This is a genomic window from Acinetobacter sp. FDAARGOS_558 (assembly GCF_003937785.1).
Classification (GTDB): Bacteria; Pseudomonadota; Gammaproteobacteria; order Pseudomonadales; family Moraxellaceae; genus Acinetobacter; species Acinetobacter baumannii.
Genome location: NZ_RKJH01000001.1, coordinates 403,701 through 865,073, shown reverse-complemented (window position 1 = coordinate 865,073; position 461,373 = coordinate 403,701). Strand labels below are relative to the sequence as shown.

463 protein-coding genes, 2 other RNA genes, 7 pseudogenes and 1 riboswitch (2 of these 473 running past the window's edge) are annotated in these 461,373 nt (G+C 38.1%); of the genes and pseudogenes, 280 read left to right on the top strand and 192 right to left on the bottom strand.

What is annotated here, in order from left to right; translation table 11 throughout:
* The 8 genes from EGT34_RS04220 to EGT34_RS04185 form a co-directional block, all read left to right on the top strand.
* A protein-coding gene (locus EGT34_RS04220; protein WP_000739365.1) for an ABC1 kinase family protein crosses the window boundary here: on the top strand, positions 1 to 1,111 show its 3' portion. 188 nt of this gene lie to the left of the window's left edge; only the last 1,111 of its 1,299 coding nucleotides appear in the window; the start codon falls outside the window, past its left edge; it ends in the stop codon at positions 1,109 to 1,111.
* Positions 1,112 to 1,126: 15 nt separating this feature from the next.
* Complete coding sequence (gene folB, locus EGT34_RS04215) at positions 1,127 to 1,507, top strand: dihydroneopterin aldolase (RefSeq protein ID WP_000338779.1); 381 nt, start codon at positions 1,127 to 1,129, stop codon at positions 1,505 to 1,507.
* Entirely contained in the window at positions 1,464 to 1,901 is a 438-nt protein-coding gene (locus tag EGT34_RS04210; RefSeq protein WP_000993409.1) for a 2-amino-4-hydroxy-6-hydroxymethyldihydropteridine diphosphokinase, read from the top strand. Before folB ends, EGT34_RS04210 begins: the two co-directional genes overlap by 44 nt.
* A gap of 261 nt (positions 1,902 to 2,162) precedes the next feature.
* Positions 2,163 to 3,872, top strand: a complete 1,710-nt coding sequence (gene kdpA / locus EGT34_RS04205) for a potassium-transporting ATPase subunit KdpA (protein ID WP_000891213.1) — start codon at positions 2,163 to 2,165, stop codon at positions 3,870 to 3,872.
* Positions 3,873 to 3,880: 8 nt separating this feature from the next.
* Entirely contained in the window at positions 3,881 to 5,920 is a 2,040-nt protein-coding gene (kdpB, locus tag EGT34_RS04200) for a potassium-transporting ATPase subunit KdpB (protein WP_086242012.1), read from the top strand.
* Positions 5,921 to 5,933: 13 nt separating this feature from the next.
* Complete coding sequence (gene kdpC / locus EGT34_RS04195) at positions 5,934 to 6,539, top strand: potassium-transporting ATPase subunit KdpC (RefSeq protein WP_000861117.1); 606 nt, start codon at positions 5,934 to 5,936, stop codon at positions 6,537 to 6,539.
* 38 nt (positions 6,540 to 6,577) lie between these two features.
* The gene (locus tag EGT34_RS04190) at positions 6,578 to 9,232 is read left to right on the top strand and encodes a sensor histidine kinase (protein ID WP_001191606.1); all 2,655 of its coding nucleotides are present in this window, start codon (positions 6,578 to 6,580) and stop codon (positions 9,230 to 9,232) included.
* A gap of 11 nt (positions 9,233 to 9,243) precedes the next feature.
* Positions 9,244 to 9,960: a response regulator gene (locus EGT34_RS04185; protein ID WP_024437205.1), complete on the top strand. Its 717-nt coding sequence runs from the start codon at positions 9,244 to 9,246 to the stop codon at positions 9,958 to 9,960.
* Between the two features lie 77 nt (positions 9,961 to 10,037).
* Here the strand turns inward: EGT34_RS04185 and EGT34_RS04180 are convergent, their stop codons facing one another.
* A complete protein-coding gene (locus EGT34_RS04180; protein ID WP_000105619.1) occupies positions 10,038 to 11,459 on the bottom strand; it encodes a glutamine synthetase family protein in 1,422 nt (473 codons plus the stop codon).
* Positions 11,460 to 11,867: 408 nt separating this feature from the next.
* Between EGT34_RS04180 and EGT34_RS04175 the strand changes: the two genes are divergently transcribed.
* The gene (locus EGT34_RS04175; protein ID WP_000789251.1) at positions 11,868 to 12,416 is read left to right on the top strand and encodes a DUF2799 domain-containing protein; all 549 of its coding nucleotides are present in this window, start codon (positions 11,868 to 11,870) and stop codon (positions 12,414 to 12,416) included.
* Positions 12,417 to 12,462: 46 nt separating this feature from the next.
* Here the strand turns inward: EGT34_RS04175 and coq7 are convergent, their stop codons facing one another.
* Together coq7 and EGT34_RS04165 are read right to left on the bottom strand one after the other, a co-directional pair.
* Positions 12,463 to 13,098, bottom strand: a complete 636-nt coding sequence (gene coq7 / locus EGT34_RS04170; RefSeq protein WP_001216787.1) for a 2-polyprenyl-3-methyl-6-methoxy-1,4-benzoquinone monooxygenase — start codon at positions 13,096 to 13,098, stop codon at positions 12,463 to 12,465.
* Between the two features lie 3 nt (positions 13,099 to 13,101).
* Positions 13,102 to 14,424 carry an MFS transporter gene (locus EGT34_RS04165; protein WP_000977590.1) on the bottom strand — a complete coding sequence of 441 codons (1,323 nt, stop codon included), beginning with the start codon at positions 14,422 to 14,424 and terminating at the stop codon, positions 13,102 to 13,104.
* A 387-nt stretch (positions 14,425 to 14,811) separates the two neighbouring features.
* On the opposite strand from EGT34_RS04165, the pseudogene EGT34_RS04160 reads away from it, so the two are divergent.
* The 3 genes and pseudogenes from EGT34_RS04160 to EGT34_RS04150 form a co-directional block, all read left to right on the top strand.
* Positions 14,812 to 17,310 (top strand): annotated as a pseudogene (locus EGT34_RS04160) (autotransporter assembly complex protein TamA); the annotation flags it as partial.
* A 26-nt stretch (positions 17,311 to 17,336) separates the two neighbouring features.
* Positions 17,337 to 21,842, top strand: coding sequence for a translocation/assembly module TamB domain-containing protein (locus tag EGT34_RS04155; protein ID WP_000852521.1), 4,506 nt, complete (start codon positions 17,337 to 17,339; stop codon positions 21,840 to 21,842).
* A gap of 152 nt (positions 21,843 to 21,994) precedes the next feature.
* A complete protein-coding gene (locus EGT34_RS04150) occupies positions 21,995 to 23,203 on the top strand; it encodes a tyrosine-type recombinase/integrase (protein ID WP_000773636.1) in 1,209 nt (402 codons plus the stop codon).
* Here the strand turns inward: EGT34_RS04150 and EGT34_RS04145 are convergent.
* From EGT34_RS04145 to EGT34_RS04085, 13 genes are all read right to left on the bottom strand, one after another.
* The gene (locus tag EGT34_RS04145; RefSeq protein WP_000039877.1) at positions 23,200 to 23,469 is read right to left on the bottom strand and encodes a helix-turn-helix domain-containing protein; all 270 of its coding nucleotides are present in this window, start codon (positions 23,467 to 23,469) and stop codon (positions 23,200 to 23,202) included. The two genes, EGT34_RS04150 and EGT34_RS04145, sit on opposite strands and share 4 nt — an antisense overlap.
* 1 nt (position 23,470) lies before the next feature.
* Entirely contained in the window at positions 23,471 to 23,806 is a 336-nt protein-coding gene (locus EGT34_RS04140; protein ID WP_000877059.1) for a hypothetical protein, read from the bottom strand.
* Positions 23,803 to 24,204: a hypothetical protein gene (locus EGT34_RS04135; protein ID WP_000130794.1), complete on the bottom strand. Its 402-nt coding sequence runs from the start codon at positions 24,202 to 24,204 to the stop codon at positions 23,803 to 23,805. The genes EGT34_RS04140 and EGT34_RS04135 overlap by 4 nt, the downstream gene beginning before the upstream one ends.
* Positions 24,201 to 24,494 carry a hypothetical protein gene (locus tag EGT34_RS04130; RefSeq protein ID WP_000986117.1) on the bottom strand — a complete coding sequence of 98 codons (294 nt, stop codon included), beginning with the start codon at positions 24,492 to 24,494 and terminating at the stop codon, positions 24,201 to 24,203. The genes EGT34_RS04135 and EGT34_RS04130 overlap by 4 nt, the downstream gene beginning before the upstream one ends.
* 137 nt (positions 24,495 to 24,631) lie before the next feature.
* Positions 24,632 to 25,660 carry an ead/Ea22-like family protein gene (locus tag EGT34_RS04125; RefSeq protein ID WP_000805212.1) on the bottom strand — a complete coding sequence of 343 codons (1,029 nt, stop codon included), beginning with the start codon at positions 25,658 to 25,660 and terminating at the stop codon, positions 24,632 to 24,634.
* Between the two features lie 12 nt (positions 25,661 to 25,672).
* On the bottom strand, positions 25,673 to 26,353 hold the full coding sequence (locus EGT34_RS04120) for a PolC-type DNA polymerase III (protein ID WP_000644001.1): 681 nt from the start codon (positions 26,351 to 26,353) through the stop codon (positions 25,673 to 25,675).
* A 170-nt stretch (positions 26,354 to 26,523) separates the two neighbouring features.
* On the bottom strand, positions 26,524 to 26,895 hold the full coding sequence (locus EGT34_RS04115) for a hypothetical protein (RefSeq protein WP_001260062.1): 372 nt from the start codon (positions 26,893 to 26,895) through the stop codon (positions 26,524 to 26,526).
* Positions 26,892 to 27,221, bottom strand: a complete 330-nt coding sequence (locus EGT34_RS04110) for a hypothetical protein (RefSeq protein WP_001072362.1) — start codon at positions 27,219 to 27,221, stop codon at positions 26,892 to 26,894. The genes EGT34_RS04115 and EGT34_RS04110 overlap by 4 nt, the downstream gene beginning before the upstream one ends.
* 58 nt (positions 27,222 to 27,279) lie before the next feature.
* Positions 27,280 to 27,540 carry a hypothetical protein gene (locus EGT34_RS04105; RefSeq protein WP_000350172.1) on the bottom strand — a complete coding sequence of 87 codons (261 nt, stop codon included), beginning with the start codon at positions 27,538 to 27,540 and terminating at the stop codon, positions 27,280 to 27,282.
* An 85-nt stretch (positions 27,541 to 27,625) separates the two neighbouring features.
* Positions 27,626 to 28,429, bottom strand: coding sequence for a DUF2303 family protein (locus EGT34_RS04100; RefSeq protein ID WP_001290755.1), 804 nt, complete (start codon positions 28,427 to 28,429; stop codon positions 27,626 to 27,628).
* A gap of 40 nt (positions 28,430 to 28,469) precedes the next feature.
* Complete coding sequence (locus EGT34_RS04095; protein WP_000105905.1) at positions 28,470 to 28,802, bottom strand: hypothetical protein; 333 nt, start codon at positions 28,800 to 28,802, stop codon at positions 28,470 to 28,472.
* A 215-nt stretch (positions 28,803 to 29,017) separates the two neighbouring features.
* On the bottom strand, positions 29,018 to 29,293 hold the full coding sequence (locus EGT34_RS04090) for a hypothetical protein (protein ID WP_000922095.1): 276 nt from the start codon (positions 29,291 to 29,293) through the stop codon (positions 29,018 to 29,020).
* 11 nt (positions 29,294 to 29,304) lie between these two features.
* Positions 29,305 to 29,994 carry a S24 family peptidase gene (locus EGT34_RS04085; protein ID WP_000550612.1) on the bottom strand — a complete coding sequence of 230 codons (690 nt, stop codon included), beginning with the start codon at positions 29,992 to 29,994 and terminating at the stop codon, positions 29,305 to 29,307.
* A 126-nt stretch (positions 29,995 to 30,120) separates the two neighbouring features.
* On the opposite strand from EGT34_RS04085, the gene EGT34_RS04080 reads away from it, so the two are divergent.
* The 51 genes from EGT34_RS04080 to EGT34_RS03830 all read left to right on the top strand — a co-directional run bounded on the left by EGT34_RS04080 (position 30,121) and on the right by EGT34_RS03830 (position 69,461).
* Positions 30,121 to 30,354, top strand: coding sequence for a helix-turn-helix domain-containing protein (locus tag EGT34_RS04080; RefSeq protein ID WP_000335919.1), 234 nt, complete (start codon positions 30,121 to 30,123; stop codon positions 30,352 to 30,354).
* A gap of 32 nt (positions 30,355 to 30,386) precedes the next feature.
* Positions 30,387 to 30,761, top strand: a complete 375-nt coding sequence (locus EGT34_RS04075) for a hypothetical protein (protein ID WP_000818521.1) — start codon at positions 30,387 to 30,389, stop codon at positions 30,759 to 30,761.
* 33 nt (positions 30,762 to 30,794) lie between these two features.
* A complete protein-coding gene (locus EGT34_RS04070; RefSeq protein ID WP_000290737.1) occupies positions 30,795 to 30,995 on the top strand; it encodes a hypothetical protein in 201 nt (66 codons plus the stop codon).
* Positions 30,992 to 31,177, top strand: coding sequence for a hypothetical protein (locus EGT34_RS04065; protein WP_000200037.1), 186 nt, complete (start codon positions 30,992 to 30,994; stop codon positions 31,175 to 31,177). The genes EGT34_RS04070 and EGT34_RS04065 overlap by 4 nt, the downstream gene beginning before the upstream one ends.
* Entirely contained in the window at positions 31,174 to 31,629 is a 456-nt protein-coding gene (locus EGT34_RS04060; RefSeq protein WP_000575719.1) for a hypothetical protein, read from the top strand. The genes EGT34_RS04065 and EGT34_RS04060 overlap by 4 nt, the downstream gene beginning before the upstream one ends.
* Positions 31,626 to 32,243, top strand: coding sequence for a hypothetical protein (locus tag EGT34_RS04055; protein ID WP_000218435.1), 618 nt, complete (start codon positions 31,626 to 31,628; stop codon positions 32,241 to 32,243). Before EGT34_RS04060 ends, EGT34_RS04055 begins: the two co-directional genes overlap by 4 nt.
* Positions 32,240 to 32,779 (top strand): HNH endonuclease, encoded by a 540-nt coding sequence (locus EGT34_RS04050; RefSeq protein ID WP_000817335.1) that lies wholly within the window; start codon positions 32,240 to 32,242, stop codon positions 32,777 to 32,779. Before EGT34_RS04055 ends, EGT34_RS04050 begins: the two co-directional genes overlap by 4 nt.
* Complete coding sequence (locus EGT34_RS04045) at positions 32,776 to 33,384, top strand: hypothetical protein (protein WP_000078469.1); 609 nt, start codon at positions 32,776 to 32,778, stop codon at positions 33,382 to 33,384. The genes EGT34_RS04050 and EGT34_RS04045 overlap by 4 nt, the downstream gene beginning before the upstream one ends.
* Positions 33,385 to 33,389: 5 nt before the next feature.
* The gene (locus tag EGT34_RS04040; protein ID WP_004708298.1) at positions 33,390 to 33,776 is read left to right on the top strand and encodes a hypothetical protein; all 387 of its coding nucleotides are present in this window, start codon (positions 33,390 to 33,392) and stop codon (positions 33,774 to 33,776) included.
* Complete coding sequence (locus EGT34_RS04035; protein WP_001055561.1) at positions 33,773 to 35,251, top strand: DNA cytosine methyltransferase; 1,479 nt, start codon at positions 33,773 to 33,775, stop codon at positions 35,249 to 35,251. The genes EGT34_RS04040 and EGT34_RS04035 overlap by 4 nt, the downstream gene beginning before the upstream one ends.
* 3 nt (positions 35,252 to 35,254) lie before the next feature.
* Entirely contained in the window at positions 35,255 to 36,298 is a 1,044-nt protein-coding gene (locus EGT34_RS04030; RefSeq protein WP_000124478.1) for a hypothetical protein, read from the top strand.
* Positions 36,295 to 37,059 (top strand): ATP-binding protein, encoded by a 765-nt coding sequence (locus EGT34_RS04025; RefSeq protein ID WP_000994860.1) that lies wholly within the window; start codon positions 36,295 to 36,297, stop codon positions 37,057 to 37,059. Before EGT34_RS04030 ends, EGT34_RS04025 begins: the two co-directional genes overlap by 4 nt.
* Positions 37,056 to 37,595, top strand: coding sequence for a hypothetical protein (locus EGT34_RS04020; RefSeq protein ID WP_000991087.1), 540 nt, complete (start codon positions 37,056 to 37,058; stop codon positions 37,593 to 37,595). The genes EGT34_RS04025 and EGT34_RS04020 overlap by 4 nt, the downstream gene beginning before the upstream one ends.
* On the top strand, positions 37,585 to 38,316 hold the full coding sequence (locus EGT34_RS04015; RefSeq protein ID WP_000837750.1) for a hypothetical protein: 732 nt from the start codon (positions 37,585 to 37,587) through the stop codon (positions 38,314 to 38,316). Before EGT34_RS04020 ends, EGT34_RS04015 begins: the two co-directional genes overlap by 11 nt.
* The gene (locus EGT34_RS04010; protein ID WP_000977812.1) at positions 38,313 to 38,684 is read left to right on the top strand and encodes a hypothetical protein; all 372 of its coding nucleotides are present in this window, start codon (positions 38,313 to 38,315) and stop codon (positions 38,682 to 38,684) included. Before EGT34_RS04015 ends, EGT34_RS04010 begins: the two co-directional genes overlap by 4 nt.
* Positions 38,681 to 39,088 (top strand): hypothetical protein, encoded by a 408-nt coding sequence (locus EGT34_RS04005; protein ID WP_001079043.1) that lies wholly within the window; start codon positions 38,681 to 38,683, stop codon positions 39,086 to 39,088. The genes EGT34_RS04010 and EGT34_RS04005 overlap by 4 nt, the downstream gene beginning before the upstream one ends.
* A gap of 364 nt (positions 39,089 to 39,452) precedes the next feature.
* The gene (locus EGT34_RS04000) at positions 39,453 to 40,130 is read left to right on the top strand and encodes a hypothetical protein (protein WP_000905985.1); all 678 of its coding nucleotides are present in this window, start codon (positions 39,453 to 39,455) and stop codon (positions 40,128 to 40,130) included.
* 16 nt (positions 40,131 to 40,146) lie between these two features.
* Entirely contained in the window at positions 40,147 to 40,362 is a 216-nt protein-coding gene (locus EGT34_RS03995; RefSeq protein WP_000686562.1) for a hypothetical protein, read from the top strand.
* Positions 40,363 to 40,520: 158 nt separating this feature from the next.
* Positions 40,521 to 41,531 (top strand): hypothetical protein, encoded by a 1,011-nt coding sequence (locus tag EGT34_RS03990; protein ID WP_000482849.1) that lies wholly within the window; start codon positions 40,521 to 40,523, stop codon positions 41,529 to 41,531.
* 110 nt (positions 41,532 to 41,641) lie between these two features.
* The gene (locus tag EGT34_RS03985; protein ID WP_001132936.1) at positions 41,642 to 42,340 is read left to right on the top strand and encodes a RusA family crossover junction endodeoxyribonuclease; all 699 of its coding nucleotides are present in this window, start codon (positions 41,642 to 41,644) and stop codon (positions 42,338 to 42,340) included.
* Positions 42,341 to 43,027, top strand: a complete 687-nt coding sequence (locus EGT34_RS03980; protein WP_001085646.1) for a helix-turn-helix domain-containing protein — start codon at positions 42,341 to 42,343, stop codon at positions 43,025 to 43,027.
* Between the two features lie 13 nt (positions 43,028 to 43,040).
* Positions 43,041 to 43,883 (top strand): hypothetical protein, encoded by an 843-nt coding sequence (locus EGT34_RS03975; RefSeq protein ID WP_000101398.1) that lies wholly within the window; start codon positions 43,041 to 43,043, stop codon positions 43,881 to 43,883.
* A 143-nt stretch (positions 43,884 to 44,026) separates the two neighbouring features.
* The gene (locus EGT34_RS03970; protein ID WP_000142838.1) at positions 44,027 to 44,287 is read left to right on the top strand and encodes a hypothetical protein; all 261 of its coding nucleotides are present in this window, start codon (positions 44,027 to 44,029) and stop codon (positions 44,285 to 44,287) included.
* Positions 44,288 to 44,363: 76 nt separating this feature from the next.
* Positions 44,364 to 46,652, top strand: a complete 2,289-nt coding sequence (locus EGT34_RS03965) for a phage tail tip lysozyme (RefSeq protein WP_002080089.1) — start codon at positions 44,364 to 44,366, stop codon at positions 46,650 to 46,652.
* A 13-nt stretch (positions 46,653 to 46,665) separates the two neighbouring features.
* Entirely contained in the window at positions 46,666 to 47,721 is a 1,056-nt protein-coding gene (locus EGT34_RS03960; RefSeq protein ID WP_000172885.1) for a hypothetical protein, read from the top strand.
* Between the two features lie 328 nt (positions 47,722 to 48,049).
* Complete coding sequence (locus tag EGT34_RS03955) at positions 48,050 to 48,991, top strand: type II toxin-antitoxin system HicB family antitoxin (protein WP_000801068.1); 942 nt, start codon at positions 48,050 to 48,052, stop codon at positions 48,989 to 48,991.
* Positions 48,992 to 49,055: 64 nt separating this feature from the next.
* Entirely contained in the window at positions 49,056 to 49,955 is a 900-nt protein-coding gene (locus EGT34_RS03950) for a phage antirepressor N-terminal domain-containing protein (protein ID WP_001259764.1), read from the top strand.
* A 193-nt stretch (positions 49,956 to 50,148) separates the two neighbouring features.
* Positions 50,149 to 50,856, top strand: a complete 708-nt coding sequence (locus tag EGT34_RS03945) for a hypothetical protein (protein ID WP_000213842.1) — start codon at positions 50,149 to 50,151, stop codon at positions 50,854 to 50,856.
* 124 nt (positions 50,857 to 50,980) lie between these two features.
* Positions 50,981 to 51,922, top strand: coding sequence for a hypothetical protein (locus tag EGT34_RS03940; protein WP_000535146.1), 942 nt, complete (start codon positions 50,981 to 50,983; stop codon positions 51,920 to 51,922).
* A 199-nt stretch (positions 51,923 to 52,121) separates the two neighbouring features.
* Entirely contained in the window at positions 52,122 to 52,478 is a 357-nt protein-coding gene (locus tag EGT34_RS03935; protein ID WP_001166851.1) for a hypothetical protein, read from the top strand.
* Positions 52,478 to 52,816 carry a hypothetical protein gene (locus tag EGT34_RS03930; RefSeq protein WP_000633138.1) on the top strand — a complete coding sequence of 113 codons (339 nt, stop codon included), beginning with the start codon at positions 52,478 to 52,480 and terminating at the stop codon, positions 52,814 to 52,816. Before EGT34_RS03935 ends, EGT34_RS03930 begins: the two co-directional genes overlap by 1 nt.
* Positions 52,797 to 54,242 carry a hypothetical protein gene (locus EGT34_RS03925; protein ID WP_000176698.1) on the top strand — a complete coding sequence of 482 codons (1,446 nt, stop codon included), beginning with the start codon at positions 52,797 to 52,799 and terminating at the stop codon, positions 54,240 to 54,242. Before EGT34_RS03930 ends, EGT34_RS03925 begins: the two co-directional genes overlap by 20 nt.
* Entirely contained in the window at positions 54,230 to 54,844 is a 615-nt protein-coding gene (locus tag EGT34_RS03920; RefSeq protein ID WP_000377371.1) for a hypothetical protein, read from the top strand. Before EGT34_RS03925 ends, EGT34_RS03920 begins: the two co-directional genes overlap by 13 nt.
* Before the next feature lie 78 nt (positions 54,845 to 54,922).
* Positions 54,923 to 55,381: a hypothetical protein gene (locus tag EGT34_RS03915; RefSeq protein ID WP_001183519.1), complete on the top strand. Its 459-nt coding sequence runs from the start codon at positions 54,923 to 54,925 to the stop codon at positions 55,379 to 55,381.
* Between the two features lie 11 nt (positions 55,382 to 55,392).
* Positions 55,393 to 55,620, top strand: a complete 228-nt coding sequence (locus EGT34_RS03910) for a hypothetical protein (RefSeq protein ID WP_001237354.1) — start codon at positions 55,393 to 55,395, stop codon at positions 55,618 to 55,620.
* Positions 55,621 to 55,692: 72 nt separating this feature from the next.
* Entirely contained in the window at positions 55,693 to 56,598 is a 906-nt protein-coding gene (locus EGT34_RS03905) for a hypothetical protein (RefSeq protein WP_000157182.1), read from the top strand.
* A gap of 2 nt (positions 56,599 to 56,600) precedes the next feature.
* Positions 56,601 to 57,404, top strand: coding sequence for a hypothetical protein (locus tag EGT34_RS03900; RefSeq protein ID WP_001108881.1), 804 nt, complete (start codon positions 56,601 to 56,603; stop codon positions 57,402 to 57,404).
* Positions 57,397 to 57,597, top strand: coding sequence for a TraR/DksA C4-type zinc finger protein (locus EGT34_RS03895; protein WP_000130711.1), 201 nt, complete (start codon positions 57,397 to 57,399; stop codon positions 57,595 to 57,597). Before EGT34_RS03900 ends, EGT34_RS03895 begins: the two co-directional genes overlap by 8 nt.
* Positions 57,598 to 57,608: 11 nt before the next feature.
* Positions 57,609 to 58,121, top strand: coding sequence for a hypothetical protein (locus EGT34_RS03890; RefSeq protein WP_000014221.1), 513 nt, complete (start codon positions 57,609 to 57,611; stop codon positions 58,119 to 58,121).
* Positions 58,122 to 58,140: 19 nt separating this feature from the next.
* A complete protein-coding gene (locus tag EGT34_RS03885; RefSeq protein WP_001162229.1) occupies positions 58,141 to 60,132 on the top strand; it encodes a hypothetical protein in 1,992 nt (663 codons plus the stop codon).
* 72 nt (positions 60,133 to 60,204) lie between these two features.
* Complete coding sequence (locus EGT34_RS03880; protein WP_000996675.1) at positions 60,205 to 61,743, top strand: phage tail protein; 1,539 nt, start codon at positions 60,205 to 60,207, stop codon at positions 61,741 to 61,743.
* A 14-nt stretch (positions 61,744 to 61,757) separates the two neighbouring features.
* Complete coding sequence (locus EGT34_RS03875; protein ID WP_001243272.1) at positions 61,758 to 62,036, top strand: hypothetical protein; 279 nt, start codon at positions 61,758 to 61,760, stop codon at positions 62,034 to 62,036.
* 1 nt (position 62,037) lies between these two features.
* Entirely contained in the window at positions 62,038 to 63,168 is a 1,131-nt protein-coding gene (locus EGT34_RS03870; protein ID WP_001272161.1) for a hypothetical protein, read from the top strand.
* Positions 63,158 to 63,706: a hypothetical protein gene (locus tag EGT34_RS03865; protein WP_000934751.1), complete on the top strand. Its 549-nt coding sequence runs from the start codon at positions 63,158 to 63,160 to the stop codon at positions 63,704 to 63,706. Before EGT34_RS03870 ends, EGT34_RS03865 begins: the two co-directional genes overlap by 11 nt.
* Complete coding sequence (locus tag EGT34_RS03860) at positions 63,703 to 64,005, top strand: hypothetical protein (RefSeq protein WP_000120883.1); 303 nt, start codon at positions 63,703 to 63,705, stop codon at positions 64,003 to 64,005. Before EGT34_RS03865 ends, EGT34_RS03860 begins: the two co-directional genes overlap by 4 nt.
* A gap of 154 nt (positions 64,006 to 64,159) precedes the next feature.
* Complete coding sequence (locus EGT34_RS03855; protein ID WP_000217481.1) at positions 64,160 to 65,938, top strand: hypothetical protein; 1,779 nt, start codon at positions 64,160 to 64,162, stop codon at positions 65,936 to 65,938.
* Positions 65,939 to 66,001: 63 nt separating this feature from the next.
* A complete protein-coding gene (locus EGT34_RS03850) occupies positions 66,002 to 66,628 on the top strand; it encodes a hypothetical protein (protein WP_000718478.1) in 627 nt (208 codons plus the stop codon).
* A 4-nt stretch (positions 66,629 to 66,632) separates the two neighbouring features.
* Entirely contained in the window at positions 66,633 to 66,920 is a 288-nt protein-coding gene (locus EGT34_RS03845; RefSeq protein ID WP_000151778.1) for a hypothetical protein, read from the top strand.
* A 118-nt stretch (positions 66,921 to 67,038) separates the two neighbouring features.
* The gene (locus tag EGT34_RS03840) at positions 67,039 to 68,334 is read left to right on the top strand and encodes a hypothetical protein (RefSeq protein WP_001022853.1); all 1,296 of its coding nucleotides are present in this window, start codon (positions 67,039 to 67,041) and stop codon (positions 68,332 to 68,334) included.
* Between the two features lie 18 nt (positions 68,335 to 68,352).
* Entirely contained in the window at positions 68,353 to 69,120 is a 768-nt protein-coding gene (locus EGT34_RS03835; protein WP_001067774.1) for a hypothetical protein, read from the top strand.
* A 62-nt stretch (positions 69,121 to 69,182) separates the two neighbouring features.
* Entirely contained in the window at positions 69,183 to 69,461 is a 279-nt protein-coding gene (locus EGT34_RS03830) for a hypothetical protein (protein ID WP_001098598.1), read from the top strand.
* A gap of 85 nt (positions 69,462 to 69,546) precedes the next feature.
* Here the strand turns inward: EGT34_RS03830 and EGT34_RS03825 are convergent, their stop codons facing one another.
* A complete protein-coding gene (locus EGT34_RS03825; RefSeq protein ID WP_000210195.1) occupies positions 69,547 to 70,443 on the bottom strand; it encodes a phage antirepressor N-terminal domain-containing protein in 897 nt (298 codons plus the stop codon).
* Positions 70,444 to 70,683: 240 nt separating this feature from the next.
* On the opposite strand from EGT34_RS03825, the gene EGT34_RS03820 reads away from it, so the two are divergent.
* Positions 70,684 to 70,935, top strand: coding sequence for a hypothetical protein (locus tag EGT34_RS03820; protein ID WP_000229653.1), 252 nt, complete (start codon positions 70,684 to 70,686; stop codon positions 70,933 to 70,935).
* A 166-nt stretch (positions 70,936 to 71,101) separates the two neighbouring features.
* Here EGT34_RS03820 and EGT34_RS21220 read toward each other — a convergent pair whose 3' ends face one another.
* Positions 71,102 to 71,281 (bottom strand): phage antirepressor N-terminal domain-containing protein, encoded by a 180-nt coding sequence (locus EGT34_RS21220; protein WP_254977142.1) that lies wholly within the window; start codon positions 71,279 to 71,281, stop codon positions 71,102 to 71,104.
* A 199-nt stretch (positions 71,282 to 71,480) separates the two neighbouring features.
* Between EGT34_RS21220 and EGT34_RS03810 the strand changes: the two genes are divergently transcribed.
* From EGT34_RS03810 to EGT34_RS03775, 8 genes are all read left to right on the top strand, one after another.
* Positions 71,481 to 71,756: a type II toxin-antitoxin system Phd/YefM family antitoxin gene (locus tag EGT34_RS03810; RefSeq protein ID WP_001015563.1), complete on the top strand. Its 276-nt coding sequence runs from the start codon at positions 71,481 to 71,483 to the stop codon at positions 71,754 to 71,756.
* On the top strand, positions 71,719 to 71,985 hold the full coding sequence (locus EGT34_RS03805) for a type II toxin-antitoxin system RelE family toxin (RefSeq protein ID WP_000119669.1): 267 nt from the start codon (positions 71,719 to 71,721) through the stop codon (positions 71,983 to 71,985). The genes EGT34_RS03810 and EGT34_RS03805 overlap by 38 nt, the downstream gene beginning before the upstream one ends.
* A gap of 127 nt (positions 71,986 to 72,112) precedes the next feature.
* Positions 72,113 to 72,760, top strand: coding sequence for a hypothetical protein (locus EGT34_RS03800; protein WP_001187718.1), 648 nt, complete (start codon positions 72,113 to 72,115; stop codon positions 72,758 to 72,760).
* Positions 72,760 to 73,209 (top strand): hypothetical protein, encoded by a 450-nt coding sequence (locus tag EGT34_RS03795; RefSeq protein WP_001240946.1) that lies wholly within the window; start codon positions 72,760 to 72,762, stop codon positions 73,207 to 73,209. The genes EGT34_RS03800 and EGT34_RS03795 overlap by 1 nt, the downstream gene beginning before the upstream one ends.
* The gene (locus EGT34_RS03790; protein ID WP_001167472.1) at positions 73,209 to 74,102 is read left to right on the top strand and encodes a hypothetical protein; all 894 of its coding nucleotides are present in this window, start codon (positions 73,209 to 73,211) and stop codon (positions 74,100 to 74,102) included. Before EGT34_RS03795 ends, EGT34_RS03790 begins: the two co-directional genes overlap by 1 nt.
* A gap of 9 nt (positions 74,103 to 74,111) precedes the next feature.
* Entirely contained in the window at positions 74,112 to 84,470 is a 10,359-nt protein-coding gene (locus tag EGT34_RS03785; protein WP_031979477.1) for an interleukin-like EMT inducer domain-containing protein, read from the top strand.
* A 44-nt stretch (positions 84,471 to 84,514) separates the two neighbouring features.
* Complete coding sequence (locus EGT34_RS03780; RefSeq protein ID WP_001135547.1) at positions 84,515 to 84,835, top strand: hypothetical protein; 321 nt, start codon at positions 84,515 to 84,517, stop codon at positions 84,833 to 84,835.
* Positions 84,835 to 85,497 carry a hypothetical protein gene (locus EGT34_RS03775; RefSeq protein ID WP_000012464.1) on the top strand — a complete coding sequence of 221 codons (663 nt, stop codon included), beginning with the start codon at positions 84,835 to 84,837 and terminating at the stop codon, positions 85,495 to 85,497. The genes EGT34_RS03780 and EGT34_RS03775 overlap by 1 nt, the downstream gene beginning before the upstream one ends.
* Positions 85,498 to 85,549: 52 nt before the next feature.
* Here EGT34_RS03775 and EGT34_RS03770 read toward each other — a convergent pair whose 3' ends face one another.
* Complete coding sequence (locus tag EGT34_RS03770; protein ID WP_000852569.1) at positions 85,550 to 85,744, bottom strand: hypothetical protein; 195 nt, start codon at positions 85,742 to 85,744, stop codon at positions 85,550 to 85,552.
* Positions 85,745 to 85,902: 158 nt separating this feature from the next.
* On the opposite strand from EGT34_RS03770, the gene EGT34_RS03765 reads away from it, so the two are divergent.
* The 7 genes from EGT34_RS03765 (at position 85,903) to EGT34_RS03735 (ending at position 94,353) form a co-directional block, all read left to right on the top strand.
* The gene (locus EGT34_RS03765) at positions 85,903 to 87,438 is read left to right on the top strand and encodes a hypothetical protein (protein ID WP_000098518.1); all 1,536 of its coding nucleotides are present in this window, start codon (positions 85,903 to 85,905) and stop codon (positions 87,436 to 87,438) included.
* Positions 87,438 to 88,091 carry a hypothetical protein gene (locus EGT34_RS03760; protein WP_000863712.1) on the top strand — a complete coding sequence of 218 codons (654 nt, stop codon included), beginning with the start codon at positions 87,438 to 87,440 and terminating at the stop codon, positions 88,089 to 88,091. Before EGT34_RS03765 ends, EGT34_RS03760 begins: the two co-directional genes overlap by 1 nt.
* 73 nt (positions 88,092 to 88,164) lie before the next feature.
* Positions 88,165 to 90,117 (top strand): hypothetical protein, encoded by a 1,953-nt coding sequence (locus tag EGT34_RS03755; protein ID WP_031975009.1) that lies wholly within the window; start codon positions 88,165 to 88,167, stop codon positions 90,115 to 90,117.
* Complete coding sequence (locus EGT34_RS03750) at positions 90,117 to 91,568, top strand: hypothetical protein (RefSeq protein WP_000209676.1); 1,452 nt, start codon at positions 90,117 to 90,119, stop codon at positions 91,566 to 91,568. Before EGT34_RS03755 ends, EGT34_RS03750 begins: the two co-directional genes overlap by 1 nt.
* Before the next feature lie 150 nt (positions 91,569 to 91,718).
* Positions 91,719 to 92,348 carry a hypothetical protein gene (locus EGT34_RS03745; RefSeq protein ID WP_000951724.1) on the top strand — a complete coding sequence of 210 codons (630 nt, stop codon included), beginning with the start codon at positions 91,719 to 91,721 and terminating at the stop codon, positions 92,346 to 92,348.
* Positions 92,345 to 93,424, top strand: coding sequence for a helix-turn-helix domain-containing protein (locus EGT34_RS03740; protein ID WP_000067934.1), 1,080 nt, complete (start codon positions 92,345 to 92,347; stop codon positions 93,422 to 93,424). Before EGT34_RS03745 ends, EGT34_RS03740 begins: the two co-directional genes overlap by 4 nt.
* A gap of 215 nt (positions 93,425 to 93,639) precedes the next feature.
* Positions 93,640 to 94,353, top strand: coding sequence for a hypothetical protein (locus tag EGT34_RS03735; RefSeq protein ID WP_000373972.1), 714 nt, complete (start codon positions 93,640 to 93,642; stop codon positions 94,351 to 94,353).
* A 158-nt stretch (positions 94,354 to 94,511) separates the two neighbouring features.
* On the opposite strand, the gene EGT34_RS03730 is transcribed toward EGT34_RS03735, so the two are convergent.
* Entirely contained in the window at positions 94,512 to 95,357 is an 846-nt protein-coding gene (locus tag EGT34_RS03730) for a phage antirepressor N-terminal domain-containing protein (protein ID WP_044862989.1), read from the bottom strand.
* 255 nt (positions 95,358 to 95,612) lie between these two features.
* Between EGT34_RS03730 and EGT34_RS03725 the strand changes: the two genes are divergently transcribed.
* The 6 genes from EGT34_RS03725 (at position 95,613) to EGT34_RS03700 (ending at position 98,828) form a co-directional block, all read left to right on the top strand.
* Positions 95,613 to 95,861, top strand: a complete 249-nt coding sequence (locus EGT34_RS03725; protein ID WP_000594623.1) for a helix-turn-helix transcriptional regulator — start codon at positions 95,613 to 95,615, stop codon at positions 95,859 to 95,861.
* 87 nt (positions 95,862 to 95,948) lie between these two features.
* Positions 95,949 to 96,743, top strand: a complete 795-nt coding sequence (locus EGT34_RS03720) for a hypothetical protein (protein ID WP_000030337.1) — start codon at positions 95,949 to 95,951, stop codon at positions 96,741 to 96,743.
* Positions 96,743 to 97,441: a hypothetical protein gene (locus EGT34_RS03715; protein ID WP_000627456.1), complete on the top strand. Its 699-nt coding sequence runs from the start codon at positions 96,743 to 96,745 to the stop codon at positions 97,439 to 97,441. The genes EGT34_RS03720 and EGT34_RS03715 overlap by 1 nt, the downstream gene beginning before the upstream one ends.
* Positions 97,434 to 97,652, top strand: a complete 219-nt coding sequence (locus tag EGT34_RS03710) for a hypothetical protein (protein ID WP_000894311.1) — start codon at positions 97,434 to 97,436, stop codon at positions 97,650 to 97,652. Before EGT34_RS03715 ends, EGT34_RS03710 begins: the two co-directional genes overlap by 8 nt.
* Before the next feature lie 121 nt (positions 97,653 to 97,773).
* A complete protein-coding gene (locus EGT34_RS03705; RefSeq protein WP_001279704.1) occupies positions 97,774 to 98,061 on the top strand; it encodes a holin in 288 nt (95 codons plus the stop codon).
* The gene (locus EGT34_RS03700; RefSeq protein WP_000766533.1) at positions 98,058 to 98,828 is read left to right on the top strand and encodes a TIGR02594 family protein; all 771 of its coding nucleotides are present in this window, start codon (positions 98,058 to 98,060) and stop codon (positions 98,826 to 98,828) included. Before EGT34_RS03705 ends, EGT34_RS03700 begins: the two co-directional genes overlap by 4 nt.
* A 125-nt stretch (positions 98,829 to 98,953) precedes the next feature.
* On the opposite strand, the pseudogene EGT34_RS03695 reads toward EGT34_RS03700, so the two are convergent.
* Positions 98,954 to 99,370, bottom strand: a pseudogene (locus tag EGT34_RS03695) (hypothetical protein); the annotation flags it as partial.
* Between EGT34_RS03695 and EGT34_RS03690 the strand changes: the two are divergent.
* Positions 99,371 to 99,574 (top strand): annotated as a pseudogene (locus tag EGT34_RS03690) (IS5/IS1182 family transposase); the annotation flags it as partial.
* A 122-nt stretch (positions 99,575 to 99,696) separates the two neighbouring features.
* Here the strand turns inward: EGT34_RS03690 and EGT34_RS03685 are convergent.
* The 3 genes from EGT34_RS03685 to EGT34_RS03675 all read right to left on the bottom strand — a co-directional run bounded on the left by EGT34_RS03685 (position 99,697) and on the right by EGT34_RS03675 (position 102,345).
* The gene (locus tag EGT34_RS03685; RefSeq protein ID WP_001072150.1) at positions 99,697 to 100,395 is read right to left on the bottom strand and encodes a hypothetical protein; all 699 of its coding nucleotides are present in this window, start codon (positions 100,393 to 100,395) and stop codon (positions 99,697 to 99,699) included.
* Positions 100,396 to 100,548: 153 nt separating this feature from the next.
* Complete coding sequence (locus EGT34_RS03680; RefSeq protein ID WP_000680001.1) at positions 100,549 to 101,847, bottom strand: DNA polymerase V subunit UmuC; 1,299 nt, start codon at positions 101,845 to 101,847, stop codon at positions 100,549 to 100,551.
* A gap of 3 nt (positions 101,848 to 101,850) precedes the next feature.
* Positions 101,851 to 102,345 carry a LexA family protein gene (locus tag EGT34_RS03675; protein ID WP_001289324.1) on the bottom strand — a complete coding sequence of 165 codons (495 nt, stop codon included), beginning with the start codon at positions 102,343 to 102,345 and terminating at the stop codon, positions 101,851 to 101,853.
* A 476-nt stretch (positions 102,346 to 102,821) separates the two neighbouring features.
* Here EGT34_RS03675 and EGT34_RS03670 point away from each other — a divergent pair, with 476 nt between their 5' ends.
* The 4 genes from EGT34_RS03670 (at position 102,822) to EGT34_RS03650 (ending at position 107,867) form a co-directional block, all read left to right on the top strand.
* On the top strand, positions 102,822 to 103,184 hold the full coding sequence (locus tag EGT34_RS03670; RefSeq protein WP_031971924.1) for a hypothetical protein: 363 nt from the start codon (positions 102,822 to 102,824) through the stop codon (positions 103,182 to 103,184).
* Between the two features lie 258 nt (positions 103,185 to 103,442).
* Entirely contained in the window at positions 103,443 to 106,082 is a 2,640-nt protein-coding gene (locus tag EGT34_RS03660) for a bifunctional aconitate hydratase 2/2-methylisocitrate dehydratase (protein ID WP_000888596.1), read from the top strand.
* Positions 106,083 to 106,310: 228 nt separating this feature from the next.
* Complete coding sequence (locus EGT34_RS03655) at positions 106,311 to 106,745, top strand: hypothetical protein (protein WP_000920881.1); 435 nt, start codon at positions 106,311 to 106,313, stop codon at positions 106,743 to 106,745.
* Positions 106,746 to 106,883: 138 nt separating this feature from the next.
* Entirely contained in the window at positions 106,884 to 107,867 is a 984-nt protein-coding gene (locus EGT34_RS03650) for an ion transporter (RefSeq protein WP_001221044.1), read from the top strand.
* Positions 107,868 to 107,892: 25 nt separating this feature from the next.
* Here the strand turns inward: EGT34_RS03650 and EGT34_RS03645 are convergent, their stop codons facing one another.
* Positions 107,893 to 109,092, bottom strand: a complete 1,200-nt coding sequence (locus EGT34_RS03645; protein ID WP_031971922.1) for an MFS transporter — start codon at positions 109,090 to 109,092, stop codon at positions 107,893 to 107,895.
* Between the two features lie 228 nt (positions 109,093 to 109,320).
* Between EGT34_RS03645 and EGT34_RS03640 the strand changes: the two genes are divergently transcribed.
* The 3 genes from EGT34_RS03640 to EGT34_RS03630 all read left to right on the top strand — a co-directional run bounded on the left by EGT34_RS03640 (position 109,321) and on the right by EGT34_RS03630 (position 111,847).
* Complete coding sequence (locus EGT34_RS03640; protein WP_001228338.1) at positions 109,321 to 109,749, top strand: membrane protein; 429 nt, start codon at positions 109,321 to 109,323, stop codon at positions 109,747 to 109,749.
* A 157-nt stretch (positions 109,750 to 109,906) separates the two neighbouring features.
* Positions 109,907 to 110,701, top strand: a complete 795-nt coding sequence (locus EGT34_RS03635) for a DUF4198 domain-containing protein (RefSeq protein ID WP_001080992.1) — start codon at positions 109,907 to 109,909, stop codon at positions 110,699 to 110,701.
* A gap of 225 nt (positions 110,702 to 110,926) precedes the next feature.
* Complete coding sequence (locus EGT34_RS03630) at positions 110,927 to 111,847, top strand: LysR family transcriptional regulator (RefSeq protein ID WP_000890091.1); 921 nt, start codon at positions 110,927 to 110,929, stop codon at positions 111,845 to 111,847.
* A 50-nt stretch (positions 111,848 to 111,897) separates the two neighbouring features.
* On the opposite strand, the gene EGT34_RS03625 is transcribed toward EGT34_RS03630, so the two are convergent.
* The gene (locus EGT34_RS03625) at positions 111,898 to 112,350 is read right to left on the bottom strand and encodes a DUF441 domain-containing protein (protein ID WP_000880860.1); all 453 of its coding nucleotides are present in this window, start codon (positions 112,348 to 112,350) and stop codon (positions 111,898 to 111,900) included.
* A 253-nt stretch (positions 112,351 to 112,603) separates the two neighbouring features.
* Here EGT34_RS03625 and EGT34_RS03620 point away from each other — a divergent pair, with 253 nt between their 5' ends.
* Positions 112,604 to 112,822, top strand: a complete 219-nt coding sequence (locus EGT34_RS03620) for a hypothetical protein (protein ID WP_024437203.1) — start codon at positions 112,604 to 112,606, stop codon at positions 112,820 to 112,822.
* A 100-nt stretch (positions 112,823 to 112,922) separates the two neighbouring features.
* Positions 112,923 to 113,627, top strand: coding sequence for a pseudouridine synthase (locus EGT34_RS03615; protein WP_024437202.1), 705 nt, complete (start codon positions 112,923 to 112,925; stop codon positions 113,625 to 113,627).
* Here EGT34_RS03615 and EGT34_RS03610 read toward each other — a convergent pair.
* The 3 genes from EGT34_RS03610 to EGT34_RS03600 form a co-directional block, all read right to left on the bottom strand.
* Entirely contained in the window at positions 113,620 to 114,063 is a 444-nt protein-coding gene (locus tag EGT34_RS03610; RefSeq protein WP_000637089.1) for a GNAT family N-acetyltransferase, read from the bottom strand. The two genes, EGT34_RS03615 and EGT34_RS03610, sit on opposite strands and share 8 nt — an antisense overlap.
* Before the next feature lie 97 nt (positions 114,064 to 114,160).
* A complete protein-coding gene (locus EGT34_RS03605) occupies positions 114,161 to 114,469 on the bottom strand; it encodes a type II toxin-antitoxin system RelB/DinJ family antitoxin (RefSeq protein WP_001232531.1) in 309 nt (102 codons plus the stop codon).
* 111 nt (positions 114,470 to 114,580) lie between these two features.
* Positions 114,581 to 115,489, bottom strand: coding sequence for a pseudouridine synthase (locus tag EGT34_RS03600; RefSeq protein WP_000097958.1), 909 nt, complete (start codon positions 115,487 to 115,489; stop codon positions 114,581 to 114,583).
* Positions 115,490 to 115,608: 119 nt separating this feature from the next.
* Here EGT34_RS03600 and tsaE point away from each other — a divergent pair, with 119 nt between their 5' ends.
* The 5 genes from tsaE (at position 115,609) to EGT34_RS03575 (ending at position 120,565) form a co-directional block, all read left to right on the top strand.
* The gene (gene tsaE / locus EGT34_RS03595) at positions 115,609 to 116,082 is read left to right on the top strand and encodes a tRNA (adenosine(37)-N6)-threonylcarbamoyltransferase complex ATPase subunit type 1 TsaE (RefSeq protein WP_031944287.1); all 474 of its coding nucleotides are present in this window, start codon (positions 115,609 to 115,611) and stop codon (positions 116,080 to 116,082) included.
* Complete coding sequence (gene mutL, locus EGT34_RS03590) at positions 116,075 to 118,024, top strand: DNA mismatch repair endonuclease MutL (RefSeq protein WP_024437201.1); 1,950 nt, start codon at positions 116,075 to 116,077, stop codon at positions 118,022 to 118,024. Before tsaE ends, mutL begins: the two co-directional genes overlap by 8 nt.
* 6 nt (positions 118,025 to 118,030) lie before the next feature.
* Positions 118,031 to 118,975: a tRNA (adenosine(37)-N6)-dimethylallyltransferase MiaA gene (miaA, locus tag EGT34_RS03585; protein ID WP_000070779.1), complete on the top strand. Its 945-nt coding sequence runs from the start codon at positions 118,031 to 118,033 to the stop codon at positions 118,973 to 118,975.
* 94 nt (positions 118,976 to 119,069) lie between these two features.
* Positions 119,070 to 119,576, top strand: a complete 507-nt coding sequence (gene hfq, locus EGT34_RS03580) for an RNA chaperone Hfq (RefSeq protein ID WP_000033651.1) — start codon at positions 119,070 to 119,072, stop codon at positions 119,574 to 119,576.
* Between the two features lie 131 nt (positions 119,577 to 119,707).
* Entirely contained in the window at positions 119,708 to 120,565 is an 858-nt protein-coding gene (locus EGT34_RS03575) for a DMT family transporter (protein WP_024437200.1), read from the top strand.
* A 38-nt stretch (positions 120,566 to 120,603) separates the two neighbouring features.
* Here the strand turns inward: EGT34_RS03575 and nfsB are convergent, their stop codons facing one another.
* Positions 120,604 to 121,257 carry an oxygen-insensitive NAD(P)H nitroreductase gene (nfsB, locus tag EGT34_RS03570; RefSeq protein WP_000365041.1) on the bottom strand — a complete coding sequence of 218 codons (654 nt, stop codon included), beginning with the start codon at positions 121,255 to 121,257 and terminating at the stop codon, positions 120,604 to 120,606.
* 139 nt (positions 121,258 to 121,396) lie between these two features.
* Between nfsB and EGT34_RS03565 the strand changes: the two genes are divergently transcribed.
* The gene (locus EGT34_RS03565; RefSeq protein ID WP_000459916.1) at positions 121,397 to 121,615 is read left to right on the top strand and encodes a hypothetical protein; all 219 of its coding nucleotides are present in this window, start codon (positions 121,397 to 121,399) and stop codon (positions 121,613 to 121,615) included.
* Positions 121,616 to 121,622: 7 nt separating this feature from the next.
* On the opposite strand, the gene EGT34_RS03560 is transcribed toward EGT34_RS03565, so the two are convergent.
* Together EGT34_RS03560 and EGT34_RS03555 are read right to left on the bottom strand one after the other, a co-directional pair.
* Positions 121,623 to 122,342: a UDP-2,3-diacylglucosamine diphosphatase gene (locus EGT34_RS03560; protein ID WP_000221664.1), complete on the bottom strand. Its 720-nt coding sequence runs from the start codon at positions 122,340 to 122,342 to the stop codon at positions 121,623 to 121,625.
* A gap of 15 nt (positions 122,343 to 122,357) precedes the next feature.
* Positions 122,358 to 122,867: a peptidylprolyl isomerase gene (locus EGT34_RS03555; protein WP_000009660.1), complete on the bottom strand. Its 510-nt coding sequence runs from the start codon at positions 122,865 to 122,867 to the stop codon at positions 122,358 to 122,360.
* A 168-nt stretch (positions 122,868 to 123,035) separates the two neighbouring features.
* On the opposite strand from EGT34_RS03555, the gene EGT34_RS03550 reads away from it, so the two are divergent.
* A complete protein-coding gene (locus tag EGT34_RS03550; protein ID WP_000803943.1) occupies positions 123,036 to 124,763 on the top strand; it encodes a glutamine--tRNA ligase/YqeY domain fusion protein in 1,728 nt (575 codons plus the stop codon).
* Positions 124,764 to 125,188: 425 nt separating this feature from the next.
* On the opposite strand, the gene EGT34_RS03545 is transcribed toward EGT34_RS03550, so the two are convergent.
* From EGT34_RS03545 to EGT34_RS03525, 5 genes are all read right to left on the bottom strand, one after another.
* The gene (locus tag EGT34_RS03545; protein WP_001098477.1) at positions 125,189 to 125,911 is read right to left on the bottom strand and encodes a glutamine amidotransferase; all 723 of its coding nucleotides are present in this window, start codon (positions 125,909 to 125,911) and stop codon (positions 125,189 to 125,191) included.
* A 164-nt stretch (positions 125,912 to 126,075) separates the two neighbouring features.
* Positions 126,076 to 126,891, bottom strand: coding sequence for an ethanolamine ammonia-lyase subunit EutC (gene eutC / locus EGT34_RS03540; protein ID WP_024437199.1), 816 nt, complete (start codon positions 126,889 to 126,891; stop codon positions 126,076 to 126,078).
* Positions 126,892 to 126,901: 10 nt separating this feature from the next.
* Entirely contained in the window at positions 126,902 to 128,287 is a 1,386-nt protein-coding gene (locus tag EGT34_RS03535; protein ID WP_000122162.1) for an ethanolamine ammonia-lyase subunit EutB, read from the bottom strand.
* A 14-nt stretch (positions 128,288 to 128,301) separates the two neighbouring features.
* A complete protein-coding gene (gene eat / locus EGT34_RS03530) occupies positions 128,302 to 129,738 on the bottom strand; it encodes an ethanolamine permease (RefSeq protein WP_001075433.1) in 1,437 nt (478 codons plus the stop codon).
* A gap of 221 nt (positions 129,739 to 129,959) precedes the next feature.
* Positions 129,960 to 131,471 (bottom strand): aldehyde dehydrogenase family protein, encoded by a 1,512-nt coding sequence (locus EGT34_RS03525; protein ID WP_001269055.1) that lies wholly within the window; start codon positions 131,469 to 131,471, stop codon positions 129,960 to 129,962.
* A gap of 143 nt (positions 131,472 to 131,614) precedes the next feature.
* Between EGT34_RS03525 and EGT34_RS03520 the strand changes: the two genes are divergently transcribed.
* Positions 131,615 to 132,805 carry a helix-turn-helix domain-containing protein gene (locus tag EGT34_RS03520; RefSeq protein WP_000494374.1) on the top strand — a complete coding sequence of 397 codons (1,191 nt, stop codon included), beginning with the start codon at positions 131,615 to 131,617 and terminating at the stop codon, positions 132,803 to 132,805.
* Here EGT34_RS03520 and EGT34_RS03515 read toward each other — a convergent pair.
* Entirely contained in the window at positions 132,802 to 133,770 is a 969-nt protein-coding gene (locus EGT34_RS03515; protein WP_001098148.1) for an alpha/beta hydrolase, read from the bottom strand. The genes EGT34_RS03520 and EGT34_RS03515 overlap by 4 nt on opposite strands.
* A 194-nt stretch (positions 133,771 to 133,964) precedes the next feature.
* Entirely contained in the window at positions 133,965 to 135,137 is a 1,173-nt protein-coding gene (mdh, locus tag EGT34_RS03510) for an iron-dependent methanol dehydrogenase (protein ID WP_000874704.1), read from the bottom strand.
* A 230-nt stretch (positions 135,138 to 135,367) separates the two neighbouring features.
* Here mdh and EGT34_RS03505 point away from each other — a divergent pair, with 230 nt between their 5' ends.
* Entirely contained in the window at positions 135,368 to 137,080 is a 1,713-nt protein-coding gene (locus tag EGT34_RS03505; RefSeq protein ID WP_000808297.1) for an AAA family ATPase, read from the top strand.
* A gap of 43 nt (positions 137,081 to 137,123) precedes the next feature.
* Entirely contained in the window at positions 137,124 to 137,483 is a 360-nt protein-coding gene (locus EGT34_RS03500) for a 5-carboxymethyl-2-hydroxymuconate Delta-isomerase (RefSeq protein WP_001120984.1), read from the top strand.
* 121 nt (positions 137,484 to 137,604) lie between these two features.
* On the opposite strand, the gene thiM is transcribed toward EGT34_RS03500, so the two are convergent.
* The 3 genes from thiM to EGT34_RS03485 form a co-directional block, all read right to left on the bottom strand.
* Positions 137,605 to 138,432, bottom strand: a complete 828-nt coding sequence (gene thiM / locus EGT34_RS03495; protein WP_000204856.1) for a hydroxyethylthiazole kinase — start codon at positions 138,430 to 138,432, stop codon at positions 137,605 to 137,607.
* Positions 138,433 to 138,465: 33 nt separating this feature from the next.
* Positions 138,466 to 139,623, bottom strand: a complete 1,158-nt coding sequence (locus EGT34_RS03490; protein WP_001207856.1) for a hypothetical protein — start codon at positions 139,621 to 139,623, stop codon at positions 138,466 to 138,468.
* Positions 139,624 to 139,774: 151 nt separating this feature from the next.
* Positions 139,775 to 140,032 carry a hypothetical protein gene (locus tag EGT34_RS03485; protein ID WP_000420541.1) on the bottom strand — a complete coding sequence of 86 codons (258 nt, stop codon included), beginning with the start codon at positions 140,030 to 140,032 and terminating at the stop codon, positions 139,775 to 139,777.
* A 318-nt stretch (positions 140,033 to 140,350) separates the two neighbouring features.
* Here EGT34_RS03485 and pepN point away from each other — a divergent pair, with 318 nt between their 5' ends.
* The 5 genes from pepN to EGT34_RS03460 all read left to right on the top strand — a co-directional run bounded on the left by pepN (position 140,351) and on the right by EGT34_RS03460 (position 145,928).
* Complete coding sequence (gene pepN / locus EGT34_RS03480; protein WP_001017217.1) at positions 140,351 to 142,957, top strand: aminopeptidase N; 2,607 nt, start codon at positions 140,351 to 140,353, stop codon at positions 142,955 to 142,957.
* 187 nt (positions 142,958 to 143,144) lie between these two features.
* Positions 143,145 to 143,831: a glutathione S-transferase family protein gene (locus EGT34_RS03475; RefSeq protein ID WP_001279988.1), complete on the top strand. Its 687-nt coding sequence runs from the start codon at positions 143,145 to 143,147 to the stop codon at positions 143,829 to 143,831.
* A gap of 7 nt (positions 143,832 to 143,838) precedes the next feature.
* Positions 143,839 to 144,600, top strand: coding sequence for an SDR family NAD(P)-dependent oxidoreductase (locus EGT34_RS03470; RefSeq protein ID WP_000135429.1), 762 nt, complete (start codon positions 143,839 to 143,841; stop codon positions 144,598 to 144,600).
* 9 nt (positions 144,601 to 144,609) lie between these two features.
* Positions 144,610 to 145,293 carry an SDR family NAD(P)-dependent oxidoreductase gene (locus tag EGT34_RS03465; RefSeq protein ID WP_000920699.1) on the top strand — a complete coding sequence of 228 codons (684 nt, stop codon included), beginning with the start codon at positions 144,610 to 144,612 and terminating at the stop codon, positions 145,291 to 145,293.
* 77 nt (positions 145,294 to 145,370) lie between these two features.
* Entirely contained in the window at positions 145,371 to 145,928 is a 558-nt protein-coding gene (locus EGT34_RS03460; RefSeq protein WP_000932095.1) for a chorismate mutase, read from the top strand.
* Between the two features lie 28 nt (positions 145,929 to 145,956).
* On the opposite strand, the gene EGT34_RS03455 is transcribed toward EGT34_RS03460, so the two are convergent.
* On the bottom strand, positions 145,957 to 146,442 hold the full coding sequence (locus tag EGT34_RS03455; protein WP_001089197.1) for an Lrp/AsnC family transcriptional regulator: 486 nt from the start codon (positions 146,440 to 146,442) through the stop codon (positions 145,957 to 145,959).
* 603 nt (positions 146,443 to 147,045) lie between these two features.
* On the opposite strand from EGT34_RS03455, the gene EGT34_RS03445 reads away from it, so the two are divergent.
* A complete protein-coding gene (locus EGT34_RS03445) occupies positions 147,046 to 147,384 on the top strand; it encodes a hypothetical protein (RefSeq protein ID WP_001243511.1) in 339 nt (112 codons plus the stop codon).
* 939 nt (positions 147,385 to 148,323) lie between these two features.
* A complete protein-coding gene (locus tag EGT34_RS03440; protein WP_001133113.1) occupies positions 148,324 to 148,878 on the top strand; it encodes a TetR/AcrR family transcriptional regulator in 555 nt (184 codons plus the stop codon).
* 61 nt (positions 148,879 to 148,939) lie between these two features.
* Here EGT34_RS03440 and EGT34_RS03435 read toward each other — a convergent pair whose 3' ends face one another.
* The gene (locus tag EGT34_RS03435; protein WP_000527028.1) at positions 148,940 to 151,210 is read right to left on the bottom strand and encodes a TonB-dependent receptor; all 2,271 of its coding nucleotides are present in this window, start codon (positions 151,208 to 151,210) and stop codon (positions 148,940 to 148,942) included.
* A gap of 452 nt (positions 151,211 to 151,662) precedes the next feature.
* Here EGT34_RS03435 and EGT34_RS03430 point away from each other — a divergent pair, with 452 nt between their 5' ends.
* The 5 genes from EGT34_RS03430 (at position 151,663) to EGT34_RS03410 (ending at position 155,360) form a co-directional block, all read left to right on the top strand.
* Positions 151,663 to 152,898, top strand: coding sequence for a mechanosensitive ion channel family protein (locus EGT34_RS03430; protein ID WP_000345328.1), 1,236 nt, complete (start codon positions 151,663 to 151,665; stop codon positions 152,896 to 152,898).
* A gap of 298 nt (positions 152,899 to 153,196) precedes the next feature.
* Complete coding sequence (locus tag EGT34_RS03425) at positions 153,197 to 153,448, top strand: hypothetical protein (RefSeq protein WP_000179474.1); 252 nt, start codon at positions 153,197 to 153,199, stop codon at positions 153,446 to 153,448.
* A 413-nt stretch (positions 153,449 to 153,861) separates the two neighbouring features.
* Positions 153,862 to 154,332 carry a hypothetical protein gene (locus EGT34_RS03420; RefSeq protein WP_001123841.1) on the top strand — a complete coding sequence of 157 codons (471 nt, stop codon included), beginning with the start codon at positions 153,862 to 153,864 and terminating at the stop codon, positions 154,330 to 154,332.
* Positions 154,333 to 154,520: 188 nt separating this feature from the next.
* A complete protein-coding gene (locus EGT34_RS03415; RefSeq protein ID WP_000650375.1) occupies positions 154,521 to 154,802 on the top strand; it encodes a hypothetical protein in 282 nt (93 codons plus the stop codon).
* Positions 154,803 to 154,976: 174 nt separating this feature from the next.
* Positions 154,977 to 155,360 carry a hypothetical protein gene (locus tag EGT34_RS03410; RefSeq protein ID WP_000825559.1) on the top strand — a complete coding sequence of 128 codons (384 nt, stop codon included), beginning with the start codon at positions 154,977 to 154,979 and terminating at the stop codon, positions 155,358 to 155,360.
* Between the two features lie 32 nt (positions 155,361 to 155,392).
* Here EGT34_RS03410 and EGT34_RS03405 read toward each other — a convergent pair whose 3' ends face one another.
* Positions 155,393 to 155,899: a GNAT family N-acetyltransferase gene (locus tag EGT34_RS03405; protein ID WP_001019946.1), complete on the bottom strand. Its 507-nt coding sequence runs from the start codon at positions 155,897 to 155,899 to the stop codon at positions 155,393 to 155,395.
* Positions 155,900 to 156,091: 192 nt separating this feature from the next.
* On the opposite strand from EGT34_RS03405, the gene EGT34_RS03400 reads away from it, so the two are divergent.
* The 4 genes from EGT34_RS03400 to EGT34_RS03385 all read left to right on the top strand — a co-directional run bounded on the left by EGT34_RS03400 (position 156,092) and on the right by EGT34_RS03385 (position 160,832).
* Positions 156,092 to 158,248 (top strand): TonB-dependent siderophore receptor, encoded by a 2,157-nt coding sequence (locus EGT34_RS03400; RefSeq protein ID WP_001189916.1) that lies wholly within the window; start codon positions 156,092 to 156,094, stop codon positions 158,246 to 158,248.
* Between the two features lie 305 nt (positions 158,249 to 158,553).
* Positions 158,554 to 159,666 carry an OmpW/AlkL family protein gene (locus EGT34_RS03395; protein WP_004736587.1) on the top strand — a complete coding sequence of 371 codons (1,113 nt, stop codon included), beginning with the start codon at positions 158,554 to 158,556 and terminating at the stop codon, positions 159,664 to 159,666.
* 179 nt (positions 159,667 to 159,845) lie between these two features.
* Positions 159,846 to 159,977, top strand: a complete 132-nt coding sequence (locus EGT34_RS03390; RefSeq protein WP_000161254.1) for a hypothetical protein — start codon at positions 159,846 to 159,848, stop codon at positions 159,975 to 159,977.
* Positions 159,978 to 160,406: 429 nt separating this feature from the next.
* On the top strand, positions 160,407 to 160,832 hold the full coding sequence (locus tag EGT34_RS03385; RefSeq protein WP_000720304.1) for a hypothetical protein: 426 nt from the start codon (positions 160,407 to 160,409) through the stop codon (positions 160,830 to 160,832).
* A 73-nt stretch (positions 160,833 to 160,905) separates the two neighbouring features.
* On the opposite strand, the gene EGT34_RS03380 is transcribed toward EGT34_RS03385, so the two are convergent.
* Positions 160,906 to 162,492, bottom strand: coding sequence for an ATP-binding cassette domain-containing protein (locus EGT34_RS03380; protein WP_000193888.1), 1,587 nt, complete (start codon positions 162,490 to 162,492; stop codon positions 160,906 to 160,908).
* Positions 162,493 to 162,751: 259 nt separating this feature from the next.
* On the bottom strand, positions 162,752 to 163,195 hold the full coding sequence (locus EGT34_RS03375) for a universal stress protein (protein ID WP_024437375.1): 444 nt from the start codon (positions 163,193 to 163,195) through the stop codon (positions 162,752 to 162,754).
* A gap of 288 nt (positions 163,196 to 163,483) precedes the next feature.
* Here EGT34_RS03375 and EGT34_RS03370 point away from each other — a divergent pair, with 288 nt between their 5' ends.
* The 5 genes from EGT34_RS03370 (at position 163,484) to EGT34_RS03355 (ending at position 168,834) form a co-directional block, all read left to right on the top strand.
* Positions 163,484 to 163,711: a hypothetical protein gene (locus tag EGT34_RS03370; protein WP_000774578.1), complete on the top strand. Its 228-nt coding sequence runs from the start codon at positions 163,484 to 163,486 to the stop codon at positions 163,709 to 163,711.
* Between the two features lie 178 nt (positions 163,712 to 163,889).
* Entirely contained in the window at positions 163,890 to 164,063 is a 174-nt protein-coding gene (locus tag EGT34_RS20955; RefSeq protein ID WP_001139332.1) for a hypothetical protein, read from the top strand.
* A 272-nt stretch (positions 164,064 to 164,335) separates the two neighbouring features.
* Positions 164,336 to 164,779 carry an RDD family protein gene (locus tag EGT34_RS03365; RefSeq protein ID WP_000221476.1) on the top strand — a complete coding sequence of 148 codons (444 nt, stop codon included), beginning with the start codon at positions 164,336 to 164,338 and terminating at the stop codon, positions 164,777 to 164,779.
* Between the two features lie 563 nt (positions 164,780 to 165,342).
* A complete protein-coding gene (gene mgtA / locus EGT34_RS03360; RefSeq protein ID WP_000674107.1) occupies positions 165,343 to 168,099 on the top strand; it encodes a magnesium-translocating P-type ATPase in 2,757 nt (918 codons plus the stop codon).
* A gap of 15 nt (positions 168,100 to 168,114) precedes the next feature.
* Complete coding sequence (locus EGT34_RS03355) at positions 168,115 to 168,834, top strand: MgtC/SapB family protein (RefSeq protein WP_000775746.1); 720 nt, start codon at positions 168,115 to 168,117, stop codon at positions 168,832 to 168,834.
* Between the two features lie 73 nt (positions 168,835 to 168,907).
* Here EGT34_RS03355 and EGT34_RS03350 read toward each other — a convergent pair whose 3' ends face one another.
* Positions 168,908 to 170,080 (bottom strand): benzoate/H(+) symporter BenE family transporter, encoded by a 1,173-nt coding sequence (locus EGT34_RS03350; RefSeq protein WP_024437112.1) that lies wholly within the window; start codon positions 170,078 to 170,080, stop codon positions 168,908 to 168,910.
* Positions 170,081 to 170,266: 186 nt separating this feature from the next.
* Between EGT34_RS03350 and EGT34_RS03345 the strand changes: the two genes are divergently transcribed.
* Positions 170,267 to 170,740, top strand: coding sequence for an Lrp/AsnC family transcriptional regulator (locus tag EGT34_RS03345; protein ID WP_000344224.1), 474 nt, complete (start codon positions 170,267 to 170,269; stop codon positions 170,738 to 170,740).
* 36 nt (positions 170,741 to 170,776) lie between these two features.
* On the opposite strand, the gene leuE is transcribed toward EGT34_RS03345, so the two are convergent.
* The 3 genes from leuE to EGT34_RS03330 form a co-directional block, all read right to left on the bottom strand.
* Positions 170,777 to 171,427, bottom strand: coding sequence for a leucine efflux protein LeuE (leuE, locus tag EGT34_RS03340; protein WP_000467074.1), 651 nt, complete (start codon positions 171,425 to 171,427; stop codon positions 170,777 to 170,779).
* Between the two features lie 72 nt (positions 171,428 to 171,499).
* Entirely contained in the window at positions 171,500 to 172,489 is a 990-nt protein-coding gene (gene tal, locus EGT34_RS03335) for a transaldolase (protein WP_000149857.1), read from the bottom strand.
* Positions 172,490 to 172,619: 130 nt separating this feature from the next.
* Positions 172,620 to 173,513, bottom strand: coding sequence for a LysR family transcriptional regulator (locus EGT34_RS03330; protein ID WP_001024736.1), 894 nt, complete (start codon positions 173,511 to 173,513; stop codon positions 172,620 to 172,622).
* A 90-nt stretch (positions 173,514 to 173,603) separates the two neighbouring features.
* Between EGT34_RS03330 and aceI the strand changes: the two genes are divergently transcribed.
* Entirely contained in the window at positions 173,604 to 174,038 is a 435-nt protein-coding gene (aceI, locus tag EGT34_RS03325) for a chlorhexidine efflux PACE transporter AceI (protein WP_002010078.1), read from the top strand.
* Between the two features lie 66 nt (positions 174,039 to 174,104).
* Here aceI and EGT34_RS03320 read toward each other — a convergent pair whose 3' ends face one another.
* Positions 174,105 to 175,673 (bottom strand): acetyl-CoA C-acetyltransferase, encoded by a 1,569-nt coding sequence (locus EGT34_RS03320; protein WP_024437113.1) that lies wholly within the window; start codon positions 175,671 to 175,673, stop codon positions 174,105 to 174,107.
* Positions 175,674 to 175,908: 235 nt separating this feature from the next.
* Here EGT34_RS03320 and EGT34_RS03315 point away from each other — a divergent pair, with 235 nt between their 5' ends.
* The 3 genes from EGT34_RS03315 to EGT34_RS03305 all read left to right on the top strand — a co-directional run bounded on the left by EGT34_RS03315 (position 175,909) and on the right by EGT34_RS03305 (position 179,561).
* On the top strand, positions 175,909 to 177,300 hold the full coding sequence (locus EGT34_RS03315) for a 3-oxoacyl-ACP reductase (protein ID WP_000132115.1): 1,392 nt from the start codon (positions 175,909 to 175,911) through the stop codon (positions 177,298 to 177,300).
* 74 nt (positions 177,301 to 177,374) lie between these two features.
* The gene (locus tag EGT34_RS03310; RefSeq protein ID WP_001097347.1) at positions 177,375 to 178,229 is read left to right on the top strand and encodes a MaoC family dehydratase; all 855 of its coding nucleotides are present in this window, start codon (positions 177,375 to 177,377) and stop codon (positions 178,227 to 178,229) included.
* A gap of 72 nt (positions 178,230 to 178,301) precedes the next feature.
* Positions 178,302 to 179,561 carry a serine hydrolase domain-containing protein gene (locus tag EGT34_RS03305; protein WP_024437114.1) on the top strand — a complete coding sequence of 420 codons (1,260 nt, stop codon included), beginning with the start codon at positions 178,302 to 178,304 and terminating at the stop codon, positions 179,559 to 179,561.
* A gap of 47 nt (positions 179,562 to 179,608) precedes the next feature.
* On the opposite strand, the gene EGT34_RS03300 is transcribed toward EGT34_RS03305, so the two are convergent.
* On the bottom strand, positions 179,609 to 180,187 hold the full coding sequence (locus EGT34_RS03300; protein ID WP_000323805.1) for a TetR family transcriptional regulator: 579 nt from the start codon (positions 180,185 to 180,187) through the stop codon (positions 179,609 to 179,611).
* Between the two features lie 125 nt (positions 180,188 to 180,312).
* On the opposite strand from EGT34_RS03300, the gene amvA reads away from it, so the two are divergent.
* The 3 genes from amvA (at position 180,313) to EGT34_RS03285 (ending at position 186,691) form a co-directional block, all read left to right on the top strand.
* Positions 180,313 to 181,791, top strand: a complete 1,479-nt coding sequence (gene amvA, locus EGT34_RS03295; RefSeq protein WP_001170310.1) for a multidrug efflux MFS transporter AmvA — start codon at positions 180,313 to 180,315, stop codon at positions 181,789 to 181,791.
* 173 nt (positions 181,792 to 181,964) lie between these two features.
* Entirely contained in the window at positions 181,965 to 184,139 is a 2,175-nt protein-coding gene (dnaX, locus tag EGT34_RS03290) for a DNA polymerase III subunit gamma/tau (RefSeq protein WP_075149819.1), read from the top strand.
* Positions 184,140 to 184,462: 323 nt separating this feature from the next.
* Complete coding sequence (locus tag EGT34_RS03285; protein ID WP_000632993.1) at positions 184,463 to 186,691, top strand: phosphocholine-specific phospholipase C; 2,229 nt, start codon at positions 184,463 to 184,465, stop codon at positions 186,689 to 186,691.
* 48 nt (positions 186,692 to 186,739) lie between these two features.
* Here EGT34_RS03285 and EGT34_RS03280 read toward each other — a convergent pair whose 3' ends face one another.
* Entirely contained in the window at positions 186,740 to 187,174 is a 435-nt protein-coding gene (locus EGT34_RS03280; RefSeq protein ID WP_000165795.1) for an acyl-CoA thioesterase, read from the bottom strand.
* Positions 187,174 to 188,331, bottom strand: a complete 1,158-nt coding sequence (locus EGT34_RS03275; RefSeq protein WP_000017876.1) for an iron-containing alcohol dehydrogenase — start codon at positions 188,329 to 188,331, stop codon at positions 187,174 to 187,176. Before EGT34_RS03275 ends, EGT34_RS03280 begins: the two co-directional genes overlap by 1 nt.
* A gap of 225 nt (positions 188,332 to 188,556) precedes the next feature.
* Here EGT34_RS03275 and EGT34_RS03270 point away from each other — a divergent pair, with 225 nt between their 5' ends.
* The 5 genes from EGT34_RS03270 (at position 188,557) to EGT34_RS03250 (ending at position 193,822) form a co-directional block, all read left to right on the top strand.
* Positions 188,557 to 189,801: a lactonase family protein gene (locus tag EGT34_RS03270; protein ID WP_024437116.1), complete on the top strand. Its 1,245-nt coding sequence runs from the start codon at positions 188,557 to 188,559 to the stop codon at positions 189,799 to 189,801.
* 300 nt (positions 189,802 to 190,101) lie between these two features.
* Positions 190,102 to 190,605, top strand: a complete 504-nt coding sequence (locus EGT34_RS03265; protein WP_000388070.1) for a low molecular weight protein-tyrosine-phosphatase — start codon at positions 190,102 to 190,104, stop codon at positions 190,603 to 190,605.
* A 19-nt stretch (positions 190,606 to 190,624) separates the two neighbouring features.
* Complete coding sequence (gene murB / locus EGT34_RS03260) at positions 190,625 to 191,659, top strand: UDP-N-acetylmuramate dehydrogenase (protein WP_001166926.1); 1,035 nt, start codon at positions 190,625 to 190,627, stop codon at positions 191,657 to 191,659.
* Positions 191,660 to 191,663: 4 nt separating this feature from the next.
* Positions 191,664 to 192,794 carry a YdcF family protein gene (locus EGT34_RS03255; RefSeq protein ID WP_001127155.1) on the top strand — a complete coding sequence of 377 codons (1,131 nt, stop codon included), beginning with the start codon at positions 191,664 to 191,666 and terminating at the stop codon, positions 192,792 to 192,794.
* Positions 192,794 to 193,822, top strand: a complete 1,029-nt coding sequence (locus tag EGT34_RS03250; RefSeq protein WP_001290023.1) for an alpha/beta hydrolase — start codon at positions 192,794 to 192,796, stop codon at positions 193,820 to 193,822. The genes EGT34_RS03255 and EGT34_RS03250 overlap by 1 nt, the downstream gene beginning before the upstream one ends.
* A gap of 41 nt (positions 193,823 to 193,863) precedes the next feature.
* Here EGT34_RS03250 and EGT34_RS03245 read toward each other — a convergent pair whose 3' ends face one another.
* The 3 genes from EGT34_RS03245 to EGT34_RS03235 all read right to left on the bottom strand — a co-directional run bounded on the left by EGT34_RS03245 (position 193,864) and on the right by EGT34_RS03235 (position 198,224).
* On the bottom strand, positions 193,864 to 195,537 hold the full coding sequence (locus EGT34_RS03245; RefSeq protein ID WP_000157979.1) for an FMN-binding glutamate synthase family protein: 1,674 nt from the start codon (positions 195,535 to 195,537) through the stop codon (positions 193,864 to 193,866).
* Between the two features lie 164 nt (positions 195,538 to 195,701).
* Entirely contained in the window at positions 195,702 to 197,039 is a 1,338-nt protein-coding gene (locus EGT34_RS03240; RefSeq protein ID WP_000075470.1) for a PepSY-associated TM helix domain-containing protein, read from the bottom strand.
* A 612-nt stretch (positions 197,040 to 197,651) separates the two neighbouring features.
* A complete protein-coding gene (locus EGT34_RS03235) occupies positions 197,652 to 198,224 on the bottom strand; it encodes a TetR/AcrR family transcriptional regulator (RefSeq protein WP_000043928.1) in 573 nt (190 codons plus the stop codon).
* A gap of 323 nt (positions 198,225 to 198,547) precedes the next feature.
* Here EGT34_RS03235 and EGT34_RS03230 point away from each other — a divergent pair, with 323 nt between their 5' ends.
* From EGT34_RS03230 to EGT34_RS03220, 3 genes are all read left to right on the top strand, one after another.
* Complete coding sequence (locus tag EGT34_RS03230; RefSeq protein WP_000037349.1) at positions 198,548 to 199,411, top strand: iron-containing redox enzyme family protein; 864 nt, start codon at positions 198,548 to 198,550, stop codon at positions 199,409 to 199,411.
* Positions 199,412 to 199,695: 284 nt separating this feature from the next.
* Positions 199,696 to 200,862 (top strand): MFS transporter, encoded by a 1,167-nt coding sequence (locus tag EGT34_RS03225; protein WP_171519082.1) that lies wholly within the window; start codon positions 199,696 to 199,698, stop codon positions 200,860 to 200,862.
* A 147-nt stretch (positions 200,863 to 201,009) separates the two neighbouring features.
* Positions 201,010 to 201,513 carry a hypothetical protein gene (locus tag EGT34_RS03220; protein WP_001238663.1) on the top strand — a complete coding sequence of 168 codons (504 nt, stop codon included), beginning with the start codon at positions 201,010 to 201,012 and terminating at the stop codon, positions 201,511 to 201,513.
* Positions 201,514 to 201,564: 51 nt separating this feature from the next.
* Here EGT34_RS03220 and accC read toward each other — a convergent pair whose 3' ends face one another.
* The 6 genes from accC to EGT34_RS03190 all read right to left on the bottom strand — a co-directional run bounded on the left by accC (position 201,565) and on the right by EGT34_RS03190 (position 207,341).
* Complete coding sequence (accC, locus tag EGT34_RS03215) at positions 201,565 to 202,935, bottom strand: acetyl-CoA carboxylase biotin carboxylase subunit (RefSeq protein WP_000939648.1); 1,371 nt, start codon at positions 202,933 to 202,935, stop codon at positions 201,565 to 201,567.
* 16 nt (positions 202,936 to 202,951) lie between these two features.
* Positions 202,952 to 203,371, bottom strand: coding sequence for an acetyl-CoA carboxylase biotin carboxyl carrier protein (accB, locus tag EGT34_RS03210; RefSeq protein ID WP_000354611.1), 420 nt, complete (start codon positions 203,369 to 203,371; stop codon positions 202,952 to 202,954).
* Between the two features lie 17 nt (positions 203,372 to 203,388).
* Complete coding sequence (aroQ, locus tag EGT34_RS03205) at positions 203,389 to 203,844, bottom strand: type II 3-dehydroquinate dehydratase (RefSeq protein ID WP_000099412.1); 456 nt, start codon at positions 203,842 to 203,844, stop codon at positions 203,389 to 203,391.
* A 235-nt stretch (positions 203,845 to 204,079) separates the two neighbouring features.
* A complete protein-coding gene (locus EGT34_RS03200) occupies positions 204,080 to 205,408 on the bottom strand; it encodes a Y-family DNA polymerase (protein WP_000652007.1) in 1,329 nt (442 codons plus the stop codon).
* A gap of 331 nt (positions 205,409 to 205,739) precedes the next feature.
* Entirely contained in the window at positions 205,740 to 206,750 is a 1,011-nt protein-coding gene (locus EGT34_RS03195; RefSeq protein WP_000039923.1) for an ABC transporter substrate-binding protein, read from the bottom strand.
* On the bottom strand, positions 206,751 to 207,341 hold the full coding sequence (locus EGT34_RS03190; RefSeq protein WP_001125253.1) for an ANTAR domain-containing response regulator: 591 nt from the start codon (positions 207,339 to 207,341) through the stop codon (positions 206,751 to 206,753).
* A 384-nt stretch (positions 207,342 to 207,725) separates the two neighbouring features.
* Here EGT34_RS03190 and EGT34_RS03185 point away from each other — a divergent pair, with 384 nt between their 5' ends.
* From EGT34_RS03185 to EGT34_RS03130, 12 genes are all read left to right on the top strand, one after another.
* Positions 207,726 to 208,067, top strand: coding sequence for a hypothetical protein (locus EGT34_RS03185; protein WP_000114559.1), 342 nt, complete (start codon positions 207,726 to 207,728; stop codon positions 208,065 to 208,067).
* An 11-nt stretch (positions 208,068 to 208,078) separates the two neighbouring features.
* Complete coding sequence (gene nirB / locus EGT34_RS03180) at positions 208,079 to 210,625, top strand: nitrite reductase large subunit NirB (RefSeq protein ID WP_000780174.1); 2,547 nt, start codon at positions 208,079 to 208,081, stop codon at positions 210,623 to 210,625.
* Between the two features lie 12 nt (positions 210,626 to 210,637).
* On the top strand, positions 210,638 to 212,260 hold the full coding sequence (nirD, locus tag EGT34_RS03175; RefSeq protein ID WP_001028504.1) for a nitrite reductase small subunit NirD: 1,623 nt from the start codon (positions 210,638 to 210,640) through the stop codon (positions 212,258 to 212,260).
* An 18-nt stretch (positions 212,261 to 212,278) separates the two neighbouring features.
* Positions 212,279 to 215,059: a molybdopterin-dependent oxidoreductase gene (locus EGT34_RS03170; protein ID WP_001084805.1), complete on the top strand. Its 2,781-nt coding sequence runs from the start codon at positions 212,279 to 212,281 to the stop codon at positions 215,057 to 215,059.
* The gene (gene mobA, locus EGT34_RS03165; protein ID WP_001032654.1) at positions 215,056 to 215,685 is read left to right on the top strand and encodes a molybdenum cofactor guanylyltransferase; all 630 of its coding nucleotides are present in this window, start codon (positions 215,056 to 215,058) and stop codon (positions 215,683 to 215,685) included. Before EGT34_RS03170 ends, mobA begins: the two co-directional genes overlap by 4 nt.
* Before the next feature lie 150 nt (positions 215,686 to 215,835).
* Positions 215,836 to 218,109: a molybdopterin-dependent oxidoreductase gene (locus EGT34_RS03160; protein ID WP_000968544.1), complete on the top strand. Its 2,274-nt coding sequence runs from the start codon at positions 215,836 to 215,838 to the stop codon at positions 218,107 to 218,109.
* 227 nt (positions 218,110 to 218,336) lie between these two features.
* Positions 218,337 to 219,377 (top strand): GTP 3',8-cyclase MoaA, encoded by a 1,041-nt coding sequence (gene moaA / locus EGT34_RS03155; protein WP_087737198.1) that lies wholly within the window; start codon positions 218,337 to 218,339, stop codon positions 219,375 to 219,377.
* The gene (locus tag EGT34_RS03150) at positions 219,378 to 219,632 is read left to right on the top strand and encodes a MoaD/ThiS family protein (protein WP_001187658.1); all 255 of its coding nucleotides are present in this window, start codon (positions 219,378 to 219,380) and stop codon (positions 219,630 to 219,632) included.
* A gap of 3 nt (positions 219,633 to 219,635) precedes the next feature.
* Positions 219,636 to 220,121, top strand: a complete 486-nt coding sequence (locus EGT34_RS03145; protein ID WP_000657200.1) for a molybdenum cofactor biosynthesis protein MoaE — start codon at positions 219,636 to 219,638, stop codon at positions 220,119 to 220,121.
* A gap of 23 nt (positions 220,122 to 220,144) precedes the next feature.
* Complete coding sequence (moaCB, locus tag EGT34_RS03140) at positions 220,145 to 221,068, top strand: bifunctional molybdenum cofactor biosynthesis protein MoaC/MoaB (protein WP_000799981.1); 924 nt, start codon at positions 220,145 to 220,147, stop codon at positions 221,066 to 221,068.
* Positions 221,068 to 222,303, top strand: a complete 1,236-nt coding sequence (locus EGT34_RS03135; RefSeq protein WP_000012054.1) for a molybdopterin molybdotransferase MoeA — start codon at positions 221,068 to 221,070, stop codon at positions 222,301 to 222,303. The genes moaCB and EGT34_RS03135 overlap by 1 nt, the downstream gene beginning before the upstream one ends.
* Before the next feature lie 208 nt (positions 222,304 to 222,511).
* Positions 222,512 to 222,994 (top strand): winged helix-turn-helix transcriptional regulator, encoded by a 483-nt coding sequence (locus EGT34_RS03130; RefSeq protein WP_000870671.1) that lies wholly within the window; start codon positions 222,512 to 222,514, stop codon positions 222,992 to 222,994.
* Here EGT34_RS03130 and EGT34_RS03125 read toward each other — a convergent pair.
* On the bottom strand, positions 222,991 to 224,394 hold the full coding sequence (locus EGT34_RS03125; RefSeq protein ID WP_002080461.1) for a PLP-dependent aminotransferase family protein: 1,404 nt from the start codon (positions 224,392 to 224,394) through the stop codon (positions 222,991 to 222,993). The two genes, EGT34_RS03130 and EGT34_RS03125, sit on opposite strands and share 4 nt — an antisense overlap.
* A gap of 122 nt (positions 224,395 to 224,516) precedes the next feature.
* Between EGT34_RS03125 and EGT34_RS03120 the strand changes: the two genes are divergently transcribed.
* A complete protein-coding gene (locus EGT34_RS03120; protein WP_001168995.1) occupies positions 224,517 to 225,380 on the top strand; it encodes a DMT family transporter in 864 nt (287 codons plus the stop codon).
* A gap of 4 nt (positions 225,381 to 225,384) precedes the next feature.
* Here the strand turns inward: EGT34_RS03120 and EGT34_RS03115 are convergent, their stop codons facing one another.
* The 4 genes from EGT34_RS03115 to tusD are packed head-to-tail and all read right to left on the bottom strand — an operon-like array spanning position 225,385 to position 226,781.
* Positions 225,385 to 225,696, bottom strand: coding sequence for a TusE/DsrC/DsvC family sulfur relay protein (locus tag EGT34_RS03115; protein WP_001047539.1), 312 nt, complete (start codon positions 225,694 to 225,696; stop codon positions 225,385 to 225,387).
* 19 nt (positions 225,697 to 225,715) lie between these two features.
* Positions 225,716 to 226,000: a hypothetical protein gene (locus EGT34_RS03110; RefSeq protein ID WP_000194628.1), complete on the bottom strand. Its 285-nt coding sequence runs from the start codon at positions 225,998 to 226,000 to the stop codon at positions 225,716 to 225,718.
* 17 nt (positions 226,001 to 226,017) lie between these two features.
* Complete coding sequence (locus EGT34_RS03105; protein WP_000859772.1) at positions 226,018 to 226,368, bottom strand: hypothetical protein; 351 nt, start codon at positions 226,366 to 226,368, stop codon at positions 226,018 to 226,020.
* Between the two features lie 44 nt (positions 226,369 to 226,412).
* Positions 226,413 to 226,781: a sulfurtransferase complex subunit TusD gene (gene tusD / locus EGT34_RS03100; protein WP_000105718.1), complete on the bottom strand. Its 369-nt coding sequence runs from the start codon at positions 226,779 to 226,781 to the stop codon at positions 226,413 to 226,415.
* 65 nt (positions 226,782 to 226,846) lie between these two features.
* Between tusD and galE the strand changes: the two genes are divergently transcribed.
* Together galE and fumC are read left to right on the top strand one after the other, a co-directional pair.
* Positions 226,847 to 227,854 (top strand): UDP-glucose 4-epimerase GalE, encoded by a 1,008-nt coding sequence (gene galE, locus EGT34_RS03095; RefSeq protein ID WP_000604795.1) that lies wholly within the window; start codon positions 226,847 to 226,849, stop codon positions 227,852 to 227,854.
* 114 nt (positions 227,855 to 227,968) lie between these two features.
* On the top strand, positions 227,969 to 229,363 hold the full coding sequence (gene fumC / locus EGT34_RS03090) for a class II fumarate hydratase (RefSeq protein WP_001194768.1): 1,395 nt from the start codon (positions 227,969 to 227,971) through the stop codon (positions 229,361 to 229,363).
* Between the two features lie 133 nt (positions 229,364 to 229,496).
* On the opposite strand, the gene EGT34_RS03085 is transcribed toward fumC, so the two are convergent.
* Together EGT34_RS03085 and EGT34_RS03080 are read right to left on the bottom strand one after the other, a co-directional pair.
* Positions 229,497 to 229,793 carry a hypothetical protein gene (locus EGT34_RS03085; protein ID WP_000701849.1) on the bottom strand — a complete coding sequence of 99 codons (297 nt, stop codon included), beginning with the start codon at positions 229,791 to 229,793 and terminating at the stop codon, positions 229,497 to 229,499.
* Positions 229,794 to 229,974: 181 nt separating this feature from the next.
* The gene (locus tag EGT34_RS03080; protein WP_001081042.1) at positions 229,975 to 230,436 is read right to left on the bottom strand and encodes a hypothetical protein; all 462 of its coding nucleotides are present in this window, start codon (positions 230,434 to 230,436) and stop codon (positions 229,975 to 229,977) included.
* A 311-nt stretch (positions 230,437 to 230,747) separates the two neighbouring features.
* Here EGT34_RS03080 and EGT34_RS03070 point away from each other — a divergent pair, with 311 nt between their 5' ends.
* Together EGT34_RS03070 and EGT34_RS03065 are read left to right on the top strand one after the other, a co-directional pair.
* Positions 230,748 to 231,239: a hypothetical protein gene (locus EGT34_RS03070; RefSeq protein WP_000949167.1), complete on the top strand. Its 492-nt coding sequence runs from the start codon at positions 230,748 to 230,750 to the stop codon at positions 231,237 to 231,239.
* Between the two features lie 146 nt (positions 231,240 to 231,385).
* Positions 231,386 to 231,473, top strand: a riboswitch (glycine riboswitch).
* 177 nt (positions 231,474 to 231,650) lie between these two features.
* Positions 231,651 to 232,895, top strand: coding sequence for a D-amino acid dehydrogenase (locus EGT34_RS03065; protein WP_001120919.1), 1,245 nt, complete (start codon positions 231,651 to 231,653; stop codon positions 232,893 to 232,895).
* A gap of 46 nt (positions 232,896 to 232,941) precedes the next feature.
* Here the strand turns inward: EGT34_RS03065 and EGT34_RS03060 are convergent, their stop codons facing one another.
* Positions 232,942 to 233,586: a hypothetical protein gene (locus tag EGT34_RS03060; protein WP_001139838.1), complete on the bottom strand. Its 645-nt coding sequence runs from the start codon at positions 233,584 to 233,586 to the stop codon at positions 232,942 to 232,944.
* 103 nt (positions 233,587 to 233,689) lie between these two features.
* Here EGT34_RS03060 and ispF point away from each other — a divergent pair, with 103 nt between their 5' ends.
* Entirely contained in the window at positions 233,690 to 234,172 is a 483-nt protein-coding gene (ispF, locus tag EGT34_RS03055; RefSeq protein WP_000226512.1) for a 2-C-methyl-D-erythritol 2,4-cyclodiphosphate synthase, read from the top strand.
* Here ispF and EGT34_RS03050 read toward each other — a convergent pair.
* From EGT34_RS03050 to glnL, 5 genes are all read right to left on the bottom strand, one after another.
* Positions 234,169 to 234,693 (bottom strand): protein tyrosine phosphatase family protein, encoded by a 525-nt coding sequence (locus tag EGT34_RS03050; protein WP_000209120.1) that lies wholly within the window; start codon positions 234,691 to 234,693, stop codon positions 234,169 to 234,171. The two genes, ispF and EGT34_RS03050, sit on opposite strands and share 4 nt — an antisense overlap.
* A 195-nt stretch (positions 234,694 to 234,888) precedes the next feature.
* On the bottom strand, positions 234,889 to 235,809 hold the full coding sequence (gene argF, locus EGT34_RS03045) for an ornithine carbamoyltransferase (protein ID WP_001207983.1): 921 nt from the start codon (positions 235,807 to 235,809) through the stop codon (positions 234,889 to 234,891).
* 112 nt (positions 235,810 to 235,921) lie between these two features.
* Positions 235,922 to 236,575, bottom strand: coding sequence for a multidrug efflux transcriptional repressor AdeN (gene adeN, locus EGT34_RS03040; protein ID WP_024437117.1), 654 nt, complete (start codon positions 236,573 to 236,575; stop codon positions 235,922 to 235,924).
* A gap of 275 nt (positions 236,576 to 236,850) precedes the next feature.
* Positions 236,851 to 238,344: a nitrogen regulation protein NR(I) gene (gene glnG / locus EGT34_RS03035; protein ID WP_000089271.1), complete on the bottom strand. Its 1,494-nt coding sequence runs from the start codon at positions 238,342 to 238,344 to the stop codon at positions 236,851 to 236,853.
* Complete coding sequence (gene glnL / locus EGT34_RS03030) at positions 238,331 to 239,440, bottom strand: nitrogen regulation protein NR(II) (protein ID WP_000371970.1); 1,110 nt, start codon at positions 239,438 to 239,440, stop codon at positions 238,331 to 238,333. The genes glnG and glnL overlap by 14 nt, the downstream gene beginning before the upstream one ends.
* 341 nt (positions 239,441 to 239,781) lie before the next feature.
* On the opposite strand from glnL, the gene rimO reads away from it, so the two are divergent.
* The 12 genes from rimO to lpxA all read left to right on the top strand — a co-directional run bounded on the left by rimO (position 239,782) and on the right by lpxA (position 252,141).
* Entirely contained in the window at positions 239,782 to 241,125 is a 1,344-nt protein-coding gene (rimO, locus tag EGT34_RS03020; protein WP_000856678.1) for a 30S ribosomal protein S12 methylthiotransferase RimO, read from the top strand.
* Positions 241,126 to 241,176: 51 nt separating this feature from the next.
* A complete protein-coding gene (pyrH, locus tag EGT34_RS03015; RefSeq protein ID WP_000852257.1) occupies positions 241,177 to 241,905 on the top strand; it encodes a UMP kinase in 729 nt (242 codons plus the stop codon).
* Between the two features lie 85 nt (positions 241,906 to 241,990).
* A complete protein-coding gene (gene frr, locus EGT34_RS03010; protein WP_000606428.1) occupies positions 241,991 to 242,545 on the top strand; it encodes a ribosome recycling factor in 555 nt (184 codons plus the stop codon).
* Positions 242,546 to 242,550: 5 nt separating this feature from the next.
* Complete coding sequence (uppS, locus tag EGT34_RS03005) at positions 242,551 to 243,303, top strand: polyprenyl diphosphate synthase (protein ID WP_000132224.1); 753 nt, start codon at positions 242,551 to 242,553, stop codon at positions 243,301 to 243,303.
* The gene (locus tag EGT34_RS03000) at positions 243,303 to 244,127 is read left to right on the top strand and encodes a phosphatidate cytidylyltransferase (protein WP_000893489.1); all 825 of its coding nucleotides are present in this window, start codon (positions 243,303 to 243,305) and stop codon (positions 244,125 to 244,127) included. The genes uppS and EGT34_RS03000 overlap by 1 nt, the downstream gene beginning before the upstream one ends.
* A complete protein-coding gene (gene ispC, locus EGT34_RS02995; RefSeq protein ID WP_000194636.1) occupies positions 244,128 to 245,324 on the top strand; it encodes a 1-deoxy-D-xylulose-5-phosphate reductoisomerase in 1,197 nt (398 codons plus the stop codon).
* A gap of 1 nt (position 245,325) precedes the next feature.
* The gene (rseP, locus tag EGT34_RS02990) at positions 245,326 to 246,681 is read left to right on the top strand and encodes an RIP metalloprotease RseP (protein ID WP_000992587.1); all 1,356 of its coding nucleotides are present in this window, start codon (positions 245,326 to 245,328) and stop codon (positions 246,679 to 246,681) included.
* 37 nt (positions 246,682 to 246,718) lie between these two features.
* Positions 246,719 to 249,244 carry an outer membrane protein assembly factor BamA gene (gene bamA / locus EGT34_RS02985; RefSeq protein WP_002016574.1) on the top strand — a complete coding sequence of 842 codons (2,526 nt, stop codon included), beginning with the start codon at positions 246,719 to 246,721 and terminating at the stop codon, positions 249,242 to 249,244.
* Between the two features lie 41 nt (positions 249,245 to 249,285).
* Positions 249,286 to 249,789: an OmpH family outer membrane protein gene (locus EGT34_RS02980; RefSeq protein WP_001037943.1), complete on the top strand. Its 504-nt coding sequence runs from the start codon at positions 249,286 to 249,288 to the stop codon at positions 249,787 to 249,789.
* A gap of 4 nt (positions 249,790 to 249,793) precedes the next feature.
* A complete protein-coding gene (gene lpxD, locus EGT34_RS02975) occupies positions 249,794 to 250,864 on the top strand; it encodes a UDP-3-O-(3-hydroxymyristoyl)glucosamine N-acyltransferase (RefSeq protein WP_000647296.1) in 1,071 nt (356 codons plus the stop codon).
* Between the two features lie 6 nt (positions 250,865 to 250,870).
* Positions 250,871 to 251,356, top strand: a complete 486-nt coding sequence (gene fabZ / locus EGT34_RS02970; protein WP_000140523.1) for a 3-hydroxyacyl-ACP dehydratase FabZ — start codon at positions 250,871 to 250,873, stop codon at positions 251,354 to 251,356.
* Positions 251,353 to 252,141 carry an acyl-ACP--UDP-N-acetylglucosamine O-acyltransferase gene (gene lpxA, locus EGT34_RS02965; RefSeq protein WP_000064875.1) on the top strand — a complete coding sequence of 263 codons (789 nt, stop codon included), beginning with the start codon at positions 251,353 to 251,355 and terminating at the stop codon, positions 252,139 to 252,141. The genes fabZ and lpxA overlap by 4 nt, the downstream gene beginning before the upstream one ends.
* Positions 252,142 to 252,196: 55 nt before the next feature.
* Here the strand turns inward: lpxA and EGT34_RS02960 are convergent, their stop codons facing one another.
* Positions 252,197 to 253,081 (bottom strand): YbgF trimerization domain-containing protein, encoded by an 885-nt coding sequence (locus EGT34_RS02960; RefSeq protein WP_001178068.1) that lies wholly within the window; start codon positions 253,079 to 253,081, stop codon positions 252,197 to 252,199.
* Between the two features lie 316 nt (positions 253,082 to 253,397).
* Between EGT34_RS02960 and ffs the strand changes: the two genes are divergently transcribed.
* Positions 253,398 to 253,494, top strand: an RNA gene (gene ffs, locus EGT34_RS02955) — signal recognition particle sRNA small type.
* 14 nt (positions 253,495 to 253,508) lie between these two features.
* On the opposite strand, the gene EGT34_RS02950 is transcribed toward ffs, so the two are convergent.
* The 4 genes from EGT34_RS02950 to EGT34_RS02935 form a co-directional block, all read right to left on the bottom strand.
* Entirely contained in the window at positions 253,509 to 253,991 is a 483-nt protein-coding gene (locus EGT34_RS02950; RefSeq protein WP_000476756.1) for a regulatory protein RecX, read from the bottom strand.
* Positions 253,992 to 254,044: 53 nt separating this feature from the next.
* Positions 254,045 to 255,094, bottom strand: a complete 1,050-nt coding sequence (gene recA, locus EGT34_RS02945; protein ID WP_000344169.1) for a recombinase RecA — start codon at positions 255,092 to 255,094, stop codon at positions 254,045 to 254,047.
* A gap of 145 nt (positions 255,095 to 255,239) precedes the next feature.
* A complete protein-coding gene (locus EGT34_RS02940; RefSeq protein WP_000040959.1) occupies positions 255,240 to 255,680 on the bottom strand; it encodes an RNA-binding S4 domain-containing protein in 441 nt (146 codons plus the stop codon).
* On the bottom strand, positions 255,664 to 256,350 hold the full coding sequence (locus EGT34_RS02935; protein ID WP_001045482.1) for an HAD-IA family hydrolase: 687 nt from the start codon (positions 256,348 to 256,350) through the stop codon (positions 255,664 to 255,666). Before EGT34_RS02935 ends, EGT34_RS02940 begins: the two co-directional genes overlap by 17 nt.
* Positions 256,351 to 256,521: 171 nt before the next feature.
* Between EGT34_RS02935 and EGT34_RS02930 the strand changes: the two genes are divergently transcribed.
* From EGT34_RS02930 to EGT34_RS02920, 3 genes are all read left to right on the top strand, one after another.
* Positions 256,522 to 256,881: a YcgJ family protein gene (locus tag EGT34_RS02930; RefSeq protein ID WP_000798363.1), complete on the top strand. Its 360-nt coding sequence runs from the start codon at positions 256,522 to 256,524 to the stop codon at positions 256,879 to 256,881.
* 98 nt (positions 256,882 to 256,979) lie between these two features.
* On the top strand, positions 256,980 to 257,216 hold the full coding sequence (locus EGT34_RS02925; RefSeq protein WP_000525037.1) for a hypothetical protein: 237 nt from the start codon (positions 256,980 to 256,982) through the stop codon (positions 257,214 to 257,216).
* Between the two features lie 114 nt (positions 257,217 to 257,330).
* Positions 257,331 to 257,624 carry a hypothetical protein gene (locus tag EGT34_RS02920; protein WP_000689659.1) on the top strand — a complete coding sequence of 98 codons (294 nt, stop codon included), beginning with the start codon at positions 257,331 to 257,333 and terminating at the stop codon, positions 257,622 to 257,624.
* Positions 257,625 to 257,675: 51 nt separating this feature from the next.
* On the opposite strand, the gene EGT34_RS02915 is transcribed toward EGT34_RS02920, so the two are convergent.
* Entirely contained in the window at positions 257,676 to 258,212 is a 537-nt protein-coding gene (locus tag EGT34_RS02915) for a GNAT family N-acetyltransferase (RefSeq protein ID WP_000573225.1), read from the bottom strand.
* A 45-nt stretch (positions 258,213 to 258,257) separates the two neighbouring features.
* Complete coding sequence (gene gigD / locus EGT34_RS02910) at positions 258,258 to 258,707, bottom strand: Lrp/AsnC family transcriptional regulator GigD (protein ID WP_001046785.1); 450 nt, start codon at positions 258,705 to 258,707, stop codon at positions 258,258 to 258,260.
* Between the two features lie 146 nt (positions 258,708 to 258,853).
* Here gigD and kynU point away from each other — a divergent pair, with 146 nt between their 5' ends.
* From kynU to EGT34_RS02890, 5 genes are all read left to right on the top strand, one after another.
* Entirely contained in the window at positions 258,854 to 260,104 is a 1,251-nt protein-coding gene (gene kynU, locus EGT34_RS02905; protein WP_000631150.1) for a kynureninase, read from the top strand.
* Positions 260,105 to 260,144: 40 nt separating this feature from the next.
* A complete protein-coding gene (locus EGT34_RS02900; protein ID WP_000093788.1) occupies positions 260,145 to 261,551 on the top strand; it encodes an amino acid permease in 1,407 nt (468 codons plus the stop codon).
* 7 nt (positions 261,552 to 261,558) lie between these two features.
* Positions 261,559 to 262,305, top strand: a complete 747-nt coding sequence (locus tag EGT34_RS02895) for an alpha/beta hydrolase (RefSeq protein ID WP_001233774.1) — start codon at positions 261,559 to 261,561, stop codon at positions 262,303 to 262,305.
* An 869-nt stretch (positions 262,306 to 263,174) separates the two neighbouring features.
* Complete coding sequence (locus EGT34_RS21210) at positions 263,175 to 263,288, top strand: hypothetical protein (protein ID WP_085916944.1); 114 nt, start codon at positions 263,175 to 263,177, stop codon at positions 263,286 to 263,288.
* Positions 263,289 to 263,519: 231 nt separating this feature from the next.
* Positions 263,520 to 264,698: a S8 family peptidase gene (locus EGT34_RS02890; protein WP_001026402.1), complete on the top strand. Its 1,179-nt coding sequence runs from the start codon at positions 263,520 to 263,522 to the stop codon at positions 264,696 to 264,698.
* A gap of 47 nt (positions 264,699 to 264,745) precedes the next feature.
* Here EGT34_RS02890 and EGT34_RS02885 read toward each other — a convergent pair whose 3' ends face one another.
* Positions 264,746 to 266,200: a SulP family inorganic anion transporter gene (locus EGT34_RS02885; RefSeq protein WP_000957167.1), complete on the bottom strand. Its 1,455-nt coding sequence runs from the start codon at positions 266,198 to 266,200 to the stop codon at positions 264,746 to 264,748.
* A gap of 246 nt (positions 266,201 to 266,446) precedes the next feature.
* On the bottom strand, positions 266,447 to 267,076 hold the full coding sequence (locus EGT34_RS02880; RefSeq protein ID WP_000332533.1) for an SOS response-associated peptidase family protein: 630 nt from the start codon (positions 267,074 to 267,076) through the stop codon (positions 266,447 to 266,449).
* A 354-nt stretch (positions 267,077 to 267,430) separates the two neighbouring features.
* Between EGT34_RS02880 and EGT34_RS02875 the strand changes: the two genes are divergently transcribed.
* Positions 267,431 to 268,873 carry a glucose/sorbosone family PQQ-dependent dehydrogenase gene (locus EGT34_RS02875; protein ID WP_001032866.1) on the top strand — a complete coding sequence of 481 codons (1,443 nt, stop codon included), beginning with the start codon at positions 267,431 to 267,433 and terminating at the stop codon, positions 268,871 to 268,873.
* A gap of 54 nt (positions 268,874 to 268,927) precedes the next feature.
* Here EGT34_RS02875 and EGT34_RS02870 read toward each other — a convergent pair whose 3' ends face one another.
* The 31 genes and pseudogenes from EGT34_RS02870 to EGT34_RS02725 form a co-directional block, all read right to left on the bottom strand.
* Positions 268,928 to 269,371 (bottom strand): universal stress protein, encoded by a 444-nt coding sequence (locus EGT34_RS02870; protein ID WP_000120225.1) that lies wholly within the window; start codon positions 269,369 to 269,371, stop codon positions 268,928 to 268,930.
* A gap of 125 nt (positions 269,372 to 269,496) precedes the next feature.
* Complete coding sequence (locus EGT34_RS02865) at positions 269,497 to 271,590, bottom strand: EAL domain-containing protein (protein ID WP_000203165.1); 2,094 nt, start codon at positions 271,588 to 271,590, stop codon at positions 269,497 to 269,499.
* A gap of 464 nt (positions 271,591 to 272,054) precedes the next feature.
* Positions 272,055 to 272,877, bottom strand: a protein-coding gene (locus EGT34_RS02860; RefSeq protein WP_076611894.1) for an IS5-like element ISAba27 family transposase whose coding sequence is annotated in 2 segments (ribosomal slippage) — positions 272,055 to 272,495 and positions 272,497 to 272,877 — 822 coding nt in all. Because the reading frame shifts where the segments join, the coding sequence is not laid out codon by codon here.
* Positions 272,878 to 273,081: 204 nt separating this feature from the next.
* The gene (locus EGT34_RS02855) at positions 273,082 to 273,297 is read right to left on the bottom strand and encodes a hypothetical protein (protein WP_125305478.1); all 216 of its coding nucleotides are present in this window, start codon (positions 273,295 to 273,297) and stop codon (positions 273,082 to 273,084) included.
* Between the two features lie 190 nt (positions 273,298 to 273,487).
* Positions 273,488 to 273,952, bottom strand: a complete 465-nt coding sequence (locus tag EGT34_RS02850; protein ID WP_000163427.1) for a MarR family winged helix-turn-helix transcriptional regulator — start codon at positions 273,950 to 273,952, stop codon at positions 273,488 to 273,490.
* 576 nt (positions 273,953 to 274,528) lie between these two features.
* Positions 274,529 to 276,067, bottom strand: coding sequence for a tail protein (locus EGT34_RS02845; protein WP_024437118.1), 1,539 nt, complete (start codon positions 276,065 to 276,067; stop codon positions 274,529 to 274,531).
* Positions 276,064 to 276,600, bottom strand: a complete 537-nt coding sequence (locus tag EGT34_RS02840; protein WP_024437119.1) for a putative phage tail protein — start codon at positions 276,598 to 276,600, stop codon at positions 276,064 to 276,066. The genes EGT34_RS02845 and EGT34_RS02840 overlap by 4 nt, the downstream gene beginning before the upstream one ends.
* Positions 276,597 to 277,643 carry a baseplate J/gp47 family protein gene (locus tag EGT34_RS02835; RefSeq protein ID WP_024437120.1) on the bottom strand — a complete coding sequence of 349 codons (1,047 nt, stop codon included), beginning with the start codon at positions 277,641 to 277,643 and terminating at the stop codon, positions 276,597 to 276,599. Before EGT34_RS02835 ends, EGT34_RS02840 begins: the two co-directional genes overlap by 4 nt.
* Before the next feature lie 3 nt (positions 277,644 to 277,646).
* Complete coding sequence (locus EGT34_RS02830) at positions 277,647 to 278,009, bottom strand: phage GP46 family protein (RefSeq protein ID WP_024437121.1); 363 nt, start codon at positions 278,007 to 278,009, stop codon at positions 277,647 to 277,649.
* A 7-nt stretch (positions 278,010 to 278,016) separates the two neighbouring features.
* A complete protein-coding gene (locus EGT34_RS02825) occupies positions 278,017 to 278,502 on the bottom strand; it encodes a phage baseplate assembly protein domain-containing protein (protein WP_024437122.1) in 486 nt (161 codons plus the stop codon).
* Positions 278,499 to 279,554 carry a phage baseplate assembly protein gene (locus EGT34_RS02820; protein WP_024437123.1) on the bottom strand — a complete coding sequence of 352 codons (1,056 nt, stop codon included), beginning with the start codon at positions 279,552 to 279,554 and terminating at the stop codon, positions 278,499 to 278,501. The genes EGT34_RS02825 and EGT34_RS02820 overlap by 4 nt, the downstream gene beginning before the upstream one ends.
* Positions 279,544 to 280,719, bottom strand: coding sequence for a DNA circularization protein (locus tag EGT34_RS02815; protein ID WP_024437124.1), 1,176 nt, complete (start codon positions 280,717 to 280,719; stop codon positions 279,544 to 279,546). Before EGT34_RS02815 ends, EGT34_RS02820 begins: the two co-directional genes overlap by 11 nt.
* 70 nt (positions 280,720 to 280,789) lie before the next feature.
* Positions 280,790 to 281,380 (bottom strand): hypothetical protein, encoded by a 591-nt coding sequence (locus tag EGT34_RS02810; protein ID WP_024437125.1) that lies wholly within the window; start codon positions 281,378 to 281,380, stop codon positions 280,790 to 280,792.
* A 42-nt stretch (positions 281,381 to 281,422) separates the two neighbouring features.
* Positions 281,423 to 283,240 (bottom strand): phage tail tape measure protein, encoded by a 1,818-nt coding sequence (locus EGT34_RS02805; RefSeq protein ID WP_370529624.1) that lies wholly within the window; start codon positions 283,238 to 283,240, stop codon positions 281,423 to 281,425.
* A gap of 87 nt (positions 283,241 to 283,327) precedes the next feature.
* Positions 283,328 to 283,603, bottom strand: a complete 276-nt coding sequence (locus EGT34_RS21530) for a hypothetical protein (protein ID WP_372340052.1) — start codon at positions 283,601 to 283,603, stop codon at positions 283,328 to 283,330.
* Between the two features lie 3 nt (positions 283,604 to 283,606).
* Positions 283,607 to 283,804, bottom strand: coding sequence for a hypothetical protein (locus tag EGT34_RS02800; RefSeq protein ID WP_125305477.1), 198 nt, complete (start codon positions 283,802 to 283,804; stop codon positions 283,607 to 283,609).
* Between the two features lie 11 nt (positions 283,805 to 283,815).
* The gene (locus EGT34_RS02795) at positions 283,816 to 284,157 is read right to left on the bottom strand and encodes a hypothetical protein (protein ID WP_024437127.1); all 342 of its coding nucleotides are present in this window, start codon (positions 284,155 to 284,157) and stop codon (positions 283,816 to 283,818) included.
* 10 nt (positions 284,158 to 284,167) lie between these two features.
* Positions 284,168 to 284,545 carry a hypothetical protein gene (locus tag EGT34_RS02790; protein WP_024437128.1) on the bottom strand — a complete coding sequence of 126 codons (378 nt, stop codon included), beginning with the start codon at positions 284,543 to 284,545 and terminating at the stop codon, positions 284,168 to 284,170.
* 119 nt (positions 284,546 to 284,664) lie between these two features.
* Entirely contained in the window at positions 284,665 to 285,474 is an 810-nt protein-coding gene (locus EGT34_RS02785) for a phage tail sheath C-terminal domain-containing protein (RefSeq protein WP_024437129.1), read from the bottom strand.
* Between the two features lie 2 nt (positions 285,475 to 285,476).
* Positions 285,477 to 286,538 carry a hypothetical protein gene (locus tag EGT34_RS02780; RefSeq protein ID WP_024437130.1) on the bottom strand — a complete coding sequence of 354 codons (1,062 nt, stop codon included), beginning with the start codon at positions 286,536 to 286,538 and terminating at the stop codon, positions 285,477 to 285,479.
* Positions 286,539 to 288,004: 1,466 nt separating this feature from the next.
* Positions 288,005 to 288,493 (bottom strand): annotated as a pseudogene (locus EGT34_RS21525) (SGNH/GDSL hydrolase family protein); the annotation flags it as partial.
* An 11-nt stretch (positions 288,494 to 288,504) separates the two neighbouring features.
* On the bottom strand, positions 288,505 to 288,852 hold the full coding sequence (locus EGT34_RS02770; protein WP_024437132.1) for a hypothetical protein: 348 nt from the start codon (positions 288,850 to 288,852) through the stop codon (positions 288,505 to 288,507).
* 2 nt (positions 288,853 to 288,854) lie between these two features.
* Positions 288,855 to 289,445, bottom strand: coding sequence for a phage protein Gp37 (locus EGT34_RS02765; RefSeq protein WP_024437133.1), 591 nt, complete (start codon positions 289,443 to 289,445; stop codon positions 288,855 to 288,857).
* The gene (locus tag EGT34_RS02760; RefSeq protein WP_024437134.1) at positions 289,442 to 289,876 is read right to left on the bottom strand and encodes a gp436 family protein; all 435 of its coding nucleotides are present in this window, start codon (positions 289,874 to 289,876) and stop codon (positions 289,442 to 289,444) included. The genes EGT34_RS02765 and EGT34_RS02760 overlap by 4 nt, the downstream gene beginning before the upstream one ends.
* 3 nt (positions 289,877 to 289,879) lie before the next feature.
* The gene (locus EGT34_RS02755; RefSeq protein WP_024437135.1) at positions 289,880 to 290,812 is read right to left on the bottom strand and encodes a Mu-like prophage major head subunit gpT family protein; all 933 of its coding nucleotides are present in this window, start codon (positions 290,810 to 290,812) and stop codon (positions 289,880 to 289,882) included.
* The gene (locus tag EGT34_RS02750; protein ID WP_024437136.1) at positions 290,812 to 291,237 is read right to left on the bottom strand and encodes a hypothetical protein; all 426 of its coding nucleotides are present in this window, start codon (positions 291,235 to 291,237) and stop codon (positions 290,812 to 290,814) included. The genes EGT34_RS02755 and EGT34_RS02750 overlap by 1 nt, the downstream gene beginning before the upstream one ends.
* 18 nt (positions 291,238 to 291,255) lie before the next feature.
* Positions 291,256 to 292,317, bottom strand: a complete 1,062-nt coding sequence (locus EGT34_RS02745) for a phage protease (protein WP_024437137.1) — start codon at positions 292,315 to 292,317, stop codon at positions 291,256 to 291,258.
* 186 nt (positions 292,318 to 292,503) lie between these two features.
* A complete protein-coding gene (locus EGT34_RS02740) occupies positions 292,504 to 292,980 on the bottom strand; it encodes a phage virion morphogenesis protein (RefSeq protein WP_024437138.1) in 477 nt (158 codons plus the stop codon).
* A 101-nt stretch (positions 292,981 to 293,081) separates the two neighbouring features.
* Complete coding sequence (locus EGT34_RS02735; protein ID WP_024437139.1) at positions 293,082 to 294,395, bottom strand: phage minor head protein; 1,314 nt, start codon at positions 294,393 to 294,395, stop codon at positions 293,082 to 293,084.
* Positions 294,395 to 295,969 (bottom strand): DUF935 domain-containing protein, encoded by a 1,575-nt coding sequence (locus EGT34_RS02730; RefSeq protein WP_024437140.1) that lies wholly within the window; start codon positions 295,967 to 295,969, stop codon positions 294,395 to 294,397. Before EGT34_RS02730 ends, EGT34_RS02735 begins: the two co-directional genes overlap by 1 nt.
* A 75-nt stretch (positions 295,970 to 296,044) precedes the next feature.
* Entirely contained in the window at positions 296,045 to 296,812 is a 768-nt protein-coding gene (locus tag EGT34_RS02725) for a DNA adenine methylase (protein ID WP_024437141.1), read from the bottom strand.
* Positions 296,813 to 297,008: 196 nt separating this feature from the next.
* On the opposite strand from EGT34_RS02725, the gene EGT34_RS02720 reads away from it, so the two are divergent.
* From EGT34_RS02720 to EGT34_RS02710, 3 genes are read left to right on the top strand one after another with little or no spacing between them, the layout of a single operon-like run.
* Positions 297,009 to 297,776, top strand: coding sequence for a DUF4145 domain-containing protein (locus tag EGT34_RS02720; RefSeq protein ID WP_171519081.1), 768 nt, complete (start codon positions 297,009 to 297,011; stop codon positions 297,774 to 297,776).
* Between the two features lie 9 nt (positions 297,777 to 297,785).
* Positions 297,786 to 298,121: a hypothetical protein gene (locus tag EGT34_RS02715; protein ID WP_050575752.1), complete on the top strand. Its 336-nt coding sequence runs from the start codon at positions 297,786 to 297,788 to the stop codon at positions 298,119 to 298,121.
* A 23-nt stretch (positions 298,122 to 298,144) separates the two neighbouring features.
* Positions 298,145 to 298,576 carry a hypothetical protein gene (locus EGT34_RS02710; RefSeq protein ID WP_049867416.1) on the top strand — a complete coding sequence of 144 codons (432 nt, stop codon included), beginning with the start codon at positions 298,145 to 298,147 and terminating at the stop codon, positions 298,574 to 298,576.
* On the opposite strand, the gene EGT34_RS02705 is transcribed toward EGT34_RS02710, so the two are convergent.
* The 22 genes from EGT34_RS02705 to EGT34_RS02605 form a co-directional block, all read right to left on the bottom strand.
* Positions 298,573 to 300,132 carry a hypothetical protein gene (locus EGT34_RS02705; RefSeq protein ID WP_024437143.1) on the bottom strand — a complete coding sequence of 520 codons (1,560 nt, stop codon included), beginning with the start codon at positions 300,130 to 300,132 and terminating at the stop codon, positions 298,573 to 298,575. The two genes, EGT34_RS02710 and EGT34_RS02705, sit on opposite strands and share 4 nt — an antisense overlap.
* Positions 300,129 to 300,677, bottom strand: a complete 549-nt coding sequence (locus EGT34_RS02700; protein ID WP_024437144.1) for a DUF3486 family protein — start codon at positions 300,675 to 300,677, stop codon at positions 300,129 to 300,131. Before EGT34_RS02700 ends, EGT34_RS02705 begins: the two co-directional genes overlap by 4 nt.
* A gap of 8 nt (positions 300,678 to 300,685) precedes the next feature.
* Positions 300,686 to 300,997, bottom strand: a complete 312-nt coding sequence (locus tag EGT34_RS02695) for a hypothetical protein (RefSeq protein ID WP_024437145.1) — start codon at positions 300,995 to 300,997, stop codon at positions 300,686 to 300,688.
* The gene (locus EGT34_RS02690) at positions 300,997 to 301,338 is read right to left on the bottom strand and encodes a hypothetical protein (protein ID WP_024437146.1); all 342 of its coding nucleotides are present in this window, start codon (positions 301,336 to 301,338) and stop codon (positions 300,997 to 300,999) included. Before EGT34_RS02690 ends, EGT34_RS02695 begins: the two co-directional genes overlap by 1 nt.
* Entirely contained in the window at positions 301,335 to 301,694 is a 360-nt protein-coding gene (locus EGT34_RS02685) for a hypothetical protein (protein ID WP_024437147.1), read from the bottom strand. Before EGT34_RS02685 ends, EGT34_RS02690 begins: the two co-directional genes overlap by 4 nt.
* The gene (locus EGT34_RS02680) at positions 301,691 to 302,191 is read right to left on the bottom strand and encodes a glycoside hydrolase family 108 protein (protein ID WP_024437148.1); all 501 of its coding nucleotides are present in this window, start codon (positions 302,189 to 302,191) and stop codon (positions 301,691 to 301,693) included. The genes EGT34_RS02685 and EGT34_RS02680 overlap by 4 nt, the downstream gene beginning before the upstream one ends.
* 120 nt (positions 302,192 to 302,311) lie before the next feature.
* Positions 302,312 to 302,746 (bottom strand): Mor transcription activator family protein, encoded by a 435-nt coding sequence (locus EGT34_RS02675; RefSeq protein WP_024437149.1) that lies wholly within the window; start codon positions 302,744 to 302,746, stop codon positions 302,312 to 302,314.
* On the bottom strand, positions 302,703 to 303,143 hold the full coding sequence (locus tag EGT34_RS02670) for a gp16 family protein (RefSeq protein ID WP_024437150.1): 441 nt from the start codon (positions 303,141 to 303,143) through the stop codon (positions 302,703 to 302,705). Before EGT34_RS02670 ends, EGT34_RS02675 begins: the two co-directional genes overlap by 44 nt.
* Positions 303,124 to 303,555 (bottom strand): hypothetical protein, encoded by a 432-nt coding sequence (locus tag EGT34_RS02665; protein ID WP_024437151.1) that lies wholly within the window; start codon positions 303,553 to 303,555, stop codon positions 303,124 to 303,126. Before EGT34_RS02665 ends, EGT34_RS02670 begins: the two co-directional genes overlap by 20 nt.
* Positions 303,555 to 303,758, bottom strand: a complete 204-nt coding sequence (locus EGT34_RS02660; protein ID WP_024437152.1) for a hypothetical protein — start codon at positions 303,756 to 303,758, stop codon at positions 303,555 to 303,557. The genes EGT34_RS02665 and EGT34_RS02660 overlap by 1 nt, the downstream gene beginning before the upstream one ends.
* Before the next feature lie 61 nt (positions 303,759 to 303,819).
* On the bottom strand, positions 303,820 to 303,969 hold the full coding sequence (locus tag EGT34_RS20950) for a hypothetical protein (protein WP_162830741.1): 150 nt from the start codon (positions 303,967 to 303,969) through the stop codon (positions 303,820 to 303,822).
* A 14-nt stretch (positions 303,970 to 303,983) separates the two neighbouring features.
* Positions 303,984 to 304,052: hammerhead ribozyme type II (locus EGT34_RS02655), an RNA gene on the bottom strand.
* Entirely contained in the window at positions 304,051 to 304,359 is a 309-nt protein-coding gene (locus EGT34_RS02650) for an HU family DNA-binding protein (RefSeq protein WP_024437153.1), read from the bottom strand. The genes EGT34_RS02655 and EGT34_RS02650 overlap by 2 nt, the downstream gene beginning before the upstream one ends.
* Before the next feature lie 23 nt (positions 304,360 to 304,382).
* Entirely contained in the window at positions 304,383 to 304,886 is a 504-nt protein-coding gene (locus EGT34_RS02645; protein WP_024437154.1) for a host-nuclease inhibitor Gam family protein, read from the bottom strand.
* Complete coding sequence (locus tag EGT34_RS02640; RefSeq protein ID WP_024437155.1) at positions 304,886 to 305,116, bottom strand: hypothetical protein; 231 nt, start codon at positions 305,114 to 305,116, stop codon at positions 304,886 to 304,888. Before EGT34_RS02640 ends, EGT34_RS02645 begins: the two co-directional genes overlap by 1 nt.
* A gap of 2 nt (positions 305,117 to 305,118) precedes the next feature.
* Complete coding sequence (locus EGT34_RS02635; protein ID WP_024437156.1) at positions 305,119 to 305,331, bottom strand: TraR/DksA C4-type zinc finger protein; 213 nt, start codon at positions 305,329 to 305,331, stop codon at positions 305,119 to 305,121.
* An 8-nt stretch (positions 305,332 to 305,339) separates the two neighbouring features.
* A complete protein-coding gene (locus EGT34_RS02630; protein WP_049867412.1) occupies positions 305,340 to 305,702 on the bottom strand; it encodes a LysR family transcriptional regulator in 363 nt (120 codons plus the stop codon).
* Positions 305,668 to 305,913, bottom strand: coding sequence for a hypothetical protein (locus EGT34_RS02625; protein WP_024437158.1), 246 nt, complete (start codon positions 305,911 to 305,913; stop codon positions 305,668 to 305,670). The genes EGT34_RS02630 and EGT34_RS02625 overlap by 35 nt, the downstream gene beginning before the upstream one ends.
* Positions 305,910 to 306,584 carry a hypothetical protein gene (locus EGT34_RS02620; RefSeq protein WP_024437159.1) on the bottom strand — a complete coding sequence of 225 codons (675 nt, stop codon included), beginning with the start codon at positions 306,582 to 306,584 and terminating at the stop codon, positions 305,910 to 305,912. Before EGT34_RS02620 ends, EGT34_RS02625 begins: the two co-directional genes overlap by 4 nt.
* 2 nt (positions 306,585 to 306,586) lie before the next feature.
* Positions 306,587 to 307,342, bottom strand: coding sequence for an AAA family ATPase (locus EGT34_RS02615; protein ID WP_024437160.1), 756 nt, complete (start codon positions 307,340 to 307,342; stop codon positions 306,587 to 306,589).
* Positions 307,343 to 307,398: 56 nt separating this feature from the next.
* Positions 307,399 to 309,549, bottom strand: coding sequence for a Mu transposase C-terminal domain-containing protein (locus EGT34_RS02610; protein ID WP_024437161.1), 2,151 nt, complete (start codon positions 309,547 to 309,549; stop codon positions 307,399 to 307,401).
* A complete protein-coding gene (locus EGT34_RS02605; RefSeq protein ID WP_024437162.1) occupies positions 309,549 to 309,824 on the bottom strand; it encodes a helix-turn-helix domain-containing protein in 276 nt (91 codons plus the stop codon). The genes EGT34_RS02610 and EGT34_RS02605 overlap by 1 nt, the downstream gene beginning before the upstream one ends.
* 143 nt (positions 309,825 to 309,967) lie before the next feature.
* Between EGT34_RS02605 and EGT34_RS02600 the strand changes: the two genes are divergently transcribed.
* The 3 genes from EGT34_RS02600 to EGT34_RS02590 all read left to right on the top strand — a co-directional run bounded on the left by EGT34_RS02600 (position 309,968) and on the right by EGT34_RS02590 (position 311,890).
* Entirely contained in the window at positions 309,968 to 310,711 is a 744-nt protein-coding gene (locus tag EGT34_RS02600) for a hypothetical protein (RefSeq protein ID WP_024437163.1), read from the top strand.
* A gap of 1 nt (position 310,712) precedes the next feature.
* A complete protein-coding gene (locus EGT34_RS02595) occupies positions 310,713 to 310,997 on the top strand; it encodes a hypothetical protein (protein WP_024437164.1) in 285 nt (94 codons plus the stop codon).
* A gap of 386 nt (positions 310,998 to 311,383) precedes the next feature.
* The gene (locus EGT34_RS02590; protein ID WP_000734807.1) at positions 311,384 to 311,890 is read left to right on the top strand and encodes a PEGA domain-containing protein; all 507 of its coding nucleotides are present in this window, start codon (positions 311,384 to 311,386) and stop codon (positions 311,888 to 311,890) included.
* Positions 311,891 to 311,934: 44 nt separating this feature from the next.
* Here the strand turns inward: EGT34_RS02590 and EGT34_RS02585 are convergent, their stop codons facing one another.
* The 5 genes and pseudogenes from EGT34_RS02585 to EGT34_RS02570 all read right to left on the bottom strand — a co-directional run bounded on the left by EGT34_RS02585 (position 311,935) and on the right by EGT34_RS02570 (position 318,545).
* Positions 311,935 to 313,653 (bottom strand): fructose-specific PTS transporter subunit EIIC, encoded by a 1,719-nt coding sequence (locus EGT34_RS02585; RefSeq protein WP_001192459.1) that lies wholly within the window; start codon positions 313,651 to 313,653, stop codon positions 311,935 to 311,937.
* Positions 313,640 to 314,587 carry a 1-phosphofructokinase gene (pfkB, locus tag EGT34_RS02580; RefSeq protein ID WP_001062807.1) on the bottom strand — a complete coding sequence of 316 codons (948 nt, stop codon included), beginning with the start codon at positions 314,585 to 314,587 and terminating at the stop codon, positions 313,640 to 313,642. Before pfkB ends, EGT34_RS02585 begins: the two co-directional genes overlap by 14 nt.
* A 14-nt stretch (positions 314,588 to 314,601) precedes the next feature.
* A pseudogene (gene ptsP, locus EGT34_RS21520) lies at positions 314,602 to 316,275 on the bottom strand (phosphoenolpyruvate--protein phosphotransferase); the annotation flags it as partial.
* Positions 316,276 to 316,337: 62 nt separating this feature from the next.
* Positions 316,338 to 317,460 (bottom strand): annotated as a pseudogene (gene fruB / locus EGT34_RS21515) (fused PTS fructose transporter subunit IIA/HPr protein); the annotation flags it as partial.
* A gap of 224 nt (positions 317,461 to 317,684) precedes the next feature.
* Positions 317,685 to 318,545 (bottom strand): alpha/beta fold hydrolase, encoded by an 861-nt coding sequence (locus EGT34_RS02570; RefSeq protein ID WP_000361725.1) that lies wholly within the window; start codon positions 318,543 to 318,545, stop codon positions 317,685 to 317,687.
* Positions 318,546 to 318,682: 137 nt separating this feature from the next.
* Between EGT34_RS02570 and EGT34_RS02565 the strand changes: the two genes are divergently transcribed.
* Positions 318,683 to 319,138: a hypothetical protein gene (locus tag EGT34_RS02565; protein ID WP_000365974.1), complete on the top strand. Its 456-nt coding sequence runs from the start codon at positions 318,683 to 318,685 to the stop codon at positions 319,136 to 319,138.
* Between the two features lie 33 nt (positions 319,139 to 319,171).
* Here EGT34_RS02565 and EGT34_RS02560 read toward each other — a convergent pair whose 3' ends face one another.
* From EGT34_RS02560 to brnQ, 3 genes are all read right to left on the bottom strand, one after another.
* Positions 319,172 to 319,417, bottom strand: a complete 246-nt coding sequence (locus EGT34_RS02560; RefSeq protein WP_000949688.1) for a hypothetical protein — start codon at positions 319,415 to 319,417, stop codon at positions 319,172 to 319,174.
* A 259-nt stretch (positions 319,418 to 319,676) separates the two neighbouring features.
* A complete protein-coding gene (locus tag EGT34_RS02555; protein WP_000838065.1) occupies positions 319,677 to 320,096 on the bottom strand; it encodes a GlcG/HbpS family heme-binding protein in 420 nt (139 codons plus the stop codon).
* Positions 320,097 to 320,287: 191 nt separating this feature from the next.
* Positions 320,288 to 321,589 carry a branched-chain amino acid transport system II carrier protein gene (gene brnQ / locus EGT34_RS02550; RefSeq protein WP_001186685.1) on the bottom strand — a complete coding sequence of 434 codons (1,302 nt, stop codon included), beginning with the start codon at positions 321,587 to 321,589 and terminating at the stop codon, positions 320,288 to 320,290.
* Between the two features lie 352 nt (positions 321,590 to 321,941).
* Here brnQ and map point away from each other — a divergent pair, with 352 nt between their 5' ends.
* Positions 321,942 to 322,736, top strand: coding sequence for a type I methionyl aminopeptidase (gene map, locus EGT34_RS02545; RefSeq protein ID WP_001202781.1), 795 nt, complete (start codon positions 321,942 to 321,944; stop codon positions 322,734 to 322,736).
* Positions 322,737 to 322,787: 51 nt separating this feature from the next.
* Here map and EGT34_RS02540 read toward each other — a convergent pair whose 3' ends face one another.
* The gene (locus tag EGT34_RS02540) at positions 322,788 to 323,690 is read right to left on the bottom strand and encodes a LysR family transcriptional regulator (RefSeq protein ID WP_000954523.1); all 903 of its coding nucleotides are present in this window, start codon (positions 323,688 to 323,690) and stop codon (positions 322,788 to 322,790) included.
* A gap of 240 nt (positions 323,691 to 323,930) precedes the next feature.
* On the opposite strand from EGT34_RS02540, the gene EGT34_RS02535 reads away from it, so the two are divergent.
* Complete coding sequence (locus tag EGT34_RS02535) at positions 323,931 to 324,254, top strand: hypothetical protein (RefSeq protein ID WP_000121841.1); 324 nt, start codon at positions 323,931 to 323,933, stop codon at positions 324,252 to 324,254.
* Between the two features lie 46 nt (positions 324,255 to 324,300).
* Here EGT34_RS02535 and grxD read toward each other — a convergent pair whose 3' ends face one another.
* Complete coding sequence (gene grxD, locus EGT34_RS02530; protein WP_000138830.1) at positions 324,301 to 324,642, bottom strand: Grx4 family monothiol glutaredoxin; 342 nt, start codon at positions 324,640 to 324,642, stop codon at positions 324,301 to 324,303.
* Positions 324,643 to 324,869: 227 nt separating this feature from the next.
* Here grxD and EGT34_RS02525 point away from each other — a divergent pair, with 227 nt between their 5' ends.
* A complete protein-coding gene (locus tag EGT34_RS02525) occupies positions 324,870 to 326,078 on the top strand; it encodes an aspartate aminotransferase family protein (RefSeq protein ID WP_000129949.1) in 1,209 nt (402 codons plus the stop codon).
* Between the two features lie 50 nt (positions 326,079 to 326,128).
* On the opposite strand, the gene EGT34_RS02520 is transcribed toward EGT34_RS02525, so the two are convergent.
* The 3 genes from EGT34_RS02520 to EGT34_RS02510 all read right to left on the bottom strand — a co-directional run bounded on the left by EGT34_RS02520 (position 326,129) and on the right by EGT34_RS02510 (position 327,745).
* Positions 326,129 to 326,560 carry a CBS domain-containing protein gene (locus tag EGT34_RS02520; RefSeq protein WP_000156920.1) on the bottom strand — a complete coding sequence of 144 codons (432 nt, stop codon included), beginning with the start codon at positions 326,558 to 326,560 and terminating at the stop codon, positions 326,129 to 326,131.
* Between the two features lie 140 nt (positions 326,561 to 326,700).
* Positions 326,701 to 327,075 (bottom strand): DUF2750 domain-containing protein, encoded by a 375-nt coding sequence (locus tag EGT34_RS02515; protein WP_001087274.1) that lies wholly within the window; start codon positions 327,073 to 327,075, stop codon positions 326,701 to 326,703.
* Between the two features lie 436 nt (positions 327,076 to 327,511).
* Complete coding sequence (locus tag EGT34_RS02510; RefSeq protein ID WP_000616034.1) at positions 327,512 to 327,745, bottom strand: hypothetical protein; 234 nt, start codon at positions 327,743 to 327,745, stop codon at positions 327,512 to 327,514.
* 215 nt (positions 327,746 to 327,960) lie between these two features.
* Between EGT34_RS02510 and EGT34_RS02505 the strand changes: the two genes are divergently transcribed.
* From EGT34_RS02505 to EGT34_RS02480, 6 genes are all read left to right on the top strand, one after another.
* Positions 327,961 to 328,320 (top strand): hypothetical protein, encoded by a 360-nt coding sequence (locus EGT34_RS02505; protein ID WP_000185571.1) that lies wholly within the window; start codon positions 327,961 to 327,963, stop codon positions 328,318 to 328,320.
* A 100-nt stretch (positions 328,321 to 328,420) separates the two neighbouring features.
* Positions 328,421 to 328,747, top strand: coding sequence for a hypothetical protein (locus tag EGT34_RS02500; protein ID WP_000955082.1), 327 nt, complete (start codon positions 328,421 to 328,423; stop codon positions 328,745 to 328,747).
* Positions 328,748 to 328,854: 107 nt separating this feature from the next.
* Positions 328,855 to 329,961 carry a signal recognition particle-docking protein FtsY gene (ftsY, locus tag EGT34_RS02495; protein WP_001187342.1) on the top strand — a complete coding sequence of 369 codons (1,107 nt, stop codon included), beginning with the start codon at positions 328,855 to 328,857 and terminating at the stop codon, positions 329,959 to 329,961.
* A gap of 189 nt (positions 329,962 to 330,150) precedes the next feature.
* The gene (locus EGT34_RS02490) at positions 330,151 to 330,747 is read left to right on the top strand and encodes a nitroreductase family protein (protein WP_000102943.1); all 597 of its coding nucleotides are present in this window, start codon (positions 330,151 to 330,153) and stop codon (positions 330,745 to 330,747) included.
* Between the two features lie 225 nt (positions 330,748 to 330,972).
* The gene (locus EGT34_RS02485) at positions 330,973 to 331,644 is read left to right on the top strand and encodes a DUF2057 domain-containing protein (protein ID WP_000175347.1); all 672 of its coding nucleotides are present in this window, start codon (positions 330,973 to 330,975) and stop codon (positions 331,642 to 331,644) included.
* 72 nt (positions 331,645 to 331,716) lie between these two features.
* Positions 331,717 to 332,241 (top strand): GNAT family N-acetyltransferase, encoded by a 525-nt coding sequence (locus tag EGT34_RS02480; RefSeq protein WP_000593798.1) that lies wholly within the window; start codon positions 331,717 to 331,719, stop codon positions 332,239 to 332,241.
* A 12-nt stretch (positions 332,242 to 332,253) separates the two neighbouring features.
* Here the strand turns inward: EGT34_RS02480 and EGT34_RS02475 are convergent, their stop codons facing one another.
* The 5 genes from EGT34_RS02475 to cydP are packed head-to-tail and all read right to left on the bottom strand — an operon-like array spanning position 332,254 to position 335,591.
* Entirely contained in the window at positions 332,254 to 332,553 is a 300-nt protein-coding gene (locus EGT34_RS02475; RefSeq protein WP_085916945.1) for a cyd operon YbgE family protein, read from the bottom strand.
* Entirely contained in the window at positions 332,554 to 332,655 is a 102-nt protein-coding gene (cydX, locus tag EGT34_RS02470) for a cytochrome bd-I oxidase subunit CydX (RefSeq protein WP_000270276.1), read from the bottom strand. It lies immediately after the preceding gene.
* Between the two features lie 13 nt (positions 332,656 to 332,668).
* Positions 332,669 to 333,814, bottom strand: a complete 1,146-nt coding sequence (gene cydB, locus EGT34_RS02465) for a cytochrome d ubiquinol oxidase subunit II (RefSeq protein ID WP_000575161.1) — start codon at positions 333,812 to 333,814, stop codon at positions 332,669 to 332,671.
* Positions 333,811 to 335,397, bottom strand: a complete 1,587-nt coding sequence (locus EGT34_RS02460) for a cytochrome ubiquinol oxidase subunit I (RefSeq protein ID WP_000622649.1) — start codon at positions 335,395 to 335,397, stop codon at positions 333,811 to 333,813. Before EGT34_RS02460 ends, cydB begins: the two co-directional genes overlap by 4 nt.
* Complete coding sequence (cydP, locus tag EGT34_RS02455) at positions 335,397 to 335,591, bottom strand: cytochrome oxidase putative small subunit CydP (protein WP_000053889.1); 195 nt, start codon at positions 335,589 to 335,591, stop codon at positions 335,397 to 335,399. Before cydP ends, EGT34_RS02460 begins: the two co-directional genes overlap by 1 nt.
* Before the next feature lie 158 nt (positions 335,592 to 335,749).
* Here cydP and EGT34_RS02450 point away from each other — a divergent pair.
* A protein-coding gene (locus tag EGT34_RS02450; RefSeq protein WP_076611894.1) for an IS5-like element ISAba27 family transposase occupies positions 335,750 to 336,572 on the top strand; the annotation gives its coding sequence in 2 pieces (ribosomal slippage) (positions 335,750 to 336,130 and positions 336,132 to 336,572; 822 coding nt in all).
* A 288-nt stretch (positions 336,573 to 336,860) separates the two neighbouring features.
* Here EGT34_RS02450 and EGT34_RS02445 read toward each other — a convergent pair.
* Genes EGT34_RS02445 through EGT34_RS02435 form a run of 3 tightly spaced genes read right to left on the bottom strand, consistent with a single transcriptional unit; the run spans position 336,861 to position 338,824 of the window.
* Positions 336,861 to 337,469 carry an OB-fold-containig protein gene (locus EGT34_RS02445; protein ID WP_000753036.1) on the bottom strand — a complete coding sequence of 203 codons (609 nt, stop codon included), beginning with the start codon at positions 337,467 to 337,469 and terminating at the stop codon, positions 336,861 to 336,863.
* 25 nt (positions 337,470 to 337,494) lie between these two features.
* Positions 337,495 to 337,803: a Rieske (2Fe-2S) protein gene (locus EGT34_RS02440; protein WP_000134203.1), complete on the bottom strand. Its 309-nt coding sequence runs from the start codon at positions 337,801 to 337,803 to the stop codon at positions 337,495 to 337,497.
* Between the two features lie 16 nt (positions 337,804 to 337,819).
* Positions 337,820 to 338,824, bottom strand: a complete 1,005-nt coding sequence (locus tag EGT34_RS02435; RefSeq protein ID WP_000246660.1) for an adenosine kinase — start codon at positions 338,822 to 338,824, stop codon at positions 337,820 to 337,822.
* 238 nt (positions 338,825 to 339,062) lie between these two features.
* On the opposite strand from EGT34_RS02435, the gene EGT34_RS02430 reads away from it, so the two are divergent.
* The 3 genes from EGT34_RS02430 (at position 339,063) to EGT34_RS02420 (ending at position 345,522) form a co-directional block, all read left to right on the top strand.
* Complete coding sequence (locus EGT34_RS02430) at positions 339,063 to 341,159, top strand: TonB-dependent receptor (RefSeq protein ID WP_024437560.1); 2,097 nt, start codon at positions 339,063 to 339,065, stop codon at positions 341,157 to 341,159.
* 251 nt (positions 341,160 to 341,410) lie between these two features.
* Positions 341,411 to 344,350: an insulinase family protein gene (locus tag EGT34_RS02425; RefSeq protein ID WP_024437559.1), complete on the top strand. Its 2,940-nt coding sequence runs from the start codon at positions 341,411 to 341,413 to the stop codon at positions 344,348 to 344,350.
* A gap of 20 nt (positions 344,351 to 344,370) precedes the next feature.
* A complete protein-coding gene (locus EGT34_RS02420; RefSeq protein WP_024437558.1) occupies positions 344,371 to 345,522 on the top strand; it encodes a phospholipase A in 1,152 nt (383 codons plus the stop codon).
* Between the two features lie 41 nt (positions 345,523 to 345,563).
* Here EGT34_RS02420 and EGT34_RS02415 read toward each other — a convergent pair whose 3' ends face one another.
* The 3 genes from EGT34_RS02415 to ilvA all read right to left on the bottom strand — a co-directional run bounded on the left by EGT34_RS02415 (position 345,564) and on the right by ilvA (position 349,262).
* Positions 345,564 to 346,901 carry a TrkH family potassium uptake protein gene (locus EGT34_RS02415; protein WP_024437557.1) on the bottom strand — a complete coding sequence of 446 codons (1,338 nt, stop codon included), beginning with the start codon at positions 346,899 to 346,901 and terminating at the stop codon, positions 345,564 to 345,566.
* A gap of 18 nt (positions 346,902 to 346,919) precedes the next feature.
* Positions 346,920 to 347,570, bottom strand: coding sequence for a potassium channel family protein (locus EGT34_RS02410; protein WP_024437556.1), 651 nt, complete (start codon positions 347,568 to 347,570; stop codon positions 346,920 to 346,922).
* A 144-nt stretch (positions 347,571 to 347,714) separates the two neighbouring features.
* Positions 347,715 to 349,262 carry a threonine ammonia-lyase, biosynthetic gene (gene ilvA / locus EGT34_RS02405; protein WP_001983729.1) on the bottom strand — a complete coding sequence of 516 codons (1,548 nt, stop codon included), beginning with the start codon at positions 349,260 to 349,262 and terminating at the stop codon, positions 347,715 to 347,717.
* A gap of 101 nt (positions 349,263 to 349,363) precedes the next feature.
* Between ilvA and rpiA the strand changes: the two genes are divergently transcribed.
* Positions 349,364 to 350,035: a ribose-5-phosphate isomerase RpiA gene (gene rpiA, locus EGT34_RS02400; RefSeq protein ID WP_000061059.1), complete on the top strand. Its 672-nt coding sequence runs from the start codon at positions 349,364 to 349,366 to the stop codon at positions 350,033 to 350,035.
* The gene (locus tag EGT34_RS02395; RefSeq protein WP_005110604.1) at positions 350,035 to 350,715 is read left to right on the top strand and encodes a SprT family zinc-dependent metalloprotease; all 681 of its coding nucleotides are present in this window, start codon (positions 350,035 to 350,037) and stop codon (positions 350,713 to 350,715) included. The genes rpiA and EGT34_RS02395 overlap by 1 nt, the downstream gene beginning before the upstream one ends.
* Here the strand turns inward: EGT34_RS02395 and EGT34_RS02390 are convergent.
* The gene (locus EGT34_RS02390) at positions 350,712 to 352,232 is read right to left on the bottom strand and encodes a hypothetical protein (protein ID WP_024437555.1); all 1,521 of its coding nucleotides are present in this window, start codon (positions 352,230 to 352,232) and stop codon (positions 350,712 to 350,714) included. The two genes, EGT34_RS02395 and EGT34_RS02390, sit on opposite strands and share 4 nt — an antisense overlap.
* A gap of 182 nt (positions 352,233 to 352,414) precedes the next feature.
* Here EGT34_RS02390 and argC point away from each other — a divergent pair, with 182 nt between their 5' ends.
* From argC to EGT34_RS02360, 6 genes are all read left to right on the top strand, one after another.
* Positions 352,415 to 353,470 (top strand): N-acetyl-gamma-glutamyl-phosphate reductase, encoded by a 1,056-nt coding sequence (gene argC, locus EGT34_RS02385; protein WP_000558172.1) that lies wholly within the window; start codon positions 352,415 to 352,417, stop codon positions 353,468 to 353,470.
* A gap of 75 nt (positions 353,471 to 353,545) precedes the next feature.
* Complete coding sequence (locus EGT34_RS02380; RefSeq protein ID WP_085940527.1) at positions 353,546 to 354,304, top strand: DUF6776 family protein; 759 nt, start codon at positions 353,546 to 353,548, stop codon at positions 354,302 to 354,304.
* Positions 354,305 to 354,313: 9 nt separating this feature from the next.
* A complete protein-coding gene (gene clpS, locus EGT34_RS02375; RefSeq protein WP_001260033.1) occupies positions 354,314 to 354,727 on the top strand; it encodes an ATP-dependent Clp protease adapter ClpS in 414 nt (137 codons plus the stop codon).
* 9 nt (positions 354,728 to 354,736) lie between these two features.
* Entirely contained in the window at positions 354,737 to 357,013 is a 2,277-nt protein-coding gene (clpA, locus tag EGT34_RS02370) for an ATP-dependent Clp protease ATP-binding subunit ClpA (RefSeq protein WP_000952702.1), read from the top strand.
* Positions 357,014 to 357,016: 3 nt separating this feature from the next.
* Positions 357,017 to 357,379, top strand: a complete 363-nt coding sequence (locus EGT34_RS02365) for a YnfA family protein (RefSeq protein WP_000904308.1) — start codon at positions 357,017 to 357,019, stop codon at positions 357,377 to 357,379.
* 427 nt (positions 357,380 to 357,806) lie between these two features.
* Positions 357,807 to 358,862 carry a 3-deoxy-7-phosphoheptulonate synthase gene (locus tag EGT34_RS02360; RefSeq protein WP_024437554.1) on the top strand — a complete coding sequence of 352 codons (1,056 nt, stop codon included), beginning with the start codon at positions 357,807 to 357,809 and terminating at the stop codon, positions 358,860 to 358,862.
* Between the two features lie 46 nt (positions 358,863 to 358,908).
* On the opposite strand, the gene EGT34_RS02355 is transcribed toward EGT34_RS02360, so the two are convergent.
* Together EGT34_RS02355 and EGT34_RS02350 are read right to left on the bottom strand one after the other, a co-directional pair.
* Positions 358,909 to 359,826, bottom strand: a complete 918-nt coding sequence (locus EGT34_RS02355; protein WP_001147222.1) for an alpha/beta fold hydrolase — start codon at positions 359,824 to 359,826, stop codon at positions 358,909 to 358,911.
* Positions 359,827 to 359,828: 2 nt separating this feature from the next.
* Complete coding sequence (locus tag EGT34_RS02350) at positions 359,829 to 360,389, bottom strand: PadR family transcriptional regulator (RefSeq protein WP_000056571.1); 561 nt, start codon at positions 360,387 to 360,389, stop codon at positions 359,829 to 359,831.
* A 135-nt stretch (positions 360,390 to 360,524) separates the two neighbouring features.
* On the opposite strand from EGT34_RS02350, the gene EGT34_RS02345 reads away from it, so the two are divergent.
* The 4 genes from EGT34_RS02345 (at position 360,525) to EGT34_RS02330 (ending at position 364,896) form a co-directional block, all read left to right on the top strand.
* Positions 360,525 to 362,549 (top strand): NADPH-dependent 2,4-dienoyl-CoA reductase, encoded by a 2,025-nt coding sequence (locus EGT34_RS02345; RefSeq protein WP_024437553.1) that lies wholly within the window; start codon positions 360,525 to 360,527, stop codon positions 362,547 to 362,549.
* A 70-nt stretch (positions 362,550 to 362,619) separates the two neighbouring features.
* Positions 362,620 to 363,027 carry a nuclear transport factor 2 family protein gene (locus EGT34_RS02340; protein ID WP_000171427.1) on the top strand — a complete coding sequence of 136 codons (408 nt, stop codon included), beginning with the start codon at positions 362,620 to 362,622 and terminating at the stop codon, positions 363,025 to 363,027.
* A 38-nt stretch (positions 363,028 to 363,065) separates the two neighbouring features.
* Positions 363,066 to 363,782: an SGNH/GDSL hydrolase family protein gene (locus tag EGT34_RS02335; protein WP_024437552.1), complete on the top strand. Its 717-nt coding sequence runs from the start codon at positions 363,066 to 363,068 to the stop codon at positions 363,780 to 363,782.
* Positions 363,783 to 363,801: 19 nt separating this feature from the next.
* Positions 363,802 to 364,896 carry a YheT family hydrolase gene (locus EGT34_RS02330; RefSeq protein ID WP_000513044.1) on the top strand — a complete coding sequence of 365 codons (1,095 nt, stop codon included), beginning with the start codon at positions 363,802 to 363,804 and terminating at the stop codon, positions 364,894 to 364,896.
* A 53-nt stretch (positions 364,897 to 364,949) separates the two neighbouring features.
* Here the strand turns inward: EGT34_RS02330 and EGT34_RS02325 are convergent, their stop codons facing one another.
* Together EGT34_RS02325 and EGT34_RS02320 are read right to left on the bottom strand one after the other, a co-directional pair.
* Complete coding sequence (locus EGT34_RS02325; protein ID WP_024437551.1) at positions 364,950 to 365,795, bottom strand: metal-dependent hydrolase; 846 nt, start codon at positions 365,793 to 365,795, stop codon at positions 364,950 to 364,952.
* Between the two features lie 235 nt (positions 365,796 to 366,030).
* On the bottom strand, positions 366,031 to 366,519 hold the full coding sequence (locus EGT34_RS02320) for a hypothetical protein (protein ID WP_001284535.1): 489 nt from the start codon (positions 366,517 to 366,519) through the stop codon (positions 366,031 to 366,033).
* Positions 366,520 to 366,742: 223 nt separating this feature from the next.
* On the opposite strand from EGT34_RS02320, the gene EGT34_RS02315 reads away from it, so the two are divergent.
* From EGT34_RS02315 to eno, 3 genes are read left to right on the top strand one after another with little or no spacing between them, the layout of a single operon-like run.
* On the top strand, positions 366,743 to 368,380 hold the full coding sequence (locus EGT34_RS02315; RefSeq protein WP_000148658.1) for a CTP synthase: 1,638 nt from the start codon (positions 366,743 to 366,745) through the stop codon (positions 368,378 to 368,380).
* Positions 368,381 to 368,411: 31 nt separating this feature from the next.
* Positions 368,412 to 369,269: a 3-deoxy-8-phosphooctulonate synthase gene (gene kdsA / locus EGT34_RS02310; RefSeq protein ID WP_000080538.1), complete on the top strand. Its 858-nt coding sequence runs from the start codon at positions 368,412 to 368,414 to the stop codon at positions 369,267 to 369,269.
* Positions 369,270 to 369,314: 45 nt separating this feature from the next.
* On the top strand, positions 369,315 to 370,604 hold the full coding sequence (gene eno, locus EGT34_RS02305; RefSeq protein WP_000078452.1) for a phosphopyruvate hydratase: 1,290 nt from the start codon (positions 369,315 to 369,317) through the stop codon (positions 370,602 to 370,604).
* A 96-nt stretch (positions 370,605 to 370,700) separates the two neighbouring features.
* Here eno and EGT34_RS02300 read toward each other — a convergent pair whose 3' ends face one another.
* Entirely contained in the window at positions 370,701 to 371,378 is a 678-nt protein-coding gene (locus tag EGT34_RS02300; protein ID WP_024437550.1) for a DUF421 domain-containing protein, read from the bottom strand.
* Positions 371,379 to 371,993: 615 nt separating this feature from the next.
* On the opposite strand from EGT34_RS02300, the gene ftsB reads away from it, so the two are divergent.
* The 19 genes from ftsB (at position 371,994) to EGT34_RS02205 (ending at position 390,523) form a co-directional block, all read left to right on the top strand.
* Positions 371,994 to 372,383, top strand: coding sequence for a cell division protein FtsB (ftsB, locus tag EGT34_RS02295; RefSeq protein WP_024437549.1), 390 nt, complete (start codon positions 371,994 to 371,996; stop codon positions 372,381 to 372,383).
* Entirely contained in the window at positions 372,349 to 373,065 is a 717-nt protein-coding gene (gene ispD / locus EGT34_RS02290) for a 2-C-methyl-D-erythritol 4-phosphate cytidylyltransferase (RefSeq protein ID WP_001215781.1), read from the top strand. The genes ftsB and ispD overlap by 35 nt, the downstream gene beginning before the upstream one ends.
* A 349-nt stretch (positions 373,066 to 373,414) precedes the next feature.
* Positions 373,415 to 374,086: a 3-oxoacid CoA-transferase subunit A gene (locus EGT34_RS02285; RefSeq protein ID WP_000565989.1), complete on the top strand. Its 672-nt coding sequence runs from the start codon at positions 373,415 to 373,417 to the stop codon at positions 374,084 to 374,086.
* Positions 374,087 to 374,104: 18 nt separating this feature from the next.
* A complete protein-coding gene (locus tag EGT34_RS02280; RefSeq protein WP_021511229.1) occupies positions 374,105 to 374,758 on the top strand; it encodes a 3-oxoacid CoA-transferase subunit B in 654 nt (217 codons plus the stop codon).
* Between the two features lie 12 nt (positions 374,759 to 374,770).
* Positions 374,771 to 375,982, top strand: a complete 1,212-nt coding sequence (gene pcaF, locus EGT34_RS02275) for a 3-oxoadipyl-CoA thiolase (RefSeq protein ID WP_032019915.1) — start codon at positions 374,771 to 374,773, stop codon at positions 375,980 to 375,982.
* A gap of 2 nt (positions 375,983 to 375,984) precedes the next feature.
* On the top strand, positions 375,985 to 377,340 hold the full coding sequence (locus tag EGT34_RS02270) for a 3-carboxy-cis,cis-muconate cycloisomerase (protein ID WP_031974881.1): 1,356 nt from the start codon (positions 375,985 to 375,987) through the stop codon (positions 377,338 to 377,340).
* Positions 377,337 to 378,122: a 3-oxoadipate enol-lactonase gene (pcaD, locus tag EGT34_RS02265; protein WP_024437546.1), complete on the top strand. Its 786-nt coding sequence runs from the start codon at positions 377,337 to 377,339 to the stop codon at positions 378,120 to 378,122. Before EGT34_RS02270 ends, pcaD (EGT34_RS02265) begins: the two co-directional genes overlap by 4 nt.
* A 42-nt stretch (positions 378,123 to 378,164) precedes the next feature.
* Positions 378,165 to 379,520, top strand: a complete 1,356-nt coding sequence (locus tag EGT34_RS02260) for an MFS transporter (protein ID WP_000168125.1) — start codon at positions 378,165 to 378,167, stop codon at positions 379,518 to 379,520.
* Positions 379,521 to 379,535: 15 nt separating this feature from the next.
* The gene (gene pcaC / locus EGT34_RS02255) at positions 379,536 to 379,949 is read left to right on the top strand and encodes a 4-carboxymuconolactone decarboxylase (RefSeq protein WP_000997505.1); all 414 of its coding nucleotides are present in this window, start codon (positions 379,536 to 379,538) and stop codon (positions 379,947 to 379,949) included.
* A gap of 10 nt (positions 379,950 to 379,959) precedes the next feature.
* The gene (gene pcaH / locus EGT34_RS02250; RefSeq protein WP_000077912.1) at positions 379,960 to 380,685 is read left to right on the top strand and encodes a protocatechuate 3,4-dioxygenase subunit beta; all 726 of its coding nucleotides are present in this window, start codon (positions 379,960 to 379,962) and stop codon (positions 380,683 to 380,685) included.
* Positions 380,686 to 380,699: 14 nt separating this feature from the next.
* On the top strand, positions 380,700 to 381,329 hold the full coding sequence (gene pcaG / locus EGT34_RS02245; RefSeq protein WP_001067206.1) for a protocatechuate 3,4-dioxygenase subunit alpha: 630 nt from the start codon (positions 380,700 to 380,702) through the stop codon (positions 381,327 to 381,329).
* A 68-nt stretch (positions 381,330 to 381,397) separates the two neighbouring features.
* A complete protein-coding gene (gene aroD / locus EGT34_RS02240; RefSeq protein ID WP_086242003.1) occupies positions 381,398 to 382,225 on the top strand; it encodes a type I 3-dehydroquinate dehydratase in 828 nt (275 codons plus the stop codon).
* Between the two features lie 19 nt (positions 382,226 to 382,244).
* Positions 382,245 to 383,696 carry a right-handed parallel beta-helix repeat-containing protein gene (locus tag EGT34_RS02235; RefSeq protein ID WP_024437544.1) on the top strand — a complete coding sequence of 484 codons (1,452 nt, stop codon included), beginning with the start codon at positions 382,245 to 382,247 and terminating at the stop codon, positions 383,694 to 383,696.
* A gap of 59 nt (positions 383,697 to 383,755) precedes the next feature.
* The gene (locus EGT34_RS02230) at positions 383,756 to 385,075 is read left to right on the top strand and encodes a carbohydrate porin (RefSeq protein WP_024437543.1); all 1,320 of its coding nucleotides are present in this window, start codon (positions 383,756 to 383,758) and stop codon (positions 385,073 to 385,075) included.
* Positions 385,076 to 385,157: 82 nt separating this feature from the next.
* Positions 385,158 to 387,587, top strand: a complete 2,430-nt coding sequence (locus tag EGT34_RS02225) for a glucose/quinate/shikimate family membrane-bound PQQ-dependent dehydrogenase (protein WP_024437542.1) — start codon at positions 385,158 to 385,160, stop codon at positions 387,585 to 387,587.
* 630 nt (positions 387,588 to 388,217) lie between these two features.
* Positions 388,218 to 388,685, top strand: coding sequence for a DUF6438 domain-containing protein (locus tag EGT34_RS02220; RefSeq protein WP_024437541.1), 468 nt, complete (start codon positions 388,218 to 388,220; stop codon positions 388,683 to 388,685).
* Positions 388,686 to 388,820: 135 nt separating this feature from the next.
* A complete protein-coding gene (locus EGT34_RS02215; protein WP_000095335.1) occupies positions 388,821 to 389,234 on the top strand; it encodes a YeeE/YedE family protein in 414 nt (137 codons plus the stop codon).
* A 4-nt stretch (positions 389,235 to 389,238) separates the two neighbouring features.
* The gene (locus tag EGT34_RS02210) at positions 389,239 to 389,652 is read left to right on the top strand and encodes a DUF6691 family protein (protein WP_024437540.1); all 414 of its coding nucleotides are present in this window, start codon (positions 389,239 to 389,241) and stop codon (positions 389,650 to 389,652) included.
* Between the two features lie 4 nt (positions 389,653 to 389,656).
* On the top strand, positions 389,657 to 390,523 hold the full coding sequence (locus EGT34_RS02205; protein ID WP_024437539.1) for an MBL fold metallo-hydrolase: 867 nt from the start codon (positions 389,657 to 389,659) through the stop codon (positions 390,521 to 390,523).
* Positions 390,524 to 390,615: 92 nt separating this feature from the next.
* Here the strand turns inward: EGT34_RS02205 and pcaU are convergent, their stop codons facing one another.
* A complete protein-coding gene (pcaU, locus tag EGT34_RS02200; protein ID WP_000030967.1) occupies positions 390,616 to 391,428 on the bottom strand; it encodes an IclR family transcriptional regulator PcaU in 813 nt (270 codons plus the stop codon).
* 42 nt (positions 391,429 to 391,470) lie between these two features.
* Positions 391,471 to 392,391, bottom strand: coding sequence for a LysR family transcriptional regulator (locus EGT34_RS02195; protein ID WP_001059560.1), 921 nt, complete (start codon positions 392,389 to 392,391; stop codon positions 391,471 to 391,473).
* Between the two features lie 88 nt (positions 392,392 to 392,479).
* Between EGT34_RS02195 and EGT34_RS02190 the strand changes: the two genes are divergently transcribed.
* Genes EGT34_RS02190 through EGT34_RS02175 form a run of 4 tightly spaced genes read left to right on the top strand, consistent with a single transcriptional unit; the run spans position 392,480 to position 396,317 of the window.
* A complete protein-coding gene (locus tag EGT34_RS02190; RefSeq protein ID WP_002047595.1) occupies positions 392,480 to 393,724 on the top strand; it encodes an acyl-CoA dehydrogenase family protein in 1,245 nt (414 codons plus the stop codon).
* A 17-nt stretch (positions 393,725 to 393,741) separates the two neighbouring features.
* Positions 393,742 to 394,863, top strand: coding sequence for a phosphotransferase family protein (locus EGT34_RS02185; protein WP_024437538.1), 1,122 nt, complete (start codon positions 393,742 to 393,744; stop codon positions 394,861 to 394,863).
* Positions 394,860 to 395,558 (top strand): histidine phosphatase family protein, encoded by a 699-nt coding sequence (locus EGT34_RS02180; protein ID WP_024437537.1) that lies wholly within the window; start codon positions 394,860 to 394,862, stop codon positions 395,556 to 395,558. The genes EGT34_RS02185 and EGT34_RS02180 overlap by 4 nt, the downstream gene beginning before the upstream one ends.
* 15 nt (positions 395,559 to 395,573) lie before the next feature.
* Positions 395,574 to 396,317 (top strand): SDR family oxidoreductase, encoded by a 744-nt coding sequence (locus EGT34_RS02175; RefSeq protein ID WP_001140451.1) that lies wholly within the window; start codon positions 395,574 to 395,576, stop codon positions 396,315 to 396,317.
* Positions 396,318 to 396,354: 37 nt separating this feature from the next.
* Here EGT34_RS02175 and EGT34_RS02170 read toward each other — a convergent pair whose 3' ends face one another.
* From EGT34_RS02170 to EGT34_RS02160, 3 genes are all read right to left on the bottom strand, one after another.
* The gene (locus EGT34_RS02170; protein WP_024437536.1) at positions 396,355 to 397,611 is read right to left on the bottom strand and encodes an OprD family outer membrane porin; all 1,257 of its coding nucleotides are present in this window, start codon (positions 397,609 to 397,611) and stop codon (positions 396,355 to 396,357) included.
* A 116-nt stretch (positions 397,612 to 397,727) separates the two neighbouring features.
* Entirely contained in the window at positions 397,728 to 399,077 is a 1,350-nt protein-coding gene (locus EGT34_RS02165; RefSeq protein ID WP_024437535.1) for a spinster family MFS transporter, read from the bottom strand.
* 412 nt (positions 399,078 to 399,489) lie between these two features.
* Positions 399,490 to 399,957 carry a MarR family winged helix-turn-helix transcriptional regulator gene (locus EGT34_RS02160; RefSeq protein WP_000884019.1) on the bottom strand — a complete coding sequence of 156 codons (468 nt, stop codon included), beginning with the start codon at positions 399,955 to 399,957 and terminating at the stop codon, positions 399,490 to 399,492.
* A 149-nt stretch (positions 399,958 to 400,106) separates the two neighbouring features.
* Between EGT34_RS02160 and EGT34_RS02155 the strand changes: the two genes are divergently transcribed.
* From EGT34_RS02155 to EGT34_RS02095, 13 genes are all read left to right on the top strand, one after another.
* A complete protein-coding gene (locus EGT34_RS02155) occupies positions 400,107 to 401,216 on the top strand; it encodes an amidase (protein ID WP_024437534.1) in 1,110 nt (369 codons plus the stop codon).
* Positions 401,217 to 401,252: 36 nt separating this feature from the next.
* Positions 401,253 to 402,401 (top strand): acyl-CoA dehydrogenase family protein, encoded by a 1,149-nt coding sequence (locus tag EGT34_RS02150; protein WP_060706136.1) that lies wholly within the window; start codon positions 401,253 to 401,255, stop codon positions 402,399 to 402,401.
* A 28-nt stretch (positions 402,402 to 402,429) separates the two neighbouring features.
* Positions 402,430 to 402,789 (top strand): hypothetical protein, encoded by a 360-nt coding sequence (locus tag EGT34_RS02145; protein WP_000387550.1) that lies wholly within the window; start codon positions 402,430 to 402,432, stop codon positions 402,787 to 402,789.
* A gap of 10 nt (positions 402,790 to 402,799) precedes the next feature.
* Complete coding sequence (locus EGT34_RS02140; RefSeq protein WP_024437533.1) at positions 402,800 to 403,327, top strand: nuclear transport factor 2 family protein; 528 nt, start codon at positions 402,800 to 402,802, stop codon at positions 403,325 to 403,327.
* Between the two features lie 29 nt (positions 403,328 to 403,356).
* Positions 403,357 to 404,634, top strand: a complete 1,278-nt coding sequence (locus EGT34_RS02135) for an aromatic ring-hydroxylating oxygenase subunit alpha (protein WP_001084470.1) — start codon at positions 403,357 to 403,359, stop codon at positions 404,632 to 404,634.
* Positions 404,635 to 404,644: 10 nt separating this feature from the next.
* Entirely contained in the window at positions 404,645 to 405,130 is a 486-nt protein-coding gene (locus tag EGT34_RS02130) for an aromatic-ring-hydroxylating dioxygenase subunit beta (RefSeq protein ID WP_001056937.1), read from the top strand.
* 10 nt (positions 405,131 to 405,140) lie between these two features.
* The gene (locus tag EGT34_RS02125; protein ID WP_000815905.1) at positions 405,141 to 405,878 is read left to right on the top strand and encodes an SDR family NAD(P)-dependent oxidoreductase; all 738 of its coding nucleotides are present in this window, start codon (positions 405,141 to 405,143) and stop codon (positions 405,876 to 405,878) included.
* Between the two features lie 34 nt (positions 405,879 to 405,912).
* Complete coding sequence (locus tag EGT34_RS02120) at positions 405,913 to 406,866, top strand: PDR/VanB family oxidoreductase (protein ID WP_000210293.1); 954 nt, start codon at positions 405,913 to 405,915, stop codon at positions 406,864 to 406,866.
* Positions 406,867 to 406,911: 45 nt separating this feature from the next.
* Positions 406,912 to 407,868 carry a p-hydroxyphenylacetate 3-hydroxylase reductase component gene (locus tag EGT34_RS02115; RefSeq protein WP_002036543.1) on the top strand — a complete coding sequence of 319 codons (957 nt, stop codon included), beginning with the start codon at positions 406,912 to 406,914 and terminating at the stop codon, positions 407,866 to 407,868.
* A gap of 198 nt (positions 407,869 to 408,066) precedes the next feature.
* On the top strand, positions 408,067 to 408,981 hold the full coding sequence (gene feaR / locus EGT34_RS02110; protein WP_001077864.1) for a transcriptional regulator FeaR: 915 nt from the start codon (positions 408,067 to 408,069) through the stop codon (positions 408,979 to 408,981).
* Between the two features lie 210 nt (positions 408,982 to 409,191).
* Entirely contained in the window at positions 409,192 to 411,507 is a 2,316-nt protein-coding gene (gene tynA / locus EGT34_RS02105) for a primary-amine oxidase (protein ID WP_086242002.1), read from the top strand.
* A gap of 84 nt (positions 411,508 to 411,591) precedes the next feature.
* Complete coding sequence (locus EGT34_RS02100) at positions 411,592 to 412,869, top strand: hypothetical protein (protein WP_024437529.1); 1,278 nt, start codon at positions 411,592 to 411,594, stop codon at positions 412,867 to 412,869.
* A 33-nt stretch (positions 412,870 to 412,902) separates the two neighbouring features.
* Positions 412,903 to 414,390, top strand: coding sequence for an NAD-dependent phenylacetaldehyde dehydrogenase (locus EGT34_RS02095; protein WP_024437528.1), 1,488 nt, complete (start codon positions 412,903 to 412,905; stop codon positions 414,388 to 414,390).
* 57 nt (positions 414,391 to 414,447) lie between these two features.
* Here EGT34_RS02095 and pcaD (EGT34_RS02090) read toward each other — a convergent pair whose 3' ends face one another.
* From pcaD (EGT34_RS02090) to EGT34_RS02060, 7 genes are all read right to left on the bottom strand, one after another.
* On the bottom strand, positions 414,448 to 415,227 hold the full coding sequence (pcaD, locus tag EGT34_RS02090) for a 3-oxoadipate enol-lactonase (RefSeq protein ID WP_024437527.1): 780 nt from the start codon (positions 415,225 to 415,227) through the stop codon (positions 414,448 to 414,450).
* Positions 415,228 to 415,237: 10 nt separating this feature from the next.
* The gene (gene pcaF / locus EGT34_RS02085; protein WP_031979466.1) at positions 415,238 to 416,452 is read right to left on the bottom strand and encodes a 3-oxoadipyl-CoA thiolase; all 1,215 of its coding nucleotides are present in this window, start codon (positions 416,450 to 416,452) and stop codon (positions 415,238 to 415,240) included.
* A gap of 419 nt (positions 416,453 to 416,871) precedes the next feature.
* Positions 416,872 to 417,525: a 3-oxoacid CoA-transferase subunit B gene (locus tag EGT34_RS02080; protein WP_024437470.1), complete on the bottom strand. Its 654-nt coding sequence runs from the start codon at positions 417,523 to 417,525 to the stop codon at positions 416,872 to 416,874.
* 18 nt (positions 417,526 to 417,543) lie between these two features.
* The gene (locus tag EGT34_RS02075) at positions 417,544 to 418,215 is read right to left on the bottom strand and encodes a 3-oxoacid CoA-transferase subunit A (RefSeq protein WP_000565989.1); all 672 of its coding nucleotides are present in this window, start codon (positions 418,213 to 418,215) and stop codon (positions 417,544 to 417,546) included.
* A 134-nt stretch (positions 418,216 to 418,349) separates the two neighbouring features.
* The gene (gene catA, locus EGT34_RS02070) at positions 418,350 to 419,270 is read right to left on the bottom strand and encodes a catechol 1,2-dioxygenase (protein ID WP_024437471.1); all 921 of its coding nucleotides are present in this window, start codon (positions 419,268 to 419,270) and stop codon (positions 418,350 to 418,352) included.
* A 160-nt stretch (positions 419,271 to 419,430) separates the two neighbouring features.
* Complete coding sequence (gene catC, locus EGT34_RS02065) at positions 419,431 to 419,721, bottom strand: muconolactone Delta-isomerase (protein ID WP_000897235.1); 291 nt, start codon at positions 419,719 to 419,721, stop codon at positions 419,431 to 419,433.
* A gap of 23 nt (positions 419,722 to 419,744) precedes the next feature.
* Complete coding sequence (locus EGT34_RS02060; RefSeq protein WP_004747037.1) at positions 419,745 to 420,851, bottom strand: muconate/chloromuconate family cycloisomerase; 1,107 nt, start codon at positions 420,849 to 420,851, stop codon at positions 419,745 to 419,747.
* 100 nt (positions 420,852 to 420,951) lie between these two features.
* On the opposite strand from EGT34_RS02060, the gene EGT34_RS02055 reads away from it, so the two are divergent.
* Together EGT34_RS02055 and EGT34_RS02050 are read left to right on the top strand one after the other, a co-directional pair.
* Entirely contained in the window at positions 420,952 to 421,866 is a 915-nt protein-coding gene (locus EGT34_RS02055) for a LysR family transcriptional regulator (protein ID WP_000423293.1), read from the top strand.
* Positions 421,867 to 421,947: 81 nt separating this feature from the next.
* The gene (locus EGT34_RS02050; protein ID WP_001226543.1) at positions 421,948 to 422,742 is read left to right on the top strand and encodes a TorF family putative porin; all 795 of its coding nucleotides are present in this window, start codon (positions 421,948 to 421,950) and stop codon (positions 422,740 to 422,742) included.
* Positions 422,743 to 422,809: 67 nt separating this feature from the next.
* On the opposite strand, the gene EGT34_RS02045 is transcribed toward EGT34_RS02050, so the two are convergent.
* Positions 422,810 to 423,526 carry a FadR/GntR family transcriptional regulator gene (locus EGT34_RS02045; RefSeq protein ID WP_000029961.1) on the bottom strand — a complete coding sequence of 239 codons (717 nt, stop codon included), beginning with the start codon at positions 423,524 to 423,526 and terminating at the stop codon, positions 422,810 to 422,812.
* Between the two features lie 83 nt (positions 423,527 to 423,609).
* Positions 423,610 to 425,343 (bottom strand): IlvD/Edd family dehydratase, encoded by a 1,734-nt coding sequence (locus tag EGT34_RS02040; RefSeq protein ID WP_024437472.1) that lies wholly within the window; start codon positions 425,341 to 425,343, stop codon positions 423,610 to 423,612.
* Between the two features lie 169 nt (positions 425,344 to 425,512).
* On the opposite strand from EGT34_RS02040, the gene abaQ reads away from it, so the two are divergent.
* From abaQ to actP, 12 genes are all read left to right on the top strand, one after another.
* Positions 425,513 to 426,817: a multidrug efflux MFS transporter AbaQ gene (abaQ, locus tag EGT34_RS02035; protein WP_000345069.1), complete on the top strand. Its 1,305-nt coding sequence runs from the start codon at positions 425,513 to 425,515 to the stop codon at positions 426,815 to 426,817.
* Positions 426,818 to 426,827: 10 nt separating this feature from the next.
* Positions 426,828 to 427,826 (top strand): AraD1 family protein, encoded by a 999-nt coding sequence (gene araD1, locus EGT34_RS02030; RefSeq protein WP_024437473.1) that lies wholly within the window; start codon positions 426,828 to 426,830, stop codon positions 427,824 to 427,826.
* Positions 427,827 to 427,837: 11 nt separating this feature from the next.
* Complete coding sequence (locus EGT34_RS02025) at positions 427,838 to 429,412, top strand: aldehyde dehydrogenase (NADP(+)) (RefSeq protein ID WP_024437474.1); 1,575 nt, start codon at positions 427,838 to 427,840, stop codon at positions 429,410 to 429,412.
* 162 nt (positions 429,413 to 429,574) lie between these two features.
* A complete protein-coding gene (locus EGT34_RS02020) occupies positions 429,575 to 430,564 on the top strand; it encodes a phosphotransferase family protein (protein WP_024437475.1) in 990 nt (329 codons plus the stop codon).
* A complete protein-coding gene (locus tag EGT34_RS02015; protein ID WP_024437476.1) occupies positions 430,561 to 430,905 on the top strand; it encodes a hypothetical protein in 345 nt (114 codons plus the stop codon). Before EGT34_RS02020 ends, EGT34_RS02015 begins: the two co-directional genes overlap by 4 nt.
* Positions 430,898 to 431,626 (top strand): histidine phosphatase family protein, encoded by a 729-nt coding sequence (locus EGT34_RS02010; RefSeq protein WP_024437477.1) that lies wholly within the window; start codon positions 430,898 to 430,900, stop codon positions 431,624 to 431,626. Before EGT34_RS02015 ends, EGT34_RS02010 begins: the two co-directional genes overlap by 8 nt.
* Positions 431,623 to 432,783 carry an acyl-CoA dehydrogenase family protein gene (locus EGT34_RS02005; protein WP_024437478.1) on the top strand — a complete coding sequence of 387 codons (1,161 nt, stop codon included), beginning with the start codon at positions 431,623 to 431,625 and terminating at the stop codon, positions 432,781 to 432,783. The genes EGT34_RS02010 and EGT34_RS02005 overlap by 4 nt, the downstream gene beginning before the upstream one ends.
* 18 nt (positions 432,784 to 432,801) lie before the next feature.
* Positions 432,802 to 433,569 (top strand): SDR family NAD(P)-dependent oxidoreductase, encoded by a 768-nt coding sequence (locus EGT34_RS02000; protein WP_024437479.1) that lies wholly within the window; start codon positions 432,802 to 432,804, stop codon positions 433,567 to 433,569.
* 23 nt (positions 433,570 to 433,592) lie between these two features.
* Positions 433,593 to 435,476, top strand: coding sequence for a sigma 54-interacting transcriptional regulator (locus EGT34_RS01995; protein WP_024437480.1), 1,884 nt, complete (start codon positions 433,593 to 433,595; stop codon positions 435,474 to 435,476).
* 145 nt (positions 435,477 to 435,621) lie between these two features.
* A complete protein-coding gene (locus EGT34_RS01985) occupies positions 435,622 to 437,256 on the top strand; it encodes a long-chain-fatty-acid--CoA ligase (RefSeq protein ID WP_031975034.1) in 1,635 nt (544 codons plus the stop codon).
* Between the two features lie 27 nt (positions 437,257 to 437,283).
* A complete protein-coding gene (locus EGT34_RS01980; protein WP_024437482.1) occupies positions 437,284 to 437,595 on the top strand; it encodes a DUF485 domain-containing protein in 312 nt (103 codons plus the stop codon).
* A complete protein-coding gene (actP, locus tag EGT34_RS01975; RefSeq protein ID WP_024437483.1) occupies positions 437,588 to 439,240 on the top strand; it encodes a cation/acetate symporter ActP in 1,653 nt (550 codons plus the stop codon). The genes EGT34_RS01980 and actP overlap by 8 nt, the downstream gene beginning before the upstream one ends.
* A gap of 147 nt (positions 439,241 to 439,387) precedes the next feature.
* Here the strand turns inward: actP and EGT34_RS01970 are convergent, their stop codons facing one another.
* The 3 genes from EGT34_RS01970 to EGT34_RS01960 all read right to left on the bottom strand — a co-directional run bounded on the left by EGT34_RS01970 (position 439,388) and on the right by EGT34_RS01960 (position 442,846).
* On the bottom strand, positions 439,388 to 440,374 hold the full coding sequence (locus EGT34_RS01970) for an NAD(P)H-quinone oxidoreductase (protein WP_000649782.1): 987 nt from the start codon (positions 440,372 to 440,374) through the stop codon (positions 439,388 to 439,390).
* Positions 440,375 to 440,457: 83 nt separating this feature from the next.
* Positions 440,458 to 441,903, bottom strand: a complete 1,446-nt coding sequence (locus EGT34_RS01965) for a coniferyl aldehyde dehydrogenase (RefSeq protein ID WP_024437484.1) — start codon at positions 441,901 to 441,903, stop codon at positions 440,458 to 440,460.
* A gap of 49 nt (positions 441,904 to 441,952) precedes the next feature.
* The gene (locus EGT34_RS01960) at positions 441,953 to 442,846 is read right to left on the bottom strand and encodes an acetoacetate decarboxylase family protein (RefSeq protein WP_024437485.1); all 894 of its coding nucleotides are present in this window, start codon (positions 442,844 to 442,846) and stop codon (positions 441,953 to 441,955) included.
* A gap of 421 nt (positions 442,847 to 443,267) precedes the next feature.
* Here EGT34_RS01960 and EGT34_RS01955 point away from each other — a divergent pair, with 421 nt between their 5' ends.
* Both EGT34_RS01955 and EGT34_RS01950 read left to right on the top strand, forming a co-directional pair.
* Entirely contained in the window at positions 443,268 to 444,098 is an 831-nt protein-coding gene (locus EGT34_RS01955; protein ID WP_005131629.1) for an alpha/beta fold hydrolase, read from the top strand.
* A 77-nt stretch (positions 444,099 to 444,175) separates the two neighbouring features.
* Complete coding sequence (locus EGT34_RS01950; protein WP_000997200.1) at positions 444,176 to 445,696, top strand: catalase; 1,521 nt, start codon at positions 444,176 to 444,178, stop codon at positions 445,694 to 445,696.
* Between the two features lie 468 nt (positions 445,697 to 446,164).
* Here EGT34_RS01950 and EGT34_RS01940 read toward each other — a convergent pair whose 3' ends face one another.
* From EGT34_RS01940 to EGT34_RS01930, 3 genes are all read right to left on the bottom strand, one after another.
* Positions 446,165 to 447,208, bottom strand: coding sequence for an acetoacetate decarboxylase (locus tag EGT34_RS01940; RefSeq protein ID WP_024437486.1), 1,044 nt, complete (start codon positions 447,206 to 447,208; stop codon positions 446,165 to 446,167).
* A 109-nt stretch (positions 447,209 to 447,317) separates the two neighbouring features.
* Positions 447,318 to 448,140 (bottom strand): IS5-like element ISAba27 family transposase gene (locus tag EGT34_RS01935; RefSeq protein ID WP_076611894.1). Its coding sequence is split into 2 segments (ribosomal slippage): positions 447,318 to 447,758 and positions 447,760 to 448,140, totalling 822 coding nucleotides; the frame shifts between segments, so codons are not numbered across the junction.
* Between the two features lie 153 nt (positions 448,141 to 448,293).
* The gene (locus tag EGT34_RS01930; protein ID WP_031972068.1) at positions 448,294 to 449,076 is read right to left on the bottom strand and encodes a type 1 glutamine amidotransferase domain-containing protein; all 783 of its coding nucleotides are present in this window, start codon (positions 449,074 to 449,076) and stop codon (positions 448,294 to 448,296) included.
* A 48-nt stretch (positions 449,077 to 449,124) separates the two neighbouring features.
* Between EGT34_RS01930 and EGT34_RS01925 the strand changes: the two are divergent.
* The 3 genes and pseudogenes from EGT34_RS01925 to EGT34_RS01915 all read left to right on the top strand — a co-directional run bounded on the left by EGT34_RS01925 (position 449,125) and on the right by EGT34_RS01915 (position 451,072).
* Positions 449,125 to 450,214 (top strand): annotated as a pseudogene (locus EGT34_RS01925) (IS4 family transposase).
* 119 nt (positions 450,215 to 450,333) lie between these two features.
* On the top strand, positions 450,334 to 450,600 hold the full coding sequence (locus EGT34_RS01920) for a hypothetical protein (protein ID WP_000183704.1): 267 nt from the start codon (positions 450,334 to 450,336) through the stop codon (positions 450,598 to 450,600).
* A gap of 130 nt (positions 450,601 to 450,730) precedes the next feature.
* Positions 450,731 to 451,072 carry a hypothetical protein gene (locus tag EGT34_RS01915; protein WP_000367436.1) on the top strand — a complete coding sequence of 114 codons (342 nt, stop codon included), beginning with the start codon at positions 450,731 to 450,733 and terminating at the stop codon, positions 451,070 to 451,072.
* Positions 451,073 to 451,143: 71 nt separating this feature from the next.
* On the opposite strand, the gene EGT34_RS01910 is transcribed toward EGT34_RS01915, so the two are convergent.
* Positions 451,144 to 451,308: a hypothetical protein gene (locus EGT34_RS01910; protein ID WP_000086293.1), complete on the bottom strand. Its 165-nt coding sequence runs from the start codon at positions 451,306 to 451,308 to the stop codon at positions 451,144 to 451,146.
* Positions 451,309 to 451,750: 442 nt separating this feature from the next.
* On the opposite strand from EGT34_RS01910, the gene EGT34_RS01905 reads away from it, so the two are divergent.
* From EGT34_RS01905 to aroC, 7 genes are all read left to right on the top strand, one after another.
* Positions 451,751 to 452,056, top strand: a complete 306-nt coding sequence (locus tag EGT34_RS01905; RefSeq protein ID WP_000543500.1) for a YcgL domain-containing protein — start codon at positions 451,751 to 451,753, stop codon at positions 452,054 to 452,056.
* Entirely contained in the window at positions 452,049 to 452,435 is a 387-nt protein-coding gene (locus EGT34_RS01900) for a hypothetical protein (protein WP_001206390.1), read from the top strand. Before EGT34_RS01905 ends, EGT34_RS01900 begins: the two co-directional genes overlap by 8 nt.
* A gap of 29 nt (positions 452,436 to 452,464) precedes the next feature.
* Positions 452,465 to 453,316 (top strand): AAA family ATPase, encoded by an 852-nt coding sequence (locus EGT34_RS01895; RefSeq protein WP_001271636.1) that lies wholly within the window; start codon positions 452,465 to 452,467, stop codon positions 453,314 to 453,316.
* 15 nt (positions 453,317 to 453,331) lie between these two features.
* Complete coding sequence (locus EGT34_RS01890) at positions 453,332 to 454,519, top strand: vWA domain-containing protein (protein WP_000498059.1); 1,188 nt, start codon at positions 453,332 to 453,334, stop codon at positions 454,517 to 454,519.
* Between the two features lie 36 nt (positions 454,520 to 454,555).
* Positions 454,556 to 455,761, top strand: coding sequence for a tryptophan synthase subunit beta (gene trpB, locus EGT34_RS01885; RefSeq protein ID WP_001164651.1), 1,206 nt, complete (start codon positions 454,556 to 454,558; stop codon positions 455,759 to 455,761).
* Between the two features lie 236 nt (positions 455,762 to 455,997).
* Positions 455,998 to 457,002: a 50S ribosomal protein L3 N(5)-glutamine methyltransferase gene (prmB, locus tag EGT34_RS01880; protein ID WP_000441019.1), complete on the top strand. Its 1,005-nt coding sequence runs from the start codon at positions 455,998 to 456,000 to the stop codon at positions 457,000 to 457,002.
* 12 nt (positions 457,003 to 457,014) lie between these two features.
* Entirely contained in the window at positions 457,015 to 458,106 is a 1,092-nt protein-coding gene (aroC, locus tag EGT34_RS01875; protein WP_024437523.1) for a chorismate synthase, read from the top strand.
* Positions 458,107 to 458,202: 96 nt separating this feature from the next.
* On the opposite strand, the gene EGT34_RS01870 is transcribed toward aroC, so the two are convergent.
* The gene (locus EGT34_RS01870; protein WP_000775755.1) at positions 458,203 to 459,432 is read right to left on the bottom strand and encodes a GGDEF domain-containing protein; all 1,230 of its coding nucleotides are present in this window, start codon (positions 459,430 to 459,432) and stop codon (positions 458,203 to 458,205) included.
* Between the two features lie 320 nt (positions 459,433 to 459,752).
* On the opposite strand from EGT34_RS01870, the gene EGT34_RS01865 reads away from it, so the two are divergent.
* Positions 459,753 to 460,505, top strand: a complete 753-nt coding sequence (locus EGT34_RS01865) for a TenA family transcriptional regulator (RefSeq protein WP_000126117.1) — start codon at positions 459,753 to 459,755, stop codon at positions 460,503 to 460,505.
* A gap of 46 nt (positions 460,506 to 460,551) precedes the next feature.
* Here EGT34_RS01865 and EGT34_RS01860 read toward each other — a convergent pair whose 3' ends face one another.
* Positions 460,552 to 461,373: the 3' portion of a helix-turn-helix domain-containing protein gene (locus tag EGT34_RS01860; protein WP_000367581.1), read on the bottom strand. It continues 318 nt past the right edge of the window; the window shows 822 of its 1,140 coding nt (coding positions 319-1,140); its start codon lies off the right edge, out of view; its stop codon occupies positions 460,552 to 460,554.

Genomic DNA, 461,373 nt, shown 5'->3' with positions numbered 1-461,373 from the left:
ATCGCTATTCCCACGTGAGTATGTAGAAGAATTCCAAGGCTGTTTAGACCAGACCCCAACTTTACCTTTTAGCTATATTCAAGGTGTACTTGCGTCTGAGTTTGAAGGGCGTGATTTAAGCCAGATTTTTAGTTATATCGATGAAACACCACTAGCTTCTGCCTCAATTGCTCAGGTTCATGCGGCTAAACTAACTACTGGTGAAGATGTCGTTATTAAAGTACAAAAACCGGGTGTTGAAACCATTTTGTACACTGACCTAAATGTGGTGCATTGGGCTGCTAAATTGCTTGAACGTGCGGTACCTAAAATTAAATTTGCCGCTCTTTCTGACATTGTTGATGAAATTAAAACCCGTATGGTGCGTGAAGTCGATTTCATTGAAGAAGCACAAAATTTAGATGACTTTGTGGAATATTTAAATATTTCCCAAAACCAAGCTGCTACTGCACCTAAAGTTTATCATCAGTTTTCTACGCGCCGTGTTTTGACAATGCAGCGTTTATATGGGGTACCTTTGACAGACTTTAGCGTGGTTAAACAATATGCTAAAGATCCATCGCAAGTACTCATTACTGCCATGAACACATGGTTTGGTAGCTTAATGTTATGTAAGAGCTTCCATGCGGACTTACATGCTGGGAACCTAATGTTGCTTGAAGATGGACGTATTGGTTTTATCGATTTTGGTATCGTGGGGCAGTTAAAGCCGGAAGTTTGGACAGCATGCATTGCATTTATGGATGCTTTACAAAAAACTGATTATCAGGCAATGGCTGAAAACATGCTCAAAATGGGCATGACCCATAACAAGGTTGATGTTCAGGTTTTAGCTCAAGATTTAGAGCGTTTGTTTAATGGCGTATTAATGGCCGATCCACAGCAAATTCTGTCTTCAAATCCAGCCGATTTAAATGACATCATGATGGATATGGTAGCTGTTGGTGAGCGTCATGGTATTAAATTCCCTCGAGATTTTGCCTTATTATTTAAGCAAATGCTTTATTTCGATCGTTTTATGCGCGTACTCGCACCTTATACTGATATTTATGCAGACCAACGTTTGAAAATGGTTCAAAATATGGAACCTGCTTCGTTGTTAAAGCACTAAGGTCAGTTTAAATTTATGGATGCCATTATTATTGAAGGCTTGAAGGTTGAGACAGTGATTGGCTGTTTCAACTGGGAAAGACAAATCATTCAACCTTTAATGTTGGATTTAACCATCCATAATGATTTGAGCCGAGCTGCAGCGTCTGACAAGCTTGAAGACACACTCAACTATGCCCAGATTTGTGAGTTATCGGCTCAAACCATTCAGAAAGCCAAGCCTGAATTAATCGAGCATGCAGCTCATCTGGTTCTGCAATGTTTATTTGAAACCTTTCCAACAATTGAAAAAATTACCATAACCATCCGTAAGCCAGCCATCATTGCAGAAGCAAACGCTGTAGGAATTCGTCTTGAACGCACCAGAAACAATTTTTGCGCTCGCCCTAGCGAGTAATTTAGACGCAGATCAGCACTTTACTTTTGCCTATACGCAATTAGCAACTTTGGGGAAAGTGCAGTTTTCATCTGTTTATCAAATTCCATGTCGAGATGGTATTGGAGATGATTACTGGAACTCAGCGTGTCTATTAAGAAGCACTTTATCGTGTGAACAAATTGAATCTTTTTTAAAGAAACTTGAGTCAGATTCTGGGCGTGTTCGACCATCGCATCATATTTCTTTAGATGTAGATTTGATTGCATGGGGAAGTGATCTGGACCATATGCAATTTAATTCTAAAAAGCTACCTTTGGCACTCGATGTAAAAATTCCTTTATATGAACTTTGGCATTGTGAAACCTTAAAGGCTGATAGCATGATTTATCCAGTCGTTAATTTTAAAGTTTAATACCCTTCAAACTAAATTTTACGCAAACTTTACGCGGGCTTTGACTTCCTCAATAGAGAATTTACGGGCATTTTATCAATACTGAAATTCACTAAATTAGTGTTATTTCAGGACAATAAAGATGCTTATAAATTCTCAAATGCGCATCTTGCATCAGTCTGGCATTGTCTTATGCGGACTTAAAACAAATGATATTTCTCCATCTCTCCTTATTTCCAGTTTGGCAAATCAAGCCAACAAGGGGTATAGAGGAGAATAGCCATGTTAGAACTTATACTTGTTTTATTTATTGCTATTTTTCTAGCATGGTGCCTCAGTAAATATCTATCCAAAGTGATGGCAAATCAGCCGATGTGGGGTGATGGATTATTCCGCTGGATTGAAAATCCTGTATACCGCTTATTAGGTGTATCTCCCCAACAACAAATGAATTGGAAACAATATTCTCTAGCATTTGTTGTGAGCTGTATTTTTCTTGCAGTGGCTATTCTTGCTATTTTTATGACGCAAGCATGGCTACCATTAAACCCGAACCATGCACCAAATATGAGTTGGGATTTAGCATTACACACGGTTATTTCATTTTTAACCAACACCAATCAACAGCATTATTCTGGGCAAGCTCAATTATCTTATTTGTCGCAAATGACAGGTATTGTAGGTTTGCAAGTCATTACTCCAATGATGGGGCTGGCTTTGGTGGTTGCGACATTAAGAGCTTTCTTTTATCAGCGTCCAAGCCATATTGCGGCCGATGTTGCCGAGCAGCCAGATCAAATTTTAATTGGTAACTATTGGGCAGATGTAATTCGTCCTACAGTTCGCTTTTTGCTTCCACTCTGTTTTGTCTGGTCATTGTTGCTTAACAGCCAAGGCGTGCCAGCAACTTTTCAAGGTGGGCCAGAAGTACAGCTTATTGATAAAGCCAATAGCGTTGAAACTCAAAAAGTTCCTTTAGGGTCAGTTGCACCTATGGTGGCAGTTAAGCAATTGGGTAGTAACGGTGGTGGTTGGTACGGTCCAAATAGTTCTGTGCCTTTAGAAAATCCAACACCACTTTCTAATTTACTAGAAATGATTGCGATCTTACTCATTCCAATTACAGTCATTTTAATGGTGGGACATTTTACTCAACGTAAAAATTTTGCTTACTTTGTGTTTGGTAGCATGCTTTTCATGTCGATTATTTCAGGTGCAGCGGCTGTATGGTCTGAGAGTATGTCATCGACTGCATCCCAAATTGCCGTAATGGAAGGTAAAGAGCAACGATTTGGACCAGCAGCATCGGCAGTCTGGGCTGCGCTTACCACACAAGTGAATAATGGTTCGGTCAATATGATGCATGATTCTTCTGCACCGCTTACTGGTATGGTCGAACTCATCAACATGTTGATTAATGCGATTTGGGGTGGTGTGGGTTGTGGCCTGCAACAGTTTATGATTTATCTATTACTTGCAGTATTTATTGCAGGTTTAATGACAGGTCGTACACCTGAATTGTTTGGACGCAAAATTGAAGCAGCAGAGATCAAGTTACTTGCGATTATTATCTTAATTCAGCCTCTTATTATTCTGGCTTTTACAGCCTTGAGTCTTAGTATTCCGGGATTATCAGGTATCACAAACCCTGGACCACACGGTATTAGCCAAGTGTTCTATGAATATGTTTCTGCCTTTGCCAACAATGGGTCAGGTTTCGAAGGTCTTGGAGACAACACTGTATGGTGGAATGTTACTTGTAGTATCGCTCTACTGTTAGGACGTTTTCCCACCTTAATTTTGCCATTAATGATTGCAACACGTTTAGCAGCAAAAAGAAAAGCACCCGAAACAGCAGGTAGTCTTCAGGTTGAAACTCCAACCTTTGCTTTAACGCTGATTACGATTGTTGTGTTGCTTACCTTATTACAATTTATGCCAGTTCTTGTCCTTGGGCCTATTGCCGATCAACTTTTGTTGGTTAAAGGCTAAGGAGGCGAGTGAAAATGAATACACAAACTCATGTAAATAGCCATAAACAAACCATGGCAGTGCCAAATTTTGAAGTTTGGAAAAATGCATTTGTGAAACTGCTACCGCAGCATGCAATTAAAAACCCTGTGATGGCAATTGTATGGCTTGGAACAGTGGTTACTGCAATTAGTACAGTCTTGGGTTACACCACGCTATTATTTGGTTTCGTGGTTACAGCAATTCTGTTTATTACGATTTTATTTGCTAACTATGCCGAAGCAGTTGCAGAGGCCAGAGGCCGTGGGCAGGCATCTTCACTACGTGCAGCAAGAGAAAATTTAACAGCTCGAAGACTCAACTCTTTGACAGACCGTCAAGCGACTCAAGTTGCAGCGACTGAACTTCATTTAAATGATTTTATTGAAGTACATGCAGGTGAGCTTGTTCCAGCCGACGGTGAGATTGTAGAAGGCTTTGCAACTATTAATGAATCGGCTGTTACAGGTGAGTCAGCACCTGTGCTACGTGAAGCTGGAACAGACCGTTCAGGCGTTATTGGTGGAACTAAAGTACTTACGGATCGTATTGTTGTGCAAGTGACTGCTGAATCTGGTCAAAGTTTCTTAGACCGCATGATTGCTTTGGTCGAAGGCTCAAATCGCCAGAAAACTCCGAATGAGATTGCGCTTGGCTTCTTGTTAATGGTAATGACAATCACGTTTTTAATTGTCGTGATTAGCTTGCCATTTATTGCCAAGTATTTGAATATTGAACTTGATCCAGTCGTGCTCGTGGCGTTATTAGTCTGCTTGATTCCTACAACCATTGGTGGCTTGTTACCTGCGATTGGGATTGCGGGTATGAACCGTGCACTTAAAGCCAATGTTTTGGCAAAATCAGGTAAAGCTGTCGAAGTTGCGGGTGACATTGATGTGCTTTTACTCGATAAAACAGGAACCATTACTTATGGTGACCGTCAAGCGACCTCTTTTTATCCTTTAACTTCGGTAACCGAGTCAAAGTTGAGAGCTGCTGCTTGGGTAAGTTCACTTGCCGACCCAACACCAGAAGGGAAATCGATTGTTAAGTTAGCAAAAGAGCAAGGGCTAAAACAGCAAGAACCTGAGCAAGCCGAATTTATCTCTTTTAGTGCTTCTACCCGAATTTCTGGTGTGAATTTACCGAATGGTGATCAAATTCGTAAAGGTGCATTAGATGCAATCTTGAAATTTGTAGATGAGGATTATTCTCAAGATTTAGAATTAAAAGCGCGTGTTGAACAAGTTGCCAAAAAAGGAGCAACACCTTTAGTCGTCGCTAATCAACATCATGTGTTGGGTGTGATTGAACTCTCAGATGTGATTAAACACGGTATTAAAGAACGTTTTGCTCGTTTAAGAGAAATGGGTATTAAAACTGTCATGGTTACAGGTGATAACCCATTAACTGCGGCCGCGATTGCTGCTGAAGCTGGTGTAGATGATTATATTGCCGAAGCAAAACCAGAAGACAAATTAGCTTGTATTCGCACCGAACAACAACAAGGTCGTTTAGTTGCAATGGTCGGTGACGGAACCAACGATGCACCAGCATTAGCTCAAGCCGATATTGGTTTAGCCATGAACTCGGGTACACAAGCTGCAAAAGAAGCTGGCAATATGGTCGATTTAGACTCAGACCCAACCAAACTACTTGCTGTGGTCGAGATTGGGAAACAGCAGCTGATTACCCGTGGCGCTTTAACAACATTTTCGTTGGCAAACGACGTCTCTAAATACTTTGCCATTTTGCCTGCATTGTTCGCTGCTGCGATTCCACAAATGCAAGTATTGAATGTAATGCACTTGGCAAGTCCAAACAGCGCGATTTTATCTGCATTAATTTTTAACGCGATTATTATTCCGCTATTAATTCCAATCGCACTCCGAGGCGTCAAATTTAAACCTTCAACGGCAACTCAGTTATTACGTCGAAATATGTTGATTTATGGTGTGGGCGGTGTGGTTCTGCCATTCCTTGCAATTAAAGCAATTGATGTAGTGATTGTTCAATTATTTGGTTTGTAATCTGGAGTTTGAAATGAAAACTTATGTACAAAATTCAGAAGCAAATTTGGGTCAGACCTTAAGAGCATCTTTGGGATTATTAATTTTTACCTTAGTTGGCTGTGGCGCTGCTTATAGTGCTATCGCTACAGGTGCGGGACAGGTGCTATTTAACAATCAAGCAAATGGTAGTTTGATTGAAATAGACCATAAAGTTCTAGGGTCAGAATTAGTCGCTCAGCCATTTGTTGGAGAGGCTTACTTTCATCCACGTCCTTCAGCAGTCGCTTATGACCCGATGGCGATGGCAGGTACAAACTTAGCGCGTACTAATCCTGAGCTACAGCAACAAATTGATGCTCAGATTCTTACTGTGAAAAAACAAGATCACACGGGCAATACACCTATTCCAAGTGATTTGGTGACTAAATCGGGGAGTGGTATTGATCCGCATATTAGTCCTGAATCTGCTCAGTTACAGGTTGCTCGAGTGGCTCAAGCGCGTCATTTAGATCCTAAGGTTGTGGAAGAGCTTTTGCAAAAGTATGTTGAACCGAAGCAGTTTGGTGTATTGGGGCAAGCGCGTGTTAATGTATTACAGCTCAATATTGCTTTAGATCAATTACAATCTACACATTAACTTAAAAATAAAGTTGTTAGTTTACCGGATGATATCAAGTGCAAAGCAATCGCGAAAATCAGGCTGAGGCCTTATTAAATCATGTCAACAGATATCAAGCCGGTCGACTAACGGTCTTTCTTGGTGCGGCACCTGGTGTAGGAAAAACCTATGCCATGCTCGCCCGTGCCAAAGAATTATTTCAACAAGGCACTGATGTTGTTGTTGGTATTGTTGAAACCCATGGAAGAATCGAAACTCTAAAAATTTTGGAAGGGTTGCCTCAGATTGCTAGAAAGGAAATGCAATATCAGGGGCATACTTTAGAAGAAATGGACTTGGATGCTATTTTACTTAGGCATCCGCAAATCGTTTTGGTTGATGAATTGGCTCATCGCAACGTCCCAAATAGTCGTCATGAACGACGGTGGCAAGATGTTAATGAGTTACTAGATGCAGGTATTGATGTATTCACCACCATAAATATTCAACATTTAGAAAGCCTAAATGATGTGGTCTATCAAATTACAGGCATTCGAGTAAATGAAACAGTACCAGATCGGGTATTTGACCGTATTCGAGACATCCGCTTAATAGATTTACCCGTCAGTGAGCTTATTGAAAGGCTCCATCAAGGAAAAGTCTATGTGCCAGAGCAAGCAAATCTGGCATTACAAGGCTTTTTTAGCATTTCAAATTTAACGGCATTACGTGAACTGGCAATGCAATGCGTTGCTGAACATGTCGATTCAGATTTAAAAGAGAGCTATGCCTCTAAAGGTTTGAAGTCTATCTCGTTGCAAAATGAATTGATGATTGCGATAGATGGGCAAGGCTCTTCTGAATATTTAGTGCGAGCAGGCTGTCGTTTAGCAGAACGTAATGGTGCTACATGGACTGTAGTAAATGTTGCTAAAAGTTTGGACTTTGGACAGAGTTCAGTGAGTTCTTCTAAAAAAGAATATATTGAGATTGACCGTGCGTTTGAGTTGGCTCGACAACTAGGTGGTCGAACTGAAGTTTTATATGGGCCGCGAGTTGCATCAGTGTTAATGGATGCGGCCGTTGACCGAGGAATTTCGAATCTAGTCATTGGTAAAAGTATTTCACCGTGGTGGTTAAAGTTATTTAAGAAAAATTTAGCTCAGCAATTATTAAATCAAGAAAACTCGATTGCTTTAACCATTTTGCACCCAGAACAGGGTACTAAAAAGATTAATCAGCTCAAAAAGCCTTCATTTTTATCATTAAAAGAAAGTGTTTTTGTTTTAGCTGTGACGTGCGGTAGCATTTTTCTAGCTCACTTCGCCGAAGTTCTATTTGGTATTGAAGACTTCTCTGTCATTTTTATTATTTCTGTTTTAATTGTTGCAACGAAAACCCGAATGTTAGCTGCAGTAGTGGCTGCTCTTATTTGTTTCTTAGCCTATAATTTTTTCTTTATTGCCCCGCGTTATACCTTTCAGATTTCAGCACACCAAGGGGTAGTCACCGTTGTTGCTTTTTTTGCAGCAGCTTTAATTGCTGGCCGTTTAGCTTCTCAGTTACGCCAGCAAGTTTTGTCTTTAAAAGCTGCGAATGCTTATACTATGGTAATGCAAGACCTGGCGCGTAAGCTTTCTAGTGCAGTAAACCTTGAAGAAGTCATGCAAACAGGACGTATGACTTTAGAAACACAACTTCAAACTAAAGTGTGGATTTCTATTCGAGATAAGGTAATTTCATCTGATATTGAGCTAAATGATAAAGAAAAAGTAGCCGCAGAATGGTGTTTGAAACACAAGCAGCCATGTGGGCGTTTTACCGATACGCTGAGTCAGTCAAACTGGTGGTTTTTACCTCTTTTAGAACAAAAAAATAGCCTAGGTATTGTGGGAATTTACTTTAAGGATGAAGTGGTTTCCTTAAATTTTGAGCAAAAAAAATTGACTGAAAGTGTAATTGAGTACATTGCACAGGCAGTACTTCGAACCCAATTGGTAAATGAGCTTGAACAAGCAAAAGTCACCAGTGAAACAGAGCGCTTACGTTCTGCTTTATTATCTTCGGTATCGCATGATTTACGTTCACCACTTGCTTCTATTATTGGGGCAGCAGACACACTTGCCAATTTTAAAGCTGAAATGACAGAACAAGACCAACAAGATCTGCTTGAAACAATTCATTTAGAAGGTGAACGCTTAGACCGTTATATTCAAAACTTGCTTGATATGACCCGTTTGGGACATGAAGGTCTAACTTTAAAGAGAGACTGGATTGGCGTAGATGAATTAATTGGTTCGGCAACTCGCCGTTTAAAGCGCTATAAACCAGATACACAAGTAGTAGTTCAGTTATCTGAGCAACCGATTAGTTTGTATGTTCACCCAGCACTGGTAGAACAGGCTATTTTTAATGTTTTAGAAAATGCGGCAAACTTTTCACCTCCAGATGAACCAGTCATGATTCGTACTCATCTTGTGTCAGAAGATGAGGTGAAAATAGAAATTGAAGATAAAGGTGCTGGAATCCCCGAAGACGAAAGACACCGCATTTTTGATATGTTTTACACTATGGAGCGCGGAGACCGTGGAAAATTTGGTACAGGCTTAGGGCTTACAATCGTAAAAGCGATTATTGGTGCTCATATGGGTACAATAGAAGCATTTTCAGGATGCCAAAATAAAGGTACTTTAATTCAAATCAAATTACCCCTTCATCCAGTAAAAGAATAAGTTGTAAATTCATGATAAGTTCAGAAACATCACCTGTAGAAACACGTATTGTGATTATTGATGATGAGCCTCAAATCCGTAAATTTTTAGACATTGCTTTAAGAACTCAAAAATACAAAACCACGCTCTGCGAAACGGGTTACAAAGGCCTAGAGACTTTGGCAACCCAAGGAGCTGATTTGGTGATTCTAGACTTAGGCTTACCCGATTTAGATGGAAAAGAAGTGCTTCAAGAGTTACGTAGCTGGTCAAATGTGCCGGTTATTGTGCTATCTGTACGTGCCGATGAGTATGAAAAAGTTGCTTTGCTCGATGCTGGCGCAAATGATTACATGACCAAGCCGTTTAGTGTGCAAGAGCTTTTGGCACGCATACGTGTCATCTTAAGAAATCAACCAATCCAGCAAGAAGCACATGTTTATGACGATGGTTATCTTAAAGTCGATGTCACACAACGTTTGCTTTGGGTCGAGCAGCAGCCAATTACTTTAACTCGAAAAGAGTTTCAACTTTTGACGCTATTAATGCGCTACCAAGGACAGCTTTTAACACAGCCACAGCTCTTAAAAGAACTATGGGGGCCAACTCATCAGGAAGATACTCACTATTTACGTATTTTGGTGGGTAAGTTGCGAAGCAAACTGGGAGATAACGCGATTCAGCCACGTTATATTGCTACTGAGCCTGGTGTTGGGTTACGTTTTTTAGCTAAGCAGAAAAATCATTAATTTAGATATAAAAAAACCTTAGGGTATTTCTCCCTAAGGGTTTGCAAAGTGGTTTATGGTTTTTTTGCTTTTTTTATTTATATATCCCAATGTTGTTCTGCTTCAGTCATCTGACTATAAATATTTTGATATTCAGCCTGTTTAACTGTGTACCAATGCTCGACAAAGTCAGTTCCTAAATATCCTTTTAAAATAAGACTTCCTTTAAATATTTTTAAGGCTTCCAGCTGATTGTTGGCTAACAAAATGTGCTCGTCTGGAAATTTTAAAAGATGTGCAGGTTTTGGTAGCGGTAACTTATGAGATAAGCCATAAGACGCGCCCGCTAAAATAGTCGCTGTAACTAGATAGGGGTTACAGTCAGCTCCAGCAACACGATATTCTAAGCGTTGATTTTGTACATCTGAGCATGGAATTCGGATTGCAACATTTCGGTTGTTAGTATCCCAATTGGCTTCTAATGGCACGTGATGACCAATTTTAAAACGTCTATAAGAATTAATATTAGGCGCTAAAATCGCCATAGATGCAGGCATTAACTCAATTAGGCCACTAATCGCACTGAGTAATTTGGCTGCAAGCTCATCTTTTTCTTCTGAGCTAAATATATTTTGATGGTATTGATTCAGCATGCTCATATGAAAATGCATACCACTACCAGCCTTTGCCAGGTTTGGTTTCGCCATGAAACAAGCGGTTAAGTCATGCTTTCTTGCAACTTGTTTTACAATTCTTTTTAAGGCATTAATTTGATCGCATAGCTTTAAAATGTCATGGCTGTGTTGAAGGTTTAATTCATATTGTCCAGGTGATGATTCTGCAACAATAGCGGTAATTTCAATTGATTGTAGTAGGGCAGCTTTTTCAACTTCATCTAGGACTTGCTGATAGTTATTTGGCGCATCTATATCAAAACATTGGTTTTCTGAACATATTTCAGATTGATGCTGAGGTGAGAAAAGATAAAACTCTAGCTCGGCAGCCATGACAGGGAAATAATTATTAGCATGTAACTTATTTAATAATTTTTTTAATATATTGCGTGGTTCATAGCGACAGTCTGAACCATCTTCTTCTTGCATGGATAGGTAAAGCTGAGCATTTAATTCTGGGGATAAGGCATTGGGTTGCAAGCTGCCTAAAATGGGCAGGCAAAGTCTATCTGGTTCACCAATATATTTTCCCAGTCCTGTTTCTTCAATCACTTTTCCATCAAGGCTCATGGCATAAACAGAAAGAGGAAAATAACATCCATTAGATAGATTTTTGAGGCTCTTAACGTCAATTCGTTTGCCACGAATATGCCCGTTTAAGTCATGTAGACAAATATCAATGTGCTGAGTGTGAGGATATAAACTTAAATATTCATCAACTTCTTTCAAAAAAAGCTCTGATTTGAACGTATGAATTTGCATTTGTGGAATAAAATCATCTGATATTTTAAATGCTTTAAAGTGAGAATCTTTTAAGTTTAAACTTGGGTAAATAAGCGTACTCATTATAAAAAACCTTGGTGGTTATTTAGCTAAAATCCTACCTTAGCCTTTGAAGTTAATCTCGTAAAAAAAGAGTAAAAAGACAAAGGGTTTTTTTATAAATAATTTTGGATTTTTATTTTAATAATTAAAAAGTTAATTGGTGCTTTTATGATAAGTCTTTAAAGTAAAATTAACGTATAAGGGCCATCAAAGAGTTGTCTGATCGTTCATGATTTCGCTTTTAAAATTAAACATAATTAGGAATTGTGATCCTTAAATTTGGTGAGATGGTCAAACTGCTTTAAACTTAAAATCTTATCCAGTTAAATATTTATGTATAAATCTTGAATTGAGCAAGACTTATATAGTGTATGTACTGGAATTTTATTTTTTGCGTTTTTTTAATTTTTATTTTTGAGTTCTCTTAATATGAAAAATATCGGTTTAGCCATTTTAGCAATTAGCCTTTCAGGTTGTGCTGCAATGAGCGTAGAAGAATGTAAGACTGCGAATTGGTCATTAGTGGGTGAGAAAGATGGTTCAAAGGGGTCTTCGCCACGTTTAGATCAATATTATAAAGCGTGTGGAAAAGCCAATATTGTTCCAGATCAAAAGTCATATGAACGTGGGTATAAAGAAGGCTTAGGGTATTATTGCCAGCCATCAAATATTTTTTATAATGCTTTAGAGGGTAACGGCAATATTAATGTATGTCCAATCGAGCAGCGTAATCGTTTAAGACCTTATTATCGAGCTGCCTCAGATTACTACAATGCAAAAGCTGAATATGAGCGTTATGATGAGAAGTTTAAGCAATATTCTGACAGTGCTTATAACGAAAAATTAAAGCCAGAAGAGCGCGAACGCTATCGTAAACTTTTAAGAGAATTACAAATTGATCGTGACCGTATTAACAGAAACTATTGGAACTCAATTCGAGATATCGAACGTTTTAAATATGATCATGGATTAAAATAATATTTTAAAAAAGGATTGATCTGAATGAGATCAATCCTTTGTTTTTTTAAAGATAATAACTCGTTTTTGTCATTAACTTTGAAATAGCAGTCATCGTGATTTTTACTGCATATGGCAATTCAACGCCGCCTGCTTCAAGTGCAGTATGACGGTGATGCAATTCATCTTCATTCATTTGCTCTAGAATTTTGCGCGAGCGTTCATCTTGAGCCGGTAACTGATTTAAGTGATCTTGTAAATGCAGACTAACTTGACGTTCAGTTTCAGCAACAAAACCTAAGCTATATTTATCACCTGCAATACCGGCAAGAGCACCCATACCATATGAAAGGCCATACCAAATCGGGTTCAATAAGCTTGTATGACTATTTAGCTCTTTTAAACGGTCTTCACACCAAGCTAAATGGTCTTGTTCTTCAATCGCTGCCTGTTGCATTTCGCGGCGTACATTTGGCAATTTCGCTGTCAATGCTTGCCCATGATAAAGTGCTTGAGCACACACTTCACCACTGTGGTTAACACGCATTAAACCTGCAACATGGCGAGCATCTTCTACACCAAGTTTTGCTTCTACTGTTTCAGCTGGATTTTGGCGCTGCGCTGCTGTTGCACCCGGAACAAGACTACGTAATGCTTGATCAAAAGAGTTAATAAGTTGATCAATTCCAGTATAGTGGCGCATAAATTAGTCCTCCAAAGAAAGATGTGCTGTGGCAAGCATTGGTTTTAGTCGGGCAAGAAGCCATATACTAAAGATTGCACTAAGTACAGCTGTAATAATAAATAGTATTTTAATATCAATTTTTAAAACACTTAAGATTAAGATTGAGAAAATTGCAGAAGAAACCATAAAAACGGCATTTAAGATGTTATTTGCTGCAACCACTCGGGCACGATGTGAGCGTGGTGAGTAAGCCTGCATCATGGCATACAAAGGAACTATATAAAAACCGCCACTAATACCCAATAAAGTCACAGCAATCATGACATGGTAGTAAACCCAGCCTTGGGTAAAAACATCTTTTAAAGTCAGTAATGCTCCGGTTCTTTCAGGTACAAAAGCCAGACTGGCTGCAAGGTAAAGCGCAAAAACAGTAAGGCCAACTGCACCGATTGGCACCATTTTAATATTAATTTCTGAACCACCAATTTTGCGGCAAAGAAGAGAACCCACACCAATACCGACTGAGAAGAAAGTCAGTAAGAGGCTAACCACATTTTCCGATGCATGAAGGTTTTGCTGAGTCAACTGCGGAATTTGGGTTAAATAAGTCGCTCCATAAAACCAGTACCATGAGTTACCTAACAAAATTGTAAACACTAACGGTAAGCTTTTGGCATATTTGATAGTTTGAAAGCTTGTACGAATAAAGTTCCAGTCAATATCTAAATCAGGTGCGGCAACTTTTTGTGGCAAGATGAAACGGCTGAATAAATAACCTATGCAAGCAATCGCTACTACAGTAATACTAATCCACAATAAGTTTCCATCTGATGATGCAATTACGGCACCACCCAAGATCATTCCGAATAAGATAGCCATGGATGTACCAGACTGAAACAGGGCATTGCCAGACATGAGTTCATGTGGTTTTAAGATTTCTGGCAAAATGGCATATTTAATAGGACCAAAGAAAGTTGAATGTGTGCCCATCAAAAATAGGGCTAAAAGAAGCAACCATAAATGCCCCAATAAAAAACCGGCAGAACCGATGAGCATAATAATGATTTCTAAAATTTTTATGCCACGGACAAGTTGTGAGCGTTCATACTTATCAGCAATTTGTCCGGCAGTTGCTGAAAAAAAGAAATATGGCAAAATAAACAACAATGCTGCTAAATTATTGAGTGTGCTTACTGGTGCAGATTGTTGCTGAATCCAACCATAAGTAATGACTAACAATAAAGCTTGCTTATAAACATTGTCATTTAATGCGCCAAAAAACTGGGTAAAAAACATCGGTACAAACCGACGTGATGTCATCAGGGATTCATCTTGTTTCATCATGTGCAAGCTTCATTGAGTTTTATAAAAAAATGTGACGGAGTGTTAATTTGCATCTAAAACCATGTATGATATTTTTAACGCTTGATTAAATGAAAAATCAATGGTTTTGAGTGAGTTTTGTCCTCATATTGGTGCGTTTATTAAAAAATAAGTTTAGAGTTTTTCATGCCTTCTAAAATTAAGTTTAAACAGTCAACTCTTTCTCACTCTATGCATTTAATCTTAAAAATGCAGAGTATACCTAAACTTATTTGTAGCAGCTTATTATTAAGTTTATATGTTACTCCTTGTTATGCTCAAAGTTCGGCTGAGACCGTTATAACAGAAGCAAACCAGACGGTAACAGATTCATTGGTACAACAAACTAATACAAATAACCCAAGTGATGTTCCAATTACCGATGTCGCTACTCTTGTAACTCAAGCACAGCAACAACAAGATAGCTTGGCTATATTGCAACAACAAGAACAATTTCCGAATCAGATTGAAGAATTTAAGCCAATTACGCTTGATAATCTTGAAGACTTACCGGTTATGCCTGTTGACCAGAATATGGCAAATGAAATTTATCGGGTAGCAGAAGAGGCAAAAAACGAGGCTCAAAACTTCCAAAATGGTACGCAAAAACAACCAGAAATGGTGGTGAATGACGCATCACAAGCAGAATTACATGAAATTAATCAGGCCCCTGTAAATATTGACCAGCTCATGCATGAGATTCAATCTGATAGTAAGATTGTGGTTGAAGCCAATGAAACAGGAAAAACTTTACCTGAGCTTACTGCTGCCGTTGAAGAGCCACCCGAAGAAAAAGGTTTCTTTAGACGTATATTCAATAAAATCCGTCCACCTCGGGTAATTCCAATGGAGCAGATACCCCGTATTACTGCTGAGGTTACGGGTGCGCCAGATGATTTAGCTAAAAATATTAAAGGTAAATTATCTACATTTACCCAAGAATCATTTGAAGATTTTAATGCAGCGCTACCGCAACTTAGGAGCTTAAGTAATCAGGCTGCTCAAGCTGTAGGCTATTACAATGCTGAGTTTCGTTTTGAAAAGTTAAGTGCTAGTCGCGTACGCGTTAATGTAACGCCAAATGAACCAGTACGGATTAATGAACAAAACATTGAATTTACTGGTGCTGGTGCAAAACAGCCACAATTTCAGGTCATTCGTTTAGTTCCTGACCAAGATGTAGGTGATATTTTTAATCATGGCCTTTACGAAACCACAAAAAGCCGAATTGTCGATGCTGCATCGGATAATGGTTATTTTGATGCGTATTGGCGTTTACATGACGTAAAAGTGAGCCAACCTGAAAATAAAGCGGATATTAACCTCAAGTATGAGACGGGGGAGCGTTATAAGCTTGGTAAGGTTGAGTTCCGCATGAGCGATCCATCAAAACCATTACCTTTAAATATGAATATTCTTGAAAGCATGGCACCGTGGAAAGAGGGTGATGACTATGCTTTTTGGCGTGTAAATGTTTTAGCAAATAATCTGACTAACTCACGCTATTTTAACTATACCTTGGTCGATTCAATTAAACCCGACCCAATTGAAAAACCACTTGAGTTACCACCCGATTTACAAGCATTGGTCGATCAGCAGAATGTTGATATTGACGAATCGAAGCTAATTCCTTTAGAGCAACAACAACTTGCTAAAGCACGCCAGTTGGCTTCCTCAAGTAAAGAAGTAACACAAAATGTGGTAGATGAAAAACAATTTGCCGGAACTGAAAGTGTACAAGCCGCACCCGCATCTTTAAAAGCTGCGACTGTACAGCATGAAGAACAAGAGTCTGAACAAGACCGTTTACAGGCTCAAGCCCGGGAAGAAAAACGTATACCAGTGATTGTGACTTTAAATGCCGATAAACTAAATAGTCTGGAAACAGGTATTGGTTATGGTACCGACACTGGCGCCCGTTTACGTAGTCAATATAGACGTTCGATTGTAAATAAATACGGTCATTCATTTGATGCAAACTTGGAGCTTTCCCAAATTCGTCAATCTATAGATGGGCGCTATAGTATTCCTTATAAACATCCGTTAAATGATTACTTTAATATTGTGGGTGGTTACGAACGTGAGACGAGAGATGATATTGGTCCGGATGTAAGCTTACTTACAGAATCGGCAGTTTTAGGGGGTGAGCGAGTTATTAAAAAACCACTCGGAAACTGGCAACATACTATTGGGGTACGTTATCGTCTCGACCGCCTAACTCAAAAGGGGAATGTAGATATCTCTGAGTTACCAGATGCATTTCAAACTGCTGCATCAGAGCAAGAAGCATTATTATTTAGTTATGAGACCTCTAAAACCTCAAGTAATACACGCTTAAACCCAACCAAAGCTTTTAAGCAAACTTATAAATTAGAATTAGGTAGCGAAAGTTTACTTTCAGATGCCAATATGGCGATTGCAACAGCCGGTTGGAGATTTATTTATTCTTTAGGTGAAAATGATGACCATCAGTTTGTTGGGCGGTCCGATTTTAGTTATATTTTTACCGATGAGTTTGATAAAGTTCCATACAATTTAAGATTCTTTACTGGTGGTGACCAGACAATTCGTGGTTTTGATTATAAAAGTCTTTCACCAGAAGATAATGGATATAAGATTGGTGGACAGGCTCTAGCAGTAGGCTCTTTAGAATATAACTATCAATTCAAAGAGGGTTGGCGAGCAGCTATTTTTTCTGATTTTGGTAATGCTTACGATAAGAGTTTTAGTAATCCGACGGCCTATAGTGTGGGTGTTGGTATTCGTTGGAAGTCCCCAATTGGACCAATTCGTTTAGACGTGGCTTCTGGTATTTCTGATGATAACCATCCGATTCGTTTGCATTTCTTTATTGGTCCACAACTTTAAAAATAAAATTTTATTAGGTTTATTTTATGGCGGAAGTAGAACAGCAGCCCACTTCGGCACCTAGCTCTCCTAAGAAGCGACGTATTTTGCGTAGCTTCTTGCTGACAATCTTGATCATACTTTTATTACTTGTTGCTTCCATCATTATTATGATGTCGACTGACCGTGGAAGCCGTTTTTTATTAGATCGTGTTTTACAAGCTCAGCAAGTCATTAAATATGAATATGAGGGGGGTAATTTACTCAGGGGAATTATTCTTAAAAATATTATTGTTCAGTTAAAAGAAGTTGACGTTACTTTAGATAGAGCTGATGTCCGTTTAGGGTGGCGTTCTTTAATATTAGAAAAAGAAGTGCATTTGAGCAATGCAGATGTCCGTAACCTAGTTATTATTAACAAAGCTCCGCCATCGGATAAGCCATTTGAGTTTAAACCCATTAAATTACCATTTGTGCTTCGTGTAGATGTTGGAGATGTTGATCATTTAGAAATTAAAAATTCAGGTTCTGTCGTAAATTTCCATGATGTTCATTTAAATGATGCTTTGTGGTCAGAGACAAAACTGAAATTTGAAAATTCAAGTATGGATATGGGATATCTTTCTGTTCATAATGCAACAGGAAATATGGACTTTAGCGGTAAATATCCACTGAATGCGACTGCAGATTTAAGAATTCCTTCTTTAAAAAGTTTAAACATCCAAAATATTAAGGTGGCAGCGCGAGGTAGTTTAGATACCTTGCAAGCCGGTGTAGCAACGACAACACCAGATTTATTAACAGGTTGGGTTGTTTTACATCCTGTTCGTCATGAAGTGCCTATGCAAGGTGCATTGTTACTCAAAAATTATCACTTGCCTTTACTGGTTGAGCAAAAATTATTTGCTAAAAACGGTGTAATTAAATTTCAGGGTGATGTTAAGCAACTCAACTTAGCGCTTGAGACAGATTTAAAAGGGGAGAATTTACCTGAAGGCCAGTACAACGCCTTAATGAATACTGATCTGGTTCATCAGTTGAATATTACTGATTTTAACGGGCAGGTCATGAAGGGTGCAGTTAATCTTAAAGGATTAGTGAACTGGAAAGATCATGTCACTTGGGACATCAAAGGTCGTCTAGATCATGTTAATCCTAAAGACAAAGCTATTCCTCAGGTTGTTCAGGATTTCTTACCGCCAAGTTTAGATGCAGCCGTTTCTTCAACTGGCTCTTTGGAAAAAGGTACGGAAGTATTTGCCAATGTAGACTTTGACCGCTATGAATCTTGGAAACTTAAACTAAACCAAGCACCTGAAAAGAATAAGAAGCCACAACCTATGTTTATGAATGTGGCTTGGGCAAATATAGATCGTGCTATGCCATATATAGGTTGGTTAAGTAGTGATAGTGGTCAAGTTGATTTGACTTTGCGAGATGGTCAGCAAGATATTAAAGTCTCGACAAAAGTATATCAGCATGAACAGACCTTATTACCGGCTGGACAATATTTAGCAACTTTGAATGTTAAAGATAATATTCTTAATGTTCCTAGTTTTAGTTTTGCGGCTCAAAAGGGTAGCCTCACAGGTCAGGCCAAAGTCTTATTACCAAGTGAAAAACGTCAGCTGGCATGGAATGCATTATTAAATGCAAAAGACTTTAATCCACAAAGTATACATACAGCGGCACCAGTTAACTTGCTCAACGGATCAATTAAAGCCAGCGGTTTTGCAAAGCCAAATCAACAAATTATTCAGCTTGAAAAAATTGATTTAAAAGGTCGCTTGGCTCAAGCAGGTCAAGAAATGGTTGCGCTAGCTGGAAAAAGTACAGCAGCTTTATTATTTAATGATGTTAAAGCAGGTGGCGGTTTTAAAGGCTTTGCGGTCAATTATGACGGATCTTTAAAAGCGCTTAATCAAGCCAATGGACTATTAAAGTTTTCTATTGCAGGCACCCCAGATTTTATCCGAATTAGTCAGTTACAACATGATGGTGTTGCTGGGAAAATCTATGCGACTGGGTCATTAAATTTAAAAGACCGTATTGCTTGGGATATTAATAGCTCGTTAGTACGCTTTAAACCTCAATATTTTGCCTCTAGTGTAAAAGGCGAAATTTCAGGAAATGTAAAAACACAAGGCATCTGGTCTGACAAGTTAAAGCGTATTGATATTCAACAATTGAACCTTGCGGGTTATTTGAATAATAAGCCAGTCAGAGGTAAAGGTAACTTATCCATACTTATGGATTCGAACCAAAAAGGCTTTTTACCTCAGCAATTTGAAGCAAATAATCTATTTTTAGTTTATGCGCAAAACCAGTTGCAGGCGACTGGTAATGCACAGAATTTAAAAATTAAGCTGAATGCACCTGCGCTTTATGAGTTGTATCCGGGTTTAAGTGGGCGTGCATATGGAGACTTGAGTGTCCAATCTCAACCGCGTTTGAAAGCTACGGCGAATATTGCGGTTGATAATTTTGCATTTAATACATTAGTCAGTATTAAAAAACTTCGTATCCAGGGTGAATTGCCTACTTCCGAAACAACACCAACTCAGTTAACAGCAAAATTAGACAATTTACGTAGTGGTAGCCGTCAAATTCAGTCTGCTGAGGTGAATTTAACAGGAACAAGAAAAGCCCATTTATTAAAAGTGCAAGGAAATAATAATGTTTCTAAATTCTATGTTCAGTTAGCCGGTGGATTTAATGCGAAGAATGATTGGTTAGGGCAAATTCAAAAAGGAAGTTTTGATTCACGCCGGATTCGTCTAGCACAAAATCAAAATGCACCAGTTGTTTTCTCATCGGCACGTTCTGAATTATATGTTGGACAACATTGCTGGCAAAGTACAAATAGCCAGTTGTGTCTTGACCAGCCTGTGCGTGTGAGTAAAGCGCAAGGCAATATTTCATTTGTTACTCAGAATCTAGATTTAGGCGATTTTGCTGCGTTCATGCCGGAAGGTCTGGCTATGACTGGCCAACTTAATGGTTATGCTAAAGCTTCTTGGGTAAATGGTGGGCATCCTAAGCTTGATGCACGCTTAGTGACCAGAAAAGGTGAACTGGGCTTAGCAGCGGAAGACCCGCAAGATCCACCGACTACTTTGGCTTATGATGAACTGAGTGTAATTGCGAAAAGTATTTCAGAAGGCTTATTGTTCCGTGTCGATGTAAAAACACCTGATATTGGTACAGGATATGCGAATGTTATTATTAATCCATACCAATCATCTATGCCGATGCATGGAGAGGTAGCTTTTAACGATGTACAGTTAAAAGTGTTAAAACCATTCATTCAAGATGTACGTTCAATGAGTGGTACCTTAGCCTTAGCTGGCAAAGTGAATGGTACTTTGACCCAGCCACAGTTTACGGGCGAAATGCGTTTGAAAAACGGGGCGATCAGTATGATTTCCCTGCCGGTTAATTTAACCAATGTACAGGTGTATTCATCTATTCATCAGGACATGGCAACAATTGATGGTGCATTCAATAGTGGACAAGGTGTAGGGTTACTTAAAGGTAGTTTTGACTGGAAAAATGCACCGCGTCTACAGTTAAACTTAAAAGGTGATAACTTACTTGTACGTCAAGCTCCATTAATTACGGCCATTGCAAATCCGAATTTGACACTTGATATGTATCCTTTTGATAAGCGTTTAAGCTTGAAAGGATCAGTAGATGTTCCTCGTGCACGTATTTCAATGCCTGAAACAACTGCACCAGTGGTTAACACATCTTCAGATGTTCGTATTGTTCGCCAAGGTCAGGACCCACTTGCAATTTTACGTGCGGCAAAACCGTGGGATATCCGTGCAGATATTTCGGTAAATATTGGCAATCAAGTCATCTTCCAAGGCTTTAACAGTAATATTCCTTTAGTGGGGCGTTTGAATTTAACCCAACGCGGTTATGAAACAGCAATGCGAGCAATGGGTGCTATTGGTGTAAGTCAAAAAGTGAAAATTGAGGCCTATGGTCAAAGCCTAGATTTAAACCGTGCAATTGCCCGTTTTAATGGCCCATTGGCAAACCCGACGTTAGATATTGATGCGAATAAAAATGTTCAGGGTAGTATGGTTGGGGTTCGTGTCACTGGTACTGCTTCATCACCAAACATTCAAGTTTATAATGATGCAGGCCTTTCTGAACAAGAGGCATTAAATGCACTCGTGACAGGGCGTATTAATGAAGGTGCCAGTGGTTTAAGTAATGCAGAAGGCTTTAAATCTGATGTGAACAATACAATTGCTGCTGCCGGTATTAGTATGGGCTTGGGTGGTACTCGTGCTTTAACGAATCAAATTGGTCGTACTTTTGGTTTGAGTGGTCTTGCATTAGATGCTCAAGGTACAGGAGATGATACTCAAGTAAGTTTAACTGGTTACATTACACCTGATTTATTTATTCGTTATGGTGTGGGTGTGTTTACTCCAGTCAATAAACTGACGTTGCGTTATCAAATGAACCGCCGTTTGTATTTGGAAGCAAGTCAATCTTTAGAACGAGCAATAGATTTATTCTACAATTGGCGATTCTAAAGTATTGGAAAGATAAGACTCTATAAGTAATTGAAAAAAATATAGTAAATTGCTTATTGATGTTTATCTAAAATAGCTGTGTAGACTATATGTAGACTGTTGCTTATTTTGGACCTAAGATATGAGTGTAAAACTCTTGTTTTGGTCCAAAAATGAAGCTTAATAAAACAAATGTAGATGCTATCCCTTTGACCGAGTCTGGTCAAAAGATTTATCGAGATTCTGACCTGATTGGCTTTGCTGTTCGGGCTACAACAAAAAGTAAGGTTTTTATTGTAGAGAGACGTAATGAAGGCAAGTTGTATCGAATCACAATTGGTAAAACAAATGAGTTTTCAGTAGCAGAAGCTAGAAAGCAAGCCCAAGTGCTTCTGGCCGAAATCGCCACAGGTAAATATAAAGTTAAAAGTGAACCTGCAAAAAATAGCCCAACCTTTCAAGAAGCTTTTGAACTTTACTTAAAACATAAGAAGCTTAAGCAGTTATCTATTAATACATATAATCATTGTTTTCGAACTTTTCTCTTTGACTGGAAAGATAAAGATATTTTCGAAATTTCCAAAGATGAAGTATTTGAAAAGTTTTTAAAGCTTTCTGAGTATAGCGAATCGCAAGCCAACCTATCTCTAAAGATGTTTGGCTCAATTTGGACATTTGCAAAGATTCACTATTCTACTGAACAAAATCCAATATTAAAAACCAACCCTGTAGATATTATCCCTGCTAAAAGGGGCTGGAATAAGATTAAACCAAGATCACGCCATCTAGATGAAGATCAAATCCCTGTATTTTACAAGGCAGTAATGGAGTATCGTGGCGAGGATTCTATAAGACTAACCGAGTTTACTAACTCAACTAGAGACCTTGTTCTATGCGTAATGTTTACTGGCTGCCGTCGGGATGAAGGTCAGACCTTAAAATGGTCAGAAGTTGACATTGAAAAAGGCACCTTTGTATTCAAGGACCCAAAAAATGGAGATGATCATTTGTTGCCTATGGGTGATCAATTGTGGGCAATTTTGAAAGAGCGATATAAAAACCGGAAAGGTGATTATGTATTTGCTGGATCTTCTAGAAAGGGCAATGGTGGGGGTTATATCTCTACTCCTGATGGCGTTCTTGACTATGTAGAGAGACAAACTGGTATTAAGATTTCACTACACGACCTAAGAAGAACATTTGCTACTATCTGCAATAATCTTGACTATGGTCAATATACAATTAAGCGCCTTCTCAATCATAGATCCGGCGCTCGTGATGATGTCACTGGTAATTACGTTCAGGTATCGATTAAAAAGCTTCGCAAGGCCATGAATGACATTGAAGCCGTTTATCGTGGCGAACTTAATCCCTTTGACTAACTAGCTCTTGCCAGTTGAGCCGTATTAAATACTTTCTTTGAAGCTTGATATGCCAGCACATCTGCCTTTTGATAGGCAACACATCTGCCGACTTTTGAGTAAGGTAGGCTGCTACCATTACAACGCATAGCTTGCAAAGTATGAGTAGAGCATTTCAAAAACAATGCTACCGCTTCCTGACCAAAACTCTTTTCTAATGGGGCTTCTAGGAATTCTTCTAAAAGCTCCTTTTTTTCCTGTTCTGACATTTGATCTAACTTAGACATTTCACCCCTCCTTACTTTCCGCTTTAGGCTTTGCCCACCACAAACAAGGCCCATCTTCTGTATCAAAACCTGCAATAAGAAAGGCATCTTTTATAGGTGGTTGTGGTTTCCAGTTTGACCAATCTGCACAGTCGTCTTCAGGAATTTCTGGAATATCCAAATATTCCAAACGCTCAACAAGAATTTCTACACCAAGATTAAGTTGAAGCTGTGCCCATTGTTCCTTTGTATAAAACTCAGCATGCTCTCCAATAGTGTCGTGCTTCTCTATATCAGGGTGGAACCAGCAGCTATCTAAATCATCTGGTACTTGTGTTGGTTGTATTTGATATTTCATCCCTCAGCTCCCGATTTGCAAACATTAACCATTGCTTTGTATTGAGTAGATATACGAAGCTTCTCTCTACCAGATATGCTGTCAATATGGACCATAGGCATTGGTGCAAGGTTTGCAGCGCCAAGCATTTCTTGAGTGGGTTCTAATGGCATTAAAACGTAGCCTTCTGGCACCGCCTGAGCTTTGGCTTTTTCTAGCTCTGCTCTAAGTCTGTCAATTTCACATGCTGCATGGTGACAAGTAACACGTAATTCATCTTCGTTATATTCATCTGCATGCATCATCATTAAATGACTGATTTCGGTGCCAAATTGACTATCACCATCGAACACCCAAACAAAACCATCATCTTGTTCAAAGCGTAAATTAACTTCTCGTTCCTTATTCAAATCTGTCATGCTGCCACCATCTGATAACTTTTTTGATTTAATCTTGCTAAACCACGCAAACGTAATTGTTCAATAAAGTGTTTATCTCTGTTCATCCATGCTCTGCAGAACGAGGCAAATTTCTTTTGGCAAATATCATTCATTGGGAAACCGTATTTTGTTTCATTCATTGATATCTTTGCTACTTCTTTGCCACGTTTTAAAACCATGAATCCATTTTTTTGAGATGGATAAAATCCGTTTTCACACATCCATACTGTGAACGGAAGCGACATAGAATCAGGGATGTTACGCATCATTTACATTCTCCAAATAGAATCTTTAAGTTTCGCTTTGAAGAGCAAAGCTTCTGTTTCATTAAGTGAAACATTTAAGAAAACTTGGGTTCGTTTACCGATCACAGTAAATGTTCTAGTTTTGCTGTTATAAATTTGAATCATTTAGGCGACTCCAATAAAAAGTTACCTTCAACCTCAAGTTCTTTTCTTCTTTTTACAACCAGCTCCATTAGACGTTCTTGTATACGTTCATCAGCTTCAGAAATATCAATTTCAAGGGCATCTAATGTAGTCAGGTCCTTTGCTTGTCTGATCTTTTCCCCAATAGAAATATTTTCTTTTGATTGACCAGCAATAATGACTAAGTGTTTATTTAACTCAGTTAAAAAAGATTTTTGATCTTCAGAAGCCCAGTCTTTCGTTTCCTCAATAAGACTATTAGCTGCATCTGCAGTTTTAGTTTTCTTTAGCTTTTCAATAAGGCCAGCTAACGGAGACTCAACCGGTTTGTCATTATGGTAACGAGTCCAATTTTCCTCTTTGATATTGGCCTTCTTCGCAGATTTTTTTGCTTGAGTTGAGTTAGTTTCTTTATCTGCTTTAGGTTCAATTGGTCCCAAAACGTTTAGAATGTTGTCGTCATCTATACTTGTCAAACCCACTTCACCATTAATAATTGCATTCAGTAGATTTTTAAACTCATCACACCAATAAAGTGATTTTACAAATACACGTAACTCACCATAATCATGTGATTTACGATTAATAAATGCTTCAGCAGCTGACCGTGTTGGATGGCAATTAATATCTTCCCAAAAATATTTACCATGACAAATATAGACGTTGCGTTCGTTCCATTCCGATAAAATATTAATTTGTGTTGATACTTTGGCATCGAGGAAAAGCTCATCTTCTTCATCAATAGCCAATCCATTTAAATCATGTTTTTCTGCAGCTTTTAGTGAATCAAAAAACTCTTCAACTGATTTATATTTTGATTCCTGATCTACATCTACAATATTCGTAATTTCAACTGAATCGCTTGCAGGGTCTAAACCCCACACAATATTTTTTGATTGAACAACGAAAATAGGTGAATCTGTACCAGCGTTATCATTTTCCCAAGAATTTTTGAGTTGTTGGGTAAACTCCGCCCATGTTTCAGGCGTAAATAGAGTAGGTTTCATAGTTGCTAACCTTTAAATATTTTGAAGCGCTTTACGCAAATGTGGGTCAAGGTCTTCTTTATTCAGTAGCCATGAGATATATGGGCGCGGTAATTCTTTAAGAGGTGTTCCTTTGTGTTTACCCCAAGTCATTATTTTGGGTAAACGAACTGCTTCAGACATAAGAAATAAAGAATTAAGGTCTTTAATTCCCAGTCGTTCAATTAGAGCTATAAGGATAATCCCAGTAAAATAAACATCCGCCCGTGCTGAATGTGCATGTCTTAAATGCTTGCGTGCTTCTTCACGGTTACTCATTACGAAATAGTACAGAACAGCCAATTTATGACTTGTTAAATCAGGCCATACGTCCCTTGCTAAAGCTAAAGTACATATAGTCTTTACCTTAATTGCTGGTCCACATTTATTTAGAGCTTTGATGTCGTAATCAATATTGTGGCCGACAATGAACTCAACACCTTCAGGTAACCGGAACGATTCGCAACTTGGTTGACCTTCAATATCCGTTTCAATGATGTTGTGTACAGCCATTGCTTCTAAATCAATTGGTTCAGGACAAGAATAGAAACGGTTAAAAACCTCATCCTTATGAACTAACAATTGACCATTCTCTAAGCTAAAAGGCGCATAAGCGATTTCAATTGGATAACCATTTAATTTGTTGGTTTCCGTATCTAAAATAATTGCTTTCATTGATCATGCACCATTTAACTGTTAGGCCAGCAAAAGCCACAGTTGTGACATTCCCATTGAGCACCAGAGCCAGAATGACTAACACCTAAAGTGCATTTGTCATTAGTACATCTTGGACAGGTACCATAAATCACACGAAAAGATTTAATAGCTAACATAAATATCCCCAACTAGCGTGTACCAAGAAAGCCACGACGAATTTTGTAGGCTTTCCGGTCAGGGGAAGGGATGTGCGTTTTTTGAAGAATTTGACCTAATTCACGTCCTCTACGATATTTAATTTCGGTTTCTAGATTTCTTAAAATCCACTCGTTTGTATTTAATGTATATTGTGAAACAGGAGTTAATTCATTGTTTTCATTAACCGTATAAACACGAGTTAAAGTGTGATTTGCAGCATAAACTGTATAGCCAAGACGGACTTTGTATAAACCACGTTCTTCATCCTTCCCTACGAATTCACGGAAAGTTGATTTATGGTTTACTTGACCATTCAGATTATTTTCGTAACGTTTAGATCCTCGTAAATAGTTTGTTCTCATTGTGCACCACCTAATTTAACTACATGTACTTGAACATCAACAGGTTCGCCTGAGTTAAATTGTTGTTGCCAATGTTGAGTCTTCTGCTCACGCACTTGAGCCTCTGCATCACATGCATAAAGGAAAGCAATAGCTAATGCACTAAATATAAGGAAGCATAAAACATACGGCCATTTACTATCTTTTTTAAACTTTAGATCCTCTGCTGATGGATGCTGATAAAGTTTAGAAGTAGCTGGTTTATTTGTTTTATTCCCGCTAAGTTCAGGCACGAAACAAATAGGTGTAGATGGGGCAGATTGACTGTTTATATATTTCTGATTCATAATAATTTGCCTTTATACGTACAGTATTGGTAGAAAAAGCCTCGATAGCCGTCCAAAGTCATTGAGGCTTTTTCATTTGTGTTAGCTCAGCATTTACAGACATTTGCGAAGGTTTATATCTGTACTTCAAGCCGTTTTTATTAATGCGCTCTTCATCAATTAAATTTTTCGCATTAATATTTGTGATTTCCATGTCCTTCCAATTTGGAAAGTCTTTACTTGAACATTGAATAACACGACCACAAGCCATAGCTCGTAACGCCTCCGAAACGCTAATCAAGCCTTGTTCGTCTATAACTTTGTCTTTGTAGTGATCCATGAGAATTCACCTTTTGACGTTTATGTAGTATTGGTTGAAAAAAGCCCCGATAGCCGTCCAAAGTTTTCAGGGCTTTTTTTATTTCTTAAGATTTAAATGACCCAATTCGTACAGGGTTTTCAGGAAGTAAAGCTATTACTTCTTCTTTGAAATCTTCAATAATTTCATTACGTAATAACTCTTCTTTGACAATTTGAATGGCAAACTGAGGTGTGCTGCCAGAGCTATTCACAATTAAACGTAATTTGATTTCTCGTTCTGCAAGACCTAAGTAAGCTGAATCTTGGATGGTGAAATAAGCCGGTAATACGCCTTTTTTAGCAGATGCTGCAATTTGGGCCATTTCAGATTGAACCTGACGTGTGTTTTCTACTTCAGCGTTACTAGTAGTCGATGCTTCAATTTGCATATTTCGTACTGCAACAAGGGCATCTTTAATATCAATGACATTATGATTTTCATCAAATGCATTAAGTACTTGAGCCCAATCTTCAATGAAAACAGCAAAGTTGCGTTGATCTAATTTATGGTCTTTAAGTTGATTCAACTTTTTCCATACAACAGTTGATTCTAAACATAAAGAAGCTAAGTAGTCACAATGGCCTTGGGCTTGTCCTTCACCATGGAAGTTAAGAACTGCAATAGCTTTCATGTCATTTTGATTAACAAAAATTGGTGTATTTTTACCGCCTTCTGCAACTACAAAATCTTTAAAGTCGTTAAATGTTGGTGTAGTAAATTCACCATGAGGACGGAAGCGAGCATCCATAAATTTTTCAGCAGCTATAACACTATAGTCATGATGCAACGCTACAAGCTGACCACGCTCAAGTGGAATTACAGGTTTAGCTAAACCTAAAAATTTTTCGATTTCGATTTTTTCAGACATGAAGGTCTTTCCTTTAGTTGAGATAAAAAGTTTTTAAAAATTAAGCTTTTTCTTCAAAAAGCTGGTCAGTGTGTTTAGCAAAAAGCGATACATCACCACGTGTGTTTACATACATAGGTGTTTTGTCACCGTGTTCTTCGACACTTTTACCTTTTGGGAGTGGGGCATTTGAAATTAGTTTGTGCTCTACAGTAACGTTGTTGTGACCAACGCCTTTAGAGAACTTTAATTTAATTGTGATCTCGCCGACTTTTTGTGTATCAACAGCAGCACTTGCAACCTTGCTAACTGCATAGCCAAGTTGTTTTGCAAAGGCACCGCCATCGATGTCATTAATAAATTCTTCGCAATCTGTAGAGCGTAATGTACTCATTTTTTATTCACCATGAGATGTGTTGGTGAAATTATTATTCATCAATGAATAGATTAAATCAACAACAAATTATTCACTAATGAATTAATTGTATATAAAACAACCAATATGATTTATTTAGGGCAAAAAAATACCCAGTATTAAACTGAGTATTTCGTATATATTTACATGTATTTACAAGGGTTAACATTCAATTGAACGGAATCCAATCATTTTTAGTTTTTGATCAAATTATTTTTAGTCAAAATCATTAATCTTGCTAACTCATGATTAAAACTATTTAAAGCTTCTTTTATATTTAAAGATGCTAAATCATGGTTTTCAAAATTATCTAAGATGAAAGATTGTTCAACTAACGGATGGTGTTCATTAGAAATATTTTTAATATTTAAAAGAATATTAGCAGCTAATTCAGGTTGAGTTTTTATAACTTCTTCTGCAAAAGTTGTTAAAACAGTATTAATTCCTTGAAATTCAGTTACTTTCAACATCTTATTTATCCTTAAAACTCTCTATGCATACCAACGACTTTACCAACCAACTTACATTCTTCTGTTAGCTTAATAATTTGTTCAGGCCATTTAGTATTTAGTGGCTCTAAATATTTTTCTTCTCCATCTTCAATTATTAATCTCTTAAATGTAGCTTGTGTATCACCAGCACAAGAAACAATAACTAAATCATTGGTTTTTAAATCAAAAACTGGGTAGTCTGGATTTACATATATTCGATCACCTGGTTCAAATTTAGGTAACATTGATGTACCAGTTACAATAAGTCCATAACCATTTTTTCCAGCTTTCTTCATTGGTGGAAGCCATTCAAGTACTTCAGTGTCCTTCAATACTGTTTGAACATCTGTAAATGAACCTGCTGCAACCCAAGAAATAACTGGAATTTGCTCTCCATCTAATTTGATTTTATTTGATAGATTTACATTGTTATCTAACACCAATTCATCTAAATCATTATTAATATTATCAATGGCTTCTAAGTCATTATTGAGCAGTGTATTGGCATCATAGCCTGCCCAAGAGGCTAATTTTTCAACGGTAGATATCTTTGGTTCTTTATATTGCCCATTCTCCCAACGAAAAAGTGTAGGTTGTGGTACTCCAGACTTTTTACTAAGACCTGTAGTAGTAGTGCTGTATTTTTTTAACAGGTACTTAACGTTTTTTTGAAGGTGCATTTTTCCAACTCCAAGATGGATAGCTAATTTTATTCAAAAATGAATATTTTTTGTGAAACAATTCATTAATGTATTGACAACTATTCATTAGTGAATAAAAATATGCCTTAACACGGAGGCATTTATATGTGCATGAATATTCAAGATAAGGTTATTTACCTTTCAAATAGTCGAGGTTTGACTCAACAGCAAATCTCAGAAAGAACTGGGATTTCTCAAAGTTCTGTTTCAAAAATTGCAAGTGGCGAACAAAAAGAAGTTGCTTATAACAAAGGTGTTGCTTTAGACGCGTTAGTTGCCTCTGAACAGAAAAGAGAATATGAGGAATCCAAGACAAAACAATTAAATCGATCTGCATAAAAACCAATTTTAGGAATGTATGAGGCATAACCATGGCTGAAAAACTTCTTGCAAATGCATCATCGAAATTAACTTTAGAAGAAAAAGCAAAGATGGAATGGATTGCCAAACTAGAAGGCAAGAATTCCTTATCTAATCTCATCCGTTCTATGTGTAAGAAAAAGATTTCAGAAGTAGAAGGTGAGATGGCAGGTAAAAGCTCTCTCGAGGTAATTAAAAACATTTGCACTAGAAAAGTCTCAGAAGCTGAATCCGAATACCAGTTTCTCAGAAATGTTTTTTGTGGGTCAAAAGATAACGGGTATACCAGAGATACCTTCGAATTAGTGCCTTTACGGGCCGAAAAATCGCGGCATACAAATGCTAGTGATAAATCAGTCCAGCTTGATCTACTTAGCTGGAAATAAAAAACCACTCCCTGCGCCAACAGGAAATGGTCTATGGCTGTTCAAACCCTTGGAAGAATGAACGTGAGTAATTTAGCAAATCATCACTGCTCAGGCAAATGCACTGATTTTAAAGAAGAACAGTGCTCAACTTGTCTTATTAATCAAGATGCCCCGCATCAAATCGTAAACACTCAAACCGATGAAGAGAAATTTCTAGATCGTGCATTCAATGCACAAAAGGAGATTTCATGACTTCAGAAAAAAAGGTTTGGCCGTTAGGAACCAATCACACTGATTCTGAGGGAACGCCGTGGAAGCGTGACGAGCAGAACAATTGGTGGTTTTGGCAAGAAAACTTTGGCTGGTCACGTTATGTAGGTCCAGTGAACCAAGCTTTCTTAGATTTACGATTTGAGGTAGGGACTGAACAGTGATTTTTGAATTAATAAACCTTAGTGATAAATGTACATTTGAAGCACCAAATTTAAAAATTGCTGCTTTAGTTACTTGTGTACTTGGAAATGGTCAATACTCCGCGAAGGGGATAAAACATGATTTAGATGTTCCGTTCTTTCTTTTCGGTGGACATGAAGAATGGTTTATCTCTAAATTTGGAACAAATTTTGAAGAAACACTTATTCAAGTTCGAGATGAAGAAAAACAAGATTTAGCAGATAGCTTTAATAGCGTTTTATTAGGTTACTACCTTGACCGAACAGCTTTTTTCAAAGCTTACAACTTAATTAAAGATCCAGCTGAACAAAAAGAATGGCGTAAGCAGTGGTTAGATGAAAGACGCTCTTCTTTTAATAATATCTGTGAACGTGCTTGGAATTATGCTGAACAAGTGAGCTTGTATAAACCAGCTCAGGAAGGTGCAGCATGACGGTACGTCCAATTTTATTTAATTCAGAAATGGTTAGGGCCATTTTAAATGGATCTAAGACGCAAACACGCCGAATTATTAAGAGTAAAGTTCAAAAAAAAATTGATATAGCTGAACATCTTGGAGAGTTCTTTGGTTTAGAAGATTCTAAATCACAAATATCTTCTTATTTTCAGAAAATTTGTCCTTTTGGAGCAATTGGCGACCAGCTTTTTGTTCAAGAGACGTATGGCACCAAAATTAGAAGTTTAGGTGGAACTCCTCATGAGTCATTTGTCTACAAAGCAGATAACCCAAATGAAATTGCTTATTACGACTGTAAGGGAAAGGGTTATCCAGTTAGATGGAAGCCATCTTCTCGTATGCCTCGTAAAGCATCACGTGTTTTGCTTGAAATAGTTGATATCCGTGTTGAGCGTTTACATGAAATTAGTGATGTAGATGCTAAGGCTGAAGGTTTTGATAAACCTAAAACTGATTCAACTATGCAAAGCAATAATTCTCATAACCCAGTTCTTAACTTTCAAAAACATTGGGAAGCAATAAAAGGTAAAGAATCTTGGAATGAAAACCCTTGGGTTTGGTGTATTTCTTTTCGGAGGATTGATCAATGAAAAGATGTCCATCGTTTAACAGTTACTCAGTCACTGCAGATGGGAAAGTTTTTACACACCGTCGCAAGGGTAGGTTAGCCAAAGGGCTAAATAGAGTTGATTTTTCATACTCAAAAGAACTATCGCAATTTACCACTTCAAAAGGATATCGCACCGTTTCTGTATATATCGGTAATGGCAAATCAAGACCAATTGGTGTTCATCAACTTGTTGCAGATGCATTTATTGGGCCTGTTCCAGAAAATCAAGAAGTACGCCATCTAAATGGGATTCCATCCGATAATCGTTACGAAAATCTAGCTTATGGCACAAAACAAGATAATGCAAATGATAGGGTTCAGCATGGTGGATATAAGCAGGGGGCATCACATATAAATGCAAAACTTAATCAAGGGCAAGTAGAGAGCGTTAGGAAAAAACGTGCATCAGGCTCAAAAGTTAAAGATTTGGCAAAAGAATTTGCTGTAAGTACTAGCACTATTGAGTTGGTCCTCTATGGCAAGTCTTATAAAGTTAACCAAGGTGGCGCCTCATGAGCCAGATTGTATATAGAGAAGACAATTTCATTGGGGAACTTTTAATGGAAAAGTTCGTCTTCAAAAAAATAGGTGAATATAAGTCAGACTGGGCTTTAGCTTATGTTGATCCAAATAATTTATATAGTGCTGGCGGTGGACGTCTAACAGTCGTTTTAAGTAGTTTTACCGGTTCCGCTTTCTTTTCTCATGTTGGTCAACCAACTTTTAAAGAGTTCATTGCCCAATGCCATGCTCCTTATTTACTTAATAAACTTTTTCCTAAAATTGAAAAGTGGGTAGATGTTGAGGATGGTAATGAAGTAATTGAATACATAGCTATCAATAAGCTATCTGAATTAAAAGATGGTCGATCAAGTGGCGCAATTTCCAAAAAAGATCTTAGAAATTTTTATGAACACCTTAAAGAAATTGAATTCGAATGTTTTTCAAATTTCTTTGACCAGCTCACTTTTAAAGACCGATCAATCATGTGTGAACTGTTTGGTGAAGACTGGCTTTGGGAAAGTGGGCCATCCAAATTAAATCCTGATTACGTATACCTCGAAAAAATGCTGGTAGATGTGATTTCTGAATTTAAGAATTTAATTGGATTGGATGGGTGAGCGATATGAAAAATAAACTCATCGTTGACCGCAACCAAGCTAAAAATATCCGCGATAGGGAATTATGCGAAATAGCGGTAAATATGCGAATTAAGGAAGGGGAAAACAATCAATTTCGTGCGAGAAAAAAATTTCTCAATCAAGTTTTTTGGGTAGCTGAACCCCTTTGTAGCATTAAATGTGGACCTGAAAAATTCTACGGCCATTTTTCCTGTGATCCGATTCCTGAAGGTTGGAGCCGTTATACACTTGATAGACCAGGAAGTAGGGTTAATTTTGGTGAACATCGCTTTTTAGTTGAGTGCACTGAAGTTAAGACATTTAAATATTCTGCAGGTCAATTATTCACTGTTTTACTAACGCTTAAAAAAGTTAATGGTGGTGCATTATGAATATGTGCCTCAATCTTAACTTATTACCTCATGAATTGATTGTTGATAATTTTGCAGGTGGTGGTGGAACATCTACTGGCTTAGAAAAAGCCTTTGGCCGTCCCGTTGATATTGCTATTAACCACGATCCTAAAGCAATTGCAATGCATCGTGCTAATCATCCAAATACTCGTCATTTTTGTGAGGATGTTTGGGATGTTGACCCTGTAAAAGTTACTAACAATCAGCCTGTAGGACTGGTTTGGCTTAGTCCAGATTGCAAACACTTTTCTAAAGCAAAAGGTGGCAAACCGGTTGAAAAGAAAATACGTGGTTTAGCTTGGATTGCTCTTAGATGGGCTGACCTTACACGACCACGTATAATCATGCTCGAGAACGTTGAAGAGTTCAAAACTTGGGGCAGATTAGGAAAAGATGGATTCCCGAGTAAAAAGCACAAAGGTGAAACGTTCAGGTGCTTTGTTAATGCATTACGTCATCAAGGTTATAAAGTTGAATGGCGAGTAATGAGTGCTCGGGATTACGGATCTCCAACTCTAAGAAGACGGTTTTTTCTAGTTGCTCGCCGTGACAACTTCCCTATAGTTTGGCCCAAGCCTACGCATGCTGCACCAGATAGCAAAGCAGTTAAAACTGGGAAATTAAAACCATGGCGAATCACTGCAGAATGCATAGATTGGTCAATTCCTTGCCCAAGTATTTTTACTCGTAAGAAACCTTTAGTTGAGGCAACTTGTCGCCGTATAGCAAATGGTTTAGTCCGTTATGTAATCAATAATCCAGAACCATTTATTGTTCCAATGGATAAGGTTAAAAGCGTTGCCCCAGTACTTACTGAGTGTGCAAATGCTTCTAGCCCAAGATGTATGCCTATTGATGAACCTTTACGCACAATTTGCGCAGGGGTGAAAGGTGGGCATCATGCGTTAGTTACTGCGTTCATTGCTAAGCATTATACGGGTGTAGTTGGTAGTGATATTCGCGAACCACTTCATACTATTACTGCAAAAGATCATAACAGTTTAGTCGTCAGCAACCTGGTGAAACTGCGGAATAACAACATTGGTCAACCAGTAGATGAACCATTACACACCATTACTACAAGTGCGGGTCATTTTGCATTAGTACAAGCATTTTTAACTGCCTTCTACGGTAGTGAGAAAGACGGAAACAGCATTCATGAGCCACTTCGTACGATACCAACACGTGATCGCTTTGGCCTTGTAATGGTTAAAGGTGAGCTGCACCAAATTGTTGATATTGGCTTCCGTATGCTTCAGCCAAGAGAACTATTCACTGCACAAGGTTTTGAACCTACTTACATCATTGATCATGGGATCGATGAACATGGAAACACTATCAAATTAACTAAGACAGAACAGGGAAGAATGGTAGGTAATTCTGTGCCTCCTCAATTCTCTGAAGCTTTAGTACGTGCAAATTTTGCACATGAACACCTATATGAGGCAGCTTAAGAAATGGCAAGATCTAGAAATATTAAGCCCTCATTCTTTATGAATGAAGACATTATTGAATTACCTTATGAAGCACGATTGCTATTTATAGGGCTTTGGACTTTAGCAGATCGCGAAGGCCGACTCGAAAATCGACCTAAGAAAATCAAAATGTCTTTATTTCCTGCAGACGATATAAACGTTGCAGAACAGTTAGAGAACATTTCTAAGTTCGGTTTTATCGAGTTATATAACGCTGATGGTATTGATGTTATCCATATCGTTAACTTTGTTAAACATCAAAACCCACATGGTCTTGAGAAAGATAGTGAGCTACCTGACAGAAATGGCATCTACACTGTCTATCAACGTAATCCAAAAAACAAAACAATTGTTGGAAAGGCAATTCAGCTAAATAAAGCTGATTTAAAGCATTTTTACGATAAAACAGGTCCATTTGCCACTCAAAATACTGGTTCTGCTGTTGAAAACAGTTATCAAGATAATGAATCGAATCAAGCAAACAGTAGTGGAAGCACACAAGAACAGTTAGATAACGGTTCTAAAACTGTTTCTATCTCAGACCAAAACGCCCTGAATCCTGAATCCTTTAATCTGAATCCTGATTCACTGAATCCTGAAACCTTTAATCAGAATCCAGAAGGTAATAACAACTCCGCCGTTGGCGAAGTTGATTCATCGACTCAAACAAAATTTAGTTTCAAGAGTGCTTTGAAAAAAAATGGTGTACCTGAGAAAGACGCTGCTGAGTTCTTACAAGTTCGTAAAGCCAAGAAAGCTCAAAACACCGAAAACGCTTTTGACGCACTTTTGAATGAAGCCCAAAAAGCAGGAATTACACTTCAGCAAGCCGTCGAATATTGCTTGAAAAGACAAAATCCTTGGGGTGCCTTCAAAGCATCTTGGTACCTAAACGAAAAACCCGAAATGACTACCGGTCAACAGTCAAACCATCAATCGTTACCACGCAATGTAAATGATCAATGGGGCGCGCCAAAGAAATATGAACCGGTTGCTCACACAGCTGTGAAGGGTGAGTTGATATGAACGCAGTGCCTCAAAAATTGGAATATAAAATTTCCCATACAAACCAGATCTGTAAGATCCACAAAGAACACATGATCAATGTACATGGTCGAATCGTTTGTCAGTCATGTGTTGAAAAAATCATGAAGCAGTCAAATGAAAAATATGAAAGCGATAAGAATATTCGTATTTTAAATTTGAAAATGGCTCGAGCTGGTATCCCTAAAAGACATGTAAATAGCGGCTTTAGCAACTATGCAGTAACTCACAAAGGACAAGACAAAGCTCGTAAAACTTGTGAAAAATTTACTATGGATTTCAATTCAGGTGTTTTTCGAAATTTACTTCTTGTCGGCCGTACTGGTACGGGTAAAACACATCTAGGTTCATCAATTCTGAAAAATATCATCATTAAAAACTGGGAGGCTATATACATTACGTCTGCAGATCTAGCTGAAGATATCGCGGGTGCCTATCGCCGTAGCGGTGATAGTGAAGATGAAGCGCTAAAACGCTATGTAAAAAAAGATTTATTAATTATTGATGAATACGGTTTACATGACCGTGCTGAAAAACGTCCGCAGCTTCTTGAGAGTGTTCATAAGGTTCTACTCACTCGTTATGACGAGTTGAAGCCAACAGTTGTGATTTCAAACCTAAGTCTTTCTGAGGTCCGCGAAGATCTTGGAGACCGGCTTTGGTCAAGATTTCAACATGATGGCTTAGATATTATGGAATGTGATTGGGATGATGCTCGTATAGGTGGAGGTAAAGCACAGTGAACGCATTTGTTGATATGAAAAAATCTGAATACGCATTAGTTGCTTACTCAAACGTAGCAGCTAAATCTGAGGAGCGAAAAGCATTAGAAAAAGCAGTAAAGAAGTGGCTGAAACATCCTGGTAATAAAATCCGACACGTTGAGTCTATAGGGCGTGATCTCAATATGCCTCACGGCACCGGACCTATGTATAAGCGTTTATGTTGTCGTTGCGAAACTTGTGTTGAATGGGCGCTTTCCACTGGTTTAATCAAATCTAAGCCAAAACCAGTTGTAAAACGTGGTCCAGATGCTCGCCAATTGCGTATTTTGGCACAGAAAAGCCAATTGACCCCCTACGCTACAGCTTTTAATGAAGATTGGGATTTACTGGCCTTAGAAGTGGATTATTCAGTTACGGCATTTCAACTTGAACGTATTTATCAAGGGCGTTCTGAAATTGATCACAACTTTGTTTGGAATCGAGTTAAGCGTGTTGCTGATCGTTTAGTTGCTGAAAAGTTAAAAGCTAAAGGGGGATGTACAAATGAAATCTAAATCAATCAGCAAAAAACGCTCAAAAAAATACAATCCAAATAAGCTAACACCAGCGCAAGTTCAAGCTAATCAGAGAAAGGCAGAAATGCGCAGAGAAGCTGCTCAAGAATATGAGTTCAGCATGAGGTTCGTTTCAAAAGATGTACGGGACTATATCGAAGCAAAGAAAATTGAAGAGGCAGCATTGCTTGAGCGTTTCCCTAATCGTTTAACAATACCATATCACTTCAGTATTGCAGCTTACGGTTACCAAGATTTAGCAATTGTTCAAGTTCTCGAACATGTAGAAGAGTGTGAAAAATGGAATGTTGAACTCACTATCACAATGTCCGATAGAACCGATCAATATGAAGGGCAACTAATAATAAATCAGCCATTTACAGCGCCAAAAATGAATTATTTTGAGTTTTCAGAAGGAAAAGCAGACTGTTACGTAGATATAGGTAGTGGATTACGTAGAAAAGGCTGGAAAGGATTAAATGCTGAGATATTAATGGCATTAGACCAAAATAAAAATATACCTGATGGTTTTGGGATCGATTTGATAGAGGTAGAAATAAGTACCTCCTCAAAATTCAAAAGTGTGTCAGCGTATAAAGAATTTTTGAGTGTTGCTGCATGGGTAAACAGTGGTGTAGCTGAGGAAAAATTACGCCAGCTTTGGATTGCTGATCAAATTATAGGGAACGGTAAATCGCTTGGTTTTGGGGATGCAGCATGATGAAAAGACTAAGACAACGCCAGCGCCAACAACGCAGTATTTTTGCGATGTTGCAAAGCTACTCTAGGGAGATAAGTACTTTCAAAAGTTCGGAGGCTATTGCTCCTAAAGAACTACAAGCACAATCTGCAAAACCTAGATATATCTTCACAGAACTAGGGAAAGAGAAGCTTTGCAAACATTGTCAAGAATATTGGCCCATTGATTCTGAATTTTGGTTCATGGTTAAAGCTAAGCTTAAAGATGGATCCGTCGTACTTCGACCAGATTCAGCTTGTAAAGGTTGTTATGACAATGCCTATCGTCCGAATTTATCAAGGGGTAAATATCAAAAACGATCAAGTCATGAAAAGGGAGCTACGGCATGAATCGTTTTCAAGAAAAGCAGTTAATACAAATTGATGAAGAGCAGCAAATTATTAAGTTCACTCGAAAACGTGAATTAATTGAGTGTGATCATAAAAATATTCAAGTTTCTGAAGTAGAGAGTGAAGTACGTTGCATTGACTGCAACACTAAATTAAACCCTGTTCTTTGGATAGCTAAATACCTAAGACAACTTAACCAAGTTACAGAGCGTAATAACAGAATGTTAGCTGAGGTAAGAGTAATTAAGTCAAAGCTTGAAAAGAAAAACAAGTTTATGTGTAAAAGCTGTCATGAGGTTAATGAAATTGATTTTAAAAAATTACCTTCTCAAGCAGCTATTACACGTGGAATGTCGGTAATTGATCAAGAGTTTGACGGAATGAAAGTGGAGTTTTGCCAATGAAAAATAAAATCGGTGATCGAGTTTATGTTGATTTCAAATCTTCTAATAATATGGAAACTGATGGAACACATGTTTTTAGTGAGGGCTAGATTGATAGTGTGGATAAAGATATTGATTTTGTAATTGGCAGATTCGATAAAGGTAGATATTTTGATTGTCTATCGACAAGATGTAAAACTGAATCAAAACTAATGTGTACATGGGAAAATTTTTGAATGTTCATGAGTGATAAGGATTTAGAAGCTCATGGAGAACTTAAGTGACGTAAATCTTATCACTTAAACTATTAATAAGCTTTTCTTATGAAGAGCTTATTCTTTTATAGGTATACTATATAAGAGAAGTAAATTAGGTTTACATTTATATGTTGATACTTGATCAATTCAAACAGGCTGCTTTAACAGAAAAAATTGCTACTTTAACGAGTACAGTTATATTGATAGGTATTTCTTATAAATTAGGATATTACTTCACAAGATTACTTGATAGTTTGTGGATAATTCAGTTTTTCAATGTTTTTGATTTGGCATATTCAGCATTAAAACTAGTAATTTTATATTTTTTAATTCTTATCTTTCATGACAAGGTTTTTGTTGAGGGGAGCGGTGAAAGAAATATTTTAAAATTTGGCTTAGGTTTAATTGCTATATGTCTATATTACATATACGAAATGATAACTGTAGGCTACGCTTATAGTTTCTTCTTTGCAGTTGCTCTATTTTTAGGAATATTTTTTACTTTTACATTATATAACTCTAAACCTTTTGTGAAATATATCGCAATCGTGTTCTTAATTATAGTAATTCCTTTTCTTCAAGGTATATCTGATATACAAAAAAATATACACCGAGCAGATTTGCCAAGAGTTTCAATTAAAGATAGTTCAGCAAATGAAGATTGGAGGTTTTTAGATAAGGCTAATGATAAATTGATACTTCTCAACCAGAATAATCCTAAAGAAATTAAAATTGTTGGAATGGACGAAGTAAAAAAATTTACTAATAGTAGTGACAATAAAATCAATGGTAAGATCAAAAATTAATTGAAAGAGTAAAATAATGAAAATATGTATTGGTGGTGATCTCAACGGACAAGTTGTTGAGAAGGATGTTTATTCATTTAAAGCTACCGATATTGATCCTGAGAAAAAGTCAGAGTATTTCATTCAAAGTTTTATTCTTGGAGATAAGAGATTAAGGTTTTGGATTTGTTTTGATATAGATTTTCATGAAGCTTCGCAAATTGTTGAAAAAATGATGAGAACAAAACACTAAAAAGTATATTGAATAAATTCGATATATATTTTATATTATGTGAACTGTTTATCGTTTAATACCTTTATTGGTTTTATAGTCCGTACTTTCCCCAAGGTGCGGACTTTTTTTCTGTTAACATTGTTCACTTATAATTAAAAGTTTTTTGGGGTAATCATATGTTCAATAATGAAACTAGAAATCAACACTTTATATCTCAAGTAGAGCAAAAATTAAATTGTATAAATCCTTCTTTACCAAGAGACAGAAGAAGGATTTATAAGTTTAAAATTGATGATAGGGAAGAACTCACCTTTAATCTAGTAAATCCTTTGGGCGTTAAAATTGAAAATAACTTAAGCTTTAATGATTTATATACTTTTGATGTTTTTTCCGATAGAACTAGAAATAATTTCGAAGCTTATTTTGGAAAGTATGAAGTTAACATTGAAGTTTTTACAAATAATATTTTAAATAAAATTGATAACAATGAGGCAATAACAATTGACGAAATTAAAGATTTAATTTTTTGTAAGATGATGAATTTTATAAGAAACCCATTCAGCATTGAAAAGTGCCTTAATACATTTGGTTCATTGTCAAAGGTTAGTCCTACAGATACACATGCATTAAGAGAATTTCGAAAAATAAAAAAGGAAAATATACATGTTAGCCCTGATGTATTAGCTCAGTTGAACATAACCGAAGATAAATATATACAATGGTTAAAGATCATATTTAATTTTTTTTCCGTAAAAATGCCTACAGGATATTTAGGAGAGGAAATTATTGATGCAATTTTAGACATTGATAAAAAAAGAATTTATGTTGGTATTCATACATATGATCAAGAAATTTGCTTACTCTCTGATCGTAGTTTTGTTGATTATGGTCCAGCATTGCCAAATAATTTTTTTTGCTTTGCATTTAATCTCAATAAAAATACATTTCTAAGTTTTATGATTTTTGAGAATACTTTGGAGAATATTAAATTATTCTGCCCAGAAATGGCTCCTGTAATTGATAATCGAAACTTAACGATTGATGTAATGAGCCTTCTTCCACCAAGAATTGAGTTGCTAGTAAGTAAGAATAGTGTAGAAGCTTTAAGGGGTTACAACACTCAGGTTGTATATCAATGTCATACCCACTTCTTTAGCGCATCTACTACTTTTCTACTAAATAATTAATGGAACCAGTCTAAATTAGTTTTTATTCTTAAAATCATAATTAAAGTTCTTCTAAGATTGCAGGGCTTTAATTATGAAATTTTATTTGCTGATGCAGTTGGGGCAAAATAATGCCCAATATTAATAGTCGTCGCCGTCAGTGGAGTGAATTTTTCTCTAATAAAAGACAGGAACTCTTTAAGGATTTCAGTGTTTCATCAGATAATGACAAAGTTAAAAAGCAAAAAACTAGCTCATGTAAACATGTGTTTTTCCCATGCCGTGTAGAAAAAGAAAATGAGGGTGAAAACGGTGAAAATACTATATATAGGGGAAGCACAGGCGGTGTTATCATTTCTGGTAAGCAATACATCACAATCAAATTGCCTTATGGATTAAGCGCTAACGAGATATGGCGGGCTACAATTGATCAGAACGGAAAGCAAAGAAACAGTCTTTCAGTAGGTGCTAAAAAATATAAAGACAAGGTTCAAAAGCAATATGGACCTATGTTTAGGGCACTTAAGTTAAAAGCTATCGATCAACTTTGTGAAATACGATTAATTGTTCAGCCACCACTTAAAACTCGGTCTTACAGTGCAAAGACTTATCCACGATTTGATATTGATAACTATCCAAAACTACTAATTGATAGTGTCAAAGGTGATGGCTTGTTATTCAAAGACGACAATATTTTCATAAGTGAACAAATCAAGCTGGCAGAACCATGTGAAGAGGGTTGTGTCTGGCTTTCCTGTGTTTTTACTGAAGAAACTGATTGGTTGTCAAAAACTGTAGATTTTGATTGGTTAGCTGGGAGAAGCATTTAAATGGCGAAAAAGAGCGATTTGCAACGTCGAGTACTTATTGGAAGAAAACTTGCAATGGCGCGTGATATGTCTCAATTACGTCAAGAAGACGTAGCATTAGAGATATTCGGTACACCACATAAAAACCGAATGAGTGAAATCGAAAATGGTAAGTTAATGCCAGATGCAGAATTACTTTCGGTGCTATGTCAAAAATACGGTGTTTCAGCCGACTGGGTTCTTGGTTTTACTATTGAGCCAGAACTAGACAAAACAGCTTCTGTAGCTGGTATTCTGTTTAACAGTCTAGGTGAAATGATGAGTGAATACACTCAAGCCATGGCATTTCAATTAAGTATGGCTGCAGCACAGCATATTGCATCTTTCCCGAAAGCCTTAACTGTAGAGCTGCTTGAAGCTTCAAAGGGGCTAATTCAAGCTTGTTTATCGCAAGACCAGTCTATTCAAGAAAAGGTTTTACCTGAACTTCACACTCTTATGCGTATTGTTCGTGAGTGTGAACAGAATCGTGCAAAACAAATCCGTAATTTAGAGATGGCTATTGATGATGTTTTCCAGCGTGAAGAGAATGATTTACAGCAAAAAGCTTTAATTGATCTTATCCAAAATAAAAAACGTTTTAGCAAGGCTTCTTTACAGCAGCAAGCTTTAGATGAAGTGAAACAAATAGGTCTATTTGCTGAATAAGGGATAGACTTTAATGGCTCGCAAGATTGAATACTCGGAAGAAATTTGGAACCGGCTAAAAGAAGTCTATGAATCTTCACCTAAGATTACATGGCAAGCTTTAGTTGATCAGGTTGGCGAAGAACTCGGTTGTGAGATGCCTTCGCCATCTGTTGTGCGCCGTAAAGCACTTGCAGAGAAATGGAAAAAGAAAGCTAAATCTCTAGTCAAAAAGACAGCCCAAGAGCTCAATAAAGAGATTAAAAAATTGACCAAAAAAAACAATGGTCAAGAAAATACACAAACTACTGATAAATCGGAAAAAAGTGATAGTCAAAATTCTGTCAAAAAAACGTCAAATATTGCTGAATTTAATAGTCAAAACTCTAAAAATAATGGTCATAACAACGGCGGGCGTTCTACAGTCAATGAGAACTATCTAAAGTCAGCTTTGGTTGTCAAAAATAACCGTATAAGAGCTCATAAGCTGGGTGAGTTAATTACAGATACTATCGATAGTGTTATTCACATTAGAGATGAAGTCCTTAATCTAAATAATCCTACTGAAGATGAATTAGCGCTGGTTAAGTTTAAAATGGGCTTGATTAGTCAAGTGGTTGATTTGAACGTTAAACAAAGTATCAGCATTTCTAACATTGCTCGAACTGAGGCAATGTTCTGGGGCTTAGATGTCGATGATCTTAAAGACCAGTCGGAAGTTCAAGCACGGCGTAGTTCAGTTATTTCAGGTGCTGAAGAAAGAATGGCAATTGCAAAAGCTAATATGAAAAAGAAAAAAGAAGAGGCGTTTATGCGAAAGTTAGCGTTAATTGAAGCCGGTGAAGTAGAGCCTGAAGATGAAAAAAGTGAAAATTGAGCTGGAAAAATGCCAGACTTAATTTAATGTGCAGTTCTGCTTAAGTTATAATCACTTATTTCGAATTTTTATTAAAATTACCAGAGAATTAAGAAACTTATGACTATATTAGTAAGTATCTAAACTTTTTTGGAGGTCATAAAATGACATTCATTACAGCAGCTGAAGCATCAGAAATCGCTACCAAAGCAAAATCTTCTGAACAAGAAATCATTGATATTTTATCAAAGGCTGTTCAAGACAATGCTAAACAAGGTATTCGTCGAACAACTTGGAGTTTATCGCGTAGTAAAGTTGAATTACCAACATTAGAAAGGGTAAAGGCTAAATTCGTAGAAGGAGGATATTCCTTCCAGATCCTTTCAAATAGTCCTGAAACATATACTGTAGATATTAAGTTTTAAGTTATGGAACTTGACCATAGTATAAAATTTTATAATTGCAAAAATGCCCTATATCAGTATGGGGCATTTTTTTGTTATGACGGATTCAAATCACCATAATCCAGTTTTATCTTACGATGAGCTGGGCTTCATCATCGGGATGAAACGAGTTGAAAAAAAAGTTAGTACGATTGATTCAAACATTGAAAAGATCATTGGTATCCTTACTCAAAGCTTTGAAGAGCAAAAAGCACAATTTGCACAGCCTCAGCCTAAACTGACTGAATTTCAAAAGATGCTTAATGCTGTCAATAATAGACAAGCTTTAGATTTTGAAGATTTATTAAAAGACAAAGCTAATCCAATCACTCAATCTTTTGTTGTAGCAGACAAGCTGGTCAAAGACTTTGCTGATGTTTTGGACCAATCAATTAATGACCTTAAAACAGTAGATAAAAAACAAATCAACAAATCTAATGGGCGAAAGCCCGCTATAGAAATTAATAGTCATGAAGACTTATCAAAAATTATAAATCCTACTGTTCCTGAGCGTGATGAAAGGGGCCGTTTTGTATCTAATCCAAATGAACCCCAAAACCAATCATCGATTCGTAAAGTTGCCCAAACGATATCTACGGCGATTAAAGGAGTAATGCCGAACTCAACACAAGGTGTAGATCCTACAGTTGACGCAATCAATGAAGTTGGTCATTTACTTTCACCTGTACGCCGTGCAGCAGGATTAGCTTTGCGGCCATTAACTGGATTGATGCGTAGTAAAAAGAGAAATGAGCCATTACCTCGTGAACAAGAGAACCATAACCGCAAACAAATAAAGTTATTGCAGCGTATTGCCGATAATTTGGCGTCTAAGGGTGGTTTGTTAGGTTCTCTAGGGAAATTGCTTACTTCCGTGTTATCTGCTGGTGGTGGGCTTCTAGGTGGTGCTCTAGGCAAAGGAAAGAAAGGTGTAGGGAAATTAGGAAAGGGCTTAGGTAAATTTCTTAAGTTTGGCCGTGGTCTACCCGTAATAGGTGCATTGGCTGCTGGTGCATCATTATTAGATTGGAATGAACAAAGCACACAAGAAAAGGGCGGTACTGTAGGTAGTCTTGCTGGGGGCGTTATTGGTGGCACGGTAGGATCAATATTAGGCCCAGCTGGTACTTTGATTGGTGGTATGGCTGGTTCATGGATAGGTAATAAACTTGGTACCGCAGTTGCGCCGTATTTTAAAGAGTGGACAGATTCATTAATAGCTGCAGATGTACCAGGTATTATTAATACTGCTTGGAAAGGATTTGTAAGTTATGCTTCTAATGCTTTTGATCAGGCAAAAAACACTGCTTCAAAAGTTGTAGACGGAGTTAAAGATACTGCTGGTGATACCTTAGATTTCATTAAAGATAAATTTAACCGATTTAATCCATTTCATGATGGTGTTCCAACATGGGGCATTGGGCAAGGAGTTTATAAGCCGGGTTTTGGTGCAAATAAAAATGTACCTGCTTATGGTTCAACTGTTTCTCCAATTGGTGAAAAAACTAAGGAAAAGCAACTTGCAGTTTACAATGCAATGAAGAGAGCTGGTTTTAATGATAATTGGGCTGCTGGTTTAACTGCTTCTGTTGGTAGGGAAAATGACTACCAAGATAAATATCTGTTTGGTAAACACCAGGATAAAGCTGGTGGTACGAATATGGGTATGATCTCTTGGCAAGGAGCCCGTAAAGACCGGCTTACGGCATATATGAAGGAAAGGGGATTACTTGATGCAAACGGTAATATGGTACGGAGCCAAGCAGCTTTAGATGCACAAGGTGCATTTATGAAGCATGAAATCGAAACGAATCCTGAATATGCTTCGGTTAAAGCTTATATGCAGAATAACCCAAATGCATCAAAAGAAGATATTGCCCGAGTTCTCGGCACAAAATATGTAAGATGGGCGTATGGGCAAACAAAGCTTCGCAATGGGCAGTCATTTGATTATAGACCGCATTTAGAAAAGGAATATAAATACAGAGCTAACATTGATAAAACCGTTCAGGAACAGAAAACTAATCTACCTAAAGAAAATACCCCAGCTGTATCAGATTTGAAATCAAGTCATATTGTGGAAAATACAAGAGCTAAAGTTGCTAGTGTTTTAAGCACCCAAAAAGCTATCGTTCCCCAAGCTACTACAAAAGCAAAACCTTCATTAAATAATCAAAATAGATTATTAACTAATGTCACGCCGTTTAAGCAACCTTTAAATACTCCTAACCCACAGGAAGTTGTTGTTGTAAATCAGAATAATGGTAACATCGGGCAGAATGTTAGTGATCGTTTCCTTGCTCATGCTCTAACTGGCGGCATTGGAATGGGGAAATTAGACGTTTAGTTTTGGGATATATATGACTTTAAAATTATTAAAATTATCTTTCTTAGTTACGGCAGCTTTTTCAAGTTATGTTCAAGCTGCTACAAGTGTTAATGATATTCTGAATAAACAAATAATTGCTACCAACAGTGAAAATATTAATTCGACAAAGGTAGTTAGTGAACTTTGTATTTTTAGTTGTGATTTATTAAGTACAAACCCTGAAGTGTCTTATGGTGGCATGGACGAACTTTATGTTCTTTTACGAGAAAAATATGGTTTAGATTCTAAGCAAAGTTGTAAGTTCTATAAAAGGACAACTGGCAATGTAATATTAGATACACAATATAAAATTGCAGCCTTACAGGGAACGCCAAATCCTGATGCCTATTCAGATTCAATTTTTAATAATTTGATATATAAGCAAGGAATATATAGTTCTTCAGATGTAAATGTGGACATTTATTATGATTTAGTTGACATTGCTAGAATCAATAATCCTGAATTAGATGAAAATAGCAAAAACAATCTAGTAAAAACTTTTCAAATGCGCCATCGTTTTATTGCCAATAGTTGTGGTGAAAAATTTATGATGGCTTATGACAAGTACTTAAATAAAGTTAGTGAGTTAAGAGAGGCTGAATATATTGAAGCAATTAATAAAAAGAATGCTAAAGAACGGGAAAAAGAGGAATGGGAAGAAGAAATCCGTTTAGCAAAACAAGCAAGAGATCGAGCCGATGCGGAGAGGGAGGAACAAGCCCGTTTAATTGATGCTAAGAAGCGGGAAAATAGACAAAAAATTAATCTATGCAAAAGTACTAATAATTATAAGCTATTTATAGAATCCTCTAATGTTGTTAGTGCACGAAATAGTATTAAAGTTGCACAAGACGTTTTAAAAGAAGAAGATAGGTTACAAAGTTTTAGCGGTGTCACTCGTTTAGATAGGCGTTATGCAGCTGCTCAACGGATCGAGTATGGGCAAAAAACTCTAAATCAAAGCTTTGCCAAGTATAAACAATTGGGTGGAAGTGCAAGTAGTGTTGCTACTGTGACACCTCTAAATAATCCATGTAAGGGTTTGTGATTTTTCCAATATGATCAAGAAAAACCGCCGTGATAGTTATCACGGCATTTTTTTTCATATAACTTGATCTATTCTTAACTTAACTTAACTTAACTTAACTTAACTTAACGTAACGTAAGTGAAGCAAATAAAATCACAGTATAGAGTTGTAACTCTATAAATCTTTAATTTTGGAATCTTGGGGTTATAAATTTAAAATTAATAATTTCAATAAGTTGAATTTTTATTAATAACTATTTGATTTTAAATTTGTTGACAATATTTTTTTTAGAACTATTATTAAAAAAGGTGTCTAAAAATCTGAAATATCATTCAAAAGGAGTTCTTGGTGAAAAACTATACAGTTGCTGTAAAGATTACAGAATCTAAGTCTTTCTTTAAAAAAGATATTTATGAGGCTGCACTTTTTGATAAACCGAATATTAATGCTACTGGTTCCAGTTATGACGAGGTGATTAGGAAGGTATATGAGAAGACGCTTGAGTATTTTGATTTTCTAAGTGACCAAGGTCTTGATATTCCTGAGCCGACTGAAATTAATTCAGTAACATTTAAAAAACGTGATAAAGATGTTTTTTTTCATGTCATAACAATTGATACATCAATCTATGCGGAAAAGACTGAAAAGATTAACGTTACAATTCCCATATCTTTAACACGAAAAATTGATGACTTTCTAAAAGATAAAGTACATAACTCAAATCTTTTCTCCTCTAGATCAGATTACATAACCAAATCTTGCCAAAGATATTTACCCTATGCGAATTATCTTGCCTCGCTCTACAATAATGAAGATTTAATAATTGCTCACAGATATCACGAAAGTAATACCACGAGAAATTGTCTTAATTTGCTCGACTATTTGAAGCTACCTAATTGTCAAGAAGTAATCTTATTTGCGACTTATCGTACACCTACTGATGGGTTTAGTAGAGATGACGGGCCTGAAACTAATTTGCCCCTCATGGGAGCAATTGCGAAAGTCCAATTACCAGGATTAAACGAGATTTATATTATTTTTGATGGACTTTTCCTAACCGCGCAAAGGAAGCCGCGCTACAATGAAGTAAAAGATGTGCTGGATACAGCTTTGGAAACAGATAAAACATCATTTATTCAATTATCAGTTCCATTTACTTCACAGTTAGATCCTGTGGAAGCAGTCAAAATATTAAGTGAATTTCCTAGACAGAAATTAACTAAGGAAACTCGACCTACTTTTTTTAATTTATTAAGTAATCTAACAGAAGAACAATATGTAAATTTTTAACCACAAAAAAGCCTCGCAGTCCGTGGAAAGAAAACGAGGCCTGTCATTGCATAGGAGCAACAACATGCGTACTTTAACACAAATTAATGTACCTTTTCATAGTGCTGATTTAGTAATTATTGAATTCAACAATCAGCCATTTACTGCCATGCGCCCAATTGTTGAAGGAATGGGCCTCACATGGCAATCACAATATGAAAAGTTAAAACAAAGATTTAGTTCAGTTATCACTGAAATAGTGACAACTGGAAAAGATGGTAAACAGTACAATATGGTTTGTTTACCTGTTCGTAAGCTTTTTGGATGGTTAATGACTATAAGTCCAAACAAGGTTAATCCCGAAATTCGAGATACTGTGATCATGTACCAGCAAGAGTGCGACGATGTGCTGTGGGAATACTGGACTAAAGGGCAAGCAATAAACCAACGCTTAACCATTTCTCCAGAACAACAAAATGCACTGCACGAGATAGTTGATCGCCGTGCAGGGAGGGATCGAAGCTTAAGAGCTTCAATGTGGATTCGTCATAATCGCCACTTTGGAATTGCTAAATATAGCCAATTGCTTTCAATCCATTTTGATGAGGCGAAGCAGTATCTTGAGCTCTTGCCGTTACAAGAGCTAGTTCCAGCTGAAACAGATACACTTAAACGTTTAGAAAAGTTTGTAGATAATCTCGCTGCTCGTTATCCAGCATTAGAAAACCCTCTTGCTTATGACATTGCACAGCAATTAGGTGAGGAGCTAAAGTATCAATCTCCAAAAGGACCTAAAAACTTTTGGATATCGATTCAAGAAAGCGGAGCAGTTTCTGTACAGCAATATTCACTACACCACACACCAGTTAATGTTGTGCAATTGCGTGAACGCTTTAATCAATTGTGGGATTTTCTTCATAAAGATGAGGTGCTTGAACTTGGGAAGGTTTTAAAACGCTTTCCTTTCGAACCTGTGAATCGATAAGGGCTTATCAAAATATAAAGATGTCTAAATAGGACTCCCCTAATAAAAAGCCAGCTATTAGCTGGCTTTTTAAGTTTACTGACAAATATAAAATTCTTAATTTTATTGATATTTCCAATGTAATTGATCATATAGTTCTTGAAAAATATTATTCATAAATGCATAATTCGCGCGCGTTTTAAGGATTATGTTAATGACAACAACAGCTTATGATACTCATTTCATGGCTTCCGACATAGCCTTTACAGTAAATCGTACAGAAGTTACTCTAAATATTCCTTTTAGGAAAGTGAAACGTTTGGGCGATATTGTATTTGGTATGGCTGGATGTTTATTTTGTATGAGAGATTTTAGCGAGGCCCTTATTGATTTTATCTTACAAAATAAAACACAATTTGAGCTTCCGAGATCTATACTTGAAAAAACAAATAGTGATTTTATTGCACTAATCTATTTAAGTGGTTCTTGCCTTAAAGTTTCTAAAATGGTAAATGACACTGAGTTTACAATAGAAAACATTACTAATGTTCCTACTGTAATTGGATCGGGGAGTTTTCATACTCAGCATATTATTCATGATTGTCCTAATGCGATAGCTGTTGTCCTAGAAGCTATTAAATACGATCAATATACTGCAGGGGAAGTAAAATATTGCAGTATTAAACGAGAAGAAGTTCATAATTTGGAAGCGCCTATCATGTCTACAACTCTTAATAATCAAATACAAATGTTGCAAACAGAGATTGCTGAAACAAATCATCTTGTTGGAAATGGCAACACATATCACGCTAACACTGAAACATATCACCATGGTGAACCTGTCAAAATTTCTACTGAATTAGGTTTACAAATGTTTCAACATAGTTTAACGAACGTCCGAAATAAATTAACTTCTAATTAATTTAAAATAAAAGCCTGCAAATGCAGGTTTTTATTTATAAACAAAATGAAATTTAATGGAACTTATGTAATTTCTAGAAAAAATTTACTTACAAGATAACCTCATTAATATGAGGTTATTTTTCATGGGCAGTCTTAATCTAGCAGCTATAACAGCTACTACTCCATACATTAAAAAGATCCAATCGGCATTAGAAAAAGCAACAGGCCAAACGATTGTTACACCAGAATTTCGCAAAATTAAGCGCGTTGCTGGTGTTAGCGTTTTACCAGTTGCATTTTTCTTTTCAGGTGGCGCTACGCTTACACTTTATATTCGTGCATTAGCGGATGTAGTGAAGGCCGAACTGAATGATAAAGTAATTGTTCTATCTGGCGATTTTAGTGATGACTATAAGCCAACATTTGAAAACGCCGTAAGTTGTGTTGCTAAACTTATCCGTGAAGCACAATCTAAAATCCAAGAACAAAATAAGCGTGAAAAAGTTAGCTTACCGCCGCGCCGTACTTCTGTAGATCAGAAAATTAAAGAAGTCGAAGAACAAGAGCAAAAGCTTGATGAGGATTTAGCTAAGCAAATAGCTCACCGTGACCAGCTTAAGGAACAAATTGAACAAGCAAAGCATCAACTTGGTATAAGTTCGGAGGCTGGTCAATCCGAACTGGGAAAGCCTGAATTTGATAGTGCGAGTCCAATCAAATCAGTTACAGCAAATATCACACGTGGTAAAGCTGCAATGAACAAAGCCATTATGGAAAAAACCACAGTGCATAGAGCTATGTATCGTAATGATTTAGGCTGGGTGGATTTTGAGTATGGCAGTGATAAACAGGGTATTAAGCATATTATCAAGCGCCGTATGGAAAGTGATGGCATGACATATGATGAAGTTGTGCATATGCTTGTGGATACTATTGTGCAAACAATCGCTCAAGGTAGTACACAACGGCGTACAGAACGTGGATTATCTACAAGAATAAATATTGTATTTAATTCGCATGAAGCGTCATTGATTAAGCGAGAAGGTAGTAATGCATGGCTGCTTACAGCTTTTGAAGTGCATTAAAAAAAGCCCGGTAGTTAGAGATGGGTTGCGACATCTTCTAACCTACACTTATGACCCTATACGTTCTCGTGTCATAAGTGGAGCGGGCTTTGTATATATAATAATCCATGCATTTCTTATTTTCAAATATGGAACCATTCACGCTTACATATATACAAAAGCAATACCCTTAATACAGTTCTTATTAAGGGTGTTTTTTATGCAAATTCAAATCGGTATTGATATTGTCTTAATTCTTGCATTTTTAGCTTATCTTTCCGTTGTTACAGGATGGAATAGCAAGAATAAAGCTGCGTATATTAAACAATTCCGTCATGTGCCTATAAGCCTCTTATTTAAAGAAATCAGATATATGTATTTCATAAGTATGGCATGTGTATTGATCACTATTATTCTTGTTGATTGGCGAATCTATAACGTTGCTTCATATTTTGATGCATTAAGCGTTTCATTATGGATATTCATAATCTATTTCACCATTTTTTCAACTTACCAGATCGGCACTGCAATACTAGTAAAGCTTTTGATGATTTTCAGTAATAGAGCAACTTCCTAATGATCACATCTAAAACAATTTTAGACATGGTTGAGTACTGGCTTAATCATCCGGTCAATGGGAAGTATGGTTCTGATTTTGGTGCACCTCTTTATGATTTGCTAATGGCACCTTTAGACTCGAGGGTGGCAGATAGTTTTATCATTAAGATGAAAAAGGATCTACCAATATTATCTGAGCTTAACTCTGACCAATTAGCACTGTATTCACAAACCGAAGGATTTGAGACGGTTCATATTCATTTAAGCATCATGAATGTGAATATAGATCTTAACCAAGTAGCAGACCGATTGGGTAAATCAGTAACAGGTGAGACATATGACATTAACGCAAGCTGATTTTGAAGCCCAGCTCCAAGCAGCGATAGATGATTATGAGATTCAGGAACGCTATAAAGCTCAAGATCCAATTGTCGTTCACCAGCTGCGTTCTATGGCTAGTTTTTTGACTGCATTTGGTCCAGAAATCGATATTGCTTCAATTGAACCATTTACCAAAACACGTGACCGCTCAATTATTGCGGATGCTACAAATAAAGGCATTTTGCCTATAGGTACGCCGTGTCAGCACTTAATTGAAATCATCAACCGGTCAACAAATGCTGTGAGCTTAAGTCAAGGGCGAATGATTGAGGACCATAGCGGCGGTAGAGTGTGGCGGTTGCTTCAATCCATTAATGTTAAAGCTGGTGAGACGGCGGAAGTAATAGCCGAACAAAGTGAATACCGTGAAATTAAATATGTTGTACCAGTTACAGAAGGGTTCCATAAATATCGAATAGACCTTTTAGAGGACCTTTCACTTGCAAATATTTCGGTTAAGCAGGGCAATAATAACTATGTAATTAAGCCGCGCTGGATGAATGTTGAACCAGGTGAATATGCTGTAACTGTTACTACAGATAATCTAAGAAGATTGTTTATTGAGTTTGGCGATTCTGATAGAGCTGGTCGTACTCTGCAAGCCAATGAAACGGTAATAATTGGAATTCTTGAGACATACGGGGAAGTTGATGTCAATCGTTTAAAAGATGCGGCTTTACTTGATGTACTTTCTAATGATGAACAACGCATATCAGTGCGTTTTAAAGCTGGTGGAGTGATTAGAGAGGGCGTAGATCCGTTAGCTGTATCTGAATTACGTTTATTATCAAGCTATCCATCGCTTTACGATGAAGATGCTGTATTTCTGGGCAACTTTGACTATGCGGTCCGTAAAAAATTCATGAAACGGGCACAGTTTATTTCTGTTTGGAATGAAACTTTGCAAGAGCAACACTTTGCCATTACATACCGCGACATTAATCATTTAAACCTTGTGGTGGTTGCCAAGAACCCAGCTGAACAAGCAACGTTAGAACAAGATATCTGTCGGTATATTGGTTATTGCGATAACTTGTATGAAGGTAAAGTGAATGTACATGAAGTTGTAGAAAAGCCAATTGAAGTAAAAATTAAAGGCTCTTTGGCTTCTGTACATAACACAGATATGGTTAAGACACAGATCAAAGAATTACTTGTAGAACGTTACGGGCGTGAATCATTGAGCTCAAGTCGTTGGCTGGTTAATGGCTTTAATACGCAAGAAATGGGGAAGCTGATTAATGACAATATTGTGGCTTTCCAAGACCGGATGAGTGACTTTACCATTATGCTTTCAAATGAGTTGAATAAGCCTAATGAGTGGGTGTATGTGACAAAAGACAGCATTACTGTTGAGTTGGAACGCACCGCTGATATTTCGGGGGCTACATGGACTCTATAAGCTTTACTCGGCCTATCGATGAACACTATGTAAGTACGGGCTTGCAAACCGCACTTGCTAAAGCATTTAAACAAGTATTTGCACAAAACTTTGAGCAGTCGATACAAGATTTACTGGACTACGGTTGTCCTCATATCGGTAGTAAAACAGTTGTAGAACGGTTCTCTAAACAAAACGGACTTGTTGTATTACGGCGAAATAACACCTCTGATACGTTAATGCGAATTATCTATGCCAATTGGAGCAGCATGGGTAATAAAAGAGGATTAGCGTTTTTAGAGTTTGTTTTACGAATGTTGTGGGGGAAAGATCATTTTCAGATTATCCGGCTATGGCACAGCTTGGAAAAGCTAAAAGAATATCCAGCCTATTTGTCTGATTTTGAAAAGCCAAATTACTTCTTAACAAGTCGGATTAGGATTGTTTTAGATAAAACTGTTGATGCAAATGAAGTGGTAGAGCTGTCACCGATATTACGGCGTTTAGTACCAGCCAATATTGTCGTTAAAGTTCACTCAATGGCATTTGATAGAGATTTAGGTACCACAAGCTTTGCAGCGGCAATAGCAGCTAAGCCTTATGCAGTCTATAACTTCCTTTAATTCAATTGGAACTGTTGAGTTAGCGCTCAAATACAAAATGATTTCATAGTCCTGTTCATTAGTTCAGGACTTTTTTATATGCAACAAGCTCAAGACAATGTTTTAGTAGGAATCGCAGAACCTATCAATGGTCAGGGAGAAAACTTATTAATTGATCATTTCTTAGGATATGCAAGCCATGAATTAGAACCACAAGAAATTGATAAAGTTATTAAAGGGGAAGTGGTTGAAGGCATCACGGAATATGCTCAGGGCCATTACTATAAGATTTCAGCAAATCCTGAAAACCAAAATGCAAAAGATTTTGAAATCAGTATTCATTTTCAGGATGGCCCAATTCCAGAACATGGTGTGAATGGGGTTACCAGTGAAGCATTGTTAAAAGTACTTATTCACCGTACTAAAACCTTGGATGAAAAATTTCCGAGTGAGTTCAACAAACAAGCCATTATTTATATGGAAAGTGCGCTAGAAGAATTTAATAAACGTACAGCTGAGCGCCGTGCTCGTGGTGTTGAAGGCACTCTTGTTAAGTAATTGGGTGAAGTATGCGATTAAAAATCTTTTGTAGAAAACGTGCTTGTTCTCAATTAATTGACTTATCTCAAATGGATTGTTTGCAAGTCTCCGAAAGTGAACATCGAGGAGGCATGATCCATGAGCGCTTTTATGATGTTTTTATTTCTCTTAAAAGTGGGTACATCTTTGATGCAACCATTGAAGATAAACAGCATGACAAGCTATTGGAATTAATTGAGTTTGATCAAAAGATTTGATTTGGAACTGATTAAATTTCAACTATAGAACAACTGAAACAATAGCCTCAATCACAGCATTGGGGCTTTTTTATGGCTAGCAAAAATAGAAAGACAAAAGTTCTATCTTACAACTTACATGACCGATGCCGTAAATTTACCGGTGTTGATCGAAGTAATGTCGATGTAGATGCAATGGTCAACTTGATCAACAGTGACCATGTACAAGAAATGGTTGCTACTAATTCATTACAAGGTTTTTACGGTCATCAAATTCGACAGCGCTATGGTATGGTGCCGCCTGAAACGGTGATCATTAAAGGTAAAGTTGTATATCTTTCACGGGCGTTTAAAACAATTGAATTACGTGCTTCAAAGGATGGAACAGTTGAACACCGAGAAGAGTTTTATGATAACGAGCCTGGTGAGATCGCATTACAAGATTATAAAGCCCAAGCGGGTGGTTTTAGCACATCAGTCAATTACAAGAATGTCGGTGGCCGTTTAATTCCAACGGGTTTTTTTGGTTTTGATTTCGTTGCACAACCAAATTATGCAAGTAATGTAGGGGATGGTCAGTTATTTGATGGATTATTTGTTCCTGAAGAGCCAGAAGGTGTTGTTTCTTGCTTTGATAGCGCAACAGATATTTCACAGTTATCACAGCCCGAAATTATTATTGCCCAATTACTTGAAGATCAAATTTTACAGACATACGACAATATCAATAGTCAGCTGCATCTATTAACCGAGTTAGGAAATGCTCAAGGATTAGTGGGTGAATTATCAGAAAAATTTGATAAACAGAAACGCCTGCAACAACTTAGAGAAGAACGCAAAAAAGAACTCTATACGGGTATGGTAAATCCTGTGAAGAGTTTTGATTCAGTACAACAACAAGCTGAACAAATCATTCAAAGTTTGGACAATCCAAACGTAAAAGAGAAACCTAAAAAGCCGAAAAAGTCTTTTGGCAATATCTTTAGTGTATGGGGGTAATAATGAATTACCCCAACGATTCGCTTAAAAGCATCCAAAACGCTTGGTATAAGCAGCTTGTCAATTTTCGTGCTTGGTATATGCCTGAGACACAATTAACGGCTGACTGGAAGTTGAGAGCCATTGGTAACGCTATAAAAGCATGTCCGTCACGGATGATGGACGACTCAGAAGCAATGCTTTCTGAATATAGAAAAAGCCAGAAGCATGAGGAAGAGTCCAAAGTGCTTTTACCTGTAATGCTTACTGCAACAGCGTTAACTGACCAACCCCCAGATGTAAATCAATTACTACCAGTGCCTGATTTTATTGAAACGGTCATTGATGAGAAACGGGTGAAGGTTCGTCTTGTGCCAACAACTGTACGTGCTCAAATCGCTTTCTTTGCCACCAATCCTAATGATCTGCGTTCAGTCATTGGGCAGTTTTGCGCATACATGTCTAGCAGCGATAACCGCCGTTTTAATGTGCCATTTCAGCAATGGAATGATCATGTTGTTAATTCAACATTCACTGTTTTTGAAAATGAACTTTTTCCATCACCAGTCCCAAGCGAAGCAATCAATCTTTCTATCTCAACTGTAGATATTCAGCTTGTGGGTTATACACCTAACGTCATCGGTTTCGGTGGTCCATTCGACAACAACACAGGTAATGGCTATGAACCTGACGGCTCAGCAACGGAACAGCCCGCAATCAACGACAAAGTTGTAGTGCAAGCTGATCAGTACACATCACTCGATCACCAGCGTGTGAAGGGTGATAGAGAAACAGGTGAAATTACAGTTGAGCGTATAGATGACTGACTTAATCGATAAGGCACAAGAAAGTGCTGATTATTTATTGCAGCAAGAAATTGCAAACCGATGCCGTTTTGAAGGCGAATCTGAAAAAGAATGTGTTGAATGTGGTGAAGAAATACCAGAGCGCCGCCGTGCTTTAGGTGGCGTGAAATTCTGCATTGAATGCCAAACCAAGTTAGAACGCAAACGGCGCTAAGGATACATGTAATGTCTGGAATTATTCGTATAGACAGCCGTGTTGCTGGGTTTTCGGATCAACCAATTCGTCTTATTGGAGCGGCATTTGCTGATACAGGTGAGCTTGTTATTCAAAAAACAGCTGTTTATTCAAATTTGCCCGTACCAAGCGATTTAAGAGATCAAACAGTTGTAGTAACTGACTCACCGGACCAAGTACAGAATTGGCAATTAAGTTTCAATGCAAAAGAGCATTTAGAAGAAGTGATTTCAATTTACCAAGCTCGTTTCAGAGCAAAGTTAATTGAAATTGAGCCAAAGCTAAACCAGTACAACCCTAAAAACGTTCTTGAAATCCGTAAGGTCGATAAAAACGGCCTTCAGCAGGAATTTGATAGCAGCAGCTTAAACAATGGACACATTGCAATTCTATTAGCTGTTTGGGCTAGTACGAAAATTGCCAAAGGCTTTTCAATTACTGAAGGGAATCAGTTTGAAGAAGATGCTGTAGATCCAACAATGCTTCCTTTTTCAATCTATTAAGTAATGGTGTTTTTACGGTATGGCTTTGGCACCATTAAAAGAAATTCCCGAATGGTGGGAACTTTGTGAGCGTTATCGATACGACATCTATGCTTTCGCCGTAGAAGCATTAGGTGTCGAACCCACATGGCAACAAGAATTACTTTTTGAATCTATTGCATTTGATGGTAGCCGTACTTCCGTAGCATCGGGGCATGGTTGCTTTGGAAAAGGGACATTAATCAAATTAGCCAATGGGGAATTTATCCCAGTTGAGCGCATTAACCTAAATCATAAAATTCTTGCTGCAGATGGTAAGACAGAACTAGATGTAATTAAAACAGTAACCGGTTATCAGGAAATGTACCGGTTTGAATATGAGAATGGTAAAGCTCATACCTTCAATAAATCCCACATCCTTTGCTTAATTTCCTTATACGATGGTAACGGCTGGTCCAAGGGCGACAAGATTGAATTACTTGTTTCTCAATACCTGAAATTAAAGCCAGAAAATAGAGAACAGTTTGCATCGTATAGGCTTATAGATGGTGAACATAAGCCTTTAAAAATTACATCGGTTACTGAGCTAGGTGAAGGTAAATATTACGGTTTTGTACTCGATCCAGATCCATTTTTCTTAGGTGATGATGACTTAGTACTTCATAACACTGGTAAAACGGCCAGTGCCGGTATTGTTGCCTTATGGCATCTCTTGTTTTTTGATGAATCCATCATGATGTTTACTGCTCCGCAGATTGGGCAGTTAAAAAAACAAGTCTGGAAAGAAATCAGTATCAATCTAGCACGATTGAAGCAAGGGCCTTTGGCTTGGCTTGCTGATTATGTTGGGTACCAGTCTGAACTCGTTTACATCAAAGGCTACAAAGAAAAATGGTATGTTTTTGCGAAGACAGCACCAAAACATCAACCTACAAACTTAGCTGGTAACCACGGCGATAACTACATGGTCTGGGTCGATGAGGCCAGTGGTGTAGATGATGCTGTCCTTGATGTAGCTTTTGGTGCCTTAACGCATGAAGATAACCGTGCAGTAATGACCTCACAGCCTACTCGTAACGCGGGTATGTTCTATGAGACTCATCACAAGTTAAGTCATCGAGCTGGTGGTGTTTGGATTGCACTCACATTTAACGGGGAAGAGTCACCACTAGTTAGTGAACAATCCTTACAGGAACAACGGCAAAAATACGGCAGCAGGGAAGATGCTCAGTATAAGATTCGTGTTTTAGGTGAATTCCCTGACTTATCAGATGAGTTCTTAATCACCAAGCGTCAAACCGAAGAAATGTATGTTGGCGCGAGTATTTTTGATGACCATCAATTCGGTTATGTCATTACTGTTGATGTTGGTGGTGGTGTTGGCCGTGACGATTCAGTAATTGTTGTTTCTAAAGTTTGGGGTGAATCGCAATGGGGAGAGCGCGCACGCCGTGTAGAAGTTGTAGATATTCCATTATGCAAAAACAGAGATGATATTTTAGAACTATTTGCAAAGATTAATGAGCTACTTTTACAGTACCCAAATGCTAACTTGGTTGTAGATGATAACGGGGCGGGTAAAGGTTTAGGCCAATACCTTAAAAAGCAAGGTATTTTCTACGTTCCTGTTTATTGGGGCTCACAATGTTTTAGTAATGACAATAGAAAAGAGTTTACAAATAAACGGTCATTAGCTTATGTGGGCTTAGCTCGAGCAATCGCAAATGGCCGTTTTAAAATAAAAACGAAGAAACACAATGTGAAAATTAAAGATCAGTTAATCCACGTTCCATACCGTTTTGATGACTTTGCTCGTTATAAAATCTTAAGCAAAGACGAAATGAAACGGATGGGAATTAAATCACCGGATATCGGTGATGCTTTTGCTTTCTTATTCTTGGAAAACGTTCACTACACTGAAGCTTACGAAACCGTAAATGTCACTGACGATACACCGGAAGGCCGTGAACAAGCTGAACGTAAGTCAAGATTCAGTGCTTTAAGAGAAGCAGCTGAAAAAGAAAATGATTAGTTATATGGAACTGCCCACTTAAATAACTATTCTTCATAACTACCATAGATCAATAAATCATATGGGTGGGTTATGGCTATTAACTTCTTTTTAACTGACGCAGGTCGGAATGCATTAAATAAAGTGGGTGATGTTGCTAGCTTTGGTGGGGAACTTACCCATCTTGCTGTTGGTACCGGCAAATTTGATGCATCAGTAGAAGCGAAAAACCTAACTTCTCTTAAAAATGAATTAGCTAGATTTTCTCTTAACGGCGGTGGTGTAGATACAGAAACGGGTACTTTGCGTTTTGTAATGAGTATTGAGCCCACTTTAACAATGGAAGTGTTTGAGATGGGTATTTACCTATCAGATGGCACTTTACTTGCGGTGGCCTCGACTACAGCTGCTCAATCAATCATGTCTTTACATGCAAACGTAGTAGCCATTGTTACATTTGGATTTGTTTTAACTGACGTTAATTTAAAAAACGTAACTATCAAGATTGATCCAAACACACCAATTGCTGTGATGTTGATGAATCAGCATAGTGCAGATGAAGACCCACACCCACAATACGGCGCGTTAATTCGTAAGCTCATGACTGAACATAATCAGCATGAGGATCCGCACCCCCAATATGCATTTGAAAAAGATGTAAAAGCCAAAGACGATGATTTACAACAACAGATTGATGATCTAGATCTTAGTTCCAAAAATTTGTTACAGCAGTTAATCGATTTCAAGAAAAACTTAGATGCTCAATATCCAAAATTAATTGGAGCAGGTGTAAATATTGGTAGCTCAGCCACAGTTGAACTAGGTGGCAAAGTTACTGATTTACGTGATTCAAAGTATGCAATCTATTTAACACCAGAAAGCCCACATGAAGCATGGAAGCTTACCCGTGCTGAAAAGGGTTTTTCATATGAAGTTTGGGACCGCTCAGGTCAAAACCGGATAGGGTATTCAGGTACTGTGAATTGGTCCGTTGTTCAGGTAGCTGCAGAAACACTAAACGATGGAAACGGCGATTACACAGTCCCAGGTGTTTATATCATTCCAATTCAACCGAAAGAACAAAAAGAATTCATTTTGGTTGGTGCTGGTGGTGCTGGTGGTGGCAGTGTCTGGGAGTTAGGAGCATTGGCACATGGGACCAGTGGAACAGATACACGCTTACGTTTAAATGAACTTGATTTGGCGGTTGTTGGCGGCGGTAAAGGCGGTACCAGTGGTCAGTGGTCGAATGGTAGTGCTTTCTCAAATGGTGCTGGTGGTTTAGCAGGTGTAATCACTGTGACATCAAACATAACCGAAATTTCACGCAAGCTTGGTAACGCTGGTACAGCTGCAAACCAAACAAACCACAAAGGCGGCGCATCAGTAAGTCCAGTATCAAACTGGGGTGCTGGTGGTGATGGTGCTAATGGTGTAGGTGATGATGGCTGGGCACTTGGTGGTGGTGGTGCAAGTGGTGGTTTACTCATTTGCCGATATGTGAATTCAACCGAAAAAACTCAGTATATGACTTTAGTTGTTGGTGAACCTGGTGTTGCAACCGAAAGTAATGGTAACACTGGTAAAGCAGGTACTGGTGGCTTTGCTCGTGTAAGTACTGTTAAAGCTTAAATAGGTAAAACATTATGAGAAATGATTATCGAAATGCTATTAGAGACTTAATTCACCGGAATCTTCAACAAAATAATATTCAGAATCTGATTGTTTGGGAAATCAAAGACGATGAATCTCAAGATCCATCACTGTTGAGTTTGAAATTATATGGTTCAAGAAACCATATTGATGCAGTACTTGTGGCGTGTGGTGTGAACGGCGTTTGGGAAAAACTACCACTACAAAAGGTAGCATTTCCAAGGCTCGTTGATCTTTTAAGACTTCAAAAAGAATACTTGCAGGATAATTAATATGTCAGCATTCAAGCCAGATGATTTACGCCGTGCCCAGCTGCAATTAAACCAATCTTTGCAAAATGGTGGAGTTCGTAGAGATCAACAGAGCCGCCAGCGTGCAGATAGAGAACAGCGGGCATTTGCCGAAAAAGAAATTGAATATGATGATTGGGGAAGAAAGATCCCTAAGCCTATGTTCTTGCGACCACAAGATATTGCCCAAGGGGAAAAATATGATGTCGAAAGGGTACTTTTTACAACATTAGGTCAGCGAAATGGAGAAGTACCACGGCGTATTACCCGTGATGATATCTTGGCATTTCAGGAAAACATTCAACTATTAAAAGATCAGTATAGTAAGGGTATTACCCCTCAAAACATCATTAATTTAAGCCGACAAGACGATATTGACCGGGCAAATGAGCAAATCTATTTGGCGGTTCCAGTAAGCAGAAAAGCTGGTTTAGTTCACTTGCTTACTAATGCCGGACCAAATAGTAAAGTTTTAAATCATCACGTTGAGATTGAGTTTTCTAACTTTAAATCTGTTGTTTTTGATATCGATAAACAGGCATTAAACACCGTCAAAAACCGCTTGGCTAAAGGCAAAATCAAATTTCAGTGTGATTGCGAACGTCATACGTTCTGGTACCGCTATATGGCAACTATTGGCGGTTACAATTTAGGACGTGATGAGGGCGGCTTTCCAAAGATACGTAACCCGCATTTATCCGGTGTGGCATGTAAGCATGTATTGCGCGTTGTTAAGTGGATTAGTTCACCATCTGGGATTGCCTACCTTAAAAAGGAAGTAGAGAAAGACCGTAAAAAACAAGTAGGTGCACGGTATAAACAAACAGATAAGCAAATACAGAATTCAATTAACGAGCAAGTAAAGGATTTGATGAATGGTTCTGTTAAGCCAATCAAAGCCAATATCCAAAAAGCAGAAAAAGAAATGATGCGTAGAGCTGATAAAGTTGCCAAAAAGCTCTTAGAACGCGAATTAAAAACCCTCAAACGTTTTGAAGTGGAAACTGTTAGAGCGAGTCAAATTGAAAGAATTCAAGCCTTACATAAATCAGGCGCAATCGACAATGACATGTTAAATGTCTTTATGAAGGGTTTAAGTCGAAATGCTAAATAGATCAGTAAATCAAGTTGCAAATGGACGCCGTTTAGCAGCTAGACGTGTTGTGATGAATGCTCTAGCAAGTATTCCAGCGCAAATTTGGCGAAAAGAAGTAATTTTCAATAATCCGGCTGAAGATTCAAAACCTTTAGATCCTCTTTCTTTTGAAGCGAACACTTTATCGATTCAAGACGAACCCAACTACAAGTATGAATATAAGGGCGCTGCTTATGTTCATTTCGATAAATTTAATGGTGGTTATATTCAAAAGAACTTCTCAATGAATAACCCATCTGACTTGGTGCTAACCGCTCAAGTAGAGACATTCAATGAAGAATTGGATGATGTTTTGGAAAGGATAATCAACATCCCTGACTTGATTCTTAAAGAAGGTGATCTTTTAGGTTTAATGATTTATGAAAACCTAATGTTGTGGTTTGAGATTGTAAATATTACTGGTTTTAGCCTCATGGCAGATTTTGGCAGTAAGTATGTTTTAAACCGTAGAGATGATTTGTTTATTTCACCTATAGGTGATGGAGAAACTAAATGAGCTATTTAATTTTCAATGAAAAAGGTAAAAAGACAGGCGACATTGAAATGGCTGAACAATGTACTTCTGCAATATTCAATTACCAGGTAATCGGGAACGGGGCAGAAGTAGAGTTTTTCGGAAGCAATATTCCATATGCAGATCCGCAAAACGATTCTCACTGGGTGTCTATTCTTACATTAACAGCTGCTGCGCCCGATACTGAACCGTTTAGACAGCATTGCTGGGATAAGCTCCGTTATAAAGTGAAAGCAGGTGATAATGTGGAGATTTATGTTTCAAGTGGTGTAAGCGGATAGCTATATAAATAAAGGGCTGAGATGGTCCTTTAGCTACATTTTCTTTGTCCTCAATTTTGGGGACTTTTTTATGTTTGGAACCGACCAGTTTTAGTAAAAATACGCCATGTCAGACTTTCTGCATCTTACATAGAAAGCCAAAGGCTGGTTTAAAATGACTGTGTTAACAGAAGAAATTCGTAAAAAGTATGATGCTCAACAACTAGCTACTGTTCAGTGCCGAAATTACTATTTCAAAAGTCCTGAAGAGCTTGAAAATGGGTTTGACAGTGCTCAAACAGCGGCAGAAGAGTACCCAGAAGTATTAAAAGCAATTTTTGATTCAATTGGCATCGAATATGCGCCAGAAGTTGATAAAGCTGTGATGTTTGGGGTATCACAATATCAATCACGTCATGGAGGTGAATTACCGCATCCTTCAATCATTGCAGCTGCATTAACTGCTGGTTTAAGTGGTGCGAAACAAGCAGCTGCTTTGCCTGCCGAGACCCTTAGCTATTACGATAGTATTAATGAATCTGGTTTTGATGATGTAAATCACCAGCATCATGAATCTGTAAGCATCGTTCCAGCAATTACAGTTGCTACTATCGCCAACGTTATCGCTTATGCAACACCTATCGTTGCTATGATTCCCAACTCAAATGGCTCAAATGAAGTACCGATTGTATCTATTCGCTTTATCACCAACCGTGATTTTGGTGCAATGAAGAAATCAGAATACTTAGATGGTGCAAATGCTTCTAAGCCTTACGTTGAAGGACGATTCCGTTTTGCATTGTCTAATGGTGGCGCAGGTACAACTTATACTGTGACTGCACGAACTGGTTATGAAGACTTCAAGGCTAAAACACCTGACGCCAAAGCGAGTTTATTGCCATTTATTGCTGGTAATGTATCTATCAAGATCAATGGTAAAGAAGTTGCACATACACGTAACCGAACAAAATCAAAGATTACAGGTAAAATTTCAGCTATTGCCGAGAAAAACGTAGTAGTAAACGGCGTTGAATATCGTGTAATTGGTAGTGAAATTGATATTTCCGCTAGCAAAATTAGCGTGACCTTAAATGAAGCATTACCAGATGGTGCGAAAGTTGAGGTTCATCTTGTGGCTGATTTTGATGCACGGGATGGTAATAATAACTATCTATTAACCCCAGTTGGTGTTGATTTCGAACCTGAATATGAAACTATGGTTGCATCACCAATCATGGCACGGGTAACAGCTTCAACACTATTACAATCTCAGCTAACTAACGAACTTAAGCTTGGTTTTCTAGGTCAGGCTTTAGCAATTGTTCAAGGAAAAATTTTCTTAGAACAAACTGTACGTTTATTAGGTGAAGCAAAAGATTTAGCTGAATACTCAGCTCGTGAAGTTACTTTTGATGCTTCTCGTGGTGTGACTGGAAAATTAGCAGCTGCATTTAATACTTCAGGTGACTTGTTTGCGGAAGTAAATAAATTTATTGCAGCGGCCAAATTGGATATTAACCAACGTACTGGTGGCTCTACCGTCGCATTTGACTTATATGTTGGCGATACTGGGTCAGTATTCTTTAATCAACTGTCAAGCGACAAGATGCCAGTTAAAACCGGATACACTGCTGGTTATGGTCAAATTGTCCGTATTGGTACTCTTGCAGATGGTACTAACGTTTACCACGCACCGTCAGCACAAGAGCTTGTAGCTGAAGCAGATACAGCGTTTGATATGCTTTTAGTTGGTCGTGGTAATGAGCCAATTCGTGCGCCGTTCGTTGGCTTTATTCAAACGCCTCTTTCAGTTATTGAAACTCGACCAGATGCGCGTGAATCAGTACTTACTTTAATCGGTGCTCAAGCAGCCGAAATGAACCCGTTAGAACGTTATGCTGATCAAAGCTATGTCATCCACTGTATCAATATGCCATCCCTCAAAAATTCGTAAGTAAAACAGATAAGGGCGCATTTCGATGCGCCTTTTTACCCTATTTATTGAAAGGAAAATCTCATGGCTGCAGCAACACAAAACACTGACGAAACTTTAGCTTCAACTGACGAACAAGCGACTACTAAACCAAAAAACACACGTAATAAAACCAATAAAACTACAGAAACACAGAATACCCAAGCTGGTGATGAAAAAGCTTCAGACCAAGGTGATTTGTTAAATAGCCAAGGTCCTGAAGACGGCGCATCTCAAAATGAAGGTAATAAACCTACTGATTTGAAAAATAGCGATTCAGATAATGAAGAGTCCAATGCTCAAGAAAATGGAAAACCAACTGAAACATCGAATGATTCTGTCAAACCTTCAAATGATCTAGATTCAAATGGTGGTAAGTCTGGTGATGATGTGGGGAATGAATCGGATCATGTCCTTAAAGAAACTGATACTTCTAAAGTTAATACTCCCATTACGGATTTGTTAACAGTATCAGGTGGGAGTAGCGTGGATCCGCTAGTTATTAAAGTTACTAATAACGGATTTTCAACAGTTTTAGAACCGTTATCACGTGTTGCTATTGAGGCAGGTAAAACAGCAAGTATTACGTGTCATAACCAAACATTTAAACATCAAGTACTGGAAAACTTACGTCAGTTGAAGGGGCTTGGTAAGAATCTAACTGTTGAGTAACAAGATGACTATTTTCATTATTGATGGCACGAACCCAATTATGGATGCTGTTGGTGATCATCCTACTGAACGAAGTATTACACTTCAAAATAACGGTTTAAGTGACATTACCGAACCATTTACGCAAGTTTTGGTACAAGCTGGTCAAAAGGTCACATTCACTTTGATCGGTGACGAAGCTCATAAACAATTGCTAGATAACCTAGATCAAATTAATGGCTTGAAAGGTAATGTACTTCAAATTGTACCTACTGAGGCAGAAGAGCCTACAGAACCTGCTAGCGGATTATAAAATTTAGGAAATGAAAAACCACTTTCGAGTGGTTTTTTTTACATTGGAACTTGCCAGAAAATCAAAAAAGCCAACGGCTCAAAATACTTAAAACAAATAGCCTTGGGCGTGTAATGTAATGAATATACTTGCTCTATCAAGTACAGGTGAGCTATCCCTTGTAGCAGGGGCCAGCCCATCACTAAAACTGGAATTTGATACTCACAGTTATCTTGCAAATACAGAAATCAATGTGGCCTTTTTTGCGAAAGTAACTAGCCCACGCGGTCCTGCAGATATTTCTATGCGTTTGGAAATCCGTGATGCGGTAACAGGTGATCAAATTGTTACTGTTCAGGGATTAGTAGATGGAGACATTGAAAATTCTGCTTCTATTGTCGCTGTAGCTGATGCGAAAGAATATTTTGAGCGTTTTGATTTATCGTTAGGTATTGATGCGTTACAAGCAATACTCAAATCAAATGCTTATAACGAATCAAATAGCTTAGGTCGTGCTTCAAAAACATTGGCATTGGAAGATGAATCGTTACCATCATTTAATCCAGATGAACTATATAAGATTCTGACGAGTCAATTAAGTACCCCGGCATATCTGACTTTACCAAATCCTCATGATTTACCAATTTATGTTGCGGCACAACGTGCAGCTACAAAGCTACGTATTCCTTTGGATGCTGAAATCAATCCAACTTTTACAGCTGAGCAAGCAGCTCAATTTGCGACAAGCGTAGATGCGCAATCACAGTTTGTTCAATTCATTTGGAGCCCGAATCTTTGCCGCCCAACTGATGCTGTCACGCTAAGAGGTCGTAAGGTACCAGCTTATTATTTGGGCCATTACATCGGCGATAAATTATTACGTAATGCAAAGTTAAATAAACAAGGATTTGCGCCGTTAAAAAATGCAGTAGCTTGGAAAGATTATCCATTTACAGCAAAAAATTTAAGCCAGATGCCGAATATTGATCTTGAAGATGAACAGACTCAAGAAATGTTGGCTAAGGCTAAAGTAAATGTAGTTCGCCCAGTTAAGTTTGAAACTACATTATTTGTATTAAGTGATGTGCTTACGCAATACCAAAGCAAAAATAGTGCTTTGCGTTTAGTTCCCGCCGCGGAGATTTCGGCTCGGGTTACGAATAAATGTATCGAGATCCTGCGGACTTATATGTTCCAAGCTACACCGGACTATATCAAAAAAGCTGGTGATGACATTCAAGAGTTTTTAGAGGGCGCTTCTAGTGAGACAACCGGTTGGTTACAACCGGCTGAAGATCTAGGGGGTAAACCTTTTGAGTTCAGTTTAATACCTGACAAAGACTATCCATATGAGCGTGTACGACTCTATTTAGCCCATGGAGTTGTTGGTACAACTCGTGCCGCAATTTTTGATGACGACGTTTTAGTTAAATAATTTTAAGGATCTATCAAGATGAATCCATTCGGACCCACTACTGAAAAACCATTAACTTTACGTGCTTTTGATTCAGCAGCGGAGAATATTTCTACCGTTGTAAGTGAGGTTTCAAGTACTGATCGAGAACAGCAATCTGTGATTGAACAAGTACGACAAATTGCTCTGAACATTCTATCCGATACGGTAGATACAATCAGTGAAGGTAAGCTTGAAGAAGGTGAACTGGGCGTTGATCATTTAGACGCATTAATTGTCGATGCATTAGATGGTGCAGATGATGAAGAAGGTATCTATGAAAACGCTTTGATGGCGTCACTTTCCGATGCTTTCTTAACATTTGGCGTTGACGCTTCTGATATTGAAGAGATCTTTAGTGATGATACAGAAGTTGCTGATGTGGCGTTAGAAGCAGCAGCCAATACAGTTCTTGCTAATATGCCAGACGAAGGCCCTGAACTTGAAGAACTGGTTCGTGAGTTTATTTTCGGTGAAGCAGATGAAACTGAAGAAGGTTTCGATTCAATGGCTAAAAAAATTAAAGCTCGAAATGGAGCATTTAGCCAACGGAAAGTAAATGGGCGAAAAATTCACTACCGTGGTGTGCTGGCTATTCGTCAAGGTGTCAAAACCGTTGTGAATAAACGATTACCTGGTCAAAAGGTCCGTTTAACTTCAGCACAAAAAGCTGGAATGAAAAAAGCTAGACTTCATGCTTTTACTGCGAATGCAATCAACAAGCGTTTACGTTCATTCAAAAAAGGTAAACGCTTAGGTATTTACTAATTACTCATAGGTAAGGTCATTTTTTGGCTTTACCTATAATCCATTTAATTAAGGAAATACTCATGAATACAACTCAAATCATAGGTGAAGCGCCTGGTATTCAATATCAGAAAAAAACTGATAAAACAGAAACAAAGACCAATCAATCATTAACTGACACAATTATTATTGGTCGTTTTATGCGTGGGCGTTTTGATGCACCGATGACAATACATAAGGGTAATATCCGTGGTGAACTTGGTTATGAACCAAATAATCCTGATTATCGTTGTGTCCAAGATGCGCTAGATCGGGGTGTACCTTCATTACAGGTTCTGCGAGTACCTCCAAATATTGGATAAGTTCTAAAAAGAAAGCCAGCTGTATAGCTGGCTTTAATATAAGGGGAGTTCCAGTAGGAACGTCTTAATTTAATGATATGCCCTTTCAGTTCACAGGTTCAAAAGGAAAGCGTTTTAATACTTTGCCAAGCTCAAGTACTTCATCCTTATGAAGAAACTCCCATAGCCCATTAAACTTTTCGCGTAGTTGCACGACATTAATGGGCGTGTGGTGTAGAGAATATTGCTGTACTGAAAGAGCGCCGTTTTCCTGAATCGAAATCCAGAAGTTTTTCGGACCTTTGGGAGATTGATACTTTAGCTTCTCACCTACATGCTGTGCTATTTCATAAGCTAGCGGATTTTCTAATGCTGGATACCGTGTAGCGAGATTATCTACAAAGTTTTCTAAACGTTTAAGTGTATCTGTTTCGGTTGGGCCTAGCTCATGAAGTGGTATTGTCTCAAGATACTGCTTCGCATCATCAAAATGGATTGAAAGCAATTGGCTATATTTAGCAATTCCAAAGTGGCGATTATGACGTATCCACATAGAGGCTCTTAAACTTCGATCTTTTCCTGCACGACGATCGACGATTGCATGTAAAGCATGCTGTTGTTCAGGTGAGATAGCTTTTCTATGATTGATTACTTGGCCTTTTGTCCAGTAATTCCATAAGACATCATCACATTCGTTTTGGTACATGATGACAGTGTCACGAAGTTCAGGTTTTACTTTGTTAGGACTGATGGTGGTGAGCCAAGCAAGAAGTTTTCTTAGTGGTAGACAAACCATTTCCTGTAAGTCGCCAAGAGTAGGTATAACGATTTTCGTTATACCCCATCGTTGAGGATTGGCATTCAGTTTTGCTAATTGAGACTGCCAAGCTAACCCCATACCCTCAACAATAGGCTTCATGGGTGTATATGGCTGACCATCATGTTCCACCAAGTACAACTCAGCATTGTGGAAAGGTACGGTGATTTGAGTTAAAGTAGTCATGTCTAATTTCCTCTTAGAGATTGGATATAACCCCTTGTTTACTTTGATCGGTACAAGGGGTTCTTTTTATCAAGACCATATCCTGTCCTGATGAGTTAAATATAACAACTATTAAATATAATAGCAATTGCGAGTATTAATAAAATTATATTTAATAGCAATTGCGAGTATTAATAAAATTATATTTAATAGCAATTGTTCTTGTGATACACTGAACTAAATATTTTTTGGTATATCGTGATGGTTGAAAAAAACAATGTCGCAACTTTGCGAGAGCAAGCTGGTATGACAGTTTATCAATTAGCTAAACAATGCGGATTTATATCAAATAATCATGTGCTTAATAGGTATATAAAAGATGCAGAAGCAGGAAAACACATCAGTGTTTATCGTGCCTTACTCATTTACACCGAACTAAAAAAAGCTGGTGTATGCGAGAAGTTTGAAGATGTCTTTTGGCTTGAATGTGATGATAAAGATATCGAAAACTAAAATATTTTTCTTGTGGAGTTGGAACTAACTAACTTCTAAGCTTTCCTCATTGTAAATAATGGCTTTATTCAATGAATAGGGTCATTATTATGTCCAAAGCTTTAGCTTATGCACCGGCAGTAAATACAGCTAGAACAAAGTTGCCCAGTACTGAATCAGATCCTTTCTATTTTAGGCACATTACAAGAAAATCAGTTATTATGAAAATCATAACAACTTGATTAACTATTTGTTTTAACTTAACAAACTGAGAAGCCCAATCTAAGCCAATGCCATCAACGATATGCTTCATGGGTGTGTATCGGGGTGTACCTTCAGTACAGGTTCTGCGAGTACCACCAAATATTGGATAAAAAGCTGATTTAAAAAGCTACCTTTTAGGGTGGCTTTTTTATTAAGACCTATTAAGTGGTTGTTAAACAGGTCTTGAAACAGATCTTCAAATTGTTTATATTGAGTTAACCCTGTAGCAAACTTAACTTTCTGAGGACGGTTCTAATCAATTGGCTACAAATTGATGTAGGACACATCAAATGAGAAACGTCATGAACCACATAATCCATAGTCGATTTGTGGCTAGTGTTTCTGAATTAAAAAAGAATCCTACAGCAGTTGTACAAAATGCTTTTGGCGAAGCAGTAGCTATTCTGAATAGAAATAATCCAGAATTCTACTGTGTTCCGGCAGCAATGTATGAACGCATGATGGATCTAATTGAAGATCAGGAACTAATTAAACTAGCCGAGCAAGTTGATACTGACGAAACTGTGAAGGTATCTATTAATGAGTTACGAGCTAGAGTTCTCAAAAACAGCTCTTAAAAAGTTTGACAAACTTAACCCACAAATCGCTGAGCAGTTTATTCGTAAGCTGGAAGCAATCCTAGATAACCCTAAGATACCGAAGAATAAGCTGAGAGGATCAGTTGATCTATATAAGATTAAACTGAAATCAGCAGGATACCGCCTTTTATATCAAGTCAAGGATGATGTAGTCGTAGTTCTTGTTCTTGATATAGATAGGCGAGATGTTATCTATAAACAGATGTGATATAGCCCGCTTTTGCGGGTTTTTTTATTAATATAAAGTCAGTTTTCTAAAATGGAACTGATTAAAAACCAATAGCAAAAACATCATTAATCTTGTTGCATAAATCTGCATTTTGAGCATCAAAATTATGCAACAATCTAATCCGATTTTACTAAATCAGCTTAAACAAGATTCCATTGCTCTACAGCAACTTGGTTCACCATTATTAGCGTGTCAGGGGATGTTTGTTCCTCGTGGCATGGAAGACCTTCGCTTCTTATTTAAAAGTTGCCCACGGCCAATTGTGAGTAATGAAGATCCAGCAGAAGTTCAATATGCGGGTGGATTTACTGGAATTGTTGCTGGTCCTCCGAAAACCCATTACACAGGCAACCTTCAAATCCTAGTAACTGAAGCAGGGCATGATCAATTATTAGCTGAATATGTCGTAGCTAGTGGTGGAATCATCCATGGTGATTATTACGATGGCCGATTAGGAAGTTTTACACGCTCATATGCACTTGAAAACTGTGCTATTCGCTTTGAGTCAGCTGAGTATGATTCAGATAGCCGATCTCAAGTAATGACTGTCTCTTGCCCAATCGACTATAACTACTTTGGTAGCTTCGCAAACATTGGTACCAACGGCAGTATTCAGCCGGGTAAAAAAGAAATTGATGGTACAGCTGAGCTTGTTAATCGAGTTCAGCAAGTGATCAATACTGCTCAACAAGCAACTAATCTTGCAAATGCTGTGCAAGGCGTTGGTCGTCAACTGGGCAATCTATTTGGGTAATGGCTATGAAGTTATTACCTGAATCTGAAGGTTATGCTGTAGTTGCTGGTTCTATCCAGCAACTTTCAGAAGAACTCTATAAAGAATATCAATTATCGGGCTATTCAATTTTGCTTGATGATATCGTGAAAGCATTTTTAGATGAGGCAAAATATTATGCCGGATGGGCTGTTTTAGATTGTCAAACTAAAGCTACCACGAGTATTGAACTGAATGAAACTATCGTACTTAGCGGTGATGAGTACGTAATTATCCAACCTTTAGTAAAAGCTCACTGTGATCTTTTGCAAGCTAGATTAGTTGAAGCTACTCGTGGGCTCGGAGTCGAAAGTTATGGGCTATCTGTATCAGAAGCTCAACAGAACTATAATGAAAAGAAAGACGCTTTGCCTAAACTTGCATTTTGTATGGCCCCAATGAGTTTTAATTTTAACTTGGGGAACCGTTAATGCAAATCACCATTGTATCTGCGGGTAAAATTATTCCAGCATCTGAGCTGATTAGTGCAACTTTAAGAACTGATCTCGTACCTATTCCCGCATCCATTGAGTTCACAGTTCAATCTACTACTGAATTAGACTCCCTTTTAAAAGAAGGGGAGCAACTTACTGTTAATGACATATCTCATCCTTTCGAACTTATCAAAGTTACCCCTCTAAAAACTCAGACTGTTAAACAAGATCGGCGAGTAGGTGGCATCTCATGTATTGGTATTTTGGCTGGTTGTAAAAGACTTATCGAATATTCAAAGCAAGCAATTATTAGTAATGAAACTTCTTTTAATTCAATAATTCGAGCTTGTGGTGCAACGATCAGTCTGGGCAGTGATTTACCTTTGCCTAAATTTGTTTGTTTAAAGGGTAGTATGCCTACACAGCGCTTGGCTCATTATCTGCAACAAGAAGCAGCTGTAATTTGCTTTCAAAATAATAAAGTGTCTGCTCAAAAAATTGATTCTTTCTTCAAAAAGGAACCTATCACAAAACTAGATCCTAGCAGTGTCGTTTGGATATCCAGTAAACCTTTGGAACTGATGCAAAAATCATCTTTTGTCACAGTTGAGAATAACGGTTCAACGGTTGTTGGTGATGACTCAATAACCCCAGGCCACACTGTGACGCAAAGAGCTGGTTTAGATGCCCGACAAGTCAAAAACTTGGAAAAAGTTTTGATCATGCGTGGGACCATTATTAGACCACTAAATTTGAACTGGAATGCAGGCGATATATTCGAAATAGATAGTAAGAAGTATGTCGTTTTAACTGCTGCACATCATATAGATACAGGCGCAATCGGGGGATCAATGGGGACTTCATCAAAGTTCTGGATTGCTAATTTGTAGGTCAAATATATGAATGGTTTAAAACGTGCAAAGATTTTAAGTTACAACGCAAAAGGTCGTACTGCACAAGTACACATTCATGGTTTAACTGATGGCGCGAGTGAAGGAATTACAGCAACTTTTGCCTATCCAGTCGGCGATAGTGATTTAGATACAGAAATTCAAATTGTGGATGGGGAAGACGTCTATGTCTTCTTTGAAAATGGTAATGAAGAACGTCCAGTAATCCATAGTTATGTCAGTCACGGAGACGGCGCGATTGTAGGGGTGCGCCGTATTCGACAAGACAATATTGAATTTATCTCTAAAGAAAATTTAAAAGTAGATTCTGGCACAACCGTTTCAATCAAAACGCCGTTAATGAATGTACAAGCTAATACTCAACAAACTGGTAATAGCACATTAACGGGAAATAGCACTGTAGTGGGTAATACTTCAGTTGCGGGCAATAGTGCTGTAGCAGGTAGTATGGCCGTTGGCACAACGCTTACGGTTGCAGGTGTGCCTATTGACCCTAAAGCTATTGAGGGAGCATTTAAAGACGCTCTTGATAAATTAGAAAGTTTAAAGGAAGAGTTAAAAGAACAAGGCGAAAAAATTGATGAAAATAAAGATCAAGTAAGCCAAGAGATTGATGAAAAAATAAAGGAAGTAGAAGAATTAATAGAAAATATTAAAGATTCTGATGCCTATAAATTGCTGGAAGAAGGTATTAATCACATCGATGAAGAAGTGCAAAAAATACATGATCAAGTAAAAGAAGTTGGTCAAATTGCGCAAAGTAAGGTTGATGAAGTAAGAGCTTATATTGATCAAGAAATTATTGATACTAAACAGATTGTTGAGCAGCATGTAAGTGATGCTAATATTCGTTTAGATGAAGCCAATCAACGTATTGATCAGTCTATTCAGGCGAATGAAGCGCTGGTTGCAGATGCTCAGCAACGTGCGATTCGTGCTGAAAAAGAACTCGATGATAAAATCGGATTTATTAAAAGAGAAACAGATTCAATCATCGCTGATGTAAGAAGTGATGCAGATGAAATTAGGTTAGTCGCAGAAAATGCAAAAAAAGTAGCTGATCAAGAAGTTCTAGACCGTAAAAAACAAGCTGCTGATACTCTAATTGCTATTGATCAAACTAAAGCCGCCTTAAAACAAGACATTGATCAAAACTTAGTAAAAGCTGGTCAAATGATTGATGATGCTAAATTAGCATTAGGTGAAGAAACTAATACACTCATCAATCAAAAAATTGAACCTATTGTTAACCAAACTGAAGCTGCAGTTAAAAAAGTTGATCAAGTTGCAGCCCAGTATGTTGACCTTGATAAGAAAGTCGATTCGGGTTTTCTAGCTGAAGCTGAAGCACGTGCAAATGATAAAGAGGCATTAACAAAAAGTTTTGAGCTTAAGTTTGCTGAAATGCAAACTGAATTGGGTAAATCAAATGCCCTAATTTCAGAAGAAATAAAAACCCTTGCTGCTCAAGATAGAGCTTTTACTGAACAAATTAGTACTGCCCAGTCTCAAATTGGTGATAACAAAGCGGCAATTAATAATGTTGAACGTACAGTAGTTGATCTTGGTAAATCTGTTGCTGAAAAGACTGATCAAATTCAAGCAAGTTTAGATACCACTAATGCAAGCTTGTTAAATGCTACTGAGTTAGCGCGAATGCAATCACTTGGTAAGCCTTTACGTGACGATCCTACATTTCTATCAGGGAATGGGGGGTTAAGCGCATATGTTGTACCTTCAGGTTCAACGTTTACTAGACAAGCTAAATCTACTGATAACCCAGTAAATAGTACCCATGAGATGCTATTAAGATCCACTGCTTCTCTAGGTGGTGGCTGGTATCCGACTGTTCCAACTCTTGTTGCTGCTCCTAATAAAACGTTTTTAATAAAACAAATTATTAAAATGCCTAAGGGCACTTATTTATTACCAGTTGGCAATGCTACAGGTACGGGTGGTTATTTACGTGTACTTGGGAATAAGGAAGGAACAGGTAAGTTTGAGGTTTATTACTCTGTTGTTCAGTGTGGCTATGATGCGCCAGCAGCTATCCATGGGCATTTCCGTGTTATTGCTGGCACTAATCCACCTTTACCAAGCACAGCAAACCCAGTGGATGTAATCCTTGCTGATTATGAAATCTGGGACATTACAGCACTTAATGACACCATTCCAAAAGCATGGCGTGATCAAATTACTGGAAATGCTTCATATATCGAAAAGGTTGAATCATCTGTAAAACTTGTTGATGAAAAGCTTGTTTCAGAAGCAAAAAAACTTGAAGAACTAAAAACCGACTATAATTCGAATAAAACTAAAACAACGTCAGATTTAGCAACAATTGCTCAATCAGTTTCTGATGGTGATAAAGCCTTATCTTTACGCATCGACCAAACGAAAGCAGCTCTAGAAGAGGCTGATCGGAAATCTAATGCAAATATTCTAGAAGTTACTGAGTCGCTCGCCGAATTTGAACAGTCTACTACTTCAAAATTTAGTGAACTTGATACAAGTATCTCTAAAGAAAATTTAAAGGTACAAGGACAAATTACTGATGTTCAAAAAAGTGTTTCAACCCTAGAAAGTAATACAAATACAAGAATAAATGGCCTTTCATCATCACTTAAAACTACTGATGACATTGCTAAACTAGCTTTCGATAATGCAGCAGAGGCGCAGCAAACAGGTACAACGGCGGTAAAAGCTACCGAAGCACTTTCTCAAAATCTTTTAAGCTTAAAGTCACAAACGCAAGTAACGTCGGGTGTACGTGCTGTTGTAACGTCAAAAGGAATTGATGACTGGACACGTTGGCGAACCACGGGTGAAGCGAAAGTAATTCAAGATGCTGATGCATTTGGTGGCTATATTCTTGAGCTTGGGAATAATGCCGGTAATGATGAGGCATGGGTTCACTGGAATGAGTTTGTAAAGATTAATCCAGATACGCTTTATCGGGTACGTGCTCGCTTCCGCCGTGTAGCTGGGGAATCTGGAACTATTTACCTTGGGGTTGCATGTAAAAATGCAGACCAAAGTAAATACGTAACGACTACAAACTCCCTTGCAGGTGATATGGGATCTTCTAACTACTTATTGTCGGCCGTTAAGCCTAATTTAGGTGAGTGGCAAGAAGTAGTTCTATACATGAAAGGTAAGTCTACTGGGGCGGCAACTGGTTTAGGGACAATTGATAATCCACGTACTTTCCCAGCACAAGCTGAATATTATGCCCCAATGTTTATTGCAAACTACAATTTCCAGACAGGAATTTGTCAGCTTAATTACATTATTGTTGAAGATAACAACTCTTTAGCTTCTGCTAATGATGCAACAGCAACGGCAAATGATTTATTCAAAACAGCAACTAACAGAACAGAAGCTGAAGCTGAAAGGACCAGTAAGCTTGAATCAAGAATGCAGAATGCTGAAACAGGTATTCAGAGCAACGCTCAAGCATTATTGAAAACAGCTACAAAGAGTGATCTTGATAGCGCCATGGGGCGTGTGGCGACTGATATTACAGCTGCAGTGAATAACATTAAGATTGGTGGTGTAAACGCCGTAGCTAATTCAGAAGCGCCTCGAACATCCACAGCAGCAACAAGCCGTGAATACTTAATGTATGAACGTAGCAAAGAGTTGAAAGCTTTTTATGACGAAAATTTAGATAAGCCGGTTACGATTTCTTTTGAAGTGAGTGTACCGGTTGCTGGAACTGTACAAGTATATTCATCTAATGGATCCGCTCATTTCTTCACAACATCCGTAACAGTCACCAAAGCAAGTGAATTTCAAAAATTTGAAGTTACTGTGTTTCCTAAATTACACACTGGTAGCACAACTGAATCGACTATTGAGTTTTATGGTACATATGGCACAGGTCGAATTCCTACAATTCAAAAATTACAGATCGAAGCTGGTAATAAAGCTACAGCGTGGAGCCAAAGCCCACGGGATACTCAAAGTTCATTAAATGCTAATGCGGAAGCGATTAAAGTTACTCAAGCTGAAGTGAAGAAGCATGGCGATACTTTATCGTCTCAAAGTTTAGATATTTCAAAACTTAGAAATGATCTAACAATAACCAATACTGAATTAAGTAAAAAAGCCTCAACTGAAGCATTACAAACCACAAATTCTCAAGTATCTGAACAAGCTGGACTGATTAAAGCTGTTACAGAACAGGCTAATACTTTATCTGCAAATCTTAACAAGTCGGCCCCAGCTGGTACGAACTTGTTGATTAACTCTAATGTGGTAGGAACTTACAATGGCGTTTCTTATCCTCATCTACGCTATAAACTTGGTGAAGACTGGGAAGTAGGCGCAAAATATACGCTCTTGTGGTGTGCTGAGCATACACGAGGTGCTGGTGACACAAATTCAAATTTAGCTGTTTATGCTGGTGGCGGAAGTCAGTTTTTACAGCAGGTTATCAACACAACAGGTAAAGTAATCAGCAAAATCACCTTTACAAAGACTTCAGCTGGAACAGCAAAAGAAGTCCACTTCTACATGCTAAACAAACCAACTGTAGATAAGAACAGTGTAGGTACGGTTTATTGGGCTGTATTGGTTAAAGGTGAATTCATAACTACAGATAATTGGATTGCAAGTCCTTACGACTTCAATGCAGCATTCGATCAAGTATCAGCAAATTTAAATGAATTTAAACAAACGTATGTTACTGAAAGTACTGCTTTAGCTAAAAAAACTCAAAACTTAGAATCAACAATTAATGATCCTGTAAATGGTTTGGCAGCACAGGCTAAACAAATTTCAGACCGGATGACTAAATCTGATGTTGATAGCGCAATATCAACTACAACCGAAGCTTTGAAAACAAGTATCGGTGGAAAGGCTTTTGACAACATTGTGGTCGGGGGGAATGTCGAAAAAAGCAAAACGGGTGGTTATGTACAAATATCATATCCCTTAGCAAAAAGTTTAAATGCACCTGGTATTACTGTTACCGTCAGAGCAAAAGTTACCTTTGATAATGGAGGGAACAATGCAGCCAATTTGCGTATATATATTGGCGGAGCTAATGTATTTAATGCAGATGCGCCTATTTTTTCAGCTAGTAAAGACATTTTCGAATTTACCTTAACTACAATTGCTAGAACAGACTCAACGGTTGTTAATTTTGCTTGTTTTCCAAATTCGTCAGCAAATGCTAATGCCACTACTACAGTGCATTGGGTAGAAGTTTTTGAGGGTAATAATAAAGCGTTAAATGATAAGGTAAGTACTTCAACTCTAATTAAGGATTACTCTTCTAAAGCAGATACTGCTCAAGCAATAACTTCTGCAACTGAAACCCTTGAAGCTAAATTTCGTCAAAAATTTGGTGATCTATGGACTAACAGTTCAGCAACTCTTGATAGTACTCGTTATACAAAAACTGAGACTAATCAAGCGATTGCAGAGGAAAGTAAAATAATCAAAGCCGCTATTTCAACTAGTGGTGGTGATAATATTATTAAAAATGGTGATTTCTCAAGCCCTTTAGGCACCTTAAATTGGCGTCAAAATTCTGCTGTGGCAGGTAATCTACTTGAAGTTTATAAAGATTCAAAAGGTGCTACTTGGGGGCACTTTAAATCTACTAATACAACTACATACTTTAAAGGGTTTATTGAAACTCTGACATTGGCAGATGGTTTAGAGATGAATCAGAAGTACACATTGTCATTTAAAGCAATGTCGTTGACAGCTGCACAGACTCAAATTTTATTAATTATACACCGTCGAGATTCATCAGGTAGTAACAACCAAATTGGTACTACATGGAATAACATTTCGACTGATAAAGAAACATTATGTACTTATACCTTTGATACAAATATTATTAATTTACAGCATATTAACTTAATTTTATATTCGCAAGTAGGTTTTGCTCCTGACTTTTTAATTAGAGAAGTGCAACTTGAAAAAGGTGAGTTAGCCACTGGTTTTAGAAAAAATCCTCGTGAACTAATTAAGGATCTTGAAGCTAATGCTTCTGCAATTGAGGGTACTAAAGCGGATGTTCAAAAAAACGGTGAGAAGATTACTTCACTTGCAGAGAATTATGCGACTTTAAAATCTACTGTAGACAATAATAAAACTGCTGTAGATGGTAAGTTTCAGGAAATTAATTCAACTATTAGTGATAATCAACAGAACACCACACAGTCTATTAATAACTTGGAATCAAGTTATAAACAATTAAATCAGGACCTTGGTCAAGTTTTCAATTACCGTGTTTATTCATGTGGCTGGAATGGCTTTTTCACAGGGATTAAAAACTTAAAGGGTGAAATCAAATCAGTAGCTTCAGCTCGTGGTTTTTCAGTACATGTTTTAGCAGCTGATGGTTCTATTGCTTCTTCAACTAGATATGATACTTATGCAGCTGTAGCAAATGCTACGGCAATGAGTAACGCTATTGCTGCGATTCCAAATGACACCTTTGTTATCGTTACAAACTACGACAGTATTGGGGTAAACCTAGCACCAGTTAAGAATGCACTAATTTCATTAGGTGCCAATCCATTCACACTTGATCAAATAACGGGTCGGGATGCATACATTTTAGTTGGTCAGAAGGGGATTGGTTCAGGTCGTGGTATAGAATTGCATGCAACACCAGATACTGGACCAAATGGGGCTAAGCAAATCATGCTTGCAGTCCAAGTAGTTAGTGGTATCCCGATTGGTCTGGCAAACAATAGTGGAAACTTACAAAAGGTTTTAGAAAACCACGCACAAATTCTTCAAGAAAAAATTACAAGATCTGATGCGAAAGAAGTATTTGCTGAGGAAATCAAAGTTTTTAAAGCACAACTTGATACTTTACGTTACTCAGAAGAGAACTGGATTTTACTTGGTGATGATACTAAAAATTTAAGTATTTCTACTGGTACAAACCGAACTGTAGCTGTTTGGGAACTGCAATATAAACACAAGGAAATTCCAATTGATAAAGGTGATCCGATTGTTGCAAGAATCAAATATACGGCGACAGCTGGTTTAGTCGGAGCTACATGTCTTATTCAATTTCATGGTGCTACATATGGTGTGGGATTACCAGCTTTTACTGTTGCTGCAAGTGGTGAAATAGAACTAACAGGTATTTTCCCATCAGATTTAAAAGCCACAGCTTATGACGCTATTCCATTGGGCTTACGATTTGATAATGCTCCTTCGGGAGGAATTATTACTATCACTAATATGTTTATTAGCCGGGGTAATTCAGCGCCAAACTTTAAAGGTGGTTTTAGATCCTCTCTTAAACAAAATGCTCAATTTGTTGAAGATACTTTTATCAAGGCTGATGTTAATAAGGGAGTTATAGCTCAGCAAATCCAACAATATGATGCAACTATACCTGGTGGTTTATCTTCTGTAGTAAAAACAACAAAAGCTACAGCTGACCAAACATCAAAGGATCTAGCTACACTTAGAAATACTGAAATTTCTCAGCTTCAAACAAGTACAAATAATCTTGGTTCCGCATTAGAAAACACAACAATGCTGGCGATGATGATTACTAATGGAAAATTGTTGCAGGGAGACGTAAATTTCAAAAAAGGTAACAATGGTGTATCTGTCTATAACAATGCCGGCAATGGGAACGTGACAGTTACTCGTGTCGCGAAAAGTGCTGATAACCCAACTACATCAACCTATGAAATTGAAATTAAAACCATTGGTGCTGCCAGCCCAACATGGGGTGGATTTGTTCAACTCGTTTATGGCCGTGCAAATGCTGTATTTGTCATTAAATATCTAATCAAACTACCAATTGGATATAAGTTAGTTAATGCTGGTAACTCAATGGGGACAGGTGCAATTGATCGATTCATTGGCAGTACTGAGGGTACAGGCAAATTCGAAACATATATCCGAATGATTAAATGCGGTGCGGTAGGAACTTTTTCAAACGCAGGACATGTTTATGTAGCGGGTGGGGCTACACCAACAGCTACTGCACCGTTAGTTTGGACCTTAGCTCAAATTGAACAATATGATGTTACTGATTACGCTTCAGCTGATCCGACGTTACAAGATTTTGTTTCTTCAGCCACAGACTCTATTTCAACATTAACCAACTTCAAAGAAACTTGGGCGGCCAAACTTACAGAGATGTCTTCAAAATTAGACAGTAAGAACGGCGCTTATATTTTGAATGCAGATATAACAAATACTAATGTTGAGCGTGCAATTGCAGCATCATCACAGAAAATCACTTCTGAATATACCAATGCTATGAGTGTGCAGCCATTGAGTTCAGGTGCGGGTAAAATTTTCGTTAAGCCTTTAACTTGGCGTCAACCGATCACGACTTCGGGTACATTGGTTATTAAGACACCAATTACAGTTGGTGCGTACATGACCAAGGTTAAAATTTCTGGTTATAACTACAATAACAAAGAAGATAATATTTTCGATCTGGATTTGGCATTCTATGCATATACGTCAACAGTGCCATTTTATTCGAATATGACCTCTCGTTCTTTTGGTATCACTTTAGATGAAAGTAATGCTACGACTAAAGGTCTAGCTTTAGCTTTAGATAGCAATAATAAGGTGTGCATCTTAATTACCAAAAAAGATGCTTGGTCTTACCCAGCAATTACAGTTGAGTCGGCCACTATTACTCATACAAATCCGCCAGATTACTTTAAAGATGGCTGGACGGCGGCCATTGAAACAGATTTATCAGTTTATAAGTCAGTTACGCCGTTTACAGTGACTTCAATGATGGAAACCACTGCAGGTTCACAAGCCAAAGTGGATGTTCCAATGGCTCAGTTAAGTGATATTGCTGCTGATAATAAACTCACACCAGTTGAGAAAAAACAGGCGAAGTTGGTTTGGGATACACTTTATCAAACTGATGCAAGCTTGCGAGCTGAGGCAGTCACTTATGGTATATCTTCTGCTGCTTATGCCACGGCATTCAGTACTTTAAATACATATTTGGCATCTTTATTCGCAAATATGAATGTAACTAGTACGATTGACCGAAACCAGTTCATTACAAACTTTGCTAACGTTCACAATGCACGACAAGCATTAGTACGTTCAATATCGGAGAAGGCTAAAGAAATAGCTGATACTGCCAAGGATATAGCTTCTACTACAAAAGCGACATTAGAGCGTGATTACATGACGTCTACCAAGACGAATGAAGCAATCGCATCTTCAACAGAAAGAATGTCTGCACTGTATTCTGCAAATGGTCAAAAGATCATGGCATCAGTACTAGAAACATGGCAAAAAGATTGGTTAGTAAAAACTCCAAGTGGAAATAAGCCTGAACTTAGTTTAGTAGCCGATGCAACTTGTCGTGGAGGATATGCATTAAGAATTGGTAATAACGTAGGTAATGATGAAGCCTGGTTAAATTGGTTCACATCTTTGCCTATCGATGACAATAAATATTACCGAGTTAAGTATAGATTCCGCCGTGTAAGTGGTACCGGAGTTGTTTATGTTGGTGCGACCTGTCAAAACGCCAATAAAACAAAATATATTGCTCAAGATAACTCTGAAATCAATGATATCGGTTCAAGTCACTATTTAGTCGCAGGTACCGCACCAGCGTTGGGAACTTGGATAACCGGTACTGCTTATTTTAAGGGGCGATCTGCTGGTGCAAGTGCAGGTGCTGGCACTCTACTAAGCCCTAAAACATTTGCTAATAAAGCTGCTTTCTTTACACCAGTATTCATTGGTAACTATTCCGGTAAAGCTGGTGAAGTGGATCTAGACTTTATAGATATTGAAGATGCTGACAACATTGCTGATTTTGAAAATTTCAAAACCACATATACAACTGATGTGGGAGCATATGCTGGTGCATTACAAACTTTGGTTTCTGTTTACGGCCAAAATGCTATCAAGCTTAAATCACAAGCTGATTTGATCGATGGTGTGAAAGGTAAGTACGTAATGGGAATGGATAATAATGGTGTGTTCTCTGGAATGTCTATGGTCAGCGAGCAAACGAATGGAACTGTGCTCAGTTCTATAGGTTTTCAAGCGGATAGAATTTTCTTCACAACTGGTTCTTCTTCTACTAAATATATGCCGTTCATAATCCAAGACAATCAAGTTGTGATGAACAGTGATGTATTTATTAAGAATTTGACAGCTGCAAACTTCAAAGCGAAGTCTTTAACAGCTGAACTGTTTAATGTCGATAAATTGAGCGCGATTGCTGGTGAGTTGGGGACCTTAACTACCTACAAGGATCCGGCTAACCCCAATGGTGCAAGAATGGTTTTAAGCGGCAGTTTAATTACGGTTTACGACGATAATAATGTTGTCAGGGTTAAATTAGGGCTGTGGTAGTGAAGAAGGGCTAGTTATCTAGCCCTTTATATTGGGAGGACAATATGCCACAAGGCTTACAATGTTTTGATGAAACTGGGAAGATTGTTGTTGATGTTACAGATCGTCAAATGCACTTAATACATACTTTTGAAATCTCTTTAGGTTCTAATGAGTATTATAAGGATTATGTTTATGACGGTATTACATCTGAAACTCATATAGCAATTGTTAGAGAAAACTGCTTAGGTAATATGACTCAGCAATACCCTACACTTGCTTACCATGGTGGGCCTTTTGCGTCTATTTATACACCTAATGTAGTAAGAGTGAGTGCATTATCTGGTTTGGCCCTTCTTACTGTTGATATTTATAGGTATGGATAATGTCTGGCTTTGAAGTAAGTAATGATAAAGGTGAAATTATTGTTAGCGACACTTACAGACATTTAGGTGTAAATTCTGTACAAGTGTTAGATGGTGGTACACCTAGTTCAATAGGTGCATCTTCTGGTTGGGCACCTAGTTTTATTCAAACCCCTAGTTTGGTATATCCTTCTTTTCGTAATGATTTACCAAAAGAGACTCTTTATATTTTAAACCTATCTGAAGGAACAGAGTTTTGTGGGAAATATTGGCATAGTGTGCATAACAATAATATTTCATTTTTAAGTTATGACTACACTAAAATCTCTGGTTATTTAGATGTATATGATGAGCAAGGTAATTTAATCTGGTCTGCTATATCTGCTAAAAATGTTCCAAGGATTGTGCAAACATATCAATTAACAGCAGATAATTTATTAAACGGTATTACGCTGAGCATTGGTTCTAATGTAGGTATCTTATTAAATACTTTACCTTCGTGGTTTAGACCGGGACCTATGAATAACTTAAATAGAGGGGGCTTATTTGGTAGGTACTCTAACGGTCAGTTACAATTACAGTTTGCGGCTGCTGCTAAATTAAATGATATCTCTTCAAGGATTATTGAAAATTTAGGGCCTAATGGCACTCTTCCTGTTCATATTACCTCTTTTGCATCATAAGGTTATTAGATATTAAGAAAGCCCCTTTTTGGGGCTTTCTTATTAAAGAATGTTATGCAGGTTGATCAGTACTTTGTGGTTCTTCTACAAATGTGTAATTTACTGCTACCGACCCAGTCTCTAAATCCCAGCCTAGATTTAATGTTTTGAAAGCAGGACGGTTGTTAAAACGTTGAGCATTGACGATGTCTTGAGTTTTTTGAGCTAATTCAATATCCAGAGCATTAAATACTTTAACTTCGGCCATGAGCTTTTCCTCTAATTAGATAAGAAATTTGTTCAGATAGAATTGCATGCAGTTAATTAATGGAATCTGTACGGTTCCAATTAACTTTGGAACCCATCTAAAAGTTAAAAATTATTAGTCATCAAAATACTTAATTATTTAGGTATTTTGGCTTAGTTATGTCTTCTCGGTTCTTATCGTTGTTACTCGGTGAAAATGTTAATTCATATGATCAGCAATTCGATACGTCTAATCAGGATGCAACAGCGCAGCTATATGAAACTATGGCTCCGTTTTCACTTGGGACTAACCAAACCAAAGCCAATAAGAAGCGTACTCGAAAAGAAATTCTTACTAAATGGGAGAGAATGTTACGCTTTGCACCTATCGCAGAGGGTATGGGGATTCATGTTTCTGCAGCCTTAGGCGGAGATTCTTATAGCGGCCAACAAGTCTTTATTACGCCCGCAGAACGGTTAAAAAAGGCGAATGGACCAGCAGCTGAAAAACTAAAAAAACAACTAGATGAGCGCCGTGTAAAGATGGAAAAGCTTATCAATAAGTATTTAAGCAAACTTGCCCGAGATGCTATTTCTTTCGGTGATTCCTATGCACGTATTTATGGGAAAAAAGATAAAGGTGTAATTGACCTCGTTTGTAATGAGTATACATATCCGCCATTAATACAGCCTTTCGAACAAGGCAGTAAGACTGTCGCCTTTTTTTGTTTAGATCCTCGCAATTGGCAAAAAACTATTACCAAACTGAATACTATCCAAATGGTACGTTTCAAAATGCCCCGTATGAGCAATATTGCTCAATATGAGCTTGTTGAAACTGGTCTTGTCACGAAAATGTTGGAGGGTGATGATCCAGATGAGCTACCAATCTTACCCGCGCATTTAGGCGGCTCATTTCTTTATGAGATTGAAGATATTTATGATGATGTAATCCTTGCTTTGGCATCTATGAATAGCCAGCAAATCGCAGATACCGTAAATCAGATGTTCTTGACAGTAAATATGTCAGGAATGCCGCCAGCACAACGTCAAGCCTATATCCGTGGTTTAGAAGGTTTGCTTAAAAATCATGAGGCTTATGTCCGTGATGCTTTATCAGGTGGTGAAGCAGTCTGGAATACTGCTTTTCACATGCTTCCGGTATTTGATGAAAAACAAGTTCTAAATCCAGTAGGTGATATCAAGAATCAACGAAGCTCACCTATTAATATTGAACAGTTCATGATTAATGTCCGTTTGCTGATGGGCGGAATTGGTCTAGATCCAAGCATGGTCGGTTGGGCTGATATGTTAACTGGTGGTATTGGAGAAGGTGGAGCATTCCATACCTCTGCACAAATCATGCGTAGGTCACAAGACATTCGAACAGCAGCTTCCGAAGGGATTAATCAAATTCTTCATTTGGATTGGGGGTTTGCTTACAACGAACAATTTGAGCCTGAAGATTACCCTTGGCAAGTTGAATACTATTCAAACCAAACTGCAGCAGCTACAGAAGAAATCAACAATGCTCAATCAAGAATGAATACAACATTACTTAAAACACAAGTAATCGCATCATTGAAAGAATCAAATTTAGATGTAGATATTATGGCGTACATTCTTGAGCGCGATACAGGTATGAAATATGAGGAAGCATTAACATTAGCTGAAAGTATTGCTAAGAGCCGTAAATTTCCAGAGGATGAAGAATAATGGCTTTCTTTGAATACGAAACGCAGAATAAAACTATAAATAACAGTTTTGGAAACGTTTTAAATCCGTTTAAAGAACGTTTTGCTAAGAATCCTGTCTTGTGGTCTGGTCTAACTGTTGATCGAGCTGTTTCACATTATCAGGAACTTTACGCATTAGGGACACTTTCAGCGGCCCATTTTGGAATTGAAATTCGCCCGTACCGTGCAAACAGTAAAATTGCTCAAGCAAATATTCCAATTTTTGATCATTCAAACAAAGTTGCTTGGTTAGCCAATAATGTAGATGTATCACTACTAGATGCCCAAACCGATGCAGTGCATGTGGGGCATTTTCAACTCAACCATGTAACTGGTAATGCTTCAAATGAGTTGAGCATTTCATTTATTGAGACTAAAGAAGCAGCTATTGCGAATAGTGCTAAAGCTATAAAAGAAATAATGTTTAATAAGGATGGTACTCAGCCGCCACCAATTGAATACTTAATGAGATTAAAAATATATGCTTTTGATAAAGCTGCAAGAAATCAAAACCAATTTGAAATTGAGCATCTAGTTTCACTTCAAGCAGGCAATTTGCCCCTTGATGCCTCTAATAAAGCACATGCCATTGTTACTTTAAATTTCATCAAAATGTTTCCCAACTTAAAATAAGCTATGGAACTCATTGGCTTTATAGATTCACCTAATTGAGAAAATATCCTCAAATTAAAATGAGGATAACTCTGTGAGTGTTAAATCAATTTTCATTCAAACACACGCACTACATCAAAGCCGATTAGTACATGGTTTTGACTCCATGGTGAATAGTGGTGCTTGTTCAATTGGGTTTATTAAGGGTGATTACCGTCAAATTAATGCTTTAGTCACTGAAGATTACACGGAAAATGATTTCTGGCGTGTTGTAAATTTAAAAGGCAAAAAGGGTGGGATAGATGCGTTTGATTCCGTTGCGGTATTAGGCGCTATCGATGACCAGCATGCAGCTAATTTAGCGATACTGCAATTTGGCCGTATGTTTGATGCTTGTGTTACAGATGTTATTGAAACGAATCAATTTGGACTTAAGCGCCATTTATCTTCAAAACAATTTAATTTGACAGGTTCAAAACCGATTCAAAGATGGCAACTAGAACAATTACAAAATGTTGTCGCAGCTGAAAAACCTGAATGGGATGGAATCAATTTAATTTCTCATGAGGGTGATACTTCTAAGTTGTTATTAGATATGCAACGAAATGATGATCACAGCCAATTATTAAGTAAATTTGATGGGTTACCTACGCTTTTATCTAGTCTAGGCGTAGAAGAAGCGCATTATGACTCTATTATCGTTGATTACCAGCATTTAGAGCAGCTATCTGCAATTTTGCATCACTCTATGGATCAGTTTTCAAAAACTGGCGTCAAAATCGTTAACGTTACGGAAAGTAAGCCCTTTAAGCATAAAAAAGTCCTTCAAATTGCTCTTACTTATGATTTTGATGATGGTCAAAACTTCACAATCCTTTTTCATAAGCCAGATCGATTATCAAAAAAAATTAGTCCAGCAGATGCATTAATTTCATGGAAGATTTTAATGAACAATCGGGATATTACGGCTGCAATTCAGCCTAATCAGGGAGAAGGAATATCAATTCCAGTTCTCGCTGGTCGAATTATGAAGTTGATTAACCAAAATAGTAATCGTTTTAAGCGGTTACAATCTAAAAAAGCAGAAAAGGCCAAGGCTTTAGCAGATGCTGAACTACGTCTCGAGCAAAAACAAAGTCAATTAAATTCTTTAAGTGTAGAAATTTCCAATTTATTAAATGAATTGGATCAGTTGCAAAATACATTGTTAACCAAGCAATCTGAAGAAAATGAAGTAATCATTAAAGAGAATAGTCTCGATAATGAGTTACCAGATAGTATTTCTGATGAAGAAGCCGAACGTTTAAAAGCCGACTTAAAGCGTTTAAATGCTGATCCTGAATGGGCAGGTGAAGATGGTTTACGTTACCAAGCATTCTTTGAACGTATCAATAAGGCTCTAGAGGGGGATTCTGATGCAGTAGTTTGGGCACGTGAATGGATTTCTGATCTAGATGACCAGGCTTTGGCTCAACAGCAAGCAGAATTAGAAGCAAAAAAACTTTGTGATGCCGAAAATGAAGCTAAACAAAAAAGAGATGAAGAAGTATTAGCAGCACGTACAGCTGGTATAGCTGAAAACAAAATGATGCAAGCATGGTTAGACACTTTGGAAAATCCTGAAGATTCTAACAACATAGACTTTATGGCTTGGGTTTCAGATCGCCGTGGTGAATTCTTAAAAAACTGGAATGGTGCCGAAGGTTCACCAGAATATTTAACAGCATTTTATGAATATTCAAGAGCATGGGCAGATGAACATTTAGCGGATCGCCTCAGAAATAAAGAGCCAGCCCAAAATTCAGATAATGAAGAATTTAAAGAACTAAATGCTCCGACAGAAGTTGAAGATCTTCAGCCTAGTACGACAAATGATGAAGGTAATCAACTTTACCGTTCAGTAATTGAAGGGCAGGTTAAAGTTAATCTTGAGTTATTAGAGCAAATTCGAGATGAAGCAGAAAAAGACTTAAATGATCCACTTCTTATTCCAGCGGTGACAGAGCTCTTGAATCAAGTACAAAAAATGGAAGCGGAGAATATCTAATGACAACATTAAATCTAATTTCTACTCAAGATATTGCTAAAAATCCATTAGTTGTAATTGATCAAATGATCAGCTTCTTTAAACCTAAACAGCCCTTCACTGGGCTTTTGAAGGGTAGAACTAATAATGTGAAAACAGCCAAAGGACAAAAGATTTCTACTGTATTCGCCTTAGTTGATATTGATCAAGTAATTGCATCTCATACAGCAACTGGTGCGGAAAACCCTAATTATCCGCAAGAATTGCAGCCACGAGATCGTAGTCGTGAATCCTCACAAGCATGGGTACAGAAAACTGCTAATGATTTAGACCCCGAAAGCCTAGGCCGCTCAGGTCGGGCAGACACGGGAGCACCGATAACTGGTGATGATTTAGTTGTTGAATCAGGAAATGGCCGAACAATGGCAATCAAGCTTGCCTATGAGCGCGGTACCGCAGATGAGTATAAACAATGGTTGATTGATGAAGCTGATTACTTTGGCTTTAGCAGTGAGCAGGTCCAAGCAATAGCTGAACCAATCTTGATACGTATTCGTACAACTGAGATTGATAGAGCTCAATTTGCCATAGATGCTAACCAAGATGATAAGTTGTCTTTTACAGCAACTGAACGTGCTAAAGCTGATGCTAAACGTTTAGATGAGAATTTACTGGCTCTTTTTAACCCGAGTGAAGATGGCGATTTATTAGCAGTAAGTAATCAAAAGTTTATTCAAGGTTTTTTAAGTAAATTAGGTGATACAGAAGCTGCCCAGTACACAACGAAAGATAAAAAACCAACACAAGCACTGATAAACAGAATCAAGGCCGCAATTTTTAGTAAAGTGTACAATGATGATCGTTTGCTAGAAATGATGGCTGATCATACAAAACCAGATCTTCAAAATATGCTTAATGCGCTTGGTGTTGCTGCGCCTAAATTTATTGAAGCGCAAGCTATAAGTCGTGGAAATGTTCAAGATATATCAGATCAAATCGTTGATGGAATGGAGCAAGCCATTGATCAACGTGTTGCTAATGCAATTATTGATGCAGCAAATACCATTTTATCTGCAAAGCAAAATGATCAAGATATTGTTGAGTTTGTAAAGCAGCAAGGGCTTTTTGAGGATCTAGGAGAAGGTGTTGCGGAGCTCGCCGTATTTCTCGCCAAGAATAGCCGCAGTTCAAAAAAAATGAGCATGTTATTTAAAGCTTTAGCTGAATTTGCAGAGAAACAGGCTTTAGATAGCAGTAATGTAGGTTTGTTTGGTGAACCTGAACCAGTAAGTGTAAAAGATGCTATCCAATATGCACAACAAGTGCTTGGTGATGATTTCATTAGTGTGCAAATGTACGATTCATTATTCTCTAATGCATGTAATTATTTAAAATTAATAGATTATGTATCTAAGGATCCTCTTTTTGTTATTAAATCATTGATTATAAACATTAAAAAATATAAGTTTTAATTTTTAACATTGGTATTAGAACATTTAATTAATCTATTGTTGACTAATAAATGTTCTAATATGTTTTTTGGGAATAATTTAGGAATAAAAAACTATAGAAAAGTAAAAAAATAGTGTATAAAGTTAAGTAAAATATTTTGGAGCCGCTTTATGGCTATAGCTGAAGAATTACATGTTAAAAGTTTAATCCAACCATATTCTAATTCTATTATTCAGGCTATTAAGGAGGCGTGGTCATTGTGGCTGCAAAGTCCTTTTTTTGGAAAATGGAGTTCACGCGGACGTGCCACATTCGTTTGGGAAACTGTAATTAATTTACTCAAAGAAAAATTTATGGGACGTAGTGACGTTTTTATTATAGATAAAGGTGTTACGGTACTTTTTGTAATTCAACAGCAAGTTGTTTTTCGTTTTAAATTGGCAGATAGGACTGGAAGAAGTAAAAACGTTCAAACAGATTCGGCTAAAAGCTTTCATGATCCTGAACTCAATTATAATTTATTAGCTGAAGCTGATATAGCTAGTAATATTCCACGTATTGAAGTTATCTATACTTTAAATAAGTCTGCTACTCAAATCGATAATATCAAAATGATTGCTAGAGATAAAAATTCCGTTGCTTGGAATGTAAGTTTAATTGATAGCCAAACATCATTCGTTGAATTTGACGAAAGCAAAGATACAAGTGACTTTGATACTGTTAAGGATAATCAAACAAAACGTCGTTTCAAAGGGAAATCCACTGGCGGTGGATTTAAAAAAGCAGAAGGTGAATCGTGAGTAATTTGACCTTTAATCCTGAGTTATTAAGGATAGTAAGGCAGTTTAGAGGGTTTGGACAAACAGCTCTTGCTAAAATGGCTTCTTTGTCTCAGGGAACTCTGTCAAAAATTGAAGCAGGATTGTTAGAGCCTAATGAGGAAATGGTTTCAAATCTTGCCAAAGTTTTAAACTTTCCCGTTTCAATATTTTATGAGACCTATAAGCCATTTGGTTTACCGTTAAGTGTTCATCCCATGTACAGGAAGAACTCTTCAATCGGTAAAAGGGCTATTGAACAACTTGAAGCTGAACTTAATATTCGATTATTTAACTCTATGAAGTTAGTTAAAGCTATTGAGTTTGAGGAGGATTTACCACTTCCTTTTTTAAGTTTAGATATATATGAAACTCCTGAAAAAGTTGCTGAATTGCTCAGAAGAACTTGGTTAATTCCTAATGGCCCATTAAAGAATTTAACCGATTATGTTGAGAGGGCAGGGTGTCTCGTATTTCATTGCGATTTCTCTCAAGAAGGTGTGTCTGGTGTAACAATAAAAGTACCTGGTTTAAACCCTTGTATTTTTATTGATAAAAATATGCCCTCAGATAGACAACGTTTCACACTGGCGCATGAGTTAGGTCATGCAATTATGCATAAACTCCCTTCAGAAAATATGGAGGATGAGGCTAACCGTTTTGCAAGTGCTCTTTTGATGCCTTCAAAAGATATTAGACCATATCTTACTGGGAAAATTACTTTAGAAAAGCTCGCTACCTTAAAGTTGGTTTGGAAAGTTTCTATGAATGCTCTTCTTAAAACAGCAGAACGAGAAGGCTTATTAACACCATCCCAGAAAAAGTATCTATGGATACAAATGACTAAGAATGGTTATAGGACTAAGGAACCTGTAGAGTTGGATTTTCCTAAAGAAAAGGCTGTAACTATAGATCAAATTTTTGAATACTATAGAGAAGACTTAGGTTACTCAATTGATGAGTTATCTAATTTATTGCAAACACCAAAAGAAGACATTGATTCACTCTACTCATTAAATATAGTTAAGAAAAAACCAAATATACGAATTTTAGAATAAGATAGGCCCTCCATTAGGAGGGTTTCCTTTTTTAATAAAAAAACTTTTCTTTTTAAAAAAAATAGTCATAATAAATCTATGCTTCCACACTAAGCTTGTCACTCCAACCGTATTACGGAGCGAACATTCCTTAAGTAATGATGTGTACGTATATATGATTTACAACATTAGTGTAGATCTAGATTTTTGGAGTGGTCTAATTTTTATCTACACAGATGGATCGTATAATCATGTCTGATAAGAACTTCGTATTTCCTTCAGGATTGACCAGTCAACGTGCTAGAGCTTTAGCTAAAGAAGCAAAAAAACTAAATGGTACGCAACTTTCATGTGAGCTGGATTTAATATCTAAAAAAGAATGTCAACTCCCATGGCATAAAGCAGTTGCTAAGTTTACTAATGAAGATATCTCAATTCTACATTTGAAAGTAGAAGATATTTTGAAAAAAAACCCATTATTGGGTTATTGTGGATTCTATTCTCCATTAATATTTTCAGATCGTTATTATCAACGTCAATATAGAATGTCTAAAATAGAGTATGAACAGCATTTTATTGAAGGCCGAATTTTAAGTACAGACTGGTTAAAACAAATAGAATATGCTCAGCAGTTTATGTCATATTTTGGAAAAAATAAGAATATAAATAATAATATGTTAGGTTCTTATGGGTTAAAACATATGTGTGAGGATTACTATGGAGAAATATGTGGTCAGCATACTTATATATCTAATGGTGCATTAATCATAGGTGCTATTTTAAATAATTTCAATTTTGAGCAATATAGTGAATATCATATTAACTGTAGTTTTAATATTAGTAAAAAAAGTGAATTTTACCAATGGTATAAAATGTGGAAATATGGCTACAGGCCAAGTCAGTATCTAAAGTTTAAGATATTGGACCAAAAATATAGATCTAATAGCTAAAGCTTTAGTTAAAAAGACATGAATTAAAAAAGTAATCGATAAATCAAGGGAAATCGTTTAACTGTTCGTAAGGTGCTTAACAAATGAAAACCAGCTAACTAGCTGGTTTTCTTAATTTGGGGAGTTCTGGTGGAACATCTTAAAATAATTATATGCCCTTATCCTCTGATAGGTTCATAGGGAAACCTCTTTAAAACTTTACCTAATTCAAGTACCTCATCTTTATGTAAAAAATCCCATAGTTGATTGAATTTCTCCCGAAGTTGTACGACATTTACAGGTGTATGATGTGAAGTGTATTGATGTACTGCAACAGCACCACTTTCCTGAATTGAAATCCAGAAGTTTTTAGGGCCATTTGGAGATTGATACTTTAACTTTTCACCTACTTGTTGAGCAATTTCATAAGCCAGAGGGTTTTCTAATGCTGGATAACGTGATGAAACTCGATCTAAAAGATTTTCAAGCCGTTGTAAAGGATCTGATTCCACTTTTTCAACAACATTGATTGATTCTAAGTATTGTTTAGCTTCTTCAAAATGTATTGATAAAAGTTGGCTGTACTTAGCTATGCCAAAATGTCTGTTATGTCGTACCCACATAGATGCCCGTTGGCTGCGGTTTTTACCAGCACGGCGGTCAACTATCTCATGTAGTGCATGCTGCTGCTCAGGGGTAATCGTAAGACGTTTGTTTATTGCCTGTCCTTTTGTCCAGTAATCCCAAAGCACATCATCACATTCTTGTTGATACATGATGACTGTTTCGCGAAGTTCAGGCCGGACTTTGTTGGCGTGGATTGAGTAAAGCCATGCAGCTAATTTTCGGACAGGTAAGCAAGTCATTAAGCGACTTTTCCCATCATTGGCAACTGTGGTGATTTCCACCATAGTTGCACTGAAACGATCTTTTAATTTAACAAACTGGCTTTTCCAATCTAGCCCCATAGCTTCAACGATAGGTTTCATTGGTGTATAAGGCTGCCCATGATGTTCAATAATCATAAGTTCTGCATCATGAAATGGTACAACTTGTGGTATGTATGATAAATTAGACACATCAATATCCTTTCGTGGTTGTTGATAGAAGCCCTTGCATTTGGTTGGTAGCCTGCAAGGGCTTTGTTGTTTCAGGTTTAGAGCCTGTTGTGAATAACTATATATAGTGTATTTAAATAATGCAATATTAAAATAAATTAAAATATAAAAAGAATGCAATCTTATTGTGTTATGATTAATTATCTTTTTTAGAGAATTGAGATGATTAAGAATAATATTATTGCCTTACGAGATAAGGCCGGCATGACGGCGTATCAGTTAGCGAAACAATGCGGATTTATTTCAAATAACCATGTACTGGGAAAGAAGATAAGTGACGCAGAAAAAGGAAAAAATATCACAATTGAAACGGCTTTTTTAATCTACACTGAACTCAAAAAAGCTGGTGTATGCGAGAAGTTTGAAGATGTCTTTTGGCTTGAATGTGATGATAAAGATATCGAAAACTAAAAATATTTTTTGTAGAGTTGGAACTAACTAATTTTTAAACTTTCATATTTGTAAATAATGGTCCTATTCAATGAGTAGGGCTTTTTTATGTCCAAAGCTTTAGCTTATGCACCAGCTGTAAATACAGCAAAAACTAATTTACCAAGTAATGAATCAGATCCATTCTATGGTTCTATTTCAAAGCACAAATACGCAGAGTTTTCTCTATGTGACAAAGAGGGGAATCCTATTGCTGGCTCGCCAGTGATTAGAGCCTTATTAACGGACGGTGATAAAAGCATTGAGAGCCAATGGCAAACTCCATTTGAGAATAGTAATCCTGAGCTAAAAATGCCTATGCTCATGGCAGGCTTACAATCAGGTCAGCTATCACAAGTCGCTGAACAGATGCAAAGTAATCCTATAGCTCAAGTTTTATCAAAACTTGGGGTTCAAGATGCTATGCAGAGCGTTGAAGGGCGTACCAATCTAACTAAAGTGAATACAACTCAAGTATTCCTATCTACTTCTTCAGTACGGCTCAACCTTTCTATTTTCTTCCTTGCCTTTAGTGATGCGAAAACAGAAGTTGAAGACAGGATCATGCAATTAGAGGCTTGGAGTCTTCCAGTTTCTTTATCTTCTGATTCTACACTTCAGAATGTGGTTAATGACTCAAACTCAACTTTAGAAGGGTTGTTTTCAGGTGTAATCCCACCCTTTGTGTCTCTGACAACTCACGGCAAAACTTATAAACCTTTCATTATTGAAAGTGTTTCTGCACCAATTGTTGCGCCAATTGATGAGAAAGGTAACCGGTTAAGTTTGGCCGTGAATATAAGTTTGATGAGTCGAACTGCATGGGATTCAAAAGACATTTATTCATTGTATGGAGGCAACTAATGATTACTTTTGATCCAGTGTATGTAGGCGATAATACTTTTCAAATGCAAGAATTGAGTTTTGAGCAGTGTCTTAAAATTTCAATCATTGCGCCGAATTTAAATGAAAAAAGACTTACAGCTTTTCTTAAATCAGCTTTAGATAGTGTGTTTGATCCTTTGGTTTTAACTATTCAAGAACGATATTTACTGCTGCTGAAGTATCTTGAAAAACAAAGTAATACTATGTTGGAGGTGAACACAGACTGGTCTAAAGTTTTCCTTCAATCAGAAAATAATTGGAAAACTGAAACTACTCAAAATGGAATTACAGTTAGACAGCTTATTGGAATGGAAGTGGAGTTCTTAGAGGCAAATTGTAAGAATGTCGCTGAATGGATTGCCTGCATGATGGCTTTTCAGTTGAGTTATTCTAATCATGAGCACTTAGCTTTATTGCCGGATAGAACAAATCCTCAATTATTTGAAGAACAATTTAAGCAGCGGCTAGATTTCATTAAGAAAATGCCAGCTAGTGATTTTGATTTGTGCTATAAAGACTTTAATAATTTAAACAATGAGTTATTTACTCATTTACGGTTAAGCGTTGATAACCACGGTATTTTAGTGGAAAGAGGTGCAGATGACGCGCCTGCACGATTTCGCACCGCTTCCATCTTTACAGGAATCATCAAAGAGTTGGACCGATCTTTTGCTTGAGACAGCAAGTAGTATTTCTGAAAACTGCCCAATGCCTTTATCGGATGCATTAAAAATGCCTTTGAGTTTTGAAAGTACTTACTTCAATTCATCAGCATGGGAAAACCGCAAGAAGTATTTAGAAAATGAAATTGAACGTCATAACGTATTCTTAAAATTAGGTCAAGAAGTCATTAAGGGATTAAATGCCCTAGCAAGTAGAGGCCGATAGTTTTCATGTAGAAAAGTCTGATTAATTCAGACTTTTTTCGTGCTTTGTATTTGGAACCATACTCTATTTAGAACAATAACACTTGCAAAAATAGCTCCAAATGAAACGTGGGGAATAGGTCATGTCTGATCATCAGGCAATTGAAGTCACAGTCACAACTTTTGCTAATAAAACTACCTTCTGGAGTGGTTTAGCAAGCGCATTTGGTTCTTTAACTTCAATTAATTGGTTGAGCTATACAGGTGCAATAGTGGCTGTTGTTGGCCTATTCATAAGTTTCATTTTTCAGTGGAGACGTGACCGCAGAGAACGTAAAGAAAGTGAATTACGTGAAAAAGAAAGCGAATTACGAATCAAAGCTTTAGAAGCTCTAGAGCAAGATAATTTACGAAAGAGGAAAGATGAATGAAGTTAATTGAAAACAATGCTTGGCAGTATCTATCTGTTAAGTTACCCGCCGTAGGTGCATTCATCATGCTAATTTTATTGCCAGCACTACAATGGGGTGTTGATTATGAAGTTATTCCTGAAAAATATCATGCATTTGTTACTGGTACTTTGATGCTTGTTCTGTCATGGATTGGAAAGAAAATTTCTCAACCACGACTTAATGGCCCGCAATTAACAGGCCAGTTAGTAGGGATCAATTCTTTATTGAATATCCCAACACCAACAAAGCCTGATGAATTAGCTTGGATTGCAGAAGCAAAAAAGCATCTTGGCCTTCAAGAAATACCTGGTAAACAGCATAACCCAACTATTTTAAAATGGCTCTCGGAGCTAAAGGCTTGGTGGGCTGACGATGAAACGGCTTGGTGTGGGACCTTCGTTGCACATTGCTTGAAATCAGCTGGAATTGCTTATCCTAAGCATTGGTACCGTGCATTGGATTATGTGAATTATGGTACAAAATTAGCTAAACCCGCTTACGGTTGTGTAGCTATTAAAACTCGAAAGGGTGGTGGGCATGTTTGTTTTGTAGTTGGCCGTGACAAAAAGTCTGGAAAGTTAGTATGCCTTGGAGGCAATCAGTCTAATAAAGTTTGTTATGCACTTTATAATGACTCTGACTTTCAAGAATTCAGATGGTATGGTCGTACAACTCAACCAGCTAGCAAACGTTACAACTTACCGCAATTAAGTGGCGTGACAGCAATTAGAGTTACTGAAGCATAATGAAGTTACTATTACTAAGCTTTCTTTTATGTGGCTGTACGGCACATACAATCAATAGCAATGTAAACGTATCTATTTGCGTTAAAGCACTTTAAAAAAAGCCCTGAATATTCAGGGCTTTTTAATTAATTATTTATTTCTGCATCGTAGACAGTTTGTAAAGAGGCTTTTAGAGCTTCATCATTTGTACTATCAATGAATTTCCTCATTTTCTCTTTGTATTCAAGGTGCCCAGCTTTATACTTTACAAGTAAGTATGAAAATTCAGCTTGCTTATAATTTGGGTCCTTCTTATTTTCTGGTTTGTTCAGCTCTACTTTTAGAACCTCTGCCACATAGTCATAGCACCTATTAATCGAAGTGGCTTCTTTCCCTTGTAGTGAAAGTAACTGACATCTAAATGTAAGTCGTGCTGTGTCATTTGGTTTCTGTGCAAGCTGCTTATCATTTAAAGCATGCGCTTTATCATAGTCATTCAAAATCATATATATATTCATTTGAAGAAGCTCACGTTTTCGCTTATCCGTGATTTTATCGACCTCCGTCTAGGAAGAGCCCTTTGGAAAAAGTGGTCTGGTTATCATCGGCGAAGTTTGGTCGAAACCAAGATGCATTGCATCAAATTATTAGGCGATAAACTCTACTCAAGGAATTTTGACAGCCAAGTGAATGAGATCCATGCACGTGTAGCCGTATTAAATAAATTTACAGAATTAGGCAGACCTCATACCCAAGTTGTAACCTAAATTTTAGCAACTTAGGAAAACTTTACCTTCAAAGGCTTTATGCAACAAAGCCTATATTTGGGTAAAAGTAATAAAAAAAATCCTCAATTGAGGATTTTTAAAGCTTAGTATTTATAAAAATACTATTTTACTTTTAAATTAATATATTGAGACATTTCAGAAGTTACTATATCAAGTATTTCTTTATTAAATAGTTTTTCGGAATTCTTTAGATGATTTGTCATTGCATTTAATTCAAAAGCTGATTTTGATTGTGATAGGTCTCTTAGCATTCCTCCAATACATCCTCTGTAATGTCGGATTCGATCTAAATCTAGATTAAGATCGGAGTCGAAGGTCTTTTCATAAATCTTTAAATCGATCAGAAATTGTTTATAGAGCTCTTCGCATTCATTGCGAAATATACTTCTTCTTTCTTCACATTCGTTAGGTATTTTTTCTGCCTGATCGATTAAATTTTTACTAATCTCTGGGAAGTTTTTTGAGTTCCATAAATGTTTTTGTGTCATTACATACTTATGATAATAATCAAGATAACTTACAAGTTTATATAAAGATGTTTGTGTATTTCTAGCAAGTTCAGATCTATTTAAGCCTGTTTGAGAATCTCTCCAATCATTAAATAAACTAGCTGCAATTATTGCTGCCCCAATAGTAGCTAAAGCTGAAAGTATGCTTACCATTAGGGACCAAGCTTCTTTTAATGGGTTATCAATTTGATTGTAGGAATATAACCAAAGAGTGAAAAAGAAAAATATGATACAAATGGAAGTAATCCAACCAATAGTATCTATTAATAAAACTTTAATTTTTTGATTCATAACTTTGAGTATTTCTGAGGTTAGCTTATTTTAGATAATCATAAATATTAATCTAGTCGAATAAATGGAAATTTCATTTAAGTTTTTGATAGAAAAATGAGCAAAAAATTGCTCAAAATTGATAAAATCCTTCGAAAGTGAGCAAAAAATTGCTCATTTAGTTATTAAAGGTAGTTCATCCCATTTAAATGGATTCTTAGTTAATTTGTCTCGTGACATTGACCAGTTGCGACCTGGTACATAACACGAACTTATACCGAGTTTTTTCTTTCCGAATTTTGTGTGTACGTTCTCTAGTGTTTTCATCAATTGTTCTTTCTTTTCTATAGCTTCGAAATCTGTGAGCAGGTCATAAGTGTGACCTGTTTTGGGTTCTAGCCCAGTTAGTATCACACCGCACTTCTTATACTTAATACCTTCTTTAAAAATGTGAGATAGCATTTTTGTTGCAGCTTTTACGAAATCTAACGCACAATCTGTTGGTTGTGAAAATGAGCCGGTTATTGACTTGTTATAAAACGGTACATTTTCATCAAAAGGACTTGATTGAACAAAAACAATAAGACAGCCGCATAATGATTCATCATCTCTCAATCTCTTACATGCTTCTTGTGCATGCATGGCTATTGCTTCTTGTAGGTCAATAAGTTCGGTAACTTTCGCACCAAAAGAACATGACTTAATAATTTGCTTTTTAGATGGCGGAGTGTCTTCAATTTCTAGGCAAGAGATGCCTTGTAGCTCGTTAATAGTACGAGCCATAACAATAGAAAAGCGTTTTTGCATTTCACGTGGTTCAGCACAAGCTAGATCAAGCACTGTATTAATTCCCATGCTTTGCAACTTTTTTGCATGTTTACGGCCGACCCCCCAGACTTCACTCACATCTATTTGAGCAAAGTAATATTCTTTATTGCACGGATCCATGTTTACGAGATCGCAAACGCCGTTAAAGCCTTGATTTTTCTTAGCTATATGATTGGATATCTTTGCCTCCGTCTTGCTGCGACCAATACCTACGCACACGGGCAAACCAATCCATTTCCATATTTTTAGGCGCATATCCTGAGCGACCTTTTCTAGGTCAAAATTTTTTTCATAAGCTGAAAAATCAACAAAACACTCATCTATTGAATATTTCTCAACTTCTTCATCAGTTACATACGATGCAAGAATCTTATGAAATCTGCGCGACATTTCAGCGTAAAGTTCATAATTGCTAGAGAGAACAATAACATTGTGTTTTTTTACTATGTCTCTGATCTGGAATAATGGCACCCCCATTTTTATATTTAAATTTTTTGCTTCATTGCTGCGCGCAACGGCACATCCATCGTTATTTGACAAAACGATGACTGGTTTATTGTTTAAACTTGGATTAAAGACTCGTTCACATGAGACGTACATGTTATTTACATCGATGAGAAAAAATACTTTGTTCTCATGTTTCATGAGTTAATGCCGTGTCATTTTAATGATATGAGTGACAACACCCCAAATTATTAATTCTTGGCCATCCGCTAAATAAATATTTTTATAATCCGGATTCTCTGCTTTAAGCCATTGGCCTTTTTCATCGATCATTAAACGTTTAACTGTGAATTCATTGTCAATTAGTGCAATAACGATATCGCCGTGCTTTGCATCAAGACTACGATCCACAATCAATTCGTCATCAATATCTATGCCAGCGTTGAGCATCGATAGGGAGGCAACTTTGACAATAAACGTTGCAGTTTCATTTTTTATTAAGTGCTCGTTCATATCGAGCGCTTTATCTACATAATCTTGTGCTGGACTTGGGAAACCTGCTGAAATCTTCTCAAGTGCATAAGGGATAAGCATATGAGAGGAAGGTACAACTAGCTTGATAGACATAACATCAGACAAAGCAAAACCTTGAGTTATATAAGGCTTTATCTGGATAATGGATGGTGCAATTTCGCTCATATGTTTCCCCTAGCTTGATTTTGTAACATATTCAAGATGATATTCTAGAGATGAGCATAAATTCAAATTTAAAAAGTTGTGGATAAATAATGACTAGTCGTAACTTGTCGCGCTTCATTGTGCATTTGGTCGGAAATTAGACTTTTGCTGTGAGAAAATGATTTTTTAGATTTGTAGACTCATTTGTAGACTGTTGAGCTATAGTTCAATAAAGACTAATACATCTATATATAGTTATCCAAAACACAAGAATGTTTATTTTATTGGTGTTTATACTAGAGTAGGTTTGGCTATAGATGTATATAGATTAATCATACAGAATTGGCGATTCTAAAGGTTTGAAGAACACTAAAAACCGAGATGAAAACATCTCGGTTTTTTATTGAAGGTTGGGCAAAAATAAAGACATATAAGTAGAATTTTTGCAAAGTCTGTCAGATTCAGTATGATGTGGGCAGCATAGTCTGTGTAGAGTAATGATGAAAAAAGTTTTATTTGTTTTAATGGGCATGTTAATAGTCGGCTGTACAGAAAAAAAGCCTTTAACACCTGAAGAGCAATGGCATGGCTATTGTACAAGTGTGGGAAATGCAGCAAGAAGTATTCTGTTTGATCGTCAGCAAGCAATTGAGAAGCCTCAAGCCATTGAGCATGCTAATAAAATTGAGGACGAAATTACGAAAAAATTCATCTTTAATATTATTGAAAAAGTTTACGCCATTCCACAAGACGAATTAAAAACGAATCCAGAAGCCTTACAAGAAAAGATTAGAAAACAAATGACAGATGAGTGTTTGGTTACCCCACATGACAAAATGCCAAACTACAAAAAATTCTAAGTGTATAAGACATCCTCAAACACTCCACTAAGGTGGAGTGTTCTTTTAACTTAAAATACCGCATGATAAGTCAGTCATTAAGATCATTATTTATACACGGGTATTTAGTTACAAAATAATGGGCATCACGGAGAAACACCCCGCGCTCATTAACTTTTGGCTTGAACTCTAGTAAAATTTTGTAGTCCATATTACTTGTGAAGCTTTGTGAAAGCTGGAATTTACAAGTAATTTTTTAAAAAAAGAGGAATGAACACCGTGCTAGAAGCTTACCGCCAACACGTTGCTGAACGTGCCGCACTCGGAGTCCCACCGAAGCCACTTGATGATGCTCAAACTGCTCAACTTGTTGAGTTATTAAAAAACCCACCGGCAGGTGAAGAAGCATTCTTGGTTGATTTGCTTGAAAACCGTGTTCCTGCAGGTGTTGACCAAGCAGCTTACGTAAAAGCAGCTTTCTTGGCAGCGATTGCAAAAGGCGAAGCGACATCTCCGCTAGTTTCTAAAGAACGTGCAGTTTATTTACTAGGTACGATGCTTGGTGGCTATAACGTAGCGCCTTTAGTTGAGCTTCTGGATGATGCTGAATTAGGTAGCTTAGCTGCTGAAGCTTTGAAAAAAACATTACTTGTATTTGATGCGTTCCATGACGTAGCTGATAAAGCTAAAGCTGGCAATGCAAATGCAAAAGCTGTTTTACAATCTTGGGCTGATGCTGAATGGTTCACTAGTCGTAAAGATGTACCAGAAGAAATCAAAATCACTGTGTTCAAAGTAACAGGTGAAACGAACACTGATGACTTGTCTCCAGCTCAAGACGCATGGAGCCGTCCAGACATCCCATTGCATGCAAATGCAATGTTGAAAAATGAGCGTGATGGTATCAACCCTGAAAAACCAGGTGAAGTTGGTCCATTAAGCCAAATTAAAGAACTCATTGCTAAAGGCAATCAAGTTGCTTATGTTGGTGACGTTGTTGGTACAGGTTCATCTCGTAAATCTGCAACAAACTCTGTTCTTTGGTTCTTTGGTGATGAAATCGCTCACATTCCAAACAAAAAAGACGGTGGTGTGTGCTTAGGCGGTAAAATCGCTCCGATCTTCTTTAACACAATGGAAGATGCTGGTGCATTACCAGTAGAGATCGATGTTTCTAACATGAACATGGGTGACGAAGTTACTCTTAAAATCGATCATGCTGCAGCAAAAGTAACTGCGTTCAAAAATGGCGAACAAATCGCTGAGTCTGAACTTAAAACTCCAGTACTTTTAGATGAAGTACGTGCTGGTGGTCGTATTAACTTGATTATTGGTCGTGGCTTAACTGCTAAAGCGCGTGAAGCTTTAGGTTTAGCTCCATCTACATTATTCCGTACTCCAGTACAACCAGCTGACACTGGCAAAGGTTTCACTTTAGCTCAGAAGATGGTTGGTCGCGCATGTGGTCTTCCAGAAGGTCAAGGTATCCGTCCAGGTACTTACTGTGAGCCTAAAATGACTACAGTTGGTTCTCAAGATACAACTGGTCCTATGACTCGTGATGAGTTAAAAGACTTAGCTTGCTTGGGCTTCTCTGCTGACTTAGTAATGCAGTCTTTCTGTCACACTGCTGCTTATCCAAAGCCAGTTGACGTACAAATGCAACATACACTTCCAGACTTCATCATGAACCGTGGTGGTGTATCTTTACGTCCAGGTGACGGTATTATCCACTCTTGGTTAAACCGTATGCTTCTTCCAGATACAGTAGGTACTGGTGGTGACTCGCATACTCGTTTCCCAATTGGTATTTCATTCCCAGCAGGTTCTGGTCTTGTAGCTTTCGCTGCTGCAACTGGTGTAATGCCACTTGATATGCCTGAATCAGTTCTTGTTAAGTTTAAAGGTAAAATGCAGCCTGGTATCACTTTACGTGACCTTGTACATGCGATTCCTTACTATGCAATCAAAGAAGGCGATCTTACTGTTGAGAAAAAAGGTAAGAAAAACATCTTCTCTGGTCGTATCTTAGAAATCGACTTAACAGAAATGGAAACTGACTTAACAGTTGAGCAAGCATTCGAACTTTCTGATGCTTCTGCTGAACGTTCAGCTGCTGGTTGTGCAATCACACTTTCAGAAGAGAAAGTTGCTGAGTATTTACGTTCTAACATCACAATGCTTAAGTGGATGATTTCACAAGGTTATGGTGATGCACGTACGATGGCTCGCCGTGTTGAAAACATGGAAAAATGGTTAGCAAACCCAAGCTTACTTAAAGCTGATGCTGATGCTGAATACACTAAAGTGTATGAAATTGACTTGTCAGAAATCAAAGAACCTATCCTTTGCTGCCCGAACGATCCAGATGATGCAAAACTTCTTTCTGACGTTCAAGGCGACAAAATTGATGAAGTATTCATCGGTTCTTGTATGACTAACATTGGTCACTTCCGTGCTGCTGGTCAGTTACTTGAGAAAGTACCAAGCGGTTCATTAACAACTCGTTTATGGTTGGCTCCACCAACACGTATGGACGAACATCAGTTAATGGAAGAAGGCTTCTATAACACTTATGGCCGTGCTGGTGCACGTACAGAAATGCCTGGTTGTTCATTATGTATGGGTAACCAAGCACGTGTTGCGCCGAACACAACTGTTGTTTCGACTTCTACACGTAACTTCCCTAACCGTTTAGGCCAAGGTTCTAACGTTTACTTAGCGTCTGCTGAGCTTGCATCTGTTGCTGCTGTACTTGGTAAATTACCAACTCCAGAAGAATACCAACAATATGCAGCTCAAATTGACAGTATGTCTGCTGACATCTACAAATATTTGAATTTCGACCAAATGGGCGAATATACAAATGCTGCTGATAAAGTAGATACTAAGAAAATTGCTGCTGCTCAGTTGACTTAATAGGTCGATTTAGTACAAAAAAGGAGCTGATTATTCAGCTCCTTTTTATTTTAATGAGAATTGGTACATATTTTAATTCTTAAAATAATAAATTAATCATGTTTTATTCTAATAAAATGTAAAAATAAATATAACGCTAGATATTAAAGAAGATTTTGTTTTAAAATATTTGTATGAACTTAAAAATAATTAAAAAGAACATGGGTATTTTATATATGGAATTTAAAAATGCTAAAGACAATTGTTGAATTTAAATTTGATGATTATCAGCTATATGATCAAAATTTATCAGCAGAAGACGGGAATACTTTAGTACAGAAAACTGAAGATATTGCACAATATATTTATAGTATATTAAAAAATAGATATCACTTAAATATTGAGTTAAATGCTGAGCGTTGGGGCTGGGAAATAGAAGTGCCATTACCTGAGATTACGATGTATATCGGTATTAGCGTTTATGAAGAATACAGTAATGGTTTTGCAATATTCATTTCACCAAATACACCAATTTTAAGAAGATTTCTTTTTAGAAAGTTAGATATTACTCACCATATTATGTTGCTACAAAATTATATTAATGTCATTTTGAAGTCCCATGCCGGTATATATGATGTGCAATGGTGGGAGGAAAATGAGTTTAGATATGTTGCAGCGCATTAAAATATAATTAGTAAATATGAAATATTATTTATGATTGTTTAGCTAATACAATTAATAAAATATTTTATTGGCTGCTATAGTGGTGAATTTACGTATGTGAGCTTAATATATGTTCAATATAACGTGGTTCAGATCCGTATGCGAATTTTAGCATGGAAGACAGTACGTCGGTTCTTCTATAACAACCTTCATAATCATGATTACGAAACGACAGTAAGTAGATGTATTAACTACTTTTTAGTTTTCTTAATTATTGGGAATGTAGTTGCTGTATTACTAGAAACAGTAAATGATCTGTATTACAGCTACCGTATATGGTTTGACTACTTTGAAAATGTTTCAATTGCAATTTTCAGTGTTGAATATCTCTTACGGCTCTGGAGTATAGTCGAGCGTGATTCGACACAAGCTGCATGGAAGCAACGTTTCGCATGGATGAAAAGTGGTGAAGCACTGATTGACCTCATGGCAATTTTGCCTGCGTATCTAAATTTCTTTGTACGAATAGATCTTCGTATGTTAAGAATTTTACGATTACTTCGACTATTAAAATTAACTCGTTATTTCATCTCATTGCAAATATTGTTATGTGTGATTAAGCGAGAAAAGGGTTCTTTTCAGGCAGTGATTTTTATTTTAATCATTATGATTATTATGACTGCCTCTGGTATTTATGTCGTTGAGAATAAAGCGCAACCGGAAGCTTTTAGCTCTATTCCTAAAGCAATGTGGTGGGCGGTTGTGACTTTAACTACAGTCGGATATGGCGATGTCACACCAGTAACTAGTCTAGGAAAATTATTGGGAGCCTTAATTACAATTCTAGGGGTAGGGATTGCTGCTTTACCGGCTGGTATTTTAGCTTCTGGTTTGGCCAATGAACTTAACCAGCGTAATCAGCGCCTTGAACAAGAGTTCCGTGAGTTACTTCAAGTGCGTGGTATTGATATCATGCATGATGAAGTTGAAATAGAACGTATTCGACAAAAAGTAGGGCTACCAAAAGAACAAGCGCATAATCTGATTATTCAAATTATGCGCGAAAAAGTATTAGAAGAGAAAGAAGCTGTTAGAGAGAAGAAATGTTATTGCCCGCACTGTGGTGAAAAGTTAACAGATTAGAGATTCAACGAAAGCCTGATCATACTCAGGCTTTTTGAGTTGCTTTTTCTACAGCAAATGCAATAAGTAAGATAATAAGGCCACCAAGGCTCAGTACAAAACCTACCCAGATTGGTGCAATCCAACCCATCTGATAGCTCAGTACCCAACCACCTAAAAAAGCGCCTAATGCATTAGCAAGATTAAAGGCGGAGTGGTTAAGTGAAGCTGCTAGCGTTTGTGCATCACCTGCAACATCCATGAGGCGTGTCTGTAAAGCCCCACCTAAACCCATAACGGTTAGGCCAATTAAGAATAAAGAGCCAATTGCGCTATAGATATTACTCATTAGAAAGCTTGCGATTACAAATGCGATCGCTGAGCTGATGAGTACGCTTACAATAGTTTTATTGAGGTTTTTATCTGCAAGCCAACCCGCAGCTAAACCACCAATCACCATCCCGATGCCCCACAGCGCTAATGCAATAGGAACAATCTGGATATTAACTTTGGTGTATTCAGTGAGAATTGGTGAGACATAGCTATATACCGAGAACATGCCCCCAAAACCAATTGCGCCGACTGCAAGGGTTAACCACATATTTATATTTTTAAGCCCCGCTAATTCTGTTTTTATGCTGGCAGTAGCTTGAACTGGAATATTCGGTACAAAGCAAGCTACAGCAATTAAAGTAAAGAATGCGATCGTTGCTGAAAATTCAAAACCTGCTCTCCAGCCAAAATGTTGACCTAACCATGTTGCTAAAGGTACGCCAATAACAGTAGCAACGGTTAGTCCCATCATCATTTGCGCAACTGCTGAAGCTCTTCGTGAAGGGCCTGCGAGTTCAGCCGCGACTAAAGCGCCGACACCAAAATATGCGCCATGAGGTAAACCTGCAATAAAACGAGAGACTAAAACAGTTTCTGGGGTATGTGCTAAAGCTGTGCATGCATTGGCAATACCATAAAACAGCATGAGGCAAAGCAATAAGGTCTTTCTAGGTACTTTGGCACCCAAAATCGCAATAATAGGGGCACCAATAACAACACCTAAAGCATAAGCACTAATAAAATGCCCAGCTTCAGGTACTGTAATCTTTAAATTGTGTGCAATTTCCTGAATAAGACCCATTGCGACAAATTCTGTAGTGCCAATACAGAAACCGCCTACTGCGAGAGAAAAAATTGCCAAGAAGAGTGAGTAATGTCGAGGGGAAGAAGAAGGGGATTGGGGTGACGCCATAATAAATTAATAAAAGGAAACTCAAAAAAGAAAGTATAAGGGAAAAGAGACCAAAATAATAAAAAACTAGAATCTCGAGAGGAAGTTTGCACATTTAAAACCGGAATATTTTATCTTTATATTGAATAATTTATCGAATTCTTTTATCAAATTGGATATGATGAGCGCGTAATACTTTAAGCATTACAATAAGTTGTATAAATACTTAAGAAATAGAGAAGTTAAATCGTGAGAAAATTATGTATTGCCTGCCTTATTGGTATGGCTATGTTATCTATGTCTGGTTGTGCCGTATTTATGGCTGGTAATCAACCAAGTAAAAAAAATTTAAATGTTTTAAATCCGGGTAGCTCTCGTAATTATGTTATTGCAGAGTTTGGGGCACCTGTCTTGTCTGAGTACCGTGATGGGACAAGAGTTGAAATCTATACATTCCAGCAAGGTTATTCAAAGTGGGTAAAAGTAGGTCGTGCATTTGGGCATGGGGTTGCAGACGTTGCCTCAATAGGTTTATGGGAAGTATTTGGAACTCCAGCTGAAGCATACTTTAATGGTAAAGAAACAACTTATGAAGTGACTTATGGTGAAGATGATTTAGTAAAAAGTTATAAGCTCATTGACTTTAATCAAGCTTTTCCAAAAGTAAAAGAACAATGAAGTAATGAAAGAGGCCACTTGGCCTTTTTCTTTTTATATAAAAATCTTTAACTTAAATTTATTAATGATAATAAGAATTATTTTTATTTGTGTATAATACATTTGCTTATGATTTGTCTGTAAAAATTTAAATTTTCCTAATAAGGATCCAGAAATAATGAATAGATTATTAGTAACATCACTTGTTTTTGTATGTAGTTACAGCCTTGCTCATGAACCTTATGTTGCGCCATTAGCGTATAAAACTGAGCAGACACAAGTACCTGTAGTAGCTGGTTATGCTGAAGAAGCACTAAATAGTGAATACGCTTTAAAAGATGCCAAGCTTACCGTCATTACCCCTAAACAAGAGCCTAAAGTTATTAATGCTGAAGCCCTACATAAATCTGTAACTGTTTTCGATGTTGCTTTACCGGAAGACGGTACATATATTCTGCAAACTCAGGCGAGTTACCCTTTAAAATACGTATATGATCAAAAGGAGTGGCATTTATTTTTTGATTTACCAGCAGATAAAGCTCCGCCAAGAAAAGAGCGTGACTATCTAATTCCTGCTGATCTTAAAACTAAAAAAATTAAAACAGAGGAAGTAACAAGAGAATGGGTGTTACAAAGTTATCTTTCAAAAGGTAAAGTTTCAGATATTCAACTTCCAAATACACCAGTTAAAGTTAATTTTTCTGTTCATCCTAACCAGCTTAAAGTTACCCAAGCAGTTCAGCTAACCATAAGTGAAAAAGGCCAGAACCTACCTTATGCTGAAATTAATTTAAGAGAAAAAGGTGCAACTGATAAACAAGTACTACATTTTAAAGCTGATGATAAAGGACAAGTTGAACTTAAATTTCCAAAAGCTGGAGAATATTTAATGGAAGTCACAGCTCCAGTGGATTTAAAGTTAAAGCCTAAAAATCAAAATTATACGATTGTTAGCTTACAAGTTACCGAGTAAGAATATTCTCATTTTATAAAAAATAGATCTGAATGGGTCTATTTTTTATTTGTTAGTAAACTTCATATGTAATTAACAAAAACTTATGTTGAGACAAATTAATTAATTTTGTGATAAGATGAATGGTATTCATTAGTGATGATTTATCTCCGTAACTCTGTTTAGTAATAAACAAGAGATAACTTAAAAATTTATAGATAAATTTATGTATTCAGGCTTGTGCCCATGTTAGAAATTCGACACCTTAAAACTTTAGTTGCTTTACGTGAACATGGTTCACTGGTCGCTGCAGCTAATGACCTATGCTTAACGCCCTCGGCTATTTCTCACCAATTAAAAGAATTAGATCATTGGTATGGGGTAGAGGTGGTTAATCGCCGCAGTCGACCTGTTAGTTTTTCTAATGTAGGACAGCGCCTACTTAAGTTAGCTGATGATGTATTGCCGCAAATTCAGATTACTCAGAGTGATATTACACGTATTGTGCACGGACAAACGGGCAGAATTATTTTTTCATCTGAATGTCATAGCTGTTTTGACTGGCTAATGCCTTTACTTAATCAGTATCGTCAGCAATATCCAGACGTCGATTTAGACTTTGCTTCGGGGTTTGAAGCGAATCCACATGAACTTTTACAAAATGCTGAGTTTGATTTACTTATTACAGCCGATCCGATCGCACTAAAAGGAATCGAATACTTCCCGATTTTTGAATATGAGTCGCGTTTGGTTTTATCAAATACTCATCGATTGGTTCGTGCTGAAAATATTACTGTTCAGGATCTCGCAGAAGAGGTTCTTATTACTTACCCGGTTGATAAGCACCGTTTAGATATCATGTCGAAACTGTTTATACCTGCAAATATTCAACCAAAACAAATCCGAACAACAGACTTAACGCAAATGCTTATTCAACTTGTTGCGAGTGGCCGAGGTATTGCTGCTTTGCCAGATTGGGTAGTCAATGAATACGAGCAAAAGGGTTGGGTGACTAGCCGTCGTCTAGATTGTGTTTCTTCAGCAGGTTTAAGACGTACATTGTATGCAGGTTATCGAACTGAAGAAAAAGAGAAGAGCTACTTTGAAGGTTTCTTAAAGCAGCTAGAAAAGTTTTCTTTAAAACGCACTTCTTACTATTCAGGCTAAAAGTACTTATTTAGCCTAAGCATTTATTAAAAGGTACCTTCGGGTGCCTTTTATTTACCTATAAACAAAGATAATAGACCTGCTGCAATCAGCGGGCCAACAGGTACACCACGGAGTAACGCTACACCTGCAACCGTACCAATAAGTAAGCCTGCCACAACATCAGGTTGGCTCGACATAAGTTTTACACCACGACCACCTAGCCACGCGACGAGCAGACCAATTGCAATAGCGACTAAAGATTTAAAACTAATAAAGGATTTTAAAATACTCTCTCCACTAAGCTTGCCACTTGCAATAGGGGTGAGTACGCCAATTGTTAGAATAAGTATGCCTAAGTTTAGTCCATGTGCCTGAATATAAGGAAAAAATTGATTTAATGGCGTGATTTTTATGACGATTAAAATACCTGCTGCGATGGTTACAGCTGCATTTTGACTTAGTAAACCGCAGATAAGTAAAACTAATAAAACAACTAAATTAACATCAAATTGGGCAAGCATGAGAAGCGGCAAGAAAAGCAAATAATTTGAATTGTATAATAATTGAGAGCCAAAATGTCAGAGCTTTTAAGGTTAAAAAAGATCAAACAAAGGCTTTTTAGTGGAAATTTTCTTGTATATGACTCAATGATAAAGAGTTTTATCTGTGGTTACGCTTGGAAACAATGTTATATAAATTAACAACTTAAAAAGTATTCTTTTGAGATAGTGTGATATAAAAATAATCACTACTCATGAGTACAGGATTAATCTTATGGATATTATAGATATCAAGATCAAAGACCAATTTGATCAAATTTATGATGCGAAAGCTCAATTAAAGAAGAATTTAGTTGAACATGAAAATGAGCCTTTAAAGCTAAGTCAGCGTATCGAACATATTATTGTAGATAATGAGGTGATCTTACCCACTACAGAATTGCTATTTGAAAGTGAACAAAACGAAAAAATTTATCGTGTCATTGAAGAATAATTCAAAGTTAATGAAGTTAAATGCGAAGATGATAAAGCAGAAGGTAATAAAACACTAAAATTACGTTAAAATAATGGTTTCGTTTTAAAGAGAAAGCTTTATGCTGCTGGAAAAAATTTTACAATCACAAGGGTTTGGTTCACGTAAATATTGTCAGCAGTTAATAAAAAATGGTTCAGTAAGTATTGATGGGGAGGTTGTGAGTGATCTCAAAAAGCAGTTCTCCCCAGAAAATTTTGAGTTTTCCGTTTTTGGTCAAAATTATCAATATAGAGAAAAAATTTATATTGCTCTAAGAAAACCTCAAGGTTTTGAGTGTTCTCATCATCCTCAGCATCATCAAAGTGTTTTTAGCCTACTGCCTGAGACCATGATTCATCGTGGTGTGCAGGCGGTTGGACGCTTGGATCAAGACACAACGGGTCTGCTTTTACTTACTGATGATGGTAAATATCTACAAGCTTTAACTCATCCTCGTAAACATGTACCAAAGGTTTATCACGTTACAACTTACGACCCCGTAACCCCTGAGCAAATTGAAATGCTTACTCAAGGTGTTAATTTACACCAAGAAAAGGGGGTATTTGCTGCCACAGATGTAGCACTACTAGGAACTCATCAATTAACGATGACTATTCATCAAGGTGTTTATCATCAAGTCAAAAGAATGATTGCAGCCGTAGGCAATAAAGTCGAGAAGTTACATCGACATCAAATTGGTCAATTGGTTCTACCTGAAATTGAGGACGGGGATTGGGTATATTTGTCGGAGCAGGAAAAACAACTCGCTCAAAATATTATTTAAGAAAACAATGAAATGTCTGAAACTCACTGTCTCTAATAAACCCCATTTTTTCATAGAGGCGGTGAGATTCATGATTATTCGATTGGGTTTCTAGGCTAATACGTAAAGCATTTTCTTGTTTTGCAAATAAAATCGCTGTATCAATGAGCTGTTTTGCTGAGCCTTGACGACGGAATAGGGGGGTAACATATACATCATCTAAGATGTAGTAAGTTGAACAAGCAACTGAAGAAAAACCTAAATAAAGCAATACGAACCCAGTAATTTTTTCGTCCTTAATATGGATGAAAAATACGCTCTCTTTATTCTCAAAACGTTGTTTTAAGAAATGATGGGATTCTTCGAGATTAGAAGATGCACCATAAAATTGACGGTATTCATCAAATAGGACAGCGAGTTGGCTTAGATCTTCATAGGTCGCTCGTCTTACAATCATTAGGCGCTCCTTGTATTTATGTTTATATTTTTACAAAGAGAGCATAACTAAAAAAGAAGCGAATTGACGTTAAAAGTTGTTTAAAAATGCAACACCGTTAAGTTTTGTCACTTTCACCTAATAGTGCATTTAACTCTTCAAATAAATCTTCATGGTCATCATCTTCATTTAAAGTTGAAGCGTTCTGATTTAATGAAGATGCTTTTGCTTTTCTCAGTTTTAATAATTGTTCCATATTAATATTCTGGTTTTCGATCGCAAAAGGAATAGATTTGGTTAAGACGACTTGTTTAAAGAACAGTCGCACTGCTTGGGCAGGGGTAATCCCCAATTGTTTAAAAACAGCAAAAGCCTGTTTTTTCTCTTGGGAGTCAAGTCGAACCTGATAAACTTCTGTTTTTCGCATGAATAACAAAACCAAATGATTTTTAATTTTTAGGGATTTATTTTAAACCATCGGAATGTAATTTCAATGTCTTTCAGCATAAAAAATAATCTTTTTGTCATTACGATGCGATTACAGTGTCAATTCAAGCTGTGAATTGAAAACCATTTCCTGTTTTGTTAGCGGGTCTATAAAAGAAATTTGCTTAGCTAGAAGCTGTAAGGGCTGAGAAAAATCATCATCGGCTTTATGTTGAACTATTGGATAAAACGGATCATTTTTAATCGGAATTCCCAAATGATTTAAATGGACGCGGAGTTGATGCTGTTTTCCGGTGGTTGGCGTTAAACAATATTTAGCCCATGAGTGATTATGTTCAATCAGCTCAATTTTAGTTTCGGTATTGGTTTTTGTATGTGCAATCACCTGCATTGTATAAAAGGGTGTACCTTTATCTAAATACAGTTTTAAACTCTGAGGAAATTTTAATTCAGCTTTATATGGAGCGATTGCATGGTAAATCTTATTGACTTGACGATCTGCAAATAACTGTTGGTAAATTCCACGTGACTGCGGTCGTTTGCAAAATAAAACGACACCGGCAGTTTCACGATCTAATCGGTGGATCGGGGTTAAAAACTCATTGCCAGTTTGCTTTTTTAGTCGGACTAATAATGTTTCTTGTACATATTGCCCTGTTGGGCTAATCGTTAAAAAATGGGGTTTATCTACAACAAGCAAATCATCATTTTCAAATAAAATCTGATGCTCAAAGGGAACATGTACTTCGTTAGCAAGGAATCGGTAATAAAAAATATGTGTGTTTGCTATATAAGAGCTGTTTAATGTTAATTTTTCGCCATTTGCCGCGTAAATAAGCCCATCTTGAAAACGCTGCTGCCACTCTGTTGCTTTTATATGAGGAAAATTTTCGCAAAGAAATTGATAGATGGTTTGTGCTGTCGTTTGTGGAGGAAGATAGACTTGGCTTGCGCTTACGCCATCAATCATAGGTGGGAAAAATTCAATCGGGCTAGACATAAAAGTGTGTCAATATTTGATAAATGTGATGTAAAAAAAGCCAACGTTAAGCACTTAAGTAGGCTTTAAAGCAGGGCAATGGTATCATATCGATTATTTTGAATCATGTTATGTGTGTTATGTCGTATTCATTGAAAATGGTCTTAAATCATGAAGAAGATACCCAGCGTTTAGCTCAGGCATTGGCGCAGCATGTTCAAGCTGGCGTGATTTATCTGATTGGAGATTTGGGCGCCGGTAAAACGACATTGACCCGTTATTTTTTGCAAGCTCTAGGGCATAAAGGCTCGGTTAAAAGTCCGACGTATACGTTGGTTGAACCATATAAAATCAATAATAAAGAAATTTTTCATTTTGACTTATATCGTCTCAATGACCCGTACGAACTTGAATTAATGGGAATCCGTGATTATCTAGATATTCAGGATGCACTATTTTTATTTGAGTGGCCATCGAAAGGTGGAGACGAAATCCCTGAAGCAGATATCATCATTGATATTCAAAAATCAGATGATGAACTCAATCGTTTCGTCACCTTAACTTTACCAACAGAGCATTTATACCAGACTTTGCAGGAACAGCTTCATGACTGATGAAAAGCTAACACAACGTCGTATTCATACATTAGACGCCGCGTTAGCGAACCAGATTGCTGCCGGTGAGGTGATTGAACGTCCTTCATCGGTCGTAAAAGAATTATTAGAAAACTCAATTGATGCAGGTGCAACCGAATTAATTGTGCGGATTGCACAAGGCGGCTCAACATTAATCGAGATTATTGACAATGGACATGGGATTCATCCTGATGATTTACCATTGGCAGTGATGCGCCATGCAACCAGTAAAATTAAAACAGCAGAAGATTTACATGCCATTGTTAGCTTAGGTTTCCGTGGTGAAGCACTTGCTTCTATTGCAGCAGTTTCACGATTGACTTTAACCAGTAGCCAAGATGAAAGCGGAATTGGTCATCAGGTTGAGGTGAATGGTACCGCCTTTGATCATCAACAAGTCCAAGCTGTTGCTGCACAAAAGGGCACCCATATTCGAGTTCAGGACTTGTTTTTTAATGTGCCCGCTCGCCGTAAATTTTTAAAAAAACCAACCACTGAATTTGGGCATATTGAAGAAATTGTACGCCGTTTAGCTTTAACGCATTTTGATATACGTTTTGTACTTGAGCATAACGATAATATTCGAATTAATTTACCAATAGCAGATAGCGGTGAATTAAGATTTCAGCGTGTACAGCAATTATTGGGTCAACAGTTTGTTCAAAATGCTTACTGGATCGATGCCGAAATTAATATGCGTTTGTCAGGTTGGCTAGGGCATCCTTCAGATGCACGTGCCCAAGCAGACTTACAATATGTGTATGTAAATGGCCGGATTGTGAAAGATAAAACCATTTCACATGCTTTAAGAATGGCATATGACGGTATTTTACATGGCCATCAGCATTCATCTTATTTACTTTTCTTAGAAGTCGATCCTGAAAATATTGATGTTAACGTTCACCCGACGAAACATGAGATTCGTTTTCTAAATCAACGTGAAGTACATGAGTTTGTAAGACATTATGCTAAAGAAACGCTAGCACAATTTCAGACAGCTAGTGCTGATTTAGCACAAGCCATGAAAGTGGACGATACTCAAAATCTTTCGGTACAACCTCAGCCTAAATACCAAGAACAATTTACATTGCACCGTACAGCGCAAGCCGCTGATACAGCAGTAGACAAACCAAATGGTTATCAGCCTTCTACTGAGCTTTTAACTGATTTTAATAATAGTCGTCCCCAAGCTGTTCATTATGCGGAACAAACTCCAAAATATAATGGTTCTGCGCAGTTAAATAATGCATTAAAGACTTACTTGGCACCATTACGTGATCAACCTGCTAATTTTTCAGTTGATGAAAGTATTGAGCCTGTCGCTAAGGTAGATGAATTTCCACTAGGTATCGCAATTGCCCAGCTTCATGGAATTTATATTTTGGCGCAAAATACTGAAGGCTTGATTATTGTTGATATGCATGCAGCACATGAGCGTATTTTGCTGCAACAAATGAAAAATGCTTGGGATAAGCCTGAGTTTTGGACATCTCAACAGTTGCTTATCCCTAAAGTGATCTCAATTAGTCGTATGCAAGCTGTTCGTGTTGAGGATTTAAAACCTCAGCTTGAACGCTTAGGGTTAGAGATTGATTTATATGGCGATGAGCAAGTCATTGTGCGTGGTGTGCCGGCTATTTTGCAAAAAGCGGATTTTGAAAATCTTATTCCCGAACTTCTCAATGACTTAGATCCAAATGATGAAGCACAAGGTTTATTGCAAAAGCGTGATGAACTGTTAGCTGGTATGGCGTGTCATGGTGCAGTACGTGCTCATCGACAACTTAGTCTCTCAGAAATGAATGCTTTACTTCGCCAAATGGAACAAACCGAATTTGCGAGCCAATGTAACCATGGTCGCCCAACTTGGCGTGCATTTCCATTATCTCAACTAGATAAATTATTTGCTCGAGGAGAGTAGTTTTACATGTCAAACCAATTGCCCGTCATCAATTTAATGGGACCGACTGCAAGCGGAAAAACCGCTTTGGCATGTGAACTCTATGAACGTGGAAATTTTGAATTAATTTCAGTTGATTCTGCACTTGTATATAAAGATATGGATATTGGTACGGCTAAGCCAACACGTGAAGAGCAGGAGCTATATCCACATCATTTAATTGATATTATTACTCCACTTGAGGTCTATTCGGCTGCTCAGTTTGTTGAAGATGCTTGTGCTTTAATTGATGAGATGCATTCACGTGGCAAAACTCCTATTTTGGTAGGAGGAACCATGCTGTATTTCAAAGCTCTTTTAGAAGGATTATCAAGTAACTTGCCAAGTGCAGATGCAAATGTTCGCGCAGCAATTGAAGAAAAAGCAGCAAATGAAGGGTGGCAAGCTGTTTATGATGAGCTGGTAGCAGTAGATCCGGCGGCTGGAGTAAAGTTTAAGGTTTCTGATAAACAAAGAATTATTCGGGCGTTGGAAGTTTACCGTATTACAGGTCAACCAATTACCAAATTGCAGGCAGAACAACCAAAAAATGTACCATATCGATACACATTTCATAACTACGCTTTACTTCCAGATCGGTTAGAATTACATCAACGCATTGAGCAAAGATTAAGCAAAATGTGGGATATCGGTTTTTTGAGTGAAGTCGAGTCTCTAATTGAAAAATACGATTTAGATGAAAATTTACCCTCTATGCGTTCTGTTGGTTATCGACAAGCTCTAGAATTTCTATTAAAAAGTGATATGAGTCTCAAAAAAAAGCAGGAAATGGAGGATAAAGCCTTATTTGCAACACGACAACTTGCCAAACGTCAATATACGTGGTTACGTTCTTTGCAAGAAATACACGATTTTAAAACTTACTTGACGATAAAGCAGGCGAAAGAAGACTTGCGAAACTCTTATGGATAAAGCAAAATTTGCACACTGTCTTTTTATAATTTTTAGTTGAAAAATAAAGATAGTTTTTTTGCGCTGATTTAAAAATTTTTTTTTGGAGTTAAAAATGTCTAAAGGTCAAACTTTACAAGATCCGTTCTTAAATTCTCTCCGTAAAGAACGCATCCCAGTTTCTATTTTCCTTGTTAACGGTATTAAATTACAAGGTCATATTGAATCTTTTGACCAATATGTTGTTTTATTAAAAAATACTGTAAGTCAAATGGTTTACAAACACGCAATTTCTACAGTTGTTCCAGCTCGTAACCCACGTCCAGCAGGTGCACAAGGTGCAGGTTTCCCAGCTCAGGGTGGTAGTCAAGGTGGCTTCGGTGGTCAAGGCGCTGGCTTTGGTGGTGCTCAAGGTGCTGGCTTCGGTGGTCAAGGTGGCTTTGGTGGTCAAGGTGGCTTCGGTGGTCAAGGCGGCTTCGGTGGTCAAGGCGGCTTCGGTGGTCAAGGCGGCTTTGGTGGTCAAGGCGGCTTTGGTGGTCAAGGCGGCTTCGGCGGACATCAAGGCGGTTTTGATAACGATTCTAAATTTGAAGATGGTCAAGACGACGAAAACAATCGTTAATTGATTAGCTTGAAAAAAACCAGTCAGTGATGGCTGGTTTTTTTATGGCTTTAAAAATATAAAAAAGCATATTAAAGCTACCTGCGGTCCATCTCTGTTTCTTAAAATTTAGATTAATAGGTTCTTTGCAAATGGTATTAATATTTGCTGCAGCATTGTGCAGTGTTCTGGTTTCTGTACTACTTAAAAATTTAAAGAAAAAGGGATATCAACCCATGCAAATGATTGCATGGAATTACGCAAGTGCCAGCTTGCTATGTTATCTGTGGTTTAAGCCAGATATTCAGCATATTTCTATACAACATACATCTTGGTGGCTAATTGTGGCGTTAGGCGTCATTCTACCGAGTATCTTTTTATGCCTTGCTAAATCTTTAGAGTACGCAGGTATTGTCAAAACCGAAATTGCTCAGCGGCTGTCCGTGGTACTTTCTTTATTGGCGGCTTATTTCTTTTTCCAAGAGCAGTTTAATTCTCTTAAATTATTAGGGATAGGTTTGGGAATTTTTGCTGTTCTCTTAATTTTATTAGGTCATTTCAACGAGTCTTCCGGATCTCAATCAAAAAAAGCAATTTTTGCTTTGATGAGTGTCTGGTTTGGATATGCCGCTGTAGATATCTTGTTAAAATATACGAGTAGCTTAGGCCTACAGTTTACTTTGACTTTAAATCTAATTTTTATAACGGCCTTTGTTTTATCGATTATTTATTTAATATTTCAAAAAAATTCAGCATGGCATTTTAAAAATACTTTTGCTGGGTTAATGCTAGGCGTACTAAATTTTTCAAACATTGCCCTATACGTTAAAGCGCATATTTTACTCAAAGATTCTCCGGCCATTGTCTTTGCGAGTATGAATATTTTGGTTGTGTTACTTGGAATAGTTTGTGGCGTAGTTTTATATAAAGAAAAATTAAAACTCCCAACGATTTTAGGAACGATTTTGGGAATAAGCGGACTGGTGAGTTTAGCCTTAGCTATGAAATAGGAGTTCAAAAGACTGTTCTTTTGAACTCCACTAAATTCTTATAAATGTGTAAAAATCACTTCATCTGGCAGACGAGATTTTGGCAATTTCGCATTGAAGTCATTTTCGCTTCTATAACCCAGTGAAACAATTACAGAGCTACGCAAACCTTTTTCTTTTAAGCCAAATTCTTCATTTAAAACATCTTCGTCAAAGCCACCCATTGGGGTTGCATCTATACCTTCAAGACCAGCTGCAAACAGTAGTTGTCCTAAAGCGATAAAAGTTTGATTTTCCATCCAGCCGAATAAGTTCTTTTGCTCATTACGGTAAAACTCAACATAGCCATGACGAGTATCCTTTTGACCAAGTTTGGCTTTCTCATCTTTAAAACGACCACTTAAATCATCTTGTTCAAGTAACTGGTTTAAATATTCGGGTGAAATATCTGTTCTTGTACAAAATACAAGGGTATGTGATGACTCAAGAACCTTGGGTGCATTGTAGGTATATCGTCCTGTTAAGGCTTTGGCAATGCGTTCTTTAGCAGTAGGATTGTCTGCAACCAAGAAATGCCAAGGTTGAATATTCACTGAAGAAGGGGTAAAGCGTAAAATTTCTAATAACTTATTGAATTTTTCTTGAGGAATTTTTTTCTCGGGATCGTACGCTTTGGTAGTGTAGCGACTTTTAACCGTATTTAATAAATCCATACTTTACTCCATATCAATCTTATTACAATGGAAGGGTTCTAATCTTTGGCATCATACGCGATTTTAGAGAAAAACATCTGCATTTTAATGTGATAAAGAAATATAATACTTATATAAATTTTTTAATAATTTATTGAAAATGTTTGATTTAATACCCAAAGATGCAAAGAGTAAGCTGCGAGAAATTAGAATTATTAAAGCCTTTCTAATTTTTGCATTTGTATTATGTCTTTTAATTTTATATATCGAATATCAAAAGTATGCACATATAAACTGGAAATTTGTATTTATTACCTGTCTATGTATGATTTGGGATTTTGATTTAAATAAACAAGCTAAGAATTTGAAAAATAACTGAATATTAATTAATAATACCAATCAGTTAGTTTGATTTGCTGCAGATGTGAAGAGGGATCAATTTCTAAAATTTGTGCATGATCTTCACGCCAATCGCCAAGAACAATCCGCTGTTTATGTTGTAATTGATGAATTGCTGGACGGTGAGTGTGTCCATGAATAAGTATATCTACATCTGTGAGGGCAGAGAGAACAGCTTGTTCATTTACATCCATAATTTCATAACTTTTTTGCTGTTTGTCTGAATGACTTCTTTTGCGAAAACCATTGACCAGTTTTGTACGGAAACTCAAGGGGGTGCGGCGTAAAAAAGCAACTAGGAAGGGATTTCGGATAATTTTTTTAAATCTTTGATAGGAAATATCATCAGTACATAACGCATCGCCATGTTCCAAACGGTATTGGTGACCTGCAATGTTGAGATAATAAATATCAGGAAGTAATACACCATTAAACTTATCAAGAAAAACCTGATTTAAAGCAAAGTCTCGGTTACCCACTTGGAAATAAATGCGATTCCCTTTTTGGTTAAATACTTTCAAAGCCTCGACAATTTCGTCGAGCCAAGGCGCTGAATAGTCATCACCAATCCAAGCATTAAACCAATCACCTAAAATATAAAGCTGTGTTTGTTTATTTTGATAATGTACCAACAAATCTAAAAACCCTCGAACGAGTCGAGGGTGTTCAGGTGACAAGTGTAAATCTGAAATAAACAGATAAGTCACAGCTTTATCCTAAAATTATTCAGAAATAATTTTAGCAGATTCGATAACAACGTTTTCTAAAGGAACGTCAGCGTGATAACCACGGTTACCTGTACGTACGCCTTTGATTGCTTCTACAACGTCCATACCTTCAACAACTTTACCGAATACAGCATAACCCCAACCTTGTGCAGTTTTTGAAGTATGGTTCAAGAAAGAGTTATTTTTTACGTTGATGAAGAATTGTGCAGAAGCAGAGTGTGGAGCTTGAGTACGTGCCATTGCAATGGTACCTACATCGTTGCTTAAACCATTGTCAGCTTCATTTTCAATCGCATCACGAGTTGCTTTTTCTTTGAAGTTTTCGTCAAAGCCACCACCTTGGATCATGAAACCGTCGATAACGCGGTGGAAAATCACGCCATCATAGAAACCGTCACGTACGTATTCTAGAAAATTAGCAGCCGTTTTCGGTGCTTTTTCAGTGTTAAGCTCAAGAACAATACGACCTTTGTTGGTGTTTAATTCGACTTGAGGAAAACTCATTACATTAATCTCCTAAACATGGGCAAATTGACCATGGGTTTTTGGTTGAGAGAAGCATAAGCAAACTGTAAACTACAAGGCAAGTAAAAAACGTTAAAATCTTTGTGAAAAATGAAGATAGCGTTTATTTTTTCGAAATTTTATCTACAAAGAAGTGATTGATACACTATGAAGCCTAATGATGTTGTCTCGAACCTGCCAAACAACCCGACACCGAATACTCATGCCTCTGTCGATTCTGCGCAGCAAGAACAACAGGCTGGATTAGATTTTGTTCGCCAAGTCATTACCGATGATTTAGCTGCCGGACGTGCCAAACAAATCGTAACGCGTTTCCCGCCAGAACCAAATGGTTATTTACATATTGGTCACGTAAAAGCAATTTGCCTCAACTTTGGCGTTGCTGAAGAGTTTAATGGTCTTTGTAATTTACGTTTTGACGATACCAACCCGGATGCGGAAGAACAAGAGTATGTTGATGGTATCGCCAATGATGTGAAATGGCTTGGATTTAGCTGGAATGGCGAACCACGTTATGCTTCCGGTTATTTTGATCAGCTTTATGCTTGGGCAATTCAGTTGATTGAACAAGGCGATGCATATGTTGATTTGCAGTCTCCAGAAGAAATCAAATTAAATCGTGGGAGCTTTGTTGAGCCAGGTAAAAATTCGCCATATCGTGATGCTTCTGTTGAAGAAAACCTTGCTCGTTTTGAAAAAATGCGCAATGGTGAACTTAAAGAGGGTGAAGCTGTTTTACGTGCCAAAATTGATATGGCAAGCCCGAATGTACATATGCGTGACCCAATTTTGTATCGTGTTTTACATTCAGAGCATCACCAAACAGGTGATAAGTGGAAAATCTACCCAATGTATGACTATGCTCATCCATTGTCTGATGCGATCGAAGGAATCACACATTCACTTTGTACATTAGAGTTCCAAGACCACCGTCCGTTTTATGACTGGATCGTTGAAAAAGTTAAGTCTAAAGCTGTGCCGCACCAGTATGAATCTTCTCGTTTAAACGTAGATTACACCATTACGTCTAAACGTAAATTACGTAAATTGGTTGAAGGCGGTTATGTGAATGGATGGGATGATCCTCGGATGCCAACGGTTGTGGGTATGCGTCGCCGTGGTTTCACACCAGAAGGCCTACGTGATTTCTGTAAACGTGTAGGTGTGTCTAAAACTGACGGTATTGTGGATGTCGCAATGCTTGAGTTCTGTATTCGTCAATCTTTAGAGAATACGGCAGCGCGCGGTATGGCAGTGTTAAATCCATTAAAAGTAACACTTACGAACTTACCGGAAGATTTAGACCTTACCCATGCTCGTCATCCTAATGTCGATATGGGTGAGCGCGTTATTCCATTAACTAGAGAAATCTATATTGACCGTAAAGATTTCGAAGAAGTACCGCCAAAAGGCTTTAAACGTTTAATTCCTGATGGTGAAGTTCGTTTACGCCATGCATATGTGATTAAGTGTGATGAAGTCATTAAAGATGCAAACGGTGAAGTCGTTGAGCTGAAGTGTTCGATCGATCCGGATACTTTAGGTAAAAATCCTGAAGGCCGCAAAGTAAAAGGCGTAATTCACTGGGTATCTGCAACTAAAGGTATTCCTGCTGAAGTACGTATTTATGATCGATTGTTTACAGAAGCTGACCCTGAAACTGGTGATGATTTCTTAGCAAACTTAAATCCAGATTCTTTGAAAGTGGTTCAAGCTGTGATCGAACCTGCTTTAGCTCAAGCGAAGCCAGAAGATCGCTTCCAGTTTGAACGCGAAGGTTATTTCGTTGCTGATCAATACGATCATACTCCTGAGAAGCCTGTGTTTAACCGTGTTCTTGACTTAAAAGATAGCTTTAAGCCTGAGAAAAAGTAAGAGATTGATTATCTCTTACTTTTTCGCAAGACGAATACCATGTGGTGAGTAAACAGCAGATATAAAAAAGCCCAACTGTAAAGTTGGGCTTTTTATTCAGGTGTCTTCTCATATTTTCTTTTTCTTTATGATTAACGTCCTTGGCAAAGTAGCTTAGGCCGGGTTAATCACATAAAAATAAAGAACTAAGATGATGAGGAGAACGCATGAAAGCAATAAATAAGTATTGACCGTATTAAAGCTTTTAATAAATTTCCAGATATCCATAGTAATTCAGCGTATATTTTATGTTACAAATTAATAATACACTGAAAATTTTAAGAAATGTTTCCAAAGATAGAATATAAACTTCCCTTTGCTTGAAAAATAAACAATTAATACCAAATGGTAAACTCTAACCTTTGTAGATATTAGAAATTTCTAATTTAACCACTATATCCGATTCGTTTTAGAAACTTTTGAATAACTTCAAATGCAGCATGTTCAAGTGCTTGAGCATATTGTAAGTTTTCTTCTCGTAGTTTGGGAATTGAAATTTTGGCATGGCGAAGTTCACATGTATGGCCAATGAGCCATTTCTCAAAATTTTCTTCTGTTGTTTCAATATGAAACTGTAAGGCAAGAATATTATTTCCAACTTCAAATGCCTGATTAGTATAAATCTCTGAACTCGCTAATAACACTGCGTTTTCAGGCAGGTCAAAAGTGTCGCCATGCCAGTGTAAAACATGCACATTATTAAGCAAAGGTGATAATACCTGATTAGGACGTAAACTTAAGCTTAAGGCTCCCCAGCCAATTTCTTTTTGATGGCCTGCATATACTTTGGCCCCAAGTGCATGCGCAATAAGCTGTGCGCCTAGGCAAATACCAAGTGTAGGTTTATCTGCTGCCAAGCGTTGTTTAAGTAAAGCGATTTCATCGTTTAAAAACGGATAATCTTCGGTTTCATAAACTCCGATTGGGCCGCCTAAAATAATAGTTAAACCGTCATGTGTAAAAGCAGGGGTTAAATCATCCACCCCTGCTTCAAAATAGCGGACGCGAAACCCAAGTTGATAAAAAACATCTTCTAATGAACCTAGGTCTTCGAAAGCAAGATGCTGAATGGCATAAATAGTTTTAGGGAAGGCGTTTGTTGTGTTCATACAAATGATTCAGAGAGGACCAATAGGTGGAGTATAGCGATAAATATAAAGAAGAAAATATCCATACAAATCGTCAATACCTGAAAATTGCTATTTTTCGTTAAGATAATCTTGTTACGCATAAATATTTTGTAGGTAAGACTTATCTACGCGTAATCTGCTATTTAAAATAAAAGCTTTGCGTTTTCATTATGGTCGATATTTGAAAGTTGATGTTCATCTTTTAAATTCACTCCTGAAAAGCCAAGCTGTTTTGATTTTCTCATTAATGCCATTAAACGTTGTACAGCAACCGGAATACTTAAACCTGCTGAGCGAACATTTGAAATACAGTTGCGTTTGGAATCGAGACAGCCTGAATATGCATTCCATGTGTAGTAAATCCCCATACTGTCAGGAGAGCTTAAACCAGGGCGTTCTCCAATCAACATGACTAACATGGATGCTTTAAAAATTTCTGCAACTTCATCGCCTAAAGCAACTCTGCTTCCTGTTGCAAGTACAATCGGGGCAAGGCTCCAATTTTCTTGCTGAATTTGTTCACTTAGCGCTGCAATAAATACGATAGCATTTGCTTCAATCGCTCTTGCAGAGAGACCGTCACCTACCACAATACAAACATCACACTGTTGAGGGTTTTCTGCATACTTCTTAATTAAGGTATGTTTTGATGGATTTGAAAGTTGGCGCCCCAAATCTGGACGTTTAAGATAAATTTCTTTATTAGGTGCATTACTTTGTATATGAAAACTTTGCAGCTGCTGCTGTGCTAATTGCTCCGAGAGGTAGGAAACATCCATCTCTTGATAAACTGCATCTTTTGCTTGTGCATGAGACAACTGAAACTCAAGTAAGGCGCGTGTTGGGATACTACAACCTGCACGACCCAGAGCAATGCGGGCATCGGTAAACTGTTTGAGCTTTTCCCACTGATCCTGATGGGTAGAGGATGGATATTGAATATCACGATTAAGTTTCATGGTGTTCTCCCTAGTTCATAAGCAGACGAGAGAATTGGTCAGGCATATGGTCTGCCCAACAAATTTGAGAGTTTTGCTGTTTAAAAATCCCTTGTTGTTCAAGCCAAGCGGAGAACTCAGGAGCGGGTTTTAAACCTAAGAGTTGTCTTAAATAGAGAGCATCATGAAAGGAAGTGGTTTGATAGTTAAGCATGACATCGTCTGAACCCGGAATCCCCATAATAAAGTTAATGCCTGCGGCGCCAAATAGAGTAAGAAGTACATCCATATCATTTTGGTCGGCATCGGCATGGTTGGTATAACAAATGTCGCAGCCCATTGGCACGCCAAGTAACTTACCGCAGAAGTGATCTTCCAGTCCTGCACGTATAATTTGTTTGCCGTTAAAGAGATATTCGGGGCCAATAAAACCAACGACTGTATTCACTAAAAGCGGATTGTATTTACGGGCCACCGCATAGGCACGAGTTTCTAATGTTTGTTGGTCAACGCCGTGATGAGCATTGCTTGATAGGGCACTGCCTTGACCCGTTTCAAAGTACATGACGTTTTGTCCAATGGTTCCGCGCTTGAGTGAGAGGGTGGCTTCATATCCTTCTTGTAGTAAATCGAGTGAAATTCCAAAACCTTCATTAGCCAGCTGCGTACCAGTGATTGATTGAAACATTAAATCTATTGGCACATTTTTTTCAGCAAGTTGAATGCCTGAGCTGATATGTGTGAGAACACAAGATTGTGTTGGAATCTGATATTCCTGAATGACATGATCAAGTAATTTTAGTAGCTCTGACAAATTATGAAGATTATCTGTGGCGGGGTTAATGCCAATTACGGCATCGCCATTGCCATACATTAAACCATCTAAAATACTGGCAGAAATACCGAGCACATCATCGGTCGGGTGATTGGGTTGTAAACGGGTAGAAAGATGGCCTTTTAAACCAATCGTGTTGCGAAACTGGGTGACCACTTCACATTTGCTGGCGACATAAATTAAATCTTGATTGCGCATAATTTTGCTGACAGCAGCTACCATTTCTGGAGTTAAACCTGATGCTAAGGCTTTTAAACTTTGAGCAGTGGCTTCTTCTCCAAGTAACCAATTTCGAAAATCACCTACTGTAAAGTGTGAAATAGGGGCAAAGGCTGCCAGATCATGTTCATCAATAATTAAACGGGTAATTTCATCGGTATCGTAATCGACCACAACCTCATTTAAAAAAGTTTTAAGCGGTACATCGGCCAAAGTCATTTGTGCCGCAACATGTTCAGTTGCATCTCTGGCCGCTACACCTGCTAATTCATCTCCTGAACGTAACGGTGTAGCTTTGGCCATTAAAGTTTTTAGGTCAGCAAAGTGATACTGTTGATTGGCGACAATATTCCGATAACTCATAGTTACATCCTTTTTTATAGTTCTTGTTCTGCGGCTTTAATATTTGCAAACTCTTCTTCTGGTGTGCCTTTAACTAGATGATAACGGCTATAGAGTAAAAAGTAAGCAATAAATACGACATAAATAGCGGCAGCAATAAACCAAACTTTCGGATTAACAACAAAACCTGCGACCACAGCAGCGACTGCTAAAACTAGTGCAATGCTTGAAGTGATGATTCCTCCGGGAGTTTTATAAGGACGAGGCATGTCGGGTTTAGATAGGCGTAGTTTGATGTGGGATAAAAGAATCAACACATAGGAAATGGTGGCACCAAAAACCGCGATTAAAATCAGTGAATCACCTTCTTTGGTAAGTGAAAGCAAGAACCCAATAATGCCCGGAATAATAATTGCAAGATAAGGGGCTTTATTTTTATTGGTTAAAGAGAGTGAAGTAGGTAAGTAACCAGCTCGTGACAATGCAAAGATTTGACGCGAATAGGCATAGATAATTGAGAAGAAACTTGCGATTAAACCAGCTAAACCCACAAAGTTTACGAATGTCGCAAGCCAAGTGTTGGTGCCATAAACTTTAACCAAAGCATCTACCAGAGGGGCGCCTGAGTTTTGTAAAGTACTTGCACCTGCTGCGCCTGCACCCAAGAACAAAATAAGCATGGCAAATGCTGTTAAGATGAGCATTGCACCGATTAAACCGCGTGGCAGAGATTTGGCTGGATCTTTTGCTTCTTCTGCTGCTAACGGAACACCTTCTACTGCAAGAAAAAACCAGATAGCAAAAGGAACCGCGGCCCAGATGCCCAAGTAGCCATGAGGTAAAAAAAGACTTGCGCCAACACCTGTACTAACTGGAATATCAAATAAATTTTGTGCATTAAAGTGTGGAATCATTGCCCCAATAAACACGACAAGGGCAACAGCGGCGACAAGTGTAATCGCAAACATGATTTTTAAAGCTTCGCCGGCACCTTTGAGATGTATACCCATAAAAATGGCATAACAGGCGAGGTAAATCATCCAGCCATTAATACCAAATAGAGATTCGCAATAACCACCAATAAATACGGCAATAGCAGCAGGCGCAATTGCGTATTCAATTAAAATCGCCGTACCTGTTAAATAACCACCAAAAGGTCCAAAGGCAGCACGTGCAAAACTATAACCGCCACCTGCTGTCGGCATCATGGTGGACATTTCTGACATAGAAAGACATAGACACAGGTACATCAAGGCAGCAAGAGCAGTGGCAATAAACATACCACCCCAACCACCTTGAGCAATACCAAAGTTCCAGCCAGCAAAATCACCTGATATCACATACGCTACACCTAAACCAATCAGGAGTAACCAACCCACGGTACCTTGTTTAAGTTGGCGCTGAGCAAAATATTCTGCTGATGAGACTTCTGCGCTTGAAGAAATAACGGAAGCTGTTTCTGGTTGATTCATACAATACTCCTGCGAGTTGGTTTGTATGAATGAATGCAAAAGCAATGCCTAAATGATGTGCTTTAAATATTAGATGATGCTTTTTTATTCCAGATAGTAAAAATCTGAGAGCTGACTGTACTAAATAAAAAAGCCAGCAATCTAAATTACTGGCTTCTTATATAATTAATGAGCTTGCTTCCTTCTAGCGTTGATAGTTTGGTATCAACTTGGTGCGAAACTTAGAAGAAGCCCATAGGTTTAGTTGAATAACTCACCAACAAGTTTTTGGTTTGTTGATAGTGATCCAGCATCATCTTATGGTTTTCACGACCAATACCAGACTTTTTGTAACCACCAAATGCAGCATGCGCAGGGTAGATGTTATAGCAGTTTGTCCAGACACGACCTGCTTCAATAGCACGACCAGCACGGTAAGAAATATGGGCTGAACGTGACCAAACACCTGCACCTAAACCATACATGGTGTCGTTGGCAATTTTGATTGCATCGTCAAAGTCTTTAAATGTTGTTACAGCCAGTACAGGACCAAAAATTTCTTCTTGGAAAACTTGCATGCTGTTGTGGCCTTTAAAGATAGTCGGATCAACATAGAAACCATCACCTACTTCTTTACGGCCACTACCACCCAGTAAAAGTTCTGCACCTTCTTCACGGCCCGTATTAATACAACGTAAGATTTTCTCTTGTTGTTGCAAAGATGCTTGAGCACCAATCATGGTTTCAGTATCGAGAGGATGACCAGTTTTAATACGTTTTACACGTTCAACAGCCAACTCTAAGAATTGATCAGCAATACTTTCTTGTACTAAAGCACGAGAAGGGCAAGTACATACTTCACCTTGGTTTAAGGCAAACATGGCAAAACCTTCCAGCGTTTTTTCTAAGAAGTCATCTTCTTTATCCATGATGTCTTCAAAGAAAAGGTTCGGTGACTTGCCGCCAAGCTCTAGCGTGACTGGAATAATATTTTCGGTCGCATATTGCATCACCATTTGCCCAGTTTGAGTTGAACCTGTGAACGCAATTTTGGCAATACGTGGGCTTGTCGCTAACGGACGGCCAACTTCTGCACCGAAACCATTCACAATATTAAGTACGCCCGGCGGTAAGATATCTTGGATGAGTTCGGCAACTAACAAAATACCTACCGGAGTTTGCTCAGCTGGCTTAATCACCACACAGTTACCAGCCGCCAAAGCGGGAGCGAGCTTCCATGCAGCCATTAAAATCGGGAAGTTCCATGGAATGATTTGACCAACCACACCTAGTGGTTCATGGAAATGGTAGGCAATGGTATCTTCATCAATTTCAGAGATGCCGCCTTCTTGAGCACGAATACATCCTGCGAAATAACGGAAATGGTCGATTGCAAGTGGAAGGTCAGCTGCTAAAGTTTCACGAACTGCTTTACCGTTGTCCCAAGTTTCTGCAACCGCAAGCATTTCAAGATTTGCTTCTAAACGATCAGCAATTTTTAAAAGTATATTAGAACGTGTAGTCGGTGAAGATTTATTCCATGAAGCTTTCGCTTTGTGTGCTGCATCTAAAGCAAGTTCAATATCTTCAGCACTAGAGCGTGGAATGCGTGTGAAAGCTTTTCCATCCACTGGTGACACATTATCAAAATATTCACCCTTTAGAGGTGCAACCCATTCACCGCCAATAAAATTTTCATATTGTGATTTAAATTGAACTTTTGAGCCTGGTTGATTTGGATCGATATAGCGCATATAAATATTCCTTTGCTTTTTTAGGACTAAAGACTAACAAGAACCCTGTCAGTAAGTACTTTCGTACTTTGTATAATTAGGATATAAAGAAGAAGGTTGGAGAAAGGTTGGAATAGAAATGTGAATATATAAGGAATTTACAAATGTTCACAAAAAAGGATTTATTGCAGCAACGGATGTTGATTGATCAACTGCGCACGCAAAATAGTCTCTCTCCTCAGAACGCTGCCAAACTCGGCCAAAGTATTGCAAGCTCGTGGGAACGATCAGCTTCTGCTGCGATTCCTAAAGAACGATTTGCAGCACCTCTACTCGAAAGAAAATCTGCTTCACAAAATGCTTTAGATCTGGCACTAAGCCAGTGTGCTGATGACTTACGTCATATTGCAGAGCAATCTTCTATGGTCATTGCTGTGGGTGACATCGGTAGTACCATTATCTGGACAGCCTCAAGTGCTCAAATGCAGAGTGCTGCTGAACGTGTACATTTTGTACAAGGTGGTCAATGGCGTGAAGAATTTGTAGGTACGAATGCATTAGCGTTATCTTTAAAAACTCAACAATCAAGTTGTGTTTTTTCCAATGAACATTATATGGAGTCGATTCACGATTGGGTTTGTTATGCAGCACCCATTATCGATCCATACTCAAAGCAAACCTTGGGCGTGGTAGATTTATCAACCACATGGAAAAACCATAATACCTTGGGTATTTTGGCCGCTGAGCGTTGTGCCTCCATTATTCAATCTGCCTTGTTAGAACAACAGCGCCAGCACTTACATATCCGGGCATTTTCGACGCCGCAAGTTAAATTTAACGGCAAAAGTTTATTATTGACGCCGCGTCAAATTGAAATTTTAACGATATTGGCACTATGTCCACATGGTTTAACCTTAGAGCATCTCTATCAGGCACTTTACGGTGAGCGTAAAGTAAGCATGGGTACGCTTAAAGCTGAAATGTCTCAATTGCGAGATATATTGGGAGGTTTGCTTGGTTCACGTCCATATCGGTTACTTGTGCATGTTGAGGCCGATTTTTTACAAGCTGAACAAGCGCTTGATGCTGGATATGTCGCCTCTGCATTGCAGCTTTATACGGGCGTATTTCTGGCAAAAACCGAAAGTCCGTTTCTGTGTGCATGGCGTGACTGCCTTGAGTCGCGCTTAAGTGACGCGATTTTTAAAACACAAGAAACAGATTTATTACTTAAGCATTTAGCTCATTTTCCCGAAGCAATCGATGCGGTCGAACGTCTTATGGAGTTATTACCGAGTGAACATCCTGCGCATCAATTGCTAGTGAAATATATTGACTCACCTAAGCTAAGTTAGGTGACTTTTTGATCCAGCCACTGGAATAGTTGCTGATAGACTTGTTCCCGTACTGGCTGGGCCGAAAGGACTAAATCGTGTAAACCATTGTGAATAGAGACAACCGAGACATCGCCTTTCATTTTTTTCCCAAATTTAGCAATGTCTTTAACGTCTAAAATGACATCGCTTTGAGTTGCATCGGGTCCCCATTTGCGTGGGTTTTTAGTTTGGTGCGAATGCATAATCAGGGCTGGAATATTCAATTTAACCCCGCGGTGAATTTCTTTTTGCGCAGTATGAATTGCATGTACAAAGCTGAGTTGAACTGTAGGGGCAGAGGTTGGTTTCCAATCGAGGTTGAAATCCCATTCACCTTTAAGCTGCTTATGAAGACTGGTGGTGTACCATTTGTTCAGTTGGCTTGGAAATTTAACTTTTGGCAGATATTTTCCTACTCGACTGAGCATGGGAATACCAAACTTCTTTTCGACTAAGCTTAAATTAAAATCGTAAAACGGACTATTCGCCCAGAGTGCTTTAATGAGGGGATGATCAGGATGATGCGCAGCATAAAGCGTTGCCGTTAAGCCGCCTGTTGAGTGACCTGCAAGTAAAACTTGTGTATGTTTTTCTTGGCCAATAATCTCTAATGCTTGAGTAATTTCGGCATCATATTCATTTAAATCGAGCACATTATAGAAAATTTGATGAGGCAGTTTTGAGCGGCCATATTTTCTTAAATCGAGTGCATAGAAGTCATAACTATGGGCATTAAATTGCTCGGCCATTTCGGTTTGAAAGAAATAATCTAAAAAACCATGAATATAAAGTACCGCTTTTTGAGTTGGTTGAGTGGCTTTTTTACGAACTAAGGTGGCTACAACTTTACCTTCATAATCATCTGGAAAGTTGAGCGTTAGCTGCTCATAGCCGGCACCTAAAATATCTGGGGCATAATTGTGTTTAGCTGTAGATGTATTCATTTTTATCGAGCTATTGTCATTAAGTCATGTTGAGTATCCTTCAATGAAATGGGCAAATTGTCAATCAGGTTTAGAGAAGGTTGGAGTATAGGTTTTAAAAAAAGGGAATACCGCTGGAGCTAAGTATTCCCCAAAAAGTAAGTCAACGGTCGGAGGGATTTGACTTACTACAGGAACATAGCGTTACATCAGTATTAAAGTGCTGCTTTGAAAATCTCCACAACTTGTGCATGGTTTGCTTTACGAGGGTTGGTGAGCATACATGCATCTTTTTGAGCATTTTCGGCCATCACTGCGAGGTCCTCAGTTTTTACGCCAAGTTCTGTTAAGCCAGATGGGATACCAATGGAAGAAGACAGTTTGCGAATGGCATCAATTGCAGCATATGCAGCTTCTGTTACGGTGAGACCGTGGGTATTTACACCCATTAATTCTGCGATTTTTGCATAACGATCTGGACAAGCAATTAAGTTAAATTCACAAACATGTGGTAGCAAGATTGCGTTACATACACCATGAGGTAGGTTGTAGAACCCGCCCAACTGGTGTGCCATTGCATGAACATAACCTAAAGATGCATTGTTAAATGCCATACCAGCCAAGTACTGCGCATAGCTCATCGCATCACGAGCTTCGATGTTTTCACCATTTGCGACAGCGGGTTGTAACCATTGGCTAATCATGGTGATTGCTTTTTCAGCACAAGCATCGGTAATTGGGTTTGCCGCCGTAGATACATATGCTTCAACTGCATGGGTTAATGCATCCATACCTGTTGCAGCGGTTAAACCAGCCGGTTTTGCAATCATGAGTTTCGGGTCATCGATCGCAATAAGTGGGGTACAACGCCAGTCCACAATAGCCATTTTTACATGAGTATCTGTATTGGTAATAATACAGAAACGAGTCATTTCAGATGCCGTACCAGCCGTTGTATTGACTGCAATTAATGGCGTCATTGGGACTTTACTTTTATCGATGCCTTCGTAGTCACGAATATGACCACCACCCGCAGTCACTAAGCCAATCCCTTTTGCACAGTCATGAGATGAGCCACCGCCTAACGACACAATAAAGTCACAGCCATTTTCGTTATAGGCATTCACACCGTTGTGGACATTAATATCGGTTGGGTTAGGTTCCGCGCCCGGGAAAATATGGCTCGCTACGCCTGCTTCGGTTAAATAGCTTGCGATAAGATCTGCAACGCCAAATTTAAATAGCCCTTCATCGGTCACAATTAATGCTTTTTTTGCGCCGAGGTTCTGCGCCTTTGTTCCAATTTCTTTGGCACATCCTGGTCCAAAGAGTGATACGCAAGGAATATAAAAACCGTTTGTTTGATCTGCAATATTTTTAAAAGCCATGGAGTGATTCCTTTTTCCATAAATCCATTGTTTGTTATTACAGGTGAGCCTCACCATGGCCTTAGTATTGTGATGTGTAGATTATTTTCCTACCTACCAAAAACCTACCAAATACCAACTTGATATTAGTTATTGATTTATATTGTTTTTATAGAAAGTTTGGCTCATTCATTTAAATTTTTCGGGAAAATCGTTAAGCTATGGGCTGTTGAAGATGTACATATGAGATTATGAAACAGGAAACTGCACTTAAACTGCTAAAAGCAGGTGAAAATGTCTTTTTAACCGGTTCGGCTGGTGCAGGGAAAACCTATACACTCAATCAGTACATCCATTATTTAAAAGCGCGTAAAGTACCTGTAGCGATTACAGCGTCTACCGGTATTGCTGCAACGCATATGAATGGCATGACCATTCATACATGGGCTGGTATTGGCATCAAAGATCATCTAACTGACGATGACTTGAAACGGATGAAAGAGCGTAAATATCTCAAGGAACACCTTGAAAACGCGCAAGTTCTTGTGATTGATGAAATCTCAATGCTCCATGCGAAGCAGCTTAATCTGGTCAATCAGGTTTTAAAATATTTTAAAGAAAGTGATGAAGCATTCGGTGGCATTCAAGTGATTGTGGCTGGAGATTTCTTCCAGTTGCCACCTGTAGGCCGTAATGGTGAAGCCAACCGTGACAAGTTCTGTTTTATGTCTGATGCATGGGTCGAAGCCAAATTTCGGGTATGTTATTTAACAGAACAACACCGCCAAGATGATGAAATTCTGAATCAGATATTAAATGCGATTCGTGCGCAAAGTATTCAAACCGAGCATTTGCAAGCTTTGCATCAATCCCGTACTCATGACATTGGCGAAACCTTTACTCGTCTTTATACGCATAACATGGATGTCGACAATATCAATTATCAGCACTTAAACGAAATTGATAATGAAGGGCATCAATTTAATGCCGTTTTAGACGGTAATGAAAAATTATTAGAAACTTTAAAGTCTTCAGTTCGTGCTCCGGAAGAACTCACACTTAAAAAACATGCCAAAGTGATGTTTGTAAAAAACAACTTTGATATGGGTTATATCAACGGAAGTTTAGGTGAGGTGATCGGTTTTGAAGAAGATGACGAAAATGGGTTATTGCCAAAAGTAAAATTAACTGACGGTACAACTTTGCTGGTAGCACCTGAAACATGGTCAATTGAAAATGAAGCAGGAAAAGTCATTGCAAGTTTCCAGCAAATTCCACTTCGTTTGGCGTGGGCGATTACCATTCATAAAAGCCAAGGTATGACTTTGGAAGCTGCTGAAATTAACCTGATGCATACCTTTGAAAAAGGGCAAGGTTATGTTGCGCTCTCACGTTTGAAGTCTTTAACAGGGTTAAAATTATTAGGTTTTAATGAACAAGCTTTGGAGTTAGATAGTCTGGCGGTAAAAGCTGATCGCCGTTTTCAAGAACTTTCTAAAGAAGCCGAAGATAATTTTGCTAATGTCGATTTAACGGCTCAACATAAAGCCTTTATTCGTCATTGTGGTGGAACCTTAAATGAAACTGAAATTTCAAGAAATGAGAAAAAACTAGCGAGAGGCGAAAAGCAAAATTACGCCTCAGCGACTTTGGACGAAACTCGTGCATTGTTTGAAGAAGGCTACGAAATTGAAGATATTGCACATGAACGTGGTCTAACACCTGCAACCATTATTAATCACTTGGCTCGACTGCATAAAGAACAAAAGCTAGATATTTCGGTTGCCCATCCTGGTGAAGAAGTGGTCGAAGAAGTGCGTAAAATTTATAAGAAGTTGAAAAAACGCCAAAATCCGGATCATTTTTCTGATGATGGTTCGATCAAACTAAGACCAATTGTTGAAGCAACCAGCCCTCGAATGGGATATGATCAGGTTCGATTAGCTTTATTATTTATTGAATAAAGTTTAATTGGCTTAATGACTTATTATATAAATTGAGGTGGCTATGCCGCACGTTGTAGTTGATTATTCAGATAACTTAACTGGACTAAATGCAAAACAATTACTTGAAGAAATTAATACCACGCTCATTGAAACAGAGCTATTTAGTCCAGAAGACATTAAAAGTCGTGCACGTAGAGATGAGGTTTTTCTGATTGGCTTAGGGGTTGATCAAGCCTATATCCATGTAAAAGCCTATATTTTGTCGGGAAGAACTGCTGAACAAAAACAGCTTGTGGGTGAGCAATTATTAGCGGCGCTCAGCAACAAAAAATATCTACCACAAGAGTTTAATAAAGAAATTCAATTGTGTGTTGAGCTTATCGACATGCCAAGAGACGATTATTTTAAGCAAGTTGTATAACTCTAAAAAACGCAATTTCGATCAAGAATAGCAATGAGCACTATGTAAAAGTAGTCTGATCTTATTACCGACATCTACTTACTTTTAAAGTGAGTCTAGTGTAATTCAGGCATAGTTTAGGTTATGCCTGTTTATTTAAAAGTTTGATATCTGCGTATTGCTCAATCAGATTAGCATCTAACATATGGATATAATCCATAAATATGCTACTAAAACTACCCATCGTTTGAGCTTGATTTGCAGCAAGTTTACCTGCAATTGCAAAATGAATATGAGCTGAAAGGGCTGAAATGGTTGGTGTTGTCACAGCGCTATATGCTGCAATTAATGCACCCAAAGCGCAGCCAGTTGCAGTAATTTTAGGTTGTAAAGGACTTCCACCATTTACTTGAATTACAGCATCAACTTCGTTAGACAAAATATAATCTGATTCACCTGAAATAGCGATACAGCTTGCATGTGTTAAGAGCGACAAAGCTTGCTGATAAGCTTGGTCACTGCTTAAAGTGCTGTCTACACCTTTTGATTGAACCTGATTGCCTGCAAGCGTACTGATTTCTGAGGCATTACCACGTATAACGCTTGGCTTGAACTGTAAAAGCTCGTCTGTCATTTGACTACGCCAAGCTAATATTGGTCCATAGCCTACCGGATCGAGTACCCAAGGAACATTGTTAAGCTGTGCGGTCTTGGCAGAGATTTGCATGGCTTGCATTTGCTCTGAAGTCGGTGTGCCTAAATTAATGCTTAAAGCCGCTGAAATTTTGGTAAAGCTTTCTGCTTCATAAGGATTATCAATCATGGCAGGTGAAGCACCGGAAGCAAGTAATACATTGGCGGTGTAGTTGGCAGCAACGCTGTTGGTAATACATTGTACCAGCGGCGTTTTTGCCTGCATGTTTTGCCAAGCTTCAATCACCTGTTCAATGAGGTTGGATGTCGAAGTCATCTGATAATCCTTATTAAGCCAGAGATAAGAAAGTTAACGGGTAAAATAGTGATCTTGATGTTTGCAATTTTGGCAAATCAACGACACATAATCTGCTGCATCATAGTCCACGCTTAGATCATTTGAACCACAGTACATACAACGTTTAACCGAGTAAAAGTTTAAACGAGGTTCGATTTTTCGCCATGCTTTCCATACAGGTTGTACAAATATCTGTTCGTCATAACCTAAAAAGCGGTTAAATAATATATGGCTCATTTTACTGTAAGGAATATTGTAAGGGCGTGGCAACATCGAAGTTTCCCACTTTTCAGCCAAAGCTCGTTCCCGATATTGCTCTAAAGTTTTCTTTAATAGATTAGTATTAATAAACTTTTCATTTCGTGGCTGTAGTGCCTTTTGTTTATAAAGATATTCAAGTGCAGTCTGAATAAGATAATAAATTTGACCAATCGCCAATGAGTCCATTAAACGGTAGCAAAAGGCTTGAAAATTAGAGCTTCCTGCAATTTGGATACCCCAAGTTCGGCAATAGAACTGAGTGAACTGAATAATTTCTTGATAGAGCACCTGAAACAGCACGTCTTTCACTTCATCGGCACTACGAAATGGAATACCAAGACTTAGGTTTTCATAGAACCAGTGGCGTAGTTGCTGAGCTACACTAAATAAACTTGGGTCGCTATAGCCATCTAGACGAATATTTAAATAAAAGCACTGTGGTTCATCGGTTTGATCTTGTGTATTTAAAATCCCATCTTTATGAAGCTGTTTAATGAGATGGTTCTGGAACATCCAGTTGGGGGTAATAGGCTGATATTTTATCTGGTCCCAGTGAATATATTCGTCATGTGCAACATCGTCTCGTGCATAGTCATCGAGCAGACTAAGCAGAAAAAGTTTATTTAAAAAACTAAGTTGCTCCAGACTGCGCTGAGGTTGATCTTTTGACTTAAACTGGCGTTGTTCTTGTAATCTGGTCTGCTGTAAAAGCTTTTTTCTTTGTTTAGTGCATTGGTCGCAATGACACGTCATTTTTGTGTCTTTAAATACACGGTGTTGGCAATGGCTACATTCATGAAATTGAACGTCTTGCTCAAATTGTTCGGCATCTACCCAGTACATCGACGCTTGGCAGAGAGGGCAATGGCTACTTTCATCTAGCTGTTTTTGTAGAATTTGTAAGGCCATTTCGCTCCGAACGTTTAAATTAATCATGACTGACCTATTATACACAGCCGCATTGCCGATAGATGAGATTGTCTTTTTGTTTGATGCAAAAATAGAAAACCTAAAGTCTTTGTTCTGACTTTAGGTTTTCATAAGAGGTTAAAAGTTAAGATTAAACAGGGCACGGCAAGGTCTCATCATTTTGTCCAAGTTTTTTGGCATTGATCAGTGCCTGCACTTTTTTACTTGGTAATTTCACTTTACCTAAGGCGTCATACGTATTAACGATAGTGGTTACCTCCTGAGCAGTCATTGAAATACCTTCGGCAGACAAGAACACGGCAATTACATGGTGGTCGAGTCCTGCTGCATCTAGATCATGAATCGCTTTAATGTTTTCTAGTCGATGTAAATAAGCTTTTAATTCCATAGTGAGTTCCTCTTGTTCTGATTGAAATACTTATACTGGTATATTGGATAAGGCAAGAACCATGCCCAAAATGTAAGCAGCTCCTCAAAAATGTTAAAAGCGAAAGGAGTTTTATTTTTATTGTATAGATTGATTATATAAGCAGCGATTATCGTAATTTTGGTCTAATCTGTGCTAATAAAAGACGATTCTAATTTGAAATGTATAAATGAAGTCCCATTAATTTTATAAAGGTAAACAAACACAGTATGTATGAATGTGTATGATCAAGTTCATAAAATTCGTACTACGGTTTCCAAAAGTATATAAGGAATAAAGATGAATATTGCGGCGCAGCCTCCAGTTCAGGCAGATCAAACAGTTTATTTAAAAGATTATCAAAAACCTGCGTTCTTGGTTGAATCAATTAATCTTGATATTCAAGTCTATGACGATAAAACAATTGTTGATTCAACATTGGTCATGAAGCGTCAAACTGCTGGAGACTTAGTGCTACTGGGCCGTGATCTTGAGTTGCAATCTATTCAGCTCAATGGCCAAGATCTTACTCCTGCACAATATTCACTCGATAGTGAACAACTGGTGATCACTGATGCACCAGATGAAGTCATTTTACAAACTCAAGTGATTATTCACCCGGAAACCAACACTCAGCTTGAAGGTTTATATAAAGCTGGCGACTTATTTGTAACGCAAAATGAGCCTGAAGGTTTCCGTAAAATTACGTTCTATCCAGACCGTCCAGACGTACTTTCAGTTTTTACTACACGTGTAGAAGCAGACAAAAAATATCCGGTTTTACTTGCGAATGGTAACTTGCTTGAAACAGGTGAAGTTGGTGAAAACCGTCACTTTGCGATCTGGCAAGACCCGACTAAAAAGCCAAGCTATTTGTTTGCTTGTGTGATTGGTGATTTAGCTGTATTGAAAGACCGCTATACGACTTCGGAAGGACGTGATGTCGCTTTAGAAATCTATGCCATTGAGAAAGACATTCCAAAATGCCATATCGCAATGGAAGCTTTAAAACATTCTATGCGCTGGGATGAAGAGCACTATGGCCGTGCCTATGATCTCGACAACTATATGATTGTTGCGGTGAGCCAGTTCAACATGGGTGCCATGGAAAATAAAGGTTTAAATATCTTTAACACCTCATGCGTACTTGCCGATGAAGAATACACAACTGACGCAGCAATTATGCGTGTACAGTCTGTGATTGCCCATGAATATTTCCATAACTGGACAGGGAACCGTATTACTTGTCGTGACTGGTTCCAGTTGTGCTTAAAAGAAGGCTTAACGGTATTCCGTGATCAATCTTTCTCGGAAGATTTACAATCTGCTGCGGTTCAACGTATTGACGATGTCGCTGTTCTTAAATCACATCAATTCCCAGAAGATGCAGGTCCATTGTCGCACCCACCACGCCCAGACCACTTTGTAGAAATTAATAACTTCTATACAGCGACTGTTTATGAAAAAGGTGCGGAAATTAACCGCATGATGTCGACATTACTGGGTAAAGAAAAATTCCGTCTGGGAACGGATGAATATTTCCGCCGTCATGATGGACAAGCCGTAACTGTTGAAGACTGGGTTGCTGCACTCTCTGCAGGTTCAGGTGTTGATTTATCTGCATTCTTAACTTGGTATAACCAACCAGGCACACCAAAGCTTGAAGCGAAAGGTGAATATGATGCAGCAGCGCAAACTTATCGTTTAAGCTTTAAACAAAGCCTAAAAGCGCATCCGAAATATCCAAATTTAAAAGCTGTCCCAATTCCTGTAGCGTTGGCATTATTTAATGCGAAAACAGGTGAACAATATACGCTCCAAAGCGAAAGCCTATTTGTAAATGGTGTTAAAGATGGTGTGTATTTGTTTGACCAAGACGAGGCAGCTATTGAGTTTACAGGGGTAACTGAGCAACCTGTTGTTTCACTACTACGTAATTTCTCTGCACCTGTAAATCTGGTATTTGATTACAGTGATGAAGAATTAGCATTCTTAATTCAACATGAAACAAATGGTTTTAATCAATGGCAAGCAACACAAACCTTGCTTGAACGTATTTTGTTAGAAGATCACTCTGCGGATACCTATATTCAAGCTATTCAAAGCACATTGCCTGAATTGGTTGGTCGTGATCCACTTTTAGCATCGCGTTTGTTTGATGTACCAACTGAAGGTTATTTGGGTAGCCGTATTGATCAAAACTATGCACCAGCCGATATTCATGTAAAACGTGAAGCCTTACTCAATCGTTTGGCACAAGAGTTGGGTTCGTTCTGGAAAGATACGTACCTTACACTGGACCCTGACTTGCAAAAAGAATTCTCTTTAGCGATGGGTGTACGTGCATTAAAGAACATTATGCTCATGATGATGGCGCGTCAGGGTGATCAAAGTGCATTTGAATTAGCTTATGAGCAATATCAAAGTACGGGGAATATGTCTGAACGTTTAGGTGCGCTGCGTGTACTAGTGTGGCAAAGTGCGCCTCAAGCACAAGAAGCCCTAGCTGATTTCTATAACCGCTTTAAAGACGAAGCATTGTCTTTGGACCAATGGTTTATGATTCAGGCAGCAAATCCAAATGCTACAGTTGAGACAATTGAATATCTAACTCAGCATCCTGATTATGACTTAACCACACCAAACCGTATTCGCGCCGTGAGTGGTGGTTTGTCAAATAACCCTGAAAATACGTGGGGCTTTGGTGTAGCTCACTTTATTAATCTTGCAGAATATCTGGACGAGAAAAATCCGATTTTAGGTTCACGTTTATTACAGGTGTTATCTCGCTGGTATACGCTTGCCGAACCTCAGCGCACTCAAGTGCAACAGGCTTTACAAGCGTTGCAGCCTAAAGTGAAATCTAAAAACGTTTCTGAAACTTTAAATAGTATGCTGAGCGTTTAATTAGATTTTCTGAATTATTCATGTTTTCAAAGCGCTATTTCTTTAAAAGGGGTAGCGCTTTTTTATATTTTGAAACTTGGTCGTCATCAAAAACAGTTTGACTTAAAAAGACATTCTGTATATTTAATAATTAGTTCCAAAAAGGAACTGAATAGCAAAACAGGCAATTAAAAATAAAGGTGAATAAATGTCGGATATTATTTTGCATCAATGGGAAATTTCTCCATTTTGCCAAAAAATTGCAAGGGCTTTGAAATTTAAGGGAATCCCTTACGAAACGATTAATTACAACGGCATTCTTGGAGCGAAAGTACCTTTGCTCAGTAAAGTGGGCAAAGTACCTGTTATTGACCATAAAGGGCAACGTATACAAGACAGTACCCGTATCGCTCGCTACCTAGACGAAACCTTTCCGGATACACCTCGACTTTATCCCGAAGACCCAAATCAAAAAGCACTTGTAGAACTTTGGGAAGACTGGGCAGATGAATCACTCTATTTTTATGAAGTATATTTAAGAGTAAATGATTCGGAAGCTTTAGAAGAAGCAATTCGTATTAGCAGTATTGGCCGTCCTGCATATGAAAAACCTATGGTGAAGGGTTTTATTTTAGCTGAACTCAAAACACAGCTTTTCTTTCAAGGCTTGGGCAGAATGAAAGCTGAAAATGTTGAAGAAGAATTTATACGACACCTCGATCGTATTGAGCAGGTTTTATCACAAAGTGAATGGTTAGTGGGTGAGAATCAAACGATTGCAGACATAGCTGTAGTTGCTCAACTTGGTGAAGTCATTCGTACAAGTAAGAAGTTTGGTAAGGAAATCTTGGATCGTCCATTTATGGCAGAATGGTATAAAAAACAAATAGGTTGAGACGACTATGGCATCAGCAACACCAGATAAAATACGAGATTGTGCAGTTGTTATTGGCGTTGGGGCATCACAGGGCATTGGTGCTGCTGTCTGTCATCGCTTTGCAAAAGAGGGCTTAAAAGTTTACGTTGCTGGACGTACTTTCCAAAAAATTGAGGCAGTAGCTGCCGAAATTCATGCCAATGCAGGTGAAGCTGTGGCATTTCGTTTAGATGCAGAAGATATCAATCAAGTACAGGCATTGTTTGACACCATCATAAGTCAGAATGAACGCATTACTGCAGTTATTCATAATGTTGGGGGAAATATTCCCTCAATTTTTTTACGCAGTCCGTTATCGTTTTTTACTCAAATGTGGCAATCCACTTTTTTATCAGCCTATTTAGTTTCTCAAAGCTGTTTAAAAATATTTAAAGAACAAAACCACGGTACGCTTATTTTTACCGGAGCCAGTGCTTCGTTGCGTGGAAAGCCTTTTTTTGCAGCTTTCACTATGGGGAAATCTGCCTTGCGGACTTATGCATTAAACTTAGCTCAAATTTATAAAACTCAAGGCATTCATATTGCTCATGTCATTATTGATGGAATGGTGGATGGCGACAGAATTAATAAAGCTTTATTTGGTCTAGGACGTTTCATTCGACTCACACGGGGAACGGGTGGACTCAATATTAATGTAATAGCTGACAACTATTGGATGCTCTACCAGCAAAGCCCTGAGCTTTGGACACACGAGCTAGATTTACGTCCATACCAAGAAAAATTTTGAGAGACTCATATGCTAAAAACAATATTTCAGAAGTTTCAAAAAAAGCAGGGCTGTGTGGTTATTGCAGGTCATGATATAGAACTACTCGACCAGAACTTTGTAATTTTAGACAAAAATGAGCAATCTCCATTACATGTCTATCAAGCTGTGCATGATTCTAGCGTTCAGAATATACAAGTAAACCGTGTAAATGATGGCATAACGAGTGTCCGTTTAAACTTGGTGAATACTGAGCATATAAAAAGCTTACTAAAATATATTGCCAGCCATAGTCATAGCATTGAGTTATGCATGTTTCAGCCAAATTTTTCATCTGCGCCAAATATTGAAGCTTTATCTTTAGAAGAAATTGAGCACAGTTGGCAAACAACGGGTTTAAGCGCGGTGAGCGTGTCACAAGCAGTGATTAAACCAATGCTAAAGCAGCAGCGAGGCACTGTTATTTTTCTTGGAGCGCCATCTAATAACTCGGCTCACTACGATGTGTTAAGCCAAAGCATGTTTGCGAGTATTCGAGCGTTATCACAGTCATTGGCAAGAGAGTTTCAGCCCAAAGGAATACATGTGACATATTGCATGGTGGAAAAATGGGATGGGCAAAACCAGCACTTTATTTCATCTGTTAAACAAGTCTGTCAGCACATCTATCAACAACCTAACACTGCATGGAGTCAAGAGCTTAGCGTGTCTTGAGATTTTACTTTCGAGTGTTCTTAAAATAGAGTACTGCTTTGGAATGACAACAGAACAATAATTTTGAAGGTACTTAAATGTTAAATATTAAGAATATTCAACAAACGGTTAAAGTAGCGACTACAGTGGCAGCTTTGATGTGCTTTTCTTCACTGGCACAAGCATATCAATATGAGCAAACCGCGCGTTTAATTAACGAACGCTTATCTTATATGAAAGATGTCGCAGGTTATAAGGCAGAGCAGCATTTACCGATTGAAGATTTAACACAAGAAAAGAAAGTACTCGATCAATCGCTTTCTGAAGCCGACTCTTTTGGGCTTAACAGCGAAACAGTAAAGCCATTTATAGTGGCGCAAATGGATGTGGCTAAAGCAATCCAGTACCGTTATCGCGCCGACTGGTTGTCGAGTCCGGAAACCAACTGGAAGCCTCAAGACTTAAGCGAAGTACGCGTAAAAATTAGCGCTTTAAACACGGAGCTGCTAAAAAATATCGCCTATGAACTTAAGAAAAATAATAATAAAGCGCCTCATGGCTGTAGCTATATGTGGCCTGTTCAGCATCCTCAACTTAAAGAAGCTGACAAGAGGGCTTTATGTGTAACATTGAATAAAATGAAATTAAAACAATGAACCACCCAAAGCCGTTCCTATAAGCAAATTATTCAATCAACATTAAATCGGCAGTATTGGCAGATTTAAGTGGTCGTAAAGCAAAGGTTGAACGCGTGTGGCGGATTCCTTTAATCGAGTAGAGCTTTTTACGTAAAAAACGCTCGTAATGCTCGGCATCTTTTACGGCTACTTTCACCAAATAATCATAGTCGCCCGTAACTAAATGCGCTTCGACCACTTCCGGAATGTCTGCCAAAGCCTCGCTAAAGTTTTCTAACATTTCATCATCGTGGCGTTCTAGGGTAATTTCAATAAAAAACAACTCATGAATGCCAATCGCTTTGGGGTTTACGTTTACGGTATAGCCTTCAATAATTTTTAGACTTTCTAAACGTTTGAGTCGAGTCCAGCAAGGCGAAGATGAAAGCCCGACTTCTTCGGCGAGCTGTGCAACCGTTAAACGGCCATTTCTACGTAGGGCAGATAATATTTTCCGATCTATGCGATCTAGTGTGTATTCTGTGCTGTTCAAAATATAAACCAAAGAAGATTCTTCTGTTAATTTTAAATATACGTGATTTTTATGCTGATATCATTTAAAAAAACTGAAAATTCAGTAAACATTTTGAGTGACACAGCCATACACTATTTCTATGCATCGGACTCTACTGGATAGGAGTTGTGATGAAGCAAAGAGCACTGTTTCAGTAAGGGTGACTAAACAGTGCTCTTTGCGGATCTTACCCAAAAATCAAATATCAGGAATTTTTGATTCATACATTAGAATCATCAAATATTGGTTAAATAATAAATATATTCTTATTGATCATAGCGCTCATCTTTCCAAGAATCTTATTAAATATCCTAAATGGCTAAATATTATTATTGAAATTCATAAAAGCACATACTTTAATCCCTAACCAATGTACTAATTTAACAATTAAATAGGGAAGTAAAATAAATAATATATACTTGTTAAAACTTAATCACCTAATTTTAATAAGGTGATTAAATATTCGAAAGAGAAGAAGTTTATCCTATTTTCTTTATTATTAATAGACACTTAGAGATAATTATTATTTAATACGCCCGCAATATTATGACTAATACTTTTAATAACTTTGTCGGGGAAATAATGCGTAATTTTTTAGTAACGATTTTCACTTTATTAGTAGGAACATCAATTTATGCGAGTCAAGAATCTAGAAATCTTCTAGAGCAAACACAATGTGAGAAAGCAGTAGAGCTTCATGGTTTTTTAAGCCGAGCTCAACTTGATTGTAACTATCACTATTATTCAGAAGAGTTAAAAGAGGCTGCCGCAAAATGTACTAAACATGATCTCGGCGAAAAATATGGTAGAGAGGTTATGAAATTTGGGATGAAGGAATTTGAAGAGCGGAAGAAAGAGGACACACAGGGCCACTTTTGTCATAAGGTTTTAAAAGAATTTCCAAAATATATTAAACAATAAAAAATAAGGTTTTAAAAACCTCTTCTAGCAAGCCGATAAGATGGATTTAATTATTCATTTTATCGGTCTATAAATTTACTAGTTAAATTAGAGAATAATTCTTAAAAAATTAGCTAATATAAAACTTCACCTTGTTTTAGATCTAACAACAATCATTTTTCTGTTTGAATCCCTTATTGTAACCATAAAAATAACATTTCCCTCTTTGGATTAGCCGTTCGTTATGTATTATGGAGGAAAAATAAGCATCAGTCGGCATTCAAAGTCTTAATTAATATAGCGGATTACATTTTAAGTTTACTTATATTTTTAAATTTCAAAAATAAAAGATTCTAGAATGGATGACTAAATCTTAAGTAAAGTTATTTTATAGAGTTTTTAAAGCTTTATTTCTAGCCAATATCACATTGACACCTAAAACCCCTCCGATTATCCTTTGCCTGCTGGCCTACATTGCCAGTTGGTTTTAGCAGACCATTAGCCAAAGAACACGAAAAAGTAATCACTTTTTTGTGGGAATCCCTGCGTGCCCCCTCTGCGGCGGAACGGGAGGGGGACACCTTCGGGTGTGCTGGATTCTTTGGCTCCAGTCTGCTAACCCTCTTTCGTTTCGCCACCATTATTTAGCAGTAATGTGGTGAAACTTCTTTATAGCCAAAGGAGTTCGCTATGCGTACTAATTCTTCTCATTTATTGGTTTTTGCCAAAGTCTTTCTGTCTATACCACTTAAACAGTCTATAAAGCGGTTGAATCGACTTTAGGTTTTTGCACCTTAAAAATCGTTACGACTCAAAAATCATAGCAACAATAAACCCGAGATAGGCGAGCACATCTTTATTGTGCGGCTTTTGCATGTCTGTTTTTAGCGCTCAATTTAAGAGTGACGGCATGTCTATCTCTTTTATATACAACAAAAAATTATTTTAAGCGGTATAACTATGCCAAATTTAGAAGCTTCATTTAGAGCACTTAGAGTGCTTCACACAGCAAGAGATTTATTTAAACAATACGGATTTCACAAGGTTGGTGTCGACCGAATTATTGCTGAGTCCAAAATTACCAAAGCCACCTTTTACAACTATTTCCACTCTAAAGAAAGACTCATTGAAATGTGCTTAACCTTTCAAAAGGACGGGTTAAAAGAAGAAGTATTTTCTATTATTTATTCATACCGTGAACTTATGGTATTTGATAAGCTCAAGAAAATCTTTTTTCTGCATGCCAACCTCGAAGGGCTATACCGTTTACCTTTACAGGCCATTTTTGAAATTGAAAAATTTTATCCCACTGCCTACAAGGTGGTGGTTGATTATAGAAACTGGTTGGTGAACCAAATACATCAATTACTTTTAACCATTAAAGCCACAGCTACACTCGAAGACGCCTATATGTTTTTGTTTGTGATTGATGGGGCAATGGTCCAGCTTTTGAGTAAAGATAGAATAGATGAACGAGATAAATTATTAGATTATTTTTTAGTAATGATGTCCTAGACTAAAATAAAAGCCCCGATAATGGGGCTTTTATAATGTTAGCTACTAACTAAAATCTCAATTACCACTTATGGCTATAAGTCACTTTTAACGTTACACCATTTGCAACTAAGTGACTGGTATTATCGCTTGTTCTTAATAATTGGCTATATAGAGGATAGTACTTGCGGTTAAACATATTCTCTAAACCAATCGTCATGGTGTCTTTTTCATTAAGTGCAAAGCTACTGATTAAATCTGCTGTTGTATAAGATTTTACATCGTAGCGACCAAAACTATTCTTGCCGTTTAGGCGGTAATCTTCTGAACCGAAGTAAGTAGCTTGTAAACGGTTTGTCCAAGTTTCTGTTGGGCTATAAGAAATATAACCTGTCAGTTTTAATGGCGGAATACGGAAGCCTGTCATGTCTTGTTCAGCACCATCTTGCGGTTTTTCGCGGCCTTTCATCCACGTAACACTACCACCAGTTCCCCAAACATTGGCATCGTCCATATAGTCAAAAGTTGCTTCAACACCAGTGACTTTTTCTTTGGTTCTAGTAAGTGCCAGACCATTGCTGAAAGACTGCACAGCGCCTAGATCAGAAGTAGAGTGGAAGACTGCTAAGCTTGATGAAAAGTTATTGAAGTTCCCTTTCCAGCCCAACTCATAGTTATCAACTTTTACAGGTTCTAAAAATGAAGATGATAATTCATAATTTTTTTTCTTATCAGTATTATCTGCATTACGAATAATTACACCAACATCGGGTAATTGAAAACCTTGGTTAAACGATGCATAAATCGAGTGCTGGTCATTTGGAGAGAAAGTTACATTAGCATTGTACAACCATGCATCAGCTTTTACTTTCCCACCTTGATATACATAAGGGTTTGGCTTATATGATTGTGTTTTAGGATCAAATTGTGATAATGGAATAAAACTATCAATTTGGGCATAGCTATCTTCATAGCGTGTACCTGCTTCAGCCGACCATTGGTCATTAAAGCGATGTTTTAACTGTACAAAGCCACCAACACTTTGTGTGGTAAGTTCAGGTAAATAAATGAGCTTACCAGTTTTTACAAACTCTAGGCCACCAGATTGGTCATAAATATCAGGATTGAAAGTATCTAAAGGCATTTCGCTTTTTTCACGGCTAAAGTCACCACCCCAAACCAGTGAGGTGTCACCTAAAAACTCAAGCGGTGTGGTAACAGTTAAACGGCTACCGAGTATGTTATTTTCTTGATAGATCTGGTCTACGTTTCCACCCCGATTCGGATTTTTACGTGCATCAAATGGTGAAAAACGGGTAAAGAAGTCGCGGTAATAAATTTGAGCATCAACCTTATTGCCAAAAAAGTCTTTATGGTTATAGGTTAAATTGTAGATCTGGTTTTCGTTTTTATTTTGGTCTTTGAGCTTTAAGCCTTTAATGGCTTTGGCTGGTACGGTTCCGGCAGGGGCATTCTTCACACTTGGGTCAGATGCATAATCTGAATCTTGCTCGGCATTATAGTAGTTTGCAGCAAACTGAACATATTGGTTGTCATCAATATGGTAACCAAGCTTACCGCCGATGCTATAGCCGTCAGAATCATATAAATCTCCTTGACTTGGTTCTGGAGCAACACGGTCACCACTTGCATCGTACGGACTACCAATACGTTGGTAACCAAAGTCGAGTGCATAGTCAAAAGCGTTAAAGCTGCCTGTGAAATATTGATGAATATCGCCACTTAAAGCATTAGAACGGAAGTTTGTTAAAGGTGTTTGTAGCCCAACGACTGTTTTAGCTGTAGGTTCGCCACCAGCCGCTTTCGTGGTAATTGAAATAATACCGCCAGAAGCGCCACCACCATAAATTGCGTTACTACCGCGAATGACTTCAATGTTAGCAATACTTTCAGGGTCGATAGCTGAAAGACCTCTTGATGTGTCACGTGTCAGGTTCATTGGAACACCATCGACCAAGATGAGAGCATTACGGCCCCGTAAAGTTTGACCATAATCGGTAATGGTTCGGCTTGAGTCGGAAAGGCCCGGTACGGCTTTAGCTAAAACAGTTGCAATATTCCCAGATGAACCATTTCTTAAAAGTTCAATTTGTTTTTCATCTAGCTTCGTCACTTGTTTGGCAGATGTAGAAAGTTCATCTGCACGTGAAGCGGTGATTGTAATTGTAGGGAGTGCTTCAGGCTTTTTTTCAGCATCTGTTGTCTCAGAAGGCGAGGCTGCAAAGGCCGAGTTTGAGAGAAAGATGGCTCCACCAAGTGATAGAAGTGGAATGATATTTTTTGCTTCAGACTTCCTAGTAAAAAGTTTATTACTTTTTATCTTATTTCCCATTTTCTCGCCCTGAGAGTGATTGTAAATTCGTCGAATTATAAATGAGAATGATTTTAATTAATAATATTATTAATCTATATAATAGAAGTATTTGTGGCTCTTAAATAAACATAAATAACAAAAGATCTTCTAAGAGAGTTAAGAGTTTTGATTAATTTAATATATTTAAAAAAGTCTTAAAACTTGTTCATATGTAGCATTCTTAAGGAATAAAAATCTCTTTTTATATAAGTACAAAGAGAAGCAGTGACTTGAGATCAATATCTTTCCACCTATTCCATACTTGTTAATCTATTTATTGTCTAGTCGAATAGTAGTGATCAGCTTTTATCTAATTTTACGATTGAATATTACTTCCTTGTTGTATTTATGACGACATATGTAAACAAGCCTTAATCTATAACACATGAACACTTTAAAATTATTGAAAATAAAGTTTTAAGGTGTAGGTTTTGGATTTTTTTAATTTTTATCGTGATCTTCAAGCTGAGTTAAGCAACTATCCTTGGCTAGAAATGCTAGTTTCGCTCACACTTTTGATCCTTTTTGCTGCATTAGCAAATTTCATTGCTAAACGAATTATTGTTCGGGGAATACGTCATTTAGTGACTAAAATTAAGTCACTCAACCAGTCGGTTTTTGCCCAGCATAGTGTCATTAAGCGATTTGCCAATATTGTGCCGGCCATTGTCATTATGAACGGTATTACTACCGTTCCGCATTTGTCGGAAAAAGCGGTTGCTTTGGTACAGATGGGCGCACAGGCATTTATTTTTCTCACGATTGCGCTCACCATTAGTGAATTATTAAATATATTTAATTTAATCTATCAGCGTAATCCAAAATCTAGAAACAAGCCGATTAAAGGTTACTTGCAACTCGTTAAACTCATTATTTTTGTTGTCTGCGGATTAATGATTTTGGGTACATTCCTGAAAAAGGATGTATTTACGTTGTTGGCTGGCTTCGGTGCAATGGCAGCCGTATTAATGTTAGTTTTCCAAAATACAATTTTGTCATTGGTCGCGAGTGTACAAATTGCCTCTTATGACATGGTACGTATTGGGGACTGGATTGAAATGCCATCGCTCAATGCTGATGGTGATGTCATTGATATTTCATTGCACACAGTGACCGTTCAAAACTTTGATAAAACATACACCACGATTCCAACCAATAAACTAGTGACAGACACTTTTAAAAACTGGCGTGGTATGAGTAATGCGGGCTGTCGCCGTATGAAGCGTTCTCTTTATATCGATCAAACTAGCGTGCACTTCATGACCGAAGAAGAGCAACAAAAACTCAAAGATTTTTTATTGCTAGATCAATACCTCAATGCCAAGCAATCTGAGATTGACGAATTTAATAAGCATTTAGGTAGTCAGTCACGTTATAACAAAAGACGCTTAACCAATATTGGAACATTTAGAGCATATGTTGAATTCTATTTGCGCCAGCATAAGGGGATTGCTCAAAATCAAACGCTTATTGTTCGCCAACTACAACCAACGAGTGAAGGTCTACCATTAGAAATTTATGCATTTACCAATACCACTGCATGGGTTTCTTATGAAGCAATTCAGTCCGATATTTTTGATCATCTGATTGCGATTTTGCCTGAGTTTGGCTTAAGAGTGTATCAGGCACCTTCAGGCCATGATTTTCAGAAATTAACAGTAGAATAAACAACTGTTAGCGTGCTATCTATTTTATTTTCAAATAGATAGCATCTTTTTAATAATTTTATACATTAATTTATAACTATTCTTAGAAAATTATTATTAAATAGCTGTATAAGTTGACTTTGAAAGCTACATGCACATTGTAGCTTAAAAGATTTTAAGCAAACTCAATCTAAAACTTGCAGGAGTAAGGCTTAAGTAACAAATTTGACACTTTGAACAAAGAAAATACTAAATGTTTAAGAATAACAAACAATAAAGTTGCTTTACTAAGATTTGTTAGGTGAGTTGGAGTGTTTGAATGGCTACAGCAATTGAGAACAGAGCTAGACAACTTAAAAACGCTAAACGTGGAGGATATGCGCCAACCATTGCCAAAGACGTAAACAAACATAAAGTACAAAAAATAAGGAGAGCTCTAGACGAAGCCCGGCGATATGTGAGTGAACTAAATGACGAAACGGTTATCTTTGACGATCAGGACGCAAGGCAAAAGGCAGAAGGAGCCAAAGCAATTATTGAAATGTTTGAAGCAGCTTTAAGCGGTGCGTGAGCAGCATCAAACTAAAACATAATCATAAAAGACCTTGCTGAAGACACGGTTAACGTTCTAGCCCCTCGACTAGGCAACTTGGTTATTCAGCAAGGCAGTAAAATAAAAATAATTCAAATATTTCTATATTCTATTTTTTACTCAAAAAAACCAAAAAAATACCGGTCAAATAATATTATTGATGAGCTTAATTTTTTTAGAAAATTATTACTAACTATAAAAATTTTTCGGAGTTAAAATGTGATGGATTTTACATTTCTATTCATTGCTGTGGTTCGTTATGGAAGTCAGTTTCAGAACACTCTTATAGATTACATTTGGTATTTCAATACTTACATATTGCAATAATATATTCATCATACTTCCCTAAAAGTCTGATCAATCGCGATGGTCAATATAAGAGGGAAGGAAATATGCCAAAATTTCTAATAATTGCCGAGAAGGTTTATAAAAAACTAGAAGAAGATAAATTGTTTTCAGATAACCTGATCGAACAACTAAATAACTTGGTCAGTATTATTCGTAAAGAGATAAAGGGAACTCCCTGTAAACTCAAATACAATTTTATCGATTTTGAAGAATGCCTAAGTAAACCTTTAAGTGAATGCACGATTAAACTCGACATGAGTTTAATGCCTAAATATAAAAATAAAGGTGAATATATTATGTGGCTAGCGAGCTTTATTGAAAGAATCACGGTTGGCGGGCAGCCAAAATTACCACCACTTTCAAGTATTGTGCCAGCCGACTTTAACGCAAAAAAAGAAGCTCAGACGGTAGTTGAAAATAAAAAAGCAGTATCGGAAGAAAATGCAAAGATGATTGTGAATTATTTTAATTCTGAAGAATATCAGAAAAATAATAAAAAAATAAATCTGGTTTAAAACCATATAAAAGTGTGTGTCCACCGCACTTTTATAATCGCTGGAAAATTTCAGCAACCGCCTTCTGGGGCGGTTTTCTTTTGCCATATACATACTTAAACAATTACATCATAAAAAATTCCATAACTTATCTGTATAGCATGTTAAGTTTTTCTACACATCTATAAAAATTACGGAAGGGTTTAAACATGAAATGTTCATATCAAGATCTAGATGGAAATATAGTCGAATTAACTTGTGAAAGTTATATACATATACCGTCAGGTGCCAGTGGAAACAAATTGGGAATAGATAATAGGGCAGAAGACTTAATACATATCACTGAAGATTTTAGTTTTTTTAAGAAAACAGAGGCAGATTCAATACCACTCTATCGATTCGCTGTAGATGCTAATTACAATGTTTTTAATAGTGATGAGCTACCAGCTTTGGCACAAATTGGAACCGATTGGAAGGTGCTTAATGAATAACTTTGCGATTGTTAGGTAGCCTATAAGCTAATGCTTTAATATTTTGTAAAATTTATCGAATAGTAAATATTTAACTTATCTTAATACAGGTATTATAAATAGCGAACTGAAAATATAGTCTAAATATTTATAGGCAGTTTTAGACTAGATGTTGATTATATAGAGAGAAAGAACATGAAGCGCCTTATTATATTATTTCTATTAGCTTATGCTACAAGCTCCTTTGCTCAAGTGCCATTCGAAGTCAGTAAAAGTTGTTTTGTAGTGAATGGTAGAAATATTACTGAGCCTTGCTTACTTTCTTCTACAAATAACTCGACATCTAACTTTGAAAGATTAACTTTTGCTAATACAAAAGTTTTTATTAAAGAATCAAATATTTGTTCAAATAACGATTCATGTGTTTCTGTAGGAAGTAATTTGTCGAATTTAAAAGATGCGACTATTTATTATCGTGATTTAAAGACTAAAAAAATTATTGAAAAACCGGAAAAAGATTCATGGACCTGTTTTAAGCAACCGATTGATAAATTAGACTTTTGTATTTCTTATAATTAATAAAATCTATTTTTAATAAAGAAAATTCTAAACTATTCTTGGGCATTAAATGCTTCATGGTAGCTTACATCACCTTTAGGAACATAATTTTGAAAACTTAAGGCTTGGAAGTATTCAGGGGGCACTCCAGCTAGTTTTAGGTCAGGGTATGCTTTAAAACCAAAGCGACTGTAATACTTTGGATCACCTAATAAAACACAACCTTTTGCGCCTAATTTTTTTAATTTTTCTAAAGAGCTATTCATAAGCAATGATCCAATGCCTTGTCCTTGCTTATTCGGCGCGACAGATATAGGTCCTAAGCCATACCAATTCTTTTCACCTGATGAAATTTGCACTGGTGAAATTGCCACATGCCCAACAATAGTATTATCTTCAACCGCAACTAAAGAGACTGTAAGTTGTTTGTGCTTTCTTAAATTATTAACAATAAAGTGTTCAGTATGGCTTGTATGTTCAGCATTTAGAAATGCCGCTTTAGTCAATTCTTCAATTTCTTTAATATCTTCTTCTCGCTCATCGCGAATAAAAATATTCATCTTAAGTTTGATCCGTTTTTCTCAGCTACTCTTTTATTTTTAGCATCAATCGGCTTAGTTAGGCATAAATTTCAATCATAAAAACTTGTATAATTCATAAATAAAATAAATGAAAGTAATATTGATAATCAGTATCAAATGATAATTATTCTTTGTATTATTCATGTAATTTTTTAAAGCTACTTAAAGATTATGCAAAGGACTACGAAACACTTTCAAATTAATGCATTAGCACTTGCAATAGCAATGAGCACAATTTCAGCGCATGCAGAGACTGATCAGCAGACTTCGGAATATGGAACTCTTCCTACCATTAAAGTAAAAGCTGGAAGTGGCCAAGAAAATGAAAAAAGTTATATAGCAGGGAAAACAGATACAGCGGTTCCACTGGGTTTATCTGTTCGTGAGGTTCCACAATCTGTTTCTGTCATTACTCAACAGCGTTTACAAGACCAGCAATTGTCAACTTTGGTTGAGGTCGCCGAAAATGTTACAGGGGTAAGTGTCAACCGTTATGAAACCAACCGAGGTGGAATCTATTCACGTGGTTTTGTAGTAGATAACTATATTATTGATGGTATTCCCACCACATATAGCTTGCCTTGGTCTTCAGGTGAAATTTTCTCAAGTATGGCCTTATATGATCATATTGATGTAGTTCGAGGGGCAACAGGTCTTACATTTGGTGCTGGAAACCCATCTGCTGCGATTAATATGGTTCGTAAGCGTGCTACGAGTACAGAGCCAACAGCTAACGTAGAAGTGAGTGCAGGGAGTTGGGATAATTACCGTGTTATGGGTGATATTGCCAACTCCCTTAATCAATCAGGGACAGTACGTGGACGAGCAGTGGCCCAATATGAACAAGGCGACAGCTATACCGACTTGTTGTCTAAAGAAAAGCTATCTTTACTGTTAAGTGCTGAAGCGGATTTATCTGAAAATACCCTTTTATCGGGTGGGGTAACTTATCAGGAAGATGATCCGCGTGGACCAATGTGGGGAGGTTTACCTGTCTGGTTTAGTGATGGCACAAAAACGAACTGGTCTAAAAATACCACTACAAGTGCTGACTGGACACGCTGGAATGTTAAATATACCAACCTATTTGCAGATTTAACTCATAAATTTAATGACAACTGGTCAGCTAAACTATCTTATTCTCATGGTAAGCGTGATGCTAATTCTAAGCTTTTATATGTTTCAGGTAGTGTAGATAAAAATACTGGTCTAGGGCTATCTCCTTATGCATCAGCGTATGACCTTGAGGTAGAGCAAGATAATGCTTCTTTGCAGTTCAATGGTAGTTTTGATTTGTGGGGCTTAGAACAAAAGGTTGTTTTGGGTTATCAATATTCCAATCAGGACTTTACAGCATATGCTCGTTCAACTGATACAAAAATGGAAATTGGCAATTTCTTTGAATGGAACGGCAGCATGCCTGAGCCAGTGTGGAATGCACCTACACTCAATGAGAAATATAATATTGAACAAAATGCACTATTCGCTGCGACTTATTTAAATCCGATTGAGCCTCTAAAATTTATTTTAGGTGGACGTTTTACAAATTATGAAAAGAATATATATGGTCGTAATTCATCCATAAAATATGACCACGAATTTGTTCCTTATGCAGGGGTTATCTATGATTTCAATGATGTTTATACTGCTTATGCAAGTTATACCAGTATTTTTCAGCCTCAAGACAATAAAGACTTTGATGGAAACTATTTAGACCCGGTTGAGGGAAACAGTACTGAAGTAGGCTTAAAATCTGCATGGTTTGATGGACGTTTGAATGGTACTTTAGCGCTTTATCATATTAAGCAAGACAATTTAGCTCAGGAAGCAGGACAAGTTACTCGTAACGGGGTAAAAGAAACCTATTATCGGGCAGCAAAAGGTGCGACGAGTGAAGGTTTCGAAGTTGAAGTAAGTGGACAAATCACACCAGACTGGAATATTACAGCAGGTTATAGCCAGTTCTCTGCCAAAGATGCAAATGATGCCGATGTTAATACCCAACTTCCTCGCAAGATGATTCAGACATTTACCACCTATAAATTACCAGGCAAATTAGAAAACATAACCGTGGGTGGCGGGGTAAATTGGCAAAGCAGTACATATGTTAATGCTAAGAATCCGAAGAAAGTTATTGAGAAAGTTGAGCAAGGAGATTATGCACTTGTAAACCTTATGGCTCGTTATCAAATTACAAAAGATTTTTCAGCTCAGCTTAATATTAACAACGTATTTGATAAAAAATATTACGGTGTTTTTCCGGCGTATGGCCAAATTACTTTAGGTGCTCCTCGAAATGCGGCGCTAACACTACAATATAAGTTTTAATGAAGTTATTTTTTAAGAGCACCTACGGGTGCTTTTTTTATAATTCTAAAAAAGAGCTAAGTATCAAAAGAGTACTGGTTTTCACCTCTATTTTTTACCATTTGATAAAATTATTTTTAACTAAAATTTTACCGTTCGTCTGCTAATTAAGATAACTAAGTCATGAATTTATATATGAAAATGTGATGGATTTAACTTAAATTTATTTGCTTAAAAATTATACTAATTGATAAAAAATATAACTTGGCTATATTCCAAGAACATATTGCAGAGTTAGCAATATGCATTTCTAGGATGGAATAAAAATGAAAATAAAATTATCGAAAATAGTAATAGCCAGCTCATTATTGATATTTGCAAATATGAGTTATGCAGAGGGAGTAAAACGGTTTTCTGTCTCGGCAGGTTGGTTACATGTAATGCCTCAAGGTAAAGCTAATCCATTTAATATCAATACAAGCGTTAAAAATGGAACAGTTGCTAAAGTTGGAAGCATTTCCCCGACCAGTTTCTTAAACTCCGTTGATCCTAATGCTACAGAGGTAGATGTAGGCGGTGAACCTTTTAATCAAAAAGAGTTTCTTGAACTCGCTTTAAATGATGACTTTTTAAAAGGGCTTCTACTTGATGAAGAAGGCAATATAAAACCTGAGGTAGCAGGTGAGGCAACGATTCAAGGGTTAGAGCAGTGGCATCAAAATGATGCCGGCCTTGAAGTAGATGACACAGACACATTAGGGCTTATGTTTAACTATTATCTCAATGACAATGTGTCTTTACAATTTATTGGAGGCATTCCCCCTAAAGTCGATATTAAAGGTCAAGGCGAAATCTTAGCTCCATTAAGCGGTGTCGCGTTGTCACCACATGAATTAGTTAAAATTCTTTTTCCGAACGGCATTACCTTAGGTCAAGCAGTCCCGATTACTAACTTAGGCAATAAACCTAAAGCAGCTAGTGTTCGTGCTTGGACCCCTGCAATTGAAGCACAATATCAATTTGGGAAGAGTGGGGTGAACAAGTTTAGACCTTATTTAGGTGTGGGTTTAATGTATGCTCATTTTAATGATATTAAGCTAAATGACGAAATTCGTTCTGACCTGATCTCTGCAGGTCATATGATTCAAAATGTATTAGATGGTAAGGCTGGGGCTGCCTTGGATCGTAAAGAGTCTAGTGGAAATATGGTGGTTAAAGTAGATGCAGATGATGCGATTGCGCCTATATTTACTGCTGGTTTTACTTATGATTTTAATGATTCTTGGTATACGGTTGCCTCAGTATCTTATGCAAAACTAAATAATCGAACACAAATTGATGTCATTAACCAAAATACGGGTGCTCGCTTAATTCATGGGTCAACTAAAGTTGATATTGATCCGATCATTACATATTTAGGGGTGGGCTACAGATTTTAATTTTTTAATTATTTGAAGCAGTATCCTGAAGATGAATTTAATAAACTAAAATCTTTGGGATACTTTTTCATTTTACATTTCTTTGTGAACACTACAAAAAAGTCTATAAATCTATGCTGATCGTAATATTGATAGCCAGTATTTATAAGCTAATCAATTAAAACTGTATGAGGTGAGATATGACTAAAATTATCGCTACCCTAGGTTTAGCAGCAATCGTTTCGCTTTCTGTGGCGGCTTGCCAAGGTGAGAATGATACTAAACAGCAAGATAAAACCACGACTCCACACTCAATGGATAAAGACTCCTAATTTTTATAAATTTTAAAGCCTATCGTTAGATGGGCTTTAAAATAACTTTGCTGCGTCTTGCTATTGCTATTCCTAGCTATTGTTAGGGATCAAACTCATCTTGCGTTAATAAGACAACCCCCCTATAGAAAAATATGAATCTTCTTTTGTATGTGCCAGTTGGTTTCCATAACTTGCATTGAATTAAATACGGTTTTTATATGGCATGTACTTAAGCCACTTTTATAAAATGACTCATTATGACCATTACCATAAATTTCGGTTGTAAAAGTTAGAGGGTTGATAAGTTAATTTTAATGATACTCATTTTTGAATAGTGATGAAATAACTTACAAATCCAAACGCTACTCATCAAATCTATACATAAAGTTAAATTTAATAAAAATTATCTTTCTTATAATAATTTAAAAATAATTTTGAGGACTAAAAATGAAAAAAATCATTAAAATTTTATTATTATCTAGTTTGATTTCATCTATACCATTATCTGTAGTTGCTAAAAATGTTGAGACTAAAGTAAGCTTTTTAAAAGGTTCTTCTCAAATTACGTTAACCGGAAAGTTTCAAGGTTATGATGATGTAAGATATCGAGTTTTTGCAAAAAGTGGACAGATTTTAAAATTTAATATTAATAGTTATGGTAATTTAGCTTATATTAATATTTTCGCTCCAGGTCAAAAGCCTGGTAAAGATAAGCCATTATTCGTGGGTTCGACTGTAGGTTTTTCAGGTGAAGTAACGCTACCTGTTGATGGTGATTATATTGTTCAAGTTTATCAAATGAAAAAAAGCGCACAAAGAAATAGAGCAGTTTCTTTTAATCTAGATCTACAAATATTAGATAATAAAAAATAAAATGATAATTAAAAGATTTATATAAAAGCTCTAATAGTTAGAGCTTTTATATAGGCATAAAAATAGCGTAGTGTTAATTTAAATAAATTGAATCAACAATTCCGCATTTTTCAACAAAACTTAAATCATGTGAAACTAATAGCACAGCACCTTCATAACTAGAAATAGCATTTGCAAATAACTCTCTTGACTCGATATCTAAGTGGTTTTCTGGTTCATCAAGTAGTAAAAGTTCAGGCATAGGCTGAGCATGGCTCAAACCTAGTAAAGCAACTTTTAACTTCTCACCACCACTGAGTTGAGCTAAGGGATATGTGCTTTTATCACCACGAATCCGAAGCTGACCTAATAAATTTCTCCACTCTAACTCAGTAATATTTGGGTTAATATTTCTTAAGTTTTCAACAGCAGAGAGATGGTCTAATAAAAAGCTAAAGTTCTGGTCGAGATAGAAGCAATTTGCAAACAGTTTAATTTCATCTGTAGCAGTTACAGCTGATTGATCAATCTGTTTCAGCAAAGTTGATTTCCCAATACCATTTCGGCCAACCAAATGAATCTTTTGACAAGCTCTTAAGGCGAGATGAATTGGTTGTTGTGTCCCATAGTTGAGTTTTAAGTTCTCAATTCTAAGAATTTCTCCTGTTCTTTTGTTAAAAGAGGGGAATATAAATTGTTGGGGCTTAACAGTTTCTAGAAGTACTTTTTTACTCTTCAAGTCTTGCTGGCTTTGATCGATTTGACGCTGATGTTGGGAATGAATTGCTCCTAGGCTTTGCCCAGCCTGTTCTTTTTTAAAATCGAGCAAAATTTTAGCTTGCGAGTTTGAGTCACGAAGTTTGTTGCCAGCACGTTCACGTTTTTGGGCTTTCATTAAAACTTCATGCTGCTTTTGCTTCATGTGCTTAACTTCACGTTGATGCTGATGTACTGACTGTTCTAAAGCCTCGATTTGGGACTGATATTGCTCATAAAATTTTTCATAATTTCCTGTAGTGTGCTGTAGGCCATGCTCATTTAAGTGATAAATATGGTCGACTTCATTTAACAAAGTCAGATCATGACTAATAATAAAAGCGCCTGCTGGATGTTTCTTTAACTGAGCAATTAGCCACTGTCTAGCTTCTTGATCGAGATGGTTGCTTGGCTCATCAAGTAATAGGTAATGATCAGTTTTTAAAAATAATGCGGATAAGGCTAACTTGGTTTTTTGGCCTTCGCTCAACTGCTTAACAGGAAAGTCTAAATCGGTTGGTAGCTGAGCAGATCGTAGTAAAGCCTCCCAAATATTAGGAAGATCCCAATGTCCTTCTAACAAATCATAATCATCGTATTCAGCTTCGCCTTGTTCCACTCTTTGAAAAGCGTTGTAAAGATGGTTGACCTCTAAAGCTTCTGCAATTGTGACTGATTGGAGACGAGTGAGCTGAGATAAATATGCATGATTGGTTTGCCAGTTTATTTGACCACTTATATGCATTTCTCTAGTGGGTGAAATCTTGTGAAGCAATTGCATAAGTAAAGACTTACCTTGACCATTGCGGCCAATTAAGGCTGATACTTGATGATGCTCAAGTGAGAAATTCAATTCTTTAAACATCACTTTTGAAGGAAACTCCAAAGTGAGTTGTGATATTACACATGCCTGCTGCTGAGTCATAAGAACCTCATAAATACAGGATGTACAAAATAGGAATGTAAAGCTTTAAATAAAGACGCTAAGTCACTAAAGAATAGTCTATTTTGCACATCAAAAAAGAGAAAATTGATGAGAAAAAAGACTTACTTCATTGGCGTGACTCACAAAATAGAGGGTAAGAGAGCAATAGTGTATAACGGTTTTTAAGCTGTGTAAAACTTATGCATTTTTTATGATAAAAAGCCTAATCAATGGATTAGGCTTTTAGTCGACTCAGCAATTATTCTTTTACCACCAAAACTTGGATTTTAGTGCTGTTTAGAACATCTTGTGCAAAACTACCCAAAATAAGTTTTTGGAAACCTTTACGACCATGTGAACCAATAACAATCAGGTCTGAACCCAACTCTTCTACAGCTTTAAGAATGCCATCAGATGAGATTTCACCTTGAATAATTTGTGTTTCAATATCAACACCTTCTTCAGCGCATAGGGCTTTTACTTTCGCAAGTGTTTTTTCTGCATTAGCACGCGCTTCAACAAAATAATCTTTTACAACAGGAGAGATGTAATAGAAATCGACACTACTAAACGGGTCCACTGCAACCAGACTAATTGCTGTAAGTTTACTACCAAAAGCTTTAGCGATATGGGCCGCTTGTCGTGCTGCTGCCAAAGAAATCTCAGAACCATCTACAGGTACAATAATATGTCGGTAATTCATAATGTTATTCCTCTTATTTACAAGTTGTTATATGTATGAAGCTTTTCTTACTTAAAGATTAACACATTTGTTTAAAGGTAGAAATCAATTCAATTCACTTGTACTTAAATTAAATAGTATTTAATTATATATTTGATTTTTAATGCTTTTATTTGAGATTGATAAAGAGGGAGTTGAAACTAAGCCCAATTTAATTTTTTAGAAGAACTTTACAATAAATTACCTTTCATATTTTTGTCACACAGAAATCGTATAACCGAATCATATGTAAGGGGGAAGTAGTAAGATATGGCCGATTTAACAGCAAAGAAAGTCAGTAAACTTATCGAGGAATTTCGCCAAACTGGTAAAGAGCCAGAAAAGCTAGTGATTGGATATAAAACTTATGCAAGACTCATGGCAGATGATAAGTTTGCAGAAAAAGTTGTTCCTTCGTTAGAAAACTCAAAAGATCGATTATATAAAAATCTAAAAATAAAACTTATTACTGAAAAACATTATTTTGAAGTTAAATAAAATATAAATGTGATATTTATCACATTTATATTTTTGTTGTTTACATTTAGTAGGAATTATTAACATATTGTTTTTAAGTTGATACAAATATGGGGTGTAATCAACATTTGAAAACAGCATTCCTTTACAGACTCGATAGAATAAATTGCTTTTATTTTTAAGTAGTGGAATAAATTGAATGCCAAGTATTAGTGTAATTTTATTTTATATTTTAGCTATTTTAGGCTTTTGCTCTGCTGTGGGAGGATTATTAAGTTTAAGCATGTTTTTAATCATCATCGGTATTGGGCTTATTTGTGCAGCTTTTTTGCTAAAAAAAGAATTTAAAATTGATGTTTTATTCTGGAAATAATCATTGGTTATAAATGATTAAATTAATAAATATAATTAGTTTTCACCTCATACAAATGAGGTGTAATTTAAATATTTTAATATGATATATATTATTTTAACTTAAATTGATGTGGCTTTTATTTTTCAAAAATCTTATTACAATTCTAAATAAAATCAGAAATTAAAAAATACATTAAGTATTTAAAAATAAAAAGATTTCAATTACGATGAAAGACCAATAAATTAGTTACTGTGGCATTAGGTAAAAAATAACAAAAGCGAGGTGAACACATGACCTATAAATATGAATATGCAGGGTTTTGGTTAAGATTTGGCGCAATGATCATTGATACTCTTATTCTTTTTTTAGCAATTATTCCAGCCGCATGGATTTTTTATCATGGAGATTACGATCTCATATTTGCTACAGGTATGAGTAGTAAACCGCAAAACTATTGGTTTGATATGATCGTAAATTATGCATTTCCATTTTTATATACTGTTTTGTGTTGGATCTACTTTGCAGGGACTCCAGGAAAACGTCTAATGCGTTTAAAAGTTCTCGATGAAAAGACAGGTAATAAGTTAACTTTCGTACAATCTCTCATTCGCTATATCGGATATATTCCATCTATTTTAGTGTTTTGTATCGGTCTTATTTGGGTCGCATTTGATGCTAAAAAACAAGGATGGCATGACAAGATGGCGAAAACAGTGGTGGTTAGAGAACTATGAGTTATAGTCACAGATGAATTAATAAAAAATTACAAAAAAAATCTTGTGCCTTGTAGAGTAAAACCTATACTTGCCGCGAGTTTATTTAACGGAGATCCTAAATGGGTAGTTGTTCGAGGTTCGAGTTTAATTATCAATTAAACCAAAGCCAATACTGAGCAAGGTAACCTTTAGGAGAGGCTATCTTGCAATGAGATAGCTTTGTTAAAAATTAGATTAAACCTATACAAATTACTTGATTTGTAATCATTCACTTCAGCATTTATCTGTTTAGTTTCTCGCTAGAAATGGGGAGAAGCCAATGTTTTTATACGCTTCCATACACGACCGTTGTATCTACCAGATTTTAATCTTGGTAAACAATTCGTCTCATGCGATTCAAAGCATTCGGACCATGTGCAGTTATGTGACATTCCGTCAACGTTGGTCTGGCTTTGGGCTAATTTTCTCTTCTTCATCGTAAGTCTACGATCTCCTATTCCTTTCTAAATTAAAAAATTTAAAAGACTTTATTTTCAATAAGGTCGAGAGCTTTGTACGCCTAAAAAATGGAGGATTTCGTGATGAAATTCTGGCAACGACTCTTCACAGCATTTTTAAAAAGATTTCATTTGATGCGTTTTTTCGGTCGTAATCGATCTTTTAAAGAGCTACATCAATCTAGTTATGCTCAAGAAATTAGCAAAAATTTATCTAAGCGTTTGCTTAATGCATCAAGGGTTCAAACGAATGATCTATTAAAACAATTCGATACTCATTTGACGGGGCTTACAGAAGAGCAAGCGTATACCCAACAAATGACGGTGGGGCTTAATGAAGTTACTCATGAAAAGCCATTAACTTGGTGGCAACACCTTTGGTATTGCTACCGTAATCCGTTCAATATTTTACTTAGCCTTTTGGCATTGATTGCTTTCTTTACCGATGATCTAACGGGTTCAACCATTATTAGTGTGATGGTAATTCTTTCAACACTACTTCGTTACTGGCAAGAAGCAAAGTCAAATCAAGCTGCGGATGCCTTAAAGGCAATGGTGAGTAATACTGCTACAGTATTGCGCCATCAAGTCAGTGCAGAAGATTTAGAACTTATACATGAGCGTTATGGCATTGATACTAAAAATCAAACCACTCACCAATTTGAAATACCAATTCAGTATTTAGTGCCGGGTGATGTAATTTTATTATCTGCGGGTGACATGATTCCTGCGGATTGTAGAATTTTGTCTGCTAAAGATTTGTTTGTCTCTCAAGCTGCAATGACTGGTGAATCAATGCCTGTCGAGAAATTTCCGTTGCAGAAAAATCTCGAAGAAACCAGCGCTTTAGAGCTAGATAATATTGTATTCATGGGGACCAATATTGTTTCTGGTTCAGCTCAGGCAGTGGTTTTAAGTACGGGTATTCAAACATATTTCGGTGCATTGGCTCATCGAGTTACGGCTACTGATCGGAGCACGACAGCATTTCAAATGGGTGTCAACAAAGTAAGTTGGTTGCTCATTCGCTTTATGTTGGTGATGGCACCTGTTGTACTTTTCATTAATGGCTTCACCAAAGGCGATTGGGCCGAAGCATTTTTATTCGCATTATCTGTAGCTGTCGGTCTTACTCCAGAAATGCTACCGATGATTGTGACTTCAACTTTGGCAAAGGGAGCGGTTTTCTTATCTAAAAAGAAAGTGATTGTTAAACGTCTAGATGCGATCCAAAACTTTGGTGCCATGGATGTTCTGTGTACCGATAAAACTGGAACACTGACTCAAGACAAAATCTTTTTATCCCAACATATTGATGTTCAAGGCGGGAAATCAGACTTTGTACTCATGCAGGCATTTTTAAATAGTTATTATCAAACAGGCCTAAAAAATTTGCTTGATGTGGCTGTTTTAGAAGCTGTTGATGATCAGATCAAAATACAGAAGTTACGTTACAAGAAGTTAGATGAAGTTCCTTTTGATTTTGATCGCCGCCGTATGTCAGTCGTGGTACAAACGCCTCAACAAAAAGCCCGTATGATTACCAAAGGTGCAGTTGAGGAAATGTTAAAGGTTTGCCGTTATGTCGAGGTAAATGGCAAAGTAGAGCCTTTAACAAAGCAACGTGAAGTAGCAATTGAGACATTAACTCAACGCTATAACCGAGATGGTTTAAGAGTGGTGGCAGTAGCGTATCGTGAGTTTAAAAATCATCAGGAAAATTATTCAGTTGTTGACGAAAGTGATCTGATTTTAATAGGTTATATTACTTTTCTTGATCCACCTAAAGAGTCTGCCAAAGAAGCTATACAGAGTTTACATGCCCATGGTGTAACGGTAAAAGTGCTAACTGGGGATAATGAGTTTGTCACCCAAAAAGTGTGCCGAGAAATTGGCCTGAATTATGATCAAGTTTTATTGGGCGGTGTAATTGAAACCTTAACTGATCAACAACTCAAAAGAGCAGTAGAGCAATACCACATTTTTGCGAAATTAAGTCCGGTTCACAAAGAACGTATTGTTGAGCAGTTAAAAGCAAATGGTCACGTGGTTGGTTTCTTAGGAGACGGTATTAACGATGCCGCTGCTATACGTGCTGCCGATATTGGTATTTCAGTAGATACCGCAGTAGATATCGCTAAAGAGTCTGCAGATTTAATCTTGCTTGAAAAAAGCCTGATGGTTCTTGAAAAAGGTGTGATTGAAGGCCGTAGAACTTTTGCCAATATGCTGAAATATATCAAAATGACGGCGAGTTCAAATTTTGGTAACGTTTTTTCGGTACTTATTGCGAGTGCTTTTATTCCATTTTTACCAATGCTGCCTATCCACTTATTGATTCAAAACTTACTTTATGATGTTTCACAAATTGTGATCCCTTTTGACAATGTGGATGAAGAGCTAATTGCAAAACCACAGCGTTGGCAACCTGAAGAAGTTGGCCGCTTTATGGTGGTGTTTGGACCGATTAGCTCCATTTTTGACATGATTACTTTTGGGTTAATGTGGTTTGTATTTTCAGCAAATACTCCTGAACATCAGACGCTATTCCAATCAGGCTGGTTTGTGGTGGGTTTACTTACCCAGACATTAATTGTCCATATGATCCGTACAGCTCAAATTCCATTTATTCAGAGTCGTGCCGCGACTCCATTATTAATAATGACAGCGGTGATTATGTGTATCGGGATTTTCTTACCAATGGGTCCTTTAGCAAGCTATTTAAAACTACAAGCTTTACCTTTAAGTTATTTCTTATATTTACCTTTAATTTTAGGTGCTTATATGTGTGTTACTCAATGGGTAAAGAAAATCTATATCCGCCGTTATGGCTGGCAATAAAACAATAGGTGCAAAATGAAATTGCAATTTCTACAACATACAGACTTATCAAATATTATTGATACTTTAATTAGTCTCTCGGTTGCTTTTGTTTTAGGGGCGTTAATTGGGTTCGAACGTCAGTATAGGCAACGTACAGCTGGTCTTCGAACAAATGTTCTAGTTGCGGTAGGTGCGGCAATTTTTGTAGATATTGCAATTAATCTTACTGGAGCAGATGGAGCTGTTCGGGTAATTGCCTATGTTGTTTCGGGTATTGGTTTTTTGGGTGCGGGTGTCATTATGCGCCAAGAAGGCAACATCCACGGTTTAAATACCGCAGCGACTTTATGGTGTTCTGCGGCAGTAGGTGCTGCCGCGGGTGCTGATTTAATTATTGAAGCAATATTGGCGACAGCCTTTATTTTATCTGCCAATACGCTATTAAGACCGATTGTCCATATCATTGACCGTCGTCCGTTAGACGATGACACAGAAGTTTTACATGTAATTTACATTATATGTGACCGAAGTCAGAGCAAGGTCGTTATGGATGAATTAAACCTAACCTTAAAGCATCATAATTATCCTGCTAAAGATATTGATGTCACGCCTTTTGGAGAAAAAGAGGTTGAGATAGAAGTAACGCTAATTGCAACTTCAATTGAAGCAGAAGAAGCACAACACATCATTAATCACTTAAATGCTATGCCACAAATACGGCAGGCTTTTTGGGATAAAAATACAATTAACTAATTTAACGAGAGTTTGCGCTTAATTGTTTATGAATTTCTCTAAATGATGAAGCGCAAACTCTTTCGTTTAAGCCTTATTTTTTAGCTTTAAATTTAAGGACTATAAATACAACAATACCGACAACCAGTCCCCAGAAAGCTGAACCAACACCGAAAAATTGGATACCTGACGCACTACATAAAAAGGTAAATAATGCCGCTTCACGGTCTTCAACTGGACCAAACGCAAGCGCAATGTTGTGACTAATCGTACCAAGTAAGGCAATGCCTGCTAACGCTACAATAAAAATATGAGGAAAAGACATCAGCAAGCTTGTGAGAGTTGCAGCAAATAGCCCCATCAACACATAAAAAAAACCACAGCTTATACCCGCAATATAACGTTTGCTTGGATCAGGATGAACTTGGTCGTCTAAGCTTACGGCAGCACTTATCGCAGCAATATTAACGCTGTAACATCCAAAAGGTGCAAGCACAACTTGAGTTAAACCAGTCCAACCAATTAGTTGATTAACGTGCGGTTTATAGCCATAACTCTTGATCATGGCTATACCGGGTAGATATTGCGATGCCATGCTAATCACAAAAAGTGGTAATGCTAAGCCTAAAAGTGCTGACCAGCTAAATTCAGGACTAATCCAAACGGGTTTAGCCAAGGACCACTCAAGAGTAGGCATATGAAAGTCTAAAAAGACAGGGCAGAGGGCAATACCTGCCAAGGCGGTAAATACAATGCTGTAACGCGGCCATAATCTTTTTGTAATGACATAAATAGCGAGTAAAGATAAAACAAATATCCAATCATTTTGCAAGCTCGCGAAAAGCGAAATCCCAAACTTAAGCAAAACTCCGGCAAGCATGGCACTGGTTAAGCTTTGTGGTATATAGGAAAGCGCTTTTTGGAATATACCTGAAAAGCCTAAAATCGCAGTAAGTAAACCACCTACTAAAAAAGCGCCAATTGCTTCATTTAAACTATAGCCACTACCTGTTGCCATAATTAAAGCGAGGCCCGCAGTTGACCAAGCTGTTGCTACGGGATATTTAAATTTCCAAGAAAGGATGAGTCCTGATAAACCAATACCTAAGCCTAAAGCCCAAAACCATGAGGTGATTTGTTCAGATGACGCACCTAAAGCTTGAGCAGCCTGAATCACTAAAATAGCCGAAACACTAATACCAATAAGAAAGGTAATAAAACCAGCAAATACGGCTGGTATTGAGAAATTTTGAAGAATCTTTTGCATAGCTAAATGTTCTAAGTCCCTGAAAAATTAATATGTTTCTGCCTATGTTTTCAGCTAGGTAAATCTAACAATTTTTTTTAAGAAGGTGCTTTCTATTTTTGACTTTAAAATGAAAGAATATTTTTTAAATAGCCATTAATGGTATTATTTATTTCATAACAAACGGGGAATTTGGGATATTGTTTTATGGATGAGCAGGCTGAAAATTTAACACCTCTTGAATTGAAAATTATGCGCTGTTTACAAGAGAATGGACGTTTAAGTAATGCTGAACTGGCAAAACTTGTTGGCATTAGTACTTCGTCATGTTGGAACCATACTCAGCGTCTTTTTAAGATTGGGGCCATCTTGGATGTACGTGCTCGAATCAATCCGAGTATGGTGCAACGTGAGACTATTGTTTTGGTCGGAGTAGTGCTGGATCGCTCGACACCTGATAGCTTTCAGGCATTTGAACAAGCAGCAGGTGATTTGGAGAATGTTCTAGAATGTTACTTGGTTGCCGGAGAAGTCGATTACTTTCTAAAAATTCGTGTTAAAGATTTGGCTGCTTTTAACCGTTTTCATAGTGAAAAAATTATTGCCTTACCTGGGGTAAGACAGGTGAGGACATTTTTTGTGCTCAATGAAGTTAAAACAGATGGCATGCTGGCATTTTAACAACTTAATAAATTCTGACTTCCTTGACTCGGCAGCTTACATTGTTGAAGTTGCCAGCTTTAAGCCAAATCCGAAAAATAAAATGCCAACTAAGAAAATTCCGCTTGCTGCAATTTTATGGTTTTGTTTGAAAAAAGTTGAAAGTTTAATTCCAGAGAAAATAAGCGCAGTTAAATAACTAAAGCTAATAATTTGTAAAATCACCGCTAAAATTAAAAAGCTTAAAGCTGGATAGGCATAATCCGGTTCAACAAACTGCACAAAGAAAGACAGGAAAAATAAAATCGCTTTAGGGTTGAGTAAACTAATACTTAAGGCTGTTTTATAAGGGTGAACTTTATCTAAAGCAGGTAAATCAGCCATTTCTGCTTGGGGTTGATTACGTAATTTCCAGCGCTGAATACTGCCTTGTAAAAGCTTAAAACCTAAATAAGACAAGTAAAGTGCGCCGACGAGTTTGAGTACGATAAAAACCCAAGGGAATGCTTTTAATAAAGAAGCCGCACCAAGTACAGTACAGAGCATTAAAATTAAGTCACCGGTAAAAATACCAAGTGCCCCCATATATCCGGTTTTAATACCATAGCGTGAAGCAATCGACATCACATAAAGAGAATTGGGCCCTGGCAATAACACAATTAGGAATGTACCAATAATATATGTTGTTAAGTCTGTTATGCCGAACACGAGAAACCCAATAAAAAACCGATTTTTGTCATGATAACAAAAATCGGTAATTTTGTATGAAAAGTGCAGTTTTTAAGATTTAATTTCTGCATCAATTCCAAAAGATTGACGTAATAAAAGACTTAATTGATCTCGCGCTTTAATAAAGCCATCAACACCACCTTGTAAAAGTTGGAATGCCATTAAGTCATGGTTAAGTTCATCTTTAAAACTTTGCTCATCTTGAGCTGGTCTAACAATCGCTTCTGCCTGTTTTGCTTTGTTCGCATCAAGTGCTGCATCGACTGTACGCGTATCTTGTTCAAGCTGCGTTAGCAAGCTTGGAGAGATCGTAAGCAAATCACATCCTGCAAGGCCTAGCACTTGGTCGATGCTACGGAAGCTCGCACCCATGACTTGAGTTGGAATATTTTGCTGCTTGTAGTAAGTGTAGATTTTCTTAACTGAAACCACACCTGGATCTTTCTCGATTGGGTAAGAGTCTACACCTTCAGCTTTTTTGTACCAGTCTAAAATACGGCCTACAAAAGGTGAGATTAAAGTAACTTTGGCATCTGCACATGCTTGGGCTTGATGTAAACCGAAAAGGAGAGTGAGGTTACAAGCAATACCTTCAGCTTCTAACACTTTAGCCGCTTGAATACCTTCCCAAGTCGATGCAATTTTAATAAGAATACGTGACTGATCGATCCCATACCCTTTATAAAGCTCACATAATTCATGCGCTTTTTGAATGGTCGCTTCGGTGTCATATGAAAGTGCAGCATCGACTTCTGTAGAAACACGGCCTTCAATGAGTTTTAAAATTTCTACACCAAATTTTACGGTTAAAATATTAATGGTTCTTTCAATCAGTTCATCATTTTTATAGCCTTCTTCTTTGGCTTGATAATAAGCATCTTCAATGAGCTCTTTACTTTCTGGTTGCTCTGCTGCAGCGGTAATTAACGAAGGATTCGTCGTAGCATCTAAGGGACGAAATTTACGAATTGCTTCAAGGTCGCTACTGTCAGCAACAACGGTCGTTAATGTTTTTAATTGGTCAAGTGCTGTATGAGTCATTGATATTCAACATCTTCAATAAAAAATCTTATGTTTTCTTTATAGCACAAACTCTATCCATACTGTCGATATATCAATTGTTATGTTTCAAAGAAAAACGTTTAGGTTCTGCATCTAAATTGAAATGATTTTACGGAGCTGGTTGCATTCGCTTATTACGAATATAGTCAATCAAAAACCGTGCAGCAGCTCCGAGTTCACTTTCGCGGCTCCAGACCAAATCAACGTAATATTCAAATCGAGGCGTAAAATCAAATACATCTAATGCTTTAAGCTTGTTGTTTAACTCGGGATTTTCTTTAAACATCTCTTGTGGAAGTACGCCCCAACCTAAATTACGTAAAATCATTAAGCAAGCAGAGTGGTGGTTATCTGTACGCCAGTAATGTTTTGAAAATAATAATTCGGGTTTTAATGTTTCATCTCGACTTGCCACCACAATTTGTCTAGTACCTAAAATATGCTCATATGAGACATGCTCTTGGCTTGCGAGCGGATGGGTTTTTGAAATAACCGGAATTAAGGCTTCACGTTTGAGTTCAACAAACTGTTCTCTATTGTCTAAATGCTCACGTTCAAACATAAGGGCCAGTTGGGCAGTTCCATCTAATAACATTTGAAGCGCATCTTCTTGAGGGGCAGACACAATATTAATTTGTAGATCGGGAAAGCGACTTTCTAGTAGGCAAACATAGTCGGTCCAATTGGTATGTAGCAGTTCAGATACCACAACAATAGTAAGATTAGGTTCCAACCCAGTACTTAATGCATGCGCGTGCTGTTTCCATTGATTCATTTCAATCAATAGTTGCGCCGTTTTTTCATATAGCACTCGTGCTTCGGCTGTAGGAGTAGGTTCGCGACCTTTACGTTCAAATAAAGTCAGGTTCAGATCAATTTCTAAATTAGCAATTGACATACTCACAGCAGAGGGGACTTTACCGAGTTTCCTTGCTGCTGCTGAAAATGAACCTGTTTCCATAACGGCTTGGAACATGAGTAGTTGTTCTTGATTAATATTCATCTGTCAAAAAAATTGAAAGAACCTAATTGGATTAATCAAAATTATAAAAATAAAATGCACATTATCCAAGTTATTATTGAGTATTTAAAAATGTTGATTTCCAAGAGAAGACTCATTCATGCAATCAGTTATGAAGGAATTTTGTTGGTCATCATTGCGATTGCATTAAGTTTTATTTTTGACATGCCGATGGAAGTGACCGGAACACTTGGTGTGTTTATGGCAGTGGTTTCAGTTTTCTGGAATATGATTTTTAACCACTATTTCGAAAAAGTAGAACATAAATTTAATTGGGAAAGAACGATCCCTGTGCGGATTTTACATGCGATTGGTTTTGAGGGTGGTTTGCTGATTGCGACTGTTCCAATGATTGCATATATGATGCAGATGACAGTGATTGATGCATTTATTTTAGATATAGGTTTGACCTTATGTATTTTGGTTTATACCTTTATTTTCCAGTGGTGCTATGACCATATTGAAGATAAGTTTTTCCCAAATGCTAAAGCAGCATCACTTCATTAATTCACATAGATTGAAATGAAATAAGCACCCAGATGGGTGCTTATTTTTTTGGTCGATAAATAGAAATTATTTTTCTACAATCGCAACCACACCTTCACCGCCTGCTGTACAGATCGAGATTAATGCGCGGCCTGAACCTTTTTCATTAATTAATTTAGCTGCAGTAGCCAAGATACGACCACCAGTTGCAGCAAATGGGTGACCTGCACCTAAAGATGAACCATTTACGTTCAGTTTAGAGCGGTCAATTGAACCCAATGGTGCATCTAAGCCAAGACGTTCTTTACAGAATTTTTCATCTTCCCAAGCTTTTAAGGTAGAGAGTACTTGAGATGCAAATGCTTCATGGATTTCGTAGAAATCGAAGTCTTGAAGCTTAAGGTTAGCACGCTTAAGCATACGAGGTACTGCATAAGCAGGAGCCATCAATAAGCCTTCTTTAGGACCGTTCTTGCCAATGAAGTCAACAGCTGCTGTTTCAGAGAAAGAAAGATAAGCTAAAACTTCATGTCCGTTTTCTTTTGCCCATTCTTCAGAAGCAAGCAATACCACAGAAGCACCATCAGTCAACGGAGTTGAGTTACCCGCTGTCATTGTTGCAGTTTCACCTTTACCGAAAACTGGTTTTAACTTAGCAAGTTTTTCAACTGTACTGTCAGGACGTAAGTTGTTGTCACGGTTAAGACCTAAGAATGGAGTCATTAAGTCATCAAAGAAACCACGCTCATAAGCAGCAGCAAGTTTTTGATGGCTGCTTGCAGCTAGCTCGTCTTGTGCTTCACGAGTGATACCCCATTCTAATGCAGTGATTGCTTGGTGCTCACCCATTGAAAGGCCAGTACGTGGTTCACCATTGCTTGGTGCATCAAGAAGCTTTTTAAAATCAATTTTTGTTAAAGCTTTAAGACGGTCTTTACCTGTTTTAGCAACATTAAGCTCAAGTAAAACCTTACGTAAACTATCACCTACAGCAATCGGTGCGTCAGAAGTTGTATCTACGCCACCTGCAATACCTACGTCGATTTGACCAAGCGCAATTTTGTTAGCAACAACAAATGCTGCTTGTAAACCTGTACCACATGCAATTTGGATGTCGTAGGCAGGAGTTTCAGGAGCAAGATCTGTGCTCAATACAACTTCACGAGTCATGTTGAAGTCACGGCTATGTTTTAAAACAGCGCCCGCAACAACTTCGCCAATACGTTTACCTTGTAAGTTAAAGCGCTCAACCAAACCATTCAATGCTGCTGTCAGCATGTCAGAATTAGACGCTTTAAAGTAGGCAGTATTTGAACGTGCAAATGGAATACGGTTGCCACCAAGGATTGCAACGCGGCGAACAGTGTTTTGACTCATGGTTTTATCCTGTTGAACAGAAGTTTTGGTTTTTGTTGCTTTTGGTGCTGCAGCTACATTTGAAGATGTAGACGGGGTTGCTGAAGCAGCGCTCTTACTACGAGGGCTACGTGCAGGTGCAGTCGTTGAACGAGTACGTGTCGTTTTTGGTGTATTAGTTGCTGCTTTAGGAGTAGTGCTGTTACGCTTAGCCGTGTTAGAAGCCGACTTTGATGTATTTGACACTTTTTCCTGAGCAGAATTCTCGACTGCTGGATTTTCTTGAGTTGTTTTGCTCATAAGGCTTTTCCAAGCATAATAACGATATTCTTGTTAGCTACCTTAACACAATTCAAATAGACCTGTATTGACTAGAATGACATTGTAGATAGCATTCAGGTCAAGACATCCAAAGATGAACTCAAGTATGATTTGGAGTAACTCTAATGAACGACTGCTTTCATATTGTTTCTATCCATCTCATAACATAATGAAGCCTGTCGTAGAAAATTCATTTCTTTGAGAGATAATAATCATGACTGATCAATACCAAGCATTTACGCAATCTCCTATTGGTAAATTCGTTGTTAAAAATCTGGGTTTACCTTCGCCTGTTGTATTAGAGCGTTTTGAAAGTGCTCAGCCAGTAGTGAAAGGTGCAGTATTGGTTGGCGCGGCGCCGTCAAGCGTTTTGTCTGGTGCGATTGCACAAGTACTTAGCAATATTCATGCAGATAGCTATGTAGGCAATAATGTTGCATTACAACAAGAAGCTGCAAAAGTTGGTTTAAATTTACGTCCATTCAATGCAGGCGATAAAGAATCAAAATTCAAAGCAGTTGTATTTGATGCGTCTGGTATTCAAAATTCAGAACAGTTAAACGAACTTTATAAATTCTTTAACCCGATTGCACGTCAAGTCGCGACTTCTGGTCGAGTGATTGTTATTGGTACAACGCCAGAAACTGCAAAAACTGTGAAACAGGCGATTGCTCAGCGTGCACTTGAAGGCTTTATCAAATCTGTAGGTAAAGAATTTAAAAAGGGTATTACTGCTCAAGTTGTGTATGTAGACGAAGGTGCTGCTGCAAACCTTGAATCAACATTACGTTTCTTGCTTTCTCCACGTTCAGCTTATGTATCTGGTCAAGTAATTCGTGTATCTAAAGCAGATGTGGTTGATGTTGATTGGGCAAAACCGCTTGCTGGAAAAACTGCATTAGTAACTGGCGCAAGTCGTGGTATTGGTGAGGCAATTGCACATGTGTTGGCACGTGACGGTGCGCATGTTATTTGTTTAGACGTACCACAACAACAAGCTGATCTTGACCGTGTAGCTGCTGATATTGGCGGTTCTACATTGGCAATTGACATTACAGCTGCTGATGCGGGCGAAAAAATTAAAGCTGCTGCGGCAAAACAAGGCGGTTTAGATATTATCGTTCATAACGCGGGTATTACTCGTGACAAAACTTTGGCAAACATGAAGCCAGAGCTTTGGGACTTGGTAATTAACATTAACTTGTCTGCTGCTGAACGCGTAAATGACTACTTGTTAGAAAACGATGGTCTAAACGCAAATGGCCGTATTGTTTGTGTATCATCAATTAGCGGTATTGCTGGTAACCTTGGTCAAACAAACTATGCTGCATCGAAAGCGGGTGTAATTGGCCTAGTGAAATTTACTGCGCCTATCTTAAAAAATGGTATTACCATTAACGCAGTAGCACCTGGCTTTATTGAGACTCAAATGACTGCTGCGATTCCATTTGCAATTCGTGAAGCTGGTCGCCGTATGAACTCAATGCAACAAGGCGGTTTACCTGTTGATGTAGCAGAAACAATTGCATGGTTTGCATCAACTGCTTCTACAGGTGTAAATGGCAACGTTGTACGCGTGTGCGGTCAAAGCTTGTTGGGCGCTTAAGCACTTTTAGTTAAAGAGGGGTGCTTGTGCATCCCTTTTTTATTCAAGAATCTATAAATTATAAAAGGTTAGGTATGAATACTCGTCATTTTAGCCAACTACCAAAAGCGGCATTGGCTTATCCAAAAGTAGTGCAAGGTTTAATTTTTAAAAAACCGAAAGGTCCAAAAATATTACCGCAAGTTGAATATGTGGTAGATACCCTAGAAATTGATCAGAACCATTTGAAGGCTTATAACGAAGTATGTGGCTTTCAAAATAATGGCTTTGTACCTGCAATTTATTTAGCGGTACTTTCTCAAAGCTTGCAAATGCACATGATGACAGCAGAAGCCTTCCCATTTCCAATTTTAGGTTTAGTGCATATTCGTAACCAGATTAAACAGACCAGACTGATTGGCGTAACTGAAAAACTCACTCTGTTATGTAAATTTGGGGAACTAAAACCACATGATAAAGGCGTTCAGTTTGACTTTATTACCACGGCAAAAGTTGGCAATGAAGTGGTGATGGAAGGCTTAACGACTTATTTATCTCGTCAAAAAGTCGAGAAAAGAGTAGGTGAGAAAGCCAAAGAAGAACAAGTACCAGCTTATGTGCCAAAGGCAGAGTGGAATATTTTAGAAAATACAGGCCGCCGTTACGCGAAAGTGTCTGGTGATTTTAACTTAATTCATATTCATGCCATTACAGCAAAAGCATTTGGCTTTAAGCAAGCAATTGCGCATGGCATGTGGAGTAAAGCGAAAGCATTAGCGAATCTTGAATTACCAAATGCTTATGAAGCAGATGTATGGTTTAAGCTGCCAATGTTCTTGCCATCAAAAGTTGAGTTTTTAACGGCAAATGCAGATAAAAAGACAGATTTCTTGATTCGTAATGCCAAATCACAAAAACCGCATGTTGCAGGAACTGTAAAAGCATTATAAAAATAGCAGCAGCCTGAACAGAGGTTTGGGCTGCTTTTGAGCAAAATAACAAAAAAATGCAAGGAACTTCATGTGATTAAAGAAATTTTACTGGCCGATACCCATAACTATCACGGTATTTTAGATGAACGTTTTATTGATTTAGCTCACCAGTTCAGCCGTCTTCAAGATGCTAGAACAGGACAAGGTGGAGCTGCTTTAGCGGTTTATTTTAGAGGCCAAAAAGTTGTAGATATCTACACCGGTCTAAAATCACAAACTGAAGCTTGGCAACCTGACACATTGGCAGTTTGCTACTCTACGGGTAAAGGTGTACTTGCAACTTTAGCGCATATTTTGGTAAGTGAAGGGTTTTTAGAATACGACAAACCGATTGCGACCTATTGGCCTGAGTTTGCTCAAAATGGAAAAGAGCAAATGACTTTGCGTCATGTGCTAAGCCATCAAAGCGGCATGTTTGATGTTCGAAATATCATCGAAAGTGCGAGAGAAATGCTCGACTGGTCACATATGTTAGATGTGGTCGCGGCGACTAAGCCAAGATTCCTTGCAGGAGAGGGCAATGCTTATCAAGCTTTAACATTCGGTTGGCTTGTCGGTGGCGTACTTGAAAAAGCAACTGGTCAACCTCTAGATCAGCTCATGCAAAATTATCTTGTTGAGCCATTACAGTTAGATGGTGCTTATTTTGGAACGCCTGCAAATGAGTTGGATCGTGTAGCACGTTTAATTATTCAACCAAAACCAGAAAAACCAGCATCTACTCAAGTTGAAAAACCTAAAAAGCCACAGATGCGTAAGAGTTCACTCTCTGAAAAAGTGATTACATGGACGGGTCAAGACCCGCAAGACTTTCAGGATGCCATGATTCCAAAAGGAATGAAAAATTTTAGTTTCTTTAGTGATGAGGGACTGCAAGCAGTCATTCCGGCAGCGAACGGGACATTTACTGCAAATAGCCTTGCTAAAATTTATGCGATGCTAGCAAATCAAGGTGAATGGGATGGACAGCAATTGATTCGCCCAGAAATATTTAAAGAACTTAGTACTATTCAAAGTTATGCACGTGATCGTGTCATGCCAATACCGATGAATTGGCGCTTAGGATATCACCGCATTATTACCATGGGTAAACGAGCTAAAAATGGATTTGGGCATATTGGTTACAATGGTTCAGGAGCGTGGTGTGATCCTGAGCGTGACCTCAGCTTTGCCTATACCCATAACTTCCAGATTGGTTCAATTACAGGCGATTATCGTTTGTGGGGGCTGACTCAAGAAGCTTTACGTTGCACCGACCAAATTTTAAAAGGCCGTAAAGGCTGGTTCTAATTTTAGTATTTTAAAGCTGGTATTTTTAAGCAATGCCAGCTCAACATTTATAATAATTCTAGGCGAATAATTGCTTCGGTATGACGCTTAAAATCTTCTTCAACTAAACCTTGTAAACCAAGTTTATAAATCCCTTCTAATCCACACACAAAGGCAATGAGTCGCCACGCAATATCTGTGGAATTAGACCTATTTTTAAATTCGCCTTCTTTTTGACCGCATTCAATCGATTGCACAATAGCTTGATGCCAACTTTGCATGGCGAGGTTATACGCTTTTTGTATTTCTGCATCTTGTTCAATCAAGAGTTCAGCTTCATTCCATAAACGTAAGTAGGGCTGAAGTCTGTCGATATTTTCTGCGCCTAATAAGATGAAAAGTCTTTGAAATTGGCTGGTTGTTTGGAGAGTTTGTTCAATTTCATCAAGCTGTTCCATCAGCTTTAAAAAAGCTTCAGCTTTTAAATGAGATGCCGAAGAAAAATGATGATGGACTTGTCCGGTAGAGGTTTGTGCTTCTGTTGCGATTCGGCGTACCGTCATGGCAGTAAAACCTTCAGCCAAAGCAATTTGCATGGCAGCTTGCAGAATCATTTCTCTGCGTTGATCGCGATTAAGATAGGCCATGTTTCTTACACCTGACTGAATTCGACACAAACTACATTAAAATTTAAAGTTGGACAAGTGTCCAGTTGTGTATATAATAACCGCAATTTGAACACATGTCCAAGTTTTGGATATCGAAGAGCGTTATGCAAAAAAAATGGTTAATCCTGACAATTATCGTCCTCATTTATTTACCAGTTACGATTGATGCAACGGTGATGCATGTTGCAACACCATCTTTAAGTGCAGCATTGAATTTAACTGCCAATCAGCTTTTATGGATTATTGATATTTATTCGCTGATTATGGCGGGTTTGATTTTGCCGATGGGTGCACTCGGTGATCGTATTGGCTTTAAAAAATTATTATTTATTGGAACCGCAGTTTTTGGTGTGGGTTCGTTAGCTGCGGCTTTTTCTCCAACTGCCTATGCCTTAATTGCTTCTCGTGCTGTTTTAGGCCTAGGGGCAGCTATGCTTATTCCTGCCACTTTATCCGGTATCCGTAATGCTTTTACCGAAGAAAAGCAGAGAAATTTTGCACTTGGTCTTTGGTCTACAGTAGGTGGAGGTGGAGCAGCTTTTGGTCCATTAGTCGGTGGTTTTGTATTAGAGCATTTCCACTGGGGAGCTGTATTCCTTATTAATATCCCGATTATTTTAGCCGTTCTAGTTATGATCGTGATGATCATTCCTAAACAACAAGAGAAAACTGATCAGCCAATTAACTTAGGGCAAGCTTTAGTTTTGGTTGTAGCAATTTTAAGCCTCATCTATTCAATTAAATCGGCTATGTATAACTTCTCGGTGCTCACGGTTGTGATGTTTGTGGTGGGTATAAGCACATTAATTCACTTCATTCGAAGCCAAAAAAGAGCTACGACACCAATGATTGATCTGGAATTATTTAAACATCCTGTGATTTCTACCAGCATTGTTATGGCGGTTGTTTCCATGATTGCTTTGGTTGGCTTTGAATTATTACTGTCTCAGGAGTTGCAGTTTGTACACGGGTTTTCTCCATTACAGGCGGCGATGTTTATTATTCCATTTATGATTGCAATTAGTTTAGGTGGTCCATTAGCAGGTATTTGTTTAAATAAATGGGGTTTACGTAGAGTATCGAGCCTAGGTATTTTAGTGAGCGCGCTCAGTTTGTGGGGGCTTGCTCAGCTTAATTTTTCAACCGACCACTTTTTAGCATGGACGTGTATGGTCTTTTTAGGCTTTAGCATTGAGATTGCCTTACTAGCCTCAACTGCTGCCATTATGTCATCTGTACCACCGCAAAAGGCGAGTGCAGCAGGTGCCATTGAAGGGATGGCTTACGAGCTTGGGGCTGGTTTGGGCGTTGCTATATTTGGGTTAATGTTATCTTGGTTTTATAGTCGTTCAATTATTTTGCCAGCCGAGCTTCCGTCAGACTTAATTGAAAAAGCGAGTATCTCGATTGGAGAAACCATGCAATTAGCGTCTACCCTTGAAAATCCTTTAGGAGGGCAATTAGTTGTAGTGGCGCAGCAAGCTTTTAGCTATGCACATAGTTGGGTGCTTACCCTCTCAGCGATCTGTTTCTTCCTTTTAACTGTATTTGTCTGGTTTAGTTTTCCGAAGAAAGTAAATTAATATTTTTCACAGTATTTAAAGTTTCGATAGAAAACTTTTTCTTCGAAACTTTAAAATTCACTGATAGTCCAGACAAATGATGTAGTTCGCAGTTTATCTGTACGGATATGAGCTTTATACGTTCACACTCTTTTAAAAACAAAGTATGCTTATGCCTGTAACAAGGAGCATACATGTATCAAGTACTTGCTAGAAAATACCGTCCACGTAATTTCAATGAGTTAGTGGGACAAAACCATGTTTCTCGTGCATTAAGTAGTGCATTGGAACGCGGTCGTCTTCACCATGCTTATTTATTTACAGGAACGCGTGGTGTAGGTAAAACTACAATTGCACGTATTTTAGCCAAGTGTTTGAACTGTGAAACAGGTGTGACTTCTACGCCATGTGAAGTTTGTGCCACTTGTAAGGCGGTAAATGAAGGCCGTTTTATTGACCTAATCGAAATCGATGCTGCTTCACGAACAAAAGTAGAAGATACGCGTGAACTTTTAGACAACGTTCCTTATGCACCAACGCAAGGTCGTTTTAAAGTTTATCTGATTGATGAAGTACATATGCTCTCTACGCATTCTTTTAATGCGTTATTAAAAACACTAGAAGAACCACCAGAACACGTTAAGTTTTTGTTTGCAACGACAGACCCACAAAAGCTACCGATTACGGTTATTTCACGTTGTTTGCAATTTACTCTAAGACCTTTAGCTGTAGATGAAATTACCAAGCACCTCGGTGCTATTCTTGAAAAAGAACAGATTACTGCTGACCAAGATGCAATTTGGCAAATTGCCGAATCTGCTCAAGGTTCATTACGTGATGCATTATCTTTAACTGACCAAGCCATTGCTTATGGGCAAGGTGCTGTACATCATCAAGATGTTAAAGAAATGCTTGGCCTGATTGACCGTACGATCATATATGATTTGATTTTAGCGGTTCATCAAAACCAACGTGAAAAAGTGAGCCAGTTATTACTCCAATTTAGATATCAAGCCTTAGATGTCTCGTTAGTACTGGATCAGCTCATTTCAACATTGCATGAGTTGGCTTTATTACAATATTTACCAGAGCTCGGCTTAAAGTATAGTGAAGAAATTAATGCCAAAATTCTTCAGCTTTCTAAGCTGATTTCTGCTCAAGATTTGCAGCTTTACTACCAAATCGCATGTAAAGGCCGTTCAGACTTGCAGCTTGCTGTAACGCAAGAGCAAGGTTTTGAAATGTGCGTTTTACGATTATTGGCATTCCGTCCTTTAGCACCAAATGAAATTTTAGTTTCAGAGCCTGTTCAACAAAATGGGCAAGGAGAAGTAGGCCTAAATTCACAAGCTCAACCAGCCCAAGAGATTACTCCTGTAAGTGCTGTTCAGCCTGTTGAAGTTATTAGCCAACCCGCTATGGTTGAACCTGAACCTGAACCTGAACCTGAACCTGAACCTGAACCTGAACCTGAACCTGAACCTGAACCTGAACCTGAACCTGAACCTGAACCTGAACCTGAACCTGAACCTGAACCTGAACCTGAACCTGAACCTGAACCTGAACCTGAACCTGAACCTGAACCTGAACCTAATCAGGACTTAATGGTATTTGACCCAAATCATCATGAGTTGTTTGGACTTGAGTCAGCAGTTGTTCAAGAGACTGTTAGTGTTCTTGAGGAAGATTTCATTCCGGTACCAGAACAAAAGTTAGTACAAGTTCAGGCTGAAACCCAAGTCAAACAAATCGAACCTGAACCAGCTTCTACTGCTGAGCCTATAGGTTTATTTGAAGCATCGAGTGCTGAATTTTCACTTGCTCAAGGTATGTCAGCTTATGACTTGATTTCTGAACCTGTTATTGAACAACAGTCATTGGTGCAAGCTGAAATTGTTGAAACAGTTGCGGTGGTAAAAGAGCCTAACGCAACAGATAACAGCCAACTGATGCCACAAGATATTTTAAAGTTGCCATCACAAACTTTGGAAGGTGAGTGGACACTTGAAAAGTGGGAGTTTTGGTTTAGAAATAGCCAGCTTTCTCCAGCCGTTCAAGAACTTGCTCAACATGGTGTGATGACTGGGGAAATTGGTGGCAACACGGTTTTCCATATTCCTCAAGAATATGAAAATATGTTGACTCAGCTACAACAAGCCCTAATTGAAGCTTTAAAGCAGCAGTGGCCAAATACACAATTTACGGTCGAGTATGGTGCAGTCAATACTGCTACACCGTATGTTATGCAAAGCGTTCGTAAAGAAAAAGCTTTCCATCGGGCTACAGAACTATTACAGCAACAACCCGTTATTAAAAGCCTCATAGAGACTTTTGATGGTGAGCTGCAAAATATTCAATTAAAGCCTTAAGTTCAATTGAGTTTTGATCTGGTGAGAAACTTGAAAAAATAGAATTTTCATAGTTTTCACTGGATTGAAATATTCAGGTCACGCCACTGTCATTGTACTTTCCTATGTTAGCCATTTTAAGTTTTTAAATGGACTAATATCGTCATGAAAAGGCAATGCACCGGAACAACTTCCTTTAAATATTCTTATTTTTTATTAATCGGCGCCATTCTGCTGAGTGGCTGTAACGACTCCGCAAATGATAATTCGAATACACCAGAAACAGGTAAAAAGCCTGTCATGCGCTGTGCCCCTTAAACTTAAATAATAAAAAGAACCTGATCATGATTACACGTCGTAAATTTTTAAATTACTCTTTAAATATGGGCTTTGGCGCTGCAGCGTTAGCGGCTTTTCCATCGAGTATTCAAAAAGCTCTAGCAATTCCTGCAAATAATAAAACGGGCACTATTCAGGATGTTGAACATGTCATCATCTTAATGCAGGAAAACCGATCTTTTGACCATTATTTTGGTACGTTAAAGGGTGTTCGAGGCTTTGCTGACCGTTTTACGATCCCTCTGCCAAATGGTCGCCGTGTCTGGGAACAGCTGAGAAGTAATGGCCAGGTTTTAACGCCTTTTCACTTAGATGGAACAGCCAATAATGCACAGCGTGCAGATGGTACGCCTCATACGTGGGATGACAGTCAGTTGGCGTGGGACAATGGACGTATGGCAAACTGGCCAACTCATAAAACCGATATATCTATGGGCTATTTTAAAGAAAAAGAAATCCCATATCAGTTTGCACTTGCCAATGCCTTTACGATTTGTGATGCCTACCATTGTTCCATGCACACCGGAACAGATGCGAACCGCTCTTTTCATTTAACTGGTACCAATGGTGCAACACCGACCAAGCGTTCATTTGTAAATAATGAATGGGACTGGATTGATGGTAACCCAGCAACGGCAGACCGTGGTTACACTTGGAAAACCTATGCCGAAAGATTAGAAGAAGCAGGGATAAGCTGGATTTGTTATCAGAATATGCCAGATGAATGGGGCGATAATATGTTGGGTGCATTCCGTTCTTTTAGAAAGGCCAACATTGCATCCGGTTATCCCGTTTCAAGCGGTGGGGAGCCGAATAAACCATATGCTGATACGGGTCAAAAACTACCGTATAAAGCCTATGATGCGGCTACTGATAATGCCAAAAATCCACTCTATAAAGGCATTGCAAATACGCTACCGGGCAATAAACCAGAAGAGTATCTCGACGCTTTTAAAAGAGACATTCGTGAAGGGAAGTTACCTCAAGTTTCTTGGATTAACGCGCCATCGATATACTGCGAACATCCAGACCCTTCAAGCCCGGTTCAAGGAGCTTGGTTTATTCAAGAAATTATTGACGCATTAACTGCTGTACCAGAGGTGTGGAGTAAAACTGCGCTACTTATCAACTTTGATGAAAATGATGGTTACTTTGACCATATGCCATCGCCATCAGCGCCATCTCGACTTAAAAATGGTCAGTATGCTGGCAAATCGACATTAAGTAGTGCCGATATGCAGGACGAATACTTTGACCATGCCGAGCCTGAAGGAAGCCATTCACAGCCTACACCGGATGGACGAGTTTATGGACCAGGTCCTCGTGTTCCGTTATATGTGATTTCCCCATGGAGCCGTGGTGGTTGGGTAAACTCACAAGTTTTTGATCATACTTCCGTGCTCATGTTTTTAGAAAAACGTTTTGGAGTAAAAGAGCCGAATATCAGTCCATACCGCCGTGCAGTGTGTGGTGATTTAACTAGTGCATTTAACTTTAAAACACCAAATGGAGATGTTTTACCACAGCTGAGTGGTAAACAAACACGTGTGCAGGCAGATGCGCTAAGGGAAAACCAAGAAACTTTGCCAGCTGTGCCTGTACCCACGGATGTTAAGTTACCCATTCAGCAAAGTGGGATCCGTCTATCACGGGCGCTACCTTATGAGTTGCATACCAGTGCGCGTTGTAAAGCAGATGGTAAGGTGAAATTGATTTTTTCTAATACGGGTAAGCAAGCAGCGGTTTTCCACGTATATGACAAGCTCAATTTAGACCGTATTCCAAAGCGTTATATTGTCGAGCCGAATAAAACTTTAGATGATGAGTGGGATGCTTTAAACGATAACTTAGGCCGTTATGACCTATGGGTACTTGGTCCAAATGGCTACCATCGTCATTTTAAAGGGGATACTCAACGTATTATCGATAGTGGTGTTAAACCTGAAATTCGAGTGTGCTATGACATTGCTAATGGTGATGTTTATGTCGAACTCATGAATGAGGGAACCAAGGATACAATATTGACAGTAAAACCTTGTGCATATCGACAAGATGCGCCATTGCAACTGACCGTAAAAGCGGGACAAGTTGTTAAGCAACATTGGTCGTTGGCTGATGTTGGGCATTGGTATGATTTTGAAGTTACGAGCGAGAGTGATCCGTATTATTACCGACGTTTTGCTAGCCGAGTCGAAACAGGTGAGGATTCCTTTAGTGATCCTGCAATGATCTAAGTTAGGATGAGGCAAAAAGAGGAACTTATTTTCTTTTTGCCTCATTTTTTATAATAAAAAATTCTCTAAAACTTCACGGACTGACTCGGATATTGGAACAGTCTTGCGTGTTTCACGATCAACAAACACATGCACAAAATGTCCTTGAGCTGATGCTTGGTCTTGTCCTTGTTTAAAGATTGCCAATTCATAGCGTAAAGATGTGGTACCAATTTTACCAATCGCAACGCCTACCTGAATAACTTCTGGAAATGATAACTCTTGAAAAAAGTTACAAGCTGAGTCAACGACTAAACCAATTGATTTTGCTTCATGAATATCAAAACCTGTTTTCTGGATGAGCAAAGCATTGGCTGCCGTATCAAAATAGCTATAGTAGGTCACATTATTCACATGACCGTAAATATCATTATCTGCCCAACGAGTTTGAATATCTAAAAAAAATTTAAATTGATCACGAGTTTTTAAAACGGGTTTAGTCATTAATAAATCGCCTGATAAATTGCTAAAGCAGCTGCTTCTGTCATGTCACGTGGATTATTTTGCAGTAATCGAGTTTGCAACATGGCATCTTGAGCAAGTCTTGGTAAGCTAGACTCTTCAATACTCAAATCGCTAAGTTTTAAAGTCAAACCACTACGGTCTAAGTGATTTTGCATATGGTCAATAAACAGATCACACAAACCATCGGTGCTACCGTTGCTATATGGATCAAGCCATTGCATAAGTTCTGCATAATATTGTTTAGCATAAGGCGCATTAAATTTCAGTACTTCAACGAGCACCAAAGCATTGGTATGTCCATGCGACAAATGAAAATGCCCACCCAATGGATAGGCTAAAGCATGCACGGCAGCAACAGGTGAGTTTGCAAATGCCTGACCCGCAAGCATTGAGCCGAACAGCATGTTCTGACGCGCCTCTAAATCATTACCGTTTTTAAGAACTTTCGGTAAGTTATGGTTTAGCAGCTTTAAAGCGTGCTTCGCTAAAATATCGGTATAAATATTTTTCTTATGTTTAGAGGTATATGCCTCAATGGCATGGACCATCGCATCAATACCTGTAGCAGCCGTAATATGGGCAGGTAGATTTTGAGTAAAAGTTGCATCAAGAATTGCTGTATCGGCATAGAGTACCGGAGAGACAATTCCCATTTTTGTCGTTTCACCTGTAGTCACTATTGATATGGGCGTCACTTCCGAGCCAGTACCGGCTGTAGTGGGAATTAAAATAAGTGGAAGTCGGGCTGTTTTGACCTGATTTACCCCATACATTTCTTGTAGGTTTTGAGTTTGGTTAGGATGTGCGAGTAAGGCAATCACTTTGGCTACATCTAAAGAACTTCCGCCTCCAAAGCCGACAATAACATCTACATTTTGCTGTTTAGCATAATTCGCTGCATCTAATACCACTTGCTCTGGTGGGTCGGCCTGAACATCAGCATAAATGACATGTTCAATTTTAAGAGTATCTAAAATTTGAAGAATAGGCCGGTGTAACTGATTTTTAATCATACCTGCATCTGTTACCAGTAATAACTTGCGGTAAGTTTTTGATGCCAACACATTCTGTAATTCTTGTATAGAACCGAGTCCTGAAATAATGTTGGGAACGGTCTGAAACTGAAAATGGCTCATATACATTATTTCCTTATTTTTGAAAATTATTATAGATGCATTCTATAGGATTCATTCTGCAAATTCTCTTAAAAGTAGCTGTGCTTTTAAGCTGCATTTAGTTAAAGAAAATTCACTTGAAAATTGGCATTTTATAAACTAATTTTCAAAATCATTAAATGAAATTAGATTGTGAATACCTTATTGGTAAATGCAAATAAGGTAAATTTTTTTAAGGATATGCATGTGAAAATAGATACTGATGTCAAAACTGGATACGGCAAGGATACCGACAAAAATGGATATGCAAATATTAAGTATCGTGAGCTAATTCAAAAATTAACAGCAACATTATCATTGACGCTTTTGTCATTTGGATGGGGCTCTACAGTAAACGCAGCACAACAACAAATCGCTTTAGTAGGAACCTGGACATCTATCCCAGATGCACCGCTTGTGCAAAAACCAGAAAAAGCCAGTGAAGGTTTGTACCAGCTACAAGTTAATGCTGACGGGACCTTAACTCCTGTTAAGGTATTGCAAATGAAAAGTCCATCTTGGGTTGTAAAATCGAAAGATGGCCGTTTTGCATATACCACTAATGAAGAAAATGAAGGGGCGGTAACGGCATTATCGATTCAAAACGGAAAGGTAGAGGTATTGAACACGGTAAATAGTCATGGCGGGCATCCAACACATGCATCCATCAGTTTAGATGGTAAATTCCTATTTGTGTCGAATTATTCTGCATTTGATAAAGGACGTGGCGGTGTCGCTGTTTTGCCAATTTTACCAAATGGACATTTGGGTGAAATGGTACAAAATATTGTTTTTGCGGAGGGTTCTGGTCATGTTAAAGGACGTCAGGATAGTGGCCATGCCCATTCGACAACTTTTAGCCCAGATGGTAAGTATTTATATGCAAGTGATCTTGGAAATGACAAAGTCTATGCTTTTCGTTACAACCCAAGTAAGCCTCAACCACTTGAAGCGGACAAGAGCCGAGATGTGAGTTTTAAGCATGGTTCTGGTCCACGTCATATGGTCTTTTCACCAAATGGTAAACAGGCATACATTACCGCGGAAATGCGAAGTGAAATTGTGACGTTTAACGTACAAGATGGCCATTTGAAAAAAGTCGCTGAGCTAAAACTAGTTCACGAAGACAAAACACCTGAATTCAAGAGTGCAAGTGGAATTATTCTTAGTCCAAATGGTAAGTATGTGATCGCTGCAAATCGTGGTGCGGACAACAAACTTTTGGTATTTAAAATCCAACAGAATGGGCTTTTAGGTCAACCACAAGTTTATAAGGCCAATGGTATTGAACCACGTGCTTTTTCATTTGATGAGTCAGGTAAATATCTGTATGTGACGAATGTTTATAGTAATAACATTAGCTTATTCCGTTTTGATACCAAAAATGGCTCATTAAAACCTTTAGGCGATGCAGCTAAAATATCGACTCCAACTGATATCAAATTCTTTTAATAATTTTTTCTCACACTGATCCTGCAATATTTATAAGCTATTACATTTTTCAGTGTTCATTGCTACAGATACTCAATCTTGAAAGGCAATCAAGATTGAGTTGAGGATTGAGCACATAGAAAATTCCTTTAAAATCTCTCATTTTACTTTTCAAGCTGCGTGAGTTTTGAGAAAATGAGAGCTTGTCACAATGGTCAATTCAAACCTGATAATAATGAATAATTTTGTCGGGTTTTTGCAGATTTTTGCGTGTAAAATACTTATTTATTTTTTAGTTTAAGTGGTTGGAATAAATTTCTAATGGAAGCACAGTATAAGGTGTTATGTGTCTGTTTAGGAAATATTTGCCGTTCTCCCACGGCTGAAGTGGTTTTTAGACATTATTGTGATCAGCATCAACTCAATATCATTGTCGATTCAGCTGGAACAAGTAATTATCATCCAAATAAAGCACCTGATCAGCGTAGCCAATTGCATGCAAAAAAAAGAGGCTATGACTTATCTTCTTTGCGGGCAAGACAACTTTCAACTCAAGACTTTTTAGATTTTGATTTGATTTTGGCAATGGATCATCAAAACTTTGATGATATTCACGACTTGCTACAAAGAGCTATCTTCCAATTTGGCAGTCATCAAATTCGGGCAAAAGTGGCATTAATGAGTGAACATGATCCTCAATATCCACAACAAGCTCTGCCTGACCCTTACTATGGTGGAGATGAGGGCTTTGAACGTGTACTCGACCAATGTGAATCAAGTGCGTTGGCGTGGATTAATATCCTAAAAAAACAATTGAATGTTTAAGAACAGGTTTTTCAATACAATGCAAATTCAAAATCAAGTACAGCTTAAGCCATTCAATACTTTAAGTTTAGATGTTACAGCTTCTCATTACACTAAGGTCAAATCTATTCAAGATATTGAAGAAGCTTTAGCTTTTGCTAAAGAGCATGAGCTAAATGTACTTGTATTATCTGGCGGTAGTAACATGCTATTACCGCAACAAATTAATGCTTTAGTTATTCATCTTGATATTCAGGGTATAGACGTTTTATCTGAAGATCAGGATTTTATTCGAGTTAAAGTCGGTGCAGGGCAGGTTTGGCACGATTTCGTTTTATATAGTACAAAGCAGAGTTGGTTTGGCTTGCAGAACTTGGCACTTATTCCGGGCTTGGTTGGTGCTTCACCAGTGCAAAATATTGGTGCTTATGGTGTTGAGGTTGGTGAGTTTATTGAGTCGGTACAAGTCTATGACCGTCTATTAAAACAAACCGGATCAATTTCGGCAGCAGATTGTCATTTTTCTTACCGTCATAGCATTTTTAAAGATGACCCAGCTCGTTACATCATTACTCATGTCACCTTTAAGCTGCTTAAACAAGCCAATCTAAAGCTAAATTACGGTGATTTAAAACAGGCAGTAGGAGATAACCTGACTGCTGAAAATTTACAAAATCAGGTCATTCATATTCGTCAAAGTAAATTACCTGATCCAAAAGAATATCCGAATGTAGGAAGTTTCTTTAAAAATCCGATTGTAAATACTCAAGAATTTGAACGATTAATCGCACAATTCTCAACAATTCCGCATTATCCTCAAGCGAATGGTAACGTTAAAATTGCTGCTGGTTGGTTAATTGATCAGGCTGGATGGAAAGGTAAACAGCTTGGTGTAGTGGGAATGTTCCATAAGCAAGCCTTGGTTTTGGTGAATTATGCCAATGCATCTCTTGCGGATGTAAAGAAAACTTATCAAGCTGTACAACATGATGTTGAACAGCGTTTCCAAATTATGTTAGAACCAGAGCCTGTGCTTTATAACAATTTAGGTTTAATTGAAAATCATACGGAATAGTTTTATGCCAAAAGTACACTTGATGGTACGTTTTGTACAAGTAGTTACTGTACTATTTGTACTATTAGGCTGTTTCGTGATTTTTTTATATTCGCCATTTTATTCAAAACTTATTGTAGCTGGACTTAACTATTTTGTTCCGGTAGATGTTAATGAGGTGGCTGCGGAAAGCCAGCGAAAAGCAGCATTAAGTGAACATGATAACTTAGAGCCGGGGTCAAATTTATGGATTGCTCGTCAGGCTTATTTGAAGTTAACAGAAGATGCTTTACGTGAAAATAAGACTGCAGATTTGGGTTACATACAAGAAAACTATAAAGCTTTGCAGCAAATTATTCTTTTAGAAGAAAAAGAACAAGAACTACAGGAAGAGAAAGAAACGACGCCTGTGAGTGTTCCTTTGGTTGCGAAAAATTCAGAAATTGATGCGGCCGATGAAGCAAGTAGTCCTATCGATGCAGCACTTTCTATTAATAGTTCTGAAAATAAAGCCCTTACAGAGCAATATACGGAGTTTTTAGCAAGAAAACCTGTAGTGCCAGAGCATCAAAAAGCGGCGAGTGAGCCTGAGCAGAAAGTTGAATATGTTCGTAAAAACCCTCTGCCTGCTCAACCTAAAAAGTTATCAGAACCTTATGCGATTGTAGTATTGGGCGGTGGTTTAACTTTAGATAAAAATGGCAAAGATATTGTAGTTAACAGCTATACGCGGTTAAGACTAGAAAAAACCTTAGAAGTTGAAAAGAAAAACCATCTACCTATCGTATTAAGTGGTGTTGAAGCTCCTTATATGCAAGCATGGTTGAAAGCGCGTGGGGTAGATGCAAAATTATTAGAAAAGCGCAGTATGAATACCTGTGAGAATACTCGCTTTAGTTCATTGTTACTTCAAAAGAAAGGTGGTGCGCCTACAGTTATGCTGGTCACAGATGAATATCATATGCCACGTACGCGCCGTTTATTTGCTTTAAATGGGATAGAAACTATTCCTGTTACTGCTCCAATGCCAACCCCGCTTACACGTTGGCAACCGAGTATACAAAACTACGATCATAGTCGTCGTGCAAATTATGAATTACTTGCGACAATTCGTGACATGTTATTTGGTTCAAGTGATTGTCGAGAGGTGCCTTAATGTCTGAGATTCCATTTCTCAATCCTGCCGTATTAAAACAATTAGATTTACCGGTTCCGAACCGTGAACTCACTCCGCAAGTTTTAAGCCCACTCAATTTAAATACCTTAGAAGAGCCTTCTCGCGAGCTTTTAGCATATCGTAAATTATACGGTTTACATTTACTGGACTGTGAGCATTGGCAAGGCTATGTCCAAATGCCTTTATTTCGTCTGCATGTTCAAGTTTTTAAACCTAAATTAGACAAAATCCAAGGAACCGTATGTTTATTGCATGGTTATCTGGAGCATAGCGGAATTTATCAACCCATTATTCGCGAAATACTCGAACAAGGTTTTAGTGTTATTACCTACGACTTACCTGGTCATGGTTTGAGTAATGGTTCACCTGCAAGTATTCAAAATTTTGACCATTATCAACAAGTTTTGATGGCGGTTTATCAATATGTCAAACATGCTGATCAATTACCGAAACCATGGGTAGGTATTGGTCAAAGTACGGGTGGGGCAATCTGGATGCATCACTTGCTTGAGTATGCAGAAAAAAGACAAGATCCAATCGTCGATAGGGTTTTATTGCTTTCACCATTAATTCGACCTGCTAAAACGGCATGGTGGCATAATCCGGTAGGTCTAGGCATTATTCGTCGTATTAAGCGTCAAGTGCCTCGACACTTTAGACGGAATAACCATAATCCTGAATTTTTAAGATTTATTCGTTTAAAAGATCCATTGCAGCCACGCATGATGGGCATGGACTGGATTTTGGCAATGTCAAAATGGATGCAGGAAATGGAAGAGCGACCTGCTTGTCGTATTCCTGTCTGGCTTGCACAAGGGGCATTAGATCAAACAGTAGACTGGCGTTACAACATCGAGTTTATTCGCCGTAAGTTTAGGCTTCAAACATTATTGATGCTAGAAGAGGGTTCTCATCAATTAATTAACGAACGTGCAGATATTCGTGCGGCTTTAACAGGTTTAATTCCAGCCTTTTTGCATGCAAAGCCGAAACATTTTTATTATTAAAGTTTGAAGCTGCCTCTATAGGCAGCTCCAGTTTTAACTATTTAAAAATGATTGGCGTCAGCCATATTCCACATACGATAATAGAAATTATCATCATCATTTTTCAGTTCAGATTGTAAAAGCTCACCTTCTTTTAAGAAGAAGTGTAATTGAGCATAGTTTTTAATTTCACGGTCATTAATCCGTTGAGCTAAATGATGAGCTTTAATATCCGATGGATGACGTAAACCTGCCGCAGCAATCATTTCTGATAATGCATGTAATGTATTTTTGTGGAAATTAAATACACGTTCTGCTTTGGTCGGTACATGGAGTGCTTTCTGGCGATCTTTATCTTGGGTTGCAATGCCTACAGGACATTGGTTTGTATGGCAACTTTGCGCTTGAATACATCCAACTGCAAACATAAAGCCACGTGCTGAGTTCACCCAATCTGCACCGAGTGCAAATGTGCTGGCAATATCAAATGCACTAATAATTTTACCGCTTGCACCAATTTTAACTTGATCTCTTAGGCCAGCACCTACAAGTGTGTTATGAACAAAACGTAGGCCTTCACGTAATGGTGTTCCGATATAGTCACTAAACTCAATAGGGGCTGCGCCAGTGCCACCTTCAGAACCATCAACTACAATAAAATCAGGCACAATTTTTGTTTCAAGCATTGCTTTTACAATACTCATAAACTGCCAAGGTTGACCAATACACAGTTTGAAACCTACCGGTTTACCACCAGATAAAGTTCGTAACTTCTGTAAGAAATGCATCATTTCAATTGGTGTCGAAAAGCTTGAATGCTTCGCAGGAGAGATACAATCATGGTCACGGGAAACACCACGGATCTCGGCAATTTCAGCAGTAATCTTATGTTTAGGTAAAATACCGCCATGGCCCGGTTTAGCCCCTTGCGAAAGCTTAAGCTCAATCATTTTGATTTGTGGCAATTGAGACTGCTTAGCAAACTTCTGTTCATCAAATTTTCCATCTAAAGTTCGGCAGCCAAAATATCCACTGGCAATTTGCCAAACAATATCACCACCATTTTCTAAATGATAAGGGCTGAGACTACCTTCACCGGTATCGTGATAAAAACCGCCTAATTGTGCTCCTTTGTTTAATGCACGTATTGCATTCGCACTTAAACTACCAAAGCTCATGGCAGAGATATTCATAATGGATGCACTATAAGGTTGAAGGCATTGGGCATTACCAATTTGGATACGGAAACTCTTAGGATCCGCTGGTGGACATGGACTGATGGAATGAACAATAAAGCGATAATCTTCTTGGTAGACATCAATAATTGATCCAAAAGGTTTATCTGCATTCTCATTTTTAGCACGTTGATAAACCAAACTTCTTTGCATACGTGAGAAAGGAAGGGCATCTTGATCCGCTTCAATAAAGTATTGGCGAATTTCAGGGCGTATATCTTCAAATAAAAAACGGAAATGGCCCATAATCGGGTAATTTCTTAAGATTGAATGTCTATTTTGTAAGACATCATATAGACCTAATAAGCTTAATGCGCCACTGACGACCCATAAACCGTTGAGTAAAGTATCCGAAATAAAATAATAAATACTATGAGGTGTATATACGGTTCTAAACCACGTGATTGTGAGTGCAGTAAAAATACACAAGAACCAAATAGAGTGGCGTGAAAAGAATGTATTGAGAAATTTATGTCGAATGATTTGTGCCGGACTCGCCATATGTGAACAAATTCCTAATGTTTTACTGGCACATACCTTGCCAAGAAGCAGCCAAAACTACAAGTAGGGAATTGTTTAACCGGTATTTTATTCATTTAATCTTTTACCAACTGATCATCTCCCTAATACGAGAAGCTGATGAGTTGGCAAAGACCAGAGCTTTATTAAGCTTTAAGAGGGAGCTGTTTTTTTATGAGCAAAATAAATAAGGTGATGACTAAGCTAAATCCAAAAATAGGTAAACTCAGCCCTAGAGCAGCAAGCATTAATATCGTAATTATTCTTTGTTGTGTAGTTGCATGTTTCCATACGAACAAAGTTTGGTTAATAAAATGATGGGTCGTAAGTTTTACATTGGAGGTTTTAAACCAAGCTTTATACGCATAAACAATCATTACACATAGCCCGAGCGCATACAGAACCAGAATCAATTGATTGACCCAACCGAATAGTACCCCAATATGTGCATCAACTCCCCAGCGTGTAAGTTTTGCAACTAATGAATAATCTTTAAAAGCGAGTTTATCGATTACCTTGTGTTCATGCATATCAATCGCAATACTATCTGCTTGTGTGGGCCATTTACGCTGTATTTCCGCAACAGTCCAAGCTTGGTTCTCAGCAACTGGCGGTTTGATTTGTATTTCTGTTGAATTAATCCCATTTGCTCGAGCAATTGCTAATACAGAATCGAATTCAGCTGGCATGATGTCTAAATTTGGCGTTTCCATGATCATTTCGTGATGTTCATGATGAGCCATTTCTGGCAATGAAATCTGATTTAGTGAGGTGGTCAATATTGGTGTTTGCCAGTTTAACCATTGACGGGCAATACGAATATTATCACCAGCCCATTGAGACCATGTAAGACCAGTAATCGCAATGAACAATAAAAGTGGTAGTAAAGCTAACCCAATAGAACTATGCCATTTTAATAAGTGATTTTTATTTGTTTGTCTGTTTTTAAAGTTTGAGCGACGTTTCCACCAACTGTATAGCCCACTTAAAGTTAAAAAACCAAGCCAACTTGCAGCAAGTTCACTATAAAAACGTCCCCATTTTCCTAATAATAAATTGCTGTGTAATTGATCTAAGAATGTACGTAACGGTAATACGCCACTGGTTCCATACACAGCAAGTTGTCCTTTTACAGAAAGCGTATAAGGATCAATAAAAATGGCTTCATTATTTAGATGGTGTGTATGATCGGAAAAAATAACCCGCGTAGTTTGCACAGGGCTTGGTGATGGTCTGACTTCTGTAATTCTTGCAGTTGCAGGCATGACTTTTCTTGCGCTTTCAATCTGCTGGCTTAGAGGATATATCTGATTTAAAGGCTGAACATTTAATACATCTTTATAGATGAATTGCTCTAACTGAGGCGTAATTGCATATAGTAAGCCAGTAAATGCGGCAACAAATATAAATGGGGCAATAAAAATACCAGCATAAATATGTATGAGACGGAAGAGACTACGCCAAAAGCTAGAAGTAGGGGACATTTTAAAGTGATATCGAGCAAACTTTGTCGTGAAGTATATCTACTTTAAATTGTATTTTGAAATTGCACTTTTCATTGGCCAGCTTGATTGTAGATTTTCTAAAGTATCATTGTGCTAAATTGCTAGCAATGCTGTTGCTTGGTGTTATGAAATATCTCGTAAATTTTGCTCTCTGAATACATAGCTCATATGATCAATACAATATTTAGTATAGATATTTATGAAAAAGCACTTTATAGAAAAATTTTTATTGTTAAGTTTGTTTTAAATATTATTCTTTTAATTTATCTAGAGAAACTAAATAGCCTATGATTTATTATCTTAATAATTATAATTTCTTAATTTATTCTAGTACCAATAGATTTATGATGTTGGTTTGAGTGAATACAGCTAATGAGTAAGAACTCTTTTATGGATATTAATGGTTTATGTCTAAGCTTTTTGAGAGAGTTTTATATTGTTACTAATTCTATTGGTTAATATTTTAAGAAAAATTATCTTATTAATTTTTATAATATTTAGTGCTTAATAAAATTTTTAAATGAAACTTCTAGACTAAAAAACAAAAGTATACACTCTTGTTTTTTAGTCTAGTATTTCAATGTTATTAAATTAAATAGCGACTAATTCCTCAATTTTCTCAAGATCGATTATTTTTTTAATATAAGACCAAGTTTTTTCAGCATTAATTAAATTTTTATCAATTGTTCCATCATTAATAACTCCATCGAGGATATTAAGAAATAGATTGGTTAATGCAGCTGCGTCTTCTACCCGAATTTTAATTAAAATAGAAAAAACAAGCTCATAGAGCCATTCTCTATATTCATTAATAGGATTTTTAACGGATGGGTAAAGTTGTACTACTTCCATAGTTGCCTTTTTAAATAAGCATCCATTAAAGTCTTCTGTGTAAATCCAGTCAATATACCAATTAAATAAGCTTCTGAGTTGAACTAAAGGTAGGTCATTGGTATTGATTCTTTCTAATATAGCAGACTGTATATCAGAATTCCTTTTGTAAAGGCATGATTCTATTAGCTTTTCCTTTGAAGGAAAATACTTGTAGAATGTCATCTTTGCAACATTAGATTCAGCAATAATTCTGTCCACTCCAATAGAGTTATAGCTTTTTTCATTAAAAAGGGCAGTTGCTGTTTTTATAATAGTGTCTCTTTTTGACATCGATTTCCCCGTAGTAAATCTTTTGAAATCCGTTTCTTTTTAAAGGCTAGTGCTCTGGCAAAAGTCAGTTTAATCATATTGAAAACGCTAATGTAATACAACATGTGAGAGCCTAAAAAAATAGTATTTTTCGATATTAATTGTTATTTGATTCATTAAAAAAATTCATTAAATTATCCATTGATTTGTAGTAATAATAAACCTAATATCAAATTGTTTAGGGATGAGTATACAATTTTATTTAGTAGCAAATGAATGCACGATTAAAATAATGGGGAACTCATAACCTAACTATAAGAATTAATTTGTTATTGAGAATGATTATGTCAAAAAAATTTGAAGATTTCGATAATCCAAGACAAAAGGCATTACTGGGGATGAAGAATAGTATTCCTACAGAACAGTGGGAAGAAAATCTAAAATTTCTCAAACAATTAAGAGCGAGAATTGCTGAATTACCAGTATGTAAACATCCGGCGATCGAAGTTTTAAATAATGGATTGCTTGATAAATTCACTTTAACAAGAATTCATTTAGAATATCGTCATGCGATTGTTCAGATCTTTACTGATGCCTTATTAATGGCCCAGTTCCAGACAAAACAATTGGAGCCTAAACTCCATTCTGGAGCTAAAATATTTCCACGTGTTTTATTAAGTTTAAATGTACTTGATGAATTTGGTTTTAGACCAGGAACAGACCCGGACAATTATTATCTAGGTAATCCGGAGTATGCGCATTATCCTTTATATGAAGATTTATTGAATGATTATGGTTTGAGTGAGAAGGACCGTAGAGACTATCAACCTTCAAAAATTGCAGATCAGGTAAGAAATTTTCTAGAATCATCTTATGATAGTTATATTAAAGTAGTTGCTTTACTTGCAGTGGCGGAAGAAGAAGTGATTCTTTTTAGCCCACCACTTCGTGAAGCGACTAAAGCCATTGGCGTCGATGTTGAAGGTGGCGGCTATTACCATGTTCATGGGGTATCTACTGACGAAACCTCAGAAGCAGCAGATGATGATCATGAAGATGATCTCTGGTTTGCGTTAGCGCAAGCAATAACTAAAGAAGACTATGAGAGCTTAACAACGCTTTGTATGGATTATTGTGCTTTATGGAATGAGTTTTGGGATTCACAAATTGCTGATATTCACTACTTAGAAGCAAAGAAGTTAGCATAACTTGTATTCATAGTAAGACGAATAATTGATAAAAACTAAAAAGCCTATTCACATATGAATAGGCTTTTTTAATACTTTAAATCCAGCCCATCTATAAACTAATAACCTGAAGTATTTCATTTAATACATTATTTGCATCTGTTAGAAATGATAGAATTACGAAAGTCAGTAAGTTGATATGTATGGGGCTTAAAAACATGCATCCTATAAGTGTGAGCAAATGAATACATTCATATACAGCTACCTGAAATTTTTAACCTATTGAAAGTACAAAGGTTTAAGTCTTGTTCCAACCATTTACAATCCAAACCAGATTAGGCGGATTCTACTTCTTTTATTATTCCATTGTTGGCACATTTATGCCGTATTGGAACTTATATCTCCAAGATCAGGGATTTAATTATCAAGAGATAGGTATTTTATCTTCTATTGCTATTGTGACGCGCTTCTTTGCCCCTTTGGTTTGGGGCTGGATCGCCGATAAATCCGGTAAAAGAATGCTATTAGTGCGGATTGCCACATGGATGGAGGCATGTATATGGTTGGCTATTTTTATAATTCCTAATACTTTTCAGTCAGTTGCTTTATTGATGCTTATTTTTAGTTTTTTCCAAAATGCTATTTTAGCTCAATTTGAAGGAGTAACTTTATTTTGGTTAGGAGACCAAAGGGCGAAACTTTATGGCAAGATTCGAAAATGGGGATCAGTTGGGTTTATTGTAGGTGTATTTACAATAGGGGCAATTTTAGAAATCATTCCGATTTCAATGTTGCCTATATTATTGCTTATCATTGCCTCCTTAGCATTTATTTGGGCATTTACGATACGTGAACCAGAAGGAGCCCCAACTTCACAAAAGCATTTAGAACCTTTATTACCTGTGCTGAAACGTCCTGAAGTTGCTGCTTTTTTCACAATTGAGTTTATTCTTCTTTTTTCACATGCACCTTTTTATAGCTTCTATAGCAATTTTCTGAAATCGTTAAATTTTAGTACGACGGAAATTGGTTTTTTATGGGCTATGGGCGTGGTTTCTGAAATTGTGATGTTTGCATATGCAACTACGTTTTTTAAATATTTTTCTTGGCGTAGCCTTGTAGCAGTATGTTTGATTTTGACAAGTATACGCTGGTTATTAGTTGCTATTTTCTCTCACTATTTCATAGGTCAGTTATTTGCACAGTGCCTACACGCTTTTAGTTTTGGCTTATTTCATCTCATCGCAATGCGGCTTATCTTTCAAAACTTTTCAATAGGGCAGCAAGGTCGAGGTCAGGCTTTTTATAGCACCATGTGGGGACTTGGAGTGGCGTTCGGAAGTATTTTGGCTGGTCATTACTGGAAAATTCTTACGGGTGAGCATATTTTTATGATCGCTGCTTTAGTGGTTCTATTTGGTTTGTGCTTTGTCTATTGGTTACCTAAACAAATCGAAAAGTCAGTTTCTTAGATTAAATAGTGATAAAAATTGTTAGGAATACAGAGTTAAAGATAGAAATTGTTTGATGAGAAGTATCGGTTCGTTACGGTTGAAAAATATTGTTTTTATATGGTTATGAAACAATGTTTTTCTAAAAAAATGTGCTAACTTAAACTCATGCGTTTAATGATTAATAAATCTATGAAAAATATTTATATTATGGGATTATTATTGGCTTGTTCTGGTTTTGCTATGGCTGAGACAGTGACTCAACAGCCCACAGAACAACCTGTTCGCACTGCAAGTAATCCTAATGCTATACGTATTGTTACGCGTCCTGAAATTATGGGATTATGGGGAATGGAGATTCCAAATAATAAAAAATGTGTAGAGTATTACAACTTCCGCAGTAGTAACGATGTGGTGATTAAAAGTGGTGAAGAGTGGTCATATGGTATTTATGAATATCAGCCATCTGATGACCCTAAAGAGCAGCTATCAGCTTTAGTAATGCAAATTAAGTTTGATAATAATAAAGTAGATTGTTCTGGTCAGAAGCAAGATCAGACAGGTGATATTTCTCAATATTTCGTGCAATGGAAAAATGACCATACTATTAATTTCTGCTCAACGGCTAAGGGTGAGCAATGTTTCGCAACTTTACGCCGAATGTTGCCATAAACAAATTATAAAAAAGCCTCTTATTTAAGAGGCTTTTTTATATGAAGCAGATTAAGCAGTTTCAGCTTTCTTTTCTTCTTCCACTTGTTTTAACAAGTGCTTTTCAAGGTAATGGATGTCCATTGCTTGAGAACAGAAGTTTTTATCCTGCAAAATAAGATCTTTATGTAAAGGAATATTGGTTTTAATTCCTGTAAGGATCATTTCATCTAACGCTTGACGCATGCGGGCAAGTGAAGTTTCACGATCTTTACCATGAGCAATCAATTTTGCAATCATTGAATCGTAATATGGCGGAATGCTATATCCAGGATAGATATGAGAATCTAAACGAATACCCGCACCGCCTGGTGCATAGAAACTTTCAATTTTACCTGGTGAAGGTAAGAATGTTGTTGGATCTTCGGCATTGATACGACATTCAATGGCATGACCACGAACTTCAATATCTTCTTGTTGAAGCTCTAAGCCTAAACCAGCTGCAATACGTAATTGCTGCTCAATAATGTCAACACCAGTCACCATTTCAGTTACAGGGTGCTCAACCTGAACACGAGTATTCATTTCAATGAAGAAGAATTCACCATCTTCAAATAAGAATTCAAACGTACCAGCACCACGATATTGCATTAACTGACACGCGTGTACACAGGCTTGTAAAATATCAGCACGTGCTTGTTCCGGTAGATTTGGCGCAGGAGCTTCTTCTAACACTTTTTGGTGACGACGTTGTAATGAACAGTCACGGTCATATAAATGAATCGCGTGGCCATTACCATCACCCAAAACTTGAACTTCGACATGGCGAGGTTTTTGTAAGAAGCGTTCCATGTACACGGTATCATCGCCGAACCACATTTCTGCATCACGTTGAGCCGCTTGAACTGACTCAAGTAGTGTGTCTACACGTTCAACAATACGCATACCACGACCACCACCACCAGCTGCCGCTTTAACAATAAGCGGGAAACCGATTTCTTTCGCTTCAGCTAATGCGTTATGGATAGTTACAGCATGGTCACAGCCAGGTACCGTAGGTACGCCAGCTTTTTTCATTGCAACAATTGCAGAAACCTTGTTACCCATTAAACGGATATGTTCTGGGCGAGGGCCAATAAATGTGAAACCTGAGCTTTCTACAATTTCAGCAAACTCGGCATTTTCCGAAAGGAAGCCATAACCTGGATGAATTGCATCGGCACCAGTAATTTCTGCAGCAGTAATAATTGCCGGGATGTTTAAATAGCTGTCACTACTTGCACCCGGACCAATACATACTGCTTCATCAACGAAACGTAAATGCATCAAATCTTTATCGGCATCTGAATAGATACCAACAGTTTTGATTCCTAATGTTTTGCAAGCCCGGGTAATTCGTAAAGCGATTTCACCACGGTTTGCAATTAAAACTTTTTGCAACATAGATGTCCCCGGGGTATTACGCGCGATAACGGAATAAAGGTTGACCGAATTGGATCACTTCACCATTTTTCACTAAAATTTCTTCAATCACACCGCTTTGAGTTGCTTCAATCGGGTTCATGATTTTCATTGCTTCAATAATACCCAAAGTCTCACCAGCAGATACTGTTTGACCTACTTTAACAAATGGTGCTTCGCCTGGGCTTGGAGCAGCATAGAACACACCAACCATAGGAGAAGTTTCAACTGCTCCACGTGGTGTTTTTGCAACAGGTGCTTCAGCAACAGGAGCTGCCGGAAGTGCTACACCAGCCGCAGCAACGACAGGATTGCGACGAGTTAAAGCGATCGATTGATCACCTTCTTTAACTTCAATCGCTTGCAAGTCAGACTCAATCATTAAATCGATGAGTTTCTTAATTTTGCGGATATCCATGGGCGACTATTCCTGAACTAGTTTGGGTTAGATGGTTGAATTTTTTCAATAGCGTAATCGAGCGCAAAGCTATAACCTTTTGCGCCTAGACCACAAATCACGCCAATTGCTTTGTCTGATAAATAAGAATGATGTCTGAAAGCTTCACGTGCGTGAACATTTGATAAATGTACTTCAATAAAGGGAATAGCAACGCCAAGTAAGGCATCGCGTAAAGCAACTGAAGTGTGGGTGAGGGCAGCAGGGTTAATAATAATCAGTTTTACGCCTTCTGTTTGTGCCTGATGAATACGGTCAACAATGGCACCTTCCCAGTTGCTTTGAAAAGTATCTAGTGTAATTGAGGCTTGTTCAGCTTGAGCAATAAGTTGTTGGTTGATATTGTCTAGGGTAAGATGACCATATACTTCTGGTTCGCGTTTTCCCAGCAAATTCAAATTCGGTCCATGAATTACCAAAATGGTCGAACTCATTCAGATTGCTCCAGCTCTAAAGTTGCAAATAATCTTTGCAAGATGTCTGCAAAGTTTGCTTATTATGGCATATGTTTCTACAAGTTTTTTATAATTTCTTTTAATTGTCGCAGAAAGGGTACACCAAATTCGGCTTATATATTGTAAATTTTGCGACGAATTAGCAATGTTAAAAAATGACAAAATTTCAAGTAATTTAACGGAGCTTATTTTAAACCGAATTGACAAAAACAGTTCATGTATTTTGTGTAACGGGGGTATAAGCATCTTCAATCGTTAACATTTCATTCCAGCGAGTTAGGTAATTTTTTGAGCGATGACATTGTTTCATTTGCCAAGATGGATTACGTGAGTGATATCCAACTTGTAAATAGTGACTACCAAAGCGCTTACGGACTGTACCTAAAGTTTCCATCAATTGTTGTCTTTGATGAATAAGTTCCAGAGGCTGCCATAAATCATCAATATGTTGCTGACGTGCGTGTAGACCACAAAATAATACTCCAATTTTTATGTAACTTTTATTTTCTTTATATAAAACATCAATTTGCTGCATCGCTGCTTTAGTAAGTATGCATAAATCATCTGTTGCATAATGAAGACCAATTGCTTGAGATGTGGCTTTTTTATAGGGTGGTTTGTCGGTTTTTTCATAAAGCATAACTTGAACACAGGCACAAAGTTGTTCTTGTTTCATTAAACGGCGATGTGCCCGGTTAAGGTGAAAGATAAGTGCTTGTTTAATAATCTCAATACTGGATAAAGCTTGAGCAAAACTTCGTGATGCTAAAATCCGTTTCGTTGGGATAGCTGGATCATCAAGTTGAATACAGGATTGGCCTTTTAGCTCACGAATAGTGCGTGCCATGACCACAGAAAATGCCTTTGCCATATGGTGTTCATTGGCAAAAGTTAAGTCTAGGCATGTGTACACCTCATAACTTTGTAGCTGTTTGACTAATTGATAGCCGATTCCCCATACCTCTTTGACTGATGTCTGTTGCATGAGGTCTTCCATAATTAATGGATCTAAGGTGATGAAATTACATACTCCTTTAAAACTTTTAATTTTCTTAGCATAGTGATTGGCAAGTTTTGCTTGTGTCTTTGAATATCCAATTCCAATGCAACAAGGTAAGCCTAACCATTTTAGGAGAGTGCTTCTCACTTTATTGCAGTAGTCAGAGATATCGATAGATTGGAGGTAAGGGGTGAGATGAATAAAGCATTCATCTATAGAGTAGGCTTCTAAATCATCTGGAGAGAAAAACTCACCGAGAACAGCAAAAAAACGGCGGGACATCTCGGCATATAAAGTGTAGTTGCTTGAATAGACTTGAACGCCTGCTTGTAAAGCATCTTTTTCAATTTGGAACCACGGTACGCCCATTTTAATCCCTAAAACTTTTGCCTCTTCACTACGTGAGACCACACAGCCATCGTTATTAGATAAAACAACTACAGGTTTATCATTGAGTTTAGGGTTGAAAAGACGCTCACAGCTAACATAGCAATTATTAATATCAATCAGTGCATAAACTTCACGGTGTGAGATATCTTTCATTATTTCATTCCCTTACTCATTAACTGAAATCTACATTTTGAATTTGTAACATAATCAAGTTAACAAAATTACGGACTGATATCTAGGGGAGTTTCAGTTGTTCGTCGAAATTATAGGTAGGAGATAAAATCTATGAAATGTCAGTTATTGATATGGAAATGTCTGAAAATGATAAGTTTTAACTGGTTATGATTGGAAACATAAGAGCTATATTTAATGGATGAGTTGAGTCTTTTAAATGTAGTAATGCGTATAACGCATTTGTCTTATGGGTCTTTCAAGCTGTCTTTTTTAATAAAGACAGCTTTTTTTATAATGTGCTTAAGTATTTTTAGAGTTTGGCTTGATTGTAGCAATCGAGATTAATGCATTGTGCACTCAGTTCTATGATTTGAGCAGGGGCTAATTGAAGTTTTTCCCATTTTTGCATTTGCTGAAATAACCAATGGAAATCTTCAGGTTGGGGAGCCGCATTTTCTTTAACCAAGTGCTTTACAATATTTTGAATCATATAATATTTATCGACATGTACTTCTTCAGAACAGTGAAATCGGACAATCCCAAACTCGACCAATAACTTTAAGACAGGTGCAAAATCTTTTAAATTACTCAATTCTTTTTGAGCTTTCATAATTGCCGTTGTAAGGGCAACTAAGGTTTGAGGATGTTGTTCAGCCCATTCTTGAGTTACTGCGAGAACTTTATCTGCCACATTGGGAATAATGTCTTGACTTGAGCAGACGATTTTACTTAAGCCTAAAAGTTCACCTTGAGTATTCCAAGGCTCTCCCACACAAAAACCATCAATCACATGGTTATCTAAAGCTTCGACCATATACGGTGGCGGAAGTGCTTTGAGTTTGAGCGTTTGAGCTATTCTAGAGTCTGCCAAAGCAAGCCATTCTCTTAAACAATAATGATGGATTGAATGTTTAAATACATGGGCTAAAGAAAGAGTATGATCTTGCTCAATGTATTGAGTAACTTTTTGGGCGGTAGTTTGTGCATTATCATTTTCTTGAATAGCCAGTTGATGAATTAATTTTTGGCTTAAGCTGATAAAAGCACGGTTTTTACTTAAAACGAGCGGGGTTTGCAGTGCAATACCAATTTGGTCTGCACCCATTGCTGCTGCAGGGAGCATCGCAGATAAACAATGTGCAGCATCTAATAAGCCAAAAGCTAAACGGTCGCGTAGACTTGCCCATGATGCTTCTTTGACTAAGGTAACATCTAAATCGACTTCTTCGAAGAAACCTTGCTGCTTTGCCCAAAGTAAAGCGATGCAATCAAGTAAAGGAATATAGCCGAGTTGCAATTGAGTCTTTTCTAATTTGCTCATTTATTCATCCTTTAGTTGATCATTTAGTAATTTTTGAGCGTCAAGTAAACGCCGTGCCATTTCTCCAATCGTTATACGGTGACTCATGGCATTTTTTCTGAGTAATTGAAAAGCTGTGTCTTCAGGTAAGCCATGCAGTTGCATGAGTAGCACTTTGGCCTTTTCAACATCTTTACGATCTGCCAGTTTGGTTTGAGCTTCTTTTAAGTCACCTTCGAGCTTTTTATGTTTTTTATATTGCTCAATTGAAATCTCTAAAATGGTATGTAAGCGAGCGGGGTCTATGCCATCTACAATATAAGCCGTTACGCCTGCATCTATAGCTTGTTTGATGGTGTCTTTATCTGAATTTTTAGTGAATAGAACAGTTGGTAGGTCATAGCTACTCACACAACTTTCAATAATGTCACGATGGGGATGATCCATATCGAGCAAGATGACATCGGCTTGTAAATCTTCAAGACGAAAAATATTTAAGTGGTCCAAAGTAAGGCAGGCAACCACTTCAAAGTCATTTTCAAGCAGACTATTTTTTATATAGTCGGCCCGCGCATGATCATCATCGATAAGAGCTATTTTGAGTTTTGGCATAAGTTCAGAAAATCAGGCTAAGAAAATGCGCCAATTCGACGCGTTTTTTGTTATCAATTTTTAAGCAAGATTAGTGCCATCCAAAATTAAACAAAAAATCAGGCATGAGTGGTCCTTTACTATGCTAATGCATTGTTTTGATCAATATTGGTGCAAAAAAGCGATTCATTTTGTGGCAAGACTTATTTTTGTTTAAACCATATAGACGAGCAGCAATAGTGCAGGGAAAATTAAATATTCTTTTTGGATAAAAATGGGTTTTGTATTAAGTATTTGAAAATAAAATTAAAAAATTATTAATATTAATTTTAAAAAGAGTTGGCATGCAAAATGCTTAGTTAATTACAGGTCGAAGACGACCATAAGTTTTAAAGACGGCCAACGATGTCCGTTCTGATCGAATTTGTGAGTGCAACTGTACACACAGAAAATTTACGTTCAGTCGGAGTGAAGGTTATGTCTTTATTTTTATTGCATAAAAAAGTTACATCTGAATTAACTAATTTTTCAGTTTCAGCGATGCGAGCCTTCCGTATGAGGGGGCTCGCTTTTTTTATTTGTTTTTATGACTTTGCTATGCATTGGGTGTCGTCAACGAGTGGAAAAAATGGGTTCCAAGCAGCTATACGCTTTGTGATGTTGATACGTTTCTCGGTAGAGCACAAGGCAAAACAACAATGTCTATTTGAGAACGCAAGAACGCAGCTTAAAAGCAACGTGATTTGAGGAGAAACACTATGAAATTGGTAATGATTGGTCATGGTATGGTGGGCCACAAATTCATCGAAGCCATTTTAGAAAAAGCAGATGATGAACTGGAAATCACGATTCTTGCAGAAGAACCTCGTATCGCATATGACCGCGTGCATTTGACTGAATACTTCTCAGGGAAATCGGCAAAAGATTTATCTTTAGCACGCTTTGATTTTGCCGATGCGTATGGCATTGACCTGCGTTTAAATACTAAAGCAGTGGCGATTGATACAGCTGCACAAACCGTAACAACCAATCATGGTGATGTGATTAGCTATGACAAGTTGGTGCTGGCGACTGGTTCATATGCATTTGTTCCGCCAATTCCGGGTAATGACCGCGAGAACTGTTTTGTTTACCGTACCATTGAAGATCTAGATGCCATTCGTGCAGCAAGTTTAAAGGCTAAAACAGGCGTAGTAATTGGCGGTGGTTTACTTGGACTTGAGGCAGCCAAAGCATTACGTGATTTAGATTTAGAAACACACGTTGTTGAGTTTGCACCACGTTTGATGGCAGTTCAAATTGATGACTTAGGGGGCAAGGTTTTACGCCGTAAAATTGAAGATTTAGGTGTAAAAGTCCATACACAAAAAGCGACTCAGTCTATTGAGACTGGGGTAAATACCACTCATGTGATGAAGTTTGCCGACGGTAGTGAACTCGAAACTGATGTGATCTTATTCTCTGCGGGGATCCGCCCACGGGATGAATTAGCGCGTAATAGCGGACTTGCGATTGGTGAGCGTGGCGGTATTGTAATTAATGATTATTGCCAAACATCAGATCAAAACATTTATGCCATTGGTGAATGTGCGCTTTGGCAAAATAAAATTTATGGCTTGGTTGCACCGGGCTATGACATGGCGCGTATTGCAGCAAAACACATTTTAGATGAAGAGTGTCATTGCTTCGCTGGCGCAGACATGAGCACCAAGTTGAAGTTGATGGGCGTTGATGTTGCTTCTGTTGGTGATGCACATGCCATGACCCCAGGTGCATTAAGCTATTTCTATGCAGATGAACATGCACTGGTTTATAAAAAGATTGTTGTAAATGCCGACAAAACCAAATTGCTTGGCGCGGTTTTAGTGGGTGATGCCAAAGAATACAACGACCTTTTACAAATGATGTTGAATGGTCTGGCTTTACCGGAAGTGCCTGAAAGTTTAATCATGCCGGGTTTTGAGCAATCAGCAGCAAAATCTGGTGGCAGCGGAGTCGATTTGCTGCCAGACAGCGCGACTATTTGTTCATGTAACAACGTATCAAAAGCAGACATCTGCCAAGCAATTAGTGATGGTTCGACCTCTTTAGGTGCATTAAAGAAATGCACCAAAGCAGCAACAGCATGTGGTGGTTGTGCACCATTAGTGACTCAAGTATTGAAGTCAGAGTTACAACGTCAAGGTGTGACTGTTAATAATCACATTTGCGAACACTTCCCGTACTCGCGTCAAGAGTTGTATCACTTGGTTCGTGTCAATGAAATCAAGACATTTGATGATTTGATTCATCAACATGGTCATGGTTTAGGTTGTGATATTTGTAAACCGGCGGCAGCAAATATTTTGGCCTCTTGCTGGAATGATTTCGTACTTAAGCCAAGTCATGCAGGCCTGCAAGACAGTAACGACTACTACCTAGGTAACATTCAAAAAGATGGCTCTTACTCAATTGTACCGCGTATGGCAGGCGGGGAAGTCACTCCGGATGGCTTAATTGCGATTGGTCAAATTGCGAAGAAATATAACTTGTACACCAAAATTACTGGTGGTCAACGTGTTGATATGTTTGGTGCGCAAGTTCATGAACTTCCATTTATTTGGGAAGAGTTAAATGCTGCGGGCTTCGAGTCTGGTCATGCCTATGGTAAGTCGTTACGTACAGTGAAATCTTGTGTGGGTAGCACTTGGTGCCGTTACGGGGTAGATAACTCGGTTGGTTTAGCGATTGAACTTGAAAACCGCTACAAAGGTTTGCGTTCACCGCATAAATTGAAAATGGCAGTGTCTGGCTGTACACGTGAGTGTGCGGAAGCGCAAGGTAAAGATGTAGGCGTGATTGCCACTGAAAAGGGTTGGAACCTTTATGTATGTGGTAACGGTGGTATGAAACCACGTCATGCAGAATTACTCGCATCTGACCTCGATAAAGAAACACTCATTCGTTATATCGACCGTTTCTTTATGTTCTACATTCAAACGGCAGACCGTTTACAACGTACCAGTGTATGGCGTGACAACATGGAAGGCGGTCTAGACTACCTTAAATCTGTGATCGTTGATGATTCTCTTGGTTTAGCTGCCGAGCTTGAGCGCCGTATGGAACACATTATTGGTACATATCAAGACGAGTGGCGTACAGCTGTCGAAAACCCAGAAGTTCGTAAACGCTTCCAGACCTATATCAATGCAGGAGCGAATGAACAAGCTGATCCGCACATTCAATTTACAACTGAACGTGGTCAAATCCGCCCATTAACTGAAGCTGAACGTTCAGAAAACCGCATTCCAATGGTTGAAGCATAAAGGAGAACTTATATGAATATTGTACAAGACAAAAATATGCTTCCTGATGATCAATGGATTGACGTTTGTGCCCTCGATGATTTAACCCCAAACACGGGTGCAGGAGCGCTAGTGGGCGGTCAAACGGTTGCAATCTTCCGTGTGGGGCATGAAAAACGTGTTTATGTACTGAGCAATAAAGATCCGTTTAGCCAAGCGAATGTGATGAGCCGCGGGATTATTGGTGATTTACAAGGCGAACGCGTCGTTGCATCACCAATTTATAAACAACATTTCAGTTTAGCTACGGGCCGTTGTTTAGAAGATAAAGACCAAAAATTGGCGGTTTATCCGAGCAAAATTGTTGATGGTCGTGTTTGGGTCAATGCGGTGCCGCAAAAAACTTATATTACCAATACAGGTGTATCACAAGACAAACTTAGACTGGTGCTGATCGGGAATGGTTTGGCAGGGATGCGTTGTCTGGAAGATTTGCTTGATATGGCCCCAGACCGTTATGAAGTTACGGTGATTGGTGAAGAACCATGGGGTAACTATAACCGTATTATGTTGTCTCCGGTTTTATCGGGTGAGAAAACCATTGAAGACATTATGTTGCATCCACCGAAGTGGTACGACGATAAAGGCATTAAATTTATTGCTGGTGATAAAGCCGTAAAAATTGATCGTCCGCGTAAAGTGGTTTACACCGAAAAAGGCCAGACAGTTGATTATGACCGTTTGATTCTGGCAACAGGCTCGGCACCATTTATTCCACCAGTTCAAGGTGTTGACCTAAAAGGGGTGTTAACTTTCCGCGATATTTATGATGTTAACACCATGATTGAATACTGTGGTTCAAAAACTAATGCAGTCGTGATTGGCGGCGGTTTGCTGGGTTTAGAAGCTGCCTATGGTTTAAAGCAACGTGGTATGAACGTCACGGTATTGCATTTAATGGACCGTATTATGGAACGCCAACTTGATGGGCGTGCGAGTCAATTACTTCGTCATAGTATTGAGCAAAAAGGCATTCAAATCATTACCGAAGCCAATACCGAAGCGTTAATCGGTGATGAAAATGGTCATGTCAAACAAATCCGTTTGAAAGATGGCACAGTGTTAGATGCTGACCTTGTGGTGTTTGCTGTAGGTATCCGTCCGAATATTGCTTTGGCGCAAAGTGCTGGTCTACGTTGCAATCGAGGGGTGTTGGTGAATGACACCATGCAAACATTTGACCCAAGTATTTATGCGGTGGGTGAGTGTATCGAACATCGTGGACAGACCTTTGGTTTAGTTGAGCCACTATGGGGGCAAGCTTTTATTTGCGCGACCCATTTAGCAGAGCACGGCAGCTTAACTTTTAAAGCACCGACCGTACCGACTCAGTTAAAAGTCAGTGGTGTCGATGTATTCTCGGCGGGCAATTTTGAACCGAAAGATGATTATGAAGACATTATCCTGAACGATGAAAAACGCCAGATTTATAAACGCATTATCATTCAAAACGATCGGGTAATCGGTGCAGTACTGTTCGGTGATACTGAAGATGGCATGTGGTATGCAGAGTTAATTGCAGATCAAACTCCTGTTTCTTCATTTAGAAATAAGCTGCTATTTGGTCGAGATTTTGCATTAAAAAATGCAGGCTAAATAGGGAAAGGAGCAGTTATGAATAGTATTCCAAGCGTTGAAATCGATAGCTCCGACCATGTTGCAAAAACAACTAAAACAACATGTCCATATTGCGGTGTAGGTTGTGGTGTTAGTGTAAACGTTCAACAAAAACCTCAAGGACCTGTGGTGCAAGTTGAGGGGGATGCTGAGCATCCTTCCAACTTTGGGCGCTTATGCATTAAAGGTAGCCGACTTGCGGATACTTTGGGGTTAGAAACACGTCTACTTCAACCGATGTTTGGTCGTAAGCCACTTCGGACTGTAACCACATGGGATGCAGCAATCAATAAAATTGCCGATAAATTCCAGTCTTGTATCGATCAATATGGTCGTGACAGCATTGCATTTTATGTTTCAGGTCAGCTTTTGACTGAAGACTATTATGTGGTGAACAAGTTTGTAAAAGGCTATTTGGGCACTGCAAATATCGATACCAACTCACGCCTTTGCATGTCATCTGCAGTGGCAGGTCACAAACGTAGTTTCGGTGAAGATATTGTGCCTGCAAGTTATGAAGATTTTGAACATGCAGATATGGTGGTTTTGGTTGGTTCCAATACCGCATGGTGCCATCCTGTGCTGTATCAGCGGATTATGCAGGCTAAAAGCCACAATCCAGATATGTTTGTTGTGGTGATTGACCCACGTTTTACCAGTACTTGTGAGCAAGCGGATTTACATTTACCGATTTTACCGGGCCAAGATGTCGCATTGTTTAACGGACTATTCCAATATCTATATCAAAATGGTCATGCCGATCAGGCTTTTGTGGATGCCTATACTGAAGGTTTGCAAGAGGTTTTGGCAAGTAGTCAGCAAGAAACGGATATTGCCTATGTTGCCAAACGCATTGGTATTTCTTTAGACAAATTACAGCAGTTCTTTGAGAAATTTGCGCAGACTGAAAAGGTAATCACGCTATTTTCAATGGGTGTGAATCAATCAAGTCAGGGCGTTAATAAAGCCAACAGTATTATTAATTGCCATTTACTAACAGGCAAAATTGGTAAGCTCGGCGCTGCACCATTTTCAATGACAGGCCAGCCCAATGCTATGGGGGGCCGAGAAGTGGGTGGCTTAGCTAATATGTTGGCTGCCCATATGGATTTAGATAATCCCTTGCACCAAAAAGTAGTGCAAACCTTTTGGGACAGCCCATTTATTGCAACTCAAGCTGGCTTAAAAGCTGTTGATTTGTTCCGTGCTGTTGAAGCTGGGAAAATTAAAGCCATCTGGATTATGGCAACCAATCCGGTGGTAAGTTTACCAGATGCCGATCAGGTGAAACGTGCTTTAGAGAAATGTGAGTTGGTCGTTGTGTCAGATATCTGTGCCGATACCGATACTACAGCTTACGCCGATATTTTGCTTCCAGCTTTAGGTTGGGGTGAAAAAGATGGAACTGTTACTAACTCTGAGCGTCGTATTTCACGTCAACGTGCTTTTTTACCTGCGCCGGGTGAAGCAAAGGCGGATTGGTGGTCAGTGAGTCAAGTTGCGAAAAAATTAGGCTTTAAAGGTTTTGACTTTAATAGTGCTGTTGATATTTTTAATGAACATGCGGCTTTGTCAGCACAAGATAATGCGGACATTGAAGCACGTGAGCGATCTGATACGTTTCGTTATTTCAACTTAAAAGGTTTAATGAGCCTAAGTACTGCTGAGTACGATGCTCTTCAACCAGTGCAATGGCCAGTATGGGATAAAAAACAAGACGCTAAAGCCGTTCAACAACTGTTTGGCAAGGGCCAGTTTAGTCACAAAAACACCAAGGCAAAATTGATTCCGACTGTTGCAATTAATCCGATACATGCAATTTCAGAAGATTATCCGCTTATTTTGAATACGGGACGTATTCGTGATCAATGGCATACCATGACCCGTACTGGTTTGTCGCCAAATTTAACCAGTCATCGTGCTGAACCATTCTGTGAGATTCATCCAAGTGATGCATTAAAGTTTGGTGTACGTGATCAAGGCTTGGTAGAAGTTCGTTCGAAATGGGGCAGTTGTGTACTACGCGTGACATTCTCATCAGGTGTCCGTCGTGGGCAAATTTTTGCACCGATTCACTGGACTGAACAGGTCGCATCCGACGCCCGTATTGGTAAAGTCGTGAATCCGGAAGTTGATGCAATTTCAGGTGAGCCCGAGTTCAAACATACGCCTGTAACTATTCAGCCGTTCTATACCACTTGGCAAGGCGTGCTCTATATTCGTGAAGGATACGATTCGCATATTCAAGAATCGCTACATCACTGTGCATGGTGGACTAAAGTCAAAATGGTGAAAACCAATCGCTATGAACTTGCAGACCGCAAAACTTTTCATGATACTCAAAAGAATCTGAAAAGCTTTTTGCCATTTGCCGATGAAACCTTTGAATGGTTAAGCATAGAAGATATTTCTTCACAACTGAGCCATAGTATTATTTTGAAAGATGGCATTGTAATTGCAAGTCTATATATTGCACCGCCAGATTTATTACCAGACCGTGACTGGGTAGCAAGTCTGTTTAAACGAGAACGTTTGAGCGCCTTGCACCGTAAAGCTTTACTAGCAGGTATGCCAATGTCGGCTACCAATAATGATGGGCCTTTGGTGTGTAGTTGTTTTAAAGTAGGTAAGAATAAAATTATCGAAGCAATAAAAACACAAAACATTACCCATGAAAAACAGGTCACTGCTTGTTTAAAAGCTGGTGGCAATTGTGGATCATGTTTACCTGAAATCCGTGGCTTAATTAAAGCTTGCCAGCAAGAGGTAGAAGTGTGAATAAGGGATATCCCATAACTGATCTGGTCATTCTGGCGGGTGGACAAGCCCGCCGTATGAATGGTTTAAATAAGCTGTTGCAGCAATTCGATGGCGATACGCAACTTCTTAAGATTCATCAAAAGCTAAAATCTTCGGTATCTGAAATTTGGGTGAATAGTCATCGAGACTATTCAATCTATCAAAGTATTGTGCCCGATATTAAATGTTTTCAAGATGATGCTTCCGGTTTTTTCGGTCCACTTATGGGGATGAAAAGTGCATGGTCTCATGTACGAGCAGATTATGTTTTGTTTATTCCTTGTGATGTGACCTACATACCTACGCAAGTCGTTGCGAAATTACACAGTGCACTTCGCAAAAATAAACAGGCTCAGGCAGCTTACGTTTCAATTAATGGAGATGCTTTATACCCATTTTGTTTGTTAAAACGTGAAAGTCTAGAGGTTTTAGAGCAGCAAATTGATAAGCAACAATTGAGTTTAAAAAATTGCTTTAAACTTTTACACGCACAAGTAGCCATTTTTCAAAAGCAGAACTTATTTTTCCATAGCATTAATTCTTTAGATGAACTTCAACAATACAAACAAATTAAAGCATTTAAAGAGATTTTTTCGACAAATTAGAACTTCAATCATATCGATTTAAAATTTACATTGATAATCTGAAATCATTTTTTAAATTTTGAGTTATTGACTGTTTAGAATTTAAGTTCTATTTTGGAACTTGTTATTTTCGTTCTAGCCAGATGTATAAAAATAAACGGAGCCAGAAAAATGATGGATGCAGCTCAGCAAAGTAAAACAGATGTGACCGCATGTATTTTATGTTCAAGAAACTGCGGTTTGAGCGTAGAAATTAAAGATAACCAGTTTGTCAAAATTAAAGGCAATCCTGAACACCCATTTTCTCAAGGTTACATTTGTCAAAAAGCTGCCAGATTACAGCATTACCAGCAACACGCAGACCGTTTGACCGCACCTTTAAAACGCCAACCAGATGGTTCATTTAAAGAAATTGGTTGGGATGTGGCGATACGAGAAATTGCCGATCAATTGGTTCAGATTAGAGATAAATTTGGCGGCACTGCTTTTGCTTCGGTTGGGGGCGGTGGACAGGGTAACCACCTCGGTGCAGCTTATGGCCGACAACTTTTATTGGCTATGAAAAGTTATTATGCATATAACTCACTTGCCCAAGAAAAAACAGGTGATTTCTGGCTCAATGGACGTTTATTCGGTAGTCAGGCTTGCCATACTACAGAAGATGTTGAACATGCAGATTACGTACTTTTTATTGGAACGAACCCGTTTCAGGCACATGGTATTCCCAACGCACGAGACACGCTAAAACATATTAAGAAAGATCCGAACCGAACCATGGTGGTGTTCGACCCGCGTGTTACTGAAACGGCAAAACAAGCAGACATTCACGTGCAGCTAAAACCGGGAACAGATGCTTTTTTAATGTCGGCCATGATTGCAATCATTATTAAAGAAAAGCTTTATGATGCAGCGTTTATTGAGCAGCATACACATGGGTTTGAAGAAGTAAAAGCTGCATTTAATCATGTCCCGATTGAAGACTATATTGCTAAAGCTGATGTACCTGTCGATTTGATTTATCAGGTTGTTCGAGATTTTTCAAATGTAAAAAGAGGCTGTGTACGTATCGATTTAGGTATTCAACATACTTTGAATACAACATTAAATGGTTATTTAGAAAAGCTTTTATACTTGCTGACAGGGAACTTTGGAAAACAGGGTACCAATAATTTGCATACCATGTTTATTCCAATTTTGACCGATACGGATGAAAGAAAACCAAAATATCGACGTAGCGTTTACCATAAAATGTTCCCGATTTCTGGGTTTTTCCCGCCTAATATTTTACCCGATGAAATCCTAAAAGCAGGGGAAAAGCGAATTCGTGCTGTGTTTGTAGATAGTTGTAATCCACTATTAACTTACCCTGATACACCAGCTTTTGAGGAAGCCTTTAAAGCATTAGATTTATTGGTTGTGGTTGATGTTGCCATGACAGAAACCGCGAGACTCGCCGACTATATTTTGCCTGCTCATACTCAGTTTGAAAAATGGGAGTTTACCGGTTTTAACTTGGAATTTCCTAAGAATGGTTTTCACCTGCGTCATCCCGTATTGGCTGCTCAAGCAAACACTTTACCGGAAGCCGAAATTTATACTCGATTACTGGAAGCTATGAATGCTATTCCGAAGAATTTTCCAATTCTAGAAAAAATAGCTACGGTCGACTCGAGAAAAACAGCCTATTTACCCTACTTGTCGGCGCTAGGACTTACCTTGGCACGCCATAAAAAATATATCCCTTTTGCTGCCTCTATCATTTATCGAACTCTTGGCAAACGACTTGGCAATTCTGCAGATTCAGTTGCTTTTTTATTGCCGCTATCTATTCAATATGCTGTTTTACATACCAAAGCAGTACGCCGTGCAGGTTATAAAGGTAATCCGTTAACACAAGGGGTCAAACTATTTGAGCAGATATTAAAGCAACGTTCAGGTATGGTTTTATCGCAACATAAATATGACGAAGTCTGGAAATTGGTAGCTTATAAAGATAAAAAAATACGTCTTGCAATTCCCGAGATGTTAAGTGAACTCGCAAGATTGAAAAGCCATAACGTTAATGTTGAAGAGTTTCCTTTCATCCTTTTGTCAGGTGAACGCCGTAGTTACAATGCCAACCAGATTTACCGTGACCCTGCTTGGCGAAAAGTAGATGCAGAAGGTGCACTGCGTATTCATCCTGAAGATGCAAGACACTTAAATGTAGATGCAGGAGGGCAGCTTAAATGTATCTCAGCGCATGGAGAAATTCAGGTAGCTATTGAGTTGGATGATGGGATGAGAAGAGGTGTTGTATCACTTCCACATGGCTATGGTATGCGATTTCAAAATGGTGAACCAATTGGGCCACAATTAAACTTACTTATTTCTGCTGAACATTGTGATCCATTGTCGAAAACGCCGTACCATAAATATGTACCCATCCGTTTAGAAAAGTGTTAGAAATAGAATCAAGTAAAACATAGATTTTACCGCGCTATCTCGAGATTTATTTTTTAAATTGTTCTTGAGAAGGTACGGTTAAAAACCTATAAAAAGTTAAATATTATGGAAGATAAGTAGAGCTGGAACAAATTTTGCATAAAAAACAAAGCACTATTTAGGCGCAATTTTTTGTATTTGATTGTTCATAATCGGTGCTCGCAATATTTGAACTGTTCTCGATATGAGTGCAAATGATGAAACAATATCACTCTGAAACTGCGCCAAGCCTTCTGCAAGATCAATATGGACGCATCAAGCGTAAGTTACGAATTTCTGTAACTGATCGCTGTAATTTTAAGTGTGTATATTGCATGCCTGAGCATCCAGAATGGTTAAATAAACAAGATTTGCTTAGTTTTGAAGCGCTCTTCCAATTTTGTCATTTTATGGTGCAGCAAGGTATCGAAAGTATTCGCATTACGGGTGGTGAACCATTAATGCGTCAAGGTATTGTTCATTTCATTCGAGATCTACAGTCTTTAAAAAGTTTAGGTTTAAAACGTATATCGATGACTACCAATGGTCATTACCTTGCTAAACATGCCAAGCAGCTAAAAGATGCTGGATTAGATGATTTAAACATTAGTTTAGATAGCTTAGATCCTGTTCAGTTTAAAGAGTTGACCAAGAAAAAATTGGAGCCTGTTTTAGAGGGGATACAAGCTGCAAAAGAAGTAGGATTACCTTTTAAAATTAACTGCGTGTTAATGAAAGATAGAAATGATGATCAAATTTTACCTATGGTGAAATGGTCAATTGCTCATCATATTCCTTTGCGTTTTATCGAGTTTATGCCGCTTGATGGTGATGCACTTTGGTCAAATAAAGATGTGGTAAGTGAGGCTGAAATTTTACAGGTATTGCAACCGTATTATTCGGTACAAGTCATCGAGCAGCAACATGAGCCAGCGCGTCAATATCTAATTAACGGTAGCTATCATTTAGGAATTATTTCCACAATTACGCATTCATTTTGCCACCAATGTGACCGTATACGGCTTACCGCAAAAGGCGAACTATATAACTGTTTATTTGCGCCGCAAGGCTTAAATATTAAGCCTCAGCTTCAAACGCTGGTAAGCAAACAACATACTCCAGAATATGGTGTGTATATCCAAAAATTAAAGAATCTGGTTCATCCTTATATCTGGCATAAAGCCAAAGGTTTCCATGCCTTACAACATCAACAAACCCGTAAAATCAGCATGCATATGCTTGGGGGATAAATGCAACAATCTATCCAAATTAAAGTCGAAGCATTTGGTGCAATTGAAAAATTGCTTCCTGAAAATCTTTTGCTAGTTTGTCCTAGCCATAGTCTGGTTAAAGATGTATTAGATGAAATTGTTTTATTGCATCCGGAATCTACAAAAGCCATGGAAAAATGTGCATGTGCGATTGGTGATAATGTTATAACCAGACAAACTGTCTTAAGTGAGCCATGCACTTTGGTTTTATTATCACCCGTTGCCGGAGGATGAGTCATGAAAGAGTTCGCAAGAATACAAGAGCAGGCTTTAAGCTTGGATACTTTTGATCCGATTCAATCTTTTCCGGAATGTGGCGGTATCGATATTTTTATGGGTACGGTTCGTAATCATCACGAAGGTAAAGCGGTAAAGGCGCTGAAATATACATCGTATAAACCGCTTGCAGAAAAAATGATACGTGAAATTGAACTGGAAATTGAGAAAAAGTATCAGGTATCTTACGTGCGAGTGGTTCATCGTATTGGCTATCTGGATGTCGGTGAAACAGCCATTATTGCGATTGCGTATGCAGCCCATCGCCGTGAAGCTTTTCAGGCATGTGAGGAAGCGGTCGAACGGGTAAAGCATGAAGTACCTGTCTTTAAAGAAGAGTTCTTTACAGATGGTACAAGTCACTATGTAGAAGGCTGCTGTATTCGTAAGGATGCACCGCACGACCACAAACACCATCATCATGCCGGCCATGAGCACTCACACTGAAATATGTAATACTAGGATAAATAATGAAAAACGTAGGAATGAAGCCGGAAAGTTATCGTGTTGCTGAAGCACAAGCGATTTTATATGCACCACCGCACTGTATTGAACTATTAAGACAAGGAAACACGGAAAAAGGTGATGCATTAAAAACAGCACGTGTTGCAGGAATTTTGGCAGCAAAACGAACTGATGAGCTGATTCCACTATGTCATCCGCTACCGATTTATCGGGCAGATGTAGAATATGAATTGGAACATGACTTTGTAAAAATTATTGCTGTCGTTGAGACCATTGGGCCAACTGGCGTAGAAATGGAAGCTTTAACGGCGGCAAGCCTTGCAGGTTTAACCATTTACGACATGTTAAAGCCCCATTGTGAACCAGAAGAACTCTGGATGGATCAATGTAAACTACTTAAGAAAAAAGGCGGAAAATCCCATTTTAAACGGGTATTGCGTCAGCCTGTTTCGGCTGCGGTTATTGTATTGTCAGATACCGTAGCAGCGGGTAGAAAGCCGGATACGGCCGGAAAATCTGTAGTTGAAACTTTAACTGAAGCTGGATTTGATCCGATCCATTACCAAATTTTGCCTGATGAAGCAGATGATCTCAAAGAATTGGTCCTAGAACTCACCAAATCGTATGCTTGTATTATGACCGTGGGTGGGACAGGAATTGGTAAGCGTGACATTACAGTTGATACGCTAGAGCCTCTTTTAGAACGTAAATTAGATGGCTTAATGGAAGCTGCTCGCTCATTTGGACAAAAACGCACGCCATACGCTGCTATGTCACGCGGAGTAGCCGGGTTTATTGACCGTTCGTTAGTAGTGACGTTACCGGGAAGCCGTGGTGGAGCAAGCGAATCAATGGCCGCTATTTTACCCGCATTAGTCCATATTTTTGATGTTTGCCGTGATTTACCACATCCAGGAGGCTATGAATAATGTCAGGTTGTGGTGCTGAGCGTGGATTAATCAGTATAGATGAAGCGCTAGATTTAGTTATTAATAAGCCTAAAAACTTAAGCTCTATTCAAAAGACTCTAATAAATAGCCTAAGTAGTTATCTTGCCAAAGATATTTACTCTGAAATTAATTTACCAAGTTTTTCTCAAAGTGCGGTAGACGGTTATGCACTTTGTAGCCATGCAGAAGATTTAAATAATCAAAAGTTCCAAGTCACAGGTGAGATTCGTGCCGGAAGCGAGAGTCATGACATACTTGGTGAAGGTCAGGCGATTCGTATATTTACGGGCGGCAAAATTCCTGAAGGGACAACGCATGTAGCACGGCAAGAAATCGTATCGGTTATTTCGGCTCAAGAAATTTGTTTAACGGAGCATATACGCCCTCAAGCTGATATCCGTTTTACTGGTGAAGAAATCCAGCAAGGGCAGTTACTTGCTCAAGTAGGACAGTTTCTAAATATTGGAAGCTTGGCTGCTTTAAGTATGGCAGGTGTACAAGAACTTACTGTTTATCGTAGACCAAAAGTTGCAGTTTTAGTCACAGGTGATGAAGTTGCTCAAACGGCAAAAGATTTAATCGATGGAAAAGTCTTTGATGCAAATGGTCCATTACTAAAAGCTTGGTTTGAAGATTATGGTTTAGATGTTGAACTCATTCATGTGGCAGATGAAGCAGATCAGGTCACCCATTACTTTAACCGACTAAAAGACAGCTATGATGTTGTTATAACGACTGGCGGAGTTTCGGTAGGAGACTACGACTTTGTTCGGCCCTGTGCTTTCGAAGTTGGATTTGAACAAATCTTTTGGAAAGTTAAACAAAAACCGGGTAAACCTTTATTCTTTGCCGAATACCATAATTCACAAACCCGCCATTCCTGTTATTTGTTAGGCTTACCGGGCAATCCGGCTGCGGTATATGTCGCAATGCAAGTTTACGGTAAATCTTTATTGGATGCCTTGCAGGGCAATAGACAGGGACCAGAATGGTTTACCGCAATTTTAGAGCATGATTTAAAAGAAGATGCACGTGAGCGTTTTTTACGAATGTATGCTTATTTTGATGCAGGGCAACTTAAAGTAAAAAGTTTGGCTAAGCAGCAGTCCCATATGCTGAGTAACCTTATGCAAGCCAATAGTTTAGTCCGTATTCCTGCAAGTACAAAACTAGCATCAGGAACGGTGCTAAAGGGGATCTTTATTTCAAATTAACTTATAAATAAGCTGTATATAATTAATCCATACTGATGGATTAATTATATTTTATAACTATTTTTAGTGACTGTTATTTTAAAAAATAAGCTTTATAAATATACTAAAAACTTATTTCTAAGCTGAATATTGCATATAACATATTAAGTGGTTTAGGGTATAAATAATAAGGCAAGTAGGCCAGTTTTATATTGAGGAAAGCATAAAGATGAAATGGGATGACATCGGTGATCAGCCTTGTTCTGTTGCCCGTATGCTATCAGTGATTGGTGATCGATGGACGATGCTAATATTACGTAATGCTTTTATGGGAATTCGTCGTTTTGATGACTTTCAAAAATCATTAGGTGTCACTCGTCATGTCCTTTCTGATCGCTTAAAACGGTTGGTTGAATACGAAATTTTAGTGAAAGCGCCTTATTTTGACCGTCAGGAACGCTTTGAATATCGTCTCACAGATAAAGGCTTTGAGCTTTATCCAATTATCTTATCTATGGCGAACTGGGCAGATAAATGGATGGACCAAGGTTTAGGTAAACCTTTGGAATATCGACACAAAGCATGTGGACATAAGTTTGAACCTGTTATGGTGTGTTCAGTATGTCGTGAACCATTACATGCAAAACAAGTTCAGGTTTCGGCTGGGCCGGGCTATTTTGCTTATATGGAACAAAAGCAAAAACAGGCTTAAACTCGGTTCTCTAACGACTCTTGTAGAAGCGCTTCTGCAAGAGTCTTATAAATATAATCATGATTTGATTGTGTAATATTAAAACGGATAAATTGACCTGCCGATTGTGCTTGGCTAAAGGCATTACCCGGGGCGAGAATCACTTGCCGATTCAGGCAAAACTGAGCAATCTTCGCTGCATCTACACCTTCCGGTAGACGACACCACACAAAAATTCCAGCCTTGGGCTCAATCCATGGTTCTATCCCAATCGATTTAAGCTTCGCGATTGTTTCTTGCATGGCTTGAGCTAAACGAACTTTTAATAAATCTAGATGCTTACGATATGAACCATCGGTTAAAGCTGTGTGTAAAATCTTGGCTGAGAGTCCATTGTGAGAAAAACTGGTGGCTATTTTTAAATCGGTAATTTGATCAATCCATTCTGGTTTCGCAACAATATAGCCGCAGCGAATAGAAGCAGAGAGCGTTTTAGAAAAACTTCCAATAAAAATCACGCGTGAAAGGTTGTCTAGGGCTGCAAGTCGTGGAGCGGGAGTATATTCAAAATCTGAGAAGATATCGTCTTCAATCACAATTAAATTAGACTGATCAATCAACTTTAATAATTGATGAGCTGTCGAGAGTGAGAGTGTTGCACCAGTTGGGTTGTGTATTCCGGAATTTGTAATATAAAGCCGAGGGTTATAGCTCTCGATAGCTTCTTTAAATGCCTCTAAGTCCGGGCCATTTGGAGTGTAGGGAATACCAACAACTTTAACTTGATGAACTTTAAGTAGAGCATGAAAGTTAAAGTAGCAAGGGTCATCAATTAGAACTACATCATCTGGTTTAAGTAAAAAACGACAAACCAGATCAATAGCTTGAGTGCCTGAATCGGTTAGAAGAACTTGATTAAGGTTTGCCTCTATACCTTTACTTTGTGCCCGTCTAGCCAGTAGATCTCTTAATGCGGGCAGCCCCAACGGTGAAGAATAACCCAATAAACTATCGTCTTCGCTACGTGTGGCTGACCTTAATGCTTTGCGGATACTTTCAAGTGGCATCCAATCATTTGGTAACCAACCACAACCGGGTTTAAACGCATTAGGTTCTGCTTCTAAAGACTGACGTGAAATCCATAACGGATCTATAGAGCGATCTAATTTGGGTCCTAATTCACTTAAGGCTAAAGGTGCAAGGGGTGCTACTACATAAAAGCCGGAACCACTACGTGATTCAATTTTACCTAGGGCAATTAATCGCTCATAAGCTTCGACAATAGTAGAAACAGAAAAACCTAAATCTTTGGCTAATTTACGTACAGAGGGAAGTCGAGTTCCTGGAGTTAAAGAACGATTCTTAATTTGTTGTTCAATCTGAGAAATAACAAACTCGATTTTTGTTTTGGTCTGGTTCACACTAATTATCTCTAACTGTACTGTTTGTTTATACATAACAGTTTTTTAAAATTGTACTGCTTTGTATCTGGTTTTGACACCATATCACAGCTTAAATTCTTCGTATAGTTGCGGAGAATAATATGCAAAAGTTTATGAACGGTTGGGTGAATGGTTTTATTGGGGTTGCAATTTTTGCTGGTTCATTACCGGCTACCCGTGTTGCGGTAACAGGTTTTGAGCCGGGTTTTCTAACAGCAGCAAGAGCTGTCATTGCAGGAGTTTTGGGTTTAATTCTTATCTTTTTGCTTAAGGAAAAAAAGCCTGCTAAACAAGATTGGTGGCCACTCGCTATTGTGGCTTTAGGCGTTGTAGTTGGTTTTCCCTTATTTACTGCGCTTGCTCTACAGTATATGAACGCAGCCCACTCGATTGTCTTTGTTAGCCTTCTACCGCTCGCTACTGCCATATTTGCAGTAGTGAGAGGTGGAGAAAAACCAAATTTATTTTTTTGGATATTTGCAATTTTAGGCAGTTTGGTTGTTTTTACCTATATGTTTTTCTTATCGGGTGAAGCTTCTTTTGGCATCGGCGATTTATACATGCTTATTGCAATTATTTTGTGTGGATTTGGCTATGCAGAAGGCGGAGTACTTTCGAAAAAAATAGGTGGATGGCAGGTGATTTGTTGGGCGCTTATTTTAGCTTTGCCGATTATGCTGCTTGCTACTCTTTTTTATATGCCCGTTTCCTTTCAAGATGTATCTACATCAGCGGTAGCAGGGCTGGTTTACGTATCTTTATTTAGTATGCTCATCGGGTTCTTTTTTTGGTACAAAGGACTTGCACAAGGCGGTATTGCTGCAATTAGCCAGCTACAGCTTTTACAGCCTTTAATGGGACTTGCGATTGCCGCACTTTTATTACATGAACACGTCAGTTGGTCGATGTTAATGGTAACGGCAGTAACAATTTTATGTGTCGCTGCCGCTAAAAAATTCGCATAAAAACTTATAAACAATTTGCCGGTTTAGGAATACCTGCCAAGCGACTGAGATGGCGAGCAACTAAACCGGTATTAAATTTTTGCTGTAAAACAGCATTATTAATGTCTGGACTGACGGTTTTCATTAAAAACTTAATCAAAGGACGTGTTGCAGGAGAATGCCCAAATTGCTGATAAAATTGGCGAACCGCAGCTAAAACTTCAAAATGCCAATCTGTTAATTCAAGATCGAGAGATTTGGCGAGTTCCTGTGCTACTTCGGGATTCCAAATCGTATAGTCGACTAAATGACCATCTTGATCTAATTCTAAATTCATAAAAATGAGCCTAACTATATTATTTCAAAGAAATGCATCGATTAAATTGTAAAACCAGATCCGCAAACTGGTCATAGTTCAATACCTTAACGTGAGCCAAGGTTTCTGCATCAATTAAATCTTTTTCATGAGACAAACAAGAAACTGAGCCAAACTGCTGACAAATATTTACCGAAAGTTGAGCAGTTGAGTCACCCATAAAAACAATTTGATCATCTTTATGAAATAGCTTTGCAAGTTCTTCAATAATGCGAGGAGTATGGTGATAAGAAGCTTGCACAAGATAAAGAGTTGATTGCGTCATTAAAATTACACCTTTATCTACCAATATAAGACATGATCGAAAGACTGGATAAGTTCAATATCTAACTGAACAAATTCTAGTTCCTGCTCGCTGTTTTGAACAAATGGATGCTGTTTGTTTTTTGCTTCAATAAGGATTGGACTTAAGTCATAAAACTCAAAGCTATCCACCATGTTTGAAGCAATTTTAAAAGCATGCTGCAATTGGTCGAAGTTACCTTCATTTTGTAAAAGACTAAGAGCCGCATCTTTTAATAATACTTTGACTGGTGAGCCAAAGGTTGCTAAAACCATAGTAGCGGCGAGGCTTTCATTGACTTGTAGGCTGGTTAAATTGGCTTGGGTCAAAATAACGAGTACAGTTTTCACACAATATACCTTTTAAAAGCAACAATCTAAGTTAACAAAGTAACTTAAAATTGAAGAAGACGAGAGGCTGACTGTACTGCATCAGCAAGTTCACCTAGACCAACTAACTCAAAGTTGTTCGCTAGGTTGTGATGACTAAGTTGATGGCGACTCGCATTTTCTGCATCGGTAATCCCGCGTGCAAGAGCAGCGCTAACGCAAACAGGAAGTCTGATCGCGAGCTTTTGCCATTCATGCGTTAAATTACGCTGGTCGTCAGGAACCCACTGAAAATCATTCGCAACTTGAACGCCATCTTGGTAAAAGAATACACGAAAGTCTTCATTTTTACTTTTGAGTGCCTGAGCTAGGCCCAGCGCATGCCAAGCATGGATCGAAGTAGGAGCAGAGGTTATTAGTAGTAATGTACTCATTGAGAATTCACTATGGTCATACGTCTAAATGGGCGTAGATACATTAAGAGAAAGGTAAGTATACAATGATTTTAGTGACAGGTGGTTTAGGCTTTATCGGTTCACATATTGCATTGAGTCTCATGGCTCAAGGCCAAGAAGTGGTTCTTGTCGATAATTTGGCTAACTCGACCTTGCAAACGCTTGAGCGGTTAGAATACATCTCTGGTATGTACGTTCCGTTTGTTAAACTTGATGTACGTAACACGCCTGCATTGAACAAAGTATTTGAACAGTACTCAATTGATGCAGTCATTCATACGGCTGGTTTTAAATCTATTGAAGAGTCTAATTTAAAACCGCTTGAATATTATAATGATAATGTCAGTTGTATCATGAGCCTATTGCGTGCAATGCAACGTACAGGCGTCCGTCATTTTATTCATTTATCTAGTTTGGCAGTCTATGGAAAATCTGGTTCACAGTTAAGTGAAACAGATGATTTCAACTATGCTTATCCTAACCCTTATATTAAGTCGCAACAGATGATTGAAGAAATCATCCGTGATACTTACAAAATTGATCATGAATGGAAAATTGCAATTTTACGTCTATCAAATATTGTAGGTGCTTTTGAGCATGGCGTATTAGGCGAGTATGTAGCACAGCTCCCTAAAAATATTGTACCGCTTGCCATGCAAGTTGCAGCGATGCAACGTGATTTAATTGAATTACAAGATCAGGTGACTACCGAGGACCATACCGTAGAACGTAGCTTTTTACATGTATTAGATGTATGTGAGGCAGTAAGCTCAACTTTACATTGGTTACGTGATCAAAGCCATTGCTGTGAAGCTTTTAATATTGCTCATGAGCAAGTGCATTCGATTCGTCAATTATTAGATGAAATTTCACAGGTTACCCAAGCCGAAATTCCGACACAATCTGCGATTTATAAGCATGAAGAGTTAGCACAGATTGGTGCAAATATAGGAAAAGCAAAAACTTTATTACAATGGGCACCTAAGCGAACTTTAAAACAAATGATTGAAGATGAATGGAGATTTTATCAAAATACATTAAATGGAAGATAAGATAATGATTCTTATTTACAATAATGGAATGCTTGAGTACGATACTAAAATTAACTAGCCAAAGCATAAATTGCTTCAGCCCGTGAGTTCTTTAACCAGATAACCGAGGTTTCTATGCAAACACGAATTGAACATGACACAATGGGTGAGATTGAAGTTCCGAATGAAGCGCTGTGGGGTGCACAAACCCAACGTAGCTTACAGAACTTTAAAATCGGGCAGGAGCGTTTACCCCGTGCCATGATTCGAGCGATGGGCTTGGTAAAAAAAGCAGCGGCAATAACCAATGCAGAGTTAGGCCAGTTACCACAAGATTTGAGCCAATATATTGTGGGGGCAGCTGAGGAAGTGATTGCAGGGAAATGGGACTCTCAGTTTCCACTCGTGGTTTGGCAAACAGGTTCAGGTACGCAAAGTAACATGAACTGTAATGAAGTGATTGCAAATATTGCAAATCAAAAGCTAGGCCAAGCGCTCGGAGCACAAAAGCCGGTACATCCGAACGATCATGTTAACCGTGCACAATCTACTAATGACTCATTCCCAACGGCTATTCATGTTGCGGCAAGTTTGCAAATTAATGAATTACTGATCCCTGCTGTAGAACAGCTTAAAGCGACTTTGCAAAAAAAGTCGGACGAATTCCAAGATATTGTTAAAATTGGCCGTACCCATTTACAAGATGCGACGCCACTGACACTTGGTCAAGAGTTTAGCGGTTATGTTTCTCAGCTCGAGCATGGTTTAGTACGTTTACAACAAGCTTTAAGTGGTCTGTATGAGTTGCCATTAGGTGGCACAGCGGTAGGAACTGGATTAAATGCTCATCCTGATTATGCTGTTAAGGCGGCAGCTCAGCTTGCAGCTTTAACGGGTTTGCCATTTGTTACGGCTCCTAATAAATTTGAAGCACTTGCAGGACGTGATGCTGCTGTTTTTGCATCAGGTGCATTAAAAACACTAGCGGTAAGCTTAAACAAGATTGCCAATGATATTCGTTGGTTAGCAAGTGGTCCACGTTGCGGCTTCGGCGAAATCCGTATTCCTGAAAATGAACCTGGTTCAAGTATCATGCCAGGTAAAGTGAACCCGACTCAAAGTGAAGCCATGACCATGGTTGTTGCTCAAGTGCTTGGCAACGATACCACTATTAATGTCGCTGGTGCTTCCGGTAACTTCGAGTTAAACGTATTTATGCCAGTGATTGCTTATAACTTACTGCAATCTATTCAGTTGCTTGGTGATGCATGTAATAGTTTCAATGATCACTGTGCAGTAGGAATTGAGCCAAATCGTGAGAAAATTGATCACTTCTTGCATAATTCTCTTATGTTAGTTACGGCATTAAATCCGGTTATTGGTTATGAAAACTCTGCAAAAGTGGCGAAAACTGCTTATAAAGAGAATAAAACTTTAAAGCAAGTTGCTGTAGAGCTAGGACTTGTTACAGCAGAGCAATTTGATGAAGTGGTTAAACCTGAAAAAATGGTTTCGCCAAATAGTAAATAAGCGATTTAACAATAGCCATCAGCAGTATATTTTGTAGCGATTTTACAAACTCTTAACTACTGATGGCTATTATGCTTAAGATGTTAAAGTTAGGGCCACTCATTTACCCTAAGTTATTTATTAAAAATAAGAGCTATACCAATAGATCTTCTATATATTCCCAGCCATTAGCTTTCATCTCTTCAAACTTTCTTTTTAATTCTTCTTTTGTATATTCATGTGAGTCTTTAGCTAAAAGAATATGATAAGAATTAGATGCTGGATCTATAGTGACCTCATTAATTTCTACTGGCTGAATCACACCATTTTCGGTCAAACCAAGATCAGTAAAGCACATTCCTTTTACCGGAATAACACTGCATTCATACTCTTTAGAAATAAAATAATTATTTGAATAAGTTGAATAGGTACGTGAAGCGCGAATCTTCATTGCTATCTCCTTTATTCGTAGAGAAGATTTGAGTAGTGTGGCGCGTTTTAAAAGCTAAAACTGTTTACTTTTTATTGTTTGTTTACTATGAATCTTTGTTATTTAAAATATTTTTAACAATCTATATCAAAATTAACTGTAGAAGCCTCCTTTTTAAAAGAAGGCTTCAATATAGATAAGCTTATCTTGAGATTTTGTAAACTTTATTTTTATATTCATCACGAGAAATGACACCTTTATCATATTGTTGTTTTAATGATCTATATTGTTGATAACGAAGATCTCTTTGAATGCCCATATTGTCATGATTTCTAATGTAATAGAGACTTCGTTCATGATCACTCATATTTACAGTATGGTCAGGAGAGTGGGAATAAGTGTTTTGTGGTTGCTCTTCTTGGTAGTGTTTTGCAATCTCAAAAAAATCTACGTTTTGTTTGTTTGAATCAGAGCGGAAAGGATTGTGTTGTGATTCGTTAATTTTATGATCTGAACTATTATTTACCTCAAGCATACTTTTATGACGTTTTGACTCTTGTCCATAAAATTCATATTTGGTTGGGGAGAGAGTTGTTTCAGAAAATACAAAAGGAGAAAAAGTAGCAGTACTTAAAACTAATAAAATTAATTGTAATCTATTCATTTCTTTGGAAGCCCAGATGAAAGTGAGTAAATCACTGTATTATAACACTAAATTTAACAGTAAGCTAAAAAATAATATATTTAAAATATACATATTTTTAATTTTCAAAGTCATATAAGGTTTATTTTGCAAGTTTCTAGGTTGTAATTATTCCTTATTAAGCTCTATCAAACCAACTTGGTGTTGAATAAGCTGCCATAATTGTTAAAATGCCCACCTTATCCTGTTTTTATATTATTTTTTAATTGCTTTTGTTCTTGCAGTTTTTAAATTAATTATGAAAAACAGCTGTTTAGTTAAGGATTTTTTGAATGCTCTCTATTTATTTAACAGATACTCAACAACATGTGCAATTTAATGATTACCCAAGTGATCAGCCTGTTAAATTTCTGTTAAATCTTAAAAAGATTTTTCCAAGTACTGGTGATTTATTATTACCTGTTTTACCTGAAGATAATGATCTGGAAAATGTAACTTGGGAATCAACCTCAAAAGACTTTGAAATCTTCAAAAAGTTATTGGCAGGTTGGGGTGTGATTGAGCTTCGTTTAAATGCCATTACTGCTTATAAAGATAAAAACTTTGCAAATGAGCTAATTAAACAAGCTCAAGCGAAACGTAAAAAAGTAGCACAAAAAAATCATCAACTTTCTTTAGTTGCATTGGATTATATTTTTATGCACGAAATTCATGCACTCATTGATGCTGAACTGTTCACAATAGGCGAGAAATTTTATTTGCCAACCTTGCGGGAGCAATGGAAAGGTACCGTTTCGGACCAAGTGCTTAATGGAAAGCTCTAATGAATATCAAAAGGTGAATTATTATAATTCACCTTTTTTATAATTAAATCAAAAGTTTGTGTGTTTTTTTTGGTGGGTTGTACAAAAGTTTACAAGAAAAGAATGCGTTTTTTTAAAAGTGGCAGATACATTGCTTATATAAATACAAAATTATTGCGGGAGAGAGGTTCTTAAGAACCCGCCGAAGGAGCAACAGGCCCGGAAACTCTCAGGCAAAAGGACTGTAATAATTAAAAAATCTGGAGAGCAGCTTAAGATTTATAAGCATGGAAAATAAAAACTTATAAGTCATAAACTCACCGAAGGGGAAGATCGAAATACTAAAAGGTAGTATTTAGGTCGAAACTCTCAGGTACAAATGACAGATGGGCTGTACTGATGAAATGTTTTTGCATTTCAGAGGAGTCTGTTATGCCACATGTTATTGTGATTGGTGCAGGAATCACAGGGGTTACTTCAGCCTATGAATTATCTCAATTAGGTTACCAAGTCACAGTGATTGATCGCCATCTTTATCCAGCCATGGAAACATCATTTGCAAATGGAGGGCAATTATCTGCTTGTAATGCAGAAGTCTGGAACCAGAAAGCGACCGTTATAAAAGGTTTTAAATGGATGAGGCAAAAAGATGCTCCTTTATTATTGAATCCTTCCTTTAGCCTACATAAATATAGTTGGTTGGTTGAGTTTTTGTCTCATATTAAAAATTATGAAGCCAATACAATAGAAACCGTTCGCTTGGCATTGCTTGCGCGTAAGCGCTTGTTTGACGTAGCTGAAAAAGAGCAGCTTCAATTTGATCTGGAGAAACGCGGTATTCTTCATATGTATCATACTAAGGATGATTATGACATCGCCAAGCGAGTTAATGATGTCCTAAATAAAGGGACTTTAGAACGTTACTCGGTTTCACCTGAGGAAATGAAATCAATCGAACCTTCTTTAACGGGTGAGTACTTTGGTGGCTATTACACACCAAGCGATGCAACCGGTGATATCCATAAATATTCAACCTCTTTAGCTGAAAAGACTAAACAATATGGCGTTCAGTACAAATTCGGTTTGGAAGTTACTGATATTAAGTGTCATGCAGATAAAGTGGTGCTGAATTGTCAGCCAAGTGCTGAGCATCCGCATCTTTCCCAAACAGACAGCTTTCAATTAGAAGGTGATGTTTTGGTAGTGTGTGGTGGTGTAGGAAGTTATCAGTTAGCTGATATGATTGGTGAACGTGTAAATGTTTATCCGGTCAAAGGTTATTCAATTACCGTCCAATTAAAAGATGAAAAAAGTATAAAAAATGCACCGTGGGTGAGTTTGTTGGATGAGAGCGCTAAAATTGTAACGTCTCGTTTAGGACCAGATCGTTTACGTGTAGCAGGTACGGCCGAGTTTAATGGTTATAATCGAGATATTCGAGCCGACCGTATTCAACCTTTGGTAAATTGGGTAAACCGCAATTTTGACATTTCAACTGAGCATGTTGTGCCTTGGGCGGGTTTAAGGCCAATGATGCCTAATATGTTGCCAGTTGTGAAACAGTCTAAACAGTCTCGAGTTTTCTATAATACGGGACATGGTCATCTAGGCTGGACTTTGTCAGCAGCTACAGCTGTTTTGGTGAGTCAAGACATTCAACAAAAGTATCCCGCATAAAAAGAAAAGCCAGTGTCTATGCACTGGCTTTTTTATTTTATATTCACTAGTCGTACAGGCGATAAATTCCTGTGAAGCGCTCACAACCTTTTTGCTGGGTTTTTACGATGAGCAGTGCTTTCTGAAAGTCAAATTTATATTTACAGTTATGTTCATTATCTAAAATTTCACTTTTCTGTTCAGGAGAGCTGTAAGCCATAAGTGAAACCGTTTGGGTTTCTTTTCGGTTATTCGGATTACGGTAAGCTAAACCTTCAATTTTGATTTTATCTTTAGCAAGTTGATGTATTTGTAAATGAACGGGCTGAGATGCAATATGTCCATTTTCAAATTTAAGATAATGCTGAGTCAGGGTTTGTTTAAGTGAAGCATAAAAATTTAAATCATCACCACGTACATCAAACTGTTGTTGAATACATGAATTGGTTTTGCATTGTTGTGTTTGTCTAAGCCACAATGTTTGAGTATCTTGTAGAAGCTGCAGGGGGGCATCTGTGACCAAGTATGCAGAAAGATATTTATTGTTGAGCTGCTTTCGTGCTTCGCTAAAGGTTTTTGAACAGATTTTTAGCTCTGCTTTTGAGTTGGAGCAGTCGATAGACTCTGCAAAAACAAGCGATGAGCATAAACAACTCAATGTCACGACAAAACTTAATCTTTTCAATTGATTCATATCAGTATTCGACGGCATGATCGCTTATACTTTCAGTCTACTTTGCTAAGTGTACTATAGCGAAACACGACGGTTGAATACAAGATTTCTTAAGCTTTTATAATAGAAGGGAAGAGTTTATATGGTTGCTCAAATTCGTATTGGACAAGGAATGGATGTGCATGCCTTTGAAGAGGGTAACTTCGTAACCTTAGCAGGCGTTCAAATTCCGCATACGCATGGTTTGAAGGCACATTCTGATGGCGATGTCGTGCTACATGCATTATGTGATGCATTACTAGGTGCTCTAGCACTTGGTGATATTGGTCAGCATTTTCCGGATACAGATCCAGAATTTAAAGGAGCGGATAGCCGTGTTCTACTTAAACATGTTTATCAATTAATATTAGACCGAGGTTATCATTTAAATAATGCTGATATTACGGTAGCTTGTGAGCGTCCTAAATTGGCCAAATACAATTTGGAAATGCGTCAAAGCATTGCAGATGTTTTAAATGTAGATTTAAATCAAATTAGTATCAAAGCGACCACAACCGAAAAACTTGGATTTACTGGTCGCCAAGAAGGAATTTTAGCAACAGCGACGGTGTTAATATCTCATTAAACTAAATCATTGGTTTGTTGCAAAGACTGTTGAAGTTCTAAGGTAGCCTTACGGCCTTGAAGCTGTAAGGTAATACTATGAATGAGTCCTGTCCATGTTTCATTTGGCTCCCAAATCTCATGAAGCAAATCCTGACAGGTTGGCATATCCATATTCATATAAAATTGTCTGTAGACATACATAAGACAACTTACGCGTTTATTTTTGGCACAATGTATCCAAACAATTTCATTCTGCACTAAATGATCAATCAAATCTAAAACTAATAAGCATTGGTCAGAGGAGGGTGTTTCCCAGTCAATTGGAATATGAATATAATTTAAACCATATTCAAGACAGACCTGATCTTCATTTTTAATACTATCTGGTGAATTCGATAAAGCTAAATTTATAACAGTGCTACAACCATACTCTTTAATGAACTTAAGTTGTTCGATAGAAGGTTGCGCTGAACTAAATAAATGTTCATGAATGATCGAAAATGCAGGGATTTCAGATAATGATTGTTCAAGGGTTGTCATAATCGCACTCTACACGAGTAGGCTTGGCTTATTGTGTAGAATGTTATACACGATTATGTGTGACAGTTGAAATATAGGCTGTTTATATATTGGGCAACATCATAAAAATTTTTAAAATAATAAATGGGGGGAATAGGGATCTTATAAAAATAAAAAAAAACAGCACCTTAACGATGCTGTTTTTTGAATTAGAAATTAAGCTTTTTTCAAATTTTCGTTGAGTAAAAATTCCATTAAAGCTTTTTGTGCATGCAGACGGTTTTCTGCTTCGTCCCATACTACGGCATTTTTATGGTCGAGCATGGTTTCAGAAATTTCTTCACCACGATGAGCAGGTAAGCAGTGCATGAATAAACAGTCTGGGTGTGCAAGTCCCATTAATTTCTCGTTAACCTGAAAATCAGCAAAGGCTTTTTCACGAAGTTTCTGTTCTTCTTCTTGTCCCATGCTTGCCCATACATCTGTAACGATAAGATCAGCATTTACAGCCGCATCTTCCGCATTATCAAAAAGTTCAACACAATGCCCAAACTCTGCTAAAAACTCAGGTTTAGGTTCATAACCTTTTGGTGATGCAATCTTGAGTTTGAAACCCATCATGTGTGCAGCTTCAATATATGAATTACACATATTATTGCCATCACCAATCCAAGCTACGGTTTTGCCTTCAATACTGCCGCGATGTTCAATATAAGTTTGTAAATCTGCAAGTAACTGACAAGGATGGTGATCATCAGTTAAGCCATTGATAACGGGAACTTTTGAATAAGATGCAAAACGTTCAACGATATCGTGACCAAAAGTACGAATCATTACGATATCAAGCATGCTTGAAATAACACGGGCTGAATCTTCAATCGGTTCACCACGGCCTAATTGCGTATCACGTGGTGATAAGAAAATGGCACTACCACCAAATTGATTAATACCAGCTTCAAAAGAAATACGAGTGCGTGTGCTCGATTTTTCAAAAATCATTCCCAATACTTTACCAACAAAAGGTTGATATACCTTATTGCTTTGCTGCATTTTCTTAAGTTCGCTTGCGCGTTCCAAAATGCGATTAAGTTCTAGAGTGGATAGATCACGTAAAGTCAGGAAATGTCTTAGAGCCATGTAGCTACTCCATAATAATTGTTTTGAATTACAACAATTATCTGTTGTTGGCTGGGTGGAAGTGGGAAAAAAGAAGTCTACTATACTATAAGCATTTCAAAATGCAAAAGAATTAGACTTTATGATGGCCCTTTAAGAAAATATCAACACAATAGTTAATATAATCAATGACTTCCGTTTCATTAGGTGGGAGAGGCATTCCCATAATCATTCGCCATTCAATATCACGTAAAATTCCAAAATACATAAGAGAGGAATGATCAGGAGATGTACAGGTAATTTCACCTGATTGATGAGATATGAGTAAGGCTTGAGCAATTGTATTTTGGACATCCAGAGCACATTTTTCATATAAGTATTGGCTTAAAGTCGCATTACATTGAGTTTGTTCAATAACCAAACGTAAAAAGGCAATGTGTTCAGGTTGAATAATGTGCTTATAAAAACGGATGAGAGTTTGGATTAAATAATCTTTTAAAGAAGTTTGCTCTGGTTGAAATGCAATACAGATATCTTTAAAAAACATTTCACGGCGATAATCGCAGATTGCAGTAAATAAGCCATCTTTATTACCAAAGTATTTATAAATAGAGGTTTTTGAACCACCAGCATGATTAACGATGTCGTCAAGAGAGACAGCATCATATCCTTTTTCCAAAAACAGCTCGGTTGCGCTTAGCAATAGAGCTAAACGACGTTCTATACCGCGGCGTGTTTGGAGTTTCTCACATACGAGATGATGTGACTCAAGGACTGGATCATGCATAAAATTTAATAACGACGGCTAACACTGCTTATCTAGTATAGCAAATCTATCTTTAACGATGGTCATTGGTATGTTTTTAGGTCATCTGGTAAACAATAAGTAGAGTGTAGGTTTGTGGAAAATTTATAAAATATAATAAGTTATATGGGTTTTTAGAATTTTTTGATCATGTAACTGTATGTTCACATTTTAGTTTGATAGTCAATTCCGATTTAAATAGTCATAAAGAAAAGCGGCTAAATTAAATTAGCCGCTTTTTGATTTTTGCTTCGGTGTTAAGCTTCTGACAATGTTGCTTTATGTTCGTCCTCATCATCGTCATCAGCAGAATCCATGCCTAGCTCTTTTAACTTTCTGGTTAGGGTGTTACGACCCCAACCTAACAGCTCGGCTGCATGACGTTTGCGCCCACGAGTTTGCTGTAGTGCTGCATTAATTAAGGTGCGCTCAAACATTGGAGTAGCAATGTCTAAAATCTTCATTTCACCATTTTTAAGTTTTTGAATTGCCCATTGGCTTAGTAGCTCATCCCAATGGTGCAAAGAAATACGTTCAAAAGATGGTGCTGGTTGACTAGTCTCACTACTTTTTTGGAGTGGAACCTGTTTAAGCTCAGAAGGTAAATCTTCTGGATAAACCTCACGACCAGTAATCATGACGGTTAACCAACGGCAGGTATTCTCAAGCTGACGAACATTACCAGGCCATGGTAATTGTTGCATATAGTCCGTTGTTTCAGTATGTAAAATCTTTGGACTTACACCTAGCTCTTTACCCGCGCGAGCCAAGAAATGTTGAGCTAGCATCGGGATGTCTTCACTGCGATGCGCAAGCTTCGGAATATGAATTCGAATAACATTTAGACGGTGGTATAAGTCTTCACGAAAACGACCTTCATTCACCAGTTTTTCTAAGTCTTGATGGGTTGCCGCCACGATTCGAACATCAACTTTAACTGGAATGTGTCCACCAACCCGGTAAAACTCCCCATCTGCGAGCACACGTAACAATCGTGTCTGGGTTTCAAATGGCATGTCACCAATTTCATCAAGGAAGAGAGTTCCACCATTTGCTTGTTCAAAGCGGCCTTGATGTTGGGTGTTTGCACCCGTGAAAGCACCTTTTTCATGACCAAATAATTCCGTTTCTATTAAATCTTTAGGAATTGCTGCCATGTTTAAAGCAATAAAAGGCTTAGCGCGTCGTGGAGAATGTTTATGTAAAGCATGCGCAACCAGTTCTTTACCTGTGCCTGATTCACCATTAATTAAAACGGTAATATGCGACTGAGATAAACGACCAATCGCTCGGAAAACCTCTTGCATAGCAGGAGATTCGCCAATAATTTCTGTTGATTGTAGTGGTGAAGCTGTTTTTGTTGCTTCTTGCTGCTGCAATTTATTGATATGCAAAATCGCTCGATTGACTAAAGCTAAAGCTTCATCAATATCAAATGGCTTTGGTAAATACTCAAATGCACCAGTCTGATAGCTTGATACAGCAGACTCTAAGTCCGAATGCGCTGTCATAATGATAACAGGCAAGTCGGGGTGAGAGTTTTTCACTTTAGATAAGAAAGTTAACCCATCAATACCTGGCATACGAATGTCAGTTAAGATGACATCGGGCGCATCATGATGTAAACGTTCAAGTGCTGTTTGAGCTTCTTCAAAATTGGTGACGTCAAATCCTTCTTCTTTAAAGGTCTTTTCAAGTACCCATCGCATGGCGCGATCGTCATCAATAACCCATATTTTATTTCGCGACACGGTCTGACTCCCAAGGTAAATATAAGCTAAACATTGTTTTTCCAGGAACTGATTGGCATTCAATCATTCCGTTATGTTGATGCATGATGTTCTGTGCAATACTCAGGCCAAGCCCTGTGCCTTTTGCTCGTCCTGTAACCAAAGGATAGAACACAGACTCTAAAATGCTTTCGGGAATACCCGGTCCATTGTCTTCAATATCGACTCGTACAGCAGAGCGGTTGAGTACTCCATTAATGGTGACTAGACGTTGAATACGGGTACGTAAAATTAATTCAGGCTCTTGATCTGTAAAAAATGATTTATTTTCTGTAATAGCTTGAATGGCATTAACGCTAATATTGAGCATGACTTGAATGAGTTGGTCGCGATCGGCTTTTACATCGGGTAAAGACAAATCATAATCACGCGTAATTTTGATTTTTTTCTTGGTCTGATTTGCGATTAAAGAGCGTACCCGTTCTAGAGGTTCATGCACATTTACATTTTCATAACTTGGTAGTTGTCTTGAGCCCAACATGGTGTCGGCCAAATTGGTGAGACGATCTACCTCGTTAATAATGATATCCGTAAATTCAGCATAGCTCTCGTCATTTAAACTACGAGCAAGTAACTGAGTTGCCCCCCGAATACCAGCCAGAGGGTTTTTAATTTCGTGAGCAACGCCTCGAACCAGTTGTCTAGCCACTTGATGTTGTTGAATTAAGTTTTCTTCCTTAGAAATTTTCAACATACGATCAATAGGATTTAACTCAATAAGTAAGAGCGGGTGGTAGCTTTTACCTGCATTTAATTGCGAGACCGTATAATCCACATGTAAATCTTTAAAATTGACATTAATGATGGCTTCACGACGTGTATAAGGTTGTCCCGTTTTTAACGTGTTCAATAGGGCTTCATGCGTATTAAAGGTATCATCAGGTGCATGAAGTAAATTTAAAACCGGTTGTCCAGAAGCGCGAAGCAAACTAATGTCAAAAAGTGCTTCACAAGCGGAATTCAAATAAAAAATATTAAAGTTACTATCGATTAATAAAATCGCAGTAGTTAAATTGTCTACCAATAGGCGATAGTCGATAGGTGTGTGTTGATCCATTAGCGAATCGTTCCTGTCTTAAAATGGCGCAATGGCATCTTCATTGGTTATCGGTTTTCACCGTTATAGAACATGATTGATGCAAAATGTACGCCAACTTTGTTTATGGTTTATTTTAAGGTTTTAAGCGTAGTTAAAGCGCTCTAAAATCGTTCTTAATATCTTTTGGTCAAAAATATAGATGTATGCACCAATAATATCATGATCCAACTTGGTGCAATATTGAGTTTTGGTGCAAATATTGGTTGTATTTTGGTGCATTACACAAAGAGTGGGGTTTCCACCTATGCTTGAGACGAGAAAAGACATACAATACGCGCATTCAAGTGGAGCGCAGATTCATGAAGACCCCCAAAGTCGGTTTTGTTTCTTTAGGTTGTCCTAAGGCATTGGTAGATTCTGAACGAATTTTAACTCAGTTAAAGACTGAAGGTTATCAAGTTGCATCAGATTATGATGGTGCTGATTTAGTTGTTGTTAATACCTGTGGTTTTATTGAATCTGCAGTACAAGAATCTTTAGATGCAATTGGCGAAGCCATGAGTGAAAATGGCCGAGTTATTGTGACAGGCTGTTTAGGTAAAGACGAAGATAAAATTCGTCAAATGCACCCTAATGTTCTAAAAGTTACTGGTGCAGCAGCTTATCAAGACGTTATGGAAGCTGTACATGAATATGTCCCAGCACCGCCTAAACATAATCCGTTTATTGACCTTGTTCCTGAGCAAGGTATCCGTTTAACACCGAAACATTATGCTTATTTAAAAATATCTGAAGGCTGTAACCACCGTTGTACCTTCTGTATTATCCCGAGCATGCGCGGTGATTTAGTATCACGTCCGGTTGGAAGCGTATTAGAAGAAGCTGCTGCGTTAAAACGTGCAGGTGTAAAAGAAATCTTGGTCATTTCCCAAGATACCTCAGCTTATGGCGTAGACACCAAATATAAGCTCGATTTCTGGAATGGACAGCCCGTAAAAACCAAATTCTTTGACATGTGTGAAGCACTTGGTCAGCTTGGAATTTGGGTTCGCTTACATTATGTATATCCATATCCACATGTTGATGCAGTAATCGATTTAATGGCTCAAGGTAAAATCTTGCCATACCTCGATATTCCATTCCAGCATGCAAGCCCACGCGTTCTTAAATTAATGAAACGTCCGGCGCATAGTGAGAATACATTAGAAAAAATTAAATTATGGCGCGAAAAATGCCCGGATCTTGTGATTCGTTCTACTTTCGTGGTTGGCTTTCCAGGCGAAACTGAAGAAGACTTCCAGATTTTGCTCGATTGGTTGGTTGAAGCTCAACTTGATCGTGTAGGCTGCTTTACCTATTCACCAGTAGAAGGCGCTACGGCAAATGATTTACCAGATCATGTGCCAGAAGAAATTAAGCAAGAGCGTTACGAGCGCTTTATGCAAGTGCAGCAACAAATCTCTGCTGCCAAATTACAAAAACGTATTGGTCAAACGATGACTGTATTGGTCGATAGTTTGGAAGATGAATATCCTGTTGCTGTTGCACGTTCTTATGCCGATGCTCCGGAAATTGACGGTAATGTCTTTGTAGAAGATATCGATAAGAGCACTATTCAACCAGGCGATATGTTGGAAGTCGAAATTACCGATGCGGATGAATACGACTTATTTGCAAAGTTAATTAAAATTAAATCGGTCTAATCGAATCGCGATTCAAAAAGCATTCAGTTTAAGAGGTCTTGGAGCAAAATCATGGCGGAAACAATCAGCCCCCGTTATTCACGAATTTTATTAAAATTATCTGGTGAAGCTTTATCAGGTAATAAAGATATGGGTATTGATGCTCAAGTTTTAGATCAGATGTCACTTTCTATTGCACATTTGGTTGGCTTGGGTGTGCAAGTAGGTATCGTTGTGGGTGGCGGTAACTTATATCGTGGTAGCCAGTTACAAAAAGACGGTTTGGTTGGCCGTGTAACAGGTGATCAGATGGGGATGCTTGCAACTGTTATGAATGGTTTGGCAATGCGTGATGCATTGGTGCGCCGTAATATCAGAACTCGTCTTATGTCAGCGCTACCAATCGGTACTGTTGTAGAGTCTTACTCAAGTCGTGATGCGATTCGTCATTTAAGCCAAGGCGAAGTGTGCGTTTTCGTAGCAGGAACAGGAAATCCATTCTTTACAACTGATACAGCAGCATGTTTACGTGGTATTGAAATTGAAGCAAATTTAATTTTGAAAGCGACCAAAGTAGACGGTGTTTATAATAAAGATCCAAGCAAATACGAAGATGCAGTGAAATATGACCATTTAACATTTGACCAAGTGTTAGATGAAAAACTGGGTGTTATGGATTTAACGGCAATTTGCTTATGCCGTGACCATAATGTTCCATTGCAAGTATTTGATATGAATAAATCTGGTGCGCTTTTATCAGTGGTAATGGGTGAAAAAGAGGGTACACGCGTTACTAAATAATGTACGTGTGCCGTAAAGCTCTTTATACTAGCGCTAAATTAAATTTGTTATATACATCCTTGAATAAATAAGTAAGGAAGATCATATGATTAACGATCTGAAAAAAGACAGCGAACAGCGTATGTTAAAAACTCTTGAGTCTTTGGAACAAGGGTTTGCTAAAGTTCGTACCGGCCGTGCACACCCATCAATTTTAAATGGGGTAATGGTTCCTTACTATGGTTCTGATGTGCCTTTAAACCAAGTAGCGAACGTTGGTGTTGAAGATTCTCGTACGCTTATCGTTCAACCATTTGAGCGTACGATGGTTGCTGCAATTGATAAAGCAATTCGTGAAAGTGATTTAGGTTTAAATCCTATTACTGCTGATTCAATCCGTGTACCTTTACCAGCTTTAACTGAAGAAACACGTCGTGATATGCAGAAAATCGCTCGTAGTGAAGCTGAAAATGCGAAAGTTGCTATCCGTAATATTCGTCGTGATGTATTAGGTGATATTAAGGCATTGTTAAAAGAGAAAGAAATTTCTGAAGATGATGAGCGTCGTGCAGGCGATGATATCCAAAAAATCACTGATAAATATGTTGCAGAAGTAGACAAGCGTCTAGCAGCGAAAGAAGCAGAATTGATGAAGGTCTAATTTTTATGACCGATTCAGAAGAGTATCATCTTCCTCAGCATGTTGCCATCATCATGGATGGCAACAATCGCTTTGCAAAGAAAAATCAAATGCAAAAAGGCGATGGGCACAGAGAAGGTAAAAATGTTCTTGACCCTATTGTTGAACATTGTGTTAAAACTGGCGTTCGTGCTTTAACTGTTTTTGCATTTTCGAGTGAAAATTGGAATCGACCACAATATGAAGTCGATCTGCTTATGAAACTTCTTGAAGAAACGATTCATGAGCAAATACCTCGCATGAAGAAATTCAATATTGCTTTGCGCTTTATAGGGGATCGTTCCCGATTACCTTCACATTTAGTTGCCTTAATGGAAGATGCAGAGCAACAAACAGCACATCATTACGCCATGACATTAACTATTGCAGTAAGCTATGGTGGTATGTGGGATATTGCAAATGCAGCTAAGCAGGTTGCTCAAGCAGTTTCCCGTGGCGAAATTGACGCTGATCAAATAAATGTTGATTTGTTCGAAAAATATGTCAGTCTAAACGATCTGCCAGCTGTGGACTTGTTGATCCGTACAGGTGGAGATTTCCGTATATCTAACTTCTTGTTATGGCAAGCAGCTTATGCGGAGCTGTATTTTACGGATACTTTGTGGCCGGAATTTACAGTGGAAGAATTCGACCATGCATTGAATGTCTTTTCAGGGCGTGAACGTCGTTTCGGTAAAACATCTGAACAAATTCAGCAAGAGAAAATCGAGAAATTATAATGTTAGAGCGGATTGTTACCGCATTGGTACTTGTTGCAGTTGTTTTGGGCTGTATGTTTGCTACGCAATCACATTATCCAATGTTGGTACTTATGATTGTAGCAGCAGGAGTTGCGGGGTATGAATGGTATAAGTTAATGCCTCGGGAAGTTGGTGCAGTAGTAAAACCTAAAGCTTGGGGTTATGGTCTACTTGTTGCCTTTGTTTCTGGTGTTGCCTTATTCTTTCATGACATTGCTTTACTGTTATGGTCTGCTTCAATTTTAACTTGGCTCGTTAGTGTTTATTGGGTTAAGTCTTTTCCTGAATTCGATGGGTGGTATAACGCGACCCTATATGTCATTGGTTTGATTCTTATCTGTGCAGCAGTGACTGCAATCTTTGTAGTATGGCAAAGCTCACCATGGTGGTTGATGTATTTGTTCTTGCTTGTGTGGGGTGCAGATAGTGGAGCTTACTTTGTAGGCCGTAAATTCGGTAAAAGAAAATTGGCGCCTACAGTAAGTCCTAATAAATCAGTAGAAGGTTTATATGGCGGTATTCTCACTACAATTATTGTAATGCTTGTGGTGCAATATCAATATTTAAACCTAACTTGGGTTCAACAACTTCTATTCTTGATTTTGTCTTTAATTACAGTGTTCGGTTCAGTATTAGGTGATTTATTTGAATCAATGATCAAACGCCGTGCTGGTATTAAAGACTCTGGCCGTGTTTTGCCAGGTCATGGTGGTGTATTGGACCGTATTGATTCTTTACTCGCAGCAGCCCCGATTTTTGCAACGGGAATGTATATATTAAAGCTTATTGGTGTAGATTTATAGATGACACAATCTGTTTGCATATTGGGTGTAACCGGTTCTATTGGACAAAGTACCTTAAAAATTTTAGGTCAACATCCAGATAAGTATTCAGTCTTTGCAGTTTCGGCGCATAGTCGAATTTCTGAACTTGTTGAAATCTGCAAACAGTTTCGACCTAAAGTTGTTGTTGTTCCTGAACAGAAAATAGCTGAACTAAAAACACTATTTGCTCAGCAAAATATATCGGCTATTGATGTTTTAGCTGGGCAAGAGGGTTTAGTCGATATCGCATCTCATACAGATGTGGATATTGTTATGGCTGCAATTGTAGGGGCAGCTGGGCTGTTGCCAACTTTAGCGGCTGTTAAGGCAGGTAAAAGAGTACTACTTGCCAACAAAGAAGCATTAGTTATGTCTGGTGAAATCATGATGCAAGCTGCTCGTGATCATCAGGCATTGTTATTGCCAGTTGATTCGGAACATAATGCAATTTTCCAATCATTGCCTCATAATTATTTACAAGCAGATAGAACAGGGCAACCACAGCTAGGTGTATCTAAAATATTGCTTACAGCATCTGGTGGTCCTTTTTTAAATCATTCCCTAGAACAATTGGTTCATGTAACACCGCAACAAGCATGTAAACATCCAAACTGGTCAATGGGACAAAAAATTTCGGTTGACTCGGCTACTCTTATGAATAAAGGGTTAGAGTTAATTGAGGCTTGTCATTTATTTTCAATATCTGAACATTTTGTTACAGTTGTTGTTCATCCACAAAGTATCATTCACTCTATGGTGCAGTATGTTGATGGCTCAACATTAGCACAAATGGGTAACCCGGATATGTGTACTCCGATTGCACATGCATTGGCATGGCCTGAGCGTTTACAAACTAAAGTTCCTGCTTTAGATTTATTTGAGTATTCTCAACTTAATTTTCAGGCACCGGATACCCAAAAATTTCCTGCATTAAATTTGGCTAGACAAGCAATGCGTGCGGGAGGTTTGGCACCAACCATTTTGAATGCAGCTAATGAAATTGCAGTTGAAGCATTCTTAATGGAAAGGATTGGATTTACAAGTATTCCGCAAGTGGTAGAGCATACTTTGGAAAAATTAGAGAATGCAGCGGCTGAAAGCATCGAGTGCATTTTAGATAAAGATAAAGTGGCCCGATCTGTAGCTCAGCAATATATATCAAGTATTGGAGGCTGAAATGAATGCACTGTTTATGATTGCAGCGGCAGCTCTTTTACTTGGGCCTCTAATTGCAATCCATGAGTTTGGCCATTACTGGGTTGCGCGAAAACTTGGTGTTAAAGTTTTAGTTTACTCAATTGGGTTTGGACCAACTTTACTGAAATGGACGTCTAAGAAGTCTGGTATTAAATATCAGCTTTCTGCCTTACCTTTAGGCGGCTATGTCAAAATGTTGGACGAGCGAGAAGGTAATGTGGCAGAACAAGATCTACCATATGCTTTTAACCGGCAAAAACCGTGGAAACGTATAGCGATTGTTGCTGCTGGACCATTAATTAACTTGATTTTTGCCGTACTCCTCTTTTGGATTTTGTTTTTACCAGCCCAAGAACAATTAAATACTAAAATTGGCAAAATTATTCCAAACTCTCCAGCTGCAGCAGCCCAGTTACATGTAGGTGACAAAATTATTGCTGTTGATGGGAAAGAGACAACAACATGGGAAAAGCTAAACTTTGCTTTGATTGATCGAGTTGGGGAAACAGGTACTGTAAATATTGATGTGGACCGTGCTGGTTCCGAAAAAAATTTTGTATTACCAATTAAAGATTTTTTAAAAAATCAAAATGAATCTGCACTGGACGTATTAGGTTTCTTACCTTATCGACCTGTGATTCCTGCTGTTGTAACAGAGTTAACGGAAGATGGTGCGGCGATTCGTCAAGGGATGAAAGTGGGCGATCGTATTGTTGCGATTGATGGCCAGCCTATGAAAGATTGGTTCGACGTGGTAGAAGTTGTCCAGCGTTCCCCAGAAAAGTTACTTAAGATTGATGTCTTACGTCATGAACAACTAGTACATTTACAAGTTATGCCACAAGGTAAGCGTGATAGCATGGGGCAGGTAAATGGAGTACTTGGTGTAAAAAGTGATGCTGGAAAAATTACAATTCCTGACGAATATAAGCAAACAATTCAATATACTCCAATACAAGCTTTTGAAATGGCACTTGATAAAACTGGCCAAATCTCTAGCATGATTTTGAACTCAATAGTAAAAATGGTTAAGGGACTAATTGGATTAGAAAATCTTTCTGGGCCAATTACCATTGCAAAAGTAGCTGGCCAAAGTGCAGAAATGGGTTGGGAAACCTTTATCTCTTTTATGGCTTTAATGAGTGTAAGTCTTGGAATTTTAAACTTATTACCAATTCCAATGTTAGATGGTGGTCATCTAGTGTATTACATTATTGAATCTATTCGTGGGAAGCCTGTTTCTGAACAAATACAAATGTTTGGTCTAAAAATTGGTATGGTACTGCTCGGTAGTATGATGCTTTTAGCTTTATTTAATGACTTTATGCGTTTGTAAACGTATATGGATTTATAACTTACTGGAAAAAACTGGCATGCGGCACACACATTTTTTAATGCCTTTGGCACTTGTTAGCGCTATGGCAGCGGTACAACAAGCATATGCAGCTGATGATTTCGTTGTTAGAGATATTCGTGTAAACGGGTTGGTCCGTCTTACCCCTGCAAATGTTTATACCATGTTGCCAATCAACAGTGGCGATCGCGTTAATGAACCGATGATCGCCGAAGCAATTCGAACATTGTATGCCACTGGACTTTTTGATGATATTAAAGCATCAAAAGAAAATGATACTTTGGTTTTTAATGTTATTGAGCGCCCAATTATTTCAAAGCTTGAATTTAAGGGTAATAAACTTATTCCTAAAGAGGCTTTAGAACAAGGCCTTAAAAAAATGGGTATTGCTGAGGGTGAGGTTTTTAAGAAATCTGCTTTGCAAACCATTGAGACAGAATTAGAGCAACAATATACTCAACAAGGCCGTTACGATGCTGATGTTACAGTTGATACAGTTGCTCGTCCAAATAACCGCGTTGAATTAAAAATTAATTTTAATGAAGGAACGCCGGCAAAAGTCTTTGATATTAATGTAATTGGTAATACTGTTTTTAAAGACAGTGAAATTAAACAAGCATTTGCAGTTAAAGAAAGTGGTTGGGCTTCTGTAGTCACACGTAATGACCGTTATGCACGTGAAAAAATGGCTGCAAGCCTTGAAGCTTTACGTGCCATGTACCTTAACAAAGGCTATATTAATTTTAATATTAATAATTCCCAACTCAATATTAGTGAAGATAAAAAGCATATCTTTATTGAGGTTGCTGTTGATGAAGGTAGCCAGTTTAAATTTGGTCAAACTAAATTCTTAGGTGATGCACTTTATAAACCTGAAGAATTACAAGCATTAAAAATTTATAAAGATGGTGATACCTATTCACAAGAAAAGGTAAATGCGGTTAAGCAATTACTCTTACGTAAGTATGGTAATGCAGGTTATTACTTTGCAGATGTAAATATTGTGCCGCAGATTAATAATGAAACTGGAGTTGTTGACTTAAATTATTACGTGAACCCAGGTCAGCAAGTTACCGTACGCCGTATTAATTTTACTGGTAATAGTAAAACTTCTGATGAAGTATTACGTCGTGAAATGCGTCAGATGGAAGGTGCATTAGCGAGCAATGAAAAAATTGACTTATCTAAAGTTCGTTTAGAGCGTACAGGTTTCTTTAAAACAGTTGATATTAAACCTGCTCGTATTCCAAACTCTCCAGACCAAGTTGACTTAAACGTAAATGTTGAAGAACAACATTCAGGTACTACTACATTAGCGGTCGGTTATTCGCAAAGTGGTGGTATTACGTTCCAAGCAGGACTTAGTCAAACTAACTTTATGGGTACAGGTAACCGAGTTGCAATTGACTTATCTCGTTCTGAAACTCAAGACTATTACAACTTAAGTGTTACTGACCCTTACTTTACAATTGATGGAGTAAGCCGCGGTTATAATGTCTATTATCGTAAAACGAAGCTGAATGATGACTATAACGTTAATAACTATGTAACGGATAGTTTTGGTGGTAGTTTAAGTTTTGGTTATCCAATTGACGAAAATCAAAGTTTAAGTGCTTCGGTGGGCGTTGATAACACTAAAGTAACCACAGGTCCTTATGTTTCTACATATGTACGTGATTATTTATTGGCAAATGGCGGTAAGGCAACTAGTAAAGGTACATATTGCCCAACAGATGCAAATGGTAATTCTCAATATGATACCGAGAAGGGGGAATGTAAGGTCCCCGAAGAAACATATGATAATGCTTTTGAAGGGGAATTCTTTACTTATAACTTGAACTTGGGTTGGTCTTATAACACTTTAAACAGACCAATTTTCCCAACGTCAGGTATGTCTCATCGTGTAGGTCTTGAAATTGGTTTACCAGGTAGTGATGTTGATTATCAAAAAGTAACTTATGATACTCAAGCATTTTTCCCTATCGGCAGTACCGGCTTTGTGCTACGTGGTTATGGTAAGTTAGGTTATGGTAATGATTTGCCATTCTATAAAAACTTCTATGCAGGCGGTTACGGTTCTGTTCGAGGCTATGACAACAGTACCCTAGGACCTAAATATCCAAGTGTAAATCTACAAGAAACTAAGCAAAATGATAGTTCTCCTGAAGAAGTAGGTGGCAATGCTCTGGTCCAATTTGGTACAGAGTTAGTTTTACCAATGCCATTTAAAGGTGACTGGACTCGACAAGTACGTCCTGTTCTTTTTGCTGAAGGCGGTCAGGTTTTTGATACTAAATGTAATATTGATAACTCTGTTTATGGCAACAAAGGTATGAAGATTAATGGCCAGACCATTACGGATGTTAGAAAATATTGTGAAGATAATTATGGATTTGATTTAGGTAACTTACGTTATAGTGTGGGTGTTGGTGTAACCTGGATTACCATGATTGGTCCATTGTCACTTAGCTATGCATTCCCGTTAAATGATAAACCGGGTGATGAAACTAAAGAAATCCAGTTTGAAATTGGTCGTACTTTCTAAGTACGATCTTTTTGCATAACGAAATAAGGAAAGAGATTTACATGAATAAATTAAATAAATTAATGTTAGGGTTAGGCCTGACAGTAGCTTCAGTAGCAGCTAATGCAGCTGGTTATGGGGTAATTGATCTTGCTAAAGTTGTTGAAAGTAGTACTTATTTGAAACAGCAAAATGCAAGCTTAAACCAGTCTGTGAAACCAACTACAACTAAGCTTGAGCAATTAGGTAAAGAGTTAGAAGGGCTTCAACGTCAAGCACAGACTCAAGGCCAAAAAATGAAAGAAGATGAGATTAAAAAATTACAATCTCAGTATCAATCGAAATTAAATGAGTTTAATTCAACACAGCAAGGCTTACAGTCAAGAGTTCAAACGAGCTTACAAAGTATGAATACAACTTTTGAGACTAGAGTTAAGCAAGCTGCTGAGCAATTACGAAAAGAAAATAATCTTGACTTTATTTTGAATAAAAATTCGACTGTTGCCTATGACGCTAAGTATGATTTAACTGATAAAATGATACAAAAGGTTAATTCAATGAAATAAATTAATGAAAGCGCAACAATATCGTTTAGATGAATTAGCTCACCTTGTTAAAGGTGAGCTAATTGGTGAAGGTAGTCTTCAATTTTCAAACTTGGCGAGTTTGGAAAATGCAGAGGTTAACCATCTTACTTTTGTGAATGGTGAGAAACATCTTGATCAAGCTAAAGTAAGCCGTGCGGGTGCTTACATTGTTACTGCAGCTTTAAAAGAGCATCTTCCTGAAAAAGATAATTTTATTATTGTTGATAATCCCTATCTTGCGTTTGCAATCCTTACCCATGTATTTGATAAAAAGATTAGCTCAACAGGCATAGAAAGCACTGCCCAAATTCATCCATCTGCTGTTATTTCCGAAACTGCTTATATTGGTCACTATGTGGTTATTGGTGAGAATTGTGTAGTTGGCGATAATACCGTCATTCAGTCACATACCAAACTTGATGATAATGTAGAAGTTGGAAAAGACTGTTTTATTGATTCTCATGTCACTATTACAGGTGGTTCTAAATTACGAGATCGCGTCCGTATTCATTCAAGTACTGTCATTGGTGGAGAAGGTTTTGGTTTTGCTCCATATCAAGGAAAGTGGCATCGTATTGCTCAATTAGGTTCAGTTTTAATTGGAAATGATGTCCGAATTGGATCAAATTGTAGTATTGATAGAGGCGCACTTGATAATACAATTTTGGAAGATGGGGTTATTATTGATAACCTTGTGCAAATTGCACATAACGTCCATATTGGTTCAAATACTGCTATTGCAGCGAAGTGCGGTATTGCTGGAAGTACAAAAATTGGCAAAAACTGTATTCTAGCTGGGGCGTGTGGAGTGGCAGGACACCTTTCAATTGCTGATAATGTGACTTTGACTGGAATGTCAATGGTCACAAAAAATATTTCTGAAGCTGGAACTTACTCTTCGGGAACCGGATTATTTGAAAATAATCATTGGAAAAAGACGATTGTACGCTTGCGACAATTAGCAGATGTGCCATTGACCCAAATCACTAAACGACTTGATCATATACAAGCTCAAATAGAGTCTCTTGAATCAACTTTTAATTTGCGTAAATAGAATATTATGACCGAGTCTACTACACCTAAATTTGCCATCCCTGAATTACCAATGCAGATTCAAACGATTCGTCAATATTTGCCGCATCGTTACCCATTCTTATTGGTTGATCGTGTGACTGAAGTTACTGACAATAGTATTGTTGGTTATAAAAATGTTTCTATCAATGAAGAGTTCCTACAAGGGCATTTCCCAGAATATCCAATTATGCCTGGTGTTCTCATTGTTGAAGCATTAGCTCAAGTTTCAGGCGTTCTTGGTTTTATTATGAACAATGAAACGCCAAAACCAGGTTCATTATTCCTGTTTGCTGGTGCAGAAAGAGTTAGATTTAAAAAACAAGTAGTTGCAGGTGATCAACTTGTATTAAAATCTGAGTTGGTAATGCAGAAGCGCGGTATCTACAAATACAATTGTACAGCTAGCGTTGACGGCATTGTAGCAGCAACCGCTGAGATTATGATTTCACACCAAAAAACAGAGCAGGCATGAGCAATCACGATTTAATCCATTCTACCGCCATTATTGATCCATCTGCAGTGATTGCTTCAGATGTTCAAATAGGACCTTATTGTATTATTGGTCCTCAAGTGACTATTGGTGCTGGTACTAAATTACATTCTCATGTGGTTGTAGGTGGTTTTACCAGAATTGGCCAAAATAACGAAATCTTTCAATTTGCAAGTGTTGGCGAAGTTTGCCAAGACCTCAAATATAAAGGTGAAGAAACGTGGCTTGAAATTGGTAACAATAATCTAATTCGCGAACATTGCAGCTTACATAGAGGTACGGTGCAAGATAATGCATTAACCAAGATAGGTAGTCATAACCTATTAATGGTAAATACACATATTGCACATGATTGTATCGTAGGTGACCATAATATCTTTGCTAATAATGTAGGTGTCGCTGGACATGTACATATTGGTGATCACGTTATTGTGGGTGGTAATTCTGGAATTCATCAATTCTGTAAGATCGATTCTTATAGCATGATTGGTGGGGCTTCTTTGATCCTTAAAGATGTTCCAGCCTATGTGATGGCTTCTGGTAACCCTGCACATGCGTTTGGTATAAATATTGAAGGTATGCGAAGAAAAGGTTGGTCTAAAAATACAATTCAAGGCTTAAGAGAAGCTTATAAATTGATATTTAAATCTGGATTAACTTCTGTTCAAGCTATTGACCAAATTAAAAGTGAAATTTTACCTTCAGTTCCAGAAGCTCAACTCTTGATTGATTCTCTTGAACAATCAGAGCGTGGAATTGTGCGCTAATTAAGAAGACATAAAAAAAGACACTGTTTTAACAGTGTCTTTTTTTATAACTAAATTATTTGTTAAAGAATTTTGCTTCTTCAGATTTTGGATATTGGCTAAGTAACTTGTTCTTGTATTGATTTGCTGACACAGTATTCTTATCAACATCTTTAGCGATACTATAAAGTTGGTACAATGCTCGAGGTGCCTTACTTGAATTTGGGTATTGGTTAGCTACGACATTATAGTTTTTCTTTGCTTCATTATAATTTACTGGATCTGTGGCTAAATGAAACTCGGCTAACCAAAAATAAGCATTACCTGTATAGATACTATTAGGATGGTTTTTTATAAAGTTTTGCATTGGAGCAATTGCTTTTTTAGCACCGCCTTGTTTATACGCATCTAAAGCTACAGTATAAGCAGCTTTTTCTAATTCGAGGGAATTTGACTGGTTTTGCGCAGCAGCTGGTGCTGGTTGAGTAGTGGTTGTTGGTGCGCTAGGCTGCTGCTCAGAAGTTTGTGTGGCTGGTACGGCAGCTACTTTATTACTCTCTGTGGTTTGAGGGGCTGGTGCACTAGCAGGAGTAGTGTTATCGGACGTTGCATTCGAACTATCATCTTGTGTAGCACTGTCAGGGTCAACTTTTTGGTGTAATAATTCTAAACGTTGATCTAAGTCGGTATATCGGTTTGCTAGATCTTTCTTTAATTGCTCAATATCATTAGCTTGTTCTTCAAGCTGACCTCTTAATGTACGAATATCATTTTCTAATTGTTGGTTTTTTTGCATGAGTTCCCAGTTTAAATTTGTAGGAACTGAAATATTGCTTGAAGAAGTATTAGATGCACTACCATCATTTTGACTTAAACCACGAGACTCGATAGGAATATTTGCGTATAGAGAAGTGGTGCTCATTAAGGCAATAAATAATAAAGAATGCTTCTTCATTTGCATGTGTATAAATCCATAATTTTATATAAAAGCCACCTTGACACAGGAATATAAAAAACAATTCTCTAAATATCTAAGGTTTTTCATTGATCAATGCAATTAAAGCAGTTAACTGTTTAAATGCAAGGATAGTTTACAATCTTCAAGCATATTTTATGCAAAATAAGAAAAGAGCATAAGCTCAAGAAATTACATTTTTGGGGTTTAAAGCTATTTTTGCTGAGGAATTAATCAATCGAAACAAAAACTTGCCGAAAAAGGCAGAGAAGGGTTGCAACTCTTTTAAAAATCTCTATACTTTGTTTTGCAATGGTAGCCCCGCTGGTGGCTTCGCAATTGTACTCTGTGAACCCCGCCAGGACCGGAAGGTAGCAACGGTAGCAGATCTATGATGTGCCGAAGTTTTGCTAGTGGGGTTGCCACCATTCTTTTAATCCAATTTTCTTTGGATTGCTTTTAAAATTACATCTAAATCAAATCCTCTATATTGTAAGAATCTGATCTGTTTTGCTTTAAGTTTTGGATCTTTCTCTACAGCTTCTCCAAATTTTTTAACTTTAAGTTGATAAGCCTGTTCTACCCAATCAATTTCTTGAATTTCATCTGCAATTAAATCATTTTCAATTTGTTTAGTTTTTAAAGCTTGTTGAATTCGTTTCGGTCCTTTACCTTTACGAATTTGGCTTGCTAGCATTTGCTCAGCAACACGTTGATCACTCTGGTAATTTTGTTCAGATAACTCCTCAACCAGTTGTTTTACTTCTTCTATATTTTGTGCATAACGAGCTAATTTCTCGATAAGCTCTGCTTTAGAGTAATCTCGGCGAGTGAGTAAAGCAAAAGCATATGAGCGTAAACGTTGGCCAGTAAGAGGAGGGCGCTGCTGAGATTGCTCATCGTTTCTTTTGAACATTTAAAATTCCTTATAAAAAACGCCCCGAAGGGCGTTTTATGACTCAAATATAATTACGATTCTAATAAAAGATCTGGCTCTTCTTCATCTTCAATTTGAACTGCACCATTTGTGCCTGTAGTCAGCAATTGTTCACGGATATTACGTTCAATTTCTTCAGCTATTTGAGTATTTTCTTCAAAATAGCGAATTACATTGTTTTTACCTTGGCCAATTTTATTGCCTTGATATGAATACCATGCACCAGCTTTCTGTACGATATCCTGTTGTACAGCTAAATCTACAAGTTCACCTAGTTGGTTAGTACCTTTACCGTATAGAATTTGGAAAATAGCTTCTTTAAACGGAGGAGCCATTTTGTTCTTAACGACTTTAACTTTAGTTTCTGAACCAACAATTTCATCGCCTTCTTTTACTTGACCGATACGACGAATATCTAAACGAACTGAAGCGTAGAATTTAAGAGCGTTACCACCAGTGGTAGTTTCTGGGCTACCAAACATAACACCAATTTTCATACGAATCTGGTTAATGAAGATAACCATACAGTTTGAACGTTTAGCATTACCCGTAATTTTACGAAGTGCCTGGCTCATAAGACGCGCTTGTAGACCCATATGAGAGTCGCCCATCTCACCTTCGATTTCTGCTTTAGGTGTAAGTGCAGCTACCGAGTCCACAACGATTAAATCAATTGCGCCTGAACGGACAAGCATGTCAGCAATTTCAAGTGCTTGCTCACCATTGTCGGGTTGTGAAACAAGTAGGTTATCAATATCTACACCAAGTTTGCGTGCATATTGAGGGTCTAGGGCGTGCTCAGCATCAATGAAGGCACATGTACCACCAGATTTTTGACATTGAGCAATTGCTTGCAATGTCATTGTGGTTTTACCAGAAGATTCAGGACCATAAATTTCGATAATACGGCCTTTTGGTAAACCACCAATCCCCAATGCGATGTCTAAAGTTAAAGAACCTGTAGATACGGCTTCAACTGCTTGAACAGTGTTATCACCAAGACGCATAACCGTATTTTTACCAAATTGCTTCTCAATTTGGCTCAAAGCGGCTTGTAATGCTTTGCTTTTATTCTCATCCATCTCAAAAACCTCAATACTCTATGTTCATCACGTTTAACCCAAGTGGATGCATTGAATCTCAACTTGTTTCACAGGGCTAATAGTGACAGATTTTTTCTCTAGCTTCTATATATTGTATATGTGAGTGCGACACAACTCGACGTTTTTATTCATCATTATAAGACCAGTGATCTTCATAATGTTGATCATTATCCTGTTTAAACCGATTGATTTGTCGCCGATCTTTCTTGCTTGGTCTATGGTCAGGTCGTGCTAGATTATGCAATTTTCGTTGGGAAGCAATCAACTCCCGTCTTGCAATACTTACTTCTGTTTCTTCATAAAGTTGTTGTGCAACAGGGGCCGGTCCTCGGGTATTGGAGAGCGCTTTAACAACAACTGTTTTTTTATCGAAACCTTGTTGAACAACGAGCTCCATACCGACACGAATTTCTTTAGAAACTTTTACACGTTCATTATTGTGATGTACTTTACCCCCTTCAATTGCAGCTTTAGCAATAGAACGGGTTTTAAAAAAACGTGCTGCCCACAACCATTTGTCGACACGCATGGTTTCTACAGCATCGTCTTCACGCAATTTTGACATCATTATCCTTTCTATCAATTTGATTCAAAATAGACAGTAGCTCTGTAAGCTGACCTAGAGCTTTATACTCTAAATCTTGTGGCTGTCTTATACTCTTAAGACTTGAGGGCTGTAAGATAGTAAACAAGTGTCTTATACCAAATTTTTCTGCAGTTTTTAAAACAGGAAGAGTGTCATCTAAAAAAATAGTGCTTTCTGGCGCAAAATAATGCAAGCGTTGCAACTCTTGCCAGAATCGGATGTTTTCTTTTGCGTAACCAATTTGTTCGCTAGATACGATGACTTCAAAAAAATCTTGGATAGGAACGTTATCAAGCTTTAATTTTAGGCTTGCACAGTCAGCATTGGTGACTAGCCAACATTGATAATCTTGTGCTTTTAAAGCGCTGAGCAGCTCCATGCATCCTGACCTCGCTTTAATTTTATGCTGAAATTCTTGCTGGAGCTTTAAAACATCCACACCAGTTGTTTGTGTCCAGAAGTTTGATGAGTACCAAGCAAGGGTATGTTTATGGCTGCGATAAAACTGGTTTAATATTTCTTGACTCTCAGTTAAAGATAGATGATGTGTTTCAGAATGTCTTTTAGGTAAGCATTCGTTCCAGATAAAGTCATCAAAAGCTAAATCTAGTAAAGTTCCATCCATGTCAAACAGCACTACCTTATTCATGTTGCGAACGCTCCAGCTTTAAATATACATGGAAGAAATTAGCTTAAGATTATAAACATTAAAGTCTCAAAAACAGATTGATTTGTTGTTATCTCATCATTTTAAAGTTCTAAAGATATTTTACTTTTGATATATTATTTCAATAATTAATGATAACGAGTGAATTAAAAAATGAAAAATTCTAATTTCTTTGTTGTTTTTATCGGTTCTATTTGTTTTACATTTAGTGCAAATACATTGGCACAAAATACAACTGCAGTTTTTTCACCTAAAAGAGGTGTAGTCTGTGATAAATATATTTGTGCAGATAAAAAGGGAGTTTCCAAATCCTTAACTAATCAATATTTAGGTGCAAAAAAAGCAAAACAAGCTTTTTCACAAGGTGACTTTGATACATCTGCTTTTACTTTTTCTAATGGTGTATTTTGTGATACCACTACTAAATTGTGCCATGTGAATAAATTTTTTGAAAATGGCCATAGAAGTAGAGTAGATAAAAAAATGACTGATAAAATTTTTACAAATAGGTAGTTAGATGAGTTTTAAATTAGTTTTTTGATACTTTTTTGCGTTTCTATACTTTATATGAAATTATCATTATTTAAATATTATTAAAAGTTGGAATAAAAGTGGGATTATATACAATTAGATATGGTTATCGTAACAACAGTTTTTTTATTGCTTCAAACATGGCTGGACAGTTTATTGTGATTGATGCATTAGGAGCAGATTTCCAGATTGGTCATCAAATTTCTTATGAAGGGAGCAAAATAATAAACGAAACATTAAATGATGAAACGGAAGCAAAAGTTCATCTTGAGAGCAACGAAAAAGAAGCTTATGAGTATTTACGGACAATGAAATAATCATCTCGTTATTTTGATTTACATAGGATACGTATTGGCAAACATTTTATAAATTGAACTCTACTTATTTAAAGTTATATTAAAAATCATTTGAATAACAATTTAGAGTAGGCGATGAAAATTGGATTTATTGGAGGAGCCAATGATGGCATTGTGATCAATGCTGCCAATGGTATTGATACTTATAAACTTGAATGGCATTACAAGGCTGAGAAGCATTGTGAAGAACAGCCATCATTAGGGCTAAATGGCCCTGAATATGACTATTACAATTTATTAATTTTGAGAAAAAATAAAGAGGCAAAACTTTTCTACGTTTTAACTACCATGGACAAAGAAGATATTGCGGATAAGATTAATGAGTATTGGGAGCACTCCACCTCTGTAGGTTATGACTTTGATGAGTAGTAACCATTTTAACTCATTGAAATATTTTATTTATATCACTATTTAACTGAATTATAACTCAAGCTTAGGATGATATATTTCATAAAGAACATGCTTTTGTAAGGCATGTTCATCTGGAAGCTTGGGATGATTAAAGTATTTAACTTTGCGCATTCCTAGTCTTTCCATCACGGCTTGAGATGGCTTATTCACTGTTGCTGTGAAAGAAACCACTTTATCTTTATTGAGAATATTAAAGGCATAGTCCAATGCTGCTTTTGCTCCTTCAGTGGCATAACCTTTTTTCCAGTGTTCTGTAGCAATTCTCCATCCAATTTCAATGCAGGGAGAAAAATCAAATTGTTCTGGTTGGTTGTGTAAGCCAATAAAGCCTATAAATTCTTGAGTTTCTTTTAATTCTACCGCCCAAAATCCCCAACCATTTTCATCAATAAGAGCTGATATTCTTTGAATTAAACTTATACTTTCAGTAGCAGATAAAAGCTTTGGGAAAAAACGCATAACATCTTCGTCTAAACCCATTTTGATAAATGGCTCTGAATCAGACTCTTTCCATTGTCTTAAGATTAAACGTTCAGTTTCGATCATAGTAAAAATTCTTTAACGAGAGTTTTTTAATTTTAGCTAAATATTCTACAGCGGCTTTTGTATAATTTTCTGTAAGATAATTTTTGAGTTAATGCTTACCACACCTTTAATTTTATTGAGTGTATTAATAACAAAATGAGAAAAAGAGTTTAGATCTTTAGTGGCAACGTGCAGTACATAATTAGATTCACCTGTAATGATATAGGCATTGATGACTTCATCAAAATTCTTGATTTGGCTTAAAAAAAAGTTGTGGTCATTTTCGGTGAGTTGAGCAAGTTTTATTTCAACTATTGCCTCAATTTTTATACCTAATTTTTCATAATTAACTTTTGCTTGATATTTTTCAATGATTCCGTTGGTTTCTAAAATTTTAACGCGTCTGTGACAAGCAGATGCTGAAAGATTAACAAGATCAGCAAGTTCTTGGTTACTTAAACGGGCATTGTCTTGTAAATACTTCAAAATTTTTAGATCGATCGCATCTAAATTCATTTTCGAATTTCATCCATATTTTTTAATTTTAATTAGAATTTTATACGAAAATAGCTATTTTTGATCAAATATTATCGAATAAATTGTACAAATTGACGTGATAAAATTCAAATACAAAGGAAATGTAGAAATAGGTGCAATATCAAATGATTACTCTTGAACAGTGTTTGTATTGGGATCAGGAAGATGAACTCAAAAAATTTAAAGATGAATTTGCATTGCCAGAAGGCGTCATTTATTTAGATGGTAACTCTTTAGGTGCTAGACCAAAGAAATCTTTGGCTGTCGCTCAGCATATTATTTCCCAAGAATGGGGAGAAGATCTGATCAATAGCTGGAATAAGGCAGACTGGTGGGGGCTACCAACACGGCTGGGTGACAAAGTCGCTAAACTGATTGGTGCGGAACAAGGTGAAGTTGTTATTTCAGATTCAACTACACTGAACTTATTTAAAGTTTTATCTGCAGCGGTAAAAATTCAGGCTGATAAATTCCCTGAACACAAAATTATTGTGGCAGAAAAAGATGCTTTTCCAACAGATATTTACATTATTGAAGGTTTCATTGACTTAATTCAAAAGGGCTATCAGGTTGAATTAATTGATGGCGTAGAAGACTTATCTCGTGCTTTAGAGAAAGATGTTGCTGTAGTGGTACTTTCCCATGTGAATTACCGCACTGGTTATTTTTATGATATGGCATCTATTAATGAACAAATTCATTCTAAAGATGCTTTGGTGATTTGGGATTTATGTCACTCAGTTGGTGCGGTTCCTATGCACCTTAATCAAACTGATAGTGATTTTGCGATTGGTTGTACCTATAAATATTTAAATGGTGGTCCTGGTTCTCCTGCATTGCTCTGGGTCAATGAAAAGCACCGTGATCAGTTCTGGCAGCCTTTATCTGGTTGGTGGAGTCATAAAAAACCTTTTGATATGGCACAGCATTATGAGCCAGCGAATAGTATCCGCCGATATTTATGTGGAACTCAGCCGGTTATTTCTATGAGTCTGATTGAATGCGGAGTGGATATTTTCCTGCATGCTGATATGCAAAAAATCCGTGAGAAATCTTTGAAATTAACTGATTTATTTATTCAATTGGTACATCAAGAATGTTCTGAATTCGGATTTGAGTTAATTACGCCTTTAGATCATAAGCATCGTGGTAGTCATGTTAGTTATCGTCATGAATTCGGTTATGAAATTATTCAGGCGCTTATAGCACGTGGTGTGATTGGTGATTATCGGGAACCTGCAGTCTTGAGATTTGGTATTACACCTTTGTATCTGGGCTTTGAAGATATTTGGAATGCAGTACAGCACTTAAAAGCAACCATGCTGAATAGTGAATGGAAAAACAAAGAGTATTTAGTTCGCGGTGAAGTGACCTGATCTTAAGGAATCAAAATAAAACAAATGGCTAGGAGGGCCTATGAGTAGTTTTGATGAAATACAAAATAGAGAAGCTGGGCTGCATAAAAAGTTATCTGCAAAACAGATGGGGATGATTGCGATTGGTGGAGCAATTGGAACCGGATTGTTTATGGGAAGCAAATTTGCAATTAGCTTTGCAGGTCCCGCAGTCATAGTCAGCTATGCGATTGGTGGTTTAATTGCTTTTGCGCTTATGGCTTGTTTGGCTGAAATGACAGTTCAGCATCCTACTTCGGGCTCATTTGGTGCATATGCAGAACATTATATAAGTCCACTTGCCGGCTTCTTAGTTCGCTACTGTTACTGGGCTTGTATTGTACTGGCGGTAGGTACAGAGATTACCGCCGTTGCTGATTATATGAAGCTCTGGTTCCCGAATGTAGGCTCTTGGGTCTGGATTGGATTTTTTTCACTGACCTTACTTGTTGTAAATGCCTATAGTGTTAAAGCTTTTGGACTAGTGGAATACTGGTTTTCCACAATTAAAGTTTTTGCCATTATCGTGTTTATTCTTTTGTCTATTGGTATCTTGACGCAAAGCAATCAGGGAATGACGCAAGTTGTAACTCATTTATCAGGACATGGGGGCTTTTTTCCAAATGGTTTTAGTGGGGTATGGATTGGTGTCATTATTTCAATATTTAGTTATTTAAGTATAGAAATGATTGCTGTCGCGGCTGGCGAAGCTAAAGACCCGGAAAAGGCAGTTAAAAAAGCATTCAAAAGCACAGCACTTCGACTCATTTTGTTTTATTTATTGTCCTTATTCCTAATCGTTACTTTGGTGCCGTGGACTGTTTTGATTGGAGCAGATGCAACAAGCCCTTTTGTTATGGTCATGAAGATTGTCGGTATCCCGTATGCGGATAGCATTTTAAACTTTATTGTAATTGTAGCTGCCTTATCAGCCATGAATAGCATGCTTTATATTTCAACTCGTATGCTGTTTAGCTTGTCACGTGCAGGTGATGCCCCAAAAGTCTTTGGTCGAATTAGTAGTAATGGTGTACCGGTAAATGCGCTGTTGTTATCTGCGGTAGGGATTGGTATTGCTAGTATTGTTTATACGATTAATCCAGCTTCCGCATTTCCAATTATGATTGCGCTATCCATGTTTGGTGCGTTGTTCACGTGGGGAAGTATATTTGTGACTCATATGTTTTTTAGAAGACATATGGTTCAGCAAAATATACAACTAAAATTTAAAATTCCTGCTAGTCGATTTATCTCTTTGTTTGGGTTTATTGCGATTTTAAGCATTACAGTGACTACCTGGTTTACCAGTGAATTTAAGTCTACTTTACAATTTGGCGTACCTTTAGTGCTTGTTCTTATATTTTTCTATTATTTGAAACGTTCTACCGTAAAGTTAAATCTCAACTCTAGTGAAGAAACATTGAAGTGACTGGTATATGAGAAAGTATGACAATGCTACAACGGTAGAGAATGAAGGTGAAATACTAGCAGGCTTCCAATACAGAAGCTTGCTGAGTTATCAGGCTTATTATCATATAAAAGATATAAAGTATGGTTCGAAGAACCGATCAACTCTGGATTTTTTTCCTCTAGAACATGTCAGTAAAACCGTAATTTTTATACATGGGGGATATTGGCAGTGGTGTGATAAATCGGACTTTGCCTTTATAGCGCCGTACATATTAGCAAAAGGAGCGCAGTGTGTACTTTTAGAATATGACTTGGCTCCTCAAAGTCATATTTCACAAATCGTTGCTCAAACTCAACAAGCGCTCGATTTTATCGCTAAACAAAATTGGAAAATAGGCGAAGTAGTAGTGGTAGGCCATTCAGCAGGTGCTCATCTTGGTGCTTTATGTTTAAACCATCCGTTATTATCCAAGGCAACTTTATTAAGTGGGATTTATGATTTATTACCTATACAAGAGACTCATTTAAATCACGCTTTAAACTTATCGCAAGAGGATATTTTGAAATATAGTCCTATTCATCAGCAGGAACAGATCAATATTCCTTGTACGATTTTGTGTGGTGGGTTAGAACTTAGTGAATTAAAATGGCAAAGTCAAAATTATTTTGAGTACCGACTTAGTCAAGGTGAGGATATGATTTCTTTTGAAATTATTCCTGAGATTAACCATTACTCTATTTTAGAGCACTATTTTAAATTTATATTTAAGTGAGAAATTAAGTTTGAGTTAGCCTTGGTAAACATAGGGTAAGTTGATTTAAATATTATAGAAACAATAGGTGGTGGGAAAATCATGAAAAGCTATCTTATTTATAATATTAAGTTCAGCTAATAAAATATTTCAGTACAAGAGCAATCAGTATGATAAACAACCAAATTGAACAGCATATAAATTGATATATTGTTTTATTAAATTTAAATAAATATATTGATTTTTGCTTAATCAACAAGGAAATGTAGAACGCGTCACACTTATTTGAGTTTTTTACTGCTGTATACTATTTTAAGTTGACCTAAACTAATATCTCGATTAGATTAAAAAGATAGTGTTTTCTCTCTAATCGACAAACTGTTTAGCTGTTGCTTAGATGAGTTTATAGTCCGTAGCTTCCCAAGATGCGGACTTTTTTATTTTTGTACAATTCGTTAATGGTACAAAGATTCGCGCATTAAAAAGACAGTTAATAGTAAATTCGGTTCAATTCAAGTGAAAAACTTAAAGAAGTATTGTAAATATATCTTTAAAGGTATATATTTATATATGCATATACTGCGTCTGTAAAGTTGTTTGTTTTTTAATACCCACATATTTTTAAGATATGTGGGTATTTTTTATTAAAAATATTTTTAAACTGGCTAAGTTTTATATAAGGGGTTTATTTTAGTTAGATAAGAAAATTCAAATAATTTGTTTTGCATAATTTATTTCTAATAAGCTTAATTAATAAAGAATAGGAAATATATATTTATACATTTATTGTACATATTAATCACAGTTAAAGAAATTGTTAATTTTTTATAGTTGTATGAACTTTTATATTTTGAAATAATTATCTATAACCTGTTAATTATCATATTGTTATGGATATTTTGAAGTTTCTAAGAAGTTTTAATACTGTTGGTACTTACTTAGCAATGGCTACTATAGTTCTTATCATAATGGTTATATTCTTTTATATTATTGAACCCAAATAGAGTGATATTTTAATTATAAAAAAATAAAATATTTAAATTATAAGTATATGGATGTCACATTTTTCTATAAAAAAGTGGATTGATATTGTTTAACCTAAAAAATTATGAAAATATGGTTGGGGTTTAAAAGCAGATAAAACTCCTCAAAGTTCTCATCTAAAATTTTAATCCTGAAGTAAAAAGTTATTAATTATCATAAAAATACCTGAAATATAATATATGGAGATAGTCATGAATATTCGCCAAGTGTCTGCGATTTGTCTTTCAATAGCAGCTACTCATTTTGTGTATGCCGCTTCAAATGTTGTAAATCCTGTAAATGATTCTTCCCAAGCAAAAGGAATTATTAAAAATCAATATATTGTTATATTAAATAAGGATGCAGGTCCTTCTAAAGATTTCGCACAAAATATTGCTAAACAACATGCTGGTAAAGTTTTACAAAGCTACGATACTGTTCTTAAAGGTTTTGCAATTTATTTACCTGATACAGCAGGGACAGCCTTTATTGAAGCGATGAAAAAGAACCCTCAAGTTCTTTCAGTAGAAAGCGATACAATAGTAAATATTGATGCAACTACTCAAAGTAATCCAGATTGGGGAATAGATCGTATAGACCAGAAAGCTTTACCATTAAATTCGACTTATTCTTATTTACAGACCGGTTCAGGTACTACGGCTTATATCGTGGATACTGGTATATTATCTAGCCACCAAGAGTTTTCAGGACGTGTGTTAAGCGGTTATACCGCAATATCTGATGGCAATGGTACAACCGACTGTAATGGACATGGGACCCATGTTGCTGGAACAGTAGGTGGTACGACCTATGGTGTTGCCAAAAGTGTCAATTTAGTTCCTATCCGGATTTTGGGGTGTGATGGGTCAGGGGCCTCAAGTAATGTTATTGCTGGTTTAGACTGGATATTAAAAAATGGTAAAAAACCTGCAGTTGTAAATATGTCTTTAGGTGGGGCAACAAGTTCTTCTTTAGATAGTGCAGTGGAAAACTTATTTAATAATGGTTATGTCATGGTCGTAGCCGCTGGCAATTCTAATACAGATGCATGTAGTTCTTCTCCTGCCAGAGTAAGTAAGGCGATTACTGTTGCTGCTACAGATAATACAGATACTCGAGCCAGCTATTCTAATTATGGAAGCTGTGTTGATATTTTTGCACCTGGAAGTCAGATTAACTCTTCTTGGATTGGAAGTAATACAGCTACCAAGATATTAAATGGTACTTCAATGGCAACCCCGCATGTTGCTGGTGTAGTTGCTGAAATGCTTCAAAGTACACCTACGGCTTCACCTCAAACGATCTCTACCAATCTTTTAAATCAAGCGAGCAGTAACGTAGTAAAAAACCCTTCAGGTAGCCCAAACCGTTTGTTATATAAATCTCCTTAATAAAAATATAATTCTCTATGATTGAAAAGGTCCCGAAGGACCTTTTTTTAAATTTTTGCATGTGTACCATACTTGTCAATCATGATTGAACTGGCTTCATTTAAACCACGTACAGTAACTTGTATGCCATTCTTTTGGAACTTTTCTACTGCTGAATCAAGCATTGCAACCGAAGTGACATCCCAAATATGTGAATGAGTCAGATCAATAATGACTTCTTTTACTTCTTCTTTAAAGTTAAAGCCGTGCATGAATTTATCTGAAGAACTAAAAAAGATTTGTCCTCTTAAATCATATAAACGAGCGTTGCCTTCTAATGAACTTATTACCTGTATATCATTTTCAAGTTTATTGGCTAAGAAAAGCGCGGAGAGTAGTACACCTGTCAATACGCCTAATGCTAGATTGTGAGTAGCTACAACTACAACAACCGTTGCAATCATAACGGTATTGCTACTTTTAGGATTAGTTTTAAATTGGGTAAGTGAACGCCACTCAAAAGTACTTATTGATACCATAATCATGACAGCAACAAGCGCAGCCATAGGAATAACTTTCAACCAATCACTTAAAAATACTACTAAAATCAGCAAGAATATGCCTGCGCATAAAGTAGATAAGCGTGTGCGACCACCTGATTTAACATTAATCATTGATTGCCCAATCATGGCACATCCAGCCATCCCACCCATAAAACCAGAGGCAATATTGGCAATACCTTGACCTTTACATTCCTTAAATTTATTACTCGGGCTATCCGTCATTTCATCAACAATTGTGGCTGTCATCATCGACTCAAGTAAGCCAACTGCAGCTAACGCCAATGAATAAGGAAGAATGATAAGAAGTGTATCTAAATTAAGAGGAATATCCGGAATTAAAAAAATAGGTAGAGTATTTGGTAATGCTCCCATATCGCCAACTGTTCGCACATCAAGGCCTAAAAAGAAGGCAAGTAATGTGACTATAACAATACATATAAGGGGAGATGGAAAAATTTTTCCAAGCTTTGGTACATAAGGGAATAGATAAATAATTGCTAAACCAATAGCAACTAATAGATAGACGTACCAACTTACATTGACTAGTTCTGGAAGCTGGGCCATAAAAATGAGTATGGCGAGAGCATTTACAAAACCAATCACAACTGATTTAGAGACAAAGCGCATGAGCTTAGCAAGCTTAAGATATCCTACTATAATTTGTATGACGCCCGTCAAAATAGTAGCTGCGAATAAATACTGAAGACCATGTTCTTTCACTAGGGTCGTCATGACTAAGGCCATAGCGCCCGTTGCTGCCGAAATCATGGCAGGACGGCCACCTACAAAAGAAATAATAACCGCAATACAAAAAGACGCATATAAACCGATTTGGGGATCTACACCTGCAATAATTGAAAAGGCAATCGCCTCTGGAATTAAAGCCAGACCAACAACAAGCCCAGAAAGAATATCTGCACGGACATTAGAGAACCATTGTTCTCGAAGATTCGTTAACATGGAAATAGCCTAGAATTTTAAATTTTAGAAAGGCTAGTGATGTGATATACCAACACACAAGCGACTACACCACATTACTAGACAGTGATGAGTTATTTACAAAGGAGAAGGGTAAATAAACTTAAGGTGGCGTAAGTGTCATGGATAACGAAAATTTGAAGTTTTAAAGAAGTGCGAAGGATAACATAAGTTTTTAGGGGGAGCCATTTAAGCTTGCTACTTTCACTTATTAGGCATCTAACTATTTTATGATTTGTTCATTTCTGCTTTAGGCAGAGACGTAAATTCATTTAATGGCATATCTAAGAAAAAGTCAGGAGCGTCAGTGTGTTTGCAGTTTAACCAATCGTTTCTAAGATGGTCAGGTATTACAATAATTGAACGTTTTTCATCGTCAGGTTTATGAAACTGTTTCATAAAAGAATGTCGATCTGCATTGATTGTTAATAGTGACATTGTTCTAACTTTCTGCTCATCAATTATGGTTTCTTCATAAATTGCTGCAAGCGTAAATGGCTTTCCATCTTGACGAAAGATGCCATACCAGTGTGCTTTACCATTGATATATTTCGGTTCATAAATAGCTTCAACAGGAACTAGGCCAAATTGATCATTTGACCAGGCATGTTTAAATGAACGTTTGTGATCAACCGTTTCAGTTCTTGCATTATAAGTTGCATATTTAAATGAAATTTCTTTCGCATATGGTGGCAACATTCCAAATTTAACTTTTCGCCATTCCCATTCATTTTGATGAGATAAGATTATTGGGCAATCATCACTTGGATAGACATCTGATTTGTAATCAAAGGTGGGTTCAAGTAAGTCTAATTGATAAGAATGCTCTTTCTTAAGGGGTTTGAAATTTGCACACATAACGAAATTCGATTTGTAAGGATCCTTAACCTTTAGCTTGGATCTTTTAACTATGTGGTATGTATATTTTTATAGATTGAATTGTCTATTTGAGTATTAAATTTTACTTTTCAATTACTTTGTTAAAGCTTTCTTTCAATTTATTTATCTTAAAAATGAGATCAATGATTTATAAGGCAACTTATAAGATATTCACTTGTTTTGAATAGCTACTTTTATGCAACAGAGCCTTGCAGAAATTTGGATTTTAATAAATGAGCTAATCATCATAATACAAAAGATATAGAGAACGTATACAAACCAATGTTTTCAGCGGTTTAAGTAACTCTTTAGAAAACTTTATAAGGTGGAACTATGAATAAACATTTATTAGCAAAAATCACTCTTTTAGGTGCTGCACAACTATTTACGTTTCATACGGCATTTGCAGATATACCTCTGACACCTGCTCAGTTCGCAAAAGCGAAAACAGAAAATTTTGATAAAAAAGTGATTCTGTCCAATTTAAATAAACCACATGCTTTGTTATGGGGGCCAGATAATCAAATTTGGTTAACCGAACGTGCAACTGGCAAAATTTTAAGAGTAAATCCTGTATCTGGTAGCGCGAAAACAGTATTTCAGGTTCCTGAAATTGTGAGTGATGCTGATGGGCAAAATGGTTTGTTAGGTTTTGCTTTTCATCCTGACTTTAAACATAACCCTTATATCTATATTTCAGGCACTTTTAAAAATCCAAAATCTACAGATAAAGAGTTACCTAATCAGACAATTATTCGTAGATATACCTATAATAAAACTACAGATACATTTGAAAAGCCTATTGATTTGATTGCAGGTTTACCGTCATCAAAAGATCATCAGTCTGGTCGTCTCGTTATTGGTCCAGACCAAAAAATCTACTATACGATTGGTGACCAAGGTCGTAATCAGTTAGCTTATCTGTTCTTACCGAATCAGGCACAGCATACTCCGACTCAGCAAGAGCTCAATAGTAAAGACTACCATACATATATGGGTAAAGTATTACGCTTAAATCTGGACGGCAGTATACCTAAAGACAACCCAAGCTTTAACGGCGTAGTGAGTCATATCTACACTTTAGGGCACCGTAATCCACAAGGTTTAGCATTTGCCCCAAATGGAAAGCTTTTACAATCTGAGCAAGGACCAAATTCTGATGATGAAATTAACCTTGTATTAAAAGGTGGTAACTATGGCTGGCCAAATGTAGCTGGTTATAAAGATGACAGTGGTTATGCCTATGCAAACTATTCGGCAGCAACCAATAAATCACAAATTAAAGATTTAGCTCAAAACGGGATAAAAGTAGCAACAGGTGTTCCTGTGACTAAAGAGTCTGAATGGACTGGTAAAAACTTTGTGCCACCTTTGAAAACTTTATATACGGTACAAGATACCTATAACTATAATGACCCTACTTGTGGTGAGATGGCATATATTTGCTGGCCAACGGTTGCACCGTCATCGGCATATGTATATACGGGAGGCAAAAAAGCGATTCCAGGGTGGGAAAATACATTATTGGTCCCATCTTTAAAACGTGGGGTGATTTTCCGTATTAAATTGGACCCGACATATAGCACGACTTTGGATGATGCTATCCCAATGTTTAAAAGCAATAACCGTTATCGTGATGTCATCGCTAGTCCAGAAGGTAATACCTTATATGTGCTGACTGATACAGCGGGAAATGTACAAAAAGATGATGGTTCAGTCACTCATACTTTAGAGAATCCCGGTTCTCTCATTAAATTTACATATAACGGTAAGTAACTTATTTCAAAAAACCCAGCTATATAGCTGGGTTTTTTATATAAAGGTTTAGATTTATTCAGTTACGACCAATACTGGCACATGAATTTCTCCTAAAAGTGCTTGAGTTACACTTCCTAAGAAGAACTTTTTAAAACCTTTTCGCCCATGAGAACCAATCACTAATAAATCAGCTTTTAGCTCAGTTGCTGCTTTGATGATTTCTGTATGAATTGTTTGACCTTCAACAATTTTGGTTTCAACAGAAATTCCATGTTGGCTAAATTGTTCTTTAGCTTGATCTAAAATGCTCTGAATCGAAGCTCTCGCTTTATTAAAATAATCTTGCGCAATTTCTGTACTATCAATAATTTCAACTGAAATAAATGGATCAATAGTGAGCGCATATACCAAAGTAACTTTACTACTAAAGGCTTTAGCAAGACTTGCAGCATGATTAACAGCAATAAGTGAGGTAGGAGAACCATCGACCGGAACTAAAATATGGTGATAACTCATATATTGCTCCTTATTGTCTTGTGACAATATTTATTGTTGAAGAACCTAAACTTGTTATCGTTATGGTTATATTATCGCCAATTTTATAATTTTTATTGTTTGTTTTTAGTGTGTAAGTTAAATGACTAATTCATAGAATAGTGACTTTCTAGATAAGCCTGGCCCTGTTTAAGAATAGAGAGCACCTGATTAGCGTCAATAGCTGATTCAAATAAAAAACCTTGCCCTATGTTGTATCCAAATTGAAGAAGCAACTCTTCTTGTTCTGGTGTTTCAATACCTTCTGCAATTAATCCGAGTGAAAGATTTGGAGCAAGTAAGCCAATTGCCTGAACAATTGCATAAATGGATGGATCATGTTGCATCTTTTGTATAAAGCTACAATCAACTTTTAAGCAATCAATAGGATAGTCTCTTATATGTGTTAATGAAGAGAAACCTGTTCCGAAGTCATCTAAAGCAATGCGTACCCCATGCTGTTTTAGTTTATTGAGCGCGCGAATAACATATTCAGAACCACGGTCACCCAGCATATGTTCAGTAACTTCTATTTCAATTAAATGGGTAGGAATTTCAAGTTGATTAATCTTTTTTAATAAACGTTCAGCATAGTTATCTCTTAAGAACTCAACTGGTGCGGCATTTAGAGAAACAGGAAGCGGCTCAAAACCTAATTTTATCCATTTAGCAATATCATGCAAAACTTGTTGTTGCATGATTTCACCAATTTTACTGGCTAAATCGTAGTCTTTAAAAGCTTCAGCAATCTGAGAAGGCAAACCTCTTTGGGCCGAAGTCGTATGCCAGCGGAGTAATGCTTCAAAGCCCACTACAGCATGAGTTTTTAGATCGACTTTGGGTTGATAGTAGGGCTGAATGGTATGATGACGAATAAGCTGGCGAGCAATGTTGAGTTGAGAGGCGATTGCCTCGGTTAACTGCATCATACTTGGGTTATACATACGTATGCCGCCACGACCACGGGCTTTTAAGTCATGTAATGCCATATCGGCACAACTTAATAAGCTCGATTGATCAACTGCATCTTGAGGATAAATGGCGCAGCCGATGCTCATGCCGCCGTTGAGCACATTCCCAGCATATGTAATGGGTTGATTGAGTTGTTGAAGCAATACTTCTGCAAGTTCACGAACATCATTCTCATTTTCTAAATGACTAACAATAACTGCAAACTCATCACCACCTAATCTGGCAACTGAACATCTCTCAGGATCTACGCACTGATTAAAACGTTTAGAAAGTATTTTTAATAAGTGGTCACCAGCACTATGACCTATAGTGTCATTAATATGCTTGAAATGATCTAGATCAATTAAAAGTAGCCCTACACTAGTTTGGGTTTCTCTTGAGTAGGCTAGAGTGCGTTTTAGTTGTAGCTTAAATGAACGTCTATTAAATAATCCTGTGAGTTCATCTCTCTCGCTAATATCTCTTAGACGGTTTTCGGTAAGATACTGTTGAGTGACATTTCGCGAAACACACAATATTTGAATAATTTCGCCGTTTGTATGTTGAATTGGGGTAAGCATGTTATCCCAATATTCTGGATTTTGATTTGGTAAGCAACTCATGCCAGCGAATCGGGCCACTTTACCCTGTAAGGCTTTTTTTAAGGCAACTCTTCCGCGTTTACGAATATGGGGTGGTAAAAGATCTAACCATCGCATACCGAATTTTTTTTCATCTACAGGTATACCTAATGCAAGGCATCCTGATTTATTCATATGAGATACAGTGCCATCTGTATTTAAAACCTTAATACAATCGACACTGATATCGAGCATTTGATTTTGTATATCGATATCTTTTCGTAAGCTTTGCTGCTCTTGTATATCTTGGTCAATATCTAGAAAACTAATAAACCATTCATTTTCTTGAGAAGATTCATGGTATTTCGACAATTGAATAGAAATTTTACACCATCGATAATAATGGGTTTTATGCAAAAGACGGCATTTAAATTCAATTCTTGATCGGAGTCGTATCGCATCTAACCAGTTGTTTTTAACTTCTTCTAAATCGGCAGGGTACACGAAATCTAGCCATTGTTGAAACAATGGAGGAGAAGTATCGCGCCAGTACTTTGTACACTCCGTATTGCAGTATAAAATTAAGCCTTTTTCATCACTGACCCAAGTCGGTAAAGGAAACTGCTCAACAATAAAATGCTTTTGGGTAGTGTTCGACATTGAAGTCATAACATGCCTAAAACTGCTGAAGAGTTAAACTATTTATAAACTGTATTGTAATAGTTGTGTCGTCACCACAAAAGCTATAAAAAATTAATATTTGATGTTTTTTCATCTCGAATAAAGGTTTTTTTTAAATAAAAATTTTATTAATCCTCTATGCATATGTTATTTATTAACTTTTAATCTCCTAAAGATTATGAAATATAGAATTTTAACTTGAAAAAATTATGCGTATTTTTGTAAAAAACTTGTTAAAACAGTTGTTTATAAAATTCAAATAGCGTTTTTTATAAAAAACTCATACATCAAAAACATTTTAACTCGTGAAGAGTTAATTAATTTAAATATTTATGAGAAAAAATTTATAAAGAAAAAGCATTTAAGTTATTAGAGGTTAATACAATAAATACTATTAACTTTACAAAAGTAATATAAAATAAGGTCTTATATTAGACCTCTTGCGAAAGTCGTTATTGCAAGTTCATCCGATTTACCAGTGCAGCGATTAAGTTAATGCGTAAACCGAATCTTTTCCGTCTATTTCGATAGCGTTCACTTAATATTCTAAATGTTTTCAATTGACTATTAATATGTTCGATCACAACTCGTATTTTTCCAATCATTTTATTGTACTTTTTCTCAACATCAAATAAGGGTAAATTCTTCTTTTTCTTTATTGGCATCAATAATTTAAAGCCATCTTGCTCTAATCCGTAGTACCCTAAATCGGTCATAACATATTTACAATGTTTGAATTTTTTAACCGTTCTTCTTGCCAATTTAATGTCATGCTGACTGCCATTCGATATATCTAGCCCTATGATTTGTTTGCTGTTCGGATGATAGATCACTTGTGCTTTTAGCGTATGTTTCTTCTTTTTACCACTGTAGAACTTACTCTGATTTTTTTTTCGGACGTTCTATTGAACATTCTGTCGCATCAATAATGACCCAGTTAAACTGTTCGTCTGCTGTGGTAATGCTTCGTTTTGGCAGAGTAAACCGTCTTGATTTCATCAATGCATCTTCAACCTTTTTAATGGTTCGATTCACATTACTTTCAGCGATATGGTAATTTGCAGCCAACTCCAATTGAGTGCTGTAATTCCGTAAGTAATTGAGTGTTAATAATAATTGATCCTCTATAGCTAAAGTATGAGGACGCCCAGATTTCTTTTTAAGTGATTCTACTTCTTTTAAAACTTCGATCATTTCACTAAAAACTGGTCGAGGTACACCAACCAAGCGCTGGAATTCAGAATCTGAAAAACGATTTAATTTCTGATATCTCATGAAATTTAGATTGAGGTGGTTTTTACTTTCGCAAGAGGTCTATTATCGTAGAATTCTTTTCATCAAAAAGGATATATAATTCCTTTTTGTGCATTTTATAGCCTACATTTTCCCCAAGATGTAGGTTTTTTTTATGTCAAAATTTTATTATTTTAATTTTATTTAACTTATTAAATTATAAATAAAAAAAGCCATGGAGGCTTTTTATACGGTTTCCGATTTTTTCAACTGTTGTTGAATGTAGAGGTTCATATAATACTGCTCTATATAATCGTCAGCATAATTGTTAGCTAATGTCTTAGTAGCTACCTGTTCATGCTTGCTGTAACAGTTAGTTTCTAAATCTTTTTCAAGTACCCACCTTTGACGGTTAATACGACGTACTTGAAACTTATCACTCTTATATTTTCTTTTAGCCATTTTTTCCTAAAATTACGTTAGAGATATTAAGAGAGAGTTTCTACTGGAGTTGAAGGAACAAGTCAACAAGCATAGTGTTTAATTGATTACTTTATGAAGTTTATATTCCTGTAAACATTAGAGAAAATAATAAAAAAGCTCTCATGAGAGAGCTTGAGAATTAATCGTTTTAAAATGTTGAAAACAACAATTATCGAGAAAGATTTTTTAAAAGCAATTTTAAGCTTTCCATCATTTTTTCTAGTTGAAGAGGGGTGATACCTTCGAATGATTGTTCAAGTACTACACTCGTTAGATCATTAATTTTATTAATCATTTCTGTACCACGTTCGGTAAGATATACACGTGTAATACGACCATCTGATTGACAAGAATAGGTTTCAACTAAGCCTTCATCTTTTAAGCGATAAACAATTTTAGTGGTAGTCGACATTTTTGAAATAATCATATCAGATAGTTCTGATACGCTAGCGTGAGGTTTGCTACTTAGCGCAAGCATAATACGTCGACGTGAATTATCTAGGCCATATTTTTTGAGGGCATTATCAATATTTTGAACATATTGAGCATGGACCTGAGTAATCCAATAATATGGAAAATCTTCAAGAGTGAAAGATTCTGTTGTAGGTAAAAAACGCGCATACTTCTTTGTCATTGACTTTTCCCCATACCTTGGTGGATCGCATTTTATGAAACTTATTTTAATAGTGGAAAAATATAGTTTCACTAAGCAAGTTATATCAGGACTTTAAGTCATGAGCAAAATTTATATTGTTTGATTAACAAGGACAAACTATAAATTTTCCTCTTCTGATAAAACTTATTCCTTACCGTTTATTTGAACTTGGCTACTCGCTTGGTCGTAAAATGAACGATATTTGTTAGCATGAGAATCGTAGAAAAAAAAACTTGTTTTGAACGTGACATTTCTATAAAAATTTTTTGTCTACAAAGTCATAACTTGAAAAAATAAATCCATTCAATAGGTAAATATTTAAATTAATCATATGTTTAATTGATTGTTTGGAGATGAAAATTTACCATACATTTAACATGATTGATCAAATATTAGAGAAAATTGTAAGTTTTCGATTTTTTTTGCACTAATTTCTTTTTTATTCTGCACTTAGCTTTTTGTTCTTTATTCTGCACTAAAGTAATTAACACAACAATTAATTGAAAAATAGTGAGTACCCGTACTTTAACAGGTACTCATAGAGTCTAGCATTAGCTATATTGACGGTAATCTACCTTTCATTTGTCCACCACCAATATTTGTGATCGTAACGTTACCTTGGTAAATGAAGCCAGCTTTACCAACAATACCATTATCAAGGGTTGATTCACTAGCTTTACCATCCTCACCAACGTTTCCACCGCCACCAGCGGTTAAACCTGTACCAGTTGCGCCATTACCTGCTACAGATAAAGTAGCAGCTTCTCCAGCAAGATTTACTAGTGTTTTGCCTTCAGGTACAGCCTGATTGATATTAACTCCACCTGTACCTAGTGGAATACCACCACCACCTGCGCCAACAGCATAATAATCTTGTGCACCTATTGAATACTCAGACTTACCAGCTGCACCGCCACCACCACCGCCTGCAATCAAACCATAGTTACGTACATCAATAAAGCTACTAGCATTCTGTGCAATGATTGCCGTACCACCATCACCAACCATAGCAGTATTTTCATCATAGTATCCGCCAGAACCACCAGTACCGTATATATGACCGTAGTTAATGATTTGACGGCTTGAGCCATCTAACCAACTACCAGAAGTAACAGCAATCAGTGTCACACCTGAAGCAATAACAAAAATAGCTCTTGTAGTAGCAGTTGGTGCACCATAAGTTTGGATGAATAGCTCTAGCAAGCTTACATTTGTAAGATTCTGATCAATATATACAACCTGACCATCTAGATCATCCTGATTTCTATAATAAGGATACGGATAACTATTTAGATTCTCCAAATCTGTATTTGAAGCACCAAAACCCATAATTTTTAAATAAGCAAACCGTTCTCGTTGTCCACCAGTATTGCCACTGACATAGTCAAATCGAAAATTAACAACGGTTCTACATTCTTGTAAACCATTCTCTAATTGAACTGTCTCGTCGTAAATATCAAGTAAACGTATAGCTGAGTCATCTTCAGCGTCCTGATTCTCACGTTGTCCTTGATACAATGCAGAGACATTTAGAATGTTAGAAAGCCCAATAGGCAGATAGACCTGCGCATTGTAATCGCCATATACGGTTCTTACTTTAATTGTTTGCTCAATAACACCATTCGGCATGATGTGAGCACTAATATTTTCAACTGTATGTTTTATCTGCCAGTTTTGCGGATCATCTGTATAAATCTTCGGGTTTACTGTCGTCTCAGGCGTTAGAGTTCTATATAGAAGTCTAAAGTCCTTTCTCATCACATATTGCGGATGAGGATTTAACGCATCCAAATGATCTTGGTCAGCCTTAATACGTGCATTGCGCTCGTTATCAAGTAATGTCTGGACAGTATCTAAAGCCGCATCAACATCATCTTTACCAGCTAAAGCATTAAAAAGTTGATCCCGTTTTTCTGGATCTAAAGTAATACCTCTAAGCTCAAGTAGGTTTGCTAGTTCTTCTTGTATGGTATTGAGAAAATCTGGAGTGAGATAAGTTGCATCTTGTCCGGGCACATCATCATTTGCATGGAAGCCAGCTTTACCAGTTCCGTTCACATCTGGACGTGCATTTACACTATCAATTCGTTTCATATTTTTTCCTCAATGTCATAACGTACATAGGCTGGTAAATAATTTTCAATGATGCATGCCATATCAGCTTGCACTGGGGCTTTTAGAATTAATTTGACTTTATAACGAAGGCTGTCTGTATTAACTGGAGAGTCGCATGGCTCTGTACATTGCATTGGTGTAAATCTCACAAGATCAATTAATTCAACGTCAAACATCGCTAATATCTGCTCCAGATAAGCACGGTTTAAAACGTTCTTGGTTTGTTGAATCCATTGAATGATCTGAAGACGTTCTTCAATAGTTTTTGTTTTATTCACAGAACACTTCAGTGGTAGCCCTAGAGCTGCTTCATACTCGGTTAGTAATTCTTCAGGAATATGTTCCAACGTAGTCAAAATACGTTTTGCATCAACATCAGCTTGTGCAAGTACTTTTGCATGGGCGTAAATATCTTTTGCGACAACACTTTTAGGTGAGTTGTCATAACCGCCAGCTGGCAGTAATTGGCGGAGTACTGAAGCATAAAGCTCTACTGTTTGATCAAAGGTCATGATGGGTTCACCTTGAGTGTGCCGATCCGGAGCCAACCGGTAGTAAATACGCTCAAAGTAGGTGTTTGATTTACTCCGGGTGTAAGTTGAATATCTGTTAGACCTTGCAAATCTTTAATTCGACTAACTAGTGTTGAAGCAACATAAGTTTCACCCGGCTTTAGTAAACCAACATAGTCACGAATAACTTTTTCAACCTCTGTTTCACTTACTGACCCAGTAAATACAGCGGTGATATCCAAATATTCCTTGGTTGGTGCATAAGCTCTTACGTCACCCCAAAAACCTGAATATTCTTCTAAAGCCGTTTGTACTAAAGCTAAAAGTGCAGAGCTTGGGGAGTTTGGGGGATTACCAGCTGCTGTGATTGCAACATCCAAAGAACCAAGGCCACGACGTTTCGGAAAAATAAAAACATCAGCTACACCCGGCACATCTTTTACGATGCGTCGAAGATCAGCTTCACGATCACGAATAAGACCTAAAGCCTCTTTATCCATCATCCGTTGGCGCCAAGCTTCAACATCTTCAACATCAAAACCCGCAGATATTTCAATAACATCCACTTGTGCTGCAACACCCGGTAAAGGACTAACCCAGAGCAGTTGCTCACCATCGAAATTCCAGCTCACACCTTCAAATTCAGCAATGACTTGGATTTCTTTAGGTTTATTTTCGATAAGTGTCTCTTTATATAAAGTTAGCCAGTAATGACCTTTACCATCTGTGACTTTAGTACCAGCTGGAATAGTGACCGCAATATTTGATGTCGCTCTGACTCGTCCTGAAGCCTTAGAGCCTCCATTACGCGGACATTCCAAGCGTTTTGCATGTATATAAAGGAAAGGCTCATCAGCTGTAGCAACAAATAGCTGTTTTTGAATATAACTTTGATGATGATAAAGGCCCTCAACTACAGCAGCTTCACCATCTGCGCGAATGGCTGCATCATCTTCATCATCCATTGTTAATCCAGTTAAATTTTGGATTTCCTGAATAATGTCAGCACGTAATTGGTCAAATGTCTTGATCGGATATGCCATTGTTTAGCCTCCAACCTTAACAAAATAAAGGATTGTTTGTTTCTGACCAGATAGCTGTGTAACTTCAATATTTAGGTCCACCTGACTTTTAACTGTCTGAATAGCATTTACCAGAATTGAAGCAAAACGATTCGGCACCAAACCTTCTAAGGCTTCTTCTGCATATTGCTTAACTGTTTGGATGGTACGAGAAACATCTTTTGAGCGTCTCAAAGTATAAAAACGGCTGCCAAGGTTAGGATTTGCCCAATACTTCCGTCGATGAATATTTAAACGCTGACAAATTGCTTGAACCTCATCCTTGCTAAATGCAGCATCAAGGCTCATCAACACATAATCTTTCGTTTTTAAATCAATATTCGCCATGATTCACCTACATTTGTTCAGTTGGAATCGGTGTATTACCGTGTTTGTGTTTGTTATAAATGTCGCGCATTTCCTGCATTGAGCCTTCCTTATCAAAGACTTGACCATTCGTCACATGCAAATCACCGTCATCAACAAAAAGGTCCCCAGCGGTGATATGCGTACCATCTTCTTTAAGCAAAAGGCTGTGTCCAAATTGGTCATATACACAGGTTTCACCTTCATTCACGTTGACGACCACAGCTCCACCAGTCGTTGCAACAACAATTGAACGGGAAGTCTTGCCATGCAAAGGGATGACGACAACACGGGCACCTTCAGGAATGTGTGAGTTGAAGCCGACTTGCTGAAAAAGCTCAACTTCTTGCAATGTTTCATCAGCAAAGCCCTTTAACTGCAATACTTTTGAGCCACCACGTGCGACCAGGGCGAACAATGGTTGCCGGATTTGTTTCATAGCCTTATTTATCTGGGCTGCTACAGCTTTCATCATGATTTTTTCTCCTTCAGTACCAGTGGATTTGCCCAATCACCCTGACGCTTCAGAAGAAGTTTTGTTGTTTTGCCATTCTTACGGTCAAGCTGAAACGTGCGACCATACACAGCCCATTTGGCTGTCGCTCTTGATAAAACATTGGTTTCTAAGTTGATGTACCAGCCTGTTGACCACAGCTTTCCGTCGATCATCCAACCTGATACTGTTGCGGTTAGGGTGTGTGCTTCAAGGTCATTGTCTTTTTTGATTTTTTCTAATGCTGCATTTGCTTCAGCTTCAGTTTCCACATCGCCCAAAGTGACCATTTTCAAGCGGTTATAGGCATACTGTGTTTGAGCGGTGGTTTCAGATAATATTGAGTTTGCGTTGCCGTCTTGGCTCAAAACCTTGATATGGCTAAAGACATTAGAAACGTCGTTGTCATACTGAAGACTTAAAACGTTATTGCTGTTGTTTAAAGGGCGCATCAGGCGCAATGGAGTTTGCAAATGATATGGGTTTGCAAAAGGGTCACCGATTTGTAAAGTCCCGTCTGGATCAAGCCAGACATGTTGTCCAGTGATTTGTGCTGCCTTGGTCAATGAATCCCAAAGCGATTCACCCGGCTCAACAGAGACTTTATTCTTTAACCATGCATTATCCTGAATACGGACATCTTGAAACAGTGAACCTAAGTCACCGCCTAATACATAGCGACCTACCAACTCTTCAAGTGTGATTTGGCGGCCATTAAAAATAGGCACAGAACAATCAATTAATTGTCCAACGAGGTCACGGCCAGAAACTTGCAGGCCATAGCCCTCACGGCTTACAGCTTCAGAAATACGATCTGCAACAGCAGTTAAAATGAGTTGATTAGAATAATAAGCTTGTACTTTTGCACCACCTTTAATGGCAGGATTTAAGGCTAGCCCACCAGTTTCAAATAGCGTAAAGCTCCAGTTTTCTGCTGGTGTATCAATCTGACTGTCAATTTCAACCTGATCCCAGCCTTTAGCTTCAAGTCCAGCAATCACTAGGCGAATTTCATTACCTTGATTATCTTGCATAGATTGTTAGCTCCATGCCGACCTGCAATGCAGCAGGGTTAATCAAATCAGGGTTTAAACGACGAATTTCTTCTGCACGACGCATATCACCATATAAATAGTGTGCTAACCAATGCAGGGTGCAAGGCACTGGTACTTGTGTTTTAGTGATGGGTGGACGTGTTTCAATGAGTTCTTGGATTTGATCCTGAATCTGGGCAGCAACGTCTTTATAGACCTGAATTTGTGCGATGCTTTCAAAGGTATTAATAGCTCGTTCTTCACGGATAGCTTGCTGAAGTACTTCTCGTGTTTTTTTTCGTACAAGAGCCAAATCAACTGGGGTAAAGCTAATTTCTTGGTTGTTTGCCATTTCTGTACGTGTAGTTGCAACAACTTGCTGTGCAATAGCCACTTGACTAGCAGCAAGTGTTGAGCGCCAAACTCGTTGTAACTCCGGAGAGTTATCATCATTTTGAAAAAGGTTTTCAAAACGCTCAACTCGATGTACAACATCACGCCATTTCGATAAAGCTGAAATATTGGTATCAAAGGTCACAAGCTTGGTGACGTCATCAACTAACCCAACAATCCAATCGGCAGGTGATAAAACATCCTCAATTGCTTGTTTTGCAACACCTAAATAATTACGTGCCTGATCGATACCGGTGCGAATCGTATTAACTGTATTAAATAACTTATCAGTGTCGCCAATTTTGAGTTTTTCTAACGCACTTTCCAATGCTGAAGCTGGAGCATCTATAATAGTTGCTGTAGCAATTTTCTCAGGCGTAGCAACAGGTAAGAATAGCTCACGTTTTTCGGCTTTTGCTTTAATAAACTCGATAGAAATACTGCAAAAATCAGGATTTTCTGCATCATGGTTGATAGTGTAAGTTGCTACATTAACTTGCTGAACACCAAAAACTGGATGAATTAGCTCACCTGAGCCAGTCGCTAGCAGTGCTGATTCTAAAGCATTGACCCATGTTAAATAGTCGGAACCGATATAAACTGCTTGAATTGAAATTTTACGTGGATCATTGCCCATGTCCTCTATTTCAGCATCATTAGAGTAGGGGGCTTGATGGATTGCGAGTACTTTAGCTATAGAATCACTAGTTGATGTACATTCAAATTGCACACCTCTGAAACTTGCATCTTGTAAATCTGTTTGCCAACCCATAAAAAAACCTCACGTTTGTGAGGTAATTTTGGTTGTGTATTAGCTTTTAATCAGGTGGAAATAGTTCCAATTATATGGTTCCGTAAAAACTATCAAATTTATTAGTGTCTTTATAAATTTTCCCATAAGTTTCTTTGCCAAAGGCAAATGCTTGTGAACGTTCGCTATCATTCAAAAATTTATGGCTACAATAAACTTCTACATTGCTTTTATCACCAGCATCAACTTTAGGGCTGCCAGAGCTTAAAACTACTAAATACCAACCACATGCCTGAATATGATTTCGACCAAACTTTTCAGGGTCAGTTGCATAAGCATAAGCAATATTCCTTTGAGCCTGATAATCACCCGTTAAAGCTAGTTGTTCTAATTCACTTTTAGCTGTAGTGTATTTTTCAATTAAAAATTTGTCAGCAGTGGTTGGATCTTTAATTTTGCTATATTCCTCTTCAACTTTTTTAGCTTCGCTTAATTGACCCATTTGACTTAGTGTCATAGTAAGTAACAAAGCCAACTTTCGACGTTCATCACTATTTAAGTTTGAGGCGGTATCTATTATTTGAGGTTCACTAATAGCTTGAGTATTTTCAATATCATTTTTTTTCGTGCATCCAGTTAAAGTAATTAAGCTTAAAGTAGTTATCACAGCGAACTTTTTCATATATATCTCAATGAAATAATTTAAAAAGCAAATTAGCAAAATTTACCGTCGTTGCAAATAAAAAGGCACATTAGGCGCACCTAACCTTTTTTGCTCAGTGGCAGCATTTTGAGAAATCATATCCAGTAAAGAACCGCCGCCAAAAACAGGTTTATTATTAGCTACCGCATTTTTAACATCTTGTAAGCCTTGAATAATTCGTTCATTTTGTTGAGCATGCTGTTCCATTAACGATTTTTGCTCACCTGAAATACTTGTCTGTTCGGAAAAGTATTCTCCAAGCTCTTGTCCGCCTTTTTCTCCCAATAGATAGCCAAGACCTCCACCAATTATTCCGCCGACTGCTGTACCAACTCCGGGGAAAATAGCTGAACCGATTGCTGCTCCTGCATAACCACCAGCTAAAGCCCCACCAGTTCCACCGACAATTGCGGAGGATTGAGTCTGCTTTTGTGCTTTAGTTAATGTTTCATCTGTTGCTGTATCATATAGATTATAAGCCCCAGCTGCGATAGTGAGTGGAACAGCCGCTTTTTGGAGGTATGGAATTGCTCGTGATGCCATAGCAGTTCCAGCTTTACCTGCGACACCACCTTTACCTCCTAATATTGTTGCTGCACCCGCACCTAAAGCAAGTGCTCCAAGTGCTACAGAGGCACTATAGGCACTCGCTGCTAATGCTTCATTTCCAGATGCCCAGTCAGATAATTTTTCTTTAACATTGCCTAGTGATTCAGAAACAGCATCATAGGCTTTAGATTGAGCGAATAATTTCTCTTGGTTTAATGCCTGATCTTTAGCCCATTCAGCCTGACTAACCATTGCGTAATCAGCGTCAACTGTGCCAGACGCATTTGGCAATTGTTTTCTTAAATTATTTAAAGTGTCTTTATTATAAACAACACTTAATGCTGCCATTAGGGCCTGTCTGTCAGCAATAATCTCACCAATTTCTGAACCAAGAGCAATATTGCTCATGTCCTGCAGAGCTGCATTACGTGTTGCTGAATTTGAGGATTTCGCTTGAGCCTGTAATTTTTGATACTGAGAGTTACTTGCTAATTGACGCTCAAGCAATTTTACAAATGCTTCGACCCCATAGACACCTTGCTCACGCTGTTGAATAGAGTAAGTATTCCAATCAAAGACTTCTTTTGGCTTTTTCTTACCATCAGATTTTGTTGGATCTCCAGCTCTTGGGACAACAGCATCTCCAATAGATTTACTAAATTCACGGCTTGATAACTTTGCAAGAAGGTTAACAACATTGTTCCCAGCCTCATCAGCAGTACCAGCTGTTTTCATTGCAACCTGATTCATTGCTACAAGTTCAACGAAGCCTTTTTCGCCACTATAACCAACAGCTCGTGCGGCAGCCATTTGTTGTGCCAGCCATTTAGCTTGGTCTTTATATTCAAAACTACCAAGCTGACCACCACGTACTGCTATATCATGACCACGTTGTAAATCTGTAATACCAAAGTCTTGCATACGTGTAGTTAGGGCAGCAGCATCTGTAGCTGCGGCACCTGTTGCAAAGGCTGTTTTAACTGCAGCATTTAACGCAGCAGAAACATTATTAAGTTCATATTTACCGGAAGCAATCAATGCATTAGCAGCTTCTGCAGCATCTTCACGTGTACCGCCACCATTACGTACAGCCGCTTTAATATATTCATTTAACTGACCACGTGCTGCCAGACGTGCTTCAGGTGTCATACCTTGCCCACCAGTGGCAGTTGCAGCAATATAAGTTAATTGTTGATCATAATTTCGTGGCTTCTGTAGAGTATTTGAAAGATACATACCACCAGCTATAGCCGCTCCACCTATAGCCGTGCTTTTTTGCCAGAGTGACATAGTTTGTTGGGTAGACTGATGAGTTCGTTTGCTTGATTGCTCAACTTGTCGTATCCAATTTGCAAGTTGTTGGGCAGAGGCGACTTGTTATTTTAGAGATTGGCTTTGATGACGTAAAACCCCTTCAAGCATACGGTTTGTACGCAATAACTGTTCACCAGCACGAGCAGTATTAATAGTTTCTCGTGTACCAGCTCTTGCAGTATTAACGAATTTAGCTTGAGCGGAACCAATCTGAGTCCATTGCGTATTGATCGTTTTGTTAGCTTGAATTTGCTGATCAGTGAAACGCTTCATTTCTTGGGTAGCTTGCTGACCCTTGATTTGAAGTGTTAATGAAACAGTAGTATTGCTTCCACTCATAGCTTAATCCTTGGATTTAGAGTTCTTACGACCTTTAGCAACAAAAGTAGTACCTTCAGCTTTAATTAAATGCACGTTAGATTTATCGGAAGTGGCGTTAGATTTTGTTTGTCTTGTTTGATGAGTATTGTCTAGCCGCTCATCATTGAGTAACGCTAAAGCCATATCAAGCGGCATAATGACCGCTTGATCATAAGGCACACCCAGAAGCATTAAATTTCTGATGATTCTTGCTCTTCGGATGAACTCTCGGCTGCTTCCTTTGCAATTAACTCAGTACGTTTTTCTTCTAAATACTTTAAATTAGCTGAAGAAGAATGACCTAACATGTCGTAAGTAATTTCATGTTCATGCCCAGCTTCATCGACAAGCTTGGTCATTGAAGCTAAATCTGCAATAGAAATAAATTGTCCGGGTTCCATTAATGCTTGAGCTTGTAGATATTCAATCGATGTTACCTGACGCATAACAACATTACGAAGTTTCACTTCTGTTTGACCAACCATTTTTTTAATGGAGACAGGCAAAGTTCCTTCAATCTGAATTTGTTTCATTTTTTACCCTTTACATACTTTCATTTATATAACTTAAAGCAAAACCTTCAAGGTTCCGACGAACTTCACCATTGACGTCATATGTATCACTCATCGTTTGGATATTGACGTCAATATAGGTTTCTCGGAAATTACCCGTCTCAGACTCTGAACTCAGACGACCATTTTCAATACTGAGCCAATCAATTGGGTCTTTACCATCAGGGATAACTACCGCAATTGATAGACCATAAGTTTTAATACCTTTTGCTGTATGTTTCACTTCACCAGTTCGATTCATAGTAGGAACTGGGCGCTTTCCTGAATTCTTAGTTGGGTTGAATGATGCACAATCAAATTCTTGCCCATCAACACTCAAAATTACATATCCAACAGACTCTTCAGCCATGTTCTTAATCTCTCTATATAAGATAAAGCTATTGTCATTGGCCTATTGAACTCAGTCAGGTGGAAGCATTTCCAAAAATAAAAAAGACCGCAAATGCGGCCTTTATTAAAAGATTAGGATTAATAAACGTCTAGGGTTGTAGCTATAACATGCATACCGCGGACCCAATCGGCAGGGACTTTTACATTTACACGGTAACGGTCAGTTGTATCTTCAATTACAGTAATTTGATCTGCTGTTTCCCGGACATTTTGTAAGATTTCAGCTTTATCGAGCTGAAGGGCGCGAGACAAAATAATAGACTTGATATTACGACGTTGTGCAGCAGTATTTTTTCGACGTCGTTCCTTCATTAAATCTTCACGAATCACTTTACGAACATAATCAATGGTTAATACACCATTGATATCCAGCATAAGGTCGTCAGCTAAGCCTGAGTCCGGATTAATGCGATAAGTTGAGATTGCACGTAAGATTTCCGGTTTACCATCTGCACCAGTAGTAATTACACAAACGCCATTATTCATAGCACGTTCCATGCGTTCAAATGTAAGTTTAAATTCATCTGATACAGCAGTTACACCACCAAGATTCACACCATTAAAGGGCACAGCGGGATCATTTGAATCTGCTAAAGCAGCTGCGATTGCTGCCGCAATTTCAGGCTCTTGGCCTGCAGCACCATGATAGCAAGGGCAGATTACACGATATGATGATTTAACAGGTACTTGATCTGCAAAAGCTTCAGCTGCTTCAATATCTGAAAAAGGTACAACTAGAATTGCTGGACGTTGTTCAATTGAGTCACTAACTGATGTTAAGTGGTCGATCCATGCAGTTGTGTCAGCTCCAGCTGCTGGAGGAGCTGATACGGCAATGATGGTGTGGCCGAGTGGTGCGATGGTATCAAGGGTATTTTGAAGGGTCATAATTACTCACCTTTAATTGCCAATAATTCGTTATCTGTCAAAACTCTGTCGTATACATAGAGTTCTTTAATGATCTGTTCACAAGTGGCACCCCAACCGGTAGCTGTTGTACCTAAAATTAATCGATCTATTCCATCGACACCATCCATTGCTGTCACCGTTTGCTTAAAAATATTTCCTGATGAGAGTATTTTGACTTGTAGCGTATCTAAGTCCCACGATATAGCTATTGTTTCATCATAATTAACAACGTCAAATTTGTATTCAGCAGAGGAATTAGTTATTGAAGCATTTGAATATTTAAGTAATTTTTGACTTAATGTGCTTGATTTTGATGAAGCAAGTAGAATAGCTCCTGAAGTTTTCTCAAGCATTTGTACGATAGTAAATGATCTTCCTGTCGCAATAATATTAGTCAAATCTGGTATTTCACTTCTTTTTAAAATCAACGTCCCTTTGCGATGTGGTGTTTGTTTAAAATAATGAATATCAGCAGCCTGTGAATTTTTTATATGGGTTTGAATTGGTTTTGCACTGTTACTTTGAAACAATTGAAAATGTGTAAGATTTCCAGTTACGGTAATATTTACATTTACAGTTTGTACAGCCGATGCTTTATAAATAAAAGGCTGATCTTGTGTCACAATACCAGATGCAACACTACCAATTGTAATTTCAGCTTGTCCAACACCAAATACTTGAAAAATTAGATAATTCGTGGTGGTTAAGTTAACGCTTACAATTTGAGACACAGGCTGCGTAGGATTTGCAACAAGATTCGTTACAGCAGCTTCACATAGTAGACCAATTCCAACCTTCTCATCATAATGTATACGAGGTACATTTGCCGCAACTTCACTGTAGAAGCCATCTTTATTAGTAAATCCAGCTACAGTACTGCGTGTAGTTGAAATCATTTCAGTCAGTGTCTTTTTTTTACCATTTAATACATAGTCGCCTTTCCAAAAGTCTAACTTAGCATTGTAATCACTAGGAATAGTCATTTCTAATGCACTTATAATATAGTTTTTTACTACTACATTCGTTTTCAGCTCTAATGTCATTATTGATCTCCAATTTCTACAAAATTCGTTTGTGTTGAATGTAAACGCCATGTCGGTGTAAAACGCTGATCTGTTGTATAAAGGATTTTCATTGACATTTTTGAATTCTCAAAAATTGGAATAAATGACGATTTATAAAGTGAAGTCTCACCAACTAAAACACTTTTCCCCAATTGAAAATTGAAGCCATCATAAGAAATTGCAAAATGTATTTGATCATTAACTTCTTCATGAATAAGCATTACAAATGCATCGCCAACCCATTTTATTTCCATATGATATGGAGTGATTGCATCAAAACCAGATGGGTAAATAGGATCAGACCAATTTGGATTTTCCAAATTTGCTGTTTTCTGTAAAGTAATTCTTCCGTTTACAGAATCATCGATATGGTAGAGATAGAAAAGCCCATCGATAGGATTAAAAATCATCGCAGGTGATGCCAAAATATTTTTATTAATGTTCGTAAATTCTGGATAAATTTCAAATTTCCCAGACCAGTTTATTCCGTCATTCGTTTTACTTGCTAACAATGAACACTTTGCTAAACTGCGATCTCTTCCATCTTTAAAGTATAGAAGTTTTCTCCAACAGAAATATAATGTTCCATTACTTGTATCGTATGTGAAAAAGCTATCAGATAAATGTCCAGATGTTGATTCGATTAATTCATCATCTTTATTCGTCAATGGGTCGGTATCAAATGGTTGTGGAAAGGACTCAATAAGCTCCCAATTATCTAAATTTTCAGAATTTGAACCATAAATATATGGAAGCTCATAGTCCTCATTGGTATTAGTGTAAGGATTTATCGCAAGCCAATACTTAAAACCTGCAAGAGGCTTATCAAATAAGATTAAGTTAGGATGAACTACTCCAGAATCCTGTACTAAATTTGTTTTAGTACCACGATCATTATATGCAGCAATTTTTAGAGCATTTGTAGATATAGGGGCAAAAATATTATTAACCCAATCTTTACCAATGTGATATTGCTGGGGTACTAAACCACGTGGAATTGGACAGACTTCAAAATCGTTTATTTTCAGATAGTTTAAACTCGTTAGAGCTTCTATTGAATATAGATCTGCTGTTGAAGATGTAGTGAGTGGGCATGAATATTCTTTATTATTTTTTCCGATATTTTTTAAAAGAGACTGTACTGATTGGTCCAATCCAGATAAAAATAATTCATTATTTTTATCTAAACACAATGCTAAATTATTATTCACATCTTTGACATTTAATACATTGCCACCATTTTCATCCAAAAAAATAAATGTACCTTTGCTTAACAAGTCTTTAAGAATAGATTGTAAAGATTCTTTAAAACCTTCAACATATACTAAAGAGCTCACATCAATACGGAAAAGCATATTTCCATATTTGTCTTTAACTTCTACAGCATTTTCTTGGCTTGTTGTTTGTTCTGATACTTTAGAGACTTCTTCTTTGGCTTTTTCTTCAGATACCTCTAGTGCAAATCTTTTTGCTTCATCAAGAGGATCATAACCAGAAACATACTGTGTGCCTGTCCAAATATAAACACCACGCAATGCTGGATCCGGATCATTATTTCGTACGGAAACGTTAGCTTTTGGGGGTACATAAGCAATCATCTCAGCGTAAGTACTGAAAGAAGCATCTGCACCGCTACCGATTGACACAAGCCCATGTTCTACATTATCAATACGCTCGTTTTGAGCATCATCACGCATTTGACTTGCTTGACTTGCTTCAGCGACGGCAGCTGGTGTGGCAAAATCAGATTCATTTTTTAATGCAGCCGTACCCAATCCAGACTTAACCAAATCTGCCACCTGTTCTAAAGGTGCCTTTTTGGTTTGATCACCCTGAACAACTGGCAAAACATCATTTGGTGAAACACTTGAAGTCGGTTCAAGCTCACTAATTGGAGTGCCGGGTACTTCAATAACGATTGTTTGTTGAGCCATTAATTAGTACCTCAAGGTTCAATCAAAGCACCACCTTCAGTTAAAAGTGCGCTTCCACTTTCAGTCTGAAGAGCTGCCTGTGTTTGTACACCTTCTACCGCCAATGCCACAGCCTGAGCATTAACAAGACGATAAGTTTTAACCGCAGCTTTAATCATGCGACCAGCTTGCGAATTAGCGCCGAACTTAGCATCGGCTCCAGCTGTGTCATAAACATCAACTGGTGTAAATTGTCCGGACAAAACATCTAGCGTCACAAAAAGAACTTTATGAACATTTGTAGGTAGACCAGTACGTAAAGTATTGATATTGACATCCGTATAAACGCCTGGTGTTTTAATGCCAACTTGAATAGACATAATTAATTTTCCTTCATTTCAACCAAGTCAGCTGCGTCCTCGACGCCATCGCTAGGTTGGAAGTAGTAATCGACATTGACTCGATGAATTTCACCGACTTCAGCTTCTTCACGGTCACGATCTGAAGCAATAATTGTGTATTGAGTAGTAAATTCTTGAGCGAGGACACTAATTGATTGTCCTCGTGTTGTTGTATTAAAAACTGGTTTAGTTCGGCCTAACTCAAGAGGTGCAAGCCCTTTTACGCCCACGGATGAAAGATCATTACCAATCAATAACCGTTGAACGTGTTCTAACATTTCATAAGTACCAATGCTGCTTCCTGCACCTTGGCGACGTGACTCTTCATTACGTACAGAGCGTGCACCTACTAGCACAGCAAATCTCAATGGATATTCAGTTTTGTTATAACCATTTTTTTTAGGTGTACCTGAGCCATCGAACACCACCCAAATTGCAGGAAAACTCCTAATTACCGTTGTAATATCGTCATCAAATTCGCCACCATAAGTTTTGATTTCGCGGATCCACGGCCAAGACTGATTTGCCATCAAATCTTTGATGCCTTGCTCAATGACACTTAGATTTATCACCAGCCTTTACCTCCAAAATCATTACGGCCTACTTGAAACAGCACATTATTTGATGAGGTTTTTACAGGTTCAGCTTCCCCAGCTGGGGCATTGCCCAAACTAATAATGCCTTTAGCGATTTCTTTCAAAGTCTTAATTGCATTGTCGTAGCGAGTTTTGATTGGATCATTTTCAGACATTGCTCCAGTGCAAGCGTGATAACGTGCAATGTGGCAAGCGATACTTTCTAAAAATGGGGGAACAGGTTGCAACGGCAGCTTATAGCGACCAATGAGGTAACCATCAATTTCAGAATTAGCTTCTTGCAGTGCTGCATTTAACTTGTCGTAATTGATAGCATCTGTATATTCAGCCTCTTCATTATCAGTGAGTTGAATTAACTCATGCTCACCAAACTTTTTGATCATTGCTTCTGCCGTTGCATAGCTCATGAGTTAGGCTCCAGTACCTGTTGACCCGACAGCCATTTGCCAGAGGCCATATCCAGCAGCACCACGTGCTTCAGAACCAAACTTAAACTTTTTACGCATAAATACAGAATCGCTTGAAGTATCAGTTTGTTTAACAAATACAGGCATTTTACGAGGCTGGAAAATAATAGCTTTGACGGGTTTACTGGCATCCTGAAGATGCCATTCCCTATCAGTTTTCAACCAACCAACCACCAGTACTTTCGCAGTTCCTTTGTACGGGTTAGGCTTACCATCTTCAAAACGCTCATTGTTCATAAGCGCATTGGCTGTGTCTTCAAGTGCTGGCGGTACAATGAGTAATGTTGGTTTAAGATTTAAAGGACGACCTTCTTCGTCTTTAACACTTTTCAACATGGTACGGGCTTTACCATAGGAAGCTTGAGCATTGGCAAAAGTATCTGCTTTAAGTGGAACCTCAAGCTTATTAGAGACGACCTTGGCAGTTTTACCCTCACCAACTTGGTGATTAGTTGCATAAAAAGGCTTGCCGTCATAACACAGTTCGGTAAAACCACTAGTTAAAACGGTGTATACCATTTCATCAGGCCATTGTTTTGATGACTCACCAGCCATTTCAGCCTGTGGTTTATAGATACCTAGTTGGTCATCTTCAATATGATTGCGGTCAATTTCGACAGTTGCTTCAAAATCATCATTTACAAGCGTATAAGCATGACCTTTAAGTTGTTTAACAGCTTTATCACCAACCCACTTACGCATCTTTGGAAAGTTCTCAATCCAAGCATAAGTATTTGAAGCGCCATTACTTGGAACACTCATAGCAACTTGTTCCCATGTGCTTTCAGCCGCTTCGAATGCTTTGTCAAAAACTTTTTTAAGATTGGTTGAAAGTGTATCAATTACACGTTGTGCATTTTGTTCGTTAAAAATCATTATTGAATCTCCACCCAAACATATTCAGGGTATTGGGCATCAAAACCCATAAATTTACCTGCCACAGGGCGCGCATTTGTGTTGCTCGACTTGGCAACCGTTTGATTATCAGCGACGTAAACAGTCGCGCCGAGATCAGCTTGTGTAAGTGCATCTGTTGAAAGATTGGCAAATAAAAATTGTTTATTACGACGGACGCAGGCCACACGATCTGCATCTGCACCACCAGTGTTATCAGCGCTGTTATCCCAAACACCTAAGCATTTTTGAGTGCCTGCAACTGCTGTTGTTGAGCTAATTGCAAAACCTGTTGCATCCACCAGAGCAAACGTACCTTGCAATACAATGGCATTAGCTTTTAAGGGAATAGGGATTAACTCTCCATCACGCATTTCTGTCACTATTGCAATTTGAGTAGCGGTCATTGTTCTCTCCTAAAGTCCTTACATGCCTAATTGGGCTGCAATTTGTTTTTCAATGTCATCATTTGGCTGATGGTGTTGTTGTTGATTTGCCGCATTCAAATCAATAGTTGTGGTCTGTTTTTGAGACAAAGCTGCGATTTTTGGCAAACTTTCAAGATGGGTTTTAACAAACTCAGGATTGGTCTTAGCTTGTTCTTTTACCCAGTCAATGGTTGCTTTTCCTGTCAAACGACCATCACTACAAGCTGCAACAATTAAGTCATCGATTTCTTTTGCAATTGATTTACTTGCAACTGAACTTGCATTTGCAATTGCTTCTTGATAAACCTCAATAGGGACGTACTTTGTTGGGTCAGGTGTTTGTGAATTATTTGCTGCACTTTTAGCTTCAATAGCTTTTACAAATGCATCAGTAAATGATTGGCCAGCAACTAAAGTTGTTCCATAAGTGCCATCAATTTGTGCAAATGCACTGTTTGCAGCAGTTAATAATTCTTCTTCTGTGGCTGTTTCAGGTAGCCCCAGACGTTTACGCATGAGTTCTAAAAACTCTTTCATTGTCGAGTCCTCATCGGAATGTAGAGACAAAAAGTCCTGAGCCGCAGCAGCAAGACGTGCTTCGGGTAATTGATCTAAATTTGGTGTATTTGTTAGAGCAACGCTGTGAAGGCCCAAGACCTCACCAGCTTTGTTATAGAAAAGGACAGGTGAAATATATTTATATTCTTTAGATTCAATGAAACTAGTTGCTTTACTAGTCCATTCAAATTGAGCACTACATAATCCGACTCCTTCTATATATTGGAAACCAGAAGGTTTTAACCAACCAGCTGCTGGCGCAGGTTCACCAGACTCTTGAGTTTTTAAAGTTGCATGTTCATAGTCCACAACCAAATCAATGGATCGTTGATTTAATAAGGTTGCAATTTGATGGCCTCGTTCTGGAGTTAGTTGCCAGTGAGGAGCATCATATGGACGTCCATCCACACCACGGAAGATTCCTTCAGGAATCAATACAAGGTAAGTAGATGTCGCATCGAGAGCGAATGAGCACGCAGCTATTAATAAAGTCTTTTTCATGCAGTTAGGTTAGATTTACCTGCATAAAAAAAAGATTGGAAAAGCTTCCTAAAATTCAAAAACTCTAATTCGTGTTGTAATGCGTTTTAAGCCATTGTTCTTATAATATGGACTCATTCATCAGGGAACTAATACACATTTCAATTTATAAAAATCTAACGCGCATCTAACGACAATTTATTAAGGTTATTCAAATATCTTTCTATAAAAATAATCAACATCATCAAAAATTGCTGACTCAGCTTCGGGCTGAAGAACATTATTTTCATCCATAGGCAGTATTGGACGTGCTGGAATATCTCCCCAAGGAATAGGGCCACCTCGACGGCTTTTTCCATAACCGCCTTGCTTAACACCATAATGATGGGTAGGTGCCTTCGGGTCATTACTTCCGATTGTGACACTGTCCGGTTTTACTTGTGTCACGATACTGCGTCGGAGCTGACCTGATTGATATAATATTTTTCCCGGTTTTCTTCTTGCCATTGTTAAAGGACTTAAACCAGCCCACGAAGGTCTTCCTTCAAAATCAAAGTTATCTTCTACAATAGTTAAAAAGCTATTTGCAATTGAATGACCAAGTTCTTCAGGACGTGCTAATTTTTCAGCAACAGTCTGTAACTTCTGAACCATTGCATTATCGTTGATGAATATATTGCTCATGATTTATACTCATTTTATGGGTGGTAGTTTCCTAATAGAAAGGTTACGGTCTAACGCATATGTTATTCAGTATTATGATGTGCAAGTCATCCGCCACCCATTCATCGAATAGATTCATATTGTTTTGCTTTTAAGCCATCTTCTAAAGCCTGCGGGTTAATCTTAAAAATACTCACAATTTCCATGACCCCATCTTTTGAACGAACAGATAATTTTAAAATTTCTGAACCTTCCGTAAGTGTCGGCAATATAAATAAAACACTCTCATTTTTTACATCCCAAAGTACACGCTGCAACTTAAGCATTAATTTTGGTAACTCAAGCCATTCCTGAAGTGTAGGGGCGTTACCAGCATCAGCATGTCGTTTAGCTTTCTTACCTAGCAATAAGTGATCACTAATAACCATAATTGGACTATCAATTTTCACATCTTTGCTTTTAAGAAAATCTAAATCAGGAACCTTCAACACTCCAACAGTGCTCGTTTGATATTGTGTTCTACCAAAGCTTTGAGCATTGTTCACAAAAGCTTCATGAGCTTTCATTCGAGTTGGGGTCGTTAGAATTTGTTCCACTTGCTTGAGACCAGATGTATCGCCAAATGCTTTGGTTGCACGATCGGTAAGAACTTTATCAATTAAATGACTTGTAGCTGGTGACCCGTTAAATCCCGCAGCTGGTGCAAAAGTTAATGTTCCATCTTTTGTAGGGATTTTAAACTGAGTACGTTTTGCAAAGACTTCAGCTCCAGTGTTTCGATCAACACCAATTTTTTCGTTAATTTCGGTTGAGAAACCTTCTCCAGAGAGAATCTCTTTTTCACCGACTTCACGGGCCGATCTAGCAATCACTCGGCATTTACAACCCCACTCGGATGGGGGAAACGCCACACCCCAAAATGGATCATCAAATTTAAAGATTTTTCCATTTAATGCTACATGCTGCTTACGTGGATTAGTGATAGATACATGACGCCACTCCCAATAAGGGCGTGTTTCTGCTCCAAGTAACATAGCCTTATAACGACCAGCTGAGAAAGCACTCTGCATATTAGTTTCATAAATTGTGCGTAAGCGGCGAGGACTGCCAAGCTGAACTTCTTGTTCTTTACCTTCAGGATTAATAACTGTTTTTTGCCCCCACCAGCCTTTTTCCTGCAAGACTGGTGTTATATCAGCTTTCCATTTTTCAAAGCTCTGACCGCTTTCTAACGCGACTATAAGGGACTTTCTTATATCTTGTAAGATATCTATGCGTGCAACTTTTGCTACAGTAAATGCTCGACTGTGTGCATTGTCTAACGTTTCATGCCAGTCCCAGCCAATTTTAAATCCTTTTTTCTTTAAATAATCAATAGCATCTTGCGGAGGTAGCTTAAAAAGAGCATTGAGTTCAGGGCGTTGAGGTGTAGGCATTAATTTTGCTCCTCCTCGACACTAAGCCGACCTAGCATTTCACTAGCAAAAATTAACTTAGTAAGTTTCTCTTGTAGTGCTGGTTCATCATCCTCTGGATATAAATCTGACAGTAATAGTAAAAGCTCATCTTCATTCTGAGATTTCTGAATTTTTTGAATAAGAGGTTTTAACCATTGTTCAGAGACACTTTGACTCTGTTGAGTTTGTTCGTTCAATAAAAGTTGAAGTGCCTGATCCTCCAGTGGTATTTGAGCTTGGTTTGCAGCTAAAAATTGATTTAAAAGTTGTGGTTGATAAGTATTTGCAGCAAGATTGGGTGCTGTTTGAGCACTTTGTAAAATTGGCGTTTTGTTATCCTCAGGCTCAGGAATACCTAATTTTTCATGCGCCCATGAAACAGGTATTTTCATACCAATATTAACGAGGTTTGGTAAAGCATTACTAAAAGTTTCTAAGTCTTCTGTATCAGTAGTATCAAAATAAAATTTTGGATATCGATCGGGGGTAATATTCGGATAATTCAGACGCATTAAATAGCTAACTAAACAATCATTAATAGAACGTGCAAGTTGTAGAGAATCCGATTTAATAATAGCTTCGAATTGAATTTCATGTGTTTTGCTTTGAGCATTTGTACTTGTCTTTCCGTCGGCTTGGCTTAATAAAGTTCCACCAACAATGATTTTTGATTCAGTTTTTTCACACCAACTAACTAAGTCAAAATGGTTCTTAGTATCACCATTCGTAGCTTGTTTAAAGTCAATAGACATACCATTGGGAATAATGCCACCTGCATTTCTTCCAAGCATCATTACAGCACGGAGCAATGTGTTTTTTTCTTCAGCTGTAGCTCCCGGTGGATACTGTCCAATTTTATTTGGTAAACCATACGTTTCTAAGAACTCCATAACATCGCGGATGCCATAGTTCTTGAATAAAAAAGGCCAACTTAAAACACGGAGCAATCCGGATTTTGCTATGTAACCTGATTTCGCTTTATGACGGTGAATGAACCAACCAAAATCCCAAAAATCTAAGCCACTAATAGAACCGTCATTGATTTTAAGTTCATTTGGTTTTTCTTGCGGAGTCATAAAATTTCGAGGGAGAATATAACCAAAGGCTTTTGGAAGCCAAATATTGCCTAAACGATGCCATTCAATTTCTTGACAGCTATAGCCGTGTCCAACTGCATCTAGAGCATCTAGAAGAAACATCTCAAAATTTTCAATTTCATCAATCCATTCGCGCACTTCTTCAGCAATTTTACGTTCAGTATCATTAGCATTTTTTGGCGCACGTACCCCCCAAGACAAGCTATTTACACCCTTGATCCGTTTATCCATTTCACTAAAAATATGTCCATCACGCTCTATAATGTCGCTGAACAAATCTGCTTGTGCTTGCAAATTACCTTGCTCAGACTCAACCAAAAGACGGTGTAATTTGATAGGGGTGAGTCCGACAACAGGGTGTTCTTGCCATTCATTAGTTAGCCAAGCAATTTCAGCAGTTTGTGTAGTTTCTAACGCTGGACGAGATTCTTTAGAGTTCTTAGGATTTTTAGCCATATCAAAAATTAAGCACAATACGAGATTGTGCCTAATATGATTAACTTTCAACAAAATTTTGATTGGAAAGACTTCCTAATAGTTAGTAACTATCAGTTCCTGTTTTTCTCCCCGGCTTTGTGATTTACGCCCTACAGTGTAAGAAATTTTAGTCTCATTAATATTGAAGTCTTTATAAATTGCTCGTATGTCTGGATGATCATTAATTGAAAGCATGATTTTACCCTGACAGTTTTTCATGAGTTCAGCCAACCGTTCATATTGTTCGATTCCAAAATCCATACCATATCCAGAAAGTTGCCAATAGGGTGGATCTGCGTAGAAAAATGTATGAGGACGATCATATTTGATTAAGCACTTATCCCATGACAAATGTTCAACTGTCACACCTGATAATCGCAAATGTGCTTCACTAAGCTGTTCTTCAATTCTTAAAAGATTAATTGGTCTGGATGTTGTTGCTGTTCCAAAACTCTGGCCTGATGTCTTAGCTCCAAATGCTAATTGTTGTAAATAGTAGAAACGGGCTGCTCTTTGAATATCCGTCATCAAATCCGTGCTAGCATTCTTTAGCCATTCAAACATTTGTCGGCTAACAAGCGCCCATTTGAATTGTCGGATAAACTCTTCTAAATGGTTTTGAACAACACGATATAAATTGACGAGATCACCATTAATATCGTTAATGACTTCAACTTTTGAACCTTCTTCCCGCATAAAAAATAGTGCAGCACCACCTGCAAAAAGCTCTACATAACATTGATGTTCTGGTATTTTTTTAATAAGTTGCGACACAAGTCGACGTTTGCCGCCAAGCCACGGAACAATCGGGCTAGTTTTCATACAATCACCTAATTCAAAGCGTTAGAAATTTTGATAACCTAACGTTGCTATGTACATGGCAACGGGGCTTTGCTTTTGACAGGCTAATTGTCGAGAGGGGCTATTCTTGTTCCAGCAAGTCTAGTCACCCCGTACTATTAATTATTGTTATTTATGACTTGATAATAAAAAGGAAGAGTTTCCTAGGAGAGTAATTATGATTCAACCTAACCCAAATAAATCCATTAATAGTTTTGTTTTTGATTGTCCTGTTTGCAATGTTAAACATACTACTTTTGATGTTAAAGGCTGGGGGAATCCTGTTAAAGGTCCAAATGAAGAGCTACTATTTCAGCTATTTTCAGTATGCCGTGCTTGTAAAATGGCTACTTGTATAACTGCCACTGTAAATGAAGCGTATGTAAAATCATTTTCACTAAACTTAGGGATGCGTAGTAATGAAGAAAATCCCGTTATACCTATAATGCAAAAAATTCTTACTGAACAAGAGCGTGATCTTAGAATGTTTTTCAGTGAGTTTAGATTTATTCCAGTGATTCCTAACAAAGCTCTGGCACCTGAACATTTACCATCGGATTTAGAAAAGATTTTCAATGAGGCTTCTAAGTGTCTTGCAATTGGTTGTTTTAATGCTTCTGCAGCAATGTTTCGATTATGCCTTGATATTATTACTAAGCATATAGTAAAGGAAAATGAAAGTTTGCAACCTACAAGAGATGATAAGAAATCTATCCATAATCGTTTAACTTGGATATTTAATAATAAAATTTTAAATGCAGGGTTGGAAGAGTTATCACGCTGTATTAAAGATGATGGTAATGATGGTGCCCATGATGGGAATATAGGAAAAGAAGAAGCAGATGATTTATTTGATTTCACTTATGAACTTTTAGAGCAAGTTTATACCCAACCTGAAAGAATTCGATTAGCAACTACAAGAAGATTAGAAAGACGTAAATCGTAAGGTTTCAGAATGAAAAGAAATAGAACTTGCTTGAAAATATTGCGTTATAGAAAAGATCACCCATTTGTTTTTTATTTCTTGCTTGCTTATCTAGGTGGGATATTTATTTATATATTAATCTTTCATGTTTGGTTCGCTGATTATAGTAAGCCAATGCCATTAAATGAAGTTGGAGACTTCCTTGCTGGTGTTTTTTCTCCGCTTGCTTTTCTATTTTTATATATTGGTTATAAACAGAATAGCGAGTCAATCAGGCTTCAAAATGAAGAGTTAAAAGCAAGTACCAAAGCGTTGGAACTTCAAGTTAAAGAAATGCAAGAATCAGTTGAACAACAAAAAAACTAGTTGAAATTCAGAATAATGAGATTTTGGGAAAACATATTTCTGTTCAACCTTATTTTAATTTGTTTATAGGACCTTTTGAGACATATCCTTATAGTAATGCACTCTACGATGCAAACGGCAACTTTAAGGAGGTTGTGGCTTTTACCAAAGGAAGATTAAGTATAGACATGCAAAATAATGGAGAAGTAGCGAGACATATAAGATTAATTCACGCAGGTAAAAACCAAGTTATTTTCCGCAGAATTGAAATTATAAAAGGGCAAAAAGATGGTGTCCTTTTTGATATTGAGAATGATGAATTTGAAAAACTCAAAAATGAGGGATTTATAGAGGTACTTTATAGACTTGAGTATTCTGATATTTACGGTAAACCCTATAAAGAATCTATCAAAGCAGGTATATCAAAAAGCCACAAAGATAAATATTTTATTAATTATCAGATTATTACTGCTTAAAAACATCCCGTCTCCTTATACCAATCATAGTCATCAGGGTTCACCTCTATATCTTCTCTGGATGGAAGGGGGGTGAACTCAATAGGTGCTGATGGATGATTACTTGCAAAGTCAGCCAGCAAATGAGCAATAGCACTGTCCCCATGTCGATCTTTATTATTTGAGTTTGTTTTCCCCATTGCTGGAATGCGTGCCACACCATTGATCATTACAAATGCCCGGTGATCCTCCAAGACATCCTGATCGGCTGGCATGTTCTCAATATCACCATCTTCCAGTGATGATTTAAAGTGGGGTGTATTTTCTCGATACCATGCTTCTGTCAGCATGACAGCTTCAATTCGCTCGCCATATTTGACCTGCATTGCTTCAGCTAAATAACCACCATTACCACCAGCATCGTGTGCGCCTTTGCTAAAATTAGGTAATAACCCAACAATAAGTTTCAGAAACTCTTCTTGTTGTTTGTACGGGACTTTGAACATTTCAAATAAGAATGGAATACGTTTTCTGGTATTTTGCTGTTCAACAAGAGGCCAGAACGAACATGCATTTCGTTTACGCGCGAAATCCAGTCCATAGTAACTTTTCAGTTTCTTAGGTAATGCTTCAATCAATGGCTTTAAGTGCTCATTAAAGAACTCTTGCACCTCAGCATTTCGGGCTTCTTCACTCACATTACTAAAGTCATCCCAACCCTTGGGTGCCTCAAAACGAATGACTGGTACAGTGCTGTCTTTTTTACTTTCAAGTAGTGAATGCGGCAGCCAACGACCACCACCTTTAGAGGGGATCGCATCCAACTCCTCATCTGCTGCACTGCCATAGAAATCATAAACTTCCTGTACCCATAAGGCTTCCTCAGTCTCATTATAGGCAATGCCTTCACGCATACATACACGTTTATATAAGCCTTGATCAACAGCATCTCGGAATGTAGTTCGATGAATAGTCCCTTTACGTTTACCAGCACGGATTTCATTAATTAGTTCATTAAATGGATTATCTTCACCATCATGTGTACTAATCACTCGTACACAACCACCCCAGATCAAAAGAGCAAGAGCAGCCTTTAGAAGCTCATCTAACGATTCATGGAATGCAGCTTCATCCAGAATCACTCGTCCTTGACGTCCACGTAAATTTGATGGTCGACTTGTCAGTGCTTCAATACGAAACCCAGACTTCGGAAAGCGAATGATATATGTCTGAATGTGTTTATCTCCATCCTCCCAAATACCTTCTTCAACTTCTTCAGCAGCGAGTCCATAGGCACGTGCCCACATAGCACAGGCTTGAATGAATTCAACAGTCATATCCTTGTTATAACCAAGGTAATAACAGTTCTGACCACCTGCTGAACGGTCACTTGCACACTCTAATGCAGCGTCCGCAGCTTCAGCCCAAGTTAAACCAATACGTCGCGATTTCTCACCAATTTTCAACGGACTTTTATCTGCAATCCATTCTTGCTGGTATGGCAAGAGGACTGCAGGAATATCACTGTCAAAATCAGGTTGTAATAGTTCTATTGGGGAAGCTTCAACTGTGGTCATTTTTCTACAATACCTAAAATTTGTTTACGAATTTCAGCAGCAGTTTCAGCAGATAAACCACCTTTTTTAGCAATTTTATCGACGGCTTTTGCAGCAGCTTGAACACGCTCTTTAACTTCTGATTCCCATTTTTTCTGATTTACAGAAGCTTTGGCTATTTCTGCAATTCCTTTACCAGCCTTTGCCATAAGCATAATTCGATCTGCTGGATCTGCTTCCGGATTTTCTGATTCTTGCAATGCAATGAGTGCATTAAATAATTCAGTCTGTACAAGCGACAAAACAGCAGAGCTACGCATATCGCTATCATCTGGAGCTGCATCTGCAATCATCATTGCAGCTTGTGTGCTAGCCTGAACTGCGGCAAGTTTTTGTTCTACTTTTTGCCCGTAACGATGGACACTAGATTTACTGATGTCATAACCACGCTCTTGTAGAATCTTCGCGATTTCTTCATAACCACAAAAGCCTTGATCCATAAACCGCTTATCAAGCCATGCTTTATCATCGTTACTTAACTGATCTATTGAGGATTCACGCGCCATAATTCACCTCAGTTCCAGTATTTCTCTGGACGGGCAATACCCGCTTGGCAATCAATTGTGTACTCAACAATATCAATGCCTAAACGGTCAAGCTTTGCATGCCAATGACCATCTGGATTCTTTTTAATTTCAACCAGCTTACGCTCTTCCAAATAGTCCAATTGAACATGTAATTCTTGTGGGGTCGTATCGTGATATAAGGCGCGCATAACATCAAGCAATAAAGTATCTAATGCACCTAAAGGGCGTGCTTTATCTAAGGCATTGAGCAAATGCCAGCGCATGCCTTCACGACGAATTTTTTGCATATCAAAAGACATTATTCTAACCCCTGTTTAATTTGTACTTTTTCAAGTTTTTGTGCTACAGCATCCAGCTTTGCTTCAATAATGGTCTGACCGCGAATATAGTCATCACGGGCAATGTAGCGAAATGGCATATCAGCTTGAAACTGAAGAAATTCACGCTCAAGCTTTCGTAAGTCTTCTTGTCCCTTCAAGTGTTGGCGAGAGACTTCTTCGATTTTTTGATTTGTTGATTCAAAATTCTGCTGAATACTATTACTAATTTGATTACCTAATAGTTTAAACATTCCCCAGACTGTACTAATAACAGTCGAGAGAATGATAAATATTTGATAGGGTTCAAGTTGTATGGTCATGCATCCTCCTTAATCGTTTCGGATGCAGGTGGCAAAGGCTTCGGTTTAGTTTGATTAATAAAACGACCAATAAGTCCCAAAACAGCCAAACCTAAAGTTATTTTGGATTGTGCGTCTGTTGGTAATGTTGCAATTAATTCAGGTGGCAATGTGTCATAAAAAGTTTGAACTGCCACAATGCCAGCAAAGGCAACGTTACTAAACCATTTCCAACCTGTACGCCAATTGTGGACTAAGACTCCGAACTGCATAGTAGAACCATGAACAGTTTGTGTTTCAACTGGCTTATTTTGATTTACCAAATTATTTTGTTTTTGGGCGATTTGACGTCGAAAATTTCGCTTCCATTGACTCATGGCGTATCTCCAGCAGCATAACGGAGATTGCCAACCACTCGACGCGCCCAACCACGTCCGAAACTATTAAAGGTGGAAAGTTTGGTATAGAACTCAAGACGCTCAGCAATAAATAGAACTAAAACATCATCAAGTGACATTTTTTTAATAGCACCTAATGTTTTATCACCAACTTTACCATCATCTAAAACACCTACAGCCCGCTGTAACATACGGATTGCATTACCAATGCCATGATTAACCGCAGCATCAAAAATTTGATAGCTGATAGCACCAGTAAATTGGTCGCATTTTGCACGCTTCCAAAATGCAACACGGTAAATTTCTTTTGCCTGTGCACGAGTCATACTTTTCATGGAGTTCGTAAAGCCATTTTCTCGTGCTGTTGCAATAGTAATTCCCCAATTGGTTTCTCCGCCCGGGTCTTTCGGATTATTTACATAGCCACCTTCGTGACCAATGGTGCGCTCAAACACTTCATCAAAAGTGATTTGCATCGAATTGAACTCTAATAATTAACGTACTGTAATTATTAAATTTAGAAAGTAATGTTTTGAGTGGAACTATTTCCAAAAATAAAACCGCCCGAAGGCGGTTAGAGTAAGAACAAAGAGTAATTAGGCGAACATATCTAGCTGATTGCTTGGACCCTCAAATGAGTCATTTTTCTTATTCAACATATTATGTCGGACTTGACGAATCCAACGTGAAGTTACATTGTATTTCTTAGCTAATGACTTCTGTGCTTCAGTATTAGCCCCAATTTCTTCCAGATCCTGCTCAATCCGTTTATTCCGTAAAACACCAAGATAACGGTCAGATTTGGGTATATATACGAGATCACCATTCCAATACTGACATAATTTTTTCAAATTATTGAAACCAAGTAATTCAGCCAATTCATGGCTTTCAGTTATGGTTTTGAGGGGAGGGAATTTATAATCAGATCCACCAAACTGCTCAATTAAAATCATCGCAGTTCGGTAGTCTGTAAGTTGAATAATAACTCTAAGGTTTTCTGGTAGCTTGTGTAGATATTCGTCCTGTTTCATGGGTAACTCGCTTCTTTCTGTACTCTAATGAAGCAACTATACGCCATAGCTCATTTTCCGTACAAAATTCTAACGCTTCTTTCTGAAACATACGTTTAGCAATACCTACAGCATAATTCCAATGTAAATTACTTTCTGTTAAAAGAGCTTCTATTTTTGAAATTAAGGCTTCTTTACTTAGTTTAACCTTTGGTTTTTTACCAAATTCACGTTTTGTAAATCCAAGGGATTCAAGATGCTGCAAAACCTTAACTAACTCATCATCATTTAGGTCTTTTGCAGATCGCTTTCCGGCGATCTGCTCAAGCATGTCTCGATAAGTATCATCGTCAAGGCCAAGTTTGGTTTTACCCATGTGAATTGCAGCCAGACGTTGATTACGCGAGGGCTGTTTCACTTTCCATCTCCGTAATAAGTTTTATTGAGTCACTAACTTTAATAAGGTGATTTAATGCAGTTTTACCTGAAGAAAAATGTGTTCCTTTGTACTCAATTTTTTTATCCAAATCCGGATAAAATTCATAAGCGCGTTTCTTACCGAGCCTTTTAATAGCTTGTTTTTTCTTAGCAGGACTAATTACATAAACAAAGCGGCTTGGAAAAAATTTACTTTCAACATGCTTGTCGGGATAAACCAGCCATTCACCTTTAACAAAACTATTAACAAAAACCTCTACAGCAAGTTTTAAATCTTGAACTCGTTCGAGTTTAAGATGAACAATATAGCCATCACATTCCAATTCGACTGGATACCACTGGCTGTTTAATCTTTTAAGGATGAAGTCTTTTTCTTCTTTGGTTAGAGCCATTACAGTACCTCCAAAGCAGCTTGTAACAAGCCGCATAGGGCACAAAATGACAGTAATAGAGGTACAGCTGCTTTTACTTTCAAAATCACTTGATCAAAAGGCGGTAAAGCTAATTCTTTGCTAGCAAGCCATGCCTGTTTTGAAGTTTTACAACAACTGTAAAGCCCAATTATAAAAACAAGATAAAAGGGGATAATCATCATGATATCTCTCCCAAGCTTTCAACTACTTCTGGTGGTAAATTTTCTAAATCTTCAACTTTGATCATTGATGCTCACCATATTTTTTTGCTCCACATTCACATTGATACAGACCTTGAAGGCTAATACGCACACTACGACCATTAATTGATTGACGTTGTACGTTTTTAATGTGTTTCCATTTATGCCGATCGCCTAAAGTGCATTTTTTCATTAAGAAATTTCTCCTTTTCGCTGCTCGTCAGTACCGGATCACGACACCCGGCAGACACAGACACGAATGTCTGTGTTTCGCTTAGAAAGGCATATCTAAATCATCATCTTCATCAATATTGTTAACAGCCTCTCTAAGAGCTTTACCTGCCTTGAATGAAGGCACTTTTGACGCTGCAATTTGTATTTGTTCCCCAGTTTTAGGATTGCGACCTGTACGCGCAGCGCGTTCTTTTACAGAAAAAGTTCCGAAGCCAACCCAAGAAACACTACCTCCTTCAGCTAAAGCAGCAGTGATTGCATCTTCTACAGCTTGTAGTGCAGCTGCTGCTTGTGTTTTTGTTAATTCAGCATCAATTGCAATGTTTGCGATTAAGTCAGATTTATTCATGATTTGTTTTTCCTTCATTAGTTTCAGTGAGTAGCTGTAGCAGCTGGGTCAACAGTTTCAATTTCGTAGCCAAAGTTGTTGCGTGATTTAACACTTGCACCAATTTCAGCGATTAGTTCTGGGGTAAGTTGTTTGATAGCCTCCTTGTCGGGTTCAGTCTTAGTACGAATGCAGTGATCAAGCTGTAATTGCTTAAGCACCTGACATGTAAAAACTGGGTCTGGAATAGACACGCTTGTTGATAAACGGTAGCCAACTGAGCCATGTGTCAGTTTTTTACTTTTTACCTGTGAAAACTCTGTTTTACGGTGATCACAAAATTCCTTAAGCTGAAGCTCATGGGCTTTAACTCGTTCAAGTAGTGGTTTGAGGCGCTCTTTTGTTGCCTCTTTAATTTTGTCTACCTTCTCATTACATGCAGCTTCCTCAAGTGCGATGTCGCGGTTAAGGTCTGCCATTTGGGCAAGCGTCTGATCTACGGCTTCCCAGCTTTGAAGTTGTGGCTCTTTAAGTGATTTACGTGCCATTAAATATTTACTCCTTGTTCTTTTTCATAGGCTTGGATCATTGCCTTGTATACTTTTTTACGATTTGTACATGTCACAGGATGCACCCATTGAGCACGATGTGGGTTCATGGCAACATTGCCAGCTTTAACCATTGCGTCTGTAGGCTCACGAGGTACAAGCACATAATCACCACTCATTAATTTGTCTAAATCTTTTGCAAACTTTTGACGTTTAGTTTCGTTATTCACACTTAGCCCCTTATATGTTTCTGCTTTGCTTCATATTCGGTTTGACAACTAATACAACGGGTAACGCCACCAAGCTTTCGTCGCTGTTCAGGAATCACAGCACAACATTCTTCACACTCATGATTGCTTTGATTTTCAAAGCGCTTTGTATGGCTTAGGGTATAAGCCACATTTGCTTCAATGATTTCAGAAGCAACATCTACTAAGTCAGCCATAGCCACTCCTACGTAATTCGTTTTCTGTTTACGCCACCAATTGAACAGGTTTGACATGCTCTCCAATGGCGCATTTCTGCTGGGTTTTGTGTCGGTGCCTCTCGTTCACGATAGGCACTGCACTCACTCGGGCTGATGCTTTTTCGGAGGTAGGGACATTGCACTTGCCCAAGTACACGCATCACACATTTGATTAATTTCTCTGTACTTCCGACATATTTATCTCGTAAAGCGAGTGAAAGACTTGGGCGTGCATAACCCAGCTCATCAGCAACTTTTTTGATACTGCCCAACTCATCAATACGGGCATACACAAGCTGCTTCCACGGTTCCATTTCAGATACAGGCAGCTTCTTTGATGAAGTTGGCATACCATAGCCCCCCGGACATAATTACGATTAAGACAACTAAAGCAGCGACAAGATTTCGGTAAAATTTCTTGCTGTACACCAGCTCAAGTTCTGCTTGTTTTGTACAATCACGTTGATATACAAGTTCAGATAAAAGGCGAGCACGATCTCCTTGAACAAATTGCTCTTTTTGACCATTTAGAACAGTTGTTGATTGCATCTGTTTATTCATTTTTTTAATCCTTGCTTTAATAGAGAACCGTGCTTTAATTCCTGTTCAAAAACATGTGATCCTTGGAACATCAATTCATTTGTGTTCTGATCAACAACTTGACGGATACTACGAATAGTCGGTGGTTTTGAGCCGGTGTTCATGTCTGGTAAAAGTTGATACTTTGTTTTTTTGTCTGTTTTAGTTCCAAGCTTTGAGACATAACCCGCACACCACAACATCACCAAGTATTCTTCCGATACATGGGTGGGAACGGTTAGTTCATCATTACTTGAAAGAGCAGCAAGCTCATGGGCATTTACAGCTGCTCGTGTGATTCGCAATGTATTCCACATTGCCTTCTCTATAAGTTCAGAGTTTTTCGGTTTTACGAATGAACCATCTCTTCGGATTTCAGGAGGTGTATAGCCACTATCCCGTTCAAGTCGGTAACGAGTAGGCTTTTCTGAAATGACGCTCAAGAATCCAGCGGCTTTAAGACCGTCAATAAATGCTCGTGCAGAGTTAATCCGCATCGAGCCAGCTTCAGCCACCTCAAGAAGGGTGAACCCTTCTGAGCGCTGACGTATTTCATTCCACACACGTTGATGTGGAGGTTCGTATGTATTTACTTTTGAATTTTTGCCCATAACCATTGATTTAGAATTGGGTGTAAAAAACGCGCTGTCCATGTTCAGAAACTCCGTGGTTTAGGGCTTTCGCCAGTTACAAATCCATGAGGTAAAATGACTTTCAACTCTTGTGGTGAAACTCGGTTGATACCTTGCTCAAGGCACTGCTCATGTAGCATTTCAAGATTCGTTGAAACCCGTCGAGTAGAACCACGTACTGCTACAATGAGTTGTTCTAGAACTGGAATGTCTATTTCGATATGAGGTGCATAAACACGGCTCAATAACAAAGCGTCATTGATATCTGAAGGTAAGGCTGGCACCCAGTTCAAAACACGACCATGAAAACGCTCCCATTTCTCTAATTTTCTTGGTAAAAGTTCTTCACCAATAATTAAGAAAGTACCTTGGCTTGATTCATAAAGATCACGAACAATTTCAACTTTATTGCCTTGAATGAGGTGGTCAAACTCATCGATAATCAATGGGCGACCTGTTTTAGCAAGTTCTGCACTAGCGAGTTCCATCATGTCGCTTAAAGTTGCTTGAGGTGGAATGCTCATTTCGCGGAGTAAGGCTTGAACAAATGCTTTCTTTGTATATGTGGATTTCACTTGCACATAGAATGCATTGGTTTTAGTTGCAACAAAGTTAGCTCCAGTTGATTTACCAAACCCACTTGGGCCATAGAATGCAGAAATGCCCGGCAATAAAGGATTGCGCTGTAAAGTACGACTAACTGCTTCATAACACTGAGCAATATTGCGAATATGAGCGATACCGCTAGTAGAATTTGAAGGATTGACATTTGATGTCATTTAAATCACCATTAAAAAGTAAGTTGTTTGTTTTATGTGCTGGTACGCCAATACCATCACGCTTGACGGCGCTCTAAATGCGTTTTGAGCGTTTCGTCATCTAAGCTGCTTTGTTTAAATTTCTTAGAAACTTGGAACATTTCCCAGAATGTTCTGTCTTGTTCTGTGACCTCCTTACCATTTAAGATTTGGTTATCTATAGCTATCCAGCGTTGTACTGGAGAAAGTGAAGTTGTTTGCTCTTGCTGAGGTTCTTCAGGTAAACGAGCATCTTTGAAATAAATGATTTCTTGATCTTTCTTTTGCACTGGAAGTGCTTCCAACTCAGCCATGATTTGTTCGCGTTTATCCATGCTAAATGGAATAATCGTTTGATTTTCAACATGTTCAATAACTGCTTTTGGACTCATTTCTTCCAATACTTCTGATTGTTTTGCAGCTAAACGACGCATACGGCCATCTGCACGTGCAGCTCTAGCTTGTTCAACTTTCGAAACTGGGAAGTAGTTACGTTTATTGGCATTCCAAAATGCATAGCAAATTAGACGACCATTCTCATCACGTACTACAATTCGATTTGCGTCATGAATGTCATATCCAACAAGGACGCTTTCACCGTGATACTGTTCCAGATCTGCACTGAAATATCGGTTCCCGAAAAGATCGATTTCACCTCGACGAACCTTACGTTCTTCATAAGGACGAAACAGATCTTCTGCATCCCAATCCTCGACGCGATCAATTGGAGCGCCTTGTTCTAACGCTTCATTCCAAGCTTCTAACGGCGTTTGATAGCGTTTTTTTAAAGTGACTGGGTCAGTAATTCGCTTTAGGCCGCTATGAGGTTTGTTGTTATATTGCTCAACTACTTGAGCTACATAATCCACAAAATCTAACCAGCTAATCATTGCTTTAGTTTCGCCATAACGCTTAATTTCGTTACGTGTAAGCTTGAACACAGCATTACTGGCTTCACTATCCATATCTTTACCAATATAAGTTGGTAAATTTTTGGCAGCTTTAACCCAAATAGTTTGGTGACTGCGTTCAATTAGGCCTTTTGCCTGCGAGTTGTAAGGGAGGGCATGGCTTACTTCGGTATTAAGTCGAGCCAAGACACCTCGCCCTTGTGCTTTCAGTAAGTCATTTTTATAACCAGAACCATTGTCAACATAGAAAATTGCTGGAATTCCACATTCAGTAGCACTCATACGAATTGCATCCAAAACAGCCCAAGAACTTTCTGATAAAGCTATTGACCACCCAACAAGGCGACGTGTTGCCACATCAATAATTGATGTGAGTTCGGGTCTGAAAGGTTTCCCATGTTGCGGATGAGCAACTTCTGCATCAAAACAGTGTCCATCAGCTGTATAGATATCCGTCGGTAAAAGCGCAGTTGTATCTCGACGAATAAAGGGCTGAATATTCTTTAATTCGCGTTTACCCATCCGACCTTTTTGCACGTCAACATTTCCCATTTTCTCATTAAGAAAACGGTATGCCTGCGCATAAGTAGGGCAGGGAATGCTGGCATCCAAATATTGAGGAAGTTGTTCCAATACAACTGTCAATGTAGGCTTTTGAGGTTGGCCCCAAAGTTTAAGTAAAGCACCTGCCCATTTCGGGATAGTCATCTGTCGTTGTTTTGGAGCAAGAACGGCAATAACAGGGATATCGCGTTTTTCTGCTTCCTCTACTGCTTTAATCCAGTCAAAGACTGATCGACGGCTAACAGCCCGATGTTCACCTGCTTTAGCATTTCCTTTCGCAATAGCCTCTAAAATTTCATTTGGTAATGATCCTAAAGATGCCTTCTCAACAAACTGTTCAATGGCAGGGGTTTTCAATACGCCTTGTTTCATTTGCTGCTGAATATAGCGAACAATAAACAAACGATTTTCAGCGACTTCACGTTGCCAGTTCATCAATTCTGCTGCATTAACTTTCGTAGTATTAGAATCAACTTTCAATGAGGTGGAATGAGCCACTTCATTAACATTCTCTTGAATGCTTTTAAGAACTAATTGCTCTTTTAATTCGTTAGAAAGTTCGTATTCTTTTCGAACTCCCCCTTTTCCACGACTTGGAACTTCTCTATACTTCAGATTGTTTGTTTGAACATATTTTTCCCATCCTCGTCTTGTGGTTGGGAACCCGGATAAGTTCAAATCTAATAAATCAGCAATACTGTAATGTGTTTTCATTAAGCACATTCCTTCTTGCTGTTGCTGTAGCGTGGATATAAACGCTTGTTATCTTTAGTCCAACGTTCTGGGAAAAGTACATGCAAAGGCTTTCCTAGAAATTGAGAGATAACAAGCTCTCCACTTTTACTGGGATGGCAAAGAGCATTACGAACTGTTTGTGCAGGCAAGTTATTGTCCTTTGCTAATTGAGTTAGGGATTTACCTCTACGCTCAATTTCAGCTTTAATGCTGTATTTATCCCAATGTTCTGTGGGTTTTTGCTCGAATCCCATATGAACTCCTTAGCCTTATTAGGCGTTTTTTTTAACGGTTAGAATTGGCGTTTGCCTTTTCTAACGAAATAATAGTTCGTAAAAAGTTCGAAGTAAATAGTTCGCAATAGAAATTACGAAACTTTTTGGGAGTATTTTTTTAAGTGTCTGATATTGAAGATAATAAATTTGTTCGCTTTTCTGATTTTGATATTGCACAAGGTTCGCAATTTAAGGAATTTAATTACGAACAAGAAAAAACTCCTATACAGAAGCGTTTGTATTTTTTAATGCTTAATGGAAAGCAGCCAAGAGGCGATAAAGAATCACTTTATGGATGGTGTGCAAGAATAGGTTTATCTAAATCAACAGCTTTTGGAATTTTTTCCAAAGGTAATCAAAATATGCATCTTTCAGTTGCTCAGACTATCTCAGATGCCACAGGAGCAGACGTAGATTGGATTAAGAATGGTACTGGTGTACCTTTCCCAATTTATTCAATGGACGAGATTATTAATAAACAAATAGAAGAAGCTATAGAAGACCAGATTCTTGAGACTAGTATAAATCCTGAGTTTGATGGGCTTGATACTCAACTTTTACAACAGGCTTTTGATACCCTTGATAAGGCTTTAAAAGTTACAAAACGGAGTATGTCACCTAAGGCTAAAGCTAAGTTTGTAGCGAGCCTATATGACAATCTTTCTGAACCCGGAAATGCAAAAATTGAATTATTACAGGAATGTATAGAGACGGTTGAGCAAGCACTACTCGACACACGACGTATAATGTCGTCCTCTGCTAAATCTGAATTGATTTTAATTATCTACGATTTGTACTATGGCAACACAGCTTATAAAGAAGCGATGAAGACGACATTAGACGAGTTAATAAGGAGTACAAGCTGATATGCCAGAAACCACTACACCAAGCCTAGATGTTCAAACACTGAAAAATGCTGGGCTTAAATTACCAAAGAAAGCTTTAGATATATTTCTAAATGAATCAGAACTTCAAACTATAACTTTAGAATTAAAAATTGCTGGAAGTGAATTATTTAAACTGGAGTTTGTCCTAGATGATCTTCAATTGCCGAATAAAACAATTACTAAGACAGTAGGGGCGACTGTCGAAAGTTTATTAAATCAAATACCCGCTATTCAGCGAGTGCAAAATAAAATACAAATTTCTTAAAGTTATGTTATCGCTATAAAATGTAGTGCAAAATAACGGGTAAATTTAAACGCGGCTAAATTTACCCTTAAAAATCCTCAAAACATTGACACTATTAGCTTTCATCCCAGTTCATCCCAGAATATCCCACTTAGTCCCACATATATGAAGTGCAGAATAAATAGATAACTCACAAAAATTAACTAATAAATGGGTTTATATTATTGAATTTACTAAATTTTTAAATATTAATTATACTGTTCAAAAGAATCATGATTTACGAATGTATTTTAATTAAGGAATTGTTTAATTGTTAATCTTTTGAATTGTATGTTAATTGTTATTTTTTGTTTATTTTAATATAGTGCGTTTTCAAATAATGATAGATAAATTCTTCTGGATTAATGATGAAAAAATTACTAATTACTTCTATGGTAGCTTTAACGATAGGGTTAAATGGCTGTGCAAGCATCATTACAGGTTCTTCACAAACACTTACTTTTACAAGTGTGCCTGAGTCAGCAACTATTGAGATTAAAAATCGTAATGGGGTAAAAGTCCATACGGGGCAAACACCTGCTACCGTTAGCTTAAAAAAAGGTGCCGGTTATTTTAAACCAGAAAGTTATCAAGTATCTTTCAGTAAACCTGGTTATCAAACTAAAACGGTAGAAGTTACAGGTACTCTTAGTGGCTGGTATTTAGGTAATATTATTTTTGGTGGTTTAATTGGGCTTTTAATTGTGGATCCAGCTACTGGAGCAATGTATAAGTTGGCACCAAAAGATATAAATACAGTATTAGAAGCTCAAAATTTAGTAGGAGAAGCTAAACAAAAGCCCACGCTAACAGTGATGCTGGCTCAAGATATTCCTGAGCAAATGATGGCCCGTGCAGTACAAATTAATAAATAAAAAATAGTAATAAAAAGGGAGAATTTATATTCTCCCTTTTTAAATTATGAGTTTGTTAATAATTTTTCTTCTTGATTCTTTTTAATGATGGCATAACTTACTCCCGTTACGATACTTCCAGCCGCAATTGCTGCAAGATACAACCACGCATGATTGATTGCATTTGGAATCAGTAGTACAAATACACCGCCGTGTGGAGTCACAAGCTCACAGTGAAATAAAGCAACTAATGCACCAGTTACTGCGCCACCTAGAATACAGGATGGAATAACGCGCATTGGATCTTTTGCTGCAAATGGAATTGCACCTTCTGAAATAAAGCATAAACCAAGCACAAATGCAGCTTTACCTGCATCTTTTTCACCAGTACTAAATTTATTTCTAGCGAGGAAAGTTGCAATTGCCATCCCAATTGCAGGAACCATACCGCCTGCCATCGTGGCTGCCATTGGCATATAGGTATTGGTAGTAAGTAGTCCGACTGTAAAAGCATAAGCAGCTTTATTGATTGGTCCGCCCAAATCAATACACATCATACTTGCCAGAATAATTCCCATTAATACAGCATTTGTTGTGCCCATATTGTTGAGGAAATCTTTCATTAACTCAAAAATATGCGCTACAGGTTGACCTACCACATAGAACATAATCAGCCCAACAGATAATGTTCCTAATAATGGAATAATCAAAATGGGCTTAAGAGACTCTAAACTAGTTGGGAGCTTAACTTTTTTAGCTATAAATAACGCGATATAACCTGCAAGGAAACCAGAAACAATACCGCCTAAAAAACCTGCTTGTAACTGTGCTGCCAATAATCCCCCGATTAAACCTGGTGCAAGACCAGGGCGATCTGCAATGGAATATGCAATATAACCCGACAGCATGGGTACCATGAGGGTAAATGCTGCTGCGCCAATCTGTTTTAATATGGCTGGCAGACTACCAGCTTGTTCTGCTGCATTTAGGCCAAAACATAAAGAAAGTGCAATTAGCAAGCCACCCGCAACAACCATAGGCAGCATATAAGAAACACCAGTTAATAAGTGTTTATATACACCAACTTTTTCAGTTTTATCCTTATTTTCCGTTGTTGCTTGCTGTTTACCTTGTTCTAAAACCTGAGCATTAGCAATTGCCTCAGCAAAAGCCTTGTCGGTTTGTTTTAAAGCAAAACCAGTGCTACATCTATAGACACGTTTACCTATAAAGCGGTCGGTGTTGACCTCAATGTCAGTAGCAAGAATAACAATATCGGCATCAGCAATCGCTTGAGGTGATAAAATATTCTTCGCACCTACAGAACCTTGAGTTTCTACATCGATTTGATACCCAAGTCTTTCTGCACCTTGTTGTAACGCTTCAGCTGCCATAAATGTATGGGCAACTCCAGTTGGGCAAGCAGTAATGGCAACAAAATGAGTTGCGGTATTTGAAGCTTGCTTAGGTTTTTGTTCCCACTCATTTGCTGGTTTTGAGTGTTCAAGTGCCGTTAAAAGTGCTTTGTCTGCATCATCTTTAATATCTTCAATAGAAACTAAAGATAAAGCGTTTTGACCAAAAATATTTAGATTTTTAGGTTGCTGTCCAATAATAATGACATGATCAAAATGATCGCTTGATTCAAACTCATCGAGTGAAATGACACTATGTTTATAGCCGTGTTGGGTTGCGACTAAAGCAAGTTTACGAGCCAAGATTAAAGTATTGACTTGCTGTTGCGGATCATTAGTGACAAATAATAAATGTTTAGCAGTTTGCATCAGATTCACTCAATGAATTGATAATAGTTTGTGCTTTTAATTGGTTTAGAACCTCAGAAGTAGGGATTCGAAAACCAATTTGTGTTACAGCATGGCTTGCAATGGCTGTCGCAGTTTTTAAGGTCTCTTCAGGAGGCAGTTGGTTAACAAGCCCATGGATCATGCCGGCTAAGAGTGAATCACCAGCGCCTACTGTACTTTTTACGATAACTTTTGGTGCTTGAGCATGTAAGGGGTGAGTGGCGTGTAACCAATTTACGCCATCTTCACCCATTGAGATAACCACATGCTCAATATTGGTTAAGCTATCAAAAAGTTTTCTTTGTTCAGCATAGCTTGTTGCAGGACGTTGATAACTTTCAACCAACTCATCGGTATTCGGTTTGATCATCCAAGGTTGACACTCAATTGCAGCAACCAATGCTTTACCACTAGTATCTAGGGCAACTTTTTTATTATTTTTTTTGATCAGTTGAATAAGTTGTTGTAACTCATCAATACTAAAACCTTGCGGGAGGCTACCAGCTATTGCAACGACCTCGACTTGTGGTAACAGAGCTTCAATCTTATTAAATAGGCTTTGTTTGTTTGTTTCAGAAACAAAGAAACCTTTGCCGTTTAAATCGGTCATCCGCCCAGAATGCTCAGCAATTTTTATATTTTGACGGGTTTCACCATCAATATAAATAAACTCGGGTTGAAATTGAGCTTGTGCAAAATGTGTATCGAAAATTTGTCGATTATGCTCACCTAAAAAGCCGGTTACGATTACATCGTGACCTAAGTCTTTTAATACTTGAGCAACATTAAGGCCTTTGCCAGCCGCATGAATTTCTACCGACTCTTGTCGGTTCACTTCTCCTACTAATAACTCATTCAGTTGAATGGTTACATCAATTGCAGGGTTTAAAGTAATTGTTAAAATTTTAGCCATTACTATTCCCAATCTTATAAGTCTTGTTCAGATAGCTGGCGCACAGCAGGGGCGCTATCGCATAGTAAAGCTTGTTGCGCAAGCTTTTGAGCATGGCTATAGCTTAGTGTACGGATTTGAGCTTTTACCAAAGGAATGCTATTTGGGGACATACTCAGTTCATCTACACCTAATCCCATGAGAATAGGTACAGCTTTAGGGTCTGCTGCAAGCTCACCACAGATTCCTACCCATTTACCATGTTTGTGAGCAGCTTTCACTGTTTGATCAATCAAATTAAGAATACTTGGATGTAATCCGTCTGCTTCGGCTGAGAGTATTGGGTGGCCTCGGTCAATTGCTAAAGTATATTGGGTCAGGTCATTTGTACCGATACTGAAAAAGTCGACTTCTTGTGCAAGAACCGGTGCAAGTAAAGCAGCAGACGGAACCTCAATCATAATGCCAACTTGTAAATTGTCACATGGATGTTGGGCTCTTACTTCGTCAAGAATTGCCTTGGCAGCACGCCATTCTTCAACACGTCCAATCATAGGGAACATAATTCGTAACGGACGATTATCAGATGCTTTTAGTAGAGCGGTTAATTGTTGTTTTAAAAGTTCAGGGCGTCTTAAAGTTAAACGGATTCCTCTTAAACCTAAGAATGGGTTTTCTTCTTCAGCAATTGGTAAGTAAGGTAAAGGTTTATCACCACCTACGTCTAATGTACGTACCACAAGCGGGCGACCTGCAAGTGCATCTAATACAACTCGGTAATCAGCTTCTTGAACAGCCTCGTTAGGTGCACTGCTATGAGACATAAAAACAAGTTCGGTTCTAAGTAGGCCAATTGCTTCAGCACCACATTCTACTGCTTGTGCTGTCGCTTGAACTTTACCCAAATTGGCTGCAATTTCGATTTGGTGTTGATCTAAGGTAATTGCTGGCTCGTGGCTATGACGTTCAGCTTCTTCACGAATTTGACGCTGTTGCTCACGCTCTTGCTTGGCTTGTTCGATTTGTGCAGCATCTGGATCTAAAACAAAAGTTCCCGTATCACCATTAATAAGTAAAGTGCTTTTCGGATCAATTTCTAGGACTTGTTCACCAGCACCAACAATAGCTGGAATGCCTAAAGCACGTGCGACAATTGCACTATGCGCACTTGCACCGCCTATAGCAGTTAGAATACCTGCGACACGGTCTTTGTTTAGACGAGCGACATCACTTGGCCCCACGTCATGCATGATTAGAATATAAGGCTCTTTAGGCTCTTCAATAACCACTTCACCACATAATTGGGTTAAAACTCTGTCGCCAATGTCGCGTAGGTCTGTTGCGCGTTCAGCGAGTAAACGATCTGGTAGAGCTTCCTGTGCTTTAGCTGCAGCTTCAATATGTTCATGCCATGCAGCTGGTGCTGATAAATTTTGATAAATTTTTTGATAGACACCATTAATTAAATCAGGATCATCAAGCATTTCTAGGTGAGCTCGAAAGATTTGTTTAATTTCAGAAGCATCGGCTTTGGCTATGACTTGGTGAATATTGTTTTTTACTGCATGTAGGGCAATATCTAAATTTTCTTTCTCGACTTTTACGCCTGAACCCATACGTTCATATTGATAAACCTTTGGTTTAATCACATGGACAGGTCCAAAAGCTAAGCCACTTGATGCTGCAATTCCCGTATTGTTACCCAATGTCGTAGCATTTGATATTGCCGTTTGGGCAGGGAGCTGGTCAGGTATTTCACTGGTTACAGGTAGTGCTTCAACTTCTTCACCTAAGCCTTGCTGCACTGCCAAAATAACTTGATCTAAAGCCTCTACGGCATCAGTTTCTGGCTCAGCGATAAAACGTAGAGTTTGGCCACGCTTACAACCTAATGCTAAAAGACGAGTTAAACTTTTGGCAGAAACAAAGCTACCATCGTCTACTGCAACTTGGATATCGCCTTGAAAGGTTTTTGTAAGATTGACAAGGTGCGTGGCTGGTCGGGCATGTAAGCCGTGTGCATTTGCCAGTACTACTGAACGTTGAGGCCAGTCCGGAACAACGTCAGCTCCAATAATTTTTGCAATTTCGTTTGGAGTTTGAGTTTTATCTAGCTCGGCAACTTGCTCAGGGTTAAATAAAATATCAATTAAACGATTAAATCTTTCATTATCGAGTTGGTCATTGGCTGCTATACAAACGAGGGTGTTCAGCTTTTTACCATTTAGCTCTAAAGCCTGTGATGGTTTAGTAATGCTAATAGCTGGTTGCTGAACAAAGTGATTGCTAGAAATGGACCAGATTTGATCTTGCAGTTGAATGGCTTGTTCTGGATCAAGTGAACTTAGAAAACCACATTTTACAAAATTATGTTTTTTGAGTGTTTGAGAAGCTGCCCAAAATAAATCTTCGATATCTTGTGCGTCGATTTCGGTTTGAATAAGATTTTCATGAAGCGCTAAAGATAATGGCTGAGCTTGTAGTAATTCGATAATCTGCTCAGGTTTAGAAGCATTCTTTACTTGTTCACTGACGTCATGCATTAATGCACGAGTAAGAATTTGCAAAACTTGCAAATGTTCATCAGATTTTGCTGCAATCACTACAGCTAAATAAATTTTATTTTCTCCATCCCAGATCACACCTTCGGGGAAATGGGCTAAGCGAATCCCTGTTTTTAAAATATATTCACGTGATTGAGGAGTACCGTGAGGAATGGCAATGCCTTGGCCTAAATAAGTCGCGCTTTGTTGTTCACGATTGATGAGTCCCGTTATATATTCAGGCGTAACTAACCCATCTTTTTCTAATATATCTACTAGACACTTTAATGCATGTGTTTTATCAACAGCATGTTGATTCATATGAATATGTTGAGGCTCTAGTGCTAGCATAATTATCCTTGAACAATTTCTTTGGCTTTAGCTAAAACAGAAAAAAAGAAGCTGTTTGCATTAAACAAGTAAATATACCTGTTTTTTGACAACAGCTTCAGATGAATTACCTTAGCAGAACTTTAACGGTATATCGACGCATTTAAGTAAAAAGCTGTTCGTTTTTAATACAAAAAAACCTCTAAGCCGGATTACTGACTTAGAGGCAAAAATAAAAGCAGTGATTAATGTTTAATTTCTTGTTCTAAAATAGACCAAAGTTTTTGATGTGATTTTTTAAATAACAGCATATGGCCAATTGATTTATAGCCTAAATCTTTTGGGCTAAGCTCAATCATTTTTTTATTTGCATTTGGATATAAACTTAATAATTCTTGTACGTTACGTTTGGTTGCAATCTCATCATCATCAGCCCAAATAGCAGTAATTGGACATTGAATATCTGAATGAAAATCATGAAAAATCGTCTTGCCTATGGTGTTTTTTACATATCCGGGACGGCTACAAAACTCTCGCCATTGTTGAGCAACTTTTTTAGGTAGGTTTTCTCCCATACCAATGAATTGAGTTGCTCCATAACCTTTAACAAGACTAGAAATAGGGAAGATAAGATTAAACATAACTGGCGCTAAAACCTTGGTTTTTCCTTTAAGGCCTTTAATATGTCCAGTTGAACCTGCAACCGTTATCACTTTTGCGACTTTATTATAGTTAGGTACGACTCCTAGTAGTTGTCCGCCAGCACTATGTCCAATAAGAATAACTTGATTTGCTTTCGTTTTTATTAATAAAGCATCAATTGCAGCAGGAATATCAAGTGTTCCCCAGTCGGTAATACTTGCGGTACTTTGTTTTAAAGCTCCATGTAGGGATTCGCCAATACCACGGAAGTCAAAACTCAATACATCATAGCCTTGTTGGCTTAACCACGTTGCGAAAGAGTGATAAAAGTTTTTAGTTATACCTGTTGCTGGACAAATCAGGATAGGGTATTCAGCTTTCTTTTCTTGAGCAGGATAAAATTGAGCTGCAAGCTGATAACCATCTTTACAGGTAATCCAAAAAGATTCAAAAGTCTTATCCATAGATTTAAAGTTAATTGGCTAATCATTTACCTTAATGTACATGAGTTCTGAAAAGGCACTTGATTAATATGTGACTATAAAGTCAAGATTTATGTTATATAGCTCATCAAATCTTAATAAAACGAATAATGGAAATTATGGATTTATCAAAAGCTGTACAGCTGGCTATTGTCTTTAGTGGCGTCTTTTTATGGATAGGAATGTTAACTGGGGTATGGAAATATTGGCAAATACGCCGTTCCGAATTAAGCCGCGCACATTATTATGTAGATATTGCACATAGAAGCAGTTTGCTTTATGCAGCAGCCACACTTATTCTGGCTGTATTGAGCTATTTCACGATTTTAAATGAAGATATTGCTTTATGGTGTGTATTGGCAAATATACTGTTTTTTAGTTTCTCAATTTTAGTTTATATCATCCACGGATTTTTGCAGGATACGACCAATCAGTTTAAACAACCTCATAGGTTAGGGCATTTTAGTTTACCTACATGGTTGATGACGTTTATGATGTTCGCTTTAATTATTACTGAGCTATTAGCAACTGCTATTTTAGTGATGGGGACAATTTTATTGTTTTTAAGCAAATAAAAATGGATGATCGCTCATCCATTTTTAGAATTCTTATTTCTGTTGACTAAGTCGTCTTTTAGCTAATTTTCGCATTTTGTGGTCGACAAAGGCCCATACACAAAATACAAAAGAAACAACCATGGCATACATAAAGTATTCGGGTTTCAGATTCCCTTTAATCATACCTTGAAACAGTAAAGTCAGCATAAGAGCAAGCGTCGTTACTCCATAAACAACTGAATCTTTGCTGTTCAGAGTGTTAATGAAGACTTGTTTGTTGAAATGTAATGATAACATCTCCATCCCTCCTTGTGGTTGCGCTAAAACCGAATGTTTTAGTCAAGAATAAGTTTAATGTTGTACTTGTATTTTTAGCTTAATTCAATAGTCAATAGAAAATTTTTTGAACAGTTTTATAAAAACTTCTATGTTTATAAATGGTTAAGGTATTAAAAAAGTAAATATTAAACATTTTTGTATAAAATAATTACTTTTTTAGAAAAGAGAAATTATTTAAATGAAAAGTGTAATAATTTCTCTGTTCTTTAAATTTGCTTTAGCTACTTTGTTTTTTTAAAAAAACATCAATAGCGTGTTGAGCAATTTCAGCATCTTCAAAAGATTGAACACCTGAAACACCAATCGCGCCTAAAATCTGGCCTTCATAAATAATCGCTTTTCCGCCTTCTAGCATACCTTGAGCACTTGGCATACTCAAGAAACCAAGGCGACCATTTTGAAGAAGTTCTTCGTAAAATTTTGAAGGACGACCGCTCATTGATGAGCATTTAGCTTTTTCTAAGCAAAGATGCGTGGTGAGAGGAGAAGCGCCATCTAGACGTTTCATAAGTAATAAAGAGCTTGTTTCATCAACAATGGCTATACTGACTTTAAAGTTGTGTTCAATTGCATATTTCTGAGCTTCTTCCATTAAAAACTCAGCATCTGCTAATGTTAAATAATATTTACTTTTCATTTATGCTCTTCTCTCCTGAGTAAGCTAAAAATTATTTTAGTGTAATATTACAGTAAAAATTAATTATATCTATAGTTGAATTGTCACTAAATGCTGATGTTAGAAATAAAATGCTGGTTGGGTAAACGCAGCATTTTATTCAATATATAAAATCATGTTTGGGTAAAACTCGATTTCAAAAAAACATCAGATTAAATGCTTTTATGTTTAACTTTGTCGATAAGAGTAGTCACTACAAGAACAACTAAAGATGGGATCAACCATGCCAAGTTTTGTTCATTTAACGGTAAGTGTTGAAGGAAATTAGGGAGGTAATCACCAAAGCCTGCAACCTTAAGCCCGTCAATAATTCCGAAAATTAAAGCAATGCTTGTTACTGAACCGACAATAAAAGATGGTTTATGCCAAAATTTCCAGAAGAAACTGAGCATAATAACTACAATTGCAGGCGGATAAATTGCACTCAAGACAGGTACTGATACGGCAATTAGCTTAGTCAATCCAAGGTTGGAAATAATGAAAGAGAAACCAACTAAGATGAAAACTAAAAGCTTATATGGCAACTTAGTAAGCTGAGCGAAATATTCAGCACATGCACAAGTTAAGCCAATTGCAGTAACCATACATGCTAAGAAAATGAGACCTGTTAAGAAGAGTGAACCCATGTTCCCAAAAGCATGTTGAACATATGCATGTAGGATTACAGCACCATTTGCTGCATTAGGAGCGACTTCATGGCTACCCAAACCTAATTTAAATAAGCTTAAGTAAACTAGAGTAAGCCCTACACCAGAAATAAGGCTGGCAATAATTGCATACTTGGTTACTAGCTTGTTATCAGTAACACCACGCGAATAGATCGCTTGAATAATGACGATACCAAATACTAAGGCACCTAAAGTATCCATGGTGAGATAACCATTTACGAAACCTTCTGAAACAGGAGAGTTAACGTAATGATTAATTGGAGCAGGAACATAACCCGCAGGAATCATAACCGCTGCAATACCTAAAATTGCTAAAGCGATAATTTTCAGAGGAGCTAGAACATGTCCAACTGTGTCTAAAAGCTTGTTCGGATATAAAGAAACGACAGTTACAAATGCGAAGTAAATTGCACTGTAAATTAAAAGGCTACTGCTAGACGTTCCAAAATAAGATGAGAAACCAATTTCATAAGAAACTGTTGCGGTGCGTGGTGTAGCAAATAAAGGGCCAACTGATAGATAACAAACTACAGTTAAGATCAGACTTGCGATACGACCTAGCGGTGAACTAATAATTTCGATGGAACCCTGCATACGAGAGAGGGCCATAATGGTAATTACAGGTAAGCCAACGGCAGTAATCAAAAAACCTATGGCAGCTAGCCATACATGATCACCAGCTTGTTGAGCGACAATGGGAGGAAAGATAATATTACCAGCCCCAATAAAGAGGGCAAAGGTCATAAAACCTAAGGCAATAATATCTCCGGTACGAAGCTGTTGCATAAATTAAATTTAACAAAAAAGAAAGAATTTTAGAGCAAAAGAGATCATGATCAAGCGCTATTTTATGTGAAAAAGCTTTTTTTTAGGCCGTATCAATTATCCAGAGATACTAAAAATATCAACTGGTTAAGTTATCTACTTGAAAACTCATTGAAAGAAATAAAGAAAACATTTTTTAGGTCTGACTTTTTAAAGAAATTGTGTAAAAATGAAAATATAAATTTCTATTATGAATGTTGAATATTTGGACATTTAAAGCTTTCCGCCTATCCTATATCCATTCTACAATATTCTAAATTAACTAACATTTTTGTAGGCGTGATAAAAGCAGTGCCTACGAGGATAAAATTGAATGAGAGCTTCTACTGTTACAATTAAAACTGAACAAGATCTAGAAAAATTAAGAGTTTCTGGGCGTTTGGCTGCACAAGTTTTAGAAATGATAGGGGAGTATGTCAAGCCAGGTGTAACAACTGAATATTTAGACAATATTTGTAATGATTACATCGTAAATACTTTAAAAGTTATACCGGCTAATGTGGGTTATCATGGATTCACAAAAACAATATGTACTTCAGTCAATGAAGTGGTATGTCACGGTATCCCTTCTCAAAATAAAATTTTAAAAGATGGCGATATTATTAATATTGATGTAGCAATTATTAAAGATGGCTATTTTGGTGATACGAGCCGTATGTACTATGTCGGTAACGTAAATCCACATGCTAAAAAATTAGTTGAAACTACTTATGAAGCAATGGTCGCTGGTATACATGTAGTTAAACCAGGGGCGACTTTAGGGGATATTGGTTACGCTATTCAATCGGTCGCTCATCGCGAAGGATATAGCATTGTTCGTGAATATTGCGGGCATGGCATTGGTAAAGTTTATCATGAACAACCTAATATTCTGCATTATGGACAACGCGGCCAAGGTCTTGTTTTGAAAAAAGGGATGGTCTTTACAATTGAACCTATGATTAATGCAGGCAAACCTCAGGTAAAAGAGTTAAATGACGGCTGGACCGTAATTACTCAAGATCATTCGTTATCTGCTCAATGGGAACATATGGTTGCTGTTACAGATACAGGGTTTGAATTATTAACGCCGTGGCCCGAAGGTGTGGGAAATTATCCAGAAATTTAATATGCATAAAAAAGTTCGATAATCTATCGAACTTTTTTATGTCGCTTTCATTTATGGATGTTCTGAAAGATGTTCCACTAAATAATCAATAAATACACGTACAGCTGGCAGTAAACCTCTTCGTGACGGATAAACAGCATGGAATATACCGTGGGCTGCTTTCCAATCTGGCAAGATTTGCACAAGCTGACCTGATTTTACAAAATCCTCGGCTGCTGTGTCAGGTAATAAGGCAATACCACAATTTTGACTTGCAAGTTGGGCAAGCATATAAATATTTGTTCCCATGATAGTTGGGCTAACTTTCACTTTCTTCAGTTGGTTGTCTGGACCATGCAATATAAATTGTTGATCTAAATGCTCTTCAGACAAGCTTAAAATACGATGATCACTTAACTCATCAGGTGACTTAATATTACCAAACTCATTTAAATAAGCTTGGCTTGCAAAGAGACTTTGTTCTATTAGCGCAAACTGTCTTAGTACTAGACTAGGGTCATCATCTAGTTTAGATCTGACCCGTAGAGCAATATCAATTCCTTCATTAATCACATCAACGCGTCGATTACTTACAATAAGTTGTAATCGAATTTCAGGATATTTTTTTAAAAATGCTGGCAAAATTTTGGGTAGCTGGTTTTGTGCTATATCTACAGGAACGCTTACTTTGACTACACCTCTTGGTTGAATACTTAAGTGATCAACCAAATCATGAGCTGCTTGTGCGGCATTCATCATGACTTGGGCGTGTCTATAAATATCCATACCAATATCGGTAACTGCAAAATGACGAGAACTGCGCTGAATTAAGCGAACCCCTAAATTTTCCTCTAAGTTATAAACACGACGACTTAATTTTGATTTTGGAATATCCGTAACACGTTCGGCGGCACTAAATCCACCATGCTCAACAACAAGGGCAAAACAATAAAAATCATCAAGATCTGTGAGCATTAAAATATCCTATTTATGCAACACTAAAGATTTTACATTATTTTTGCAACGATAAAGTTTGATTTTAATTTTTTGTAAAAAGCTTATTAATAAACCTTAAAAGAGATGGTTAAATGAATTGAAATTTCATTGTAATTACATTTAAATTATTTTGTAATTTAATCTCTTAAATTAATAGGCAAATATGGCGCTTATAAGCTAATTCTCCTAAAATATATTTTTCTCGATTTTTTAAATAATATGTCTTACCAGTTAGTTGAATTAGAGAACGCAACCGCTAATATTATTTGCCCGATTTGTAAGCTTGCCATTATTGATTGGACACAAGAGCAATATGTTCAACCTTGTGAACATACAGTATTTATTGCAATGGACTTAGGATTTGAATTTGTTGCTGACCGTTTTGAAGAAGTTATGAATCAAAACGTAGATGAGTTACATGAAGATCCGAACATGAATATTTTTGATGCGATAACTACTACACCCTATAAAAATTTAACTATTTTAAAAGCAGATCTTGGTGTAGATGGGCTATTTCGTTATGTCGGTATAAGTGATTGTTAAATTTATAAGTATAAAAAAGCCAATCTTTCGATTGGCTTTTTTATTATTAAGCTTCTGGAGCTGCGCTGTATTGTTCGATTAATGGTTTTAATTCGCCATTTTGGAACATTTCAAGCATGATATCGCTACCACCAATAAGCTCGCCGTTTACCCATAATTGTGGGAAAGTAGGCCAGTTTGCAATTTTTGGTAAAGTTGCACGAATATCAGGGTTTTCTAAGATGTTCACATATGCAAATGGACGACCAATTTGACTGAGCGCCTCTACTGCACGTGCAGAGAAACCACATTGTGGAAACTGTGGAGTGCCTTTCATGTAAAGTAAAACGGGATGCTTCGCAATTTGATCGCGAATTAACGCTTCAGTATCACGTGCTTGTTCAGTCATAAATAGATCCTCAACTAATCTTGCAGCATTATAGGGGGTGTTCACATCGCTTTGCAAACCGCCTTGTTGCTTAAAGTTGCACAGAATATTCAATATTTTATTGTATAAACCGAAGCGATAGCAAAAAGCAGACGAAATTTTAGATAAATGAATGATGAGACTTTTCATCAGTGCAAGTTTTTGTTTATATAATCCCTTCTTAAAACCTCATACAGACAGAGTTCGTGATGACTGATATTACCCTAGCTCCAGTACAACCTGATCAACCAACACATTTAATGGCTACTTATGGTCGCCAAGCGATCAGTTTTGTTCGAGGCCGAGGGGCGTATCTTTATACACAAGATGGTACAGAATATTTAGATGCACTCACTGGTATTGCTGTATGTGGTTTAGGGCATGCTCATCCAGCTATTACAGAAGCCATTGCAGAGCAAGCAGCTTCACTCGTGCATACGAGCAATTTATTTGAAATTCCTTGGCAAACTGCGGCTGCTCAAAAGCTTGCTGAAGTTTCAGGTATGGAAGAAATTTTCTTTTCAAACAGTGGCGCCGAGTCAAATGAAGGGGCAATTAAAATTGCTCGTAAATTTGGTACTCAACAAGGTATAAGCTTGCCAAAGATTATTGTTGCTGAGCAGTCATTTCATGGTCGTACTTTGGCGACACTTTCAGCAACTGGTAACAAGAAAGTACAAGACGGTTTTGCACCTTTAGTGGAAGGCTTTATTCGAGTGCCATTTGGTGATATTGAAGCCATCCAAGAGGCTGCCTTACAGCATCCAGATATCGTTGCTATTTTAATTGAACCAATTCAAGGTGAAGGTGGTATTAATACTGCACCACAAGGATTTAGCTATTTAGAAGAAGTTCGCCAAATTTGTAACCAGCATAACTGGTTAATGATGCTAGATGAAATCCAAACTGGTAATGGCCGTACTGGTAAATACTTTGCGTATCAACATACAAATATTATTCCGGATGTTTTGACCACAGCAAAAGGTTTGGGTAACGGTTTTCCGGTGGGTGCTGTAATGACTCAAGGTAAAGCGGTAGGCTTGTTAGGTCCTGGCAGTCATGGTTCTACTTATGGCGGTACAGTATTGGGTTCTCGTGTGGTTTACACGGTAATTGATACGATCCAGAAGGAAAATGCAGTAGAGAATGCAGCAGTAGTGGGTAATTATATTGTTGACCAATTACGTGCTCAATTGTCGGATAAGAACGTGCAAGTACGTGGTTTCGGTATGATGATTGGTATCCAATTACCTAAAGATTGTGCTGAGCTCGTTGCGATTGCTCGTGATGAATACAAACTTATTATTAACGTTACGGCAGGTTCGGTGGTGCGTTTATTACCGCCAATTAACATGACACAAGCTCAAGCTGATATTTTGCTAGAGCGTTTAGTCGCATTAATTACGAATTATCTTTAAGTTTAAGGACAATAAAAATGGGCGTTAATCGCCCATTTTTATTTTTGTATTTAGCCTGAAATATATTGCTTTAATTGTTCAATCAAAACTTTCTGATCTTCCATAGCGGCTTTAACCAAATCACCAATTGAAATGAAACCAACCAATTTTCCATTATCTAATACAGGTAAGTGACGTAAATGACGATCGGTCATGAGCTGTAAACATTCTTCAACCGTATTATTTAAACCTACCGTAATCACTTTTGCTGTCATAATTTCAGCAACTGTAGTGCTATAAGATGAGCGCTCCATAAGCGTTACTTTTCGTGTGTAATCGCGTTCAGATAGGATTCCAACAACTTGTTCACCTTCTGCTACGACTAAAGCACCAATACCTTTTTCGGCCATAATCGTAATTGCTTCGAGGACAGTTGCTTCGGGTGAAATTGTAAAAATGGCTTGTTCAGATTTGTTCTTAATTACTTGTGCAACGATAGTCATTTCTTCTGTCCTGTTGTTTTATCATTTTGATTTAAATTAGCTCGATTTTTGAAAAATGCAAAGACTTGCTGGTCATTCAAATATAAGTTTTATGCTTAAGCGTTCAAAAAGCACGCTATCTTGGGTAGCTCAAAGAAACTTTAAGCTACCTGCCATTTTGGATGATTAAAAAAGAAATGATGCATTTGCTGTGTAGATAACTTCAACTTGCGATGAGATGAGTTAAATAAAGCAGGAGTGACTTTTAACCGTGTTAAAGTAGGTAATAAAGATTCATGAAAGTCTTTTGGGGTAATTTTTCTTGGCTTGTAATTAGGCCAATGAGTTTTGGCATATCGATGTGCTTGAACTCCATTTAGCCAGAACGGAAAAATAAAATCTTCCTGATCTGATTTAATGGCCCAGCCTTCATCAAATAGTCCCCACAGAACCCCGCAGTACATCATGGTTCTTAAAATATAAATCTTGATCATCAAGTCTTTAGAAACCGGTTGTAGATTACTTAAACTGTTCATTTTAAATTTAAAGGTTTTCAACTTGTCCTGCTTATTATAAGAGAACCACATGACATTTCAGTTTAAACAGGTGTCAAATCGTAAACAAATATTGATGAGTAGAAATATCTATACAAATAAATGCTGGATAAGGGATACTTTCTAATTCACGACTGAAGTGGCGAAGTAAAGCTTTAGGCAAATAGGTAATTTTGGTTTTGTATAGGTATAAAAAAAAGCCACCTGAGCAAGACAAAGCGACTAAAGCTTTGGTGAAGCGCAAGATGAACATAGTTATGGTTAATTTATATTGAATTTTTTACAGGTATAAAAAAACGCCACCTGAGCAAGACAAAGCGGCTAAAGCTTTGGCGAAGCGCAAGATAAATATAGTTATGGTTAATTTATATTGAACTTTTTATAGGTATAAAAAAAACGCCACCTAAGTGACGTTTCTTTATGCTTGCATTGTGGCTAGTTTCTGCCAGTATTGTGCTTTCATGGAATCACGTTCAACACGGAAACCTTGGTAGTATAGTTCTGCTAAGAACAAAGCAGCTTTACCGTGACCAGCACGAGCAACTTCTTCTAACTGTGCAACTGCATCTTGGAAATTCATTTGAGACTGAATTGTGTTAACCGCAGTTGCGTATACATGTTCTAAATCATGATGAGAGATACGTTGAATCATATAAAACTCCTTATTGTAATTATGATTACTTTTTCTAAAGGCTACTGCCTTTGAACTAATTTAACTTAGAATTGTTAAACTAATATTACAAATTAATGGATTTGTCAACTATTGAGAAGCATCAATTAGTTCACTATTAGGATACATGATTAAACATTATTCACAAATAATTTTGAGTAAAATCAATATGAGAATAAAAGACAAGGAGAATAACTATGACAAATACTATTGATGGCTTTGTTTTTGATAATCCTCCTAAAGAGGAGCAAATCATAGAACTTGCCCATTACCATCGTAAATTATTAGACGAAGCAATTTTCCATCAAGAAATACATTTAGGGGATTATTGTTTAGCACAAAGGAAACGGGTTTTCGACTATGCTCGTCAATTAGACCCTAATCAAAAAGCTTGGTTCTATCAAGTTTATGATGGTGAACTTAGAAAAATTGCAGATGAAGATGAATTGCACCCAGCAGATGCAGAAGAAGGTTTAAGTATTTTTGCTATGCTATTAGTATTAGTTATTATTGCTGCAATTTTATACTTCTCTGTAATTCGTTCCTTAATGGGCTAGCAATTGTCATCCAGTAAGGTTAAAGAATAATAGCCTTACTGGATTTTGACCTTGTGCTGAAGTGCATTGAACCCTACACTACATTCATTAGAGGTAGGTCATGCTCACATTCAAAGAAAATTTTCTTAAATTAAAGTCTGAGTTAAAGGCAGATCAATGTTTTAATCTGGTTGTGATTATTATCATTGGCTGTATTTTTATGCTGTCTTATTTGGCATTACTACGTCCTGTGAATTCAGAACAGTATCAACGAATTGTGCAACTTTCTCGACAGGCTACTTATCCAAGAACTCAAGATATGGCCGAGTTGATTATGGCTCAATCAGAAATTCATAGAGCAGAGTATTTAAAGTTAATGCATGCTTATCAGTTTGAACATGATCACATCAAGCAATATCCTGCATTAGCGCAAGAAGATACTCAATAAGTATTGTCTTTATTTCAAAAAGGTTTTGCACGCTATTGAAGCAGGCAAAAATTTGAATTTATGCTAAACTTTCCGTTTTTTAACACGCTGCTTTTCAAGGAATCGGCATGCAACAACAATCGAATATGCAAAATAAATTCTTGATAGATGCTGAGATCGGGGATGACGATGTCACATTGCCTAATTTACCTGCTATCGATGTTCCTATCGTTGAGTCACCTGTTAAGCAAGAAGTAAAAGCTGAAGAAGTTGTCGAGGCTGCACCTTCTACAGAACCTGAGCAACCAAAATCTGGTTTCTTTGGACGAATGAAAGAAGGCTTGAGCAAAACTCGTCGTAATTTCACCGATGGTATGGTTAATATCTTAATTGGTGGGAAAGAAATTGATGATGAGTTGCTTGAAGAAGTCGAAGAGCAATTATTAGTTGCAGATATTGGTGTTGATGCAACAAAAACGATTATTACCAACTTAACTGAACGTACTGCTCGTGGTGATTTGATCTATTCACATTCACTTTATAAAGCCTTGCAAGAAGAGTTAGTTGCTTTGCTTGCTCCACGTGTGAAGCCTTTGCATATTGACCCTAATAAATCACCTTATGTGATTTTAATGGTTGGGGTAAATGGTGTTGGAAAAACAACAACAATTGGTAAGTTGGCGAAGCGTTTACAAGGTGAAGGCAAAAAAGTGATGTTGGCGGCAGGTGATACATTCCGTGCTGCTGCTACTGAACAATTGCAAATCTGGGGTGAGCGTAACGATATTGCTGTAGTTGCTCAAGGTCATGGTGCCGATAGTGCATCAGTTATTTTTGATGCTTTTGAAAGTGCGCGAGCTAAAGGTATTGATGTACTGATTGCAGATACTGCGGGCCGTTTGCATAACAAAAGTAATTTGATGGAAGAGCTTAAGAAAGTTAAGCGTGTTATGCAAAAAATTGATGCAACAGCGCCTCATGAAATTATGTTGGTTGTAGATGCGGGTACTGGACAAAATGCAATCAACCAAGTACAAGAATTTGATCAGGCTGTCGGTTTAACAGGTATTACCATTACTAAGTTGGATGGTACAGCAAAAGGTGGAGTATTATTTAATATTGCTAGTCGTACTCATGTGCCAATTCGTTTCATTGGTGTGGGTGAAAAAATTGATGATTTAAGACCATTCTCGGCGAAATCGTTTGTTGCAGCACTATTTGAAACTGAAAAATAATTTTTAGCCAAGACTTAAAGAAAACCTCACAAAATAGTGAGGTTTTTTTATATCCATATCTTTTTTTATTGTTGCGAAAATAAAACGAACTGTCATATTTTTAATGCTGATTATAAGAAATGAGTTCCATAGACTATATTCATTCCCAAACAACGGCCCATGGTCAATTAAATAGGTAGGAAATAAAAAATGTCTACTTTCTTAGATAAAATTAAAAACCGTCGTACTATTTATGCAATTGGTAAAAATGTTGCATTAGATCGCACAAAAATTGAAGAAACTATTCGTGAAGCGGTTAAACATAGCCCATCAGCGTTCAACTCTCAATCTTCACGTGTTGTTACTCTTTATGGTGAATCACATGCTAAATTCTGGAATTTAGTTCGTGAAGCATTACGTAAAATTGTTCCTGCAGATGCCTTTGCCGGTACAAATGCAAAGATTGATAGCTTCGTTGCTGGTGTTGGTACAGTACTATTTTATGAAGATCAAGCTGTTGTTAAAAGCTTGCAAGAGCAATTTGAATTATATGCAGACAACTTCCCAGTTTGGTCTGAACATTCAAGTGCAATTGCTCAGTTTGCGACTTGGACTGCGCTTTCAGAACTTGGTTTAGGTGCATCATTACAGCATTATAACCCGATTGTTGATGCTGATGCTGCTGAAGCATTTGATGTTCCAGCAACTTGGAAATTACGTGCTCAACTTGTATTTGGTTCTGTTGAAGCACCAGCTGGTGAAAAAGCATTTATTAGCGATGAAGATCGTTTTAAAACATTCAACTAAATTGAGTGGATGAAAAGAGTACCTAGAGGGTACTCTTTTTTTATGCTTTTAAAATTAGTTAGAAATTAATGATCAATAAAATAGGTGTTTATTAGAATTCAAAAAAATATTTTAAAAGCTTGAGCGGCGGCTTTGTAAACAGAAGGTTGTCATAAAATCGTCATAATCATATTGCATATTGCTCATGTTTTTACAAACTATTAAATATTACAGAGACGTGAACAGATGACTTTAAGATTAAGTGTCGCTGCGATGGGTTTATTACTCAGCGGTTCAGTATTTTCAGCAGTTACAATTACAGCGCCAGAGGAAATCGTAATCCTTGCGGTGAATGGTCAGGAAGTCAACTCTGGATTATTCCGTTCTTCTAAAAATAATTATAAAGTCGATGCTGGTGAGACAAGCCTAAGTGTACGTTATCAAGAATATTTTGAGCATTTAAGTGGCGAACACGATATTGTTAAGTCAGGAGTGGTTACCATTCAAACTCCAGCGCTCAAAGATGGCCAAACTTATAAGCTTGCAATGGTAGATGCTCCAAAACAATTTGAACAAGCCAAAAAATATGCTGAGCAACCTACAGTGGCTTTATATAATTCAAATAATGAGTTAATTGTTCAACAAACTGGTGCCAATAATGAGGCAAGACCGTGGTTTGCATCGGGATTGCTAGGTAAGGTTACTGATTTCACGACTAAATCATCTAAACAACAACCTGATGCTGTGTATGCAGCTGCAAAACCTACCACGACTCAAGCTAATGCGCCTGTTGCAACAACTATGCCTGCTACTGGTGTAGCACAAACTAATGATCAGCGTTTGGCAGAAATTTGGAAAAAATCTTCTAAAGCAGAGCGTCAAAAGTTTATGGCTTGGTTAGCTGAGCAGTCGAATTAATTGCTATTCAAAATAAAGCCGATTTAATATCGGCTTTATTTTTAGAATATTTTAAATAGCCTAAGTATATTTATGATCAAATTAAATTTCCGTTTAGCAGAATTTAGTGACATCCCAACACTAGTAGAGTTGATTAATCAGTCATATAGAGAACAACAAGGTAGAAGCTGGACTACTGAAGTTGAATATGTAAAAGGGCAACGTATTAATAAAGAGCAATTGAAACATCAATTAGAATTACCTAATTCAGTATTATTAATTGGAGAAATACATTCTTCAAAAGTTGTTACATGTATTGGTCTTACATTTCAAAGTAATACAGTTGAGATAGGAACATTTTGTACAGATCCGCATGTTCAGAATATGAAAATAGGGCGTTCTGTTTTGGAGTATGCTGAACAATTTGCTTTACACAAAGTACCTGAATTGGACAGCGCAATTATGTATGTTTTAAATGTGCGTTCAGAGTTAATTGCTTATTATGAAAGACGCGGATATATAAAAACAGGTAATCATGAACCATATCCGCTTGACGCAAATGTTGGATTACCACTTATACCAATTAAACTAATCGAAATGAAAAAGGACCTCAAATGAGGTCCTTTTTGTTTAGGTTAGAAACCAGATGTAATAGCCTAAAAGCATGAGAGGCCAAGCTATCCATGGACTAAACAACCATTTCCATAACCAGAAGTGCGGCACAAAACCCACCCCATAAATGAAGCCTCCGGAAATACCCACCATCACCAGCATAAGCTGGCTATGATTGTAGTGTCCGTTTGCATCTAACATGAGGGAAGGATGCACCAGTAAAATTACAGCAAGCGGCAATGCCAACAGAAATGAAATGGCCATTGCGAATGCTTGAGCTTTTCGTTGATTTGATGCTGTCATTGCGGTTGCCATGATTTATTCCTCATCTAAATTTTGATGATGTTCGATATAAAGAGCGCTCAATACACCCGCGAAACATGCCATCAAAATTCCAAGAATCCATGCGAAATACCACATTTGCTTCTCCTTATTAGTACAGGCTATGCGAGTTTGACTCGATATGTTTATTAGTAATAACGCCCCACATTTTGTAATATGACCAACTGGTGTAGATCAAAATGATCGGAACGAATATGCATGCAGCAACAGTCATAACCCCTAAAGTACGATGACTTGATACGGCATCCCACATTGTTAAGCTAGAGTTTGGATTAACACTTGATGGTAATAAAAATGGGAAGAGTGCAAAACCGGCAGTTAAAATCGCACCTACAATCATTAAGCTTGTGCCAGCAAAACTTAAACCCGCTTTGGCTTTTGATGCTGTAAAGAAGGCAATAATTGCCCCTAAAATTGCCAGTACAGGAGCTACTTTCGTAATCGGATAGCTGCTGTAGTTATTCATCCAGCCTGGGTTGTTGTTTGTGACTACTTCTTTGGCTAAAGGGTTAAGTGCTGCGTTTGGATCAACTGCAGCAGCATAGCTATAACCTGGGACTTGACCGAAGTACAACCATGCCCCAATTACAAGGAAACAAACTAAAAATATGGCTGCCATAATTTGAGTTGCTTTAGCAGAGCGTTGTTTCAAGTCACCGTCTGTGCGTAGCATAAGCCAAGCACCGCCATGAGCACACAACATAGAAAGGCTGATAATACCGCAAACTAAAGCAAATGGGTTAAGAAGAGCAAAGAAGCTACCTGAATATTCCGAGCGTAATGTACTGTCTAAACTAAAAGGAATACCTAAGAATAAATTACCAAAGGCAACACCAAAAACAAGTGCTGGTACGGCACCACCAATACAAAGTCCCCAGTCCCAAGAGTTGCGCCATTGGGTATTTTCAAGTTTAGAACGATAATCAAAACCTACAGGACGTAAGAAGAGGGCAAATAGCACAAGTAATAAGGCCCAATACATTCCGGAAAATGCGACCGAGTATACCATTGGCCAAGCTGCAAATAGTGCACCACCAGCAGTGATAAACCAGACCTGATTACCATCCCAATGGGGTGCGATTGTATTAATAGCAGCACGGCGTTCGTTATCAGTTTTACCAACAAAAGGCATGAGTGCCATTGAGCCCATATCGAAACCATCGGTTAGGGCAAATCCAATGAGTAGGACTCCAACTAACACCCACCATATGATTTTTAGGAGTTCATATTCAATCATGATAAAGCCTCCCCATTAACAGCTGCTTTTGGCTCTTGTTTTTCAAAATGGTATTTACCAGTGTGAAGTGAGCTTGGACCTAAGCGAGCAAACTTAATCATTAAGTACATTTCAATAATCAAAAGTACGGTATAGAACACTGCTAGAGCGAGAATTGAGCCCCACACATCGCCCGTACTTAAACTTGAGGCTGATAAGTGCGTAGGTAAAATTTCACCAATAGACCACGGCTGACGGCCGCCCTCTGCTACATACCAACCAGTTTGTGCAGCAATCCACGGAAGTGGTAGGGCAAATAATGCATATTTAAGTAGCCAAGGTTTATTCTCAGCATTTCTTTTCGCTACTGCCCAAGTTGCTAAAATGAAAAGAAGCAGCATTAAGAAGCCAGAAGCAACCATTGCACGGAAAGAGAAAAACAGAGCTGTAACATTCGGAATAGTATCTTTTACCGCTGCTTGAATGTGCTGCTCGCTTGCATCGACTACATTCGGAGCATATTTCTTAAGAAGTAGACCATAGCCTAAGTCTTTTTGATTTTTCTCAAATGAAGCTAATAACTCTGGTGAGCGATCACCAGCACGTAATTTTTCAAGCTCAGCATAAGCAAGCATACCGTTACGAATACGAACTTCGTGCTGTTGCATTAAGTCTTTCAAACCAGTGACTTCTTTCGTAGTTGAACGAGTGGCGATGAGGCCTAATGCGTATGGAATTTTAACTGCATAATCTGTTCGCATTTCTTCATGGTTTGGTACACCAAACAAAGTAAACGGAGCAGGAGCAGGGTGAGTATCCCATTCGGCTTCAATTGCAGCGAGTTTAGTTTTTTGAACATCACCTAGTTCATAACCCGACTCGTCACCGAGTAAAATTACTGAAAGTGTAGAAGCAAGGCCAAAAATGGCAGCAATTGCAAATGAACGACGTGCGAAGGGAAGGTCACGTTTTTTGAGTAGATAGTAGCTTGAAATGGCGAGTACGAAAATCGCACCTGTTACATATCCGGCAGAAACAGTATGTACAAATTTAACCTGTGCAACCGGGTTGAAAATAAGTGCGCCGAAATCAACAAGCTCCATACGCATGGTTTCGAAGTTAAATGCTGCACCTACAGGGTTTTGCATCCAGCCATTCGCAACTAAAATCCAGAGCGCTGACATGTTAGAACCTAGGGCAACTAACCAAGTTACTCCTAGATGTTGAACTTTACTTAAGCGGTCCCATCCAAAAAAGAATAGACCGATAAATGTAGACTCAAGGAAGAATGCCATTAAGCCTTCAATTGCTAATGGCGCACCGAATATATCACCTACATAATGAGAGTAATATGCCCAGTTTGTTCCGAACTGGAACTCCATGGTTAAGCCTGTAGTTACGCCTAAGGCAAAGTTAATACCAAATAGTTTTCCCCAAAACTTAGTCATATCCTTGTAAATCTCTTTACCAGATATAACGTAAGTGGTTTCCATAATAGCCAGAATAAACGCAAGGCCTAGGGTCAAAGGTACGAAAAGAAAGTGATACATTGCGGTCATGGCAAATTGGAACCGCGAAAGATCAACCACGCTTTCAGAAATCATCAACGTGTCTCCTTAATGTGGGAAGAGTTATCGCCTGCAATATGCTCGGCGACCTGATTGTCAAAATTTTTGGGGATAGTGGGAGCGTCAAACCAAATATGTTTGATTGTTAAGAGAAGCGCGACTTTAATTATTAGAATAATTGCTATTTCTCTAATTAATCGGGAGTTAATATCTAGATTTTTAAGGCTCATAAAATAAACCTCGATACATATTAATTTCATTATTAATCAAAATATATTAAAAATAAACAATAAATATATTTTAAATAAAAACTTAATTATTTTTTTAATAAAAATCATGTGGTTAATAGACCTCTTGCGAAAGTAAAAACCACCTCAATCTAAATTTCATGAGATATCAGAAATTAAATCGTTTTTCAGATTCTGAATTCCAGCGCTTGGTTGGTGTACCTCGACCAGTTTTTAGTGAAATGATCGAAGTTTTAAAAGAAGTAGAATCACTTAAAAAGAAATCTGGGCGTCCTCATACTTTAGCTATAGAGGATCAATTATTATTAACACTCAATTACTTACGGAATTACAGCACTCAATTGGAGTTGGCTGCAAATTACCATATCGCTGAAAGTAATGTGAATCGAACCATTAAAAAGGTTGAAGATGCATTGATGAAATCAAGACGGTTTACTCTGCCAAAACGAAGCATTACCACAGCAGACGAACAGTTTAACTGGGTCATTATTGATGCGACAGAATGTTCAATAGAACGTCCGAAAAAAAAATCAGAGTAAGTTCTACAGTGGTAAAAAGAAGAAACATACGCTAAAAGCACAAGTGATCTATCATCCGAACAGCAAACAAATCATAGGGCTAGATATATCGAATGGCAGTCAGCATGACATTAAATTGGCAAGAAGAACGGTTAAAAAATTCAAACATTGTAAATATGTTATGACCGATTTAGGGTACTACGGATTAGAGCAAGATGGCTTTAAATTATTGATGCCAATAAAGAAAAAGAAGAATTTACCCTTATTTGATGTTGAGAAAAAGTACAATAAAATGATTGGAAAAATACGAGTTGTGATCGAACATATTAATAGTCAATTGAAAACATTTAGAATATTAAGTGAACGCTATCGAAATAGACGGAAAAGATTCGGTTTACGCATTAACTTAATCGCTGCACTGGTAAATCGGATGAACTTGCAATAACGACTTTCGCAAGAGGTCTAATAATTTAAATAATTATTGATAAAATATCTGACTAAAATAGTTTGAATTGATTATTAAATCCAACTAAAACACTTGTAAATAAAAATATTAAGTTGATTAAAATAGTTTGATTTATATTTAATTCTGATTAAAAAGGTTGGATATAATAAAGTACTTTTTATTTCTAACTAAAATGGTTGGTTTAATATTCAATTAAAATAACAGTAAAATAAAGGCAATAATTAAACCTTTTAAAAAGCAATTAAAGACGAGAAGAATTATTAATAATTAATCAGGCGCGAAAAGGTCATTCGAAACAGAAATTTTCTTGGCAACATAATGGCTTTTATGCACTTTGATAAGAATGACTTGTGAATATAGTTCTAACTCACCATACTCAGGTTCAACCTGGACATAGTGCAGTTGTCCGAACTCATCACGTACACGAGCTTGTGCTGAAAAACCAGGTCTTGCACTACCACTGGAAATAGTTGCTAGACGCCCTAAAAGGTTATAGTTGGTATGTGTAAGCTTGGGTTTAATGACTTGATCAAGGCAGTGAATCATAAATACGGTAAAGAAAATCGCGATGACCAGTGCAGGGATGATTAAGTAAAACGGCGTGATAAAGTAATGCTGTATAGCAAAGAAAGAAAGCTGTAAAAAATAACCGGCAAAACTGAAATTGATGAGTAAAAAAACAAAAATTAGAGCTTTAGAAAATTTAACATTGAGCAAAGGGGAATTGGTAAGCCAAACTGGCGCAATTTTTTTTAATAGCTGGCTTGGCCGTAAACCAACATACATACCAATAGTTTCTACCACGCTGAGCAATATCAAAGCTACAACACTTAAATGAAATGGCATAAGATAATAATTAAAAAAGAAATCAGCCATGGTAGAAACTCTAATTTTGATGATCTCAGTCTACGATATAAATACCGCCATCTGAATGCACCTTAATCTCAACTTTATTTAGAAACTCACCTAAACAAGGACCTGAAATACATTCACCAGTCTCCACGTTAAATAAAGCACCGTGGGTTGAGCATTGGATATATTCTTGGTCTTGATCTAGAAATTGGTTTTCTAGATATTCAAGTTCGGTTTGCAAATGTGGGCATAAATTCTGATAGGCGTAGAAAGAGCCATCACGCTGTGTAATGAAAATAGTAGTTCCTTGTAAAGTGTCAAAAGCTCTAGCTTCACGCTCAGGAACTTCTTCCGTCATACAGATCCTTTCCATTTCAAGCACATTCCTTCTGAAAATTTTCGAGAAGTTTAGCATAGTCATTAATGGCTAAACGAGGACCAAATTGAGACACGACTTCACTTGAAATTAAGATGGCTAACTGTGCAGCAGCAGTTAAATCTTCATGATGGTTTAATGCGTAGAGGAAGGCACCTGCAAAAGCATCACCCGCACCATTTGTATCTACAGCTTCAACATGACGGCCTGCGACGTGAAAATGGTGAGTTGGATTTGCAACTAAAGCACCTTTTGCACTTTGTGTAATCACAACGGTATGGTTTTTAAAACGTAATTGAGTAAGTGCATCTTCAACAGTAGTGGTATTGGTATACATTAAGGCTTCTTGTTCATTACAGAACAATAAATCCACACCATCATCCATAAGCTCTTCTAGGCCTTCACGAGCGTATTGAACCATTGCAGGATCTGATAAAGATAGGGCAATTTTAACGCCGTGAGCTTTTGCAATTTCTCTAGCTTGTTTTACCGCTTTACGTGCTGTTTCACTTGTAGAAAGATAGCCTTCAATATAAAGCCATTTTGCTGTTTTTAATGGTTCAAAATCGATTTGGTCTTGAGAGAGCTCAGCGGTAATACCTAAATAGGTATGCATAGTACGCTCAGAATCTGGACTAATGAGAACCATACAAGTACCGGTCACACCTTCACTGATGGACTTTGGTGTAGTCTGGATGCCTGCATCATTTAGCCCTTGCAGGTAAATTCCACCTAAATCATCATGACCAACGCGGCAACCATAAAATGCGCTACCACCTAATGCACTAAACGCTACAGTTGTATTTGCAGCAGAGCCGCCACTTGCTTGACCTTTGTAATCTTGAGTTTGTTTTAATTTTTCATAAAGGGCAGATTGTGTTTCACCATCAGACAACTGCATGGTGCCTTTTTGTAAGCCTTGCTGACTAAGAAAATCATCAGAAACTTTAAATTCTTGGTCGATTAATGCATTACCAATTGCAAAAAGATCTACAGTTGCCATATGTGTTGTCACAGAATAATAAAATCAGATCGATAAGTTTACACCATTGCTCATATTTGCTGTAGTTTGTTGAATAAAATTCAGGTTATTCAGCGGCTAGCAGAGTTTTATTGTTTGCCTAAGCAATTGAAATAATCTTTTTAATAAATATTATCAATTAATAATGATTCTTGCTAATATTTACAAATCTATACTGTTTCATTGAAACTTCGCCTGAAATTTTTCGTAGCGAACTTATATGAAGCGTTCAGTTTTATTTATTTCATCAGTTGGGGTTATGACAAGCCATGTATATGCTCTAGAAGCATATCAACAGGCGGTAACCAACCTTCCAATAATTTCAGTCAAAGCTGATAAGGAAATCAGTTTAAAACAAGAAGTGGGGCAAGCATCAAGTGCAACTAAAGGACTTATGCAATTAAAAGATGTCCCTCAAATTGTAAATGTTGTACCTAAACAAGTTTTAAGAGAACAGACAGTCACCTCTATGCAAGGTGCCTTGCAAAACGTTGCAGGTTTAAGCTTTAGTGTAGGAGATGGACAACGTGATCAGGTCATGATTCGTGGTTTCTCTGCAATCACTGATAACTATGTAGATGGTATTCGCGATGACGCATTGTATTTTCGCGATATGTCGAATGTAGAGCGGATCGAAGTTTTAAAAGGGCCTGCTTCGGTATTATATGGACGTGGTTCAGCAGGTGGTTTAGTTAACAAGATTAATAAAAAACCAATGGATCAATCTTTGCGTGAAGTGAGCCTGATTGGTAGTACAACAGGACAACGCCGCGCAGAAGTCGATGTAAATGAAAAAGTCGCAGAGAATGTTAAGGTTCGCCTAACTGGTGCAGTTGAAGATTCAGATGGTTATCGTGATCAGGCTTTTTTAAAACGTCAAGCGGTTGCTCCATCTGTACAGTGGGATATTACTGATAAAACCAAACTTTTACTTCAGGCCGACTATTTGCATGATAACCGTTTGGCAGATCAAGGTTTCCCAACAGACCCGATTACAGGTAAACCTGTTAAAACAAATCCTAAAACTTTTTATGGCGCTTTAAATGGTAAAGAGGTTGGGGATGTTGACACTGAAATCTCAAGCCAAACTATCAGCTTAGACCATGAGTTTAATGATAATTTTAAGTATCATGGTGCAGTTCGCCACTATAACTACTCACTTGATCGTCAATATAGTGTAGATTCACATCCAGCTGCTGATAAGTCAAAAATTACTTTAACCCAGAATAAACGCTTACGTAATGAAGATGGTGTGTATGTTCAACAAGAGTTGAGCGCTTTATTTAATACAGGTTTTTTAAAGCACAATACCTTAATTGGTGCTGAATATAGCAAGCAGCATAAAGATGAGATACTTTGGCAAGGTGCTAAAACAACCACTGATTTATATAATCCTAAATTAGAGTATTGGACGCCTATTAATACAGGAACTACAACTGCACGTAATAACAATAGCAATACTTTTGAAAACTACGGCGTGTATCTGCAAGACCTAATGACAGTGACAGATCAGCTTAAAGTTTTAGTGGGTTTACGTTATGACAATCTATCGCAAGATCGTGATGATAAAACGAGCACGAATTTAGATTTAAACCGTACTGACAATACTTATTCTCCACGAATTGGAGTGGTCTACCAGCCAGTAAACAACCTTTCACTCTATACTTCTTATAACCGCTCTTTCCAACCTTTGGCTGATTCATTTGTTTTTTATCAAAACAGTGATGACTTAAGGCCAACAAAAACTGAAAACTATGAAATCGGTGCAAAGTGGGATGTAAATGATCAGTTGAATGTAACCTTGGCTTTGTTTGAGATGAGCCAAACTAATATTCAAAACCAAGATCCAGCAAACCCAAATCAAGCATTGTTGGCAGGTGAGCAAAAAACCAAAGGTGTTGAGCTTTCATTAACAGGTCAGTTGACCGATCAATTGTCAGTATTGGCTGGTTATTCGTATATGGATGGTAAGATTGAAAAATCGACTATCGGATTTACAGGCAATCATTCTGCGCTCACGCCAAACAATACTGCTAACTTATGGTTAAAATATCAAATTAATGATCATTGGTATGCAGCTGTGGGTGGTCGTGGTGAATCATCACGTTTTAGTGCGCCAGACAACAAAAACGTTTTACCGGGATATGCAGTTGTAAATGCGGCGTTAGGTTATCAAAGTGAACGTTATGATGTGAACTTAAACTTAAATAACTTGTTTGATCGCGATTATTTTGTGTCAGGTCATAGTGGAGCAAATGATTCGAACATGATGGGCGATCCTTTAAATGCTCAAGTTGCACTTCGCTATCGTTTTTAATTAAAAAAACTCTAAAAAGCTCATCATTTCGATGAGCTTTTTTATTTGTCGTGTAGGATATAGATAGTATTAAAAGGTTTTGTTCTGATAGGATACAACGATGCGGGCTATGTGCTTGATATTAAAGCTATGGCTATGAAAACTAATACTTAACAAAAACATAGTGTTTTGCTTGGCTTTTATTCGCCATTCTCAAGCCGACTCAGGCTATAATGAGACTTATTCACTTATCCGATATGTTAGGAGATCACATGACTGTAGATGTCACTGAAACCATTTCTCAAACTGTTCACCCTGCGTTTCAGTTGCTACGTCAGCACCATGTTGAAGCATTAGATATTTTAGTGTCTGAATATAAGCATAAAGTCACAGGTGCGGTGCATTATCACTTGGCAACTGATTATGATGAAAATGTATTTCTTGTTGCGTTCAGAACACAACCTATGGACTCTAAAGGAACTGCACATATTTTAGAGCATACTGCTTTATGTGGCTCTGAAAAGTTTCCTGTTCGTGATCCATTCTTCTTAATGATACGCCGTTCATTAAATACTTTTATGAACGCGTTTACAGCAGCAGATTGGACTGCATATCCATTTGCAACTCAAAATAAGAAAGATTTCCAAAACTTATTATCTGTTTATCTTGATGCTGCTTTCTCGGCAAATTTGAATCCTCTGGATTTTGCTCAGGAAGGTATCCGTATTGAACTTGAAAATGGTCAGCCTGTATACAAAGGCGTGGTCTTCAATGAAATGAAAGGTGCAATGAGTGCGCCTTCTGATCAGCTTTATCATCAGTTGGCTCATCATCTATTCCCTGAAACCACTTATCACTACAACTCAGGCGGCGATCCAAAAGACATTCCTGACTTAACGTATGAACAATTGGTTGAATTTTATAAAACCCATTATCATCCGAGTAATGCGGTATTTATGACTTTTGGTAACCAAACCGCCTATGAATTACAAGAGCAATTTGAAAAACTGGCTCTACATAAGTTCACTGCTGGTACAACTTTATATTCGAAACCAGAAAAACGCTTAACGGCACCTGTTGAAGTCACTGAAACTTATGCTGTTGATGGCGATGAGTTAAAGGACAAAACTTACCATGTATTGTCGTGGTTATTACCTCAGGCGAGTGACATTAAACTTCGTCTGGGTATGCGTTTAGTAGAAGGCGTTTTACTCGAAAACTCAGCTTCACCACTTCGTCATTATTTAGAAACTTGTGGCTATGCTCAGTCGACTGGTCCTTTAATGGGTATAGACGATAGTAACTTTGAAATGACGTTCTACTGTGGTGTTCAAGGTTCAAATCCAGAGCATGCACAGAGCTTTAGAGATGGTGTTTTAAACGTTTTACGTGAAGTAGCTGCAAAACCAATTGACTCATCGTTAGTTGATGCAATTTTGCATCAAATCGAGTTACACCAACGTGAAATTAATGGTGATGGTACACCATATGGCTTAAGCCTAATTTTAAATGGTTTAAGTGGTGCGATTCACCATAACGATCCGATTCAAATTTGGGATGTTGATAGTGCCATTGCTCAGGTCAAAGAAGAACTTCAAGACCCAATGTGGTTATCTAACCTGATTCAAACCCATTTATTAGATAATCCGCACCGCGTGCAAATGATTTTAGTACCGGATGCAACCAAGTCGGCGAAAGAGCAAGAAGCTGAAAAAGCACGTTTAGCTGCGATTGGTGAAAAGCTAACTGAAGAAGATAAAGCAGAGATCATTGCTAAAACCAAGGCATTGCAAGAACGTCAAGATACACCAGATAATCTTGAACTGTTGCCAAAAGTAGGTCTAGAAGACGTGCCAGCTGACTTGCATATTGTACAAGGTCAATTGCGTGAAATTATCTGTAATCGAATGGATACGCCGTTGAATTTGTATCATGCCGGAACCAATGGTATTTACTATCAACAAGTCCTTATTCAAATTCCTGATGATGTGGTTAAATCACCATACTTCAATTTGCTCTCTATTTTAATGGGTGAAGTTGGTGCAGGTGAGTATGACTACCTTGAACTCCAGAACTTACAAACAGCTGTAAGTGGTGGTTTGGGAATGGGTGCTTCGTTACGCAGTAAGGTTGATGATAAAGACAAAATTAGTGCTTGGTTAACTTTAACAACTAAATCTTTAACTCAGAAGTTCGATGCGATTCATTTATTAAAATTAGCATTTGAACAACTTCGTTTTGATGAAAAAGAGCGAATCATTGAGTTATTGCAGCAACGTAAGACACGCTGGCAGTCTCGTTTATCTGGTGCTGGTCATAGTTATGCAATGCAGATTGCTTCTCGTAATATGAGTGCGTTAGCTCAACGCGACTATCAAAACACTGGCTTAGGTGCGTTGAACTGGTTAGGCGAGCTTGTTACTAAAATTACCCAAGATGATGCTGCTTATGATGCGCTTATTGCTGAATTGAAGCATATTCATACAAAATTATTGCAAGCACCTAAACAGTTCCTGCTCGTATGTGAAGAGCATCAGTCAGAGCGTTTAGTTGAAGAAATACAAAATGTTTGGGATAAATTAAACGTTGATACAGCAGCGACTGAGTTAACCCAAGTTGAGCAAGAAAATGATAATGAACATGAAGCTTGGTTAATTCAAACCAATGTTCAGTTCTGTGCCTCTGCATATCAAGCTGTGGAAGTATCTCATCCAGATGCGGCACCTCTAATGGTATTGGCAGCTTACTTGCGTAATGGTTTCTTGCACAGTGCTATCCGTGAAAAAGGTGGTGCTTATGGTGGTGGTGCTAGTTATGATGGAAATGCATGTTCATTCCGTTTCTTTAGTTACCGTGACCCACGCTTAGCTGAGACTTTTAAAGATTTTGAAGCGAGCGTGCAATGGTTGTTAAACACAGAGCAACAACCTCATCAGCTTGAAGAAGCAATTCTTGGTCTGGTGGCAAGTATGGACAAACCTGGTTCACCAGCAGGTGAAGCAATAACAGCGTGTTATGCATTGTTGCATGCAAGAACTCCGACTTTCCGTCGTACATTACGTGAAAGATTATTGCATGTAACTTTAGAAGATTTACAACGTGTTGCGCGTCAATATTTAATTGAACAAACACCTGTAAAAGCTGTCGTTGCACCTTTTGCAAAACGTGATGAATTGCAACAACTGGGCTTTATGATCAAACAAGTTAATTAAAATAAAAATTGGAGATGAACATGGCGTTCAGACAATTTGAACGCACATCTTTACAGCTAAGTATGGGAACCCTGCTTAGCTGTTTATGTGCGTCGGTGGCATATGCCGACACCTTAGCCCCTGTAAAACCTGCGAGTGTAGATGCATGTGTTGCCCTTGCTTCGAATGCTGATCGCCTAGCTTGTTATGATGCTGTGTTTAAACCATCGGCCTTACCAGTAGTTCAAGCCGCAGTAGTACCAGAGCCTGTTAAAAAAATTGATAAACCTGTTGTTCAACCTGAAACATTTAAAGACAAGGTTGTAGATAAGGTAAGTAATATCAAAGTAATTGGTAAAGCACCTACAATTGAACCTACTACGTCTTTACTAGATCAACGTTGGGAGTTGTCTGAAAAAAGCAAACTGGGTGTTTGGAATATTCGTGCTTATCAACCTGTTTACTTGCTACCAGTTTTCTGGACGAGCGATAAAAATGAGTTTCCAAGTAGTCCAAACCCAAATAATACGGTGACAGAGGCCCAAAACCTTAAATCAACTGAAAGTAAATTTCAGATTTCTTTGAAAACAAAAGCTTGGGAAAATATTTTTGGTAACAATGGTGACTTGTGGGTGGGTTATACCCAATCTTCACGTTGGCAGACCTTTAATGCTGAAGAATCTCGTCCATTCCGTGAAACGAACTATGAGCCAGAAGCAAGTTTAATGTTTAGAACAAACTATGAGTTGCTTGGCTTAGATGGTCGTTTGCTTGGGGTAACTTTAAATCACCAATCAAATGGACGTTCAGATCCTTTATCTCGTAGCTGGAACCGTGTCATCTTTAATGTGGGTTTGGAACGCGGTAACTTTGCTTTAATGCTTCGTCCATGGATACGCATTGAAGAAGACAGCAAAGATGATAATAATCCAGATATGGAAGATTACATCGGTCGTGGTGATTTAACTGCTTTTTATAAGTGGAAGCAAAATGACTTCTCATTAATGCTACGTCACTCTTTAAAAGGTGGTGATGATTCTCATGGTGCTGTTCAGTTTGACTGGGCTTTCCCGATTAGTGGCAAGCTGCGCGGACACTTCCAATTATTTAATGGTTATGGTGAAAGCTTAATTGACTATAACCATCGTGCAACTTATGCCGGTTTGGGTGTTTCACTCATGAACTGGTACTAAGTTTGACCTATAAAAATGCCGCTTTTACAGCGGCTTTTTTATTAACCAATTTGAATATTGGCTTGAGGATGTTTGAGACGGCTTTTTTTAGGAGTAGCAATTAAATAGGCGAGTGTTAAGGGGCCTAAACGGCCTGCAAACATGAGTAGGCTTAAAATAAATAAACTACCATTGTGTAAATCTGGCGTGATACCGCGAGAAAGGCCTACCGTACAGGCTGCTGAAACGACTTCAAATAATAAGTTCATAAAGTCTGCTTTAGGTTCTAAAAGTAAAAGAATAAAGAACCCGATAAATATGAGAATACTGGTAATTGCGGTGACAGCTAAGGCTTTATAAGTAGTTTCGTGAGAAACGGAGTGATTGAAAACCCTGATTTCATCGGTACGTCTTAAAAAGGAAAGTACACTTAAAACTAATATGATAAAGGTGCCGACTTTTATACCTCCAGCAGTACTGAGTGAACCTCCACCGATGAACATGAGTAGCATCATAAGTAAAGAACTACTGTTGGTCATTGCTCCAGTATCAATAGTATTGAACCCTGAAGAACGTGGAACAGTCGCTTGAAACCACGCATTTAAAGCTTGATCACCTACATTGAGCAGACCTAAGGTATGAGGATTTTGTGCTTCCAAAACCCAAATTAATACAAAGGCAACTAAATTAATAATCGCAATAGTTGTTAGGATGAGTTTGCTATTTGGGCTAAGTTTTTTCCATTTTTTATTTTGTTTGATATCCATGAGGACTAAAAATCCCAGTCCACCTAATGTATAGAGCAAACTAATCGTAATACATATAAGGTAGTTGCTTTGGAAGTTAACTAAACTGTTGTTAAATAGAGAAAAGCCCGCATTGTTAAATGATGAGATGCTATAGAAAACTGCATAATATAGTCCTCGAGCAAAGCCATAAATCGGTGTAAATGCGGTAGTTAAGATCACTGTTCCAATCAGTTCAAAAAGAAGTGTATAAGTAACAACACCTTTTGCCACAAAAGTGACCTTTGAAAGACTAGTCTGCCCAAGGCTATCTTGAGCCATCATTTGCTGTTTAAGGCCAACTTTAGGAGATAAGCTTAATGCTGCCAAAATGGCAAAAGTCATAAAGCCTAAACCACCTGACTGAATCAATAATAAAATAATGACCTGTCCGAAAAGTGTAAAAGATTCATGAATATTCAAAACGGATAGACCTGTAATAGTGACTGCTGAGGTCGCCGTAAATAGAGCATCCATCCAACTAACATGTCCGTTATTGGCAATAGGAAGTTTAAGCAATAATGTGCCAAAGACAATAAAGCCCAGAAAGCCCAGTGCTAACAGAGAAGGTGGGCTTAAATTTAGTGTTTTATGCGGTTTAGGCTTAAGAGACATATTTTCTGGTTCGTTTTCTTATATGAAACAATTTGAGAGTTTTTTTAGCTGCTGTAAATGACCTTCTAAAATAAGAATATCATGCGTTTGTAAAGTAAAAGTCTCTTCAGTTTCAAATAAAATCTGCTGTTGTCTTTTTACAAGAAGTGTTTTTACTTGAGGAGCTTGTTGCATAATTCCGTACAAATTAATGCCTTTTAATTTCTCTGGAATATCAATTTTTACAATATAGTGCTCATCATCTAAAGACATGTAACGGCTCACCATTGGGTAGTTTAGTGCTTGAGCAACACGTACCCCCATGTCTTCTTCAGGATGAATGATTTTATTGATATTTAGATGAGATAAGATCGTATGATGTGCTTTGGTTTTTGCTTTTACCCAAATTTTATCAATGCCCAGATTTTTTAAATTCAGCACACATAAAATACTGGCTTCAATATCTTCACCAATTGCTACAACCACTGCATCACAATTTTGAATGTTTAATTCATCCAATACATGTTCATCTGTAGCATCAGCAATGACAGCATGAGTTAAAACATCGGCAAGATTCTCAACATTCTTTTTGACTGTATCAATACCAATAACATCATGGTTTAATCTCGTAAGTTCCTGAGCAACAGTTGCCCCAAAACTTCCCAAGCCGATGACCGCGAACTGTGCCATAGTTGTCCTTTTATACTTAGTTAGGGCTTTATTTTTAATGATATTTTCTTTGAGATAAAGAGAAGCAATGTAAATATAAAAAATAATAAGCTTAAATGATAAAAAAGCCGACATATTTGCCGGCTTTTTTATCAAAATGAAAGGTTACTTCAAGAAACGTTTATAGCCCACATTGTCAGTAATTTCTGCATATGGATAGCTAATTTGCTCAAGAGTTTCAATTAAACCATCTGGGTTTTGTTTAGCATCTGTTGCTTGTAAGCCAACTAGTACACGACCTTCAGCAGCGCCGTGGTTACGATAATGGAACAGCGTAATATTGTGGGTTGGACCTAAACGAGTTAAGAAGGTGAGTAAGGCACCTGGACGTTCCGGAAACTCAACACGGAACAATCTTTCGTCATCCAGATTGGCATGACCACCAATCAAATAACGAATGTGTAATTTAGCAACTTCATCATCAGATAAATCATCTACAACATAATTTTGCTGTTTAAGTTGTTCTAAGATTTCATGACGTTCAGTGTCACCACCTTTTAAACTAATACCCACAAAAACTTGTGCTTCTTCTGTGTTATTTGCACGGTAGTTAAACTCGGTAATGTTACGGCCCTGTAGAGCACGGCAGAAGCCTAAGAATGCGCCTTTTTCTTCAGAAAGAGTAACTGCATAAATTGCTTCACGTTGTTCACCCAATTCGGTGCGCTCTGCAATGTAACGTAAGCGGTCAAAGTTCATGTTGGCGCCGCAAACAATCGATACCATGTTTTTGCCGCTAATTTTATGCTCGGCAACATATTTTTTGATACCAGCTAGGGCCATCGCACCTGACGGTTCAACGATGCTGCGGTTTTCATCAAAAGTATCTTTAATTGCAGCACAGATCTCATCTGTATTTACAGTAACAATGTCTGGTTCAACAATTGGTCCAGAATTATCTGACTTGCGTAGACGAACGATATCAAAAGGTAAAGCACCAATTTGAGCAACTGCTGTACCATCAGCAAATAAGCCTACATGGGGTAATACTACACGTTCATTTGCTTCTAGCGCTGCTTTTAAACAAGCTGATTCTTCATATTCAACACCGATGACTTTGACATGCGGTGCTACATCACCTAAGTAAGCTGCTACACCAGCAATTAGGCCACCACCACCAACAGCAACGAAAACATATTCTACATCACGCCATTGACGTAAAATTTCATTCGCAATTGTACCTTGGCCCGCAATAACCAACTCGTCGTCATAAGGTGGAATAAAAACTAATCCTTCAGCTTCGGCACGTTGCTGAGCGTATTTGTTTGCAATATCAAAACTATCGCCGTGTAATACAACTTGGCCACCCAAACGCTTCACTGCCTGAACTTTAATATCAGGGGTAGTACTTGGCATAACAATAATTGCAGGAATACCTAAACGTTGACCAGACAACGCTACACCTTGCGCATGGTTGCCGGCAGATGCGCAAATGACGCCACGTTCAAGTTGTTCTTTCGGTAATTGGCTAATACGGTTATAGGCACCGCGTAATTTAAAAGAAAAAACCGGTTGTAAATCTTCACGCTTAAAACGAATTGTGTTGTTTAATTTTTGACTAATTCGTGGAGCTGCTTCGAGAGGTGTTTCAATTGCAACATCATAAACCGTTGCTTGTAAAATTTGTCGTACCACACGAGACAGCATGTTCATCTTCCCTATAACAGTTTAAAATAGGAAATTATTGTAGCAAACCCTTATGCATTTGCGCCGTTTATTGGCGCATAAATGTCAAAAAATAGTTGAGTGATGTAATGAGCCTATATGCAACCCAAGATGAAAAGAAACAAGCTGCTGCGAAAGCTGCTTTAAAACACTTACCCAAAGGTGGCATTTTGGGGGTAGGAACTGGAAGTACTGTAAATTTCCTGATTGATTTATTGCCTGAACTACAATTAGAAGCAGCAGTGGCAAGTTCTCAAGCAACAGCAGACCGTCTTAAAAAATTAGGCATAGAAGTGGTTGATATGAACCATGTGGGTAGCCTTGATGCTTATGTTGATGGTGCAGATGAGATTGATCGTCACATGCATATGATTAAAGGCGGCGGCGCAGCATTAACTCGTGAAAAAATTGTAGCCTCAATTGCTAAAAAGTTTGTATGTATCGTTGATGATTCGAAATGGGTTGATCAACTTGGTCGTGATTTCCCATTACCAGTAGAAGTTATTCCAATGGCGCGTTCTGCTGTAGCTCGTAAATTGGTAAGCTTAGGGGGTGATCCGGTTTATCGTGAAGGTGTGGTAACAGATAACGGAAACGTTATTTTAGATGTATTTAATTTGAACATCTTAAATGCAATTGATTTGGAAAAGACAATTAATAATATTCCGGGCGTTGTGACTAACGGTATTTTTGCGTTAAATCCAGCAACGATTGCAATTGTTGCAACGAATGATGGTATTGAAGAGCGTACTGCACAGTAATGTCTGTGGAAATGCCAGAAATTAAAATTGTTCGTCACGTAAGGGCAAGAAAATTGCGCTTACGTGTTGAGCCTGCGTCTATACGACTTACTGTGCCGTTATTTTGTAGTAAGAAACAAATTCAGCAGTTTTTAGCTCAGTCTGAACAATGGTTAATCGAGACGTGGAATAAACAGCACCACGTTCAATCCACTTCGTTTGAAATTCCTTCAAAAATTTCTTTTTTTAATAGAGAACAGCCTTTTCAAATTGTTGTGCAGAAGCAACATCGCATTTTTCAATTTGATTGGGAAAATAGTTATTTATTTATTAAAGATCAACAACCCTATCAAGCTTTACAAAACGCTGTTATTGCTTATGCAAAACAAGAGTTGCCAGTACTTTTGTCAGAGCTTAGCCAAAAAACTCAGCTGAGTTATGCAGAGTGTGCAATCCGGCGTCCTAAAACTCGTTGGGGAAGTTGCAGTAGTCAACATAATATTATGCTGCATGCAGGTCTGGTTCTTATGCCTGCTCAAATTACCCGTTATGTTTGCATTCATGAATTAGCACACACCAAACACTTCGACCATAGTCCTGCATTTTGGGCCGAAGTTGCAAAGTTCGACCCTAACTATATGCAGCATCGCAGACAATTAAAAGGTAATCCATTGCCTGCATGGTGGTATGTTACAACTTAGCTAAAGCTACACTCTAATTGTGTTGTTTGTAAGACATCTGGTGCTTTGCGGCTATCAAGGCCTGCTTGAGCACTAACAATCTTGTTCGCTTTAATATGTAGCTGTATAAAATTATATTGCTGTGTTGAATTGTTAGGTTCGGATGAACTTGAGTTAAGTAAATAACTATAACTTGCAGCGTCGGTTTGCAGTAAGTTATCTGTACTATCTGCGCTTAAGGCAGAGTGATAGCTTTGAGAGCCTTTAATTAATTCAATTTGACCATTAGCACGGAAGTTAAGTTGGCAGCCTGTTGTACTGTCTTCATAGTGACCAACTAAATAGTCTGTAGCTGGTAGTTTTGGGTCAGAAATATTGATACTAGTTAAACCTTGTTTACACGGATAAGCCGAACCATTGCAGGTCGCTGTAATACCACTAAAGCCAACAGCACGTCGGTAATCTCCCGCACCATCTATACGGAAAAATTCAGATGTATTACCAGCAGGTATAATCCCCGAATATTGTTTCTTGTCCAGTAGATCATAACCTATTGGGTCTAGATGGGATTGATCTTGCAAATCTGCTAGTTTAAAGGTGGCTGCTCTTAGATTGGTAGCAAAATAATCACGTGTTACCTTTTGATTAGCTGCGATATCTAAAAGTGTGTTTTTTGCTGGATCAATATTATCAGGGGCTGAGGTGAAGATAGGGGTAAAAGATGTTTTGTCGCCAATAAGTTTTTTGCCGTCTAAATATCCATCTTTTAAATCTGTAGCGAGACTTTGGGTGAGATCTTGATAAGGTGAATTCGTATTATGGATGCTTGACCAATATTGAAGATAACCAAAGCTTAGATAACTATCCACATAAGTACTTGGCTTTGTGGTTGAGTATTTCAATAAATTTAAAATTGTAAGCGTACTTGCCGGACTTAAACTTGGAATATTGGTATCTTTAAACGCATTAAGAAGAGATCTGTAGACATCTTGAGAGGCTAAGTCAACATGTAATTCTTCAATACGGGTTGGGATAATTGTCTCATTAGGCAACTGACCTGAACGAATCACAGCACGTTGATAAATTGCTTCTGAACTTGGGCTGATCAATTGTGTTTTATTGCTTATCGAGCTTGGGGTAATAAAAGCGTGATAAACACCAGAAATATTTTGATATTCAGATTTGGTTGGATCAAATACTTGAGATGAGCCTTGGGTCGTGACTTCAACACGATAAAGACGATTTAGTTTTGTGCTTGGAAGTTTAATATCGTAACTCGTTAAACTGGCAACTTGGGTATCAATCAAAATACTATTGTCGGTATTATCATATACCTTGAGTTGAACATTGCGCATTTCGACAGGGGTTTTAAGCGTAATATCCGTCATGACTTCAGGAGTGGGTTCAGACGGTTTAGGCGTGTTAGATGAACCTCCGCTACTGCTACCACCACCGCACCCAACAAGGGCTACACTTAAAATTAAAGTGGTGAGGCCGAGATAAGTGCACACTTTTATTTCTTTTGATTGATCAAGCATCCTAGCTCTCCAAAAATAAATTTGGTATTTATTTACTGATATTTGTTTGGTACTGACAGGCCGGCAAGTGCTATGTAATTATCGTTTAAAATAAAAAAATTAAAATTACCAAGCATGAAATGGTTTTGTAAGCCTAGACATCCTGTCATACTACCGCAAGTATAGATTCAAAATTTGAGGTAATGCACGTGATTTCTGTCGGAATTGTTGGTGGAACTGGTTATACAGGCGTTGAACTATTACGTATTTTATTACGACATCCAAAAGCGCAGGTTCGAGTTCTGACTTCACGTACAGAAGCGGGCAAACCAGTTGCTGATATGTTCCCAAACTTACGTGGGCATACAGATCTTCAATTTTCAGATTTAAACATTGATGCATTAAAAGAATGTGATGTTGTATTTTTTGCAACTCCTCATGGTGTTGCGATGCAACATGCGAAAGATTTGATTGCGGCAGGCACCAAAGTTATTGATTTAGCTGCTGACTTTCGTTTACAGAATCTTGAGCAATTTGAAAAGTGGTATGGTATGGAGCATGCTTGCCCAGATGTACTAAAAGATTCTGTTTATGGTTTAACCGAGTTAAATCGTGAAAAAATTAAGCAAGCTCAAGTCATTGGTAATCCGGGTTGTTACCCAACGACTGTTCAACTGGGCTTGGCTCCACTTTTAAAATCAGCACAAGCATTGATTGAAACAAAGAATATTATTATTGATGCAAAATCCGGTGTTTCTGGTGCTGGTCGTAAAGCAAGTTTGGGCATGATTTACAGTGAAAATGCGGATAACTTTAAAGCTTATGGTGTTGCAGGCCATCGCCACCATCCAGAGATTGTAGAAGCTTTGGAAAATATTGCAGCTAAGAAAGATGTTTTTGAGGGTCTTTTATTTGTTCCGCACCTAGTACCGATGATTCGCGGTATGTTAAGTACAATTTATGTAGACTTGACAGAAGCAGGTAAACAAACAGATTTGCAAGCTTTGTATGAAAACTTCTATGCAAATGAAAAATTTGTAGATGTCATGCCTGCAAATAGTTCACCTGAAACTCGCAGCGTGCGTGGAGCAAATGAATTACGTATTGCTTTGTATAAACCACAACCAAATAAACTCATTATTTTGGCGGCTCAAGATAACCTTGTAAAAGGTGCATCTGGCCAGGCTGTACAAAATATGAACCTTATGTTTGGCTTTAATGAAGATGAAGGCTTACAAGGGATTGGTTTATTACCATAAAAAACTCTTTTTTGCTTCACACACATTTAAATTTCGATTTAAATGTGTGTCTTGACTCTGATCTTAAACACTGAGATGACGATGCAAAACTCGGAACAGACGACTTCTGTAGAAAGTTCGTTGCAAAAGAAAAAATTTTTAAACACCAATAAACCCTTATTTATTGGTGCCGCTATTTTAATGAGTGGTTGTTTTGCGCTCGGCTATACAATTGGGCACCGTCAAGGTTTAACTGTTGTTGGTTACGATGCAGATGCAGAGCAATTGGTTGAGGTAGTGCAAAAACAAAAAACAGCATTAGATGCAGTTAACAAAAGTTTGAATGCGGCTGTACAAGAGCGTGATGTTGCTGTTACAAATGCCAATGATTTGTTTGAAGCACTTAATCAAGCCAATGCTGATAAAACGCAGCAAGAAGGTATGAGTAACATCTACCGTGAAATTTTAAGACAACGTGGTGGTTTAAGCTTAACAATTCAGAATTTGGCGATAAAACCGTTACCGGAAAATGCTTATGAATATCAGCTTGATCTGGTACAAGTTAGCCCGAGTAAACGCCGTGCTGCAGGTTCAGTTGAAATAAGACTGATTAAAGATACAGAAGTTTTAGTGGTACCACTTGAAGATAAGAACTTTAACTTCACTGATTTTGAGCGTTTGACTGGCCGTTGGACGATGCCTAAGGGGTTCACACCTCAATTTATTGAAGTGCGTCTAACAGGCGGTTCTGATACACCGGTTATTAAGCGTTTTAGTTGGCAGCGTGGTAAACCTGTCGAAACACCTTCTGCTTTTGTTGCAGAAATTCCTCAAGCTGAAGCAAATTCACAATAGTAACATCATATGCGAACAAATAAGCGTCAAACAAATTTAAAAGATATTAAGGCTTCTTTTCAGCAGTCTGGCTATGTCGATTGGCACTTCAATCCACGCTTAAGTGATTCGCAAAACGAAGATCATGACGGAGAGGTTGTTGTGCAAACAGCACCTCCCGAACTCAAGCGTCCTCCCTTATATGCAGTAGTATTATTGAATGACGATTACACGCCAATGGACTTTGTAATTGAAATTTTACAACAATACTTTGCAATGAATCTTGACCAAGCAACTCAAGTAATGCTAACAGTACACTATGAAGGTAAAGGTACTGCCGGGGTATATCCAAGAGACATCGCGGAAACCAAGGCAAACCTTGTTAATAATTACGCTCGATCGCAAGGTCATCCATTACTTTGCCAGATTGAGCCTAAAGCATAAGGGGGTCACATGCTCAGTCGTCAATTAGAAGTATCATTACGTTTGGCTGTTAGCATGGCTCGTCAAAAGAGACATGAGTTTCTTACAGTTGAACATTTACTATTAGCCTTACTCGATAACGATTCGGCTGTGAATGCATTAAAAGCATGCGGAGCTGATATTGTTTCTTTACGTAAAGAATTAGAAGAATATGTAGAACAACATACTCCTAAGCTTGGCGAAAATAGCGAGCAAGCTCCACATCCAACAGAAAGTTTCGACCGCATTTTGCAACGTGCAATTTTCCACGTTCAATCGAGTGGTGGTGACCGTACTGTTGAAGGTGCGGATGTTTTAGTCGCAATGTATTCAGAGCGTGATTCTTTTGCTGTTTATCTGCTTAAACGTCATCAGATTAATCGATTGACTTTAACTCAATACTTGTCTCATGGGACACGTAAAGACGAAGTTCAGGTTGAAGAAGAAGTTGAAGATATTGAGGGTGAAAGCAATTCAGGCAATGCCGGACCATTAGAACTTTATACGCTCAATTTAAATGTTGAAGCGCAAAAAGGTAAAACTGATCCACTCATTGGTCGTGAGAAAGAAATTGAGCGTACAGCACAAATTCTTTGCCGTCGTCGTAAAAACAATCCATTGTTAGTAGGCGACCCAGGTGTAGGTAAAACTTCAATTGCAGAAGGCCTTGCTTGGCTCATTGTAAATGGTAAAGCACCAAAACCGCTAAGCCATGCAGAAATTTACAGTCTTGATATTGGTGCATTGGTTGCGGGTACAAAATATCGTGGTGACTTTGAAAAACGTTTAAAACAATTGTTAAACGCTTTGAAGAAAAATCCGAATGCGATTTTATTCATTGATGAAATTCATATGATCATTGGTGCAGGCTCAAGTATGGGCAGTACGATGGATGCTTCGAATCTCATCAAACCAGCTTTAGCAAATGGTACTTTACGCTGCATTGGATCAACCACGTTCCAAGAATATCGTCAGGTATTTGAAAAGGATCATGCGTTATCTCGTCGTTTCCAAAAAATTGACGTAAATGAACCGAGCATTTCTGAAACTATTGATATTTTACGTGGCTTGAAAACGAAGTTTGAAGATTTCCACCATGTACAGTATGACGACAAAGCTTTGGTTTCTGCGGTTGAGCTTTCTGCGAAATTTATTAATGATCGTTTCTTGCCAGATAAAGCGATTGATGTCATTGATGAAGCAGGTGCACAGCGCCGTTTAAAAGCAGAAAGTGAAGACAGCTTAATTACTGTAGAAAACATCGAAGATATCGTTTCTAAGATTGCGCGTATTCCGCCTAAAACTGTATCTAAAGATGATAAATCTGTACTTGAAAATCTTGAGCGTGACCTAAAACGTGTTGTATTTGGTCAAGATGAAGCAATTACTGCACTAGCTTCTGCAATCAAGTTGTCACGTGCTGGTTTGAAATCACCGGATAAACCTGTTGGTAGCTTTGTGTTTGCTGGTCCTACCGGTGTAGGTAAAACTGAGGTTACGAAGCAATTAGCAAAACTTTTAGGTGTAGAGCTTGTTCGTTTCGATATGTCTGAGTATATGGAGCGTCATGCTGTTTCTCGCTTAATTGGTGCTCCTCCAGGCTATGTAGGTTATGATCAAGGTGGCTTACTCACAGATGCGATTCATAAAAATCCACACTGTGTATTGTTACTGGATGAAATTGAGAAAGCACATCCTGATGTGTTTAACCTGTTATTACAAATCATGGATCATGGTGCATTAACAGACAATAATGGTCGTAAGTCAGACTTTAGAAATGTCATTATTGTGTTGACGACGAACATTGGTGCAGAAAGTATTTCTCGTGCAAGCATTGGATTTACAGAGCAAGACCATAGTTCGGACAACCAAGAAGCCATGAAACGTGCATTCTCACCTGAATTCCGTAACCGTCTAGATGGTGTTATTCAATTCAAAGCTTTACCAACCACAGTGATTGAATCTGTAGTTGATAAGTTCTTGACAGAATTGCAAGCGCAGCTAGATGAAAAACGCGTAGTTTTAGATGTCGATCAAAGTGCACGCGACTGGTTAGCGACAAATGGTTATGATCGTTTAATGGGCGCTCGACCAATGCAACGACTCATTCAAGAACACTTGAAGAAACCATTAGCTGAAATGATTTTGTTTGGTGAACTTGCAGATCATGGCGGTAATGTGGCGGTATCAGTGAAGAAAGAAGATGGTAAAGCAGTGGGTCTAAAACTTGAAGTGTTTGAAGATCACCATACGGCAGAACCAGCTTAATTTATGTTAATTGATAGTCTTTCTATAACCCGAATATTTAGTGTGTTCGGGTTATTTATTATTACTGCAATTGCTGAGATTTTGGGTTGTTACTTTCCTTATCTTATTTTAAAAGAAGGGAAGTCTGCGTGGCTATGGTTACCTACAGCTCTGAGTTTGGCCGTGTTTGTCTGGTTGCTGACATTGCATCCGGCAGCTTCTGGACGGATTTATGCAGCCTATGGCGGTATTTATATTTTTACTGCGCTTATGTGGCTTCGTTTTGTAGATCAGGTCGCTTTAACCAGATGGGATATCTTGGGTGGCGTAATCGTGCTTTGCGGAGCAGGTTTAATTATTTTACAGCCCCAAGGATTAATCCGTTAATTCTGAGAGTGATTATTTAAATTTTAAGTGAAAAAAATAAGCAATTTTTTCGCAAAAAATACTTGTCAAAGTCATCAACAATGCGTATTTTAGATTTAAGGAACATTTTTTAATATTTGAGATAAAGATGTTAAATCAATCTGTGAATTCTAACGCTTACTTTTATTTCTGGCAATTTAGATAGTTGCCTGAGCGTATTCGGGCACGAGAGTTGCCCATCACAGTTAATACCTGATCGGCAACCCCGATCAGGTTTTTTTATGCTTTATCTTTTTCAAATCGAGGACTTTAAAATGAACAACATGACTTATTCATACTTTAGCAACTTTTATTGGTTTTACTTTTGCCTACCTTTGCCAACGAATAGATCCAAAACGCTCAAATAAATGATCGGACTGATTAGGTTTCAGTCCAAAGGAAAAGACCAATGAATGCCTTAAATACTTTACTAACTCAAAGCAATACAAAAGAAACACCAGTTAGTTTACCTGTTCAGTTAAAAGCTAAATACCCGCTTGTGCAGACCTTCGCACGACAAATTGCAGAACATCGTCAAATTATTCAAAATATTCTTGCTGGCAAAGATCAGCGCTTAATGGTTATTACAGGACCATGTTCAATTCATGACCCAGTTGCTGTACTTGAATACGCAGATAGATTGCAAAAATTACAAGAAAAAGTAAAAGATCAAATCTTCATTGTGATGCGTGCTTATATTGAAAAGCCGCGTACAACAGTAGGTTGGAAAGGGTTTATGTATGACCCAAATCTTGATGGTTCATCTAATCTACAATTAGGTTTAGAAAAATCGCGTGAGCTATATTTACAAATTATTGAAAAAGGCTTGCCGATTGCGAGCGAAATTTTAAGCCCAATGGCAACAGGCTATTTTGATGATTTATTGGCCTGGGGTGCAATTGGAGCTCGTACTAGTGAGTCTCAGATCCACCGTGAAATCTCAAGTCATATGCCATACAGTATTGGCTTCAAGAATGGTACGGATGGCTCAATTCAAATTGCTTTAGATGCTATTCAGTCTGCACAAAATGAGCATCAATTTTTAGGTATGAATCAGCAAGGTTTGCCTTCAGTGATTCAGAGTGCTGGAAATCCATTGCCACACTTGATTTTGCGTGGAGCCAATCATGGCCCTAATTATGATTTCGCTTCAATTCAGGCAATTAGAGAAAAGCACAAACAAAATCTACCTGCCTTAGTTATTGACTGTAGTCATGGCAACAGTGGTAAAGATCCTTTACGTCAGCCAGAAGTTTTGCGGCAAATAGTTGCTGAACGTCTAAAAACTCAGGTAAAGGGTGTCATGATTGAAAGCCATTTAGTTGATGGTAACCAGAAGATTTCATGTGAAATGACTTATGGTCAGTCGGTAACGGATGGTTGTTTAGGGTGGGATAAAACTGAACAGCTTTTGTTAAATGTTGCTAAACAATTAAAAGCAAGTGAATTAGCTCATTCGGCTTAATGATGTAAACATTTAAAAAGGGATCTGTTTTAGCAGATCCTTTTTTTTAAGAAGCATGTTTAAGTTCGGATAAAAAAGTAGTGATTTCATGCCCGAATTTTTTTGGCTCGGTTAATAATGGCGTGTGGCCTGAACGTTCAAAATAAATTGTTTTTGCATGTTCGACACTATGTGCAATCAGGGTTTGGCCCGTTTCTGGATAGAGTGTCGAATTGCGTCCAATAAAGAAAGTTGTTGGGCACTGTAATTGCTGAAGTGCTTCACGATAATCTTCGTTGTGGAAAAGATAATTTTCGACATACCAAAATAAGTAGTCTAAACGCTGAATCGGAAGAAGATATTTTTGTAAAAATGGTTGTTTTAATGCAGTTTTAAAAACAAAAGGACTAAACGGATTGCTACTTTGCAATTCAATAAAATCTACCCACAAACGCACCAACTTTTGACGGTCCGGAAGTGATAATTCATAAAGATATTTAGCATTTTTATGGATTGATAATAACTGATAAATATCATTGAGTAATTGTTTAAATTGGGCATGTAATGGCCCAAATAACCCATATTGCCATGTAGCATCTACTGAAATTTTAGGCGTTTGATCGATATGTAAATAGGCCTTTAACTGCTGAGCTAGATGAGCATGTTTCATGCCATGCATTGCAGTTGTGGCTCCCATTGAGTAGCCCATTAAAATAAATTTATCTAATTTTAATTGCTCAATTAAGTGAGCAACATCTTGCCAGTGGCTTGATATGGCATCTTGCTCGGGAATTGCACAATTTTTTGAACCGCCAAAGCCCCGCCAGTCGGGAATAATAAACTCGTATTCTTTACGATTTGCATAGATAAAAGGTAGCCATTGCCAACTTTGCATACCTAAACCGGATAAAACTAATACCGGTTCACCACGACCAACACGGCGTACAAATAAACTTTCCTGATCGGGCATGGTGTAATAAGGCATGATTATTCTCCAGATACATTATCTTGAGCAAAGAGTTTTAATTGCGGGATGACTTGTTCCAACCATTTGATCCACTCAGTTTCCATAGTAATGCCGAGTTCTAAGATCATTTTATGAATATATAACACTCGATTATTCAAATCATCGCTATCTTTAAAATCTTTATCGTAAATGGTTTGGTAAAGCTTAAGCTTTTCTTGGTGTAGACCAAGATGTCGTAACAGTTCGGGTAATATTTGATTATTGCCCAATTGCGCCTCAGCGCGCAATCTTACCATTAAGTCATCTCTAAGCTGTGCCGGTTCGCTTTGCTGCGTCATCCATGAAGCGAGTTCAATGCGGCCAAGTTGTTCGACCTGATAAGTTTTTTTTCGGCCACTATCCATCTCATTTTCTAAAGTGGAAACCCAGCCTTTTTTAAGCATGTTATTGAGTTCACGATAAATTTGCTGATGTGTGGCATTCCAGAAAAAGCCCATAGATCGGTCAAAACGGCGGGCGAGTTCAAAGCCCGTGCTTGGCCGTTCTAGTAAACTGGTCAATAAAACATGAGGAAGTGACATGGCAATCCGTTTGTAAGCAAAAGTAAAGTGTGACTCATTAGATTATGCAACATGTTGCATAAAAGTCAAAATTTGATTATAAATTTGTGCAACAAGTTGCATTAAGCAAGCAGATTAGCAAGCCAAGGAGTTGTTATGTCGTTATATCCACATTTATTAAAACCATTAGATCTAGGTTTTACGACATTAAAAAATCGCGTATTGATGGGGTCTATGCATGTTGGTCTAGAAGAAGCGCCTGGTGGTTATGAGCGTATGGCAGCTTTTTATGCAGAACGTGCTAAAGGTGATGTTGGGCTCATTGTTACTGGCGGTATTGCACCTAATCAGGCAGGTTTAACCTTTGCTCATGCTTCTAAGTTAGATAGCACAGAAGAAGCCGAAAAACATAAAGTCATTACCGAAGCTGTACATGCTGCTGGCGGGAAGATTGCATTACAAATATTACATACGGGCCGATATTCTTATCAGCCAGAGATTGTTGCGCCTTCGGCAATTCAGGCACCTATTAATCCCATTAAGCCTAAGGCAATGACTTCTGCTGAGGTTCAACAAACGATTGATGATTTTGCAAACTGTGCGAAGCTTGCTCAATACGCTGGATATGACGGCGTTGAGATTATGGGTTCAGAAGGTTATTTAATTAACGAGTTTATTGCAGCCAGAACAAACCATCGTGATGATGAATGGGGTGGTAGCTATGAAAACCGCATTCGTTTTCCTGTTGAGATCGTAAAACGCACACGTGAAATAGTGGGTGAAAACTTTATTATTATTTACCGTTTATCGATGCTTGATCTGGTTGAAGGCGGTTCTACTTTAGAAGAAGTTATTCAACTTGCTAAAGCGATTGAAAAAGCTGGGGCTACGATCATTAATACGGGTATTGGCTGGCATGAAGCTCGTATTCCAACAATTGCCACCAAAGTTCCAAGAGCTGCATTTACTTGGGTCACTGAAAAATTAAAAGGTGAAGTTTCAGTTCCATTAATTACATCGAACCGTATTAATACACCAGAAATGGCTGAACATGTATTAGCGTCGGGTCATGCGGATATGGTTTCAATGGCACGTCCAATGCTTGCAGATCCTGATTTTGTTTTAAAAGCAAGTGAAGACCGTAGTGATGAAATTAATACGTGTATTGGCTGTAACCAAGCTTGTCTCGACCACATTTTCTCTATGAAAATTGCAACATGTTTGGTTAATCCTCGAGCATGTTATGAAACAGAACTAATCTTTAAAGAAGCACATAATCAGAAAAATATTGCCGTCATTGGGGCCGGGCCAGCAGGTTTAAGTTTTGCTGTATATGCGGCAGATCGTGGACACCAAGTTAAAATCTTTGAAGCAAGTCATCAAATTGGTGGTCAGTTTAATATCGCTAAAACTGTGCCAGGCAAAGAAGAGTTCTACGAAACATTGCGTTATTTCAATCGTCAAATTGAATTACGCCCGAACATTGAACTTGTATTAAACCATCCAGCCACTTATGAAGAGTTAAGCCAATCAGACTTTGATGAAATCGTAGTTGCAACTGGTGTAACGCCTCGTCAATTGCAATTTGAAGGTATTGATCATCCAAAAGTGTTGAGCTACTTACAGGTGCTTAAAGAGCGTGTAGCAGTAGGTCAGCGTGTTGCCATTATTGGTGCGGGTGGTATTGGTTTTGATACGGCTGAGTACCTAACCCATGAAGGTGAAAGTGGCAGTTTAAATCCAGAAAAATTTTATGAAGAGTGGGGTATTGATACTCACTATGAACATGTCGGAGGTTTAAAGCAGCCAAAAGTTGAAGCTTCTGAACGAGAAATCTATTTGTTGCAGCGTAAAGCTTCCTCAGTAGGCGCAGGGCTGGGTAAAACGACTGGTTGGATTCACCGTACCGGGCTTAAGAACAGAAACGTGAAAATGTTAGCAGGTGTGCAATACGACAAAGTAGATGATCAAGGGCTTCATATTACTGTTGATGGCAAACCAACGGTACTTGAGGTTGATAATGTTGTGATTTGCGCGGGCCAAGAATCATTTACTGCGATGTATGACCAATTAAAAGCAGATGGTAAGAATGTTCATTTGATTGGTGGTGCTAAAGAAGCAGGTGAGTTGGATGCTAAACGTGCTATTCGTCAAGGTGCTGAACTAGCAGCGGTTATTTAATGACTTAAATGAGCATTGTCTTGTGTAAGAGAATGCTCATTACTAAAACCTATTTGAAGGAAAAATAAAAATGACACTCGAAATAACTAAACAGTCATTAGAAAAGTGGCATCACATGATTCAATCAAATGACTTATCGAACTTAAATGATTTGCTGGCAGATGAAGTCGTTTTCCGTTCACCGGTCGCTTATAAACCTTATGAGGGAAGACAAGTTGTTTTCTTTATTCTCACCAATGTAATTCAGGTATTTCAGAATTTTACCTATCATCGAGAATTTTACACGGAAGATGGTGAAAATGTTGTGCTGGAGTTTAGTGCGGATGTAGGAGATAAATCATTAAAAGGTATTGATATGATTCGTTTTAATGAGCAGGGTAAAATTGTTGATTTTGAAGTAATGATTCGTCCAATGAGCGGTTTAGCTGCATTAGCTGAGCAAATGGGCATACGAATAGCTCAATTTAAACCTCAATAATTTTGTTAAATAGCCTAAGAGTATTGAGGTATATAAAAATGTGGTTAAAACTTTCAACATTGTTTTTATTACCCGTATTGTTCATACAAGGTCATAAAGTTCGAAAGAACACACCACGTTTAGCAGAAGCCAAAGGTGAACGAGAAGGTAGAGCTGGTCAAGGTAAACCTTTATCTCTGCTTATTTTGGGGGATTCTGCCGCAGCAGGTGTTGGTGTAGAAAATCAGAAAGATGCCTTGTCTGGTGCTATTATTCAAGAACTGCAAAATGAATTTTCCCTACAGTGGAAACTTCATGCTAAAACTGGCGATACAACTCGACAAGTTTTTAATGCTTTGCAGCATTTAGAAGAGCAGAAGTATGATGTGATTGTGACATCTATTGGTGTAAATGATGTCACAAAGTTGATCTCTGCTAAATCATGGATTAAACAACAGAAGCAATTATTTGAGCATATACAGAAACGTTTTCAGCCAAAGTTGATTATCGTTTCCGGTGTGCCTCCAATGCAACATTTCCCGGCTTTACCGAATCCACTAGCTTGGTTGTTTGGGCAATATGCAGTGCAAATGAATCAAAAATTACAACAATGGTTAGCACCACAAAGCCATTTTAAGTTTCTTGAATATGATATTGAAACTTTTCAAGCCATGAACTTGCCTATGGCAAGTGACGGTTTTCTTCCAAGTAAAGAAGTTTACGCAGTTTGGGGACGGCAGGTTGCAGCCATAGTGCGGCAATCATTTAACTCATAGTCATAGGTAGTTATTGGATATGGGCATATCTGTTTTTAATAAAATTAAAGATTTCGGTTCGGAGCTGTTCGATTTAGTGTTGGGCGCTGAGCATCCAAAAGTCTATTATCATCCTCAAGGAAAAATAAAAGATATTTTGGATAAGTTGCCACAACTTAAACAGAAATATCGTCCTACGCCTTGGCTCACAAATAGTCATGTTCACTTACTTTATTTTGATCTTATTAGAAAACAAACAATAAAGTTGGCATATGATCGAATTGATCAACTCACTATGAGTGATGGTGGTATTACCGCAATTGCTTGGTATGGCTATAACTTACCGCCAGATACACCAACAGTTGTAATTATGCATACCATTACAGGTACACCTGAGAGTATGCGTGAATTGGTACGTGATTTAAATCAATACACAGGCTGGCGAATTGCATTATGCCTGCGCCGTGGTCACGCAGGTTTGCCAATGCCTGTGCCCCAAATTTCTCTTTTTGGTTCTACAAGTGATTTAAAAGAACAACTTAACCATATTCAAAGTTTATTTCCGGCATCGGATTTATATGCGGTAGGTTCTTCGGCGGGTACGGGGTTGCTAGTTCGTTATCTGGGTGAACAAGGCGAAGATACGCCTTTTAAAGCTGCGTTTGCGATGTGTCCGGGCTATAACACGGAAATTGGTTTTAAAAATGTCCATCCTTTTTACAGTAAAATGATGACTAAGAAGCTCTTCAAGTATTTTATTTATCCGTACCAAAATACATGGAGCCAGATTGCATCTTTAGAGAAAGTTTTATCAGCAACCAATTTGGAAGAATTTGAAAAAGAATACTTCGAGATGGCAGGTTTTGAAGATTATGAGACTTACTGTAAATCTATTAACCCGATTTATGTGTTCGAAAATATTAAAATTCCTTTGATGATTCTGAATGCTGAAGATGACCCTGTATGTTCTATTAAAAATTTAGAGCCATATAAAGAGCCAATTCAGCAGATGAGCAATGTTGCTGTGGTGACAACGAAAAAAGGAAGTCATTGTGCATTTTATGAGGGATGGCGCAGTACATCGTGGGCAGCACGTCTCATGGCTGATTATTTTTTAATTGAACATAATAAATAGATAATCTTTGAATATAAATAAAGCCCAGATCTTGGGCTTTATTTTTTTATACCTTAAGATAAAAGGAGTGATCTATCATTTATTCCAAGTTTTACTTTTGTAGCGGCAACTAAAGCTTTTTCATCTGTTTGATTAGGGTGAAAATCAAAACGGTAGTATTCAAGAAATTTAGGAATCAACACTTTATATTGTTTGCTCGCAAACTTAAAAAAGTTGCGCCAAGTTTTGAAATTGGTCAGTTGCTTATCTCGTTTCATTAAAACAATATGGTAAATAGTTGAAAAGGCTGTAATCAAAACTAAACTGAATGTAAAAATTCCAACACGTGGAATATATGCATCTAATCCGTTGCCATATAGATGTTGATATAAATCGAATGCAACAGCTTTATGCTCGGTTTCTTCTACACTGTGCCATAACCATAGGTTGCGAATAGTGTTGTCGTTCATAAGCTCATTTACGGATTGCATCATGCTGACTACCAGAACAGCTGTATAGTGTTCTAATCCAACAGTTACCAATAAATTCCATTTTTTACTAAAAACTTTCTCAATAGCTTTAAGAACAATACCTGTAGCTTTCTCTAGTGATTCTGGGTTTAAACCATATTGTTGTGCACTGACATGGAAAGCATGATGTTCTTTAGAATGCATTGCTTCTTGACCAATAAATGCGCCTATTTCTCTGTCTAGAATTTCATTCTCTTTAGCTTTAGCTCGTAAAGCACGGACAGATCTAACAAAGTATGATTCACCTTCAGGAAATAAAGTCGAAAGCCCCGTGAAATAGTGGGTGAGAGAAGGCTCATGATTGCACCAATAGCGCGGAGTATCTTCAAAATTGTAGTCCATGCGGCGGACAGGAAAAGAGGCTGGTGTACGGTTTAAAGCTGTTTTCATTTTCTTGCTCCAATCTTCTTTTAGATTAGGTTCCAAAAAGGAACTTGTTAATAAAAATTATAAGCAGACTAGATTGGAGTCAATAAATTTCGAATGATTGAAAATAGATTGTCCTAAAATGATAGACAGGAGAGCTTTAAAGACAAAAAGTAATAAAATTAAATTTATTTGTATTATGACTATTTATATAAATGCCCAAATTAAAAAAATAATTTGGGCATTCTTGAACAGAAGCTTAGTTCTTAAGTGCTGGTGTTGCAGCAGCAATAGCAGCAGCAACGGCATCATCTTCTGTGTTCGCAGGTTCAGTTGCCTTAGCAGCTGGTTTTGACTGAGCTTTTTCCGGTTTAGGTTCAGCTTTAGGCTCAGGTTTTTTTTCTGGTTTAGGTTCTACTTTTGGTGTCTCAGATTTAGGTTGTTCAGCAACTTGTGTCTGTGAAGATTCATCAGAACGCGCAGGACGAGTTTCACGGCGAATTTCAGTTGTCGTGTTAGCAGTTTCTTCACGATGAACTTCAACTTGTGGTTGCTCTTGAACTTGAGCTTCTTGAGTATCTACACTCTCTAAAGATTCAAATTTTGCAGGCTTCTGTGGTTGAGGTTCTGAAACAGCAGTTTCAACCTTGTCTTGCTCTTCTTCTTTCGGTGTCTCTTTTTTAACGCATGCGGTTAACAATAGTCCAGCCGCAATTGCAGCACAGATTAAAAGTTTTTTATTTGCCATTGCCCTAAACAACATTTAATTGAGGAATTGGCATTATAACAGTAAATAGCGATGAAAAAATCATATCAGATTGAGCTAATTTTTTATTAAAAATGCTGATAGAATAACCAGTTGTTTATTGTTCTTTGAATTGATGCGGTTTGACTTTGCTTTATAGGGGCAGAGTACAGTAAAATTGCCAAACATTGTAGGCCGATTTCGGCTTGATTGTACGAGAAACTTAATGACCCATTTTATTTTTGTCACTGGTGGTGTGGTTTCATCGCTAGGTAAAGGTATTTCTGCTGCTTCTGTTGCTGCACTTTTGGAAGCTCGTGGCTTAAAAGTCACAATGGTTAAAATGGATCCTTATATTAATGTCGATCCAGGGACAATGAGCCCATTCCAGCATGGTGAAGTTTTTGTTACCGAAGATGGTGCAGAAACAGATCTGGATCTGGGTTATTACGAACGTTTCTTACGTCGCGCGAAAATGACCAAACTAAACAACTTCACTAGTGGTCGTGTATATCAAGACGTTTTAAATAAAGAGCGTCGTGGTGATTACTTAGGTGGTACAGTTCAGGTTATTCCTCATATTACCGACAATATTAAAGAACGTGTACTCCGCGCGGGCGAAGGCTATGATGTTGCTATCGTAGAGATCGGTGGTACCGTAGGTGATATCGAATCTTTACCGTTTATGGAGTCGGTTCGTCAGTTAATGGTTGAGCTTGGTCATAAACGTACCATGCTTATGCATTTAACTTTGTTGCCATATATTAAGTCAGCAGCGGAGTTAAAAACCAAACCAACTCAGCACTCTGTAAAAGAGTTACTTTCAATCGGTATTCAGCCAGATATTCTTATCTGTCGTACTGAGTATGATGTTGATGCAGACACTAAACGTAAGATCGCGTTATTCACTAACGTAGAGGCTCGTGCGGTTGTCGTGTGTAAAGATGCGAAAACGATCTATCAAATTCCACGTGGCTTCTATGAGCAAAACGTAGATGACCTGATTTGTGAACGTTTTGGTTTTACTGATTTACCGGAAGCTGACTTAACTGATTGGGATAATGTTGTAGAAGCATTACTTAACCCAGAATACACAGTACGTGTAGCAATGGTCGGTAAGTATGTTGAATTACCGGATGCTTATAAGTCCGTAAACGAAGCATTGTTACATGCTGGTATTAAAAATCGCGTAAAAGTACAAATTGATTATGTCAATGCTGAAGAGCTTGAAAGTCAAGATGTTTCTATTTTGAAAACAGCTGATGCGATTTTAGTTCCTGGTGGTTTTGGTGAGCGTGGTACTGAAGGCAAAATGAAAGCTATTCAATACGCACGTGAAAATGGTATTCCTTTCTTGGGAATCTGTTTGGGTATGCAGTTGGCTGTTATTGAATATGCTCGCCATGTTGCAGGTATGCCAGAAGCTTCTTCTACAGAATTTAACCGCTCTACAAAATATCCATTGATTGGTTTAATTACCGAATGGTTAGATGAGCGCGGTGAATTACAACAGCGTAGCCTTGAGTCTGACTTAGGCGGAACAATGCGTTTAGGTGCACAAAAATCAGAATTGGTTGAAGGCACAAAAACTCGTGAAGTCTACGGAAAAGCTGAGATTACCGAACGTCATCGTCACCGTTATGAAATGAATAATCGTTTCATTGAAGCGATTGAACAAGCGGGCATGAAGATTTCTGGTTATTCTTCAGCGCAACATTTAGTTGAAACTGTAGAAATTCCTGAACATCCTTGGTTTATTGCTGTACAATTCCACCCGGAATTTACAAGTTCACCACGTGATGGACATCCATTATTTGCTAGTTTTATTGACGCTGCAAAAACACAGCACCAAAAAAGTAAGTAATGCGATTTTAAAATAAACTGGGAAAGTTTAAATGTCACAATTAAAACCACAAGAAGTTGTACGTTTAGGCGATATACAAATGGCAAATCATTTGCCATTTGTATTATTTGGCGGAATGAACGTACTCGAGTCAAAAGATTTAGCTTTTGAAATTGCTGAAACTTATATTGATATTTGTAAACGCCTAGATATTCCTTATGTATTTAAGGCGAGTTTTGATAAAGCAAACCGTTCTAGTTTGCATTCATTCCGTGGTCCTGGACTTGAAAAAGGTATTGAATGGTTAGGCGACATTAAAAAACATTTTAATGTACCCATTATTACCGACGTTCACGAACCATATCAGGCAGCGCCAGTTGCCGAAGTCGCTGATATTATCCAGCTTCCTGCTTTCTTAAGCCGTCAAACTGATCTTGTTGAAGCAATGGCGAAAACCCAAGCTATTATCAACATTAAAAAAGCACAGTTCTTGGCTCCTCATGAAATGCGCCATATTTTGCATAAATGTTTAGAAGCGGGAAATGACAAACTTATTCTTTGTGAGCGTGGCTCAGCATTTGGCTATAACAATTTAGTTGTAGACATGCTTGGCTTTGACATCATGAAAGAAATGAATGTACCTGTATTCTTTGACGTGACTCATGCTTTACAAACTCCAGGTGGTCGTTCAGATTCAGCTGGTGGACGCCGTGCTCAAATTACAACTTTAGCGCGCGCAGGTATGGCAACAGGTTTAGCGGGATTATTCCTAGAGTCTCATCCAGATCCAGACAAAGCGAAATGTGATGGACCATCTGCATTGCGCTTGTCACAGCTTGAGCCATTCTTGGCACAACTAAAAGAATTGGATACTTTAGTTAAAGGATTCAAAAAGTTAGATACTCATTGATGCAGGAATTTGCATCGCGTTATTCATTCAACTGAGGAATTGTTCATGAGCCAAATCGTTGACATTCGTGCACGTGAAATTTTGGACTCTCGTGGTAACCCAACCATCGAAGCAGACGTCATCTTAGAATCTGGGGTGGTTGGTCGTGCATGTGCACCATCTGGTGCTTCAACTGGTTCTCGTGAAGCTTTAGAACTTCGTGACGGCGACAAATCTCGTTACTTAGGTAAAGGCGTTCGTACTGCTGTTCAGAATGTAAATAGCTCAATTCATGAATTGCTTGTTGGTCAAAGTGTTTTTGAACAAAAAGCGCTTGATGAAAAAATGATTGCTTTTGATGGCACTGAAAACAAATCTAAATTAGGTGCTAATGCAACTTTGGCAGTATCTTTAGCAGCAGCTCACGCAGCAGCAGCTGAACAAAAACTTCCATTGTTCCAATACATTGCTAACTTACGTGGTCAAACTACTTTGACTATGCCTGTACCAATGATGAACATTTTGAACGGTGGTGCTCACGCAGATAACACTGTTGATATTCAAGAATTCATGATTGAGCCAGTTGGTTTCACTTCATTCGCTGAAGCATTACGTGCTGGTGCAGAAGTATTCCATTCTTTGAAATCAGTTCTTAAGAAACAAGGTTTGAACACAGCTGTAGGTGATGAAGGTGGTTTTGCGCCTAACCTTCGTTCAAATGAAGAAGCGATTACAGTAATTCTTCAAGCAATTGAGCAAACTGGTTATAAAGCTGGTTCAGATATTATGCTTGCACTTGACTGTGCATCTTCAGAATTCTACAAGAATGGTCAATATATTCTTGAAGGTGAAGGCAACAAGTCTTTTACAAGCAATCAATTTGCTGATTACTTAGCTGGTCTTGTTAAGCAGTATCCAATTATCTCTATTGAAGATGGTTTGGATGAGTCTGACTGGGAAGGCTGGAGTTACTTAACTTCAATTCTTGGTGATAAAATCCAATTGGTTGGTGACGATTTATTCGTAACTAATCCTAAGATTTTACAACGTGGTATTGATGAAAAAGTTGGTAACTCAATTTTGATCAAATATAACCAGATTGGTACATTGACTGAAACTTTAGATGCAATCTACCTTGCTAAAGCAAATGGTTACACTACTGTTATTTCTCACCGTTCTGGTGAAACAGAAGATTCAACTATTGCTGATTTAGCAGTAGGTACAGCAGCAGGTCAAATTAAGACTGGTTCACTTTGCCGTTCTGACCGTGTTTCTAAATATAACCAATTGCTTCGTATTGAAGAGTTAACTAAAGCGGTTTACCGCGGTAAAGCTGAATTCAAAGGTTTAAACTAATCTTTTGAATAAAGTTTTATTTATTTAAATATTGATGAAAAATTAATATTTAAATATAAGTGCTATTTCTAAGTGTTAGAAATAGCACTTTTTTATTTACCCTAAGCGCCGGGTTTTTAAAGATTCAGCCCAACTGTGGTGATGACAACGAGAGCATTCTTGGTCTAGCTTATTTAAAATTTTAGTTTCGCCACATTTCATACAGGAATAAAAAGTATTAATTTTAAGAACTTCTGCTCTACGATAAGCATCAGGGAATAAGGGAAGTCCCCATTTGACATCTTCATCTTCATAATAAAGCAAGCTCAGAATACCATCTGATTCAAGCAGGGCTGTTCTGACTTGGCCTAAATGTTCAACGTTTTGTTGGCGCATTTCCGAAAAAAACTCATCATGAGAATAGGTCTGTTTTTGGAAATCTTTGTAGACTAAAAGGCCTTCTTTAACGACACAGAGCGCTTTTCCTTCCAATAAATCTTCAATTTTTTTATGTTTTACCATGCCCCAAGTGACAAGACGATATAGAGAAAGAATAGCGATAAAAGCTATCAATGCATGGGCAATCGGTAAATCCTTAGTAAACATAGGATCGCCAGCAGCAGAACCTAAACATAAAATAATGGCAAGTTCAAATAAGGAGAGTTGTCGAATACCACGTTTACCAGATAGCCTTAGAAAACTAATGATAATGATAAACATGATGGTACAACGGACCAAAATTTCTAAAACAAAGGACCACGTTGTGTCACCTATAAGAATATTAGAAAGATCCATCTTTTTCTCACTTGTTTAAATATGTATAAAAAATACATTTAAAATTCATATCAGAATAAAATTAAAAAAAATATACTTTTTAAGTGGTTGTTGGTTAAGAAATTGATATATGTGTATTGTTATATGAAATTAAAAGATATAAAACTCATGTATAGAATAGAAGGGCTGAGTTTGAAAAAATGATGATGCAGCTATTAAATTTTAAAAAAATTCTGTTTTATTAATTTATCATCTTGAATAAAATTCCGACCGGAATCAAGCATTGTAAGTAATACAATATTTAAACTTTGCTCATTGGTAGTAAGAAGATAGTCTTTATATTCAGAGAATCTATTTCTCTATATCTTTCAGGAGAGCTTTTTTATATTTATTGAGACACTTTTTTTGTTAATTAGAAGTATTTTTATATACATAGATTGATTTATAAGCAGTTGTGTTCATAAACATTATTTTCCTTTCCAATTGAGTTGAATTTTGACAAAATGAAACATGTCACAATGGTCAATTTAAAGTAATATGACCATTCATCGTTTTGCAGGAATTTTGCATGCTGCTTGTAAATTGTCATACAATACAAAAACTTAATCAAAGTTTTTAATTAAAGCTCTTAATGCTATGTTAGAAGTATTTCGTTCCACTTCAAGCAAACTTATATTGCTACTGGTTATTGTTTTAGTGGCTATATTGCAATATCAGTTTTGGTTAGGTGAGGGTGGTTATTTTCCTCATCAAGCGCTTATGCAGCAGATTCAACAACAAGCCGAAGTAAATGACGAGCTTAAAGAGCGAAACCGTATTTTGGCAGCTGAAGTTTTCGACCTAAAGAATGGTACGGAGGCGATAGAAGAGCATGCTCGCCTAGATCTAGGTTTGGTTAAGCCACATGAGACATTTGTTCAAATGAGTACAATTAGTACCCATTACAAACCTATTTATATTGACCCGAACGCTAAAGTAGATTTGGAAACTAATGAGACACCATCATCACCAGACATCCCAGACTAAATTATGGGCAGTTATCCCTGCGGCTGGTTCAGGAAGTCGGTTTTCCAAAACTGAATTAAAGCAATACCAATATATTCAAGATGCTACTGTTATAGAACATACGGTTAAGCGTTTAAGTCAGCTTCCGCTGACGGGTTATGTTTTGGCAATTGGAAAACAAGATACTTTTGCCTCAACTTTATCTTTTCAAGATAAGCATAAAGCGCATTTTTGTAATGGTGGCGTTGAACGTGTGCACTCGGTATTAAATGCTCTGAATTATCTATCACAGATTGCGGAAGAAGATGATTGGGTATTAGTACATGATGCAGCAAGGCCTTGTGTGACTTTTGAATGTTTGAATACTCTTGTTAAAAATGCAATTGAGACTAATCAGAGTGCTATTTTGGCAATTCCGGTACGCGATACGCTAAAACAAGTAAATCAGGAACAGCAAATTGACAAAACTGTAAGTCGAGAGCTGTTGTGGCAAGCTCAAACTCCTCAAATTGCTAAAATTGGAATTCTTAAAAAAGCGATAGAAACAGCGCTAAAAAATAATTTGACTATTACAGATGAGGCGAGTGCACTTGAATCTATAGGAGAGAGTGTACAGGTGGTCATGGGACGTTCTGATAATATAAAAATTACTTACCCCGATGATTTAGAACTTGCTCGCTTGATTTTACAATCACAAAATTAAGATTTTATATACAGGATAGATGGTAATTTTTACTTATAAAATAGCCTAAGTGAATATGGTGTTTCTACATATCTATCCAAAATAATTAGTATTTTTTTATAACTTGTATTTGTAAGATTGAATAAGTAATTTATTTAGATAATGTTCGATAGTCGAACAAAAAAATCCTAAATCGAACAAAACTATATATAGCTGACTAGATCAAAATCTGAAAATTATCAAAAATGTTTAAAAGGGAAATCTAAGGGAAACACTCGGGATTGAGTGAAATATTTATCTATTCTTCTCGCCTCAGTGTGCCTAAATCTCTTACCTCTCTCTTCTTCAATGAGCACAATGGAGTTGTCTAATGATTGACAAAAGTAAGTCCTCACTAAGCGAGGTTTTATCGCAGATTAAAGATGGTGCAACCATTCTGATTGGTGGTTTTGGTACCGCAGGACAACCCGCTGAACTCATTGACGGTCTGATTGATCTTGGCGTTAAGGACCTGACCATTGTGAGCAACAATGCCGGTAATGGCGATTATGGTCTCGCTAAGCTGCTCAAAGCCGGTTCAATTAAAAAGGTGATTTGCTCTTTCCCACGTCAGTCGGACTCTTATGTATTTGATGAACTGTACCGTGCCGGAAAGGTTGAACTTGAACTGGTACCACAAGGCAATCTGGCGTGCCGTATTCAGGCAGCAGGTATGGGTCTTGGGGCGGTGTTTACACCAACTGGCTTTGGAACACTTTTAGCTGAAGGTAAAGAAACCCGTCATATTGATGGTAAAGACTATGTGCTTGAGTATCCAATTAAGGCTGACTTTGCCCTGATTAAAGCTTACAAGGGCGACCGCTGGGGCAATCTGGTTTACCGTAAATCTGCACGTAACTTTGGCCCGATCATGGCCATGGCTGCTGATGTCACCATTGCCCAGGTTTCTGAAGTGGTTGAACTGGGTGGATTAGACCCGGAACACATCATTACCCCAGGTATCTTTGTACAGCACGTTGTACAAGTACAGCCCGCACAGTAAGCAATAAGGAGAAATAACATGAGCTACCAGAAACTCAGCCGTGACCAGATTGCACAACGTGTGGCACAAGATATTCCCGATGGCGCCTATGTGAACTTGGGCATTGGCTTACCGACCAAGATTGCCAGCTACTTACCTGCTGACAAAGATGTCTTTCTACATTCTGAAAATGGCCTGTTGGCTTTTGGCCCGCCACCAGCGGCAGGTGAAGAAGACCCTGAACTGATTAATGCGGGTAAAGAGTTTGTGACCATGCTTGAAGGCGGCAGCTTTTTCCACCATGGAGACTCCTTTGCCATGATGCGTGGTGGTCACCTTGATATTGCTGTACTTGGTGCATTTCAGGTGGCAGCCAATGGTGACTTGGCGAACTGGCACACGGGTGCGCCGGATGCGATTCCTGCTGTTGGTGGTGCGATGGATTTGGCGGTTGGTGCCAAGAAAGTATTTATCACTACAGACCATGTGACCAAACAAGGTGAACCGAAGATTGTCGCTGAGCTGACCTATCCGGTAACGGGTAAACACTGTGTTGACCGTATTTACACTGACCTGTGTGTAATTGATGTGACCAATGATGGTTTAAAGGTGATTGAGAAAGTTGAAGGTCTTAGCTTTGATGAGTTACAGGCTTTAACGGGTGCAACTTTGATTGATGCGACTCAAGGGTAAGGAAGTAGGGAAATGACATTAAAAAACGCTTATATCATCGATGCCATCCGTACTCCATTCGGCCGTTATGCCGGTGGCCTTGCACCTGTCCGTGCCGATGACCTTGGCGCTGTGCCGATTAAAGCTCTCATGCAGCGTAACCCAAGTGTAGATTGGGAACAGGTTGATGATGTGATCTATGGCTGTGCCAATCAAGCCGGTGAAGATAACCGTAATGTCGGCCGTATGTCAGCACTACTTGCCGGGTTACCGTATCAGGTTCCAGCAACCACCATTAACCGTTTATGCGGTTCTTCACTTGATGCCATTGCCATTGCTGCCCGTGCCATTAAAGCAGGTGAAGCGAACTTAGTGATTGCTGGTGGTGTGGAAAGTATGAGCCGTGCACCTTATGTAATGGGTAAGTCAGACAGTGCTTTTGGCCGTAGCCAGAAGATTGAAGACACCACCATGGGCTGGCGTTTCATTAACCCTAAACTTAAAGAATTGTATGGTGTAGACACCATGCCCCAGACTGCCGAAAACGTCGCTGAACAGTTCAACGTCAATCGTGCAGATCAGGACCAGTTTGCCTTGGTGAGCCAACAACGCACCGCAAGCGCGCAAGCCAAAGGCTTTTTTTCTAAAGAAATCGTGGCAGTTGAAATCCCTCAGCGTAAGGGGGATGCTGTTGTGATTGATACCGATGAACATCCTCGTGCATCAACCACACTTGAAGGTTTAAGCAAACTTAAACCTGTGGTTAAAGCAGATGGCACAGTTACTGCGGGGAATGCTTCAGGCATTAACGATGGTGCAGCAGCTCTACTGATTGCTTCTGATGATGCAGTTCAGGCTTACAACTTAAAACCACGTGCCAAGATTATTGCCTCAACAGCCGTAGGTATAGAACCACGCATTATGGGTTTTGCTCCGGCACCAGCCATTAAAAAATTACTTAAACAAGCCAACCTGACTTTAGAGCAGATGGATGTGATTGAGCTGAATGAAGCCTTTGCTGCACAGGCTTTAGCAGTGACCCGTGATTTAGGCTTACCAGATGATTCTGACAAGGTAAATCCAAACGGTGGTGCCATTGCTTTAGGTCATCCACTTGGTGCATCAGGTGCACGTCTTGTGACCACAGCCTTAAACCAGCTTGAACAGACAGGCGGTCGTTACGCTTTGTGTTCAATGTGTATTGGCGTGGGTCAAGGCATCGCATTGATTATTGAGAGAGTCTAGTCATGAGTCAGTTATATGCCAGCTTGTTTTACCAAAAAGACGTCACTGACATCTTTAGTGACTCATCTTTAGTCACTTACATGATTCAGGTTGAAGTTGCGTTAGCCCAAGCGCAGGCACAAGTTGGCGTGATTCCTCAAAATGCAGCAAATACCATTGCCCAAGTAGCTGAGCATGCACTAGACAAGTTTGATTTTTCCGCTTTGGTGGTAGCAACTGGTTTAGCTGGAAATATTGCAATTCCATTTGTAAAACAGCTTACGGCAATTGTTAAAGATATTGATGAAGATGCTTCGCGTTATGTGCATTGGGGCGCAACCAGTCAGGATATTTTAGACACAGCTTGTATTTTGCAATGCCGTGATGCGTTGAATATGGTGGAAGGCCAACTTCAACAATGCTATGCGACTGCATTACAGCAAGCCAAGCAATATCGCCATCAAGTCATGATTGGACGTACATGGTTACAGCAAGCTTTACCAATTACCTTAGGGCATAAACTTGCTCGTTGGGCTTCTGCATTTAAACGTGATTTAGACCGTATACAAGCTATGAAATCACGTGTGCTCACTGCTCAGTTAGGCGGTGCTGTGGGTTCATTAGCTTCTTTGCAAGACCAAGGTTCGCTTGTGGTCAGCGCATTTGCGAAGCAACTGAATCTGACTGTACCAACAAGTACATGGCATGGTGAGCGTGATCGTATTGTAGAAATTGCAAGTGTGCTTGGTATGATTGTCGGGAATACGGGCAAGATGGCACGGGATTGGTCACTCATGATGCAAACTGAAATTGCAGAGTTGTTTGAGCCAACCGCAAAGGGTCGTGGTGGTTCATCGACCATGCCGCATAAGCGTAATCCAGTTGCGGCAGCATCCGTATTGGCCGCGGCGAATCGTGTACCAGCACTGATGTCTAGCATTTATCAAAGCATGGTACAGGAACATGAACGTAGCTTAGGTGCATGGCATGCAGAGTGGTTAGCAGTTCCAGAAATCTTTCAGCTTTGTGCTGGAGCATTAATTCGTACTGGTGAAGTTTTACAAGGTTTTGAAGTGAATGCTGAACATATGCAACAGAACCTTGAGTGTACCAACGGGTTGATTATGGCAGAAGCGGTGATGATGGCACTTGCTCCCAAAATTGGTCGTTTAAATGCTCATCATTTAGTTGAAGCTGCATGTAAAACAGCAGTAGCACAAAACCAGCATTTGTTTGATGTTGTTAGCCAACTAGATGAAGTAAAAGGGCAGTTTAGCCAAGAAGAGATAAGGAATATTTTCAAACCAGAAAACTATTTAGGCAATATTCAGCAACAGATTGATGCGGTTTTGAAAGAAGCACAAGGAGAGTCAAAGTGAAACAGACTATTAGCAATCGTCAAGGAAAGCAGTTAGCAGTTTATACAGATGGTCTAAAAGAAGCTCCTGTGCTTGTGTTTTCTAATTCATTAGGAACGGACCATGGAATGTGGCAGCCGCAAGTAGATGAGCTTAAAAGTCATTTTAATGTCATTACATACGACACACGTGGTCATGGCGAAAGTGATGTAATTAGTGACACCACATTGCAAAACTTAGCTGAAGATGTTGTTGATATTTTAGATGCCTTGAATATTGAAAAAGCTCATTTTTGCGGCATTTCAATGGGTGGAATTACAGGGCTGTGGTTGGGTATTCATCATCCAAATCGTTTTAATAGCATTACAGTTGCAAACTCAGCAGCCAAAATTGGTCAAACCGAGGCTTGGTTGAGTCGTGCTGAATCGGTAGAAAAAAATGGTTTAGCCGAGCTAGTTAAAACTACCCATACCCGCTGGTTCAGTGAAAAATTTGATTATCAGCATAATGTGGTTGCACAGACAACGATTCAAAGTCTCGCAAGCACGCCAGCACAAGGTTATGCCAATGCATGTCGCGCTTTAGCGTATGCCGATTTGAGAGATGAAATTGCACAAATCCAAATTCCAGCGCTACTGATTGCAGGAACAGAAGATCCGGTAACCACAGTAGCAGATGCCGAATTTATGCAGAAGGCGATTAATAACAGTCAGCTTGCAAAACTCGAAGCATCTCATCTTTCTAATATTGAGCAACCACAAAGATTTACTCAGGAATTGACTAGATTTATTCAGCAAATCTAATCGCTTAGTAATTTAAAAGGAATTGGCCTTAAGGAGGCAAATATGGCGTCTCAGGATTACGCTACACCAAGCAAAAGCATCGATGCTCAAGCACTGATTAATGATGCTCCACTTAGTAAATATCAATGGATGATCGCAATCATCTGTTTCTTAATTATTTTTACTGATGGTATCGATACAGCTGCAATGGGTTTTATCGCTCCAGCATTGGCTCAGGACTGGGGCGTTGACCGTTCTCAGTTAGGGCCGGTGATGAGTGCCGCACTTGGTGGAATGATTATTGGAGCTTTAGTTTCTGGCCCGACAGCTGACCGCTTTGGCCGCAAAATTGTTTTAGCCTTTTCGATGCTTGTATTTGGTGGGTTCACCTTGGCATCTGCTTATGCAACCAACTTGGATAGCCTTGTCGTTTTACGGTTTTTGACAGGTATTGGGCTTGGCGCAGCTATGCCGAATGCGACCACTTTATTTTCTGAGTACTGTCCAACCCGCATTCGCTCGTTACTCGTGACATGTATGTTCTGTGGCTACAACTTGGGTATGGCTACAGGTGGTTTTATTAGCAGTTGGCTTATCCCGACTTACGGTTGGCATAGTTTATTTTTGCTCGGCGGCTGGTCACCTTTAATTTTAATGATTTTAGTGATTTTGGTGTTACCTGAGTCTTACCGCTTTTTAATTGTGAAAGGTAAGAATCCAGAAAAAGTACGCAAAATCTTAAATCATATTGCACCAGCACAGATTCAAAATGCGACAGCATTTCATGTGCCTGAAGAAAAAACAGAAGTTGTCCAAAAGAAAAATGTCTTTGGAATTATGTTTTCTAAGCCATATGCCAAAGGTACGGTTTTGCTTTGGGTGACTTACTTCATGGGACTCGTGGTTGTTTACTTGCTAACAAGCTGGTTACCAACACTTATGCGTGAAACAGGTGCTTCGATGGAGCGTGCTGCATTTATTGGCGGTTTGTTCCAGTTCGGTGGTGTGGTGAGCGCACTGTTTATTGGTTGGGCAATGGACAAATTCAACCCGAACCGAGTTATCGCCATTTTCTACTTTGCCGCAGGTCTATTTGCAATTGCTGTCGGTCAAAGCTTAGGCAACTCAACCTTACTTGCAGTATTGGTACTTTGTGCGGGTATCGCCATTAATGGTGCGCAATCTTCGATGCCGGCGTTAAGTGCACGCTTCTATCCAACTCAGTGCCGCGCAACTGGTGTGTCTTGGATGACGGGTATTGGGCGTTTTGGTGCGGTATTTGGTGCGTGGATTGGAGCTGTGTTACTCGGCAATGATTGGTCGTTTACCGCCATTCTTAGTTTATTACTCATTCCAGCGACCGCTGCTGCTGTTGCGGTATTTATTAAATCAATTGTTGCGCATACCGATGCAACTTAATAGAGGTCTATCACAATGAATGATGAACAACGCTATAAACAAGGCATTGAGGTGCGGACTGAAGTTTTGGGTGAAAAACATGTTGGTCGGTCTTTGCAGAACCTAAATGACTTTAACCAGGATTTCCAAAATTTTATTAGCCGTTATGCATGGGGTGAAGTGTGGTCTCGCCCAGGCTTACCACGTCATACCCGTAGTTTAGTGACTATCGCAATCTTATTGGCACTGGGCCGCGAAGATGAACTACGCATGCATTTACGTGCTTGTTTCAACAACGGTGTAACTAAAGAAGATTTAAAAGAGCTGATCTTACACAGTTCACTCTATGCGGGTTTACCTGCTGCAAACGCTGCAATGCACATGGCTGAAGAAGTCTTTAAAGAGTTGGGGATAGAAGTAAACCCAATTGCAGCGAAAGAACAGGATTAAGGAGATAAAGATGTCACAACATAGCTGGGGTGCTTACGCCCAACGTAATACAGATGATCATCCACCAGCGTATACGCCAGGTTATAAAACAAGTGTATTACGTTCGCCAAAAAATGCATTGATCTCAATTAATGAGACTTTAACAGAAGTCACTGCGCCGCATTTTTCTTCAAATCTGTTTGGCCCAAAAGATAACGATTTGATTTTGAACTATGCCAAAGATGGTTTGCCAATTGGTGAGCGTGTCATTGTTCATGGCTATGTTCGTGACCAATTTGGTCGTCCTGTAAAAAATGCACTTCTAGAAGTATGGCAGGCCAACGCTTCTGGTCGTTACCGCCATCCAAATGATAAGTTTATTGGTGCAATGGACCCTAACTTTGGTGGGTGTGGCCGTACCTTAACTGATGAAAACGGTTTTTATATTTTCCGTACCATTAAACCGGGTCCGTACCCATGGCGTAACCGTATTAATGAATGGCGTCCTGCTCATATTCATTTCTCTTTAATTGCTGATGGTTGGGCTCAGCGTCTGATTTCGCAGTTTTATTTTGAGGGCGATACGCTCATTGACACTTGCCCGATTTTAAAAACGATTCCTTCTGAAGATCAACGTCGTGCCTTGATTGCACTAGAAGATAAAAACAACTTTATCGAAGCAGATAGCCGTTGTTACCGTTTTGACATCACTTTACGTGGACGTCGAGCGACTTACTTCGAAAATGATTTGACTTAATCGGGAGCACGAGCATGAACAACTGGAATTTTCAGGAATTAAAAGAAACTCCATCTCAAACAGGTGGTCCTTACGTTCACATTGGTTTATTGCCACAACAGGCCGGTATTGAAGTTTTTGAAAACAACTTTAATAACCAGTTGGTTCAAGACCAAACCAAAGGTGAGCGTATTCGTCTTGAAGGTCAAGTGTTTGACGGATTAGGTTTACCGCTACGTGATGTACTCATTGAGATTTGGCAGGCTGATGCGAACGGTATTTATCCAAGTCAGGCAGATACGCGTGAGCAAAAAGCTGATCCTGCATTTCAGGGCTGGGGCCGTACAGGTGCCGATTTTGAAACAGGCGTTTGGAGCTTTAATACAATTAAGCCAGGTGCGACAGCAGGCCGTAAAGGTTCAACTCAAGCTCCACATATTGCGTTAGTTATTTTCGCTCGCGGTATTAACTTGGGTCTTCATACACGTGTTTATTTTGAAGATGAAGCAGAGGCAAATGCTAACGATCCAATTCTAAATAGCATTGAATGGGCCCCACGTCGCCAAACTCTTATTGCAAAACGTTTTGAAGAAAATGGTGAAGTTGTTTACCGCTTTGATATTCGTATTCAAGGCGATGACGAAACTGTATTTTTTGATATTTAAGAAACACCTAAGGCTACACCTGATTATTCAAGGATGCGTGTAGCCTTTTTAAGGATGAACATATGAACATGAAAACATTAGTAAGCCTAAGTTTGCTTGCACTCCCATTTTTTACTGCACAGGTAAATGCTGAACCTGTTGCTTTAGCTGCTCAGACACAACCTGCCGCTACAGCCGTTAAAACGATTGTTCCGATTACCGCAAAAACTAAAGAACAAGCATTGGCACAAGCTCAAGTCATTGCAAATACAGCAGATGCTGATTTAGCAGAGTTCCGTATCGATTTATTAAGCTTTGCCAGCGATACAAAACAAGTCATTGCCTTAGGTCATGAGCTGAAAAAGATTTTAGGCAATAAGCCAATCATTGCCACTATTCGTACCAAAAACGAAGGGGGCCAGCTTGAAATTAGTGATGCTGATTATGGTAAGACTTATCAGGCTTATTTAAAGAATCCTTTCATGGACTGGTTAGATGTTGAAATGTTCCGTGATCAAAAAGTAGTTTCAGAAATTGTTCAAAAAGCACATCAAAAGAAAGTGCTCGTTGTCATGTCTAATCACGACTTCCAAAAAACACCAAGCCAAGATGAAATTGAAAAACGCTTGTTAAAACAAGATCAAATGGGCGCAGATGTTCTCAAAATTGCTGTAATGCCTAAATCTAAACAAGATGTCTTCACTTTAATGAACGCAACTTTAAAAGTAAGCCAGCAAACCACTAAGCCATTATTGACAATGTCGATGGGGCAATTAGGTACGATTTCACGTGTTGCGACTGCCAATATGGGCGGAAGTTATAGCTTTGGCATGATTGGTCAGGCTTCTGCACCGGGTCAAATTGATGTGACCAAGCTCAAACAGATTTTACAAACCGTTCAACCAACAAAACCATAAATCATAAGGATATGATGAAATGAATACATTACGTTTAACTACTCTTGCATTAGGTTTGATGGTTTCAGGCATAGCAGCGGCTCAAACTTATGTGGTTGACCGTTATCAAGACGATAGCAATAAAGGCTCTTTACGCTGGGCAATTGAACAAGCCAATGCAAACCCAAGCGAAGCTAGCGACATTTTGATTCAAGCAGTAGGCAAAGCGCCTTATGCGATTAAATTAAACAGCGCACTTCCTGAAATTAAAGCACCCGTCAAAATCATTGGTACTCAGTGGGATAAAACTGGCGAATACATCGCAATTGATGGTTCAAACTATATTAAAGGCGAAGGTGCAAAAGCTTGTCCAGGTGCAAACCCTGAACAGTACGGCACCAATGTACGTACTATGACTTTACCGGGGTTGGTACTACGTGACGTCAACAATGTCACTTTAAAAGGTTTAGACATTCATCGCTTCTGTATTGGTGTATTGATTAACCGCTCAAGCAATAACCTCATCCAACACAACCGTATTAGTAATAACTACGGCGGTGCTGGTGTTATGTTGACGGGTGATGATGGTAAAGGTAACCCAACTGCAACCACGACCAATAACAACAAAGTCTTAGATAACATTTTCCAAGACAATGGTGATGGTCTAGAGCTGACACGTGGTGCTGCGTTTAACTTAATTGCGAATAACCATTTTGTTTCAACCAAAGCAAATCCAGAACCATCACAAGGTATTGAAATTTTGTGGGGTAATGACAATGCCGTAGTTGGTAATAAATTCGAAAACTATTCAGATGGTTTACAGATTAACTGGGGCAAACGTAACTATATCGCCTACAACGAAATGACCAATAACTCGATTGGTTTCAATATGACGGGTGATGGCAACATTCTTGATAGCAATAAAGTACATGGTAACCGTATTGGTGTAGCCATTCGCTCTGAAAAAGATGCAAATGCAAGAATTACATTGACTAAAAACCTGATTTGGGACAATGGTAAAGATATTAAACGTTGTGAAGCGGGTGGTTCATGTGTACCAGATCAGCGTTTAGGGGCAATTGTATTTGGAGTTCCTGCACTTGAGCATGCAGGATTTGTAGGTTCTCGTGGTGGTGGTGTGGTTGTCGACCCATCTAAACAACAAAAAACATGTACTCAGCCAAATCAACAGGACTGTAATGCTCAGCCGAATCAGGGTATTAAAGCTCCTAAGTTAACAGCAAATAAAGGTTCAGTTACAGTAGAAGTTAATGGCTTACCAAATCAACGCTATCAAGTTGAGTTTTTTGGCAACCAAAATGCAGCATCAAAAGAAGCTGAGCAATATTTAGGTGCAATAACTGTTGCTACAGATGCACAAGGGGTCGCAAAAGCGAATTGGAAGCCGTCTGTAAAAGTTGCCTCAATTACAGCAAATGTAACTGATCGCTTCGGTGCTACATCTGAGCTCGGGTTTGTGCAAGTTAAATAACAAAAAATAAAGCGCCTCAAAACAGGGGCGCATCTCAGAAAAGACAAAAGGGACTTGAAATGCCAAATGTAATGAAATTGAGTGTGCTAACAATTGCTGTATTGGGCAGCCAATTTGCACTTGCAAATGAGCCGTGGTCACAAGACCGTCAATGGTTGCTTGGTGATTGGAATGGAAAACGCCAGCAATTAGAGCAACAGGGCTATAAATTTACTGCTTCTATTATGAGCCAAAGCGCCACAAATTTAGATGGTGGTTACAACGACAGCAATACTTTTGAAAATGCTGCACAACTTTCTTTAGGTGCCAACTTCGATTTAGAAAAAATTGCTGGTTGGAAAGATACAACAGCGAGCCTAGTCGTGACTAAACGTGACGGCAATGCATTAACTCTTGAGCGTATTAAAGACCCACGTTCTAGCCAATTGGGCAATGCTCAAGAAATTTATGGTCGCGGGAAAATCTGGCGTTTATCCCAAGCATGGGTGAAGAAGGGCTTTGTTGATAATACTGTACAGGTCAAATTTGGTCGTATGGGAATGTCAGAGGACTTTAATAGTTCTCAATGTGAGTTTCAGAACTTATTGCTTTGCGGTGGGCAGTTAGGAAAATCAATTGGTTCAATTTGGTATAACTCACCAGTCGGTGTTTGGGCGACAAACGTTAAATATCAGTTTGCACCTGAGTGGACTTTAGGTGTTGGTGTGTATGAGGTCAATCCAGACAATATTAAAACCGAATCAAACAGTGATGGTTTTAATCTGGATATGAATAACGTCAAGGGCGCTACCATACCAGTTGAACTTGCATGGAAACCAAAACTTGCTGCTTTTAATGGTTTACCGGGTGAATATAAAGTAGGTGCGCTGTACTCAACCGCAGAAGCAAATGATATTAAAACTGCGGGTAAAGTGCATGACGGAAAACAAAGCTTCTGGATTAATGCACAGCAACAACTTAGCCATGCCGGCCAAGATCCGAAACGCGGTTTATATGTAAGTTTTAATGGCGTTGTAAATGATAAAGCAACGACATTTGTTCAAAGTACACAACAACTTGCTCTTTGGTATAAGGGACCGTTTGATAGCCGTCCAAATGATTCGATTGGTTTTGGTATTGCCAATTATGTAATCAATGATCGTGCTAAAGATAAACAGATCGCGACAAACGAAAGCCGCGGATACTATAGCTATGATCCGATTGCATCTGACTATATTCCAATTCAAGACGACGAGTTAAATGTCGAGTTGAACTATACCTATCAATGGTCTCCGGCCGTCATGTTACGTCCAAACATTCAATATATCCATCAACCTGCTGGTGTGAAAGAAGTCGATGATGCTTGGGTGGCAGGCCTGAGTGTAAAAGTTAATTTTTAATAATATTGATGGCTGGTTAGACATAGTTTAACTGGCCCAAATGCTTGAACTATTCGGGTTCAGTATATGTGGAGTAGGATCTATGTCTGAGTCAGATTCTAAGTTTCATATCTTATTCAAAATATGGTGTTTTATTTTAGGTTTAGCTTTATTGGCTACTGGTATTTTTTATATCGTGGGCGGTGGAAAGCTAGTATCTCTCGGTGGTTCTTGGTATTTCCTTATCTCAGGACTGTTTATAACCATTTCAGCAATTAGTATTTTCCGAAAAAAAGCGCTGGGCGTCTGGATTTTTGCGGCTGTTTTTGTTGGTACGGTAATTTGGTCACTCATTGATGCTGGATGGGAATTTTGGCCGTTATTCTCGCGGTTAATGTTTCCTGCTGGTCTTTTTGCTGCGTTGTTATTTACCTTACCTTCAATTCGACGCTACCAATTTCAAACTAGTTTGGCATCTTCAGCCTATGCAGTAGGTGGCTTAGTTGTTGTGGGAATGTTGATTGCGCTCTACCAAATGTTCCAACCGCATCCAACAGTAGCAAGCTCAGGTGAAAAACTACCTTTAGTACCAGTTGACCCTGCAAAAAAACAGGTGAATTGGGAAAATTATGGAAATGATGCGGGTGGTAGTCGCTTTGTTGCTCTCGACCAAATTAACCGAGATAACGTTCATAAACTAAAAGAAGCTTGGCGCTTTAGAACAGGTGATTTTACAACGGGTAGCGGTAATGGTGCCGAAGACCAAATGACGCCGCTACAAGTTGGAAATAAAGTCTTTTTATGTACGCCACATAACAACATTTTTGCAATAGATGCCGACTCGGGCAAACAACTCTGGAAAGCTGAAGTGAACTCAAAAGCCGATGCTTGGGAACGTTGCCGTGGTGTTGCATACTTCGATTCAACTAAACCACTGGTGCAACCAACTTTAGCTGGTGCAACTCCGGTCACTACTGTTGCCAGCAACATAGCCTGTCCACGCCGTGTATATACCAATACGCCAGATGGCCGTTTAATTGCAGTCAATGCAGATAATGGTCAGCGCTGTGCAGACTTTGGTGTAAATGGAACGGTTGATCTACTCGAAGGCTTAGGCGGTGGGACTAAGGCTCCACGTTTTGAAGTGACTTCTGCACCGACTATTGCTGGAACAACTATTGTGGTAGGTAGCCGTATTGCCGACAACGTGGCAGCAGATATGCCGGGTGGTGTAATACGTGGTTATGACGTGATTACGGGTAAACTTCGCTGGGCATTTGACCCGCGTAATCCAGATCCTAACTATGTTCTTAAACCGGGTGAAACCTATAAACGTAGTTCGGCAAACTCTTGGGCTGCAATGTCATATGATCCACAAATGAATACAGTGTTCCTACCGATGGGTAGTTCATCTGTCGACATTTGGGGGGGTAACCGTAATCCGTTAGATCACAAATACAATACTTCTGTTTTGGCACTTGATGCTACAACGGGTAAAGAAAAGTGGGTATATCAAACTGTTCATAATGACTTATGGGACTTTGACTTGCCAATGCAACCAAGTCTAGTCGACTTTCCATTAAAAGATGGTACGACTAAACCAGCTGTTGTGATTGGAACCAAATCAGGTCAATTCTTTGTCCTTGACCGTGTAACTGGTAAACCGCTAACTAAAGTGATTGAACAACCAGTGAAAGCGGCAAATATTCCGGGTGAGCAATATAGCTTAACTCAACCGCGCTCAGTTGAAATGCCTCAAATTGGTAATCAGACTTTAACCGAGTCAGATATGTGGGGTGCAACGCCGTTTGATCAGCTCATGTGCCGTATTAACTTTAAGTCAATGCGTTACGAAGGTTTATTTACTGCACCAGGTACTGATGTTTCATTAAGCTTCCCTGGTTCTTTAGGTGGCATGAACTGGGGTAGTATTGCTTTTGACCCGACACATCGTTACATGTTCGTGAACGATATGCGTCTTGGTTTATGGGTTCAACTCATAAAACAAACACCTGAAGACATTAAGATTCAGGCGAGTGGTGGCGAAAAAGTAAATACAGGTATGGGTGCTGTACCAATGAAAGGTACACCATATAAAGTGAATAAAAACCGCTTTATGTCCGCTTTAAGTATTCCTTGTCAAAAACCACCGTTTGGTACCATGACAGCAATTGACATGAAAACTCGTCAGGTTGCATGGCAAGTACCACTTGGTACAGTTGAGGACACTGGACCACTTGGTATTAAGATGGGCTTGAAAGCACCAATTGGTATGCCAACTATTGGTGGGCCAATGGCAACTCAAGGTGGCTTAGTCTTCTTTGCTGCCACTCAAGATTATTACTTGCGTGCTTTTGATTCATCTACAGGTAAAGAGCTGTGGAAGTCACGTATGCCAGTAGGTAGTCAAGGTACACCAATCAGCTATGTTTCACCTAAAACAGGTAAACAATATGTAGTGGTTACCGCGGGTGGTGCACGACAGTCCCCAGACCATGGTGATTATGTGATCGCATATAGTTTAGAGAAATAATGAAAGAGGGCAAAAGGTTAAATTTTCTTTTGCCCTTATTTTTTTAATATCTTTTTTCTATTAGAGTGTTTGCGTAAATTCTGTAATTTTAGTGAGATAGCTTTACCAAATAGTAAAAAAGTGCTTGAAGTTATTGCTAAACTTAAAATATTCCTATAATTGATTCATCCTGAACACTAGATATAGCCGAACTATTAAGCATTTTTTTATAATGTTTTACCTATAAATAAAATTTCAAAATTTATTAAGTTTTGTTTAACTTAAAGTTGTGAATTTTAATTAAAAATAAACATTATTGAGTTTTTAACTCTAAAAAACAGGTTTTTTTTGTTGGAAAAACGAGCGTAAATATATACTTATATTATATTTAAATAATGTATTGCATTAAGATAGAATGGTCGGCGCAGGTTATTACTACCCAGTAATAATTTGTATTTCAGGAATTTAAGCTTTAATTGGCTTAAGGCTCATCTAACGATGGGCCTTTTTTTATGTGCTTTATATTTTAATTTTCTTGATAACTAAAAATAGCCTAAGTAATAGCAAATAAAACTATGAAAAATGAGTCTTTAATGACAATTTGGATATGATTTGTTAGATTAATGCCACTTGATAATAATAGGTGATGTAATGAGATTTTTAGTTCTTGCAACTTTATCCAGTTTGGCTTTAATGGGTTGTGCTTCTGTTCAACAAGCACCTAATACACAAGAAACCATTCGTTATGCTTCTAGTCCATGTTTCGGCGCATGCCCAATTTACTCAGTAGAAGTAACACCTACAGGTTTAATTCGTTTTGAAGGTAAGCAATATACAAAAGCAATCGGCGTTAAAGAAATTCAAGGTAGCGTAAAAGATTATCAAAAACTTGCTGATGAATTAAAAACTTATCGTCCGCAAACAGGAACCCAATCTAAAACTGCAGGTTGTCAGCAAACTGCGACCGATATGCCTAGCTATTACATCACCTGGATTCAACCAAATGGTACAGAAACAAAATTAAGCCATTACACAGGTTGTATCTCTCCAGCAAATAATAGATTAAATAAAGTTATGGAAAAATTACCTGAACAATTAGGCATTAAAGATCTAATTTAATGATAAAAGCCCCAAAATCTTGGGGTTTTTTCTTGTTAAGAAGAATTATAAACTTAAAAGTTTTATATTAAGTATTTCTAAAAGAATCAGCGTATAATACAGATTATAAAAACATATATTGTTAAGAGTGCTTATATGTCAAGTATTGTCTATGCCTTTGTGGGTGGTTTATTACTCGGTATCGCAACAGTTGGGTATTTATATATAAATGGTCGTATAGCTGGAATTAGTGGTTTGCTTGCCCAATTCATTAGCCCATCTAGAGATATATTTAAAAGTTCTGCATTCTGGTTCATTGCAGGACTCGTGATTACACCTTTCATATATGGTTACTTTTATCAGCCTGAAATCGAAATTAAAGCCAATTCATTTGTACTTATTCTGGCAGGGATACTTGTTGGTTTTGGTACACGACTTGGATCAGGCTGTACAAGTGGGCATGGCATTTGTGGAATGAGCAGGCTATCAAAACGCTCAATAATAGCGACAGCAGTTTTTATGTTTGCTGGCATGCTGACTGTTTATATCATTCGCCATGTGCTGGGGTAATCGTATGAAAAATATCTTTGCTTTTATATTTGGTGGTTTGTTTTCATTGGGGTTAATGATTTCTGGTATGTCTAACCCTGCAAAGGTTTTAGGGTTTCTAGATATTTTTGGACAATGGGATATTAGCTTAATGTTTGTGATGCTAGGTGCTATTGCTGTGGCATTTATTCCGTTTCAAAGGGCTATTAAAAAACCAAAAACCATTTTTAATGAACAAATTCAATTACCAACAAATACACAGATTGACCAAAGGTTAATTGTAGGTGCTTTTATTTTCGGTATAGGCTGGGGAATAGCAGGCATATGTCCAGCGCCCGCTTTAACTCTCATTGGATTAGGACATTTTGAAGCGCTTTATTTTATTGGGGCTATGTTAGTAGGAATGTTTATTTACCGAATTTTAAATAAAGGAAATTAAAGATATGCAACAACCTCTAGTAAAAGATTTTTTTGATGAAAATACCAATACTTTTAGCTATGTTGTTGCAGATTTAGCGACTCGTCAATGCGCAATTATTGATAGTGTGCTTGACTATGATGCCGCTTCGGCCACTACAAAAACAACCAATGCTGATCTGATTATCGATTATGTCTTGGCGCAAAACTTCAAAGTACAATGGATTTTAGAAACCCATGTACATGCGGACCATATGACTGCGGCTCAATATTTAAAATCTAAATTGGGCGGTACAATTGCGATTAGTCAAAAAATCTCGGTAGTACAAGAAACATTTTCGGCTATCTATAATTTTGATTTTAAGAAATTTAATGAAAATCAGCCTTTTGATTATTTATTTGAAGATTATGAACATTTCAAAATAGGGGAGATAGATGCCTATAACATTCCTACACCAGGGCATACGCCAGCTTGCTTAAGCTATGTGATTGGTGATGCCGTTTTTGTAGGTGATACTTTATTTATGCCTGATTATGGTTCGGCTAGATGCGACTTTCCTAAAGGAAGTGCTGCTGCACTTTATGATTCGGTACAAAAGCTTTATACACTTCCTGACGATATGCGTATGTTTCTATGCCATGACTATAAGTCTGAAGGCCGTGACGAATATATCTGTCAAACAGATATAAAAACTCAAAAACAAAGCAATATCCATTTAAATCGACGAGTTTCCAAAGAATCATTCATAAAAATGCGTCAAGAAAGAGATGCTACTTTGGCAATGCCAAAATTAATTCTGCCTTCAATTCAAATTAATATGAACGGTGGAAATTTTCCGGAACCTGAAGCGAATGGCATCCGCTATTTAAAAATCCCATTTAATTACTTTTAGAAATAGCCTAAGCGTAAATTTCAAATATTTTATTTATTCAAATAGCCTAAGCAAAAATAAAATTAATCTTATGGAAATAGCCTAAGCAAGATTTAGAGAACTTGTCTTAAATCCCGCGCAGTCTCTTGCAATAGCGGCAAAATATGTTGAATTAAATATTCTTCAGTTGTTCTCATGGTTGGAGAAACAATGTTTAAAGCAGCAACCACTTTAAAGTCTTGTCCATAAATCGGTACGGCGAGCGCATGGACACCTAATTCGTGCTCTTCACGTGAATAACACCAATCTTGTTCTCGGATTTCTTTTAGTAACTCTAAAAATTTATCATTTTCGACATGCGTATATTTAGTTAAACGCTGGAGTGGATATTTTTGGAGCCAGTCCAATTGTTCTTGTTGGCTTAAATGTGCCAGTAAAATTTTACCCGCCGAGGTTGCATGAGCAGGTAAGCGGTTACCCAAATGCAAACCATATGGATTTACGCGGTCGGTTTGTTGGTGGGCAGCACTACGGGCAATCGTAATGGCTTCATAACCATCAAGTACCATCACAGAATAAATGAGAGAGGTTTGGTTAGTTAGAAGATTTAATAAAGGTTGAGACACTTTCGGAAGCTGAGCTGCACCTAAATAAGCTCCTGAAAATTTGAGTACTTTTGGGGTTAAATAGTAATAGTGGCCATCTGACTCAAGATACCCTAAATATTCTAAAGTTAATAAATGGCGTCTTGCTGCCGCTCGGGTAAGCCCGGTTTTTTCAGCCGCCATAGAAATATTTAAACGATGTTGATTACTACTAAAGCTATCTAAAATCGCCATGCCTTTACCAATGCCAGCAATGTAATCTTCATGACGAATCGTTTTTTTGTTGTCTTGATTCTGGATTATCCGTTCATCTTTACTCATTACTGATCCTTGTACGATAGAAGCTTAGTAGATCAATTTGCTTTACTGAAAAAGTTTAATAATTTCATGTCGCAAAAATTGATGCCTTAAATTATCCCTTAAATCTTCGTGCCAAAACATACCCATTTTAATATTGGTCATCTCAAAAGGTAGAGAATGTAACCGAATCTTAGGGCTATAAGATAAATGCTGCAAAATCATACGGGGCATGGTGAGTATTGCGTCGGCTTGGGCTCCCAAGACTTGTAACGCGGTTGAGTAGTTTTGACAGCGCATAAATACATTTCTTGAAATTTTTTGGTGTTGGTTTAAATAAATATCTTCAAGTAAAGCACCCGTACGGCGTGATGAAACACCAATGTGTCGTCCATTAATATAACTAGCTAAATCGACTTCTTTAAGTTGGCTGCAAATAACGAACTCATCTGTGACCAAATGATCAAAGGTAATTTTTGGAGATAAGTATTGTTCTAGATCAATCACGAAATCGAGCTGTTGTGTCGCCAAGTCCGCCATAATATGTTTTCGATCGAGCTTCATACTGACAAACTGCAAATCTAAATTAAGATTTTGAAAATGTTGAGCCAATCTTGGAAGAATAATTGGCTCAATTTCGTCATGCACGGCAATTTTTAAGCTTTTTAAACTTGTTGGGTCGAACACATGTCTCTGTTGGCTAATATTTTGGATGGTTAAAAGTGCTTGCTTAACAGTTGGATAAATCTGTTCTGCAAAAGGCGTTGCAGACATTTTATTACCTACACGTATAAATACATCATCTTCAAGTTGTTGACGTAAACGCTGCAAAGCATGACTTGCTGCTGACTGCGTAATATTGAGACTACTTGCCGCATTTGAAATACTTTTTTGCTCATAAATCGCGATAAAAAGCGGATATAAATTAATATCAATTCGGTGAAAAAAACTTAAGTCTAGACCATGTAGATTATGAATATTATTCATGACACGTTATTTAATAAAATCATTTCATTCATATTAAGTTTCAAGTTATGTTGATGTAAAGACCAGATAATGATGTAAAGGAAAAAGAATGTTTGAACTCTCCAAGAAAGCTCAAGATTTTGCTGAGCGAACTAAAAAATTTATTTTAGAAGAAATAGAACCTGTCGAAGCAAAATTTTGGGAAGAAGTTCATGAGTTAAATCCAGATGGAAACTGGAAAAAATGGCAGTGGCCCGAACTTTTAGAAACTCTAAAATCTAAAGCCAAACAGGCAGGTCTTTGGAATATGTTTTTACCCGATGAAAAACTCGGTGCAGGGTTAACTGTTCAAGAATATGCGCATATTGCTGAATTAACTGGTCGTAGTTTATTAGCACCAACCGTTTTTAACTGTAATGCACCAGATACGGGAAATATGGAAGTGTTATGGCGCTATGGCAGTGAGCAGCAGAAACAGCAATGGTTAGAGCCTTTATTGGACGGAAAAATTCGTTCGGTTTTTTGCATGACTGAACCTGATGTTGCGTCAAGCGATGCAACCAACATGCAAGCAACTGCACTCATTGACGGTAATGAAATTGTTTTAAATGGCAAAAAATGGTGGTCGTCTGGTTTAGGTGATCCAAATGCTAAAGTCATTATTTTTATGGCCCATACTCCAGATGAAACTAAAGACCGCCACCATCAACACTCTATGGTTTTAGTACCGATTGATACGGCGGGTGTCGAAATTCAACGTATGTTACCTGTGTTTGGTGACTACGATGCGCCACATGGACATGGTGAGGTTCATTTTAATAATGTTCGAGTGCCTATTGAAAACTTTATTGGTGGAGCGGGTCAAGGTTTTGAAATTGCACAAGGTCGTTTAGGGCCGGGGCGTATTCATCATTGTATGCGCTGTATCGGAGCTGCTGAAAAAGCACTAGAGCTTATGATTGATAGAGGTATGTCTAGAACGGCGTTTGGCAAAGAAATCCTAAAACTCGGTGGAAACCTAGAGCGTGTAGCCGATGCGCGAGTAGCCATAGATCAAGCTAGACTTTTAACCTTGTATGCTGCTTATAAAATGGATACTTTAGGAAACATGGCCGCTTTAACAGAAATATCTGCAATCAAAGTAGTCGCTCCAAGCGTATTAGAAAAAGTAGTCGACATGGCAATTCAGCTACATGGCGGTGCAGGCGTTTCAAGAGATACGCCATTAACAGGTTTCTTTGCCCAAGCACGCAGTTTGCGTCTGGCTGATGGTCCAGATGAAGTACATAAAGGCATGATTGCCAAATTAGAGTTAGCCAAGCGTGGTTATTTCGGTCGTCATAAAAAAGTATAAGTTTAAAGGAAGTAAATATGTCGGTAATTGATGTAGGCGGTGAAGTACGTGATGGTGAAGAACTTGATATTGGAGCAGTTGAAAACTGGTTAAAGAACCAAGGTGTTGAGTTAGTTGGTCCAGCAGTCGTTACTCAATATACGGGCGGGGCGTCGAACTGGACTTATCGTTTAAAGTATGAAAATACCGATTTAATTTTACGGCGCCCTCCAAAAGGAACTAAAGCGAAGTCGGCCCACGATATGGCCCGTGAATATATGGTGCAGAAAAATCTTGCACCTTATTATCCAGTACTTCCTAAAATGGTAGCGCTTTGTCAGGATGAAACCGTTATTGGCTGTGATTTTTATGTCATGGAACGCATTGAAGGCATTATTCCTCGTGCAAAATTGCCGCCTGAGCTTGGCTTTAATGAAGAAGATGTTCATGAGCTTTGTGTAAACGTTATTGATAAGTTGATCGAGCTACATCAAGTTCCTTATGAGAACACGCCTTTAGCTGAACTAGGTAAAGGTACAGGATATTGCCGTAGACAAGTTGAAGGTTGGGATAAACGCTATGAAAAAGTCCGCACAATCAATGTTCCTTCATTTAAATATGTTCGAAAATGGCTAAACGATAATATCCCTCAAGATTCTACAACTTGTATCATTCACAATGATTGGCGTTTTGATAACGTGATTTTAGATCCAAAACATCCAACTGAAGTGATTGGGGTGTTGGATTGGGAAATGGCGACCTTGGGTGATCCATTAATGGATTTGGGCAGTGCTTTGGCCTATTGGGTTGAGCCTACGGATAATATGATTTTTAGATCGACACGTCGTCAGCCTACTCACTTAAAGGGAATGTTCTCTCGCAAAGAAGTTGTTGACTATTATTTGCAAAAAACTGGTCTGGAGCCTCAAAACTGGACTTTTTATGAAGTGTTTGGTGTATTCCGTTTAGCAGTGATTGCCCAGCAAATCTATTATCGTTATTACCATAAACAAACCCGAAACCCTGCTTTTAAAGATTTCTGGATTGTCATTCATGCACTACATATCAGAGCTTTAAAACTTATCGCCCAGCAAAAATTGCAAGAATCGGAATTTGCTCAGCAATCTCTACAGAAAATACAGGGTATTTTAAGAAGATGACCACAATTTATCTGGTAAGGCATGGACAGGCATCATTTGGTAAAAGTAACTATGATGAGTTGTCTGAAAATGGTGAAGCTCAAGCGACTTTATTAGGCCAATATTTTAAGAAAATATTGAAAGAACAACCTTATGTAGTTGCAGGAACTATGCAGCGCCATGAACAAACTGCACAGCTTGCACTAAAAGAATGTTTTCCAGATGCGGTAATTCATCATAATAATTTATGGAATGAGTTTAACCATCAACAGGTTTTTGCCCGTTATGAGCCGCGTTTTGAACAGCCTGAACTGTTAAAAGCCGATGTCGCAAAAGAGCATAACCCTCGCGCTTATCTTGCCAAAATCTTTGAAGGTGCGATTGAACGATGGACCGACGGCGATTTTCATCATGAATATGATGAGTCTTGGCCGCATTTTAAAAACAGAGTTGAAACGGCGCTACAGCAACTTTGTGATGAGTTGGCAAAAACCAAACCTCGTTATGCAGTCGTTTTTACCTCGGGTGGTGTGATTTCGGTAGCAATTGGCAAGCTGCTTGAACTGAGCCCTAATCGAACTTTTGCTTTGAATTGGGCAATTACCAATACAAGCCTCACGACTTTACGTTTAGTTGGAAATGAAGCTCAGGTTTTAAGTTTAAATGAACATCATTTTATAAAAGCTGATCGTCCAGATTTACTGACATGGATTTAAAATAAGGATAAAAGCATGGCAAAGACAATTTTAATTACAGGTGCAAGTTCTGGTTTAGGCGCAGGTATGGCGCATGAATTTGCAGCAAAAGGTTATAACTTGGCGATTTGTGCACGCCGTTTAGACCGATTAGAGACTTTAAAAACCGAACTAGAAAATGAGTACGGTATTAAGGTAATTGCGAAAAGTCTGGACGTTACCAATTACGATCAGGTTTTTGAAGTTTTTCGTGCCTTTAAACAAGAATTTGGCTATTTAGACCGAATTATTGTAAATGCCGGAGTCGGAAATGGTCGCCGTATTGGTAAAGGTAATTTTGAAATTAACAGAGCCACGGCCGAAACAAACTTTATCTCTGCTTTAGCACAGTGTGAGGCAGCGATTGAAATTTTTAGAGCGCAAAATGCAGGTCATTTGGTGGTCATGTCGTCTATGAGTGCGATGCGCGGATTACCAAAACATTTATCGACCTATGCGGCGAGTAAAGCTGCAGTTGCTCACTTGGCCGAGGGTATTCGCGCTGAATTACTAGATACTCCAATTAAAGTCTCAACCATTTTCCCGGGTTACATCCGAACTGAAATGAATGAAGGTGCTAAACATCTACCTTTTGAAGTCGACGCCAAAACAGGGTGTAAAGCTTTAGTCAAAGCGATCGAAAAACAACCTGTGAAAGCGTATGTACCACAGTGGCCATGGTTACCAATGAGTATTGCCATGAAGGTTTTACCTTTGAGATTGGTTAATAAATTAGGATAAAAAAATTACCCCCTAAGATTTAGGGGGTAATTTTTATTTAGAATTTTTTGGTGTAATTGACGAATAAACGGTCTTCGCCAAAGTCATTACCATGTTTAACGTTGTAGTCAATACGAATATATTGCAGGGCAAAGCCTTTTAAGAGTGGCTGCTGAAATGCATAGTTTAGAATGACATTGGACTCAGTTTCGTGGTTTTTCTCACCATTAGCTGCTTTAAAGTCATGACCGTAAACATATTTCACCATTGCGTTTAAGCCGGGAATGTAATCTTTAAAGTCATAGCCATACATGACATGGTAAGACTTTTCATCTTCTTTAAAGAAACCTGTAGCATTCCAGTTAATGAAATAGGTTTCTGGCAAGAAACCATCTGGTAGAGGGTAAGCCGACTCTCCAATAATTTGTTGGTAACCCAAACCAAAGGTATGGTTTTTTACTTTGACGGTTTCAAGTAAACCAATGTTCTGGGCATCAATATCAAAGGTATTGCCATCATCTTTCGCATTAAAATATTTAAATTTGGAAGTCAGGGCAAAAGTTGGTTGTTTCCACGTATGCTCAAGCCCTACATAGTGTTTATTGTAGAGATCTTCTAAATTACCAAAATAATATTCGCCCTTCAAAGACGGCGTAAATTGATAGCGCAGGTCAATATAATTTAAGCCATCAGATTCTTTGGTAATTCCATTTGCTGTGAACGAAAACTTTTTAAAATCTTCTTCATTTCGTGGCGAGACTTTTTCCACTCGGCCAATTTCTGCATAAAGTTGATCTGAAAGTTGCGACTTAAGATTGGTTCCCCAATAAGAGGTGAGTAACTGGCGGCTAGCATCAACCGCCGTTACAGGTAAATCTAGCCAGAGTTCACCGACACTTAAAAGTGTTTTGTCATAACCTAGCTTTAAGGTCGCGCCGTATTTTAGATAATCAGATGCTTGAGATTGCGTTTCTTTATTAAAAGGCAAAACTGTATCTGCGACATGTTTGTCTGAACTCAAACGTACGGCGTATTGAACGGAAGCATCAGCTCCAATCGTAATAGGTTTATCTGCTATGACTAGTGGAGTGTCATGCATTTTCGACTTATAAAATAATGACGCTGCCTGAGACCAACTACCGGTATCTTTAAGGGCGTCATTATCAAAATCACGATTGATATAGGCATTTTTTAAAGTGAATTTCCACTCATCTTCAGTTTGCTGATTTGGATTTGCAGCCCAAGAACTGCTGTACATAAGTATTAAAGTGGCAACAGCTAAAGTGTGTGGTTTAAAACGGTGAAATAATTCCATAATCCATTTCCAAGATATATGCCAGTCCTCGGCATTACGTATTGTGAAATATTGGTGTGGTGTTCCCTAAATTGTTTAAAGGGAACTCCTGTTTTTATAAGTGGCTGTTGCTTCAATTAATGTAATTTTTCAAGCTTCATGCTTTCACTAAAGGATTTACAGCCTTTAAAAAGTAGAGCCAAAGCCAGTACACAGGACAAACCACCCACAATAGATAAAGAAGACCCCACCATTAATGGATTGCCAAAAACCTCATCCGTAATAATTGCTACTAATGTTGTACCAACACCTAGTCCAATTAAGTTACTTACCAAAAGGAATAGGGCAGAAAGGCGTGCTCTAAATTGGTTGGGTGCTAACATTTGCAATGCTGTTGCCGAAATCACAAGTGGGAAAGAGGCAAAGAACATTGCAGGAATGAGCAAAGTTACTGAAAGCCAGAGTTGATCTGTTTGGGTGAAAAATGCAATTGGAATAATCAGGCCAACAATACCAATCACCCCCGTGAACATCGGTGCATCTTGGCGTCCTTTTTTAATAAACCAGTCGTTTAGCCATCCTGCACAAAACACGCCTAAAGTATTTGCAACTAGCAATATAGTGCCGAGCATATAGCCTGTTTCAGTCGGCGCGAGTTGAAACTTACGAATATAAAATGCTGGTGTCCAACTAGTCAGACTGTAGAGTGCCATTGCATAAAAGGTAAAACCTAAATAGTGACAAGCAAAAGTTTTTGCATGTTTCTTGATAAACTGAAGGCACTGCGTGAATTTAACTTGGTCAACTTGTCCGCTTTGGTTGAGCTGCTGTCCTTTACGTGCAGGATCTTTAACTGTCAAAATAAATAGCAAACCAATAATAATGCCTGGTAACCCCACCACTAAAAAGGCAATTTGCCATGCCTTGAGTGCACCTAATAAAGGAACTTCAATGAGTGTCACGCCTTTAAGCAGGTTAATCACATAACCGCCAACTAAAAAGGCGATACCTCCACCTAAGAAAGCACCAATTGAATAGATCCCGACCGCGCGTCCTAGTTTGTCTTTACTGAACATGTCACTAAACATTGAATAGGCCGCTGGAGATAAAGCTGCTTCACCAACGCCCACAGCCATACGGCTTAAGAATAGTTGAATAAAGTTTTTACTTAAACCGCAAGTTGCTGTTGCTAAGCTCCAGACAATAATCCCGATTGAAATCAGTTTTGGTCGGGAAAAACGGTCGGCAATATAGGCTAATGGTAAGCCCATCACAGCGTAGAAGAGTGAAAAGGCAAGGCCATGTAACAAGCTAAATTGAGTATCTGAAAGTTGAAGGTCTGCTTTGATGGGTTCAATCATCAACGCTAGAATTTGACGGTCAATAAATGAAAATATATAGGCCAACATACAAAGTATGACCACATACCATGCATATGCATTGGTTTTCTTTTGTGTCCTTTCAACAGCGATATTACTTTGGTTCATACACTTAATCCTTATGTATAAAACGCTTTAAAGAAATTGATCTCTAGCTTCTATTCATCCTCAAAATTTTTGATACGTCCCCATTTGAAATGAATAATGAAACGGCTAGAAATGATTGAATTTGGTTTGGTAAGGGGCCTTGAAGAAGGTGACTTAACACAAACGGAAATAGTAATGCTGACTAGATTATTGAATTATTATTTTCTTTTTATATGTAAAATTCCATTACTTGTTGAGTATGTTTAGATACCTAAAAAGTATGTTAAGTGAGCTATTAGGAGGGTTGAATTATTATAAATATTTGAATTTAATTAATTTTGTTATTGATAGCAGATTTTTTATAGTGAGCAGCTAAAGAAAGACTAGCTTTAACTGCTCTAGAGCCAAGTTAATTTAGTGTCGATGGAAATAATTAACTTGATGGCATGAGATCAAATAATTTTTTTAACTGATGATTTAGATTATGCAGTTCATCTTCTGAAAAAGCATTGAGGATCCCCGCTAAGGTAACCACACTAATTTGGTTAATCTGTTCAACAAGCTCAACACCTTTGGCCGTTAATTTCACCATCGAAATCCGTTCATCAGCGGTGGAAGAGTAGACTTCCACAATGCCATCTTCTACCAATCGATATACAGCCTTTGTTGCTGTTGTGAGTTTTAAAGTAGAAAGATTGGCAATGTCAGTGATACTGGCTTCCCCAAGCGCATTGGTACTTAAAATAATTTTGCGGCGAGTATTATCAATGCCAAGTTTCTTTATAGATTTTTCAATAAGTTGTGAATATTTACCATTAACTTGGGAAATCCAGAAAAAGGGGAAGTTTTGAATACTCGACGGTTCTTTATTGGGAAGAAATTGTTCTAAATGATCAAGCATAGCTAAGCAATAACTTAGTAAAAAAAGGGTAATTCTATTATAAACAAAATTTTGCATATTTCCTTGAACACACATTAGAAAAATTACTTGACAATTCCATTAAATTTTCTGATATTTTAATTAATGGATAAAAATACATGGAAAAGTGAATGAATATTATTAGCCAAAGTGTGCACAAAGGAAGTGGCAAGCTTAAGGTGATGGTCAAGGACACTATAGATATTCAAGGTCTAAAAACCATTGCTGGCAGTAAAGCTTTATTAGAAGTTGAACCTGCGCACGATGATGCAGAGGTGGTTAAAAACATCTTAAAAGCTGATTGCGAAATTATTGGCAAGACAAATTTGCACGAATTGGCTTTTGGAATTACGGGCATTAACCACGCTTTTGGTACACCTATTAACCCTAAATATCCTGAACTTATTCCGGGTGGCTCTTCGAGTGGTTCAGCCGCGGCAGTTGCAGCAAAACAAGCTGACTTTACTTTAGGGACAGACACGGGCGGCTCTATCCGTATGCCCGCTGCATGCTGTGGAGTTTATGGTTTAAAACCGACTTTCGGTCGGGTAAGTCGCAAAGGCGTATACCCACCGTCAAGTTCTTTAGATTGCGTTGGTCCTTTTGCAAATTCAGTCGAGATGATTGAAAAAGCCATGCAAATTATTGATCCAACTTTTAAGCCGGCTGAATGCACTCGTACACCAAAACTTGCAGTGCTCGATGTCAAAGCAGATGAGGTTGTTTGGAACTGTATATATCAAGCACTTCAAAAAGCAAATTTAGAGACCGTTTTAGAAAAAGTTGAACATTTTGAAGCAGCTTATGATGCAGGCATGCAGATTATTAACTATGAAAACTGGCAAGCTTTTGGTGAGTTAACCCAAACAGGCTTAATTGGTTCTGATGTAAATAATCGTTTATTAAAAGCAGCCCACACCACTTTAGAGCAAGTAAAGCAAGCAGAAGTTGTGAAAGCGCAGTTGACCCAAGAACTCGATGCTTTATTAGAAAAATATGATGCATTAGTTCTACCGATACTTCCACAAATTCCACCAAAAGTTTCTGAAGCTGAAAACACGGTCGCTTTTTTGAACCTAACCGGTTTAGTTCGACCATTTAATTTATCAGGACATCCAGCTATTTCAGTGCCACTTGAAACCAGTGAAGGCTTGCCTGTGGGCTTACAGTTCGTATCAAAGCATCAAAAAGATGAGCAATTATGTGCAATAGCTAAATTTTGTGTTGATGCAATGCAATAAATTACAAGGAGTTAGATGATGAATAAGTTGTCTAAAATGGAGTTTGCTTCTCAAGACAAAGCAGTTGACTTAGATGCTTTGTGCCAAGAAATTCGTGAGCGTGCCTGTGCAGGTGAGTTTGATAACCAGGCCTATGTGAGCCAAGACATTATCGAAAAACTTAAAAAAATTGGTGTTTACCGTGCCTTAGTGCCTAAACGTTTTGGTGGTGAAGAATGGTCACCACGGCAGTTTTGTGAGTTGATCGAAACTTTATCTAAAGCTGATGGTTCGGTGGGTTGGGTAGCAAGTTTCGGTATGAGTCCTGCGTATTTAGGAAGTTTGCCCGAAGAAACGCTGAAAGAGTTGTACCAAAACGGGCCAGATGTCGTATTTGCCGGAGGTATTTTTCCGCCACAGCCTGCCGAAATTACCGATGAAGGTGTGGTGGTGCGCGGACGTTGGAAATTTTCAAGCGGCTGTATGGGCGCTGACATTGTTGGCGTGGGGATTTCACCCCTTAAAAATAATGAAATGCAAGGTTTACCACGTATGGCAGTGATGCCTGCCAACAAAGCCAAAATTGAAATGACATGGGACACTGTTGGCCTAAAAGGTACCGGAAGCCATGATTTGGTGGTTGAAGATGTATTGGTCGAAAAGAAATGGACCTTTGTACGTGGCGAACCTTCAAAACTCAGCGAGCCATTTTTTAAATATCCATCACTGTCTTTAGCGACTCAAGTATTAACCGTGGTGGGTATTGGAGTTGCAGCTGCCGCATTAGAAGAATTTGAAAAATTAGCACCGGGTAAAGCATCTATTACGGGTGGGTCAGAAATTGCAAACCGCCCAGTGACTCAATATGAGTTTGCTCAAGCTGATGCAGAGTTTCAGGCTGCAAAGTCTTGGTTTTATCAAACCATGGATATTGTCTGGAATGAAATTATTGCTGGTCGTGAAGCAACTGCTGAACAGATTAGTGATATGCGTTTGGCATGTACCCATGCAGCTCGCGTTTGTGCCAAAGTGACCCGAAAAATGCAAATGCTCGCGGGTATGACAGCGATTTATACCAACAATCCATTTAGCCGTTTTGTAAATGACACCAACGTGGTGACCCAACATGCCTTTATGGGTGATGCAACTTTACAAAATGCAGGTTTAGTCAGTTTCGGGTTAAAGCCAACCCCAGGTTATCTATAAGTTTAAATTTTAAAAAAGGAATATTGAGATGGAAGCTAAAAAACCATTACGCGTGTTGTTTTGCATGGGTATTAACCAGAACTTTTTTGATGCAGAACCTGCTGAAGCAAAAGCGGTTTGGGCAGCATTTGGTGAAATGTGGAATGGCATTCATGACCTACCTGGTGTGCATGTTTTTGGGAATCTTGATGATGACCAAAGCATGGTGGGTGCAAGTACGGGCTGGCCTTGGACCACTTATTTGCTTGCAGATGTTCCGGATATTGAGACAGTACATGCAGCTTGTAACTTGTTTAGAACGACCGTGGTGGGTGAAGGGCCATACAAACTTTGGAAATATTGCAAAGTTGAAGCTCGTGTTGGGCGTGAATTGATTATTCAACGTTAAGGCGACCGCAATGACTGACAAAGTGAATATTGCAGAAATTATAGAACGGCTAGAACAGTTGGAAGCACTTAATGCCATTCGTAACTGCATAAACCGTTATATGGAAATCTGCGACGAGCTCAATGCAAATACAGATCTTTATGAGTTGATGAATCTTTTTGATCAAGACTGTATTTGGGAAGGTATTGGCGATAAATATTCCAAATCTTTTGGTCGTTATGATTCTTGGCAGTCGATTTATGACATGTTCAAACGCTATACACAAAAAGAATCTCACTTTGTCATGAATGCACACTTTGTAAACTCAGAACAAATTTATGTAAATCAAAATGATGCAAATGCTTCATGGCTGATGTTGCAAACTTCAACTTTTCAAGATGGCCGTAGTCATCTGAATGCGGCAAAGCTCAAGGTGAAGTTTCAGAAGCAAGCAGATGGAACATGGAAAATTAAACATTTCCAAACACAGAATATTTTCAGTCGTCCGGTATCGCATTGGCACAGTGAAGCCGAGTTGCCGGTACCTTCCCAGGAATGACCCAGGACATATTTAAAAGGACTATTGATATGAACAGTATTATCCCAACGCATAACATTGGCATTGATTATGATGCTTTAGTTAAAAGTGACCGTGCCCATACCTCTCTTTATAAAGATGAACGCATTTTTGATGAAGAAATGGAAAAAATCTTTTATAGCACTTGGGTGTGGGTTGCGCATGCCAGCGAAATTCCAGAAGGCGGAAGCTATAAAACGATTAATATCGGTAAACAACCTGTGGTTGTGGTGCGTGACCGTAAAAAGAAAGTCCATGTACTTTTAAACCGTTGTCGTCACCGTGCAGCAACCGTATGTGAACATAAAAAAGGAAAAACTAATAGTTTTGTATGCCCGTATCACGGTTGGAGTTATGCACTTGATGGCAGTTTACGTGGTGTGCCATCTCCGGAAAGTTACGGCGATTGTTTAGATAAGTCAGAATTACCGCTGGTGAGCCTACGGGTAGAAGAATATAACGGTATGATCTTCGCTTCATTTAAAGAAGACATTCAACCGCTTGAAGAGTTCCTTGGGCCAGCAAAAAAATGGATTGACCTGTTTATGAAACAAGGTGCGGGTTATCCAATTAAAGTGTTGGGTGAACACCGTTTTCGTTTCCCGGGTAACTGGAAAATCCAGCTTGAAAATACCACCGATGCATATCACTTCCCGTTGGTACATAAGTCATTCTTAAGTTCTGTAGATGAAAAAACCGAAGAACTCTTTAACTTCGAAAACCAGCCGGGCTTTGTTGAAGACTTAGGTAATGGTCACAGTGTCATGGTGATGATTCCTGAACTGGTCGATTTAGAAGAAGACTTAATGGAGCGACCAATTCAAGAGCGTTTTGAAGACTTGGCTCAAGCTTTGCGTGACGAAGGCCATGAAGAGTTAGAAGTACGCCGTATTGTTCGAGCAGTTGGTGGTTCTGGCTTTAACTTAAATTTATTTCCGAATATTGCATGTTCAATGGCGTTCTTCCGTGTGTTACAGCCAATTTCAGTTGCTGAAACAGAAATTCATCACTCGGTGATTACGATGGACGGCGGTCCACAAATTGCCAATCAATATCGCTTACGTTTGCATGAACATTTCCAAGGCCCATTTGGTTTTGGTACACCAGATGACTCCGAGGCTTGGGAACGCGTACAACATGGTGCCAATGCCGGTAATGACTTATGGATCATGCTCAACCGCGGTTTACCGGGTGAAGTTAAAACTGAAGATGGCTTAAAAAGTGATGTCAGTGCTGAAACAGGTATGCGTGCAGCATATCAGCAGTGGAAAAAGATGATGACAGCTTAAGGAGAGAGCAATGAATATGAATCTGCAATTATTAAATGAAGTCACTGCTTTCATCTGGGCTGAAGCAGATATGTTAGACCACAGCGAGTACCGTGAATGGCTCAATTTATGGAATGAAAAGGGCGTTTATATCATTCCGATTGACCCAAACCTCACTGACTACGAAAACAACTTAAATTATGCCTATGACGATAATCATATGCGTAAGTTACGGGTAGAGCGTCTTGAAAATGGTGAGGCAATTTCTACGGCACCAAAGGCGAATACGGTACGCAGCATTTCGCGAGTACGAGTGATTCAAGATCAAGATGATGAAATCGTTTTACGCTGTGCTCAAAACCTACGTGAATTTCGTAAAGAAAACCTCAAGCATTACACGGCCGATATTACATACCATCTAACCCGTGATGCTGATACTGGTTTTAAGATTAACCGTAAAATCATTAACTTGGTTAACTCAACCGATACCTTAGCTGGTATTAGCTACATTCTTTAGGAGCGGTAACATGAAACAGGTTGTTTTAGTGACAGGTGCTGCTTCTGGACTCGGTAATGTGATTGCTGAATATTTTGCGAGCCAAGGCCATCAAGTGATTTTGTCAGCCAGTACGCTTGAAAAAGCCGAAAATGCTAAGGCACAAAGTCAGTATGCCCAAAATATGTTTCCTTTAAAGCTGGATATTTCGGTTGAGGCAGATTTTCATGCAGCGGTGCAGTGGATTGAAGAGAAATTTTCTAAACTTGATGTGTTAATTAACAATGCCACCGTCACCAAAGCAACGCCTGTATTAGAAATTACCGCAGCCGATTTTGATTGGGTAACCCAAGTTAACCAACGCGGCACCTTTCAAGCTTGTCAAATTATTGGCCAATATATGGCCAAAAAAGGTTATGGACGCATCATTAATATGGCGTCTTTAGCGGGACAAAACGGCGGTACTGCAACGGGTGCACACTACGCGGCAACCAAAGGGGCCATTGTGACGTTAACCAAAATTTTTGCCAAAGAGTTTGCGGCAAAAGGTGTTACGGTCAATGCGATTGCACCGGGACCGATGGAGTCACCGATCGTTCATAGTGTGGTGCCAGACGAAAAAATGGAACAGTTCATCCAGAATATTCCGGTTAAAGCCTTAGGAAGTATGCATTTTATTGCTGAAACTTGTGGGTTGCTTGCGAGTCCAAATGCGAGTTTTGTGACTGGTGCAACATGGGATATTAACGGTGGTTTATTCATGCGCTAAGCCACAAGCTTAGGCATGAAAAGGGAGTTAAATCATGACTACACTTTATGATGTTGTCGTTAAAAATCGCCATGTGGAAGGTGGAAATATTGCAGTTATGGAGTTTGAATCTGCAACTTCTGCTGCATTACCAAAGGTTGAACCCGGTGCACATATTGATGTGCACTTACCGAATGGTATGGTGCGCCAATATTCGCTTTGCCAAAATCCAAATGACGAAGGAAAGTTCCGCCTTGGAATCTTACGTGACCCTGAATCACGTGGCGGCTCAATTTCTGCATTTGATGAAATTAAAGATGGGATGCAAATTCAGGTCAGTGAGCCGAAAAACTTATTCCCACTTTTAAAAGCCAAGCACAGTGTATTGATTGGCGGTGGAATCGGGATTACGCCATTAATTACGATGGCATATCAACTTGCACATGAAGGTGCATCATTTGAGCTTCACTACTGTGGTGCTAGCCCTGAAAAATGTGCTTTTGTTGATGAAATTAAAAATAGTGAGTTAGCACAATACACAACTTTCCATTTTAAATCCGAAGGTGCAAGTCACAGAGCATTTTTTGAATCTGCCATTAAAGATATTGATCCTGAAAGTCATATTTATACCTGTGGTCCAGTCGGTTTCATGGATTGGGTGATTAATCTCGCCACAACTCACGATTTTCCTGAGCAGCAAATCCACAAAGAGTATTTCCAAGTCGAAACTGACACGTCAGGAGATTCATTTGAGGTGGTGGCTGAGCGAAGTGGAAAAATCATTATGGTCGAAGCTGGCGAAACCATTTTGCAGGCTTTGGCTAAAGAAGGCATCGAGATTGAGATGTCTTGCGAGCAAGGCGTATGTGGAACCTGCATGTGCGATGTGATTGAAGGCGAACCTGATCATCGAGATGTTTATTTTACTGATGAAGAAAAAGCCAGCAATGAGCAAATATTAGTGTGCTGTTCACGCTCTAAAACACCGAGATTAGTTTTAGATATCTAATGCTCTCGCGATTTATATGGATGTAAGAGAAGGTTTAGGAGAAAGATGATGAATGTATTACAACAAATAGATGAGTTTACGGTCGATCCATTACAGTTCCGACGAGCATTAGGAAATTTTGCAACAGGCGTTACCATTGTTACTGCACAAAATGCACAAGGTGAGAAAGTCGGTGTAACCGCAAATAGTTTTAACTCCGTATCACTCGATCCACCACTTATTTTGTGGAGTATTGATAAAAAATCATCAAGTTTTTCAGTATTTGAAGAAGCAACACATTTTGCTGTCAATATTTTATCGGGCACGCAAATTGAGCTGTCTAATAAGTTTTCGAGACGCAATATTGATAAATTTGCCGACACAAATTTTCAACTTGGCGCAGGATGCGCACCTATTTTAGAAAATTGTTCTGCGGTGTTTGAGTGCGAACGTTATCAGGTTATTGAAGGTGGGGACCACTGGATTATTATTGGTAAAGTGGTTCGTTTCCATGATCAAGGCCGAAGCCCACTGGTTTACCATCAAGGTGCATATTCTTGTGTCATGCCGCATCCAAGCCTTCAAGTTAAGCAAACTGAACAGAACGGCGTAGACCAAACACATTATGGGCACTTGTATAATAATGTCTGCTACTTGATGAGCCGTGCTTTTAAAGCCTATCAAACCGACTATATTCCTAAGCAAATGGCTTCGGGTTTCCGGACAAGTGAATCACGTCTTTTGCTCGTTTTGGCCAGTGGTACTGCCTCAAGTAAAGAAGATTTACCGCGTGATATTGCTATGCCAATGCAAGAAGTTGAAAGATCGGCTGAAATTCTAAAATTTGAAGGGTTATTGGTCGATCATGATAATTTGTACGCCCTGACCGAGAAAGGTAAACAAACGGCGCAGTATTTGTTTGATATTGCCGATAGCCATCAAAATGAGGTGTTTAAAAAATATTCTGAGGAACAAAAGAATATTTTTATTACCATGCTGCGAGATTTTGCGGGAGTAGCATAAGCCCCATTAAGCTGATAAATTGAATTGATTTATCAGCTTCTTTACATCTAGCTGACTATCATCAAAACAATTCCACGGATAAGGAATTTTTGGCACACAATTTGTTTATCAATAAAACATGATTGCAAATATGCCAAGACAGTGCACCACCACAAGCGCAAAATCTTGAGCGGTGGCACATGTATAGAGAGGTAAGGGATGAACCAATATGTAAGTGATGCATTACTCACATGGACGCACCATATTAAAAATGTGTGCGGCAATTTTGAAACCGATTTTGATGGAACCCGTAATTTATTCATTGGTGAGGTTCAGTGCTTTTTATTGGGCGATACCGAAATTGCTTTTATTAAAAATAATGCCAATAAAATTGTCCGAAAAGCCGATGAAATAGATCGAGTGAATAATCGTTTTTGTTTTTTGATTTTGCAGTATTCGGGAAAAATGCTGCTCGAGTATAAGAATGAGACTCTAAGTCTGAATGAAGGCGATATTGTCTTAGTCGACCCGGTCGAAACTATTTCGATGTATCCGCAAGGTTTGGTGAGTCAGATTTCAGTGCACCTGTCGCGTGAAAAATTACTTAAAGAAAATATTAGTACCGAATATTTTGGAAAACTGATTACGCAAAATATGAGTGGTTTTTTACTCAAGAATATTTTGAAAAATATGTCTGCTGAAAACATCAAACTTTGGTATGCAACGGAAGATGGTAATGCTTTTGAAGATGCGCTGATTGCTTTAATCAAACCCACAATCAATTATAAAAATATTAATAGTTCAAATAACCTGATGGAAAAAGCCGAGCGTTTTATTATTGAGAACTTAGCAAAACCAGATTTAACCCCTAAATTAATTGCAGAGCATATTGGAGTATCACTACGACATCTCTACCGTTTATTCCTTCAAGAAAATTTATCTATTAACAAATACATACAGCTCAAACGCCTAGAAAAAGTCAAAGCAGATTTACTCGATAAAAAGAACAAACAGAATTCGATTGCCCAAATTGCCTTAAAGTGGGGTTTTTGGGATGGTGCTCATTTTTCAAAAATCTTTAAAAAGACCTATGGTATCTCTCCTAAAGAATTTAGAGAGGGTATGTCAGTTTAAAATACTTCTTCTTTTAATGTCATTTTTAGACAAATTCGACGTCATTCTTGAACAAGCTAGCCCTATGTAACTGTGTTGAAATTAAATTCATTAGAACAGGTTAGATAAGCTTAATAACCATAGAACTATTAAGTTGGTCTAATGAATTTCACTCACAGGAAAGTGCATTTTAACTGTCTGATTCAGATAGTTCAGGGATAGATGAAAAGGATGAAACCAATGCGTAAACAACGATTATTGAATGACATACAAAAAATACTGGCACTTAACTTATCAATCGCTGCAAGCTTTTGGGGACTCAATACTCAAGCGTTTGCGCATGGTGGAAAGGCCGAAATGGTCTCACTTTATCAAAACATGAGTGAGCAAGGCGCTAAAGTTGTCAAAGACAATTTTACCAATACGTATACAATTACCAAAGGCTCTATGGTGGTTAGAGCCAAGCCAAACTCAAATCAGGTTTTAGTGAATGGCAAACCTTTAAAACTCAGCGTGCCTTTATTAATTAAAGATGGTAAACCTGTTATTGGAAAAGATTTTTTTAACGAAGTCTTCCAGTCTGGGTTAGATCAAACTTTTAAAATTGAAAATACCTTTCATCCACTCAATAGCTTAAATTCTGACGAAATCAAAAAGACATTTGATGTGATTAACCGCTCGAAATACGCTTATAAAAATATGCGTTTTGCCGAGTTAAAGCTTAAAGAACCTGAAAAAGCCAAAGTATGGGATTACTTTATTAATCATAAAGATTTTAAAGAAGATCGTATTGCCTCATTTATTTTATTAAAGGGTAATCAAGCGATTGAAGGTGAAGTTAATCTTAACACTCAACAAGTCACAAAATGGAATGTACTTAAAGATACTCACGGTATGGTGTTGCTTGATAATTTTGAAGCCGTACAGCGCGTAATTGAGACGAGTAAAGAATATCAAGACGCGTTACGCAAACGCGGCATTACCGATGTGAAGAAAGTGATCGCTACTCCGCTAACTGTTGGATATTTTGGCGGTAAAGATGGTCTGGATAAACAACTCAATATATTAAAAGTCGTCGCTTATCTCGATGTCGGCGATGGCAACTATTGGGCGCATCCTATTGAGAACCTAGTTGCTGTAGTCGATTTAGATAAAGAAAAAATTATCAAGATTGAAGAAGGTGCGATCATTCCTGTGCCAATGGCAAATCGACCTTATATGTCGAATAAGCCCGTAGCAAGTAAGCTAAAACCACTCAATATTACTGAACCTGAGGGTAAGAACTTTAGCATTACCGGTCAAACCATACATTGGGGGAACTGGTGTTTGCATGTGGCGTTAGATTCTCGTGTTGGCTTACAGCTTTCAACAGTGACTTACAAAGATAAAGGCGTAAAGCGGAAAGTCATGTATGAAGGTAACTTGGGTGGAATGGTGGTTCCATATGGTGACCCTGATATTGGATGGTACTTCAAATCTTATTTAGACTCTGGCGAATATGGTATGGGTACACTTACCTCATCTATTATTCCGGGAACAGATGCACCCGACAACGCTGTTTTACTTGATGCCGTGATTGCAGATTACAAAGGCCAACCACAAGTAATTCCAAATGCCATTGCTGTATTTGAACGTTATGCAGGACCTGAATATAAACATCACGAAATTTTTGGCAATCAGGATGCGAGTGAAGCACGCCGTGAACTTGTCGTGCGCTGGATTAGTACAGTTGGAAACTACGATTACATGTTTGACTGGGTATTTGCCCAAAATGGTGTAATTGGGATTAATGCGGGTGCAACAGGTATTGAAGCTGTTAAAGGTGTTAAATCACGCACCATGCATGACAGTACCGCAAAAGAAGACACCAAATATGGAACTTTAATTGACCATAATATTGTGGGCACAACCCATCAACATATTTATAACTTCCGCTTAGACATGGATGTCGATGGTGAAAACAACAGCTTTATGCATATGGACCCTGTAGTGAAAGCCAATGACAAAGGTGGTGTTCGTACAAGCTCAATGCAAATTGACAGTAAAGTCATTACGAATGAGCAAAATGCGGCTGAAAAGTTTGATCCATCTACCATTCGCTTACTCACGAATTTCAACAAGGAAAATAAATTAGGGAATCCGGTTTCTTACCAGCTCATTCCTTTTGCAGGTGGAACACACCCTGTGGCGAAAGGAGCCAATTTTTCTAAAGATGAATGGTTATTTAAACGTTTGAACTTTATGGATAAGCAAATTTGGGTGACTCAGTACAATCCAGACGAACGCTATCCTGAAGGGAAATATTCAAACCGTTCAACTCATGATACAGGCTTAGGACAGTTCATTGGTAACAACGAAAATATTGAAAATAAAGACCTTGTGGTTTGGATGACAACAGGCACAACCCATGTGGCACGTGCTGAAGAGTGGCCAATTATGCCGACAGAATGGGTTTATACCTTAATCAAACCTTGGAACTTCTTTGACAACACCCCGACTTTAAACTTGGGTGAAGAAGAGCAAAGCACGCAGCACGACCCTCACTAAAGACAAACATGAACGAGGATGGGTAACGAATCGGTTACCCACACCTGAGCACGGTTAGACCGTTCGCAAAAAAGGAATTTCTCAATGAAAAATTTATTTTCTCAGGTTGTGAGAGGGACTTTCTTTGTCTCATTTTTTTCAACTGTACATGCTGGTGAGTTTGAAATTAAGCCAACTTTTGAAGCAACTTTTGGGGCTTTTAGTAGTGGTAAAAGCTATAACGGCGAAAACCTAGATGATGAAAGAATCAATTGGCAAGAAGGCCATCTTAAATATGGTGCTAAAGGACAATATACCTTTAAAGGCAATCAGCTCTATGCAAGTTTGAGTGGTATTAGTTCGGCTACATTTGGTGATGGTGACGCAGGCCAAAATAGTAATGGTAAAGAACGCAAAACAGATGTAAATGAATGGGTCATTGGTTTTAAAGACGGCACCAATAAAGATGAGTTAACGACCTATGATTTAAGTATCGGTCGGCAAAATATCATGATTGGTGACGGGTTCTTTATTGCGGGTGATGCATTAAACCTTGGAAAAGCGCCTGCGGATGGCACACTAGATCGGGGCGGCGCATATTATCTGGCAGCTCGTCGAAGCTTTGATTTTACAAGTTTGCTTCAATATAAACCGCAAGAGAATACAACGCTAAAGCTGGCTTATTTAAAGTCAGACAATAAAGCACAATTTTCACCTGAACTATTTGTGACTGATCTGATGTATCAGCTTAAAGATAAGGGCGTTGGGTTTACCTATTTAAACGTATTAGATCTTACAGATGCTGAACAGGTTTCAGGACGACAAGACCTTAAAAATTATGCTTTACGCTTGAATTATCAACCTTTACAAGAACTACAAGTTAAAACTGAGTTTGTGGTTCAAGATAAAAAAGATGGCCAAGAAAATGCTGGCTACTTAGCGCTGAACTATAACTTTTTATCTTCAAAATATACCCCCTCATTAGGTTACCGCTTTAGTCATTTTTCAGACCAATATGACACTATGTTTTATGGAAATACCGTCGGCTTTGGTACATGGTTTCAGGGCGAAGTTGCTGGAAACTATGCTGGTCCATTCAATAAAAATGCAGATATTCACCAACTTTCTTACATGATGAATTTGAAAGAAAATTTTATGTTGGGTGCTTTGGCCTATAAGTTCAAAACAGTAAATAAGTCTTTAACTAATGTAGATGGACATGAGCTGGATGTCTTTTCGGTCTGGTCAGTTAATAAAAAATTCAACGTGATTCCTTTGGTGGGGCTCTATAAACCGAAACACGATATCCATAGTGGTGGTACACAAAACTACGATGACAAAACCAATGTCTATGCGCAGTTAATTTTGCAATACATCTATTAATAAATCCTTTTAAATGAATTGAGAGAAATAAAAATGAGTGAAGTTCAGATTTTAGAAAGCGTGCAGCAATTTATGGCACGTCAACATGGAAATTTTATTGATGGAAAGTTAGTTGCTGCCGAGCTTTTAGATAAAGTGGATATAGTGAATCCGTCGACTGAACAAGTCGTTGCTCAAATTAGTATTGGTAGTCAACAAGATGTCGAAAGCGCCGTCAAAAGTGCTGAACATGCTTTTCAAAATGCTTGGGCTGAAACGACGCCGTATGAACGTGGCGTTAAACTGAACAAGCTAGCCGATTTAATTGAGCAATATGGTGAAGAACTTGCACAGCTCGAGACGTTGTCTACAGGAAAACTTATCAATATTTCCCGTCATCTTGAAGTTGCACAATCCGTTATTTTCTTAAGATATTTTGCAGGGTGGGCAACCAAAATTAATGGTCAAACCATGCAACCGTCTATTCCTTCTATGCAAGGTGAGAAATATACAGCCTTTACTTTAAGGCAACCAGTGGGTGTGGTTGCAGGGATTGTGCCTTGGAATTTTTCACTCATGATTGGCGTTTGGAAAATCGGTTCAGCTTTAACAACAGGCTGTACCATTGTGCTTAAACCAAGTGAGTTTGCCAGTTTATCTTTATTACGTTTAGCTGAACTTGCTATTGAGGCAGGTATTCCAGCGGGTGTAATTAATGTAGTGACAGGTAAGGGCGATACAGGGCAATATTTAATTGAATCTCCGCTCGTTAAGAAAGTTTCGTTTACAGGTTCAGTACCAACCGGCATTGCCATTGGTAAGCTCGCGATGAATAGTGATTTAACCCGTGTAAGTCTAGAGCTGGGCGGTAAAAATGCCATAGCCGTTTTGGCTGATGCAAATATTGATGAGATTTTACCAACTTTATTACAAGCAACTTTTGTGCATCAAGGTCAAGTTTGTGCATCCCCAGAACGGTTTTTTGTACACCGTACAAAATATGATGAACTAGTTGATAAACTCTCGAAAGCACTCTCTAGTTTCAAAATTGGTTCGGCCATGGATGAGAGAAGTATGTTTGGTCCACTCTCTAATCAGCCACATTTTCATAAAGTAAAACATTATTTAGATATGGCTAAAGCTAACAATCAGATTATTGCAGGTGGAGAGGCTCTAGATCAGACAGGGTATTTTGTACAGCCGACTTTGATTTCCTTCAAAAATACGGATGATCCTTTATTTTCAGAGGAAACTTTTGGTCCAGTAGTCGGGGTAATGCCATTCGAAACTGATGAAGAACTTATTCAACTGATGAACCAGTCGCGCTTTGGTTTAACCGCAAGTATCTGGACAAATGACTTATCTAAAGCTTTGCATTTAATTCCTAAGATTGAAGCAGGGACCTTATGGGTAAATATGCATACGTTCTTAGACCCATCAGTGCCATTTGGTGGGGTGAAAGCTTCAGGAATTGGCAGAGAGTTTTCAGATGCATTTATTGAAGATTACACCGAATTAAAATCGGTCATGATTCGGTATTAAGTCTCTACGAGATATAAAAAAATGGCCTTTATAGGCCATTTCTTTTTAATCATTAAATTAACCTAATAAAAAATCTTTTAAGATTTTATTAAAAGCTTCTGGTTGCTCGACATTAGAAATATGAGAGGCATCTATTTCTTCAAGATGTGATTGTGGAATGCACTGCTGCATAAATTGACCATCTGCAACGGTTGTTACAGGGTCTTGGGTTCCAGCAATCACTAATACTGGAATTTTGATGTCTTTTAACTGCTCACGGACATCCGCTTTAGCCAAAGCCTCACAACAATTGGCATAACCGATTGCGCTGCCAGCACTTAAGTCGTTACACAGGTTGTTGACAATAGAAGGATGACTTTGGATAAAGGGATCTGTAAACCATCGCGAAGCTGCTGTGGCTGCGATTGGTTGTAAACCTTGCTCACGTACTAATTTTGCACGGTCAAGCCATGCTTGTTCTTGTCCAATTTTAGCGGCAGTATTTGCCACAACCACATGACTAAAACGGTTAGGGTAGTGAATCGCCAGCCATTGACCTGTTAAACCGCCCATGGAAATACCACAAAAAGCAGCTTTGCTAATATTCAGATGATCCAGTAAACGGACAACATCTTCACCTAATTGCTCTACAGTATATGGACCGTCAGGCGTAGATGATGAACCGTGACCACGAGTGTCATAGCAGATCACAAAAAATTGATCTTTTAACTCATTAAACTGTTTTTGCCACATGCCATAGTTGGTGCCCAAAGAATTGGAAAACACCAGAGCAGGGGAAGATGGCTCGCCAAAGGTTTGATAGTTAATTTGTGCATCAGCAGATTGAAAAGATGGCATTTGTTTCTCCTTAAAGTGCTTCAACACGTTCAATAATCAATGCGATGCCTTGACCCACCCCAATACACATTGAACACAAGGCATAACGACCACCTGTCTGTTCAAGCTGGTTTAAGGCTGTAGTCACAAGACGTGCACCTGACGCACCGAGTGGATGACCTAATGCAATTGCACCACCGTTTGGATTCACCTTGTCAGAATCATCTGGCAAACCTAAGTCACGGGTCACTGCCAAAGCCTGTGCAGCAAAGGCTTCATTCAGCTCAATCACATCCATCTGCTCTAAAGTCAGGTTGGCTTGTTTAAGTAATTTTTTAATGGCTGGTGCCGGAGCAAAACCCATAATGCGTGGTTCTATACCTACGGCTGTTGAGGCAATAATCTTGGCACGTGGTTTTAAGTTGTAAGCCTGAACTGCATCATCAGAAGCAATCAGTAGAGCTGCTGCACCATCGTTAATGCCTGAAGCATTCCCCGCAGTAACTGTGCCATCTGCTTTAACCACAGGTTTAAGTTTGCTTAAACCTTCAAGCGTGGTTGATGCACGTGGATGTTCATCAGTATCAATCACAACAACATCACCCTTACGCTGAGGGATTTCAACTGCCACGATTTCTTTAGAAAAAAAGCCTTTGGCTTGCGCGCTTGCGGTGCGTTGTTGGCTCACCAAGGCAAACTGGTCCTGATCTGCACGATTGACCTTGAACTGTTCAGCGACGTTTTCGGCAGTCTGGGGCATGGTGTCTACACCATACAACTCTTTAAGTTTAGGGTTAATGAAACGCCAGCCCATGGTGGTGTCTTCAATCTTCTGGCTACGGCCAAAAGCACTGTCTGACTTACCCATCACATACGGTGCACGGCTCATGCTTTCTACACCACCAGCAATTACCAAGTTCGCTTCGCCGGCTTTAATGGCACGGGCAGCAATGGCAATGGCATCGAGTGAAGAACCACACAAACGGTTAATGGTCGTTGCCGGCACCTGATACGGTAAACCTGCAAGCAATGCTGACATACGGCCCACGTTACGGTTATCTTCACCGGCTTGGTTGGCACAGCCATAGATCACATCATCGACCTTTTCCCAATTTACATTTGGGTTACGCTGCATGAGGGCTTTAATCGGCACAGTGCCAAGGTCATCGGCACGGACAGGTGCAAGGCCACCGGCGTAACGGCCGAATGGAGTACGGATGGCATCGATGATATAAGCGTTTTTCATTCTAACTTTTGTCCTTTACTTCAGGCCTTTTTAGCCATTCTCCGTAAGTATTTCGCAGTGGCGACATGGATGTCGCCTCGTTGCTCAGCACAACAGGGAGGTTGTGTCTGAGTAACAAAGGTTTTTGGTTACTTTTTTAAAAAAGTGACACGAATTAGCTGGTGGTACCTGACTTAAACAGATAAGACTCCGTTGTGATGCTTTATAAATTTTCATATCAACGAATAACATCACGGCTGTAATTTACTGTGATATCCGTAGGTCTTTTGCTTAAGCGATACCTTACTTTTGAAAGGTCAAAAGTAACAAAAACCTTTGTTGAACAGAGGAGGCTTCCTTGCCTCCCTGTCCAACGGGCGACATCCATGTCGCCTGTCACGATAGTGAATGCTGTGTAATAGGTGTTTGTTGTGTAAACCTTACCCTTGAGTCGCATCAATCAAAGTTGCACCTGTTAAAGCCTGTAACTCATCAAAGCTAAGACCTTTAACTTTCTCAATCACCTTTAAACCATCTCTGGTCACATCAATCACACACAGGTCAGTGTAAATACGATCCACACAGTGTTTACCCGTTACCGGATAAGTTAGCTCAGCCACAATCTTCGGTTCACCTTGCTTGGTGAAGTGGTCTGTAGTGATAAATACTTTCTTGGCACCAACCGCTAAATCCATCGCACCACCTACGGCAGGAATCGCATCCGGCGCACCCGTGTGCCAGTTCGCTAAGTCACCATTCGCTGCCACCTGAAATGCCCCAAGCACCGCAATATCAAGGTGACCACCACGCATCATGGCAAAGGAGTCTCCATGGTGGAAAAAGCTGCCGCCTTCAAGCATAGTCACAAACTCTTTACCCGCATTAATCAGTTCAGGGTCTTCTTCACCTGCCGCTGGCGGTGGGCCAAAAGCCAACAGGCCATTTTCAGAATGTAGGAAGACATCTTTGTCAGCAGGTAGGTAGCTGGCAATCTTGGTCGGTAAACCAATACCCAAGTTCACATAGGCTCCATCCGGAATATCTTGTGCCACACGTTGTGCAATCTGGTCACGGCTGAGTTTCTGGTAGCTCATGTTATTTCTCCTTATTGCTTACTGTGCGGGCTGTACTTGTACAACGTGCTGTACAAAGATACCTGGGGTAATGATATGTTCCGGATCTAATCCACCTAACTCAACCACTTCAGAAACCTGGGCAATGGTGACATCAGCAGCCATGGCCATGATCGGGCCAAAGTTACGTGCAGATTTACGGTAAACCAGATTGCCCCAGCGGTCGCCCTTGTAGGCTTTAATCAGGGCAAAGTCAGCCTTGATTGGATACTCAAGCACGTAATCTTTACCATCAATATGACGGGTTTCTTTGCCTTCAGCCAAAAGTGTTCCAAAGCCTGTTGGGGTAAACACCGCCCCAAGGCCCATACCTGCTGCCTGAATACGGCACGCCAGATTGCCTTGCGGTACCAGTTCAAGTTCAACCTTTCCGGCACGGTACAGTTCATCAAATACATAAGAGTCCGACTGACGTGGGAAAGAGCAAATCACTTTTTTAATAGAACCGGCTTTGAGCAGTTTCGCCAGACCATAATCCCCATTACCGGCATTGTTGCTCACAATGGTCAGGTCCTTAACGCCAAGATCAATCAGACCATCAATGAGTTCAGCGGGTTGTCCTGCGGTACCGAAACCACCAATCAGAATGGTTGCACCATCTTTAATCTGCGATAAAACCTCGCTTAGTGAGGACTTACTTTTGTCAATCATGTGAGAAACCTTAGAGCATGAGGTAACGTGATGTATTACTACCGCTAAAAATTTATTGAAATTCTTAATGGTAGTAATAAATGGAGTAAATTTTGTGAGTCAAAAGCGAACTTTTAACTCACATACGCTTTCAATTAAGCACTAGCGCGACGGCGTTCAACTTCAGTTGAAGGAGCAGCAGCGGCTTCTTTAACCAGTTCAATGTTAAATGTGATGTGTTTGAAAGCGTGATCTAAACCACGGCGTTGAATTTCAGCGGGGTCTGTGACATCTACTGCTGTTGCCACTAAACCGTCACGAGTAGCGAAGGCAAAGTCATCCCATAAATACTCATCACCCTCAATGTTGAATTGAGTAGTCAGCTTGCGGTAACCCGGTGCAGATACAAAGTAGTGAACGTGAGATGGACGGTTACCATGACGGCCTAACTTGTTAAGAAGAGCCTGTGTTGTACCTTCAGGAGGGCAACCATAACCAACTGGCATAGTGGTTAACGCTACATATTTACCATCTGCATCAGTGAAAATGGTACGGCGTAAGTTAAAGTCAGATTGTGACTTATCAAAGAATGAATAGTTACCTAAACTGTTGGCATGCCATACTTCAACTTTGGCATTTTCAATAATATTGCCATCAGTGTCGGTTACCGTACCTTCAATAATTAAGGTATCGATTTTGCCAGTCTCAGTTCCGTCATCCATACGTGCAAAGCCAACTGATTCAGGTGCGCCAGCAACATAAAGTGGACCTTCGATGGTACGAGGTGTACCGCCTGTAATACCAGCTTTGGCATCTGCTTCATCTGCACGTAAGTCAAGGTAATGTTCAAGACCTAAGCCTGCTGCCAAAAGACCAAGTTCATTTGCTTGACCTGCATCGGTAAAATATTCCAAACCTTTCCAAACTTCAGAAGGTTGGATGTCTAAATCTTCAATGGCTTGAAATAAATCCCCAAGAAGGCGCACTACAATTTGTTGAACACGTACATCAACTTCGCCTTTTGCAGTGTCGACATTCATTTGTTTTACAAGCGCATCAATTTGTTGACGGTTCATACTAAAACTCCTTAAGTATGCAATACGGTTTTGGGTGGCAGCGCTGCGGGCATTTGGTTTTGCTAGCAAATAAGTGCCGCCACGTTCCTTGTTACCTTCTGAATAATCTGCTTGGTTTTTAAATGGACTTCAGAGATCGCATTTAAAAAATTCTTTCTATTTACGAATCATCATCACGAACAGAAGATGGATGACGGTTAAGTGCCATCACTTCAATGTCCATATATGGATAGAGAGGTAAACCTTGTAAAATGTTGTGCAATTCTTCATTGCTCTCTACATCAAAAATGCTGATGTTTGAGTACTGACCTGTAATTCGCCAGATATGACGCCATTTACCTTGGCGTTGTAAGTCTTGCGAATAAGCTTTTTCAACGGCCTTAATTTCATTTGCTTTGTCGGCTGGCATATCAAGTGGAATATGCACATCCATACGTACATGAAATAACATGGGAAACTCCTTATCCTGTTGCCTTAACGACGTAATTTCTCAATCTTATCTTCATCAATTTCAATGCCTAGGCCCGGAGCTGTCGGCAAATGCAATTCAAAGTTTTCGTAACGTAGCGGCTCTTTTAAAATTTCTTCGGTAAGTAATAACGGACCAAATAATTCAGTGCCGAACGCTAACGTTTCAAAAGTTGCAAATACATGGGCCGATGCAATACTTCCTACAGGACCTTCAAGCATAGTGCCGCCATATAGATCGATACCAGCCAAACCAGCAATTTTGCCAACTTCACATGCTTCAATCAGACCACCAGATTGTTCAATTTTTACGGCAAATACATCTGCACCATGATTTTTTGCAATACGGTACGCGCTGTCAGGTCCAGTTAAAGCCTCATCAGCCATGATTGCGACATCAAAACGATGGGTGAGGCGAGCAAGTGCTTCGGTATTTTGAATGGCACATGGCTGTTCGATTAAATCGATTCCACCATCTTGGAGCTGTTGAATACCATGAATACACTCAAGTTCTGACCATGCACGGTTTACATCTACACGTACACTAACATCAGCCCCTAATGCTTTTTTAATAGCAATCACATGGTCAACATCTTGCTGTAAAGGACGCGCACCAATTTTAAGTTTGAACGTGTTGTGGCGCTTTAGCTCAATCATTTTGCGAGCTTCAGCAATATCTTTTTCCGTGTCACCAGACGCAAGCGTCCAAAGCACAGGTAAACTATTACGCAGACGGCCACCTAAAACTTCGCTTAATGGCACACCTAAACGTTTGGCCTGAATATCAAGTAGGGCAGTCTGAATGGCACACTTAGCAAAGCGGTTACCATTAATATTTTTACGAATCAGTTTTAGTGTTTGTGCAACATTTAAATCTTTAACTGATGTCAGTAATGGTGCAAAGTAGGTATCAATATTGGCTTTGACACTCTCAGGACTTTCTTCACCATAGTTCAGCCCACCAATGGTGGTGGCTTCACCCCAACCGACAATACCATCCGTGGTCGTAATTTTAACGAGTACCAAAGTCTGGGTACGCATAGTAGTCACAGACAACTGGTGAGGACGGATAGTTGGAATATCCACAAGTATGGTTTCTATGGTTCTATACATGAAGTTTCAACTATTACGAACTTGTTTGTATACCATAGAAGAATGTAATAGCCTAAAATAGATATAGAACGGTATTTTAAGATACTAAAAAGGTATATTAATGGAATTAAGACATCTACGTTATTTTGTTACCGTTGTTGAAGAACAGAGTCTGACGAAAGCCGCAGAAAAGCTTTTTATTGCTCAGCCACCTTTAACACGCCAAATCAAAAAACTAGAAGAAGAATTAGGGATCGATTTATTCGAAAAAGGCTCTCGTCCATTAAAAGTAACAGAAGCAGGGCTGTTTTTTTACCAGCATGCGGTGCAAATTTTGACGCACACCGCTCAAGCTGCTTCGATGGCTAAAAAAATGAAGCTGGTCGAGAACGTTGTTAAAGTTGGTTATGTGAGTTCGCTTCTTTATGGGCGATTACCACAAGTCATTTATCTATTTAGGCAAAAAAATCCTGACATTCATGTCGAGCTTATTGAATGTGGTACACGAGATCAGGTGGAAGCATTAAAACTCGGTAAAATTGATTTAGGTTTTGGTCGATTACCAATTAGTGATCCAGCCATTAAGCGACTTTTACTCAGAAAAGAAAAATTAAAACTCGCAATCCATAAAAAACACCCATTAAGTGATTTCCAAGAGTCAGGAATTTATTTATCTCAAATTATCAATGAGACAATTTTTTCTTATCCAACCACACCTAAACCAAATTTTTCGACCACTATTCAAGCTTTATTTACCAAATTAGGTCTTGTTCCAGCCAAGCTGACTGAAGTACGAGAAATTCATATGGCACTTGGCTTAGTGGCATCCGGAGAGGGTATTTGTATTATTCCGGAAAGCGCCTGTGATATTGGTATGAAGAATCTAACTTATTTAAATATCTTAGACTTAGAAGCCTATAGTCCCATCTCTCTATCCATGCGCAACATGGACCAAAGTTCCTATATTCCTAAAATCTTAGATTGTATTGAAGAGATCTATAGTGAAGAAGAAGTATCCAGAAATTTGAATTTATAAATTTTTAATACGCTTTAAATTGAATTATCATGTTATTTTAAAACTTTAAACCTATAGGTAATATGTAAAAGGAATTATTAAATGAGAAAAATTTTAGGTATAGCTTCTCTCATTATGTCTACAGGTGTTGTACATGCTGAACAATTAAATGAACAAGAACAAATTTCTCCGTATAGTGCGAATGTGACTTTTGCAAGTCAATATATTTCGCGTGGTTTTCAACAAACTTGGGGTAAGCCTGCACTACAAATTGGTTTCGACTATGCAAATCCGAATGGGCTATTTGTGGGTACTTGGGCATCCAATGTAAGTTCTAACTATCTCCGTGATGCTTCAGTTGAATGGGACTTTTATGCAGGTTATTTAAAAACCATCGATAAATTCTCAATTGGAATGTCTGTTTTTTATTATTATTACCCAGGTGCAAAAAGTACGGCTGAAACGGGGAGTACAAGCTATAACTATGGCGAAATTGTGCCTCAAATTGGCTATGGTCCTTTAAGTCTCAAATATTTTATTACTTATACCCCAGATTACGCAGGTTATAACTCAAATACGATGGGTGGACCGGAAGGTAAACGTTCACGAGGAACAACCTATTTAGACCTCAACTTTACACAGCCGATCAATGAAAGTTGGACTTTTGGTGCCCACTATGGCTATGAAAGAATTAAAAACTTCTCAGAAGCTAATTTTCAGGATATGAAAGTCGAACTTATTAAAGATTTAGGTGATGGCTGGACTACAGGGTTAGCTTATACCAAAGCATGGGATAAAGACGGATACTATAGAAATTATAGTAATGGTGAATCAGATGCACCAATTTCAAATCCAATTCACTCAACCTTTACAGTAGCTGTAAAAAAGGTGTTCTAATTTATACATAAAAAGCCTGATCACTTTAATTTGGAGTCAGCAGGCTTTTTCTAATACATAGAGAAAATTATTTTTTAATTAAATCATAAGCCATTTTAGTATCGTCTAGCTGAACCAGTGAAGCATGGCGAGCAGAGAGCGGATCTTTATTTTCAATTGCTGTTAAAATCGCTTTATGTCTTGGTAATGAATGACCTTGTAAATTTGGGCGTAGACTGGTGACTTGAATCGATTGCTGCAAAGGTAAAACCAGCATTTTTGACATATAAGCCAGCAAGTCATTATGCGTTGCTTTGGCAATTGCTAAGTGAAACTGGATATCGGGTTCTATAAACTCTTCAACTGTTGTTGCCTTTTCCATTCCTTCATAGGCTTGCTTAATACGCTCAATATCTTCTTCATTTGCTGTACTTGCCGCAATATAGGCTAACTCTGGTTCTAAAACTCGTCGTACGGTAGAAAGTGTTTTAAAAAACTCGTGCTCAGGCGTCGTTTGAATTAGCCAAAACAATACATCTGGGTCGAGTAAATGCCATTCTTCTTTAGGTCGAACTACTGTTCCGATTTTGGGCCTTGAATAAGTTAAGCCTTTAGCATTTAAAACGCGTATTGCTTCGCGAAAGACAGGGCGGCTGACTTTATATTCCTCACATAAATCAACTTCACTTGGGAGTTTTTCATTTTCTGAGATTTCTCCAGAAACGATTTTTAATCCCAATTGTTGAACAATTAATGCATGTTGGCTTTTGCTTGGAATAGGATTTTTATAGTCAGCTTTACTCATATTTCACTATTACGACATGTTGAATATCCTATGGTATAGATGACCTTGTGTTTTAACAAGATCATCTTTTTCAAGAATAAATATTAATGGGAATGACGTGGGACTTCTGAGCCACGGCAACCGACCAAGAAATCAAAATCACAACCCTCATCGGCTTGTAAAACATGTTCTACATAGAGCTTACGGTAACCGCCAATAAAACTTGGTGGAGCTGGTGGTGCTAAATTTTCTAGACGTTGCTTAAGTTCTTCATCACTCACTTCTAGGTGAAGTTTTCCAGCATAGGCATCAAGTTCAATGAAGTCACCATTTTGAACTACGGCTAAAGGCCCACCCGCCATGGCTTCAGGGGCAACATGTAAAACGACCGTACCATACGCTGTTCCACTCATTCGTGCATCAGAAATACGAACCATGTCGGTAATGCCTTTGGCTAAAATTTTTGGTGGTAGGCCCATATTTCCAACCTCGGCCATGCCCGGGTAGCCTTTAGGGCCGGCATTTTTCATCACAAGAATACAAGTTTCATCGACATCTAGATCTGGGTCATTAATGCGGGCTTTATAATCATCGAAGTTTTCAAATACGACTGCACGACCACGGTGTTTCATCAACTCCGGTGTGGCAGCAGATGGTTTAAGCACCGCACCTTTAGGCGCTAAATTTCCGCGCAAAATACACATACCGCCATCTTGTCGAATTGGATTATCTATTTTCCGAATCACTTCATCGTTATAAATAGGTGACTGTTGGCAGTTTTCCCAAATGGTTTGACCGTTTACGGTTAAAGCTTGAGGATGTGGTAAGAGATTGGCTTCACCCATGCGACGAATCACGGCTGGCAAGCCGCCGCTATAATAGAACTCTTCCATTAAAAAACGACCCGAAGGCTGTAAGTCGACAATGGTTGGCATGCCGCGGCCAACACGGTTCCAGTCATCAAGTTGTAAATCAACCCCAATGCGTCCAGCAATTGCTTTTAAATGAATTACGGCGTTGGTTGAACCACCAATAGCTGCATTGACTTTAATCGCATTTTCGAAAGCTTCTTTGGTTAAGATTTTAGAAAGGCGTAAATCTTCATGAACCATATCAACAATACGCATACCAGAAAGATGAGCCAACACATAACGACGAGAATCTACCGCTGGAATGGCCGCATTGTGGGGTAAAGAAGTGCCTAGGGCTTCAGCCATACAAGCCATTGTAGAAGCCGTGCCCATGGTATTACATGTACCAGCTGAGCGTGACATACCAGACTCGGCAGATAGAAATTCATTTAAATCAATTTTTCCTGCTTTTAACTCTTCATGCATTTGCCAAACGATAGTACCTGCACCGATGTCTTTACCTTTGTGCTTACCATTCAGCATTGGTCCACCAGTCACTACAATGGCAGGAATATCACAACTTGCAGCTCCCATTAATAATGCAGGGGTGGTTTTGTCACAACCTGTCAGTAACACCACACCGTCAATAGGGTTACCACGAATCGCTTCTTCGACGTCCATACTGGCTAAGTTACGGGTAAACATGGCGGTAGGACGTAAATTCGACTCACCATTTGAAAATACAGGAAACTCAACAGGGTAGCCGCCCGCTTCTAAAATCCCTTTTTTTACGTGTTCGGCAATTTTTCGAAAATGCGCATTACATGGGGTGAGTTCAGACCACGTATTACAAATTCCAATGATGGGTTTGCCTTGAAACTCATGATCTGGAATTCCTTGGTTCTTCATCCAGCTACGATACATAAAGCCATTTTTATCCGTTGTACCAAACCAGGCAGCCGAACGAAGAGCTTGTTTGTTATTCATACAAATTTCCCTATATAGTATTACTATTAGAATTAATTAATTTAAAAATACACCATAAATTTTATTTTTAAAAGGTTTGAAATTTAAATAGTATTACTATATTTTAAATTGAAAGGATAATTTACGAGCAAGATGCTCTATAAGTAAATAATAGGAAATGGAGTCGAACATGGATTTCGAAAAGGATGTAATACGGACGGTCACGTTTAAGCTAATACCTGCATTAGTCATACTATATCTGGTGGCATATATTGATCGTGCCGCTGTCGGGTTCGCTCATTTGCATATGGGTGCCGATGTAGGAATTGGTGATGCTGCCTATGGTCTAGGAGCTGGCTTATTTTTTATTGGATATTTTCTTTTTGAAGTTCCAAGTAATTTGCTTTTAGACAAATTTGGTGCTCGTAAATGGTTTACCCGCATTTTATTAACATGGGGCCTCATCACCATGGCCATGGCGCTTATTCAAGGCCCTAAAAGTTTTTATCTCTTAAGGTTTTTACTCGGTGTAGCAGAGGCGGGTTTTTTTCCTGGTGTTTTATACCTAATTACACAGTGGTATCCGGTGCGACATCGCGGAAAAATCATGGGAATGTTTGTGCTTTCACAACCGATTGCCATGATGATTGCAGGGCCTTTAGCTGGTCTATTACTTGGAATGGATGGCATTGCAAATTTACACGGCTGGCAATGGTTGTTCGTTGCAGTTGGCTTGCCCGCAGTTTTATTAGCTTTACCTACATTTTTGTGGCTGCCCGATAACATTGATAAAGTGAAATGGTTAAGCATTGAACAAAAACAATGGCTTAAAAATGAACTCGTTAAAGATGAAGCCGAATATGACCAAACCCGACATGCCAATCCACTACATGCTTTAAAAGACAAACGCGTACTTTTATTAGCACTTTACTACTTACCGGTAACTTTAAGTATTTATGGTTTAAATCTCTGGCTTCCTACCATTATTAAGCAATTTGGCGGAGGTAGTGATATTCAAATTGGGTTCTTATCTAGCATTCCCTATATTTTTGGAATTATTGGACTCCTCATTATTCCGCGTAGTACTGACCGCCTGAACGATCGTTACGGACACTTAAGTTTTCTGTATGCACTAGGTGCTTGTGCAATGTTTTTAAGTGGTTGGCTAAATTCTCCAGTTATGCAGTTGGCAGCTTTGGCTGTAGTTGCGTTCTGTCTATTTTCATCGACTGCCGTGTTTTGGACATTACCGGGTCGTTTCTTAACAGGTGCAAGTGCAGCGGCTGGTATCGCCTTAATTAACTCTGTTGGAAATTTAGGTGGCTATGTCGGTCCATTTGGGATCGGACTTTTAAAAGAATACACGGGAAATATGGCTGCTGGTTTGTATTTCTTATCTATCGTCATGCTTTTTGGCTTGATTTTGACTTACATCGTCTATGCCAAGCTCGAACGTCAAAAAACACAAACAGTGAATATTCAAAAGCCTTTGTAAGGAATAAAACATGCAAATTATTCAATTTGAAAATCGTGCAAATCAACGTGCCGTCGCGAAAGTAGAAGGCAACATGGCATATCCGGTTAAAGATATTCAATCGGTTCGTGATTTAGCACTTTTAGCAATCCGCAATAAAGTTTCACTGGAACAACAAGTTGAGGCGTTAGGGTTTGAGTCCGAAACTTATGATTATTCATCTTTATTAGCAGATTTAAAGGTACTGCCGCCTTTAGACCATCCAGATCCAACGCATTGTTTAATTTCCGGTACAGGTTTAACCCATTTAGGTTCTGCATCTGCACGCGACAAAATGCATCAACAAAATTTAAGTGATGACAACTCGGTGACCGACACTATGCGAATATTTCAATGGGGGCTACAAAAGGGGCGTCCAGCAGAAGGTCAGATCGGTGCGCAACCGGAATGGTTTTATAAAGGCGATGGTTCAATTGTGGTAAGACCGGGAGCAGAGCTGCCTTTACCCCCATTTGCCGAAGATGGCGGCGAAGAACCTGAAATCGCAGGCCTCTATGTTATTGGCGAAGACCTAAAGCCTTACCGAATCGGGTTTGCGCTAGGCAATGAATATTCTGATCACGTGATGGAGCGTCGTAATTATTTATATCTGGCGCATTCAAAATTACGTTTTTGTAGTTTTGGTCCGGCTTTACGGACAGGTGAACTACCAAAACATTTAGTCGGAACCAGCCGCTTGCGCCGTAATGGACAAATCATTTGGGAAAAAGAGTTTTTGTCGGGTGAAGACAATATGTGTCATAGCTTGGCAAATCTGGAATATCACCACTTTAAGTATCAACAATTCTTAAAAGCAGGGGATGTACATATCCATTATTTCGGTACAGCGACTCTATCTTTTGCCGATGGTATTCAAGCACAAGTTAATGATGAGTTTGAAATTGAAATGAAAGAGTTCGGTCATCCACTCAAAAACAAACTTGCTCATATGCAACCCGAATTACCGATCGGTTCAGTTATTACTCTCTAAGGAATATAAAAATGGTCATTGGACACAACTTTATTGGCGGTTCACGCAGCGCACAAGGTACAACTTTATTAAAAAGTATTCATGCTACGACTGGTGAAACTTTGCCTTATGAGTTTCACCATGCAACAGAACAAGAGGTGAATCAGGCCTGTGAAGCAGCCAGTCAAGCGTTTAAGACTTACCGCCATACCTCACCTGAACAGCGTGCAGTTTTTTTAGAAAATATTGCCGATGAGCTCGATGCTTTGGGTACAGATTTTCTTGAAATCGTGTCACAGGAAACTGCTTTGCCATTTGCACGCCTACAAGGTGAACGTGCCCGGACCAGTGGACAAATGCGTTTATTTGCCAAAGTGCTGCGCCGTGGTGATTTTTTAGGTGCCCGTATTGATACCGCTTTGCCTGAGCGTCAGCCTTTACCACGCCCAGATTTGCGTCAGATTAAAATCGGTGTTGGCCCTGTGGCAGTCTTTGGGGCAAGCAACTTTCCTTTAGCATTCTCAACTGCAGGTGGTGACACTGCTTCGGCACTGGCAGCAGGTTGCTCTGTAGTGGTGAAAGCCCATAGTGGACACATGGCGACAGCAGACTTTGTAGCGCAGGCAATTGAGCGTGCCGTAGAAAAATCAAATATGCCTAAAGGTGTATTTAACATGATCTACGGTAATGGCGTGGGTGAACCACTGGTTAAGCACCCTTTAATTCAGGCTGTGGGTTTTACCGGTTCACTACGTGGTGGACGGGCTTTATGTGACATGGCAGCAGCCCGTCCACAACCGATTCCTGTATTTGCAGAAATGAGCAGTATTAACCCGATGTTAATGCTGCCTGAGGCCTTAAAAAACCGTGGTGAAAAAATTGCACAGGACTTGGCTGATTCAGTGGTTTTAGGCTGTGGTCAGTTCTGTACCAATCCGGGTTTAATTTTAGGTATTAAATCAGCTGAATTTAGTCAGCTCATTAGCAACCTGACTGAAATTATGGGGGCTAAGCCTGCACAGACTATGCTCAATGCCGGAACCTTAAAAAGTTATACCGCTGGTCTTGAGCACTTAACCGAGCATCAAGGCATCAAGCATTTGGCAGGTCAAACTCAACAAGGTAATCAGGCTCAGCCACAACTGTTTAAAGCTGATGTTGAATTATTGCTGGCAGGTGACCAGCTTTTACAAGAAGAAATCTTTGGGCCAACCACAGTCATCATTGAAGTTGAAGATAAAGCCCAACTCATTCAGGCACTACAAAGCATGAATGGGCAACTAACTGCGACTTTAATTGCTGATGAAGCTGACTTAACCGAGTTTGCAGATGTAGTTCCTGCGCTAGAGGAAAAAGCTGGTCGATTACTCATAAATGGCTACCCAACAGGTGTTGAGGTCTGTGATGCGATGGTACACGGCGGGCCATACCCAGCCACTTCAGATGCACGAGGCACTTCAGTCGGAACCTTAGCCATTGACCGTTACTTGCGCCCTGTGTGTTACCAGAACTATCCGCAAAATTTATTGCCAGAGGCTTTAAAAGACAGCAATCCGTTGCAGATTTTAAGATTGGTCAATGGTGAGATGACTAGAGAAGCGATCTAAAACTAAAAAGAGACCAGATGATGGTCTCTTTTTCATAGTCAATTTCAAATGTGAAATAATTTTCATATTTGAAATAATATTTTATTTTTAAGTGATTGATTTTAATATTAAAAATAGTGGCATGCAATTTGCTCCAATTAAAATAGTTACAAGGAGTGAATAATGAATGCTAATCATATACTGCAATTAAGTGGGATATTGCAGGAGAGTTTAGGGCTAATACCTCATGAAATTCAGTTAAGAAAAATGAGTGGTGGAGCTATCCAAGAAAATTGGCTAGTTCAATCTCCAGATTTCGAATTAGTGTTACGAAAAAATGCCGAATCTAGTGTAGAGGCCAGCTCAGATCGTGAGCAAGAATTTTTACTTTTAGATCGGTTATATCATTTTGGTATTAAGGTGCCAGAACCACTTTATTTTAAGAAGTCGCCTAACTTTTTAAATAGTGATTTCTTCATTATGAAAAAAATTGAAGGTGTCACAGAAGGCCATAAATTAGTTCGAATTGCAGAAGAAGATAAACGTAAAAAGATTACTCAAGACATTGGTAAACAACTTGCCTTAATTCATGCCATTCAATCAGATGAAGTGTTAGAGAAACTACTTCCTAAACCGGATAAAGATCAATATCTAGAAAACAAGCTTAAAGATTTTCTGGATCAACTAGATCACTTAAAAAGACATCGTCCAATCTTAGAGTACGCTATTCAGTGGATGTTCAACAATCTTCCAAAAGTCGATGATTTGGTGTTAGTTCATGGCGACTACCGCATCGGTAACATCATGATTAATGATGACCAAATTTCAGGAATCTTAGATTGGGAATTTACGCAATGGGGAGATCGAAGAGAAGACTTAGGATGGTTTACCTCTAAATGTTGGCGTTTTGGTCAAGATGAAAATATAGCGGGGGGAATAGGTTCATATAAAGACTTTGCGAAAGCTTACGCTGAGATTTCCGATATTTATATCCCTGAATTTGAAATGAAATTTTGGCATGTACTGTCTCATGTTCGATGGGCAATTATTGCGATGCAGCAGTCTGACCGAAACAACGAGATGGATACTCCATCACTCGAATTAGCCCTAACGGAATTTTTAGTTCCCCGCCTTGAAAAAAATATCTTGGAAATATTGGGAGAAAAAGAATGAGCGAGCAAAAGATAATTGACCTGATCAAAGCTAGCCAAGCCGTCATTAAAAATGAGCTTTTACCGCAATCGGGCAGGCAGAAATATAACTTGTTAATGCTCATGAGAAGCTTAGAAATTTTGCAGGCTTATATTTTGCAAAAAGATACTTGTACATTGCATCGTTCAGGCATTTTACAAGATTATTTTTCATTTCCAATTAAAGATATTGATGAGGCAACTCAATTGTTTATTAGCGATATCCGTGAAGGTAAACAATCGGATCAAACTTTTGAGACATTAAAAGCCCTGAATTTGGAAGAATTAAAAATTACTGAACCGAAGGTGGCCAATCATGGATAAATATCGGCTACGAATTTATTTGGTTCGACATGGGCATGTTTCATACTTTGATGCAGCTAATAATCCGATTAATCCGAAATTTGCACAGTTATCCGAACGAGGAATAGAGCAAATACAACAACTGGCTCATCAATTACAAGTTGTTAATTTTGAAAAAATTTACTCATCTACCATGCCTCGTTCGATTCAGACAGCCGAAATTTTGAAGCGCTATCAAAACGAGCATAAAGAAATTCACTCATTCGATGATATTCGAGAAATAAGAGCAGGACGTTTAAGAGAAATTTCATTGGATCGTGCTGAACTGGAAATCAAAAAGGCCTATCAGTTCCATAAAAATAATCTTGAATTATTTGTACAAGGCGAAAGTTGGTCGCTCTTTATTACTCGTGTACTGACATGGTTTGAAAACATGATTTTAACAGCACACAAAGACCAGAATATCCTCATTTCTTCACACGATATTGTAAATCGAATACTCATTAATTGGGTTTATGGACATGACTTCAAAGATGTTTATTCGCAGGAACAAGATTATGGCTGCTTAAACATTCTTGATCTGACGATTGAAAATCAAAAGGTAATAAGCAAACGAATCAAGCTTCAAAATTTCACGCCGTACAATCTGATTAAAAATGAGCTATTTAATAGCGCTATGGATGATGTGTATGAAACTTATATCGCGACTCAAGGCTTTAAATTAAAGGAGCTCAGCTCATGATCACACTATCTAATGAATTATTAGAGCTACAACAGAAAGTTAGAGAATTTATTCAGCAAGAGGTGATTCCATTAGAAAGTGATCCTCGCCAAGATAGCCATGGCCCTAGTGAAGCTTTACGCCAAGAATTGGTGAGTCGGGCGCGTAGTTGGGGGCTGCTAACTCCTCATGCAAGTCGAGAAATGGGAGGACTTGGTTGGTCGCATCTGCAAAAGGCTGTAGCTTTCGAAGAAGCAGGATACTCTGCTTTAGGCCCAATCGCGTTAAATATTCATGCGCCAGATGAAGGAAATATCCATCTTTTAGATGTTGTGGCAAATGATGCACAAAAAGAAAGATGGTTAAAAAAACTGGTAGCTGGAGAAATTAGATCTTGCTTTGCCATGACAGAACCTGCACCCGGTGCTGGCTCGGATCCGTCCATGCTTCAAACAACGGCAATTGCAGATGGCGATGACTATATTATTAATGGCCGTAAATGGTTAATTACAGGAGCCGATGGAGCGAGCGTTGCGATTATTATGGCAAAAATGGAAGATGGCTCTGCTTCAATGTTTCTAACAGACACAAACGTTGAAGGCTTTATATTAGAAAAAAATATGAATGCTATGGATTCATGCTTTTCAGGCGGGCACGGTATTTTACGCTTTGAGAATTTACGTATACCTAAAGAAAACGTTTTGGGTGAAATTGGTAAAGGTTTTAAATATGCTCAAGTTCGCCTTGCACCAGCACGTTTAACACATTGTATGAGATGGCTGGGACAAGCAAGGAGAGCACATGATATCGCTACTCAATATGCACGAGAACGCCAATCTTTTGGTAAGAGATTAGGTGACCACCAAGGCGTTGGTTTTATGCTTGCCGACAATGAAATGGATATTTTAACAACTCGATTAGCCGTTCACTATTGTGCGCAGGTTTTAGATTTGGGTGAGAAAGGAAATTACGAGTCGAGCCTAGTTAAAGTGATCAGCTCTGAGGGTATCTGGCGTGTGGTGGACCGATCAGTTCAGATTTTAGGTGGACAGGCCATGACGGATGAATCAGTGGTCTGCAAGATTTTTAAAGATGCGCGAGGTTTTAGAATTTATGATGGCGCAAATGAAGTTCACCGCATGAGCATAGCCAAAAAACTATTAGGGAAGCAGGCATAATAAAACAGGGATAAGAGAATGAATATTTTTGATGTAAAAGATAAATATATTTTAATTACTGGTGCTTCAAGCGGTCTAGGGCATCACATAGCTGAATTATTCGCAAAAGCAGGTGCCAATATCGTTATTTGTGCCAGACGGTTAGAGCGATTGAAAGAATTAGAATCGCATATAAAAAATGAATATGGCGTACAAGTTTATACCTTTGCATTAGATGTAAATGATCGTTCCGCTGTGAAAGATATGCTTAGTTCTTTAGAAGCTGAAGGAGTCACTATAGATGTGTTAATTAATAATGCCGGGGTGAGTGATACCAAGCGTTTCTTAGACTATAACGATGAAGATTGGGATAAGATTGTAGATACTAACCTTAAAGCCCCTTGGCAATGTGCACAAGAAGTTGTGCAGCATATGATTAAAGCTGAACGAAAAGGATCGATCATCAACATTACATCAATTCTGTCTCAGTCTACCAACCTAGGTGTTAGTCCATACTGCGCATCAAAGGCTGGATTACGCCATTTAACAGAAGTTATGGCAGTAGAGTTGGCTAGATTTGGTATAAATGTAAATGCCATCGCTCCAGGTTATATGATTACTGAAATTAATGAAGAATATTTAACGAGTGAGGCAGGCCAACAGCTTTTAAAGAAAATTCCTACAAGGAAGTTTGTAGAGTTTGATGACTTAAATGGGCCTTTACTGTTACTTGCTTCGCAAGCGGGTCAAGGCATAACAGGTATCGAAATTAAAGTCGATGGCGGTCATAGCGCTGCGCCTATATAAAACGTTTTTTAATGGAGTAAAAAATGCTTAATCGAAAACCAATTAATATTTTGGTCACCTATATTAAAAAACCTAATATTAATGGTTTTCGTTCTTTGGTTGAGCAGGCGATTAGTGAAGTAGAGTCGAATGAAATTGATTTGGTGGAATGCCATATTTCCGATGTGCAAGACGTTGCTCAAAGCTTGGTAGAAAATGGCTGCCAGATTCTTCTATGTACTGGTGCAACAGCAAGTTTTCTACAAAAGAAATTAAACATTGATATACAGGTTATTCGAACTGGTACTTTTGATGTCATTCAGGCCATATCAAACTTAAAACAATATAAGCGCATTGCTTTGGTTGGGAATACATCTACAGTTGACCTTGAGAACTACTCAGATATTTTTGCTTTAGATATACAACAATTTAACTATGACTCATATTTAGATGCCAAGAAAACAATTCATTTAATTAAAAATCAAGGTTTTGATGCCATTATTGGTTCACCTGTTGCAGTGGAGTTAGCCCTAAATGAAAATCTAGTCGGATATTTGGCGATTAGTGTGCCGTCTTTAAAAGACCTGCTACAAAATGCCTTGCGTACTCTTGAAAAGATTCGTAGAGAACAGTACTCAACCTTACGTTTAACAGAGATCTTTAATCACTTAAATGAAGGTATTTGTTTTATCACTAAGCAAAAAAAGATTTCTTTAATAAATAACTCAATGAGTTCGTTACTTGAAAAGGACTCTTCAGATGTTTTGAACAAATCAGCACTCGAAATTTTTGACGGTTTAAACTTTGATATCGACCAAGAAAATAGTCATCAACTCGTTCAATTTAAAAATTTAAAACTGGCTGTATATATTTCCAAACTAAAAAATGACTACATAGATGGCTATATCTTAAGAGTGCAGGAACTAAATGCATTAGAGCAGTCTAATAGTCAGTTTAGAAAGGTTTCATCAAAGAATTTTAATACGCGATATACCTTTGACCAGATTTTGACGCAGAACACTAATTTTCAACAAATTATCAAGTTATCAAAAGCATACGCAAAAACGGATAGTACGATTCTCATTACTGGTGAAAGTGGTACAGGTAAAGAAGTTTTAGCACAAAGTATTCATAACCATAGCAGTCGTTATAAAGCACCATTTGTTGCAATCAACTGTGCATCTTTTCCAGAAAGCTTGTTAGAAAGCGAACTATTTGGTTATGAAGAAGGTGCCTTTACTGGAGCGAAGAAAAATGGGCGTATTGGCCTCATTGAAGCTGCTCATACGGGTACGCTTTTTTTAGATGAAATTGGAGATATGCCATTACATCTACAAACTAGATTTTTACGAGTCTTACAAGAAAGACAAATTAACCGCTTAGGCTCAGTGGTAAGTCATCATTTAGATATACGTGTGATTGCTGCAACTCATGCGAATTTAGAAGAGTTAGTACGAAATGGAACTTTTCGGGCAGATCTCTACTATCGTTTAAATATTTTAAGAGTGTATACGCCGTCTTTAAAAGAACGAAAAGAAGATATCTTGTATTTAGCAAATTCCTTTCTAGAGAAATATAGAAAATCATTGGATGATTTGCCAAATATTTTACAGAAGGCTTTTTTACACTATTCTTGGCCGGGCAATATCCGCGAACTTGAAAATATTGTTGAAAGAATCAATGTGCTGTTACAGCTTGATCATGAAATTTTAACTCCAGAATTTTTAAAGCAACAGTTACCTGAGCTATTTCAATCCCAAAATCAGCCCACGGCGCAACCTTTATTAAAAGAGGTAAAGGTTAATCAAGAGTTGAGTTTGATTGAGCAAACACTTGCAGAAGTAGATGGTGATTTAGACCTTGCTGCACAAAAACTCGGGATTAGTCGAACGACCTTATGGCGTAGAATGAAACTCATAAATCACTAATTTCAAAATTGAAATTTTTTCAAAAAAGAAAAACAATAAAACAAATTAAGTTATTGAAAAATAATAATAAAATAATTTGGCATCATAGTTGCATTGACTCATATAAGCATCTGAATCAGTTGCTAAATTGTGTGAGGAAATAAGAATGACGAATGGATTAATGATGCATTGTAATTTAAATATTACTTCAATAGTGCAGCATGCTTTGACAGTTTACGCAGATCAAGAAATTGTGACTTTGAAAGCAGATGGGATAAGTAAACACCGATATACATATAAAGATGCTTTCGAACGTGTAGCTCAGTTTGCCAATGCGCTAGACCGATTAAATATAAGTTCTGATGCTAAAGTCGGAACGATGGCATGGAACTCATATCAGCATTTTGAATTGCACTATGCCATTCCATGTACGGGAAGAATTTACCATACAATTAACCCTAAATTGGCACCTGAACAACTCATTCAAATTATCAATTCTGCTCAAGATGAAGTGCTCATTATTGAACCAGATTGTTTGGCATTAGTTGATTCTATTTATGACAATATAAAGCCAGTCATAAAACATTTTATTGTGCTCGGGGACCCCAATAAAAACCTAAAAGCACAATTTGACTTTGTCTTTTATGAAGAACTCATTGCTCCAGAGCAGTCTTATTATGATTGGCCAGATATCCCTGAAGAACGTGCAAGTGGCCTTTGCTATACCTCGGGCACAACAGGTGATCCTAAAGGTGTTCTTTATTCACATCGTAGTACTGTATTGCATGCATTAATACTCGCTATGCCAAATGCGATTGGCTTAACGCATGATAGCTGTATTATGCCTTTAGTTCCTCTTTATCATATTAGTGCATGGGGAATGCCATTTAATGCGGTTTTATCGGGGGCGAAAATCGTTTGGCCTCACTCATTTGCTGGACAAACCGATAAAATTTTTAATCTGATTCAATCGGAACACGTAGATATTTCTATGGCTGTTCCTACCATCTGGAATTCTTTTAAAAATTATCTTGAAGAACACCATATTTCATCAGTCAGTTTAAAACGTGCAATATCTGGTGGTTCAGCTGCGCCATATTCGCTTATTGAGTCTTTGAGCCATTATGGAATTTCTGTTGAAAATGCTTGGGGAATGACTGAAACCAGTTCAATGGCAGCGTGTAACCGAGTAGACCAAATTAAAAATAATATCGAAACCCAATCGATTAAATGCGGTAAACCTATCTTCGGTATTCAAATGAGACTGCGTGATGAGAATCATCAATTACTTCCTCATGATGGTGTGCATGAAGGCATTTTAGAAGTACGTGGTCATACAATTGCTAAACAATATATTAATCAACCAAAAGCAAGAGAAGAAGAGGGCAAATGGTTCGATACGGGAGATATCGCCTGCATAGATGAATATGGATATATGCATATTACGGACCGTGCCAAAGATATGATTAAGTCGGGAGGAGAGTGGGTCAGTAGTGTTGAAGTTGAAAATGCAGCGATGGGATATGAAAAAGTTGCAGAAGCTGCTGTTATTGCTGCCAATCATCCTAAATGGGGAGAACGCCCACTTTTAATATTGGTGCCAAAGTCTCCACAAGAAAAAATTGAACATTCAGAAATTGTCATTTTTCTATCATCCAAATTACATAAATGGGCCATTCCGTCAGCAACCATATTGGTTGAAGAAATACCGCATACGCCCACTGGAAAAATCAGTAAAAAAATATTGAGAGAACGTTATCACGACTATTTCACCAATAGTGCTTTTGCTGAATGTAAATAATGATCAACATAAAAAAGGATTTTTTATATGAACATCCCTCAGGAAGCAAATATCGTTTTAGATGCGAAATTTAAAAAGATGGTAAAGCAGAGAAATCGATTCGCCGTTTTCTTAAGCTTAATTGTACTCAGCATTTACTTTATTTTTATAGGAACAGCCACATTTCACCCCGAATTACTTGCAATTCCATTAGAAGCAAGCAAAGTCACCATTGGTTTACCAATTGCTGCAGTTGTTATTGTATTGAGCTGGATTATAACGGGATTTTATATATTTATTACGAATCAATACTTTGACAAACAAAAAGAAAAATTAAGAAAGGAATATCGTTATGAATAAATATTTTGCTTTTACTATTTTGACCTTATTTAGCTCCGGTGCTTGGGCTTCTCAAAGTGAACCAAGGAATTGGACCGCTATTATCATGTTTGCCTGTGTAGTCGGTATTTCACTACTTATTACTTTTAAAGCTGCAAAGAAAACAGTATCGAAAGAAGATTTTTATACAGCGGGTAATGCTATTTCAGCTAAGCAAAATGGTTTGGCGATTGCGGGAGACTATATGTCTGCCTCAACCTTACTCGGTATTTCTAGTATGGTTTTCTTCAAAGGCTATGATGGTTTTATCTATGTGACAGGCTTTTTTGTTTGCTGGCCCATTTTAACTTTCTTAATGGCTGAAAGACTAAGAAACCTTGGCAAATATACTTTTGCAGATATTGTTTCGTATCGATTAGATCCACAGCGCACCCGTATTTTGGCAACGTGTGGTTCACTTATTGTTGTGTGTTGCTATTTAATTTTGCAAATGGTGGGTGCAGGTCAGCTGATTAAATTATTGTTTGGTCTAGATTATAAAATTGCCGTTATGCTGGTCGGTTGTCTAATGCTGGTGTATGTCATTTTCGGAGGAATGCTTGCAACCACATGGATACAAATAGTTAAAGCTATTCTTTTACTCTTTGGCGGAACCGTTTTAGTCTTTCTGGCATTTAAAGCGTTTGGTTTTAGTTTAAATAATATGGCTGAGGCTGCCGTAAATGCACATAAATTAGGACAAAAGGTGTTAGAACCAGGTCCAATGCTATCCAACCCGATTAATACACTCTCTATGTCTATTGGGTTGATCTTCGGTTTGGCAGGTTTACCACATATTCTGATGCGCTTTTTTACGGTTCCAAATGCTGCTGAAGCACGCCGTTCAGTCTTTTATGCTTCTGGTTATATTGGTTACTTCTTCATTGTAGTTTGTATTTTAGGTTTAGCTTCCATCGCCATAGTAGGCACTAATCCTCAATATTTTGTAGATGGGCAACTCGGTGGAGATTTAATTGGCGGCAGTAACATGGTTGCTATGCATTTAGCAAAAGCCCTTGGTGGAAATCTATTACTCGGCTTTTTATCTGCTGTAGCATTTGCAACGATTTTAGCTGTGGTGGCTGGCTTGGCACTTGCTGGAGCTTCTGCGATTTCCCATGATTTATTTCAAAAAGTCATTAAGAAAGGCAAGGCAACTGAAAAGCAGGAAATGGTTGTATCTCGACTTTCTGTAGTGGTTCTAGGTGTGATTGCCATAGCATGTGGAATCTTATTTGAAAAAATGAACATCGCTTTTTTAATGGGACTTACATTTGGTATTGCTGCTTCCGCTAACTTTCCTGTACTTATTCTTTCTATGTACTGGAAAGATTTAACTACCCGTGGCGCCATATTTGGTGGGTTTGTAGGAATCATTTCCGCAATTACCTTTGTAGTTTTATCACCTACGGTCTGGGTAGGTGTTTTAGGGCATGAAAAAGCAATATTCCCATTTGATAATCCAGCATTATTTTCAATGCCTCTCGCTTTTTTAGTGAGTATTGTTGTGTCTTTGACTGATAAAAGTGAAAGAGCTGAGTTAGACAGACAAGGTTTTGAATTACAAGTGGTGCGTTCAGAGCTTGGTGCTCAACAAGGGTCGTTTGAAAAAATGCCTTTGCATTAAAGTCTATTAAATAATCCCAAAAGTAAGATAGCTGGAGTGGGTTATGAGAGTAAAGGAAAGAGAGATGACTCCCTATATAAATTAATAATAATTTGGACTTATAAGTAAAAAAGACCAGTATTAACTGGTCTTTTTTACTTTCAGTTTTTATTTTTTGACGATTAAGGCTAACTTACCAACATGTTGTCCTTGATCAAGAAATTCATGAGCTTGGCGAGCTTCTTCAAGATCAAATGTTTTATATAACAAGGGTTTTATCTGTCCTTTTGAAATTAAAGGCCATACCTTTTCTTGCAATGCTGCCATCACTTCTGCTTTCGCTTCTGCAGATTGAGAGCGTAGGGTAGCGCCTGTATGAGTTAGGCGTTTAGCAAGCATCGGAAAAATATTGACTTTATCCGCTAACCCTTTAAGCACACCTATTTGCAATATTGTGCCGTTCATTGCAGCGACTTCATAATTTCGCTGGATGTAATCTCCAGCAATAATATCCAAAACAAAATCTACACCTTTACCATCAGTATGTTTTTTTACAACCTCAACAAAGTCATCTTCATTATAATTTATGGCTACATCAGCACCAATTTTTAAACTCGCTTCTTGATGTTCTTTGCTCGAAACTGTTGTAAAAATTTGGGTTGCTCCAAAAGCTCGAGTTAACATCGTTGCGGTAGTACCAATTCCTGAAGTACCGCCATGTATTAAAATTGAACTGTTTGGACGGAATTTTGCATGTTGAAAAAGATGTGACCAAACTGTCATAAAAGTTTCTAGTAAAATTCCACCTTCAATTAATGTCAGACCTTCAGGAATGAAGAGTACATTATCTTGATGGGCAACTACATATTCAGCATAGCCACCGCCCGGAACTAATGCACAGACTTCATCTCCAGCTTTAAACTTAGTAACTTGCTTGCCTACTTGTTTAACAATTCCGGAAACTTCAAGGCCAGGAATGTCAGTTACACCAGGCGGTGGTGCATACAAACCTTTTCGTTGCATTACATCTGGACCGTTAATACCTGCTGCAACAACTTCAATTAATATCCCATCATCTGTTAACTCAGGCATAGGTCTTTCACTAACCGTAATAACTTCAGGGCCGCCAGCACCGTTAAAAGTGATACATTTCATAAAGTTGTTTCCTTATTAGATATTGTTAATTAAATAAGCGGAATTGAGACTGAGTGCGCAATCCCGCTTAGGATGAAAAATAATTAAGATTTAGCTTTTTTCTTACCCAAGGTAATGGCAAGTGCTAACTCCATGAATTTTCCAAAAGGAGCATGTAAGAAGCTTGGGAAATTCCAGCGGCCCTGATCAAAGATACCTTTTGCATGGCTCATAGAACGGAAACCTTCAATTCCATGATAAGCACCCATACCACTTGGACCGATGCCACCAAACGGTAGATCGTCTTGTGCCACATGAATTAAGGTATTGTTAATACCAACGTTACCTGAAGTCGTACGTCGTAGTAGTTTTTTGCAATCTGCATCTTTTTCACCAAAATAATATAAGGCGAGTGGACGGTTTCTTTCATTGATGTAGTTAATTACCTCATCAATATCACGGTAGGTACGCACGGGTAGAATTGGGCCAAAGATTTCTTCTTTCATAATTGCATCATCATCTTTTGCTCCTACAACAAGTGTTGGAACAAGAGTACGAGCGCGATGCTTTGCCGATTCAGGTTTGACTCCTAGTTCAATGATTCGTGCGCCATTTTGTCTTGCACTATCAAGTAAGCCTTGTAAACGAGCATAATGACGTTCATTGACAATTGAAGTGTAATCATCACAATCTGGCCCGTTTGGATAGAATCGAGAGACTGTGGCATTGTATTCTTCAATAAATACTTCTAAATCATCTTCATGAACAAGGGCATAATCTGGAGCAACACATGTTTGCCCACCATTGGATAATTTTCCATAGACAATACTGGTCATGGTTCTCGAGTTTACGTGGCCTCGACCTACAATCGCTGGACTTTTACCACCTAATTCAAGAGTGAGCGGAACGAGGTTATCACTTGCTGCTTTCATGACTTTACGGCCCACAGGTGTACTTCCTGTAAACAATAGATGGTCAAAAGGTAGTGCACTAAATTCAGCACCAACCTCAGGCCCACCTAAAATAACCGCAACTTCTTCTATAGAAAAGTTCGCCGCAAGCATGCGTGAAATCACTTCACTTGTTCGAGGGGTGAGTTCTGAGGGTTTAAGCATTGCTCGGTTACCGGCAGCAATCGCTGTAGCAAGAGGAATAAGCGTAAGAGAAATAGGGTAGTTCCAAGGAGCCATGACCCCAATAACCCCTTTCGGCTGATATTCTATGTGAGCACTAGCCGAGCGATAGAATAAGCTGACATGACGCTTTTCCGGTTTCATGAAACGACGTAAATTACGCGTTAAATAATCGATGGCCTGAACGATACCGACAAGTTCCATGACATCTGTTTCATGATATGAACGGTGTCCAAAGTCTTCACTTGCAGCAACTTGTAATTCACTACGATATTCAATGACTGCAGCACGAAGCTTTGCAAGGCTTGCTTTACGCTGTTTAAGTGTTGGTGGTTCAGCTTTCAAAAAAGCTTTGCGTTGTCGAGAGAGTATCTCTGATGCATTTAAAGTGCTGCTTACTTCATTGAGAATATTCATCTTAAACCTCAAAACATAGCTTAACGATCCTAAGCTAACTGACTGATGATTAAAGTTTAGTCGGTAGATTTAATACGACCTGAGCATCTTCAATCACATCAAGACGAAGAATAGTAGATGCACCCAACTGATCTAGAAGCTGGCTCACATGGCCTCCATGGCGTGTCACTTTTACCTTGCGTGGAAAAAGTTTTTCGCCAAACGAGAGAACATTGGTTTGCACTAGAGTTTGATGCCATTCACCATCGACTGAGTGCAACATTGTGGTTTTACCCATGCGGGATTCAGACTTAACCCTTTTTAATGACGGAGTTGCGGTTGTCAGGCTGATATCTAATTTGTTGTAAGTTGAAAGTGTTGCTTCAACTTTTTTCTTATCAATTTTTACATCAATTTCAGCCAGCCATTTTGGAAGTTGATAACCATATACACCACGTACACGTGCTATTTCAGTGTCGACAGGTAAAGCTAATACGTGCGCATAAAAGTGACGTTTACGAATCGAGTTAATCAGCTCTAAAGCATGCGGACCATGAGCTTTAGGTTTACGCACGACAATAGCGACAGACGCTTCATCGTATGGATCATTATCACAAACTGTATAAGTGAAAAAGGTGAGAGCAACTAGTCCATAACCTGGGAAAGCTTCCAAAGGTACCAGAGGCGAAGGTAATTTTTTCTTTAACAGCTTAACGGGTGCAAGCATCAAAACTTGCACATTGCCGCTACGATAATAAAAGTTGGGAGCCCAGACAGGTCCAACTCTTGATTCAACTAACTTTTTAGGAATGCTACGGAAAAAATCAATATTTCCAGCTGCAGGATCTTTTGCAACTTCATCTAAATCAGGATTCATTCTAAAGCGGTCATAATAACCACCTTTTGGAACTTTAACTTTCTGTTGACCAAATTCAACTTCAGTGAACGCTTTATTTGTATTCATAATTGGTTAACCTTTAAATTGATCGACTGAGTAGCTGATAATCTTTAAAAGCAGATATCAACTTTCTGCCTGTAGGATTACTATAAGTTTAAAGTTCACTTGAATGTCAATATGCTATTTCTCTAAGAATTAAAACTGCTTGTAACGAATTTAGAATAACTTTTAATAAGAATAGGTAGAGACGATTAGCTTTTAGATGATCTAAGGAAAACCTTTAGTTTTTAGGTCTGTAGAAATTATTTTTTTACACTTTTTAAACGCTGTTTTCTCTAAAATCTATTGACCTTAAAGTGAACTTTAACCTTACTATGTTATGACTATCCATGAGGGTAGGATTGAAAATTTTATATGTACTTATTACGAATTAATTAGAGCATATACAGTAAATCGATAGTGTAACTTTTACACAGGAGAAACAAAAATGGGATATGTCACAACAAAAGACGGCGTAGATATTTTTTATAAAGATTGGGGCCCTCGCGATGCTCCTGTAATTTTCTTCCACCATGGTTGGCCGCTCAGTTCAGATGACTGGGATGCGCAAATGCTTTTTTTTCTTAAAGAAGGTTTTCGTGTAGTTGCTCATGACCGCCGTGGTCATGGTCGTTCCACTCAAGTCTGGGATGGTCATGATATGGACCATTATGCAGATGACGTTGCTGCTGTGGTTGAGCATTTAGGTGTACAAGGTGCGGTACATGTAGGGCATTCAACAGGTGGTGGTGAAGTAGCACATTATGTTGCTCGTTATCCTAATGACCCTGTTGCTAAAGCTGTTTTAATTAGTGCCGTTCCACCATTAATGGTGAAAACTGAAAGTAATCCTGATGGTTTACCAAAAGAAGTTTTTGATGACCTTCAAAATCAACTTTTTAAAAATCGTTCACAATTTTATCATGACGTACCTGCAGGTCCATTTTATGGATATAACCGACCAGGAGCAAAAGTATCAGAACCTGTGGTGTTAAATTGGTGGCGTCAGGGCATGATGGGCGGAGCAAAAGCTCATTACGATGGAATTGTTGCTTTCTCTCAAACAGATTTTACTGAAGACCTCAAAAAGATTGAAATTCCTGTTCTTATCTTGCATGGTGAAGATGATCAGGTTGTACCTTTTGAAATTTCAGGTAAAAAATCTGCGGAACTCGTTAAAAACGGTACTTTAATTAGTTATCCAGGATTTCCTCACGGAATGCCAACTACAGAAGCAGAAACAATTAACAAAGATCTTTTAGCATTTATTAGAAGTTAAGTTTAAAAAAGAGGGCAGCCAAAATTGACTGCCCTTTTTTATTGATTCGATTGATTATTTTTTTCGGGTGCATATTAATGAATGACGATACTAAAAAATGTCCTTTTTCCCAACTTACTACTGATTTTGGGGCTCCAGTTGTAGATAACCAGAATAGTATGACGGCAGGTGCAAGAGGGCCTCTACTTGCTCAAGATTTATGGCTAAACGAGAAATTAGCTAACTTTGTTCGTGAAGTAATTCCAGAACGTCGTATGCATGCAAAAGGTTCAGGTGCATTCGGCACTTTCACGGTGACTCATGATATTACTCAATATACCCGCGCTAAAATCTTTAGTGAAATTGGTAAAAAAACAGAAATGTTTGCCCGATTTACCACTGTAGCTGGTGAACGTGGAGCAGCAGATGCTGAACGTGATATTCGCGGCTTTGCTTTAAAATTTTATACAGAAGAAGGTAACTGGGACATGGTGGGGAACAATACACCAGTGTTCTTCTTACGTGATCCACGTAAATTTCCAGATTTAAATAAAGCAGTAAAACGCGATCCTAAAACTAACTTGCGTAGCGCAACGAATAACTGGGATTTCTGGACTTTATTACCTGAAGCTTTACATCAGGTCACTATTGTCATGTCTGATCGAGGTATTCCTGCTTCCTACCGTCATATGCACGGTTTTAGTAGCCATACCTATAGTTTCATCAATAGTGCGAATGAACGTTTCTGGGTGAAATTTCATTTCCGGACCCAACAGGGAATTAAAAATTTAACAGATGCCGAAGCTGGTGAATTAGTGGGGCATGATCGTGAAAGTCATCAACGTGATTTATTCGATGCGATTGAACGAAAAGATTTCCCTAAGTGGACTTTGTATGTACAGGTAATGCCTGAGCAAGATGCTGAAAAGGTTCCATATCATCCATTTGATTTAACAAAAGTCTGGCCTCATGGAGATTATCCATTAATCGAAGTGGGTGAGTTCGAGCTGAATCGAAACCCTGAAAATTTCTTCTTAGATGTTGAGCAATCTGCTTTTGCACCAAGTAATCTAGTTCCTGGCATTAGCGCCTCACCAGACCGCATGTTGCAAGCCCGTTTATTTAACTATGCAGATGCTCAGCGTTATCGTTTAGGTGTGAATTATCAGCAAATACCTGTAAATGCGGCACGTTGCCCAGTTCATAGTAATCACCGTGACGGTCAAGGACGCATCGATGCCAATTATGGTGGTCTTCCACATTACGAACCAAATAGTTTTGGGCAATGGCAAGAGCAGCCTCAGTACAAAGAACCACCGTTAAAAATCAATGGGGATGCTGATTTCTGGAACTATCGTGAAGATGACAACGATTATTTCAGTCAACCTCGTGCTTTGTTTGAACTTATGACTCCTGAGCAACAACAGGCTTTATTTGATAATACTGCACGCGCAATGGGTGATGCTCTTGATTTCATTAAATATCGCCACATTCGTAACTGTTACGCATGTCATCCAGCTTATGGCGAAGGTGTGGCTAAGGCGCTTGGTTTGACAGTTGAAAATGCTCAAGCAGCTAGAGAAACTGACCCTGCACGTGGTTTACCAAGTTTTATTTAAATCTTTAAAAATAGTACATAAGGCTATGTCAATAATAGCTTTATGTACTTAACTATTTTATAGCATCGAATGAAAAAATTAATATCTACACTCAGTCTCGGTATTCCATCATTATTCTTCACAAGTAATGTACAAGCAGGGCTGACCATTCCTGTGGGTTTTACCAAATCAGATTCATTTATATTTAACGCCTCAAGCAAAGACTGCTTATAAAGAGGCTTTAGCTTTACCTGAAACAGCCATACCTTTATTAGATTTAGATTTTGGTATATTAACTCAAAATTCATCTTCAAAGATTCGGTTTAACTAATATTATTTAAAAGAGAATAGAACTTTATTGTTTTCAGATAGTATATTTAAATTAACTAGAATTTTATAAATAAAATGAAATATAAAAAATATTATTATATATGGTAGAAATAATCGTAGCCCTTTCTTCTTATAATAAGTAGAAAGGGCTCTTTAAAATTATTTTTTAGCTGTCGATTTATCAAGTGATGGATATGGAACAGGCATATTTAATGCCAATTGTGCATCTTTCACTACATCAAAACGTAGAACTTTATTAGCTCCTAGTTCATCAAGTAATTTACTCAGCGGTCCACCACTTTTTACAACTTGAACGTTCTTTGGAAAAAGCTTTTGTCCAAATGCCAAAGTATTAGACTCTACAGAAGTGCTGTGCCATTTCCCATCTACCAATTGATACATGGTTTTTGTTTCAATACGAGATTGTGGTTTCACAGTTTTAATTTCTGGCAATGGCGCAGCTACACTTAAATCAGGTTTACCATCAGTATTATAAATATGAGCTTGAACTGATTTATCGCCAATTTTCATATCAATAGGTGTTAACCATTTTGGTAATTGGTAACCATACACACCACGAACACGAGCAATTTCTGTATTTACTGGTAATGCGAGTACATGGCCATAATATTTATGGTTACGCATTGAACTCAATAATTCTGTGGTATTGAAGTGATGAGCACCAGGTTGGCGTACAACCACAGCAACCGAAACTTCATCATATGGGTCGACATCACCGACTGCATAAGAGAAGAATGTTAATGAAACCAAACCATAGCCTGGGATAGGTTGTAATGGTTCAAGTGGAGCAGGGAGTTTTGCTTTTATTTTAGAAATCGGAGCAAGCATCAAGAGTTGGATATTGCTAGTACGGTAATAAAAATTCGGAGACCATACTTTACCAACTCTAGTATCTACAAGTTTTTTTGGGATGGTACGGAAATAATCAATATTTCCAGCTGCAGGATCTTTTGCAACTTCGTCTAGATTCGGGTTCATACGAAAACGATCGTAATAGCCACCTTTTGGAACATTAACTTTATAGGGCCCAAACTCTACAACAGTTGTTTCCTGTGAAGTGCTTGAGTTTGATGGTTGTTGTACAGAACTTGAGTTAGTCTCAACCGCTTGAGCTGAAAAACTCAATAATAAACTTACAGATAACGTAGTAACTGTTTGAGGTAGATTAAGCTTGTTGAACATTGAAATGTTCCTCCTATAGACCATGTATTAATGCTAAGATTAAAGTGAGGTTGAAGGTCAAGCTTTTTTATTGGTATTTTAAACTTTATTAGACCTCTTGCGAAAGTCGTTATTGCAAGTTCATCCGATTTACCAGTGCAGCGATTAAGTTAATGCGTAAACCGAATCTTTTCCGTCTATTTCGATAGCGTTCACTTAATATTCTAAATGTTTTCAATTGACTATTAATATGTTCGATCACAACTCGTATTTTTCCAATCATTTTATTGTACTTTTTCTCAACATCAAATAAGGGTAAATTCTTCTTTTTCTTTATTGGCATCAATAATTTAAAGCCATCTTGCTCTAATCCGTAGTACCCTAAATCGGTCATAACATATTTACAATGTTTGAATTTTTTAACCGTTCTTCTTGCCAATTTAATGTCATGCTGACTGCCATTCGATATATCTAGCCCTATGATTTGTTTGCTGTTCGGATGATAGATCACTTGTGCTTTTAGCGTATGTTTCTTCTTTTTACCACTGTAGAACTTACTCTGATTTTTTTTTCGGACGTTCTATTGAACATTCTGTCGCATCAATAATGACCCAGTTAAACTGTTCGTCTGCTGTGGTAATGCTTCGTTTTGGCAGAGTAAACCGTCTTGATTTCATCAATGCATCTTCAACCTTTTTAATGGTTCGATTCACATTACTTTCAGCGATATGGTAATTTGCAGCCAACTCCAATTGAGTGCTGTAATTCCGTAAGTAATTGAGTGTTAATAATAATTGATCCTCTATAGCTAAAGTATGAGGACGCCCAGATTTCTTTTTAAGTGATTCTACTTCTTTTAAAACTTCGATCATTTCACTAAAAACTGGTCGAGGTACACCAACCAAGCGCTGGAATTCAGAATCTGAAAAACGATTTAATTTCTGATATCTCATGAAATTTAGATTGAGGTGGTTTTTACTTTCGCAAGAGGTCTATTTAAAAAGAAAATTAGAATATAAAAAATAAAAGATATGATTTTTTATGAATTAAAAAAGAGAACCAGAATATAAAATTCTGGTTCTCTTTTTTTAAAATATTTTAATAAATTACTTAAGAGTGCTTAACCGTTTAACAACAGCTTCGGCAATTTCTTTACTAGATTGAGGGTTTTGTCCAGTAATAATTCTATCATCTGATACTACATATGAAGTAAATGGAAGAAAGCCTTGTTTATATTTAGCGCCATGGTTAATTAAGCTATTTTGTAAGGAAAATGGAACTTGAGATTTAATTCCAGACAAAGTTTCTTCTTTATTCGCGAACCCAGTAACAGTACTACCTGAAATGAGTGGTTTACCATCTTCACCTACCAAAGGTAATAAGCCTCCCACGCCATGACAAACCGCTGAAACGATACCACCTTGGCGGTAAATAGTTTCACTAATATTTTTTAGTTCCTTATTATCCGGGAAATCCCACATTGTTCCATGTCCACCCGTATAATAAATTGCTTTATAGCGTGTTGGATCGATACTACTTGGTGCCAAAGTGTGGTTTAAGCGATACATAAACTGACGATCTGCTAAAAGTTTTCGAGCTGATTTATCAACATAAATAGGCTTCATACTACGTTCATCAATTGGTACAACTCCACCTTGAGGACTGACAAAATCCATGTCATAGCCAGCAACTTTAGCGACATCATAAAAATGAGTTAATTCAGTAAGCCATAAGCCAGTTTTATCTGAACGAGTCGGATAGGCTGAATGATTGGTCATAACGACTAAAATTTTACCTTTGCTTTTAGCCGTTTCTTGATTTTGTACTTGGTCAGATGCATTTGCATAGCTTACTAATAAAAAAGCCCTCTGTACACGACAAAAATAGATAACTCATTGAAATAATGTCACAATAATTGTTTTCTAACGACGAATACTATGACACATCTCAATGAGTTATATCTTATCTTAAACAAATCTCTAAAATGGAACAAGTCACATTTAAAGTGCTTTGCGCTCATCATGCTTGTGATTATTTTAAAGCAAACATGTAATCTTTCTTCTGCATCTAAAGCCTTGCCCATCAAGTGTTTACCACAATCATTTTATCGACGTATGCAGCGCTTCTTTGCAGGTCAGTATTTTGATTATCGTCAAATTTCTCAGTTGATTTTCAATATGTTTTCATTCGACCAAGTGCAACTGACTTTAGATAGAACCAATTGGAAATGGGGAAAACGAAATATTAATATCCTGATGCTCGCAATCGTTTATCGTGGAATAGCGATACCTATCCTTTGGACATTGCTTAATAAACGTGGAAATTCAGATACGAAAGAGCGTATTGCTTTGATTCAACGCTTTATAGCCATTTTTGGTAAAGACCGTATTGTGAATGTGTTCGCAGACAGAGAGTTTATCGGTGAGCAGTGGTTTACATGGTTAATTGAACAAGACATCAACTTCTGCATTCGTGTTAAAAAACTTCATTGTCACCAATCATTTAGGAAAGAATCATAAAATTAGTGATTTATTTCGCCATCTTAAAGTTGGTCAAATTGAATGTCGTAAACGACGGATTTTGGTTGGTCGGGTGAAACTATATATAAGTGCACTACAGTTAGAAAATGGAGAGCTTTTACTCGTCGTTTCTCCTCAGTTTAATGCCAATGCTATTCAGGATTATGCATTACGCTGGGAAATTGAAACCTTATTCAGTTGTCTCAAAGGACGCGGGTTTAATCTTGAAAATACGCGCTTGACAGACCCTAGACGAGTGAAAAAATTGATTGCGGTGTTAGCTATAAGCTTCTGTTGGTGTTACTTAACGGGTGAATGGCAACATAATCAAAAAAAAGCGATAAAAATAAAGAAGCATGGACGACTCTCAATGAGTTTATTTCGCTATGGTTTAGACTATGTTCAAATGGCGATTCAGCGTTTAATTGGTTTTGGGAAAAAAGAAGAGTTTAAGGAAATTTTGGCAATTTTAAGAAAGCAGAATCCTGATAGGATAAGGGTTCTGTGAAATTTGTCGTGTACAGAGATATGGAGGAGTAAAAAGTTTTTAAAATCAATAATAAGCTAATATTGAGATCAATTTTTTTATGTTATAAATGAAAACTACTAATAATTAGAGATATAAATATGACGAATAATTTTAATGCTGAACAGGCAAGAAAAAATGCGAAAGACGTAAAAATAGATCAAGCACTATTGTTAGAAAAAATTTTATCTGGAACCGAGGAAATCTCGAAAGAAGGTAAGCGACGGGCAGTTTTTCAATTTCCAATAGATGCTTTGCATCCTGAACATATCACACAGGTAGAGGAAGAGTTAAAAACACGAGGTTTTAATGTCTCAACCAATATTGAGCAATCTGGTACAACAGTCAATATTGAAGTCAGTTTCTAAGCTTTTGTTCAATGAAAACGCCCATAGTTTTGGGCGTTTTTTATAATTTTTTACAATCTAAATTTATAATAATCAACATATTGTTTGACAGGTTTATCCTTCTTCTGTAGCTTTACTTTTTGAGTGGAATATGGATATGAACTTCCAAACAATACTTTCATCTTTCAAAAATCAATCTACTGGTACAGATGCATTTAAGAATTTAAAAAGTGCCTGTGAACACCATCTCAAACACTCATCAGACCTAAACGAAAAAGCTGTAATTTATCTCATTTATGGGTTTGCTCGTAGTTATGTCATCTTATATGAAGATGAAGCGGTAACTACCGAGTTCGCTCAAGCTTCGAAAGAAATGTTAGTGAATTACATGAATCGCTTAAATGAAGCCTTACGTACTCAAGATGACCATATAATCTTAAATACTCTAAATCAGGTAAGTAATGATTATATGCAAGGCTCAAGAATCTTTTAATACTTGCGTTAGCATGTTGAAAAGATACTTCTTTAGTCATAGGCCAACTAAAGAAGTATCCAGTGGTAGTTTTAATGTGATTTTTTCTTGCCGCCACCATCTTGTTTATTGACAGTAGACCATGCAATACGTTCAGCTTCTTCTTGAGAGTGACCTCTATCTACTTCACTCTCAACAATATGTTTCGCCTGACGTTTTTGTTTTGCTGTATAAGATGATTTGTCGCCACGAGACATAGCATAGACCTCCATATTTTCTTTTAAGATCTTCTATTATTGAATCATATTAAAAATCAAAAACGGTTAAATAATGTCTTATCCTGTATACATAAGTTGAATCTTATTTAGAGCTTATTTAACTTTATACTTAACCGTAAATTTATAAAATTCAATAGATTAAATCAAAGCTAGTCTGCTTTAGTTCAAATTTTATTGTTTTTAAAATGTAAAATTTTTATTTTATAAAAGTCGACAAAAAGATTTTTTATGTAAAATTAAAGAGTTAATGAAGGTTGAAAATTTAAAACTTTGGAAAATTAAAAGTTATTTATCGACCTTAATGATTGTTGTAGGTTAATATTTCGCAAGAAAAGAAAAAACGACTGATGCGTAAACAAACCTGCGTGTGTCTGTCGTTTTTTTTCATGTATGCTGTCCTTAGTTCAAGAGTTGATTTGAAATGCACTGTGATATTTATAGATCGAGCAAAAAAGATGAAATGTACATTTATATTGCTCGTCCAAACTATCCTGATGAAACGGAGCAAGCCGATCCGTTTGAAAAAGTTCCAGAAGCTGTTTTACAAGCCTTTGGCCGTGCAACATTTGTCATGCATTTAGAATTGGCTCCAACACGTAAATTAGCGCGTGTAAATGTTTTACATGTTCTAGACTCATTACAAACAAAAGGCTTCTTTATTCAGATGCCGCCAGAAGGGTTAATTAACCCAAATGCAGTTGAACCAGAGGGCTTACGTGGTGCGTGAAGATCAAGCTGGAATTTTAAATCAATTACTTTCTTCTCTCGACGCAATTCCTGAAGAGATTATTGCTTTAACAGCTTATGGCGTTGGCGCTATTATTGCCTTGTGGTGCTGGTGGCGTTTAATGCGCCGCTTACCTACCACTTTGGGCGCAATAAGCTGGTTAGTTGTTTTTGCTATTTTGGTGACACCGACTGTTTCGGAAGGGCCTAATGCATCTGTAGCGCCAGCTATTTTTGGACTACTGTTTGGTGTTTTAACTAAAGATAGTCCTTTAATCTGGTCAAATTTATCCTTAATTCTGTTTGTAATCGGTCTAGGTTTGGTTATTGGCTATTGTTGGTCAAAATATATAACAAACAAAAGCATGCGTTCCATCTAACCATTGAAATAGAAAAATAAGGTCTCTACATGTCTGCTGATACCCAACATTTTACCGGTACAGATCAATATATCGCGACTGATAGTCTTAAACTTGCTGTAAAAGCAGCTCGTGCCTTGCAAAAGCCTTTATTGGTTAAAGGTGAGCCGGGTACAGGTAAAACTTTACTTGCTGAGCAAGTGGCAGAAAGTCTTGGTTTAAAACTCATCACTTGGCACATTAAGTCAACAACTAAGGCACAGCAAGGCTTATATGAATACGATGCTGTGTCTCGCTTGCGTGATAGTCAACTTGGTGATGATCGTGTTTACGATATTAAGAACTATATTAAGCCCGGTAAACTGTGGGAAGCCTTCACCAGTGAAGAGCGTTGTGTGCTTTTAATTGATGAAATTGATAAGGCGGACATCGAGTTTCCAAATGACTTGTTACATGAACTTGATAAGATGTCTTTTTATGTTTATGAAACAGGCGAAACGATTACGGCTACTCAACGTCCAATCGTAATTATTACTTCAAATAATGAAAAAGAATTACCAGATGCGTTCCTGCGTCGTTGCTTCTTCCACTACATCGAGTTTCCAGACGAAGCAACTATGCGTGAAATTATCTCGGTACATTTCCCAAATATCTCTGCGACTTTGGTAAATGAAGCGCTTCAAGTTTTCTTCAAGCTCCGTGAAATTCCTAACTTGAAGAAACCACCATCTACATCTGAACTGATCGATTGGTTGAGTCTGCTTATGGCAGATGATATGCCTGAAGATGTACTACGTAATCGAGATACATCAAAAGCTATTCCACCTTTGTATGGCGCACTCATTAAAAACGAACAAGATGTGCAACTGCTTGAACGTTTGGCTTTCATGTCGCGACGTTAAAGGAGGGAATAACCCATGTTTGTGCGGTTATTTTACACCTTACGAAAATATGGTGTTCCAGTCACGACTCGTGAACTGATTGACTTAAATCGTGCAGTAAGCGAAGGGCTAGTTTTTGCCGATCAAGAAGAGTTCTATCAACTTGCTAAAACCATTTTAGTTAAAGATGAACGTTTTTTTGATAAGTTCGATCGTGCCATGAAAGATTACTTTGATGGCATAGAAACCTTTGATATTGATGAGTTACTCAAGCAAGTCCATAAATTACCAAAAGACTGGTTCGACTTAGAACTTCTAGAAAAGCATTTAACACCAGAGCAAAGAGCTGAACTTCAAAAAGCAGGTTCTTTAGAAGAACTGATGAAAATGCTAGAAGAGCGTTTACGTGAACAGCATAAAAAACATCAAGGTGGTAACCGTATGGTTGGCACGGGTGGAACTTCACCTTTTGGTGCTTTTGGTGACCATCCGGAAGGCGTCAGAATTGGTGGGCCGGGCCGTAAACGTTCAGCGGTTAAAGTTTGGGAACAGCGTAAATACCAAAATCTAGATGATGACCAAGTTCTTGGTACCCGCCAAATGCAAATTGCTTTACGACGTTTACGTAAATTTGCAAGACAAGGTGCTGCCGAAGAGTTAGACGTTGACGGTACAATCCGTGAAACGGCCAAGCAGGGTATTCTTGACGTCCAAATGGTGCCAGAGCGTCGAAATCGAATCAAAGTGCTCATGTTGTTTGATGTAGGTGGTTCGATGGATGCACATATTGCCCAATGTGAAAAGTTATTTAGCGCAGCTAAAACAGAATTTAAAACGCTTGAATACTTTTATTTCCATAATTGTCTTTATGACTATGTTTGGAAAGATAACTACCGAAGAACAGCTACTCGCATGAACACATGGGACTTGTTTCATACCTATGGACGTGACTATCGTGTAATTGTCGTAGGTGATGCCAGTATGGCACCGTATGAGCTGAAATCGGTAGGTGGCTCGGTTGAATATATGAATGATGAAGCTGGTGAAGTTTGGTTACGTCGCCTACGCCAGCATTTTGATAAAACAGCATGGTTAAACCCTGAAACAGAAGGGTATTGGCATTACACTCAAACAATTGGTTGGATTAAAGAGATTTTTGAAAACCATATGTATCCAATGACCCTAAAAGGCATTGAGGATTTGACGCGTTACCTTTCTCGATAAACTTGATAACTTTAATAATTTAAAAAGAGGGATGATATGCAACATCAAATTAATGGTATTGCTTTACCGAATGAACAAGGATTTTTTGGTGAATATGGAGGGCAATTTATTCCTCCACATTTAAAAGAAGCAATGGATGAAATTAATGTTGCTTATGAAGAAATTCGCCATACACCAGAATTTCAAAATGAATTAGCAGACCTCTTTGCAAATTATGTCGGCCGTCCAAGTCCTTTATTTTATGCAAAACGCCTTTCAGAACAGTTAGGTGGCGCGCAAATTTATTTAAAACGTGAAGACTTAAATCATACCGGTGCCCATAAAATTAATCACTGTTTAGGTGAAGCTCTACTTGCTAAATATATGGGCAAAAAGAAAGTTATCGCCGAGACTGGTGCGGGTCAACATGGGGTTGCTTTAGCGACGGCTTGTGCTCTAGTGGGTATTCCATGTGAGATCCACATGGGTCAAGTTGATATTGAAAAAGAACATCCAAATGTGGTCAAAATGAAAATTTTGGGCGCTCATTTGGTGTCAGTAACTCGCGGTACAGCAACCTTAAAAGATGCGGTTGATAGCGCGTTTGAAGAATATTTAAAAGATCCTAAAAATTTTATTTATGCGATTGGTTCTGTGGTTGGACCCCATCCATTTCCTAAAATGGTTCGAGATTTTCAATCAATTATTGGTAAGGAAATTAAAGAGCAGACGCATCAACGATTTGGAAAAAATCCAGATTGTGTTGTCGCATGTGTCGGTGGCGGTTCAAATGCAATCGGTGCGTTTACAGCTTTTTTAAATGATTCAGATGTGAAACTTGTAGGAGTTGAACCTGCTGGGCATGGGCTAGATACAAATATGCATTCGGCAACCCTAACATTAGGTAAGCCAAGCCAAATTCATGGTATGGCATGTTATGTTCTTGAAAATGAGGCTGGTGAACCTTTACCTGTGCATTCTATCGCTTCAGGATTGGACTATCCTGGTGTTGGGCCACAACATAGTTTCTTAAAAGATTTAGGCCGTGTGGAATATAGCACTGCAACTGACCAAGAATGTTTAGATGCGTTTATGACCTTATCACGAGTTGAAGGTATTGTTCCTGCGCTTGAAAGCTCACATGCTGTCGCATGGGCAATACGTGAAGCGCCAAAACTGCCGAAAGAAACCATGATCGTGGTGAATCTGTCGGGTCGTGGCGATAAAGATTCTGATTATGTGGCAGAAAAACTTAAGCTTTAAACTAAATATACTTAAAGAGCGGCTCATTTCGAAAGGCCGCTTTTTTATTTTATAGACTAAATTTTACCCTATTTAAAAGTTCATTATTTCTTAATTAAAACAAAGTATTTTGATTTTGAGCCGTGACTGTTTGAGATAGATATGTAAAACACTGGTTCACAAGGCAAAGCGTTGCTTTGCACTACCTCACTCAGTAGAATAGTCACTTTGCAAAATTTGCCTTTGGAGACGCCTAAGTGGAGCGACCGACGATTAGCCCTGAACATTTACAGGAAGCTGCTGAAAATTTATCAACAATTCGAGATTTTATTCGTTTTGGGGTGTCAGCATTACGTCAATATGATGCACATTTAGGACAAGGTACTGAAGATTATTTCGCAGAAAGCTCTGCATTAGTTTTACAAACCTTATCTCTTGAATGGTCAGCAGATTCAGAGATTTTAGATGCGAAGCTTTTACCAAGTGAAAAAGCAGAATTCTTAAGCTTGTTGGAACGCCGTATTAATGAGCGTATTCCGACTTCTTATTTATTAAATTTAGCTTATTTCTTTAATAAGCCATTTTATGTGGATGAGCGCGTACTTATTCCTCGCTCACCAATTGCAGAGTTAATTGAGCAACGTTTTGCGCCATATTGTTTAGATGAAAATGGCCAAATGCGTGAAGCGCTTAATAACTTACCAGAAAATACCAAGCCTAAAACTCCACAACGTATTTTAGATATGTGTACAGGTTCTGGCTGTATTGCGGTAGCTTTAGCTTATGCTTATCCAGATGCAGAAGTAGATGCAACAGACATCTCTAAAGAAGCTTTAGAAGTAGCATCAATTAACGTTGAACATCACAATAAACAATACCAAGTTGCATTACTTGAGTCGGACTTATTTGAAAAAATTCCAGCTGAAAACCAGTACGATTTAATTGTAAGTAACCCTCCGTATGTTGATGCCGAAGATATGGCTGACTTACCGGAAGAGTTTTTACACGAACCTGAGCTTGCATTGGCAGCAGGCCAAGATGGTTTAGACCTCGTGCGTAAAATGCTTGCTCAAGCGGCAGATTATTTAACTGAAGATGGTCTTATTGTTATTGAAGTCGGTAACTCTGAATGGGCAATGCGCCAAAACTTTAATACAGTTGATTTCAACTGGCTTACTTTCCAAAAAGGTGGTTCAGGTATTTTTGCTTTGACTGCTGAACAATGTCGTCGTTATAGAAAATTATTTGAAGAACAAGTTTAAGGAGTTGGACATATGGCAGGGAACAGTATTGGACAACTCTTTCGTGTGACTACATGCGGTGAATCGCATGGGGTTGGTTTAATGGCAATTGTTGATGGAGTGCCACCAGGCCTTGCATTAACCGAAGAAGATTTGCAAAAAGATCTGGATCGCCGTAAGCCGGGAACCTCGAAATTTGCGACTCAGCGTAAAGAGCCTGATCAGGTTGAAATCATTTCTGGTGTGTTTGAGGGTAAAACTACTGGTACGCCAATTGGTTTACTCATTCGCAATACAGACCAAAAATCGAAAGATTATGGAAATATTGCACAAACTTTTAGACCGGGTCACGCAGATTACACTTATACGCAAAAGTATGGTTTCCGCGACTATCGTGGTGGTGGCCGTTCAAGTGCTCGTGAAACTGCTATGCGTGTTGCAGCTGGTGCTATTGCGAAGAAATATTTAGCAGAAAAATTTGGTGTTCTGATCCGCGGTCATGTGACTCAAATTGGTAATGAAGTTGCTGAAAAACTAGATTGGAATGAAGTTCCAAATAATCCATTTTTCTGTGGCGATGTAGATGCTGTTCCTCGTTTTGAAGCATTGGTTACGTCTTTACGTGAACAAGGTACAAGTTGTGGTGCTAAGTTAGAAATTTTAGCCGAAAAAGTTCCTGTAGGTTGGGGTGAGCCTGTCTTTGATCGTTTAGATGCTGATATTGCACATGCAATGATGAGTATCAATGCGGTTAAAGGTGTTGAAATTGGTGATGGTTTTGCTGTAGCAGGACAGTTCGGACATGAAACACGTGACGAATTGACTAGTCATGGTTTTCAAGCAAATCATGCTGGTGGTATTTTAGGTGGTATTTCAAGTGGCCAGACCATCCGTGTGGCGATTGCACTAAAACCAACAGCAAGTATTACTACTTCGGGTAAAACGATTAATTTAAATCGTGAAGATACTGATGTGTTAACTAAAGGCCGTCATGACCCGTGCGTGGGCGTTCGAGCAACTCCAATTGCGGAAGCAATGTTGGCAATTGTACTAATGGATCATTTCTTACGCCACCGTGCTCAAAACGCGGATGTTGTTCCTCCATTTGCGCCAATCGAACCATAGTTAGTTCTAATCAGCGTATTTAAAAAGCCACATAAACAAAATTATGTGGCTTTTCTATTTTTATTGAAATCACATGATTACCTTAAAAATAAATCATTAAGTTAGATCTACAATTTGCTCTTCATTCAAAGCAATTTGATATTGATTGCGGCCATTTGTTTTTGCCTGATAGAGCGCATGATCAGCACGACTAACAAAAGCAGAAATTGAATCATTTAAACGTGGAATTGTGGTCGCCACGCCAACACTAATAGTTACGTATGGTGAAACACTACTACATGGATGAACAATAGCAATTTTCTTAATTGCATTCATTAATCTTTCGGCCTGAATTTTGGCTTGTTGTGCATTTGTCATTGGGAACAGAAGTAAGAATTCTTCACCGCCATAACGGGCAACCAAATCGCCACTACGAGCAGCAATTGAGGAAATTGCAGTCGCAATATCTTTTAAACACTGATCACCCTTGAGATGGCCTAAGCTATCGTTATATGGTTTAAAGAAGTCTATATCAACCATCATAATAGTAAGAGGGGTCTCATGGCGTAATGCGCGTCTCCATTCATTATCAAGTGTTTCATCAAGATAACGTCGGTTAGCAAGCCCGGTTAAAGCATCTTGTTGAGAAAGCAGTGACAGTTGTTGAGCTTGTTGCATGAGTTCAATACGGTTGAGCTCAATCATACAGTTTTGTAAATAGTTTTCACGGTGCTGACGATCCGTAGCATAGGCAAGGGTCATGCCTAAGAAACTACTAAACGTATATGTACGGTTTAAGAAGGTCCAGTCTATGTCTCCGTTCAAATAGGTACTTACCAAAATACCAATAAGACCGCCGACCCATCCTGCAATAATGGCAGTATAAAAACGCATGCCTACCGCACCATAGATAATTACAATGGCATACATCATTGCTGCATGAAAAAGTACATTATCTTGGCCATTTTCTAAAACGTTAATTAAGATAAATGTTATGGCAACGGCAGCGGAAGAACCAATTCCGACATAATAATCAAACCACTGATTTAATTTTTTAATAAATGATAAAATCCAGGCGATTAAAACAATTATGCCTACCCAAGAATAATAGCTTAACCAGGATAAAACTTGTTCGGTCGGTAAAACTTGGTATATACCAAAGCTTAAAAATAAATATAATATTAAAATAATAGGTGCTCTATAGCGAAACTCATAGGCTGCACCATTTTGATATTGAAAACGATATATCGTTTCAAGTTGCTTTGGAAACCATACGAAATTTAATCCGCGTGTGGTTAATAAATCTATTTGTTCCTGTCCCAATATATTGGAACCTTGCAACTTCATAATTAATGCTCTCTATATTGGAAGTTGGCATAAAATGAGACTTGTTTTATTAAAGTTCCATCTAAAAGTATTGGTTATATAATGTGTGGTTTATTTAAAATAATAATACAGATTTTTTAAAAAAGTAATGATTTTTACGCCCCCTAATTGTGATAAAAATCACGACATTTCAATGATTAGCGTCACAATTATCTAAAGATTCGAAACCTTTGAGAAAAAATTACAAATGGTCGATTAAAGATTGTATCTTTATCATTTTCGGATAGACTTATAGCCGTGAAGTACAGATGATTGCTGTCATATAAATAGGAAAATTAGCAATGACTGCTCTAAATCAATATGGAATGAGTTTAGAAATTACGCCGCATAATGGATGGTCTCAGCGGTTTTGGGAGGATCTTTTACCAGTGAAGGAGCGGGTGAGTAAACATCCGTTTTTTACTGAAATGGCCAATGGGGGATTGAGCCTAGAAAGTTTCCGTTATGCTTTACTTAATTTCTATCCATTAGTAGCGCATTTCCCGTCATATATGGCTGGTGCGTTAGCTAAAGCAACTGCTTTTGCAGAACCTGGCGTTACTGAAACAAGAGATTGGTTAATTCAAAATATTAAGGTCGAAGAGCGCCATTTACAGTGGTATCGGGATTGGGCTAGAGGTTTTGGATTAACGGTAGAACAACTCGATAGTGTTCGCCCACCAGCTTCGATGAATGCGGTGAATCATTTTCTTTGGAATATGAGTCATCGTGGCAACTTGGCTGAATGTCTGGCAGCGACCAATTTAGCAATTGAATGGGCGACAGGTGACTGGTCTATTCAAGTCTATAAAGGCATACACGCTTATACGGATCATTCGGAAGTTACCATTGATAAGCGTTCTTTAGCTTGGTTACGTGCACATGCTCATTATGATGATTTACATCCTTATGAAGCTATGGAGCTGATTAAACGTTTGTGCAATGAACGTCCTGATTGGCAGCAAAAAGCATTTCATGCGGCAGAAGAAGGGCTGCGGTATTATGAATTAGCTTTAGACGATTGCTATAGAGTACAGCTTCAAGCCTCTGCTTGATCTCAACTTAAAAAGGGAGAATATTCTACATATTCTCCCTTTTATTTTATTCAAGCAATTTTAAGAGCTTTGCACGATAAGGTGTTTCTTCAGGCAGAAGTTCAAGTAAGCGCTCAACTGCATCAACACGGTCAGGAACACGGCTAACCACACGTAATAGTTGGTCTACATCATCAATTTGATAGATAACATGACTCAAGCGGGCGTCAAAGCAATCTCTCCAAGCACACAAAAACGGACTTTCTGACTTGGCTAAAAAACTACCTCTATACAGTGTTAAAGTGGTTGCAGTAAAACCTAAGTTTAGTGCTTGCTCAGCCATGAGAAAGTCACATTGAATTTCACAGTTAAGTCTATATGGTCGTGACTCGATCACATCGGGAATCAGGTTTCGAAGCTGTGAGAGCTCAGCTTTTAGTGTAGTGGTACTCACTGGTCGATCGCCATATAAGGCATAGTGAAGCTCTTCTAAGTTTATGCCTTCCGGACATAAAGCAAGAATACATAAAATTTCGATTTGACGCTGCGTGAGTGTCAAGCCATGTTGATTGTATTGAACCTTAGGCGTGCCTAGCGCCTTAATATATAAAATGTTCTTTTGATGAAGTTGAATGGCTTGTTTTACAATATCGGCGCAGCGTTCAACAGCTAAAATTCCAAGTGAATTATGCTTTTGATATTTAGTTGATAAGTTCATAATGCCATAAAACTGGCCTGTATTTGCGTCAGTGATTGGGGCTGCATAACATACCCAGTCTCTAACGCTGTTCATCTGATTTTCATGTGAATAAACACAACTTGCAGAATGTGTATTTAGTGCAAGACCAATTGCATTTTGACCAACTGCTTGGGTTGACCATTGTCCACC

What these genes read in the sequence shown, in the direction of transcription:
- folB (WP_000338779.1), top strand. Translation starts at nt 1,127, where the DNA reads ATGGATGCCATTATTATTGAAGGCTTGAAGGTTGAGACAGTGATTGGC.
- kdpA (WP_000891213.1), top strand. Translation starts at nt 2,163, where the DNA reads ATGTTAGAACTTATACTTGTTTTATTTATTGCTATTTTTCTAGCATGG.
- kdpC (WP_000861117.1), top strand. Translation starts at nt 5,934, where the DNA reads ATGAAAACTTATGTACAAAATTCAGAAGCAAATTTGGGTCAGACCTTA.
- EGT34_RS04185 (WP_024437205.1), top strand. Translation starts at nt 9,244, where the DNA reads ATGATAAGTTCAGAAACATCACCTGTAGAAACACGTATTGTGATTATT.
- EGT34_RS04180 (WP_000105619.1), bottom strand. Translation starts at nt 11,459, where the DNA reads ATGAGTACGCTTATTTACCCAAGTTTAAACTTAAAAGATTCTCACTTT.
- EGT34_RS04175 (WP_000789251.1), top strand. Translation starts at nt 11,868, where the DNA reads ATGAAAAATATCGGTTTAGCCATTTTAGCAATTAGCCTTTCAGGTTGT.
- coq7 (WP_001216787.1), bottom strand. Translation starts at nt 13,098, where the DNA reads ATGCGCCACTATACTGGAATTGATCAACTTATTAACTCTTTTGATCAA.
- EGT34_RS04165 (WP_000977590.1), bottom strand. Translation starts at nt 14,424, where the DNA reads ATGATGAAACAAGATGAATCCCTGATGACATCACGTCGGTTTGTACCG.
- EGT34_RS04155 (WP_000852521.1), top strand. Translation starts at nt 17,337, where the DNA reads ATGGCGGAAGTAGAACAGCAGCCCACTTCGGCACCTAGCTCTCCTAAG.
- EGT34_RS04150 (WP_000773636.1), top strand. Translation starts at nt 21,995, where the DNA reads ATGAAGCTTAATAAAACAAATGTAGATGCTATCCCTTTGACCGAGTCT.
- EGT34_RS04145 (WP_000039877.1), bottom strand. Translation starts at nt 23,469, where the DNA reads ATGTCTAAGTTAGATCAAATGTCAGAACAGGAAAAAAAGGAGCTTTTA.
- EGT34_RS04140 (WP_000877059.1), bottom strand. Translation starts at nt 23,806, where the DNA reads ATGAAATATCAAATACAACCAACACAAGTACCAGATGATTTAGATAGC.
- EGT34_RS04135 (WP_000130794.1), bottom strand. Translation starts at nt 24,204, where the DNA reads ATGACAGATTTGAATAAGGAACGAGAAGTTAATTTACGCTTTGAACAA.
- EGT34_RS04130 (WP_000986117.1), bottom strand. Translation starts at nt 24,494, where the DNA reads ATGATGCGTAACATCCCTGATTCTATGTCGCTTCCGTTCACAGTATGG.
- EGT34_RS04125 (WP_000805212.1), bottom strand. Translation starts at nt 25,660, where the DNA reads ATGAAACCTACTCTATTTACGCCTGAAACATGGGCGGAGTTTACCCAA.
- EGT34_RS04120 (WP_000644001.1), bottom strand. Translation starts at nt 26,353, where the DNA reads ATGAAAGCAATTATTTTAGATACGGAAACCAACAAATTAAATGGTTAT.
- EGT34_RS04115 (WP_001260062.1), bottom strand. Translation starts at nt 26,895, where the DNA reads ATGAGAACAAACTATTTACGAGGATCTAAACGTTACGAAAATAATCTG.
- EGT34_RS04110 (WP_001072362.1), bottom strand. Translation starts at nt 27,221, where the DNA reads ATGAATCAGAAATATATAAACAGTCAATCTGCCCCATCTACACCTATT.
- EGT34_RS04105 (WP_000350172.1), bottom strand. Translation starts at nt 27,540, where the DNA reads ATGGATCACTACAAAGACAAAGTTATAGACGAACAAGGCTTGATTAGC.
- EGT34_RS04100 (WP_001290755.1), bottom strand. Translation starts at nt 28,429, where the DNA reads ATGTCTGAAAAAATCGAAATCGAAAAATTTTTAGGTTTAGCTAAACCT.
- EGT34_RS04095 (WP_000105905.1), bottom strand. Translation starts at nt 28,802, where the DNA reads ATGAGTACATTACGCTCTACAGATTGCGAAGAATTTATTAATGACATC.
- EGT34_RS04090 (WP_000922095.1), bottom strand. Translation starts at nt 29,293, where the DNA reads ATGTTGAAAGTAACTGAATTTCAAGGAATTAATACTGTTTTAACAACT.
- EGT34_RS04085 (WP_000550612.1), bottom strand. Translation starts at nt 29,994, where the DNA reads ATGCACCTTCAAAAAAACGTTAAGTACCTGTTAAAAAAATACAGCACT.
- EGT34_RS04080 (WP_000335919.1), top strand. Translation starts at nt 30,121, where the DNA reads ATGTGCATGAATATTCAAGATAAGGTTATTTACCTTTCAAATAGTCGA.
- EGT34_RS04075 (WP_000818521.1), top strand. Translation starts at nt 30,387, where the DNA reads ATGGCTGAAAAACTTCTTGCAAATGCATCATCGAAATTAACTTTAGAA.
- EGT34_RS04070 (WP_000290737.1), top strand. Translation starts at nt 30,795, where the DNA reads ATGGCTGTTCAAACCCTTGGAAGAATGAACGTGAGTAATTTAGCAAAT.
- EGT34_RS04065 (WP_000200037.1), top strand. Translation starts at nt 30,992, where the DNA reads ATGACTTCAGAAAAAAAGGTTTGGCCGTTAGGAACCAATCACACTGAT.
- EGT34_RS04055 (WP_000218435.1), top strand. Translation starts at nt 31,626, where the DNA reads ATGACGGTACGTCCAATTTTATTTAATTCAGAAATGGTTAGGGCCATT.
- EGT34_RS04050 (WP_000817335.1), top strand. Translation starts at nt 32,240, where the DNA reads ATGAAAAGATGTCCATCGTTTAACAGTTACTCAGTCACTGCAGATGGG.
- EGT34_RS04045 (WP_000078469.1), top strand. Translation starts at nt 32,776, where the DNA reads ATGAGCCAGATTGTATATAGAGAAGACAATTTCATTGGGGAACTTTTA.
- EGT34_RS04040 (WP_004708298.1), top strand. Translation starts at nt 33,390, where the DNA reads ATGAAAAATAAACTCATCGTTGACCGCAACCAAGCTAAAAATATCCGC.
- EGT34_RS04035 (WP_001055561.1), top strand. Translation starts at nt 33,773, where the DNA reads ATGAATATGTGCCTCAATCTTAACTTATTACCTCATGAATTGATTGTT.
- EGT34_RS04030 (WP_000124478.1), top strand. Translation starts at nt 35,255, where the DNA reads ATGGCAAGATCTAGAAATATTAAGCCCTCATTCTTTATGAATGAAGAC.
- EGT34_RS04025 (WP_000994860.1), top strand. Translation starts at nt 36,295, where the DNA reads ATGAACGCAGTGCCTCAAAAATTGGAATATAAAATTTCCCATACAAAC.
- EGT34_RS04015 (WP_000837750.1), top strand. Translation starts at nt 37,585, where the DNA reads ATGAAATCTAAATCAATCAGCAAAAAACGCTCAAAAAAATACAATCCA.
- EGT34_RS04010 (WP_000977812.1), top strand. Translation starts at nt 38,313, where the DNA reads ATGATGAAAAGACTAAGACAACGCCAGCGCCAACAACGCAGTATTTTT.
- EGT34_RS04005 (WP_001079043.1), top strand. Translation starts at nt 38,681, where the DNA reads ATGAATCGTTTTCAAGAAAAGCAGTTAATACAAATTGATGAAGAGCAG.
- EGT34_RS04000 (WP_000905985.1), top strand. Translation starts at nt 39,453, where the DNA reads ATGTTGATACTTGATCAATTCAAACAGGCTGCTTTAACAGAAAAAATT.
- EGT34_RS03995 (WP_000686562.1), top strand. Translation starts at nt 40,147, where the DNA reads ATGAAAATATGTATTGGTGGTGATCTCAACGGACAAGTTGTTGAGAAG.
- EGT34_RS03990 (WP_000482849.1), top strand. Translation starts at nt 40,521, where the DNA reads ATGTTCAATAATGAAACTAGAAATCAACACTTTATATCTCAAGTAGAG.
- EGT34_RS03985 (WP_001132936.1), top strand. Translation starts at nt 41,642, where the DNA reads ATGCCCAATATTAATAGTCGTCGCCGTCAGTGGAGTGAATTTTTCTCT.
- EGT34_RS03980 (WP_001085646.1), top strand. Translation starts at nt 42,341, where the DNA reads ATGGCGAAAAAGAGCGATTTGCAACGTCGAGTACTTATTGGAAGAAAA.
- EGT34_RS03975 (WP_000101398.1), top strand. Translation starts at nt 43,041, where the DNA reads ATGGCTCGCAAGATTGAATACTCGGAAGAAATTTGGAACCGGCTAAAA.
- EGT34_RS03970 (WP_000142838.1), top strand. Translation starts at nt 44,027, where the DNA reads ATGACATTCATTACAGCAGCTGAAGCATCAGAAATCGCTACCAAAGCA.
- EGT34_RS03965 (WP_002080089.1), top strand. Translation starts at nt 44,364, where the DNA reads ATGACGGATTCAAATCACCATAATCCAGTTTTATCTTACGATGAGCTG.
- EGT34_RS03960 (WP_000172885.1), top strand. Translation starts at nt 46,666, where the DNA reads ATGACTTTAAAATTATTAAAATTATCTTTCTTAGTTACGGCAGCTTTT.
- EGT34_RS03950 (WP_001259764.1), top strand. Translation starts at nt 49,056, where the DNA reads ATGCGTACTTTAACACAAATTAATGTACCTTTTCATAGTGCTGATTTA.
- EGT34_RS03945 (WP_000213842.1), top strand. Translation starts at nt 50,149, where the DNA reads ATGACAACAACAGCTTATGATACTCATTTCATGGCTTCCGACATAGCC.
- EGT34_RS03940 (WP_000535146.1), top strand. Translation starts at nt 50,981, where the DNA reads ATGGGCAGTCTTAATCTAGCAGCTATAACAGCTACTACTCCATACATT.
- EGT34_RS03935 (WP_001166851.1), top strand. Translation starts at nt 52,122, where the DNA reads ATGCAAATTCAAATCGGTATTGATATTGTCTTAATTCTTGCATTTTTA.
- EGT34_RS03930 (WP_000633138.1), top strand. Translation starts at nt 52,478, where the DNA reads ATGATCACATCTAAAACAATTTTAGACATGGTTGAGTACTGGCTTAAT.
- EGT34_RS03925 (WP_000176698.1), top strand. Translation starts at nt 52,797, where the DNA reads ATGACATTAACGCAAGCTGATTTTGAAGCCCAGCTCCAAGCAGCGATA.
- EGT34_RS03920 (WP_000377371.1), top strand. Translation starts at nt 54,230, where the DNA reads ATGGACTCTATAAGCTTTACTCGGCCTATCGATGAACACTATGTAAGT.
- EGT34_RS03915 (WP_001183519.1), top strand. Translation starts at nt 54,923, where the DNA reads ATGCAACAAGCTCAAGACAATGTTTTAGTAGGAATCGCAGAACCTATC.
- EGT34_RS03910 (WP_001237354.1), top strand. Translation starts at nt 55,393, where the DNA reads ATGCGATTAAAAATCTTTTGTAGAAAACGTGCTTGTTCTCAATTAATT.
- EGT34_RS03905 (WP_000157182.1), top strand. Translation starts at nt 55,693, where the DNA reads ATGGCTAGCAAAAATAGAAAGACAAAAGTTCTATCTTACAACTTACAT.
- EGT34_RS03900 (WP_001108881.1), top strand. Translation starts at nt 56,601, where the DNA reads ATGAATTACCCCAACGATTCGCTTAAAAGCATCCAAAACGCTTGGTAT.
- EGT34_RS03895 (WP_000130711.1), top strand. Translation starts at nt 57,397, where the DNA reads ATGACTGACTTAATCGATAAGGCACAAGAAAGTGCTGATTATTTATTG.
- EGT34_RS03890 (WP_000014221.1), top strand. Translation starts at nt 57,609, where the DNA reads ATGTCTGGAATTATTCGTATAGACAGCCGTGTTGCTGGGTTTTCGGAT.
- EGT34_RS03885 (WP_001162229.1), top strand. Translation starts at nt 58,141, where the DNA reads ATGGCTTTGGCACCATTAAAAGAAATTCCCGAATGGTGGGAACTTTGT.
- EGT34_RS03880 (WP_000996675.1), top strand. Translation starts at nt 60,205, where the DNA reads ATGGCTATTAACTTCTTTTTAACTGACGCAGGTCGGAATGCATTAAAT.
- EGT34_RS03875 (WP_001243272.1), top strand. Translation starts at nt 61,758, where the DNA reads ATGAGAAATGATTATCGAAATGCTATTAGAGACTTAATTCACCGGAAT.
- EGT34_RS03870 (WP_001272161.1), top strand. Translation starts at nt 62,038, where the DNA reads ATGTCAGCATTCAAGCCAGATGATTTACGCCGTGCCCAGCTGCAATTA.
- EGT34_RS03865 (WP_000934751.1), top strand. Translation starts at nt 63,158, where the DNA reads ATGCTAAATAGATCAGTAAATCAAGTTGCAAATGGACGCCGTTTAGCA.
- EGT34_RS03860 (WP_000120883.1), top strand. Translation starts at nt 63,703, where the DNA reads ATGAGCTATTTAATTTTCAATGAAAAAGGTAAAAAGACAGGCGACATT.
- EGT34_RS03855 (WP_000217481.1), top strand. Translation starts at nt 64,160, where the DNA reads ATGACTGTGTTAACAGAAGAAATTCGTAAAAAGTATGATGCTCAACAA.
- EGT34_RS03850 (WP_000718478.1), top strand. Translation starts at nt 66,002, where the DNA reads ATGGCTGCAGCAACACAAAACACTGACGAAACTTTAGCTTCAACTGAC.
- EGT34_RS03845 (WP_000151778.1), top strand. Translation starts at nt 66,633, where the DNA reads ATGACTATTTTCATTATTGATGGCACGAACCCAATTATGGATGCTGTT.
- EGT34_RS03840 (WP_001022853.1), top strand. Translation starts at nt 67,039, where the DNA reads ATGAATATACTTGCTCTATCAAGTACAGGTGAGCTATCCCTTGTAGCA.
- EGT34_RS03835 (WP_001067774.1), top strand. Translation starts at nt 68,353, where the DNA reads ATGAATCCATTCGGACCCACTACTGAAAAACCATTAACTTTACGTGCT.
- EGT34_RS03830 (WP_001098598.1), top strand. Translation starts at nt 69,183, where the DNA reads ATGAATACAACTCAAATCATAGGTGAAGCGCCTGGTATTCAATATCAG.
- EGT34_RS03825 (WP_000210195.1), bottom strand. Translation starts at nt 70,443, where the DNA reads ATGACTACTTTAACTCAAATCACCGTACCTTTCCACAATGCTGAGTTG.
- EGT34_RS03820 (WP_000229653.1), top strand. Translation starts at nt 70,684, where the DNA reads ATGGTTGAAAAAAACAATGTCGCAACTTTGCGAGAGCAAGCTGGTATG.
- EGT34_RS03810 (WP_001015563.1), top strand. Translation starts at nt 71,481, where the DNA reads ATGAACCACATAATCCATAGTCGATTTGTGGCTAGTGTTTCTGAATTA.
- EGT34_RS03805 (WP_000119669.1), top strand. Translation starts at nt 71,719, where the DNA reads ATGAGTTACGAGCTAGAGTTCTCAAAAACAGCTCTTAAAAAGTTTGAC.
- EGT34_RS03800 (WP_001187718.1), top strand. Translation starts at nt 72,113, where the DNA reads ATGCAACAATCTAATCCGATTTTACTAAATCAGCTTAAACAAGATTCC.
- EGT34_RS03795 (WP_001240946.1), top strand. Translation starts at nt 72,760, where the DNA reads ATGGCTATGAAGTTATTACCTGAATCTGAAGGTTATGCTGTAGTTGCT.
- EGT34_RS03790 (WP_001167472.1), top strand. Translation starts at nt 73,209, where the DNA reads ATGCAAATCACCATTGTATCTGCGGGTAAAATTATTCCAGCATCTGAG.
- EGT34_RS03785 (WP_031979477.1), top strand. Translation starts at nt 74,112, where the DNA reads ATGAATGGTTTAAAACGTGCAAAGATTTTAAGTTACAACGCAAAAGGT.
- EGT34_RS03780 (WP_001135547.1), top strand. Translation starts at nt 84,515, where the DNA reads ATGCCACAAGGCTTACAATGTTTTGATGAAACTGGGAAGATTGTTGTT.
- EGT34_RS03775 (WP_000012464.1), top strand. Translation starts at nt 84,835, where the DNA reads ATGTCTGGCTTTGAAGTAAGTAATGATAAAGGTGAAATTATTGTTAGC.
- EGT34_RS03770 (WP_000852569.1), bottom strand. Translation starts at nt 85,744, where the DNA reads ATGGCCGAAGTTAAAGTATTTAATGCTCTGGATATTGAATTAGCTCAA.
- EGT34_RS03765 (WP_000098518.1), top strand. Translation starts at nt 85,903, where the DNA reads ATGTCTTCTCGGTTCTTATCGTTGTTACTCGGTGAAAATGTTAATTCA.
- EGT34_RS03760 (WP_000863712.1), top strand. Translation starts at nt 87,438, where the DNA reads ATGGCTTTCTTTGAATACGAAACGCAGAATAAAACTATAAATAACAGT.
- EGT34_RS03750 (WP_000209676.1), top strand. Translation starts at nt 90,117, where the DNA reads ATGACAACATTAAATCTAATTTCTACTCAAGATATTGCTAAAAATCCA.
- EGT34_RS03745 (WP_000951724.1), top strand. Translation starts at nt 91,719, where the DNA reads ATGGCTATAGCTGAAGAATTACATGTTAAAAGTTTAATCCAACCATAT.
- EGT34_RS03735 (WP_000373972.1), top strand. Translation starts at nt 93,640, where the DNA reads ATGGATCGTATAATCATGTCTGATAAGAACTTCGTATTTCCTTCAGGA.
- EGT34_RS03730 (WP_044862989.1), bottom strand. Translation starts at nt 95,357, where the DNA reads ATGATTATTGAACATCATGGGCAGCCTTATACACCAATGAAACCTATC.
- EGT34_RS03725 (WP_000594623.1), top strand. Translation starts at nt 95,613, where the DNA reads ATGATTAAGAATAATATTATTGCCTTACGAGATAAGGCCGGCATGACG.
- EGT34_RS03720 (WP_000030337.1), top strand. Translation starts at nt 95,949, where the DNA reads ATGTCCAAAGCTTTAGCTTATGCACCAGCTGTAAATACAGCAAAAACT.
- EGT34_RS03715 (WP_000627456.1), top strand. Translation starts at nt 96,743, where the DNA reads ATGATTACTTTTGATCCAGTGTATGTAGGCGATAATACTTTTCAAATG.
- EGT34_RS03705 (WP_001279704.1), top strand. Translation starts at nt 97,774, where the DNA reads ATGTCTGATCATCAGGCAATTGAAGTCACAGTCACAACTTTTGCTAAT.
- EGT34_RS03700 (WP_000766533.1), top strand. Translation starts at nt 98,058, where the DNA reads ATGAAGTTAATTGAAAACAATGCTTGGCAGTATCTATCTGTTAAGTTA.
- EGT34_RS03685 (WP_001072150.1), bottom strand. Translation starts at nt 100,395, where the DNA reads ATGAATCAAAAAATTAAAGTTTTATTAATAGATACTATTGGTTGGATT.
- EGT34_RS03680 (WP_000680001.1), bottom strand. Translation starts at nt 101,847, where the DNA reads ATGAAACATGAGAACAAAGTATTTTTTCTCATCGATGTAAATAACATG.
- EGT34_RS03675 (WP_001289324.1), bottom strand. Translation starts at nt 102,345, where the DNA reads ATGAGCGAAATTGCACCATCCATTATCCAGATAAAGCCTTATATAACT.
- EGT34_RS03670 (WP_031971924.1), top strand. Translation starts at nt 102,822, where the DNA reads ATGATGAAAAAAGTTTTATTTGTTTTAATGGGCATGTTAATAGTCGGC.
- EGT34_RS03655 (WP_000920881.1), top strand. Translation starts at nt 106,311, where the DNA reads ATGCTAAAGACAATTGTTGAATTTAAATTTGATGATTATCAGCTATAT.
- EGT34_RS03650 (WP_001221044.1), top strand. Translation starts at nt 106,884, where the DNA reads ATGCGAATTTTAGCATGGAAGACAGTACGTCGGTTCTTCTATAACAAC.
- EGT34_RS03645 (WP_031971922.1), bottom strand. Translation starts at nt 109,092, where the DNA reads ATGGCGTCACCCCAATCCCCTTCTTCTTCCCCTCGACATTACTCACTC.
- EGT34_RS03635 (WP_001080992.1), top strand. Translation starts at nt 109,907, where the DNA reads ATGAATAGATTATTAGTAACATCACTTGTTTTTGTATGTAGTTACAGC.
- EGT34_RS03630 (WP_000890091.1), top strand. Translation starts at nt 110,927, where the DNA reads ATGTTAGAAATTCGACACCTTAAAACTTTAGTTGCTTTACGTGAACAT.
- EGT34_RS03625 (WP_000880860.1), bottom strand. Translation starts at nt 112,350, where the DNA reads ATGCTTGCCCAATTTGATGTTAATTTAGTTGTTTTATTAGTTTTACTT.
- EGT34_RS03620 (WP_024437203.1), top strand. Translation starts at nt 112,604, where the DNA reads ATGGATATTATAGATATCAAGATCAAAGACCAATTTGATCAAATTTAT.
- EGT34_RS03615 (WP_024437202.1), top strand. Translation starts at nt 112,923, where the DNA reads ATGCTGCTGGAAAAAATTTTACAATCACAAGGGTTTGGTTCACGTAAA.
- EGT34_RS03610 (WP_000637089.1), bottom strand. Translation starts at nt 114,063, where the DNA reads ATGATTGTAAGACGAGCGACCTATGAAGATCTAAGCCAACTCGCTGTC.
- EGT34_RS03605 (WP_001232531.1), bottom strand. Translation starts at nt 114,469, where the DNA reads ATGCGAAAAACAGAAGTTTATCAGGTTCGACTTGACTCCCAAGAGAAA.
- EGT34_RS03600 (WP_000097958.1), bottom strand. Translation starts at nt 115,489, where the DNA reads ATGTCTAGCCCGATTGAATTTTTCCCACCTATGATTGATGGCGTAAGC.
- tsaE (WP_031944287.1), top strand. Translation starts at nt 115,609, where the DNA reads ATGTCGTATTCATTGAAAATGGTCTTAAATCATGAAGAAGATACCCAG.
- mutL (WP_024437201.1), top strand. Translation starts at nt 116,075, where the DNA reads ATGACTGATGAAAAGCTAACACAACGTCGTATTCATACATTAGACGCC.
- miaA (WP_000070779.1), top strand. Translation starts at nt 118,031, where the DNA reads ATGTCAAACCAATTGCCCGTCATCAATTTAATGGGACCGACTGCAAGC.
- hfq (WP_000033651.1), top strand. Translation starts at nt 119,070, where the DNA reads ATGTCTAAAGGTCAAACTTTACAAGATCCGTTCTTAAATTCTCTCCGT.
- EGT34_RS03575 (WP_024437200.1), top strand. Translation starts at nt 119,708, where the DNA reads ATGGTATTAATATTTGCTGCAGCATTGTGCAGTGTTCTGGTTTCTGTA.
- nfsB (WP_000365041.1), bottom strand. Translation starts at nt 121,257, where the DNA reads ATGGATTTATTAAATACGGTTAAAAGTCGCTACACTACCAAAGCGTAC.
- EGT34_RS03565 (WP_000459916.1), top strand. Translation starts at nt 121,397, where the DNA reads ATGTTTGATTTAATACCCAAAGATGCAAAGAGTAAGCTGCGAGAAATT.
- EGT34_RS03555 (WP_000009660.1), bottom strand. Translation starts at nt 122,867, where the DNA reads ATGAGTTTTCCTCAAGTCGAATTAAACACCAACAAAGGTCGTATTGTT.
- EGT34_RS03550 (WP_000803943.1), top strand. Translation starts at nt 123,036, where the DNA reads ATGAAGCCTAATGATGTTGTCTCGAACCTGCCAAACAACCCGACACCG.
- EGT34_RS03545 (WP_001098477.1), bottom strand. Translation starts at nt 125,911, where the DNA reads ATGAACACAACAAACGCCTTCCCTAAAACTATTTATGCCATTCAGCAT.
- eutC (WP_024437199.1), bottom strand. Translation starts at nt 126,891, where the DNA reads ATGAAACTTAATCGTGATATTCAATATCCATCCTCTACCCATCAGGAT.
- EGT34_RS03535 (WP_000122162.1), bottom strand. Translation starts at nt 128,287, where the DNA reads ATGAGTTATCGGAATATTGTCGCCAATCAACAGTATCACTTTGCTGAC.
- eat (WP_001075433.1), bottom strand. Translation starts at nt 129,738, where the DNA reads ATGAATCAACCAGAAACAGCTTCCGTTATTTCTTCAAGCGCAGAAGTC.
- EGT34_RS03525 (WP_001269055.1), bottom strand. Translation starts at nt 131,471, where the DNA reads ATGCGCTATATCGATCCAAATCAACCAGGCTCAAAAGTTCAATTTAAA.
- EGT34_RS03520 (WP_000494374.1), top strand. Translation starts at nt 131,615, where the DNA reads ATGTTCACAAAAAAGGATTTATTGCAGCAACGGATGTTGATTGATCAA.
- EGT34_RS03515 (WP_001098148.1), bottom strand. Translation starts at nt 133,770, where the DNA reads ATGAATACATCTACAGCTAAACACAATTATGCCCCAGATATTTTAGGT.
- mdh (WP_000874704.1), bottom strand. Translation starts at nt 135,137, where the DNA reads ATGGCTTTTAAAAATATTGCAGATCAAACAAACGGTTTTTATATTCCT.
- EGT34_RS03505 (WP_000808297.1), top strand. Translation starts at nt 135,368, where the DNA reads ATGAAACAGGAAACTGCACTTAAACTGCTAAAAGCAGGTGAAAATGTC.
- EGT34_RS03500 (WP_001120984.1), top strand. Translation starts at nt 137,124, where the DNA reads ATGCCGCACGTTGTAGTTGATTATTCAGATAACTTAACTGGACTAAAT.
- thiM (WP_000204856.1), bottom strand. Translation starts at nt 138,432, where the DNA reads ATGACTTCGACATCCAACCTCATTGAACAGGTGATTGAAGCTTGGCAA.
- EGT34_RS03490 (WP_001207856.1), bottom strand. Translation starts at nt 139,623, where the DNA reads ATGGCCTTACAAATTCTACAAAAACAGCTAGATGAAAGTAGCCATTGC.
- EGT34_RS03485 (WP_000420541.1), bottom strand. Translation starts at nt 140,032, where the DNA reads ATGGAATTAAAAGCTTATTTACATCGACTAGAAAACATTAAAGCGATT.
- pepN (WP_001017217.1), top strand. Translation starts at nt 140,351, where the DNA reads ATGAATATTGCGGCGCAGCCTCCAGTTCAGGCAGATCAAACAGTTTAT.
- EGT34_RS03475 (WP_001279988.1), top strand. Translation starts at nt 143,145, where the DNA reads ATGTCGGATATTATTTTGCATCAATGGGAAATTTCTCCATTTTGCCAA.
- EGT34_RS03470 (WP_000135429.1), top strand. Translation starts at nt 143,839, where the DNA reads ATGGCATCAGCAACACCAGATAAAATACGAGATTGTGCAGTTGTTATT.
- EGT34_RS03465 (WP_000920699.1), top strand. Translation starts at nt 144,610, where the DNA reads ATGCTAAAAACAATATTTCAGAAGTTTCAAAAAAAGCAGGGCTGTGTG.
- EGT34_RS03460 (WP_000932095.1), top strand. Translation starts at nt 145,371, where the DNA reads ATGTTAAATATTAAGAATATTCAACAAACGGTTAAAGTAGCGACTACA.
- EGT34_RS03445 (WP_001243511.1), top strand. Translation starts at nt 147,046, where the DNA reads ATGCGTAATTTTTTAGTAACGATTTTCACTTTATTAGTAGGAACATCA.
- EGT34_RS03440 (WP_001133113.1), top strand. Translation starts at nt 148,324, where the DNA reads ATGCCAAATTTAGAAGCTTCATTTAGAGCACTTAGAGTGCTTCACACA.
- EGT34_RS03435 (WP_000527028.1), bottom strand. Translation starts at nt 151,210, where the DNA reads ATGGGAAATAAGATAAAAAGTAATAAACTTTTTACTAGGAAGTCTGAA.
- EGT34_RS03425 (WP_000179474.1), top strand. Translation starts at nt 153,197, where the DNA reads ATGGCTACAGCAATTGAGAACAGAGCTAGACAACTTAAAAACGCTAAA.
- EGT34_RS03420 (WP_001123841.1), top strand. Translation starts at nt 153,862, where the DNA reads ATGCCAAAATTTCTAATAATTGCCGAGAAGGTTTATAAAAAACTAGAA.
- EGT34_RS03415 (WP_000650375.1), top strand. Translation starts at nt 154,521, where the DNA reads ATGAAATGTTCATATCAAGATCTAGATGGAAATATAGTCGAATTAACT.
- EGT34_RS03410 (WP_000825559.1), top strand. Translation starts at nt 154,977, where the DNA reads ATGAAGCGCCTTATTATATTATTTCTATTAGCTTATGCTACAAGCTCC.
- EGT34_RS03405 (WP_001019946.1), bottom strand. Translation starts at nt 155,899, where the DNA reads ATGAATATTTTTATTCGCGATGAGCGAGAAGAAGATATTAAAGAAATT.
- EGT34_RS03400 (WP_001189916.1), top strand. Translation starts at nt 156,092, where the DNA reads ATGCAAAGGACTACGAAACACTTTCAAATTAATGCATTAGCACTTGCA.
- EGT34_RS03395 (WP_004736587.1), top strand. Translation starts at nt 158,554, where the DNA reads ATGAAAATAAAATTATCGAAAATAGTAATAGCCAGCTCATTATTGATA.
- EGT34_RS03390 (WP_000161254.1), top strand. Translation starts at nt 159,846, where the DNA reads ATGACTAAAATTATCGCTACCCTAGGTTTAGCAGCAATCGTTTCGCTT.
- EGT34_RS03385 (WP_000720304.1), top strand. Translation starts at nt 160,407, where the DNA reads ATGAAAAAAATCATTAAAATTTTATTATTATCTAGTTTGATTTCATCT.
- EGT34_RS03380 (WP_000193888.1), bottom strand. Translation starts at nt 162,492, where the DNA reads ATGACTCAGCAGCAGGCATGTGTAATATCACAACTCACTTTGGAGTTT.
- EGT34_RS03375 (WP_024437375.1), bottom strand. Translation starts at nt 163,195, where the DNA reads ATGAATTACCGACATATTATTGTACCTGTAGATGGTTCTGAGATTTCT.
- EGT34_RS03370 (WP_000774578.1), top strand. Translation starts at nt 163,484, where the DNA reads ATGGCCGATTTAACAGCAAAGAAAGTCAGTAAACTTATCGAGGAATTT.
- EGT34_RS20955 (WP_001139332.1), top strand. Translation starts at nt 163,890, where the DNA reads ATGCCAAGTATTAGTGTAATTTTATTTTATATTTTAGCTATTTTAGGC.
- EGT34_RS03365 (WP_000221476.1), top strand. Translation starts at nt 164,336, where the DNA reads ATGACCTATAAATATGAATATGCAGGGTTTTGGTTAAGATTTGGCGCA.
- mgtA (WP_000674107.1), top strand. Translation starts at nt 165,343, where the DNA reads ATGAAATTCTGGCAACGACTCTTCACAGCATTTTTAAAAAGATTTCAT.
- EGT34_RS03355 (WP_000775746.1), top strand. Translation starts at nt 168,115, where the DNA reads ATGAAATTGCAATTTCTACAACATACAGACTTATCAAATATTATTGAT.
- EGT34_RS03350 (WP_024437112.1), bottom strand. Translation starts at nt 170,080, where the DNA reads ATGCAAAAGATTCTTCAAAATTTCTCAATACCAGCCGTATTTGCTGGT.
- EGT34_RS03345 (WP_000344224.1), top strand. Translation starts at nt 170,267, where the DNA reads ATGGATGAGCAGGCTGAAAATTTAACACCTCTTGAATTGAAAATTATG.
- tal (WP_000149857.1), bottom strand. Translation starts at nt 172,489, where the DNA reads ATGACTCATACAGCACTTGACCAATTAAAAACATTAACGACCGTTGTT.
- EGT34_RS03330 (WP_001024736.1), bottom strand. Translation starts at nt 173,513, where the DNA reads ATGAATATTAATCAAGAACAACTACTCATGTTCCAAGCCGTTATGGAA.
- aceI (WP_002010078.1), top strand. Translation starts at nt 173,604, where the DNA reads ATGTTGATTTCCAAGAGAAGACTCATTCATGCAATCAGTTATGAAGGA.
- EGT34_RS03320 (WP_024437113.1), bottom strand. Translation starts at nt 175,673, where the DNA reads ATGAGCAAAACAACTCAAGAAAATCCAGCAGTCGAGAATTCTGCTCAG.
- EGT34_RS03315 (WP_000132115.1), top strand. Translation starts at nt 175,909, where the DNA reads ATGACTGATCAATACCAAGCATTTACGCAATCTCCTATTGGTAAATTC.
- EGT34_RS03310 (WP_001097347.1), top strand. Translation starts at nt 177,375, where the DNA reads ATGAATACTCGTCATTTTAGCCAACTACCAAAAGCGGCATTGGCTTAT.
- EGT34_RS03300 (WP_000323805.1), bottom strand. Translation starts at nt 180,187, where the DNA reads ATGGCCTATCTTAATCGCGATCAACGCAGAGAAATGATTCTGCAAGCT.
- amvA (WP_001170310.1), top strand. Translation starts at nt 180,313, where the DNA reads ATGCAAAAAAAATGGTTAATCCTGACAATTATCGTCCTCATTTATTTA.
- dnaX (WP_075149819.1), top strand. Translation starts at nt 181,965, where the DNA reads ATGTATCAAGTACTTGCTAGAAAATACCGTCCACGTAATTTCAATGAG.
- EGT34_RS03285 (WP_000632993.1), top strand. Translation starts at nt 184,463, where the DNA reads ATGATTACACGTCGTAAATTTTTAAATTACTCTTTAAATATGGGCTTT.
- EGT34_RS03280 (WP_000165795.1), bottom strand. Translation starts at nt 187,174, where the DNA reads ATGACTAAACCCGTTTTAAAAACTCGTGATCAATTTAAATTTTTTTTA.
- EGT34_RS03275 (WP_000017876.1), bottom strand. Translation starts at nt 188,331, where the DNA reads ATGAGCCATTTTCAGTTTCAGACCGTTCCCAACATTATTTCAGGACTC.
- EGT34_RS03265 (WP_000388070.1), top strand. Translation starts at nt 190,102, where the DNA reads ATGGAAGCACAGTATAAGGTGTTATGTGTCTGTTTAGGAAATATTTGC.
- murB (WP_001166926.1), top strand. Translation starts at nt 190,625, where the DNA reads ATGCAAATTCAAAATCAAGTACAGCTTAAGCCATTCAATACTTTAAGT.
- EGT34_RS03255 (WP_001127155.1), top strand. Translation starts at nt 191,664, where the DNA reads ATGCCAAAAGTACACTTGATGGTACGTTTTGTACAAGTAGTTACTGTA.
- EGT34_RS03250 (WP_001290023.1), top strand. Translation starts at nt 192,794, where the DNA reads ATGTCTGAGATTCCATTTCTCAATCCTGCCGTATTAAAACAATTAGAT.
- EGT34_RS03245 (WP_000157979.1), bottom strand. Translation starts at nt 195,537, where the DNA reads ATGGCGAGTCCGGCACAAATCATTCGACATAAATTTCTCAATACATTC.
- EGT34_RS03240 (WP_000075470.1), bottom strand. Translation starts at nt 197,039, where the DNA reads ATGTCCCCTACTTCTAGCTTTTGGCGTAGTCTCTTCCGTCTCATACAT.
- EGT34_RS03235 (WP_000043928.1), bottom strand. Translation starts at nt 198,224, where the DNA reads ATGTCAAAAAGAGACACTATTATAAAAACAGCAACTGCCCTTTTTAAT.
- EGT34_RS03230 (WP_000037349.1), top strand. Translation starts at nt 198,548, where the DNA reads ATGTCAAAAAAATTTGAAGATTTCGATAATCCAAGACAAAAGGCATTA.
- EGT34_RS03220 (WP_001238663.1), top strand. Translation starts at nt 201,010, where the DNA reads ATGCGTTTAATGATTAATAAATCTATGAAAAATATTTATATTATGGGA.
- accC (WP_000939648.1), bottom strand. Translation starts at nt 202,935, where the DNA reads ATGTTGCAAAAAGTTTTAATTGCAAACCGTGGTGAAATCGCTTTACGA.
- accB (WP_000354611.1), bottom strand. Translation starts at nt 203,371, where the DNA reads ATGGATATCCGCAAAATTAAGAAACTCATCGATTTAATGATTGAGTCT.
- aroQ (WP_000099412.1), bottom strand. Translation starts at nt 203,844, where the DNA reads ATGAGTTCGACCATTTTGGTAATTCATGGACCGAATTTGAATTTGCTG.
- EGT34_RS03200 (WP_000652007.1), bottom strand. Translation starts at nt 205,408, where the DNA reads ATGAAAGATATCTCACACCGTGAAGTTTATGCACTGATTGATATTAAT.
- EGT34_RS03195 (WP_000039923.1), bottom strand. Translation starts at nt 206,750, where the DNA reads ATGAGCAAATTAGAAAAGACTCAATTGCAACTCGGCTATATTCCTTTA.
- EGT34_RS03190 (WP_001125253.1), bottom strand. Translation starts at nt 207,341, where the DNA reads ATGCCAAAACTCAAAATAGCTCTTATCGATGATGATCATGCGCGGGCC.
- EGT34_RS03185 (WP_000114559.1), top strand. Translation starts at nt 207,726, where the DNA reads ATGTCCGTTCTGATCGAATTTGTGAGTGCAACTGTACACACAGAAAAT.
- nirB (WP_000780174.1), top strand. Translation starts at nt 208,079, where the DNA reads ATGAAATTGGTAATGATTGGTCATGGTATGGTGGGCCACAAATTCATC.
- nirD (WP_001028504.1), top strand. Translation starts at nt 210,638, where the DNA reads ATGAATATTGTACAAGACAAAAATATGCTTCCTGATGATCAATGGATT.
- EGT34_RS03170 (WP_001084805.1), top strand. Translation starts at nt 212,279, where the DNA reads ATGAATAGTATTCCAAGCGTTGAAATCGATAGCTCCGACCATGTTGCA.
- EGT34_RS03160 (WP_000968544.1), top strand. Translation starts at nt 215,836, where the DNA reads ATGATGGATGCAGCTCAGCAAAGTAAAACAGATGTGACCGCATGTATT.
- EGT34_RS03150 (WP_001187658.1), top strand. Translation starts at nt 219,378, where the DNA reads ATGCAACAATCTATCCAAATTAAAGTCGAAGCATTTGGTGCAATTGAA.
- EGT34_RS03145 (WP_000657200.1), top strand. Translation starts at nt 219,636, where the DNA reads ATGAAAGAGTTCGCAAGAATACAAGAGCAGGCTTTAAGCTTGGATACT.
- moaCB (WP_000799981.1), top strand. Translation starts at nt 220,145, where the DNA reads ATGAAAAACGTAGGAATGAAGCCGGAAAGTTATCGTGTTGCTGAAGCA.
- EGT34_RS03135 (WP_000012054.1), top strand. Translation starts at nt 221,068, where the DNA reads ATGTCAGGTTGTGGTGCTGAGCGTGGATTAATCAGTATAGATGAAGCG.
- EGT34_RS03130 (WP_000870671.1), top strand. Translation starts at nt 222,512, where the DNA reads ATGAAATGGGATGACATCGGTGATCAGCCTTGTTCTGTTGCCCGTATG.
- EGT34_RS03120 (WP_001168995.1), top strand. Translation starts at nt 224,517, where the DNA reads ATGCAAAAGTTTATGAACGGTTGGGTGAATGGTTTTATTGGGGTTGCA.
- EGT34_RS03115 (WP_001047539.1), bottom strand. Translation starts at nt 225,696, where the DNA reads ATGAATTTAGAATTAGATCAAGATGGTCATTTAGTCGACTATACGATT.
- EGT34_RS03110 (WP_000194628.1), bottom strand. Translation starts at nt 226,000, where the DNA reads ATGACGCAATCAACTCTTTATCTTGTGCAAGCTTCTTATCACCATACT.
- tusD (WP_000105718.1), bottom strand. Translation starts at nt 226,781, where the DNA reads ATGAGTACATTACTACTAATAACCTCTGCTCCTACTTCGATCCATGCT.
- galE (WP_000604795.1), top strand. Translation starts at nt 226,847, where the DNA reads ATGATTTTAGTGACAGGTGGTTTAGGCTTTATCGGTTCACATATTGCA.
- fumC (WP_001194768.1), top strand. Translation starts at nt 227,969, where the DNA reads ATGCAAACACGAATTGAACATGACACAATGGGTGAGATTGAAGTTCCG.
- EGT34_RS03085 (WP_000701849.1), bottom strand. Translation starts at nt 229,793, where the DNA reads ATGAAGATTCGCGCTTCACGTACCTATTCAACTTATTCAAATAATTAT.
- EGT34_RS03080 (WP_001081042.1), bottom strand. Translation starts at nt 230,436, where the DNA reads ATGAATAGATTACAATTAATTTTATTAGTTTTAAGTACTGCTACTTTT.
- EGT34_RS03070 (WP_000949167.1), top strand. Translation starts at nt 230,748, where the DNA reads ATGCTCTCTATTTATTTAACAGATACTCAACAACATGTGCAATTTAAT.
- EGT34_RS03065 (WP_001120919.1), top strand. Translation starts at nt 231,651, where the DNA reads ATGCCACATGTTATTGTGATTGGTGCAGGAATCACAGGGGTTACTTCA.
- EGT34_RS03060 (WP_001139838.1), bottom strand. Translation starts at nt 233,586, where the DNA reads ATGCCGTCGAATACTGATATGAATCAATTGAAAAGATTAAGTTTTGTC.
- ispF (WP_000226512.1), top strand. Translation starts at nt 233,690, where the DNA reads ATGGTTGCTCAAATTCGTATTGGACAAGGAATGGATGTGCATGCCTTT.
- EGT34_RS03050 (WP_000209120.1), bottom strand. Translation starts at nt 234,693, where the DNA reads ATGACAACCCTTGAACAATCATTATCTGAAATCCCTGCATTTTCGATC.
- argF (WP_001207983.1), bottom strand. Translation starts at nt 235,809, where the DNA reads ATGGCTCTAAGACATTTCCTGACTTTACGTGATCTATCCACTCTAGAA.
- adeN (WP_024437117.1), bottom strand. Translation starts at nt 236,575, where the DNA reads ATGCATGATCCAGTCCTTGAGTCACATCATCTCGTATGTGAGAAACTC.
- glnL (WP_000371970.1), bottom strand. Translation starts at nt 239,440, where the DNA reads ATGGATCAACACACACCTATCGACTATCGCCTATTGGTAGACAATTTA.
- rimO (WP_000856678.1), top strand. Translation starts at nt 239,782, where the DNA reads ATGAAGACCCCCAAAGTCGGTTTTGTTTCTTTAGGTTGTCCTAAGGCA.
- pyrH (WP_000852257.1), top strand. Translation starts at nt 241,177, where the DNA reads ATGGCGGAAACAATCAGCCCCCGTTATTCACGAATTTTATTAAAATTA.
- frr (WP_000606428.1), top strand. Translation starts at nt 241,991, where the DNA reads ATGATTAACGATCTGAAAAAAGACAGCGAACAGCGTATGTTAAAAACT.
- uppS (WP_000132224.1), top strand. Translation starts at nt 242,551, where the DNA reads ATGACCGATTCAGAAGAGTATCATCTTCCTCAGCATGTTGCCATCATC.
- EGT34_RS03000 (WP_000893489.1), top strand. Translation starts at nt 243,303, where the DNA reads ATGTTAGAGCGGATTGTTACCGCATTGGTACTTGTTGCAGTTGTTTTG.
- ispC (WP_000194636.1), top strand. Translation starts at nt 244,128, where the DNA reads ATGACACAATCTGTTTGCATATTGGGTGTAACCGGTTCTATTGGACAA.
- rseP (WP_000992587.1), top strand. Translation starts at nt 245,326, where the DNA reads ATGAATGCACTGTTTATGATTGCAGCGGCAGCTCTTTTACTTGGGCCT.
- bamA (WP_002016574.1), top strand. Translation starts at nt 246,719, where the DNA reads ATGCGGCACACACATTTTTTAATGCCTTTGGCACTTGTTAGCGCTATG.
- EGT34_RS02980 (WP_001037943.1), top strand. Translation starts at nt 249,286, where the DNA reads ATGAATAAATTAAATAAATTAATGTTAGGGTTAGGCCTGACAGTAGCT.
- lpxD (WP_000647296.1), top strand. Translation starts at nt 249,794, where the DNA reads ATGAAAGCGCAACAATATCGTTTAGATGAATTAGCTCACCTTGTTAAA.
- fabZ (WP_000140523.1), top strand. Translation starts at nt 250,871, where the DNA reads ATGACCGAGTCTACTACACCTAAATTTGCCATCCCTGAATTACCAATG.
- lpxA (WP_000064875.1), top strand. Translation starts at nt 251,353, where the DNA reads ATGAGCAATCACGATTTAATCCATTCTACCGCCATTATTGATCCATCT.
- EGT34_RS02960 (WP_001178068.1), bottom strand. Translation starts at nt 253,081, where the DNA reads ATGCAAATGAAGAAGCATTCTTTATTATTTATTGCCTTAATGAGCACC.
- EGT34_RS02950 (WP_000476756.1), bottom strand. Translation starts at nt 253,991, where the DNA reads ATGTTCAAAAGAAACGATGAGCAATCTCAGCAGCGCCCTCCTCTTACT.
- recA (WP_000344169.1), bottom strand. Translation starts at nt 255,094, where the DNA reads ATGGATGAGAATAAAAGCAAAGCATTACAAGCCGCTTTGAGCCAAATT.
- EGT34_RS02940 (WP_000040959.1), bottom strand. Translation starts at nt 255,680, where the DNA reads ATGTCAAAATTGCGTGAAGACGATGCTGTAGAAACCATGCGTGTCGAC.
- EGT34_RS02935 (WP_001045482.1), bottom strand. Translation starts at nt 256,350, where the DNA reads ATGAATAAGGTAGTGCTGTTTGACATGGATGGAACTTTACTAGATTTA.
- EGT34_RS02930 (WP_000798363.1), top strand. Translation starts at nt 256,522, where the DNA reads ATGAAAAATTCTAATTTCTTTGTTGTTTTTATCGGTTCTATTTGTTTT.
- EGT34_RS02920 (WP_000689659.1), top strand. Translation starts at nt 257,331, where the DNA reads ATGAAAATTGGATTTATTGGAGGAGCCAATGATGGCATTGTGATCAAT.
- EGT34_RS02915 (WP_000573225.1), bottom strand. Translation starts at nt 258,212, where the DNA reads ATGATCGAAACTGAACGTTTAATCTTAAGACAATGGAAAGAGTCTGAT.
- gigD (WP_001046785.1), bottom strand. Translation starts at nt 258,707, where the DNA reads ATGAATTTAGATGCGATCGATCTAAAAATTTTGAAGTATTTACAAGAC.
- kynU (WP_000631150.1), top strand. Translation starts at nt 258,854, where the DNA reads ATGATTACTCTTGAACAGTGTTTGTATTGGGATCAGGAAGATGAACTC.
- EGT34_RS02900 (WP_000093788.1), top strand. Translation starts at nt 260,145, where the DNA reads ATGAGTAGTTTTGATGAAATACAAAATAGAGAAGCTGGGCTGCATAAA.
- EGT34_RS02895 (WP_001233774.1), top strand. Translation starts at nt 261,559, where the DNA reads ATGAGAAAGTATGACAATGCTACAACGGTAGAGAATGAAGGTGAAATA.
- EGT34_RS21210 (WP_085916944.1), top strand. Translation starts at nt 263,175, where the DNA reads ATGGATATTTTGAAGTTTCTAAGAAGTTTTAATACTGTTGGTACTTAC.
- EGT34_RS02890 (WP_001026402.1), top strand. Translation starts at nt 263,520, where the DNA reads ATGAATATTCGCCAAGTGTCTGCGATTTGTCTTTCAATAGCAGCTACT.
- EGT34_RS02885 (WP_000957167.1), bottom strand. Translation starts at nt 266,200, where the DNA reads ATGTTAACGAATCTTCGAGAACAATGGTTCTCTAATGTCCGTGCAGAT.
- EGT34_RS02880 (WP_000332533.1), bottom strand. Translation starts at nt 267,076, where the DNA reads ATGTGTGCAAATTTCAAACCCCTTAAGAAAGAGCATTCTTATCAATTA.
- EGT34_RS02875 (WP_001032866.1), top strand. Translation starts at nt 267,431, where the DNA reads ATGAATAAACATTTATTAGCAAAAATCACTCTTTTAGGTGCTGCACAA.
- EGT34_RS02870 (WP_000120225.1), bottom strand. Translation starts at nt 269,371, where the DNA reads ATGAGTTATCACCATATTTTAGTTCCGGTCGATGGTTCTCCTACCTCA.
- EGT34_RS02865 (WP_000203165.1), bottom strand. Translation starts at nt 271,590, where the DNA reads ATGACTTCAATGTCGAACACTACCCAAAAGCATTTTATTGTTGAGCAG.
- EGT34_RS02855 (WP_125305478.1), bottom strand. Translation starts at nt 273,297, where the DNA reads ATGGCTAAAAGAAAATATAAGAGTGATAAGTTTCAAGTACGTCGTATT.
- EGT34_RS02850 (WP_000163427.1), bottom strand. Translation starts at nt 273,952, where the DNA reads ATGACAAAGAAGTATGCGCGTTTTTTACCTACAACAGAATCTTTCACT.
- EGT34_RS02845 (WP_024437118.1), bottom strand. Translation starts at nt 276,067, where the DNA reads ATGAAACGAATTGATAGTGTAAATGCACGTCCAGATGTGAACGGAACT.
- EGT34_RS02840 (WP_024437119.1), bottom strand. Translation starts at nt 276,600, where the DNA reads ATGACCTTTGATCAAACAGTAGAGCTTTATGCTTCAGTACTCCGCCAA.
- EGT34_RS02835 (WP_024437120.1), bottom strand. Translation starts at nt 277,643, where the DNA reads ATGGCATATCCGATCAAGACATTTGACCAATTACGTGCTGACATTATT.
- EGT34_RS02830 (WP_024437121.1), bottom strand. Translation starts at nt 278,009, where the DNA reads ATGGCGAATATTGATTTAAAAACGAAAGATTATGTGTTGATGAGCCTT.
- EGT34_RS02825 (WP_024437122.1), bottom strand. Translation starts at nt 278,502, where the DNA reads ATGATGAAAGCTGTAGCAGCCCAGATAAATAAGGCTATGAAACAAATC.
- EGT34_RS02820 (WP_024437123.1), bottom strand. Translation starts at nt 279,554, where the DNA reads ATGCAAGATAATCAAGGTAATGAAATTCGCCTAGTGATTGCTGGACTT.
- EGT34_RS02815 (WP_024437124.1), bottom strand. Translation starts at nt 280,719, where the DNA reads ATGGGTTGGCAAACAGATTTACAAGATGCAAGTTTCAGAGGTGTGCAA.
- EGT34_RS02810 (WP_024437125.1), bottom strand. Translation starts at nt 281,380, where the DNA reads ATGAAAAAGTTCGCTGTGATAACTACTTTAAGCTTAATTACTTTAACT.
- EGT34_RS02805 (WP_370529624.1), bottom strand. Translation starts at nt 283,240, where the DNA reads ATGTCACTCTGGCAAAAAAGCACGGCTATAGGTGGAGCGGCTATAGCT.
- EGT34_RS21530 (WP_372340052.1), bottom strand. Translation starts at nt 283,603, where the DNA reads ATGAGTGGAAGCAATACTACTGTTTCATTAACACTTCAAATCAAGGGT.
- EGT34_RS02795 (WP_024437127.1), bottom strand. Translation starts at nt 284,157, where the DNA reads ATGAAACAAATTCAGATTGAAGGAACTTTGCCTGTCTCCATTAAAAAA.
- EGT34_RS02790 (WP_024437128.1), bottom strand. Translation starts at nt 284,545, where the DNA reads ATGGCTGAAGAGTCTGTTGGATATGTAATTTTGAGTGTTGATGGGCAA.
- EGT34_RS02785 (WP_024437129.1), bottom strand. Translation starts at nt 285,474, where the DNA reads ATGACCCTTCAAAATACCCTTGATACCATCGCACCACTCGGCCACACC.
- EGT34_RS02780 (WP_024437130.1), bottom strand. Translation starts at nt 286,538, where the DNA reads ATGACATTAGAGCTGAAAACGAATGTAGTAGTAAAAAACTATATTATA.
- EGT34_RS02770 (WP_024437132.1), bottom strand. Translation starts at nt 288,852, where the DNA reads ATGTCTATTCAAGTTGGCATTAAAACACCAGGCGTTTATACGGATGTC.
- EGT34_RS02760 (WP_024437134.1), bottom strand. Translation starts at nt 289,876, where the DNA reads ATGAGCTATGCAACGGCAGAAGCAATGATCAAAAAGTTTGGTGAGCAT.
- EGT34_RS02755 (WP_024437135.1), bottom strand. Translation starts at nt 290,812, where the DNA reads ATGATTTTTAACGAACAAAATGCACAACGTGTAATTGATACACTTTCA.
- EGT34_RS02750 (WP_024437136.1), bottom strand. Translation starts at nt 291,237, where the DNA reads ATGACCGCTACTCAAATTGCAATAGTGACAGAAATGCGTGATGGAGAG.
- EGT34_RS02745 (WP_024437137.1), bottom strand. Translation starts at nt 292,317, where the DNA reads ATGAAAAAGACTTTATTAATAGCTGCGTGCTCATTCGCTCTCGATGCG.
- EGT34_RS02740 (WP_024437138.1), bottom strand. Translation starts at nt 292,980, where the DNA reads ATGAGCAATATATTCATCAACGATAATGCAATGGTTCAGAAGTTACAG.
- EGT34_RS02735 (WP_024437139.1), bottom strand. Translation starts at nt 294,395, where the DNA reads ATGCCTACACCTCAACGCCCTGAACTCAATGCTCTTTTTAAGCTACCT.
- EGT34_RS02730 (WP_024437140.1), bottom strand. Translation starts at nt 295,969, where the DNA reads ATGGCTAAAAATCCTAAGAACTCTAAAGAATCTCGTCCAGCGTTAGAA.
- EGT34_RS02725 (WP_024437141.1), bottom strand. Translation starts at nt 296,812, where the DNA reads ATGAAAACTAGCCCGATTGTTCCGTGGCTTGGCGGCAAACGTCGACTT.
- EGT34_RS02720 (WP_171519081.1), top strand. Translation starts at nt 297,009, where the DNA reads ATGATTCAACCTAACCCAAATAAATCCATTAATAGTTTTGTTTTTGAT.
- EGT34_RS02715 (WP_050575752.1), top strand. Translation starts at nt 297,786, where the DNA reads ATGAAAAGAAATAGAACTTGCTTGAAAATATTGCGTTATAGAAAAGAT.
- EGT34_RS02705 (WP_024437143.1), bottom strand. Translation starts at nt 300,132, where the DNA reads ATGACCACAGTTGAAGCTTCCCCAATAGAACTATTACAACCTGATTTT.
- EGT34_RS02700 (WP_024437144.1), bottom strand. Translation starts at nt 300,677, where the DNA reads ATGGCGCGTGAATCCTCAATAGATCAGTTAAGTAACGATGATAAAGCA.
- EGT34_RS02695 (WP_024437145.1), bottom strand. Translation starts at nt 300,997, where the DNA reads ATGTCTTTTGATATGCAAAAAATTCGTCGTGAAGGCATGCGCTGGCAT.
- EGT34_RS02690 (WP_024437146.1), bottom strand. Translation starts at nt 301,338, where the DNA reads ATGACCATACAACTTGAACCCTATCAAATATTTATCATTCTCTCGACT.
- EGT34_RS02685 (WP_024437147.1), bottom strand. Translation starts at nt 301,694, where the DNA reads ATGAGTCAATGGAAGCGAAATTTTCGACGTCAAATCGCCCAAAAACAA.
- EGT34_RS02680 (WP_024437148.1), bottom strand. Translation starts at nt 302,191, where the DNA reads ATGCAAATCACTTTTGATGAAGTGTTTGAGCGCACCATTGGTCACGAA.
- EGT34_RS02675 (WP_024437149.1), bottom strand. Translation starts at nt 302,746, where the DNA reads ATGAAACAGGACGAATATCTACACAAGCTACCAGAAAACCTTAGAGTT.
- EGT34_RS02665 (WP_024437151.1), bottom strand. Translation starts at nt 303,555, where the DNA reads ATGGCTCTAACCAAAGAAGAAAAAGACTTCATCCTTAAAAGATTAAAC.
- EGT34_RS02660 (WP_024437152.1), bottom strand. Translation starts at nt 303,758, where the DNA reads ATGATGATTATCCCCTTTTATCTTGTTTTTATAATTGGGCTTTACAGT.
- EGT34_RS20950 (WP_162830741.1), bottom strand. Translation starts at nt 303,969, where the DNA reads ATGAAAAAATGCACTTTAGGCGATCGGCATAAATGGAAACACATTAAA.
- EGT34_RS02650 (WP_024437153.1), bottom strand. Translation starts at nt 304,359, where the DNA reads ATGAATAAATCTGACTTAATCGCAAACATTGCAATTGATGCTGAATTA.
- EGT34_RS02645 (WP_024437154.1), bottom strand. Translation starts at nt 304,886, where the DNA reads ATGGCACGTAAATCACTTAAAGAGCCACAACTTCAAAGCTGGGAAGCC.
- EGT34_RS02635 (WP_024437156.1), bottom strand. Translation starts at nt 305,331, where the DNA reads ATGGCTGACTTAGTAGATGTTGCTTCTGAAATCATTGAAGCAAATGTG.
- EGT34_RS02630 (WP_049867412.1), bottom strand. Translation starts at nt 305,702, where the DNA reads ATGCCAACTTCATCAAAGAAGCTGCCTGTATCTGAAATGGAACCGTGG.
- EGT34_RS02625 (WP_024437158.1), bottom strand. Translation starts at nt 305,913, where the DNA reads ATGAATAAACAGATGCAATCAACAACTGTTCTAAATGGTCAAAAAGAG.
- EGT34_RS02620 (WP_024437159.1), bottom strand. Translation starts at nt 306,584, where the DNA reads ATGGACAGCGCGTTTTTTACACCCAATTCTAAATCAATGGTTATGGGC.
- EGT34_RS02615 (WP_024437160.1), bottom strand. Translation starts at nt 307,342, where the DNA reads ATGACATCAAATGTCAATCCTTCAAATTCTACTAGCGGTATCGCTCAT.
- EGT34_RS02610 (WP_024437161.1), bottom strand. Translation starts at nt 309,549, where the DNA reads ATGAAAACACATTACAGTATTGCTGATTTATTAGATTTGAACTTATCC.
- EGT34_RS02605 (WP_024437162.1), bottom strand. Translation starts at nt 309,824, where the DNA reads ATGGGATTCGAGCAAAAACCCACAGAACATTGGGATAAATACAGCATT.
- EGT34_RS02595 (WP_024437164.1), top strand. Translation starts at nt 310,713, where the DNA reads ATGCCAGAAACCACTACACCAAGCCTAGATGTTCAAACACTGAAAAAT.
- EGT34_RS02590 (WP_000734807.1), top strand. Translation starts at nt 311,384, where the DNA reads ATGAAAAAATTACTAATTACTTCTATGGTAGCTTTAACGATAGGGTTA.
- EGT34_RS02585 (WP_001192459.1), bottom strand. Translation starts at nt 313,653, where the DNA reads ATGCAAACTGCTAAACATTTATTATTTGTCACTAATGATCCGCAACAG.
- pfkB (WP_001062807.1), bottom strand. Translation starts at nt 314,587, where the DNA reads ATGGCTAAAATTTTAACAATTACTTTAAACCCTGCAATTGATGTAACC.
- EGT34_RS02570 (WP_000361725.1), bottom strand. Translation starts at nt 318,545, where the DNA reads ATGGATAAGACTTTTGAATCTTTTTGGATTACCTGTAAAGATGGTTAT.
- EGT34_RS02565 (WP_000365974.1), top strand. Translation starts at nt 318,683, where the DNA reads ATGGATTTATCAAAAGCTGTACAGCTGGCTATTGTCTTTAGTGGCGTC.
- EGT34_RS02560 (WP_000949688.1), bottom strand. Translation starts at nt 319,417, where the DNA reads ATGTTATCATTACATTTCAACAAACAAGTCTTCATTAACACTCTGAAC.
- EGT34_RS02555 (WP_000838065.1), bottom strand. Translation starts at nt 320,096, where the DNA reads ATGAAAAGTAAATATTATTTAACATTAGCAGATGCTGAGTTTTTAATG.
- brnQ (WP_001186685.1), bottom strand. Translation starts at nt 321,589, where the DNA reads ATGCAACAGCTTCGTACCGGAGATATTATTGCCTTAGGTTTTATGACC.
- map (WP_001202781.1), top strand. Translation starts at nt 321,942, where the DNA reads ATGAGAGCTTCTACTGTTACAATTAAAACTGAACAAGATCTAGAAAAA.
- EGT34_RS02540 (WP_000954523.1), bottom strand. Translation starts at nt 323,690, where the DNA reads ATGCTCACAGATCTTGATGATTTTTATTGTTTTGCCCTTGTTGTTGAG.
- EGT34_RS02535 (WP_000121841.1), top strand. Translation starts at nt 323,931, where the DNA reads ATGTCTTACCAGTTAGTTGAATTAGAGAACGCAACCGCTAATATTATT.
- grxD (WP_000138830.1), bottom strand. Translation starts at nt 324,642, where the DNA reads ATGACTGAACAAGCACGTGATACTGAAGCGTTAATTCGCGATCAAATT.
- EGT34_RS02525 (WP_000129949.1), top strand. Translation starts at nt 324,870, where the DNA reads ATGACTGATATTACCCTAGCTCCAGTACAACCTGATCAACCAACACAT.
- EGT34_RS02520 (WP_000156920.1), bottom strand. Translation starts at nt 326,560, where the DNA reads ATGACTATCGTTGCACAAGTAATTAAGAACAAATCTGAACAAGCCATT.
- EGT34_RS02515 (WP_001087274.1), bottom strand. Translation starts at nt 327,075, where the DNA reads ATGAACAGTTTAAGTAATCTACAACCGGTTTCTAAAGACTTGATGATC.
- EGT34_RS02510 (WP_000616034.1), bottom strand. Translation starts at nt 327,745, where the DNA reads ATGATTCAACGTATCTCTCATCATGATTTAGAACATGTATACGCAACT.
- EGT34_RS02505 (WP_000185571.1), top strand. Translation starts at nt 327,961, where the DNA reads ATGACAAATACTATTGATGGCTTTGTTTTTGATAATCCTCCTAAAGAG.
- EGT34_RS02500 (WP_000955082.1), top strand. Translation starts at nt 328,421, where the DNA reads ATGCTCACATTCAAAGAAAATTTTCTTAAATTAAAGTCTGAGTTAAAG.
- ftsY (WP_001187342.1), top strand. Translation starts at nt 328,855, where the DNA reads ATGCAACAACAATCGAATATGCAAAATAAATTCTTGATAGATGCTGAG.
- EGT34_RS02490 (WP_000102943.1), top strand. Translation starts at nt 330,151, where the DNA reads ATGTCTACTTTCTTAGATAAAATTAAAAACCGTCGTACTATTTATGCA.
- EGT34_RS02485 (WP_000175347.1), top strand. Translation starts at nt 330,973, where the DNA reads ATGACTTTAAGATTAAGTGTCGCTGCGATGGGTTTATTACTCAGCGGT.
- EGT34_RS02480 (WP_000593798.1), top strand. Translation starts at nt 331,717, where the DNA reads ATGATCAAATTAAATTTCCGTTTAGCAGAATTTAGTGACATCCCAACA.
- cydX (WP_000270276.1), bottom strand. Translation starts at nt 332,655, where the DNA reads ATGTGGTATTTCGCATGGATTCTTGGAATTTTGATGGCATGTTTCGCG.
- cydB (WP_000575161.1), bottom strand. Translation starts at nt 333,814, where the DNA reads ATGATTGAATATGAACTCCTAAAAATCATATGGTGGGTGTTAGTTGGA.
- EGT34_RS02460 (WP_000622649.1), bottom strand. Translation starts at nt 335,397, where the DNA reads ATGATTTCTGAAAGCGTGGTTGATCTTTCGCGGTTCCAATTTGCCATG.
- cydP (WP_000053889.1), bottom strand. Translation starts at nt 335,591, where the DNA reads ATGAGCCTTAAAAATCTAGATATTAACTCCCGATTAATTAGAGAAATA.
- EGT34_RS02445 (WP_000753036.1), bottom strand. Translation starts at nt 337,469, where the DNA reads ATGGCTGATTTCTTTTTTAATTATTATCTTATGCCATTTCATTTAAGT.
- EGT34_RS02440 (WP_000134203.1), bottom strand. Translation starts at nt 337,803, where the DNA reads ATGACGGAAGAAGTTCCTGAGCGTGAAGCTAGAGCTTTTGACACTTTA.
- EGT34_RS02435 (WP_000246660.1), bottom strand. Translation starts at nt 338,824, where the DNA reads ATGGCAACTGTAGATCTTTTTGCAATTGGTAATGCATTAATCGACCAA.
- EGT34_RS02430 (WP_024437560.1), top strand. Translation starts at nt 339,063, where the DNA reads ATGAAGCGTTCAGTTTTATTTATTTCATCAGTTGGGGTTATGACAAGC.
- EGT34_RS02425 (WP_024437559.1), top strand. Translation starts at nt 341,411, where the DNA reads ATGACTGTAGATGTCACTGAAACCATTTCTCAAACTGTTCACCCTGCG.
- EGT34_RS02420 (WP_024437558.1), top strand. Translation starts at nt 344,371, where the DNA reads ATGGCGTTCAGACAATTTGAACGCACATCTTTACAGCTAAGTATGGGA.
- EGT34_RS02415 (WP_024437557.1), bottom strand. Translation starts at nt 346,901, where the DNA reads ATGTCTCTTAAGCCTAAACCGCATAAAACACTAAATTTAAGCCCACCT.
- EGT34_RS02410 (WP_024437556.1), bottom strand. Translation starts at nt 347,570, where the DNA reads ATGGCACAGTTCGCGGTCATCGGCTTGGGAAGTTTTGGGGCAACTGTT.
- ilvA (WP_001983729.1), bottom strand. Translation starts at nt 349,262, where the DNA reads ATGAACATGCTGTCTCGTGTGGTACGACAAATTTTACAAGCAACGGTT.
- rpiA (WP_000061059.1), top strand. Translation starts at nt 349,364, where the DNA reads ATGAGCCTATATGCAACCCAAGATGAAAAGAAACAAGCTGCTGCGAAA.
- EGT34_RS02395 (WP_005110604.1), top strand. Translation starts at nt 350,035, where the DNA reads ATGTCTGTGGAAATGCCAGAAATTAAAATTGTTCGTCACGTAAGGGCA.
- EGT34_RS02390 (WP_024437555.1), bottom strand. Translation starts at nt 352,232, where the DNA reads ATGCTTGATCAATCAAAAGAAATAAAAGTGTGCACTTATCTCGGCCTC.
- argC (WP_000558172.1), top strand. Translation starts at nt 352,415, where the DNA reads ATGCACGTGATTTCTGTCGGAATTGTTGGTGGAACTGGTTATACAGGC.
- EGT34_RS02380 (WP_085940527.1), top strand. Translation starts at nt 353,546, where the DNA reads ATGACGATGCAAAACTCGGAACAGACGACTTCTGTAGAAAGTTCGTTG.
- clpS (WP_001260033.1), top strand. Translation starts at nt 354,314, where the DNA reads ATGCGAACAAATAAGCGTCAAACAAATTTAAAAGATATTAAGGCTTCT.
- clpA (WP_000952702.1), top strand. Translation starts at nt 354,737, where the DNA reads ATGCTCAGTCGTCAATTAGAAGTATCATTACGTTTGGCTGTTAGCATG.
- EGT34_RS02365 (WP_000904308.1), top strand. Translation starts at nt 357,017, where the DNA reads ATGTTAATTGATAGTCTTTCTATAACCCGAATATTTAGTGTGTTCGGG.
- EGT34_RS02360 (WP_024437554.1), top strand. Translation starts at nt 357,807, where the DNA reads ATGAATGCCTTAAATACTTTACTAACTCAAAGCAATACAAAAGAAACA.
- EGT34_RS02355 (WP_001147222.1), bottom strand. Translation starts at nt 359,826, where the DNA reads ATGCCTTATTACACCATGCCCGATCAGGAAAGTTTATTTGTACGCCGT.
- EGT34_RS02350 (WP_000056571.1), bottom strand. Translation starts at nt 360,389, where the DNA reads ATGTCACTTCCTCATGTTTTATTGACCAGTTTACTAGAACGGCCAAGC.
- EGT34_RS02345 (WP_024437553.1), top strand. Translation starts at nt 360,525, where the DNA reads ATGTCGTTATATCCACATTTATTAAAACCATTAGATCTAGGTTTTACG.
- EGT34_RS02340 (WP_000171427.1), top strand. Translation starts at nt 362,620, where the DNA reads ATGACACTCGAAATAACTAAACAGTCATTAGAAAAGTGGCATCACATG.
- EGT34_RS02335 (WP_024437552.1), top strand. Translation starts at nt 363,066, where the DNA reads ATGTGGTTAAAACTTTCAACATTGTTTTTATTACCCGTATTGTTCATA.
- EGT34_RS02330 (WP_000513044.1), top strand. Translation starts at nt 363,802, where the DNA reads ATGGGCATATCTGTTTTTAATAAAATTAAAGATTTCGGTTCGGAGCTG.
- EGT34_RS02325 (WP_024437551.1), bottom strand. Translation starts at nt 365,795, where the DNA reads ATGAAAACAGCTTTAAACCGTACACCAGCCTCTTTTCCTGTCCGCCGC.
- EGT34_RS02320 (WP_001284535.1), bottom strand. Translation starts at nt 366,519, where the DNA reads ATGGCAAATAAAAAACTTTTAATCTGTGCTGCAATTGCGGCTGGACTA.
- EGT34_RS02315 (WP_000148658.1), top strand. Translation starts at nt 366,743, where the DNA reads ATGACCCATTTTATTTTTGTCACTGGTGGTGTGGTTTCATCGCTAGGT.
- kdsA (WP_000080538.1), top strand. Translation starts at nt 368,412, where the DNA reads ATGTCACAATTAAAACCACAAGAAGTTGTACGTTTAGGCGATATACAA.
- eno (WP_000078452.1), top strand. Translation starts at nt 369,315, where the DNA reads ATGAGCCAAATCGTTGACATTCGTGCACGTGAAATTTTGGACTCTCGT.
- EGT34_RS02300 (WP_024437550.1), bottom strand. Translation starts at nt 371,378, where the DNA reads ATGGATCTTTCTAATATTCTTATAGGTGACACAACGTGGTCCTTTGTT.
- ftsB (WP_024437549.1), top strand. Translation starts at nt 371,994, where the DNA reads ATGTTAGAAGTATTTCGTTCCACTTCAAGCAAACTTATATTGCTACTG.
- ispD (WP_001215781.1), top strand. Translation starts at nt 372,349, where the DNA reads ATGAGACACCATCATCACCAGACATCCCAGACTAAATTATGGGCAGTT.
- EGT34_RS02285 (WP_000565989.1), top strand. Translation starts at nt 373,415, where the DNA reads ATGATTGACAAAAGTAAGTCCTCACTAAGCGAGGTTTTATCGCAGATT.
- EGT34_RS02280 (WP_021511229.1), top strand. Translation starts at nt 374,105, where the DNA reads ATGAGCTACCAGAAACTCAGCCGTGACCAGATTGCACAACGTGTGGCA.
- pcaF (WP_032019915.1), top strand. Translation starts at nt 374,771, where the DNA reads ATGACATTAAAAAACGCTTATATCATCGATGCCATCCGTACTCCATTC.
- EGT34_RS02270 (WP_031974881.1), top strand. Translation starts at nt 375,985, where the DNA reads ATGAGTCAGTTATATGCCAGCTTGTTTTACCAAAAAGACGTCACTGAC.
- EGT34_RS02260 (WP_000168125.1), top strand. Translation starts at nt 378,165, where the DNA reads ATGGCGTCTCAGGATTACGCTACACCAAGCAAAAGCATCGATGCTCAA.
- pcaC (WP_000997505.1), top strand. Translation starts at nt 379,536, where the DNA reads ATGAATGATGAACAACGCTATAAACAAGGCATTGAGGTGCGGACTGAA.
- pcaH (WP_000077912.1), top strand. Translation starts at nt 379,960, where the DNA reads ATGTCACAACATAGCTGGGGTGCTTACGCCCAACGTAATACAGATGAT.
- pcaG (WP_001067206.1), top strand. Translation starts at nt 380,700, where the DNA reads ATGAACAACTGGAATTTTCAGGAATTAAAAGAAACTCCATCTCAAACA.
- aroD (WP_086242003.1), top strand. Translation starts at nt 381,398, where the DNA reads ATGAAAACATTAGTAAGCCTAAGTTTGCTTGCACTCCCATTTTTTACT.
- EGT34_RS02235 (WP_024437544.1), top strand. Translation starts at nt 382,245, where the DNA reads ATGAATACATTACGTTTAACTACTCTTGCATTAGGTTTGATGGTTTCA.
- EGT34_RS02230 (WP_024437543.1), top strand. Translation starts at nt 383,756, where the DNA reads ATGCCAAATGTAATGAAATTGAGTGTGCTAACAATTGCTGTATTGGGC.
- EGT34_RS02225 (WP_024437542.1), top strand. Translation starts at nt 385,158, where the DNA reads ATGTCTGAGTCAGATTCTAAGTTTCATATCTTATTCAAAATATGGTGT.
- EGT34_RS02220 (WP_024437541.1), top strand. Translation starts at nt 388,218, where the DNA reads ATGAGATTTTTAGTTCTTGCAACTTTATCCAGTTTGGCTTTAATGGGT.
- EGT34_RS02215 (WP_000095335.1), top strand. Translation starts at nt 388,821, where the DNA reads ATGTCAAGTATTGTCTATGCCTTTGTGGGTGGTTTATTACTCGGTATC.
- EGT34_RS02210 (WP_024437540.1), top strand. Translation starts at nt 389,239, where the DNA reads ATGAAAAATATCTTTGCTTTTATATTTGGTGGTTTGTTTTCATTGGGG.
- EGT34_RS02205 (WP_024437539.1), top strand. Translation starts at nt 389,657, where the DNA reads ATGCAACAACCTCTAGTAAAAGATTTTTTTGATGAAAATACCAATACT.
- pcaU (WP_000030967.1), bottom strand. Translation starts at nt 391,428, where the DNA reads ATGAGTAAAGATGAACGGATAATCCAGAATCAAGACAACAAAAAAACG.
- EGT34_RS02195 (WP_001059560.1), bottom strand. Translation starts at nt 392,391, where the DNA reads ATGAATAATATTCATAATCTACATGGTCTAGACTTAAGTTTTTTTCAC.
- EGT34_RS02190 (WP_002047595.1), top strand. Translation starts at nt 392,480, where the DNA reads ATGTTTGAACTCTCCAAGAAAGCTCAAGATTTTGCTGAGCGAACTAAA.
- EGT34_RS02185 (WP_024437538.1), top strand. Translation starts at nt 393,742, where the DNA reads ATGTCGGTAATTGATGTAGGCGGTGAAGTACGTGATGGTGAAGAACTT.
- EGT34_RS02180 (WP_024437537.1), top strand. Translation starts at nt 394,860, where the DNA reads ATGACCACAATTTATCTGGTAAGGCATGGACAGGCATCATTTGGTAAA.
- EGT34_RS02175 (WP_001140451.1), top strand. Translation starts at nt 395,574, where the DNA reads ATGGCAAAGACAATTTTAATTACAGGTGCAAGTTCTGGTTTAGGCGCA.
- EGT34_RS02170 (WP_024437536.1), bottom strand. Translation starts at nt 397,611, where the DNA reads ATGGAATTATTTCACCGTTTTAAACCACACACTTTAGCTGTTGCCACT.
- EGT34_RS02165 (WP_024437535.1), bottom strand. Translation starts at nt 399,077, where the DNA reads ATGAACCAAAGTAATATCGCTGTTGAAAGGACACAAAAGAAAACCAAT.
- EGT34_RS02160 (WP_000884019.1), bottom strand. Translation starts at nt 399,957, where the DNA reads ATGCTTGATCATTTAGAACAATTTCTTCCCAATAAAGAACCGTCGAGT.
- EGT34_RS02155 (WP_024437534.1), top strand. Translation starts at nt 400,107, where the DNA reads ATGAATATTATTAGCCAAAGTGTGCACAAAGGAAGTGGCAAGCTTAAG.
- EGT34_RS02150 (WP_060706136.1), top strand. Translation starts at nt 401,253, where the DNA reads ATGGAGTTTGCTTCTCAAGACAAAGCAGTTGACTTAGATGCTTTGTGC.
- EGT34_RS02145 (WP_000387550.1), top strand. Translation starts at nt 402,430, where the DNA reads ATGGAAGCTAAAAAACCATTACGCGTGTTGTTTTGCATGGGTATTAAC.
- EGT34_RS02140 (WP_024437533.1), top strand. Translation starts at nt 402,800, where the DNA reads ATGACTGACAAAGTGAATATTGCAGAAATTATAGAACGGCTAGAACAG.
- EGT34_RS02135 (WP_001084470.1), top strand. Translation starts at nt 403,357, where the DNA reads ATGAACAGTATTATCCCAACGCATAACATTGGCATTGATTATGATGCT.
- EGT34_RS02130 (WP_001056937.1), top strand. Translation starts at nt 404,645, where the DNA reads ATGAATATGAATCTGCAATTATTAAATGAAGTCACTGCTTTCATCTGG.
- EGT34_RS02125 (WP_000815905.1), top strand. Translation starts at nt 405,141, where the DNA reads ATGAAACAGGTTGTTTTAGTGACAGGTGCTGCTTCTGGACTCGGTAAT.
- EGT34_RS02120 (WP_000210293.1), top strand. Translation starts at nt 405,913, where the DNA reads ATGACTACACTTTATGATGTTGTCGTTAAAAATCGCCATGTGGAAGGT.
- EGT34_RS02115 (WP_002036543.1), top strand. Translation starts at nt 406,912, where the DNA reads ATGATGAATGTATTACAACAAATAGATGAGTTTACGGTCGATCCATTA.
- feaR (WP_001077864.1), top strand. Translation starts at nt 408,067, where the DNA reads ATGAACCAATATGTAAGTGATGCATTACTCACATGGACGCACCATATT.
- tynA (WP_086242002.1), top strand. Translation starts at nt 409,192, where the DNA reads ATGAAACCAATGCGTAAACAACGATTATTGAATGACATACAAAAAATA.
- EGT34_RS02100 (WP_024437529.1), top strand. Translation starts at nt 411,592, where the DNA reads ATGAAAAATTTATTTTCTCAGGTTGTGAGAGGGACTTTCTTTGTCTCA.
- EGT34_RS02095 (WP_024437528.1), top strand. Translation starts at nt 412,903, where the DNA reads ATGAGTGAAGTTCAGATTTTAGAAAGCGTGCAGCAATTTATGGCACGT.
- pcaD (WP_024437527.1), bottom strand. Translation starts at nt 415,227, where the DNA reads ATGCCATCTTTTCAATCTGCTGATGCACAAATTAACTATCAAACCTTT.
- pcaF (WP_031979466.1), bottom strand. Translation starts at nt 416,452, where the DNA reads ATGAAAAACGCTTATATCATCGATGCCATCCGTACTCCATTCGGCCGT.
- EGT34_RS02080 (WP_024437470.1), bottom strand. Translation starts at nt 417,525, where the DNA reads ATGAGCTACCAGAAACTCAGCCGTGACCAGATTGCACAACGTGTGGCA.
- EGT34_RS02075 (WP_000565989.1), bottom strand. Translation starts at nt 418,215, where the DNA reads ATGATTGACAAAAGTAAGTCCTCACTAAGCGAGGTTTTATCGCAGATT.
- catA (WP_024437471.1), bottom strand. Translation starts at nt 419,270, where the DNA reads ATGAACCGTCAACAAATTGATGCGCTTGTAAAACAAATGAATGTCGAC.
- catC (WP_000897235.1), bottom strand. Translation starts at nt 419,721, where the DNA reads ATGTTATTTCATGTACGTATGGATGTGCATATTCCACTTGATATGCCA.
- EGT34_RS02060 (WP_004747037.1), bottom strand. Translation starts at nt 420,851, where the DNA reads ATGTATAGAACCATAGAAACCATACTTGTGGATATTCCAACTATCCGT.
- EGT34_RS02055 (WP_000423293.1), top strand. Translation starts at nt 420,952, where the DNA reads ATGGAATTAAGACATCTACGTTATTTTGTTACCGTTGTTGAAGAACAG.
- EGT34_RS02050 (WP_001226543.1), top strand. Translation starts at nt 421,948, where the DNA reads ATGAGAAAAATTTTAGGTATAGCTTCTCTCATTATGTCTACAGGTGTT.
- EGT34_RS02045 (WP_000029961.1), bottom strand. Translation starts at nt 423,526, where the DNA reads ATGAGTAAAGCTGACTATAAAAATCCTATTCCAAGCAAAAGCCAACAT.
- EGT34_RS02040 (WP_024437472.1), bottom strand. Translation starts at nt 425,343, where the DNA reads ATGAATAACAAACAAGCTCTTCGTTCGGCTGCCTGGTTTGGTACAACG.
- abaQ (WP_000345069.1), top strand. Translation starts at nt 425,513, where the DNA reads ATGGATTTCGAAAAGGATGTAATACGGACGGTCACGTTTAAGCTAATA.
- araD1 (WP_024437473.1), top strand. Translation starts at nt 426,828, where the DNA reads ATGCAAATTATTCAATTTGAAAATCGTGCAAATCAACGTGCCGTCGCG.
- EGT34_RS02025 (WP_024437474.1), top strand. Translation starts at nt 427,838, where the DNA reads ATGGTCATTGGACACAACTTTATTGGCGGTTCACGCAGCGCACAAGGT.
- EGT34_RS02020 (WP_024437475.1), top strand. Translation starts at nt 429,575, where the DNA reads ATGAATGCTAATCATATACTGCAATTAAGTGGGATATTGCAGGAGAGT.
- EGT34_RS02015 (WP_024437476.1), top strand. Translation starts at nt 430,561, where the DNA reads ATGAGCGAGCAAAAGATAATTGACCTGATCAAAGCTAGCCAAGCCGTC.
- EGT34_RS02010 (WP_024437477.1), top strand. Translation starts at nt 430,898, where the DNA reads ATGGATAAATATCGGCTACGAATTTATTTGGTTCGACATGGGCATGTT.
- EGT34_RS02005 (WP_024437478.1), top strand. Translation starts at nt 431,623, where the DNA reads ATGATCACACTATCTAATGAATTATTAGAGCTACAACAGAAAGTTAGA.
- EGT34_RS02000 (WP_024437479.1), top strand. Translation starts at nt 432,802, where the DNA reads ATGAATATTTTTGATGTAAAAGATAAATATATTTTAATTACTGGTGCT.
- EGT34_RS01995 (WP_024437480.1), top strand. Translation starts at nt 433,593, where the DNA reads ATGCTTAATCGAAAACCAATTAATATTTTGGTCACCTATATTAAAAAA.
- EGT34_RS01985 (WP_031975034.1), top strand. Translation starts at nt 435,622, where the DNA reads ATGACGAATGGATTAATGATGCATTGTAATTTAAATATTACTTCAATA.
- EGT34_RS01980 (WP_024437482.1), top strand. Translation starts at nt 437,284, where the DNA reads ATGAACATCCCTCAGGAAGCAAATATCGTTTTAGATGCGAAATTTAAA.
- actP (WP_024437483.1), top strand. Translation starts at nt 437,588, where the DNA reads ATGAATAAATATTTTGCTTTTACTATTTTGACCTTATTTAGCTCCGGT.
- EGT34_RS01970 (WP_000649782.1), bottom strand. Translation starts at nt 440,374, where the DNA reads ATGAAATGTATCACTTTTAACGGTGCTGGCGGCCCTGAAGTTATTACG.
- EGT34_RS01965 (WP_024437484.1), bottom strand. Translation starts at nt 441,903, where the DNA reads ATGAATATTCTCAATGAAGTAAGCAGCACTTTAAATGCATCAGAGATA.
- EGT34_RS01960 (WP_024437485.1), bottom strand. Translation starts at nt 442,846, where the DNA reads ATGAATACAAATAAAGCGTTCACTGAAGTTGAATTTGGTCAACAGAAA.
- EGT34_RS01955 (WP_005131629.1), top strand. Translation starts at nt 443,268, where the DNA reads ATGGGATATGTCACAACAAAAGACGGCGTAGATATTTTTTATAAAGAT.
- EGT34_RS01950 (WP_000997200.1), top strand. Translation starts at nt 444,176, where the DNA reads ATGAATGACGATACTAAAAAATGTCCTTTTTCCCAACTTACTACTGAT.
- EGT34_RS01940 (WP_024437486.1), bottom strand. Translation starts at nt 447,208, where the DNA reads ATGTTCAACAAGCTTAATCTACCTCAAACAGTTACTACGTTATCTGTA.
- EGT34_RS01920 (WP_000183704.1), top strand. Translation starts at nt 450,334, where the DNA reads ATGACGAATAATTTTAATGCTGAACAGGCAAGAAAAAATGCGAAAGAC.
- EGT34_RS01915 (WP_000367436.1), top strand. Translation starts at nt 450,731, where the DNA reads ATGGATATGAACTTCCAAACAATACTTTCATCTTTCAAAAATCAATCT.
- EGT34_RS01910 (WP_000086293.1), bottom strand. Translation starts at nt 451,308, where the DNA reads ATGTCTCGTGGCGACAAATCATCTTATACAGCAAAACAAAAACGTCAG.
- EGT34_RS01905 (WP_000543500.1), top strand. Translation starts at nt 451,751, where the DNA reads ATGCACTGTGATATTTATAGATCGAGCAAAAAAGATGAAATGTACATT.
- EGT34_RS01895 (WP_001271636.1), top strand. Translation starts at nt 452,465, where the DNA reads ATGTCTGCTGATACCCAACATTTTACCGGTACAGATCAATATATCGCG.
- EGT34_RS01890 (WP_000498059.1), top strand. Translation starts at nt 453,332, where the DNA reads ATGTTTGTGCGGTTATTTTACACCTTACGAAAATATGGTGTTCCAGTC.
- trpB (WP_001164651.1), top strand. Translation starts at nt 454,556, where the DNA reads ATGCAACATCAAATTAATGGTATTGCTTTACCGAATGAACAAGGATTT.
- aroC (WP_024437523.1), top strand. Translation starts at nt 457,015, where the DNA reads ATGGCAGGGAACAGTATTGGACAACTCTTTCGTGTGACTACATGCGGT.
- EGT34_RS01870 (WP_000775755.1), bottom strand. Translation starts at nt 459,432, where the DNA reads ATGAAGTTGCAAGGTTCCAATATATTGGGACAGGAACAAATAGATTTA.
- EGT34_RS01865 (WP_000126117.1), top strand. Translation starts at nt 459,753, where the DNA reads ATGACTGCTCTAAATCAATATGGAATGAGTTTAGAAATTACGCCGCAT.